422 protein-coding genes, 17 tRNA genes, 1 other RNA gene, 3 pseudogenes and 1 riboswitch (2 of these 444 only partly in view) are annotated in these 445,448 nt (G+C 70.0%); of the genes and pseudogenes, 248 read left to right on the top strand and 195 right to left on the bottom strand.

Translation table 11 applies throughout. The features are described 5' to 3' along the window. On the bottom strand, positions 1–1,118 hold the 5' portion of the coding sequence (gene parE / locus E1B00_RS05415; protein ID WP_139446402.1) for a DNA topoisomerase IV subunit B. The gene continues 772 nt to the left of window position 1, outside the view; the window shows 1,118 of its 1,890 coding nt (coding positions 1–1,118); the start codon lies at positions 1,116–1,118; the stop codon falls past the left edge of the window. 173 nt (positions 1,119–1,291) lie between these two features. Here parE and E1B00_RS05410 point away from each other — a divergent pair, with 173 nt between their 5' ends. The 9 genes from E1B00_RS05410 (at position 1,292) to E1B00_RS05370 (ending at position 8,414) form a co-directional block, all read left to right on the top strand. Further along, on the top strand, positions 1,292–2,950 hold the full coding sequence (locus E1B00_RS05410; RefSeq protein ID WP_139446400.1) for a CTP synthase: 1,659 nt from the start codon (positions 1,292–1,294) through the stop codon (positions 2,948–2,950). Then, entirely contained in the window at positions 2,950–3,783 is an 834-nt protein-coding gene (gene kdsA, locus E1B00_RS05405; protein ID WP_139446398.1) for a 3-deoxy-8-phosphooctulonate synthase, read from the top strand. The genes E1B00_RS05410 and kdsA overlap by 1 nt, the downstream gene beginning before the upstream one ends. Beyond that, complete coding sequence (locus tag E1B00_RS05400) at positions 3,780–4,289, top strand: hypothetical protein (RefSeq protein ID WP_139446396.1); 510 nt, start codon at positions 3,780–3,782, stop codon at positions 4,287–4,289. Before kdsA ends, E1B00_RS05400 begins: the two co-directional genes overlap by 4 nt. Next, entirely contained in the window at positions 4,276–5,559 is a 1,284-nt protein-coding gene (gene eno / locus E1B00_RS05395; protein ID WP_139446394.1) for a phosphopyruvate hydratase, read from the top strand. The genes E1B00_RS05400 and eno overlap by 14 nt, the downstream gene beginning before the upstream one ends. 10 nt (positions 5,560–5,569) lie before the next feature. Further along, positions 5,570–5,908, top strand: a complete 339-nt coding sequence (ftsB, locus tag E1B00_RS05390) for a cell division protein FtsB (RefSeq protein WP_139446392.1) — start codon at positions 5,570–5,572, stop codon at positions 5,906–5,908. Then, the gene (ispD, locus tag E1B00_RS05385) at positions 5,905–6,606 is read left to right on the top strand and encodes a 2-C-methyl-D-erythritol 4-phosphate cytidylyltransferase (RefSeq protein ID WP_139446390.1); all 702 of its coding nucleotides are present in this window, start codon (positions 5,905–5,907) and stop codon (positions 6,604–6,606) included. The genes ftsB and ispD overlap by 4 nt, the downstream gene beginning before the upstream one ends. Continuing rightward, positions 6,603–7,088 (top strand): 2-C-methyl-D-erythritol 2,4-cyclodiphosphate synthase, encoded by a 486-nt coding sequence (gene ispF, locus E1B00_RS05380; RefSeq protein ID WP_139446389.1) that lies wholly within the window; start codon positions 6,603–6,605, stop codon positions 7,086–7,088. The genes ispD and ispF overlap by 4 nt, the downstream gene beginning before the upstream one ends. Beyond that, positions 7,085–8,110 (top strand): tRNA pseudouridine(13) synthase TruD, encoded by a 1,026-nt coding sequence (gene truD, locus E1B00_RS05375; RefSeq protein ID WP_139446387.1) that lies wholly within the window; start codon positions 7,085–7,087, stop codon positions 8,108–8,110. The genes ispF and truD overlap by 4 nt, the downstream gene beginning before the upstream one ends. An 82-nt stretch (positions 8,111–8,192) precedes the next feature. Beyond that, on the top strand, positions 8,193–8,414 hold the full coding sequence (locus E1B00_RS05370; RefSeq protein ID WP_139446385.1) for a hypothetical protein: 222 nt from the start codon (positions 8,193–8,195) through the stop codon (positions 8,412–8,414). 3 nt (positions 8,415–8,417) lie between these two features. Here E1B00_RS05370 and E1B00_RS05365 read toward each other — a convergent pair whose 3' ends face one another. Then, positions 8,418–8,990: a Smr/MutS family protein gene (locus E1B00_RS05365; protein ID WP_139446383.1), complete on the bottom strand. Its 573-nt coding sequence runs from the start codon at positions 8,988–8,990 to the stop codon at positions 8,418–8,420. Positions 8,991–9,080: 90 nt separating this feature from the next. Here E1B00_RS05365 and surE point away from each other — a divergent pair, with 90 nt between their 5' ends. From surE to E1B00_RS05345, 4 genes are read left to right on the top strand one after another with little or no spacing between them, the layout of a single operon-like run. Beyond that, the gene (gene surE / locus E1B00_RS05360) at positions 9,081–9,860 is read left to right on the top strand and encodes a 5'/3'-nucleotidase SurE (RefSeq protein ID WP_139446381.1); all 780 of its coding nucleotides are present in this window, start codon (positions 9,081–9,083) and stop codon (positions 9,858–9,860) included. After that, positions 9,857–10,534 carry a protein-L-isoaspartate(D-aspartate) O-methyltransferase gene (locus E1B00_RS05355; RefSeq protein ID WP_139446380.1) on the top strand — a complete coding sequence of 226 codons (678 nt, stop codon included), beginning with the start codon at positions 9,857–9,859 and terminating at the stop codon, positions 10,532–10,534. Before surE ends, E1B00_RS05355 begins: the two co-directional genes overlap by 4 nt. After that, positions 10,534–11,127, top strand: coding sequence for a YqaA family protein (locus E1B00_RS05350; protein WP_139446378.1), 594 nt, complete (start codon positions 10,534–10,536; stop codon positions 11,125–11,127). The genes E1B00_RS05355 and E1B00_RS05350 overlap by 1 nt, the downstream gene beginning before the upstream one ends. 44 nt (positions 11,128–11,171) lie before the next feature. After that, positions 11,172–12,146, top strand: a complete 975-nt coding sequence (locus E1B00_RS05345) for a peptidoglycan DD-metalloendopeptidase family protein (protein ID WP_139446376.1) — start codon at positions 11,172–11,174, stop codon at positions 12,144–12,146. 66 nt (positions 12,147–12,212) lie between these two features. On the opposite strand, the gene E1B00_RS05340 is transcribed toward E1B00_RS05345, so the two are convergent. Continuing rightward, positions 12,213–12,587, bottom strand: coding sequence for an Mth938-like domain-containing protein (locus E1B00_RS05340; RefSeq protein ID WP_139446374.1), 375 nt, complete (start codon positions 12,585–12,587; stop codon positions 12,213–12,215). 14 nt (positions 12,588–12,601) lie between these two features. Then, positions 12,602–12,907: a ribosome assembly RNA-binding protein YhbY gene (gene yhbY, locus E1B00_RS05335; RefSeq protein WP_139446372.1), complete on the bottom strand. Its 306-nt coding sequence runs from the start codon at positions 12,905–12,907 to the stop codon at positions 12,602–12,604. Between the two features lie 81 nt (positions 12,908–12,988). Between yhbY and rlmE the strand changes: the two genes are divergently transcribed. From rlmE to folP, 3 genes are all read left to right on the top strand, one after another. Further along, positions 12,989–13,618 carry a 23S rRNA (uridine(2552)-2'-O)-methyltransferase RlmE gene (gene rlmE / locus E1B00_RS05330; RefSeq protein ID WP_139446370.1) on the top strand — a complete coding sequence of 210 codons (630 nt, stop codon included), beginning with the start codon at positions 12,989–12,991 and terminating at the stop codon, positions 13,616–13,618. Continuing rightward, a complete protein-coding gene (gene ftsH, locus E1B00_RS05325; protein WP_139446369.1) occupies positions 13,618–15,528 on the top strand; it encodes an ATP-dependent zinc metalloprotease FtsH in 1,911 nt (636 codons plus the stop codon). Before rlmE ends, ftsH begins: the two co-directional genes overlap by 1 nt. A 69-nt stretch (positions 15,529–15,597) precedes the next feature. After that, positions 15,598–16,494: a dihydropteroate synthase gene (gene folP / locus E1B00_RS05320; protein WP_139446367.1), complete on the top strand. Its 897-nt coding sequence runs from the start codon at positions 15,598–15,600 to the stop codon at positions 16,492–16,494. 316 nt (positions 16,495–16,810) lie between these two features. On the opposite strand, the gene E1B00_RS05315 is transcribed toward folP, so the two are convergent. Further along, positions 16,811–17,887, bottom strand: a complete 1,077-nt coding sequence (locus tag E1B00_RS05315) for an alkane 1-monooxygenase (RefSeq protein ID WP_139446365.1) — start codon at positions 17,885–17,887, stop codon at positions 16,811–16,813. A 133-nt stretch (positions 17,888–18,020) separates the two neighbouring features. On the opposite strand from E1B00_RS05315, the gene putP reads away from it, so the two are divergent. From putP to E1B00_RS05275, 8 genes are all read left to right on the top strand, one after another. Further along, on the top strand, positions 18,021–19,511 hold the full coding sequence (gene putP / locus E1B00_RS05310) for a sodium/proline symporter PutP (protein ID WP_139446363.1): 1,491 nt from the start codon (positions 18,021–18,023) through the stop codon (positions 19,509–19,511). A 5-nt stretch (positions 19,512–19,516) separates the two neighbouring features. Then, positions 19,517–20,455 carry a tRNA (adenosine(37)-N6)-dimethylallyltransferase MiaA gene (gene miaA, locus E1B00_RS05305; RefSeq protein ID WP_139446362.1) on the top strand — a complete coding sequence of 313 codons (939 nt, stop codon included), beginning with the start codon at positions 19,517–19,519 and terminating at the stop codon, positions 20,453–20,455. A gap of 98 nt (positions 20,456–20,553) precedes the next feature. Beyond that, positions 20,554–20,829 (top strand): RNA chaperone Hfq, encoded by a 276-nt coding sequence (gene hfq, locus E1B00_RS05300; RefSeq protein ID WP_139446360.1) that lies wholly within the window; start codon positions 20,554–20,556, stop codon positions 20,827–20,829. 15 nt (positions 20,830–20,844) lie between these two features. Continuing rightward, entirely contained in the window at positions 20,845–22,161 is a 1,317-nt protein-coding gene (gene hflX / locus E1B00_RS05295) for a ribosome rescue GTPase HflX (protein WP_139446358.1), read from the top strand. Between the two features lie 66 nt (positions 22,162–22,227). Then, positions 22,228–23,337, top strand: a complete 1,110-nt coding sequence (gene hflK / locus E1B00_RS05290) for an FtsH protease activity modulator HflK (RefSeq protein ID WP_139446356.1) — start codon at positions 22,228–22,230, stop codon at positions 23,335–23,337. A gap of 10 nt (positions 23,338–23,347) precedes the next feature. Continuing rightward, a complete protein-coding gene (hflC, locus tag E1B00_RS05285) occupies positions 23,348–24,211 on the top strand; it encodes a protease modulator HflC (protein WP_425456445.1) in 864 nt (287 codons plus the stop codon). 11 nt (positions 24,212–24,222) lie between these two features. Beyond that, positions 24,223–24,408: a DUF2065 domain-containing protein gene (locus tag E1B00_RS05280; RefSeq protein WP_139446352.1), complete on the top strand. Its 186-nt coding sequence runs from the start codon at positions 24,223–24,225 to the stop codon at positions 24,406–24,408. A gap of 171 nt (positions 24,409–24,579) precedes the next feature. Further along, positions 24,580–25,872: an adenylosuccinate synthase gene (locus E1B00_RS05275; protein WP_139446351.1), complete on the top strand. Its 1,293-nt coding sequence runs from the start codon at positions 24,580–24,582 to the stop codon at positions 25,870–25,872. A 66-nt stretch (positions 25,873–25,938) separates the two neighbouring features. Here the strand turns inward: E1B00_RS05275 and E1B00_RS05270 are convergent, their stop codons facing one another. The 4 genes from E1B00_RS05270 to E1B00_RS05255 all read right to left on the bottom strand — a co-directional run bounded on the left by E1B00_RS05270 (position 25,939) and on the right by E1B00_RS05255 (position 30,608). Continuing rightward, positions 25,939–26,136 (bottom strand): YbdD/YjiX family protein, encoded by a 198-nt coding sequence (locus tag E1B00_RS05270; protein WP_246048478.1) that lies wholly within the window; start codon positions 26,134–26,136, stop codon positions 25,939–25,941. A 10-nt stretch (positions 26,137–26,146) separates the two neighbouring features. Next, positions 26,147–28,216 carry a carbon starvation CstA family protein gene (locus tag E1B00_RS05265; RefSeq protein WP_139446350.1) on the bottom strand — a complete coding sequence of 690 codons (2,070 nt, stop codon included), beginning with the start codon at positions 28,214–28,216 and terminating at the stop codon, positions 26,147–26,149. Between the two features lie 109 nt (positions 28,217–28,325). Then, positions 28,326–30,428, bottom strand: a complete 2,103-nt coding sequence (locus E1B00_RS05260) for a tetratricopeptide repeat-containing sulfotransferase family protein (protein ID WP_139446348.1) — start codon at positions 30,426–30,428, stop codon at positions 28,326–28,328. A gap of 95 nt (positions 30,429–30,523) precedes the next feature. Beyond that, positions 30,524–30,608, bottom strand: a tRNA-Leu gene (locus E1B00_RS05255). Positions 30,609–30,734: 126 nt separating this feature from the next. On the opposite strand from E1B00_RS05255, the gene rnr reads away from it, so the two are divergent. The 3 genes from rnr to E1B00_RS05240 are packed head-to-tail and all read left to right on the top strand — an operon-like array spanning position 30,735 to position 34,264. After that, positions 30,735–33,185 (top strand): ribonuclease R, encoded by a 2,451-nt coding sequence (rnr, locus tag E1B00_RS05250; protein WP_342774261.1) that lies wholly within the window; start codon positions 30,735–30,737, stop codon positions 33,183–33,185. A gap of 30 nt (positions 33,186–33,215) precedes the next feature. Continuing rightward, positions 33,216–33,968 (top strand): 23S rRNA (guanosine(2251)-2'-O)-methyltransferase RlmB, encoded by a 753-nt coding sequence (gene rlmB / locus E1B00_RS05245; RefSeq protein ID WP_139446346.1) that lies wholly within the window; start codon positions 33,216–33,218, stop codon positions 33,966–33,968. Then, positions 33,965–34,264, top strand: a complete 300-nt coding sequence (locus E1B00_RS05240; RefSeq protein WP_139446344.1) for a CBU_0592 family membrane protein — start codon at positions 33,965–33,967, stop codon at positions 34,262–34,264. The genes rlmB and E1B00_RS05240 overlap by 4 nt, the downstream gene beginning before the upstream one ends. A gap of 51 nt (positions 34,265–34,315) precedes the next feature. On the opposite strand, the gene rnt is transcribed toward E1B00_RS05240, so the two are convergent. The 19 genes from rnt to E1B00_RS05145 form a co-directional block, all read right to left on the bottom strand. Next, complete coding sequence (gene rnt / locus E1B00_RS05235; protein ID WP_139446342.1) at positions 34,316–34,951, bottom strand: ribonuclease T; 636 nt, start codon at positions 34,949–34,951, stop codon at positions 34,316–34,318. A 21-nt stretch (positions 34,952–34,972) separates the two neighbouring features. Then, positions 34,973–35,626, bottom strand: coding sequence for an HvfX family Cu-binding RiPP maturation protein (locus tag E1B00_RS05230; RefSeq protein ID WP_139446340.1), 654 nt, complete (start codon positions 35,624–35,626; stop codon positions 34,973–34,975). A 10-nt stretch (positions 35,627–35,636) separates the two neighbouring features. Then, entirely contained in the window at positions 35,637–36,401 is a 765-nt protein-coding gene (locus E1B00_RS05225) for an HvfC family RiPP maturation protein (RefSeq protein WP_139446338.1), read from the bottom strand. Beyond that, on the bottom strand, positions 36,388–37,245 hold the full coding sequence (locus tag E1B00_RS05220) for an HvfB family MNIO-type RiPP peptide maturase (RefSeq protein ID WP_139446336.1): 858 nt from the start codon (positions 37,243–37,245) through the stop codon (positions 36,388–36,390). Before E1B00_RS05220 ends, E1B00_RS05225 begins: the two co-directional genes overlap by 14 nt. Before the next feature lie 7 nt (positions 37,246–37,252). Then, on the bottom strand, positions 37,253–37,630 hold the full coding sequence (locus E1B00_RS05215; RefSeq protein WP_139446334.1) for an HvfA family oxazolone/thioamide-modified RiPP metallophore: 378 nt from the start codon (positions 37,628–37,630) through the stop codon (positions 37,253–37,255). Positions 37,631–37,676: 46 nt separating this feature from the next. Continuing rightward, complete coding sequence (locus E1B00_RS05210) at positions 37,677–38,192, bottom strand: RNA polymerase sigma factor (RefSeq protein ID WP_139446332.1); 516 nt, start codon at positions 38,190–38,192, stop codon at positions 37,677–37,679. Between the two features lie 238 nt (positions 38,193–38,430). Continuing rightward, on the bottom strand, positions 38,431–41,316 hold the full coding sequence (gene gcvP / locus E1B00_RS05205; RefSeq protein ID WP_139446330.1) for an aminomethyl-transferring glycine dehydrogenase: 2,886 nt from the start codon (positions 41,314–41,316) through the stop codon (positions 38,431–38,433). 44 nt (positions 41,317–41,360) lie between these two features. Further along, positions 41,361–41,453, bottom strand: a riboswitch (glycine riboswitch). A gap of 686 nt (positions 41,454–42,139) precedes the next feature. Then, positions 42,140–42,841, bottom strand: a complete 702-nt coding sequence (phoU, locus tag E1B00_RS05200) for a phosphate signaling complex protein PhoU (protein ID WP_139446328.1) — start codon at positions 42,839–42,841, stop codon at positions 42,140–42,142. A 15-nt stretch (positions 42,842–42,856) separates the two neighbouring features. Continuing rightward, entirely contained in the window at positions 42,857–43,687 is an 831-nt protein-coding gene (gene pstB, locus E1B00_RS05195; protein WP_139446326.1) for a phosphate ABC transporter ATP-binding protein PstB, read from the bottom strand. Then, entirely contained in the window at positions 43,680–44,543 is an 864-nt protein-coding gene (gene pstA / locus E1B00_RS05190) for a phosphate ABC transporter permease PstA (protein WP_139446324.1), read from the bottom strand. Before pstA ends, pstB begins: the two co-directional genes overlap by 8 nt. Further along, positions 44,543–45,508, bottom strand: coding sequence for a phosphate ABC transporter permease subunit PstC (pstC, locus tag E1B00_RS05185; protein WP_139446322.1), 966 nt, complete (start codon positions 45,506–45,508; stop codon positions 44,543–44,545). The genes pstA and pstC overlap by 1 nt, the downstream gene beginning before the upstream one ends. An 84-nt stretch (positions 45,509–45,592) precedes the next feature. After that, positions 45,593–46,618, bottom strand: coding sequence for a phosphate ABC transporter substrate-binding protein PstS (gene pstS, locus E1B00_RS05180; RefSeq protein ID WP_139446320.1), 1,026 nt, complete (start codon positions 46,616–46,618; stop codon positions 45,593–45,595). Between the two features lie 153 nt (positions 46,619–46,771). Then, a complete protein-coding gene (locus E1B00_RS05175; RefSeq protein ID WP_139446319.1) occupies positions 46,772–47,911 on the bottom strand; it encodes an OprO/OprP family phosphate-selective porin in 1,140 nt (379 codons plus the stop codon). 104 nt (positions 47,912–48,015) lie between these two features. Further along, the gene (gene nth / locus E1B00_RS05170; RefSeq protein WP_139446317.1) at positions 48,016–48,651 is read right to left on the bottom strand and encodes an endonuclease III; all 636 of its coding nucleotides are present in this window, start codon (positions 48,649–48,651) and stop codon (positions 48,016–48,018) included. Further along, entirely contained in the window at positions 48,648–49,289 is a 642-nt protein-coding gene (locus E1B00_RS05165) for an electron transport complex subunit E (protein WP_139446316.1), read from the bottom strand. Before E1B00_RS05165 ends, nth begins: the two co-directional genes overlap by 4 nt. Positions 49,290–49,302: 13 nt before the next feature. Then, positions 49,303–49,971 (bottom strand): electron transport complex subunit RsxG, encoded by a 669-nt coding sequence (gene rsxG, locus E1B00_RS05160; RefSeq protein ID WP_139446314.1) that lies wholly within the window; start codon positions 49,969–49,971, stop codon positions 49,303–49,305. After that, entirely contained in the window at positions 49,968–51,011 is a 1,044-nt protein-coding gene (locus E1B00_RS05155) for an RnfABCDGE type electron transport complex subunit D (RefSeq protein ID WP_139446313.1), read from the bottom strand. Before E1B00_RS05155 ends, rsxG begins: the two co-directional genes overlap by 4 nt. Further along, positions 51,008–52,507: an electron transport complex subunit RsxC gene (rsxC, locus tag E1B00_RS05150; protein WP_139446311.1), complete on the bottom strand. Its 1,500-nt coding sequence runs from the start codon at positions 52,505–52,507 to the stop codon at positions 51,008–51,010. The genes E1B00_RS05155 and rsxC overlap by 4 nt, the downstream gene beginning before the upstream one ends. Before the next feature lie 16 nt (positions 52,508–52,523). After that, positions 52,524–53,306, bottom strand: coding sequence for an enoyl-CoA hydratase/isomerase family protein (locus E1B00_RS05145; RefSeq protein WP_139446310.1), 783 nt, complete (start codon positions 53,304–53,306; stop codon positions 52,524–52,526). Between the two features lie 150 nt (positions 53,307–53,456). Between E1B00_RS05145 and E1B00_RS05140 the strand changes: the two genes are divergently transcribed. From E1B00_RS05140 to E1B00_RS05130, 3 genes and pseudogenes are all read left to right on the top strand, one after another. Next, positions 53,457–54,185, top strand: a complete 729-nt coding sequence (locus tag E1B00_RS05140) for an FKBP-type peptidyl-prolyl cis-trans isomerase N-terminal domain-containing protein (protein ID WP_139446308.1) — start codon at positions 53,457–53,459, stop codon at positions 54,183–54,185. Positions 54,186–54,239: 54 nt separating this feature from the next. Further along, positions 54,240–55,045 (top strand): annotated as a pseudogene (locus E1B00_RS05135) (NUDIX hydrolase). After that, complete coding sequence (locus tag E1B00_RS05130) at positions 55,042–55,899, top strand: sulfurtransferase (RefSeq protein ID WP_139446307.1); 858 nt, start codon at positions 55,042–55,044, stop codon at positions 55,897–55,899. Before E1B00_RS05135 ends, E1B00_RS05130 begins: the two are co-directional and overlap by 4 nt. Here the strand turns inward: E1B00_RS05130 and E1B00_RS05125 are convergent, their stop codons facing one another. Genes E1B00_RS05125 through E1B00_RS05115 form a run of 3 tightly spaced genes read right to left on the bottom strand, consistent with a single transcriptional unit; the run spans position 55,900 to position 58,508 of the window. Beyond that, on the bottom strand, positions 55,900–56,274 hold the full coding sequence (locus tag E1B00_RS05125; protein WP_176693123.1) for a hypothetical protein: 375 nt from the start codon (positions 56,272–56,274) through the stop codon (positions 55,900–55,902). 5 nt (positions 56,275–56,279) lie between these two features. Beyond that, complete coding sequence (locus tag E1B00_RS05120) at positions 56,280–57,032, bottom strand: enoyl-CoA hydratase/isomerase family protein (protein ID WP_139446304.1); 753 nt, start codon at positions 57,030–57,032, stop codon at positions 56,280–56,282. Positions 57,033–57,041: 9 nt separating this feature from the next. After that, entirely contained in the window at positions 57,042–58,508 is a 1,467-nt protein-coding gene (locus E1B00_RS05115; RefSeq protein ID WP_139446302.1) for a DUF4139 domain-containing protein, read from the bottom strand. 38 nt (positions 58,509–58,546) lie between these two features. Here E1B00_RS05115 and E1B00_RS05110 point away from each other — a divergent pair, with 38 nt between their 5' ends. After that, complete coding sequence (locus E1B00_RS05110) at positions 58,547–58,990, top strand: copper chaperone PCu(A)C (protein ID WP_139446300.1); 444 nt, start codon at positions 58,547–58,549, stop codon at positions 58,988–58,990. Here E1B00_RS05110 and E1B00_RS05105 read toward each other — a convergent pair. Both E1B00_RS05105 and uvrA read right to left on the bottom strand, forming a co-directional pair. Then, entirely contained in the window at positions 58,987–59,388 is a 402-nt protein-coding gene (locus tag E1B00_RS05105) for an acyl-CoA thioesterase (RefSeq protein ID WP_139446298.1), read from the bottom strand. The genes E1B00_RS05110 and E1B00_RS05105 overlap by 4 nt on opposite strands. Continuing rightward, positions 59,385–62,288 carry an excinuclease ABC subunit UvrA gene (gene uvrA, locus E1B00_RS05100; RefSeq protein WP_139446296.1) on the bottom strand — a complete coding sequence of 968 codons (2,904 nt, stop codon included), beginning with the start codon at positions 62,286–62,288 and terminating at the stop codon, positions 59,385–59,387. The genes E1B00_RS05105 and uvrA overlap by 4 nt, the downstream gene beginning before the upstream one ends. Before the next feature lie 312 nt (positions 62,289–62,600). Here uvrA and rplU point away from each other — a divergent pair, with 312 nt between their 5' ends. From rplU to cgtA, 3 genes are all read left to right on the top strand, one after another. Then, entirely contained in the window at positions 62,601–62,912 is a 312-nt protein-coding gene (gene rplU, locus E1B00_RS05095) for a 50S ribosomal protein L21 (RefSeq protein ID WP_139446295.1), read from the top strand. Between the two features lie 18 nt (positions 62,913–62,930). Further along, positions 62,931–63,191 carry a 50S ribosomal protein L27 gene (gene rpmA / locus E1B00_RS05090; RefSeq protein WP_139446293.1) on the top strand — a complete coding sequence of 87 codons (261 nt, stop codon included), beginning with the start codon at positions 62,931–62,933 and terminating at the stop codon, positions 63,189–63,191. Positions 63,192–63,338: 147 nt separating this feature from the next. Then, the gene (gene cgtA / locus E1B00_RS05085; protein WP_139446290.1) at positions 63,339–64,412 is read left to right on the top strand and encodes an Obg family GTPase CgtA; all 1,074 of its coding nucleotides are present in this window, start codon (positions 63,339–63,341) and stop codon (positions 64,410–64,412) included. 121 nt (positions 64,413–64,533) lie between these two features. Here the strand turns inward: cgtA and rpsT are convergent, their stop codons facing one another. Next, positions 64,534–64,803: a 30S ribosomal protein S20 gene (gene rpsT, locus E1B00_RS05080; RefSeq protein ID WP_139446288.1), complete on the bottom strand. Its 270-nt coding sequence runs from the start codon at positions 64,801–64,803 to the stop codon at positions 64,534–64,536. Positions 64,804–64,943: 140 nt separating this feature from the next. Between rpsT and murJ the strand changes: the two genes are divergently transcribed. The 8 genes from murJ (at position 64,944) to E1B00_RS05040 (ending at position 73,836) form a co-directional block, all read left to right on the top strand. After that, positions 64,944–66,506 carry a murein biosynthesis integral membrane protein MurJ gene (gene murJ, locus E1B00_RS05075; protein WP_139446286.1) on the top strand — a complete coding sequence of 521 codons (1,563 nt, stop codon included), beginning with the start codon at positions 64,944–64,946 and terminating at the stop codon, positions 66,504–66,506. A 29-nt stretch (positions 66,507–66,535) separates the two neighbouring features. Then, a complete protein-coding gene (locus E1B00_RS05070) occupies positions 66,536–67,492 on the top strand; it encodes a bifunctional riboflavin kinase/FAD synthetase (protein ID WP_139446285.1) in 957 nt (318 codons plus the stop codon). Positions 67,493–67,551: 59 nt separating this feature from the next. After that, positions 67,552–70,368: an isoleucine--tRNA ligase gene (ileS, locus tag E1B00_RS05065; protein ID WP_220396256.1), complete on the top strand. Its 2,817-nt coding sequence runs from the start codon at positions 67,552–67,554 to the stop codon at positions 70,366–70,368. Beyond that, complete coding sequence (gene lspA, locus E1B00_RS05060; RefSeq protein ID WP_139447714.1) at positions 70,365–70,877, top strand: signal peptidase II; 513 nt, start codon at positions 70,365–70,367, stop codon at positions 70,875–70,877. The genes ileS and lspA overlap by 4 nt, the downstream gene beginning before the upstream one ends. An 8-nt stretch (positions 70,878–70,885) precedes the next feature. Continuing rightward, on the top strand, positions 70,886–71,836 hold the full coding sequence (gene ispH / locus E1B00_RS05055) for a 4-hydroxy-3-methylbut-2-enyl diphosphate reductase (RefSeq protein WP_139446282.1): 951 nt from the start codon (positions 70,886–70,888) through the stop codon (positions 71,834–71,836). Positions 71,837–71,873: 37 nt separating this feature from the next. Then, a tRNA-Thr gene (locus tag E1B00_RS05050) sits at positions 71,874–71,949 on the top strand. A gap of 103 nt (positions 71,950–72,052) precedes the next feature. Next, complete coding sequence (locus E1B00_RS05045) at positions 72,053–73,006, top strand: diacylglycerol/lipid kinase family protein (RefSeq protein ID WP_139446280.1); 954 nt, start codon at positions 72,053–72,055, stop codon at positions 73,004–73,006. Next, positions 73,003–73,836, top strand: coding sequence for a metallophosphoesterase family protein (locus E1B00_RS05040; RefSeq protein ID WP_139446278.1), 834 nt, complete (start codon positions 73,003–73,005; stop codon positions 73,834–73,836). Before E1B00_RS05045 ends, E1B00_RS05040 begins: the two co-directional genes overlap by 4 nt. On the opposite strand, the gene E1B00_RS05035 is transcribed toward E1B00_RS05040, so the two are convergent. Genes E1B00_RS05035 through lexA (E1B00_RS05020) form a run of 4 tightly spaced genes read right to left on the bottom strand, consistent with a single transcriptional unit; the run spans position 73,819 to position 79,566 of the window. After that, positions 73,819–76,923, bottom strand: a complete 3,105-nt coding sequence (locus E1B00_RS05035) for an error-prone DNA polymerase (RefSeq protein ID WP_139446277.1) — start codon at positions 76,921–76,923, stop codon at positions 73,819–73,821. The genes E1B00_RS05040 and E1B00_RS05035 overlap by 18 nt on opposite strands. After that, positions 76,920–78,335: a Y-family DNA polymerase gene (locus tag E1B00_RS05030; RefSeq protein ID WP_139446275.1), complete on the bottom strand. Its 1,416-nt coding sequence runs from the start codon at positions 78,333–78,335 to the stop codon at positions 76,920–76,922. Before E1B00_RS05030 ends, E1B00_RS05035 begins: the two co-directional genes overlap by 4 nt. Before the next feature lie 9 nt (positions 78,336–78,344). Then, positions 78,345–78,959, bottom strand: a complete 615-nt coding sequence (gene imuA / locus E1B00_RS05025; protein WP_139446273.1) for a translesion DNA synthesis-associated protein ImuA — start codon at positions 78,957–78,959, stop codon at positions 78,345–78,347. Position 78,960: 1 nt separating this feature from the next. After that, on the bottom strand, positions 78,961–79,566 hold the full coding sequence (gene lexA, locus E1B00_RS05020; RefSeq protein ID WP_139446271.1) for a transcriptional repressor LexA: 606 nt from the start codon (positions 79,564–79,566) through the stop codon (positions 78,961–78,963). Between the two features lie 130 nt (positions 79,567–79,696). On the opposite strand from lexA (E1B00_RS05020), the gene radA reads away from it, so the two are divergent. Both radA and E1B00_RS05010 read left to right on the top strand, forming a co-directional pair. After that, on the top strand, positions 79,697–81,094 hold the full coding sequence (radA, locus tag E1B00_RS05015; protein WP_139446269.1) for a DNA repair protein RadA: 1,398 nt from the start codon (positions 79,697–79,699) through the stop codon (positions 81,092–81,094). Continuing rightward, entirely contained in the window at positions 81,091–81,666 is a 576-nt protein-coding gene (locus E1B00_RS05010; protein ID WP_139446267.1) for a GNAT family N-acetyltransferase, read from the top strand. The genes radA and E1B00_RS05010 overlap by 4 nt, the downstream gene beginning before the upstream one ends. On the opposite strand, the gene E1B00_RS05005 is transcribed toward E1B00_RS05010, so the two are convergent. Continuing rightward, positions 81,663–82,460, bottom strand: a complete 798-nt coding sequence (locus E1B00_RS05005; protein ID WP_139446265.1) for a cytochrome C assembly family protein — start codon at positions 82,458–82,460, stop codon at positions 81,663–81,665. The genes E1B00_RS05010 and E1B00_RS05005 overlap by 4 nt on opposite strands. A 108-nt stretch (positions 82,461–82,568) precedes the next feature. Here E1B00_RS05005 and ffh point away from each other — a divergent pair, with 108 nt between their 5' ends. The 7 genes from ffh to E1B00_RS04970 all read left to right on the top strand — a co-directional run bounded on the left by ffh (position 82,569) and on the right by E1B00_RS04970 (position 87,712). After that, the gene (gene ffh, locus E1B00_RS05000; RefSeq protein WP_139446263.1) at positions 82,569–83,942 is read left to right on the top strand and encodes a signal recognition particle protein; all 1,374 of its coding nucleotides are present in this window, start codon (positions 82,569–82,571) and stop codon (positions 83,940–83,942) included. A gap of 124 nt (positions 83,943–84,066) precedes the next feature. Further along, positions 84,067–84,321, top strand: coding sequence for a 30S ribosomal protein S16 (gene rpsP, locus E1B00_RS04995; RefSeq protein WP_139446261.1), 255 nt, complete (start codon positions 84,067–84,069; stop codon positions 84,319–84,321). A gap of 35 nt (positions 84,322–84,356) precedes the next feature. Then, a complete protein-coding gene (gene rimM, locus E1B00_RS04990; protein ID WP_139446260.1) occupies positions 84,357–84,863 on the top strand; it encodes a ribosome maturation factor RimM in 507 nt (168 codons plus the stop codon). Positions 84,864–84,882: 19 nt separating this feature from the next. Next, positions 84,883–85,641, top strand: a complete 759-nt coding sequence (trmD, locus tag E1B00_RS04985; RefSeq protein ID WP_139446257.1) for a tRNA (guanosine(37)-N1)-methyltransferase TrmD — start codon at positions 84,883–84,885, stop codon at positions 85,639–85,641. Between the two features lie 113 nt (positions 85,642–85,754). Continuing rightward, on the top strand, positions 85,755–86,117 hold the full coding sequence (rplS, locus tag E1B00_RS04980) for a 50S ribosomal protein L19 (protein WP_139446256.1): 363 nt from the start codon (positions 85,755–85,757) through the stop codon (positions 86,115–86,117). 153 nt (positions 86,118–86,270) lie between these two features. After that, positions 86,271–87,308: an alpha/beta hydrolase family protein gene (locus E1B00_RS04975; RefSeq protein ID WP_139446254.1), complete on the top strand. Its 1,038-nt coding sequence runs from the start codon at positions 86,271–86,273 to the stop codon at positions 87,306–87,308. After that, on the top strand, positions 87,305–87,712 hold the full coding sequence (locus E1B00_RS04970) for an RNA-binding S4 domain-containing protein (RefSeq protein WP_139446252.1): 408 nt from the start codon (positions 87,305–87,307) through the stop codon (positions 87,710–87,712). The genes E1B00_RS04975 and E1B00_RS04970 overlap by 4 nt, the downstream gene beginning before the upstream one ends. A gap of 33 nt (positions 87,713–87,745) precedes the next feature. Here E1B00_RS04970 and mutS read toward each other — a convergent pair whose 3' ends face one another. Next, positions 87,746–90,322: a DNA mismatch repair protein MutS gene (gene mutS / locus E1B00_RS04965; RefSeq protein ID WP_139446250.1), complete on the bottom strand. Its 2,577-nt coding sequence runs from the start codon at positions 90,320–90,322 to the stop codon at positions 87,746–87,748. A gap of 41 nt (positions 90,323–90,363) precedes the next feature. Between mutS and E1B00_RS04960 the strand changes: the two genes are divergently transcribed. The 21 genes from E1B00_RS04960 to E1B00_RS04860 all read left to right on the top strand — a co-directional run bounded on the left by E1B00_RS04960 (position 90,364) and on the right by E1B00_RS04860 (position 106,252). Next, positions 90,364–90,870 (top strand): CinA family protein, encoded by a 507-nt coding sequence (locus tag E1B00_RS04960; RefSeq protein WP_139446249.1) that lies wholly within the window; start codon positions 90,364–90,366, stop codon positions 90,868–90,870. A gap of 55 nt (positions 90,871–90,925) precedes the next feature. Continuing rightward, a complete protein-coding gene (lexA, locus tag E1B00_RS04955; protein WP_139446247.1) occupies positions 90,926–91,555 on the top strand; it encodes a transcriptional repressor LexA in 630 nt (209 codons plus the stop codon). A 182-nt stretch (positions 91,556–91,737) separates the two neighbouring features. Next, the gene (gene recA / locus E1B00_RS04950) at positions 91,738–92,772 is read left to right on the top strand and encodes a recombinase RecA (protein WP_139446245.1); all 1,035 of its coding nucleotides are present in this window, start codon (positions 91,738–91,740) and stop codon (positions 92,770–92,772) included. Positions 92,773–92,806: 34 nt separating this feature from the next. After that, entirely contained in the window at positions 92,807–93,280 is a 474-nt protein-coding gene (locus E1B00_RS04945) for a regulatory protein RecX (protein ID WP_139446243.1), read from the top strand. Positions 93,281–93,433: 153 nt separating this feature from the next. Continuing rightward, on the top strand, positions 93,434–96,100 hold the full coding sequence (gene alaS, locus E1B00_RS04940) for an alanine--tRNA ligase (protein ID WP_139446242.1): 2,667 nt from the start codon (positions 93,434–93,436) through the stop codon (positions 96,098–96,100). A 138-nt stretch (positions 96,101–96,238) separates the two neighbouring features. Then, positions 96,239–96,454, top strand: a complete 216-nt coding sequence (gene csrA, locus E1B00_RS04935; RefSeq protein ID WP_139446240.1) for a carbon storage regulator CsrA — start codon at positions 96,239–96,241, stop codon at positions 96,452–96,454. 55 nt (positions 96,455–96,509) lie between these two features. Further along, a tRNA-Ser gene (locus E1B00_RS04930) sits at positions 96,510–96,602 on the top strand. 141 nt (positions 96,603–96,743) lie between these two features. After that, positions 96,744–96,820, top strand: a tRNA-Arg gene (locus tag E1B00_RS04925). Between the two features lie 137 nt (positions 96,821–96,957). Continuing rightward, a tRNA-Pro gene (locus tag E1B00_RS04920) sits at positions 96,958–97,034 on the top strand. A 71-nt stretch (positions 97,035–97,105) separates the two neighbouring features. Beyond that, positions 97,106–97,182: transfer RNA gene (locus E1B00_RS04915), tRNA-Arg, on the top strand. A 40-nt stretch (positions 97,183–97,222) separates the two neighbouring features. After that, positions 97,223–97,299, top strand: a tRNA-His gene (locus E1B00_RS04910). Between the two features lie 63 nt (positions 97,300–97,362). Continuing rightward, positions 97,363–97,438: transfer RNA gene (locus E1B00_RS04905), tRNA-Lys, on the top strand. A 32-nt stretch (positions 97,439–97,470) separates the two neighbouring features. Further along, positions 97,471–97,555: transfer RNA gene (locus E1B00_RS04900), tRNA-Leu, on the top strand. An 88-nt stretch (positions 97,556–97,643) separates the two neighbouring features. Continuing rightward, positions 97,644–98,945 carry a trigger factor gene (gene tig / locus E1B00_RS04895; RefSeq protein WP_139446238.1) on the top strand — a complete coding sequence of 434 codons (1,302 nt, stop codon included), beginning with the start codon at positions 97,644–97,646 and terminating at the stop codon, positions 98,943–98,945. A gap of 25 nt (positions 98,946–98,970) precedes the next feature. After that, positions 98,971–99,594, top strand: coding sequence for an ATP-dependent Clp endopeptidase proteolytic subunit ClpP (gene clpP, locus E1B00_RS04890; protein ID WP_139446237.1), 624 nt, complete (start codon positions 98,971–98,973; stop codon positions 99,592–99,594). 115 nt (positions 99,595–99,709) lie between these two features. After that, complete coding sequence (clpX, locus tag E1B00_RS04885; protein ID WP_139446235.1) at positions 99,710–100,996, top strand: ATP-dependent Clp protease ATP-binding subunit ClpX; 1,287 nt, start codon at positions 99,710–99,712, stop codon at positions 100,994–100,996. 137 nt (positions 100,997–101,133) lie between these two features. Continuing rightward, positions 101,134–103,569 (top strand): endopeptidase La, encoded by a 2,436-nt coding sequence (lon, locus tag E1B00_RS04880; RefSeq protein WP_139446233.1) that lies wholly within the window; start codon positions 101,134–101,136, stop codon positions 103,567–103,569. Positions 103,570–103,778: 209 nt separating this feature from the next. Further along, complete coding sequence (locus E1B00_RS04875) at positions 103,779–104,051, top strand: HU family DNA-binding protein (protein WP_139446232.1); 273 nt, start codon at positions 103,779–103,781, stop codon at positions 104,049–104,051. An 11-nt stretch (positions 104,052–104,062) separates the two neighbouring features. Further along, positions 104,063–104,137, top strand: a tRNA-Val gene (locus E1B00_RS04870). A 14-nt stretch (positions 104,138–104,151) separates the two neighbouring features. Next, positions 104,152–104,228: transfer RNA gene (locus tag E1B00_RS04865), tRNA-Asp, on the top strand. A gap of 83 nt (positions 104,229–104,311) precedes the next feature. Beyond that, positions 104,312–106,252: a SurA N-terminal domain-containing protein gene (locus E1B00_RS04860; RefSeq protein ID WP_139446230.1), complete on the top strand. Its 1,941-nt coding sequence runs from the start codon at positions 104,312–104,314 to the stop codon at positions 106,250–106,252. Positions 106,253–106,318: 66 nt separating this feature from the next. Here E1B00_RS04860 and E1B00_RS04855 read toward each other — a convergent pair whose 3' ends face one another. From E1B00_RS04855 to gloB, 3 genes are all read right to left on the bottom strand, one after another. Further along, a complete protein-coding gene (locus E1B00_RS04855; protein WP_139446229.1) occupies positions 106,319–107,110 on the bottom strand; it encodes an enoyl-ACP reductase FabI in 792 nt (263 codons plus the stop codon). An 86-nt stretch (positions 107,111–107,196) separates the two neighbouring features. After that, a complete protein-coding gene (locus E1B00_RS04850) occupies positions 107,197–108,387 on the bottom strand; it encodes a transglycosylase SLT domain-containing protein (RefSeq protein ID WP_176693122.1) in 1,191 nt (396 codons plus the stop codon). Further along, positions 108,384–109,151, bottom strand: coding sequence for a hydroxyacylglutathione hydrolase (gloB, locus tag E1B00_RS04845; protein WP_139447712.1), 768 nt, complete (start codon positions 109,149–109,151; stop codon positions 108,384–108,386). The genes E1B00_RS04850 and gloB overlap by 4 nt, the downstream gene beginning before the upstream one ends. 43 nt (positions 109,152–109,194) lie before the next feature. Here gloB and E1B00_RS04840 point away from each other — a divergent pair, with 43 nt between their 5' ends. Genes E1B00_RS04840 through E1B00_RS04825 form a run of 4 tightly spaced genes read left to right on the top strand, consistent with a single transcriptional unit; the run spans position 109,195 to position 112,616 of the window. Continuing rightward, on the top strand, positions 109,195–109,884 hold the full coding sequence (locus E1B00_RS04840; RefSeq protein ID WP_139446224.1) for a class I SAM-dependent methyltransferase: 690 nt from the start codon (positions 109,195–109,197) through the stop codon (positions 109,882–109,884). 22 nt (positions 109,885–109,906) lie between these two features. Continuing rightward, on the top strand, positions 109,907–110,341 hold the full coding sequence (rnhA, locus tag E1B00_RS04835) for a ribonuclease HI (protein ID WP_139446222.1): 435 nt from the start codon (positions 109,907–109,909) through the stop codon (positions 110,339–110,341). 2 nt (positions 110,342–110,343) lie between these two features. Further along, the gene (gene dnaQ / locus E1B00_RS04830) at positions 110,344–111,057 is read left to right on the top strand and encodes a DNA polymerase III subunit epsilon (protein WP_139446220.1); all 714 of its coding nucleotides are present in this window, start codon (positions 110,344–110,346) and stop codon (positions 111,055–111,057) included. A 47-nt stretch (positions 111,058–111,104) separates the two neighbouring features. Further along, positions 111,105–112,616, top strand: a complete 1,512-nt coding sequence (locus tag E1B00_RS04825; protein WP_139446218.1) for a serine/threonine-protein kinase — start codon at positions 111,105–111,107, stop codon at positions 112,614–112,616. Positions 112,617–112,619: 3 nt separating this feature from the next. Here E1B00_RS04825 and E1B00_RS04820 read toward each other — a convergent pair whose 3' ends face one another. Continuing rightward, a complete protein-coding gene (locus tag E1B00_RS04820) occupies positions 112,620–113,321 on the bottom strand; it encodes a PP2C family protein-serine/threonine phosphatase (RefSeq protein ID WP_139446216.1) in 702 nt (233 codons plus the stop codon). Positions 113,322–113,453: 132 nt separating this feature from the next. Further along, positions 113,454–117,275 (bottom strand): autotransporter domain-containing protein, encoded by a 3,822-nt coding sequence (locus E1B00_RS04815; protein ID WP_139446215.1) that lies wholly within the window; start codon positions 117,273–117,275, stop codon positions 113,454–113,456. Positions 117,276–117,467: 192 nt separating this feature from the next. On the opposite strand from E1B00_RS04815, the gene E1B00_RS04810 reads away from it, so the two are divergent. The 3 genes from E1B00_RS04810 to E1B00_RS04800 all read left to right on the top strand — a co-directional run bounded on the left by E1B00_RS04810 (position 117,468) and on the right by E1B00_RS04800 (position 120,173). Continuing rightward, positions 117,468–119,393: a caspase family protein gene (locus E1B00_RS04810; protein ID WP_176693121.1), complete on the top strand. Its 1,926-nt coding sequence runs from the start codon at positions 117,468–117,470 to the stop codon at positions 119,391–119,393. Between the two features lie 68 nt (positions 119,394–119,461). Then, positions 119,462–119,552 (top strand) — tRNA-Ser (locus tag E1B00_RS04805). 216 nt (positions 119,553–119,768) lie between these two features. Next, the gene (locus E1B00_RS04800; protein ID WP_139446212.1) at positions 119,769–120,173 is read left to right on the top strand and encodes a DUF6165 family protein; all 405 of its coding nucleotides are present in this window, start codon (positions 119,769–119,771) and stop codon (positions 120,171–120,173) included. Between the two features lie 9 nt (positions 120,174–120,182). On the opposite strand, the gene E1B00_RS04795 is transcribed toward E1B00_RS04800, so the two are convergent. The 3 genes from E1B00_RS04795 to E1B00_RS04785 all read right to left on the bottom strand — a co-directional run bounded on the left by E1B00_RS04795 (position 120,183) and on the right by E1B00_RS04785 (position 125,033). Then, positions 120,183–121,652 carry a DUF1501 domain-containing protein gene (locus E1B00_RS04795; RefSeq protein ID WP_139446210.1) on the bottom strand — a complete coding sequence of 490 codons (1,470 nt, stop codon included), beginning with the start codon at positions 121,650–121,652 and terminating at the stop codon, positions 120,183–120,185. A gap of 3 nt (positions 121,653–121,655) precedes the next feature. Beyond that, positions 121,656–123,857 carry a DUF1800 family protein gene (locus tag E1B00_RS04790; RefSeq protein ID WP_139446208.1) on the bottom strand — a complete coding sequence of 734 codons (2,202 nt, stop codon included), beginning with the start codon at positions 123,855–123,857 and terminating at the stop codon, positions 121,656–121,658. 99 nt (positions 123,858–123,956) lie between these two features. Continuing rightward, the gene (locus tag E1B00_RS04785; RefSeq protein WP_139446207.1) at positions 123,957–125,033 is read right to left on the bottom strand and encodes a glycosyltransferase family 9 protein; all 1,077 of its coding nucleotides are present in this window, start codon (positions 125,031–125,033) and stop codon (positions 123,957–123,959) included. A 19-nt stretch (positions 125,034–125,052) separates the two neighbouring features. Here E1B00_RS04785 and E1B00_RS04780 point away from each other — a divergent pair, with 19 nt between their 5' ends. The 6 genes from E1B00_RS04780 to E1B00_RS04755 are packed head-to-tail and all read left to right on the top strand — an operon-like array spanning position 125,053 to position 128,712. Beyond that, the gene (locus tag E1B00_RS04780; protein WP_139446205.1) at positions 125,053–125,802 is read left to right on the top strand and encodes a 3-deoxy-D-manno-octulosonic acid kinase; all 750 of its coding nucleotides are present in this window, start codon (positions 125,053–125,055) and stop codon (positions 125,800–125,802) included. Then, positions 125,799–126,554, top strand: coding sequence for an MBL fold metallo-hydrolase (locus tag E1B00_RS04775; RefSeq protein WP_139446204.1), 756 nt, complete (start codon positions 125,799–125,801; stop codon positions 126,552–126,554). The genes E1B00_RS04780 and E1B00_RS04775 overlap by 4 nt, the downstream gene beginning before the upstream one ends. Further along, positions 126,551–127,570 carry a GTP 3',8-cyclase MoaA gene (gene moaA / locus E1B00_RS04770; protein WP_139446203.1) on the top strand — a complete coding sequence of 340 codons (1,020 nt, stop codon included), beginning with the start codon at positions 126,551–126,553 and terminating at the stop codon, positions 127,568–127,570. Before E1B00_RS04775 ends, moaA begins: the two co-directional genes overlap by 4 nt. Position 127,571: 1 nt before the next feature. After that, the gene (gene moaC / locus E1B00_RS04765; protein ID WP_139446201.1) at positions 127,572–128,063 is read left to right on the top strand and encodes a cyclic pyranopterin monophosphate synthase MoaC; all 492 of its coding nucleotides are present in this window, start codon (positions 127,572–127,574) and stop codon (positions 128,061–128,063) included. Next, positions 128,060–128,296, top strand: coding sequence for a MoaD/ThiS family protein (locus E1B00_RS04760; protein WP_139446199.1), 237 nt, complete (start codon positions 128,060–128,062; stop codon positions 128,294–128,296). The genes moaC and E1B00_RS04760 overlap by 4 nt, the downstream gene beginning before the upstream one ends. Next, a complete protein-coding gene (locus E1B00_RS04755; protein WP_139446198.1) occupies positions 128,293–128,712 on the top strand; it encodes a molybdenum cofactor biosynthesis protein MoaE in 420 nt (139 codons plus the stop codon). Before E1B00_RS04760 ends, E1B00_RS04755 begins: the two co-directional genes overlap by 4 nt. A gap of 248 nt (positions 128,713–128,960) precedes the next feature. On the opposite strand, the gene ffs is transcribed toward E1B00_RS04755, so the two are convergent. Together ffs and E1B00_RS04745 are read right to left on the bottom strand one after the other, a co-directional pair. After that, positions 128,961–129,057, bottom strand: an RNA gene (ffs, locus tag E1B00_RS04750) — signal recognition particle sRNA small type. Between the two features lie 82 nt (positions 129,058–129,139). After that, a tRNA-Ser gene (locus E1B00_RS04745) sits at positions 129,140–129,232 on the bottom strand. Positions 129,233–129,370: 138 nt separating this feature from the next. On the opposite strand from E1B00_RS04745, the gene dnaX reads away from it, so the two are divergent. The 4 genes from dnaX to E1B00_RS04725 are packed head-to-tail and all read left to right on the top strand — an operon-like array spanning position 129,371 to position 132,440. Then, positions 129,371–131,122 (top strand): DNA polymerase III subunit gamma/tau, encoded by a 1,752-nt coding sequence (dnaX, locus tag E1B00_RS04740; protein WP_139446196.1) that lies wholly within the window; start codon positions 129,371–129,373, stop codon positions 131,120–131,122. Between the two features lie 16 nt (positions 131,123–131,138). After that, positions 131,139–131,465, top strand: a complete 327-nt coding sequence (locus E1B00_RS04735; RefSeq protein ID WP_139446194.1) for a YbaB/EbfC family nucleoid-associated protein — start codon at positions 131,139–131,141, stop codon at positions 131,463–131,465. Positions 131,466–131,484: 19 nt separating this feature from the next. After that, a complete protein-coding gene (gene recR, locus E1B00_RS04730; RefSeq protein ID WP_139446193.1) occupies positions 131,485–132,087 on the top strand; it encodes a recombination mediator RecR in 603 nt (200 codons plus the stop codon). Positions 132,088–132,098: 11 nt separating this feature from the next. Further along, positions 132,099–132,440, top strand: coding sequence for a histidine triad nucleotide-binding protein (locus E1B00_RS04725; RefSeq protein WP_139446191.1), 342 nt, complete (start codon positions 132,099–132,101; stop codon positions 132,438–132,440). 7 nt (positions 132,441–132,447) lie between these two features. Here the strand turns inward: E1B00_RS04725 and E1B00_RS04720 are convergent, their stop codons facing one another. Genes E1B00_RS04720 through E1B00_RS04705 form a run of 4 tightly spaced genes read right to left on the bottom strand, consistent with a single transcriptional unit; the run spans position 132,448 to position 136,789 of the window. Further along, complete coding sequence (locus tag E1B00_RS04720; protein ID WP_139446190.1) at positions 132,448–132,918, bottom strand: Slp family lipoprotein; 471 nt, start codon at positions 132,916–132,918, stop codon at positions 132,448–132,450. 14 nt (positions 132,919–132,932) lie between these two features. Further along, complete coding sequence (locus E1B00_RS04715) at positions 132,933–134,870, bottom strand: transglutaminase TgpA family protein (protein WP_139446188.1); 1,938 nt, start codon at positions 134,868–134,870, stop codon at positions 132,933–132,935. Further along, the gene (locus tag E1B00_RS04710; RefSeq protein ID WP_139446186.1) at positions 134,863–135,831 is read right to left on the bottom strand and encodes a DUF58 domain-containing protein; all 969 of its coding nucleotides are present in this window, start codon (positions 135,829–135,831) and stop codon (positions 134,863–134,865) included. Before E1B00_RS04710 ends, E1B00_RS04715 begins: the two co-directional genes overlap by 8 nt. A gap of 4 nt (positions 135,832–135,835) precedes the next feature. After that, the gene (locus E1B00_RS04705) at positions 135,836–136,789 is read right to left on the bottom strand and encodes an AAA family ATPase (protein ID WP_139446185.1); all 954 of its coding nucleotides are present in this window, start codon (positions 136,787–136,789) and stop codon (positions 135,836–135,838) included. Positions 136,790–136,838: 49 nt separating this feature from the next. Between E1B00_RS04705 and E1B00_RS04700 the strand changes: the two genes are divergently transcribed. Further along, a complete protein-coding gene (locus tag E1B00_RS04700; protein WP_139446183.1) occupies positions 136,839–138,671 on the top strand; it encodes an ArnT family glycosyltransferase in 1,833 nt (610 codons plus the stop codon). A gap of 12 nt (positions 138,672–138,683) precedes the next feature. Here the strand turns inward: E1B00_RS04700 and E1B00_RS15755 are convergent, their stop codons facing one another. Continuing rightward, positions 138,684–139,259, bottom strand: coding sequence for a Maf family protein (locus E1B00_RS15755; protein ID WP_246048475.1), 576 nt, complete (start codon positions 139,257–139,259; stop codon positions 138,684–138,686). Then, positions 139,256–139,741: a hypothetical protein gene (locus E1B00_RS15750; protein WP_246048473.1), complete on the bottom strand. Its 486-nt coding sequence runs from the start codon at positions 139,739–139,741 to the stop codon at positions 139,256–139,258. The genes E1B00_RS15755 and E1B00_RS15750 overlap by 4 nt, the downstream gene beginning before the upstream one ends. Before the next feature lie 118 nt (positions 139,742–139,859). Here E1B00_RS15750 and E1B00_RS04690 point away from each other — a divergent pair, with 118 nt between their 5' ends. The 14 genes from E1B00_RS04690 to E1B00_RS04625 all read left to right on the top strand — a co-directional run bounded on the left by E1B00_RS04690 (position 139,860) and on the right by E1B00_RS04625 (position 151,190). Beyond that, the gene (locus tag E1B00_RS04690) at positions 139,860–140,375 is read left to right on the top strand and encodes a YceD family protein (protein ID WP_139446182.1); all 516 of its coding nucleotides are present in this window, start codon (positions 139,860–139,862) and stop codon (positions 140,373–140,375) included. Between the two features lie 13 nt (positions 140,376–140,388). Next, positions 140,389–140,583, top strand: coding sequence for a 50S ribosomal protein L32 (gene rpmF / locus E1B00_RS04685; RefSeq protein WP_139446180.1), 195 nt, complete (start codon positions 140,389–140,391; stop codon positions 140,581–140,583). A gap of 154 nt (positions 140,584–140,737) precedes the next feature. Beyond that, complete coding sequence (locus E1B00_RS04680; protein ID WP_139446179.1) at positions 140,738–141,718, top strand: beta-ketoacyl-ACP synthase III; 981 nt, start codon at positions 140,738–140,740, stop codon at positions 141,716–141,718. A 6-nt stretch (positions 141,719–141,724) separates the two neighbouring features. Further along, positions 141,725–142,444, top strand: coding sequence for a BUD32 family EKC/KEOPS complex subunit (locus E1B00_RS04675; protein WP_139446178.1), 720 nt, complete (start codon positions 141,725–141,727; stop codon positions 142,442–142,444). Between the two features lie 100 nt (positions 142,445–142,544). Next, positions 142,545–143,486: an ACP S-malonyltransferase gene (fabD, locus tag E1B00_RS04670; protein ID WP_139446175.1), complete on the top strand. Its 942-nt coding sequence runs from the start codon at positions 142,545–142,547 to the stop codon at positions 143,484–143,486. Positions 143,487–143,510: 24 nt separating this feature from the next. Then, on the top strand, positions 143,511–144,254 hold the full coding sequence (fabG, locus tag E1B00_RS04665; protein ID WP_139446173.1) for a 3-oxoacyl-ACP reductase FabG: 744 nt from the start codon (positions 143,511–143,513) through the stop codon (positions 144,252–144,254). A 131-nt stretch (positions 144,255–144,385) separates the two neighbouring features. Beyond that, positions 144,386–144,625: an acyl carrier protein gene (acpP, locus tag E1B00_RS04660; RefSeq protein WP_034210536.1), complete on the top strand. Its 240-nt coding sequence runs from the start codon at positions 144,386–144,388 to the stop codon at positions 144,623–144,625. Positions 144,626–144,746: 121 nt separating this feature from the next. Then, a complete protein-coding gene (gene fabF, locus E1B00_RS04655; protein ID WP_139446171.1) occupies positions 144,747–145,985 on the top strand; it encodes a beta-ketoacyl-ACP synthase II in 1,239 nt (412 codons plus the stop codon). A 22-nt stretch (positions 145,986–146,007) separates the two neighbouring features. Then, positions 146,008–147,351 (top strand): aminodeoxychorismate synthase component I, encoded by a 1,344-nt coding sequence (locus E1B00_RS04650; protein WP_139446169.1) that lies wholly within the window; start codon positions 146,008–146,010, stop codon positions 147,349–147,351. Then, positions 147,348–148,175, top strand: coding sequence for an aminodeoxychorismate lyase (gene pabC / locus E1B00_RS04645; RefSeq protein ID WP_246048472.1), 828 nt, complete (start codon positions 147,348–147,350; stop codon positions 148,173–148,175). The genes E1B00_RS04650 and pabC overlap by 4 nt, the downstream gene beginning before the upstream one ends. A gap of 3 nt (positions 148,176–148,178) precedes the next feature. After that, a complete protein-coding gene (gene mltG, locus E1B00_RS04640; protein WP_246048470.1) occupies positions 148,179–149,210 on the top strand; it encodes an endolytic transglycosylase MltG in 1,032 nt (343 codons plus the stop codon). Continuing rightward, entirely contained in the window at positions 149,207–149,842 is a 636-nt protein-coding gene (gene tmk, locus E1B00_RS04635) for a dTMP kinase (RefSeq protein WP_139446168.1), read from the top strand. The genes mltG and tmk overlap by 4 nt, the downstream gene beginning before the upstream one ends. After that, a complete protein-coding gene (locus tag E1B00_RS04630; protein ID WP_139447704.1) occupies positions 149,839–150,837 on the top strand; it encodes a DNA polymerase III subunit delta' in 999 nt (332 codons plus the stop codon). Before tmk ends, E1B00_RS04630 begins: the two co-directional genes overlap by 4 nt. Further along, on the top strand, positions 150,834–151,190 hold the full coding sequence (locus E1B00_RS04625; protein ID WP_139446166.1) for a PilZ domain-containing protein: 357 nt from the start codon (positions 150,834–150,836) through the stop codon (positions 151,188–151,190). The genes E1B00_RS04630 and E1B00_RS04625 overlap by 4 nt, the downstream gene beginning before the upstream one ends. A gap of 66 nt (positions 151,191–151,256) precedes the next feature. Here E1B00_RS04625 and E1B00_RS04620 read toward each other — a convergent pair whose 3' ends face one another. From E1B00_RS04620 to E1B00_RS04590, 7 genes are all read right to left on the bottom strand, one after another. After that, positions 151,257–152,396, bottom strand: coding sequence for an RNA polymerase sigma factor (locus E1B00_RS04620; protein WP_139446165.1), 1,140 nt, complete (start codon positions 152,394–152,396; stop codon positions 151,257–151,259). Between the two features lie 62 nt (positions 152,397–152,458). Then, positions 152,459–153,178, bottom strand: a complete 720-nt coding sequence (locus E1B00_RS04615) for a hypothetical protein (RefSeq protein ID WP_139446163.1) — start codon at positions 153,176–153,178, stop codon at positions 152,459–152,461. After that, positions 153,175–153,750 (bottom strand): hypothetical protein, encoded by a 576-nt coding sequence (locus tag E1B00_RS04610; RefSeq protein ID WP_139446162.1) that lies wholly within the window; start codon positions 153,748–153,750, stop codon positions 153,175–153,177. Before E1B00_RS04610 ends, E1B00_RS04615 begins: the two co-directional genes overlap by 4 nt. 92 nt (positions 153,751–153,842) lie before the next feature. Beyond that, the gene (locus E1B00_RS04605) at positions 153,843–156,644 is read right to left on the bottom strand and encodes a reprolysin-like metallopeptidase (protein WP_139446160.1); all 2,802 of its coding nucleotides are present in this window, start codon (positions 156,642–156,644) and stop codon (positions 153,843–153,845) included. 77 nt (positions 156,645–156,721) lie between these two features. After that, entirely contained in the window at positions 156,722–157,117 is a 396-nt protein-coding gene (locus tag E1B00_RS04600) for a pathogenicity-like protein (protein ID WP_139446159.1), read from the bottom strand. Continuing rightward, the gene (gene tesB, locus E1B00_RS04595; RefSeq protein WP_139446157.1) at positions 157,117–157,998 is read right to left on the bottom strand and encodes an acyl-CoA thioesterase II; all 882 of its coding nucleotides are present in this window, start codon (positions 157,996–157,998) and stop codon (positions 157,117–157,119) included. Before tesB ends, E1B00_RS04600 begins: the two co-directional genes overlap by 1 nt. 52 nt (positions 157,999–158,050) lie before the next feature. Beyond that, positions 158,051–158,641, bottom strand: coding sequence for an N-acetylmuramoyl-L-alanine amidase (locus E1B00_RS04590; protein ID WP_246048467.1), 591 nt, complete (start codon positions 158,639–158,641; stop codon positions 158,051–158,053). A gap of 24 nt (positions 158,642–158,665) precedes the next feature. On the opposite strand from E1B00_RS04590, the gene E1B00_RS04585 reads away from it, so the two are divergent. Genes E1B00_RS04585 through rlmKL form a run of 4 tightly spaced genes read left to right on the top strand, consistent with a single transcriptional unit; the run spans position 158,666 to position 162,982 of the window. Next, positions 158,666–159,166 carry an MOSC domain-containing protein gene (locus E1B00_RS04585; protein WP_176693120.1) on the top strand — a complete coding sequence of 167 codons (501 nt, stop codon included), beginning with the start codon at positions 158,666–158,668 and terminating at the stop codon, positions 159,164–159,166. Continuing rightward, positions 159,163–159,681 carry an alpha/beta hydrolase gene (locus E1B00_RS04580; RefSeq protein ID WP_139446153.1) on the top strand — a complete coding sequence of 173 codons (519 nt, stop codon included), beginning with the start codon at positions 159,163–159,165 and terminating at the stop codon, positions 159,679–159,681. The genes E1B00_RS04585 and E1B00_RS04580 overlap by 4 nt, the downstream gene beginning before the upstream one ends. Before the next feature lie 44 nt (positions 159,682–159,725). Further along, positions 159,726–160,844, top strand: a complete 1,119-nt coding sequence (locus E1B00_RS04575; protein ID WP_139446151.1) for a hypothetical protein — start codon at positions 159,726–159,728, stop codon at positions 160,842–160,844. Continuing rightward, the gene (rlmKL, locus tag E1B00_RS04570; RefSeq protein WP_139446149.1) at positions 160,841–162,982 is read left to right on the top strand and encodes a bifunctional 23S rRNA (guanine(2069)-N(7))-methyltransferase RlmK/23S rRNA (guanine(2445)-N(2))-methyltransferase RlmL; all 2,142 of its coding nucleotides are present in this window, start codon (positions 160,841–160,843) and stop codon (positions 162,980–162,982) included. The genes E1B00_RS04575 and rlmKL overlap by 4 nt, the downstream gene beginning before the upstream one ends. A 9-nt stretch (positions 162,983–162,991) precedes the next feature. Here the strand turns inward: rlmKL and E1B00_RS04565 are convergent, their stop codons facing one another. Then, positions 162,992–163,405, bottom strand: coding sequence for a DUF6491 family protein (locus tag E1B00_RS04565; RefSeq protein ID WP_139446147.1), 414 nt, complete (start codon positions 163,403–163,405; stop codon positions 162,992–162,994). 91 nt (positions 163,406–163,496) lie between these two features. Between E1B00_RS04565 and E1B00_RS04560 the strand changes: the two genes are divergently transcribed. Beyond that, positions 163,497–164,126, top strand: a complete 630-nt coding sequence (locus E1B00_RS04560) for a class I SAM-dependent methyltransferase (RefSeq protein WP_139446145.1) — start codon at positions 163,497–163,499, stop codon at positions 164,124–164,126. Positions 164,127–164,189: 63 nt separating this feature from the next. Here E1B00_RS04560 and E1B00_RS04555 read toward each other — a convergent pair whose 3' ends face one another. After that, complete coding sequence (locus E1B00_RS04555; protein ID WP_139446143.1) at positions 164,190–165,350, bottom strand: polyamine ABC transporter substrate-binding protein; 1,161 nt, start codon at positions 165,348–165,350, stop codon at positions 164,190–164,192. A 76-nt stretch (positions 165,351–165,426) separates the two neighbouring features. Beyond that, a complete protein-coding gene (locus tag E1B00_RS04550; RefSeq protein WP_139446141.1) occupies positions 165,427–166,047 on the bottom strand; it encodes a GNAT family N-acetyltransferase in 621 nt (206 codons plus the stop codon). A gap of 176 nt (positions 166,048–166,223) precedes the next feature. Here E1B00_RS04550 and E1B00_RS04545 point away from each other — a divergent pair, with 176 nt between their 5' ends. Then, complete coding sequence (locus tag E1B00_RS04545; protein WP_139446139.1) at positions 166,224–167,072, top strand: pirin family protein; 849 nt, start codon at positions 166,224–166,226, stop codon at positions 167,070–167,072. Between the two features lie 29 nt (positions 167,073–167,101). Beyond that, positions 167,102–167,503 carry an OsmC family protein gene (locus tag E1B00_RS04540; RefSeq protein WP_139446137.1) on the top strand — a complete coding sequence of 134 codons (402 nt, stop codon included), beginning with the start codon at positions 167,102–167,104 and terminating at the stop codon, positions 167,501–167,503. A 90-nt stretch (positions 167,504–167,593) separates the two neighbouring features. On the opposite strand, the gene E1B00_RS04535 is transcribed toward E1B00_RS04540, so the two are convergent. From E1B00_RS04535 to E1B00_RS04520, 5 genes are all read right to left on the bottom strand, one after another. Next, entirely contained in the window at positions 167,594–168,454 is an 861-nt protein-coding gene (locus tag E1B00_RS04535) for a pirin family protein (protein ID WP_139446135.1), read from the bottom strand. Positions 168,455–168,538: 84 nt separating this feature from the next. Further along, positions 168,539–169,045 carry a SixA phosphatase family protein gene (locus tag E1B00_RS15540; protein ID WP_176693119.1) on the bottom strand — a complete coding sequence of 169 codons (507 nt, stop codon included), beginning with the start codon at positions 169,043–169,045 and terminating at the stop codon, positions 168,539–168,541. After that, positions 169,045–169,320 carry a hypothetical protein gene (locus tag E1B00_RS15535; RefSeq protein WP_176693118.1) on the bottom strand — a complete coding sequence of 92 codons (276 nt, stop codon included), beginning with the start codon at positions 169,318–169,320 and terminating at the stop codon, positions 169,045–169,047. The genes E1B00_RS15540 and E1B00_RS15535 overlap by 1 nt, the downstream gene beginning before the upstream one ends. Before the next feature lie 63 nt (positions 169,321–169,383). Continuing rightward, positions 169,384–172,836: a transcription-repair coupling factor gene (mfd, locus tag E1B00_RS04525; RefSeq protein ID WP_139446131.1), complete on the bottom strand. Its 3,453-nt coding sequence runs from the start codon at positions 172,834–172,836 to the stop codon at positions 169,384–169,386. A gap of 39 nt (positions 172,837–172,875) precedes the next feature. Then, entirely contained in the window at positions 172,876–173,457 is a 582-nt protein-coding gene (locus E1B00_RS04520) for a GNAT family N-acetyltransferase (RefSeq protein ID WP_139447701.1), read from the bottom strand. Positions 173,458–173,519: 62 nt separating this feature from the next. Here E1B00_RS04520 and E1B00_RS04515 point away from each other — a divergent pair, with 62 nt between their 5' ends. The 10 genes from E1B00_RS04515 to fdhD all read left to right on the top strand — a co-directional run bounded on the left by E1B00_RS04515 (position 173,520) and on the right by fdhD (position 185,196). Further along, on the top strand, positions 173,520–173,900 hold the full coding sequence (locus E1B00_RS04515) for an MmcQ/YjbR family DNA-binding protein (RefSeq protein WP_246048465.1): 381 nt from the start codon (positions 173,520–173,522) through the stop codon (positions 173,898–173,900). Further along, positions 173,881–175,167: a chromate efflux transporter gene (gene chrA / locus E1B00_RS04510; protein ID WP_139446127.1), complete on the top strand. Its 1,287-nt coding sequence runs from the start codon at positions 173,881–173,883 to the stop codon at positions 175,165–175,167. Before E1B00_RS04515 ends, chrA begins: the two co-directional genes overlap by 20 nt. A gap of 69 nt (positions 175,168–175,236) precedes the next feature. After that, a complete protein-coding gene (locus E1B00_RS04505) occupies positions 175,237–177,810 on the top strand; it encodes a diguanylate cyclase domain-containing protein (protein WP_139446125.1) in 2,574 nt (857 codons plus the stop codon). 46 nt (positions 177,811–177,856) lie between these two features. Then, entirely contained in the window at positions 177,857–179,512 is a 1,656-nt protein-coding gene (locus tag E1B00_RS04500) for an isovaleryl-CoA dehydrogenase (protein ID WP_139446123.1), read from the top strand. 2 nt (positions 179,513–179,514) lie between these two features. Then, positions 179,515–179,862 (top strand): TfoX/Sxy family protein, encoded by a 348-nt coding sequence (locus E1B00_RS04495; protein WP_220396231.1) that lies wholly within the window; start codon positions 179,515–179,517, stop codon positions 179,860–179,862. Positions 179,863–179,905: 43 nt separating this feature from the next. Then, positions 179,906–181,069: a benzoate/H(+) symporter BenE family transporter gene (locus tag E1B00_RS04490; protein WP_139446121.1), complete on the top strand. Its 1,164-nt coding sequence runs from the start codon at positions 179,906–179,908 to the stop codon at positions 181,067–181,069. Between the two features lie 78 nt (positions 181,070–181,147). Beyond that, positions 181,148–181,876, top strand: a complete 729-nt coding sequence (locus tag E1B00_RS04485) for a DUF481 domain-containing protein (RefSeq protein ID WP_176693117.1) — start codon at positions 181,148–181,150, stop codon at positions 181,874–181,876. Positions 181,877–181,931: 55 nt separating this feature from the next. Further along, positions 181,932–184,190 (top strand): FdhF/YdeP family oxidoreductase, encoded by a 2,259-nt coding sequence (locus E1B00_RS04480; protein ID WP_139446117.1) that lies wholly within the window; start codon positions 181,932–181,934, stop codon positions 184,188–184,190. Next, positions 184,190–184,426 (top strand): helix-turn-helix domain-containing protein, encoded by a 237-nt coding sequence (locus tag E1B00_RS04475; RefSeq protein WP_139446115.1) that lies wholly within the window; start codon positions 184,190–184,192, stop codon positions 184,424–184,426. Before E1B00_RS04480 ends, E1B00_RS04475 begins: the two co-directional genes overlap by 1 nt. Beyond that, a complete protein-coding gene (gene fdhD / locus E1B00_RS04470; RefSeq protein ID WP_220396230.1) occupies positions 184,423–185,196 on the top strand; it encodes a formate dehydrogenase accessory sulfurtransferase FdhD in 774 nt (257 codons plus the stop codon). Before E1B00_RS04475 ends, fdhD begins: the two co-directional genes overlap by 4 nt. A 12-nt stretch (positions 185,197–185,208) precedes the next feature. On the opposite strand, the gene E1B00_RS04465 is transcribed toward fdhD, so the two are convergent. Continuing rightward, the gene (locus tag E1B00_RS04465; protein ID WP_139446111.1) at positions 185,209–185,454 is read right to left on the bottom strand and encodes a hypothetical protein; all 246 of its coding nucleotides are present in this window, start codon (positions 185,452–185,454) and stop codon (positions 185,209–185,211) included. Between the two features lie 95 nt (positions 185,455–185,549). Here E1B00_RS04465 and E1B00_RS04460 point away from each other — a divergent pair, with 95 nt between their 5' ends. From E1B00_RS04460 to E1B00_RS04445, 4 genes are all read left to right on the top strand, one after another. After that, positions 185,550–186,545, top strand: coding sequence for a DUF2268 domain-containing putative Zn-dependent protease (locus tag E1B00_RS04460; protein WP_139446109.1), 996 nt, complete (start codon positions 185,550–185,552; stop codon positions 186,543–186,545). 93 nt (positions 186,546–186,638) lie between these two features. Then, positions 186,639–186,875, top strand: a complete 237-nt coding sequence (locus tag E1B00_RS04455) for a hypothetical protein (RefSeq protein ID WP_139446107.1) — start codon at positions 186,639–186,641, stop codon at positions 186,873–186,875. 123 nt (positions 186,876–186,998) lie between these two features. Next, the gene (locus E1B00_RS04450) at positions 186,999–188,096 is read left to right on the top strand and encodes a toll/interleukin-1 receptor domain-containing protein (RefSeq protein WP_139446105.1); all 1,098 of its coding nucleotides are present in this window, start codon (positions 186,999–187,001) and stop codon (positions 188,094–188,096) included. 5 nt (positions 188,097–188,101) lie between these two features. Then, positions 188,102–189,874, top strand: coding sequence for an adenylate/guanylate cyclase domain-containing protein (locus tag E1B00_RS04445; RefSeq protein ID WP_139446103.1), 1,773 nt, complete (start codon positions 188,102–188,104; stop codon positions 189,872–189,874). Positions 189,875–189,942: 68 nt separating this feature from the next. Here E1B00_RS04445 and E1B00_RS04440 read toward each other — a convergent pair whose 3' ends face one another. The 5 genes from E1B00_RS04440 to E1B00_RS04420 all read right to left on the bottom strand — a co-directional run bounded on the left by E1B00_RS04440 (position 189,943) and on the right by E1B00_RS04420 (position 197,411). Continuing rightward, entirely contained in the window at positions 189,943–191,397 is a 1,455-nt protein-coding gene (locus E1B00_RS04440) for an efflux transporter outer membrane subunit (RefSeq protein WP_139446101.1), read from the bottom strand. Positions 191,398–191,410: 13 nt separating this feature from the next. After that, a complete protein-coding gene (locus tag E1B00_RS04435; RefSeq protein WP_139446099.1) occupies positions 191,411–192,148 on the bottom strand; it encodes an SDR family oxidoreductase in 738 nt (245 codons plus the stop codon). A gap of 24 nt (positions 192,149–192,172) precedes the next feature. Beyond that, positions 192,173–195,355, bottom strand: a complete 3,183-nt coding sequence (locus E1B00_RS04430; RefSeq protein ID WP_139446097.1) for an efflux RND transporter permease subunit — start codon at positions 195,353–195,355, stop codon at positions 192,173–192,175. A 159-nt stretch (positions 195,356–195,514) separates the two neighbouring features. Then, positions 195,515–196,696 carry an efflux RND transporter periplasmic adaptor subunit gene (locus tag E1B00_RS04425; RefSeq protein ID WP_139446095.1) on the bottom strand — a complete coding sequence of 394 codons (1,182 nt, stop codon included), beginning with the start codon at positions 196,694–196,696 and terminating at the stop codon, positions 195,515–195,517. A gap of 34 nt (positions 196,697–196,730) precedes the next feature. Next, entirely contained in the window at positions 196,731–197,411 is a 681-nt protein-coding gene (locus tag E1B00_RS04420) for an SDR family NAD(P)-dependent oxidoreductase (protein ID WP_176693116.1), read from the bottom strand. A 249-nt stretch (positions 197,412–197,660) separates the two neighbouring features. Between E1B00_RS04420 and E1B00_RS04415 the strand changes: the two genes are divergently transcribed. Next, positions 197,661–198,698, top strand: a complete 1,038-nt coding sequence (locus E1B00_RS04415; RefSeq protein ID WP_139446090.1) for a LysR family transcriptional regulator — start codon at positions 197,661–197,663, stop codon at positions 198,696–198,698. Between the two features lie 9 nt (positions 198,699–198,707). Here E1B00_RS04415 and map read toward each other — a convergent pair whose 3' ends face one another. The 5 genes from map to E1B00_RS04390 are packed head-to-tail and all read right to left on the bottom strand — an operon-like array spanning position 198,708 to position 203,193. Next, positions 198,708–199,511: a type I methionyl aminopeptidase gene (gene map / locus E1B00_RS04410; RefSeq protein ID WP_139446088.1), complete on the bottom strand. Its 804-nt coding sequence runs from the start codon at positions 199,509–199,511 to the stop codon at positions 198,708–198,710. Between the two features lie 40 nt (positions 199,512–199,551). Next, positions 199,552–200,631 carry an ABC transporter permease gene (locus tag E1B00_RS04405; RefSeq protein WP_139446086.1) on the bottom strand — a complete coding sequence of 360 codons (1,080 nt, stop codon included), beginning with the start codon at positions 200,629–200,631 and terminating at the stop codon, positions 199,552–199,554. Then, entirely contained in the window at positions 200,628–201,557 is a 930-nt protein-coding gene (locus E1B00_RS04400; protein WP_139447696.1) for an ABC transporter ATP-binding protein, read from the bottom strand. The genes E1B00_RS04405 and E1B00_RS04400 overlap by 4 nt, the downstream gene beginning before the upstream one ends. A gap of 11 nt (positions 201,558–201,568) precedes the next feature. After that, positions 201,569–202,522, bottom strand: a complete 954-nt coding sequence (locus tag E1B00_RS04395; protein WP_139446084.1) for an HlyD family secretion protein — start codon at positions 202,520–202,522, stop codon at positions 201,569–201,571. After that, positions 202,519–203,193, bottom strand: coding sequence for a TetR/AcrR family transcriptional regulator (locus E1B00_RS04390; protein WP_139446082.1), 675 nt, complete (start codon positions 203,191–203,193; stop codon positions 202,519–202,521). The genes E1B00_RS04395 and E1B00_RS04390 overlap by 4 nt, the downstream gene beginning before the upstream one ends. Before the next feature lie 120 nt (positions 203,194–203,313). Between E1B00_RS04390 and E1B00_RS04385 the strand changes: the two genes are divergently transcribed. Then, positions 203,314–204,069 carry a hypothetical protein gene (locus E1B00_RS04385; RefSeq protein ID WP_139446080.1) on the top strand — a complete coding sequence of 252 codons (756 nt, stop codon included), beginning with the start codon at positions 203,314–203,316 and terminating at the stop codon, positions 204,067–204,069. An 86-nt stretch (positions 204,070–204,155) separates the two neighbouring features. On the opposite strand, the gene E1B00_RS04380 is transcribed toward E1B00_RS04385, so the two are convergent. After that, a complete protein-coding gene (locus E1B00_RS04380; protein ID WP_139446078.1) occupies positions 204,156–204,788 on the bottom strand; it encodes a winged helix-turn-helix domain-containing protein in 633 nt (210 codons plus the stop codon). Positions 204,789–204,855: 67 nt separating this feature from the next. Between E1B00_RS04380 and E1B00_RS04375 the strand changes: the two genes are divergently transcribed. Next, complete coding sequence (locus E1B00_RS04375) at positions 204,856–205,875, top strand: aspartyl protease family protein (protein ID WP_139446076.1); 1,020 nt, start codon at positions 204,856–204,858, stop codon at positions 205,873–205,875. On the opposite strand, the gene E1B00_RS04370 is transcribed toward E1B00_RS04375, so the two are convergent. After that, positions 205,848–207,422, bottom strand: coding sequence for a serine hydrolase (locus tag E1B00_RS04370; RefSeq protein WP_246048464.1), 1,575 nt, complete (start codon positions 207,420–207,422; stop codon positions 205,848–205,850). The two genes, E1B00_RS04375 and E1B00_RS04370, sit on opposite strands and share 28 nt — an antisense overlap. Positions 207,423–207,552: 130 nt before the next feature. On the opposite strand from E1B00_RS04370, the gene E1B00_RS04365 reads away from it, so the two are divergent. After that, the gene (locus E1B00_RS04365) at positions 207,553–207,948 is read left to right on the top strand and encodes an OsmC family protein (protein WP_139446072.1); all 396 of its coding nucleotides are present in this window, start codon (positions 207,553–207,555) and stop codon (positions 207,946–207,948) included. 1 nt (position 207,949) lies between these two features. Here the strand turns inward: E1B00_RS04365 and E1B00_RS04360 are convergent, their stop codons facing one another. The 5 genes from E1B00_RS04360 to E1B00_RS04340 form a co-directional block, all read right to left on the bottom strand. After that, positions 207,950–208,579, bottom strand: coding sequence for an HAD hydrolase-like protein (locus tag E1B00_RS04360; protein WP_139446070.1), 630 nt, complete (start codon positions 208,577–208,579; stop codon positions 207,950–207,952). A gap of 86 nt (positions 208,580–208,665) precedes the next feature. Further along, positions 208,666–209,373: a pirin family protein gene (locus E1B00_RS04355; protein ID WP_139446068.1), complete on the bottom strand. Its 708-nt coding sequence runs from the start codon at positions 209,371–209,373 to the stop codon at positions 208,666–208,668. Continuing rightward, complete coding sequence (locus E1B00_RS04350) at positions 209,373–209,774, bottom strand: DoxX family protein (RefSeq protein ID WP_139446066.1); 402 nt, start codon at positions 209,772–209,774, stop codon at positions 209,373–209,375. Before E1B00_RS04350 ends, E1B00_RS04355 begins: the two co-directional genes overlap by 1 nt. Before the next feature lie 193 nt (positions 209,775–209,967). Continuing rightward, positions 209,968–210,861 (bottom strand): dienelactone hydrolase family protein, encoded by an 894-nt coding sequence (locus tag E1B00_RS04345; protein WP_139446064.1) that lies wholly within the window; start codon positions 210,859–210,861, stop codon positions 209,968–209,970. Positions 210,862–210,944: 83 nt separating this feature from the next. Continuing rightward, positions 210,945–212,093: an alpha/beta fold hydrolase gene (locus tag E1B00_RS04340; RefSeq protein WP_220396229.1), complete on the bottom strand. Its 1,149-nt coding sequence runs from the start codon at positions 212,091–212,093 to the stop codon at positions 210,945–210,947. A 47-nt stretch (positions 212,094–212,140) separates the two neighbouring features. Here E1B00_RS04340 and E1B00_RS15530 point away from each other — a divergent pair, with 47 nt between their 5' ends. Beyond that, complete coding sequence (locus E1B00_RS15530) at positions 212,141–212,299, top strand: ATP-binding protein (protein WP_176693115.1); 159 nt, start codon at positions 212,141–212,143, stop codon at positions 212,297–212,299. An 8-nt stretch (positions 212,300–212,307) separates the two neighbouring features. After that, on the top strand, positions 212,308–212,940 hold the full coding sequence (locus E1B00_RS04335) for a response regulator (protein ID WP_139446062.1): 633 nt from the start codon (positions 212,308–212,310) through the stop codon (positions 212,938–212,940). Positions 212,941–212,955: 15 nt separating this feature from the next. On the opposite strand, the gene E1B00_RS04330 is transcribed toward E1B00_RS04335, so the two are convergent. Together E1B00_RS04330 and E1B00_RS04325 are read right to left on the bottom strand one after the other, a co-directional pair. After that, positions 212,956–213,930 (bottom strand): polysaccharide deacetylase family protein, encoded by a 975-nt coding sequence (locus E1B00_RS04330; protein ID WP_139446060.1) that lies wholly within the window; start codon positions 213,928–213,930, stop codon positions 212,956–212,958. A 5-nt stretch (positions 213,931–213,935) separates the two neighbouring features. Next, positions 213,936–214,715 (bottom strand): DUF3667 domain-containing protein, encoded by a 780-nt coding sequence (locus E1B00_RS04325; RefSeq protein WP_139446058.1) that lies wholly within the window; start codon positions 214,713–214,715, stop codon positions 213,936–213,938. Between the two features lie 184 nt (positions 214,716–214,899). Here E1B00_RS04325 and E1B00_RS04320 point away from each other — a divergent pair, with 184 nt between their 5' ends. The 5 genes from E1B00_RS04320 to E1B00_RS04300 are packed head-to-tail and all read left to right on the top strand — an operon-like array spanning position 214,900 to position 221,044. After that, positions 214,900–215,580, top strand: coding sequence for a YIP1 family protein (locus tag E1B00_RS04320; protein ID WP_139446056.1), 681 nt, complete (start codon positions 214,900–214,902; stop codon positions 215,578–215,580). A gap of 25 nt (positions 215,581–215,605) precedes the next feature. Beyond that, positions 215,606–216,829, top strand: coding sequence for an efflux RND transporter periplasmic adaptor subunit (locus E1B00_RS04315; protein ID WP_139446054.1), 1,224 nt, complete (start codon positions 215,606–215,608; stop codon positions 216,827–216,829). Further along, complete coding sequence (locus E1B00_RS04310; protein WP_139446052.1) at positions 216,829–217,524, top strand: ABC transporter ATP-binding protein; 696 nt, start codon at positions 216,829–216,831, stop codon at positions 217,522–217,524. The genes E1B00_RS04315 and E1B00_RS04310 overlap by 1 nt, the downstream gene beginning before the upstream one ends. After that, complete coding sequence (locus tag E1B00_RS04305; RefSeq protein ID WP_139446050.1) at positions 217,521–218,741, top strand: ABC transporter permease; 1,221 nt, start codon at positions 217,521–217,523, stop codon at positions 218,739–218,741. The genes E1B00_RS04310 and E1B00_RS04305 overlap by 4 nt, the downstream gene beginning before the upstream one ends. A 59-nt stretch (positions 218,742–218,800) precedes the next feature. Further along, entirely contained in the window at positions 218,801–221,044 is a 2,244-nt protein-coding gene (locus E1B00_RS04300; RefSeq protein ID WP_139446048.1) for a CocE/NonD family hydrolase, read from the top strand. Positions 221,045–221,099: 55 nt separating this feature from the next. Here E1B00_RS04300 and E1B00_RS04295 read toward each other — a convergent pair whose 3' ends face one another. Further along, a complete protein-coding gene (locus E1B00_RS04295; protein ID WP_139446046.1) occupies positions 221,100–221,741 on the bottom strand; it encodes a PIN domain-containing protein in 642 nt (213 codons plus the stop codon). A gap of 80 nt (positions 221,742–221,821) precedes the next feature. Here E1B00_RS04295 and E1B00_RS04290 point away from each other — a divergent pair, with 80 nt between their 5' ends. Then, on the top strand, positions 221,822–222,310 hold the full coding sequence (locus tag E1B00_RS04290) for a hypothetical protein (protein WP_139446044.1): 489 nt from the start codon (positions 221,822–221,824) through the stop codon (positions 222,308–222,310). A gap of 1 nt (position 222,311) precedes the next feature. Here the strand turns inward: E1B00_RS04290 and E1B00_RS04285 are convergent, their stop codons facing one another. Together E1B00_RS04285 and E1B00_RS04280 are read right to left on the bottom strand one after the other, a co-directional pair. After that, complete coding sequence (locus E1B00_RS04285; protein ID WP_139446042.1) at positions 222,312–223,334, bottom strand: zinc-dependent alcohol dehydrogenase family protein; 1,023 nt, start codon at positions 223,332–223,334, stop codon at positions 222,312–222,314. Between the two features lie 4 nt (positions 223,335–223,338). Next, entirely contained in the window at positions 223,339–224,199 is an 861-nt protein-coding gene (locus E1B00_RS04280) for a 23S rRNA (adenine(2030)-N(6))-methyltransferase RlmJ (RefSeq protein ID WP_139446041.1), read from the bottom strand. Between the two features lie 86 nt (positions 224,200–224,285). On the opposite strand from E1B00_RS04280, the gene E1B00_RS04275 reads away from it, so the two are divergent. Both E1B00_RS04275 and E1B00_RS04270 read left to right on the top strand, forming a co-directional pair. Beyond that, positions 224,286–226,106 (top strand): DUF885 domain-containing protein, encoded by a 1,821-nt coding sequence (locus E1B00_RS04275; protein ID WP_139446039.1) that lies wholly within the window; start codon positions 224,286–224,288, stop codon positions 226,104–226,106. After that, positions 226,103–226,702 (top strand): GNAT family N-acetyltransferase, encoded by a 600-nt coding sequence (locus E1B00_RS04270; RefSeq protein WP_139446037.1) that lies wholly within the window; start codon positions 226,103–226,105, stop codon positions 226,700–226,702. Before E1B00_RS04275 ends, E1B00_RS04270 begins: the two co-directional genes overlap by 4 nt. 507 nt (positions 226,703–227,209) lie before the next feature. On the opposite strand, the gene E1B00_RS04265 is transcribed toward E1B00_RS04270, so the two are convergent. Both E1B00_RS04265 and E1B00_RS04260 read right to left on the bottom strand, forming a co-directional pair. After that, positions 227,210–227,752 (bottom strand): phosphatase PAP2 family protein, encoded by a 543-nt coding sequence (locus E1B00_RS04265; RefSeq protein WP_425456440.1) that lies wholly within the window; start codon positions 227,750–227,752, stop codon positions 227,210–227,212. Continuing rightward, positions 227,749–228,891: a glycosyltransferase family 4 protein gene (locus E1B00_RS04260; RefSeq protein WP_139446035.1), complete on the bottom strand. Its 1,143-nt coding sequence runs from the start codon at positions 228,889–228,891 to the stop codon at positions 227,749–227,751. Before E1B00_RS04260 ends, E1B00_RS04265 begins: the two co-directional genes overlap by 4 nt. A 254-nt stretch (positions 228,892–229,145) precedes the next feature. On the opposite strand from E1B00_RS04260, the gene E1B00_RS04255 reads away from it, so the two are divergent. Next, entirely contained in the window at positions 229,146–231,425 is a 2,280-nt protein-coding gene (locus tag E1B00_RS04255; protein WP_139446033.1) for a TonB-dependent receptor, read from the top strand. Between the two features lie 98 nt (positions 231,426–231,523). On the opposite strand, the gene ppx is transcribed toward E1B00_RS04255, so the two are convergent. The 5 genes from ppx to E1B00_RS04230 all read right to left on the bottom strand — a co-directional run bounded on the left by ppx (position 231,524) and on the right by E1B00_RS04230 (position 238,931). After that, the gene (ppx, locus tag E1B00_RS04250) at positions 231,524–233,047 is read right to left on the bottom strand and encodes an exopolyphosphatase (RefSeq protein ID WP_139446031.1); all 1,524 of its coding nucleotides are present in this window, start codon (positions 233,045–233,047) and stop codon (positions 231,524–231,526) included. Positions 233,048–233,051: 4 nt separating this feature from the next. Then, positions 233,052–235,130, bottom strand: coding sequence for a polyphosphate kinase 1 (gene ppk1, locus E1B00_RS04245; protein ID WP_139446029.1), 2,079 nt, complete (start codon positions 235,128–235,130; stop codon positions 233,052–233,054). Between the two features lie 66 nt (positions 235,131–235,196). Next, positions 235,197–236,522 carry a phosphate regulon sensor histidine kinase PhoR gene (gene phoR, locus E1B00_RS04240; RefSeq protein ID WP_342774256.1) on the bottom strand — a complete coding sequence of 442 codons (1,326 nt, stop codon included), beginning with the start codon at positions 236,520–236,522 and terminating at the stop codon, positions 235,197–235,199. Between the two features lie 19 nt (positions 236,523–236,541). Then, positions 236,542–237,234 (bottom strand): phosphate regulon transcriptional regulator PhoB, encoded by a 693-nt coding sequence (phoB, locus tag E1B00_RS04235; RefSeq protein WP_139446027.1) that lies wholly within the window; start codon positions 237,232–237,234, stop codon positions 236,542–236,544. Between the two features lie 92 nt (positions 237,235–237,326). Next, the gene (locus E1B00_RS04230) at positions 237,327–238,931 is read right to left on the bottom strand and encodes a M48 family metalloprotease (RefSeq protein ID WP_139446025.1); all 1,605 of its coding nucleotides are present in this window, start codon (positions 238,929–238,931) and stop codon (positions 237,327–237,329) included. A gap of 180 nt (positions 238,932–239,111) precedes the next feature. Here E1B00_RS04230 and grxC point away from each other — a divergent pair, with 180 nt between their 5' ends. From grxC to E1B00_RS04215, 3 genes are all read left to right on the top strand, one after another. Then, positions 239,112–239,357 (top strand): glutaredoxin 3, encoded by a 246-nt coding sequence (grxC, locus tag E1B00_RS04225; protein WP_246048561.1) that lies wholly within the window; start codon positions 239,112–239,114, stop codon positions 239,355–239,357. A gap of 50 nt (positions 239,358–239,407) precedes the next feature. Beyond that, positions 239,408–239,746, top strand: a complete 339-nt coding sequence (locus tag E1B00_RS04220) for a carboxymuconolactone decarboxylase family protein (protein ID WP_246048559.1) — start codon at positions 239,408–239,410, stop codon at positions 239,744–239,746. Positions 239,747–239,942: 196 nt separating this feature from the next. Next, on the top strand, positions 239,943–240,953 hold the full coding sequence (locus E1B00_RS04215) for an isocitrate dehydrogenase (protein ID WP_139446019.1): 1,011 nt from the start codon (positions 239,943–239,945) through the stop codon (positions 240,951–240,953). Positions 240,954–241,038: 85 nt separating this feature from the next. Here the strand turns inward: E1B00_RS04215 and E1B00_RS04210 are convergent, their stop codons facing one another. The 7 genes from E1B00_RS04210 to E1B00_RS04180 form a co-directional block, all read right to left on the bottom strand. Continuing rightward, complete coding sequence (locus E1B00_RS04210) at positions 241,039–241,668, bottom strand: hypothetical protein (RefSeq protein WP_139446017.1); 630 nt, start codon at positions 241,666–241,668, stop codon at positions 241,039–241,041. A gap of 123 nt (positions 241,669–241,791) precedes the next feature. Continuing rightward, positions 241,792–242,550: a Bax inhibitor-1/YccA family protein gene (locus tag E1B00_RS04205; protein WP_139446015.1), complete on the bottom strand. Its 759-nt coding sequence runs from the start codon at positions 242,548–242,550 to the stop codon at positions 241,792–241,794. A 61-nt stretch (positions 242,551–242,611) separates the two neighbouring features. Then, entirely contained in the window at positions 242,612–243,430 is an 819-nt protein-coding gene (gene thiD, locus E1B00_RS04200; RefSeq protein ID WP_139446013.1) for a bifunctional hydroxymethylpyrimidine kinase/phosphomethylpyrimidine kinase, read from the bottom strand. After that, positions 243,427–244,107, bottom strand: coding sequence for a YoaK family protein (locus tag E1B00_RS04195; protein WP_139446011.1), 681 nt, complete (start codon positions 244,105–244,107; stop codon positions 243,427–243,429). The genes thiD and E1B00_RS04195 overlap by 4 nt, the downstream gene beginning before the upstream one ends. Before the next feature lie 4 nt (positions 244,108–244,111). Next, positions 244,112–245,509: a PhoH family protein gene (locus E1B00_RS04190; RefSeq protein WP_139446010.1), complete on the bottom strand. Its 1,398-nt coding sequence runs from the start codon at positions 245,507–245,509 to the stop codon at positions 244,112–244,114. A gap of 162 nt (positions 245,510–245,671) precedes the next feature. Continuing rightward, positions 245,672–246,145, bottom strand: a complete 474-nt coding sequence (locus E1B00_RS04185; protein ID WP_139446008.1) for a peroxiredoxin — start codon at positions 246,143–246,145, stop codon at positions 245,672–245,674. 7 nt (positions 246,146–246,152) lie between these two features. Beyond that, positions 246,153–246,713, bottom strand: coding sequence for a glycine cleavage system transcriptional repressor (locus E1B00_RS04180; RefSeq protein ID WP_246048463.1), 561 nt, complete (start codon positions 246,711–246,713; stop codon positions 246,153–246,155). A 115-nt stretch (positions 246,714–246,828) separates the two neighbouring features. Here E1B00_RS04180 and dapA point away from each other — a divergent pair, with 115 nt between their 5' ends. Further along, on the top strand, positions 246,829–247,719 hold the full coding sequence (dapA, locus tag E1B00_RS04175; protein ID WP_139446004.1) for a 4-hydroxy-tetrahydrodipicolinate synthase: 891 nt from the start codon (positions 246,829–246,831) through the stop codon (positions 247,717–247,719). A 75-nt stretch (positions 247,720–247,794) separates the two neighbouring features. After that, the gene (locus E1B00_RS04170; RefSeq protein WP_139446001.1) at positions 247,795–248,343 is read left to right on the top strand and encodes a hypothetical protein; all 549 of its coding nucleotides are present in this window, start codon (positions 247,795–247,797) and stop codon (positions 248,341–248,343) included. A gap of 100 nt (positions 248,344–248,443) precedes the next feature. Here E1B00_RS04170 and fdxA read toward each other — a convergent pair whose 3' ends face one another. Together fdxA and E1B00_RS04160 are read right to left on the bottom strand one after the other, a co-directional pair. Then, positions 248,444–248,767 carry a ferredoxin FdxA gene (fdxA, locus tag E1B00_RS04165; protein ID WP_139445999.1) on the bottom strand — a complete coding sequence of 108 codons (324 nt, stop codon included), beginning with the start codon at positions 248,765–248,767 and terminating at the stop codon, positions 248,444–248,446. A gap of 125 nt (positions 248,768–248,892) precedes the next feature. Next, positions 248,893–248,968: transfer RNA gene (locus E1B00_RS04160), tRNA-Glu, on the bottom strand. 113 nt (positions 248,969–249,081) lie between these two features. Between E1B00_RS04160 and pcnB the strand changes: the two genes are divergently transcribed. The 5 genes from pcnB (at position 249,082) to pgi (ending at position 254,267) form a co-directional block, all read left to right on the top strand. Continuing rightward, positions 249,082–250,467 (top strand): polynucleotide adenylyltransferase PcnB, encoded by a 1,386-nt coding sequence (gene pcnB / locus E1B00_RS04155; protein ID WP_139445997.1) that lies wholly within the window; start codon positions 249,082–249,084, stop codon positions 250,465–250,467. Beyond that, positions 250,464–250,964 (top strand): 2-amino-4-hydroxy-6-hydroxymethyldihydropteridine diphosphokinase, encoded by a 501-nt coding sequence (folK, locus tag E1B00_RS04150; RefSeq protein WP_139445994.1) that lies wholly within the window; start codon positions 250,464–250,466, stop codon positions 250,962–250,964. The genes pcnB and folK overlap by 4 nt, the downstream gene beginning before the upstream one ends. A 25-nt stretch (positions 250,965–250,989) precedes the next feature. After that, the gene (panB, locus tag E1B00_RS04145; protein ID WP_139445991.1) at positions 250,990–251,814 is read left to right on the top strand and encodes a 3-methyl-2-oxobutanoate hydroxymethyltransferase; all 825 of its coding nucleotides are present in this window, start codon (positions 250,990–250,992) and stop codon (positions 251,812–251,814) included. Between the two features lie 7 nt (positions 251,815–251,821). Beyond that, a complete protein-coding gene (panC, locus tag E1B00_RS04140; RefSeq protein WP_139445989.1) occupies positions 251,822–252,670 on the top strand; it encodes a pantoate--beta-alanine ligase in 849 nt (282 codons plus the stop codon). A 73-nt stretch (positions 252,671–252,743) separates the two neighbouring features. Beyond that, complete coding sequence (pgi, locus tag E1B00_RS04135) at positions 252,744–254,267, top strand: glucose-6-phosphate isomerase (RefSeq protein WP_139445987.1); 1,524 nt, start codon at positions 252,744–252,746, stop codon at positions 254,265–254,267. Here the strand turns inward: pgi and queG are convergent. Further along, positions 254,255–255,322 carry a tRNA epoxyqueuosine(34) reductase QueG gene (gene queG, locus E1B00_RS04130; RefSeq protein ID WP_139445983.1) on the bottom strand — a complete coding sequence of 356 codons (1,068 nt, stop codon included), beginning with the start codon at positions 255,320–255,322 and terminating at the stop codon, positions 254,255–254,257. The two genes, pgi and queG, sit on opposite strands and share 13 nt — an antisense overlap. Positions 255,323–255,345: 23 nt before the next feature. Between queG and E1B00_RS04125 the strand changes: the two genes are divergently transcribed. The 6 genes from E1B00_RS04125 to E1B00_RS04100 all read left to right on the top strand — a co-directional run bounded on the left by E1B00_RS04125 (position 255,346) and on the right by E1B00_RS04100 (position 262,460). Continuing rightward, entirely contained in the window at positions 255,346–256,824 is a 1,479-nt protein-coding gene (locus E1B00_RS04125) for an NAD(P)H-hydrate dehydratase (RefSeq protein ID WP_139445981.1), read from the top strand. Next, entirely contained in the window at positions 256,821–257,288 is a 468-nt protein-coding gene (tsaE, locus tag E1B00_RS04120; protein WP_139445979.1) for a tRNA (adenosine(37)-N6)-threonylcarbamoyltransferase complex ATPase subunit type 1 TsaE, read from the top strand. The genes E1B00_RS04125 and tsaE overlap by 4 nt, the downstream gene beginning before the upstream one ends. Positions 257,289–257,396: 108 nt before the next feature. Next, positions 257,397–258,749 carry an N-acetylmuramoyl-L-alanine amidase gene (locus tag E1B00_RS04115; protein ID WP_139445977.1) on the top strand — a complete coding sequence of 451 codons (1,353 nt, stop codon included), beginning with the start codon at positions 257,397–257,399 and terminating at the stop codon, positions 258,747–258,749. Between the two features lie 53 nt (positions 258,750–258,802). Continuing rightward, entirely contained in the window at positions 258,803–260,569 is a 1,767-nt protein-coding gene (gene mutL, locus E1B00_RS04110) for a DNA mismatch repair endonuclease MutL (RefSeq protein WP_139445975.1), read from the top strand. Beyond that, complete coding sequence (locus tag E1B00_RS04105; protein WP_246048462.1) at positions 260,569–261,558, top strand: DUF1684 domain-containing protein; 990 nt, start codon at positions 260,569–260,571, stop codon at positions 261,556–261,558. Before mutL ends, E1B00_RS04105 begins: the two co-directional genes overlap by 1 nt. Before the next feature lie 23 nt (positions 261,559–261,581). Further along, positions 261,582–262,460, top strand: coding sequence for a TraB/GumN family protein (locus E1B00_RS04100; protein WP_139445973.1), 879 nt, complete (start codon positions 261,582–261,584; stop codon positions 262,458–262,460). A 1-nt stretch (position 262,461) separates the two neighbouring features. Here E1B00_RS04100 and rsxB read toward each other — a convergent pair whose 3' ends face one another. Genes rsxB through metG form a run of 3 tightly spaced genes read right to left on the bottom strand, consistent with a single transcriptional unit; the run spans position 262,462 to position 265,717 of the window. Then, a complete protein-coding gene (rsxB, locus tag E1B00_RS04095) occupies positions 262,462–263,007 on the bottom strand; it encodes an electron transport complex subunit RsxB (protein WP_139445971.1) in 546 nt (181 codons plus the stop codon). Position 263,008: 1 nt separating this feature from the next. Further along, the gene (gene rsxA, locus E1B00_RS04090; protein ID WP_139445969.1) at positions 263,009–263,590 is read right to left on the bottom strand and encodes an electron transport complex subunit RsxA; all 582 of its coding nucleotides are present in this window, start codon (positions 263,588–263,590) and stop codon (positions 263,009–263,011) included. A gap of 6 nt (positions 263,591–263,596) precedes the next feature. Further along, a complete protein-coding gene (gene metG / locus E1B00_RS04085) occupies positions 263,597–265,717 on the bottom strand; it encodes a methionine--tRNA ligase (protein ID WP_139445967.1) in 2,121 nt (706 codons plus the stop codon). A gap of 90 nt (positions 265,718–265,807) precedes the next feature. On the opposite strand from metG, the gene apbC reads away from it, so the two are divergent. The 4 genes from apbC (at position 265,808) to E1B00_RS04065 (ending at position 268,897) form a co-directional block, all read left to right on the top strand. Then, the gene (apbC, locus tag E1B00_RS04080) at positions 265,808–266,899 is read left to right on the top strand and encodes an iron-sulfur cluster carrier protein ApbC (protein WP_139445964.1); all 1,092 of its coding nucleotides are present in this window, start codon (positions 265,808–265,810) and stop codon (positions 266,897–266,899) included. Further along, positions 266,899–267,519 (top strand): DUF1287 domain-containing protein, encoded by a 621-nt coding sequence (locus tag E1B00_RS04075; RefSeq protein WP_139445962.1) that lies wholly within the window; start codon positions 266,899–266,901, stop codon positions 267,517–267,519. Before apbC ends, E1B00_RS04075 begins: the two co-directional genes overlap by 1 nt. A gap of 51 nt (positions 267,520–267,570) precedes the next feature. Beyond that, positions 267,571–268,140 carry a dCTP deaminase gene (dcd, locus tag E1B00_RS04070; RefSeq protein ID WP_139445960.1) on the top strand — a complete coding sequence of 190 codons (570 nt, stop codon included), beginning with the start codon at positions 267,571–267,573 and terminating at the stop codon, positions 268,138–268,140. 172 nt (positions 268,141–268,312) lie between these two features. Next, the gene (locus E1B00_RS04065) at positions 268,313–268,897 is read left to right on the top strand and encodes a DUF4410 domain-containing protein (RefSeq protein ID WP_176693114.1); all 585 of its coding nucleotides are present in this window, start codon (positions 268,313–268,315) and stop codon (positions 268,895–268,897) included. Positions 268,898–268,900: 3 nt separating this feature from the next. Here E1B00_RS04065 and E1B00_RS04060 read toward each other — a convergent pair whose 3' ends face one another. The 3 genes from E1B00_RS04060 to E1B00_RS04050 are packed head-to-tail and all read right to left on the bottom strand — an operon-like array spanning position 268,901 to position 270,286. Then, complete coding sequence (locus E1B00_RS04060; RefSeq protein ID WP_139445956.1) at positions 268,901–269,191, bottom strand: hypothetical protein; 291 nt, start codon at positions 269,189–269,191, stop codon at positions 268,901–268,903. Between the two features lie 7 nt (positions 269,192–269,198). Beyond that, complete coding sequence (locus tag E1B00_RS04055) at positions 269,199–269,624, bottom strand: HIT domain-containing protein (protein WP_139445954.1); 426 nt, start codon at positions 269,622–269,624, stop codon at positions 269,199–269,201. Continuing rightward, positions 269,624–270,286, bottom strand: a complete 663-nt coding sequence (locus tag E1B00_RS04050; protein WP_139445952.1) for a dienelactone hydrolase family protein — start codon at positions 270,284–270,286, stop codon at positions 269,624–269,626. Before E1B00_RS04050 ends, E1B00_RS04055 begins: the two co-directional genes overlap by 1 nt. A 91-nt stretch (positions 270,287–270,377) precedes the next feature. Between E1B00_RS04050 and rimO the strand changes: the two genes are divergently transcribed. Genes rimO through E1B00_RS04035 form a run of 3 tightly spaced genes read left to right on the top strand, consistent with a single transcriptional unit; the run spans position 270,378 to position 274,311 of the window. Next, positions 270,378–271,712: a 30S ribosomal protein S12 methylthiotransferase RimO gene (gene rimO / locus E1B00_RS04045; RefSeq protein WP_139445950.1), complete on the top strand. Its 1,335-nt coding sequence runs from the start codon at positions 270,378–270,380 to the stop codon at positions 271,710–271,712. A gap of 40 nt (positions 271,713–271,752) precedes the next feature. Continuing rightward, positions 271,753–272,403 carry a hypothetical protein gene (locus tag E1B00_RS04040; protein WP_139445947.1) on the top strand — a complete coding sequence of 217 codons (651 nt, stop codon included), beginning with the start codon at positions 271,753–271,755 and terminating at the stop codon, positions 272,401–272,403. A 27-nt stretch (positions 272,404–272,430) separates the two neighbouring features. Continuing rightward, positions 272,431–274,311, top strand: coding sequence for an ABC transporter ATP-binding protein (locus E1B00_RS04035; protein WP_139445945.1), 1,881 nt, complete (start codon positions 272,431–272,433; stop codon positions 274,309–274,311). Positions 274,312–274,321: 10 nt separating this feature from the next. Here the strand turns inward: E1B00_RS04035 and greB are convergent, their stop codons facing one another. Together greB and E1B00_RS04025 are read right to left on the bottom strand one after the other, a co-directional pair. After that, positions 274,322–274,822 (bottom strand): transcription elongation factor GreB, encoded by a 501-nt coding sequence (greB, locus tag E1B00_RS04030; RefSeq protein ID WP_139445943.1) that lies wholly within the window; start codon positions 274,820–274,822, stop codon positions 274,322–274,324. Between the two features lie 54 nt (positions 274,823–274,876). Beyond that, on the bottom strand, positions 274,877–276,379 hold the full coding sequence (locus E1B00_RS04025) for a helicase HerA-like domain-containing protein (protein WP_139445941.1): 1,503 nt from the start codon (positions 276,377–276,379) through the stop codon (positions 274,877–274,879). A gap of 126 nt (positions 276,380–276,505) precedes the next feature. Between E1B00_RS04025 and E1B00_RS04020 the strand changes: the two genes are divergently transcribed. Continuing rightward, entirely contained in the window at positions 276,506–277,960 is a 1,455-nt protein-coding gene (locus E1B00_RS04020; RefSeq protein WP_246048461.1) for a transglycosylase SLT domain-containing protein, read from the top strand. Here E1B00_RS04020 and E1B00_RS04015 read toward each other — a convergent pair. Then, positions 277,957–278,436 carry a hypothetical protein gene (locus E1B00_RS04015; protein WP_139445938.1) on the bottom strand — a complete coding sequence of 160 codons (480 nt, stop codon included), beginning with the start codon at positions 278,434–278,436 and terminating at the stop codon, positions 277,957–277,959. The two genes, E1B00_RS04020 and E1B00_RS04015, sit on opposite strands and share 4 nt — an antisense overlap. Then, positions 278,436–280,466 (bottom strand): 3-hydroxyacyl-CoA dehydrogenase NAD-binding domain-containing protein, encoded by a 2,031-nt coding sequence (locus tag E1B00_RS04010; protein ID WP_425456438.1) that lies wholly within the window; start codon positions 280,464–280,466, stop codon positions 278,436–278,438. Before E1B00_RS04010 ends, E1B00_RS04015 begins: the two co-directional genes overlap by 1 nt. A gap of 161 nt (positions 280,467–280,627) precedes the next feature. Here E1B00_RS04010 and rpoE point away from each other — a divergent pair, with 161 nt between their 5' ends. The 11 genes from rpoE to recO all read left to right on the top strand — a co-directional run bounded on the left by rpoE (position 280,628) and on the right by recO (position 290,142). Further along, positions 280,628–281,221: an RNA polymerase sigma factor RpoE gene (gene rpoE / locus E1B00_RS04005; protein WP_139445934.1), complete on the top strand. Its 594-nt coding sequence runs from the start codon at positions 280,628–280,630 to the stop codon at positions 281,219–281,221. After that, the gene (locus E1B00_RS04000; protein WP_139445932.1) at positions 281,218–281,841 is read left to right on the top strand and encodes a sigma-E factor negative regulatory protein; all 624 of its coding nucleotides are present in this window, start codon (positions 281,218–281,220) and stop codon (positions 281,839–281,841) included. Before rpoE ends, E1B00_RS04000 begins: the two co-directional genes overlap by 4 nt. Next, positions 281,838–282,761, top strand: a complete 924-nt coding sequence (locus tag E1B00_RS03995) for a MucB/RseB C-terminal domain-containing protein (RefSeq protein WP_176693113.1) — start codon at positions 281,838–281,840, stop codon at positions 282,759–282,761. The genes E1B00_RS04000 and E1B00_RS03995 overlap by 4 nt, the downstream gene beginning before the upstream one ends. Next, complete coding sequence (locus E1B00_RS03990) at positions 282,754–283,206, top strand: SoxR reducing system RseC family protein (RefSeq protein WP_176693112.1); 453 nt, start codon at positions 282,754–282,756, stop codon at positions 283,204–283,206. Before E1B00_RS03995 ends, E1B00_RS03990 begins: the two co-directional genes overlap by 8 nt. Continuing rightward, the gene (locus E1B00_RS03985; RefSeq protein ID WP_139445926.1) at positions 283,203–284,672 is read left to right on the top strand and encodes a DegQ family serine endoprotease; all 1,470 of its coding nucleotides are present in this window, start codon (positions 283,203–283,205) and stop codon (positions 284,670–284,672) included. Before E1B00_RS03990 ends, E1B00_RS03985 begins: the two co-directional genes overlap by 4 nt. Positions 284,673–284,799: 127 nt before the next feature. Next, complete coding sequence (gene lepA / locus E1B00_RS03980) at positions 284,800–286,593, top strand: translation elongation factor 4 (protein ID WP_139445924.1); 1,794 nt, start codon at positions 284,800–284,802, stop codon at positions 286,591–286,593. Positions 286,594–286,627: 34 nt separating this feature from the next. Then, positions 286,628–287,440: a signal peptidase I gene (gene lepB / locus E1B00_RS03975; RefSeq protein ID WP_425456469.1), complete on the top strand. Its 813-nt coding sequence runs from the start codon at positions 286,628–286,630 to the stop codon at positions 287,438–287,440. A 23-nt stretch (positions 287,441–287,463) separates the two neighbouring features. Next, positions 287,464–287,847: a DUF4845 domain-containing protein gene (locus tag E1B00_RS03970; RefSeq protein ID WP_139445921.1), complete on the top strand. Its 384-nt coding sequence runs from the start codon at positions 287,464–287,466 to the stop codon at positions 287,845–287,847. Further along, positions 287,819–288,496: a ribonuclease III gene (gene rnc / locus E1B00_RS03965; RefSeq protein WP_139447686.1), complete on the top strand. Its 678-nt coding sequence runs from the start codon at positions 287,819–287,821 to the stop codon at positions 288,494–288,496. Before E1B00_RS03970 ends, rnc begins: the two co-directional genes overlap by 29 nt. Further along, positions 288,493–289,404, top strand: a complete 912-nt coding sequence (gene era, locus E1B00_RS03960) for a GTPase Era (protein WP_139445919.1) — start codon at positions 288,493–288,495, stop codon at positions 289,402–289,404. The genes rnc and era overlap by 4 nt, the downstream gene beginning before the upstream one ends. 3 nt (positions 289,405–289,407) lie before the next feature. Next, a complete protein-coding gene (gene recO, locus E1B00_RS03955; RefSeq protein WP_139445916.1) occupies positions 289,408–290,142 on the top strand; it encodes a DNA repair protein RecO in 735 nt (244 codons plus the stop codon). Here recO and E1B00_RS03950 read toward each other — a convergent pair. After that, positions 290,131–290,790 (bottom strand): response regulator, encoded by a 660-nt coding sequence (locus E1B00_RS03950; RefSeq protein ID WP_139445914.1) that lies wholly within the window; start codon positions 290,788–290,790, stop codon positions 290,131–290,133. The two genes, recO and E1B00_RS03950, sit on opposite strands and share 12 nt — an antisense overlap. A 47-nt stretch (positions 290,791–290,837) precedes the next feature. Here E1B00_RS03950 and E1B00_RS03945 point away from each other — a divergent pair, with 47 nt between their 5' ends. From E1B00_RS03945 to E1B00_RS03910, 8 genes are all read left to right on the top strand, one after another. Continuing rightward, entirely contained in the window at positions 290,838–292,868 is a 2,031-nt protein-coding gene (locus E1B00_RS03945) for a hypothetical protein (RefSeq protein ID WP_139445912.1), read from the top strand. Positions 292,869–292,888: 20 nt separating this feature from the next. Continuing rightward, entirely contained in the window at positions 292,889–293,503 is a 615-nt protein-coding gene (locus E1B00_RS03940) for a YdbL family probable chaperone protein (RefSeq protein ID WP_139445910.1), read from the top strand. 95 nt (positions 293,504–293,598) lie between these two features. After that, positions 293,599–294,918 carry a 23S rRNA (uracil(1939)-C(5))-methyltransferase RlmD gene (gene rlmD, locus E1B00_RS03935; protein ID WP_139445908.1) on the top strand — a complete coding sequence of 440 codons (1,320 nt, stop codon included), beginning with the start codon at positions 293,599–293,601 and terminating at the stop codon, positions 294,916–294,918. Positions 294,919–295,554: 636 nt separating this feature from the next. Next, entirely contained in the window at positions 295,555–296,058 is a 504-nt protein-coding gene (locus E1B00_RS03930; RefSeq protein WP_139447684.1) for a CYTH domain-containing protein, read from the top strand. Next, complete coding sequence (nagZ, locus tag E1B00_RS03925) at positions 296,058–297,068, top strand: beta-N-acetylhexosaminidase (protein WP_139445906.1); 1,011 nt, start codon at positions 296,058–296,060, stop codon at positions 297,066–297,068. The genes E1B00_RS03930 and nagZ overlap by 1 nt, the downstream gene beginning before the upstream one ends. After that, the gene (locus E1B00_RS03920; protein ID WP_425456467.1) at positions 297,065–297,613 is read left to right on the top strand and encodes a hypoxanthine-guanine phosphoribosyltransferase; all 549 of its coding nucleotides are present in this window, start codon (positions 297,065–297,067) and stop codon (positions 297,611–297,613) included. Before nagZ ends, E1B00_RS03920 begins: the two co-directional genes overlap by 4 nt. Before the next feature lies 1 nt (position 297,614). Then, the gene (locus E1B00_RS03915) at positions 297,615–298,358 is read left to right on the top strand and encodes an S-methyl-5'-thioinosine phosphorylase (protein ID WP_139445902.1); all 744 of its coding nucleotides are present in this window, start codon (positions 297,615–297,617) and stop codon (positions 298,356–298,358) included. A 98-nt stretch (positions 298,359–298,456) separates the two neighbouring features. Next, positions 298,457–298,660 (top strand): cold-shock protein, encoded by a 204-nt coding sequence (locus E1B00_RS03910; RefSeq protein ID WP_139445900.1) that lies wholly within the window; start codon positions 298,457–298,459, stop codon positions 298,658–298,660. A gap of 109 nt (positions 298,661–298,769) precedes the next feature. Here the strand turns inward: E1B00_RS03910 and E1B00_RS03905 are convergent, their stop codons facing one another. The 5 genes from E1B00_RS03905 to E1B00_RS03885 form a co-directional block, all read right to left on the bottom strand. Next, on the bottom strand, positions 298,770–300,527 hold the full coding sequence (locus tag E1B00_RS03905; protein ID WP_139445898.1) for an ABC transporter transmembrane domain-containing protein: 1,758 nt from the start codon (positions 300,525–300,527) through the stop codon (positions 298,770–298,772). Next, a complete protein-coding gene (locus tag E1B00_RS03900) occupies positions 300,524–301,126 on the bottom strand; it encodes an IMPACT family protein (RefSeq protein WP_139445896.1) in 603 nt (200 codons plus the stop codon). Before E1B00_RS03900 ends, E1B00_RS03905 begins: the two co-directional genes overlap by 4 nt. Then, positions 301,126–302,181 carry a hypothetical protein gene (locus E1B00_RS03895; protein WP_139445894.1) on the bottom strand — a complete coding sequence of 352 codons (1,056 nt, stop codon included), beginning with the start codon at positions 302,179–302,181 and terminating at the stop codon, positions 301,126–301,128. The genes E1B00_RS03900 and E1B00_RS03895 overlap by 1 nt, the downstream gene beginning before the upstream one ends. Positions 302,182–302,188: 7 nt before the next feature. Beyond that, positions 302,189–303,967, bottom strand: a complete 1,779-nt coding sequence (locus E1B00_RS03890) for a vWA domain-containing protein (protein ID WP_139445892.1) — start codon at positions 303,965–303,967, stop codon at positions 302,189–302,191. Between the two features lie 65 nt (positions 303,968–304,032). Beyond that, positions 304,033–304,581, bottom strand: coding sequence for an RNA polymerase sigma factor (locus E1B00_RS03885; protein WP_139445890.1), 549 nt, complete (start codon positions 304,579–304,581; stop codon positions 304,033–304,035). Positions 304,582–304,671: 90 nt separating this feature from the next. Here E1B00_RS03885 and E1B00_RS03880 point away from each other — a divergent pair, with 90 nt between their 5' ends. Continuing rightward, on the top strand, positions 304,672–306,129 hold the full coding sequence (locus tag E1B00_RS03880; RefSeq protein WP_139445888.1) for a diguanylate cyclase domain-containing protein: 1,458 nt from the start codon (positions 304,672–304,674) through the stop codon (positions 306,127–306,129). Here the strand turns inward: E1B00_RS03880 and xseA are convergent. After that, positions 306,126–307,475, bottom strand: a complete 1,350-nt coding sequence (gene xseA / locus E1B00_RS03875; protein WP_139445886.1) for an exodeoxyribonuclease VII large subunit — start codon at positions 307,473–307,475, stop codon at positions 306,126–306,128. The genes E1B00_RS03880 and xseA overlap by 4 nt on opposite strands. Before the next feature lie 104 nt (positions 307,476–307,579). Between xseA and E1B00_RS03870 the strand changes: the two genes are divergently transcribed. The 3 genes from E1B00_RS03870 to E1B00_RS03860 all read left to right on the top strand — a co-directional run bounded on the left by E1B00_RS03870 (position 307,580) and on the right by E1B00_RS03860 (position 311,171). After that, on the top strand, positions 307,580–309,223 hold the full coding sequence (locus tag E1B00_RS03870) for a hypothetical protein (protein WP_139445884.1): 1,644 nt from the start codon (positions 307,580–307,582) through the stop codon (positions 309,221–309,223). Further along, a complete protein-coding gene (gene ispG / locus E1B00_RS03865; RefSeq protein ID WP_139445882.1) occupies positions 309,220–310,455 on the top strand; it encodes a flavodoxin-dependent (E)-4-hydroxy-3-methylbut-2-enyl-diphosphate synthase in 1,236 nt (411 codons plus the stop codon). Before E1B00_RS03870 ends, ispG begins: the two co-directional genes overlap by 4 nt. 143 nt (positions 310,456–310,598) lie before the next feature. Then, positions 310,599–311,171 (top strand): phosphatase PAP2 family protein, encoded by a 573-nt coding sequence (locus E1B00_RS03860; protein WP_139445880.1) that lies wholly within the window; start codon positions 310,599–310,601, stop codon positions 311,169–311,171. Here the strand turns inward: E1B00_RS03860 and E1B00_RS03855 are convergent. Then, positions 311,168–312,064 carry a GGDEF domain-containing protein gene (locus tag E1B00_RS03855; RefSeq protein ID WP_176693111.1) on the bottom strand — a complete coding sequence of 299 codons (897 nt, stop codon included), beginning with the start codon at positions 312,062–312,064 and terminating at the stop codon, positions 311,168–311,170. The genes E1B00_RS03860 and E1B00_RS03855 overlap by 4 nt on opposite strands. A gap of 198 nt (positions 312,065–312,262) precedes the next feature. Here E1B00_RS03855 and E1B00_RS03850 point away from each other — a divergent pair, with 198 nt between their 5' ends. Continuing rightward, a complete protein-coding gene (locus E1B00_RS03850; RefSeq protein ID WP_139445877.1) occupies positions 312,263–315,013 on the top strand; it encodes a serine/threonine-protein kinase in 2,751 nt (916 codons plus the stop codon). Between the two features lie 12 nt (positions 315,014–315,025). Here the strand turns inward: E1B00_RS03850 and E1B00_RS03845 are convergent, their stop codons facing one another. The 11 genes from E1B00_RS03845 to rnd form a co-directional block, all read right to left on the bottom strand. Then, positions 315,026–315,898: a DMT family transporter gene (locus E1B00_RS03845; protein WP_139447682.1), complete on the bottom strand. Its 873-nt coding sequence runs from the start codon at positions 315,896–315,898 to the stop codon at positions 315,026–315,028. A 56-nt stretch (positions 315,899–315,954) separates the two neighbouring features. Next, a complete protein-coding gene (gene murB / locus E1B00_RS03840) occupies positions 315,955–317,001 on the bottom strand; it encodes a UDP-N-acetylmuramate dehydrogenase (RefSeq protein WP_246048460.1) in 1,047 nt (348 codons plus the stop codon). Beyond that, the gene (locus tag E1B00_RS03835) at positions 316,998–318,035 is read right to left on the bottom strand and encodes a quinone-dependent dihydroorotate dehydrogenase (protein WP_139445874.1); all 1,038 of its coding nucleotides are present in this window, start codon (positions 318,033–318,035) and stop codon (positions 316,998–317,000) included. The genes murB and E1B00_RS03835 overlap by 4 nt, the downstream gene beginning before the upstream one ends. An 11-nt stretch (positions 318,036–318,046) precedes the next feature. Then, positions 318,047–318,316, bottom strand: coding sequence for a DUF4190 domain-containing protein (locus E1B00_RS03830; protein ID WP_246048557.1), 270 nt, complete (start codon positions 318,314–318,316; stop codon positions 318,047–318,049). A 117-nt stretch (positions 318,317–318,433) separates the two neighbouring features. Beyond that, positions 318,434–319,966, bottom strand: coding sequence for an L-piperidine-6-carboxylate dehydrogenase (gene amaB, locus E1B00_RS03825; RefSeq protein WP_139445870.1), 1,533 nt, complete (start codon positions 319,964–319,966; stop codon positions 318,434–318,436). A 43-nt stretch (positions 319,967–320,009) separates the two neighbouring features. Continuing rightward, a tRNA-Arg gene (locus E1B00_RS03820) sits at positions 320,010–320,086 on the bottom strand. 40 nt (positions 320,087–320,126) lie between these two features. Then, entirely contained in the window at positions 320,127–321,419 is a 1,293-nt protein-coding gene (thrC, locus tag E1B00_RS03815) for a threonine synthase (RefSeq protein WP_139445868.1), read from the bottom strand. Beyond that, entirely contained in the window at positions 321,416–322,342 is a 927-nt protein-coding gene (locus tag E1B00_RS03810; RefSeq protein WP_139445866.1) for a homoserine kinase, read from the bottom strand. The genes thrC and E1B00_RS03810 overlap by 4 nt, the downstream gene beginning before the upstream one ends. Further along, positions 322,339–324,840: a bifunctional aspartate kinase/homoserine dehydrogenase I gene (gene thrA, locus E1B00_RS03805; RefSeq protein WP_139445865.1), complete on the bottom strand. Its 2,502-nt coding sequence runs from the start codon at positions 324,838–324,840 to the stop codon at positions 322,339–322,341. Before thrA ends, E1B00_RS03810 begins: the two co-directional genes overlap by 4 nt. A gap of 257 nt (positions 324,841–325,097) precedes the next feature. After that, positions 325,098–325,173: transfer RNA gene (locus tag E1B00_RS03800), tRNA-Ala, on the bottom strand. Positions 325,174–325,227: 54 nt separating this feature from the next. Then, entirely contained in the window at positions 325,228–326,316 is a 1,089-nt protein-coding gene (rnd, locus tag E1B00_RS03795; RefSeq protein ID WP_139445863.1) for a ribonuclease D, read from the bottom strand. Positions 326,317–326,407: 91 nt separating this feature from the next. Here rnd and E1B00_RS03790 point away from each other — a divergent pair, with 91 nt between their 5' ends. Further along, complete coding sequence (locus E1B00_RS03790; RefSeq protein WP_139445861.1) at positions 326,408–328,321, top strand: formylglycine-generating enzyme family protein; 1,914 nt, start codon at positions 326,408–326,410, stop codon at positions 328,319–328,321. Positions 328,322–328,324: 3 nt separating this feature from the next. Here the strand turns inward: E1B00_RS03790 and phbB are convergent, their stop codons facing one another. The 3 genes from phbB to gluQRS all read right to left on the bottom strand — a co-directional run bounded on the left by phbB (position 328,325) and on the right by gluQRS (position 330,575). Next, positions 328,325–329,065: an acetoacetyl-CoA reductase gene (gene phbB, locus E1B00_RS03785; protein ID WP_139445859.1), complete on the bottom strand. Its 741-nt coding sequence runs from the start codon at positions 329,063–329,065 to the stop codon at positions 328,325–328,327. A gap of 10 nt (positions 329,066–329,075) precedes the next feature. After that, positions 329,076–329,576: a polyhydroxyalkanoate synthesis repressor PhaR gene (gene phaR, locus E1B00_RS03780; RefSeq protein WP_139445857.1), complete on the bottom strand. Its 501-nt coding sequence runs from the start codon at positions 329,574–329,576 to the stop codon at positions 329,076–329,078. 105 nt (positions 329,577–329,681) lie between these two features. Next, on the bottom strand, positions 329,682–330,575 hold the full coding sequence (gene gluQRS, locus E1B00_RS03775) for a tRNA glutamyl-Q(34) synthetase GluQRS (RefSeq protein WP_139445856.1): 894 nt from the start codon (positions 330,573–330,575) through the stop codon (positions 329,682–329,684). A gap of 86 nt (positions 330,576–330,661) precedes the next feature. Between gluQRS and htpX the strand changes: the two genes are divergently transcribed. Then, on the top strand, positions 330,662–331,561 hold the full coding sequence (htpX, locus tag E1B00_RS03770) for a protease HtpX (RefSeq protein WP_139445854.1): 900 nt from the start codon (positions 330,662–330,664) through the stop codon (positions 331,559–331,561). Positions 331,562–331,713: 152 nt separating this feature from the next. Here the strand turns inward: htpX and E1B00_RS03765 are convergent, their stop codons facing one another. Together E1B00_RS03765 and epmB are read right to left on the bottom strand one after the other, a co-directional pair. After that, positions 331,714–333,789, bottom strand: coding sequence for an EAL domain-containing protein (locus tag E1B00_RS03765; RefSeq protein ID WP_139445852.1), 2,076 nt, complete (start codon positions 333,787–333,789; stop codon positions 331,714–331,716). Between the two features lie 78 nt (positions 333,790–333,867). After that, complete coding sequence (epmB, locus tag E1B00_RS03760) at positions 333,868–334,890, bottom strand: EF-P beta-lysylation protein EpmB (protein ID WP_139445850.1); 1,023 nt, start codon at positions 334,888–334,890, stop codon at positions 333,868–333,870. A gap of 104 nt (positions 334,891–334,994) precedes the next feature. Here epmB and efp point away from each other — a divergent pair, with 104 nt between their 5' ends. From efp to folE2, 6 genes are all read left to right on the top strand, one after another. Next, positions 334,995–335,561 carry an elongation factor P gene (gene efp, locus E1B00_RS03755; RefSeq protein ID WP_139445848.1) on the top strand — a complete coding sequence of 189 codons (567 nt, stop codon included), beginning with the start codon at positions 334,995–334,997 and terminating at the stop codon, positions 335,559–335,561. Positions 335,562–335,565: 4 nt separating this feature from the next. Beyond that, the gene (locus E1B00_RS03750; protein WP_139445847.1) at positions 335,566–336,912 is read left to right on the top strand and encodes a TRZ/ATZ family hydrolase; all 1,347 of its coding nucleotides are present in this window, start codon (positions 335,566–335,568) and stop codon (positions 336,910–336,912) included. Further along, positions 336,909–337,616 carry a bifunctional 2-polyprenyl-6-hydroxyphenol methylase/3-demethylubiquinol 3-O-methyltransferase UbiG gene (ubiG, locus tag E1B00_RS03745; protein WP_139445845.1) on the top strand — a complete coding sequence of 236 codons (708 nt, stop codon included), beginning with the start codon at positions 336,909–336,911 and terminating at the stop codon, positions 337,614–337,616. The genes E1B00_RS03750 and ubiG overlap by 4 nt, the downstream gene beginning before the upstream one ends. After that, a complete protein-coding gene (gph, locus tag E1B00_RS03740; protein WP_139445843.1) occupies positions 337,616–338,284 on the top strand; it encodes a phosphoglycolate phosphatase in 669 nt (222 codons plus the stop codon). The genes ubiG and gph overlap by 1 nt, the downstream gene beginning before the upstream one ends. Beyond that, positions 338,281–339,042, top strand: coding sequence for an isoprenoid biosynthesis enzyme family protein (locus tag E1B00_RS03735; protein ID WP_139445841.1), 762 nt, complete (start codon positions 338,281–338,283; stop codon positions 339,040–339,042). Before gph ends, E1B00_RS03735 begins: the two co-directional genes overlap by 4 nt. 137 nt (positions 339,043–339,179) lie before the next feature. Then, the gene (gene folE2, locus E1B00_RS03730) at positions 339,180–340,118 is read left to right on the top strand and encodes a GTP cyclohydrolase FolE2 (protein ID WP_139447680.1); all 939 of its coding nucleotides are present in this window, start codon (positions 339,180–339,182) and stop codon (positions 340,116–340,118) included. A gap of 432 nt (positions 340,119–340,550) precedes the next feature. On the opposite strand, the pseudogene E1B00_RS03725 reads toward folE2, so the two are convergent. From E1B00_RS03725 to yidD, 3 genes and pseudogenes are all read right to left on the bottom strand, one after another. Continuing rightward, positions 340,551–341,393, bottom strand: a pseudogene (locus E1B00_RS03725) (M23 family metallopeptidase); the annotation flags it as partial. Next, the gene (locus E1B00_RS03720) at positions 341,390–342,724 is read right to left on the bottom strand and encodes a dihydroorotase (RefSeq protein ID WP_139445839.1); all 1,335 of its coding nucleotides are present in this window, start codon (positions 342,722–342,724) and stop codon (positions 341,390–341,392) included. The gene E1B00_RS03720 and the pseudogene E1B00_RS03725, both read right to left, overlap by 4 nt. Then, a complete protein-coding gene (gene yidD, locus E1B00_RS03715; RefSeq protein ID WP_246048555.1) occupies positions 342,721–342,903 on the bottom strand; it encodes a membrane protein insertion efficiency factor YidD in 183 nt (60 codons plus the stop codon). The genes E1B00_RS03720 and yidD overlap by 4 nt, the downstream gene beginning before the upstream one ends. Positions 342,904–343,058: 155 nt before the next feature. Between yidD and dksA the strand changes: the two genes are divergently transcribed. Then, positions 343,059–343,946: an RNA polymerase-binding protein DksA gene (gene dksA / locus E1B00_RS03710; protein ID WP_139445835.1), complete on the top strand. Its 888-nt coding sequence runs from the start codon at positions 343,059–343,061 to the stop codon at positions 343,944–343,946. 54 nt (positions 343,947–344,000) lie between these two features. Here dksA and E1B00_RS03705 read toward each other — a convergent pair whose 3' ends face one another. From E1B00_RS03705 to cysS, 5 genes are read right to left on the bottom strand one after another with little or no spacing between them, the layout of a single operon-like run. Next, entirely contained in the window at positions 344,001–344,384 is a 384-nt protein-coding gene (locus tag E1B00_RS03705) for a DUF3037 domain-containing protein (RefSeq protein ID WP_139445832.1), read from the bottom strand. Further along, positions 344,371–345,132, bottom strand: coding sequence for a HipA family kinase (locus tag E1B00_RS03700; RefSeq protein ID WP_139447677.1), 762 nt, complete (start codon positions 345,130–345,132; stop codon positions 344,371–344,373). Before E1B00_RS03700 ends, E1B00_RS03705 begins: the two co-directional genes overlap by 14 nt. Positions 345,133–345,146: 14 nt before the next feature. Next, entirely contained in the window at positions 345,147–346,898 is a 1,752-nt protein-coding gene (locus E1B00_RS03695; RefSeq protein WP_139445831.1) for a DUF885 family protein, read from the bottom strand. Positions 346,899–346,903: 5 nt separating this feature from the next. Continuing rightward, positions 346,904–347,341, bottom strand: coding sequence for a SufE family protein (locus E1B00_RS03690; RefSeq protein ID WP_139445829.1), 438 nt, complete (start codon positions 347,339–347,341; stop codon positions 346,904–346,906). Beyond that, on the bottom strand, positions 347,341–348,711 hold the full coding sequence (gene cysS / locus E1B00_RS03685; RefSeq protein WP_139447675.1) for a cysteine--tRNA ligase: 1,371 nt from the start codon (positions 348,709–348,711) through the stop codon (positions 347,341–347,343). Before cysS ends, E1B00_RS03690 begins: the two co-directional genes overlap by 1 nt. Positions 348,712–348,891: 180 nt before the next feature. Between cysS and E1B00_RS03680 the strand changes: the two genes are divergently transcribed. From E1B00_RS03680 to E1B00_RS03645, 8 genes are all read left to right on the top strand, one after another. Then, on the top strand, positions 348,892–349,458 hold the full coding sequence (locus E1B00_RS03680; RefSeq protein ID WP_139445827.1) for a glycine zipper 2TM domain-containing protein: 567 nt from the start codon (positions 348,892–348,894) through the stop codon (positions 349,456–349,458). 229 nt (positions 349,459–349,687) lie between these two features. Then, the gene (locus E1B00_RS03675; RefSeq protein WP_139445825.1) at positions 349,688–350,692 is read left to right on the top strand and encodes an N-acetylornithine carbamoyltransferase; all 1,005 of its coding nucleotides are present in this window, start codon (positions 349,688–349,690) and stop codon (positions 350,690–350,692) included. Between the two features lie 19 nt (positions 350,693–350,711). Further along, a complete protein-coding gene (locus tag E1B00_RS03670; protein ID WP_139445823.1) occupies positions 350,712–351,914 on the top strand; it encodes an argininosuccinate synthase in 1,203 nt (400 codons plus the stop codon). Position 351,915: 1 nt separating this feature from the next. Beyond that, entirely contained in the window at positions 351,916–353,013 is a 1,098-nt protein-coding gene (locus E1B00_RS03665; protein WP_139445821.1) for an acetylornithine deacetylase, read from the top strand. A 105-nt stretch (positions 353,014–353,118) separates the two neighbouring features. Beyond that, positions 353,119–354,426: an acetylglutamate kinase gene (locus E1B00_RS03660; protein WP_139445819.1), complete on the top strand. Its 1,308-nt coding sequence runs from the start codon at positions 353,119–353,121 to the stop codon at positions 354,424–354,426. 4 nt (positions 354,427–354,430) lie between these two features. Further along, positions 354,431–355,036 carry a GNAT family N-acetyltransferase gene (locus E1B00_RS03655; protein WP_139445817.1) on the top strand — a complete coding sequence of 202 codons (606 nt, stop codon included), beginning with the start codon at positions 354,431–354,433 and terminating at the stop codon, positions 355,034–355,036. Continuing rightward, positions 355,033–355,983 carry an N-acetyl-gamma-glutamyl-phosphate reductase gene (argC, locus tag E1B00_RS03650; protein WP_425456435.1) on the top strand — a complete coding sequence of 317 codons (951 nt, stop codon included), beginning with the start codon at positions 355,033–355,035 and terminating at the stop codon, positions 355,981–355,983. Before E1B00_RS03655 ends, argC begins: the two co-directional genes overlap by 4 nt. Further along, positions 355,980–357,272, top strand: a complete 1,293-nt coding sequence (locus tag E1B00_RS03645) for an argininosuccinate lyase (RefSeq protein ID WP_139445814.1) — start codon at positions 355,980–355,982, stop codon at positions 357,270–357,272. The genes argC and E1B00_RS03645 overlap by 4 nt, the downstream gene beginning before the upstream one ends. Before the next feature lie 42 nt (positions 357,273–357,314). Here E1B00_RS03645 and E1B00_RS03640 read toward each other — a convergent pair whose 3' ends face one another. Together E1B00_RS03640 and E1B00_RS03635 are read right to left on the bottom strand one after the other, a co-directional pair. Further along, the gene (locus E1B00_RS03640; RefSeq protein WP_139445812.1) at positions 357,315–358,661 is read right to left on the bottom strand and encodes a DUF3999 domain-containing protein; all 1,347 of its coding nucleotides are present in this window, start codon (positions 358,659–358,661) and stop codon (positions 357,315–357,317) included. Continuing rightward, positions 358,661–361,402: a DUF2339 domain-containing protein gene (locus E1B00_RS03635; protein ID WP_139445810.1), complete on the bottom strand. Its 2,742-nt coding sequence runs from the start codon at positions 361,400–361,402 to the stop codon at positions 358,661–358,663. Before E1B00_RS03635 ends, E1B00_RS03640 begins: the two co-directional genes overlap by 1 nt. Before the next feature lie 230 nt (positions 361,403–361,632). On the opposite strand from E1B00_RS03635, the gene E1B00_RS03630 reads away from it, so the two are divergent. Then, a complete protein-coding gene (locus E1B00_RS03630) occupies positions 361,633–363,048 on the top strand; it encodes a glycosyltransferase family 2 protein (protein WP_176693110.1) in 1,416 nt (471 codons plus the stop codon). After that, positions 363,045–363,953: a hypothetical protein gene (locus E1B00_RS03625; protein WP_139445808.1), complete on the top strand. Its 909-nt coding sequence runs from the start codon at positions 363,045–363,047 to the stop codon at positions 363,951–363,953. Before E1B00_RS03630 ends, E1B00_RS03625 begins: the two co-directional genes overlap by 4 nt. 61 nt (positions 363,954–364,014) lie before the next feature. Here the strand turns inward: E1B00_RS03625 and E1B00_RS03620 are convergent. Next, positions 364,015–364,091 (bottom strand) — tRNA-Pro (locus E1B00_RS03620). A 130-nt stretch (positions 364,092–364,221) separates the two neighbouring features. Between E1B00_RS03620 and hisS the strand changes: the two genes are divergently transcribed. Next, a complete protein-coding gene (gene hisS, locus E1B00_RS03615) occupies positions 364,222–365,595 on the top strand; it encodes a histidine--tRNA ligase (protein ID WP_139445806.1) in 1,374 nt (457 codons plus the stop codon). Position 365,596: 1 nt separating this feature from the next. Continuing rightward, on the top strand, positions 365,597–367,492 hold the full coding sequence (locus tag E1B00_RS03610; RefSeq protein WP_139445804.1) for an HAL/PAL/TAL family ammonia-lyase: 1,896 nt from the start codon (positions 365,597–365,599) through the stop codon (positions 367,490–367,492). Between the two features lie 3 nt (positions 367,493–367,495). Here the strand turns inward: E1B00_RS03610 and E1B00_RS03605 are convergent, their stop codons facing one another. Beyond that, positions 367,496–369,328 carry a sensor domain-containing diguanylate cyclase gene (locus E1B00_RS03605; RefSeq protein WP_139445802.1) on the bottom strand — a complete coding sequence of 611 codons (1,833 nt, stop codon included), beginning with the start codon at positions 369,326–369,328 and terminating at the stop codon, positions 367,496–367,498. Positions 369,329–369,433: 105 nt separating this feature from the next. Between E1B00_RS03605 and E1B00_RS03600 the strand changes: the two genes are divergently transcribed. Genes E1B00_RS03600 through E1B00_RS03555 form a run of 10 tightly spaced genes read left to right on the top strand, consistent with a single transcriptional unit; the run spans position 369,434 to position 378,560 of the window. Continuing rightward, entirely contained in the window at positions 369,434–369,757 is a 324-nt protein-coding gene (locus E1B00_RS03600; RefSeq protein ID WP_425456433.1) for a YerC/YecD family TrpR-related protein, read from the top strand. A 30-nt stretch (positions 369,758–369,787) separates the two neighbouring features. Continuing rightward, complete coding sequence (gene hisG / locus E1B00_RS03595) at positions 369,788–370,687, top strand: ATP phosphoribosyltransferase (protein ID WP_139445798.1); 900 nt, start codon at positions 369,788–369,790, stop codon at positions 370,685–370,687. Next, positions 370,684–371,982, top strand: a complete 1,299-nt coding sequence (gene hisD, locus E1B00_RS03590) for a histidinol dehydrogenase (RefSeq protein ID WP_139445796.1) — start codon at positions 370,684–370,686, stop codon at positions 371,980–371,982. Before hisG ends, hisD begins: the two co-directional genes overlap by 4 nt. After that, positions 371,979–373,073, top strand: coding sequence for a histidinol-phosphate transaminase (gene hisC / locus E1B00_RS03585; protein WP_139445794.1), 1,095 nt, complete (start codon positions 371,979–371,981; stop codon positions 373,071–373,073). Before hisD ends, hisC begins: the two co-directional genes overlap by 4 nt. Continuing rightward, a complete protein-coding gene (gene hisB, locus E1B00_RS03580) occupies positions 373,070–374,158 on the top strand; it encodes a bifunctional histidinol-phosphatase/imidazoleglycerol-phosphate dehydratase HisB (RefSeq protein ID WP_139445792.1) in 1,089 nt (362 codons plus the stop codon). The genes hisC and hisB overlap by 4 nt, the downstream gene beginning before the upstream one ends. Then, positions 374,155–374,754 carry an imidazole glycerol phosphate synthase subunit HisH gene (gene hisH / locus E1B00_RS03575; protein WP_139445790.1) on the top strand — a complete coding sequence of 200 codons (600 nt, stop codon included), beginning with the start codon at positions 374,155–374,157 and terminating at the stop codon, positions 374,752–374,754. Before hisB ends, hisH begins: the two co-directional genes overlap by 4 nt. Continuing rightward, the gene (locus E1B00_RS03570) at positions 374,751–375,500 is read left to right on the top strand and encodes a 1-(5-phosphoribosyl)-5-[(5-phosphoribosylamino)methylideneamino]imidazole-4-carboxamide isomerase (protein ID WP_139445788.1); all 750 of its coding nucleotides are present in this window, start codon (positions 374,751–374,753) and stop codon (positions 375,498–375,500) included. Before hisH ends, E1B00_RS03570 begins: the two co-directional genes overlap by 4 nt. Further along, on the top strand, positions 375,494–376,270 hold the full coding sequence (hisF, locus tag E1B00_RS03565) for an imidazole glycerol phosphate synthase subunit HisF (RefSeq protein WP_139445786.1): 777 nt from the start codon (positions 375,494–375,496) through the stop codon (positions 376,268–376,270). Before E1B00_RS03570 ends, hisF begins: the two co-directional genes overlap by 7 nt. Next, positions 376,260–376,874 carry a bifunctional phosphoribosyl-AMP cyclohydrolase/phosphoribosyl-ATP diphosphatase HisIE gene (gene hisIE, locus E1B00_RS03560; protein WP_139445784.1) on the top strand — a complete coding sequence of 205 codons (615 nt, stop codon included), beginning with the start codon at positions 376,260–376,262 and terminating at the stop codon, positions 376,872–376,874. Before hisF ends, hisIE begins: the two co-directional genes overlap by 11 nt. A gap of 36 nt (positions 376,875–376,910) precedes the next feature. Next, positions 376,911–378,560: a calcineurin-like phosphoesterase C-terminal domain-containing protein gene (locus E1B00_RS03555; protein WP_425456432.1), complete on the top strand. Its 1,650-nt coding sequence runs from the start codon at positions 376,911–376,913 to the stop codon at positions 378,558–378,560. Here the strand turns inward: E1B00_RS03555 and E1B00_RS03550 are convergent. From E1B00_RS03550 to E1B00_RS03535, 4 genes are read right to left on the bottom strand one after another with little or no spacing between them, the layout of a single operon-like run. Then, on the bottom strand, positions 378,517–379,455 hold the full coding sequence (locus E1B00_RS03550) for a C13 family peptidase (protein ID WP_139445779.1): 939 nt from the start codon (positions 379,453–379,455) through the stop codon (positions 378,517–378,519). The two genes, E1B00_RS03555 and E1B00_RS03550, sit on opposite strands and share 44 nt — an antisense overlap. 32 nt (positions 379,456–379,487) lie before the next feature. Further along, positions 379,488–380,195: an acireductone synthase gene (mtnC, locus tag E1B00_RS03545; protein ID WP_139447671.1), complete on the bottom strand. Its 708-nt coding sequence runs from the start codon at positions 380,193–380,195 to the stop codon at positions 379,488–379,490. Beyond that, entirely contained in the window at positions 380,192–380,749 is a 558-nt protein-coding gene (locus E1B00_RS03540; RefSeq protein ID WP_139445777.1) for a 1,2-dihydroxy-3-keto-5-methylthiopentene dioxygenase, read from the bottom strand. Before E1B00_RS03540 ends, mtnC begins: the two co-directional genes overlap by 4 nt. Beyond that, the gene (locus tag E1B00_RS03535; RefSeq protein WP_139445774.1) at positions 380,746–381,381 is read right to left on the bottom strand and encodes a methylthioribulose 1-phosphate dehydratase; all 636 of its coding nucleotides are present in this window, start codon (positions 381,379–381,381) and stop codon (positions 380,746–380,748) included. Before E1B00_RS03535 ends, E1B00_RS03540 begins: the two co-directional genes overlap by 4 nt. A 120-nt stretch (positions 381,382–381,501) precedes the next feature. Here E1B00_RS03535 and E1B00_RS03530 point away from each other — a divergent pair, with 120 nt between their 5' ends. Then, positions 381,502–381,819 carry a high-potential iron-sulfur protein gene (locus E1B00_RS03530; protein ID WP_139445771.1) on the top strand — a complete coding sequence of 106 codons (318 nt, stop codon included), beginning with the start codon at positions 381,502–381,504 and terminating at the stop codon, positions 381,817–381,819. Positions 381,820–381,896: 77 nt separating this feature from the next. Continuing rightward, on the top strand, positions 381,897–383,273 hold the full coding sequence (locus tag E1B00_RS03525; RefSeq protein WP_176693109.1) for a DNA recombination protein RmuC: 1,377 nt from the start codon (positions 381,897–381,899) through the stop codon (positions 383,271–383,273). Between the two features lie 30 nt (positions 383,274–383,303). Here E1B00_RS03525 and E1B00_RS03520 read toward each other — a convergent pair whose 3' ends face one another. Together E1B00_RS03520 and E1B00_RS03515 are read right to left on the bottom strand one after the other, a co-directional pair. Continuing rightward, positions 383,304–384,596: an amino acid permease gene (locus E1B00_RS03520; protein ID WP_139445766.1), complete on the bottom strand. Its 1,293-nt coding sequence runs from the start codon at positions 384,594–384,596 to the stop codon at positions 383,304–383,306. 29 nt (positions 384,597–384,625) lie between these two features. Beyond that, entirely contained in the window at positions 384,626–386,194 is a 1,569-nt protein-coding gene (locus tag E1B00_RS03515; RefSeq protein ID WP_139445763.1) for an amino acid permease, read from the bottom strand. Between the two features lie 184 nt (positions 386,195–386,378). On the opposite strand from E1B00_RS03515, the gene E1B00_RS03510 reads away from it, so the two are divergent. Beyond that, on the top strand, positions 386,379–386,939 hold the full coding sequence (locus E1B00_RS03510; RefSeq protein WP_139445761.1) for an NUDIX hydrolase: 561 nt from the start codon (positions 386,379–386,381) through the stop codon (positions 386,937–386,939). Positions 386,940–387,117: 178 nt separating this feature from the next. On the opposite strand, the gene efpL is transcribed toward E1B00_RS03510, so the two are convergent. The 13 genes from efpL to E1B00_RS03445 all read right to left on the bottom strand — a co-directional run bounded on the left by efpL (position 387,118) and on the right by E1B00_RS03445 (position 402,669). Continuing rightward, complete coding sequence (efpL, locus tag E1B00_RS03505) at positions 387,118–387,681, bottom strand: elongation factor P-like protein EfpL (RefSeq protein WP_139445758.1); 564 nt, start codon at positions 387,679–387,681, stop codon at positions 387,118–387,120. Positions 387,682–387,699: 18 nt separating this feature from the next. After that, entirely contained in the window at positions 387,700–388,470 is a 771-nt protein-coding gene (locus tag E1B00_RS03500; protein ID WP_139445756.1) for an SDR family oxidoreductase, read from the bottom strand. Positions 388,471–388,512: 42 nt separating this feature from the next. Further along, complete coding sequence (locus E1B00_RS03495; protein ID WP_139445753.1) at positions 388,513–389,001, bottom strand: GNAT family N-acetyltransferase; 489 nt, start codon at positions 388,999–389,001, stop codon at positions 388,513–388,515. Further along, complete coding sequence (locus E1B00_RS03490) at positions 388,998–391,589, bottom strand: sensor domain-containing protein (protein ID WP_139445750.1); 2,592 nt, start codon at positions 391,587–391,589, stop codon at positions 388,998–389,000. The genes E1B00_RS03495 and E1B00_RS03490 overlap by 4 nt, the downstream gene beginning before the upstream one ends. A 59-nt stretch (positions 391,590–391,648) precedes the next feature. Continuing rightward, positions 391,649–392,542, bottom strand: a complete 894-nt coding sequence (locus tag E1B00_RS03485; RefSeq protein ID WP_139445747.1) for a hydroxymethylglutaryl-CoA lyase — start codon at positions 392,540–392,542, stop codon at positions 391,649–391,651. Continuing rightward, a complete protein-coding gene (locus E1B00_RS03480; RefSeq protein ID WP_139445745.1) occupies positions 392,539–393,108 on the bottom strand; it encodes a hypothetical protein in 570 nt (189 codons plus the stop codon). Before E1B00_RS03480 ends, E1B00_RS03485 begins: the two co-directional genes overlap by 4 nt. Continuing rightward, on the bottom strand, positions 393,105–395,105 hold the full coding sequence (locus tag E1B00_RS03475; protein WP_139445743.1) for an acetyl/propionyl/methylcrotonyl-CoA carboxylase subunit alpha: 2,001 nt from the start codon (positions 395,103–395,105) through the stop codon (positions 393,105–393,107). Before E1B00_RS03475 ends, E1B00_RS03480 begins: the two co-directional genes overlap by 4 nt. Then, positions 395,105–395,908, bottom strand: a complete 804-nt coding sequence (locus tag E1B00_RS03470) for an enoyl-CoA hydratase-related protein (protein ID WP_139445741.1) — start codon at positions 395,906–395,908, stop codon at positions 395,105–395,107. Before E1B00_RS03470 ends, E1B00_RS03475 begins: the two co-directional genes overlap by 1 nt. Positions 395,909–395,980: 72 nt before the next feature. Further along, the gene (locus E1B00_RS15705) at positions 395,981–397,483 is read right to left on the bottom strand and encodes a J domain-containing protein (protein WP_220396228.1); all 1,503 of its coding nucleotides are present in this window, start codon (positions 397,481–397,483) and stop codon (positions 395,981–395,983) included. Next, positions 397,483–399,177: a molecular chaperone HscC gene (locus E1B00_RS03460; RefSeq protein ID WP_139445740.1), complete on the bottom strand. Its 1,695-nt coding sequence runs from the start codon at positions 399,175–399,177 to the stop codon at positions 397,483–397,485. Before E1B00_RS03460 ends, E1B00_RS15705 begins: the two co-directional genes overlap by 1 nt. Positions 399,178–399,200: 23 nt before the next feature. Further along, on the bottom strand, positions 399,201–400,808 hold the full coding sequence (locus tag E1B00_RS03455; RefSeq protein ID WP_139445737.1) for a carboxyl transferase domain-containing protein: 1,608 nt from the start codon (positions 400,806–400,808) through the stop codon (positions 399,201–399,203). Positions 400,809–400,951: 143 nt separating this feature from the next. Further along, positions 400,952–401,332: a hypothetical protein gene (locus tag E1B00_RS03450; protein ID WP_139445734.1), complete on the bottom strand. Its 381-nt coding sequence runs from the start codon at positions 401,330–401,332 to the stop codon at positions 400,952–400,954. Between the two features lie 161 nt (positions 401,333–401,493). Beyond that, entirely contained in the window at positions 401,494–402,669 is a 1,176-nt protein-coding gene (locus tag E1B00_RS03445) for a thiolase family protein (protein WP_139445732.1), read from the bottom strand. Between the two features lie 209 nt (positions 402,670–402,878). On the opposite strand from E1B00_RS03445, the gene E1B00_RS03440 reads away from it, so the two are divergent. Further along, on the top strand, positions 402,879–404,216 hold the full coding sequence (locus E1B00_RS03440; protein ID WP_139445729.1) for a tetratricopeptide repeat protein: 1,338 nt from the start codon (positions 402,879–402,881) through the stop codon (positions 404,214–404,216). A gap of 81 nt (positions 404,217–404,297) precedes the next feature. Here E1B00_RS03440 and E1B00_RS03435 read toward each other — a convergent pair whose 3' ends face one another. Next, on the bottom strand, positions 404,298–405,455 hold the full coding sequence (locus E1B00_RS03435) for an isovaleryl-CoA dehydrogenase (protein ID WP_139445726.1): 1,158 nt from the start codon (positions 405,453–405,455) through the stop codon (positions 404,298–404,300). A gap of 132 nt (positions 405,456–405,587) precedes the next feature. Beyond that, the gene (locus E1B00_RS03430) at positions 405,588–406,688 is read right to left on the bottom strand and encodes a Glu/Leu/Phe/Val dehydrogenase dimerization domain-containing protein (protein ID WP_139445723.1); all 1,101 of its coding nucleotides are present in this window, start codon (positions 406,686–406,688) and stop codon (positions 405,588–405,590) included. Positions 406,689–407,131: 443 nt separating this feature from the next. Here E1B00_RS03430 and E1B00_RS03425 point away from each other — a divergent pair, with 443 nt between their 5' ends. The 11 genes and pseudogenes from E1B00_RS03425 (at position 407,132) to E1B00_RS03380 (ending at position 417,619) form a co-directional block, all read left to right on the top strand. Further along, positions 407,132–407,746: a sigma-70 family RNA polymerase sigma factor gene (locus E1B00_RS03425; RefSeq protein WP_176693108.1), complete on the top strand. Its 615-nt coding sequence runs from the start codon at positions 407,132–407,134 to the stop codon at positions 407,744–407,746. Next, positions 407,743–408,231: a cupin domain-containing protein gene (locus tag E1B00_RS03420; protein ID WP_139445719.1), complete on the top strand. Its 489-nt coding sequence runs from the start codon at positions 407,743–407,745 to the stop codon at positions 408,229–408,231. Before E1B00_RS03425 ends, E1B00_RS03420 begins: the two co-directional genes overlap by 4 nt. Positions 408,232–408,306: 75 nt before the next feature. Further along, positions 408,307–408,864: a COG4315 family predicted lipoprotein gene (locus tag E1B00_RS03415; RefSeq protein WP_139445717.1), complete on the top strand. Its 558-nt coding sequence runs from the start codon at positions 408,307–408,309 to the stop codon at positions 408,862–408,864. Next, entirely contained in the window at positions 408,861–409,757 is an 897-nt protein-coding gene (locus E1B00_RS03410; protein ID WP_139445714.1) for a DUF3034 family protein, read from the top strand. Before E1B00_RS03415 ends, E1B00_RS03410 begins: the two co-directional genes overlap by 4 nt. Positions 409,758–409,774: 17 nt before the next feature. Further along, the gene (locus E1B00_RS03405; RefSeq protein ID WP_139445712.1) at positions 409,775–410,326 is read left to right on the top strand and encodes a group I truncated hemoglobin; all 552 of its coding nucleotides are present in this window, start codon (positions 409,775–409,777) and stop codon (positions 410,324–410,326) included. 164 nt (positions 410,327–410,490) lie between these two features. Further along, entirely contained in the window at positions 410,491–411,135 is a 645-nt protein-coding gene (locus E1B00_RS03400) for a hypothetical protein (RefSeq protein ID WP_139445709.1), read from the top strand. Positions 411,136–411,213: 78 nt separating this feature from the next. After that, the gene (locus E1B00_RS03395) at positions 411,214–414,882 is read left to right on the top strand and encodes a methylmalonyl-CoA mutase family protein (RefSeq protein ID WP_139445706.1); all 3,669 of its coding nucleotides are present in this window, start codon (positions 411,214–411,216) and stop codon (positions 414,880–414,882) included. Between the two features lie 89 nt (positions 414,883–414,971). After that, a pseudogene (locus E1B00_RS15925) lies at positions 414,972–415,313 on the top strand (FRG domain-containing protein); the annotation flags it as partial. 177 nt (positions 415,314–415,490) lie between these two features. Continuing rightward, complete coding sequence (locus E1B00_RS15745; RefSeq protein WP_246048458.1) at positions 415,491–415,775, top strand: hypothetical protein; 285 nt, start codon at positions 415,491–415,493, stop codon at positions 415,773–415,775. Next, the gene (locus tag E1B00_RS03385) at positions 415,775–416,806 is read left to right on the top strand and encodes a DUF262 domain-containing protein (RefSeq protein ID WP_139445700.1); all 1,032 of its coding nucleotides are present in this window, start codon (positions 415,775–415,777) and stop codon (positions 416,804–416,806) included. Before E1B00_RS15745 ends, E1B00_RS03385 begins: the two co-directional genes overlap by 1 nt. Positions 416,807–417,139: 333 nt before the next feature. Next, complete coding sequence (locus E1B00_RS03380; protein WP_139445696.1) at positions 417,140–417,619, top strand: VOC family protein; 480 nt, start codon at positions 417,140–417,142, stop codon at positions 417,617–417,619. Between the two features lie 36 nt (positions 417,620–417,655). On the opposite strand, the gene E1B00_RS03375 is transcribed toward E1B00_RS03380, so the two are convergent. Beyond that, complete coding sequence (locus E1B00_RS03375; RefSeq protein WP_139445693.1) at positions 417,656–418,591, bottom strand: SOS response-associated peptidase family protein; 936 nt, start codon at positions 418,589–418,591, stop codon at positions 417,656–417,658. 78 nt (positions 418,592–418,669) lie between these two features. Here E1B00_RS03375 and E1B00_RS03370 point away from each other — a divergent pair, with 78 nt between their 5' ends. Beyond that, positions 418,670–419,602 (top strand): alpha/beta fold hydrolase, encoded by a 933-nt coding sequence (locus E1B00_RS03370; protein WP_220396227.1) that lies wholly within the window; start codon positions 418,670–418,672, stop codon positions 419,600–419,602. Positions 419,603–419,647: 45 nt separating this feature from the next. Here E1B00_RS03370 and E1B00_RS03365 read toward each other — a convergent pair whose 3' ends face one another. Together E1B00_RS03365 and E1B00_RS03360 are read right to left on the bottom strand one after the other, a co-directional pair. Beyond that, the gene (locus tag E1B00_RS03365) at positions 419,648–420,451 is read right to left on the bottom strand and encodes a restriction endonuclease (protein ID WP_139445690.1); all 804 of its coding nucleotides are present in this window, start codon (positions 420,449–420,451) and stop codon (positions 419,648–419,650) included. Between the two features lie 99 nt (positions 420,452–420,550). After that, entirely contained in the window at positions 420,551–421,489 is a 939-nt protein-coding gene (locus E1B00_RS03360; RefSeq protein WP_139445687.1) for an HNH endonuclease, read from the bottom strand. 194 nt (positions 421,490–421,683) lie between these two features. On the opposite strand from E1B00_RS03360, the gene E1B00_RS03355 reads away from it, so the two are divergent. After that, positions 421,684–421,965 carry a type II toxin-antitoxin system RelE/ParE family toxin gene (locus E1B00_RS03355; RefSeq protein ID WP_139445684.1) on the top strand — a complete coding sequence of 94 codons (282 nt, stop codon included), beginning with the start codon at positions 421,684–421,686 and terminating at the stop codon, positions 421,963–421,965. Positions 421,966–421,977: 12 nt separating this feature from the next. Then, positions 421,978–422,268, top strand: coding sequence for a HigA family addiction module antitoxin (locus E1B00_RS03350; RefSeq protein ID WP_139445681.1), 291 nt, complete (start codon positions 421,978–421,980; stop codon positions 422,266–422,268). A gap of 11 nt (positions 422,269–422,279) precedes the next feature. On the opposite strand, the gene E1B00_RS03345 is transcribed toward E1B00_RS03350, so the two are convergent. The 3 genes from E1B00_RS03345 to E1B00_RS03335 are packed head-to-tail and all read right to left on the bottom strand — an operon-like array spanning position 422,280 to position 424,993. Continuing rightward, positions 422,280–422,528 carry a hypothetical protein gene (locus E1B00_RS03345; RefSeq protein ID WP_139445677.1) on the bottom strand — a complete coding sequence of 83 codons (249 nt, stop codon included), beginning with the start codon at positions 422,526–422,528 and terminating at the stop codon, positions 422,280–422,282. Then, complete coding sequence (locus E1B00_RS03340) at positions 422,528–423,832, bottom strand: TFIIB-type zinc ribbon-containing protein (protein WP_139445675.1); 1,305 nt, start codon at positions 423,830–423,832, stop codon at positions 422,528–422,530. Before E1B00_RS03340 ends, E1B00_RS03345 begins: the two co-directional genes overlap by 1 nt. A 21-nt stretch (positions 423,833–423,853) precedes the next feature. Next, positions 423,854–424,993 (bottom strand): SPFH domain-containing protein, encoded by a 1,140-nt coding sequence (locus tag E1B00_RS03335; RefSeq protein WP_139445673.1) that lies wholly within the window; start codon positions 424,991–424,993, stop codon positions 423,854–423,856. 229 nt (positions 424,994–425,222) lie between these two features. Here E1B00_RS03335 and trmY point away from each other — a divergent pair, with 229 nt between their 5' ends. Then, the gene (gene trmY, locus E1B00_RS03330; protein ID WP_139445669.1) at positions 425,223–425,816 is read left to right on the top strand and encodes a tRNA (pseudouridine(54)-N(1))-methyltransferase TrmY; all 594 of its coding nucleotides are present in this window, start codon (positions 425,223–425,225) and stop codon (positions 425,814–425,816) included. A gap of 43 nt (positions 425,817–425,859) precedes the next feature. Then, positions 425,860–426,240 carry an STAS/SEC14 domain-containing protein gene (locus tag E1B00_RS03325; RefSeq protein ID WP_139445667.1) on the top strand — a complete coding sequence of 127 codons (381 nt, stop codon included), beginning with the start codon at positions 425,860–425,862 and terminating at the stop codon, positions 426,238–426,240. A 15-nt stretch (positions 426,241–426,255) separates the two neighbouring features. Here E1B00_RS03325 and E1B00_RS03320 read toward each other — a convergent pair whose 3' ends face one another. From E1B00_RS03320 to E1B00_RS03305, 4 genes are all read right to left on the bottom strand, one after another. Next, positions 426,256–426,693, bottom strand: coding sequence for a hypothetical protein (locus E1B00_RS03320; RefSeq protein ID WP_139445664.1), 438 nt, complete (start codon positions 426,691–426,693; stop codon positions 426,256–426,258). A gap of 2 nt (positions 426,694–426,695) precedes the next feature. Then, a complete protein-coding gene (locus tag E1B00_RS03315; RefSeq protein ID WP_139445661.1) occupies positions 426,696–426,917 on the bottom strand; it encodes a helix-turn-helix domain-containing protein in 222 nt (73 codons plus the stop codon). A gap of 1 nt (position 426,918) precedes the next feature. After that, positions 426,919–427,443 (bottom strand): DUF2975 domain-containing protein, encoded by a 525-nt coding sequence (locus E1B00_RS03310; RefSeq protein WP_139445659.1) that lies wholly within the window; start codon positions 427,441–427,443, stop codon positions 426,919–426,921. A gap of 182 nt (positions 427,444–427,625) precedes the next feature. Continuing rightward, on the bottom strand, positions 427,626–428,693 hold the full coding sequence (locus tag E1B00_RS03305; RefSeq protein ID WP_139445656.1) for an OmpA family protein: 1,068 nt from the start codon (positions 428,691–428,693) through the stop codon (positions 427,626–427,628). A gap of 192 nt (positions 428,694–428,885) precedes the next feature. Here E1B00_RS03305 and E1B00_RS03300 point away from each other — a divergent pair, with 192 nt between their 5' ends. Further along, positions 428,886–430,313 (top strand): SPFH domain-containing protein, encoded by a 1,428-nt coding sequence (locus tag E1B00_RS03300; protein WP_139445654.1) that lies wholly within the window; start codon positions 428,886–428,888, stop codon positions 430,311–430,313. Between the two features lie 88 nt (positions 430,314–430,401). On the opposite strand, the gene E1B00_RS03295 is transcribed toward E1B00_RS03300, so the two are convergent. Beyond that, positions 430,402–430,761: a DUF1428 domain-containing protein gene (locus tag E1B00_RS03295; RefSeq protein ID WP_139445651.1), complete on the bottom strand. Its 360-nt coding sequence runs from the start codon at positions 430,759–430,761 to the stop codon at positions 430,402–430,404. Between the two features lie 108 nt (positions 430,762–430,869). Between E1B00_RS03295 and E1B00_RS03290 the strand changes: the two genes are divergently transcribed. Together E1B00_RS03290 and E1B00_RS03285 are read left to right on the top strand one after the other, a co-directional pair. Then, entirely contained in the window at positions 430,870–431,682 is an 813-nt protein-coding gene (locus tag E1B00_RS03290; protein ID WP_139445648.1) for a S1 family peptidase, read from the top strand. 112 nt (positions 431,683–431,794) lie between these two features. Then, positions 431,795–432,712 (top strand): VOC family protein, encoded by a 918-nt coding sequence (locus E1B00_RS03285; protein ID WP_139445645.1) that lies wholly within the window; start codon positions 431,795–431,797, stop codon positions 432,710–432,712. A 51-nt stretch (positions 432,713–432,763) separates the two neighbouring features. Here E1B00_RS03285 and E1B00_RS03280 read toward each other — a convergent pair whose 3' ends face one another. Next, positions 432,764–434,152, bottom strand: coding sequence for a nuclear transport factor 2 family protein (locus tag E1B00_RS03280; protein WP_176693107.1), 1,389 nt, complete (start codon positions 434,150–434,152; stop codon positions 432,764–432,766). A gap of 124 nt (positions 434,153–434,276) precedes the next feature. Beyond that, the gene (locus E1B00_RS03275) at positions 434,277–435,194 is read right to left on the bottom strand and encodes a LysR family transcriptional regulator (protein WP_139445642.1); all 918 of its coding nucleotides are present in this window, start codon (positions 435,192–435,194) and stop codon (positions 434,277–434,279) included. 96 nt (positions 435,195–435,290) lie between these two features. Between E1B00_RS03275 and E1B00_RS03270 the strand changes: the two genes are divergently transcribed. From E1B00_RS03270 to E1B00_RS03255, 4 genes are all read left to right on the top strand, one after another. Further along, the gene (locus tag E1B00_RS03270) at positions 435,291–435,890 is read left to right on the top strand and encodes a short chain dehydrogenase (RefSeq protein WP_139445639.1); all 600 of its coding nucleotides are present in this window, start codon (positions 435,291–435,293) and stop codon (positions 435,888–435,890) included. A gap of 53 nt (positions 435,891–435,943) precedes the next feature. Next, positions 435,944–436,867 carry a M14 family metallopeptidase gene (locus tag E1B00_RS03265; protein ID WP_139445636.1) on the top strand — a complete coding sequence of 308 codons (924 nt, stop codon included), beginning with the start codon at positions 435,944–435,946 and terminating at the stop codon, positions 436,865–436,867. Positions 436,868–436,871: 4 nt separating this feature from the next. Further along, on the top strand, positions 436,872–437,978 hold the full coding sequence (locus E1B00_RS03260; protein ID WP_425456431.1) for a DUF1615 domain-containing protein: 1,107 nt from the start codon (positions 436,872–436,874) through the stop codon (positions 437,976–437,978). A 70-nt stretch (positions 437,979–438,048) separates the two neighbouring features. After that, on the top strand, positions 438,049–439,326 hold the full coding sequence (locus E1B00_RS03255; RefSeq protein WP_139445633.1) for a PA2928 family protein: 1,278 nt from the start codon (positions 438,049–438,051) through the stop codon (positions 439,324–439,326). Between the two features lie 10 nt (positions 439,327–439,336). Here the strand turns inward: E1B00_RS03255 and E1B00_RS03250 are convergent, their stop codons facing one another. Then, positions 439,337–440,242, bottom strand: a complete 906-nt coding sequence (locus E1B00_RS03250; RefSeq protein ID WP_139445630.1) for a zinc finger Ran-binding domain-containing protein — start codon at positions 440,240–440,242, stop codon at positions 439,337–439,339. A 136-nt stretch (positions 440,243–440,378) separates the two neighbouring features. Here E1B00_RS03250 and E1B00_RS03245 point away from each other — a divergent pair, with 136 nt between their 5' ends. After that, positions 440,379–441,524, top strand: a complete 1,146-nt coding sequence (locus E1B00_RS03245; protein ID WP_139445628.1) for an NAD-dependent epimerase/dehydratase family protein — start codon at positions 440,379–440,381, stop codon at positions 441,522–441,524. Positions 441,525–441,658: 134 nt separating this feature from the next. After that, complete coding sequence (locus tag E1B00_RS03240; RefSeq protein WP_176693106.1) at positions 441,659–442,558, top strand: YwqG family protein; 900 nt, start codon at positions 441,659–441,661, stop codon at positions 442,556–442,558. Here E1B00_RS03240 and E1B00_RS03235 read toward each other — a convergent pair. From E1B00_RS03235 to E1B00_RS03225, 3 genes are all read right to left on the bottom strand, one after another. After that, positions 442,552–443,421, bottom strand: a complete 870-nt coding sequence (locus tag E1B00_RS03235; RefSeq protein ID WP_425456430.1) for a YihY/virulence factor BrkB family protein — start codon at positions 443,419–443,421, stop codon at positions 442,552–442,554. The two genes, E1B00_RS03240 and E1B00_RS03235, sit on opposite strands and share 7 nt — an antisense overlap. Positions 443,422–443,429: 8 nt before the next feature. Further along, on the bottom strand, positions 443,430–443,912 hold the full coding sequence (locus tag E1B00_RS03230) for a pyridoxamine 5'-phosphate oxidase family protein (protein ID WP_139445622.1): 483 nt from the start codon (positions 443,910–443,912) through the stop codon (positions 443,430–443,432). Positions 443,913–444,037: 125 nt separating this feature from the next. After that, a protein-coding gene (locus E1B00_RS03225; protein WP_139445618.1) for a serine hydrolase domain-containing protein crosses the window boundary here: on the bottom strand, positions 444,038–445,448 show its 3' portion. The gene runs 68 nt beyond the window's last position; the window shows 1,411 of its 1,479 coding nt (coding positions 69–1,479); its start codon lies off the right edge, out of view; its stop codon occupies positions 444,038–444,040.

Below are 445,448 nucleotides of genomic sequence, written 5' to 3'. Positions count from 1 at the left end.
TCGATCGCCAGCTGGGCGATCTGCAGGCCGGTCTCGACGTGCTGGTTCAGCCACAGGGAAAACGCGTCGTGCGAGGCGCCCTCGACGAAGGCCGCGGCCTGGCGCGAGCTCAGCCTTTCCTTGGTCTGGCCGCTGAACTGCGGGTCGGTCAGCTTCAGGCTGAGCACGTAGCTGACGCGGTCCCAGACGTCTTCCGGCGCCAGCTTCACGCCGCGCGGCAGCAGGTTGCGGAAGTCGCAGAACTCGCGCAGGGCATCGGTGAAGCCCGAGCGCAGGCCGTTCACGTGGGTGCCGCCCTGGGCGGTCGGGATCAGGTTGACGTAGCTCTCCTGCACCAGCTCGCCCTCGGGGACCCAGGCCACGGCCCAGTCCACCACTTCGTTTTCCTTGCCCAGGTGGCCGGTGAACAGCTCGGCCGGCAGCAGGTCGCGGCCGGTGAGTTCGCCGCGCAGGTAGTCGCGCAGGCCGTTTTCGTAGAACCATTCGTTGCGCTCGCCGCTGGCCTCGTCGAACAGCTTCACGGTCAGGCCCGGGCACAGCACGGCCTTTGCGCGCAGCAGGTGGCGCAGGGCCTTCACCGCGATCTTGGGCGTGTCGAAATACTTCGGGTCCGGCCAGAAGCGCACGCGCGTGCCGGTATTGCGCTTGCCGACGGTGCCGATCACTTCCAGCGGCGAGCTGCGGTCGCCGTCGCGGAACTCCATGCGGTATTCGTTGCCGTCGCGCTTGATGAAGACCTCGGTCTTCTTCGACAGCGCATTCACCACGCTGACGCCGACGCCGTGCAGGCCGCCCGAGAAGGTGTAGTTCTTGCCGCTGAACTTGCCGCCCGCGTGCAGGCGCGTGAGGATCAGCTCGACGCCTGGGATCTTCTCCTCCGGGTGGATGTCCACCGGCATGCCGCGGCCATCGTCCGAGACCTCGACGCTGCCGTCCGCGTAGACCGTCACCTCGACCGTCTTCGCGTGCCCGGCCAGGGCCTCGTCCACCGAGTTGTCCACGACCTCCTGGGCCAGGTGGTTGGGCCGGGTGGTGTCGGTATACATGCCGGGGCGGCGCTTGACCGGGTCCAGGCCCGAGAGGACTTCGATGTCGGCGGCGTTGTAGCGGGTGTTCATCAGGCAGGGGGCTCGGGGCGGGTGGTGGCGCGAGGCCCGCAGGATGGGCGCCGGGGCCGGGGTGGTCAAGCCGGGCCGGCCGCCCCGGCGGCGCAAGCCCTTGATCGCGAAAAGTTTCTCGCCGTGGGACGGCCGAGCCGGTAGAATGCGGTTTTCCAGCGCCCCCAATCCCCATGACTCGTCTTATCTTCGTTACCGGTGGCGTGGTGTCCTCGCTTGGCAAGGGCATCGCCGCGGCCTCCCTGGCCGCCATCCTGGAGGCGCGCGGCCTGCGCGTGACCATGATGAAGCTCGACCCCTACATCAACGTCGACCCGGGCACCATGAGCCCGTTCCAGCACGGCGAGGTCTATGTCACCGACGACGGTGCCGAAACCGACCTCGATCTGGGCCACTACGAGCGTTTCCTGCGCACCCGCCTGAGCCGCAAGAACTCGGTCACCACCGGCCGCATCTACGAGAACGTGATCCGCAAGGAGCGCCGCGGCGACTACCTGGGCGGCACCGTGCAGGTCATCCCGCACATCACCGACGAGATCAAGCGCGCCATCTTCGAGGCCACCGACGGCTTCGACGTCGGCCTGGTCGAAATCGGCGGCACGGTCGGCGACATCGAGTCGCTGCCGTTCCTGGAGGCGATCCGCCAGATCCGCACCGAACGCGGGCCGGACCAGGCGATCTTCATGCACCTGACCCTGGTGCCCTACATCGCCGCCGCCGGCGAGCTCAAGACCAAGCCGACCCAGCATTCCGTCAAGGAACTGCGTTCGATCGGCATCCAGCCCGACATCCTGGTCTGCCGCAGCGAGCAGCCGCTGCCGGACTCCGAGCGCCGCAAGATCGCCCTGTTCACCAACGTGCACGAGAAGGCGGTCATCAGCTGCGTGGACGTGGACAACATCTACAAGCTGCCGCTGTGGCTGCACAGCCAGGGCCTGGACGAGATCGCGGTCGAGCGCCTGCGTCTGGAAGACAAGGCCAAGCCGGCCGACCTGTCCGAGTGGGAGGCGGTGGTGGACGCGGTCGAACACCCGGTCGACGAGGTCACCGTCGCCGTGGTCGGCAAGTACATCGACCACCAGGACGCGTACAAGTCGCTGTCCGAGGCGCTCAAGCACGGCGGCCTGCGCCAGCGCACGCGCGTGAAGCTGCGCTGGCTCGAGTCCGAGCAGGTCGAGAAGGAAGGCGTGAAGGTGCTCGAGGGCGTGGACGCCATCCTGGTGCCCGGCGGCTTCGGCGACCGCGGCTTCGAGGGCAAGGTGCTGACGGCGCGGCACGCGCGCGAGAACAACATCCCGTATTTCGGCATCTGCTATGGCATGCAGGCGGCGGTGGTGGACTACGCCCGCCACGTCGCCGGCCTGGCCGGCGCCAACAGCACCGAGAACGACCGCAACAGCCCGCATCCAGTCATCGGCCTGATCACCGAATGGCGCACGGCCACCGGCGAGATCGAGCGCCGCGACGAGAAGTCCGACCTGGGCGGCACCATGCGCCTGGGCCTGCAGGACCAGCGCATCAAGCCCGGCACCCGGGCGCGCGAACTCTATGGCAAGGACGTGGTCGGCGAACGCCACCGCCACCGCTACGAGTTCAACAACCGCTACCGCACGCAGCTCGAGGATGCCGGCCTGGTGATCAGCGCCAAGTCCATGGACGACCTGCTGGTGGAAATGGTCGAGCTGCCCAAGCATCCGTGGTTCGTCGCCTGCCAGGCCCATCCGGAGTTCCTGTCCACGCCGCGCGACGGCCATCCGCTGTTCATCGGTTTCATCCGCGCCGCCCGCGAACACAAGGCCGGCGGCCGGCTACTGAAGGAGGCGAGCGCCTGATGGAACTCTGCGGTTTCAAGGTTGGCCTGGACCAGCCCTTCTTCTTGATCGCCGGCCCCTGCGTGATCGAGTCCGAGCAGCTGCAGCTCGATGTCGCCGGGCAGCTGAAGGAAATCACCGGCCGACTCGGCATCCACTTCATCTTCAAGTCCAGCTTCGACAAGGCCAACCGAACCTCGGGCACCAGCTTCCGCGGCCCGGGCCTGGAAGCGGGCCTGAAGGTGCTGGCCGAAGTGAAGCGCCAGATCGGCGTGCCGGTCATCACCGACGTGCACGAATACACGCCGATGGACGAAGTGGCCTCGGTGGTGGACGTGCTGCAGACGCCGGCCTTCCTGTGCCGGCAGACCGATTTCATCCAGAAGGTCGCCAGCGCCGGTCGCCCGGTCAACATCAAGAAGGGCCAGTTCCTGTCGCCCTGGGAGATGAAACACGTCACCGACAAGGCGCGCGCCACCGGCAACCCGCAGATCATGGCCTGCGAACGCGGCGCCAGCTTCGGCTACAACAACCTGGTCTCCGACATGCGTTCGCTCAGCGTGATGCGCGACACCGGCTGCCCGGTGGTGTTCGACGCCACCCATTCGGTGCAGCTGCCCGGCGGCGCCGGCGGCAAGTCCGGCGGCCAGCGCGAGTTCGTGCCGGTGCTGTCGCGCGCGGCCATGGCCGTGGGCATCAGCGGCATCTTCATGGAAACCCATCCGGACCCTGACAAGGCGCTCAGCGACGGCCCCAACGCCTGGCCGCTGCCGAAGATGGAAGCGCTGCTGTCCACGCTGCTCGAAATCGACCGCATCACCAAGAAGAACGGCTTCCTGGAGGACACGCTGTGACGCGTACCCGGTGGAGCGTGCTGGCGGCGATGCTGCTGTGCGTGGCCTGCTCGCGCCAGGACGACTCGCCCGAGGCCGTGGCCAAGCGCCAGACCGACGCCGCGGCGACCAACATGCTGGTCGAGCTGTCGGGTGCCTATCGCCCCTACGAAGCCTGCGTGACCGCTGCGCTGCAGTCGCGCCAGGATTTCAACGGCCGCCTGCCCGAGATGATCGTGCAGTCGGGCCTGGGCGACAGCCTGCAGCAGATCTCGCGGCGCTACCTGGCCCAGTCCGCGGACCTGGCCGCGCTGGACGAGACCGCACGGGTCGCCGCGACCCGCCAGACCCTGCTGGCCCTGGGCGGTTTTGCCGCCGCTCCCGGTCAGCCGCCTCCCGAACAGGTCCGTCGCCAGATGGCGATGATCGAGGTCATGCAGGTGATGGCGTCGGCGACCTCGGTGCAGTGCAGCCCTTCTGACAACCTTTTGAGCTGGATGGAACGTGCCAACAATGAATATCTCTAAAGTCCACGCCCGCGAGATCCTCGACAGCCGCGGCAACCCGACCCTCGAAGCCGAAGTCACGCTGGCCAGCGGCCATGTCGGCCGCGCCGCGGTGCCCTCGGGCGCGTCCACCGGCACCAAGGAAGCGGTGGAGCTGCGCGACGGCGACAAGAGCCGTTACCTGGGCAAGGGCGTGAAGAAGGCCGTGGCCAACGTCAACACGACGATTGCCGACGCACTCAAGGGCTTCGATGCCGCCGACCAGGCCGGCCTGGACCGCAAGCTGATCAACCTCGACGGCACCGAGAACAAGGGCCGCCTGGGCGCGAACGCGCTGCTCGGCGTATCGCTGGCGAACGCGCACGCCGTCGCCGCCGCCAGGGGCCTGCCGCTGTGGTCGCACCTGGCCGGCAGCCGCGCGGCGGTGCTGCCGGTGCCGATGATGAACATCATCAACGGCGGCGCGCATGCCGACAACAACGTCGACATGCAGGAATTCATGGTGCTGCCCGTGGGCTGCGACAGCTTCGCGGAGGCGCTGCGCTGCGGCACCGAGATCTTCCATTCGCTCAAGTCCGTGCTCAAGGGCAAGGGCCTTGGCACCGCGGTCGGCGACGAGGGCGGCTTCGCGCCGGACCTGAAGTCGAACGAGGAAGCGATCGAGGTCATCCTCGAGGCGATCGGGAAGGCGGGCTACAAGGCCGGCGAAGACGTGCTGCTGGGCCTGGACGTGGCCAGCTCGGAGTTCTTCGAGAACGGCAAGTACAACCTGGTGGGCGAGGGCAAGCGCCTGACCCCGGAACAGTTCGTCGATTTCCTGGCCGGCTGGAGCGCGCAGTACCCGATCATCACGATCGAGGACGGCATGGCCGAGAACGACTGGGCCGGCTGGAAGCTGCTCACCGAGCGCCTGGCCAGCAAGGTGCAGCTGGTCGGCGATGACCTGTTCGTGACCAACCCGAAGATCTTCAAGGAGGGCATCGACCAGCACGTGGCCAACGCCATCCTGATCAAGGTCAACCAGATCGGCACGCTCACCGAAACGCTGGAGGCCATCGCCATGGCCGATGCCAACCGCTACGCGGCCATCGTCTCGCACCGCTCGGGCGAAACCGAGGACACCACCATCGCCGACATCTCGGTCGCCACCACGGCCACCCAGATCAAGACCGGCTCGCTGTGCCGCAGCGACCGCGTGGCCAAGTACAACCAGCTGCTGCGCATCGAGGAAGCGTTGGGCGCCAAGGCCCGCTACGCCGGCCGCGACGCCTTCGTCAGCCTCAAGCGCTGAGCCGACGCCCTTGCGCCGCTGGTGGGTCCTCGCCCTGCTCCTGCTGGCCTTCGCGGCCCTGCAGGCGAAGCTGTGGTGGGGCGAAGGCGGCCTGGGCGAGGCGCGTGAGCTCCAGGTTCGGGTAGGCGAGCAGCGCAGCGAAAACGCCCGCCTGCAGCAGCGCAACGATGCGCTGGAGGCCGAGGTCGAGGACCTCAAGTCGGGCGAGGCCGCGGTCGAGGACCGCGCCCGCAGCGAGCTGGGCATGATCAAGCCGGGCGAGACCTTCTACCGGGTGGTCGATCCGGACGCGACGAAACAACCCGACGTCGACGCCGAAGCCGGAACCGGCGCGGACCCGGCGCAATGACCTGGGCCGTCGTGCCGGCCGCGGGCCAGGGCCGCCGGTTCGGCGGCGAAACGCCCAAGCAGTACCTCACGCTCGCCGGGCGTCCGTTGATCGAACACAGCCTGCTCGCCGTGCTCTCACACGACGACGTCGACGGCGTGATGGTCGCGGTCGCCGCCGATGATCCCTGGTGGCCGGGCTGGCGCGAGCTCGGCGGCAAGCCGGTGCTGACCTGCGTCGGCGGCGGCGAACGCGCCGATTCGGTGCTCGCCGGCCTGCAGGCCCTGCCGGCCAGCGTCAGCGAAGACCAGTGGGTGCTGGTGCACGACGCCGCGCGCCCCTGCCTGCATGCCGACGACCTGGCGCGCCTGCTCGCGATCGGCCAGGCGCATCCGGTCGGCGCGCTGCTCGCAGCGCCGGTGCGCGACACGCTCAAGCGCGCCGACGCCACCGGCCACAGCCAGTCCACCGAACCGCGCGACGGCCTGTGGCGCGCGCTGACGCCGCAGTTGTTCCGCCGCGGCGGCCTGACCCGCGCGCTGCTGGCGGCGCTGCATGCCGGCATCAAGGCCACCGACGAGGCGATGGCGCTCGAGCGCCTGGGCCTGCGGCCGTGCCTGGTCGAGGGGCGCGAGGACAACCTCAAGGTCACCACGCCCGCCGACCTGGCGCTGGCGGAATTCATCCTGTCACGGGCAGGAAAGGCACCGGTCACATGAACAGCGGCATCCGCATCGGCCAGGGTTACGACGTGCACGCCTTCGGCGAGGGCGACCACGTGGTGATGGGCGGCGTGCGCATCGCGCACGAGCGCGGCGTGCTGGCGCATTCCGACGGCGACGTGGTGATCCATGCGCTCTGCGACGCCCTGCTGGGCGCGCTGGCACTGGGCGACATCGGCGTGCATTTCCCGCCGTCCGACCCGCGCTGGAAGGGCGCCGACAGCCGCGTGTTCCTGCGCCATTGCGGCGCGCTGCTGGCCGAGCGCGGCTGGCGCCTGGGCAATGCCGACATCACCGTGGTCTGCGAACGCCCGAAGGTGGCGCCGCACGCCGCGGCGATGCGCGCCCACCTGGCCGCCGACCTCGGCGTCGACGTCGACGCGGTCAGCGTCAAGGCCACGACATCCGAGAAGCTCGGTTTCACCGGCCGCGGCGAAGGCCTGGCGGCGATGGCCGTGGCCCTGCTGGTGCGCGCGTGAGCGGCCGGCCGCGGGCGTTCGGCCCGCCGGCGCTGCAGGCGGTGTTCCGCAGCCGGCCCGAAGACTTCCAGGTCGAGGAAGTGGACGGTTTCGAGCCGGCGGGGCAGGGCGAACACCTGCTGCTGACGGTCGAGAAGCGCGGCATGAACACCGCGCACGCGGCCAAGCGCATCGCGCGCTGGGCCGGCATCCCCGAGATGGGCGTCGGCTACGCCGGCATGAAGGACCGGCACGCGGTGACGCGCCAGCGCTTCTCGGTGCATTTCCCCAAGCGCGTGGCGCCGGACCTGGACGGCCTGGTGTCCGACGACCTGCGGGTGCTGGGCTCGGTCTGGCACAACCGCAAACTCCCGCGCGGTGCGCTCAAGGGCAACCGTTTCGTGCTGGTGCTGCGCGAGCTCGAGGGCGAGCGGGCGGCGGTCGAGCAGCGGCTGCAGGCGATCGCCGGTTCCGGCCTGCCCAACTTTTTTGGCGACCAGCGGTTCGGACGCGACGGCGACAATGTCGAGTCGGCGCGGCGCATGTTCGCCGGCCAGCGGGTGCACCGCGACCAGCGTTCGATCTACCTCTCCGCGGCGCGCTCGGAACTGTTCAACGCCGTGCTGTCGGCGCGGGTGGCCGACGGCAGCTGGGCCGCGGGCGCCGAGGGCGAGGTCTGGATGCTCGACGGCAGCCAGAGCGTGTTCGGGCCGGAGCCGGTCAGCCCGGCCCTGGCCGAGCGGGTCGCCCGCCAGGACATCCATGCCACCGGGCCGATGTGGGGCCTGGGCGAACTGCGCCCGACCGGGGCGGTGCGCGCCCTCGAGCTGACCGCCGTCGAACCCTTCGCCGACCTGCGTGCGGGGCTGGAGGCGGCGGGCCTGAAGCAGGAGCGGCGGGCGCTGCGGGTGCGCGTGGACGGCCTGGCCTGGACCTGGCCCGAATCCGGCTGCCTGCAGCTGGAGTTCGGCCTGCCGCCGGGCGCCTATGCCACCGGCCTGTTGGCCGAACTGGGCGAGGTGCGGGAAGCACGTCCGGAGTGACGAAACGGCAATTCCGGCACTTGCAGCCGGCAACGCCGGGAGTACGCTCATGGCGCGGTTGTCCTGCCCTAAGGAGGTCGCTATGAACACCGCCTGCAAGTGCATCAGCCTTGTCGTTGGCAGCCTGCTCCTGATCGGCTGCGCAAGTACCGGAACGGCCCAGATGGCCCCTGACAGCGCCCGGGACCCGGCGTTCAGCTATGACCGCGATTACATGGCCGCCGTCGAAAAGGCGTCCAAGGCCGCGGGCGTGGACGTCGTCTGGGTCAATCCGCCGCGCAATCGCGATCGCGACAAGCCCTGAGGCCTAGGCCGTAGGCCCCTGCTCGCCCGCCCGGCGGCGGGCGAGCAGGACGAGCACCGCCCCGGTCCCTCCCATCGCTTCCGGCGCGGAGGCGAAGGCCAGGACGTCCGAGCGCTGCCGCAGCATCCGGTCCACCAATGCCTTGAGCACCGAGCCGCCTTCGACGGCGCGCAGCCCCTTGCCGTGGATGATGCGCACGCAGGCCAGGCCCTCGGCCCGCGACTGGGCCAGAAACTCCCGCAGCCACCTCTCCGCCTCGTGCGCCCGCAGTTGGTGAAGGTCGAGTTCGCCGCCGATGCTGTACTGGCCGCGGCGCAGCGTCTTTAGCACCTTCTCCGGCACTTCGTCGCGCCGGTAGGCCAGGGCCTCGGCGGCATCGATGGTGGCTTCCATCCAGGCGGCGGTGCGCGACTGGGCCAGCGCTTCGGCCTCGTCCCGGACCTGCATGCGCGGCTCCGGGGCCGGACGTGGCCGCTCCGGCGGAGCGGGCGCCGGATCCAGCGGCCGCACCCCGTCGATCGACCCGCGGAACAGGGCGGCGTCCTCGGCGCTGATCGCGGGCGGTTTTTTCTTCATGCGCGAAGCCTAACCCGGCGAGGGTGACCGCGAGGTGGCCGCGTGGGCGGGTGCATCCGTTATCATGGCCTCCTTTCCGCGGGACCCCTGATGCGCGTACTGGTGAGCAATGACGATGGCGTGGAAGCCCCCGGCATCCGCGTCCTGGCCGAGGGGCTGCGCGCCGCCGGCCACGAAGTGACGGTGGTGGCGCCCGACCGGGACCGTTCCGGCGCCAGCAATTCGCTGACCCTGGACGCGCCGATCCGGGTCAAGGAAATCGCCGAGCGCGTCTGGCGCGTCGGCGGCACCCCGACCGACTGCGTGCACCTGGCCCTGACCGGCATGCTGGCCGAAGACCCCGATATCGTGGTGTCCGGCATCAACAGCGCCGCCAACCTCGGCGACGACGTCATCTATTCGGGCACCGTCGCCGCGGCGATGGAAGGCCGCTTCCTGGGCCTGCCGGCGATCGCGATGTCCCTGGTCACCCACGAATCCTCGGCCCGCCACTACGACACCGCCGCCCGCGCCGCGCTCGAGATCACTGCCCGCCTGCTGGTGGACCCGCTGCCCGCCGACACCATCCTCAACGTCAACGTGCCCGACCTGCCCTGGGACGAAGTGCGCGGCTACGAGGTCACGCGCCTGGGCCACCGGCACCGCGCCGAGGCCTGCATCGAACAGGTGGACCCGCGCGGCCGGCCGTTGTGGTGGATCGGCCCGGCCGGTCCCGAGCAGGACGCCGGCCCTGGCACCGACTTCCACGCGGTGCGCACCGGCCACATCTCGATCACCCCGATCCACGTCGACCTGACCCGCTACCAGGCGCTGGAAAAGGTCGCCAGCTGGGTCGGCGGACTCGGCGAAGGACTGAAGCCATCCGCATGACGCCCCGTTTCCACAGCCAGCCCGCCAGCCAGGGCCTGGGCATGACCTCGCAGCGCGCGCGCGACCGCATGATCGAGCGCCTGCGCGCCGAAGGCGGCATCAACGACGAGCGCGTGCTCACCGCGATGCGCACCGTGCCGCGCCACCTGTTCATCGACGAGGCGCTGGCCAGCCGCGCCTATGAAGACACCGCGCTGCCGATCGGCAACGGCCAGACCATTTCCCAGCCCTGGGTGGTGGCGCGCATGACCGCCGCCCTGATCGAGAACGGCCTGCCCCAGCGCGTGCTCGAGGTCGGCACCGGCTCCGGCTACCAGGCCTCGGTGCTGGCGACGCTGGGGCTCGAGACCTACAGCGTCGAGCGTATCGAAGAGCTGTTGCGGGTGGCCCGGCGCCGCTTCCGCAACCTCGGCCTGAACGTGCGCACCAAACACGACGACGGCCGCGCCGGCTGGCCCGAATACGCGCCCTTCGACGGCATCATCGTCACCGCCGGCGCCGCCGCGCTGGACCAGGCGCTGTTCGACCAGCTGCCCGAAGGCGGCACCCTGGTCGCGCCGATCGGCGCCGCCAACGGCCAGCGCCTGCTGCGCATCCGCCGCGTGGAAGGCGAGCTGGTGCGCGAAGACCTGGGCGGCGTCGTATTCGTGCCACTGCTGCCTGGGACGCTCTGATGGAACTGTTCCGTCCGTGGTACGTGCGCGCCCTGGCCTGGTCCCGGCATCCGCGCGCGCCGGCGCTGCTGACCGGCCTGAGCTTCATCGAGGCGATCTTCTTCCCGATCCCGCCCGAAGTGATGCTGGCGCCGATGTCGCTGGCCCAGCCCAGGCGCGCGTTCTGGTTCGCCACGCTCAGCCTGGCGGGGTCGATGGTCGGCATGTTCATCGGCTACGCGCTGGGCTATTTCGCGGTCGAGCTGGCGATGCCGCTGGTGGAGCGGCTGGGTTACGCCGCCGAATTCGAGAGCATCAAGCAGCAGGCGGCCGAAAATGGTTTCTGGCTGCTGCTGATCGCCGGCTTCACACCGATCCCGTTCAAGGTGTTCACGATCGCCTCCGGCGCCGTCGGCATGCCGCTGCTGCCGTTTTTCTTCGGCGCGCTGATCGGTCGCGGCAAGCGCGTGTTCCTGGTCGCCGGCGCCATCCGCCTGGGCGGCGAGCGCGCCGAGAAGGCGCTGCACAAGCACATCGAGCCGGTGGGCTGGGCCGCCCTGGTGCTGCTGGTGGGCGTGGTGGCCTGGCTGTTTCTGCGGGGGCAGGGCGCATGAAGGCTGGCGCTATCATCGGCACGTCCCGACCCCCGACTCCGCGCATGCCCCGTCCGCTGATCCGCGTCCTGCTGCTCCTCGCCTTCACCGTGCTGCTGTCGGCCTGCGGCCATTCGCGCGTGGTCAAGCGCGAGGGCGCGCGCCCGGAGCGGCCGGCCAGTTCGGCGCCAGTGCGCTCCGCGCCGCGGGCCGAACGGGGCGACGTTTACCTGGTGCGCCAGGGCGACACGATGTACGGCATCGCCTTCCGGCACGGCCTGGACTACCGGGAAGTCGCGGCCTGGAACCGGATCCCGGCGCCCTACACGATCTATCCCGGCCAGCGCCTGACGCTGCGCGGACCGCGTGCCGCGGCGCCCGCGGCCGGCACATCGGTCACCGGCATGCCGGCCTCGCCCCGGCCGGGCGCGCCGACGCCGAACGGGCCCGCCATCTCACGGCCGCTGCCGCCGGGCAGCGGTGCACCCGGTCCGGCCGTGGCCGCGGGCACGCCGCCCGTCGCGAGTCCGACGCCCCCGGTTCCGGCCGTGGTTCCCGGTCCCGCCAATCCGGCGCCGGTCGCGGGCCAGGTCCCGGTCGCACCGGCGCCTTCGTCGAACCCGCCGGCCCCGGTCGCCGCCCCGGTCGCGCCGCCCTCGGCGGTCAGCGCCAGCGGCTGGCGCTGGCCGGCCCAGGGGGCCCTGGTCGGCCGCTTCGTCGCGGGCGACCCCAAGCGCCAGGGCATCGACATCGCCGGCAATGCGGGCCAGCCGGTGTTCGCGGCCGCCGATGGCGTGGTGGTGTATTCGGGCGCCGGCCTGGTCGGCTACGGCGAGCTGATCATCGTCAAGCACAGCGACGAATGGCTGTCGGCCTATGCCCACAACCGCCGCCGCCTGGTGACCGAAGGCAGCGCGGTGAAGGGCGGGCAGCAGATCGCCGAGCTCGGCCGCAGCGGCACCAGCCGCGACATGCTGCACTTCGAGGTGCGCCGCAACGGCAAGCCCGTGGATCCCCTGCAGGTGCTGCCACCGCCGTGAAATCCGGGGTCAGAGTCCATTTATCCGGCGCGAATGCGCCGGATAAATGGACTCTGACCCCGGATTTCAGCCGGGCAGCAGGAAGGCCACGACCACGCGCCGGCCTTCGGTGGCCAGCACGTTGAAGGTGCGCGCGGCGGCGGCGCTGTCCATCACCTCGATGCCGATGCCGCGCGTGAGCAGGGCGGCCATCACCGCCGCGGACGGGAAACGCTGGCGCGGGCCGGTGCCCAGCAGCACCAGGGCCGGCTGCAGGGCGAGCACCGCGTCCATGTCGGCGGGCTGCAGGTCCGCGGCCGAGGTCGGGCGCCAGTCCTGCACCAGCTGGTTGGGGGTGAGCAGAAAGCTGGTGCCGATGGTTTCCTGGTTCACCAGTACGCCCGCGTCGCTGACGCCGCGCAGTACGTAGAGGAAGTCCGGGTTTTCCTGCGACAGCTGCACCGGTCGCCCCCGGGTCAGGCCTTCGGAAGCACGATCAGCGGCTTGTCCTGGCTGCGGCGGTAGAGCACGGCGATGTTGCCGATGCGGGCCACCAGGGCGGCGTCGGCGCGCTCGCACAGCAGGCCGATCCACTCGTCGCGCAGCTCGCGGTCGCCGGCGGCGACGCGGACCTTGATCAGCTCGTGGCGCTCGAGCGCGATGCCGGCCTCGGCCACCAGGTTGTCGGTGATGCCCTTGGCGCCGACCAGGATGACGGGCTTGAGGTCATGGGCCAGGCCGCGCAGGTAGCGCTTCTGGGGATTGCTGAGGACGGCGGCCATGACGTTCCGGACGGGTTCAAAAGGGGGCGTAGGGTATCATGGCGGCCACTCCGCCCCGCCGACGGCGTCCCGTCGAACCCCATGGCCCGCAGCAAAAGCAGCCCCCGCTGGCTCGAAGAGCACTTCGCCGACCCCTTCGTGAAGAAGGCCCAGGCCGAGGGCATGCGCTCGCGGGCGGCGTACAAGCTCGAGGAGCTGATCGAACGCGACCGGCTGCTCAAGCCCGGCATGGTGGTGGTGGACCTGGGCGCGGCCCCGGGCGGCTGGTCCCAGGTGCTGCGGCGTGACCTGGGCGGCAAGGGCCGTGTGATCGCCCTCGACATCCTCGACATGCCGCCGATCGCCGGCGTGGAGTTCATTCACGGCGATTTCAGAGAGCCGGGGCCATTGTCCCAGCTTGAGGAACTGCTGGGCGGGGCGCCCGTCGACCTTGTGCTTTCCGACATGGCCCCCAATATGACCGGCGTGGATACCGTGGACCAGGCGAGGGCGATGTACCTGTCCGAGCTGGCCCGCGATTTCGCGGATACCCACCTGAAACCGGGCGGAAACTTCCTGATCAAGCTGTTCCAGGGCGAGGGCTTCGATGCCTACGTCAAGGACCTCAGGACCCGCTACGACAAGCTGGTGATCCGCAAGCCGGCGGCCTCCCGCCGCCGGTCGAACGAAGTCTATGCGCTGGCCATGGGCAAGCGCCGAGGAAAGAACTGATGAACGACCTGGCCAAAAACCTCCTGCTCTGGCTGATCGTCGCCGTGGTGCTGATGGCGGTGTTCCAGAGCTTTTCGGCTCCGGTCGGCGGCCCGTCCAGCGAGCTGACCTACAACCAGTTCATCGAGGAAGTGAAGGGCGACCGGGTCGGCAAGGTCCAGATCGCCGACAACGGCCTGGTGATCACCGGCGAGCGCAAGGACGGCAGCCGCTTCAGCACCAGCAACCCGCGCGACGACCGCCTGGTGGACACGCTGCTGGAGAACGGCGTCGAGCTGACTCAGGAGAAGCCCTCCGAGCGCTCGCTGCTGTTCACCATCCTGCTCAACTTCCTGCCGGTGCTGCTGATCATCGGCTTCTGGTTCTTCATGATGCGGCAGATGCAGCAGGGCGGCGGCAAGGGCGCCATGTCCTTCGGCAAGTCGCGGGCCAAGCTGCAGGGCGAGAACGAGGTCAAGGTCACCCTGGCCGACGTTGCCGGCTGCGACGAGGCCAAGGAAGAAGTGGGCGAGCTGGTCGAGTTCCTGCGCGATCCGGGCAAGTTCCAGAAGCTGGGCGGCAAGATCCCGCGCGGCGTGCTGATGGTCGGCCCGCCCGGCACCGGCAAGACCCTGCTGGCCCGCGCGATCGCCGGCGAAGCCAAGGTCCCGTTCTTCTCGATCTCCGGTTCCGATTTCGTCGAGATGTTCGTCGGCGTCGGCGCCAGCCGCGTGCGCGACATGTTCGAGCAGGCCAAGAAGCACGCGCCCTGCATCATCTTCATCGACGAGATCGACGCCGTCGGCCGCCACCGCGGCGCCGGCCTGGGCGGCGGCCATGACGAGCGCGAGCAGACGCTGAACCAGCTGCTGGTCGAGATGGACGGTTTCGAGGGTGGCGAAGGCGTGATCGTGATCGCCGCCACCAACCGCCCGGACGTGCTCGACCCGGCCCTGCTGCGCCCGGGCCGCTTCGACCGCCAGGTCACCGTGGGCCTGCCCGACGTGCGCGGCCGCGAGCAGATCCTGAAGGTGCACATGCGCAAGGTGCCGCTGGACGTGGACGTCGAGCCGGCCACCATCGCCAGGGGCACCCCGGGCTTCAGCGGCGCCGACCTGGCCAACCTGGTCAACGAGGCCGCGCTGTTCGCGGCCCGCGAGAACGCCAAGAACGTGCGCATGGAGCACTTCGACCGCGCCCGCGACAAGATCCTGATGGGCGCCGAGCGCCGCTCGATGGCCATGAGCGAGGACGAGAAGAAGCTGACCGCCTACCACGAGGCCGGCCACGCCATCGTCGGCCGCGTCGTGCCCGACCACGACCCGGTCTACAAGGTGACGATCATCCCGCGCGGCCGCGCGCTGGGCGTGACCATGTACCTGCCGGAAGGCGACAAGTACAGCTACAACCGCACCCACATCGAGTCGATGCTGTGCTCGCTCTACGGCGGCCGCGTCGCCGAGGAGATCATCTTCGGCAACGACAAGGTCACCACCGGCGCCAGCAACGACATCGAGCGCGCCACCAAGATGGCCCGCAACATGGCCACCAAGTGGGGCCTGTCGGACGAACTCGGCCCGATTGCCTACGGCGAGGAGGAGGACGAGGTGTTCCTGGGCCGCTCCGTGACCCAGCACAAGAACGTCTCGGACGACACCGCGCGCAAGATCGACGAAGTGGTGCGCGGCATCCTGGACCGCGCCTATGCCCGGACCAAGGAAATCCTCACCGAGAACATCGAGAAGCTGCACATCATGGCCGAGGCGCTGCTGACCTACGAGACCATCGACGCGCACCAGATCGACGCGATCATGGAAGGCCGCCGCCCGGGCCCGCCCGCCGACTGGGCGAAGTCCGGCCGCATCTCCAAGGACGATCCGGGCACCGGCCCGGCGGCCGGCCCGCTGGGCGGCCCGATGCCGCAGACCTGACCCCGGCTTGCCGTGGTCCACGCGAAAGGCCAGAGTCCGCTCTGGCCTTTTTCTTTGCCCGGGATTCCCATGTTCGACCTGACCCCGCAACTCGACTGCGCCGGCCGCGTGCTGGTCCTCGACCGCCCGCGGGTGATGGGCATCGTCAACGTCACGCCCGATTCCTTCTCCGACGGCGGCGCCCACGACAATGTCGAGGCCGCCGTGGCCCACGGCCTGCGCCTGGCGGCCGAAGGCGCCGACATCCTGGACGTGGGCGGCGAATCCACCCGGCCCGGCGCCGACGAGGTCACGGTCGAGGAAGAACTGCGGCGGGTGATCCCGGTGGTCGAGCGCCTGGCGCGGGAAACCGCGCTGCCGGTGTCGGTGGACACGTCCAAGCCCGAGGTCATGCGCGCGGCGGTCGCCGCCGGCGCGGGTCTGATCAACGACGTCTATGCGCTCCGCCGCGAGGGCGCGCTGGATGCGGCGGCCGCGACCGGCGTGCCCGTGGTGCTGATGCACATGCAGGGCGAGCCGCGGTCGATGCAGGCGGCGCCGGCCTACGACGACCTGGTCGGCGAAGTGCACCGTTTCCTGGCCGAACGCATCTTCGCCTGCGAGATGGCCGGCATCGCCAAGAAGCGCATCGTGCTGGACCCCGGCTACGGCTTCGGCAAGACCACCGCGCACAACCTGCTGCTTTTGCGCCAGCAGTCGCGCCTGCTCGACCTGGGCCTTCCGCTGCTGGCCGGGCTCTCGCGCAAGCGCAGCCTGGGCGAGATCACCGGCCGCGAGGTCGGTGAGCGGCTGCATGCCTCGGTCGCCGCGGCGGTGCTGGCGGCCGAATACGGCGCGCGCATCCTGCGCGTGCACGACGTCGCCGCAACGGTGGATGCGCTCAAGGTCTGGGCCGCGGTCGCGGCACAGCCGTCGCCCAAGGCAGCGGCCGGCAAACCGGTGATCCAGTGGCCCGACGAGGATTGAAGGGCGCCGCGTGATGGCCTGACCACGAGACGGGTGTGGGGGCCGGGGCGGCCAGGATTCGACGCCCGATGCGGCATGTCATCGCGACACCTCTGGTCAATCAATGACCAAGGCTATTGACTCCCGCGCTGCTGCTGGCGCTCCGCGATCCGTCCACAGGACTTCTCCCAGGCTTGTCCACAGGTGCTGTGGATCACGCGCGGAGGCTGGCGAAAAACTGCCCAAAGTCGCTGCGGCCCTTGCCAGGCAAGGCGCTCCGCGATCCGTCCACAGGGCTTCTCCCAGGCTTGTCCACAGGCGGTGTGGATGACGCGGATCAGCCGGTGGCGTGTTCGCGGAAGCGGCGCACGCGCGGATCGATCACGCGGTGCCAGAGCGGCGGCACCAGGGCCAGCACGAACATCGCCGAATAGCCGCCGGGCAGCTGCGGACTGTCGGCATGGTGGCGCAGGATCGGGTAACGGCGTTTCGGGAAGGCATGGTGGTCGCTGTGCCGCTGCAGCTGGAACAGCAGCAGGTTCGACAGCGCGTAGTCCGAGTTCCAGCTGTGCAGGTGGGTGGTGCGCTCGTAGCGGCCGTCTGGGCCGCGGCGGCGCTCCAGCCCGTAGTGCTCGATGTAGTTGATGATCTCCAGTGAGCCGGCGGCGAACAGCCCCTGGAGCAGGAAGAAGGCCAGCCCCGCCGGCCCCAGCCACAGCGCGAAGGCGACGGCGAAGAGCAGCCACAGCAGGGTCCACGCACCCATCTCGTTGCGCCAGTGCGCGGCGGGAAGGCCCAGGCCCCGCAGTCGCGCGGCCTCCAGGCGCCAGGCGTTGAGAGTGTTGCGCCACATCGCCCGCGGCAGGAAATGCCAGAGCGACTGGCCATAGCGCGCGCTCGACGCGTCCTCCGGGGTCGACACGTGCACGTGGTGCCCGCGCAGGTGCTCGATCTTGAAGCCGTGGTAGCCGACGCTGGCCAGCAGCGCGCCGCCGGCCAGGGGTTCCAGCCGGCCGTCCTTGTGGATCAGCTCGTGCGCGGTGTTGATCGCCAGGATGCCGCCGACCACGCCCTGCGACAGCAGCCAGCCGGCGACGCCGGCCGGGCCCAGGCCGGCATGCACCAGCCAGTGCCCCGACCAGGCCAGCAGCGCGAGCTGCACCGGCAGGCAGGCGAGGGTGAGAGCCTTGAACCAGCGGCGCTGCGCCGTCTCGCGTTCGAGTCCGGCGGGCACGTTCTCCGGGTCGTGGCCGAGCAGATAATCCAGCGCCGGCAGGAACACGAACAGGAAGAACAAGGGAAACCAGGCCATCAGGTCGGGCCGCCCGGTGGCCTCGGCCAGCCAGGCCGCCGCCGGCATGAGCGCCGGCACGATGAATACCAGCAGGAAGGCGAGGGCTTTGCCTGGTCGCATCGGCGGGCCTGCGGGTGGGGACCGGCGCCAGCATACGCCCGCTGCGGGCGCCTTCAAGCGGCGGCTCAGGGGAGGGCGCGCCACCGGCGGTACGCGCTAAGCTTGCGCGGCCTCCGCCATCCGACGAGCCGCCATGAGCCAGCTGTCCCCGCTGCACATCACCTTCGCCATCTACATCCTGGGCATGGTCGGCATCGGCTTCGCCGCCTGGTTCTACACCCGCAGCTTCGACGACTACATCCTCGGCGGACGTTCGCTGGGCAGCTTTGTCACGGCCATGTCCGCCGGTGCCTCGGACATGAGCGGCTGGCTGCTGCTGGGCCTGCCGGGCGCGCTCTACCTCAACGGCGTGTCCGAGGTCTGGATCGCGATAGGCCTGGTCGTGGGCGCCTGGGCGAACTGGCGCTACGTCGCCGCGCCGCTGCGCCTGTACACCGAACGCAGCCGGAACGCGCTGACCCTGCCCGACTACTTCACCCACCGCTTCGAGGACCGCGGCAAGCTGCTGCGCGTGCTCTCGGCCCTGATCATCCTGGTGTTCTTCGCAGTCTACTGCGCTTCCGGCATTGTCGCCGGCGCGCGCCTGTTCGAAAGCGTGTTCCAGATCCCCTATGCGCAGGCGATGTGGTACGGCGCGGCCGCCACCATCCTCTACACCTTCGTCGGCGGCTTCCTGGCGGTGAGCTGGACCGACACCGTGCAGGCCAGCCTGATGATCTTCGCGCTCATCATCACCCCGGTGTTCGTGATCCTCGGCCTGGGCGGCCCGGCCGAAAGCCTGGCGCTGGTGGAGCAGGTCGACCCCACCAAGCTCGACTTCTTCAAGGGCGCCAGCGTGGTCGGCGTCGTTTCGCTGCTGGCCTGGGGGTTGGGCTACGTCGGCCAGCCGCACATCCTGGCGCGGTTCATGGCAGCCGAATCGGTGCGCACGATTCCGGCCGCGCGCCGCATCGGCATGACCTGGATGGTGCTGTGCCTGGCGGGCGCGATGGCCGTGGGCTTCTTCGGCATCGCCCATTTCGCCGCCAACCCTGCCGATGCCGGCGCGGTGGCGGCGAATCCGGAGCGCGTGTTCATCGAGCTCTCGACCCTGCTCTTCAACCCCTGGGTCGCCGGCGTCCTGCTTTCGGCCATCCTCGCCGCGGTGATGAGTACGCTGAGCTGCCAGCTGCTGGTCTGCTCGAGCGCGCTGACCGAAGACTTCTACAAGGGGTTCCTGCGGCCTTCGGCGGGACAACGCGAACGGGTCTGGATCGGACGCCTGGCCGTGCTGGGCGTGGCCCTGCTGGCGATCTGGCTGGCGTCGGACCCGGAAAGCCGCGTGCTGGGCCTGGTCAGCTACGCCTGGGCCGGATTCGGTGCCGCCTTCGGTCCGGTCGTGGTGCTGTCGCTGTACTGGAAACGCACCACCCGCAACGGTGCGCTGGCCGGCATGTTGGTCGGCGCCGGCACGGTGATTCTGTGGAAGCAGTTCTTCGCGGAGACCGGCCTTTACGAGATGGTGCCCGGCGTCGCGCTGGCCACGCTGGCCATCGTGGTCGTCAGCCGCATGGGCAAACCTTCGCCAGCGATGGAAGGCCTGTTCGACTCCGTGCAGGGCGAGCTGCGCCGCAGCGGCACCTGACACCGATGCAGGACCGGCGCCCGCTGGCCATCGCGCTGATGGGCCCCACCGCCTCGGGCAAGACCGCCCTGGCGGTGGAGTGGGCGCAGCAGCTCGACACCGAAATCGTCAGCGTCGATTCGGCCCTGGTCTACCGCGGCCTGGACATCGGCGCGGCCAAGCCCGACGCGGCGACGCGGGCGCTGGCGCCTCACCACCTGGTGGACGTGCGCGACCCCCACGAAGTCTTTTCGGCGGCCGATTTCGCCGGCGAGGCCCTGCCGGCCATGCAGGCCCTGGCCGCGCGCGGCCGGGTCCCGCTGCTGGCCGGCGGCACCGGCCTTTATTTCAGCGCGCTGCTCGATGGCCTGTCGGACCTTCCGCCGGCCGATCCCGCGATGCGGGCCGGTATCGTAGCCGAGGCTGCGGCCCGGGGCTGGGACGCGATGCACGCCGAGATGGCCACGGCCGACCCCGCCGCAGGCCAGCGCATCAAGCCTCGCGACCTGCAGCGCATCACCCGCGCCCTGGAAGTGTTTCGCCTGACCGGCCGCCCGATCAGCGCCTGGCAGGGCGCCGGGCCGCGCCGCGTGTTCCCCTTCCGCGTGCTCAAGCTCGTGCTCGCCCCCGCCGACCGCGCGGTGCTGCACGAACGCATAGAGCGGCGTTTCGACGCGATGCTGGCGGCGGGCTTCCTCGACGAGATGCGCCGCCTGCGCACCGATCCGCGCCTGCACCCGGACCTGCCGTCTATGCGGGCGGTCGGCTATCGCCAGGCCTGGCGCCACCTCGACGGTGACACCGATGCCGCCACCTTCCGCGCCGAGGCCATCGCCGCCACGCGGCAACTGGCCAAGCGCCAGCTCACCTGGCTGCGCGGCCAGCTCGACGCGCGCTGGTTCGACCCCGCGACCGACCAGGCCGGCCTCGCCGCCGCGCTCGCGGCCTTCGTGACCCGCGGCTAACGCCCACTGCTGCTAGAATCCGGTCATTCGCGGCCTCGGACCCTTTTGGCCGCAAATCGCGCCAGCTGGCGCGCCACAAAAAGAAGAACGGAGTCCACATGTCCAAAGGTCAATCCCTCCAGGATCCCTTCCTGAACGCCCTGCGCCGCGAGCGCATCCCGGTGTCCATCTACCTGGTCAACGGCATCAAGCTGCAGGGCACCATCGAAAGCTTCGACCAGTTCGTCGTGCTGCTGCGTAACACGGTCAGCCAGATGGTCTACAAGCACGCCATCTCCACCGTCGTGCCCGCGCGCAACGTGCGCGTCGGACCGGGCGGCGGCGCGGTCGCGTCGTCGGGCGGCGAAGACGACGAGGCGGGCCAGGACGATTGAGCGTCCTGACGTCCGATGTTTGAGCGCGCCCGCAAGGGCGAACGCGCCCTGCTGATCCAGCCGCATGCGCCGGGCCAGCAGGACCCGGCCCTGCTCGAGGAATTTTCCGAACTGGCCCGCTCGGCCGGCGCCACCGTGGTCGGCACTGTCATGGCACGCGTGGAGAAGCCCAACGCCGCCTACTACATCGGCACCGGCAAGCTCGAGGAAGTGCAGTCCGCCTGCGAGGCCACCGGTGCCGACCTGGTGCTGGTCAACCACCTGCTCACGCCCGGCCAGGAGCGCAACCTCGAGAAGGTGCTCAAGCGCCGCGTCGTCGACCGCACCGGCCTGATCCTGGACATCTTCGCCCAGCGCGCCGCGACCCACGAGGGCAAGCTGCAGGTCGAGCTGGCCCAGCTCAAGCACTGGGCCACGCGCCTGGTGCGCGGCTGGACCCACCTCGAGCGCCAGCGCGGCGGCGCCATCGGCCTGCGCGGCCCCGGCGAAACCCAGCTCGAGCTCGACAAGCGCATGCTGCAGAAGAAGCTCGAGTCGCTGCAGGCGCGGCTGGACAAGGTCGAGGTGCAGCGCACCCAGATGCGCCGCGCGCGCATCCGCAACGAGGTGCCGCGCGTGGCCCTGGTCGGCTACACCAATGCCGGAAAGTCCACCCTGTTCAATGCCCTGACCGGTTCGGGCGTGTATGCCGATGATCGCCTGTTCGCCACGCTCGATCCGACCGTGCGCCGGGTCGACGGCGTCGCGCCGCTGGTGCTGTCCGATACGGTCGGCTTCGTCCGCGACCTTCCACACGAACTCGTGGCCGCCTTCCGCTCGACGCTGGCCGAGGCGCGCGAGGCCGACCTGCTGCTGCATGTCATCGATGCCGCCGACGAGCTGCGCGACGAGCGCATCGGCCAGGTGGACAAGGTGCTGGAGGAGATCGGCGCCGGCGACATCCCGCAGGTGCTGGTGTTCAACAAGATCGACCGCATCGAGGGTGCGCAGCCGCGCCTGGACCCCGAGGTGGAGGGCCGCGAGCGGGCCTGGCTGTCGGCCCGCGACGGCCTCGGCCTGGACCTGCTGCGCGACCTGCTGATCCGCCGGTTCGCCGAGCGGCGCTTCAGCGGCGAACTGCAGCTGGCGGCCGACCACGGCCGGCTGCGGGCGCGGCTGCACGCCGCGGGCGCGGTCCGGTCCGAGCAGGCGGACGAGTCGGGGTGGCGTCTTGCACTTGACCTTCCGTGGGCCGCCGCCGAGCGGCTGGCGGCCGAGCCGGGTGGCCATCCGCTTCACGCCCTCTTGCTTGTGGCCCCCGGCGCCCCTACCTACAATCCCGACACTGACTAAAGCGCGCTTTCCCCGATCCTGGCCCCTGCCAGGGCAACGGCCCCGGCGGCGCGCGACGGAGCAAGCATGGCCTGGAACCAGCCTGGTAAAGGCAACCAAGACCCCTGGAAGGGCAAAGACCCCGGCAACGAGGTCGAAGCCTTCCTCAATCGCCTCAAGGGCATGTTCGGCGGCGGTTCGGGTGGCGGCCGCGGCGGCTCCGCGGCGAACGGCTTCAACCCGCTGCCCTGGGTGATCGGCCTGATCGGCATCTGGGTGGTGTTCAACAGCTTCAAGCTGATGGACGAACGCCAGCGCGGCGTGGTGCTGCGTTTCGGCGAGTTCAACCGGATCATGACCCCGGGCCCGAACTTCAAGTGGCCGTGGCCGATCGAATCGGTGACGGTCGTGGACGCCACCGCCGTCGTCGAAGTGACCGACCAGGTGCGCGTGCTGACCAAGGACGAGAACCTGATCGACATCAAGTTCAACGCCCAGTACCGCCGCGACAACCCGCGCCTGTTCCTGTTCGGTTCGATGAACCCGGAGCAGACCCTCAAGGACGCCGCCGAGAGCGCCGTGCGCGAGGTGGTCGGCCGCAGCACCATGGACATGGTGCTGTTCGACCGCGCCGAGCTGGTGATCGCGGCGCAGGAACGCCTGCAGGAGTCGCTGAACTTCTACCAGACCGGCCTGACGGTGGTGAACTTCAACCTGCAGGACGCCCGCCCGCCGGAAGAAGTGAAGGAGGCCTTCGACGACGCGATCAGCGCCCGCGAGGACAAGAACCGGATCGTGAACGAAGCCCGCGCCTACTCCAGCACCGTGCTGCCCGAGGCCCGCGGCCGCGCCGCGCGCCTGCGCACGGAGGCCGAGGGTTACCGCGTGTCCGCGATCGCCCGGGCCGAAGGCGACGCGCAGCGTTTCAGCCTGCTCGCCGACGAATACCGCAAGGCCCCCGAGGTCACCCGCAAGCGCCTCTACCTGGAAACCATGCAGGAAGTGCTGAGGAATAATCCGAAAGTGGTCGGCGGCCAGGACAACATCCTTTATCTGCCGATCGGGGGTGCCGCACGGTCCGGCGCGCCCGCCGAAGCGCCCGTGATCCGTCTGCCGGCCACCCAGGCCGCGCCGACCGCGGCCGCCGAGCCCACCGAGCGCGCACCGCGCGACGACCGCCGCCAGGGAAGCCGCTGACATGCGTGGAATGACCCTTATCTTGTTCCTCGCCATCGCCGGCCTGCTGGCCGCCATGGGTTCGGTCTTCGTGGTGAACGAGAGCCAGACCGCGATCGTGCTCAACCTCGGCCGCGTCGTGCGCAGCGGCCTCGAGCCGGGCCTGCATTTCAAGTGGCCGCTGGTGGAGGAGGTGCGCAAGTTCGACCAGCGCATCCTCTCGCTCGACGATGCCCCGGAACGCTACCTGACCTCCGAGAAGAAGGACGTCAGCGTCGACTTCTTCGTCAAGTGGAAGATCGACGACGTCGCGACCTACTACCGCGCCGCCAACGGCGGCAACGAGGAAGCGGCGCGCCAGCGCCTGACCCCCATCGTCAAGAACGCCCTGCGCAACGAGATCAACCAGCGCACGCTGCAGGAAGTGGTCTCCGCCGGCCGCGCCGAGCTCTCGGGCAACTTCCTGGAAGCGGTGAACCGCAGCGCCAAGTCGCTGGGCATCGAGGTGGTGGACGTGCGCATCAAGCGCATCAACCTGCCGGACGACAGCAACATCCTGCGTACGGTCTATTCGCGCATGAGCACCGAGCGCACCCAGGTAGCCAACCAGCTGCGCGCCGAGGGCGTGGAGCAGAGCGAGACCATCCGTTCCGAGGCCGACCGTCAGGGCCGGGTCACCATCGCCGAAGCCGAGCGCGATGCGCAGAAGCTGCGCGGCGAGGGCGATGCCCGTGCGTCCGAGATCTATGCCGAGGCCTACGGCCAGGACGCGGAGTTCTACGCCTTCTACCGCAGCCTGGAGGCTTACCGGAACTCGATGGCCGACGGCCAGACGGTGATGGTGCTCGATCCGGATTCGGAGTTCCTGCGCTACTTCGGCAACGACAAGCGCTGAGGCCCGGCGCCGTGTCCGACCTCTGGGCGGCGCTGTGCCTGGTGCTGGTGATCGAGGGCCTGCTGCTCTTCGTCGCCCCGGCGACCTGGAAGCAGGCCGTGTCCCAGCTGCTGGAACAGCCCGACCGCGCCCTGCGCGTGGCGGGCGGGGTGATGATGGCGGCCGGCCTGGCCGCCCTCTACTGGGTCCGGACCTGATCCGGCCCTGTCCGGCCCGGGTATTCGGGCTCGCCGGGGCTGGCCCCGGCCGCGCAAACCGAGGATAATTTCGCAAAGCCGGGGCGACCTCCGGCTTTTTCCATGTCTGGGCCCCGTGCTGGCCCGATGGCCGTCGCCCCATTCGCCAAATTCTCTCTTGGAGTCAGGGTCATGGGTCAGTCGGTCGTAGTGCTGGGCGCGCAGTGGGGTGACGAGGGCAAGGGCAAGATCGTCGACCTGCTCACCGAGGAAATCGGCGCCGTCGTGCGCTTCCAGGGCGGCCACAACGCCGGCCACACGCTGGTGATCGGCGGCAAGAAGACCGTGCTGCACCTGATCCCGTCCGGCATCCTGCGCGCCGACGCGCTGTGCCTGATCGGCAACGGCGTGGTGCTGTCGCCGGCCGCGCTGAAGAAGGAGATCGCCGAGCTCGAGGCCAACGGCGTCGAGGTGCGTTCGCGCCTGAAGATCAGCCCGGCCACGCCGCTGATCATGCCCTACCACATCGCCCTGGATCAGGCCCGCGAGAAGGCCGCCGGCGGCGCCGCCATCGGCACCACCGGCCGCGGCATCGGTCCGGCCTACGAGGACAAGGTCGCCCGCCGCGGCATCCGCGTTGCCGACCTGAACTATCCGAAGGAGCTGGCCGAAAAGCTCCGCACCACGATGGACTACCACAACTTCGTGCTGACCAAGTACCTGGGCGTGGAAGCCGTGGATTTCCAGAAGACGCTGGACGAGGCGCTGGAGTTCGGCGCCTACGTCGACCCGATGAAGGCCGACGTGGCCGGCATCCTCCACGACCTGCGCAAGCACGGAAAGCGCGTGATGTTCGAAGGCGCGCAGGGTTCGCTGCTCGACATCGACCACGGCACCTACCCGTACGTCACCTCGTCGAACACGACGGTCGGCGGCGCGATGGCCGGCACCGGCGTCGGCGCCGACGCCATCGACTACGTGCTGGGCATCGCCAAGGCCTACGCCACCCGCGTCGGCGGCGGCCCGTTCCCGACCGAGCTCAAGGACGCCACCGGCGAGCTGATCCGCCAGAAGGGCGCCGAGTTCGGCGCCACCACCGGCCGCCCGCGCCGCTGCGGCTGGATGGACATCGTCGCACTCAAGCGCGCCGTCGCCATCAACGGCATCACCGGCCTGTGCATCACCAAGCTCGACATCCTGGACGGGATGGAGAAGCTCAAGATCTGCATCGCCTACGAGTACCGCGGCAAGCGCACCGAATACGCGCCGCTCGACGCCGCCGGCTGGGACGAGTGCACGCCGGTGTACCTGGAGTTCCCGGGCTGGGAGGAAAGCACCGCCGGCATCACCGAGTGGGACAAGCTGCCGCCGGCCGCGCGCGCCTACCTGCGTGCGCTGGAAGAATTGGCGGGCTGCCCGCTGGCCATCGTCTCGACCGGCCCCGGCCGCGAGTCGACCATCGTGCTGCAGGATCCGTTCGCCTGATCCGGCGCCGGTTCCCCGCGTGAAGGAACGGCCCGCCCCGGCGGGCCGTTTCCGTTTTCGCCGGCCTCAGCAGCAGCGGCCCTGGCGGCCGCCGTAGCGCGACTGCTGGCAGGCGCGAAAGAACTCCGGCTCGGTCATCGGTTCGCGGTCCGGGTGCTTCTCGCGGACGTGGGCGGCGTAGCGGGCGTAGTCGGGCAGGCCCACCATCAGGCGCGCCGTCTGCACGGTGCGCTGCCAGACGTTCTTCAGGTCGGCGGTTCTCACGGCGTGCCCCTCACAGCCTGGCCTGGTCGGCGGTCAGCGCCACGTAGGGCGTTTCGCGATCGCTGCGCGCCGGATTGGCCTGCGCCTTGCGGATCGCCAGCACCGAGTAGAACAGCACGCTCACCACCACGCCCAGGAACAGGGCGGTCAGCCCGGCGTTGACGTAGTTGTTGAACATGATCTGGGCCATGCCGTCGAAGTCCTTGGACGGCGCGATCAGCTCGCCGCGCGCGATCGCGTCGCGATAGCGGTTGGCCTGGGCCAGGAAGCCCACCGCCGGGTTGGCGTCGAAGATCTTGATCCAGCCGGCATAAGTCGTGCACATCAGCAGCCAGGTGGTCGGGACGATCGACACCCAGGCATAGCGCTGCTTCTTCATCTTGAACAGCACCACCGTGCACAGCATCAGCGCGATGCCGGCCAGCATCTGGTTGGCGATGCCGAACAGCGGCCACAGCATGTTGATGCCGCCCAACGGATCGGTGACGCCCTGGTAGAGGAAATAGCCCCACAGCGCCACGCAGCCGGCGGTGGCGAGCAGGTTCGCGGCCCAGGACTCGGTCTTGCGCATCGCCGGCACGAAGTTGCCCAGCAGGTCCTGCAGCATGAAGCGGCCGGCGCGCGTACCGGCGTCGACCGCCGTGAGGATGAACAGCGCCTCGAACAGGATCGCGAAGTGGTACCAGAAGGCCATCATGCCTTCGCCCGGGATCACCGCATGGAAGATCTGGGCGATGCCCACCGCCAGCGTCGGCGCGCCGCCGGCGCGCGACAGGATCGAGCTCTCGCCGATCTCGGCCGCGGTGGCGGTCAGGACCTCGGGCGTGACCACGAAGCCCCAGTTGGAGATCACCTGCGCGGCGTTGACCGGGTCGGTGCCGATCACCGCCGCCGGGCTGTTCATCGCAAAGTAGATGCCCGGGTCGATCACCGACGCGGCCACCATCGCCATGATCGCCACGAACGACTCCATCAGCATGCCGCCGTAGCCGATGTAGGGCGCGTGGCGCTCGTTGGCCAGCAGCTTGGGCGTGGTGCCCGACGAGATCAGCGCGTGGAAGCCCGACACCGCGCCGCAGGCGATGGTGATGAACAGGAACGGGAACAGGCTGCCCTTCCAGACCGGGCCAGTGCCGTCGGTGAACTGGGTCAGGGCCGGCATGCGCAGGTCCGGCATCACGATCAGAATGCCGATCGCCAGGCCGATGATGGTGCCGATCTTCAGGAAGGTGGACAGGTAGTCGCGCGGCGCCAGCAGCAGCCACACCGGCAGCACCGCGGCGACGAAGCCGTAGCCGATCAGCATCCAGGTGATCTGGGTGCCGGTGAAGGTGAAGGCCGGGCCCCAGGTCGGGTGCGCGGCCACGTCGCCGCCGAACCAGATCGCCGCCACCAGCAGCACGATGCCGACCACCGAAATCTCGCCGATCTTGCCGGGCCGGATGTAGCGCATGTACAGGCCCATGAACACCGCGATCGGGATGGTCGCGATCACCGTGAACATGCCCCAGGGACTTTCGGCCAGGGCCTTCACCACGATCATCGCCAGCACCGCCAGGATGATGATCATGATCAGGAAGGCGCCGAACAGCGCGATGGTGCCGGGCACGCGGCCCATCTCCTCGCGCACCAGGTCGCCGAGCGAACGCGCGTCACGTCGGCTCGAGATCACCAGCACCATGAAGTCCTGCACCGCGCCGGCCAGCACCACGCCGGCGATCAGCCACAGCGTGCCGGGCAGGTAGCCCATCTGCGCCGCCAGCACCGGACCCACCAGCGGGCCGGCGCCGGCGATGGCGGCGAAGTGGTGGCCGAACAGCACGTGCTTGTTGGTCGGCACGAAGTCCAGGCCGTCGTTGCGCAGCACCGCCGGGGTGGCGCGCGTGGGGTCGATGCCCAGCACCTTGTCGGCGATGAACAGGCCGTAATACCGGTACGCCACGAGGTAGATCGAGACCGCCGCGAACACGATCCAGAGCGCGCTGATGTTCTCGCCGCGGCGCAGGGCCACCGTGCCCAGCGCGAAGGCGCCCAGCACGGCCAGAAGGCCCCAGGCGGCGTGACGGGTGAGCTTGTTCATGCGGACGGTTCCCGGCGGAGAGGGTCACCGGCCAGTCTAGCGACCGGCGGGGTCGGGGCCACCCGACCATCGTCGAATGTCCTCCCGGCTTCGGTCCTGCGCAAGTCCCTCAGTCGAGCAGGTAACCCCAGCGGGCCGCGTGTGGGGCCAGCGTGGCCAGGTGCGGCTGCAGCTGGTCGCGGTAGCGCGCCCAGCGGCCTACCGCGCGGCGGTAGATCGGCTCCGCCACCTGCTGGTAGCTGTTGGTTCGGATGCGGCCGCGCTCGCGGTTGCGCTGGTCGGCTTCGAGCATCGCCGGGTCCCAGGCGATGCCCAGGAAAGCGCAGGCCGCGGCGACTTCCTCCTGCGGCGACTGCACCAGGTTCTCGTAGCGCACGTAGGCAATCGGCAGCGACAGCCGCGCCTCGAGCTTTCGCCACAGGCCGAAGACCGCGTCGTAGGCGCGCACGGTGTCGGCGAGCGTGTAGAAGTTCACGAAGGCGTCGTTCACCGCGTACTGCTGCATGAAGTTGCTCATCACCACGTCGCAGGGATGGCGCAGCGAGAACAGCAGGCGCGCCTTCGGGAACAACGCCTGCACCAGGCCCGAGTGGATGGAGCGCAGCGGCAGCTTGTCGAGCACCAGTGGGCTGTCGGCGCCGCCGTGGCGGGACAGCGCCATGCGGTACATGCGCCGCAGCGCCTTGCGGTCGCCGGCATCGAGGCCGGCGATGGCCGCCGGGTAACCGCCGGGCAGGCCACCCATGGTCTGGATCAGAGGCTCCAGCGTCGGCTTCTCCTCGATCGAGCGCACGCCGGGGTGGGCGTCGAGGATGGTGTCGAGCAGGGTCGTACCCGAGCGCGGGAAACCGACCAGGAAGCACAGGTCGGCGCCGAGGTCGCCGTCGTCCAGGCCCGTGTCCATGCCCGGTGCGCCCTGGTCGAGCCAGGCCGATATCTGGTCGATGCCGCGGAAGAAGGCCTCGCCGTCGATGCCTCGCCGGCGCACGCTCTGCGCCGCGAGCGCATTGCCCTGCTCGAAGGCGCGGTAGGCGGCCTCGTTCTGGTTGTTGCGGTCCAGCACCGTGCCCAGCTCGTAGAAATACTGCTGGCGCACGCGCTGCGGCAGCCGGGCAGGGTCGAGCCGGCGCAGCCGCGTCTCGGCGCCCAGCAGGTCGCCCTGGCGGCGCTCGAGCTTGGCCGCCTCGATGTTGAGCAGCGGATGCCCGGGCGCGTGCATCAGGCCCGAGCTCACCGCGTCCCTGGCCAGCGCCAGCTCGCTGGACATCTCGTGCACGCCGGCCAGCTCGGCCCAGGCGTCGGCGTCGTCGGGGCGCAGCGCCAGGGCCTTCTGCAGGGCCTGAACGGCGGCGCTGGGCTCGGACTGCTCGTTCAGCAGCACGCCCAGGTAATACCAGGCCGACTGGTTTTCCGGCGCCAGCTGCAGGGCGCGCTCGTAGCGCTGGCGGGCCTTCGCCAGGTCACCGACCAGCTGCATGCACAGCCCGGCATTGACCATCGCGTCGACGTCGTCGCGGTTGCGCTCGAGCAGGGCCTCGAAGCAGGCCAGCGCCGGGTCGGGCTGCTCCAGCGCGAACCGGGTGATGCCCAGGTTCAGCCGCGCCGAGCGGTAGCCGGGCGAGATCGACAGCGCCTGTTCGAAGGCTTCGCAGGCGCGCTCGAGCTGTCCGCGCGCGCGCAGGGCATGGCCCAGGTTGTGCCAGGCCTCGGGATAACGCGGGTCGGCGTGCACGGCCCGCTCGAACTCGGCGAGGCCGGCCGGGGTCTGGCCGAGGTTGTGCAGGGCGCGGCCCAGGTGGTTGTGCGCTGGGGCATGGGCCGGGGCCAGGCCGATCGCCTGCCGGCAGAGCTCGGCGGCGCCGGCGAAATCGCCGCCCAGGTGCCGTTCGATCGCGCCCGCCACCAGGCTGCGCGGGTCGCCCGGCAGGCGCGGTACCCGTTTCAGGACGGTGGCGGCCTCGGCGTTGCGGCGTTCGCCCAGCAGCTGCTCGCGCAGGCGCTCGTTGCACAGTGGGTCGGCGTCGAACTCGCCCAGGATCGCCAGCGCGCCGTCGGCGTCGCCGTTGCGCAGCCGCAGCCAGGCCAGGTGCCAGGCGGCCATCGGGTCCTGGTCCTGGCGGGCCAGCGTCGCCAGCGTGGCGTCGGCTTCGTCCGCCCGGCCTTCGGCGGCGAGGGCGAGGGCGTGGTCGATGCGTTGGGAGTCGGTGGGCATCCTGCGGTTTCCGTCTTGCCTGCGGCCCGGATTGTAGGGCCTGCGGAGCGGGCCAAAGAAAAAGGCCCGCCGAAGCGGGCCTTTGTTCTCGAAGATGGTGCCCAGGAGAGGACTCGAACCTCCACGGTTTTACCCGCTAGTACCTGAAACTAGTGCGTCTACCAATTCCGCCACCTGGGCAGGTGTTCCGTCGCATGCGCGAGGAAGCCGCATAAGTTAATGGCCGATCCCGGTCTTGTCAATTGCCGCGCGGCGCGCCGGTCGGGCAAAGGAAGGCCGGAGGTCCACGGGGTGTACCATGGCGGCATGAGCAAACCCCCGAAGAAAGGCGGCACCGGCGGCAAATTGCCGCCCTGGATGCCCGAAAGTGCGCGATCCGCGGCCCCCGCCAAACCCTCCCGCGGGGACGCGCCGGGCAAGCCCCGGGGCGGTGCCAGCGGCAAGCCCAAGGCCGGCAAGGCCTCCCCCGGTGCGCCGGGCAAGCCCGGCAAGGCGCCACGCGGCCAGGCGCCTGCGGCGGCTCGCCCGGGAAGGCCGGGCAAGTCCGGTTTCCCCGGTTATCCCGACCCGCATGCTTCGCGCGAAGCCCAGAAGTACGAACAGCCGATCACCAGCCGTGAAGCCATCGCCGAATTCCTCAGCGACAGCAAGGGGCCGCTGACCGCGGAGGAAATCGCGCGCGCCCTGGGCCTGACCGCGCCGGACCGTTTCGACGCGCTGTCGCGCCGGCTCACCGCCATGCTGCGCGACGGCCAGCTGCTGATGAACCGCCGCGGCGGTTACGCCGTCGCCCACAAGCTCGACCTGATCGCCGGCACCGTCATCGCCAACCCCGATGGCTTCGGTTTCCTGAAATGCGAGGACGGCGGCGAAGACCTGTTCCTGCCGCCGGGCGAGCTGCGCAAGGCGCTGCACGGCGACCGCGTGCTGGCCAGCGTCACCGGCGTGGACCGGCGCGGCCGCCGCGAAGGCGCGATCGTCGAAGTGCTCGAACATCGCCTCACCCGCCTGACCGGCCGCTACAGCGAACGCTCGCGCATCGGCATGGTGGTGCCCGACGACCGCCGCGTGTTGACCGAGGTGCTGATTCCGCCGGAAGACCGCAACGAGGCCCGCGAAGGGCAGCTGGTGGTGGTGGAAGTCACCGCGCCGCCGGAGAAGGGTCGGCCGCCCATCGGCCGCATCCTGCTGGTGCTGGGCGACAAGCTGACGCCGTCGCTGGTGGTGCAGGCGGCCATCCACGGCCACGACCTGCCGCACGAATTCCCGCGCGAGGCGCTGGCCGAAGCCGCGCTGGTGCCGGTGGACGTGCCCGAGGCCGAGACCCGCGACCGCGTCGACCTGCGCAAGGTGCCGCTGGTGACCATCGACGGCGAGGACGCCAAGGACTTCGACGACGCCGTCTGGTGCGAACCCAATGCCGAGGGCTTCCGCCTGATCGTCGCCATCGCCGACGTCTCGCACTACGTGCGCCCGGGCACCGCGCTGGACGACGAGGCGATCAAGCGCGCGACTTCGGTGTATTTCCCGGGCTTCGTCGTGCCGATGCTGCCCGAGACGCTCTCCAACGGCATCTGCTCGCTGATGCCCAAGGTCGAGCGCATGTGCTTTGCCTGCGACATGCAGGTGGACTTCGAAGGCAACGTCACCCGCTCGAAGTTCTTCGAGGCGGTGATGCGCTCGCACGCCCGCCTGACCTACACCCAGGTCTGGAAGGCGGCGGGCGAGGCCGATACCGAAGCCGGTGCGGAAGCCGTGGCCCAGATCGGCTCGCTGATGCCGCAGGTGCAGCGCCTGCACCAGCTTTACAAGGTGCTGGCCAAGGCCCGCAACCGCCGTGGCGCGATCGAGTTCGAGTCGGGCGAAGTGCGCTTCGTTCTCGACAACAAGGGCGAAGTCGTGCAGGCCGGCATGATGGAGCGCAACGACGCCCACAAGCTGATCGAGGAATGCATGATCGCGGCCAACGTCGAGGCCGCGAAGTACATCACCTCGAAACAGATCCCGGCGCCGTTCCGCGTGCATCCGCGGCCGCCCGAAGCCAAGTACGCCGACCTGCTGGAATACCTGTCGGAGTTCGGCCTGAGCCTGCCGCCCTGGGCCAAGGTCCAGCCCAAGGATTTCACCCAGCTGCTGCGCAAGATCCGCGTGCGCCCCGACGCGCCGCTGCTCGAGACCGTGCTGCTGCGCTCGCAGAGCCTGGCCGTCTACCAGACCGACAACCTCGGCCACTTCGGCCTGGCGCTGGAGGCCTACGCGCACTTCACCTCGCCGATCCGCCGCTATCCGGATCTGCTGCTGCACCGTTCGATCAAGCACGCGCTGCTGTCGGGCGATCCGGACGGCTACCGCTACAGCGGCAAGGAGATGTCGGCCCTGGCCCTGCACTGCTCGGAGATGGAGCGGCGCGCGGACGAGGTCGAGCGCGAGGTGGACGAGCGTTACCGCAGCGCCTGGATGGAAAAACACGTCGGCGACGAGTTCGACGGCGTCATCAGCGGTGTGACCAACTTCGGCCTGTTCGTCGAGCTGGCCGGTTCCAAGGTCAACGGCCTGGTGCACGTCACCCAGCTGCCGCACGACTACTACCACTTCGACCCGCTGCGCCGCTCGCTGGCCGGTGAACGCCAGGGCCTGAAGTTCCGGCTCGGCGACCCGGTGCGTGTGCTCGTGCTCAAGGCCAGCGTCGAGGATAAGCGCATCGACTTCCGGCTGGTGGTGCCGGAAGGCGAGCCCAAGAAGAAGAAAAAAGCCTGAGCCATCGGCCGGGCCCAACGGGAAACCAAGATGAGCAAGAAGGACAACTGGATCGCCGGCATCAACGCGGTCGCCTCGGCGCTGGAGCACGACCTCGAGCACGTGCGCGAAGTGCTGATGGAGGCCGGCGCCAAGAACCCGCGCCTGACCGAGATCGAGGAAACCGCGCGCCGCCGCGACGTGTCGGTGCGGCGTATCCCGCTGCAGTCGCTCGAGGGCATCGCCGGCGGCCTCCGCCACCAGGGCGTGATCGCGCGCTACGAAGCCGCCAAGCCGACCGATGAGAAGGAACTGCCGGCCCTGGTCGAGGCGGCCGGCGGCAAGGCGCTGGTGCTGGTCCTCGACGGCGTGCAGGACCCGCACAACCTCGGCGCCTGCCTGCGCAGCGCGGCCGCGGCCGGCGTGACCGCCGTGGTTATTCCGAAGGACAAGGCCGCGCCGATCAACGCGACCGTGCGCAAGACCTCCGCCGGCGCCGCCGACCGCATCCCGGTGGTCAGCGTCACCAACCTGGCGCGCACGCTGCGCGCGCTGCAGGAGATGGGCGTGTGGATCTACGGCCTCGACGGCAGCGCCACCCAGGCCATCCACGGCATCGACTTCACCGGCAACGTCGCCCTGGTGATGGGCGGCGAAGGCGAGGGCATGCGCCGGCTCACCCGCGAACATTGCGACGGCCTGGTAAAGATCCCGATGCCGGGCGAGATGGAGAGCCTGAACGTCTCGGTCGCCACCGGCGTGGCCCTGTTCGAGGTGGTTCGCCAGCGCGGAGCCAAGGCATGAGCCTGCAGTGGTACGACTTCGTGGGCCTGGCCGGCGTCGGCTTCGTGCTGGTGTCGTTTTTCCTGCTGCAGGCCGGACGGCTGGCCGGCGATTCCTTCGGCTACCAGCTGGCCAACCTGTTCGGCGCAGTCTTCATCCTGATCTCGATCTTCGGGCCGGGCCCCGATTTCCGCGACGTGATCTCGACCACGATCATGCAGCTGGCCTGGATGGCGATCAGCCTCTACGGCCTCTGGCGCGGCGTGAAGCTGCGGGCGGCGAAGTTCCGCCAGCCGAAAATCCCACCAGGCGGCTGAAGGTTTCCGTGCAGGCCGTCGCCACGTTAATCGGGCGACGGATCGCCGCCGCTAGGCTGGCCGCGTCGCGGCCAGGTCGAAGCTGCGCCAGCGGTTGAGCACCGCGCAGAACAGCTGCGCCGTGCGCTCGGTGTCGTAGACCGCCGAATGCGCCTGGTCGCCGTCCCAGTCCAGGCCCGCCGCCAGCACGGCGCGGCTGAGCACGGTCTGCCCGTAGGCCATGCCGGCCAGCGTCACCGTGTCGAAGGTGCTGAAGGGGTGGAAGGGATTGCGCTTGTGCGCGACGCGCGCGACCGCCGCGTTGAGGAAGCCCAGGTCGAAGTGCGCGTTGTGCCCGACCAGGATCGCGCGCTGGCAGCCGTGGCGTTTGGCCGCGGCGCGGACCGGCGCGAAGATGTGGTCCAGCGCGGCCCGTTCGTCGATCGCGCCGCGCAGCGGCGAGTCGAGCCGGATGCCGGTAATCTCAAGCGACTTGGGGTCGATCTCGGCGCCGGCGAAGGGTTCGACATGGGTGCTGACCGTCTCGCCCGGCACATAGAAGCCGTCGCCATCGAGCTCGATCGGCACCGCCGCAATCTCGAGCAGCGCATGCCTCGTGCAGTCGAATCCACCGGTTTCGACATCCACCACGACCGGAAGGAAGCCGCGGAATCGATCGGACATGCGCGGCAGGGAGCTGGAATCCATGCCGCGCAGGATAACAGAGGGTCAGGCCAGCAGCAGTCGGTCCAGGGCCACCAGCAGCAGGCCGATGGCCGCGAGGGTGAGCCCCAGCGTCGGCAGCAGCAGCGACAGCGGCAGCCCGATCACGAGCCCCGCAAGACCCCAGGCCAGCGTGTCCTGCACGCCCTGCAGCGGTCGCGTGGCCAGGCGGCCGGCGATCAGGGCATCGAGGCTGAACCTGCCCGCGCCCTTGAACACCAGCGGCAGCAGCATCACCGCGAAGATCAGCGGCAGCTTGAAGTTGCCGAAGCCCTTGTCGCTGATCGCATAGCCCATGGCGAGGTCCTGCAGCGTCTGCCAGTTCATCGGCCAGTGCACCGAGGCAGTGGCCACCATCGTCAGCACGAACAGGTTGAAGGCGAAGAAGCGCGTGCCCAGGCCGAGCAGCAGCGCGACCGCGCCGCCGAGTTCGAACCAGGTCGCCAGCGTCCAGCTCAGGTCCGGCGGCACGCGGTCGAAGGGGAAGGGGAAGTCGGACTGGATGCTGGCGAACCAGTTCTCGCCGCGGAACTTCTCGATGCCGGCCTCCCAGAATTCCCAGGCCAGTATCAGCCGCAGGCCCAGCGGCGCCAGCCAGTCGCCGACGCCGTCCAGCCGTTCGGTGAGCGCGGTCCAGCGCTCGCTCAGTGTGTTTCGCATGGTGGTTTCCTCAGGGGATTCGGGTGCCGAGGACCACGCCGTCGGCATGAAGTTGCTTGAACATTTCGCGGCCCGCCGCGACGAAGGCGTCGGTATCCGCAGCCTGGGCTTCGACGGCCAAGGCCCGCAGCTGTTCGCCCCCGCTCAGATCCGGAAACTCCGAGATCCGCTGCAGCAGGCGGAACGTCAGCGCACTGAGCTGGTTGAAGCGCACCTTGTGGGTTGCGTCGCGCTGCACCAGCAGGAAGGTCGCGTCGCCCGGCGGCGCGGTGGGCTGGTAATCGGGCGACAGCCGGTGCACAGGCCAGGCGTAGGCCAGCGGCCATGCCAGGGGCGACAGCACCGGCACGCCGGCGAGCAGGTCGCCATCGGCGTCGAAGCTTGCGTCGGCCAGCCCGGCTTCGCTCAGGTCCAGCGCCAGCTCGACCCATTCGTAGTGCGCCAGCTCCAGCAGCCAGGGCGGATCGCCGCGCTCGTCGCCGCGCTCCTGGAGGTACTGGATGAATTCACGCGGCAGTTCCGGGAACAGCGGTGTGCTGCAGCGGTACTCGCGGTAGAAGTCGCGCACCAGCACATGCCAGGCGTCCGCGCCCAGCAGCTTGCGGATGACCGGGAAGTTGCCCGCCAGCAGCCCCTGCAGGCTGTTGTAGAACAGGTCGCGGTAGATCTTCAGGCGCCGGTCCTCGAGGCCGGGCGGCGGCGCTGCGCCGTCCGGATCGCGCAGGTGCGCGGCCAGGCGGAACTGCTGCGCGCGCAGCGACTCAGCCGCGGGCATGGCGTTGCTCCGCGGGCGCATGGCGCGCCAGCACGCCGCGCATGGTCGCCACTTCGGCCACCAGTTCGGCATAGGGCGGGAAGTTGAAGTCGCGCTCGAGCAGGGCCGGCCGCGGACCGAACAGGGTGCAGGCCTCGTCCAGCAGCGCGAACACGTCGGGCTTCACGGTGGCGCCGTGGGTGTCCACCTTCAGGTCGTCGGCCTCGTCGTAGTGGCCGGCGACGTGGAAATAGGCGATGCGTTCGCCGGGGATGCGGCGCAGGAAATCGTGGGCGTCGTAGCGGTGGTTCACCGCGTTGACGAAGACGTTGTTCACGTCCAGGAGCAGGTCGCAATCGGCCTCGGCCAGCACGGCGTTCAGGAAGTCGACCTCCGGCATGGCCTGGTAGGGCGCGGCGTAGTACGAGACGTTTTCGACCGCGATGCGCCGGCCCAGCGTGTCCTGCACCTGGCGGATGCGGCCGGCGACGTGGTGCACGGCCTCTTCGGTGAACGGGATCGGCATCAGGTCGTAGAGCTGGCCGTCGTCGCTGCAGTAGGACAGGTGCTCGCTGAAGACCGGCGCCCGGTGTTCGTCCAGGAAACGCCGCAGCTTCAGGAGGTAGGTCTGGTCGAAGGGCTCGACCGCGCCCAGCGACAACGACAGCCCGTGGCAGACCAAGGGGTGTTTTGCGCTCAGTTCGCGCAGGCCCTCGCCGAAACGCCCGCCGACGCCGATCCAGTTGTCGGGCGCGCATTCGAGGAAATCGAAATCGCCCGGCGCAGCGGCCTGCAGCGGACCCATCAGGGCCCGCCGCAGGCCGAGGCCGGCGGCCATCGGGGAAAGGGAACGGATGGCCGTCATGGCGTGCTCAGCCGTTGCCGCCGCACTTGCCTTCGCCGCACTTGCCTTCTTCCTTGGCCTTGTCGCCGCCGCAGGCGCCTTCGTGCTCGCCCTTCTCGGCGCCGCAGTGGCCTTCGCCGCACTTGCCTTCTTCCGCGGCCTTGTCGCCGCCGCACTTGCCTTCGCCGCACTTGCCTTCCTGGCCGGCCTTGTCGTCGCCACACTTGCCCTCGCCGCACTTGCCTTCGCCGCACTTGCCTTCCTCGGCCTTGGCCGCGTCCTCGGACGCCACCAGGTAACCCTGGGCCAGGCTGCTCATGGCGAACGCGGAATTGGCCAGGGCCATGCCGCCGAGCATCACGGCGCCGGCGGCCAGTACCACGGGTTTCAGGGTCTTCTTGGACATGGTCTTCGCTCTCTCTGGGATGGTGCGGGTTGCCCCGCGGGGTGGGTCAGTCTTGCAGGTATTCTCGCGCCAGCGCCCGGGCCCGGTGCAGGCGCGCTTTGGCGGCTTCGCGGGTCAGGCCCAGCCGTTCGGACAGCTCCTCGATGGTCAGGCCCTCGAGGTCGCGCAGCAGCACGATCTCGCGGTAGTGCGCCGGCAGCGACTCGATTGCCATGGCCAGGTCGCGTGCCAGGCCGCGCCGTTCGATGGTGCAGGTGTCGGCGATGTCCTCGGTGATCGGCTCCTGCCGCAGGTTGCGCAGGCCGCGTTTCATCCGGTTGCATTCGCGCTTGACGATGCGGAACAGCCACGACGCGAAACATTCGAGCTGGCGCAGGTCCATCAGCCGCCGCGAGGCCGTGAACAGCGCCTCCTGCACGGCGTCCTCGGCATCGTTCACCACGCAGTGGTGTTCGGCGTAGCGGCGCAGGTCCTGGCGCGAGCGCGTCAGCACCCGTTCCAGCGCGGGGCGGTCGCCGCCGCGGGCCGCTTCGAGGTCCTGGGTCCAGGCCGGGCTGTGCATGGTGGGCGCTCTCTCCGGGCTCCGAGCATGGACCGGAATGGCCTTGCTGTCATATCCCAGGAAGAGCCTTTCGGCGGAGCGAAGGATTCGCGCGCCGGGACGCAGCGTTCAGCCAGCGTTTAGGGTTCTGGAGCCGGCAGCGGAAGCCCGGAACCGGGTGGGCGGGATGCCGCCGGCCCGTCTCCAACAAAAGGGCCCCGCCGTGCGGGGCCCTCGTCCAGCGGACCGCTGCCGGGGATCAGGCCTCGGCTTCGTCCTTGTAGGCGTCCACCGGGATGCAGGCGCACATGATGTTCTTGTCGCCGTAGACGTTGTCCACGCGCGCCACCGGCGGCCAGTACTTCTGCTGGCGCAGGCTGGCCAGCGGGAACACCGCCAGTTCGCGCGGGTAAGCGTGGGTCCACTCGCTGGCCGACACCGCGGTGGCGGTGTGCGGCGCGTTCTTGAGCGGGTTGTCCTCGCGGTCCAGGCGGCCGTCCTCGACCGCGCGGATCTCGTCGCGGATCTGGATCATGGCGTCGATGAAGCGGTCGAGCTCGTGCTGCGACTCGCTTTCGGTCGGCTCCACCATCAGGGTGCCGGCGACCGGGAAGCTGAGCGTGGGCGCATGGAAGCCGAAGTCGATCAGGCGCTTGGCCACGTCTTCGGCGCTGATGCCGGTGGCGTCCTTGAGCGGGCGCAGGTCCAGGATGCACTCGTGCGCCACCAGGCCGTTGCGGCCGGTGTAGAGCGTCTCGTAGTGCGGCGCCAGGCGCTTGGCGATGTAGTTGGCGTTGAGCAGGGCCACCTGGGTCGCCTTGCGCAGACCCTCGGCGCCCATCATCGTCACGTACATCCAGCTGATCGGCAGGATCGAGGCCGAGCCGAAGCTCGCCGCCGACACCATGCCGACGCTGCCGGCGCCGACGCCCTGCGTGCTGAGCGCACTGCCGTCCAGTGCCCGCGGCAGGAACGGCGCCAGGTGCGATTTCACCGCGCAGGGGCCGACACCCGGGCCGCCGCCGCCGTGAGGGATGCAGAAGGTCTTGTGCAGGTTCAGGTGCGAGACGTCCGAGCCCCACTTTCCCGGTTTGGCCAGGCCGACCAGCGCATTCATGTTGGCGCCGTCGGTGTACACCTGGCCGCCGTGCCGGTGGATGATCTCGCAGATCTCGACCACGTCCTCCTCGAACACGCCGTGCGTGGACGGGTAGGTGATCATCAGCGCGGCCAGGCGGCTGCTGTACTTTTCGGCCGCGCGGCGCAGGTCGTCGATGTCGACGTTGCCGTTGGCGTCGGTCTTGGTGACGACGACGGTCATGCCGCACATCTGGGCGCTGGCCGGGTTGGTGCCGTGCGCCGAGTCCGGGATCAGGCAGACGTCGCGGTGCGCCTCGCCGCGGCTGCGATGGTAGGCGCGGATCGCCAGCAGGCCGGCGTATTCACCCTGCGCGCCGGAGTTGGGCTGCAGGCTGACCGCGTCGTAGCCGGTGCACTCGACCAGCATCGCCTCCAGGCCTTCGATCAGCTCCTTGTAGCCCTGGGCCTGGTCGGCCGGCGCCAGCGGATGGATGTTGCCGAACTCGGGCCAGGTCACCGGGATCATCTCGGCGGTGGCGTTGAGCTTCATCGTGCACGAGCCCAGCGGGATCATCGTGCGATCCATCGCCAGGTCCTTGTCGGCCAGGGCGCGCATGTAGCGCAGCAGCTCGTGCTCGCTGTGGTGGGTGTTGAACACCGGGTGCTGCAGGAAAGGTGTGCTGCGCGCCAGCGTGGCCGGCACGGCGCGGCTGGCCGCGGCGTCCAGCGCGGCGATGTCGGCCTTCGCGCCGAACAGCGCGGCGAGTTCGACCACGTCCTCGCGCGTGCTGGTCTCGTCCAGGCTGATCGCAATGCTCGCGGTGTCGAGGTAGCGCAGGTTGATGCGCGCGGACTCGGCCTTCGCCCTTATCGTCGCGGCGTCGACGCCGGTAAGGTGCAGCGTGTCGAAGAAGCCCTCGCCAACCTTCACCCCGGCTCCGCGCAGCGCCGCCGCCAGGATCACCGCCAGGCGGTGGGTGCGACGTGCGATGCGGGTCAGGCCCTCCGGGCCGTGGTAGACGGCGTACATCGAGGCCATCACCGCCAGCAGCACCTGGGCGGTGCAGATGTTCGACGTGGCCTTTTCGCGGCGGATGTGCTGCTCGCGGGTCTGCAGGGTCAGGCGATAGGCCGGCTTGCCCTCGGCGTCGATGGACACGCCGATCAGGCGGCCCGGCATCGAGCGCTTGAAGGCGTCCCGGCAGGCCATGAAGGCGGCATGCGGGCCGCCGAAACCGAAGGGAACGCCGAAACGCTGTGAGTTGCCGACCACGATGTCGGCGCCCCATTCGCCCGGCGCGGCGATCATCGTCAGCGCCAGCAGGTCGGTGGCCACGGCCACCAGGCCGCCGCGCGAATGGACGGCATCCGCCAGCGCACGGTAGTCATTGATCCGGCCGAAGGTGTCCGGGTACTGCAGCATCACGCCGAAGGCATCGATGCCGGCCGCGTCGGCGTCGTTGGCCACGACGACCTCGATGCCCAGAGGCTCGGCGCGGGTGCGGATCAGCTCCAGCGACTGCGGGTGCAGGCCCGAGGACACCACGAACACGTTCGACTTCGATTTGCACGAGCGCTTGGCCAGGGTCATGGCTTCGGCGCAGGCGGTGGCCTCGTCGAGCAGGGAGGCGTTGGCGATCTCCATGCCGGTCAGGTCGGCGCACATGGTCTGGAAGTTGATCAGGGCTTCCATGCGGCCCTGGGAGATCTCGGCCTGGTAGGGCGTGTAGGCGGTGTACCAGGCCGGGTTCTCGAGGATGTTGCGCAGGATCACGTTCGGCGTGTGGGTGCCGTAGTAGCCCTGGCCGATGAAGCTGCGGAAGACCTTGTTCCTGTCGGCGATCTTGCGGATCTTGGCGATCGCCTCGACTTCGCTGACAGGCGCGGGCAGGGCCAGCGGCGCGGTCGACTTGATGCTGGCCGGCACGATGGCGTCGGTCAGGGCATCGAGCGAGGCGTGGCCCACCACGCGCAGCATGTGCGCGATCTCGGCGTCGTTGGGGCCGATGTGGCGTTCGAGGAAGGCGTCGTGTTGCTCGAGCTGGCTCAGGCTTTCGCGGGTCATGGCAGGTCCGGACCGATAGGGGAGGGCCGCGCACGGATGCACGGGGGCGCCCCTCTGTCCTTTTGCCTGAGAGTTTTGGGCCATCGGCCCATGCCCCTTCGGCGCCGGTTTGAACCGGTCTCTCCAGAGTTGCTCGCGCGGTACGGTTCCGGGTCCTGAGCGATTACGGGCGTTACGCCTTCGGCGCTGGCCTTGGCCAGCCTCTCCCGCACCACGCATCGAGCCCGCGCATTCTACCTCAGGCGGTGCGGGGGCGGGTGGGGCGCCCTTCACGGCCCGCCGCGGCTAAGTCCTTGCTGCGCAAGAAGATCAAGGCTCGTGTCGATGTTGGCGAGTCGGTGCCGGGCTCGTCCTTGGCGGTAGGCCGCCGCACGAGGGGACTTTCCCGGACACGCCGCAAGTACGTCCATGTAGGCTCTTCAGCGACGTCCGTGTCGCTGAAGGTCCGGAAAAGTCCCCTCGCACGACGGCCTGTGGTTGATCGGGGCCGGACTGTCGAACCCAAAAGCAGCGTGATCCGGTCGCTCTAAGGCCCTGGACGCGGTTCCCGGCTCATGGGCGGACACGCTGCATGCCAGAAGCGGGGGCATTCGAGCCCTCGCCCCAAATCGACATCCCGGCCCGGGGGGTCCGCAGGCCGTCGTGCGTGAGGGCTCTTCCCGGGGCTTCGAAAACATGGACGTTTTCGAAGAGCCTCCATGGATGGATTCACGGCGTCCCCGGGAAGAGACCTCACGTACGGCGGCCTATCGCCAACTACGACCCCCGGTGTCGCGCTGGATCACCGTCCGCGCAGACCTGCTTGCGCAAGGGCGAAAGCGCACTACTGGCTGGTGAGGTCGCGCTTTTCGCGTTCGCCTTCGGGCTGCTCGCCGTGCACCAGGAACCAGGTGTTCTCGGCGATGTTGGTGGCGTGGTCGCCGATGCGCTCGATGTTCTTGGCCATGAACAGCAGGTGGGTGCAGGCCGTGATCTGGCGCGGGTCCTCGGCCATGTAGGTAAGCAGCTCGCGGAACAGGCCGGTGTATTCGGCGTCGAGCTCCGCGTCCCGGCTGCGCACCGCCATCGCCCGGTCGGCGTCCCGCGACGCGTAGGCGTCGAGCGCCTCGCGCACCAGCGTGTTGGCCAGCTTGGCCAGCGCCGGCAGGCCGCGCGCGGCCGAGACCGGCGCCGTCTGGTTGAGCACGATCGAACGCTTGGCGACATTGGCGGCGTAGTCGCCGATGCGCTCGATGTCGGCCGAGATGCGCAGCGCCGCGTAGACCTCGCGCAGGTCGCGGGCCATGGGCTGGCGCAGCGCCAGCAGGCGCAGCACGTCGTGGCTGACCTCGTGCTCGAGCTGGTCGATGGCCTCGTCGTTGGCGACCACGCGCATCGCCGCCTGGCTGTCGCGGCGCTGCAGCACGTCGATGGCGGCATCGAGCTGCGCGATGGCGATCTCGCCCATGCGCTTGATCTCGCCATCCAGGCGCTTGAGCTCGCTGTCGTAGCTCTTGACGATGTGGTCGTGCGGAGTGGTGGTCATCGTGGCGTCCTGTGCTCAGCCGAAACGGCCGGTGATGTAGTCTTCGGTCTGCTGCTTGGTGGGCTTGGTGAACAGCGTCGAGGTGACGCCGTGTTCGACCAGCTCGCCCAGGTACATGAAGGCCGTGTAGTCCGAGCAGCGCGCCGCCTGCTGCATGTTGTGGGTGACGATCAGGATAGTGAACTGCTGCTTGAGCTCGGCGATCAGCTGCTCGATCTTGCCGGTGGCGATCGGGTCCAGCGCCGAGGTCGGCTCGTCGAACAGGATCACCTCGGGCTTGAGCGCTACCGCGCGGCCGATGCACAGCCGCTGCTGCTGGCCGCCGGAAAGGCCCAGCGCGTTCTGCTTGAGCTTGTCCTTGACCTCGTCCCACAGCGCCGCCTGGCGCAGCGCCTCCTCGACCCGGTCGTCCATGGTCGAGCGCGACAGCTTCTCGTAGTGGCCGATGCCGTAGGCGATGTTGTCGTAGATCGACATCGGGAACGGCACAGGCTTCTGGAACACCATGCCGATCTTGCTGCGCAGCTTGTTCAGCGGGTACTTCGGGTCGAGCACGTTCTCGCCGTCCAGGATCACCTCGCCGGTGGCGCGCTGGCCCGGGTAGATCGAGTAGATGCGGTTGAAGATGCGCAGCAGCGTCGACTTGCCGCAGCCGGACGGACCGATCAGCGCCGTCACGCGCTTCTCCGGCACCTCCAGGTTGATGTCCTTGAGCGCGGTGAAGGCGCCGTAGTGGAAGGCGAGGTTGCGCGCCGTGAGCTTGGCCGACCGCGGCGCGAGCTCGACGGCGGCCGGGACGGCCGTGCTGATGGCGATCGGGGCGGGATTGATCATGGCGTCAGTCATGGCTCATCTTCTTGCGCAGCAGGAAATAGCGGGCGGTGAGGCTGACCAGCAGCACGAACATCGTGATCAGGAAGGCGCCGGCCCAGGCCAGCTTGTTCCAGTACTCGAACGGACTGAGCGCGAACTGGAAGATCGTCACCGGCAGGTTGGGTACCGCCGAGGTCATGTCCAGGTTCCAGTATTGGTTGTTGAACGCGGTGAACAGCAGGGGCGCCGTTTCGCCGCTGATGCGCGCCAGCGCCAGCAGGATGCCGGTGACGATGCCCGGCGCGGCGGCGCGATAGAGGATCTGGGTGGTGACCTTCCACTGCGGGATGCCCAGCGACAGGGCCGCCTCCCGCATCTGGGTCGGCACCAGGCGCAGCATCTCGTCGGTGGTGCGCACCACCACCGGCAGCACGATGAAGCCCAGGGCCACCGCGCCGGCCAGGCCGGAGAAGCCGCCGGTCGTGCGCACCACCAGGGTATAGACGAACAGGCCAAGCACGATCGACGGCGCCGAGAGCAGGATGTCGTTGACGAAGCGGATAACCTCGCCGAGCTTGCGGTGGTTCACGTACTCGGCCAGGTAGGTGCCGGCGGCGACGCCGATCGGCGCGCCCAGCAGAACGGCCAGGCCGCTGATCACCAGGCTGCCGGCGATCGCATTGAGCAGACCGCCGCTTTCCTCGCCCGGAGGCGGGGTCATCTCGGTGAACAGGCTCAGGCTCATCGCGTCCACGCCCTTGGTGAACGTGGTCCACAGGATCCAGACCAGCCAGAACAGGCCGAACAGCGCGGCGGCGGCGGAAAGCACCAGGGACACGCCGTTGACGATGCGGCGCTTGAGGAACAGGCGGTCGGCGACGGCGGACATTATTTGCCCTCCCGCTTCTTGAGCTGCATCAGCATGAGCTTGGCGATCGCCAGCACGATGAAGGTGACCACGAACAGCAGGAAACCCAGGGCCAGCAGGGCCGACTGGTACATCGGCGTGGTGGCCTCGGCGAATTCGTTGGCGACGCTGGCCGCGATCGAGTTGCCGGGCTCCAGCAGCGACAGGCTGATGTAGTGGGCGTTGCCGAGCACGAAGGTGACGGCCATGGTCTCGCCCAGGGCGCGGCCCATGCCCAGGAAGATGCCGCCGATCACCGCCGAGCGGGTGTAGGGCAGCACGATGTCCCAGACCACTTCGGTGGTGGTGGACCCGAGCGCGTAGGCCGATTCCTTCAGGCGCGTGGGCACGGTCAGGAACACCTCGCGCATCACCGAGGAGATGAAGGGGATGACCATGATCGCCAGCACGATGCCGGCGGTGAGCATGCCGATGCCCAGCGGCGGCCCGGAGAACAGCGTGCCGATCACTGGCAGCTGGCCCAGGTTCTCGTCGATCCAGGGGTAGACGTGGTTGCCCAGGATCGGCGCCAGCACGAACAGGCCCCACATGCCGTAGATGATCGAGGGAATGCCGGCCAGCAGTTCGATGGCGGCGCCGAGCGGCTGCCGGATCCAGGCCGGCGCCACCTCGGTGAGGAAGAGGGCGATGCCGAAGCTGACCGGCACCGCGATGAGCATGGCGATGGCGGTCGTGACCACCGTGCCGTAGATGGCGACCGCCGCGCCGTATTTTTCCTGCACCGGATCCCAGTCGGTCGAGGTCAGGAAGCCCCAGCCGAATTCCGCAAAGGCCTCGCGGCCGCCCCAGTACATCGAGAAGGCCGCCAGCACCAGGGTGATCAGCACGAACCAGCCGGCGATGGCGACGATGTTGCGGAACACCCAGTCGCCGGCTCCGTCGAGGAAGCGCGGTGCGGGGTCGGCGTTGGCGGCGGGGCTGTGCATGGGTGTCCTGATCGTCCGTGGGGCTTCGGGGCCCGGAAACAGCCGCGCGCGCCGTGGGGCGCGCGCGACGGATTTGTGACGGGCTTACTTCGCCAGCGTGCTGGTCCAGTAGGCCTTGATCTGCTCCACCAGCGCGTCCGGCAGCGGCACGTAGCCCAGGGCGCTGGCCTGCTGGTCGCCGTTGGCGTAGGCCCAGTCGAAGAACTCACGCGCATGGCGGGCGTTTTCGACGCTCTTGGGCTGCTTGGACATCAGGATGAAGTTGGTGGCGCTGATCGGCCAGGAGTTCTCACCCGGCGCGTTGGTGACGATCAGGAAGAAGTCCTTCGAGGTCGCCCACTCGGCGCTGGCGGCGGCGGCCTGGATCGTCTCGGCGCTGGGCTGGACGAAGTTGCCGGCGGCGTTCTGCATCGCGGTGTAGGCGATCTTATTAGTCAGTGCGTACGACAGCTCGATGTAGCCGATGCCGCCCTTGATCTGCTTCACATAGGCGGTGACGCCTTCGTTGCCCTTGCCGCCCACGCCGGTCGGCCAGCGCACCGAGGTGCCTTCGCCGACCTTGGACTTCCACTCCGGGCTGACCTTGGACAGGTAGTTGACGAAGTTGAAGGTGGTGCCCGAGCCGTCCGAGCGGTGCACGACGGTGATGCGCTGGGCCGGCAGGGTCAGGCCCGGGTTGAGCGCGACGATCGCCGGGTCGTTCCAGGTCTTGATCTTGCCCAGGAAGATGTCGGCCAGCACGGTGCCGTTGAGGCGCATCTTGCCCGGGGTGACGCCGGCGATGTTGACCACCGGCACGATGCCGCCCATCACGGACGGGAACTGCACCAGGTTGGAGGCGGCCAGGTCGGCCGGGCTCAGCGGCGCGTCGGACGAGCCGAAGTCGACCGTGTTGGCCTTCATCTGGGCGATGCCGCCGCCCGAGCCGATGGACTGGTAGTTGATGCGGTGGCCGGTGGCCTTGTTGTAGTCCGCCGACCACTTGGACATCACGGGGAAGACGAAGGAGGCGCCGGCGCCGGTGATTTCGGCGGCCTGGGCCTGGGAACCGACCACGGCCGCGATGGCGAGGACGGCGATGCGGGTCTTGGCTTTGATCGAGCTAAACACGGTCAACTCCTTGGGAGATTCGGGGGCCCGGGGCGCGGGGAGGGAGCGCCGGCCGGGCCAGACAATGATTTATGACGAATGTGACAGCCGGGTTACATCGCGGCGTCGGAGAGAAAAATGGCGCCCCGGTGGTGGGGCGCCATTCGGACCGGCTTACCAGTAGAACTGGACGCGGGCCTCGAGGATGTTCGGGTCGTCCTGCACGCCGCGGCGCTCGGACTCGACCGCGACGTAGTTCAGCGAGAACTTGGTGTTGGAGCGCCAGTACCAGTTCACGCCGGCGGTCCAGGAGTCCATCTGGCCGCCGAGCACGGTGCCGTCGTCCAGGTCGATGGTGTCGTAGCGCAGGCCCAGCTGCCACATGCCCGAGGCCGGCTCGTCCGGCAGGTTGGTGGCGATGACGCCGTTCTTGTAGCCCCAGGTTTCGCCGGTGACGTTCCAGACGCCGGAAACGTAACCGCTGCTGCCGGTGAAGTCTTCCGGGCTGGAGTAGCGGTCCACGGTGGACTGCATGTATTCGGCCTGCAGCTTGAACGGGCCCTGGACCCAGATGCCCTCGACGCCCAGCGTCTGCTGGCGGTCGGTATTGGTCAGGTTGCCGGTGTCGACCAGGCGCGCGCTGGCCAGGTCGGCCTGCGGGCGGGTGCGGATGCGCACGGTGTCGGCGTCGGTGTCGTAGTCCACGGCCGACAGGCCGAGGTGGAACAGGCGGCCGGACTCGTTGATCGGGGCCCATGTGAAGCGGGCGCCGTAGCCGGAGCCGTGGGCCAGGTTGCGGGTCAGCTCGCGGCCGAACACGCTGCCGGTCAGGGTCCAGGTGTCGCCGCCGGTGCCCAGCGCGACGCCGAGGCGGCGGGCGATGCCGAAGGTGTTGGTCACCATGGCCTTGGAGATGAAGTCGTTGTTCTTGGTGCTCGACAGTTCTTCCAGGCTGTTGGGCTGCTTGTACTGGCCCACGGTCAGCACGGTGCTGCCGCTGAAGCGGTAGTTGACGTTGGTGTCGAGGAACTTGTCGGCCTTGGCGTCGTAGCCGACGACCCAGTTGAACATGCCCGGGCCCTTGCCCTTGAGCACGATCTCGGCGCGGCGCAGCTCGTTGTCGGCGCTGTCGCCGTCCAGGATGTCGCCGTTGAGGTTGACGACGTCGCTGTCGAAGTCGTTGTAGTCGAACTGGACCAGGCCTTCGAAGGAGACCTCGGAACCACCAACGACGTCGATGGTGATCTCGGCCAGGGCCGGGGTGGAGAGGGCGGCCAGGACGGCGGCGGCGAGCAGCTTCGGAGCGAGTTTCATGTCGGATCCCTGCGGGATGGAAGGTGGGGAGGCCGGCGCAGGTTAGGACGTGAAGGTTTCGTTATTGTGACAGGGGCTGACATGTGACAGCGAAGGCCCGACGCTCAGGCCGGGGTCTTGTCCTTGAACCGGCACAGGTCGCGGATGACACATCCGGGACAGTTTGGTTTCCGGGCCTTGCAGACGTAGCGGCCGTGCAGGATCAGCCAGTGGTGGGCGTCCATCAGGTACTCGGGCGGCACGGCCTTGAGCAGTTTGTCCTCCACCGCGCGCACGGTCTTGCCCGGCGCCAGGCCGGTGCGGTTGGCGACGCGGAAAATGTGCGTGTCCACGGCCATGGTCGGCTGCCGGAAGGCGGTGTTGAGCACGACGTTGGCGGTCTTGCGCCCGACGCCCGGCAGCGCTTCCAGCGACTCCCGGTCCTGCGGCACCACGCTGCCGTGTTGTTCGACCAGGATCCGGCAGGCGGCGATGATGTTGGCGGCCTTGGCGTTGTAGAGCCCGATCGTCGAGATGTAGCGCTTGAGGCCGTCCTCGCCGAGCGCCAGGATCTTTTCCGGCGTGTTCGCGACCGGAAAGAGTTTGCGTGTGGCCTTGTTGACGCCGACGTCGGTGGCCTGGGCCGACAGCGTCACCGCCACCAACAGCTCGAACGGCGTGGTGTATTCGAGTTCGGTCTTGGGATGGGGATTGAGCTCGGCCAGGCGGGCGAACAGCTCGCGGCGCTGGTCCGGCTTCATGCCCTGGCTCCGCGCCGTTGCCGCCAGCCCTGGCGCAGAGCGACCAGCCCGGCCAGCGTCAGGAAGGCGCCGATCGGCAGCAGGGCCAGCAGGAAACCGGGATAGTCCGGCGCCGACAACTCCAGCGCGGGCAGGCCGAGCAGGCGGCCGGCGCCCGCGAACAGGCTGCCCTCGCCGATGGCCTCGCGCAGCGCGCCGATCGCCAGCAGCACCCACAGGAAACCCAGGCCGGTCGCGAAACCGTCGAGCGCTGCCCGCGCTGGATCGTGCCGCGAGGCGAAGGCTTCGGCCCGGCCCATCAGCGCGCAGTTGGTGACGATCAGCGGAATGAACAGGCCCAGCACCGCGTGCAGCTCCGGCAGCCAGGCGCGCAGCGCCAGTTCGATCGAGGTGACCACGGCGGCGATGATCATCACGAAGGCGGGGATGCGCACGTCGCGGCCGCTGAGCCGGCGCAGCAGGGACACCGCGGCATTGGTGAGCGTGAGCGCGACGACGGTCGCCAGGCCCAGGCCCAGCGCGTTCACCGCGTTGTTGCTCACCGCCAGCAGCGGGCACAGGCCGAGCAGCTGCACCAGCCCGGTGTTGCCGCTGGCCAGGCCGTATTCGAGGATGCTGCGGGCGTTGGGGGCGCTCATCGCGGGCTGGCGGTCATCTGGGCCGGTGGTCGTCGGGCGCGGACTCGATGCGCAGTGTAACGCCCGGCGCCGCGGCGCGGATCTCGTCGCCGTGGCGCGCCGCGAATTCGAGGCAGCGTTTCACCGCCCGCACCACCGCGCGCGGCGTCACCGTGGCGCCGGCGAACTGGTCGAAGCGGCCGCCGTCCCTGCGCACCGCCCAATCGGCGGCGGGCGGGTCGCCGAGCGCACGGCCGGCGAAACGGGTGATCCAGTCGCTGCGTCCGGCTTCGATGTCGTCGCCCAGGCCCGGCGTTTCCTGGTGCGCGGTGACCCGCACGCCGAGCACGCGGCCGTCGTCGGCAACCGCCACCAGCAGGTGGATGGGGCCGGCGTAACCGTCGTTCGCGGTGGCTTCGAGCACGAGCGCGCTGGCCTCACCGCGCAGGCGGGCGCGGTGCACGGTGGCGGTTTCGCGACCGAGCCACGCGGCCGCCTGGACCTGCACGGCATCGGCGACCAGGTCGTTGTCGTAGCGGTCCGGCGGCAGCACGATCTCCAGCGCCTGCATCTGCGCGCGGTGCTCGGCGGCGACGATGCGGTCGCGGGTCAGCGCCCAGGTGCCGGCCAGCAGCAGGGCCGCGATCAGTCCCGCCAGCGCCAGCTGGGCGGCGGCCCGCAGCGGTTCGCGGCCGGCGCTCATCGCCCGGCCTCGCCGTAGATGCGCGGGCGCGTGTGCAGGTCGATCCACGGCGCCGCGCAGTTCATCAGCAGCACGGCGAAGGCGACCCCGTCCGGGAACGCGCCCCAGCGGCGGATCAGCAGGGTCAGCACGGCCACGCCGACGCCGAACAGCAGCCGCCCGCGCGGCGTGGTGCAGCCGCTGACCGGATCGGTGGCGATGAAAAACGCGCCCAGCACCAGCGCGCCAGAGAACACGTGCTGCAGCGGGAAGGGATGCAGGTCGGGGTCGTACAGCCAGAACGGCAGGGTCAGCAGGATCACCGTGCCCAGCGTCGCCACCGGCACCTGCCAGGGGATCACGCGTTTCCAGAGCAGGAACAGGCCGCCGAGCGCGAAGAAGTTGGCGATCCATTCCCAGCCGCGGCCGCCGAAATCGCCGAACAGCGGGTCGTGGCGGATCTCCGCCAGCGTCGCGCCCTGGCCGGCGAGCGTGCGCACCGTGTCCAGCGGCGTCGCCTGCGCCAGCATGTCCCAGCGCCAGGGCGGCGGCAGCTCGCCGGTGAACACGGCGCGCAGGCTGTCGCCGACCCCCGGCATTCCGACTTCGGGATCGAGGCCTGCCGGCGGCAGCCACTGGGTGAACTCGCGCGGGAAACACAGCAGCACCACCGCCACGCCGACCATCGCCGGATTGAACAGGTTGTGGCCCAGGCCGCCGAACAGCTGCTTGGCGAGCACGATCGCCGCCGCCATGCCGATCGCGGCGATCCACCATGGCGCCAGCGGCGGCACGCACAGCGCGAACAGCACGGCGGTGAGCGGCGCGCTCAGGTCGGTGAGGAAGGGCCGCAGCGGTTTGCCGCGTGCCCGCAGCATCGCCGCCTCGAAGGCCAGCGCGAACGCGGCGGCGAGCAGTATCTGGATGGCGATGCCCGGGCCGAAGAACCAGCCGTGCGCGGCCACGCCCGGCGCCAGCGCCAGCAGCACCAGGCCCATCACGGTGCGCACGCTGCGGCGCGGCGGCAGGTGCGGCGCGCTGGCGGTGGCGAAGGTCTTCATGGCGCCGCGCCGGAATCGCCGCGGCGGGCCCGCGCGCGTTCGAGCGCGGCGGCGACGGCGTCGCTGCTGGTGGCGGCGTCGCGGCGCGCGGCATCTCGCGCGGCGCGTTCGGCCGCCTCGCGTTCGAGCCGCTGCTGGCGCGATTCGTGGCGAATGCGGGCGGCGTCGGCGCGTTCCGCTTCGGCCTCGCGCACGCGCTGTTCGCCCTTGCCGTGGCGGAAATACGCGGTCAGCGGGATGTGGCTGGGGCAGGCGAGGTCGCAGCAGCCGCACTCGATGCAGTCGAACAGGCCCTGGTCCACGGCGCGGTCCAGCCGGCCGGCGCGGACCTGCCAGAGCAGCTGCTGCGGCAGCAGGCGCGCGGGGCAGACCGGCGCGCAGTCGCCGCAGCGGATGCAGGGCATTTCCGGCTCGCGGGCTTCGGCGTCTACGTCGGCGGCGGACTGCACGAGCACGCAGTTGTGGGTCTTGCCCAGCGGCACGTCGTCATGCGGCAGGGCCAGACCCATCATCGGCCCGCCGAGCAGCAGCCGCGCCGCGTCGGGCGTGTAGCCGCCGGCCTGGGCGACCAGATGCGCCACCGTCGTGCCCAGCGGCACCACGTAGTTGCCGGGCCGGACCACGCCAGGCCCGGTCACGGTGACGATGCGTTCGGTCAGCGCTTCGCCGTGCACCACGGCGCGCCAGGCGGCGCGCGCGGTGGCGACGTTCTGCACCACTACGCCCAGGTCGCGCGGCAGGCCGCCGCGCGGCACCTCGCGTCCGGTCAGCGCCTGGATCAGTTGGCGTTCGCCGCCCTCAGGATAGATCGTCGGCACCACGGCCAGTTCGACGGCGCCTCCGCCGTGGGCAGCGACCGCCCGGCGGCAGGCGTCGAGCGCGGCCGTCATGCTGTCCTCGACGGCGAGCAGGATCCGGCCGGCGCCGACGGCGCGGGCCAACAAGCGTCCGCCCAGCACGACCTCGTCAGCATGTTCGCGCAGCAGCGCGTCGTCGCAGGCGATCCAGGGCTCGCACTCGGCGCCGTTGAGGATCAGCAGCTCGCGGCCGATCGCGAGTTTTTCCGCGGTGGGGAAGCCGGCGCCGCCCAGTCCGACCACGCCGGCGGCCCGGATGCGTTCGCGCAGCGCCGTCGGTTCGCTGGCCAGGCCCTCCAGCGGCGGCAGCGTGATGGATTCGTCGCCCTCGACGGCCAGCCAGACCTCGATGCTCGGCAGGCCCGGGAAACCCGGCAGCTCGCCAGCCCGGATCGCCTCGATCCGCCCGGCGCGCGGCGCGTGCACCCCGGCGCTGAGCTCGCCGTCGGCCTCGCCAAGCAATTGCCCGCGGCGCACCCGCTCGCCGACCGCCACGCGGGCCCGCGCCGGGCGCCCGGCGTGCTGGGCCAGCGAGAGGCGCAGGAGCGGCGGCGGCGGGCAGGGACGCAGGGCGTCGGCGGTGGATTCGGCCTTGTGGCCGGCCAGGCGCAGGCCGCCGTGGAAGCGGGACGGGCGCATGGCCGGCCTCAGCGGCTCAGCGGCCCGTGAACAGCGGCTTGCGCCGGGCCAGGAAGGCGCCGGTGCCTTCCTTCATGTCCTCGGTGGAGAACGCCAGGGCAAACGCCTGGGTTTCGTAGTCCAGGCCGGCCTCGAGCGGCGCCTCGCCCCCCAGCAGCACGGCGTCGAGCACGCCGCGCAGCGCCTGTGGCGCGGCCGCGGCCAGCTGTTCGGCCCATTTCTGCGTCTCGGGCTCCAGCTGGTCGGCCGGGACCACCCGGGTGACCAGGCCGATCTGGGCGGCCCGCGCGGCGTCGATCGGTGTGCCGAGCAGGCACAGCTCGAGCGTGGCGCTGCGGCCGGTCAGGCGCAGCAGGCGCTGGGTGCCGCCGAAGCCGGGGATCAGGCCCAGATTGACTTCGGGCTGGCCGAGCTTGGCGCTGTCGGCGGCGATGCGCAGGTGGCAGGCCATGGCCAGCTCCAGGCCGCCGCCCAGGGCGAAGCCGTTGACCATGGCCAGCACGGGTTTGCCCAGCTGTTCGATGCGCGACATCAGCCGCTGGCCGTGGCGGGAGAAATCGCGGGCCTGGACCGGGCTCAGTCCATTCATCTCGGCGATGTCGGCGCCGGCGACGAAGGCCTTCGGGCCGGCGCCGGTGAGCACGACCACGCGCACCGCTTCATCCGCGCCGGCGGCTTCGAAGGCGGCATGCAGTTCGGTCAGCGTCGCGTGGTTGAGGGCATTGAGCTTGTCGGGGCGATTGAGCGTGATCCGGCGGACGGCGCCGCGGTCCTCGACGAGCAGGTTGCTGAAAGCCATGGGAACTCCGTGGGATATGGAACTTGGGCCGCCAGGACGGGTCGGATCCGGGCGATGGCTGGTGTCAGTAGCGGTTCAGCCGTGCGGGGGCTATCCTAGCGCGGCCTTTGGGGTGCCACATCGCCCCGCATCCACAACTGGAGATTCCTGATGAAGTTGCGTCTGTTGGCTGCCAGTCTGGCGGCCCTTGGTCTGAGCGCCGGCGTTGCCCTGGCCCAGACCGCCCCGGCTCCGGCGCCGCAGTCCCAGCCGGCTCCCGCTCCGGTCAACAAGGCGGTGCTGAGCTACGCGATCGGTTACGACCTGGGCAAGGATCTGTCCCAGCAGAACGTGGACGTCGACATCAACGCCGTCATCCGCGCCCTGCAGGACGGGTTCGCCAAGCGCGCTCCGGCCCATCCGGAAGAGCAGATGGCGGCCCAGCTGGGCGGCCTGCAGCAGCGCATGGTCAGCCAGGCCCGTGCCGAGTTCGAACGCGTCGCCCGCGAGAACAAGACCAAGTCCGATGCCTTCCTGGCCGCCAACCGCGCCAAGCCGGGCGTCACCACCCTGCCCAACGGCATCCAGTACCGCGTGATCGAGCCGGGTGCGGGCGCCAAGCCGACCGCCGCCAGCACCGTGCAGATGCATTACCGCGGTTCGGTGTCGACCGGCCAGGAGTTCGCCAACACCTACGCCCAGGCCAACCCGACCCCGGCCAGCTTCAAGGTCAGCGACTTCCCGATCTCGGGCGTGCGCGAGGCCCTGGTGATGATGCCGACGGGCGCCCGCTGGGAAGTGTTCCTGCCGGCCGACAAGGCCTTCGGCAACGATCCGCGTTCGCCGGTCGGCCCGGGCCAGGCCCTGGTGTTCGACATCAAGCTGGTCAGCGTCAAGTAAGCACACACCGCCGCCGCGCCGGGTCTCCCGGCGCGGCGGTTTCGTGTCCGGAGCATGAGCAACCCTTCCTTCCGCGCCGTGCTCAGCCCTTGCGTCGGGATCTGTTCGCTCGACCGGGCGGGGCTGTGCGAAGGCTGCCTGCGGACCACGGCCGAGATCGCGCGGTGGTCGCAGATGAACGACGACGAGCGCCTGCACCTGATGGAAGTGGTGCTGCCGGGGCGCGAGGCGCAGCGCGTGTGACCCCGCCGTTCGACCCGATCGAACGCCTGCCCCGCGCGCTGCACGCGCTGGACCAGCCCCCCTCGGGGCCCGGCTGGAACCTTCCCGAACTTTCCGACCTGCTGCCCGCCGGCGCGCCGCTGCGGCCTGCCGCCGTGCTGATTGCGCTGATCGAGCGCGCCAACGGCCCTTGCGTGCTGCTGACGCGGCGCACCGAGGCGCTACGCCTCCACGCCGGCCAGGTCAGTTTTCCCGGTGGCCGAATCGAGGCCGACGACGCCGATCCGGTGGCGGCGGCGCTGCGCGAAGCCGAGGAGGAAGTCGGACTCGCGGCGGCACTGTCGTCTCCGCGGGGTTATCTGGATCCCTTCGTCACCATCACCGGCTTCCACGTCTACCCGGTCGTCGCGACGGTGTCGGGTGGCTACGTGCCGCGACTGGATCCGTCCGAGGTGGCGGAAGCCTTCGAGGTGCCGCTGCATTTCCTGCTCGACCCCGCCAACGTGCGCGAGCTCGAGATGGATTGGCAGGGGCGCCGCCGCCGGCTGCTGGAGTACCGTTACGAGGGCCACCGCATCTGGGGCGCGACCGCCGCGATGCTGGTGAATTTCCGCCACCGGCTGGAGCAGGCCACATGAACTGGACCACCCTGGTTTCCGCCGAGGACCTGGTGGCCGCGCTGGGCCGCCCGGACCTGGTGATCGTCGATTGCCGGCACGTGCTCGCCAATGCCGACCCCGGCGCGGGCGAGCGCGCCTGGCGCGAATCGCATCTGCCCGGCGCCGGCCACGCACACCTGGACCGCGACCTGTCCGACCATCGCAAGCCCGCATCGCTGGGCCGGCACCCGCTGCCGGAAGCGGCCGATTTCCGCGCGCTGCTGGCGCGGCTCGGCGTGACGCCCGGTTCGCAGGTGGTCGCCTACGACGCCGGCGACGGTGCGATGGCGGCGGCGCGCTTCTGGTGGCTGCTGCGCCTGCTCGGGCATCGTCGGGTCGCCGTGCTCGACGGCGGCTTCTCGCGCTGGCGCACGCTCGGCCTGCCGCTGGAAACCGGCGAGCCGACCCTGCACGCCGGGCACTACGAAGGCGAATTCGACCTGGCCCAGGTTGCGGGCACCGACGAAGTGCTGTCGCGCCTGCCGACCGCACCGGGCTGGCTGCTGGACGCGCGCGCGCGGGAGCGGTTCCGCGGCGAGGTGGAGCCGCTGGATCCGGTCGCCGGCCACATTCCCGGCGCTTTGAACCGGCCGTACGGGGAGAACATGGAGCAGGGCGTCTTCCGCGATCCGGCGCAGCTGCGGGCGGACTTCGAGGCCCTGCTGCAGGGGCGCGCGCCGGACGGGATCGTGCTCAGCTGCGGCTCCGGCGTCACCGCCTGCCACAACCTGCTGGCGATGGAGCATGCGGGCCTTTCCGGCGCGCGCATCTACGCGCCGTCGTGGAGCGGCTGGGTCAGCCAGCCGGCGCGGCCGGTGGCCACCGGCGACTGATCAGAGCCGCAGGCTTTGCTGGCCGGACTCGACCGGCAGGATGTCTATGCGGGTCAGTTCGACACCGTCCACGGTCATGCGCCAGCGGCCGTCCTCGACCTCCGGCGCCTGCTGCACCTTGAAGTCCGCGCTGAGCGGGCCGATGCCGATACGGAAGCCGCGCTTGCTGAAACTGTGGGCGTTGCCCTCGATCGCCACGTGGGTGCGGCCCTGCACGCGGTCGTAGTCGGCATGACCGTCGGCCCGGATCACCAGGCGTACGCCGTCGCCGCGCCAGTGCCCGACGTAGTCGGCGTAGGCCTCGGGCACCGGCTCGGCACAGGCGGCGAGCAGGGCGAGCAGCGACAGCAGCGCGAGTCGGGGCAGGCCCTTCACCAGCGTCACTTCTTCAGGCGCGCCACCAGCGCCTGCAGCGCCGCCTGCGTGCCGGGTGCGTACCAGTCTTCGATGAAGCCATCGAGGTGGTCGTCGCTGAAGGCTTCGAGCGCGGCGATCATGTCGGTGCGCGCGACCTGGCGGCTGGCCAGCATCGCCGCAGACGGCAGCTTCAGCAGCTCCTCGAGCCAATGGAGCGCGCGGGCGAGCACATGTTCGGCGTCGGTGAGTTCGTCCACCAGGCCGATCGCCTGTGCCTGCTCGGATTCCACCAGCGACCCGGCGACCAGCAGCCGCTCGGCCCGGTAGGTGCCGACGACGCGACGCATCAGGTGCTGGATCGCGTCCGGAGCCACCAGGCCGACCTGCACCTCGTTGAGACCGATCCGGAACGGGCCGCGCGCCATGATCCGGTAGTCGCAGCACAGCGCCAGCACGCAGCCGCCGGCCGGGCTGTGCCCGCCGATGGCCGCAACCACCGGCACGCGCGAATCCGCCAGGGCCCGCGCGGCCGCGAACAGCGTCGCCCAGCCGGCCTTGAGCGACGCGCGGTCCAGTCCCATCAGGTGCGGCACGTCCATGCCGCCGGAGAACACCTTGCTGCCGCCGGTGAGCACGATGCCGCGGGCGCCCTCGGCGGGCGCCGCCTGCACCGCCGCACGCAGCGCCGAAAGCAGCTCCGGCGTCAGCGCATTGACCGGCGGGCGCGCCAGGCGGATTTCGTGGATGTCGCCATGGCGGTGCAGTTCGATGCTCATCGGTGGGCCTCAGGGAATCTGGACGTCGGGGGCCCAACGATACCGCACCGTGTAGGTGACTTTCGCCTCGCCGCCCGCCGGCACGGACAGCGCGAAGGTCGCCGACTGGGCGTCGCGCTTGGTCGCGGGCACGGTGCTGGAGACCACCTCCCAGTCGCTCCAGCGCGGCAGCGTCTCGAGCACGTGCACCGTGGCCGCTTCCGGCTTGGCGTTGCGCACGACGATGCTGATGCGCTCTTCCATCGTGCGGCCGGCGCGGTCGACCTGGAAATCCTCGCGGCTGCGCTCGGCGGTCAGGTCGAATACGGTGCCCAGGTCCAGTTCCACCTCGGCATTGGCCGGGGTGTGGCCCATCGTGGCCTCGCCCAGCAGGTCGCCGTTGTCGAATACGCGCACGCGGCCCGCCGGCAGGGGCATGCCCAGTCCGCCGGTCTTGCGGTTGTCGAAGCGCAGGCCGGCGATCACCGGCTGCTCGCCGGTCTCGGCATTGAAGTTGGCGTCGATCATCGGGTAGGGCGGGCGCCAGCCGCCCATCGCCGAGCGGGTTTCGTAACGACGTTCGCAGGCGATGCCGCGGGTCGCATCGATCAGCGGCAGGCGCTGCACGCTGCCCTGGGGCAGGGAGGCGCTGCCGGGCAGGCGGTAGGCGTGATATTCGCCCGAGGCGACCGGCTGCGGCGCAGCGGCGTCGGCCGCCATCATCTCGGCGCGGCCATAGGCCTTGGCCTGCATCGGCCCGGAGGCGGGGGCGCGGTTCGGTTGACCGGCGACGAGCGTCAGGGCGACGCCGTTGAAGTCGGCGCCGGAGCGGTTCACCACCATCGCGGCGCCGTCGATGTCCATGCGGCAGGCCTTGGCCTGGCCGCTCAGGTCCACCTGATATTCGGCGCGCCAGGCCAGGCCGGCGCTGGCGTAGGACAGGTCGAAGTCCTGGCGGCCGGCGGCACCGGCGGTGATATCCCAGGACAGCGTGGGTTCGTTGACGATGCCGTCGGGCATCGCGGCCAGCTCGAAGCTCGAATATTCCGACAGCACCTTCACCCGCCCGTCGGGCAGGCGCAGGGTGAGCCCGTTGCCGGCGGCCATCAGCACGCCGGTGTGGCTCTGGCGGCCGCCGTTGCCCGACTGCTCGACGGTGACGGTCTGGCCGATCGAACGGCGCAGCAGTTCGTCCTGGCCGGCGATGGCGAAATCGAAGCGTTGGCCGCGCACGCTGGCGTCGCCGCGCGGCTTGAGCCGCACCGAACTGGCGTCGAGCGCGCTCGGCAGTCCGCCCTGGCTGACGCGGTTGGCGCCGCTGCGCAGGTCGAAGCCGATGCCGGCCTCGTAGAGCGCGAAGCCGGGGCCGCCGGGCATGGCCTCCGACTGCACCACGGCGTCGTAATCGCCGCTGTAGACGGTGAGGCGCGGTTCGGCGGCGTGGGCGGTGGACGTGATCATGGAGGCGATGGCGACGGCGAGCAGGGTGCGGGTCATGCGGAACTCCTGGGGGCGCGTGGGATTATCATAGGCCCATGAACGTACTCCGCCCGTGCCTGGGGTTGACCCTCTGGCTGTCCGCTTCAGCCGCCGTTGGGGCGGCGCCCGACTGCGCGCCGGTGATCGAGAAGGCGTGGGTGCGCGCCGCGCCGCCGGGCGCCAGCACGCTGGCCGGGTACCTGGTGCTGCGCAATCCCTGCGCCGCCGCGGTCGAGGTGGTGGACGTCGAGAGCCGGGACTTCGGCATGCCGATGATCCACCGAACCGAACTCGTGGACGGCGTCAGCCGGATGCGGCCGGCGGGGCGGATGGTCGTCGCCGCCGGCGCGTCGCTGCGCTTCGAGCCCGGCGGCCTGCACCTGATGCTGATGAAGCCGCTGCGGCCGCTGGCCGAAGGCGACAGCGCGCGGTTGCGGCTGGTGCTGGCGGACGGCCGCCGGCTGTACGTGGAAGTGCCGGTGCGGCGCAGCGCGCCCTAACCCACGGCGCAGGCGGCGCGCACGTTCTCCGGCAGCAGCACCGACTGGCCGCTGCGGTCGATCCACACCAGGATGGTGTGGCCATCGCAGTACAGCACGTCGCGATCGCCGGCGGCGGTGATGCGGTGGCCCAGGGTCAGGCTCTTGTTGCCGGCGCGTTCGGCGATCAGCTCGATGCGCAGCGTTTCCGGCCACACGGCCGGGCGGCGGTAGTTGACCGTCACCGAAGCCATCACCGGCGCGGAGGTCTCGTTGGCCCAGTCGGCGCTGAGCGACTTGAACCAGCGCACCCGCGCTTCCTCGATATAGCCGAGGTAGCTGGCGTTGTTGACGTGGTTGAAGGCGTCCATGTCGCGCCAGCGCGCTTCGATGGCCAGGGTGTAGACGACGGCGCTCATGCGCTCTTCTTCCGCTTCGATGGCGCCGGCGCGGCCGGCTTGGCCGCAGGTTTGGCCGGGGCCTTGGCCGCGACCGCCGGAGTGAGCATCTTGGCGAGGAAGCGGCCGGTATGCGAACCGGGCGTCGCCGCCAGCGCCTCGGGCGTGCCCTCGGCCAGGATCATGCCGCCGCGGTGGCCGCCCTCCGGGCCCAGGTCGATCACCCAGTCCGCGGTCTTGATCACGTCCAGGTTGTGCTCGATCACGACGATGGTGTTGCCGTCGTCGCGCAGCTTGTGCAGCACCGCGAGCAGGTGCTCGATGTCGTGGAAGTGCAGGCCGGTGGTCGGCTCGTCGAGGATGTAGAGCGTGCGGCCGGTGTCCCGCCGGCTCAGTTCCTTCGACAGCTTGACGCGCTGCGCCTCGCCGCCCGACAGCGTCGTTGCCGACTGGCCGAGCTTGATGTAGCTCAGGCCGACGTCCATCAGGGTCTCGAGCTTGCGCGCCAGGGTCGGCACCGGCTCGAACAGCTTCAGCGCGTCCTCGACCGTCATCTCCAGCACGTCGTGGATGCTGTAGCCCTTGTAGTGGATCTCCAGCGTCTCGCGGTTATAGCGCTTGCCGTGGCAGACGTCGCAGGGCACGTAGACGTCGGGCAGGAAGTGCATTTCGACCTTGATCAGGCCGTCGCCCTGGCAGGCCTCGCAGCGACCGCCGCGCACGTTGAAGCTGAAGCGCCCCGGCGAATAGCCTCGGGCGCGCGCCTCAGGCACCTGCGCGAACAGCTCGCGCAGCGGCGTGAACAGGCCGGTATAGGTCGCGGGGTTCGAGCGCGGCGTGCGGCCGATCGGCGACTGGTCGATGTCCACGACCTTGTCGAACAGCTCCATGCCCTGGATCTCGCGATACGGCGCCGGCGTGTGCGAGGCGCCGTTGAGTTCGTTCGCGGCCAGGTGGTAGAGCGTGTCGTTGATCAGCGTCGACTTGCCCGAGCCGGAGACGCCGGTGATGCAGGTGAACAGCCCGGCCGGGACGGTCAGGTCGACGTTCTTGAGGTTGTTGCCGCTGGCGCCCAGCAGCTTCAGCGACATCTTCGGATTGGGCCTGTGGCGCTGCTTCGGGATCTCGATGCGGCGCTTCCCGGACAGGTAGGCGCCGGTGATCGAGCGCGGCGCCTTCAGCACATCTTCGTAGCTGCCCTGGGCGACGACTTCGCCGCCGTGCACGCCGGCGCCCGGACCGATGTCGACGATGTGGTCGGCCAGGCGGATCGCATCCTCGTCGTGTTCGACCACGATCACCGTGTTGCCGAGGTCACGCAGGCGGGTGAGGGTGCCGAGCAGGCGCTCGTTGTCGCGCTGGTGCAGGCCGATCGAGGGTTCGTCGAGCACGTACATCACGCCGACCAGGCCGGCGCCGATCTGGCTGGCCAGGCGGATGCGCTGGGCTTCGCCGCCGCTGAGCGAGTCGGCCTTGCGCTCGAGCGTCAGGTAGTCGAGGCCGACGTCCACCAGGAAACGCAGGCGGTCACGGATCTCCTTGACGATCTTGGCGGCGATCTCGCCGCGCCAGCCGGCCAGGCTCAGGTGGCTGAAGAACTCCAGCGACTCGTCCACGGGCAGCTGGGTGATCTGCGGCAGGTTGCGTTCGGCGACGAAGACGTTGCGGGCCGAGCGGTTCAGGCGCGCGCCGCCGCAGTCGGGGCAGGGGCGGTCGGAGATGAACTTGGCCAGTTCCTCTTTCACCACCTGCGATTCGGTCTCGCGGTAGCGGCGCTCGAGGTTGGGCACGATGCCCTCGAACTTGTGCTTGCGCTGGGTGCGGCCGCCGGATTCGGTGAGGTAGGTGAAGTTGATCACTTCCTCGCCGCTGCCGAACAGCACGGCCTGGCGCACCTGCTCGCTCAGCTCCTGCCAGTGCGTGTCGGGATCAAAGCCGTAATGCTTGGCCAGCGAGGCGATCAGCTGGAAGTAATAGGCGTTGCGGCGGTCCCAGCCGCGCACCGCGCCGGCGGCGAGGCTCAGCTCCGGGTGCACGACCACGCGCGAGGGGTCGAAGAACTGGGTGACGCCGAGGCCGTCGCAGGACGGGCAGGCGCCGACCGGCGAGTTGAAGGAGAACAGGCGCGGCTCGAGCTCGGGCAGGGCGTAGTCGCAGACCGGGCAGCTGAACTTGGACGAGAACAGCAGGGGCGCGACGGATTCGTCGTCGAGGTCCTGGACCTGGGCCAGGCCGTCGCCGAGCTTGAGCGCGGTCTCGAAACTTTCCGCCAGTCGCTGCTTGAGTTCGGCGCGCGGCTTGAACCGGTCGAGCACCGCTTCGATGGTGTGCTTCTGGCGGAGGGCCAGGGCCGGAACCGCGTCGAGTTCGTGCAGCACGCCGTTGACGCGCACGCGCACGAAACCCTGGGCGCGCAGCTGGTCGAAGACCTGGGCGTGCTCGCCCTTGCGCTCACGGATCACCGGGGCCAGCAGCATGTAGCGGCGATCCTCGGGCAGGGCCAGCACCTGGTCCACCATCTGGCCCACGGTCTGGGCCTCGAGCGGGTAGTGGTGGTCCGGGCAGCGCGGGGTGCCGACGCGGGCGAACAGCAGGCGCAGGTAGTCGTAGACCTCGGTGATGGTGCCGACGGTCGAGCGCGGGTTGTGCGAGGTGGACTTCTGCTCGATCGAGATGGCCGGGGACAGGCCCTCGATGTGGTCCACGTCAGGCTTCTCCATCACGCTCAGGAACTGCCGGGCATAGGCCGACAGCGACTCGACGTAGCGGCGCTGGCCCTCGGCATAGATGGTGTCGAAGGCCAGGGAGGACTTGCCGGACCCGGACAGGCCGGTGATGACGATCAGCCGGTCCCGGGGCAGGTCCAGGTCGATGTTCTTCAGGTTGTGGGTGCGGGCACCGCGGATTCGGATCGTATCCATGCGCCTGGGGGCGGCTCCGGAGGAGTAGCCGGGCAGTTTAGCAGGGCGCCGTGGGCAGGCTGTGACCCTCCAGGTAATGGGATAAATGCCTGACAGGCCAAGGGTTTGCGGCCGGCTTCCGGGGTTGGCCGCGGGCTTGGAGAGGTCCCTTGTCCCGGCCCCGGGACAGGGGCGAGGGGCATCCCGGCCTTGGGCCGCGGGCCGGGAGTGTGGTGGGGTTTGACCGTAACGGCCTGTTTCCCCTAGAATTCCGCTTCTGTCCCGTGACCGCGGGGCAGGTTTGACCAAAATAACTACAGAGGAATCCCGGTCATGTACGCAGTCATCGTTACCGGCGGTAAGCAGTACCGCGTTATGCAGGGCGAGACCCTGAAGGTCGAGAAGATCGACCTCGAGGAAGGCAAGAGCTTCGACATCGACTCCGTGTTGATGATCGGCAATGGCGACAAGGTCACCATCGGCACCCCGAACGTTTCGGGCGCCAAGGTCACCGCCACCGTCAAGTCGCACGGCCGCCTCGACAAGGTCCGCATCGTCAAGTTCCGTCGCCGCAAGCACCATCGCAAGCAGATGGGCCACCGGCAGTACTTCACCGAAATCGAAATCACCGGCATTGCCGGCTAAGCGCGAGGAGATAAAGCCATGGCACAGAAAAAGGGCGTAGGCTCGTCGCGCAACGGTCGCGATTCCAATCCGAAGTACCTGGGCGTCAAGATCTACGGCGGCCAGGCCATCGAAGCCGGCAACATCATCGTGCGCCAGCGCGGCACCGAGTTCCATCCGGGCGCCGGCGTCGGCCTCGGCCGTGACCACACCCTGTTCGCCCTCGTGGACGGCGTGGTGGATTTCTCGGTCAAGGGTCCGAAGAAGCGTCGCACCGTGAGCGTCGTCCCGGCGGCCTGAGGCCAGCCCGGACCGGCTTGAAGGGCCCCGCTTCGGCGGGGCTTTTCGTTTCTGAACCCGGCCTCCGCGGTCAGCGCCCTTCACGGCGCGATGCGGACGGCCCACAATCGCGGCGGACGGCCTCGCGCCCCCGCCAGGGACATGCCTGTGAAATTCGTCGATGAAGCCCAGATCATGGTGTACGCCGGAAAGGGCGGTAACGGCTGCATCAGCTTTCGGCGCGAGAAGTTCATTCCGCTCGGTGGCCCTGACGGCGGCGACGGCGGCAATGGCGGCAGTGTCTTTCTGGAAGCCGACGAGAACCTCAATACGCTGATCGACTTCCGGCACCAGCGCCAGTTCCGGGCCCAGAGTGGCCAGAGCGGCATGGGCCGCCAGGCCTTCGGCAAGGCCGGCGAGGACATCGTGATCCGCGTGCCGATCGGCACCGAGGTGATCAACGTCGAAACGGACGAGATCATCGGCGACCTCACCGAACACGGCGACCGCCTGCTGGTGGCCCAGGGCGGTATCGGCGGCAAGGGCAACGTGCACTTCAAGAGTTCGGTGAACCGCGCGCCGCGAAAGGCCGGCACCGGCACGCCGGGCGAAGAGCGCGAGATCCGGCTCGAGCTGAAGCTTCTGGCTGACGTCGGCCTGCTCGGTTTCCCGAACGCCGGCAAGTCCACCTTCATCCGCGCCGTTTCGGCGGCGACGCCGAAGGTGGCCGACTATCCGTTCACCACGCTCTACCCGAACCTGGGCGTGGTCAGCGTCGAGATGGACCGCAGCTTCGTCATCGCCGACATCCCGGGCCTGATCGAGGGCGCCGCCGACGGCGCCGGCCTGGGCAGCCTGTTCCTGCGCCACGTGCAGCGCACCCGCGTGCTGCTGCACCTCGTGGACATGGCGCCCTTCGACGACGGCGTCGACCCGGCCACCCAGGTGCGCGCGATCGAGAACGAGCTGCGCAAGTACGACCCGGGCATGCTGGAAAAGCCGCGTTGGCTGGTGCTCAACAAGGCCGACCTGCTGCCGGAGGAAGAGCGCCAGGCCCGCGCCGAGGCGCTGGTGCAGGAGCTCGGCTGGAAGGAGCCCTGGTTCATGGTCTCGGCCATCGGCCGCGAGGGCACCTGGCCGGTCGTGCTCAAGATCCAGCAGTTCTTCGACGACCAGAAGGCGGCGGCGCTGGAAGCGGCGGAAGACGCCGCGGCCCGGGCGGAGATGACGCGCAATGCGTGAGGCCTGCGGCGTGCCCGGGGCAAGGGGGGCGGGACGGATGTCCCGCCATTCCGCCGGAGCCCCGAAAGCAGAAAGGCCGGCTTGCGCCGGCCTTTCGCTGCAACCCTCCGGTGTGGCCGGATCAGGCCTGCTTCAGCGCCTTGATGTGGGCGGAGATGCGGCTCTTGTGGCGGGCAGCCTTGTTCTTGTGGATCAGGCCGCGGGCCGAATAGCGGTCCAGGATCGGCTGGGCGGTCGCGAACGCGGCCTCGGCGGCCGGGGCGTCCTTGGCTTCCAGGGCCTTGAGGACCTTCTTCACGGCGGTGCGCAGCATGGAACGCTGGCTGGAATTGCGGGCGTTGCGGACGACGGTCTGCTTGGCGCGCTTCTTGGCGGACTTGATGTTGGCCACGGAGGGCTCCTGAACTCTGAAAGTGTTGGCCGGGTCGGTCGGAGCCGGCGGCGGAATTGGGGTGGTGCGCGAAAGACCCGGAATTATGGGCGAGTCAAAGGCTTGAGTCAATTCCCCCGGGCCGCGGCCGAGGTGGGGGCATGAGCCGGGGCGGGCTGCTGCGGTCCACGGCGGTGTTCAGCGCCATGACCTTCCTGTCCCGGATCGCCGGGCTTGCCCGGGACCTGCTCCAGGCCTCCCTGTTCGGCACGGGGGCGGCGGTCAGCGCCTTCGTGGTGGCCTACCGCATCCCGAACTATCTGCGGCGGATCTTCGCCGAGGGCTCGTTCTCGTCTGCCTTCGTGCCGGTGCTGTCGGAACTGCACCAGCGGGGAGACCGCGAGGCCCTGCAGGATTTCTTGGACCACATCGCCGGCGCCCTGCTGGCCACGGTGGCGGTCATCACCGGCCTGGGCATGCTGTTCGCGCCCTGGATCGCGCGCCTGTTCCTGCTGTTCGCCGGCAAGGACTCCGAGCAGGTGGCCCTGACCGCCGACATGCTGCGGATCACCTTCCCCTACCTGGCCTTCATCTCGATGACGGCCCTGGCCGGCGCCATCCTCAACAGCGTGCGCCGCTTCGGCCTGCCGGCCTTCACCCCGGTGCTGCACAACCTGGCGGTGATCGCCGCCATGCTGGGACTGGCCCGGTATTTCGAGGTGCCCGAATACGCGCTGGCCTGGGGTGTGTTTCTGGCCGGCCTGGCGCAGTGGGCGCTGCTGTGGCCCGCCCTGGGCCGCCTGGGGCTGCGGCCGCGGCTGAAGGTGAACTTCCGCCACGAGGGCGTGCGCCGGGTGTTCGGGCTGATGTTGCCGACGATCTTCTCGTCCTCGGTGTCGCAGCTGAACCTGCTGGTGGGCACGATGTTCGCGTCCATGCTGGTGAGCAACGCGCAGGCCTGGCTGTATTACTCCGACCGCCTGGTCGAGTTCCCGCTGGGCCTGTTCGGCGTGGCGATCGGCACGGTGATCCTGCCGCACCTGTCGCGCCGGCACGCCGCCACCGACGCGGCGGGCTATTCGCACGCGCTCGACTGGGGCCTGCGCCTGGTGGCCCTGGTCAGCATCCCGGCCGCGCTGGGCCTGGCGCTGATGGCCGAACCGCTGTGCGCGACCCTGTTCCAGTACGGCGAATTCACCGCCGACGACACCCGTATGGTCGCCATCGCCGTCGTCGCCATGAGCGTCGGCGTGCCGGCCTTCATGCTCAGCAAGGTGCTGCTGCCGGCGTTCTATGCCCGCCAGGACACCCGCACGCCGATGCGCGCCGCGGTGATCACCGTGTTCGCCAACATCCTGCTGACGGCGGCCCTGGTACTGGCGCTGCGCGCGGCCGGCGTGGTCGCGCCGCACGGCGGCATCGCGCTGGCCACCGCGCTGGCCGGCGTGCTCAACGCGGCCCTGCTGTGGCGTTACCTGATCCGCCAGGGCGCCTACCGCGCGGAGAAGGGCTGGCTGCGGCTGTTCGGCCAGATCCTGCTCGGATCCCTGCTGATGGTGGCGGCCGTCGCCTATGCCCGCCTGCAGCTGGGCGATTGGGCGGGGCTCGGCGCCTGGTACCTGCGGCTGGGCTGGCTGCTGCTGGTGGTGGGTGCGGGCGCGCTGGCCTACGGCCTCGGCCTGCTGATCGCCGGGGTGCGGCCGCGCCACCTGCGGGAAGCCTGAACCGGGCCCCCGCGGCTATACTTTGCGGCATGAGCAGGCTGTTCCGGGACGTCGAGGGCGATTCACTTTGCCCGCAGGGCAGCGTGGTTTGCATCGGCGCCTTCGACGGCCTCCACCTGGGGCATCGGGCACTGGTCGGCCGCGTGCGCGAGCGTGCGCGCAACGCCGGCCTGGCCACGGTGGCATTGAGCTTCGAACCGCTGCCGCGCGAGTTCTTCGCCCGCGACCAACCGCCGCCGCGCCTGCTGCTGCCGCGCGCCAAGTTCGAGGGCCTGCGCGCCCTGGGCATGGACGTGGTCGGCCTGCTGCGTTTCGACGCCCGCATGGCGGCGATGGCGGCCGAGGATTTTGTCCGCCAGGTGCTGGTGCAGCGCCTGTCGGCGCGCGAGGTCTGGGTGGGTCCGGACTTCCGCTTCGGCCACGGCCGGCGCGGCGACCTGATCCTGCTGCAGGCGATGGGCGCGGAGCTGGGCTTCACGGCCCGGGCGATCGAGCCGGTGGACGGGCAGGGCGGGCGTTACTCCAGCACCGCCTTGCGCCGGCAGCTGGCCGAAGGCGACCTGGAGGGCGCCTCGCTGGCGCTGGGTCGCCGCTATGCGATCGCCGGCAAGGTGGTGCGCGGCCGGCAGCTCGGACGCCAGCTCGGCTACCCTACGGCGAACCTTCGCCTCGCCGGCAAGCGGCCGGCCCTGTCGGGCATCTACGCCACCTGGGTCCACGGCATCGGCCCCGAGCCGCGGGCTTCGGTGTCCAGCCTGGGCACGCGGCCGACGGTGATGGGCGTGGAGCCGCTGCTCGAGGCGCATGTGTTCGACTTCGACGGCGACCTGTACGGCCGCCGCATCGAAGTGGAGTTCGTCGCGAAACTTCGCGACGAGGAAAAGTTTGACGACTTGCCCGCCCTGGTCCGGCAGATGGACCTGGATTCGGCGCAAGCCCGGCGCGTATTGCGCCACGACCTGGAAGAACGCGGAGCGTTGGCGTGACCGAGAACGGCGGCAAGGACTACAAGCACACCATCAGCCTGCCGGAGACGGCCTTCCCGATGCGCGGCGACCTGCCCAAGCGGGAACCGGGCATGCTGGCCGGCTGGCAGAAGCAGGGGCTCTACGCTCAGGTTCGAGCGACCGCGAAGGCGCAGAAGCGTCCGCTGTTCGTGCTGCACGACGGCCCGCCCTACGCCAACGGCTCGATCCACATCGGCCACGCGGTGAACAAGATCCTCAAGGACATGGTGGTCAAGTCGCGGCTGATTTCCGGCTACGACGCGCCCTACGTGCCTGGCTGGGACTGTCACGGCCTGCCGATCGAGCTGGTGGTCGAGAAGAAGTTCGGCAAGGTCGGCGACAAGCTCGACGCCGCCGCGTTCCGCGCCAAGTGCCGCGAATACGCCGCCGAACAGATCGCCGGCCAGTCGCGCGATTTCCAGCGCCTGGGCGTTCTGGGCGACTGGGACAACCCCTACCGCACCATGGACTTCGCCTTCGAGGCGGACATGCTGCGGGCCCTGGCGAAGATCGTCGAGCGCGGCCACCTGACCCGCGGCGTGAAGCCGGTGCACTGGTGCTTCGACTGCGGCTCGGCCCTGGCCGAGGCCGAGATTGAATACGCCGACAAGACCTCGCCGATGGTGGACGTGGCCTACGACGCCTTCGACCCGAAGGCGCTGGCGGCGAAGTTCGGCGTCGATCCCGGCGACGCCATCGTCGGCGTGCCGATCTGGACCACCACGCCCTGGACCCTGCCGGCCTCGCTGGCGGTCACCCTGGGCCCGGAGGTCGACTACATCCTGATGGTCGGTCCGGAACGCGCGGGCCGGCACCAGTACCTGGTCATCGCCGAGCCGCTTTTCCACGAGGCGGCCAAGCGCTACGGCCTGGGTGCGGTCGACGGCAACGGCCCGCCGCACTACGCCAAGAAGGGCCGCACCGTGAAGGGCGCCGAGCTCGAAGGCCTGCGCCTGCGCCATCCGTTCTACGAGCGCGAGATCCCGGTCATCCTCGGCGAGCACGTCACCACCGACGCCGGCACCGGCGCCGTGCACACCGCGCCCGGCCACGGCCAGGAGGACTACCAGGTCGGCCTGAAGTACGGCCTTCTGGAAAAATACTCCACGCCCGAACTCAACCCGGTCGGCGGCAACGGCGTCTACCTGCCGGGCACGCCGATCTTCGAAGGCCAGTTCATCTGGAAGGCCAACGACAGCATCGTGGCCCTGCTGGCCGAACGCGGCGTGCTGCTGGCCTCGGGCAAGCTGCAGCACAGCTATCCGCACTGCTGGCGGCACAAGTCGCCGGTGGCGTTCCGCGCCACGCCGCAGTGGTTCATTTCGATGGAGCAGGCGGGCCTGCGCCGCGACGCGCTGGCCGCGATCCGGCAGGTCCAGTTCGTGCCCGAGTGGGGCGAAGCCCGCATCGCCGGCATGATCGAAGGCCGCCCGGACTGGTGCATCAGCCGCCAGCGCACCTGGGGCGTGCCGATCGCGCTGTTCGTGCACAACGTCAGCGGCGAGCCGCATCCGCGCTCGGTCGAACTGATGCGTGCGGTCGCCGACCGCGTGGCGGGCGAGGGCGCCGACGCCTGGTTCAAACTCGATGCCGCCGAACTGCTGGGCGCCGACGCCGGCGACTACCACAAGATCACCGACATCCTGGACGTCTGGTTCGATTCGGGCGTCACCCACGAGGGCGTGCTGGCCGCACGCGCCGGCGACGGCCTGCGCAAACCGGCCGAGCTCTACCTGGAAGGCTCCGACCAGCACCGAGGCTGGTTCCAGAGTTCGCTGCTGACCGGCGTCGCGATGGACGGGGCGGCGCCCTACAAGGCCGTGCTGACCCATGGTTTCACCGTGGACGCGCAAGGCCGCAAGATGTCCAAGTCGGTCGGCAACGTGGTCGAGCCGCAGAAGGTCAACGACGCGCTCGGCGCCGACGTGCTGCGCCTGTGGGTGGCCGGCACCGACTACCGCAACGAGATGTCGGTGTCCGACGACATCCTCAAGCGCACCGCCGACGCCTACCGCCGCATCCGAAATACCGCGCGCTTCCTGCTCGGCAACCTGCACGGCTTCGACCCGGCCGCGCACCTGCTGCCGAACGAGCAGCTGCTGCTGCTCGACCAGTGGGCGGTGCACCGTGCGCACGTGCTGCAGGAAGAGATCAAGGCCGCCTACGAGCGCTACGACTTCGCCGCCGTGGTCGCGAAAGTGCAGAACTTCTGCACCAACGACCTGGGCGCGGTCTATCTGGATGTGACCAAGGACCGGCTGTACACGATGAAGGCCGACAGCCATGGTCGCCGTTCTGCGCAGAGCGCGATGTTCCGCATCGCCGAGGCCTTCGTGCGCTGGGTCGCGCCGGTGCTGGCCTTCACCGCCGACGAGATCTGGCAGCACCTGCCGGGCCAGCGCGAGGAAAACGTGCTGCTGGCGACCTGGTACGAGGGGCTGGCGCCGATGCCGGCCGATGCGGCGCTGTCGGCGGCCGATTTCGACCGGCTGCTGGAACTGCGCGAGGCGGTGAGCAAGGTGCTCGAGCCGATGCGCGCCAATGGCGCGATCGGCGCTTCGCTGGAAGCCGAGGTGGACGTGTACGCCGACGGGGCGACGCTGGCGAAGTTCGCGCCGGTCGCAGATGAACTGCGCTTCTTCTTCATCACCTCGCGACTGGACTTCAAGCCGGTGGCGGCCAAGCCCGAGGCCGGCGCCGGTCCCTGGGTGCACGCGGTGTCCACCACGAACGCGAAATGCGTGCGCTGCTGGCATTACCGCGCCGATGTCGGCAGCCATGCCGATGACCCGGAGCTGTGCGGCCGCTGCGTCGAAAACGTCAACGGCGCCGGCGAAACCCGGCGGTGGTTCTGATGGCGCTGCCCAAGCCGAACGCGCTGTCCTGGCTCGGCCTGTCGGTCCTGCTGATCGTCGCCGACCAGTGGAGCAAGGCCTGGGCCACGGCCAGCCTGGTCTACCGGCAGTCGGTGCCGGTGATCGAGGGCTACTGGGACTGGACCCTGGTGCACAACTACGGTGCGGCCTTCAGCTTCCTGTCGGACGCCGGTGGCTGGCAGCGCTGGTTCTTCGGCGGCCTGGCGGTGGTCATCAGTGCCGCGCTGTCGGTGATGCTGGCGCGCACGCCGCGTTCGGACTGGCGCACGGCCCTGCCGTTCGCGCTGGTGATCGCCGGCGCGCTGGGCAACCTGGTCGATCGCGTGCGCTACGGCTATGTCGTTGACTTCGTGGACTGGTACCTCGGGTTCACCGACCTGCCGCACTGGCCGGCCTTCAACGTCGCCGATGCCTGCATCGTCGTGGGCGCCGTGCTGCTGGTGCTGTTCAGCTTCAAGGCGCCCGATCCGGCGCCGAAGGGCGGATAATCCGCGCCATGGACGTCCTGCTCGCCAATCCCCGCGGTTTCTGCGCCGGCGTCGACCGCGCCATCGAGATCGTCAAGCGTGCGATCGAATCGCTCGGTGCGCCGATCTACGTGCGCCACGAAGTGGTGCACAACCGCTTCGTGGTCGAAGACCTGCGCCAGCGCGGTGCGGTCTTCGTCGAGGAGCTCGACGAGGTGCCGGCCGGCGCCACCGTGATCTTCAGCGCCCACGGCGTGTCCCAGGCCGTGCGCAACGAGGCCGAGCGCCGCGGCCTGAAGGTGTTCGACGCCACCTGCCCGCTGGTGACCAAGGTGCATATCGAGGTCGCCCGGCACTGCCGCGCCGGCCGCGACGTGATCCTGATCGGCCATGCCGGCCATCCGGAGGTCGAGGGCACGATGGGCCAGTGGCGCCGGGAGTTCGGCGACGGCCGGATCTACCTGGTCGAAGATGCCGCCGGCGTCGCGACGCTCGAGGTCAGCCAGCCCGACCAGCTCGCCTATACGACTCAGACCACGCTGTCGGTGGACGACACCCGCGGGATCATCGCGGCGCTGCAGGCGCGCTTCCCGGCGATCCAGGGCCCCAAGCACGACGACATCTGCTACGCCACCCAGAACCGCCAGGACGCCGTGCGCCTGCTGGCCGAGCAGTGCGACGTGGTGCTGGTGGTCGGATCGGTCAACAGCTCCAACTCCAACCGCCTGCGCGAGCTGGCCGAGAAGCAGGGCGCCCGGGCCTTCCTGATCGACGGCGCCGAGCACATCGACCCGGCCTGGGTCGCGGGCGCCCGGCGCGTGGGCGTGACCGCCGGCGCCTCCGCACCGGAGGTGCTGGTGGAGGGCGTGGTCGCCCGCCTGCGCGAAATGGGCGCCGGCGAGGTCGAACACCTGGAGGGCAAGCCCGAGGACGTGGTATTCGCCCTGCCCAAGGAACTGCGGATCGCCCTGGTAAATTGACCCCGGGCCCCCGGAACGCCTAGAATCCGCGCCTCCTGCCGGAGTAGCTCAGTTGGTAGAGCACGTCATTCGTAATGATGGGGTCGTAGGTTCGATTCCTATCTCCGGCACCAAGTAGTCGCAGAAGGGCCGCTCCGCAGGGAGCGGCCTTTCTGTTTGCGCGTGCTGGCCCGTCCGGTTATGCGGTGCTCACGTCGCGCAGGCTAGTCTCGGGTCATGACGTCGTCCACGCCGCTTTCCCCGCGCGCCCCGTTCTTCGTCGTGATCAACGCCGGTTCGGGGCGCGACGATGCCGACGAGGCCATCCCCACGATCCGTTCGATCCTCGAGGCGTCCGGTCGCGAGTTCGACGTGCTGGAAGTCGCCGATCCGGCGCGCCTGCCGGAACGCATCGCCGAAGCGCTCGAACGCGCCCGACGTGCGGGGGGCGTGGTCGTGGCCGCCGGCGGCGACGGGACGATCAATGCCGCCGCGCAACAACTGATCGGCTCGGATGTGCCGCTGGGCGTACTGCCGCAGGGCACGTTCAACTACTTCGGCCGCGAGCACGGCATTTCCCAGGACGTCGCCGAATCCACCCGGTCGCTGCTGCGCGCTAGCGCGGTGCCGGTGCAGGTCGGACGGGTGAACGGCCGGGTGTTCCTGGTCAATGCCAGCCTGGGCCTCTATCCGAAGCTGCTGGAGGACCGGGAAGCCTTCAAGCAGCAGTTCGGACGCAGCCGCATGGCCGCCGCCTGGTCCGGCCTGCGCACCCTGCTGGGCGAGCGCCGGCAGTTGCAGCTCGAGATCGAAAGCGAGGGCAAGCGCCGCACCGTGCGCACGCCGACCCTGTTCGTCGGCAACAACCGGCTGCAGCTTGAGCGCATCGGCATTGCCGAAGCCGCCATGCTCGAGAACGGTTGCCTCGCCGGCGTCATGCTCAGGCCCATCGGCGACCTGGCCATGCTCGGCCTGGCCCTGCGTGGCGCGTTCGGCCGGCTGGGCGAGGCCGAGACGGTCGAGACGTTCGCGATGAAGCGCATCACCGTGACGCCGCGCGGCAAAAGGCGGGTGAGGGTCGCGCTGGACGGCGAGGTGCTGCGGATGGCGCCGCCCATCGTCTTCGATGTCGCCCCGGAGCCGCTGCTGCTGATGCTGCCCGCGCCTGAAGACCGCGTGGAGGTCGAATGATCCGCCTTCTGCAGGTTTCCGACCCGCATTTCGGCACCGAACGGCCCGAAGTGCTCGAAGCGCTCGAGCGGATGGCGCGGACCCGCCCTCCCGACGTGCTGGTTCTTTCCGGCGACGTCACCCAGCGCGCGCGGCGCCGACAGTTCGAGGCAGCGCGGGATTTCTGCGAGCGCCTGGCCGTGCCGTCGCGGCTGGTGATTCCGGGCAACCACGACATCCCGCTGTACGACGTGGTGACCCGCCTGTTGGCGCCTTACCGCGGTTTCGTCGCGGCCTTCGGCCCGGACATGGAACCCGAGCTCGACATGCCGGGGTTGCGGGTGGTCACGGTCAACACCACGCGGCCGGGCCGTCACAAGGATGGCGAGGTTTCGCCCGCCCAGATCGCCTCGGTGTCGGCCCGGCTGCGGGCGGCGCAACCGGAGCAGCTGCGCGTGGTGGTCACGCACCAGCCCGTCGACGTGCCCGCGGTCCATGAGGAGCACAACCTCCTGCGTCGCCACGCCGACGCGGTGGCCGCCTGGGTCGCGGCCGGCGCCGACGTGCTGATGGGCGGGCACATCCACTGGCCCTTCGTGCGGCCGCTGTCGCTGCGGTTCCCGGCGCTGGGGCGGCGCGCCTGGTGCGTGCAGGCGGGCACCGCGGTGTCGCGCCGCGTGCGCGACGGGCACCCCAATTCGGTCAATGTGCTCGAGTACACCCGCGGCGACGCCGAGGCGCGCGTGCAGCGCTGGGACTTCGATGCCCCGCATGGATTCGTCTGCGCCCGAGAGTCCGTGCTTGCGCTGGACCGCGGTAGCGGTGCGGTGGCGTCAGCGGAAATCCCGTGACGGCGCCACCAGGTCGCGCATCAGCCCGCTTTCGTCGTGCAGCCGCTTCGCGATCAGGTGCCGCACGCCGTCCACGGTCTCGAGCCGGCCGTCCACGCCCATCAGCCGCGACTCCACCAGCACGCGGCGCTGGCGTTCGCCCAGGTCGTGCCAGACCACCACGTTGATCGAACCGTCCTCGTCTTCGAGCGTGACGAAGGTGACGCCGGTGGCGGTCTGGGGCCGCTGCCGCCCGGTGACCAGGCCGACCACGCGCGCCGGGCTGCCGTGCGCCAGGTCCAGCAGCTCGCGCGAGGGGCGGTAGCGGCGCGCGTTCAACTGCCGGCGCAGCAGCTTCATCGGATGCGGGCCCAGGCTCAGGCCGGTGCGCGCGTAGTCGGCCAGCAGGTCTTCGCCGGCGCTGGGCACGGGCAGGGTGACGGCCGGTTCGCGCGGCGAGCCGTCGAACAGCGGCAGCTGCGCCTCAACCCCGGTGATCGCCCAGCGCGCGCGGTGCCGATGTCCGGCCAGGCCCTTCAGCGCGCCGGCGTCGGCCAGCAGGCCGCGGGCGCGTTCGTCGAGGTTGGCGCGGTGGCACAGGTCTTCGACGCTGGTGAACGGAGAGCGCGTGCGTGCCGCCACCACCGCTTCGGCCATGGCTTCCGACAGGCCGGAGATTTCGCGCAGGCCCAAGCGCAACGCGGGTTTTTCCATCGTCCCGGCAGTCGAGGCTTCCAGCGTGTTGTCCCAGTCGCTGTAACGCACGTCCACCGGCCGCACCGGTACGCCGTGGCGGCGCGCGTCCTGCACCAGCTGGCTGTTGCTGTAGAAACCCAGCGGCTGCGAATTCATCAGCGCGCACAGGAAGGCGGCCGGATGGTGGCGCTTGAGCCAGCAGCTGACGTAGGTGAGCAGGGCGAAGCTGGCGGCGTGGGATTCGGGAAAGCCGTAGTCGGCGAAACCTTCGATCTGCGAGAAGATGCGTTCGGCGAAGGCCATCTCGTAGCCGTTCTTCAACATGCCTGCGAAGAGTTTCTCGCGGAATTGGTGCAGGCCGCCCTTGCGTTTCCAGGCCGCCATGCCGCGGCGCACCGCATCGGCCTCGCCGGGCGTGAAGTCGGCGGCGACCATCGTCAGCTCCATCACCTGCTCCTGGAACAGCGGGATGCCGAGCGTTCGCTTGAGGACCTCCTTCAGCTTTTCATTCGGATAGTCGACGGGTTCCTTGCCCTGCCGCCGCCGCAGGTAGGGATGCACCATGTCGCCCTGGATCGGCCCGGGCCGCACGATCGCGACCTGGATCACCAGGTCGTAGTAGTTCTCCGGCCGCAGCCGCGGCAGCATCGCCATCTGCGCGCGCGACTCGATCTGGAACACGCCGACGGTGTCGGCGCGCTGGATCATTTCGTAGGTTTCCTGCCTGGCCTTCTCGTCCGGGTGGTCGTGGATGTCCGCGGGTGTCAGGGCCAGGCCCCGGTGCTGCTGCAGCAGCGCCAGGCATTTGCGGATCGCCGTCAGCATGCCCAGCGCCAGGCAGTCCACCTTCAGCAGGCCCAGCGACTCCAGGTCGTCCTTGTCCCATTCGATGATGGTGCGGTCGGCCATCGCCGCGTTCTGCACCGGCACCAGGTGGTACAGCGGCTGGTCCGAGATCACGAAGCCGCCGACGTGCTGGCTGAGGTGGCGCGGACAGTGGCTGAGGATCAGCTGGGACGCCATCCACATGACCCGCACCACGAGGTCGCTGCGGGGGTCGAAACCCTGCTCCTGCAGGCGTTCGCTGCGGTCCTTCTCGCCGTTCCACCAGCCGACGGCGCGGCTGAGTTGCTCCACCTGGTCGGGCGGCATGCCCAGCGCGCGGGCGGCGTCGCGCACGGCGCTCTTGCCGCGGTAGTGGATCACCGTCGCGGCCAGCGCGGCGCGTTCGCGGCCGTACTTGCCGTAGATGTACTGGATGACCTCCTCGCGCCGTTCGTGCTCGAAATCCACGTCGATGTCCGGCGGCTCCTTGCGCTCCTTCGACAGGAAGCGCCCGAACAGCAGCCGCGTGTGCGCCGGATTGACCGCGGTGATGCCCAGGGCATAACAGACGGCGGAATTGGCCGCCGAGCCGCGGCCCTGGCACAGGATCTGCCGGCTGCGCGCGAAGGTCACCACGTCCTCGACGGTCAGGAAAAAGGCCTCGTATTCCAGCTCGGCGATCAGCTTCAGCTCCCGGCCGATCTGCCGGAGCGTGGGGTAGGGGATGCCTTGCGGCCAGCGCGCGGCGATGCCGCGTTTCGTCAGTTCGCGCAGCCAGCGGGTCGGGGTCTGGCCCTCGGGCACCAGCTCCCGCGGGTACTGGTATTTCACCTGGTCCATCCGGAACCGGCAGCGTTCCGCGATGCGCGCCGACTCCTCCAGCAGCGCCGCCGGGTGGATCGCCGACAGCGCGCGCCGCGTGCGCAGGTGGCGTTCGCCGTTGGGGAAGATATGCGCGCCGGCCTCGGCCACGGTCATGCGGTGCCGGGTGGCGGTGAGCATGTCCTGCAGGGGCGCGCGCCGGCGCACGTGCATGTGCGCGTCGCCGCTGGCCACGGCGGGCATGCGCAGTTCCTCCGCCAGGGCCAGCAGGCGGCGCTGCCGGTGCTCATCGTCCGGGCCGCGGTGCAGTTCCACCGCCAGCCAGCAGCGGCCGGCGAAGGTTTCGTGCAGCCACTCGCCGTCGCGGCGCTGGGGTTCGCGGCCGGGGATCCAGAGCGTGAGCAGCCCGTCGAGGCCGCCGGAAAAATCCGCGCGCCCGAGCCGGTAGTCGCCCTTGTCGCCGCGCCGGCGGCCGATCGTGATCAGCCGGCAGAGATTGCGGTAACCGGCGAGGTCTTCGACCAGCAGCACCAGCTTCAGGCCGTCGTCGAGGGTGAACTCGCTGCCGACGACCAGCTTCATGCCGGCCTCGTCCGCGGCGACATGGGCGCGAACGATGCCGGCCAGGGTGCATTCGTCGGTGATCGCCAGCGCGGTGTAGCCCTGCTGCTTCGCTCGTTCGAACAGCTCCTTCGCGCTCGAGGCGCCGCGCCCGAAACTGAAATGGCTCAGGCAATGCAGCTCGGCGTAGGCGGGTAGGGTCATGCGAACCAGCCGTGCAGCAGGAAGGGGCCATGCTGGCCGGCCGGGCAGAACACCCAGGCGCGCTGGCCGGCCTCGGTTTCGACCACGTAGTAGTCGCGGCGCACGTCGCCGCCGTCCCACCAGCCCGATTCGATGCGCTCGGGGCCGGCCAGCACGCGGTGCCGCGCTTCTCGCCAGGGCACCGGCCGCGGCAGCAGCCAGGCCGGACGGGGCAGCGGCGGCGCGGCGGGGTGGCCGCGCCATTCCCGCACGCGACGCTGCGCGTGTTCGGGGCGCGGGTCGGGCTGCGGCGCCAGCTGGTGCGTGGCCTGTTCGCCCAGGCGTGCGGCGAGCCGGGCCTGCAGGGCCGGCCAGTCCAGCGCGCTCGCCGGCCGCGCTTCGAACAGGTCGCGCCCGGCCGGCACGAACGGCGGCAGTTCGGTGGCGCGCAGCCCGAAGGCGCGCACCGGCGCCGGCACGGCCTGGCGTTCCAGGGTCAGCTTGGCCAGGTCGAACAGGCGCGCGGCGTCGCGTTCGGGCTGCAGCAGGCCGACGGTCTGCGTGCTGGTCGGATGCAGGTCGTGTTCGAACACCAGCTCGAAACGCTGCACGCCGCCGTCGCGGCCGGCCAGGTAGGCGGCGAGGTCGCCGAGCAGGCGTTTGAGCGGGAACAGCAGGCCGGTGCTGTAGCGGATCTCGTCGTCGAACTCGAAGCGCGCCTCGAAACGGTCCGGCGGCTGGTAGTAGGTGCGCAGGTCGGGCGCGTCGCCGGTGAGCCGGTCCATCGTGTCGAGCATCCCGCGGCCGAAACGCCGCTGCAGCCCGGCGCGCGGCAGCACGAACAGCTGGCGCAGCTTGCGCACGCCCATGCCGTGCAGGGCCTCGCGCACGTCCGGCGGGAATGGTGCCAGGTCGAGCGGCAAGGATTGCAGCGCCCGCTGCAGCTGGGTGAGGTCGGTCACGGCCAATCCATCCTGCTGCCGCGCCAGGCACAGCGCGCCCAGCGGCGTCGGCGCGACGGCCAGCGTGTGGCTCAGGCCCAGCCCGTGCAGGTCGTCGCGCAGCAGGCGTTCGAAACGTGGCCAGGGGCCGAACAGGCCCAGGCTGCTGCCGACTTCCAGCCACACGGTGTCCTCGCCGTCGCTGCAGACCTGGCCGGAATAGCGGTAGGCCCAGGCACAGGTGAGTGCGAGCAGGCGATGGGCTTCGGCAGCGTCGTACATCTGCGTCGCCAGGGCGGGGTGGATCGCCTGCGCCGCCGCCAGGGCCTGGCCCGGGGCAACGCCGACGGCGCGTGCCGCTTCGTTCGCCAGCATCACCACACGCCGCTGTGCCGGCCCGCCGACCAGGGCCAGCGGAGCGTGGGGGTCAGCGCAGCGCCGGAGAGCGCCGTCGAGCGCCCGTTGCGGGAGATGGAGGGCGGCCCAGAGCATGTCCGGGCATCAGTTCAGCGCAGCGGGCGCGAAGGCCAGAGCCTGCGCCGGCGCCACGCCGCCGCGGCACTTGAGCACGCGGAGCGTGCCAGCCTCCAGCTGCAGCCGCAGCGCCGCCGGCGACGGATTGCGCGCGGCGGCCAGCGGACGGAACAGGAAGCCCAGGCACAGGCCGGTTTCCGCCGCCACCTGCAGACGGCGCAGCGATTTGTCGTCGGTGCGTGCGGGCCAGCCCAGCACGGCGCCGCAGGCCTGGCTGCGCAGGCATTGTTCGATCGCCCAGGGCGCGTCGCGGCCGGCTTCGACGATGTGCAGGTGCGAAAGGTCGACGCCGGCGCTCGCCAGTGCCGGCGCGTAGGGCCGGTAGGGCGGATCGACCCAGACCACGGGGCGGCCGGCGCTGGTCAGGCGGCGCAGCGTCGGCAGCAGCAGCTGCAGTTCGCCGATGCCGTCGGCGGCCAGCAGCAGTTCGGTCAATGCGGCTTCGGGCCAGCCGCCGGTGGGCAGGGCGGCGTCGAGCGCGGCATGGCCGGAGGGCTCGCGCGCGGCCGGCGCCGGTGCCGGCTGGCCGCGCCAGAGCCGGCGGTCGGCGAGCATCGTGCTGATGGAAACCACGGCGCCCATGTCAGCCCCGGCGGACCAGGCCGCAGTACACGCCCTCGATGGCGAACACCGCGCCGACCGGCACCTCGATCGGCGCGTGGTCGGGATTGCGCGGCAGCAGCTGGATGCCGTCCTTGCGCCGGCGCAGGCGTTTCACCGTGAGGTCGCCGTCCAGGCGGGCGACCACGATCTGGTTGTCCTGCGCCTCGGGCGTGCGGTGCACGGCGATCAGGTCGCCGTCGAAGATGCCGTCGTCGCGCATCGAGTCGCCGCGCACGCGCAGCAGGTAGTCGGGGCGCGGGAAGAACAGGGCGCGGTCGAGCAGCAGCGGGCCCTCGGCCTCGGCGTCGCCGATCGGCTGGCCGGCGGCGACCGCGCCGAGCACCGGCAGGGCGAGCGAGGCCTCCGGCACCGGCGGCGTGGCCAGGCGGATGCCGCGCGACTTGCCGGGCAGCAGGCTCAGCATGCCCTTGGCTTCCAGGGCCTGCAGGTGGGCCTGGGCCGAACGCGGCTGGCGGAAGCCGAATTCCCGGGCGATCTCGGCCAGGGTCGGCGGCATGCCCTCGCGACCGACCTGGGTGGCGATGAAGTCGAGGATGGCCTGCTGGCGGTCGGTAAGGGTATCCATGACACAAATATATGTGGTATTCCTTCGTCCGGCCAGTCCCCGTTCCTACCCAGCCTGAAGCGGCTTCGGCTCAGGGATTGCGACAGCCCCCGGTTACATTGACCTCTCTTCTGGAACGACCCCGGACCCCATGGCCAAAGCCAAGACCGCCTACGTCTGCAGCGAATGCGGCGATTCCTCCAGCAAATGGCAGGGCCAGTGCGGCGAATGCGGCGCCTGGAACACGATGAGCGAGTTCGTCATCGAACCTGCCTCGGCGGGCAAGGGCGGCGGCGCCACGCCGGCGCGCCAGGGCGGCTGGGCCGGCCGGCCCGAGGCCGCGGGCATCACCGCGCTCAGGAACGTCAGCCAGGACGTCGAGGTCCGCGTCTCGACCACCATCGGTGAACTCGACCGCGTGCTCGGCGGCGGCCTGGTCGAGGGTTCGGTGGTGCTGGTCGGTGGCGACCCCGGCATCGGCAAGTCCACCCTGCTGCTGCAGGCCCTGGCGCTGATGTCGGCGAACGTGCCGGCGCTGTACGTCACCGGCGAGGAAAGCCTGGCGCAGGTCGCCGGGCGCGCGCAGCGGCTCGGGCTGCCGCTCGACAACCTGCACGCACTGGCCGAAACCTGCGTCGAGAAGATCCTGGGCCAGGCGGCCTCGGCCAAACCTTCGCCTCGATTGCTCGTGGCCGATTCCATCCAGACGCTCTGGAGCGAACTGCTGACCGCCGCGCCCGGCTCGGTCAGCCAGGTGCGCGAAAGCGCGGCGCGGCTGGTGCGTTTCGCCAAGGAAACCGGCACCTCGGTGTTCCTGGTCGGCCACGTCACCAAGGAAGGCGGCATCGCCGGCCCGCGCGTGCTCGAGCACATGGTCGACGCCGTGCTGTATTTCGAGGGCGAGTCGGGCAGCCGCTTCCGGGTGCTGCGCGCCTTCAAGAACCGCTTCGGCGCGGTCAACGAGCTGGGCGTGTTCGCGATGGGCGACAAGGGCCTGCGCGAGGTGCCGAATCCTTCGGCGATCTTCCTGTCGGGTTCGAGCACGGCCCAGCCCGGCAGTGCCGTGATGGTGACGCGCGAAGGCACGCGGCCGCTGCTGGTCGAGGTGCAGGCGCTGGTGGACAAGTCGCCGCTGGCCAATCCGCGCCGCGTCGCGCTGGGCCTGGAGCAGAACCGCCTGGCGATGCTGCTGGCCGTGCTGCACCGCCACGGCGGCGTCGGCGTGTTCGACCAGGACGTTTTCGTGAACGTGGTCGGCGGCATCCGCGTGCAGGAGACCGCGGCCGACCTGCCGGTGCTGCTGGCTGTATTGAGTTCGCTGCGCGACCGGCCGCTGGCGGAAAAGACCGTTGCTTTCGGCGAAGTCGGCCTCAGCGGCGAGATCCGCCCGGTGCCCAATGGCGAGGAGCGACTGAAGGAAGCCGCCACGCACGGCTTCCGGCGCGCGATCGTGCCCAAGGCCAACGCGCCGAAGAAGGGCGCCTACAAGGACCTGGAAGTGATCGCGGTCGAGCGGCTGTCGGAAGCGCTGGAAGCAGCGGCGCAATGACTGCGCCGGTCTCGCTGCCGTTCGTTTTTCCCTCGGGCGCGGGCCTGGTCCGCCCGTGGCGGCGTGAGGATCGTGCGTCGCTGCTGCGCCATGCCGACAACCCGAACGTGGCGCGGTATCTGTCGCTGCGTTTCCCGAATCCGTACACCTCGGCCGATGCCGACGCCTGGTTTGCTTTCCTCGATTCGCAGGAAGACCCGGAAGGCTGGGCGATCGAAGTGCAGGGGGAGGCGGTGGGCGGCATCGGCGTGCGCCGCGGCGCGGCCGAGTTCGCCCATTCCGCCGAGCTCGGCTACTGGCTGGGCGAGGCGTACTGGCGGCGCGGCATCGTCACGGCGGCCGTGCGCGAGGTCGTTCCGTTCGTGACGGAACGCTGGGGGTTGGCACGGCTGACCGCCTATGCAAGCGCGCGCAACGTCGGTTCGATCCACGTGCTGGAAGGGGCGGGATTCGTGCGCGAGGGGCTCGTGCGCGCCCGCGCCTTCCGCGATGGCCATGCCTACGACCACGTGATGTTCGGGCGCGTCGATCCGCAGAGACTTCGCGAGTGGATGGCGCGCTATCGCCGCTAGCCGCGGTGCAGCACCAGTTCGTAGACGAACTTGCTGCCGAAGAACGCGAGCAGCAGCAGCGCCATCGCCGTCAGCGTCAGCTTCACCGCGCGCGGGCCGCGCCAGCCCCAGCGCCAGCGGCCGAACAGCAGCACGCCCAGCACGATCCACGAAAGCATCGACAGCACCGTCTTGTGGCCCAAGTCCTGCGCGAACAGGTTGTCCACGAACACCACACCGGTGAGCAGGGTCAGGCTCAGCAGCACGAAACCGGCGCCCAGGCTGCGGAACAGCAGGGTTTCCATCTGGGTCAGCGGCGGCAGCACGCGCAGCCAGCCGCCCAGGTCGCGGCGGCGCAGGGCGCGGTCCTGGAACCACAGCATCAGGGCGAGCAGGGCCGCGACGGCCAGCGTCGCGTAGGCCAGCAGCGCCAGCAGGGCGTGCAGCTGCAGCTGCCAATCCAGGTCCGCCCGGGACTGGCCGCCACCCGCCAAGGCGTAGGCCACCAGAACGCCAGCCGCCAGCGGGAACACGATGATGCCCAGCGCCTCGATGCGCTGCGCCGGCCCCAAGGCTGTGGTCAGGGCCGCCATGCCCAGGCCTACCAGAGACAGGGCCGCGAAGAAGTGCAGGTCGGGCCCGCCCAGGATCCGCCAGGCCATCAGGTGCAGGCCGGCGTGCAGCAAGACGGCCGGCACCGCCAGCAGCAGCCAGCGCCGCGGCTGCGGATGGGGCGCCCGGGCGTGCCCGGCCAGCTGCTGGCTGGCGAAGGCGTAAAGGGTGACGGCGAGCAGCGCGAGGAGGAGGGCGGACATGGGCGGAGTTTGGCACAGGCGTCCGAAGTCGAGAACCATTCTCGACAACAAGGGGCGGGGCCGCGCCCGCGCTATACTTCGCGCCCCTTCCGTTAGACCCCGAATCCCATGTTCGAGTCGCTGACCCAGCGCCTGTCCGGCACCCTCCAGCGCCTTCGCGGCCGCGGCCGACTGACCGAGGAAAACATCCGCGAGGCCACCCGCGAGGTGCGCATCGCCCTGCTCGAGGCCGACGTCGCGCTGCCGGTGGTGTCCGCCCTGATCGAGCGCATCAAGGCGCGCGCGGTCGGCCAGGAAGTGCTGACCAGCCTCACCCCCGGCCAGGCCCTGATCAAGGTCGTGCGCGACGAAATGGCCGCGGTGATGGGTTCGGCCGCCAGCGACCTCAACCTCAACGTGCCGGCGCCGGCCGTGATCCTGATGGCCGGCCTGCAGGGCGCGGGCAAGACCACGACCGTGGGCAAGCTCGCCAAGCACCTGAAGGAACGCAAGAAGAAAAAGGTGATGGTGGTGTCGGCCGACGTCTACCGTCCGGCCGCGATCGAGCAGCTGCGCACGCTGGCCCAGCAGGTGGACGTGCTGTTCTTCCCGTCCAGCGCCGACCAGAAGCCCGAAGCCATCGTGCGCGCCGCCATCGACGACGCGCGCAAGTCCTTCGTGGACGTGCTGCTGGTCGACACGGCCGGCCGCCTCGCCATCGATGAGGCGATGATGGCCGAGATCAAGGCCCTGCACGCCGCCGTCAATCCGGTCGAGACGCTGTTCGTCGTCGACGCGATGACCGGCCAGGACGCCGCCAACACCGCCAAGGCCTTCAGCGAGGCGCTGCCGCTGACCGGCGTGGTGCTGACCAAGACCGACGGCGACGCCCGCGGCGGCGCCGCACTGAGCGTGCGTTACATCACCGGCAAGCCGATCAAGTTCGTCGGCGTCGGCGAGAAGCCGGACGGCCTGGACGTGTTCCACCCCGACCGCGCCGCCAGCCGCATCCTGGACATGGGCGACGTGCTGTCCCTGGTTGAGCAGGTCGAGCAGCAGGTCGACAAGGACAAGGCGCAGAAACTCGCCGAAAAGGTCGCCAAGGGCAAGAAGTTCGACCTCAACGACATGCGCGACCAGCTCGAGCAGATGCAGAACATGGGCGGACTGTCCGGCCTCATGGACAAACTGCCGGGCATGGGCCAGGTCCCGGACCACGTGAAGGCCCAGGTGACCGGCAAGGAAGTGCCGCGCATGGTCGCCATCATCAATTCCATGACCAAGAAGGAGCGCCGCAACCCCGGCCTCCTGAATGGCTCCCGCCGGGCCCGCATCGCCCGGGGTTCGGGCACCAGTCCGGCCGACGTGAACAAGCTCCTGAAGCAGTTCCAGCAGATGGAGAAGATGATGTCCAAGCTGTCCCAGGGCGGCATGAAGGGCATGCTGCGGGGCATGAAGGGCCTGATGGGCGGCGGCTTCCCGGGCCGTTTCCCCGGCCGCTGAGCCACCGGACCCGGCCGGATCGGTCCGGCGGGGTATCTTTCGGCCGGACAAAGGCCTACAATTCGCGATTCCCCGGCCCGGTAACGGCCGGACTTCCAGTCACAGAACTACAGAGCAAACCGACATGGTCAAGATCCGTCTGACCCGCGGCGGCGCGAAGAAGCGCCCCTTCTACCACATCATCGTCACCGACCAGCGCAACAAGCGCGACGGCCGTTCGATCGAGCGCCTGGGTTTCTACAACCCCATCGCGACCGGCAACGAAAAGCGCGTCGAGCTCGACACCGCCCGCGTGCAGCACTGGGTTTCCAACGGTGCGCAGCTGACCGACAAGGTCCGCATGCTGGTCAAGGAAGCCTCCGGCCAGGCTTCGGCCTGAGCCCTGCGGCCTCGCCCCGCGCGAGGCCCGTTGCCATGAGCACCGAGCGCCGCATCCTGCTGGGCAGGGTCGCCGGCGCCTTCGGCGTCCGGGGCGAGCTGAAACTGCTCTCCTGGACCGATCCTCGCGACGCCCTGTTCAAGTACCAACCCTGGATCCTTCGGGCTGGCGGAAGCGAGCGCGAAGTCTCCGGCGTGCGCGGCCGCGACACCGGCAAGCTGGTGGTCGCGAGCTTCCCGGGCGTCGATACCCGGGAGCTGGCCGAGGCCATGAACGGCACCGAGATCTGGGTCCCGCGCGACCGCCTGCCGCCGCCCTCGCCGGGCGAGTACTACTGGGTGGACCTGGAGGGCCTGGCGGTGGAAACCGTCGAAGGCCAGCCGCTGGGCACCGTCTCGCACCTGTTCGATACCGGCGCCAACGACGTGCTCGTGGTGTCCGGCGAGCGTGAACGCCTGATTCCGTTCGTGACCGACCAGTACGTCAAATCCGTCGATTTCCAGGCCGGCCGCATCGTGGTCGACTGGGATCCCGAGTTCTGATCCGACGGCAGGAGCCGCCGTGCGCATCGACGTCGTCACCCTGTTCCCCGACTTCATCCGCGACAGCGCCGCGCTGGGCGTGGTCGGCCGCGCGCAGGAGCGCGGGCTGCTGTCGGTGCACGGCTGGAATCCGCGCGACTACGCCACGGACAACTACCGCCGCGTGGACGACCGCCCTTTTGGCGGCGGTCCCGGCATGGTCATGCTGGCCGAACCCCTGTCGGCCTGCCTCGCGGCGGCCCGTGCGGCCGATCCGGCCCCGGCCCGGGTGATCTACCTCAGCCCCCAGGGCGAGCGCCTGACCCAGGCCAAGGTCCGGGAACTGGCGGCCCGGCCGCGCCTGATCCTGCTCTGTGGCCGCTACGAAGGCCTGGACGAGCGCTTCATCGCCCGCGAGGTGGATGAAGAACTGTCGATCGGCGACTACGTGCTGTCCGGCGGCGAACTGGCCGCGGCGGTGGTCATCGATGCGGTCGGCCGGCTGCAGGAGGGCGCCCTGAACCACGCCGACTCGGCGGTCCAGGACAGTTTCGAGGACGGCCTGCTGGACTGCCCGCATTTCACCCGCTCCGACCTGGCCGGGACCGAGGGCGTGCCGCCCGTCCTGCTGTCCGGCGACCACGCCGCGATCGCCCGCTGGCGCCGCCAGCAGAGCCTGGGCCGAACCTGGCTGCGGCGGCCCGACCTGCTGGCCCGGGTCACCCTTGGCAAGGCCGACCGCGCCCTGCTGGAGGCCTTCATCGCCCAGTGGCGGGCTGGACCCGGCGCAGGGCCCTGAACCTCTTCCACTTCAAGGGTTTGGCGGGCTATACTTGCCAGCTGTTTTTATAGCCAAGCACGGTTACCGGGCCTCTGGCGCGCACATCAAACAACTATCAGAGGCGTGTAACCATGAATTTCCTGCAGCAGTTCGAACAAGAGCAGTCGCAGCGCAAGCTGCCCGAATTCGGCCCCGGCGACACCGTCGTGGTCAACGTGAAGGTGAAGGAAGGCAACCGCGAGCGTCTCCAGGCCTATGAAGGCGTGGTCATCGCGATCAAGAACGCCGGCCTGAACTCGGCTTTCACCGTCCGCAAGATCTCGCACGGCTTCGGCGTCGAGCGCGTCTTCCAGACCCACAGCCCGATCATCGACTCCGTGTCGGTGAAGCGCCGCGGCAAGGTCCGCGCCGGCAAGCTGTATTACCTGCGTGGCCTGGAAGGCAAGAAGGCGCGCATCAAAGAAGACCTGGCCGCGCGTTCCTCGGCCGAGTAATACCGCGCCACCGCGCCAGCCAGCGGCCGCCTCCGGGCGGCCGCTGTCGTTTCCGGCGGCTGAACGCCGGCTAAGCCGCACCTCTGCGCCGGCAGGTCCGGACCGAATCGGGCTGTGCTGTACTTGCGCCAGCTCCTCCCGGAACCCCGTCGCGTGCACCTCCGACTCCACGCCCTTGCCTTGTTGTTTGCCGGGCCCGCCTGTCTGGCCGCGCCGAAGCCGCAGACCGTTCCGCTTGAATCCCTGTCGCCGCTGGCGTCCACCGCCGAGGTGGTGCGCCGCACATTCAGCCCGACCAGCCAGGACCGCCTGCGCCAGGTTGTCGAGAAGACCGGGAAACCGCCGCCGGAATACAGCGTCGACGCCAGCAAGGAAGAACTGGAGCTGTTCGTGCCGCCGCTGCCGCCCGGCGGTCGGTATGGCCTGCTGGTGTTCGTGATGCCGGCGCACTCGCTGCGCCTGCGCGAGGACTGGCACAAACCGCTGGAGAAGGCAGGCTTCATCTACGTTTCCGCGCTACGCACCGGCAATTCCCAGAGCGTGCTTGAACGCCGCATCCCGCTGGCGGTCCACGCCTACGAATACGTGAAGTCACGTTATCCGATCGATCCGGAGCGGGTGTTCATAGGCGGCTTTTCCGGCGGCTCGCGCATGGCCCAGTGGACGGCGATGGCCTATTCCGACATCTTCCGCGGCGCGATGCTGGTGGGCGGCAGTCTCCAGATCGGCGAGTACGAAGTCGTGTTCCCGCCGCGCGACCTGGCCCTGCGTTTCCTCTCCCGCAGCCGGCTGGTGTTCGCGACCGGCAGCGACGACGCGCTCAACGGTGGCATTGACCGGCGCAACCGCAAGGTGCTCGAGTCGCTTTGCTTCCGCGGCTACTCGCGGGTGTCGCAGCTGCGACTGGGCCACGACCTGCCCCGCGGCAGTGGCCTGGGTCTGGTCCTGAAGGAGCTGCAGAAGCCGCTGCCCGAAGATCCGGAGTTCCCGGCCTGCGTCCAGGCCCTGGATGCCGACATTCACCAGCGCCTGTCCGAGGTCGAGTCGCTGGTCGCGGCCGGCCGCATGCAGGAGGCCGGCGTGAAGCTGGGCGAGATGGAGGACCGCTACGGCGGCCTGGCCGGCGACCGGGCCGTGCCGCTGGCGCGCACCATCGCCGCCGCGCTGGCGGCCACGGCATCGCCGGAATGAACGCACCTGTCATCGGCCCTTCGGGGGTCAGGCTCGACGTATGGCTGTGGGCCGCCCGTTTCTTCAAGACCCGCGCGCTGGCGAAGCAGGCGATCGAGGGCGGCAAGGTCGAGGTGGCCGGGCAGGGCGCAAAGGCTTCACGCCTGGTCAAGGGCGGCGAGCAGCTGCGGGTGCGCCGCGGCGAGGACCAGTTCGAAGTGCAGGTGCTGGGGCTGAGCGAAAAGCGCGGCCCTGCGGCGGCCGCGCAGGCCCTGTATCTGGAATCCGAGGCATCGCGGGAAACCCGCCAGCGCCTGGCCGCAGAGCGCCGCGCCGCCAACGCCGGCTATCGGGCTCCCGCCTCCAAACCCGACAAGCGCGCCCGCCGCCTGATCCAGGCGCTGGGGGATCTGGACGCGCTCTGAGGCCCGGGCAACCGCCTGCCCGGCGCAGGAAGCTCAGCGCAGCAGCTTCAGCCGATAGAGCGCCTCGAGCGCCTGCTTGGGTGTCAGTTCGTCCGGGTCGATGGCCGCCAGCGCTTCCATCGCCGGCGATGGCTGGGGCTCGAACAGCCCGAACTGCAGCGGCGAATCCAGGGTTTCGGGCGACGTAGCGGCGACGGCGGTTGGCGCGCCACGCTGTTCGAGTTCGACCAGCGTGCGCCTCGCCTGTTCGACCACCGCCCGCGGCAGACCGGCCAATGCCGCCACCTGCAGGCCGAAGCTGCGGTTGGCCGGTCCGTCCTTGACCGCGTGCATGAACACCAGCCGGTCGCCGTGCTCGACGGCATCAAGGTGCACGTTGGCGATGCCGCTGCCCGGCTCGGCCAGCGCGGTCAGCTCGAAATAATGCGTGGCAAAGAGCGTGTACGCGCGGTTGTGGTGCGCCAGATGCCGCGCGCAGGCCTCGGCCAGGGCCAGGCCGTCGTAGGTCGAGGTGCCGCGGCCGATCTCGTCCATCAGCACCAGCGACTGCGCGGTGGCGTGATGCAGGATGTAGCTGGTTTCCGCCATCTCGACCATGAAGGTGGATTGCCCGCGCGCCAGGTCGTCGCCGGCGCCGATGCGGGTGAGGATGCGGTCGGTCGGTCCGATCACCGCGTGCGACGCCGGCACGAAGCTGCCGATGTGGGCCAGCAGCACGATCAGCGCGTTCTGGCGCATGTACGTGCTCTTGCCGCCCATGTTCGGGCCGGTGATCACCAGCATGCGGCGGTTCTCGTCGAGCACGAGGTCGTTGGGCTCGAAGGGCTCGCTGCGCACCGCCTCGACCACCGGGTGGCGGCCGCGTTCGATGCGCAGGCCCGGGGCATCGGTGAGCTCGGGGCGTGACCAGTCCAGCGCCTGCGCGCGTTCGGCGAAGGCGGCCAGCACGTCGAGTTCGCTCAGCGCGCCGGCGCAGCGCTTGAGCGCTTCCAGCCGGCCGTTGAGCGCATCGAGCAGTTCCTCGTACAGGCCTTTTTCGCGCGCCAGGGAGCGTTCGCGCGCGCTCAGCACCTTGTCTTCGAAGGCCTTGAGCTCCTCGGTGATGTAGCGCTCGGCGCCGGTCAGGGTCTGGCGGCGCGTGTAGTGGGTCGGCGCGCGCTCCGACTGGCCCTTGCTGATCTCGATGAAATAACCGTGCACGCGGTTGTAGCCGACCTTCAGGGTGGCGATGCCGGTGGCGGCGCGCTCGCGAGCCTCGAGATCGATGAGGAACTGGTCGGCATTGGTGGACAGCACCCGCAGCTCGTCGAGCTCGGCGTCGAAACCCTCGGCGATGACGCCGCCGTCGCGCAGCAGCACCGGCGGCTGCGGCACCACGGCCCGGGCGAGCAGGGCGGCGTTGTCGGCGTGCTCGCCCAGTTCGGCGGCCAGCGCGGCCAGCCGCGGCGAGTCGAGCGGCGCCAGCAGCGCGCGCAGGTCCGGCAGCATCGCCAGGCCGTCGCGCAGCGTGGAAAGGTCGCGCGGGCGGGCCGAACGCAGGGCGATGCGCGAGAGGATGCGTTCGACGTCGCCGAGGCCGCGGAAACGTTCGCGCAGCGCGTCGTGGGCACCAGACTCGATGAAGGTGGCGACGGCGTGGTGGCGTTCGCCCAGCACGCGCCGGTCGCGCAGCGGGCGGTTGAGCCAGCGCCGCAGCAGCCGGCCGCCCATCGGGCTGATGCTGGCGTCGAGCACGCCGAGCAGGGTGTGTTCGACCCGGCCGTCGGTGCGGCTGTCGAGCTCCAGGTGCCGGCGCGTGGCGGCATTGATGGCGATGCCGTCGTCGGCGGATTCGAAGGCGATCGCGGTCAGGTGCGGCAGCCGCTGCTTCTGGGTTTCCTCGACGTAGGCGAGCAGGGCGCCGGCGGCGCCGATCGCCAGCGGCTTGTCCTCAAGGCCAAAGCCGGTGAGGTCATGCAGTTGGAAGAAGCGCAGCAGCTGGCGCCGGCAGGCGTCGGCCTCGAAACCCCAGGGCGGGCGGCGGCGCAGGCCGGGCAGGGCGGCGAGGAAGGGCGGCCAGCCGTCTTCGTCGGGCAGCAGGATTTCGGCGGGGTCCAGGCGCGCGAGTTCCGCGGCGAGCTGGTCCTCGCTGCCGACCTCCGACACCAGGAAGCGGCCGCCGGCAAGGTCGGCCCAGGCCAGGCCAAAGCTGCCGCGGCCGCGCGACACCGCCATCAACAGCGTGTCGCGGCGCTCCTGCAGCAGGGCCTCGTCGGTGACGGTGCCCGGCGTGACGATGCGCACCACCTTGCGTTCGACCAGGCCTTTGGCCAGGGCGGGATCGCCGATCTGCTCGCAGATCGCCACCGATTCGCCCAGCGCCACCAGCCGCGCCAGGTAGCCTTCCATCGCGTGCACCGGCACGCCGGCCATCGGGATCGGCGCGCCGGCGGAAGCGCCGCGCTGGGTCAGCGTGATGTCGAGCAGGCGCGCCGCCTTGCGGGCGTCGTCGTAGAAGAGCTCATAGAAGTCGCCCATCCGGAAAAACAGCAGGATGTCCGGGTACTCCGCCTTGGCGGCGAAGAATTGCTTCATCAGCGGGGTGTGCTGGGCTTGGTCCGAGGCTGACATCCGGATGGCAATGGCGGGGGTGGCCTTATAGTCTAGCGGTCATGGACGCCCACGCCCTTCCCGACGACGACGCGCTGCATGCGCTGGCCGAACAGGTCGGCGCGGCCCTGCAGGCCCGCCACCTGATGCTGGCCACCGCCGAAAGCTGCACCGGCGGCTGGATCGCCAAGATGATCACCGACATCCCGGGTTGCTCGGGCTGGTTTGACTGCGGCATGGCGGCCTACAGCTACGAGGCCAAGCAGGCCCTGCTTGGTGTGCGGCCGGAGACGCTGACCGAACACGGCGCTGTCAGCCGCGAGACGGTGATGGAGATGGTGTCGGGCGCGCTGGTGACCTCCGGCGCCAGCATCGCGGTCGCCGTGACCGGCATCGCCGGCCCCACCGGCGGCACCGAGGACAAGCCGGTCGGCACGGTCTGGATCGGCTGGAAGCGGCGCGGCGGGTACCCGCGGGCCGAGGTTTTCCACTTCGACGGCGACCGCGAGGCGGTCCGCCGGCAGACCGTCGCCGCCTCGCTGCGCGGCCTGCTGGCCCTGGCCGCCTGAGCGTCGAAGACAGGGCTTGACAGCCCCCGGAGGTTCGTTAGTAGTATTACTACTAATGGACATCACCGAAACCCAGCAAGCCATCCTGGCCATGATCGCCGAACGCATCGACGCCGACGGCGTGCCGCCGTCGCAGGTCGAAATCGCCCATGCCTTCGGCTTCAAGGGCGTGCGCGCGGCCCAATACCACCTCGAGGCCCTGGAACAGGCGGGCGCCATCCGGCGCGTGCCTGGCCAGGCGCGGGGCATCCGACTGGTGTCGTCCCCGGCCGCCGACCTCGTCCCGGCGGCCGGGGACGATCCCCTTCGCCTGCCGATCCTGGGCCAGGTCGCCGCCGGCCTGCCGATCGGCGCCGACGCCGGCGTGCAGGACATGGTCCTGCTCGACCGGGTGTTTTTCTCGCCTGCCCCCGACTACCTGTTGCGCGTGAAGGGCGACTCCATGCGCGACGAAGGCATCCTGCACGGCGACCTGATCGGCGTGCACCGCACCACGGACGCGCGCAGCGGCCAGATCGTCGTTGCGCGCATCGATGAGGAGATCACCGTGAAACTGCTCAAGATCGGCAAGGACGGTATCCGCCTGCTGCCGCGCAATCCCGATTACGCCCCCATCGTCGTCAGGCCCGACCAGGACTTCGCCGTCGAAGGTCTGTACTGCGGCCTCGTAAGGCCGAACCGTTGAGTTTCGGCCGGAAGAAATCGCCGCCGAAGAAGTCCCTTTCCCTACAGCGCGTCGAAGCGGAATCGGCTGCCGCCCAGGCCGGGAATGAACCAGATTCAGGGCCGCCGGCACGTTCTCAGCCCGTGAGACCACCCCCGGCTAACCTGGCGCCCACTGAAAACAGAACCCCGAGGAGCAACACGATGGACGAGAACAAGAAGCGTGCCCTGACCGCGGCCCTGAGCCAGATCGAAAAGCAGTTCGGCAAGGGCGCCGTGATGCGTATGGGCGACAAGAGCTCCGAACCGGCCGAGGTCATCGGCACTGGTTCGCTGATGCTCGACATCGCGCTGGGTATCGGCGGCCTGCCCAAGGGCCGCGTGGTCGAGATCTACGGTCCGGAATCCTCGGGCAAGACCACCCTGACCCTGCAGGCGATCGCCGAATGCCAGAAGGCCGGCGGCACCGCTGCCTTCATCGATGCCGAACACGCGCTGGACCCGACCTACGCGGTCAAGCTGGGCGTGAACATCGACGATCTGCTGGTCAGCCAGCCGGATACCGGCGAGCAGGCGCTGGAAATCGCCGACATGCTGGTGCGTTCGAACTCGGTGGACATGGTCGTGGTCGACTCCGTCGCCGCGCTGACTCCCCGCGCCGAGATCGAGGGCGAGATGGGCGACCAGCTGCCGGGCCTGCAGGCGCGCCTGATGAGCCAGGCGCTGCGCAAGCTCACCGGCAACATCAAGCGCAGCAACTGCATGGTGATCTTCATCAACCAGCTGCGCATGAAGATCGGAATCATGATGCCGGGCCAGAGCCCGGAAACCACCACCGGCGGCAACGCGCTGAAGTTCTATGCCTCGGTGCGCCTGGACATCCGCCGCATCGGCTCGGTCAAGAAGGGCGAGGAAGTCATCGGCAACCAGACCAAGATCAAGGTGGTCAAGAACAAGATGGCGCCGCCGTTCAAGGTCATCGTCACCGAGATCCTCTACGGCCAGGGCATCAGCCGGGAGGGCGAGATCATCGACATGGGCGTGGACGCCAAGCTGATCGAAAAGGCCGGTGCCTGGTACAGCTACAACGGCGAGCGCATTGGCCAGGGCAAGGAGAATGTTCGCCAGTGGCTCAAGGACAACCCCGCGGTCTGCAAGGACCTGGAAGCCAAGCTGCGCGAGAAGTTCGTGCCTGGCCTGGTGATCGGCGACGAGTCGGCCGAGCCGGTCGAAGCCTGATCCGCGGTCTGGCGTCCGCGACGATCGCGTGCCCATGGACCGCAGTGCTGGCCGGGACAAGCCGGATGCCTACCAGAAGGCGCTGGAACTTCTGGTCCGGCGGGAACATTCCCGCCGCGACCTGAAGCGCAAGCTAGGCCTCAAGGGGGCCGACCCGGAGGAGGCCGCGGCGGCGATCGAAAAGCTGGCAGGCCTGGGCTACCAGGACGACGCGCGCTTCGCGGCCTCGTTCGCCCGGGACCGGGCCTCGGCGGGCTACGGCCCGGTTCGCATCCGCCAGGAGCTGGCCGGTCACGGCCTGGACCGGGAGCAGGTGCAGACGGCCCTGGACGCCTGCGAAACGGATTGGCCCGCGTCCGCGCGGGCCCAGATTTCCCGGCGCTTCCGTCCGGCCGAGCTGGAAGATCCGTCCCGGCGGCGCAAGGCCGTTGATTTCCTACTGCGCCGGGGGTTCGACCAGGAGAGCGCCTGGGCGGCGATCCGCGCAGGCGAGGGCTCCGGGGACTGAGCCCAGGCGCCGGAAATCCCCACGGGCTGCTAACCTTGGCGGTCTCGCCGATTCGATTGCGAACTCCAGGCTCCGCCCGCATCTTCCGGGGCAGGGCGGGGCGGACGCGTCGCCGGCCCTGAACGCCTTGAGATCCCAGAGCCCTCGCCGTCCATGACCAAGACCAGCAATCACATCCGCAAGGACTTCCTCGAGTTCTTCCGCTCCAAGGGCCACGAAGTCGTGGCGTCCAGCTCCCTGGTGCCGGGCAACGACCCGACCCTGCTGTTCACCAATGCCGGCATGGTGCAGTTCAAGGATGTCTTCCTGGGCGCCGAGAAGCGCAGCTACACGCGCGCCGCCAGCTCCCAGCGCTGCGTGCGCGCCGGCGGCAAACACAACGACCTCGACCAGGTCGGCTACACCGCGCGGCACCACACCTTCTTCGAGATGCTGGGCAACTTCAGCTTCGGCGATTACTTCAAGCGCGACGCGATCACCTACGCCTGGGAACTGCTGACCGGCGTCTGGGGCCTGCCCAAGGACCGCCTGCTGGTCACCGTCTACCACACCGACGACGAGGCCTTCGACATCTGGAACAAGGAGGTCGGTCTTCCGGCGGATCGCATCATCCGCATCGGCGACAACAAGGGTGCGCCCTACGCCTCCGACAACTTCTGGCAGATGGCCGACACCGGCCCCTGCGGTCCCTGCACAGAGATCTTCTACGACCACGGCGCCCACATCGCCGGCGGTCCCCCGGGCAGCCCGGACGAGGACGGCGACCGCTTCATCGAGATCTGGAACAACGTTTTCATGCAGTACGATCGCCAGCCCGACGGCAGCCTGGTGCCGCTGCCGGCGCCCTGCGTGGACACCGGCATGGGCCTGGAGCGCATCTCCGCGGTGCTGCAGCACGTGCACAGCAACTACGAGATCGACCTGTTCCAGCACCTGATAAAGGCCGCCGCGGCGCTGACCAACCGGCAGGGCGAGCTCGAGCACAAGTCGCTGCGCGTGATCGCCGACCACATCCGTGCCTGCAGCTTCCTGATCGTCGACGGCGTGCTGCCGTCCAACGAAGGCCGCGGCTATGTGCTGCGCCGGATCATCCGCCGCGCCATCCGCCACTTCTGGAAGCTCGACGGCCTGAGCCCCGAAGGCAAGTTCTGGCGCATGGTGCAGCCGCTGGTCGACGTGATGGGCGAGGCCTACCCGGAACTGGTGGCCAAGCGCGCCCTGGTCGAGCAGGCGCTCAAGGGCGAGGAAGCGGCCTTTGCCCAGACTCTCGACGCTGGTATGACCCGCTTGCAGGACTACCTGGCCGCCTCCGGCAACCGCATCCGCGGCGAGCAGCTGTTCCAGCTGCACGACACCTACGGCTGCCCGCCCGATCTCATCGCCGACCTGCTGCGCGAGAACGCCGACAAGGGCTGGGCGCTGGCCGACGGCGCCCTGTCGGAATACGAAAGCCTGATGGACCAGCAGCGCGAGCGCGCCCGCGCCGCCAGCAAGTTCGCGGGCACCACGGCGCTGCCGGCAGATCTGGTGGCCAGCCTGGCGCCGACCGATTTCCAGGGCTACGAGGCGCTGGAAGCCAAGGATGGGCGTGTGCTCGCCCTGATCCGCGACGGCCGTCCGGTCGACGCGATCGCCGCTGGCGATGAGGCCATCGTGCTGCTGGACCGCACGCCGTTTTATGCCGAGTCCGGTGGCCAGGTGGGCGATGCCGGCGTGCTGGTGCTCGACGGAGGCGCCCGTTTCGATGTGCGCGATACGGTGAAGCTCTCCGGCGCCTTCCACGGCCACGTCGGCCGGCTCGCGGCCGGTGCCCTGAAACTGGGCGACAGCGTCGAAGGGCATGTCGACGCCGCGCGCCGGCAGGCGACGGTACTGAACCATTCCGCCACGCACCTGCTGCATGCCGCGCTGCGCAAGGTGCTGGGCGACCATGTCACCCAGAAGGGCTCGCTGGTCGCGCCCGATCGCCTGCGCTTCGACTTTTCCCATTTCCAGGCCATTTCGGCCGACGATCTGGCCCGGATCGAAGCGATGGTGAACGCCGAGATCCGCCGCAACGCCGAGGCCGAAGTGCACCACATGGGCATGCAGGAAGCCCTGGATTTCGGCGCCATGGCGCTGTTCGGCGAAAAGTACGGCGAGCACGTGCGCGTGCTGCGCATGGGTGAATTCTCGACCGAACTCTGCGGCGGCACGCATGTGCACCACACCGGCGACATCGGCCTGTTCAAGATCGTCAGCGAAGGCGGCGTCGCCGCCGGCGTGCGCCGCATCGAAGCGGTGACGGGCGAAGGCGCCCTGGCCTACATCGACGAGGAAGAGCGCCGTCTGGGAGAGGCGGCCCAGCTGCTGGGCGGCAATCCCGCCGACGTGGTCGAAAAGCTCCGGCAGTTGCTCGACCGGCAGAAGCGCCTCGAGCGGGAGCTCGAATCGCTCAAGGCCAAGGCCGCGGCAGGCGCCACGTCCGACCTGGCGGCATCTGCGCCCGAGGTTGCCGGGGTGAAGATCGTCGCTGCCCGGCTGGAAGGCCTGGATGCGAAGTCGTTGCGCGATGCCGTCGACCAGCTCAAAAGCCGACTAGGCGAAGCGGTGATCGTCCTGGCGTCCGCCGAGGGCGGCAAGGCGGCGCTCGTGGCGGGCGTTCAGGGCAGCGCCCAGGGCAAGGTCAAGGCGGGCGAGCTGCTGTCCCATGTGGCCGCCCAGATCGGCGGCAAGGGCGGTGGCCGGCCGGACATGGCCCAGGGCGGCGGCCCGGACGGCCCTGAGCTGCTGAAGGCCCTGGACGGCGTGCGGGACTGGGTCGCGGCCCGCCTGGGCTGAGCCAGGCCCTCCGGGGCCGTTTGCGCCCCGGGTTGCCCCGAACTACCATCGGGCCAGGCCGCTATCCTGCGGCCGGGGAACCGCGTCAGGCGCATTCGCCACGCGGGCCGGTGCAAGGACGTATCGGGAGGAAAAACGATGCTGATTTTGACGCGAAGGGTGGGAGAGACCCTGATGATCGGCGACTCGGTCACGGTTACCGTGCTGGGCGTCAAGGGCAACCAGGTGCGTATCGGCATCACCGCACCCAAGGATGTGGCGGTGCATCGCGAGGAAATTTTCCAGCGCATCCAGAAGGACGATGCCGCGGGGCCGGCGGACGCCAATCCCGCGGGTTTACCGAAGGCCGAGTAAGCGGCTATCCTATGCGGCCGGTTTCACCCGAAAGGGTGGCCGGGAGCCAGTATCCGGAGTGATGCCCGAGAGGCCGAAGGGGCTCCCCTGCTAAGGGAGTATGGGGTCAAAAGCTCCATCGAGGGTTCGAATCCCTCTCACTCCGCCAGACCTTGAACCGCCGCCTAAACGCGGCGTTTTTTTGGGAAGGCGGTGGATGCCGGTTAGGTGTGTGTGGGTGGAATGCCGCAGGAAGTTGTCGAACAGTTGTTGACGGCTTCTGCATCGTCCCCCATAATTTCGCTTCTGCGCGCCCGTAGCTCAGCTGGATAGAGCACCAGGCTACGAACTTGGTGGTCGGGAGTTCGAATCTCTCCGGGCGCGCCACTAATCGCAAGCAAACAGGGTGCTTCGGCACCCTTTTTGTTCGGCGGAACCGGCCAAGGACGCATTTGCGCCTGCGGCCGGCCCCGCCGTAGAGTGGAACCCTTCGGTGGGCCGTCACGGACGCCGGGCTTCATCGCCGGGGTATAGCTCAGCCTGGTAGAGCGCCAGCTTTGGGAGCTGGATGTCGTGGGTTCGAATCCCTCTGCCCCGACCAGGTCAAGCCGTTCCCCCGCACCCGCAACGCCGCATGGATGCGAGCGGACGCGGCCGGTATCATCCCGGCAGGCGCCCGTAGCTCAATCGGATAGAGCACCGGCCTTCTAAGCCGGCGGTTGCAGGTTCGATTCCTGCCGGGCGCGCCAGGCGGGAGGGGCGGGAGAGGTCGCTTCAGGTCACAATGTGGTGGATGTAGCTCAGTCGGTTAGAGCATCGGATTGTGATTCCGAGGGTCGCGGGTTCGAATCCCGTCTTCCACCCCAGTTCCAGCCAGTCCAATGATGCGGCATAATGCCGCGTCGCAGCCGCTTCGGCGGGAAGATTACGGGCCGTTAGCTCAGTTGGTAGAGCAGTTGACTCTTAATCAATAGGTCGAAGGTTCGAATCCTTCACGGCCCACCATCTTCCCGATTGAATCGTCACCGCGCGGCGTTGCGAAAGTGGCGGAACTGGTAGACGCGCTGGATTTAGGTTCCAGTGGGGCAACCCGTGAGAGTTCGACTCTCTCCTTTCGCACCATCCGGCAACGGAGGCGCGGGGATGAGCCGAAGCTCCGCGGGTTTTTTCATTTTCGCGCCCAAGAAGCGGCGCGGTCGCAGGAGTGAACATGCAAGTCTCGCTTGAGAACACCGCCAATCTGGAACGCCGCCTCACCGTCAGCCTGCCGGCCGAACGCCTCGATGGCGTCGTTGGCGAGCGACTGCGCGAGCTGGCGCGGACCGCCAACATCAAGGGCTTCCGCAAGGGCAAGGTCCCGACCAAGGTCATCGAGCAGCGTTTCGGCCCCCAGGTCCGCAACGAAGCCTACGGTGAGCTGATCCGCGACAGCTTCGGCGAGGCCGTGCGCCAGCAGAACCTGCAGATCGCCGGCAGCCCGGAGATCAAGGCCGAACCGGCCGGCGACGGCGGCGAAATCCGCTTCACTGCCACCTTCGAAGTCGTGCCCGACTTCGGCAAGGTCGATCCCGCCCAGCTCAAGATCGTGCGCGCCACCGCCACGATCGACGACGCCGACATCGACGGCATGATCGAAACCCTGCGCCAGCAGCGCCGCAGCTGGGATCCGGTCGAGCGCGCCGCCGAAGCCGGCGACCTGGTGATGGTCGAAACCTTCGCCGTGACCGACTCCGGCCGCTTCCCGGCCGAGGGCGTCGACCGCGGCGCCACCGTGCTGGGCTCGAACGTGATGTTCCCGGAGCTCGAGGGCAAGCTGGCCGGCATGAAGGCCGGCGACGAGCAGACCGTCGACGTTGACTTCCCCGCCAACTGGCGTGTCGCCGACCTGGCCGGCAAGGCCGCCAAGGTCACGCTCAAGGCCGTCAAGGTCTCCGCGCCGCGCCTGCCGGAAGTGGACGAAGCCTTCATCAAGAGCTTCGGCATCAAGGGCGGCAAGCTGGACCAGTTCCGCAAGGAAGTCCGCGCCAATCTCGAGCGCGAGCTCAAGGGCAACCTGATGCAGCGCCTGCGCGCCGAAGTGGCCGAAAAGCTGGTCGCCGCCTATGCGTCGGTCGAACTGCCGCCCCGCCTGATCGAGGCCGAGGCCCGACAGATGGCCCAGGCCGCCGAACAGCAGGCCCGCCAGCAGGGCCAGGCCAACGCCAAGTTCGGCCACGAGCAGTTCCTTTCGGCCGCCCGCAACCGCGTCGCCGCCGGCCTGCTGGTGGGAGAGGTGGCCCGCCAGAACGGCCTCAAGCTCGACGGCAAGCGCCTGAACGAGACGCTGCAGCTGATCGCCTCGACGTACGAGGATCCGCAGCAGGTCATTGAACTGTACCGGAACGACCCCAACCTGATGTCCAGCCTCCGCGGACGGGTGATGGAAGAGCAGGTGATCGACTGGATCGCCGAGCGCGCCGACGCCACCGAGAAGGCGATGAGCTTTTCCGAACTGATGCGTCCGGCCGCGTAAGCGGCCTCAACGGAGGAAACAGGGCATGGAACCGACCAAGGGCTTGAACCTGGTGCCGATGGTGGTCGAACAGACCAGCCGCGGCGAGCGGGCGTACGACATCTATTCGCGCCTGCTCAAGGAGCGAGTGATCTTCCTGGTCGGTCCGATCGACGACTACATGGCCAATGTGATCGTCGCCCAGCTGCTGTTCCTCGAGGCCGAGAACCCCGAGAAGGACATCAGCCTGTACATCAACTCGCCGGGTGGCGTAGTCACCGCCGGCATGGCGATCTACGACACCATGCGCTTCATCAAGCCGGACGTGAGCACGATCTGCGTTGGCCAGGCCGCCAGCATGGGTTCTTTCCTCCTGGCCGCGGGTGCGAAGGGCAAGCGCTACATCCTTCCGAACTCGCGCGTGATGATCCACCAGCCCTCGGGCGGGGCCCAGGGCCAGGCGACCGACATCGCCATCCAGGCCAAGGAAATCCTGTTCCTGCGCGAGCGGCTGAACAAGGAGCTGGCCGACAACACCGGGCAGCCGATCGAGAAGATCGAGCGCGACGTGGAGCGCGACTATTTCATGTCCGCCGAGGAAGCCAAGACCTACGGCGTCGTGGATGCGGTCATCAGCGCCCGCCCCGAAGACACCGTCCAAGCCTCCTGATCCCCGTCCGCACGCCGCCTTCACGCCCCGTCCCGGCCCCTGCCGGGCCGGGTCTTGACCCGTGCCGGCCTGTGATATTCTCGATTCCGACCCATTCCACCAGGGCAGCTTAAGCATGACCGAAGACCGCCAGGGCCGTTCCGGCGACAGCAGCAAGATCCTCTATTGCTCGTTCTGCGGAAAGAGCCAGCACGAGGTGCGCAAGCTGATCGCGGGCCCCAGCGTGTTCATCTGCGATGAATGCGTCGAGCTCTGCAACGACATCATCCGCGAGGAGCTGGAGGAGAAGGCGCACGCCGCCCGCAGCCACCTGCCCAAACCGCGCGAGATCCTCGAGGTCCTGGACCAGTACGTCATCGGCCAGCAGCGCGCAAAGAAGACGCTGTCGGTCGCCGTGTACAACCACTACAAGCGCATCGAAAGCCGGATCAAGAACGACGACATCGAGCTGTCGAAGTCCAACATCCTGCTGATCGGCCCGACCGGCTCGGGCAAGACGCTGCTGGCGGAAACGCTGGCACGCCTGCTCAACGTGCCGTTCACGATCGCCGACGCGACGACGCTCACCGAAGCCGGCTACGTCGGCGAGGACGTCGAGAACATCATCCAGAAGCTGCTGCAGAAGTGCGACTACGACGTCGAGAAGGCGCAGCAGGGCATCGTCTATATCGACGAGATCGACAAGATCTCGCGCAAGTCGGAGAACCCGTCCATCACCCGCGACGTGTCGGGCGAGGGCGTTCAGCAGGCGCTGCTGAAGCTGATCGAGGGCACCGTCGCCTCGGTGCCGCCGCAGGGCGGCCGCAAGCATCCGCAGCAGGAGTTCCTGCAGGTCGACACCAAGAACATCCTGTTCATCGTCGGTGGCGCCTTCGCCGGCCTGGACAAGATCATCCAGGCCCGCAGCACCGAGGCCGGCGGCATTGGCTTCGGCGCCAAGGTGAAGAGCTCCGAGCGCAAGGTCGAGGTCGGCAAGCTGCTGGCCGAGGTCGAGCCGGAGGACCTGATCAAGTTCGGCCTGATTCCGGAGTTCGTTGGCCGCCTGCCGGTGGTCGCGACGCTCGAGGAGCTGGACGAAGCGGCGTTGGTGAAGATCCTCACCGAGCCGAAGAACGCCATCACCAAACAGTTCAAGAAGCTGTTCGAGATGGAGGGCGTCGAGCTCGAGGTCCGCACCGACGCCCTGATGGCGATCGCCCGTCGCGCGCTCAAGCGCAAGACCGGCGCCCGCGGCCTGCGCACGATCATGGAGTCGGTGCTGCTCGACACCATGTACGACCTGCCGTCGCTGGAAAACGTCAGCAAGGTGGTCGTGGACGAGTCGGTCATCAACCACCAGACCGAGCCCTACCTCATCTACAGCAGCGCCCCGGCCACCCCCAAGGCGGCCTCCGGCGACTGAGCCGTGTGGCGCAAGTGCTTGAATTCGGGCCGGTCTTTCCGGCCCGATTCTTTTGCGGCCAAAAAACTTGCAAGCCGGCCCGCGGAACCCCATAACCTGAGCCATAGCGGGGCCGGATGCCCCCAATGGAGCCTTCCATGTCCGAGACCACCCCCATTCCGACCCGCCACGACCTGCCGGTGCTCCCACTGCGCGACGTGGTCGTCTACCCGCACATGGTCATCCCGCTTTTCGTGGGGCGCGATCGCTCGATCAAGGCGCTGGACCAGGCCATGGCGGCCGACAAGCAGATCCTGCTGATCGCGCAGAAGAGCCCCGACACCGACGATCCGGGCGCCGAGGACCTGTATTCGGTGGGCACGCTGGCTCAGGTGCTGCAGCTCCTGAAGCTGCCGGACGGCACCATCAAGGTGCTGGTCGAAGGCTCGGCGCGCGTGGCGATCGACGGTTACGGCGACCGCGACGGCGCGCTCACCGCGACGGGCACCGAAGTCGAGTCGGTGTTCGAGCGCGATGAACGCGAGCTCGAGGTGACGCTGCGATCGCTGATGACGCTGTTCGAACAGTACGTCAAGACCAACCGGAAGCTTCCGCCGGAGCTACTGACCACGCTGTCCGGCATCGACGATCCCAGTCGCCTTGCCGACACCATCTCCGCCCACCTCGGCGCGCGCCTTTCGGACAAGCAGCAGTTGCTCGAAACCCTGGAGGTCGGCCAGCGCATGGAAATGCTGATCGGCCTGGTGGACGGCGAGATCGACGTCCAGCAGATCGAAAAGCGCATCCGCGGCCGCGTGAAGTCGCAGATGGAAAAGAGCCAGCGCGAGTACTACCTCAACGAGCAGATGAAGGCGATCCAGAAAGAGCTCGGCGAGCTTGACGAGGCGCCGAACGAACTCGAGGAGCTGACCAAGAAGGTCGCCGCCGCCGGCATGCCCAAGGCCGTCGAGGCCAAGGCGCGAACCGAGCTCAACAAGCTCAAGCAGATGTCGCCGATGTCGGCCGAGGCCACCGTCGTGCGTAACTACATTGACTGGCTTGTCGGCGTGCCCTGGAAGAAGCGTAGCAAGGTCCGCAAGGACCTCAAGGCCGCGCTCGACGTGCTCGATGCCGACCACTACGGTCTGGAGAAGGTCAAGGAACGCATCCTCGAGTACCTCGCGGTGCAGTCGCGCGTGAAGCAGATGAAGGGCGCGATCCTCTGCCTCGTCGGGCCGCCTGGCGTGGGCAAGACCTCGCTCGGCCAGTCCATCGCCAAGGCCACGAACCGCAAGTTCGTGCGCATGTCACTGGGCGGCGTACGCGACGAAGCCGAGATCCGCGGCCACCGCCGGACCTACATCGGTTCGATGCCGGGCCGCATCGTCCAGAACCTCAACAAGGTCGGCAGCAAGAATCCGTTGTTCATGCTCGACGAGATCGACAAGATGAGCATGGATTTCCGCGGCGACCCGTCGTCCGCGCTGCTCGAGGTGCTGGACCCGGAGCAGAACAGCGCTTTCAACGATCACTACCTCGAGGTCGATCTGGACCTCTCCGAGGTGATGTTCGTCGCCACCTCGAATTCGCTGAACATCCCCGGTCCGTTGCTCGACCGCATGGAAGTCATCCGCATTCCCGGTTATACCGAGGAAGAAAAGCTGCACATCGCCGAGAAATACCTGATCCCCAAGCAGCTCAAGGCCAACGGCATGAGGCCGGGCGAGCTGAAGATCAGCGAGGGGGCCGTGCGCGATATCGTGCGCTATTACACCCGCGAATCCGGCGTGCGCAACCTCGAGCGCGAGATCTCGAAGATCTGCCGCAAGGTGGTGAAGGAAATCGCGCTGGCCGGCCCGCGCAAAAGCGCCAAGCCGATGGCGGTCACCGTCACTCCCAAGAATCTGGACAAATACCTGGGCGTGCAGCGCTTCGATTTCGGCCGCGCCGAACAGGAAAGCGAAGTCGGCCTGGTGACCGGCCTGGCCTGGACCGAAGTGGGCGGCGACCTGCTGCAGATCGAAGCAACGCTGCTGCCCGGCAAGGGCCAGCTGATCCTCACCGGCCAGCTCGGCGATGTCATGCAGGAGTCGGTGAAGGCGGCCTACAGCGTCGTGCGCTCCCGTAGTGAGCGCCTGGGCCTGGACAGCGAGTTCCACCAGAAGTTCGACACCCACGTGCACGTGCCCGAGGGCGCCACGCCCAAGGACGGCCCCAGTGCTGGCATCGCGATGGTCACGGCGCTGGTTTCGGTGCTTTCCGGCGTGCCAATCCGTGCGGACGTCGCCATGACCGGCGAAATCACCCTTCGTGGCCGCGTGCTGCCGATCGGCGGCCTCAAGGAGAAGCTGCTGGCGGCGCTGCGTGGTGGCATCCGCACGGTGCTGATCCCGGAAGAGAACCGCAAGGACCTTGCCGACATCCCGAAGAACGTCACCCAAGGCCTTGAGATCATTCCGGTCAAGTGGATCGACGAGGTCCTGGATGTCGCCCTCGTGCGGCCCCTGGCGCCGGATTCGAATCCGGAACCGTCGCCGGAGAATGCCGGCGAAGCGGGCGCGAAAGATGCCGGTGGTGCGGCGTTGACACACTGAAGTCGAGAGCGCTGAAAACCCGGAAACCCGCGTAATATCTGGCTCTCGCGTATTGCGCGGGCAAAATACCGCTGGTATAAATCAACCCAACCGCTGCGTTGGGCCAGGTCTTTCGCGGTGGCACAGGTGGATCGGTCCCGAGCCCAGGCTCTCAGCCGGGCGGGTCCGGTTTTTCAGTACGCGGGTCAAAACCGCTCAGGGAGTCAATAATGAACAAAGCCGAATTTACGAGTGCCGTCGCCGATGGCGCTGAGCTGTCGAAGGCCGATGCCGGCCGTGCTGTCGACGCGATGATTGAAGTCATCAAGAAGGCCCTCAAGAAGGGCGATACCGTGACGCTGGTGGGCTTCGGCACCTTCTCCGTGCGCAAGCGCGCCGCCCGCCAGGGCCGCAATCCCCAGACCGGCGACACCATCAAGATCAAGGCTTCGAAGAATCCGGCCTTCAAGGCTGGCAAAGCCCTAAAGGATGCTGTAAACTGAGCGTCTTGTAGGGGTGCTTAGCTCAGCGGTAGAGCGTCGCCCTTACAAGGCGAGGGTCGGGGGTTCGAAACCCTCAGCACCCACCAGTAAGTGATTCAGCGGAGTGGTAGTTCAGTCGGTTAGAATGCTGGCCTGTCACGCCGGAGGTCGCGGGTTCGAGTCCCGTCCACTCCGCCATATCCTCGAGGGCGCCCCGCAAGGGCGCCCTCGTTTTTTAAGGCTCCGGGAAGCCGGGGCACCCACCAAACGGCATAGCCCACATGCTCCAGAGTATCCGCGACAAGTCCTCAGGCTGGATCGCTTTCCTCATCCTGGGTCTGGTGATCATCACGATGGCCTTCTTCGGCATCGAGTCCTACTTCGCGCCCAAGGTCGAGACCTATGCGGCGAAGATCGAGGGTCCGGCCAAGTTCTGGATCTGGGGCAAGCAGACCCGGGAAATCTCCCAGGATGAGTTCCGCCAGCGCTTCGAGGCCGTCCGTGCCCAGGAGCGCAGCCGCCAGGGCGAGAGCTTCGACAGCGAAACCTTCGAAAGCCTGGAAACCAAGCGGCAGGTGCTCGATTCGCTGATCGACCAGCAGCTGCTGGGCCTGGTCGCGGAGCGGGACGGGATCACCGTCGGCGAGGCCGAGGTGGCCGAACAGCTCAAGGCAACCCCGGAATTCCAGGTCAACGGCGTCTACAGCCCGGACCAGTACCGGCTGGCGCTCGCCGGCCAGGGGCTGAGCCACGCCCAGTTCATGTCGCGCATGCGCGCCGACCTGGCCCAGCGCACGGTGCCTTCGCTGATCGTCGACACCGCCCTGGCCAGCGACGCCGAGCTCGACGCCTTCCTGCGCCTGAGCCAGCAGACCCGCGACCTGCAGCTGATCGATCTGCCGACCCCGGCGCTGCCGGGTGCCGCGCCGACCGACGCCGAACTGAAGGCCTGGTACGACGAGAACGCCTCGCGCTACCGCAGCGAGGAAAAGGTTGCGATCGAATATGTCGAGATCGACGGCAACCTGCTCGAGGCGCCCACCACGGTGGACGAAACGACCCTGCGCGCGCGCTACGACGAGCTGCGCTCCCGCTACGTCACCGAGCCGCAGCGCACCGCCTCACACATCCTGGTGTCGGTGCCGGCGGACGCCGCGCCCGAAGCCGAGGCTGCCGCCCGCGAGCGCGCCAATGCACTGGTGGCCAAGGCCCGCGAAGCAGGCTCCGATTTTGCGGCCATTGCCCGCGAAAACTCCGATGACCTCGGCTCCAAGGCCGAAGGCGGTGATCTGGGCGTGGTCGAAAAGGGTCTGTTTGACGCTGCGTTCGAGCAGGCGCTGTTCGCGCTCGAGCTCGGCCAGGTCAGCGACCCGGTTCGTACGCCGGACGGCTGGCACATCATCCAGCTGCGTGAACTGACGCCCGGCAGCGAGCGCCCGTTCGAGGACGTGCGCGGCGAACTTGAAGCCGAGTTCCTGGCCACCGAGCGCGAGCGGGTATTCAGCGACCTCAGCGGTCGCCTGGTCGAGCTGATCTACAAGGATCCGACCGCGCTGGCCCCTGCCGCCGAGCAGGTCGGCCTGACGGTGCAGCGCACCGGCTTGTTCGGTCGCGCGCAGGCGGAGGGCATCGCGTCGATCCAGGCCGTGCGCGAGGCCGCTTTCGCTGATGCCCAGAAGCTCGAGCGCCAGGTCAGCGACACGATCGAGATCGCGCCCAACCACGTGGTCGTGATCCACGTCATCGAGCACCAGCCCGAAGCGGCGCTGCCCTTCGACCAGGTGCGCGAGCGCGTGCTCGCCGACCTCAATGCCGATCGCCTGGCGAAGGCCTCGCTGGCCCAGGCCGAAGCCTTGCTCGAGCGCGCCCGCAAGGGCGAGGCGCTCGACGCGCTGGCGACCGAAGTCGGCCGCACCGTGGCCACGTTGCCTGGCGTGGGTCGCCAGGGCCAGCTGCCGCCGGCGCTGGTGGACGTGGCCTTCAGCCTGGCGGCGCCGGAAGCGGGCAAGCCGAGCATTGGCATTGCCCAGGTCGGCGCCGACCGCCACGTACTGGTTGCCGTCACCGCGGTGACCCCGGGCAAGCTCGACACGCTGGACGAAAACACGCGTTCGCTGCTGCGCGACCAGCTGGCGCAGGCCCGTGGCCTGGTCGAGTACCAGGACTACATCAAGTCGCTGCGTCGCCATTACACCGTGACGGTGGCCGAAGACCGGCTCTGACCGGGTTCCGCCGCAAAAAAAGAGGCCCGGGATTCCCGGGCCTTTTTTGTTTGCGCAGGGCCGCGTTCAGACGCCTTCGATGCCCGTCATGCCCAGGATGTTGTAGCCGGCATCCACGTAGGTGATTTCGCCGGTGACGCCCGCGGCCAAGTCCGAACACAGGAAGGCGGCGACGTTGCCGACGTCCTCGATGGTGACGCTGCGGCGCAGCGGCGCATATTCCTCGACGTGGCCGAGCATCTTGCGGAAGTTGGAGATGCCGGCGGCCGCCAGGGTCTTGATCGGGCCGGCCGAGATCGCATTCACGCGGGTGCCCTCGGGGCCAAGGTTCAGCGCCAGGTAGCGCACATTGGCCTCCAGGCTGGCCTTGGCCACGCCCATCACGTTGTAGTTGGCCAGCGCGCGCTCCGCACCCAGGTAGCTCAGCGTGAGGATGCTGCCGCCCCGGCCCTTCATCATCGGGCGTGCGGCCTTGGCCAGGGCGGCCAGGCTGTAGCTCGAGATGTCGTGGGCGATGCGGAAGTTCTCGCGGGTCAGGCCCTGCAGGTATTCGCCCTCGATCGCCTCGCGCGGCGCGAAACCGACCGAATGCACCAGGATGTCGAACCCGTCCCAGCGCTTGCCCAGCTCGGCGAACACGTTGTCGATCTGCGCATCCTCGGCCACGTCCAGCGGCAGCACGATGTCGGAACCGCACTCCTTGGCGGCGTCCTCGACGCGCGACTTGAGCTTGTCGTTCTGGTAGGTGAAGGCGAGTTCGGCGCCTTCACGGAACATCGCCTCGGCGATGCCGGTGGCGATCGAGCGCTGGCTGGCGATACCGACGATCAGGGCGCGCTTGCCGGTCAGAAATCCCATCGTGTTCCTCCAAGGCCGCCCGGACGGCGGCGAAAGGACGCTAGTTTGAACCGCGGCGGCCCATACCGCCAAGCATGGACGCCGGCTCAGGGATCGAGCTGGATCACCTGGCCGGGGCGAAGGATGGACTTGGCGCCCAGCCCGTTGATCGAGAACAGCCGGCCGAGCGGCACGCCATAACGCGAGGCGATGCGCGAAAGCGTGTCGCCGGGCTTCACCGTGTGCGTACGCGCCGGTCCGGGCTCGTCGGCGGCCGGTGCTTCCGCGGTTTCGCTGCCGGCGGTCACCATCGCCAGCGCGGTCGCCGGGGCCAGCACATCGCGCGGAGCGCCCGGGACGATGCGGCCCTGCCGGTAGGCCGGGTTGAGCGAACGCAACCGCGCCGCGTCGGTGCCCAGGCGGACCGCCGCCTGGTCCAGACTGGCGACACCGGCGGGTACTGCCATGCGCACCAGGGGCACGAAGCGCGCCTCGCGCGGCAGCACCAGGCCGTGCCGTTCGGGCTTGGCGATCAGACAGGCCAGCGCGTGCAGTTTGGCCACGTAGTCGTAGGTGGTGCGGGAGAGGCCGCGCGGCAGATGGCTTTCGCCCGAGACGCGGCGGTCGCCGCTGCTTCGGAAGGCGCGGATGATGCGGTACTCGCCGGCGTTGTAGCCCATCGCCATCGCCCGCCATTCGCCGTCGAACAGGCCATCCAGGGTCTGCAGGTAGGACAGCGCCGCGTCGGTCGACTCCACCGGCGACAGGCGGCCGTCGTAACCGGGCTGGATGCGGATGCCGTGGTTGCGCGCGGTGCTGGCGATCATCTGCCACATGCCGGCAGGGCCGCCGGGGCCGATGGCTGCCGGCCGGTACCAGCTCTCGACGATGGGCAGCAACGCGAATTCGCCCGGCAGTTCGCGCCGCTCGACTTCCTCGACGACATAGGCCATCAGCGGCAGGATCTCCTCCAGGTGCCGAGCGAAACTGGCCGGATAGCCGGCGTAGCGTTTGCGCCAGGCGCGGTTGTGCTGCCCCTTGACGCAGATCGGCGGCGAGAACCGGGCGGTCATCCGGTCGAACACCTCGGCGCCCGTATCCATCGGATCCGGCAGCGCAGGCACCGGTTCCGGCGCCGGAGTCTGGACGGTGGCATCGGGTCGCGGAACCGGGTTCAGCGTCACCGGACTTTCCGGCTCCCTGGGTTCGTCCAGGTCGGGACGGACCATCGGCTGGCAGCCGGACAGCAGGACCGTAATGGCGAGGGTGGCGGCCAGGAGGCAACGGGCGGGGGTCATGGGTGGAAAACGTCCTTCCATTGGCGCAGGGCGGCAAATGCCTCCATTCGGCTGCGGGGCGCATGGCCCAGGCGTCCGGAGAGGGTGGTGGCCACGGTGGGATGGTCGACCCGCAGGAACGGGTTGCAGTTCCGTTCGATGGTCACAGTGCTGGGAAGGCTGGCGCGCCCCTGGGCCCGCAGCGAACGCACACGGTCCATGTGGCGGTCGCGGGCGGGGTTGTCGGGCTCGGCAACGGCGGCGAAACGGCCGTTGGCTTCCGTGTATTCATGGCCGCTGTAGACCAGGGTGTCGCCGGGCAGGGCGGCAAGCCGGTCCAGCGAGGCCAGCATCTGCGCCGGCGTTCCCTCGAACAGCCGCCCGCAACCCAGGCTGAAAAGCGTGTCGCCGCAGAACAGGTGACCGCCGCCGTGGAAAGCGACATGGCTGCGGGTGTGGCCGGGCACGGCCAGGACGTCCAGCTCCAGGTCCAGCGAGTCGATCCGGATGCGCTCGCCGTCGCCGACGCGATGGTCGGCGGCGACTATGCGCTCGTCGGCCGGGGCGTGGCAGGGCAGGCCGAAACGATCACGCAGGGCCTGGGCTCCGCCGACATGGTCGTTGTGGTGATGGGTGAGCAGGATGGCTACCGGCTGCAGCCCCTCGGCCACCGCCTGGATGACCGGACCGGCTTCCCCCGGGTCCACCACGAGCGCATCGCCGCCCGGCGCCACCAGCAGCCAGATGTAGTTGTCCTCGAGGGCGGGCAGGGCAATGGCGCGCAGCACGGGGTGACCTGGGGCGCGCCAATGACGCAGAATCGCGACCATGCCCCCGGCTCCCGCCCGACGTCAACCCGACCGACCTGCCGACATCTGGTTCCGCCGCGAGGCCACGCTGGGCCTGGTCCAGGACGTCCAGCGCCAGGCCATTCCCGAACTGACCCGGGTGTTCGGCCACGGCGGCCTGTACCTGCGCCCCAGCCACGCCGTTCCGGACACGCTGTCCGGGAACATGCTGGCCAACGTGCTGAGCCTGCACCGCCAGGGCGGTGCCTTCGCCGGCGACCTCGCCTGCCAGGACCGCGCCCTGCCGGTCGCCAGCGGCTGCCTGTCCTTGGTCTACGCCCTGTTCGTGCTGGAAACCTCCCCGGACCCCGCGGCCCTGCTGGCGGAATCGGCCCGGGTACTCAAGCCCGACGGCGTGGCCCTGATCCTGAGCCTCAACCCCTGGGTTCCCGGCCACCTGCGTTGGGCCTTCCAGGGCCTGCGCGCCCTCGACGCCTCGACGGTGGCGATGCGGGTCCGCGAGGCCGGCCTGGACGTCCAGCGCCGGCACACCCTGGGGCCGGTCTGGTCTTCGCCGCAGGGGCTGGACCTGGCCACCCGGCGCTCGGACCCGCTGGCCCGCCTGCGCATGGCGAGCTTGACCGTCGCGCGCCGCCGCGACCCCGGTCTCACGCCGCTCCGATCGGTGTCGCCGGCGATGAAGTTCCGACCCGGTGTGAGCGCCGGCTGATTCCCTCCGCATGGACGCATAGATGAAAAACGTCGAGATCCACACCGATGGCGCCTGCCTCGGCAACCCCGGCCCGGGCGGCTGGGCCGCCCTGCTCCGGCACGAAGGCCGCGAGCGCGAGCTCGCCGGCGGCGAGGCCCAGACCACCAACAACCGCATGGAGCTGATGGGCGCGATCATGGCGCTCGAGGCGCTCAAATCGCCCTGCACCGTGGTGCTGTCCACCGACTCCCAGTACGTGCAGAAGGGCATCGGCGAATGGCTGCCCAACTGGATCCGCCGCGGCTGGAAGACCGCCGCCGGGGAGCCGGTGAAGAACCAGGACCTGTGGCAGCGCCTGGAAGCCGCCGCCAAGCCCCACAAAATCCAGTGGAAGTGGGTCAAGGGCCACGCCGGCCACATCGAGAACGAACGGGTGGATAAACTGGCGCGGGCCGAAGCCGAGAAATTCAGGTAAGCATGCGCCAGATCGTCCTCGATACCGAAACCACCGGCCTGTCCTGGGAGAAGGGCAACCGCATCGTCGAAGTCGGCTGCATCGAGCTGGTGGAGCGCCGCCCGACCGGGCGGCAGTTCCAGCGCTATTTCAACCCCGGCCGCGAGATGGAGCCTGGCGCGCAGGAGGTCACCGGCCTGACCCTGGACTTCCTGCAGGACAAGCCGCGCTTCGAGACCGTGCTGGACGAACTGCTGGAGTTCATCGCCGGCGCCGAGCTGATCATCCACAACGCCAGCTTCGACGTCGGCTTCCTGAACTACGAATTGTCGCTGGCCGGTCCGCAGTACGGCCGGCTGGAGCAGCACGCCAGCGTGCTCGACACGCTGGCGATGGCCCGGGAACGGTTCCCCGGCCAGCGCAACTCGCTCGACGCGCTGTGCAAGCGCCTGGGCGTGGACAATGCCCACCGCAAGCTCCACGGCGCCCTGCTCGACGCCGAACTGCTGGCCGAGGTCTACCTTGGCCTGACCGCCGGCCAGGGCGACCTGGGCCTGGCCCCCGCGGGCGACGCGCGGGCCGCCGTGGCCACGGTGGCGCTGGAGGCCCCGGTGCCCGGCGTGCGTCGCGTGCTGCGCGCCAGCGAGGCCGAGCAGGCCGCACACGAGGCCCGGCTGGCGAAGATCGCCGGCAAGGCCGGCAAACGCCTGTGGCCCGCGGCCGAACCGGCAGCCTGAGCCGGCTTTATGGATAATCGGCTCCGGTCTGAGACAGCGAGGTTTGCTTGAACGCGACGGTCCTGCTCACCTCGGTCGACATCAACATCCCCGGCTACCGCATCCTCAGCCCGATCGGCGAGGGCGGCATGGCCTCGGTGTTTCTTGCGGTGCAGGAATCGCTCGACCGCGAGGTCGCGCTGAAGGTGATGTCGCCGGTACTGGCCGCCAACACCGAGTTCGCCAGCCGCTTCCTCACGGAAGGCAAGATCACCGCCAAGCTCCAGCACCCCAACCTGGTGACGGTGTACGACATCGGCAGCCATGCCGGCGTCTATTACCTGGCGGCGGAATACATCCCCGGCGGCACGCTCAAGGAGCGCATCAGCCAGGGCGGCCTGAGCGTGGCGCACATCCTCGACATCGCCACCGACATCGCCCAGGGCCTGGATTTCGCCCACGAGAAGGGCTTCGTGCACCGCGACGTCAAACCCGGCAACGTGCTGTTCCGCAAGGACGGCCGCGTCGTGCTGGCCGACTTCGGCATTGCCAAGGCGATGGACGGCAGCAACAGCTCCACCGTCGCCGGCTCTTCGATCGGCACGCCCGACTACATGAGCCCGGAACAGGCGCGCGGCGAGCCCGTGGACGGCCGCTCCGACCTCTACAGCCTGGGCACTGTGCTCTACGAGATGCTGACGGGCACGCCGCCCTACCAGGCCGGCGATCCGTTCACCGTGGCGCTGATGCACGTCACCCATCCGGTGCCGGCGCTGCCCGAGCCCTACGAATGGCTGCAGCCGCTGGTCTCCGGGCTGATGGCCAAGGACGCCGCACAGCGCTACAACACCGGCGCTGCCTTCGTCGACGCGCTGCACAAGCTGGTGGAAGCCGCGCCGCAGGGTGCGGTGCTGCAGGAGACCAGCGCGCGCAAGGCCGGAGGCGGCGGCCGCATCGCCGCCGGCGCTGCGACCCAGCAGCGCACGCGGATCAGCGCGCGTCAGTCCAGCGGCCGGCCCGCCTGGCTGTGGCCCGCGGCCGGCGTCGGCGTGTTCGGCGCCGCGGTGCTGGCCTGGTGGCTGCTGACGCCGGCCACGGCGCCCCCATCGCAGTCGCAGCCGCAGGGTCCGGCCGCCCAGCCGACCGCCGCCACGCCGGCGACCGAAACCCTGCCCGAGAGTTTCCAGATGCCCCAGCCGGTGGACACCGCCAATCAGGACGAGGTCGACCGCCTGCTCAACGCCGGCGACAAGCTTTACGAATATGCGACCCAGGTCGAAGTCGGCCGCAAGCTCGACTATCCCGACGACGACAGCGCGCTGGGCTATTACCGCCGCGTGCTGGCGATCGATCCGGAAAACGCGCGGGCGCGCGCGGGCGTGGCCAGCGTGGTGGCGTTCTACCGAAGTTATGCGCACAAGGCCTGCGACCGGGGCGAATGGGTGCAGTGCGGTTTCCTGGTCCGCAAGGGCCTGGCCGTGGACGGCGAGGATCCCTATCTGCGCCAGCTTCAGGATGCCGTGGCCACCGCGGAATCGGGCGGCACGCCGGCGCTTCCGGCGGCGCCGCCCAGCAGCTGAGGCCTAGCTGCGCCGGAGCAGGATGACGGTGACGTTGTCCGAACCGCCGCCATCGAGGGCGGCCGACACCAGGTGGTCCACGCACTCCTGCGCCGACAGGTCGGTCTTGGCGAGCAGGGCGCCGATGCTGGCATCGTCCACTTCCTCGGTCAGGCCGTCACTGCACAGCAGCAGCTGCTGGCCGGGACGAAGTTCGCCCGACAGGGTTTCGACTTTCAGGTTCTGCGGGTCGGTGACGCCCAGGGCCTGGGTCACGACGTTGCGGTGCGGATGCGCGCGCGCCTGTTCGGCGGTGATGGCGCCCTGGTCGATGAGCTCTTGCACATAACTGTGGTCGGACGACAGCTGCCGCAGCTGGCCATTCCACAGATACGCGCGGCTGTCGCCGACCCAGGCCAGCTCGAAGCGGTTGTCGTGGATGCGCAGGGCAACCATGGTGGTGCCCATCGGCAGGCTTTCGGCGCGCTGGCGGCTGTGCCGGATGATGTCCTCGTCGGCGCGGCGGATCGCGTCGGTGAGGCTGCGGCCGGCGCGGACCTCGCGCACCACCGCGTCGCGCGCCAGGGCGCTGGCGACTTCGCCGAACTCGTGACCGCCCATGCCGTCCGCCACCAGCCACAGGCCCAGCTCGGCGTCCCCGTAGTAGGTGTCCTCGTTCAGCTCGCGGCGCAGTCCGACGTGGCTGAGATGCCCGAATTCGATCATCCGTAGGTCCGGGTCGTCAGGTCGAAGGTGGGGCGGTCATGGCCGCCATCATGCGTTCGCCGGGCGCCGGGCCGCAAGCGCGGCCCGGGCGGCGAAGCCGGTGTGAAGCGCCGACGGCTTGCGGGGCATGGCTCAGAACTCCATGCGCAGACCGAGCGCGAGGTTCCACTGCGACATGCCGTTCCGGCCCACCAGCTGCTCGTAGTAGAAGAAACCCGAGCGGCCTTCGGTGAGCACCATCGACAGGCCCAGTCCCAGGCGGAAGTAGTCGGTGTCGAGCGGGTCGCCGCGCACCACCATCGCCGTGCCGGTCGGGTCGTTGATGAAGCGCGCTTCCACCGCCTGCGGGTCGTCCTTGAACTCGTGCTCCCACTCCAGCTGCAGGTGCGGGATCAGCACGCCCCAGTCCGCACTGTGCGTGTAGGTGAACTTGCCGCCGAGCACGCTGGCCAGCGAGGTGACGTCGCGGTTCTCGATGCGCAGGCCCAGGCCGCTGCCCGGCTCGCCGGCCTGCAGGGTTTCGTTGATCGCATCGAAGCCGACCCGGGTGTACAGCAGGCGGCCGTAGGGGCCGATGCCCCAGGCGCCGCGGTTGAAGTCGCGGCCGAACGTGGTGGCCGTGGAGAGCAGGTCGCCCGACGCATCGGCGCGCGCCGTCTGGTCCACGCTGGTGGTGCCGCCGCCGGCCAGCGGCAGGGTGTAGCGGATGCGCCGGAGCAGTTCGTAGTCGTTGCGGCCCCAGGTGACCACGCCGTCCATGTACCAGCTGTCCTGCTGGTAGAAGGTCGTGTACGCCGACACCGTCCAGCCGTTGGTGTCCAGGCCGCCGCGTTCGCCCGGCAGCTGGGTGTCCTGGCGCGTGTAGCCGAGCGAGGCGCCGAAAATCCACTTGTCGTTCTTGCGGTAGTCCACGCCCGCGGTCAGGCCTTCGATGTCGAAGTCGTAGGCGGGATTGCGCTGGCCGGGATCGGCCTCGCCGCGGCCGATGGTGCCGGCGGCGAAGAAACCCCAGCGGCTGAAGTCGGTGCCGACTTCGGCCGGTTCTTCGACCGCGCCGAAGGCGGCGCCCAGCGAGCCCAGCGAGATCGGGCCGGCCGGCGTGTTCAGCGCCAGGCCGCCGAAGCTGGTGCCATTGGTGCCGCTGCGCAGCGCCGCGATGCGGGTCTTGAGGTTCTGGAACTGAGACTGCAGCGCGCTGAAGGCGGCATTGGCCTGGGTGAGGGCGACATCGGCCATCAGCTGGTCGATGGCGCCGATCGCCGCCGGCGGATCGATGCCGGCGGCGGCGGTCAGTTCCTGGCAGCGCTGCAGCAGGTCCTGCTGGGCCGGCGTGCGGCTGGGCAGGGCCGCCAGGGCCGGGCAGGCATTGTCGATGGCGTTCGCCACTTCGACCTGCAGCACGCTCAGCCCGGGCAGGCTGGACAGCGCCCCGTTGAGCGAGAACACCGCCGGTGCCGCCGCCAGCGGCGAGCTGGCGGTGACGTCCACCGCGCCCGCCGTGGTGACGGTGACGGTATTGCTGGCGATGCCGGCGGCATCGGTGGTGGTGGTGGCGTTGGCCAGCGTGCCGGCCGTGGCGCTCCAGCTGATCGTGGCGCCAGCGACGGGCAGGCCACCGGCGTCCCTGAGTTCGACTTCCAGCGGCGCGGAGGCGACGCCTGCAGCCAGCGTCTGGCCGTCGCCGGAAACGATCGCCAGGGCACCGAGGGCATCCACGGTCAGGTTGAACACGGCGGTGGCGGTCGGATCGTCCTGGCGCGCCGCGGTGATCGTCACGGGGCCCGCCGTGGCGCCGGCGGTCACGGTGGCGGTGGCGTTGCCCGCGCCGTCGGTCGCACCGCCGGGCACCAGGGTGGCCGCGCCGGTGACGGTCCAGTTGATGGTCACGCCGACCGCGGGGATGCCGCTGTTGAGCGCGGTCACCTGCAGCGGCAGCGCGAATGCGGTGTTCACCAGGGCGTTCTGGCCGCCGCCGGCAGTCGCGGCCAGGGTCGCGACGAAGGCGACGTTGGCGTCGAAGGAAATGCTGACCTCGTCGCCGTTGGCCGGCACGCCGTCGGGGTCATAGGTCGCGGTGACCGCGCCGGTGAAGCTGCCCGCCGCGGACGGCGTGAAGCTGGCGACGGCGTCACCCGCGGCATTGGTGCCGCTGGCGAAGGTCGCCGGCGCGAACGGCGCGGTCGCGGACCACTGGACGGTCGCGGCGTTCACCGGCGTGCCGCCCTGCTCGAGGCGCACCGTGAAGGCGATCGGCGTGCCGACGGTGCCGGTGGCCGGATTGGCGCTAACGGTGTTGAGCGTGAACGGCAGCGCGGTGGCCAGCAGGTTGGTGAAGTTCACCGTCGCTGCCGGCGCGTCCTGGCGCGTGGCGCTGACGGTGATCGGGCCCGGGGCCGTCGGCGTCACGCTCAGGTGCGCTTCGCCGAAGGCATCCGTCGGTCCGCTGGGGGTGATGGTGGCGCTGCCGGACGTGACGACCCAGTTGATGGTGACGCCGACCGCCGCGACGCCGCTGTTTTCCGCCGTCACCGACAGCACGGCCGGGAAGTTGCTGCCCACCGTCGTGGTCTGGTTGTCGCCGCTGTTGACCACCAGCGTCGGCACCGCGGCGACATTGGCGTCGAAGGCGACGCTGAGTTCATCGCCGCTGGCCGGCACGCCGTCCGGATCGAAGGTCGCGGTGACCACGCCGGTGAAGCTGCCGGCGGCGGACGGCGTGAAGCTGGCGGTGGCATCGCCGGTCGCATTGGTGCCGCTGGTGAAGGTCGCCGGCGCGAAGGGTGCATTGGCCGACCACTGGATGGTGGCGGCGTTTACCGGCGTGCCGCCTTGTTCCAGGTGCACGGTGAAGGCGGTCGGGCTGCCGACGGTGCCGGTCGCCGGATTCGCGCTTCCGGCCACCAGGGTGTAGGGCAGGGCGGTGACGGTGACGGTGAAGTTCTGCTGCGAGGTTGCGCAGAACGTGCAGCCGCTGTTGGCGTTTACGGTGTAGGTGCCGGGCACCGTGGCGGTGAAGGTCGCCGTGCTTTCGCCCGACAGCACGGCATTGCCCGCGACTGCGCCGTCGCCGCCGGCGGGCTGGGCCGTCACGCTCCAAGTGATGTTGGTGCCGTCGGCGGCCGGGATGCTGGCGCTGCCGTAGTCGGTGGTCAGCGTGAGCGGCGTGCCCGAGGGCGTGCTCGGCGTGTTCGAGCCGACCACCAGCAGCTGCACCGGTTCGATCTGCACCGGCATGTCGACCGGCGCCACCGCGGCGCAACCTTCGAGCACGAACGCGACCGGGCAGTTCAACGTACCGCGCACGACGATATTGCCGGCGGTGAAGATGCTCTGGGTGATGTCGGCATCGCCGGCACCATCAGGATTGACCGTGCCGTAGTTGGCAGGGTTGGTGATGTTGGTGAAGGTGGTCGCCAGCGCGCCGGGTGCGCCGTTGAACTGCAGATTCGTTCCCAGCGTGAACGGCGTGATCTGGTTCGCCACCACCGGCGTGGGCACGTTGGCGATGTAGTCGAAGTCGTTGTTGGTGCCGAAGGTGTAGGTCAGCGTGTCGCCGGCGCAGCCGCCGACCAGGCAGGTGACCACCACCGTGCCGGTGCCGCCGGGCGTCGGGCCCAGCAGAACGCTGAAAGTCTCGTCGGTGTCCAGGATCGCGCTGAAGGTCGTCGGCGCGGTCGCGCCGCCGGTGGAGTCGGTGGTGATCGCGATGGTGCCGGTGACCGTGCCGGCGCAGGCGGTCTGCGCCTGGAAGGTGAAGCTGACCGATGTATTTGGCAGGCCGAGCTTGCTCGGCGCCGGGTCGACGTTGACGAAGTCGCAGCTCTGCGCCAGCGATTCGCCGCTCCAGGCCAAGGAAAGCAGCGCAAGCAGGAAGAGCGCCACGCCGTTGAAGATCCGGCCGGTGAGCCGGTGCGCCGTCCGTCGGCGAGTCGCCGCGTCGCTGCAGAAGTCCATCGCTTTTCCCCTGGAATGCGGCTATAACCCCGACTCGAGTATAGCGGCTGACGCGCCGCTGCAAGGGGCCTCGGCGCGGGTCGCATAGCTTCCTCTGGAGCCATGCCCATGATCGTGCGTACCCAATGTCCGGTTCGTTCCCGACTTTTCGTTAGTGTCTCGGCTGGCCTGTTCGCTTTTGCTGTCGGGTCCGTGCCCGCGCCCGCGCCCGCGCATGCCGCGGTGCGCAATGCCGAGGACCTGCTGATCGTCGACTGCCTGCTGCCCGGCCAGATCCGCAAGCTCGGCCGCCAGGCGACCTTCCTCAGCGCGCGCCGCCCGGTGCGCACGACCCAGGCCGAATGCGAGATCCGCGGCGGCGAATACGTCTCCTACGACCGCGCCAACTACCAGACTGCGCTCAAGGTCTGGCTGGAAGGTGCAATGTCGGGCAGCGCCGAAGCGCAGAACAACGTCGGCGAGATCTACTCGAAGGGTCTGGGCACCGCGCCCGATTACGGCATGGCCTTCCAGTGGTTCAAGAAGGCCGCCGACCAGGGCTACGGCCGCGCGAAGATCAACCTCGGCTACCTGTACGAGCAGGGCCTGGGCGTGGCCCAGGACCAGGCGATGGCGCTCAATCTCTACCGCGAGGCCTCCGGCATCCAGGACGAGCTGCTGTACGCCTCGGTCGTGCAGGTGCAGATCAAGGCCAAGGACGAGCAGATCACCGGCCTGCAGCAGCAAGTGCAGGAGGGCGAGGCCGAATCCGCCGCCCTGCGCCAGCAGGTGCAGCAGCTGCAGAAGGAGCTGGCGCAGCGGCGCAGCGCCCTCCAGGAAGCGCAGCGACAGCTCGGCGAAACCCAGGCCAAGCTGGCACAGGCCCGGCAGCGGCAGGACGACGACCTGACCAAGCTGCTCGAGAACCAGCTGCTGGCGCAGGAGGAACAGATCAACAGCCAGCGCACCCAGCTGGTCGCGCTGGAAAGCCGGGCGGGTGCCGCCGGCGGCACCTATGCCGCGGCGCCGATGCTGGAGATCCTCGACCCGGTGTTCGTCGCCACGCGCGGTCGCAATACCGCCGTGTACCGCGGCGGCCCCGGCCAGCGCCAGGTGGTTGGACGGGTGACCGCGCCGCAGCTGGTTCGGCAGATCACGGTGAATGGGCAGCCGGCACCGTTGAACGCCAACGGCGGCTTCAGCGCCAAGGTGGACGTGCCGGCCGGTGGCGCCCAGGTCCAGGTCGCGGCGATCGACCGGGCCGGCGCGCGCGCCGAGCTGGCCTTCACCCTCTTGCCGCAGGCCGCCTCGGCGGCCAGTGCCGGGGCAACGGCACCGGCCGCCGCCGGCGACCTGCCGCGCGATGTGAAGCTCGGCCGCTATTACGCCGTGGTGATCGGCAACAACAGCTACCGCGATCCCAACTACGCCACCCTCAAGAGCGCCGCCAACGACGCCAACGCGGTCGCGGCCCTGCTCAAGTCACGCTACGGCTACCAGACCAGCCTGGTGCTCAACGGCGGGCGGCTGGAGATCCTGACCGCGCTCAACGAAATGCGCGAGAAGCTAAAGCCCGAGGACAACCTGCTGATCTATTACGCCGGCCACGGTGAGGTGGACGCCGCGGGCCAGGGCTATTGGGTGCCGACCGACGGCGCCGCCGGCGCCAGCAAGACCTGGATCTCGAACGCGGCGATCAGCGACATCCTCAACACCATCGCGGCCAAGCACGTGCTGGTGGTCGCCGACTCCTGCTATTCGGGCACCATGACCCGGGCCTCGGCGCCGACCTTCGATGCCGGCTCGATGCCGCCGGAGAAGTGGGCGACCTGGGTCAAGACCATGGCCAACGGGCGCTCCCGCACGGCCCTTACCTCGGGTGGCGTGATGCCCGTGCCCGACACCGGCTCCGGGCGGCACAGCTACTTCGCCCGGGCCTTCCTGAACGTCCTGCAGGACAACAACCGCCTGCTGGAGGCCCAGCGCCTGTACCAGGAAGTATCGAGCTCGCTGGCCCTGGGGGCGATCAATTCGCCGGTGCCGCAGGTCCCCGAATACTCGCCGATCCGCTACGCCGGCCACGAAAGCGGCGAGTTCTTCTTCCTGCCGCGGGGTGGCGGTAGCGCCGCCGGACCCTGAGGCTGGCGGAGAGGCCGCCGGCCCCCTATAATTCGCGGCCCGGCGGTTGCGACCGCTGCGCCGGGTCCGGAGAGGTGGCAGAGCGGTTGAATGTACCTGACTCGAAATCAGGCGTGCGTTTATAGCGCACCGAGGGTTCGAATCCCTCCCTCTCCGCCAGATCAAATAAAAAGGGGCCCGCAAGGGCCCCTTTTTATTTGATCTGGCGGAGAGGGACGGTGCCGGTTCCGAGCCAGGGTTCGAGCGATTCGTCCGGAACGAATCGCGGGCGCCGAAGGCGCACCCGACGAACGTCGGGCGGGGGGCAGGACAGCCCCCCGCAATCCCTCCCGGACCATCACGTACACTGAGCGGCGAAAACGGAGCCCCTTCCCCATGTCCGAAATCCAAGTCCCCGTCTCCTTCGGCGAGCTGCTCGACAAGATCGCCATCCTGCAGATCAAGTCCGAACGCATGTCCGACCCGTCCAAGCTGGCGAACGTGCGCAAGGAGCTGGACGCGCTCGACCGCACCTGGGCGGCCCATCCGGCCTCGAAAACCGACATCGCCGGCCTGCGCGCCGCCCTCAAGGCCGTCAACGAGCGCCTGTGGGTGATCGAGGACGACATCCGCCTGAAGGAGAAGGCCCATGCCTTCGACGCCGAATTCGTGCGGCTGGCGCGCGCCGTTTATTTCGAGAACGACGAGCGCGCGAAGATCAAGAAGGACATCAACCTCGCCCTGGGCTCGGCCTACGTCGAGGAGAAGTCCTACGAGGACTACCGGGCGCCGTCCCGGTAGTCCGCGCGCTCAGCGCATGGTGCGGCGTTCGAAGTCGACCTCGTTGATCAGCCGATTGCTGCTCGCCAGCATCGGCAGGTAGTCGGCGCCGCTGCCGAAATTGCGCAGGTTCGGGAAGATGTCCACCGCGTCGCCGTAGCGCAGGCCGAACCAGCGCGCCAGCGTGCTGCCGAGCTGGTCGATCGACGTGGTCGGAATGATCCGGCCACGGCCGACGTCCAGCGCGGCGCCCAGCCGCAGTTCGGGCATCTGGCCGTAGATCTTCCGGCCGACGACGTCGCCTCCGATCAGCCAGCTGTGCCCGCCCCAGCCATGGTCGGTGCCGTCTCCGTTGTTGTTCAGCGTGCGGCCGAAGTCGGTCATGGTGAACGTGGTCACCTGCTGGGACACACCCAGTTCCACCGTCGCGCTGTGGAAGAGCGCCAGCGAGCGGCTGATCAGGCCCAGCAGCTCGGTGTGGTCCGAGAGCATGTTGTCGTGCATGTCCCAGCCGCCGACGCCGATGAAGAACACCTGCCGCTTCTGCCCGAGCTGCCTGCGGGCGGCGATGGTACGCGCCACGGTGAGCAGCGAGTCGGCCAGCCGGTTCTCGCCCGCGGGCGGGAAGGGCGTCGTGAGCGGCGGCGTATTGCTCAGGGCGGTGTGGGCCAGCTCGCTGAAGGCGATGGCGCGTTCGCTGATGCGCGCGTGTTCGCGGGTGAAGATCGAGCTTTCGCGCTTGGCGGCGTCGAGCAGCTTGTAGAAGGCGTCGCGCCGCGGCACCACGCGCGACCAGGTCGAATCGCGCAGCGTGTCGTTGATGCGGATCGGCCCGGTGCTGTTCATCGCGTAGACGCCGTCCGCGGCGCCGGCCTGCCACATGTTCGAACCCGAGATCGAGATGTTGGTCGGCAGCGCACCGCCGAGGTACTGGCCCGACGCGGCCAGACGATCGGCGATGCGGGCACCCCAGCCCGCGCGGGCGGCCGTCTCGCTGCCCATCGACATGCTGTAGGCCTGCTGGTCCACATGCGAGAAAAGCTGCGGCGGCAGCGGCACCCGCCGGGCCTCGTAGTCGAGCTTCGAGGTCGGCGCGGCCAGCGGGCCGACATTGGCCAGCAGGGCGGCGTGCCCGGACTCGAACAGCGACCGCATTTCCGGCATCGCCGGATGCAGGCCCCATTCGACGCCGCCGGCGCCCGACAGCGGCGTGATGGGCAGCAGGTTCGCCTGCGGGATGCTGAGGTTGGGGCGAGCCGCCTGGTAGTTGCTGTAGGCCGAAGCGGTCCGCGGCACCACCATGTTGAAGCTGTCGTTGCCGCCGAACAGGTAGACGCAGACCAGGGCACGGTAGTCGTCGTCGCCGCCGAGGCCGCCGGTGGCGGCCTGCACCATCTGCAGGCGGCCCATCGTGGCGAAGGCGGCGGCGCTGCCCAGCGCGATCTGGACTGAGCGGGCGAGGAAGCGGCGGCGCGAGCCGCGGGCGTCGTGGTGGCTCATGGCTTACCTCTGCACGGCGAACTGGGGTGAGGCGGCGATGAGGAAGATCATGTCCTCGACCCGATCGCCGCCATGGTCGGCCATGGAGGTGGCGCTGGCCGATTCGACCAGGATCCGGCGCATCGCCGGCGACATGCGGCCCGCCATCAGCAGCAGGTTGAGCCGGTCGGCCAGCGCGCCGGGCGCGATCGCCAGCGACTTCTCGGTGCTCAGGTTCAGGCGCATGCGTGCGGTGTAGAAACGTGCGTCGTTGACGGTCGCGGGCAGGCTGGTGTCGTCGCGGTCCATCTGGAAGAGGCGGCCGTGCAGGTGGTTGAAGGTCGAGATCGCCGTCGCCTCGTTGAGGATCTGCAGCTCAGGCGCGTACAGCCCGCGCTGACGGAGGTCCCCGGAGGGCTGGTAGTTGGGCCGGTAGAAGTTGAAGACCGAGGGCGAGGACATCACCGTCTGGCCCATGTCCGGGCCCGCGCCGCGGTTGCGCAGCAGTGCGCGTGTGGTCGCGCCGCCCGGGCCGGCGACGGCCTGGCCCTGGGCGTTGAACGCGCGCCAGATCGCGGTCAGGCGCAGCATCGGCTCCTTGACCTTGCCGTAGTCGTCGGCGGCGGCCAGCGCCAGGTCGCGCGCCTCCGGATCGAGCAGGATGGCGCGCACGACCGCGCCCAGGTCGCCGCGGATGCCCTGGCCGTTGTTGTTGAACACATTGGCGACGCGCTGCACGTAGGCCGGCGAAGGATTGCTGGTCACCAGCCGCTGGATCAGGTGCCGGCCGAGGAAGGGGCCGACGTTGGGATGTTCGGCCAGGTTGTCCAGTGCGGCGTCCAGGTCGGCCTCGGCGGTGCCGCCGGAGGCGAGGTTGGCGCCGCGCAGCAGGGTCTTGGCGCCGGTGTCGTGGTAGGTCGGCCAGGCGCTCATGGGGGTGATCAGGCCCGGCAGCTTCACCGTGTCCTCCCAGTCCCACCAGCGCGCTGCATTGCCGAAGTTCCAGCCGGTCAGCGCGCGCGCCAGATGGGTGATGCGCGTGTTGTCGTAGGTAGGGATGGTGTTGCCCTGGCCATCCAGCCGCGGCGTGCCATTGGTGTTGAGCTCGACCAGGCCGATCGAGAACAGCTGCATCACCTCGCGGGCGAAGTTCTCGTCCGGTTCGGTGTTCTGGCGCGGGTCGGCCTTCTCGTTCTGCAGCATGCCCAGGTAGCGGCCCATCAGCGGATGCAGCGTGACCTCTTCGAGCAGGGTGCGGTAGTTGCCGAAGGCGTTGACCGCCAGGGTGTCGTAGTAGTCGCTCACCGCGAAGTGCGAGTAGCCGACGTTGTCGCTGACGTCGGAAATCACGAAGAACTGGCTCAGCGCGAAGGCGACCCGCTGCCGCAACTGGTCTTCTCCGTACACGGCGATATGGGTCCAGGCGTCATGGCGGCTGAGGTTGCAGCCCCAGGAGAAGACGCAGTCGCGGTCGGACTGGATGCTCAGGTGCGGCATCAGCTCGTTGTGCAGGGTCTGGTGCAGCGCCAGGTGCAGGCTGGCCGGACGGGCGATCTGGTCGTCGATCCAGCCGGCGTAACCCAGCGACACCACCCGCTGGATCTCGGGCATCGTCGCGCCATAGCTCGCCTGCTGCAGGAAGCGCGAGGCCTCGGCCTGGTTCGCCGGCACCGGCAGGCTGGTGGTGAATCCGCCGGCGGCCGCGCCGCCCAGGGTCCACTGCTGGTTGCTGACGGACGGAGGCTGCTTGCAGTCCCACAGGTGGATCGGCGTGCCGGTGCGGGTGGAGGCCCAGGTCACGTCCAGGCAGCGGCCGGAGGTGAGGTGCCGGATCTGGAAGTTCGTGGTGCTGGCCAGGCCTTCGAGCCGGAAGCGCTGGCTGCTGGCGTTGTTGCATGCCATCTGCACGACGGCCGTGCCGTTCTCGGTGGCTCCGGCGCGGGCGGCCAGGCACAAGCCGGCGCTGGTGCGCAGGCTCGCGACCTGGGCGTAGCCGTTGACCGGCAGCACGCGCAGCACCTGTTCGGGGCGGCCGTTGCAGGTGTTCTGGGTCAGCTGGACGTCGGCCGCTGTGCTGGCATTGGGCACTTCCAGGCACTGGCCACTGTGGCCGGCGACGGCCGTGCTGTTGAAGGCGGTCAGGTTGGGAAGGGTCTGCGCCGCCAGCGGCGCACAGGGTAGGAGCAGGGCGGCGGCGACCGCCAGGCGGAATTGGGGGTGACGCATCGAGCGGCTCCGGGGGGAGAGGGTCGCGGGGTTCAGCACACGTTTACAGTCCGGCCCGACAAAAAACGTGAACAAGTTCACATTTTTTCGCCGGCGCGCTCAATTCCCCGACGGTCGGCCGGCGAGGGACGGCCCCGGAGGCGCGGCGACAAAGGCGTCGAAGCGCGCAATCACCTCGTCCACGGGGATCAGGTCCATCACTCCGGGGAACTCTACGCGCCGGCCCCAGCGCAGCGCGCTGGCCGGTTTGCCGAGGAACCGGCGGGCGGCGGCGTCGTAGTGGTTCACCGTCCAGCGGCGGTCGGAGTAGGGACCGGACCGCTCCGCGTCGGTGCAGGCGTGCAGGCCCAGCACTGGCGTGCCCATCGCATTGGCCATGTGGGTCGGGCCGGAGTCGGGCGTCAGCACCAGGGTGGCGCGCTGCAGCAGGGCCAGCAGCTGCTTCAGGGTGTCCTTGCCGACCAGGTCCAGGGCCGGGTGCCGCATCGTGGCCAGTATCTGGTCCGCGGTTTGCCGCTCCAGCACGCTTCGGCCGCCGCAGATCACCACCCGCCAGCCGTTCGCCGCGGCGTGGTCGGCGACGGCGGCATACCGTTCCGGGCGCCAGTTGCGCAGCGGGTGGCTGGAGCAGGGCGAGACCAGCAGGGTCGGGACGTCGCCGGGCAGCTGCTCGCGAGCCCAGGCGTGGGCCTCGTCCGGAACCGGCAGCCGCCACTCCACCGGGCCTGGCGTCAAGCCCAGCGGCAGCAGGAACTGCAGGAAGGCGTCTAGCACGTGGTGGCCGCCGGCCGGCACGCGTTCGTTGATGAACAGCGAATGGCCTTCTTTGCTGCGCGCCCGGTCGTAGCCGATGCGGCGCTCGGCCTCGATCGCGGTCGACACCAGGCTCGCGCGCAGGGCCAGCTGCAGGTTCAGCAGCACGTCGAAGCGGCGGCCGGCGAGCTGCATGCGCAGTGCACGCCAGCCGGCCAGTCCGGCCTTCTTGTCGTAGACGATGAACTCGACGCCCTCCAGGCCTTCGAGCAGCTTCGCTTCGCCCCTGCCGATGACCCAGGTGATCGGCAGCTGCGGCCAGGCGTGCTGCAGCGCGCGCACCAGAGCGACGGCATGGGTGGCGTCGCCCAGGGCGGACAGGCGCAGCAGGCAGAGCGATCGCGGCGCGGGGATCACGGGCATTTGGTTAAACTGGCCTGGAATGGGAGTCACGTCCGCCGCCGTCGAGATCCGACAGCCCTTCCGCGATGCGCGCGGAACAGGGGCGATTGTGTTCGACCCGGCGCGACTGCGGCAAGCCGCGCCGGAGATGCTCGATCCCGCCCATTGGCAGGCGTCGGCCTCGCCGGTGCAGGAGGGAGGCCGCGGTGCGGCTTGGTTCGTGCACGGTGAGTTCGGGGACGCGGTGCTCAGGCACTACCGCCGCGGTGGGCTCGCGGCCCGGCTGGGCCGGTCGCGCTACTTCTGGCTCGGCGAAGCGCGCGTGCGCTGCCTGGCTGAATTCCGGCTGCTGGCGGCGCTTCGCGCCGAGCACCTGCCGGCGCCCGCGCCGCTGCTGGCCGGCTATTGGCGCAAGGGCCTGCACTACGGCGCCGCGATCCTGGTCGAACGCATCCCCGGCGCACGGGCGCTGGCATCGTGGCTGTCGAAGGAGCCTGACGACGCGCCCTGGGAGTCGGTCGGCGCCATGCTCGCGCGTTTCCATCGCGCCGGCCTCGACCACGCCGACCTCAACGCCCACAACATCCTGCTCGACGGCGCGGGCGCGCCCTGGCTGATCGATTTCGACCGCAGCCGGCGCCGCGGCGCCGACGGCGCTTGGCGCCAGGCCAACCTCGACCGCCTGGCGCGGTCGCTGGCCAAACTTTCCGCCGGCGGCGACGGCTGGCGGCCCGGTTACGCGCGGCTGCTGGACGCCTATGGCCGGGAATTCGCGGGAGCACCGGCATGACCTGGTCGCTGCGTTTCCTCGGGGTCGGCAATTCGCAGTCGGCGGTGACCCTGGGTTCGGCCTCGGCGGTGATCGAACGCGCCGGCCGGCCCGAGCTGATGATCGACTGCGGCCAGGAAGCGCTCACTGCCTTCCAGGCGCATTACGCCTCGCTGCCCGACGCGCTGTTCATCACCCATGTGCACATGGACCACGTGGCGGGACTCGAGCGGCTGTTCTTCGCCACCTATTTCGATCCGGAGCGGCGCGGCAAGGTCCGCCTGTACGTGCCGGTCGGCGTGCTGCCGCACCTGCAGTCGCGGCTGGCCGACTATCCGGGCGTGGTGGCCGAGGGCGACGCCAACTGGTGGGATGCCTTCCACCTGGTGCCGGTGACCCGCGGCTTCTGGCATCGCGGCCAGTGGTACGACGTCTTCCCGGTGCGCCACCACCTTCCCGACACCGCCTTCGCGCTGCGCCTTCCCGGCAGCCTGGTCTGGACCGGCGACACCCGGCCCATCCCGGAGATGCTGGCGAAGTTCGCCGGTACGGGGGAAGTGGTCGCGCACGACTGCGCCCTGCACGGCAATCCTTCCCACAGCGGTGTGGACGACCTCGAGCGCGAGTATCCGCGCGAGCTGCTGTCGCGCTGCGTGCTTTACCACTACGCCTCGCAGGCCGACGGCCAGACCCTGCGGGCGCGCGGCCACCGCGTCGCGGAGGCTGGCGATGTTCTGGCGCTGGCCGAGCCCACGTCCACGGTTTCGCCATGAGCGCGTACCCTTCCACCGGGTTGCCGCGCGACCGCCTGGGCCGGCCGCTGCGCGACCTGCGCGTGTCGGTCATCGAGACCTGCAACTTCCGCTGCCCTTACTGCATGCCCGAAGGGCTTACCCCGGAGGAGACCGCGCTCGACCGCGCCCGCCGGCTCGACTTCGACGAAATCGAAACCGCCGTGCGCGCCTTCGCCCGGCTGGGCGTCAGCAAGCTGCGCCTGACCGGCGGCGAACCCCTTCTGCGCAAGGGCCTGCCGGAGCTGGTGGCGCGGCTGGCGCGCATTCCCGGCATCGACGACCTGGCGCTGACCACCAACGGCTCGCTGCTGGCCGGGCAGGCGCGGGCGCTGCGCGAGGCGGGGCTGCACCGGCTGACGGTCAGTGTGGATTCGCTGGATCCCGCCGGCTTCAGCGCGATGTCCGGCGGCCGCGGCGACCTGGGCGACGTGCTGGCGGGCCTGGCGGCGGCGGAGTCGGCGGGGTTCCGTTCGATCAAGATCAACAGCGTGATCCAGCGCGGCGTCAACGAAGACCAGGCCCTGGCGCTGGCCGGCCGTTTCCGCGGCACCCCGCACGTACCGCGGTTCATCGAATACATGGACGTCGGCACCTGCAACGGCTGGCGCCGCGAGAACGTCGTGCCTTCGGCCGAGCTGCGGGACCGGATCGCCGGACGCTGGCCGCTGCGCGCGCTGACGCCGACCTATCGGGGCGAGGTGGCCTCGCGTTATGCCTACGCCGACGGCCAGGGCGAGGTCGGCTTCGTCAGTTCGGTCAGCGAGCCGTTCTGCGGCGATTGCCACCGGGCGCGGCTCTCGGCCGACGGCCAGCTCTACACCTGCCTGTTCGCCGCGCGTGGCCAGCCCCTGCGCGAACGCATCGCCGAGGGCGAAGACGCGCTCGCGGCGCATCTTTCCGGCCTCTGGCGCCTGCGCGGCGACCGCTACAGCGAAGAGCGCGCCAAGGTGCCGGCCGACCGGAAGAAGATCGAGATGTTCTACATTGGCGGCTGAGATGAACAAGAAGTCCGCACTGACCCATGTCGATGCCGCCGGCCGCCCGGCCATGGTGGACGTGTCCGCCAAGGCCGCGACCGCGCGCGAGGCGGTGGCCGAATGCCGGGTGCGTTTCCCCGCTGCCGTAGCGAGCGCGCTGCGCAAGGCCGGCATGGCCACGGCCAAGGGCGCGGTGGTAGACACCGCCATCATCGCCGGCACGATGGCGGTCAAGCGCACCCACGAGCTGATCCCGTTCTGCCATCCGCTGCCGATCGACGGCTGCCGCTTCGACGTGGCCTGGGCGACCGACAGCACGCTGCGCATTAAATGCGCGGTCAAGACCACGCACCGCACCGGCGTCGAGATGGAGGCCCTGACCGGCGCCACCGTCGCGGCGCTGACGGTCTACGACATGGCCAAGGCGCTGTCGCACGCGATCGTGCTGGGGCCGGCGAAGCTGCTGGCCAAGCGCGGCGGCAAACGCACCGTCGGGAAGGCGAGGGCATGAGCATCACCGTGCTGTATTTCGCCAGCCTGCGCGACGCCGCCGGCCGCGACAGCGAACAACTTCCGCTGCCGGCTTCGCTGCGCGGGCTCTACGACGAGCTGCGCGCCCGCCACGGTTTCAGCCTGCCGGCCGAACGCCTGCGCGTGGCCGTGGACGGCTCCTTCGCCGCCTGGGACTCGCCGGTGCACGAGGGCAGCGAGGTCGCCTTCATCCCGCCGGTGTCGGGCGGATGAAGCGCTTCGCGATCAGCGCCGAGCCCTTCGAGATCGCGCCGCTGCGGCAACGCCTGCTCGCGGACCAGGCCGGCGCCTACGCCAGCTTCGAGGGCTGGGTGCGCGACCACAATGAGGGCCAGGCGGTGCGCGGCCTCTTCTACGAGTCCTACCGCGAACTGGCCGAAGCCGAAGGCGAACGCATCCTGGACGAGGCACTGCAGCGCTTCGACATCAGCGCCGCCGCCTGCGTGCACCGCACCGGCGAACTCGCCGTCGGCGACCTGGCGGTCTGGGTCGGCGCCAGCGCCGCCCACCGCGGCCCGGCCTTCGAGGCCTGCCGCTGGATCATCGACGAGGTCAAATCCCGCGTCCCCATCTGGAAGCGCGAGAAATACGCCGAAGGCGAACAATCCTGGCTCCACCCGGAAAACTAGCCGCGCAGCCGCAACCTGCGAAGCCCTCTTGGTAAGGGGGCGCGCCGACAGGCGCGGGGATCGGAATGTGCAGATCGGGGCCCGCGATTCGCGAAGCGAATCGTGGGGAAGTCTGTGTTCGCACAGACTTTACCCCCTTGGTAAGGGGGCGCGCCGACAGGCGCGAGGATCGGAAGTGCGTACGGGGACCCTGGGTTTGCGCAGCAAACTTAGGGCCGCCTTTGCGGGCGCAGCCCGAAAAGGCGGTAGCCCCGCCGGCTTACCCCGGCACCCGCATCAGCCGATACCGTTGCTGCCTTCCGGCCCTGGCGGGATTTTCGACCTAGCGTCGCGGGGGGCCGACGGGGCCACCATTGAAACGAACGGCGCACCGGGGGCGCGCCGTTTTTGACTCGACCGCGGCCGGAAACAACCGTGGCATGAAGAGTGGCGGAGAGAGAGGGATTCGAACCCTCGATACGGGGTTTAGCCGTATACACACTTTCCAGGCGTGCTCCTTCAACCGCTCGGACATCTCTCCGCAGAGATAACCGCCTGAAACAAGCCGGAAATCATACCCGTCGGCCGAGGCCGGGACAAGCGCGGCGATTCCTGCTGGCCCGGGGGCGGGGGGGTTGGCACAATGGAGCGGTCGGTCCCGACTGTCCCAGGCCCCCGCATGTCCTACCTCGTGCTCGCCCGAAAATGGCGCCCCCGGCGCTTCGCCGAACTGGTCGGGCAGGAGCACGTGGTGCGCGCGCTCAGCAACGCCCTGGAGACCGGCAAGGTCCACCATGCCTTCCTGTTCACCGGCACCCGGGGTGTCGGCAAGACCACGATCGCCCGCATCTTCGCCAAGTCACTCAACTGCGAGCGCGGCACCAGCGCCGAGCCCTGCGGCGAATGCGCCGCCTGCCGCGACATCGACGCCGGCCGCTACGTCGACCTGCTCGAGATCGACGCCGCCAGCAACACCGGCGTGGACGACGTGCGCGACCTCATCGACAACGCCCAGTACCTGCCGTCGCGCGGCAAGACCAAGGTCTACCTGATCGACGAAGTGCACATGCTGTCCAAGCCGGCCTTCAACGCGCTGCTCAAGACGCTGGAAGAGCCGCCGGAACACGTGAAGTTCCTGCTGGCCACCACCGACCCGCAGAAGCTGCCGGTCACCGTGCTCTCGCGCTGCCTGCAGTTCAACCTGCGCCGGCTCGACGAGGCCCAGATCGGCGGCCAGATCGGCCGCATCCTGCAGGCCGAGGGCATCGCTTCCGAACCTGGCGCGATCGCGCTGCTGGCGCGCGCCGCCGACGGCAGCCTGCGCGACGGCCTGTCCCTGCTCGACCAGGCCATCGCCTACACCGGCGGCCAGCTGGACGAAGCGGCCGTCAACGCCATGCTCGGCACCGTGGACCGGGCCCAGGTCGGAGCCCTGCTCGAATCCCTGGCGGCGGGCGATGGCCCGGGCCTGATGGCGCGGGTCGACGAGCTGGCGGCGTTCTCGCCGGACTTCGGCCACGTGCTCGAGGACCTGGCGACCGCGCTGCACCGGATCCAGCTGCAGCAGCTGGTGCCCGGCATGGCCGACGACGGCGGGCGGGTGGACGTGGCCGGCCTGGCTGCGCGCCTCTCGCCCGACCTGGTGCAGCTCTGGTACCAGATGGCCGTCACCGGCCGCCGCGACCTGGCGCTCGCGCCCAGCCCGCGCACCGGTTTCGAGATGAGCCTGCTGCGCATGCTGGCCTTCCGGCCGGCGGGCGAGGGCGGGGCCACGCTGCCGCTGCCGCAGACCGCCGCCGCGCGCGCCCCGGCAACGCCGTCAGCGGCCTCGGCCCCGGCGCGATCCGCCGCCCCGGCGCCGGAACCGGCGCGCGAATCCCCCCGCCCTTCGGCTCCGCCGATGGCCTCTCCGGCCGTCGTTCCGCCGCCTGCCGCCCCGCCGGCCACGCCGGCCACACCGGCCACACCGGCCACACCGGCCACACCGGCCACACCGGCCACACCGGCCCTTGCGCCGCGCGCCGCGAACGGCAGCCACCTCGCCACCGCCGAAGATTGGCTGTCCCTGGTCGCCAGCGCCGGCCTCAAGGGCCCGGTGCGCGAACTGGCGGCGCACAGCGCCTTCTGCGGCCACGCGGACGGCGTGCTGCAGCTGTCGCTGCCCGACAGCTTCGACCACCTGCGCAGCGACGGCCTGGTGCGCCAGCTCGCCGCCGCGCTCGGGGCCCTGCTCGGCGCGCCGCCCCAGATCCGCTTCGAGTCGGCCAAGGCGGCCGGTTCGGAAACCCTGCACGCGCGCACCGAACGCCAGCGCGGCGAACGCCAGGCCGGCGCCGAGGAAGCCTTCCTCGCCGACCCGGTGATCGCCCGCCTGGTGCAGCAGGGCGGCACCGTGCTGCCCGATTCCATCCGTCCCCTGGACGACCACTGACCCAAAGGAACACATCATGCGAGGCAACATCGCCCAACTCATGCAGCAGGCCCAGCGCATGCAGGACAACCTCAAGAAGGCCCAGGAAGAGCTGGCCAACATCGAGGTGCTGGGACAGTCCGGCGGCGGCATGGTCAAGATCACCCTGACCGGCAAGATGGAGTGCCGCAGCGTGCGCATCGACCCGTCGGTGCTCGCCGACCCGGAGATGCTGGAAGACCTGGTCGCCGCGGCCTTCAACGACGCGGTCAACAAGGCCAACGAAGAAAGCGGCAAGCGCATGTCGGCCGCCACCGCCGGCATGCCGATCCCGCCGGGAATGAAGATTCCGGGCCTGTTCTGATCCGCCGCGACGCCACGACGTGAGCGCCTCCCCGCTGCTCGAGCAGCTCATCGAGTCGCTGCGCTGCCTGCCCGGCGTCGGCCAGAAGTCGGCGCAGCGCATGGCCTACCACCTGCTCGAACGCGAGCGCGAGGGTGGCTTGCGCCTGGCCGGGGCGCTGGCCGAGGCGATCGAGCGCATCGGCCACTGCGAATCCTGCCGCGATTTCAGCGAAACGCCGCTGTGCGCGATCTGCGCAAGCGGCTCGCGCGACCGCGGCCTGCTGTGCGCGGTCGAGTCGCCGGCCGACCGCCTGGCGATCGAGACCGCCACCGGCTACCGCGGCCTGTACTTCGTGCTGCAGGGCCGGCTCTCGCCGCTCGATGGCATCGGTCCGCGCGAGCTCGGCCTGGACAAGCTGGCCGAGCGGCTGGCCGCAGGCGAGGTGCGCGAACTGATCATCGCCACCAACCCCACGGTCGAAGGCGAGGCCACCGCGCACTACCTCGCGCAGCTGGCGCGCCAGGCGCAGGTGCGGCCCAGCCGGCTCGCCCACGGCGTGCCGCTGGGCGGCGAGCTGGAGTACGTCGACCGCGGCACCCTGGCGCACGCCTTCGGCTCGCGCACCGAAATCACTTCCTGAGGCAGACCGCCATGGCCACGATTTTCGACAAGATCATCGCCCGCGAGATTCCCGCCGACATCGTCTTCGAGGACGAGCACGTGCTCGCCTTCCGCGATATCCATCCGCAGGCGCCGGTGCACGTGCTGTTCATCCCCAAGCACGCGGTGCCCACGCTCAACGACCTGGGCGCCGGCGACGAGGCCGTCGTCGGCCGCCTGGCGATGGCGGCCGCGGCCTATGCGAAGAAGGAGGGCTTCGCCGAAAACGGCTACCGCGTGGTGATGAACTGCAACCGCGACGGCGGACAGACCGTGTTCCACATCCACCTGCACCTGCTGGCCGGCCGGGCCATGCACTGGCCGCCGGGTTAGGCGCGGCTCACCACCACACCGGATAACGCTCGACGATCACGTCGACGTCGCGGCGCTCGGGCCACAGGAGGACCACGTCGGCCGCCAGCCGCGGATAGCGGTAGTCGTATTCGCCGACCTTGCGGGTTTCATAACCCTCGATGGCGCCGGAAATGGTGACCTCGCGGCCGGGCAGGAACACTTCCGGATCGTAGAAGCCGGCGCGGCAGGCCAGGAAGCGGCCGGTGCTGCCGTCGTCGCGCGCCAGCGGACGGCCGTCACTGCCGACGCGGATGCCCACCACTTCGAAGCAGCTGCGGTCGGCCAGCGGCTCGACCCTGACCACGCGGCCGCCCCAGCGCACGCGTTCGCCGACCCGGCCATCGCGCGCGGCCTGGCCAGGCTCGATCGGCGCGAAATCGCCCTGCAGCGCCTTGGGCGCGCTGACGCAGCCGGCGAGCAGCAGGGTGGAGAACAGCAGCGCGGCAAGACGGGTCATGGGCTTCTCCGGAATCAACGTGGCCCGGGCCGGTAGGCGCGGAGCTCTTCGATCAGCCGGTCCTTCTGATCTGGCGTCAGCGCGGCGGCAGCGTATCGCCAGGCGGCGTAACGCCGGCTGAGCGATCGCAATTGTCCGGCCTGCGCCGGCAGGGCCGCCGCCAGGCGTTCGCCGAAGCTCAGTGGCGGTTCGGCCGCTGCCTTCGCCAGTCCGGCACGACGCAGCCGCTTGGTGAAGGCGAACCAGGCGACGACCAGCGGGTCGCGGGGCTCCGGCCGCCCCCGCAGCAGCACCCACAGCGTCAGCCCCAACGCCAGCCCGGCGCCGACCGCGAACGCGGCGACCAGTTGGCCGGTGCTGGCCTGGCCGACGCCCAGTGGCCGCAGCAGGCTGGCCTGGCGCGCGGCGTCGAATCCGACCACCAGGTCGTTCCAGCCCCGCCGCACCCAGTCGCCGAAATCGCGCAGCGGCGCGAAGGTCTCCGGCAGCAGCGCTTCCCGGCGGGCAAGGTCCTCGACGGTGTCCAGGACCCGTTCGGGATTGACCGCCGCGGTGGGGTCGACGCGGATCCAGCCGCGCCCCCGCAGCCAGACCTCGGTCCAGGCGTGGGCGTCCATCTTGCGGACGATCCAGTAATCGCCGTAGCGGTTGCGGTAGCCGCCGGAATATCCCAGTACGACGCGGGAGGGGATGCCTGCGCCGCGCATCAGGCTGGCGAATGCCGAACTGAAGTGCTGGCAGAAACCGACCCGGGTCTCGAACAGGAACTCGTCCACCGCGTGGCGGCCCGTCGGCGGCACGGTGAGGCTGTAGCTGAAGTCCTCGGCGATCCAGGCCAGCGCCCGCCGCACCACCGCGACGTCGTCGCCGCCACTTTCGCTGCGCCAGCGTTCCGCCAGCGCACGGGCGCGTGGATTGAGGTCCCGGGGCAGGGTGAGCGCGCGGCTTTCCTCCAGCGGCGACAGACCGTCCGGGAAGCCGGCCTGCATGGTCGAGGTGCCTGAGTACTGGAGCAACTTGTCGACCGGCGCGGCGGTCACCACGCTCAGGTCCCCGGTGAGCTCGCCGGACGCAGGCGCGAGCAGAGGCAGGTCGAGCGTGACCAGGTAGCGGCGGTCGGTGGGCTCCATCTCGACCTGGTAGCGGTAGGTCGCCGTCATCGGCATCAGGCGCGGCGGCTTGCCGGGGGCGAAGGCCTCGCCGCGGCTCCAGGTCTGGCCGTCGAACTCCCACAGCACCTGTCCGCGCCAGTAGAGATCCTGGCGCCGTGGCTCGGCGCTGTCGAAACGCACGCGCAGGGCGGGCGCATCGTCGGCGAACAGTTCGATCCATTGGTCGGGCGTCATGCGGTTGCCCAGGCCGCTGCGCCCCACGGCGTTTTCCGGCATGCCCCAGAGTGGGCTGCCCAAGCGCGGGAACAGCCAGAACCCCGCCAGCGCCAAGGGCAGGCCCATCAGCACCGCCAGCCCCACCGCGCGCAGGCGGCTACGGCCGACCTGCGGCACCGGCGAGCCCGGCCGCTGTTCGGCCAGCACCGACAGCGCCACCAGCTGTAGCCCGACGGCCGGCAGCGCCAGGCCCAGGGTGAGGGGTCCTTGGTCCTGCAGGAAGGCGGTGAACGGCGCGAACAGCGAAAAACCCAGCAAGCTCCGTGCGTCGCGCAGATGCCTCGTTTCGAACGGTTTGAGCGCGAGCAGCGACGCCAGCATCGCGCAGCCGGTGTCCCGGCCGATGCTGAAGTCGTGGCTGACCAGCACATAGACGCCGAGCAAAGCCAGCAGCACGAGCCTCAGGGCCATCGGCCATTGCCGGGACACGCCGGCGCCCAGCGCGGCGATGACGGCCAGGGTCAAGGCCAGGCCCGTCGGAATCTGCAGCAGCAGGGGCAGCAGGCAGGCGATGGCGGCCGCCATGCACCAGGTGCGCACGCGGGGCGGAATGAGCTCAGGCATCGGGCATCAGCGCAAGGGCGCGCAGGCAGGCGTGGCGGTGTTCCGGCCCGCGGCCCGGACCCAGCGACTGGCCGGGCAGGCGCAGGCGCCAGCGGCCGCCGAGGCGCTCGGCCTCGAGCACCCAGCGGGTCAGGCGGCGGATGCGCGCTTCATGGGGCAGGGTCCCCAGGCTGTACCAATCCAGTTCGATCTCGCGCTGGGCACTGGCTTCGTACTCGCGGACCATCAGCCGGTCGATGCGGGCCGAGGCCTTCCAGGCGACCTGCCTCAGGGCGTCCCCGATGCGGTATTCGCGCAGATGGTGCGGCTGGTCGCCGTGGGCGTGGGTGCGGCTGGAGGGGCCGTCGCCGCCCGGGTCGGGCAGGGGCACGCCTTCGGCTTCGGGCGACGGGTACACCAGCAGCCGGACATCGGGTTTCAGCCAGGACCAGGCGCGCGCCAGACCGAAGGGACGCACCGTCGACAGGCGCAGGCGCTCGGGCACCAGCCAGCCCCTTCGCTGCGTCGGCAGGTTGAGCCTGACTTCGCCGCGTTCACCCGGCGCCAGCTGGAAGAAGGCCTCTTCGTCTCCGGCGCGCAGCTCCAGGCCTTCGCGTGCAAGATTGCCGCTGGCCTCGAAAGCCAGGCGCAGGATCATCGGGCGGCCTGCGTGCACCGGTTCGGAATGCAGCGCGATCAGGCGCAGTCCCGACAGCGTCAGGTGGGCGTGCACCAGGCTGTTGTGCGCCACCGCGATCAGGAGGAAGGCCAGCACCAGCGCGGGGTTGTTGTTGTAGTTCAGCCCGCCCAACAGCATCGCCCCGAGCATGCCGGCCAGGAACAATCCGAAACCGGTGGGCAGGATGTAGACACGGCGGCGGTCGACCACGATCGGCAGCGTTTCCGCCGACTTCGGGCGAACCAGCGGCAGGCCGGCGAGCCGGTCGCTCCAGCGCTCGACGAGATCGCGCGGTCGGGCCAAGGGCTCAGTCCACCGCCACCGTGCGCAGGATGCGGGCGGCGAGCGCGTCGCGGCCCTCGGATTCGGATTCGGGCACCAGCCGGTGCGCCGCCACCTGGGAGAACAGGGCCTGCACGTCTTCCGGCAGCACGTGGTCGCGACCGGCCAGCAGTGCGTGCGCGCGCGCGCCGCGCAGCAGCCCGAGGCCCGCGCGCGGCGACAGCCCGACCTGCACGCCGGGATGGCGCCGGCTTTCCTGCAGCAGGGCCTGCACGTAGGACACGAGGGCTTCGCTGGCGTGCACCCGCTCGACCGCGCCGCGCAGCGACAGCACGTCGTCGCCGGTCAGCTGGGGCAGGCTCTGCGCGATCAGGTCGCGGCGGTCCTCGCCGGCCAGCATCTCGCGCTCCGCGCCGGGGTCGGGGTAACCGAGCTGCAGGCGCAGCAGGAAGCGATCCATCTGCGAATCGGGCAGCGGGAAGGTACCGGCCAGGTCCACGGGGTTCTGGGTGGCGACGACGAAAAAGGGCTGCGGCAGCGAATGGGTGACGCCGTCGACCGTGACCTGGTGTTCGGCCATCGCTTCCAGCAGCGCGCTCTGGGTGCGCGGCGGCGCCCGGTTGATCTCGTCGGCCAGCAGCAGCTGGGTGAACACCGGGCCGGCGTGGAAACGGAACTCGCGCGTGGTCTGGTCGAAGATCGAGACGCCGATGATGTCGGACGGCAGCAGGTCGGAGGTGAACTGCATGCGCTGGAAATCCAGGCCCAGGCTGGCCGCCATCGCGCGCGCCAGTGTGGTCTTGCCCAACCCCGGAAGGTCCTCGATCAGAAGGTGGCCGCCGGCCAGCAGGGTGGTGAAGGCCAGCTGCACTTCGCGCGGCTTGCCCAGGACCAGCCGGTTGACCTGGCCCAGCGCGGCGTCGAGGGCTTCGCGGGTGCGGTCGGTTAGGATGTGCGGGTCGATGGCCTGCGCGTGCATGGAGTGCGTCCGGGCGGAGTTCGAGGAAGGATACCCCGCGGATGCTGGCATGGGCCTGAGTTCCCTGCGCGTGAAATTCCTGGTCGCCTGGGCGCTGCTGCTGCTGGTCAAGCTGTGGTTGGCGCTGTCGCTGCAGCCCTTCGGCGACGAAGCCTTCTACGCACTCGAGAGCCGGCGCCTGGCCTGGGCCTATTCGGACCTGCCCGGATTGACCGCCTGGCTGATCCGTCTGGGCACCGAACTGGGTGGCCAGAACATCTTCGCGGTGCGCCTGCCTTTCCTGCTGCTGGGTGCGGCGCTGCCCTGGCTGGTGGTGCGCATCGCCCGCCGCTGGTTCGGCGACGAGGCCGGCTGGCAGGCGGGCCTGCTCGCCCTGCTGATGCCGCTGGCGGGCCTGATGGGCGTGCTGGCGCTGCCGGACGTGCCCATGCTGTTCGCCACGCTGCTTTGCCTGGATGCGTTCGCGGTGCTGCTGCGACGGGTCGCGCCTGGAGCGCTGCTGCAGTTGGCCCTGGGTCTGATGATCGGCGCGTTCTCGCACTACCGCTTCGCCCTTGTCGTGGTCGCCGGCGCGGTCGGCCTGCTGTGCGTGCCGCGCGGCCGCGAACTGCTGCGCGAGCCGCGGCTGTGGCTGGCGGTCGCGGTCGGCGCGGCCGCCTGGTGGCCGCTGCTGGCCTGGAACCAGGCGCATTCCGGCGCCGGCCTTGCCTTCCAGCTGGTCGACCGCCATCCCTGGAATCCGCACCTTCAGGGCCTGTGGTGGCCGCTGGTGCAGGCCGTGGTGGTGACGCCGCTGCTTTTCGTGCTGCTGCTGGCGGTGCTGCGCGAAGCCTGGCGCCGGCGCCGGGGTCCTCACGAAGCCTGGCCGCTGCTGGGTGGCGTCGCCAGCGTGTCGGTGCTCGGCTATCTCGCGCTCGGCTTCTTCGCCGACAGCGAACGCGTCAGCTTCCACTGGCCGCTGGCGGGGTGGCTGGCCCTGGTTTGCGCGGCGCCCGCGCTGCTGGGTCACTGGCGGCCGGCGTGGCGGCGGGCCCTGCATGGCCTGACCACCGTCGGGCTGCTGGCGATGGTGGCCTACCTGGCGCTGCTGACGCAGCCGGCCGCGCGCGCGCAGTTGGCGTCGGGCCCGGCGTATGCCGACAACTTCTCGGGCTGGGAGGACATCGCGCACGAGGTGCGCGCGGCCCTCGCGGCGATGCCGCCGGACACGCGCGTGGTCGCCGACAACTTCATGCTGGGCGCCCAGCTTTCGCTGGCCCTGGACCGCGGCGACATCCCGGTGCTGGATCATCCTCTCAACCGCAAGCACGGCCGCGCCGTGCAGCTGGCCGACTGGGGGCTGCTCAGCGCCGGTCGCTCCGATTGGGGCCCCGGCCCGATCTTGCTGGTGGTCGAGGACACCGCGCGCCCACTCAAGCTGCGGCTGCAGGGGTATCGCGACCTCTGCCGGCAGGCGGGCGGGCTGCCCCCACCACAGGTGCTCAACGTCGACCATGGCCGCAAACGGTTCCTGCTGTTCCGGATCACGGCGTCGTCGGCGGGCTGCGTCACGCCGGCCCTGGCCTGGATCCAGACGCCGGGCCCGGGCGAACGCGTCAGCGGCCAGTTTCCGGTGAAAGGCTGGGCGCTGAAGCAGGGCGCCGCGGTGTCCCTGGTCGAGGTGTTTTTGGACGGGCGGCGGGTCGCGGTCGCCGACTACGGCCAGCCCCGTCCGGATGTGATCGACTACTGGGGGCTGCACGGGAGCGACCCGGACGTGGGTTTCAGCGCGCGCCTGGATCTGACCGGTCACGCGCCCGGAACGGCCTGGCTGGGCCTGGTGGTCCGCGGCGACGACGGCAGCGTCGAAGCCTGGCCGGAGCAGCCGGTCCGGATCGAGTGACGGACCCGTCCCTCAGGGCACGCGGAAGCCCGCCTCGCGCAGCGCGGCGGCCAGGGCGATCAGCGGCAGGCCGACCAGGGCGGTCGGGTCGCGGGTGTGGATCGCCTCGAACAGCGCGATGCCCAGGCCCTCGCATTTGAAGCTTCCGGCGCAGTCGTACGGCTGTTCGGCATCCAGGTAGCGCAGGATTTCCTCCTGCCCCAGCGGCCGGAACCGCACTTCGGTGAGGTCGAGTCCGGCGAGGCGCCGCCCGTCCGGTCCGACCAGGCAGAACGCGGTATGGAATCGGACCTCGTGCTCCGAGGCGGCCAGCAGCTGCGCCAGCGCCGTGTCGCGATCGCCGGGCTTGCCCAGCGGCTGGCCGTCGCGGTCGGCGACCTGGTCCGAGCCGATCACCCAGGCCGCCGGACGCCGGGCCGCCACGGCCAGGGCCTTGGCTTCGGCCAGGCGGACTGCGAGGCCCGCCGGGGGTTCGCCGGGCAGCGGGGTTTCGTCCACCTCCGGACGCTCGACCTCGAAGGGCAGGCCCAGACGCTGCAGCAGCTCGCGCCGGTAGCGCGAGGTCGATCCCAGGACCAGGGTGCTCACGTCGGCCCCGGGTCCCGCCGCAGGGTTGCGGGCTCGCGCCGCGCCGCGTCGGCGCTGGCCTGGGTGGCGTCGGCCAGCTCGGCGCCGGCCTGTTCGAGTTCGTCCAGCTGGCCGGCCAGGCGGCTGCGCGCCCTCTCCAGGGCGGCGCAGGCGGCGTCGAGCTCGGACTGGCGGGCGGTCTGGCCGTGCTTCTGGATCCACAGGCGGTGCTGGAGCACGTCGCGCTTGGCGTCCAGGATGGGCTGGATGCCGTCGAGCGAGGCCTGGGCGACGGCGGCGATGTCCGCCGGTACCCGGCCGACCACGGCCTTCATTGCTGCCATGCGCTCCTGGCTGCGGTCGAGCAGGGCCTGCATGGCATCGGCCAGGTCCAGCAGCCTGAGCAGGCTGCGTTCGCGGCGTCGCGCCCGCAGGATCGAGACCAGCAGGATGAGGGCCAGGGCCAGGGCGGCCAGGCCGGCAATCAGCAGGACAGTGGGCATGATGGGGTCCGAAAGGCTGGCGGCAGTCTGCACCAGGCCCGGATGGAGCGGCAAACCCGTGCGGCCGCAAAGGCTTAGGTTTGACACAGCCCGGTCGCGGGCCTATCATTTCGCGCTTATGTCCGCGTCCCTGCCCCCTGTGCTCGATGCCTGGCGCATGGTTGCGGCCAAGCGGCGCTTCGAAGGCCACCTGCCGCTGTCCGGGATGCCCCGGCTGCGGGAGAGCCTGATGAACGCCGAGGGTGACTGCCGCTTCGAGATGGAATTCGGCCGCGATGGGCTCGACCTGCCTTATGTCGAGATCCGCGCCGAAGCCGACCTGCCGCTGCAGTGCCAACGGACGCTGGAACGTTTCCTGCATCCGGTCCAGCTGGTCCAGCGTCTCGGCCTGATCACCGACGAGGCGCAGGAAGCCGCGCTGCCGGAGGACATGGAGCCGTTCCTGCTGCAAGCCGGCGGCGAGCTGCACCCGGCCGAGCTGGTCGAGGATGAACTCATCCTCGCCATCCCGGTGGTACCGATCGATCCGCGCTCGATGGAGGTCACGGCCGAATGGCCCGCCGACATCGGGGAAGAAGAAGTGAAACCGAACCCTTTCGCCGCGCTCGCCGCGTTGAAGGCACCGAAGAAGTAGTTGGAGATAGACCATGGCCGTCCAGAAGTCCCGCGTCACCCCGTCCCGCCGCGGCCAGCGCCGCTCGCACGACGCCCTCACCGCCAAGCAGCTGGCCACCGACCCGACCTCGGGCGAGACCCACCTGCGCCACCACGTGACCAAGGACGGCTACTACCGTGGCAAGAAGGTCATCGACGTGAAGTCCTCGGTGGTTGCCGAAGACTGAGGCCGGTGTCCGCCCTTCGGGGCGGCCCCCTCGGGACGTGCGCCCGCGGGCGTAAACGACCTATGCTGAACGCGGCGGGCCTGGTCCCGCCGCGCGCGTTTCTGACGTTCCCGCGCGCGGCGTCCGCCGGCGCCGGGACCCGTCGCAGAGAGGAATGACGATGGCCGTGTTTTCTCGTATCGCCGGTACCGGCAGTGCCCTGCCGGCGAAGATCCTGACCAACAAGGATCTCGAGCAGTTCGTCGAGACCAGCGACGAGTGGATCGCCAGCCGCACCGGCATCCGCCAGCGCCACGTCGTGGTCGAAGGCGAAACCACCTGCGACCTGGCCGAACGCGCCGCGATCGCCGCGATGGAAGCCGCCGGCGTCACCGCCGCCGAGCTCGACCTGATCATCGTCGGCACCACCACGCCCGACCTCATCTTCCCGTCCACGGCCTGCCTGCTGCAGCATCGCATCGGTGCCAACGGCTGCGCCGCGTTCGACGTCAACGCCGCCTGCTCGGGCTTCATCTTCGCGATGAGCGTGGCGGACAACTTCATCAAGGCGGGCAGCGCGAAGACGGTCCTGGTCGTCGGCGCTGAAACCTTGACCCGCATGCTGGATTGGTCCGACCGCAACACCTGTGTGCTGTTCGGCGACGGCGCCGGCGCGGTGATCCTCAAGGCCGATGCCGAGGCCGGCATCCTGTCCACGCACCTGCACGCGGACGGCGGCAAGAAGGAGCTGCTGTACAACCCGGTCGGCGTCTCGGTCGGCTTCAAGCCGGAAGAGAAGAACGCCGGCGTGCGCGTGCTGATGACCGGCAACGAGGTGTTCAAGCACGCGGTCAAGGCGCTCGACGCCGTCGTCGACGAGGCGCTCGCCGCCAACGGCCTGGACAAGCACGACCTCGACTGGCTGATCCCGCACCAGGCCAACCTGCGCATCATCGAGGCCACGGCCAAGCGCCTGGACATGCCGATGGACCGCGTCATCGTCACCGTGCACAAGCACGGCAACACGTCGGCCGGCTCGGTGCCGCTGGCGCTGGACGAAGCCGTGCGCTCCGGCAAGGTGCAGCGCGGCCAGCTGCTGCTGCTGGAAGCCTTCGGCGGCGGTTTCACCTGGGGCTCGGCGCTCATCCGCTACTGACGTTGCATGGCGCAGACGCGAGTCCAGCGGGTCGCCGATCCCGGGCGCATCGCCTGGCGTAAGACCTATTCCGACGGCGGCCGGCGGCGCCGCATCGCCGTGCTGCGCTGGGTCGCGCGTCGCCTTGGCGCCAACTCACTGCTGGCGCCGATCCCGCTCAGTCCTGAGCTCGCCTGCCGGACCGAACAGGCGATGATCCGCCGCCTGGCGACGCTGGGTGCGCGGGTCCCGCAGATACTGGAAATCGGCGACCGCGAGCTGCTGCTGTCCGACCTCGGCGCGACCCTGGCGGAAACCTGCCGCCGCGAACCCGACCCCGCGCGCCGGCGCGACCTGGTGTCGCAGGGCCTGGATGCGCTGCACGACCTGCACCGCCGCGGCGGTTACCTAAGCCAGGCCTTCGCCCGCAACCTCACAATCGACGCGCAGGGAATCGGCTTCATCGACCTGGAGGAGGATCCCGCGACCATGATGTCGCTCGCCGCCGCGCAGGCGCGCGATGTGCTGTTCTATGCGCACTCCACCGCGCGTTTCCTGACCGACCTGCCTGGCGAACATGCGCGCCTGCTGTCCGCGCACCTGGGCCGGGAATCGGACGAGACCCGGCGCGAAGTATCGCGCACCGCGGGCAAGCTGGCCTGGCTGGCGCCGCTCGCCCGGCCCTTCGGCGCCCGCGCCCGCGCCGTCGGCGAAGCGCTGCGCAGCCTGCGCACCGCCACCGCCTGACCCTACGCTTCGGTACAGACGCCGCGCCGCGCGCCTCGCGTATCATTCGCCCGTCCTGACAAACCCGTCGCGCCAAACCGCTCCGCAAAACGGATCCCCGATGAGCCAACACCTCGCCTTCGTTTTTCCCGGCCAGGGCTCCCAGTCCCTGGGCATGCTCGCCGACCTCGCCGCCGCGTTCCCGCAGGTGCGCGAGACGTTCGCCGAAGCCTCCGAAGGCGCCGGCCTGGACCTGTGGGCGCTGTCGCAGCAGGGGCCGGAAGAACAGCTCAACCAGACCGAGTTCACCCAGCCGGCGCTGCTCGCCGCGGGCGTCGCGGTGTGGCGCGCCTGGCAGGCGCAGGGTGGCGCGACGCCGGCGCTGCTGGCCGGCCACAGCCTGGGCGAATACGCCGCGCTGGTGGCCGCCGGTTCGATCAGCCTGGCCGATGGCGCGAAGCTCGTGCGCGAACGCGGCCGGCTGATGCAGTTGGCGGTGCCGGCCGGTACGGGTGCGATGGCCGCGGTGCTCGGCGCCGAAGACGCGCTGGTGGCGGAGGTCTGCGCCGCGGTCGCCGGCGACGGGGTGGTGGTGCCGGCGAACTACAACTCGCCCGGGCAGATCGTCATCGGCGGCAGCGCCGACGCGGTTGATCGCGCCCTGGCCGAACTGGCCGCGCGCGGCGTGCGCAAGACGGTCAAGCTGGCGGTGTCGGTGCCCTCGCACACGCCGCTGATGCGCGAAGCCGCGAATCGCCTGAGCGAAGTGATGAACGCGATGGCATGGCGCGAACCGGCGCTGCCGGTGGTGCAGAACGTCGATGGCGAAGTGCACGAGGGCGTGCAGTCGATCCGCGACGCACTGGTGCGCCAGCTCTACCTGCCGGTGCGCTGGACCGAATGCGTGCAGGCGCTTGCGGCGCGCGGCGCCACCCGGATCGCCGAATGCGGTCCGGGCAAGGTGCTGTCGGGCCTGGCCAAGCGCATCGACAAGTCGCTCGACGCGCGCGCGCTCGGCGCGCCGGCCGATTTCGAGGCTGCGCTGGCCGAGTGGAAGAACTGAGTTTTCCCGGATAAGGAAGAACCGATGAGCGACGTACTGAAAGGCGAGATCGTCCTGGTCACCGGCGCCAGCCGCGGCATCGGCGCCGCCATCGCCGACGAACTGGCGGCGCTCGGCGCCACCGTCATCGGCACCGCCACCAGCGACTCCGGCGCCGCCGCGATCGGCGAACGCCTGGCCGCGAAGGGCGGGGCAGGGCGCAAGCTCGACGTCGCCAGCAGCGCCGAGGTCGAAGCGGTGATCGAGGAAATCGGCAAGACCTTCGGCCCGGTCTCGATCCTGGTCAACAATGCGGGAATCACCCGCGACAACCTGCTGATGCGCATGAAGGACGAGGACTGGCAGGCCATCCTCGACACCAACCTCAGCTCGGTGTTCCGCACCTCGAAGGCGGTGATGCGCGGCATGATGAAGGCGCGCAAGGGCCGCATCATCAACATCGCCTCGGTGATCGGCGTCACCGGCAACGCCGGCCAGGCCAACTACGCGGCGGCCAAGGCCGGCATCATCGCCTTCAGCAAGTCGCTGGCCAAGGAGATCGGCAGCCGCGGCGTCACCGTCAACGTGGTCGCGCCAGGGTTCATCCAGACCGACATGACCAAGGACCTGCCGGAAGCCTCGCGCGAGGCCCTGGTCGGCCAGATCGCCCTGGGCCGCCTGGGCGAACCCTCGGATATCGCCAAGGCGGTGGCCTTCCTGGCCAGTCCGGCCGCGGCCTATATCACCGGCGAGACCCTGCACGTAAACGGCGGCATGTACATGCCCTAAGTCATTGGTTTGGCGGGATTTGAGCTAGAATTCCGCCACCCCATCCCAGCCGCGGCGTGACAGGCGCCCGCCGCGGCCGCCATTTGATTACAATGCGCCCGCAAACATCCGCTCCGGGAGGAGAACGATCCATGAGCAGCATCGAAGAACGCGTCAAGAAAATCGTCATCGAGCAGTTGGGCGTGAAGGAAGAGGAAGTCACCGTGAACGCCTCGTTCGTGGACGACCTCGGCGCCGATTCGCTGGACACCGTCGAGCTGGTCATGGCCCTCGAGGAAGAGTTCGAGTGCGAAATCCCGGACGAAGAGGCTGAGAAGATCACCTCGGTCCAGCAGGCCATCGATTACATCAAGGCCCACGTCAAGGCCTGATCGCCTGACGTAGCAGTACGCCGGGGCCGCGCTTGCGCGGCCCTGCGCGTTTCAGGCGCCGGTGCTGTACGCCGGCGCATGCGCGGACCTGCCGCGCGAACAGAATCCAGCGGAGTTGACCATGAGCCACCGTCGCGTCGTCGTCACCGGTATGGGCATCGTCTCGCCCATCGGCAACACCCTGGCCTCGGCCTGGGACAGCATCCAGGCCGGCCGCAGCGGCATCGGCCAGATCACCCATTTTGATGCCTCGGCCTACGCCACCCGCATCGCCGGTGAGGTGCGCGACTTCGACGCCAAGTCCTTCCTGCCGCCGAAGGACGTCAAGAAGATGGACACCTTCATCCACTACGGCCTGTCCGCCTGCTTCCAGGCCATGGACGACGCCGGGCTGGAAGTGACCGACGCCAATGCCGAGCGCATCGGCGCGATCATCGGCGCCGGCATCGGCGGCGTGCGCGGCATCGAGGAAACCGCCATCACCCTGCACGAGGGCGGTCCGCGCAAGGTTTCGCCCTTCTACGTGCCCAGCACCATCATCAACATGCTGCCGGGCCAGCTGACGATCATGAAGGGCATCAAGGGCCCGAACTTCTCGGCGGTGTCGGCCTGCGCCACCTCCAACCATTCCATCGGCATCGCCATGCGCATGATCCAGTACGGCGACGCCGACATCATGGTCGCCGGCGGCGCCGAACACGGCTGCACCCCGACCTCGGTCGGCGGCTTCTGCTCGATGAAGGCGATGTCCACCCGCAACGACGACCCCACGCGCGCCTCGCGCCCCTGGGACAAGGACCGCGACGGCTTCGTGCTCGGCGACGGCGCCGGCATCCTGATCCTGGAAGAGTACGAACACGCCAAGGCCCGCGGCGCGCGCATTTACTGCGAGCTGGCCGGCTTCGGCGCCAGCTCCGACGCCTTCCACATGACCGCGCCCAGCGAAAACGGCGACGGTGCGGCCCGCTGCATGCGCGCCGCGCTCAAGGACGCCGGCGTCAATCCCGACCAGGTCGGCTACCTCAACGCGCACGGCACCTCCACGCCGCTGGGCGACCTGGGCGAGACGATGGCGATCAAGTCGGCCTTCGGCGACCACGCCCGCGACATGATGGTCAGCTCGACCAAGTCCATGACCGGCCACCTGCTGGGCGCCGCCGGCGGCGTCGAGGCGGTGTTCTCGGTGATGGCCCTGCACACCGGCGTGATCCCGCCGACCATCAACCTGGACACCCCGGGCGAGGGCTGCGACCTCGACTACGTGCCGAACGTGGCGCGCCAGGCCAAGGTGGATGTCGCGGTGTCGAACGGCTTCGGCTTCGGCGGCACCAACGGCACCCTGGTGTTCCGGAAGCTCTGATCGTCCACCCGGCCGCGCCGCGATGCTGACCCGCGAGCTGCCCGCCGGCACCGACCTGCTGCGCCTGCAGTCCGCCGACCCGGCGGCCTTCCCGCTGCTGCTGGAAAGCGTGGCCGGCGGCAACGCGCTGTCGCGCTGGGACCTGCTGCTGTGCGGCGACGGCAGCGGCCTGCAGCTCGGTTCCGACGGCCGCGTCCGGCGGCTCGACGGCCGCGACGCCGGCGGCGATTTCCTCGCGGCCCTGGATGCCGACTGGCGCGCGGCGGCCTTGCCGCGCGGCGACGACGCGCTGCCGTTCCGCGGCGGCTGGGCCCTGTTCCTGGCCTACGAACTCGCCGCCCAGGTCGAACCCACGCTGCGCCTGCCGGCTGCACCCGGCCCGCTGCCGGTGGCCCTGGCCCTGCGCGCGCCGGCGGCGGTGCTGCGCGACCGCAGCACGGGCCGCTGCCTGGCGGTGGCCGAGCCGGGTGAAGCGGCGTGGTTCGAGCGCATCGAGTCGATCGCGGCCCGGCCGGTACCGGCGCCCGCCGCGTTCGCGTCGCCGGCGCTGGGCGAAGACGAGCCCGGGTGCTTCCTCGATGGTGTCGCCCGCATCCACGACTACCTGCGCGCCGGCGACGTGTTCCAGGTGAACCTCTCGCGCGCCTGGCGCGCCGAGTTCGACACCGCCCCGGACCCCGCGGCGGTCTACGACCGCCTGCGCCGCGCCAATCCCGCACCCTTCGCCGGCCTGCTGCGGTACGGCGACGCGGCCCTGCTCAGCTCCTCGCCCGAACGCCTGGTGTCGGTGCGCGGCCGCCGCGCCGAGACCCGCCCGATCGCCGGCACCCGGCCGCGCTTTCCCGGCGACGACGAGGCTGCGCGCATCCGCGACCTGGTCGGCAATCCGAAGGAGCGCGCCGAACACGTAATGCTGATCGACCTCGAGCGCAATGACCTGGGCCGCGTCTGCAAACCCGGCAGCGTGCGCGTGGACGAGCTGATGACGGTCGAGAGTTACGCCCACGTGCACCACATCGTCTCCAACGTCGGCGGCGAACTGCGCGATGGCGTGTCGCCCGGCGAGGTCATCCGCGCCGTGTTCCCCGGCGGCACCATCACCGGCGCGCCGAAGGTGCGCTGCATGGAGATCATCGCCGAGTTGGAAGGCGAAGGCCGCGGCCCTTATACCGGTGCGCTGGGCTACCTCAACCGCGACGGCGACCTCGACCTCAACATCCTGATCCGCAGCGCCTGGCTGCAGGGCAGGGAACTGCAGTTCCGCACCGGCGCCGGCATCGTGGTCGATTCCGATGCCGCGCACGAACTCGACGAAACCCGCGCCAAAGCGCGCGGCCTGCTGCGCGCGCTGGGAGCCGCCGGGTGAGCGCGCTGGCCACGGCGGTTTACCGCGGCCGCAAGCGTGTGGCCGCGCCGGATCCCGGCGACCGCGGCCTGGCCTATGGCCACGGCCTGTTCGAAACCGTGCTGGTGCATGCGCACCAGGCAGTCTGGTGGCCGGCGCACTGGTCGCGGCTGGCGCGAGGCGCCGCCGCCCTGGGCATCGGCATGCCGCAACGCGAATGGCTGGAGGCCGAGCTTGGCCCGCTGCTGTCGTCGGCGCCGGACAATGCCGTGCTCAAGCTGATCCTGACGCGCGGCGCCGGCGGCCGCGGCTACGCCGCCGATCCGGCGATCGAGCCGACCCTGGTGCTGAGCGTGCACGCCGAACCGCCCCGGTCGAACGGTCCGCTGGCGCTGCGCTGGTGCGAGACACGGATGGCGATCCAGCCGGCGCTCGCCGGTCTCAAGCACCTCAACCGCCTGGAGCAGGTGCTGGCGCGCGCCGAATGGCGGGACCCGGCGATCCAGGAGGGCCTGATGCTCGACACCGAAGGCCGCGTCGCCTGCGCCACCGCCGCCAACGTGTTCGCGCGCATCGGCGAGCGCTGGCTGACCCCGCCGGTGGACCGCCGCGGCGTCGCCGGCGTGGCCCGGGCCTGGGTGCTGGCGAATACGCCGGACGCCGCCGAAGCCGAGCTGTCGCCGGCCGACGTGGAGTCGGCCGAGGCGCTTTTCCTGTGCAATGCCGTGCGGGGTATCCTGCCGGTCGGCTGCCTGGGCGCAAGATCCTGGGCGCCGCATCCGGCGCTGGAGGACCTGCGCCGGCGACTGGGCCGGGATGAACCGGCGTTCGCTCCCGGGAGGTAGGTTTTGGCGAAGAAGTCCACGCATCGGGTGCTCAAGGCGCTGTTCGCGCTGAGCCTGCTGGCGGCCGTCGCGATCGGCGGCTGGCTCTGGCAGCGCTACCAGGGATTCGCCGGCACGCCGATCGCCCTGGCGGGGACCGAGCGCATTCTCGCGGTCGAGCGCGGCGACGGTTTCCAGGACATCCTGGGCAAGCTGCGCGCGCTGGGCGTGCAGGAAGGCAGCGACCTGGAGTGGAAGGCGCTGGCGCACGAAATGCAGGTGATCTCGCGGCTGCAGGTCGGCGACTACGCCATCCGCCACGGCATCACCCCGCGCGAGCTGCTGCTCAAGCTCGAAAGCGGCAAGGTGATCCAGCACCGCTTCACCATCGTCGAAGGCTGGAACCTGCGCGAACTGCGCGCCGCCCTGGCCAGGGACGAGGTGCTCGAACAGCGGGCCCGCGACATGGACGATGCCGCCCTGATGGCCGAACTCGGCCACCCCGGCAGGCACCCCGAGGGTCGGTTCCTGCCCGAGACCTACCACTTCACCCGCGGCCAGTCCGACCTGGACGTCCTGCGCCGCGCCGCCCTGGCCATGGACAAGGCATTGGCCGATGTCTGGGCGATGCGTGCCAAAGACGTGCCGCTGGAGACTCCGGAACAGCTGCTCATCCTGGCCTCGATCATCGAGAAGGAAACGGGCAAGGTCTCCGAGCGCCCGGAAATCGCCGGCGTGTTCAGCCGCCGCCTGAAGCTGGGCATGCGCCTGCAGACCGATCCGACCGTGATCTACGGCATGGGCAGCGCCTACGCCGGCAACATTCGCCGCAGCGACCTGACCACCGACACGCCCTACAACACCTACACCCGCGCCGGCCTGCCGCCGACGCCGATCGCGATGCCGGGCCGCGCCGCGCTGATGGCGGCGGCCCAGCCCGCCGACGGCGACGCGCTGTATTTCGTCGCGCGCGGCGACGGCAGCCACGTGTTCTCCGCCAGCCTGGCCGAGCACAACCGTGCCGTCGCCTGCCACCAGCTCAGGCGCTGCCGATGAGCCCGTCCGACAGCGGCCTGTTCATCAGCATCGAAGGCGGCGAAGGTGCCGGCAAGTCGACGGTCATCGCCGCGCTCAGCGACCTGCTGTCGGCCGACGGCCGCGAAGTCGTGCTGACCCGCGAGCCGGGCGGAACGCCCGAGGGCGAGGCGATCCGGGCGGTCCTGCTCGACCCCGGCAATCACGTCGTGCCCGAGGCCGAGCTGCTGCTGATGTTCGCTGCGCGCGCGCAACTGGTGCGCCGGCTGATCCGCCCGGCGCTGGCGCGCGGCGCCGCCGTGGTGGCCGACCGTTTCACCGATGCCAGCTACGCCTACCAGGGCGGCGGTCGCGGCCTGGAGATGGGCCGCATCGCGGAACTCGAACGCTGGGCCGCCGGCATCAGGCCCGACCTCACCTTCCTGCTCGACGTCGGTGTCGCCCAGGGCCTGGCGCGGGCCCGTTCGCGCGGAGGCGAGCCCGACCGCATCGAGCGCGAGCGCGAGGACTTCTTCGAACGCGTGCGCGCCGTCTACCTGGCGCGTGCGGCAGCCGAACCGGCGCGCTTCCGCGTCATCGACGCCAGCCAGCCCGCCGACGCGGTGCAGTCGGCGGTGCGCGCCGCCCTGACCGAATGGCTGCGCAGCCGATGAGCGCGCTCGCGCCCTGGCAGCAGCGTGTGCTCGACGGCGCCCTGGCGGCGCTGGCAGAAGGGCGGCTGGGGCACGCGCTGCTGTTCACCGGCGCACCGAAGATGGGCAAGGGCAGGGTCGCCGAGATGCTGGCGCGGCGCCTGCTGTGCGCCACGCCCGGCGCCGACGGCCTGGCCTGCGGCCGCTGCCGCGGCTGCCAGCTGTACTCCGCGGGCACCCATCCCGACCTCAGGACGGTCACGCTCGAGCTCAACGAGAAGACCGACAAGCTGCGCAGCGAGATCGTCGTCGAGCAGGTGCGCGAGCTCGGCGCCTGGTTTTCGCTGACGCCGCAGATGGGCGGCGCCCAGGTGGCGCTGATCCATCCGGCGCACGCGATGAATCTCAACGCTTCCAACGCCCTGCTCAAGACGCTGGAGGAACCCTCGCGCGAACGCTACCTGCTGCTGGTCACCGACCGGCCGGGCCGGCTGCCGGCGACCATCCGCAGCCGCTGCCAGCGCCTGGAGTTCCGTGCGCCCTCGCGCGCCGAGGCGCTGGCCTGGCTGTGCGCCGCCGGCCATCCGGAAAAGCTGGCGGAGCCGGCGCTGGAGGCCGCCCGCGGCCATCCGGGCCTGGCCGCCGACTGGCTGGCCGAAGGCGGGCTGGAGCTGCGGCGCGGGGTCGCGGCCGATCTGAACGCCGTGGCGGCGGGCAAACAGCCGGCGGTGGAGCTGGCCCAGCGCTGGCTCGCCGACGAGCAGGCCGAGCTGCGCCTGCGCTTCGCCGCCGAGCTGGCCCTGGACGGTGCCGCCCACCGGCTGGCCGGCGCGACGGCGCCGGGCTTGACCCTGCCCGGCGATTTCCAGAAGCTCAGTGCCTGGTACGACGGCATCAACCGCGCCCGCGAGCAGCTGGGCGTTCCGGCCCTGCGGCACGATCTCGCCCTGGCCGGGCTGCTGCTCGAATGGCGTAGCCTATTCAACGATCCAGGGATGCAGGGAGCACGGCGATGATCGGTGGCGCAGGCGCAAGGCAGGGCATCCTCTCCCTGGCGATCAAGGACAAGGCGGCGCTGTACAACGCCTACATGCCCTTCGTGAAGGGCGGCGGCATCTTCGTGCCCACGACCAAGCGCTACGCGCTGGGCGACGAGGTCTTCATCCTGCTGTCGCTGATGGAGGAGAAGGACCGCCTGCCGGTGGCCGGCAAGGTCGTCTGGATCACGCCCGCGGGCGCGCAGGGCAACCGCAGCGCCGGCATCGGCGTGCAGTTCGCCGATACCGCCGAGGCCGAGCAGGTGAAGGGCAAGATCGAAACCTTCCTGGCCGGCACGCTCGAGGCCGACAAGCCTACGCATACGATGTGAACGTGCTGCCCGACGCAGTGCGAAGCGAAGGCCCCGGCGAACCCGGGGCCTTCGTGTTTCCTGGGTTCAGCCGATCCGGCCGCTGGCCCAGAGACCCAGCACCAGGCCGGCCGTCGCCAAGGCCATGGCACCGGCGGCGATCAGGCGACCGCGGCGCCGTGCGCGGGCATGGCGTTCCGCGGCAGCCGGGTCGGTGGCGATCTCCCGCGCCGTGCGGCGCGCGACGATGCGCGGCAGCCAGACGCCGCAGGCCCAGGTGATCGCGAGCATGAAGCCGACCGACAGCGCCAGGTGCGGAATCCAGCCCGGTACCTTGGCCAGCGCCACGATACCCAGGCTGAAGCCGATCGTGATCAGGCTGGTGAACACGGCATAGGCAATCACCTGGCGCTTCTCCCGGCGGTCGAACGGGTCGCGCAGCAGATGGCGCACGCCGAACCAGATGCCCCACAGGCCTCCGGCGATTCCCGCGAACGCGCCTCCCAGGGCGCCCATGCCGATCTTGGTCGCGCCATGCGCCGCACCCAGAGCGCCGGCGCCGAAGGCGGTGGCCGCCGCGGCCGGCGGCGCGCCCACCATCAGCATCGCGGCCACGGCGGCGGTGAAGCCGGCGCCGGGCGCGGTGGATTTCGCGAACTCGCCCAGGCGCTGCAGCAGCTCCTCGCGCACGCGCTCGCGGGCGCGGGACAGGCGCTTGCGCACCGCCGCATCCTGCAGGCCGAGCAGGCCGGCGACCTGGCGCGAGCTCTGGCCTTCCCGGTAGTAGAGCAGCAGCACCTCGCGCGATTCCTCCGGCAGGCTGTCGATCACCGCCGCGGCGATGGCGTGGTCCTGCGCTTCGGCCAGGTGCTCGGACGGCCCGGGCTGCGGGTCGGCCACGGAGGCGATCAGCGCCTCGATGTCGCCGCCCGGGTTGGCGCGGTGGTGCTGGGCCCGCAGGTGGTCGCGGGCGAGGTTGCGGGTGATCTGGCGCAGCCAGGGCAGAAAGCTCGCCGGATTGTTGAGCCGGCGCAGGTTCTGCCAGGCGCTCAGGAAAGCTTCCTGCGCGATGTCCTCGCTGGCGGGCACGTCGCGGACGATGGCCAGGGCGATGCTGGTCACGGTGCTCTGGCAGCCCGCGACGATGCGGCCGTAGGCATCCCGGTCGCCGCGGGCAGCGGCCGGCAGGTGGGTGTGGACCAGGGTTTCGAGGACTTGGGTATTCATGGCGCGCTCCGGGACGATGTTATCCCGGAGACGCCTGGAGGCGGCGGATGTGACCGGCGACCTTATTCCGGCGCGGTTCCGTACTTGGAGCGCATGAAGTTCACGTACAGCCAGCCGTAGCGCTGATACCAGTCGCGCTCACCGAAATGTTCGGCCTCGCACTGGCCCAGCTTCTTCATCGAGCGGTCGATCTCGAACAGGTAGTCGTTGGCCTTGCGGGTGTACGTGCGCTTGAGGTCGGCCACCGCCTGTTCGATCTGGGGTTTGCCGCCCAGGGACCAGGACAGGCCCATCACGCCATGGACGCCCGAACTGGAGTCGCCGAACGCCATCGCCGAATTGGCCATGCGGACGTTGGCGGCGGTGATGCAGCGCGCCCGTTCGATGTAGAAACGGTTGAAATCGATGGCGCGCACCGCGTCGCCGTAACAGCGCATGCAGTCTTCGGATTCGGCGCACTGCGACGGCACCGTGGGGCCGGCATCGGCCTGGTAGTTGGAGCCGCAGTCCGCTTCACGCGCATCCAGCGACTCCCACTGGTCCATCAGGTCCTGGCCCTTCTGGTAGGCATCGTAGCCGTCGTTGATGTCCGACAGCAGTTCGTCGACGGCCTCGTTGGCGTCGCCCGAATCGTCGTCGCCGTCATCGTCATCATCATCGTCATCATCGTCATCATCGTCACCGAAGCCGCTCAGCGAGGTTCCGGTAGGCGACGCGGCGGCCGGGACCTGCACCAGCAGGCTCAGCACCAACAGGGCAAGCAAGCAGTGGCGGAGCTTCATGCGCGTTTCCTCCTCAGGACCACGACCGCCAGCAGCGCGATGCCCACCAGCAGCAGCCCGGCGATCACCCACAGCACCAGCGAGCCCCAGTCGCGCGTGCCGCCCTCGAATTCGCTGGCCTTGACCACGACCGGACGCATCTCCGGCTTGACCTCGTCACCCACCCAGACCAGCAGGCGATAGGGCGTGCCGGCTTCCCTGGCGGAGACCGTGATCTGGAACTCGCTTTCAGTCCGGATATGGAACTTGAGGACGTCGCCGGTGGTCTCGCCCTGGCGCAGCGGCTGGTTCCAGGCGTACTTGGACAGCTGCAGGTCGAGCGCATCGCCGTCCCGGGTCGGCCGGAGCGCGATCGTCACGGGCATCATCATGGTGAGCTTGTCGACCAGGAAGCGGTGGCCGTCGGGACCGGCCTTGCCCTTCACCACTACGGCACGGCCGTGTTTCAGGCCGTCCATGGGCTTGGGGTCGAGGCGGATGATGCTGGGCGCCGCCGGCGCAGGCGCCTGGGCGTTCGCCAGCGGCACAACAAGCAGAAGGCCGAACAGGAGGACACGGAGCGGGGAACCCATGCGCATCGTCGTCATCTCAGCCCCGGGAACCTAAGCCCTTTAACGGAATGACGGGGCCCGCGCGGTCATCGCGCGGGCCCGTTGCGGCGTCCTCAGCGGCAGCTCTTGCGCTGCGACAGCAGAGCGGTGGCGCGCGACTGCACCCAGGCGCCCGACAGCGGCGCCAGCAGCGGCGCGTTCACCCCGATCTGGCTCAGGCCCCGCTGGCCATCCTGCGCATTGACGCCGATCTGCCGGGTCAGCGTGCCGGTGAGCCGCGAGGCCGTGGCGCGGTGACCGCACAGCGCACAGAACCCCGACAGCTGTTCCAGCGGCACGGTCGTGGCGGCTTCGTTCCAGGCCTTGGCGCCGATCAGCCAGCGCGGCACGCCATTGCCGTCGTAGACGTAGGGAATGTAGATCTCCTGGTCCGGCTCGAACTGCGCGCTGTAGCCGAAACCGTTGAGGCTGGGCGAATACCAATGGCCGGTCGCATCCAGCGGCGCGCCCTCGGAGGTCGGGCAACCGCCGCCGCCCAGGCGCACCATGGACTCGCTGCCGCTCTCGCCGTCGACGTTGTAGGAGAACACCATCGTCGTGGCATTGACCGGTGTCACCACCATGTCGCCGACAACGGTGGCGGTCGTCGCGCTGCCGTTCCAGCCGACCCGGAACAGCGGCGCGCTCCAGTTGCGGCTGCCGCCCGGGGCAGCGGCCTGGGAGTAGTACCAGGTCGGCGTTCCGTCCTGCAGGTAGGTGTACCAGACGGCCACCCACTGGTCGGGCGCGCCGCCCGCTGGACCGGCGAAGTCGATGAACACGCCATGGCCCGAACGGTCCGGGTTGTAGTACTGGCCGCTGCGGAAGGCCGGAGCGATCGTGTTGGCCGATATCCAGGCCGTGACGGTGGCGGACTGGAAGGGCGGCGTGGATGTGCCTGGCCGGGTGAGGGCGATCATCCACCGGGTCGGGAAACGTTCGTCGTGCGGGATCACCAGCTCCTTGGTCAGGCTGGCGCCGGTGTCGGAAACCTGGGGCGCGAACCGCGCGGTGCCGGGGCCGATCAGCGACGTGCCCGCCTCCAGCCCGCTGACCGGCGCGGCATGCACATCCACGTCCGACGCCGCGGTGACGCGGATGCGGAACTCGGTGGCGTGCGGCGGCACGGTGAAATAAAGCCGCCCTTCGTCCGGGAAGCGGTCGTCGGACAGCGAGCGGGTCGAGGCCGGAACGACGACGGTGGCCGGCACGTTGTCGGCGAGCACGCGCGCTTCCGGAATGAAATCGCGGCGGGTCAGGGTCAGGTCGCGCGTTCCGACGATCACGCCGGGGGAGGACTCCACCACCACCCGTACCGGCAGGGACGTGTTCGAGCCCACCGGCAGCGCGTCCCAGATCAGCCGGGCCTTCAGCGTCGCGCCGGCGGGCGCCAGCGTCGGTCCGGTGACGATGATGCTGCCGCCGCCGGTGAACTCGGCGCGCCAGCGCGCATTGGTCAGCGCCGGCAGGCCGGTGAACGTCAGATCGAGGTGGCCGCGGCTGGTGGCGATGTGGCGGCTGTCGGTGTCGGCGGCCCGGAACCACTGGGCGGCCACCGGCATGGTCTGGCCCAGGCTGCGCGCGACATCGGCGTCGGCAAGGCCGCAGGCCTGGTTGGCGCAGTCCGCACGCACGACGTTGGGATTGGAGAAGGTGAGCGCCTGGGTCTGGCTGCCGTTGCGGTAGGCCATCACGGTGTAGAAGCCATTGCCGCCGGGCGGCGTGTGCCGGTAACCGTGGGAATAGCTGTGGGCGCCGTCGCGCTCGGGGCTGGTTTCGATGTCGTGGTTCTGGCCCAGGTTGTGTCCGATTTCATGGGCGATGGTGCGGTCGGAGCAGAACGAGCCGCCATCGTTGCCGTGGCTGGCGACGAAGTAGCCGTAATCGGCATAACCCGCGATGTTGTTGCCCAGGTAGCCGCCGACCCAGCCGTTTCCGCAGCTGCCGTTGTCCGCATTCACGTAGCGCCGCACCAGGCCGACGATGTCGGCGCCGTGGCGATGCCGCAGCGTCGCCAGCCGCAGCGAAACCGGATGCGAGTCGATCCGGCGCCAGTAGGTGATCAGATCCAGTGCGCCGGCATTGCTGCCGTTGTCGGGAAAGTCCACGCGCTCGGTCGCGACCAAGCGGAAACGGGCGGCGAGGCCGGCGTTGGCCAGCGCCTGGTTGCCAACATCGATGCGGTTCTGCAGCAGGGCCACCGTGGCGTCGTCGCTGCCGACATAGGTGGCCAGGCCGCCGGTGTAGGCCAGCATCACGTCAATGTCGCCGGCATCGGCCTGGATCACCGGGTCGGCAGAGCCATCGGGGCCCCGGGCCGCCGCGGCGACGGACTCGCGCCGCTGCCGCTCGAAGGCCCTCACCTCGTCCAGGTCCGGACGCATGGCGTCGTCTACCTGGGGCTCCGAGGACTGGCCGATCAGCAGCGCCTGGTCTTCGAGCAGGCGCGTGCGGCCGCCGACGGTTTCCAGCTGCAGCAGGCTGCCGTCGGGGCGCGGGACGCGCCCGAAGGCGCCGGAGGCACCGACCGTCAGCACGGCTTCCTGTCCCACCGGTGCACCGGCGGCACGGCCGACCCAGGTCGTCAATCCGTTGCGGTGTTCGACGTAGGAGACCCGGCGGAAGCGCAGCTCGCCACCGTCAGGGTCGGCCAGCACCAGCTCGGCGCCGGGGCGCGATGCCGCGCGCACGGCGGCGGCGTCCACGGCCACGGGCTTGAAGTAGAGCAGGCCGTCGCGACTCTCTCCGGGCACCAGCTTCAGCGCGCGCGCAGGGGCGGCGGCACTGGCGGCACCGGCATCGCCGGCGGGCAGGGCGGACAGGGAAACGAAGGCCAGCAGTGCGCCCAGCGGGAAGCGGAACGGAAGGGTGGACATGGCTGCGTTCTCAGGACCCGGACGCCCCGATCTTTGCACGCGTTCCGCCCCGTCTCAAGGCGCGGCGGCGGTGCCGTTCAGGACATCAGCGAGCGCAGCAGCAGACCGCCGGCGACGATCACGACGATGAACAGGAGCGCCATCCGCAGGCGCGACACGCGGGCCGTCGGGCTGGTCGCGGGCGCCTCCCGGAAGCTCAGGTTCCCGGGCAGGTAGGAGTTGTCGCGGGTGGCTTCCAGCAGGCCCGCGGCGTGAAGGATCTCGCGCGCCGGCTTGAAGTCGTCGGGCTTGATCACCCACAGCGCCGGCTGCTGGCTCGGGTCGTGGTTCTTGTTGCTGTAGCTGAATTCGCGCCGGCTGACGCCCTTCCAGCTGCGGCCGCCGGTGATCTTGGTGGCGATGCCGGCCTCGTTGAGCAGTCGCTCGACGTTTTCGACGTTCTCGAGCCGCACGGACGTGAAGACCTGGCGCATCAGCGGGCCTCCGGGCTTTCGGGCAGCACGCGGATCAGGCCTTCCTGCGCCGTGGAGGCCACCAGCTTGCCGTCGCGCGTGTAGATCATGCCGCGTGACAGGCCGCGCGCGCCCTGGGCGCTGGGGCTGTCGAGCGAATACAGCAACCAGTCGTCGGCGCGGAAGGGGCGGTGGAACCACATCGCGTGGTCGAGCGAGGCCATCTGCACGTTCGGCTGGTAGTAGCTGATGCCGTGCGGGAAGGTCGCGGTACCCAGCAGGTGGAAATCGGAGGCGTAGGCCAGCAGCGCCTGGTGCAGCACCGGCGAATCGCCGACTTCGCCGCTGAGGCGGAACCACACCTGCTGGAAGGGCGGGCGCTTGGGCGGCCGCACTTCGTCGCGCGGGTAGACCGGGCGGATCTCGAACGGCCCCATGCGCGACAGCCAGCGCTGGGCCTTGGCCGGCAGTTGGGCGAGCTGTTCGGGCGAGGGTGCCGGCACCGGCTCGATGTCCTCGGGGCGCGGAACTTCCGGCATCGACAGCTGGTGCTCGTTGCCCGGTTCCGGGTCCTGGAACGAGGATGCGAACACGAAGATCGGCTTGCCGTGCTGGATCGCCGTGACGCGCCGCACCGAGAAGCTGTTGCCGTCGCGCGAGCGGTCCACGTCGTAGACGATCGGGTGCTCGACGTCGCCAGCGCGCAGGAAGTAGGCGTGGATCGAGTGAACGTGCCGCGCCGCGTCCACGGTCTGCTGGGCCGCCGAAAGGGCCTGGCCCAGCACCTGCCCGCCGAACACGTACTTGGTGCCGATGTCGCGGCTCTGGCCGCGGAACAGGTTGTCCTCGAGGCGCTCGAGGCGTAGCAGGTCGACCAGTTCGGCGACGACGGGTGCGGTCATGGGAACTCCGGAGGGACGCCGCGGATTATAGCCGCCGCGACCGCAGCCGGGGTCAGGGCCGGATCCGCTCCAGCGCCACGGCGTCGAGCACGCGCGACCAGGGAAAACGCGGGCCCGGATCGCGTTTGCGGAACACCAGCTGGTGCAGGTTGTCGCTGGACGGGACCCGGTCCTGGTCCAGGTCCTCGTGGCCGGCGATGAACTCGAGGCTCGGGATGTCCCGGCGCAGGCGCGCGAGCAGGGCCAGCAGCGCGGCCACCTGCGCGTCGGTATAGGGCTCGTCCATGGCCTGTCGGCGCGAATCGAGCCAGTCGGGATAGCGGCCCGCGTTCACCAGCTCGATGCCGATCGAACGTTCGTTGTAACCCTTGGTGTGGTGCGCCACGCGCTCGGGCGCCACGAACACGTGGATGCTGCCGTCGCGGTCGATGTAGTAATGGCCGCTGTTGCCGGTGCGGCTGCCGTAGATCTCGCGTTCGCCGAACTCGCGGGCCAGTGCCAGGTCGGGCAGCTCGGTGCAGTGGATGACGACCAGGTCGACGTTCGCCAGGGGACGCGCCTCGAGCCGCTGCTCGTAGGGCAGCGGCCAGGCGTTGATCACGGGGTCTGGCGGCAGGTCCGGGGTCATGGCCCATGCTAACATTCGCGGCCTTTCCGGAGCCTTCTGATGCCCCTTCCCGCCGACTCCGCGCTCGGTGCCCTGATGGCCACGCTGCCGCGTCCCGGCCAGGTGCAGTGGATCGGGCTGCGCCCGGCCCGCGACGTGGCCATGCGGGCCGTGGCCGGGGTCGAGGCGATCGCGGGCCGGGGCCTGGTCGGCGACCGTTACGCCAGCGGCAGCGGCAAGCGCGGGATCACGCTGATCCAGGCCGAGCATCTGCCGGTGATCGCGGCGCTCAGTGGCCACGATTCCGTCGCCCCGGCTCTGCTCCGGCGCAACGTGGTGGTGTCGGGCATCCCGTTGGTCGCGCTCAAGGGCCGGCGCTTCCGCATCGGCCAGGCCCTGTTCGAGGGCACCGACGACTGCGATCCGTGTTCGCGCATGGAAGCGGCGCTGGGCCCGGGCGGCTACAACGCGATGCGCGGCCATGGCGGCCTGTGCGCGCGCATCCTCGAGGGCGGCATGATCGCCGTCGGCGACAGCGTGCAGCCGGTGGCGGCCGCATGAGCGGCCACGTCATCATCTCCCACGGCCTCGACAGCGGCCCGGACGCCAGCAAGGCGACGGCACTGGCCCGGGTCGCGGGCCAGCTGGGCTGGACCCACGAACGCCCCGACTACCGCGACCTGGACGTGCTCGGCCCGCTGGGCGACGTCGCCGGCCGCATCCTGCGCCTGGGGGCTCGCGCGCACGCCAGCACCCGCAAGCCGCTGGTCCTGGCCGGCTCGAGCATGGGCGCCTACGTTTCCGCGCACGTGTCGCGCGAGGTGCCGGTGGCGGGGCTGTTCCTGATGGCGCCGCCGATCGCGCTGGAAACCACGCCGCGTTACCTCAAGGCCGCGATGGTGCCGACGCGCATCGTGCACGGCTGGGAGGACGAACTGATTCCCGCGATGGACGTGGTGCGCTGGGCGCAGCGCCGCCAGGACACCCTGGTGATGGTGCCCGACAGCCACCGCCTGGCCGCGCACGTGGAGTTCTGCGCCGAAGAGTTCGGCCGCTTCCTGCAGATGCTGGGATGACCGCTGCGCCCGCACGCGGCCGGTGGCGCCGTCCGATCCGTCTGATGCTGCTGTCGACGCTGGGGCTGGCGGCGGCCTGCGCCCTGCTCAACTACGCGGTCAATCCGATCTTCCTTTACCGCGACGGTGCTTCCGTGCTCGACAGCGGCACGCGGCTGCACTTTGCCGCGCATGCCCGCACCGCGAAGCCGATGATCATCGCGACGCGCCAGCCGGCGACCCTGGTCCTGGGCAGCTCGCGCGCGGAGCTGGCCTTCGATCCCGACCATGCGCTGTTGGCGCCGGGTGGCTACAACGCCGCCCTGTCCGGTGGCACCCTGGCGGAAGCCGGCCAGCTGCTGAGGCATGCGCTGCGGGTGTCACCGCCTCGGCGGGTGCTGCTGGTCGTCAATGCGTACGGCGACTTCCACCTGCGGGCACGCGGCGGCCTGCAGCGCGTGGAGGCCTGGCCCGAAGCGATGCCGTGGCGACTCTGGCACGTGCTGCGTGGCGGGGTACTGCTGGCGTCGCCGCAACTGGCCTGGCGCAGCCTGCAGGCGATCGCCGCGCCCGGCGAGTATCGCGGTGCGGGGCGGCGATTCGCGCCGGACGGCCAGCGCGGCCCGGAGTGGGCCGAGCACGGCCTGCGCCGGTTCGGACATTACGGCCTGTTCCGCGCGACCCTGGTTCACCTGTTCCGCCATCCGGCGGTCGATGGCGTGCTGGAGGGCAACCGTGCCCTGCTCGCGTCGCTGGTGGCAGAGATCCCGGCCGGAACCGAGTTGCTGCTGGTCGCCGAGCCGACCCATGCGGTGGTCTACGCCGCAGGCGAAGACCGGGACCGCGTCTACGACCGGACCACCGCGGGACTGCAGGCTATGGCGGATCTGGTCCGGCCCGGTGTGGCCGCCTGGGACTGCACGGGCAATACGCCCTTGAACGCCGAAGCGGTTCCCGCGAAAGGCGACAAGCGCGCCCGCATGCACTGGTGGCTGGACGCCAGCCACTATTCACCGGCTTACGGCACCGCGATGCTCGACCAGTTCTCCCGCGGCGACCGGTCCGGCCCCTGCCGGCGTCTCGGTTCGCGGCAGGAAATCGCCGCATCGCGGGCGCGGGCCAAGCCCGCGGTCATCCGCGCCGGCCGAACGATACTGCAGGCCCTGGGCCGGGAGATTCCATGACCGCTTCGTTTTTCGTCGCCTGCGCCAAGGGGCTTGAATATCTTCTGGCCGACGAGCTCCTCGCCCTGGGCGCCGCCAGGGCGACCGCCGCGCTGGCCGGCGCCAATGCCGTCGGTGAACCGGAAGCGGCCTATCGCGCCGTGATGTTCTCGCGCCTGGCCAGCCGCGTGCTTTGGCCGCTGGCCGAATTCGACTGCGCCAATGAGTACGACCTCTACCAGGGCGTGCACGCCATCGACTGGGGCGCGCACCTGGACCCCGAGGGCACGCTGGCGGTGGACGCGCACGTGTCCGGCCCGGCGCTGACGCACGAACGTTACGCCGCCCAGCGCGTGAAGGACGCCATCGTCGACCGCCTGCGCGCCGCCCACGGCGTGCGGCCGTCGGTCGACACCGAACACCCCGACCTGCGCCTGAGCCTGGTCGTCCGCAAGGGCAAGGCCATCGTCTCGGTGGACGTCGGCGGCGGCCCGCTGCACCGGCGCGGCTGGCGCCAGTCGCAGGGCGAGGCGCCGCTGAAGGAGAATCTGGCCGCGGCGATGCTGCTGCGCGGCGGCTGGCCGAAGCTTTACGCCGAAGGCGGCGCGCTGCTCGACCCGATGTGCGGCAGCGGCACCCTGCTGATCGAGGGGGCATTGATGGCGGCGGATGCGGCGCCGGGCCTGCAGCGCCTGCAGGGTGCGCTGCCGACGCGCTGGCGCGGCTTCGACGAATCGCTCTGGAACCAGGTGGAACTGGAGGCGCGGCAGCGCGCCGAGGCCGGACGGGCGGCGCTCACGCCGGTGTTCTTCGGCGCCGACCTCGACCCGGCCGCCCTGCATGCGGCGCAGGCCAATGCCGACCGCGCCGGCGTCGGCGAACTCATCCGCTTCGACCGCGCACCCGCGTCCGCACTGAAGGCGCCGGGCCCCGCACGCGGCCTGGTCGCCTGCAATCCGCCCTACGACGCCCGCCTCGCCGCCGACCCGGCGCTTTACCGCGAGCTCGGCGATGCGCTGCGCCGCGCTGTGCCGGAATGGCGCGCGGTGCTGCTGTGCGGCTCGGACGAGCTGGGCCAGGCCACGGGCCTGCGCGCGGCCAAACGCTATGCCTTCTTCAACGGCGCGATCGAATGTTCGCTGCTGCTGTGCGACCCGGTGCAGCCACCCGCGCGCGAACCGCGCGAGGCCAAACCGCTGTCGGACGGCGCGCAGATGGTCGCCAACCGGCTGCGCAAGAACCTCAAGCGCTTCAAGTCCTGGCGCGAACGCGAAGGCATCAGCTGCTACCGCGTCTACGACGCCGACCTGCCGGAGTATTCCGCGGCCATCGACGTCTATCGCGAGGACGGCGGCGAAGCGCGCGAGTTCGTGCACGTGCAGGAATACGAGGCGCCATCGAGCATCCCCGAGGCCGACTCGCGCCGCCGGTTCGGCGAACTGCTGGACGCCACGCGCGAAGTGTTCGCGGTGCCGCCGGCCCAGGTCGCCATCAAGACGCGTGCTCGCGGCAAGGGCGGCAGCAAGTACGGACGTTTGGACAAGCGCGGCGAGTTTTTCGTCGTGCGCGAGGGCGGGGCGCGCCTGCAGGTGAACCTGTTCGACTATCTCGACACCGGGCTGTTCCTCGACCACCGGCCGGTACGCCTGCGCATCGGCCGCGAAGCGGCCGGCAAGCGCCTGCTCAACCTGTTCGCCTACACCGGCGCGGCCAGCGTGCATGCGGCGGCCGGCGGCGCGGCGGAAACCACCAGCGTGGACCTGTCGGGCACCTACCTGGAGTGGGCCGGCCGCAACCTCGCGCTCAATGGCGCCACCGGCCGGCAGCACCGGCTGGTGCAGGCCGACGCCATGGCCTGGCTGGAGGCGGACCGCGGCCAGTACGACCTGATCTTCTGCGATCCACCCACCTTCTCGAACTCGGCGCGCGCCGAGGACTTCGACACCCAGCGCGACCATGTGCGCCTGCTGCGCGCGGCCATGGCCCGGCTGGCGCCGGGCGGGCTGCTGCTGTTCTCGAACAACTTCCGGCGCTTCCGCCTGGACGAGGCGGCGATCGCCGAGTTCGCGACCTGCACCGAGATCAGCCCGCGCACGATCGATCCCGACTTCGAGCGCAATCCGCGCATCCACCGCTGCTGGGAGCTGCGGCGGGCCTGAGCCGCGGATTCAGTCCGACACGCTAGCCGACACCGAGCCCTGCTTGCCGGTCGTGGCCTCGCGGTAAGCCTCGGCGTCGATCAGCTCCAGGCGTTCGATCCGGCAACTCATGCGCCCGACCCGGACTTCTTCGCCGACGTTGCCGCAGACGCGGCTGCTCACATGGTCGCCCTTGAAGGCGATCACCGATCCGTGCCCCAGTTCGGTGCAGTGTTCGGCCAGGTGCACGCGGTACTTGCGACGGCCGGCGTCCACCAGCAGCTCGTCGCCCGACACATAGTCCCAGGTGCGCGCCGACGAGGGGTCGAGACAGTCGGCGCCGCGCAGCGCATCGCGGGGCGCCGGCGCGCCGGATTCCCCGGCCACCGCCGGAGTCAGCGGCACCAGTGCCATAAGGCTGAACAGGATCGGGGAAATGCGCATGGCGGCGGGCCTCGGTCGGGACGGGGACGCCAGTCTTGCGCCGAAGGCCTTAACCCGCGCGAAACATCGCCCGGGGCATTATGCTGTGGCCATGAACCGCAGCAGCCACAACGCGTTGACCCTGGGTTGGACTTTCTTCCGGCAGTGGCTGAAGAACCCGCTGGGCGTCGCCGCCATCTCGCCCTCGAGCCCGCAGCTGGCGCGCCAGATGATGTCCGAGCTGCCGCGCGGCGCGAAGCGCGTGATCGAACTTGGCGGCGGCACCGGCGTATTCACCCAGGCCCTGCTCGACCACGGCATCGCGCCGGCCGACCTGCTGGTGCTCGAACTCAACGAAGAGCTGCACCAGCACCTGCAGAAACATTTCCCGACCGTGCAGGTGGCCTGCGCCGATGCCCGCGACCTGGCCGAGGTCGCCCTGGCCCGGGGTTTCGGTCCGGACGCGCCGGCCGACGCGGTGATCTCCGGCCTGGGCCTGCTGTCGATGCCCAAGGCGACCCAGCAGGCCATCCTCGGCGCCGCCTTCGACGCCATGCAGCCGCAGGGGCGCTTCGTCCAGTTCACCTACGGCCCGGCCAATCCGGTGGCGCGCGAGGTGATCGAATCGCTGGACCTCAACGCCCGCCGCGGCAGCTTCACCTGGTGGAACGTGCCGCCGGCGACGGTGTACGTGTACTCGCGGCGGGTCTCGAAGGCGATCGCCCCGCGGTCGATGCGCTGAGCGATTCGCGAGCCGGAACGAAGAAGGCGCCCCGCGGGGCGCCTTCTTCGTTCCGAGCCGGGTTCAGCGCCCGGTCTTGATCGTGGTCCAGGCGCGCACGCGTTCGCGGGTGACCTCGGGCGGGAAGGTCGCCGGGTCCACCAGCTTGGCCATCACCTCGGCGGGCGGGTAGATCGCGGGGTCGCCGGAAATCTCCGGATCCACCAGGGCGGTCGCCGCGGTGTTCGGGCTGCCGTAGGCCACGTAGTTGGTGATGCCCGCCGCCACGTCCGGCTGCAGCAGGAAGTTGATGAAGGCGTGGGCGTTGTCGGGGTGCTTGCTGTCCTTCGGGATCGCGATCAGGTCCACCCAGCGCAGCGCGCCTTCCTTCGGGATGATGTAGCGGATCTCCATGCCGTTCTCGGCCTCCTCGGCGCGGTCGCCGGCCATGAACACGTCGCCGGAGTAGCCCATCGCCAGGCAGACATCGCCATTGGCCAGGTCGTCGATGTACTTGGAGGAGTGGAAGTAGCGGATGTGCGGGCGGATCCTGGCGTAGGCGTCGACCACCGCCTGGGTCTCGTCGCCGCCGGTGGCGTTGGGGTCGCGGCCGGCGTGGATCAGGGCGGCGGCGAAGGCTTCCTGCTCGTCGTCGAGCACGGCGATGCCGCAGGCGGCCAGCTTCTCGGCGTTGGCCGGGTCGAACAGCAGGGCCCAGGAGTCGAGCGCCACGTCCTCGCCCAGCGCCTCCTTCACCTTGGCCACGTTGATGCCCAGGCCGGTGGTGCCCCACATGTAGGGCAGGGTGTGGGAGTTGCCGGGATCGACGTCCTCGAGCGACTTGAGCAGGTCCGCGTCGAGGTTGCCCAGGTTCGTCAGCTTCGCCTTGTCCAGCGGCGCGTACACGCCGGCGACGATATGGCGCTGGGCGAACGGACGGGCCGAGGGAAAGACGACGTCATAACCGGAGGCGCCGGTCATCAGCTTGGTCTCGAGGATCTCGTTGCCGTCGTAGACGTCGTAGACGACCTTGATGCCGGTCGCCTTCTCGAAGTTGGCGAGCGTGTCCTCGGCGATGTAGTCGGACCAGTTGTAGACGTAGACGACCTTCTCCTCGCCGGCCGCGGCAGGCGGCGCCGTGGTGTCGCCGCTGGGGTCGCCGGCCGGTTCGGGCGAGCCGCCGCAGGCGGCCAGGAGCAGGGCGGTGGCGAGCAGGCTCGCGCGCAGGGTCGTGGTCGGGCTCATGGCGGGCTCCAGGGGACGGGCCTGCCATGTTCGGCGCGCCCTCCGGGGCTGTCAACGCGCGTGGGAGTCGCCGTGGTCAGGCCGTGCCGGGCCAGTCGCCGGCCAGCAGCCCCATCAGCACGCTGTCCTGGAGCTCGCCGGCGACCCGCCAGCGCTGGCGCAGATAGCCCTCGCGCCGGAAGCCCAGCGCCTCGAGCGTGCGCAGCGACGGCTGGTTGCGCGGATCCACGTCGGCCTCGATGCGGCGCAGGTCCAGTGCCCCGAACGCGTGGTCGAACAGCACCGTCAGCGCCTCGCGCGCGTAGCGCCGGCCCCAGTGGTCGCGCGCGAGTGCGAAACCGAGTTCGGCCCGGCCCTGGGCATGGTCGATCGCGTAGAGGGTGGCGGTGCCGATGATCCGGTCGTCGCCGCGAAGGGCGATGCCCCACTGGAACAGGTTGCCCTGGTCGAAGCCGCGCTGGATCGCCTCGAGATAGATCTCGGCCTCGTCGCGATGCGGCCAGGCGCGATGGCTCCAGAAACGGGTCACGTCGCTGTCGGAGAACACCCGGTACAGATCGTCCAGGTCGCAGGCTTCGAGCCAGCGCAGCTGCAGCCGCGGTGCGACCAGGGTGGGCAGGCGTTCGCCGGTGACCGAAGGCGGCAGGGCCTGGTCGGTGCGTCGGCGGCGCAGGTGGGAGACGGTATTGAGGGCCATGGCCGCGATCAGGGGGAGTCATCGGACAAAACGGCAAAAGGCCGTCCGGGCGGCCTGCGGTGGCATCGTCCCGGGCAGCATGCAACCCTGCGTTGCGGGCCCGGGGCTGTGGTCCCGGCGGTGCGGCCCTACTTTATGGCCATGGCGCCACGGCGCCGCCAACCCAGGAGGCCACCATGTCCACCTCGATCCGTCCCGTCGTCCGCAAGCTGCGCGGCCAGGCCGCCAGCGATGGCGCCGGCGTGCGCCTGACCCGCGTCATCGGCACGCCGCAGCTGCCCGACCTCGACCCCTTCCTGCTGCTCGACGAATTCGGCACCGACCGGCCCGAGGATTACCTCGCCGGCTTCCCCTCGCATCCGCACCGCGGCTTCGAGACGGTGACCTACATGCTCGACGGCCGCATGCGCCACAAGGACAACCACGGCAACGAAGGCGTGCTGGTGCCCGGCAGCGTGCAGTGGATGACCGCGGGCCGCGGCATCGTGCACTCCGAGATGCCCGAGCAGGAGCAGGGCCGGATGCGCGGCTTCCAGCTGTGGGTGAACCTGCCCTCGGGCGAGAAGATGACCGCGCCGAAATACCAGGAGTACGGTCCCGAGCGTTTTCCGGAAACGGACGCCGCGCCGGGCGTGCGTGCCAAGGTGATCGCCGGCCAGGTCGGCGACACCGTCGGCCCGATCGTCCAGCCCGCCACCGACCCGACCTACCTCGACCTGCGCATCGCCGCCGGCGCGCGCTACGAACACCCGCTGCCGGAAGGCCACACCGCCTTCGCCTATGTGTACGAGGGCGGCGTGCGTTTCGGCGAGGGCCAGGACGCGGCGACCGTGGCGACGCAGGAGCTGGCGGTATTCGGACCGGGCGAACGCATCGTGGTGGAAGGCCGCGAGGCCCTTACCCGCCTGATCCTGGTCGCCGGCCGGCCGCTGCGCGAACCGGTGGCGCGTTACGGCCCCTTCGTGATGAACACCCAGGCCGAGCTGCGCCAGGCCTTCGAAGACTTCCAGGCCGGGCGTTTCTGAGCCCGTCGTCCCCGCAACAGGAGAAGCCCATGGCCGCCCGTCCCGTCACCGTCCGCATCGGTGCCACTTATCCGTCCTATGCGACCCAGCTGGTCGTCGGCCACCACCACACCGTGGCCGACGAACCGGTCGACCTGGGCGGCGGCGACACCGGCCCCGCCCCGGACGAGATCCTGCTCAGCGCGCTCGGTGCCTGCACGGCGATCACCCTGCGCATGTACGCCGAGCGCAAGCAGTGGCCGCTGGAGGGCGTCGAAGTGAAGCTCGGTTACGCCGAACGCGGCAAGGACAAGACCGTGATCACGCGCCAGGTCGAACTGCGCGGAAAGCTCGACAGCGGGCAGCGCGAACGGCTGCTGCAGATCGCCAATGCCTGCCCGGTGCACAAGATACTCACCGGGCCCGTCGAGATTCCGACCACGCTGGTCTGAGCGGGGGAACGAAAAAGGCCGGGGAGACCCGGCCTTCTCTTGCCACGGTGCCGGGCGGGCTTCGCGGAACTCGGCCTGGTTTCGCCGGGTTCAATCGGGCAGGGGAATGAACTCCGTTTCGCCGGGCACCTGGCCGATGCGGCCTTCGCGCCAGTCGGCCTTGGCCTGCTCGATGCGCTCGCGCGAGCTCGACACGAAGTTCCACCAGACGTGGCGATGGCCGTCGAGCGGGGCGCCGCCGAGCAGCATCACCCGCGCATCGGTCTTCGCGCGCAGCAGCGGCTCGCTGCCGGGGTCGAGCACGGCCAGGTGCTCCAGGGGCAGGGCTTCGCCGTCGAGCTCGAGCTCGCCCGAGACCGGATAGAGCGCGCGTTCGGCGTGTTCGACCGGAATCGGCAGGGCGCAGCCGGCCTGCAGGTCGATCGAAACGTACAGCGTGTCCATCAGCACCGAAACCGGCGCGCGTTCGCCGAAGGCATGGCCGGCGACGACGGTGAGCGTCGCGCCGGGCAGTTCGACCACGGGCAGCGTGGCCTTGGGGTGGTGCGCGAACGACGGAGCGTCCTCTTCGTGCGCCTGCGGCAGCGCCACCCAGGTCTGCAGGCCGTGCATGCGCTGGGGCTTGCCGCGCAGGCGCTCGGGCGTGCGCTCGGAATGCACGATGCCGCGGCCCGCGGTCATCCAGTTCACGTCGCCGGGATTGATCTCCTGCACCGAGCCGACACTGTCGCGGTGCATGATCGCGCCCTCCCACAGGTAGGTGACGGTGGCCAGGCCGATGTGCGGGTGTGGCCGCACCTCCAGGCCCTGGTCGGGGCCCAGGTCGGCGGGCCCGATGTGGTCGAAGAACACGAAGGGGCCGACGGTGCGCGCCTTCAGGTGCGGCAGCAGGCGTTTGACGGTGAAACCGCCGCCCAGGTCGTGCGTGCGCGGGGGGATGGACAGGGGCATGGCGGTCTCCGGTGGCGACTGGCCGCTAGGATGCCACGCGCGCCACGGCCGGGAAGACCGCGCCGGACAATCCTTCGTTGCGGATCAGTAGCGGCTGGTGCTGACCCGCGCCTGGCCGTCGGCGTCGAGCGTGATGACGGTATAGCGGTCGAATTCGGTTTCCGGCATCGGCGCCGCGGCCTGGCCGGAGATCGCCTGCACCAGGTCCGGCACGGTGTTGCTATGCCCGACCACCAGCGCGGTGCTGCCGGCGGGCAGGGCGCGCAGGTCGCGCGCCAGGTCCGCGGCATAGGTGGCGGCATTGCCGCCATCGATCGGGCGCACCTGCACCTCGAGGCCGGCGGCCTTTGCGGCCGGTTCGGCGGTCAGGCGCGTGCGCCGGTACTGGGTGCTGTAGGCAGCGTCGAGGCCGGCGTGTTCCAGCGCCTTCGCCAGCGCCTGGGCCCGGGCCTGGCCGGCGTCGCTCAGGCTCGGGTCGCGGGGATCGTCCGTGGCCTTCTCGGCGTGGCGGACCACGATCACGACCGTGCTGGACTGGGCGAAGCTGCTCATCGGCAGGGCCAGGGCGAGGATCAGCAGCAGGAGGCGCATCAGTACTGCTCCAGGGTTCCAAGCACCCCGACGAAGAGCAGCAGCCCCAGGAAGTAGACGATGGGCGAAACCACCAGGCTGCAGACCAGCTGGCCGATGCCGTGCGCCGTCTCGCCTTTCGATATCACGATGATCGAGAGGATGAAGGCCGCCAGGTTCACGGCCCATCCCAGCATGCCCAGCCCCGGGAACGGGATCATGAACAGCAGCCAGGCACCGCCGAGCGTGAGCCAGCCCGCCATCACCGGCGCCTTGGTGGGAATCGCGTCGTTCATTGCCTGCCCCCATGTCGTTGCGGCCAATGTAGCCGGGGCGGGGCGCCCGGCCAAGCGCGGCGATCAGCCCTTGGCCAGCAGCGCCAGCAGGCCCTTGGCGGTGCGCAGGCGCGAGGCCGCGTCGGGCAGCTCCAGGCGCAGGCGCAGCTTGTCGGGGCCTTCCATCGCATAGACCTTGGGCTGGCCCTGGATCAGGCGGATCACCGACATCGGGTCGATGGTCGGCTGCGGCAGGAAGATCACGCGGCCGCCCGTGGGACCGAGTTCGAGCTTGCGGATGCCCAGGGGCGTCGCGGCCAGTTTCAGTTCCGCGACGGCGAACAGCTGTTTCGCGGGATCGGGCAGCACGCCGAAGCGGTCCACCATCTCCACCTGCAGTTCCTTCAGGCGGTCCTCGTCGCGCGCGCCGGCGATGCGCTTGTACAAGGTCAGGCGCGCGTGCACGTCGGGCAGGTAGTCGTCGGGGATCAGCGCGGGCAGGTTGAGTTCGACCTCGGCGCCGTGGCGCAGGGCCGGGTCGAGGTCGGGGATCTTGCCGGACTTGATCGACTTCACCGCGCGCTCGAGCAGCTCCGTGTACAGCGAGAAACCGATCTCGGCCATCTGGCCGCTCTGGTCCTCGCCCAGCAGTTCGCCGGCGCCGCGGATCTCGAGGTCGTGCGTCGCGAGCGTGAAGCCCGCGCCCAGTTCCTCGAGCGAGGCCAGCGCTTCCAGGCGCTTTTCGGCGTCGCCGGTCATCGCCTTCTTGTTCGGCACCACCAGGTAGGCGTAGGCGCGGTGGTGCGAACGGCCGACGCGGCCGCGCAGCTGGTGCAGCTGGGCCAGGCCGAAGCGGTCGGCGCGGTGGATCACGATGGTGTTGGCGCTGGGGATGTCGATGCCCGACTCGATGATCGTCGTGCACACCAGCACGTTGAAGCGCTGGCGGTGGAAGTCGAGCATCACCTGCTCCAGCTCGCGCTCGGGCATCTGGCCATGGGCGATCCGGATGCGCGCCTCGGGCACCAGTTCGCCCAGCTCGCGCGCCATCTTCTCGATGGTGTCGACCTCGTTGTGCAGGAAGTAGACCTGGCCGCCGCGCGCCAGCTCGCGCTGGAAGGCTTCGCGCAGCAGGTTGGCGTCCCAGGGCGTCACCACGGTCTGCACCGCCAGGCGGTGCGCCGGCGGGGTGGCGATGATGCTCAGCTCGCGCAGCCCGCTCATCGCCATGTTCAGCGTGCGCGGGATCGGCGTGGCGGTGAGCGTCAGCAGGTGCACCTCGGCGCGCAGGGCCTTCAGCGCTTCCTTCTGGCGCACGCCGAAACGCTGCTCCTCGTCGACGATCACCAGGCCCAGGTCGTGGAACTTCACGTCCGGCTGCAGCAGGCGGTGGGTGCCGACGATCACGTCGATCTTGCCCTCGGCCAGCTGCGCCAGCGCCGCCTTGATCTCCTTGGCGGACTTGAAGCGGCTCAGCACCTCGACGCGGATCGGCCAGTCGGCGTAGCGGTCGCGGAAGTTGCGGTAGTGCTGCTCGGCCAGCAGGGTGGTCGGCACCAGCACGGCGACCTGCTTGCCGGCGGCCGCGGCGACGAAGGCTGCGCGCACCGCCACTTCGGTCTTGCCGAAGCCGACGTCGCCGCAGACCACCCTGTCCATCGGTTGGGAACGGCCCAGGTCGGAAATCACGGCTTCAATGGCCGCCAGTTGGTCGGGCGTTTCCTCGAAGGGGAAGGTCGCCGCGAAGGGTTCGTACATCGCCCGGTCCAGCGCCAGCGCCAGGCCCTGACGCGCCTGCCGGCGGGCCTGGATTTCCAGCAGCTCGGCGGCGACGTCGCGGACCTTCTCGGCGGCCTTGCGCTTGGCCTTCTCCCACTGTTCGCCGCCCAGCGAATGCAGCGGCGCCAGTTCCGGCGACGCGCCGGAATAGCGGCTGACCAGCTGCAGCTGCGCGACGGGGACGTAGAGCTTGTCGCCCTTGGCATATTCGATCTGCAGGAACTCGCCGCGCACGCCGCCGGTGTCGAGCACGACCAGGCCCTGGTAGCGGCCGACGCCGTGGTCCTCGTGCACGATCGGCGAACCGAGCTGGATCTCGCTCAGGTCGCGCAGCACCGTGTCCGGGTCGCGCGCGGCCTTGCGGCGGCGGCGCGACTGTTCGGCGCGTTCGGGGAAGAGCTGGCGTTCGGTCAGCACCGCCAGCGGCGGTTCGGTCAGCGCGAAGCCGTCGTCCAGCGGCGCGACCGTGATGGCGAACGTCTCGCTGCCGGCGAGGAAGGCGTCCCAGCCGGCGACCGCCGCGGGCCTGAGGTCGGCCGAGGCCAGCAGTTCGATCAGCGCCTCGCGCCGGCCGGCGGAATCGGCCGCCATCAGCACGCGGCCCGGATAGGCGCGCAGGAAGTCGTGCAGGGCCGCGCCCGGGTCGCCGCCCTTCTGGCTCCAGGGCAGCGACGGCGCGGGCTGCTCGGCCATCGCCACGGCCTTGTCGCGCTGGGCGTGGTCGGGACCGGCGAGCTCGATGCGCGGCGCCTTGTTCCAGGCCGCGCGCAGCTCCTCGGGCGGCAGGAAGATCTCGGCCGGCGCCAGGATCGGCCGCTCGATGTCGTGGCGGCGCTGCTCCCAACGATCGGTGGTCTGGGCCCAGAACGCGGCCGCGGCCTCGTTCACGCCGTCGCCGATCACCACGAGCGTTTCGCCGGAAAGATGTTCGAACAGCGAGGCCGTGCGTTCGAAGAACAGCGGCAGGTAGTACTCGATGCCGGCCGGCGCGCCGCCTTCCTTCAGGTCCTGATAAAGCGGGCAGCGGCGCGGGTCGAACTCGAAGCGCTCGCGCAGCAGCTCGCGCACGCGCCGGGCGCTGTCGGCGTCTAGCGGGAACTCGCGGGCCGGCAGCAGGCGCACCGATTCCACCGCGTGGTCGGAGCGCTGAGTTTCCGGGTCGAAGCTGCGCAGCGAATCGATCTGGTCGTCGAACAGCTCGATGCGGTAGGGCTGGTCCGCGCCCATCGGGTAGAGGTCGAGCAGGGCGCCGCGTACGGCGAAATCGCCCGGGTCCAGCACCTGCGGCACGTTGCGGTAGCCGGCGGCCTCGAGCCGGCGCTTCTCGGCGTCGAGGTCGAGCTTCTGGCCGCGCGTCAGGTCCAGCGTATTGCCGGCGATCCACGCCGGCGGCGGCAGCCGCTGCATCAGCGAGGCGACCGGCACCACCAGCACGCCCTTTCGCGCGGTCGGCAGGCGGTACAGCGCCGCCACGCGCTGCGACACGATGTCCGGATGCGGGCTGAACAGGTCGTAGGGCAGGGTTTCCCAGTCGGCGAAGTGCAGCACCGGCAGGTCGCCGGCCAGCACGCGCAGGTCGTGTTCCAGCGCCTGCGCGCCATGGCTGTCGCGGGTGACCGCCAGCACCAGGCCGTCGTGGCCGCGCGCGGCCTCGGCCAGGCCGAGCGCAAGCGCGCTGGCGCTGGCCGGCGCGCGCCACAGGGCGCGCTGCTGGCCGGCCTTGGGGCGGGGCGCGGAGGGAAGGAGGGGGCGGGTCATGGGGCCGCGGAGTTTACCGCAGGCGCCGCCCGGCCCGGCTCATCGCCGGGGTAATCGTTTTGGCGGCGCCAGGTCCAGGGTGATGCGCAGCAGGTTCGGCGATTCCGGGCTCATCTCGCGCTGGAAGCCCATGGCCAGGGCCAGGGCGATCATCGCGGTGTTCTCGTCTAGCACGTCGCCCCAGATGCGGCGGATGCCGTGCGCCTCGGCCCATTCGACCAGGCGGCGCATCAGGGCCACGCCCAGGCCCTGGCCGGACACGAAGTGCGACACCAGGATTGCGAACTCGGCGCTGTCGCAGCCCGGGTCGCGGTTGAGCCGCGCCAGGGCGCCGACCAGGGCTTCGCCCGGCGGCAGCGGTTCGGCCGCGACCACGGCGAAGGTCTGGCCCGGGACCGGATGCACCAGCGTCTGCAGGTAGTCGGGACTGAGCGCCTTCACCGGGTGCAGGTAGCGGCGCCGGACCTCGTCTTCGGTCAGCAGCTCGAAGGCGCCGGCGATCGGTGCGGCGTCGGCCGGCTGCACCGGGCGCAGCCACAGTTCGCGGCCGTCGGGCAGGCGCAGCACCTCGGTGCGCTCCGGGCGCAGGGAGGGCCGTGACGGACTGCGGCGGGTGGACATCATGGCGCGAAGGGTGTCAGCAGACGGCTGGGAGCATGCTCTAAACTGACGCGGAAACGTTCATGAAACAGACATCGGGGGCGGGCGCCATGGACGAGAGATCGCTGCGCAAGCTCAGCGCGGACTGGCCCGGGGTCACCGCCGAGATCAAATGGGACGATGACCTGATTTTCATGGTGGCGGGAAAAATGTTCTGCGGCCTGTGCGTGAAGGGTGCGGACAAGGGAAAGCTCGCCTTCAAGGTGGAGGAGGAGAGGTTCCTGGAGTTCACCGACCGTCCCGGCATCGTGCCGGCGCCCTACATGGCGCGCTCGCACTGGATCAGCATGGACGACGCCTCGGTGCTGCCGCGGGCCGAACTGCAGGCGCTGGTTCGCCGGGCCTACGAACTGGTGCGCGGGAAGCTGCCCAAGAAGCTGCAGCGTGAACTCGCCGACGGCTGAAGCCGCGGCGCCCGGATTCGCCCAGGCGCTGCGCTTCTGGTGGCTGCTGGGCTGGATCAGCTTCGGCGGCCCGGCCGGGCAGATCGCGGTGATGCACACCGAGCTGGTCGAGCGGCGGCGCTGGGTCGACGAGGCGACGTTCCTGCACGCGCTCAACTACTGCATGCTGCTGCCGGGTCCGGAGGCGATGCAGCTCGCGATCTACCTGGGCTGGCGCCTGCACGGCGTGCGCGGCGGGATCGCCGCCGGCGCCCTGTTCGTGCTGCCCGCCACCGTGCTGCTTGCGTTGTTGTCCTGGGCCTACCTGGCCTTCGGCTGGTTGCCGGTGGTGGCCGGCATCAGCCTGGGCCTGTCGGCCGCGGTGCTGGCCCTGCTGGCGCAGGCGGTGTGGCGGCTCGGGCAGCGGGTGCTGCGCGGGGCCTTTCCGAAGCTGCTGGCGCTGTTGGCCCTGGCCGGGTTGGCCGCCGGACTGGGGTTTCCATGGGTCCTTGCCGCCGCGGCTGGACTGGGGGCGCTGGCGGGCCGGTTCGCGCCCGCGTGGCTGCTGTCCCCGCACGCGGTTGCCCGCCGGGCGCCGCCGGGCCCGGCGCAGGGCAGCCGGCGCCGAGCCCTGGCGCTGGCCGCAGGCCTGCTGGTCGCATGGTGGCTGCCGCTGTTCGCGCTGCGGCTCGTGCTCGGGCCCGACAGCACGGTCTGGGCGCAATCGCTGTTCTTCAGTCAGGCGGCACTGGTCACCTTCGGCGGCGCCTATGCCGTGCTGCCGCATGTCGCGCAGCAGGCGGTCGAACACCACGGCTGGCTGACGGCCGCGCAGATGATGGTCGGCCTGGGGCTGGCGGAAACCACGCCGGGCCCGCTGATCATCGTGCTGGAGTTCGTCGGCTTTGTCGGAGGCTGGAACCGGCCCGACCTGGCCTCGCCGCTGGCCTCGGCCCTGCTGGGTGCGGGCGTGACGGTATGGGCGACCTTCCTGCCCAGCTTCCTGTTCGTGCTGCCGCTGGCGCCCTGGATAGACGGCCTGCGCGACCGGCCGCTGCTGTCGGCGGCGATCGCCGGCATCAGCGCCGCGGTGGTCGGCGTGATCGTGAACCTGGCCGTGTGGTTCGGCGTGCACCTGTATGCCGCCCGCGCGCCGACCGAGATCGTTTTCATCACAGCGGTGGCGCTGCTGTCGTGGTTGGCCCTGGCGAAGGCCCGCTGGCATGTGGTGGCGGTGGTGCTGGCCGCGGGCGTGGCCGGTGCGGCCTGGAGCTTGCTGCCCGGCTGAAGCCGCGGTTGTCGCCTCCGGGGTCGTGGGCTAGGCTGGGGCGGGGATCCACCGCAGGGGCAGACACGCATGGCGGCAAGGGGCGGCAAGGGTCTGGGCGTCAGCGCGCTGCTGCTGATCGTCCTGGCTTGGGCCGGAACGCCGGCCACCGCCACACCCCCGACCGCCGCGCCGGCGGCGCCTGCCAGCGCCAGCCGCGCCGACACGGTCGAGCGCGATCCGCTCGAGACCCGCGCCCTGCTCGAACCCGAGGCCGTGCTGCACGAAGTCGTGCCGGCCATCCGCAACGCCCGCATCGCCAACGACCACCGCCGGCTCGCCCTGCTGTACCTGGCCCAGGCCAACGCCTGCCGCGTGGTCGCCGACTGGAACTGCCAGCGCGAGGCCGGCCTGCAGGCGCGGGCCGAAGCGCGCCAGGCGAACGCGCCGCAGCTGGAGGCGCGCGGACTGATCGCCGAGAGCCGCGCCCGCATCGCGATGCAGGACTACACGCGCGGCGAGCGCCTGCTCGGCGAGGCGGAGGTGCTGCTCAAGGCCTCGCCCCAGCCCGAACTGCTGGCGGACGTGTTCCTGGCCTATTCCTCCATGAGCTATTCGCTGGGCAAACACGCCCTGGCCGCGCAGTACGCCGAACGCGGCCTGGCCCTGCTCGCCGAGGGCGAGGGCCTGACCATGCAGGCGCGCCTGCAGCGCAACCTCGCGCGCGCGCTGTCGCAGACCGGACGCATCGACGAGGCCGGCGATGCCCTGGCGGAAGCGACCCGCCTGGCCGAACGCCTGTCCGATCCCAAGCTCGGCGCCGAGCTCTACCTCGAGGCCGCGCGGCTGGCACGCATCGCCGGCGACCAGACCACCCAGCGCGTCAACGGCGAACGCATCCTGGTGCTGGCCGACCGGCTGAAGAATTCGCAGCTGGCCGGGCTGGGGCACGAGGTGCTGGGTCTGGCCGCCGCGGATGCCGGGGATGGCGACACCGCGCTGCGCGAATTGCGGGCGGCGCAGCAGTCGTTCCGTTCGCTCGAGCTGGTGAGCGACGAGCTGAGGGTGCTGCGCGAGCTGGTGGGTTTCCTGCTGCGCGAGCGCCCGTCCAGCGCCGACCTGCCGCCGCTGTTCGAACGGTTCCTGGCGCTGGACAACACGCTGGCGCAGAACGAGCGCGCCCAGGCCGCCGACGACTTCGACGCCCGCCTGAAATACGCCGAGCGCGAGAACGAGATCCTGCGCCTGCAGGCCGAAACCACCCTGGCCGGCGAACGCGAACGGGCCCTGGCCGAAAGCAACCGCCTCAGCCGGACCCTGATGGCGCTGGGCATCCTCACCCTGATCGTGCTGGCGGTCTTCTTCGTCGTCCAGCGCCGCAGCCACCGCCGCCTGCAGGGCGTGCTGGCCAAACTCGGCGAGAGCGAGCTGCAGTACCGGACCCTGGCCGAGAATTCCAGCGACCTGGTGGTGCGCATGCAGTTCGACGGCCGCCGCCTCTACGTCTCGCCCTCGACCCGCGAGCTGCTGGGCTTTGAGCCCGAAGAACTGATGCAGCCGCGCTGGGAGCTGGTGCATCCCGACGACCGCGAGCGGCTGCGGCAGGCGATCGAAGCGCTGGCGCGCGACGGCGGATCGACCACCGTCGTCTACCGGGCCCAGCACCGCCATGGCCACTACGTCTGGATCGAGGCGCTGGCGCGCCGCGTGACCGGGCCGGAGGGCCTGCCGGAGATCCTCTACACGGGACGCGACATCTCCACGCGGGTGCGCGCCGAGCAGGCGCTGGCGGCGATCCAGGCGCGGCTGCGCGCGGTCACCGACAACATCCCGGCGATGATCGCCCACATCGACACCCAGGAGCGCTATACCTTCGCCAACGGCCACAGCGGCCGCATCCTGTCCAAGCTGCCGGACGCGGTGATCGGCCGCACGGTGCGCGAGGTGCGCGGCGAGGCGATCTACAGTGAGATCAAGGGCCACATCGCCGCCGCGTTGCGCGGCGAGCGCGTGACCTTCGAGGGCCAGGCCGAGGTCGACGGGCAGACCCGCCACTACCAGACCAGCTACGTGCCGGACGTGGGCGCCGACGGCAAGGTGCAGGGGTATTTCTCCTTCATCTTCGACATCACCCAGCTCAAGACCGCCGAGCGCGAACTGGAGCGCCAGGCGCGCATCGATGGCCTGACCGGCGTCGCCAACCGCCGGTACTTCGATGAGCGCCTGGCCTCGGGCGTGGCGCGCGGCCGCCGGTCCGGCGCGCCGATCGCACTGCTTTACCTGGACATCGACCGCTTCAAGGCCATCAACGACGGACGCGGCCACGCCGGCGGCGACCAGGTGCTGCGCGAGTTCGCGCGGCGGCTGAAGTCGAACGTGCGCGAAGGAGACCTCGTGGCCCGCATCGGCGGCGACGAGTTCGTGGTGCTGGTGGAAGGCGCGGAGTCGCTGGCCGGCGTGCAGGCGCTGGCGGCCAAGCTGCTGCGGGCGATCGAGGCGCCATTCGAACTTCCGGGCGGTCCGCTGGCGGTGGGCACCAGCATCGGGCTGGCCTACAGCCGACGTTCGGTCACCGCGGACCGGCTGCTGGCTGCCGCCGACCAGGCCCTCTACCAGGCCAAGGACGCGGGACGCGCCACCTGGCGCGCGGTCGAGCTGGACTGAGCGGACGCCGCTTGCGCGCAGCCGACCCTTGGGCTCAACTGCGGGCATGGACCTGCGCGAACGTTTCCTGACCCACCGCGTCGAGAACCAGCCGCCGCCGCTGGCGCCCTACGATGCCTTCGCCACCGACCTGCCGCTGCGCGAGGCCCTGGCCCGCGAGGGCGGCGACTGGGCCCGCGCCCAGGTGGCGGAATACGGCAAGCTCGCCGGCGGCGAACTGATGATGCTGGGCCGGCTCGCGAACGAAAACCGGCCGCGCCTGTATGCCTGCGACCGCTTCGGCCACCGGCTGGACGAGGTCGAGTTCCATCCGGCCTATCACCAGCTGATGGACACGGCGGTGCGCCACGGCGTGCCGGGTTTTGGCTGGCGACATGCCGATCGCCCCGGTGCGCACGTGGCGCGCGCCGCGCTGATGTTCCTGCACAACCAGGCCGACCAGGGCAGCAGCTGCCCGCTGACGATGACCTATGCCTGCGTGCCCGCGCTGCGCCACCAGCCCGACCTGGCGGCGTCCTGGCTGCCGCGCGTCGCCGCGCCCGACTACGACCCGCGGCACGTGCCGGCCTGGGACAAGGCCGGCAACACCATCGGCATGGGCATGACCGAAAAGCAGGGGGGCTCGGATGTACGCGCCAACAGCACGCGCGCATTCCCGGTCGCCGCAGCCGGGCCAGGCCGGCTGTACGAACTGGTCGGGCACAAATGGTTCTTTTCGGCGCCGATGTGCGACGCCTTCCTGGTGCTGGCCCAGGCCGCCGGCGGCCTGAGCTGCTTCCTGCTGCCGCGTTTCGCCCCCGACGGTACCCGCAACGCCATCCGCATCCAGCGCCTGAAGGACAAGCTCGGCGACTGGAGCAACGCCAGTTCGGAAGTGGAGTTCCAGGGCGCCGCCGCCTGGCTGGTCGGCGAGGAAGGGCGGGGCGTGGCGACGATCCTGCAGATGGTGGCGCTGACCCGGCAGGACTGCCTGATCGGTTCGGCCAGCCTGATGCGCCAGGCCCTGGTGCAGGCCATGCACCACGCGCGCCACCGCAGCGCCTTCGGCAAGCCGCTGGTGCGGCAGCCGCTGATGCGCAGCGTGCTCGCCGACCTGGCGCTGGAATCGGAGGCGGCGACCGCGCTGACCTTCCGCGTCGCGCGCGCGGTGGATGCCAGCGCGCGCGACCCGAACGAAGCCGCGTTCGCGCGCCTGGCCACGGCGCTGGGCAAGTACTGGGTGTGCAAACGCGCGCCGGCCTTCGTCAACGAGGCGCAGGAATGCCTGGGCGGTGCCGGTTACGTCGAGGAGTCCGGCCTGCCGCGGCTGTACCGGCAGGCGCCGCTGAATTCGATCTGGGAAGGCAGCGGCAACATCCAGTGCCTGGACCTGCTGCGCGTCCTGGGCCGCGAGCCTGAAAGCGCCGCGGCGTTTTTCGCCGAACTCGACGCGGCGCGCGGCGGGCACGTTCTGCTCGACGCCGAGGTGGCCCGCCTGAAGCAGGACCTGAATGCCGATCCGGCCAGCCTGGAGGCCGGTGCCCGCCGGCTGGCCGAACGTTTGGCCCTGGCCCTGCAGGCGGCGCTGCTGGTGCGCGCCGGGCAGGTGCCGGTGGCCGACAGCTTCTGCGCGCAGCGGCTGGGCCCCGATCGCGCCCTGGTCTATGGCGGCTTGGCGGCCGACGCGCCGGTCGCGACCCTGCTCGAACGCGCCGGGCCCTGAGGGTGCGCGACGACGGCCTGCTCGCGCACCTGCGCGAACTGCTCGAGCCGCTCGGCCGCATCAGCCTGCGGGCCATGTTCGGCGGCCACGGCATCTACTGCGACGGCTTGTTTTTCGCCCTGGTGGCCGACGGCCGCCTGTACCTCAAGGTGGACGCGCTGACCCGCGAGCGTTTCGCCGCCGCCGGCTGCGCGCCCTTCGTCTACACGGGGCAGTCGCGCCCGATCGAGATGAGCTACTGGAGCGTGCCCGATGCCGCGATGGACAGCCCCGCCGACCTCGAGCCCTGGGCCCGGCTGGCGCTGGCCGCGGCGGCGCGCAAGCCCGCCGGCGGAAAACGGCGTGGCTGAATTCGCGCTTCTGCGCCGACGGGCGGCCGGCTAAGCTCCACCGATGCGCCTGATCCGCGACTTCTCGCTGCCCGCCCTGGTGGCCGGCTTCGTCACCGTGCTGGTGGGTTTCAGCAGCTCGGCCGTGGTCGTGTTCCAGGGCGCGCGCGCAGTCGGCGCCACGCCGGAACAGATCGCCTCGTGGATGTGGGCCCTGGGCCTGGGCATGGGCCTGACCTGCATCGGGCTGTCGCTGCGGCATCGCATGCCGGTGGTGACCGCCTGGTCGACCCCGGGTGCGGCGATGCTGATCTCGGGCGCGGCGGGGCTGCCCTACGAACAGGCGATCGGCGCCTTCGTCGTGTCGGCGGTGCTGATTGCGGTCGCCGGGTTTTCCGGCCTGTTCGAGCGCCTGATCGGCCGCATTCCCGCCGCCATCGGCTCGGGCATGCTGGCAGGCGTGCTGCTGAGGTTCGGCATGGAGGCGTTTGCGGCCATGCAGCGGCAGTTCGGGCTGGCCCTGGCGATGTTCGCGGCCTACCTGCTGATGCGGCGGCTGTCGCCGCGCTATTCGGTCGTGGTGACGCTGGGCCTGGGCATCGCCATCGCCGGTGCGATGGACCTGCTGCGGCTCGAAGGCGTCGCGCTGGCGCTGGCGGAACCGGTGTGGACGACGCCCGCCTTCTCCTGGAGCGCACTGGTCGGCATCGCGATTCCGCTGTTCGTGGTGACCATGGCTTCGCAGAATGTGCCGGGTGCGACCGTCCTGCGCGCCTCCGGCTACTGGCCGCCGATCTCGCCGATCATCGGCTGGATCGGCGCGGTCAATGTCGTGCTGGCGCCGTTCGGTGCCTTCGCGCTGAACCTGGCGGCGATCACCGCGGCGATCTGCACCGGCCGCGAAGCGCATGAGGACCCGGCGCGGCGCTACGTCGCCGGCGTCGCGGCCGGCGTGTTCTATTGCCTGGTCGGGCTGTTCGGCGCCACCGTCGCGGCCCTGTTCGCGGCCTTTCCCAACGAGCTGGTGCTGGTGATCGCGGGGCTGGCCCTGCTGGGCACGATCGGCAACGGCCTGGCGGCGGCGCTGGCGGACGAGAGCCAGCGCGAGCCGGCGATCATCACCTTCCTGGTCACTGCCTCGGGCCTGACCCTGTTCGGCATCGGCCCGGCGTTCTGGGGCCTGGTGGCCGGCGGGCTGGCGCTGTTCGTGCTGCGGCCGCGGGGCTGATTCGGCGGCGTTTTCCGCAGGTGTTCATGTGCGGCGGGTTTAAATGGCCGCCCTGCACACTGGATGAGACACGCAAGGATGCTTCCGCACCGTTCGTTCCTGTCGATCGCCCTGGCCCTCGCGCTGGCCGTCGCCTCCGCCGCTGCCGCCGCCGACTGGCAGCCCACCGCCGAACTGGGCGTGGTCAACACCTCCGGCAACTCCGATACCACCAGCGTCAACGGCAAGTTCGCCCTGGCCGGCGAGGATGCGCTGTGGACGCATGACTACTACCTGGCGGCGCTGCGCGCCGAGTCCGAAGACCAGCTGTCGGCCAACCGCCAGGAGCTCGGCGCCAAGGCCGCGCGCAAGCTCGGCGAACGCGCCTACCTGGGCGCCGCCGCGCGCTACGAGAACGACGACTTCGCCGCCTACGCCTACCAGGCCACGCTGGCCGTGAACTATGGCGCCTGGCTGCTCAAGGACGAGCGCCGCGAATTCCAGATCGAAGGCGGTCCTGGCCTGCGCCGCGCGGAGCTGGCCGAGACCGGCGAAGCCGAAAACGAGGCGCTGCTGCGCGGCTTCGCCGACTACCGGCACCAGTTCACCGAGTCCACCCGCTTCTTCAATACCCTGCTGGTGGAAGCGGCGCCGGATAACCGGTTCATCCAGAACGACATCGGCATCGCCGTCAGCATCAACCACTCGCTGGCGCTCAAGGCGGCCCTGCAGGCGCGCCACAACACCGACGTGCCCGAGGGCGTCCGCCGCACCGACACCCTCACCTCGGTGAACATCGTCTGGACGCCGGGCGGCACCCAGGACTGATCCACGGGGGCGGCCGAGGCTTGCCCTGGCGGCGGTGCGGTCCTAGCCTTGCCGCATGCCCATCCGGATCAAACCCTACGACGGCGCCGCCGGCGGCTGGGATGCGCTGGCCAGCTCCTTCCGCCACGTGCGCGAGCAGGGCATCGTCGGCCGCGGCGCGCGCACCATGCTGCGCGCCAACCAGCCCGAAGGCTTCGACTGCCCCGGCTGCGCCTGGCCCGACAAGAATCCGCACTCGTCCTTCGAGTTCTGCGAGAACGGCGTCAAGGCCGTTGCCGCCGAGGCGACGCGCCGGCGGGTGACGCGGGACTTCTTCGCCGCGCACACGGTGGAATGGCTGGCGCGCCAGGACGACTATTTCCTCGAATCGCAGGGGCGCCTGGTCGAGCCGATGTTCTACGACGGCAGCGACGACCACTACCGGCCGGTGTCCTGGGAGGCGGCGTTCGCGATCGTCGCGCAGCACCTGCAGGCGCTCGAGCATGCCGACCAGGCGCTGTTCTACACCTCGGGCCGCACCAGCAACGAAGCCGCCTTCCTCTACCAGCTGTTCGCGCGCGAGTTCGGCACCAACAACCTGCCGGACTGCTCCAACCTCTGCCACGAACCGTCGGGTCTGGCGATGACCGAACAGATCGGCGTCGGCAAGGGCACCGTGACCCTGGCCGACTTCGAGCAGGCCGAAGCGATCTTCGTGTTCGGGCAGAACCCAGGCACCAATCACCCGCGCATGCTGGGGGAGTTGCGCAGTGCCGCGAAACGCGGCTGCCGGATCGTCGTGTTCAACCCGCTGCGCGAGCGCGGGCTCGAGCGCTTCGCCGACCCGAAGAGCCCGCGGGAGCTGATGGGCGGCTCCACCGCCATCGCCAGCCACTACTACCCGCTTCGCATCGGCGGCGACCTGGCGGCGGTCAAGGGCATGCTCAAACGCGTGTTCGAGCGCGGCGCGATGGATGCGGACTTCATCGCCCTGCACACCGAGGGTTTCCAGGCGCTGCGCGAGGATGTCCTGGCCGAGGACTGGTCGCGGATCGAGGCGGCCTCCGGCCTGACCCGCGCGCAGATCGAGGAAGCGGCGGATGTCTACGTGGCGTCCAAGGCGACGATCTTCTGCTGGGCGATGGGCATCACCCAGCACCGCGACGCGGTGGCGACCATCCAGATGCTGGTGAACCTGCTGCTGGTCGGCGGCAACATCGGCAAACACGGCGCCGGCGCCTGCCCGGTGCGCGGGCATTCGAACGTGCAGGGCGACCGCACGATGGGCATCTACGAAAAGCCGGCGCCGGCCTTCCTCGACCGCCTGGGCGCCGAATTCGGTTTCGCGCCGCCGCGGCACCCTGGCCACGACGTGGTCGGCGCGATCGGCGCGATGGCGCGCGGGGAATGCCGGGTGCTGTTCGCGATGGGCGGCAACTTCGCCGCCGCCACACCGGACACCGGCTTCACGGCGCAGGCGCTGCGCCGCTGCGCTCTGACCGCGCACGTGTCCACCAAGCTCAACCGCTCGCACCTGGTGCATGGCCGGCAGGCGCTGATCCTGCCCTGCCTGGGCCGCACCGAGATCGACCTGCAGGCGGCCGGTCCGCAGGGCGTCACGGTCGAGGATTCGATGAGCATGGTGCATGTCTCGACCGGCATGAACCCGCCGGCGTCGGATCAACTGCTCAGCGAGCCGGCGATCGTGGCGCGGCTGGCCGAAGCGACCCTGCCGGCGACCACGACGCCCTGGCGCTGGCTGGTGGAGGACTACGACCGCATCCGCGAGTGCATCGCCCGCGTCATCGACGGCTTCGGCGACTTCAATGCCCGCGTGCGCCAGCCCGGCGGTTTCCACCTGGAGAACGCCGCGGCGCAGCGGCGCTGGTCGACGGCCACGGGCCGGGCCCGGCTGTTCGCGCATGCCTTGCCCGCACCGGTGGCCGCGGATCCCTCGCTGATGACGCTGATGACCGTGCGCAGCCACGACCAGTACAACACGACGATCTACGGGCTTGAGGACCGCTACCGCGGCGTGTCGGGCGAGCGGCGCGTGTGCTTCATCGGCGCGGCCGACCTGGCGCGCCTGGGCCTGCGCGCCGGCCAGTGGGTGGACCTGGTGTCGGTGTGGCACGACGGCGAGCGTGAGGCAAAACGTTTCCTGCTGGTCGAGTACGACATTCCTGCCGGCTGCCTGGCGGCCTACTACCCGGAAACCAATGGCCTGGTGCCGCTGGACCACCACGCCATCGGTGCGCGCACGCCCGCGTCCAAGGCGATCCCGGTGCGGCTGCGGCCAAGCGCCGGCATTCCGCTGGCGCTGGAACCGCCGTGATGGAGCAGCGCCTGGCCGCCATGCTGCGCTACCTCGCCGCCAACGACGGCGCCTCGGTGGCGCGCGTATGCAAGCAGCTGGGCCTGGCGCGCAGCGAGCTGCAGCGCCTGCTCGCGGCGCTGGAGGACGACGCCGCGGCGGGCGGCCTGGGCCTGGTCCGCCGCATCGAGGACGCCGGTCGCGAGCGCCTGGCGCTGACGCCACGCGGTCGCGAATGGCTGGAGCGCCACGCATGATCCCCCCTCCCAGTCGGGAACTGCGCGCGCGCCGGATCGACGATGGCATCGGCCGTGACCAGGTGGAGACGCTGGCCGAAGAGACCGCGGTGGCCCTGGTCTACAACGGCCAGCCGCACGCGGTGATGATGGCGACGCCGGCCGACCTGGACGACTTCGCGCTGGGCTTCAGCCTCACCGAAGCCATCGTCGCGGTGCCTGAGGAGCTGGCCGTGGTGGACAGGCTGGTCACCGCACACGGCATCTCGCTGCAGATGCATATTCCGCAGGCCCGCTTCGACGCGCTCGAACAGCGCGGCCGCAGCCTCACCGGCCGCACCGGCTGCGGGCTATGCGGCACCGACCGGCTCGAGGCGGCGATCCGCCCGGTCCGCCCGGTGCCGCGCAGCGGTCTGGATCCCACGCGCCTGGCGCCGTATTTCGCCGCACTACAGGAGCAGCAGCCGCTCAACCTGCGCACCGGCGCCGTGCACGCCGCCGCCGTGGTCGACGCCGACGGCGAACTGCACGTGCGCGAGGACATCGGCCGCCACAACGCCATCGACAAGGCCGTGGGCGCCGCGCGGCGCGCGGGCGCGACGCCGGTGGCGCTGCTGGTCACGTCGCGCGCAAGCTACGAAGTGGTGCACAAGGCCGCGGAAGCCGGCATCGGCCTGGTGGCGGCGATTTCGGCGCCGACCGCGCTGGCGGTGCGCCTGGCCGACGAGGCGGACATGGTGCTGGTGGGTTTCGCGCGCGGTTCGCGCTGCACGATCTACGCCGGCCGCTGAGGCGTCGTCGGCCTAGTCGCGGAACAGCAGGCTCGAGTTCTCGTCGAGCCTGCCGTCGGCCTCGATCACCGCGAAGCGGTGCGTGTCCGGATTCATGATCACGCCCACCGGTGCCTGGAAGGGCGGATGGCGCACGAACTTCAGGGTCCAGCCGAAACGCTCCAGCTGCGACAGCGTATCGCGCTGATCGTCGGTGAGGTCGCGCTTGAGCGCGCTGATCAGCTCGTGTTCGGACTTGCGGCGTTCGCGGTCGGGCATTGCTCATTCCCCTGCGGAGGGCGCCGTCGTGGCGGTGGACTAAACCCTGGCGGGCGGTACGGCATCGGAGGCCGGGAACCTTCCGGAGATCCATCATGGCCCTCGGCCGCCGCCTGAAACTCCTTTTCCTGAGCACGGCATTGGCCGCCGCCGCCGGCCATGCGATCGCCGCGCGGCCGGCCGGGCCCGATCACGCCCGCATCGTCACCGAGGACCTGCCGCGGTTCTGGCGGGCGTTCGACGCATCGCGGGCCGCCGCACCGGCGGCCCGTGCCGGCATCTTCCAGCGCGACTATTTGGACGCGGGCAGCGATGGCCTGGCCGTGTTCACCCGGTTGCGCATCGGCGACGGCGCCCAGCTGGCGGCCACCATCGACCGGCATCCGCGCTACTACGCGTCGCTGCGCGCGCGCCTTGCGGGTGTTGCGGCCCAGGAGCCGGCGCTTCGCGCCGGTTTCCGACGCCTGGCCGAGATCTACCCGGCGGCGGAGTTCCCGGACGTCTACCTGCTGGTGGGGCGCATGAATTCCGGCGGCACGCTCGGCGAAGAGGGCCTGATGATCGGCCTGGAGATGTACGGCCGCTATCCGGACACGCCGGACGAAGAGCTGGGCGAGTGGCACCGCGCGGTTCTGCGCGACCTGGAAGGATTGCCGCACATCGTCGTGCACGAACTTGTGCACTACCAGCAGCGGTATGCCCTGGGTGCCTCGCCGACCCTGCTGCAGATGGCGGTCAACGAGGGGGTGGCGGATTTCCTGGGCGAACTCGCCACGGGCCATCACATCAACGCGCACGTGCACGCCTGGGCTGAGCCGCGCGCGCGCGAGCTGTGGGCGGAGTTCGCGGCGCGCCGTCACGACACCTCGGCCAAGGGCTGGCTGTACGACCCGACGCCGGGGCAGGACCGGCCCGCGGACCTGGGCTACTGGATGGGTTACCGCATCGCCCGGGCCTATTACGAGCGCTCGCCGGACAAGGCTGCGGCGGTGCGGGAGATGCTCACGATCACCGATTTCGAGGCCTTCCTGGCCCGCAGCGGCCTGGCCGAGACCTTGGGCGGGCCCGAAGAGGGTGCCATAAGTCATTGAATTGAATAATTTCGCGGATCGTGACTTCCGGCCCATGGCGGACCTTCTTAGGTGTTGTAGATTACCAGCACACCAACTCACAAGGCCTACGCCATGAAGACCCTGACTGACTTCTACCGCCTCTTCCCGAGCCGCCCGGTTCCGGCGGTGAATGCGGCCCGCGCCATCGCGGCCCCGGTCGTGAACGTGGTGGCGCCGGACGCCCCGGCCCACAACGCCCCGCGCTACCGCGCCCGCGATTTCGGCACCGGCTACGGCCGCAGCAGCGGCTACGCCCGGGCCAGTTCCTACACCGAAGGCCGCGGCGACAGGATGTTGCGCGTCGGCTGACCCCGCGACCGGCCCGCGTCTGCGTACCGACTCCCCCGGTGCGGGGGCGCGGGCCGGCCCGCAGGCTGGCGGCCACCGCGCCGCCTGCATAGACTGCCCCGGAGCTCACCTCCGGGATCACCGATGGCGGATGTTTTCGTCAGTTACGCCAGCGCCGATCGCGACGTGGCGTTCCGCATCGTCGGGTATCTGGAAGAGCAGGGCATCCGCTGCTGGGTCGCGCCGCGCGACGTCGGTCCCGGCGTCGAATACGGCGAAGCGATCATCGACGCCATCGGCGAGGCCCGCGCCCTGGTGCTGGTGCTGTCGGACCAGTCCAACGAATCGCAGTTCGTGCGCAAGGAAGTCGAGCGCGCGGTGAGCAAGACCAAGCCCGTGCTGCCGGTGCGCATCCGCGAGGTGACGCCTTCGGGCGCGCTCGAGTTCTACATCTCGTCGGCGCAGTGGGTCGATGCCTGGAAATCGCCGATGGAGCAGCACCTGCTGCCCCTGGTCGCCGCGATCAAGGCGATGGGGGCGCCGGGGTCGGCGCCGGTGCGATCGGTTGCGCCGCCGCTCGCGACGCCCCGCGCCGGTGCGCGCCACGGCGTGAGCATCGGTCTTGCCCTGGTCGCCGTTGCGGCGCTGGGCGCTGCGGCCGCACTGTGGTTCGCACGCGCACCGGCACCGGCGCAGGCACCCGAGGCGGAGCAGCGCTCGGTGCCCGCCGCCGCCGAGCCATCGTCGGCGGAGCTTGCCGAGGCGGCGATTTCCGCCCAAGAGGCGCCGCTGCCTGCGGACGCCATCGAAAACGTCGAGGCCGCAACGGAAGCCGCGGCCGCGGCCGCCCGTTCCGCGCCTCCGGCGCCCGCCCCCGCACCCGCGGTCACGCAGGTCGCGCCGGTCCCCGCCGGCCCGTCGCGCAGCGACGTCGCCTTCTTCACCGGCACCTGGTGCCAGCCCTACAACGGCCTGACCATCGTCTACGAGGTGATCCGCACCGGCGCCGACACCGTGCTGACCCGCGTCGACCACCCGCAGGCGGCGCCCTGGGACGTTCCTTCGCGTATCGTGCCGGTCGCCGGCGGTTTCGAGATGCAGCCGGTCGACGAGCCCGTGGCCGCCGACAATACCGCCCGCTTCGAGATCGTCGACGACAGCATGATGAAGCTGGTGTTCGCCAACGGCGCAGTCGAGGACGGGTCGATCCTGCGCATGCGCTGCGACGGTCGGAAAGACTGAGCCCGATGAGCGCCGCGGACTGGCTGGCGCGCGTCCGCGGCCACGAAGCGCGCGGCGAACTGCTGCTGGCCTACGACACCGCCCTGCAGGGCCTGGCCGAACATCCCGAGGACCTGTGGCTGGCGCACCGCGCGGTGCTCAACCTGGCCAAGGCCGGCGCCACGGCGCGTGCGGAAAGCGAGTTCGCCCGGCTGGGCCTGGCGCGGTCGCAGGAAACCGAAGTCGCCGCGCTCGCGGCGCGCATCGCCAAGGACCGCGCGCTGGCCGCGCCGGCGCATGAGCGCGAAGGGCTGCTGGCGCGCGCCGCCGACCTGTACGAAGCGGCGCACCTGCGCGGCGGCGGTTATTACCCGGCAGTAAACGCCGCCAGCCTTCGCCTGCTCGCGGGGCAGTCGCCGGCGGCGGAACGCCTGGCGCGCGAGGTGCACGCCCTTTGCGCCAAGGGCGCCGACGAACCGTATTACCGCGCCGCGTCGGAAGCCGAGGCCGCCCTGGTGCAGGGCGACACCGCGCGCGCCTGCGATGCGCTGGCGCGCGCGGCGGCCGCGGGGGGCGACCTCGCGGCCCGCGCCGCGACGCGCCGCCAGCTGCGCCGGGTCTGCGCCGCGCGCGGCATCGCCGACGACCTGCTGCATGAGCTGGCGCCGCCGACGGTGATCCACTACACCGGCCACATGATTGCCGCGGAAGGCGCCGTCGGCCGCTTTCCGGCGGAACGCGAGGCGGCGGTGGCCGCCCAGATCGCCGAGGTGCTGGCGCGGCAGCGCGTGGGTTTCGGCTACGGCGCGCTCGCCTGCGGCGCCGACATCCTGTTCGCCGAGGCGCTGCTCGCGCGCGGCGCCGAGCTGCACGTGGTGCTGCCGTTCGAGCGCGAGGAGTTCGTGGCGGTGTCGGTGGCGCCGGCTGGCCCGGCCTGGGTCGAGCGCTTCCACGCCTGCCTGGCGCGTGCGACTTCGCTGAGTTTCGCCACCGATGACCGCCAGCTGGGCCACGAATGGATCTTCGCCTATGGCTCGTTCCTGGCGATGGGTCTGGCCAGCCTGCGCGCCCGCTTCCTCGACGCGCCGGTACGGCAGGTCGCGGTGTGGGACGGGCAGGAGAGCGCCGGGGTCGCCGGCACCGGCTTCGACGTCCGGCTGTGGCGTGAATCCGGGCGGGCGCTGGAGGTGATCACGCCGGATCCCGGCGCCGCGCCCGCGCCGGTGCGCGTCACCGCCGCGCCCGCACCGGGGCAGCGCGAACTCAAGGCCATGCTGTTCGGTGACATCCAGGGGTTCAGCCGGCTCAGCGAAACCCAGGTCACCGCCTTCGTCACGCACGTGTTGGGCGCGTTCGCCGGCGTGCTCGCGCAGTACGGCGGGCAGGTGCTGTACCGCAATACCTGGGGCGACGGCCTGTTCGTCGTGCTGGCCGATCCGGCGCTGGCCGCGCGCTGCGCGCTGAAGCTGCAGGCGGCGATGGCCGCGATCGACCTGGCGCAGTGCGGCTTGCCGGAGTCGCTGGCGCTGCGCCTGGGCGGGCATTTCGGGCCCGTCTACGAGGCGGTGGACCCGGTGCTGGGCCTGACCAACTATTTCGGCGCGCACGTCAGCCGCACGGCGCGCATCGAGCCGGTGACGCCGGCCGGCGAAGTCTACGTCACCGAACAGTTCGCCGCGCGCCTGGCCCTGGACCCCGACGGTTTCGACTGCGACTACGTCGGCCTGGTGCCGGCGGCCAAAGGCTACGGCAGCCTGCGCATGTACCACCTGCGCGCCGGTCCGGCGCACACCTTCTGAAAAAACCGCATCCGGGCCGCGGCCGGCCGACGAGGTTCCGCCGGGCGGCGCCGGATGCGGTCCGGTCCTCAGTCCGCGGCGGCGATGTGCTCGCGTTCGGGCGCCTGCTCCGGCCAGCCGCCGGCCAGTGCGCGGTAGACCGCCACCAGCGCGGTCGCGGTGCGGGCCTGGCTCTGCGCCAGCTGGTCCTCGGCTTCCAGGCGCGTGCGCTCGGCGTCGAGCACCTGCAGGAAGTCGATCAGGCCGCCTTCGAAACGCAGCCGGGCCAGCTCGGCGCCGCGGGCGCTGGCGTTCGCCGCCGCTTCCAGGTGCACACGTTCGGTGCGCGCATTCTGGTAGCGCACCAATGCGGTTTCGGTTTCCTCGAGCGCGCGCAGCACGGTCTGCTGGTAGCGGGCCAGGTGCTCGTCGGCGCCGGCCTCGGCGGCGGCCAGGCGTGCGCGCACGCGGCCGACGTCGAGGAAGGACCAGTCGACGCCGAGCGCGACCAGGCGGGTTTCGCTGTCGCGTCCGAACAGGTCGCCGCCGCCGCTCGCCTGGCTGCCGATCAGGCCGCCGAGCGTGAAGCGCGGGAACAGGTCGGCGGTGGCGACGCCGATGCGCGCGGTCGCCGCCTCCAGCCGGTGTTCCGCCGCGGCGATGTCGGGGCGGCGGCGCAGCAGGTCGGCCGGTGCGCCCGCGGCGATCGGGTCGAGCAGCACGGGCAGCGCCTGCGGCGCTTCGAGCTGGGCGACCAGCGCGTCCGGTGTGCGCCCGGTCAGCACGGCGATGCGGTGCATATGCGCGGCGACCTCGGCTTCCAGCGCCGGGATGCGAGACAGCGTCGACTCGAGCTGGGCGCCGGCACGGGCGGTATCGAGCTCGGTGCCGCGCCCGGCCTCCAGGCGCACCGCAACCAGGTCCAGCGAACCGCGCTGGTTGTCGGCGTTGCCGCGTGCGACCGCGAGCTGGGCCTGGCGGCCACGCAGGTCGAAATAGGCCTGGCTCAGTTCGGCGACCACCGACACCTGCAGCGCCGCGAGGTCGGCGGCGACGGCATCGCTGTCGGCGCGCTGCGCCTGCACGCCGCGGCGGACGCGGCCGAACAGGTCCAGTTCCCAGGACAGCAGTGCGGCGGCGTCGCGGCTTTCGGTGTCGCGGTCGGCGCGCGAGACCCCGGGTGCCTGGTCGGCGCTCGCGCGGCTTTCGCTGGCGCCGGCTTCGGCGGTCACGGTCGGGAACAGGTCGAAGCGCGACTGCCGCGACAGCGCCCGCGCCTGGTCGAGGCGGGCCAGACCGATGCGCAGGTCGTGGTTGGCGCGCAGCGCGTCCTCGACCAGTCCGGTCAACAGCGGGTCGTCGAAACGCTGCCAGAAGGCGGCTTCGGACGCGGCGCTGGCCGAGGGCGACGTGGTGATCGTGGTTTCGCTGCGCAGGAACTGGTCGCTGGTCGTGAACTGCGGCCGCACGTGGTCGGGACCGACCGTGCAGCCGGCGAGCAGCAGGGCCAGGGCCAGGGAGGACAATCGGAAGGAAGCGCTCATGGGAATCTCCGGATCACCAGGGCAGGGCCTGGTCCAGGTAGAAGTAGCCACCGGTCGGGCCTGAGGGGTCGAGCAGCGACAGGCGCACGCTGGTGCGTGCGCCTTCGGCGGCGTCGATGTCGCCGGCGCCGGCGTTCATGTCGGTACGCACGTAGCCCGGGTGCAGCGTGTTCACCTTGATCGGGGTATCGCGCAGTTCCCAGGCCAGCTGCACCGTCCAGGCGTTCACCGCGCTCTTGGAGACGTTGTAGGCGGGGACCTTGAAGTCGTAGATCGGCGAACTTGGATCCGAGTGCAGGGCCATCGAACCCAGCAGGCTGGACACGTTGACGATGCGGCCGGCCGGCGAGCGCTGCAGCAGCGGCAGGAAGGCCTGGGTCACGGCGATGAGGCCGAACACGTTGGTGTCGAAGGTGCTGCGCCAGGTCGCGAGCGACTGGCCGGACACCTTCTTGGCCGGGTCGTCGAGCAGGATGCCGGCGTTGTTGACCAGGATGTCGAGCCGGCCGTAGCGCCGCGCGACCTCGGCCACGGCCAGGGTGATGCTGCCGGCATCGGTGACGTCCAGGGCGATCGCCTCGACCGGCAGGCCGCGCGACTGCAGTTCGAGCGCGGCGGCCACCGCCTTGCTGCGGTCGCGGCCGGCCAGCAGCGTATGCACGCCGGCTTCGGCCAGCTGGCGCACGGTCTCCAGGCCGATGCCGCGGGTGGCGCCGGTGACCAGGGCGACGCGGGGAGTGGAAGTATTCATGGGAACCTCGAAGGAAAGGGAGAATCAGGCCGCGGGCTGAGCCGGCGCGTGGGCGTCCGCATGCGCGGGGGCATGCGAGACCAGCGGGCGGTGCACCAGCTTGCGCAGCGCGACGTAGAAGACCGGCGTCAGGAACAGGCCGAACAGGGTCACGCCGAGCATGCCGGCGAACACCGTGATGCCGGTGACCGAGCGGACCTCGGCGCCGGCGCCGGTGGCGAACACCAGCGGCACGGTGCCGGCGATGAAGGCGATCGACGTCATCACGATCGGACGCAGGCGCAGGCGGCATGCTTCCAGCGCGGCTTCCACGATGCCCTTGCCCTGCAGCTCGAGCTCACGGGCGAACTCGACGATCAGGATCGCGTTCTTGCACGCCAGGCCCATCAGCACGACCAGGCCGACCTGCACGAACACGTTGTTGTCGCCGCCGCTCAGCCAGACGCCGAACAGCGCCGACAGCAGGGTCATGGGCACGATCAGGATCACGGCCAGCGGCAGGGTCCAGCTTTCGTACAGCGCGGCCAGCACCAGGAAGGCCAGCAGCACCGCCAGCGGGAACACCACCATCGCCGCATCGCCCTGGGTCGCCTCCTGGAAGCTCAGGTCGCTCCAGGCGTAACCCATGCCGGTCGGCAGCGTCTGCGCGGCCAGTTCGTCCACCTTGGCCATGGCCTGGGCCGACGAGAACAGGCGCGGATCGGCCTCGCCCAGCAGGTCGGCCGCCGGGTAGCCGTTGAAGCGGATCACCGGGTCCGGACCGTAGGTCTGCTTGATCGTCACCACGCTGCCGATCGGCACCATTTCGCCGCGGTCGTTGCGGGTGCGGAGGTTCGAGATGTCCTCGACGTCGTCGCGGAACGGCGCATCGGCCTGGGCGATGACCTGCCAGGTGCGGCCGAACATGTTGAAGTCGTTGACGTAGGCCGAACCCAGATAGGTCTGCAGGGTGTCGAACAGCTCGGTCAGCGGCACGCCCTGGGCCTTGGCCTTGACGCGGTCGACCTCGGCATCGAGCTGCGGCACGTTGGCCTGGTAGCTGCTGATCGGGTAGCCCATGCCCGGCGTCTGCGACACCGCGCCGGTGAAGGCGTTCACCGCGTTCTGCAGTTCGCCGTAGCCCAGGCCGGCCCGGTCCTCGATGAACAGCGAGTAGCCCGAACCGTTGCCCAGGCCCTGGATCGGCGGCGGCATGAAGGCGAAGGCGAAACCTTCCTCGATGCCGGCGATCTTCTGGTTGAGCTCGGCCGTGATCTCGGCGGCGCTGCGCTCGCGCTGGTCGAAGGGCTTGAGCGTGAAGAAGGCCACGCCGCTGTTCGGGGTGTTGGTGAACTGCAGCGGATTCAGGCCCGGGAACGCGACCTCGCTCTCGACGCCCTCGACGGACTTCGCGAGTTCGGCGATCTTCTGCAGCGCCCGGTCGGTGCGTTCGATCGAGGCGCCTTCCGGCATCTTCACGCCGGCGATCAGGTACAGCTTGTCCTGCACCGGGATGAAGCCGCGCGGCACCGCCGAGAATACCGTCAGGGTGCCGACCAGCAGGGCGGCGTAGACCGCGAACACGGCGCCGCGGCGGCCGAGCGTCTTCTTCACCGCATGTTCGTAGCGTTCGGAGTTCTTGCCGAAGAAGCGGTTGAAGGGGCGGAACAGCCAGCCGAACAGGCGGTCGATCAGGCGGGTCGGGGCGTCCGGCGCGGCGCCGTGCGGCTTGAGCAGCTTGGCGGCCAGGGCCGGCGACAGGGTCAGCGAGTTGATCGCCGAAATCACCGTGGAGATGGCGATGGTCACCGCGAACTGCTTGTAGAACTGGCCGGTGACGCCGTCCAGGAAGGCCATCGGCACGAACACCGCGCACAGCACCAGGGCGATGGCGATGATCGGGCCGGACACCTCCTTCATGGCCTGGTGCGCCGCGGCCAGCGGGGAGAGGCCCTCGCTGATGTTGCGTTCGACGTTCTCGACCACGACGATCGCGTCGTCCACGACGATGCCGATGGCGAGCACGAGCCCGAACAGGGTCAGGGTATTGATCGAGAAGCCGAGCACGTAGAGCACCGCGAAGGTGCCGACCACCGACACCGGCACGGCGATCAGCGGGATGATCGAGGCGCGCCAGGTCTGCAGGAACAAGATGACGACCAGCACCACCAGCAGGGTGGCCTCGAGCAGGGTGGTGACCACCGCATTGATGGAGTCGCGGACGAAGATGGTGGTGTCGTAGATGGACTTGATCTCGACGCCCGGCGGCAGGCGCGTGGAGATCTCGTCCATCTTCGCGATCACCGCGTCGCGGATCTCCAGCGCGTTGGCGCCGGGGGCCTGGAAGATGCCGATGGCGGAGGCGTTCATGCCGTCCAGGCGCGAGCGCAGGGTGTAGTCGCCGGCGGCCAGCTCGATGCGGGCGACGTCGGAGAGCTGGACGATCTCGCCGTCGGCGCCGGCCTTGAGCACGATGTCGCCGAACTCCTCGACGCTCTGCAGGCGGCCCTTGGCATTGATCGGCAGCAGGAAGTCGCTGCCGTTGGGCATCGGTTCGGCGCCGAGCTGGCCGGCCGAGACCTGCACGTTCTGCTCGCGCACGGCGCGCAGCACGTCGCCGGCGGTCATGCCGCGGGCGGCAATCTTGTCGGGGTCGAGCCAGAGGCGCATGGCGTAGTCGCCGCCGCCGAAGGCCTGGGCGTCGCCCACGCCCGGGATGCGGGCCAGTTCGTCCTTCACGTGCAGGCGCATGTAGTTGCGCAGGTAGAGCGAGTCGTACTTGCCGTCGGTGGACACCAGGTGCACCACCATCAGGAAGACCGGCGACTGCTTCTGCGTGGTCACGCCCTGGCGGCGCACGTCCTCGGGCAGGCGCGCCAGCGCCTGGCTGACCCGGTTCTGCACGCGCACAGCGGCCTCGTCGGCGTCGGTGCCGGGGCGGAAGGTCACGGTCATCTGCATGACGCCGTCGGAGCCGGCGACCGACTTGACGTACATCATGTCCTCGACGCCGTTGATCGCCTCCTCGAGCGGCGTGGCGACCGTTTCGGCGATCACCTTGGGGTTGGCGCCCGGGTAGACCGTGCGCACCACCACCGAGGGCGGCACGACTTCGGGGTATTCACCGATCGGCAGCTGCGGCAGGGCGATCAGGCCGGCGGCGAAGATCACGATCGACAGCACCGCCGCGAAGATCGGCCGGTCGATGAAGAAGCGGGAAAAGTCCATGGATGACTCCGTTGCGGCGCGGACGCCGCGCGATGAGGCGGACGGCGCGCGTCCTGCGCGCCGTGGAATGGGGTTGCGGGTGCCGGCGCGCGGGGCGGACGCTGCGAGGGGAGGCGCAGCGTGCGCGCCCGCGCACGGCAGTCAAACTGGGTGTGGCCGTCAGTCGACGCTGGCCACGGCGTCGGCGGTCGCGGCCGGGGCCGCTTCCAGCGGCTTGGCGTCCAGCGGCATGCCGGGGAAGAAGATCTTCTGCACGCCGGTCACGACCACCTGGTCGCCGGCGGCCAGCCCCGACTCGACCACGCGCAGGCCGTCGACCATGCGGCCGAGCACCACATCCTTGCGCTGGGCGGTGTTCTCCGGCCCGACCACGTAAACGAACTTGCGGTCCTGGTCGGTCAGCACGGCCTTGTCGTCGATCAGCAGGGCCTTCTGCGGCTGGCTGCCGATCAGCTGCACGCGGGCGAACAGGCCCGGGGTGAAGACGCGGTCGCTGTTGTCGAGCACGGCGCGGGCGCGGATGGTGCCGGTGCCCGGGTCGACCTGGTTGTCCAGGAAGTCGACCACGCCGGTGTGCGGATAACCTTCCTCGCTGGCCAGGCCGACGCGCACCGGGTTGCGCGAATCGCGCGAGCTCGGGCGGCCGCCGTCGCGGGCCATCTGGTTGTAGCGCAGATAGGTCTGCTCGTCGCCTTCGAAGTACACGTGCACCGGGTTGAGCGAGACCACCGTGGTCAGCACCGTCGCGTCCGGCGAGGCCAGGTTGCCGGTGGTGACCAGGGCGCGGCCGGCGAGGCCGTCGATCGGCGCGCGCACCTGGGTGAATTCCAGGTTCAGGCGCGCGACGGCGACCTGGGCCTGTGCGGCGTGCACGTCGGACTCGGCCTGGGCGGTGGCGGCACGGCGCTGTTCGAATTCCTCGGTGGAGATCGCGCGCACGTCGGCGAGCTTCTTCGCGCGGGCCAGTTCGCTCTTGGCCAGGGCAGCGCGGCTGCGCGTGCGGTCGAGTTCGGCTTCGGCGCGGTCGAGTTCGGCGCGGTAGGTGCGGGCGTCGATGGTGAACAGGACCTGGCCCTTCTTCACTTCCTGGCCTTCCTGGTAGTTCACGCGCTCGATGTAGCCGCCGACGCGCGGGCGCAGCTCGACGGTTTCCACCGCGGCGACGCGGCCGGTGAACTCGTCCCAGTGCGCGACCTCCTTCGAGATCACGGGGGCGGTGCTGACCTGGGCCGCGGGAATGGCCCCGTGCTCCTGGGCCTGCGTGCCGCAGGCGGCCAGCACGGCGAGGGTGAGCGCGAAGGTGGCGGCGCGGGCGAGCTGGGTGAGGGGATGGCGGTTCATGGCGTTGCCTCGTGAAGTAAGTGGGGAAGCGGGATCAGGTGCGGCGGCGGCGGTCGAAACGCACGACCGGCTCGTGGCCGGATTGGGCGAGCAGGTCCACCACGCGGCGGCCGAGCTCATCGGGAGCGGGCCAGTCCGGGCAGGCGTGCTGGCGGTTTTCGGTGGTGCGCAGCGGGGCGCAGACGGCGAGCTGCTGCACGCGGACCGGGCCGCCGAGGGTTTCCTCGCGCAGCGCACGGGCAAGCATGCGCAGGGCGGCCGAGGACACCGACAGGTGGCCATAACCTGCCCAGGGCGCTTCGGCGGCGGGGCCGCCGATCAGCAGGTAGGTGCCGCGCGCGCCGGACTCGCCCAGCAGCGGCAGCAGGTGCCGCGCGGCGATCAGGTGCGGGAACAGGTCTTCGTCGAACTTCTCGCGCAGGCGGTCGGCGGGGTGGTCGAGCAGGCGACCCGGGGTGAAGGAGCCGCCGACCATCGCGACCACGGCACCCGGCGGCCGGCGCAGCAGGCGCACGGCATTGGCCAGGGCGGCGCCGGCGGTTTCGGTATCGGTGCTGCCCGGCACGCGCACCAGCTCCGGGCCGTTTCCGGCCGGGCGGGTGAGTGCCTCGAGTTCGCGGCGTTCCCGCGCGACCGCGATCACCGGATAGCCGGTCTCCAGCAGCGTGGTGACCATGGCCTGGCCAACCTCGCCCTCGGCGCCCAGGACGAGCACCGGCTTCTGGATTGTCCCGTTGGCGGGACGGTATGGCCCATTATCTGGGTAAATCGGGACAGTGGTCATGGCGGCAGGTAATCGGAATGGGGAGCCCAAGCCTCCGCAAGGGGAGGGGATACGCAGGAAGCCTGGGCTCAGGGCGTGCAATCTATGCCTGCATCCGGCACTTGATAAGCCGGCAAAAGAGGGAATAATTGTCCCGCCATCGGGCCAATCGCCCGTCCACCGTCCTAGGAGAGGCTCCCCATGTCGCGCGATCTCAACGACACCCTGATCTTTGCCAAGGTGGTGGAGCAGGGCAGTTTCACCGCCGCCGCCAAGTCTCTCGGCCTGCCCAAGACCACGGTCAGCCGCAAGGTGCAGGAGCTCGAGGAGCGCCTGGGCGCGCAGCTGCTCAACCGCACCACGCGCAAGCTCGGCCTCACCGAGGCCGGCGCCGTCTATCACGACCACAGCGCGCGCATCGCCCGCGAGCTGGAAGAGGCGGAAAGCGCGGTGGGCCAGCTGCAGGGCGGGCCGCGCGGCTGGCTGCGGGTCACCGCGCCGTATTCGATCGGCATCCTGTGGATCGCGCCGCTGCTGAGCGAATTCCACCAGCGTTATCCCGAGGTGCGCGTGGACCTGCACCTGAGCAACGACAAGCTCGACCTGATCTCGTCGGAAGTGGATGTCGCGCTGCGCGTCGGTTCGCTGCCGGACTCTTCGCTGGTCGCGCGCCGGCTCGAGAGCTTCCGCACCCAGGTCTATGCCAGCCCCGAATACATCCAGCGCCATGGCGAACCGCTGCATCCGGACGACCTGCAGCACCACCGCGTGCTGGCCTTCTCCAAGCACCGTCACGGCAACCGCTACTACTGGCCCCTGGTCGCGGCGAACGCCGGCCATTCCCAGACCCAGGACTATCTGGTGTCGCCGATCTTCGTCGCCAACGATCCCGCGCCGCTGCAGGGCGCCATGCTGTGCGGCGAGGGGCTGCTGATCTCCACCGATGTCAGCATCAAGCCCTTCGTCGAGAGCGGACGCGCGGTGCGCGTGCTGGCCGGCTGGGTCGGCCCGGAAATCGACTTCAACGCGGTGTTCACCCGCGGCCGGGTGCCATCGCCGAAGGTGCGCGCTTTCGTCGACTTCCTCGTCGAGCGGCTCACCTTCGACGCCGACTACATGATGAAGACCTGCCCGCTGCAGGCCGAATTGTGCGACGGCCGCGCGGTCGAACTGCCGGTGGTCGAGGATGCGCCGCGCAAGCTGGCGGCGGTGCCGGACGCGGATCCGGTCGCGGCCTGAGGGGCCGGGTCAGTCCAGCCAGCGGCCGTTGTCGTCGCCGGGGACCCGCGTCAGCACTTCGACGCCGGTCTCGGTGACCGCGACGGTGTGCTCCCACTGCGCCGACAGCGAACGGTCGCGCGTCACCGCGGTCCAGCCGTCGGGCAGCAGCCGCGTTTCCCGGGAGCCGGCGTTGACCATGGGCTCGATGGTGAAGGTCATGCCGGGCACCAGCATGTCGCCTTCGCCCGGGCGGCCGTAATGCAGGATCTGCGGCGCGTCGTGGTAGATGCGGCCGATGCCGTGGCCGCAGTAGTCGCGCACCACCGAAAAACGCTGCGCCTCGGCCACCTGCTGGATGGCGTGGCCGATATCGCCCAGGGTCGCGCCCGGCCGCACGGCGCGGATGCCGGCGAACATCGCCTCGCGGGTGGTTTCGACCAGGCGTCGCGCCAGCACCGAGGGCGTGCCGACGAAATACATCCGGCTGGTGTCGCCGTGCCATCCATCCTTGATCACGGTGACGTCGATGTTGACGATGTCGCCCTGCTTGAGGACCTTCTGCCCGCTCGGGAAGCCGTGGCAGACCACGTTGTTGACCGAGGTGCAGACCGTGGCCGGAAAGGGCACGCGCGTGGCGTCGCCGCCGTAGCCGATGTTGGCCGGAATGGCGCCCTGCACGTTGACGATGTGGTCGTGGCAGATGCGGTCGAGCTCGGCCGTGGTCACGCCCGGTCTCACGTGCGGGGCCACCACCTGCAGCACCTCGGCGGCCAGGCGGCCGGCGACGCGCATGGCATCGAGTTCGGCGGGGGTCTTGAGCGGGTAGTCCATGGCGGGATTATCGCCGCTCCGGGGCGCGCTTGCAGCCGCCTCAGTCCAGGCGCTTGCGGAACTTCAGGATCGCCACGGACATCATCACCGCCGTGAACGCGCACAGGGCCAGCACCGAGGGCAGCAGGTCGCCCAGGTCGGCGCCGCGCAGCATCACGCCGCGGATCAGGCGCATGAAATGGGTCAGCGGCAGCACCTGGGCGATCCACTGCGCCGCCACCGGCATGCCCGCGAACGGGAACATGAAGCCCGATAGCAGGATCGAGGGCAGGAAGACGAAGAAGGTCATCTGCATCGCCTGGAACTGGGATTTGGCGCGGGTCGAGATCAGCAGGCCCAGGCTGAGGTTGGCGGCGATCAGCAGCAGGGCCGCGACGTACACCGACACCAGGGCGCCGCGGATCGGCACCTGGAAGATGCCCACGCCAAGCAGCAGCACCACCGTGGTCTGCACCAGGCCGATGCCGACGTAGGGCAGCACCTTGCCGATCATCAGCTCGGCGCTGCTGACGGGGGTGGTGATCAGCAGCTCCATGTTGCCGCGTTCGCGTTCGCGCACGATGGCCACGGCGGTGAACAGCACCATCGTCAGCGTCAGGATGACCCCGATCAGGCCCGGCACGATGTTCACCGCCGAGCGCCGCTCGGGATTGTAGAAGCTGACCACGTTGACCAGCTGCGCGACGCTTACCCGGCCGTCGAGCGGGATCTGCGCCAGCTGGCGGGCGCTGGCCTGCACCACGGTGTCGCTGCCGTCCACCAGGATCTGCACCGATTCGCGGCCCTCGATGCGCCGCCGCTCGTAGTCCCGCGGAATGGCGACGCCGACGCTGATGCGTCCCGAGCGCAACAGGTCCATCAGGTCGGCCGGCGATCGCGCCTGCGCCGCCGGCGCGATGACGCCGGTGGCCAGCAGGTCCTGGACCAGGGCGCGCGAGCCGGCCGTCTGCGCCTCGTCCGCCACCGCCGCCGGCAGCCCGCGCACGTCCATGTTGATGGCGTAGCCGAACAGCAGCAGCTGCAGTACCGGGATGCCGACGATCATGCCCAGGGTGATGCGGTCGCGGCGCAGCTGGCGCAGCTCCTTGACCATGATCGCGAGCAGGCGGCGCAGGCTCATGCGGCCTCTCCGCGGGCGGCCCGTCGGCCGTGCGTCGCGGCGACGAAGACATCCTCGAGGCTGGGCGCCACCTGGTGCACCGACGCCGCCGGGTCCTGGGCCTGCAGCGCTGCTCGCAGCTCGTCCAGGTGCGCGAAGCCCGGCCCGGTCAGCACGCGCAGCTGGTTGCCGACCTGGGCGACGCTGGCGATGCCGGCGAAACCCGCGAGCAGGGCGGCGGCCCGGCGCGGCTGTGCGCTCATCGCCAACAGCGTGCGGCCGTCCAGCTCGGCGGCGAGCTGGGCGGGGGTGCCGTCGGCGACCAGCGCGCCCTGATCCAGGATGGCCAGCCGGTGGCAGCGCTCGGCTTCGTCCATGTAGTGCGTCGACACCAGCAGGGTGGTGCCGGCATCGGCGAGCTCGAAGAGCTTTTCCCAGAAGTCGCGCCGCGACTCCGGGTCCACCGCGCTGGTGGGCTCGTCCAGGAACAGCAGCTCGGGCCGGTGCACGACGGCGCAGGCCAGGGCGAGGCGCTGTTTCTGGCCACCGCTCATCGTCCCCGCCAGCTGCTTCTGACGGTCGGCGAGGCGATAGTCCGCCAGCAGTTCGTCCACGCGGGTCTTCACCTCGTGCCGCGGCAGGTCCTGCACGGTGGCCATGAACTCGAGGTTCTCGCGCACGCTCAGGTCCTCGAACAGCGAGAACTTCTGCGTCATGTAGCCGATGCGGCGCTTGAGCGCCTCGGCCTGCCGCGGGATCGACAGCCCCAGCACCTCGATCTCGCCGGCGCTGGGCGTGAGCAGGCCGCACAACATGCGGATGGTGGTGGACTTGCCGGAACCGTTCGGTCCCAGGAAGCCATAGACGTTGCCGCGCGGCACCGCCAGGTCCACGCCGTTCACCGCCACCAGCGCGCCGAAGCGCCGGGTCAGGCCGCGGGTGCGGATGACGATGTCGTTCATGGCTGCGGGGCCGCGAACTCGGCGCGCACCGGGATGCCGACCGGCAGGCTGTCGGCCCCGGCGTCGAGCTCGATCTCGGCCAGCCACGACAGGCGCGAGGCGTCCTCGCCGGCGAGCGCGTAGTAGGGCGTGAAGCTGGGCTCGCTTCGGATCGCGCGCACGTGGCCGGGATAGCTCGCGTCGGTGCCCTGCAGGTGCACCGTCGCGGCCGTGCCCACGCGCACCGACGCGCGCAAGGGCTGCGGCACATACACGCGGGCATAGGGTTTGTCCCCGACCAGCAGCACCGCCAGCGGCGTGCCGACCGGCACCTGGTCCCCGACCTCGAAGGGCAGGCTGTCGACCTGGCCGGCGCGCGGCGCGGTGATGCGGGTGCGCGCCAGGTCCACCTGCAGCGCCGTCACGTTCGCCTCGGCGGCCGCCAGTGCGGCTTCGGCCTGCACGATCTGCTCGCCGCGGGTGCCGTGTTCGAGCAGGGCCAGGGCTTCGCGTGCGGCCTGGGCGTCGGCATCGGCGGCGGCGAGGTTGGCGCGGGCGCGGTCCAGGTCGGCGGCGGGCAGCACCCGGCGTTCGACCACCTGGCGCACCCGCTCGAAATCGCGGCGCGCGTTCAGTGCCACGCCTTCGGCGCCGCGCACTCGGGCGCGGGCCTCGGCGATCGATTCGCTGCGCGGGCCGGCCTGCGCTTCGTCGCGGGCGGCACGCAGTCTTGCGGCTTCGGCGCGTGCGGCATCCAGGCGTGCGCCGGTGCGCTCGGGTTCGAGCACCAGCAGCGTATCGCCGGTGGCGACCGTCTGGCCCTCGCGCACGGCGATTTCGGCGATGCGTTCGGACACCGGTGCGGGCAGGGTGATGCGGTCGCGTTCCAGCGTGCCCAACGCGTGTTCCGGTCCGGGCGTGCATGCGGACATCAGCAGGGCGGCGATGACGATCGGCAGCAGGGTCTTCATGGGGTCTTCGCGATGCCGGCCAGGAGCACGGCGAGGTGATGGGAGGCGAGCGCTTCGGCGCGGTCCGGGCCGGTCCCGATGCCAAGCGTCAGGTTGACCAGGGGCGCGGCGACGAAGGGAAAGATGCACAGCGAGACGACCGACATGACGATCTCGCGCGGGTCCAGGTCGGCGCGGAAATCGCCGCGGGCCTGGCCGGCGGCGACCAGGCCGCGCAGCATCGCCGCCATGCCGCCGGCGAATCGTTCCGGGAACGTGGCACGCAGCGCGCCCTCGTTGCTCAGCACTTCGCGCACGATCAGCTGCGGCAGCCAGGGGTTGCTGGCCGCGGTGCGCGTGTAGGCCAGCACGAAGGCGCGCAGCGCCGCCGCCGGATCGGGCCCCGCGGCCGCCACCGCCGCGCCGAGCGACTGCACCAGTGGTGCGACCCGGTGTTCGACCACGGCCTCGAGCAGGCCGGCCTTGTCCTTGAAGTAGTAGTGGCTCAGCGCCGGGGTCACCTTCGCCACGAGGGCGATCTGGCGCAGGCTGCTGGCCGCGTAGCCGTGCGCGGCGAAGTAGTCGCGCGCGGCGTCGATCAGGGCTTCGCGGTGGTCGTGCCGGCCGGCGGCCGGACGGCCGGGCAGGCGCGGCTTGCGGGGGGAGTCGCTACGGGTGGGGCGGTTGGGCATGGCGCGCACATTAATTGATTCAATAATTAATTACAAGGGCCGGCTTTCCGTCCTGGCGCTGGCGCCTTGCCTTCATCCGCCGACATCGCCAGCATGGCCGGTTTTCCGCAGGGGCAAATCATGGGCTCGATCCTTCTGGCGGCCGCCGTGACCATCGGGGTGGCCGCATGGCTGGTTGTGCGCGCGCGGGCGAACAACGACGGCAGCACCGACCTGGAGATCCTCGGCGTGGAGTTCACCCCACCCACGGGCGCCGTGTTGACGGCCGGCGAGCGCGTGGTCGCGACGATCCACTACCGCTACTCGCGGCCTCGCGCCCGACTGTTCGTCTGGGCGAAAGCCGACCATCCGGACTCGTCCTACGAACCCTCGAATGCCGCGATGCAGCCGGGCACCGGCAGCCTCAGGCGCTACGTCGCGCTCGACGAAGCCGGCCGCATCGACGCGATCACCGTCCTGGTACGCGACGTGCAGCAGCGCACCCTGGCCGAAAACCCCGTGGCCGTGGACTACGAATTCCTGCCCGATCCCGAACGCGAGCGCCTGCGCGGCGACGGGCTGGGATCGCGGCTGCTCTCCGTGGACTTCGATCCGCCGTCCGGTTCGGTGCTCCGGGTCGGGCAGCAGGTCGTGGCCGAAGTCGCCTTCGACATCACGGGCGAAAAGGGTTTGAGCGTGTGGGTCGTGCCGGTGACCACCTCACGCGCTTCCTACGAGCCGAGTGACGACGGATTGAACGGCCAGGGCACCGTCAAGCGCTGGTTCGCGCTGGGCGAGGCGTCGCGCGTGGAGCAGGTGATGGTCGTGATGACCAACATCGCCGGGGAAACCGTGCTCGAAGAAGTGGTTGACGTGGATTTCCGCGTCGGCGCCTGAGCCACTCCGCCGGCCGGCGGGAAGACGCCGCCGTGGGTTGTCCGCGCGAGGCCGGGCGCCTGCGCGATCCGAGCGCGGACCCCGCGTCAGCGCGCGCGTTCCTTGGCCCGCGACGTGCGCCGCCCCGCCGCCGCCGGCAGCGGCGCCAGCACGAAGGACAGGCTGACCAGCCGGTCGCGGCCCACGCGGCGCGGCCCCTGCAGAAGCTGCTGCAGGCGCGTCAGAAGGCGGTTGGCCTCGGCCAGGTCGCGCGCATGGACCCAGCCCTTGTTGCGTCCGGCCCAGAGCTCGCGCTCCGGGCCTTCCTTCACCGTGCCGGGCTCGTCCAGGGCGGCGTGGAAATCGCGGCGCGCCGCCTGCAGCAGCTTGTCCACGACCCGTCCGACCGCTTCGCGGCTCTCGGCGTCGCTGCCGTAGTCGAGCTTGAGCGGGGCGCCGCGGCCCTGGCCGATGCGGTAGCGGCGCGCACCGTCGGTGTCCACGCGCTGCAGCAGGCCGGCCTTCGCCAGCAGGTCGAAGTGGTAGTACAGCCCGTCGGCCGGACGGCCCAGCTGGGTGGCGACCGCCGCGACGTCCGCTTCGCCGCCGAGGGCCTCCAGCGTGTCCACCAGATCCTGGCGCACCGGGCTGGCGAGCAGGGTGATCTGCTCCGCGCCGCGCACCACCTGGTGTCGACGGGCGCGGACCGGGGCGGGGGGAGACTTTCGGGAGGGTGCCATGAGTTGGCTTGCCTGTGTTTAAAAACAAGCCTAGTTTTCAACACAACAACCACCAAGGGCAAGCGCCATGAAGACCATCCGCACCTTCAACCGCCCGCACCGTGCCGCCGTCGCGAACGGCCTGGCCCTGCTGCTGTCGGGCTGCGACCAGATCCGCATGGCCCGGCTCTACTTCGCCAACGAGGGCACGGACGCGGTGCTGGAACAGGCGCTGCCGCTGACCCTGCCGTTCCGCGAGGACCGTGGCTGGGTGATCGTCCAGGCCAGCGTCAACGGCGCCGCGCCGGTGGATTTCGTGCTCGACACGGGTGCCTCGATGCTCGCCGTGCTGGAGGGGCCGCGCACCCGTGGCCTTGGCCTGGACATGCATGCGATGGAGCGCATCGGCGAAGGGCTGGCGGCCATCACCGCGGCGGTGCAGCCCTCGGTGGACATCGACTTCGGCCCGTTGACCCTGCCGGGCCAGACCGTGCTGGCGATTCCGGTCGCTTCGCTCAAGTGCAGCGAGGAGATCCCCGAGCCGCCGTTCCAGGGCGTGGTCGGCCACGAGCTGTTCTCGCGCTACGTGGTCGAGATAAATTACGACCGGGGCCAGGTCGTGCTGCACGATCCGGAGACCTACCGCTACGAGGGTGCGGGCCGGATCGTGCCGGCCGAAATCAGTAGCCGCCAGCCTTACGTGCAGGCCGACGTCGCCGCCCCCGACGGCCGCCGCTACCAGGCGCGCCTGCACGTGGACAGCGGCGCCAACATCGACCTGAGCCTGTTCCCGAAAACGCATGCCGACATCGTCGCGCCGGCGCAGGGGCCGTCGCGCAACGCCTGCTTCGTCGGCGGGCTGGCCAGCTACCGCACCGGCAGTTCCGTGGACATCGGACTGGGCGAAGGCCCGGCGATCACCACGCCGGCCGAATACGCGCTGGGCGACGAGGTGATCGACACCGGGCAGAACGGTCGCCTAGGTTCGCGCTTCCTGAGCCGGCACAACGTCGTGTTCGACTATTCGCGCGGGCAGATGATCCTGGAACCGCGCGCCGCGGCGTCCGAGGCGGTGGCCGCTCAGGGGGCCGGCGCCAGCCTCAGGTGATGGAAGTCGAAGCTGAAGTCGGTCAGCGAGGACACGGCCTCCATGCGCAGTTCGCGCACCTTGCCGTCCGGCGTCAGGTCGAAGGTCGCGAAGGCGTCGGCGTTGAGCGCGCGGTCGCGCCAGCGCACCAGGAAGGTGTCGTGCTGCCAGTGCTCGAGGTCGCCGACCAGCTGCGGCGTGTGCGCGAAGCGCATCACCAGGCCGCGGCCCTCCTGTTCCACTGTCACGTTGCCGTACCAGGGATCGGCATAGGTCGCCGCGTAGGCGGCGGTCGGCAGTGACGGCCGGCTGCGGGCATCGCGGGCGGCCTGGTGCGCTGCCCACTTCGCGTCCGCACCCGTCTGTGCTTTCGCCACGCCGGCGGCGTAGGCGGCCACCCAGTCGGTGTCCGGCGCCTGCAGGTAGTGGTCGAGCACCTCCATCGTCACCGCGTTGAAGGCGGCGCCGATTTCCTGGTTGGTCAGAACGATCACGCCGAGGCCGTGCTGCGGCACCAGCGTGAGCCGCGACACCATGCCCGGCCAGCCGCCGGTGTGCCAGACCAGGCGCTGGCCGCGGTATTCGGTGATCGACCAGCCCTCGCCGTAGCCGGCGAACTGCGGCAGCGACGGCGCCAGCTGCGGCACCGAGGGCTGGGCCGGGGGGTGGATCGGCGTCACCAGCTGCCACATGCCGCGCGCGCGTTCGGCGCTGAACAGGCGGCGTTCGCTGCCGTCGGCATTCTTGCCGAGCAGGCCGCCGTCGAGCTGCACCCGCATCCACTTGGTCAGGTCGTTCACCGTCGAATAGATTCCGCCCGCCGCCTGGTTGTTGCTCCAGGTCATCGGCGGCACCGGGCCCAGGCGGCTGAAGTCCGATTTGGCGTGGCCGGTGGCGACGTCCGCGCCGCCGGGCAGGTGGTCGGCATTGATCACGGTGTCGGCCATGCCGACCGGGACGAAGATGCGTTCGCGCACGAAGTCGCCGTAGGAACGGCCGGACACCTTTTCGATCACCCGCTGCGCCACCGCGTACAGCACGTTGTCGTAGGCGTAGTCGGCGCGGAAGCTGGTGGCCAGCGGCACATGGCGCAGGCGGCGGACGATCTGTTCGGTGGAATGCGTGGTCGCCGGCCAGAACAGCAGGTCGCCGGCGCCCAGGGCCAGGCCGCTGCGGTGGGTGAGCAGGTCGCGGATGCGCATCTCGCGCGTCACGTAGGGGTCGGCCATCTGGAAGTCGGGCAGGTGGTCGATCACCCGGTCGTCGAGCTTGAGCTTGCCCTCGTCGGCCAGGATCGACAGCGAGGCGCTGGTGAAGGCCTTGGTGATCGAGGCGATGGCGAAGCGGGTGTCGGCCGTCACTTTTTCCGGCTTGCCGATCTCGCGCAGCCCGAAGCCTTCCGCGAACACCACCTCGCCGTCCTTGACGATCGCCACCGCGATGCCGGGCACGTCGAAGGCCTGGCGCGTGGCCTCGACGACGGGCGCGACGGCCGGAGGCGCCGCCAGCGAAACACCGGCGACCAGAAGGAGCGGCAGCGCCAGCAGGCGCGGTCGGCGAGGGATCATGCGGCAACTCCGGGAGAGGGCTCGCCCGATTATGCCCAGCGTACCGCGGGCCCGCATCGCCCTTCCGGGGCTCGGCGGCGCCGCGGCCGCGGTGGCAGAGTAGGGCCTGCCCACCTGCCCGGAGTTCCCCATGGCCGTCGCCCGCGCCAGCATCGTTTCCACCGGCACCAACTACGTGCACGACATCACCACGGCGGGCTTCGCTCTGGTCGCGGACGAACCGGAGCGGGCCGGCGGGACCGGCGCCGGACCGGCGCCGTACGACTACTACCTGGCCTCGCTGGCGGCCTGCACCGCGATCACCCTGCGCATGTACGCGCAGAAGAAAGGCTGGGAGCTGGGCACGCTGACCGTGGACCTGGTGCTGCGCAAGGACGAGGCCGGCCACGCGACGGTGCAGCGCACCCTGCGCAGCGACGCGGCCCTGGACGAGGCGCAGTGGACGCGCCTGCTCGAGATCGTGGCCAACACGCCCGTCACCAAGACGATGCGCGACGGCGCCGACATCCAGACCCAGCGCGGCTGAGTCAGGGCGCCAGCAGGGTGGTGATGTCGTCCATCCGCGCGAATTCGTGGCTCGCGCCGGCCGCCCGCAGGATGTCCGGCGCCGCATAGCCCCAGGCCACCGCGCCGAAGGCCACGCCTTCGCCGCGCGCCGCCTCGCCGTCGCTGTCCTGGTCGCCGATGTAGATCGCCTGCGCCGGCCCGACGCCGGCCCGGCGCAGCATCGCGCGGATGCGCGGGCGTTTGCCCAGGATCGACATGCCGCAGTCGACATCGTCGAAGCGGCGGAAATTCTCCGCGCCCAGGATGCGTTCGGCATTGTCGCGGGCGTTGGAAGTGACCAGGCCGAGGCGCACGCCGCGGGCGGCCAGGGCGCCGAGCATCGTGTCCACGCCGTCGAACAGGGGAATGGGCGCCGCGTGGTCGCGCATCATCGTGCGGAAGTCGCTGGCGATGCGCGGCAGCTTCCACAGCGGCAGGCCGCTGTTCCGGATCAGGTCCGAGACCGGGCGCCGGCGCAGGGCCTCCACCTCGTCGGGCTGGATGCGCGCGAAGCCGTGTTTGTCGGCCAGCCGCTGCTGGGCCTGCAGGAAAAAGGGAAAGCTGTCGGCGAGCGTGCCGTCGAAGTCGAAGATCGCGAGGGAATAGGCCATGGGCCGCGATGATGGCCCCAAGCGCGCGGCGGAACCAGTCCGCCGGATGGCCGGCCGGGAATTCCCGGCCGGCCGTGGATGCCGCTTCAATCCATCGGCGGCAGGTCGAACACCAGCACTTCGGCGTCGCGGCCCAGTTCGATGGTGATGCGCGGCTCGTCCTTGAGCTTGAGCGCATCGCCGCCGGCCAGGCGCTGGCCGTTGACCACCAGCTCGCCGCGCACCAGGTGCACGTAACCCAGGCGGCCCGGCGCCAGCGCCAGTTCGGCGCGTTCGGTGCCGGTGAACAGGCCGGCGTACATGCGCGCGTCCTGGTTGATCGAGACCGAACCCTCGGCGCCGTCCGGGCTGACCACCAGGCGCAGGCGGCCACGCTTTTCTTCATCCGTGAAGGTCTTCTGCGCGTACGCCGGCTTCACGCCCATGAACCTGGGGATGATCCAGATCTGCAGGAAGTGCGTGGTGCCCGTGGTGCTGTAGTTGAACTCCGAATGGGTGATGCCGGTGCCGGCGCTCAGGCGCTGCACTTCGCCCGGCACGATGGTTTCGGCATTGCCCATCGAATCCTTGTGGCCCAGGGACCCGTCGAGCACGTAGCTGATGATCTCCATGTCGCGGTGGCTGTGCGTGCCGAAACCCTGGCCCGCGGCCACGCGGTCTTCGTTGATCACCCGCAGCGGGCCCCAGTGCACGTGCCGGTCGTCGCGGTATTCGGCGAACGAGAAGCTGTGCCAGGAGTCCAGCCAACCGTGGTTGGCGTGGCCACGCTCATGGGCAGGTCGCAGGGCGATCATCACGCACCACCCTTCGCGCGGCGCGCGGCGATCAGGCCGTCGATGCTGAACCGGCCGGCGCCGTGCGCGGCGAGCACCAGGAAACCACCGGCGATGGCGATGTTCTTGAAGAAGTTGATGAACTGCATCTGGTCGGCCAACTGGAAGTGGAACAGGAAGGCGCTCAGCACCGAGAACACGGCCAGGCCCAGCGCGGCCCAGCGGGTGAGGAAGCCTGCCGCGACGGCCAGGCCGCCGAGGATCTCGGCCGCAATCACCACCGGCAGCAGGCCGCCGGACACGCCCATGGCTTCCATGTAGCCCTGGGTGCCTTCGTAGCCGGCGCCCAGCTTGGCGACACCGGACAGCACGAAGATGGCGGACAGGCCGAACCGGCCGACGAGGTTGGAAAGGTTGTTCATGACGGGCTCCTTTGGCAGGCGGACCGGGTCGGCGGGATTGCCGTTCCTGCGGGGCGTCTGTCGTGGCGCGAAGTATGGGAGCCTACAAAAACAGCATCAATCAGTGTTCGCGTACATCTATCGTTGTCAGAAACGCAACGACGGGAACCGATATTTCCGGCGTTTCCCGCCCGCGCCCTTTGAATTCAACGACTTAGCCCTTGAGTCGGCGTTCGAACAGCGCCAGGGCCGCGTCCCAGGCCTGTTTCGCTCCGGCCTCGTCGAAGCGCGGCGTGGTGTCGTTGTTGAAGCCGTGCTGGGTGCCGGGCGGCCGGACCAGGGTGTAGGTGACGCCGGCCTGCTTCAGCGCCGCTTCGTAGGCCGGCCAACCGGCGTTCACGCGCTCGTCGTTGTCCGCCAGCACCACCAGCAGCTCGGCCTGGATCCGGCCGACATCCTCGAGCGCCGGACCGCTGCCGTAGAACGGCGCCGCCGCCGACAGACCGGTCAGCCGGGTGGCGAGGAAGTTGGCGATCGCGCCGCCGTAGCAGAAGCCGATCACGCCGAGTCGGCCGCTGCTTTCGGCATGCGCCTGCAGCCAGTTGGCGGCGGCAATCATGTCCTCGCGGGTCTTGGCCTGGTCGAGCTCCTGGAACTTCGCGCGCGCGCTGTCCTCGTTGCCGGGATAACCGCCGAGCGGGAACAGCGCATCGGGCGCGAAGGCCAGATAGCCCTCCAGGGCCAGCCGCCGCGTCACGTCCTCGATGTGGGGGTTCAGGCCGCGGTTTTCGTGCACGACCAGCACGGCCGGCAGCTTTCCCGCGGCGCCGGCGGGCCGCGCCAGGTAGCCGCGGCCTTCGCCGTAACCCTTGGGCGAGGGGAAGGTCAGCGATTCGGTTTTCAGCCGCGCATCCTCGGGCGCGATCTGCTGCGCGGCGGCGAAATTGGGCGTCAGCGCCGCCAGAAGGCCGACGGCGCCGGTGCTTCCGGCGAAAGCCGCCGCGCCCTTGAGGAACCCGCGGCGGTCGATCAGCCCGTGCACGTACTGGTCGAACAGGCGCATTACTTCCGGGTGGAAATCGTCGGCGGTCTGGCGGCGTCGGTTCATGGTGGAACTCCGGGAGGCAGGCGGGCGATGTTCCCAAACGCGCCGTACGAAAGCGTGAACGGCGCGGTCGCCGGTGCCGGCACTCAGCGCAGGAAATCCAGAACCTCGTCCGCGAAGGCTTCCGGATACTGGAACAGGAAGCCGTGGCCGGAGTCCGGATAGAGGATCAGCCGCGCATCGGGCAGGGCCTGGAACATCGCGTAGCTGCCGTAGGTCGGCGTCATGATGTCGTTGTTGCCGTTGGCCACCAGCACCGGCTGGCGGATCCTGCCCAGCCGGTGCAGCAGGGTGGTTTCCGGCGTGCCGATGCCCTGGGCCGCGGCGATCTGCGATTTCCAGCCGGCTTCGGATACCGGCACCGCGAAGGCGTCGGGCCGCGCCTTCAGCCGTTCCCGATAGGCCCGGCCGGCGGCCTGGCTGGTCTCGCTCGGGCTGAAGAACAGGTACAGGAAATCCTCGTCGCTGTTCACCGGCTTGAACGCCGTCTGCCACACTTTCTCGGGCACCGGGCCGTTGCGCGGCGCGTCGCCCGGCACGAAACCCGGCGTGGAGCCGGCGATCACCAGCCGCCGCACCAGGGTCGGATGCGCGAGCGTCATCTGCATCAGCACCGGGCCGCCGAAGGAATATCCGAGGCCATCGACCTGTGCATGGCCCAGCGCCCGGATGAACTGCGCGGCGCCGTCGGCGAAGCCGGGATAGTCGGCGGCCAGCGGCCCGGTCGAGCGCGACAGGCCGACGTGGTCGAACAGGATCACGTGGCGGTCCGCGGCCAGGCGGTCCACGAAGGCCGGGTCCCAGTCGTCGAGCGTGCCGCGCAGGCGGTTGAACAGCACCAGCGGCATGCCGCCGCGCGGTCCGAGTTCGCGGTAGGCGTAGCGGTGCGCGCCGACCTGCAGGTACTGCGTGGGCGCGGCGATGGTCGACGCGGGCGGCGCGTCGGGCAGGCGGAAGCGCACCACGTTCCAGGCGCGCACCGATTCTTCCCATTCGTCACCCGCGGCCGGCGTGAGCGGCAGCGACAGGTTGGTCGCCAGCATCCAGCCGTCCTGCACGGCCGTGCTGGCCGGGAAGACCAGGCTGCGCGGGCGGCCCTCGGCGTCCACGCCCTGCAGCTCGCCGGCGCGCACGCGGATGCGGCCGGCTTCGTCCACGCCCAGGATCACGTAGGCCTGGTTCGCGACCAGCCACAGCAGGCCGTCGTGGAAGAGCAGGCCGTCGGCGCCGTGCATGTTCTCCGCCAACACGGTCGCGGCGCCGCCACTGGGGCCTGCCCGGCATGCGCGAACGCGCGGCGCGCATCGGCGCCACCCTCGAAGTGCTGTCGCCCGAGGGCGGCGGCACCCGGGTGGCGGTGCAGCTGCCCGCCTCCCTGGCCTATTGCGACGAACGTTTCCCTTCGCTGCTGGCCGATTTCTGGCGCCGCTGGAAAGGCTGAGGACCTCCATGACTTCCACCGATTCTTCCATCCGCGTCCTGATCGTCGACGACCATCCCCTGATGCGCGAGGGCATCGCCGCCGTGATCGCCGGCCAGACCGACATGGTGCTCGCCGGCGAGGCCAGCGACGGCCGCGAAGCCGTCGAGGCCTACGAAACGTTGCGACCCGACGTGGTGCTGATGGACCTGCGCATGCCCGGCGTGGACGGCATCGAGGCCATCGCGGCGATCCGCGCGCGCTGGCCGCAGGCCCGCATCATCGTGCTCACCACCTACCGCGGCGACGTGCAGGTGGTGCGCGCGCTTTCGGCCGGCGCCTCCGGCTACCTGCTCAAGAGCCTGCTGCGGCGCGAGCTGCTCGACACCATCCGCGACGTGCACGGCGGCGCCCGACGAGTGCCGCCGGAGATCGCCGCCGGCATCGCCGAACACCTGTCGGACGAATCGCTGTCCGCGCGCGAGCTCGAAGTGCTGCAGAGCGTCGCCGCCGGCAACGCCAACAAGCTGGTGGCCACCGACCTCGGCATCTCCGAGGAAACGGTCAAGGCGCACATGAAGAACATCCTGGCCAAGCTTGGCGCGCGCGACCGCACCCATGCGGTCACCATCGCGATCAAGCGCGGCATCATCGAACTCTGAAGCGGGTCCGCGGGCTCACTCGCCCTCGACGCCGGCCAGGTCCAGCACCCACGGCGGCGTCGCCGGCTCGCCGGCGAAGAACTCGCGCGGCCGGTTTTCGCCGATCGCCCAGCGGTGCAGCCAACTCGGGCCCCAGGCGCCGGTATAGGCATCGTCGCGCGCATAGGCGGGGTCCCGCATCGCCTCGGCCAGCGATACGGTGCGATAGCCGCGGGCCCGCACGCCGGCGACCAGGGCCGGGTAGGTCGCGGCGTTGATCTCGTTGGCGTGCATCAGCCAGGTCTGGGGCAGGGCGTAGCCGAGCAGGGCGATCGAGAAGCGCTCGTAGTAGTCGACCTTGTCCAGCATGTAGGGCACGTATTCGGCGCGCAGGCGCTTGAGCACCTGCTCGTCGCCGCCGCGGTCGAGCACGTTGCGGTAGGCGCGGGCCCAGATCCAGTCGCTGTTGTCGACCGTCACCGGTGCGATGCGGTAGCCGTGCGCGGCCAGGAAGCCGGCCAGCGCGGCCTTGTCCCCGGGGCTGCGCCCGGCGCGCAGGTAGGGATGGCGGAACCACTCCGGCTTCGCGCCGCTTTCCGCCAGCAGGGGCCGCAGCCGGCGTTCGCCCTTGAGGATGTCGGCCTGGTAGGCCGCCAGTCCGGCGGCATGCAGGTCGGTGTGGCCGAAGGTGTGGTTGCCCAGTTCGGCGCCGGTCTGGAGCCAGTCGCGCAGCATCTGAAGGCGCTCCGGCGCCAGCCGGCCGTCGACCTCGAGCTTGGCCTCATTGACGAAACCGACCACGGGAGCGCCGGCCTCGCGCAGGCCACGCAGCAGCTGCGCGTGGTGTTCGAGCATGGCGGCCGGCGGTGCGTGCGGCTGGTGGTCGCCGAGACTGGCCCAGGGCAGGTCGTCGATGGTGATGGCGATGCGGCGGTCGGGTTCGACCGGCGACAGCGCGACGGCGGGCAGGGCGGACCCCAGCCACAGCAGGCAGGAGAACAGGAGTCGCATCGGGATCAGTACCTCGTCGAAACGGCGATGGCCAGGGCGATCTGGCCGGACACCAGGCTCAGCACCAGGTCCATGGCCAGTATGGCGAGGCCGCGCAGCACGCTCGAGGGCCAGGAGCGGCCGTAGACGCGTCGCACCGCCAGGATCAGCCACAGCGCCAACGGCAGCAGGGCCAGCTGGGTGCTCACCGAAAAGACCACGACCTGCAGGCTGCCCGGCGACAGCGCGACCACCGGCGCCAGCAGGGAGAACAGGGCGAAGTCCAGCGTGGTGTAGTGCAGCGCGAACACCATGTGTTCCCCGGCCGGCCGGCGGTTGCCCCAGTGCAGCAGGGCCAGCCAGAAGCCCATCGGGATCACGAACAGGAACTTCAGCAGGGCCGTCAGGTTGCTGGCCAGGTCCATGGTGGCCGGATCGCTGTAGACCTCCAGCAGCTGCGGCGGAACCGCGCCAGCGGGTGCGGCCCGCAGCATTTCGGCATTGAGCTGGAAGCCGACGTCCCAGGCGAGCAGGAAATACACGCCGCTGGCGATCAGGTAGAGCCGCAGCGGCGGCAGGTAGCGCGACCATTCGTGGTCGAGCCAGGCGCGGGTGAGCAAGCCGGGGACGGCCAGGCCGCGCAGGCTGCGCCAGAGCCGGGAGTCGGTGTCGCTGACCTCGGCCCAGGCCTCGCCCAGCATACGGCGCAGGCTGAAGTCGTCGGGGCGGGGCCGCGGCTGGCCGCAGTCGGGGCAGTAGTTGCCGGTGTTTTGGGCGCCGCAGGCGCGGCAGGTCGTCAGTTCCATCGGGCTCCCCGTCCGTGGCCTGAGTCTAGCCTACCGGCCGGCGGTCACGTTTTGCTTCGTCGCCCCGTCTGGGTCTTCGTCGGATGGGGAACGCGTTTCGTCACATCGCCCCTCGGGGGCACGCCCGGACCCTATCCTCCCTTGGCCGACCGGGGAGTCGGCCATCACCCGCAGAGGAAATCCAATGTCCCAGCTGATCAACATCTTCCTGGAGCCCGCCAAGGTCTTCGCCGAACTCCGCGAGAAGCCCACTTTCCTGGTGCCGGCCCTGATCGTGACCGTGCTCAGCGCGCTGTCGGCCTGCCTGTACTTCTTCAATGTCGACCCGGACTGGTTCGCGAACCACCAGCTGGCCGCGGCCGCCGGCGACATGAGCGCGGCCGAGATCGAGCAGGCCAAGAACTTCATGCCCGGCGCGCGCACCCTGGGCTACATCACGGCGGTCACCACGCCCCTGATGATGCTCGTCATCTACTCGATCTTCGCGCTGTACTACATGCTGGCCGGCAAGGTCGCCGGCAATCCGGTCTCGTTCCGCCACGGCCTGGCCCTGACCGCGTGGTCGACCATGCCGATGGTGCTGGCGGCCGTGGTCTCGATCGTCGGCATCTACACCAGCAGCAACCAGTCGTCCTACGAGTCGATGCAGCTGCTCAACCTCGACCCGCTGTTCGTGCAGCTGCCGATGGACCACGACTGGTCCCTGCTGGCCCGCAGCTTCAGTCTGCTCAACCTCTGGGTCTGGTTCCTGGCCGCGCTGGGCTGGAAGACCTGGTTCCGCACCGGCTGGGGTTCGGCCCTGTTCGTGGTGATGCTGCCCAGCCTGGTGATCTACGGTGTCATGGCCCTGTTTGCCCTGATCTGAACCCGACCCGCCTCCGGAACCCCGCATGAAGCCCAACAAGAAGATCCTCGCCGGCGTGCTGATCGCCGCCGTCATCGGCCTGCCCCTGCTGATCAAGGCCACCCGCGGCGAATCCAGCAAGGAAGTGGACATCGTCGCCGCCGCCGAGCAGGAGATCCGGCCGACCATCCTCGCGTCCGGCGTGCTGGCCTACCTCAACGAGGTCAACCTGACCTCCGAGCTGGTGGCCAAGGTGCGGGAGATCCTGGTCAAGGAAGGCGACACCGTGGTCCAGGGCCAGCTGCTGCTGACCCTGGACCCGGAGACCTACCGCAACGCCATCGACCGCGAAGAGGCGAGCCGGCGCCAGAGCGCGATCAGCATCGACCGCCAGCGGCTGTCGCTGGCGCTGGCCGAGAAGCGGCTGGCGCGCGGCGCGCAGCTGATCGAGCGGAAGATGATCGGCCAGAGCGAGTTCGACGACCTGCGCAACGCCCGCGACCTGGCCCGGGTGGAGCTGCAGAGCAGCGAGGAGGCGCTGCGCCGCGCCGACGCCATCCTGGGCGAAGCCCGCGAGCAGCTGGGCAAGACCGACATCCGCGCGCCGATCGCCGGCACCATCGTGGACCTGCCGATCAAGGTCGGCGAGACCGCGATCCCGTCGACCAACGCCCTGGCCGGCGCCAGCCTGATGAAGATCGCCGACACGTCGGCGATCCAGGCCGAGCTGAAGGTGGACGAGGCCGACATCGCCCGCGTCACCATCGGCCAGTCGGTGGACGTCTACGCCACGGCGTTTCCGGAGACCGCGCTCAAGGGCAAGGTGCAGCGCATCGCGCTGGCGCCGACGCTGGAGAACCAGGCGCGCACCTACGAAGTGGTGGTGCTGATGGAGGCGCCGGAAGGCGTGGCGCTGCGTTCGGGCATGAGCGCCCGCGCCGACATCTTCCTCGGCGACGGCGAGCGCCGCCTGGCGGTGCCGGTGGAAGCCGTGGGCACCGAGGAGAACGAGGACAAGAAGACCGAGCGCTTCGTCTGGGTGGACCGCGACGGCGCCGCGCGCCGCATCGTCGTCCAGGTCGGGCAGTCGGACGACCGCTGGGAAGAAATCACCGGTGGCCTGAAGATCGGCGATCGCGTCATCACGGGCCCGGCCAAGCTGCTCCGTGGCCTGGTCGAGGGCGACCGCGTCAGCGAGCGCGTCGTGGCCGACAAGCCCAAGGCCGCGGACGGCGAGTCCGGTGCGTCGGGCGACGAGGCCACCGAATAATGATCCGCCTGGCCGGCATCACCAAGCACTACCTGATGGGCGACGAGGAGGTGCGCGCGCTAGACGGCGTGGACCTGCACATCGGCCGCAACGAATACGTGGCCCTGATCGGACCCTCGGGTTCGGGCAAGTCCACGCTGATGAACCTGATCGGCTGCCTGGATTCGCCGACCTCGGGCAGCTACGTGCTCAACGGCCGCGACACCTCGGCCATGGGCGACAACGAGCTGGCCAAGGTCCGCAACGAGGAGATCGGTTTCGTGTTCCAGAGCTTCCACCTGTTGCCGCGCCTGACCGTGCTCGACAACGTCGCCCAGCCGCTGGTCTACCGCGGCATCCCGCGCGCCGAGCGGCAGCGCCTGGCGACCCAGGCGCTGGAGCAGGTCGGACTGGGCAACCGTCTCGGCCACCGGCCCAACCAGCTTTCGGGCGGACAGCGCCAGCGCGTCGCCGTGGCCCGCGCCCTGGTCGGCAAGCCATCGATCCTGCTGGCCGACGAACCCACCGGCAACCTCGACTCGCGCACCTCGCTCGAGATCATGGCGCTGTTCGACGAACTGCACCGCAGCGGCCAGACCGTGGTCGTCGTCACCCACGAACCCGACATCGCCGCCCATTGCCGCCGCACCCTGCGCGTCAGCGACGGCCGTATCGTCGAGGACACGATGAACGCGCCGAGGGGCGCAACTCCATGACCGCCTACCTCGAGGCCTTCCGCGCCGCCCTGACCAGCCTGCTGGCGCACCGCATGCGCAGCTTCCTGACCACGCTCGGCATCCTGATCGGCACCGCCTCGGTCATCGCCGTGGTGTCGTTGATCCAGGGTTTTTCCGCCTTCGTCACCGAGCAGTTCGCCGACATCGGCGGCAGCACGTTGACCCTGCAGGCGCACACGCCGTTCAACGAGGCCGTTCTGGGCCGCGAGAACTTCCTCACCTTCCAGGACGTGGACACGCTGCGCCACCGCGTGCCGGGCATCGAGAAGGTCGTCCCGACGATGGCGGTGCCGGTGATCGGCATCTCCGTGCGTGGCCGCACCGCCGCGGCGCAGGTCCTGGCGACCTCGTCGGAGTTCACTGCGGTGCAGGGCCTGTACCCGGAGATCGGCCGCTTCCTGGTCGCCAGCGACGACCAGAGCCGGCGCAAGGTCGTGGTGATCGGCCCGAAGGTGCTCGAGGACCTGGAGCTGCCCGAGGATCCCGTCGGCCAGTTCATCCGCATCGGCAGCGACTGGTTCAAGGTCGTGGGCGTGATGGAGAAGCGCGGCGAGATCTTCGGCCTGAGCCAGGACAACTACGTCGTGATCCCGTTCGAGGTCGGCCGCGCCATGACCGGCAGCAGCAACCGGCCGCGCATGTCGATTTCGTTCACCGCCACCGACCTGGCCGACGTGGATGCGCTGCGCGAGCGCGTGAAGCGGGCGATCCGCCAGTCGCACAAGCTCAAGCCCGACCAGGACGACGACTTCCGGATCCAGACCGCGGAATCGGCGCTCAAGAGCTTCGAGGAGCTGGCGGCGATGACGACGGCGGTGCTCGGCGGCGTGGTCGGCATCTCGCTGCTGGTCGGCGGCATCGGCATCATGAACATCATGCTGGTGTCGGTGACGGAGCGGACGCGCGAGATCGGCATCCTCAAGGCGCTGGGCGCGACGCGGCGCGACATCCTGGTGCAGTTCCTGGCCGAGGCCGGCCTGCTGGCCCTGCTCGGCGGCCTGATCGGCATCGTGCTGGGGTGGCTTACCGGGCTGGGCGTCGCTGCCCTGATCCCGAACTTCCCCCCGGCCTCGGTGCCGATGTGGGTGGTGTTCGCGGCAGCGGGGTTCTCGGCCCTGGTCGGCGTGGTGTTCGGCATCATGCCGGCCTCCAAGGCGGCCGGCCTGGATCCGATCGAGGCGCTTCGCTACGAGTAGGCTGACAGGCGCGCGGGCGCTCCCCTAGACTCGGGCACGGCTTCCCTCCGGTGGACACCATGCCCAGGTTCCTGCTGCTGTCGCTCCTGTTCGTTTCCTCATTGGCGCGTGCCGCCATTCCCGCGCTGCCGGCGGCGGCGCTGGACGATGACAAGGCCATGGACCGCGCCATGCCGGTCCTGGCCGAGGCGGCACTGGCGGCCCAGCGCGAGGGCGAAGATCGCGGCGCCTATCTCAACGACCGGTTCCGGCTGCAGATGGTCGCCGGCCGCCACCCGGAGGCGCTCGACAGCCTGCGCGCGTGGCGCGCGTACCAGGCGGCCAAAGGGCTGCCTTCGGCATCCGGCTTCGTGCAGTACGAGATCGTGCTGGCGGCGCAGCGCGATGCCGCGGCGGGGAAGGCGATCGACGCCGCCTTCGAGCAGGCGTTCGGGTCGGTTTACGGCGGGCTCGACGACCTGACCGCCGGCGAGGCCCGTTTTTCCTTCGGAGCCTACCTTCCGGGATTCGAGGCCGAGCTGCGCAGGCAGCTCGACACCAGCCGCGGCCAGCGCGAACTGACGCAGGCGCAGGCCGTCGCCCTGGTCCGCGCCTACCAGGTGCACCGGGCCTACGCCCTGCTGCTGCCGCGGGTGCCGTCGGCGCTGGCGGCGGACGACGCGCGCCGGTACGTGCAGGAAGAGGTGAGGGTCGCCGTGCCGGACGGAAGCCAGGTCGTGGCCCTGGTGGTGCGTCCGCGCAAGGCCGCCGCGGCGCTGCCCACGCTGATGAACTTCAGCATCTATGCGGACCGGGACGGCAAGCTCGACGACCTGCGCTACAGCGCCGCCCGCGGTTACGCCGGTGTCGCCGCCTTCTCGCGCGGCAAGCTGGGCAGTCCCGATCCGATCGTGCCCTACGAGGCGGAGGGCAGTGCCGCGGTCGCGGTGATCGACTGGATCAGCCGCCAGGCCTGGAGCGACGGCCGCGTCGGCATGTACGGCGGCAGTTACGAGGGCTACACCCAGTGGGCGGCGGCGAAGATCGGCCATCCGGCGCTGCGCGCCATCATGCCGTCGGTGCCGGTGATGCCGGGCAATGACGTGCCGATGGAGGGCGGGATCTTCCAGAGCTTCGTCTATCGCTGGATCCCGCACGTCACCCGCAACGACACGATGGACCACGAGGTCAACAACGACCATGCGCGCTGGCAGGCCCTGGATCGCGAGGCCTATCGCTCGGGCCGCGCCTACCGTGACCTGCCGAAGATCGACGGCCAGGCCAATCCGCTGTTCGACCGCTGGATGCAGCACCCCACCTACGACGCCTACTGGCAGGCGATGACGCCACAGGGCCGGGAGTTCGCGCGCATTGATATCCCGGTGCTGACCACCACCGGTTATTACGACGGCTGCCTGCTCAGCGCCGTGCACTACTTCCAGCAGCACACCCGGTACAACCCGCGCGCCGACCACACCCTGGTGGTCGGTCCGTACGATCACCTCAGCGGCCAGTTCCGATCGGGACCGGAGCTGCTGGGATATGCGCTGGACCCCTCGGCGGCGATGGACATGCGCGCCCTGCGTTACGCCTGGTACGACCACCAGTTCAAGGGCGCGCAACGCCCGGCGCTGCTCAAGGACCGGGTGAACTACCAGGTGATGGGCGCCGACACCTGGCGCCATGCGCCGACGCTGGAAGCGATGGGTCCCGAACGCCGGATCTTCCACTTCGGCGCCGCGCGCGACGACGGCCGCTACGGGCTGGTGACGGTGCGCGATCGCGCCGCGTCGGCGATCCCGCTGCGCGTGGACCTGGCCGACCGCAGCGACGCCGATCGCGAGTTTTCGTCCCTCATCCTGTCGCCCACGCTCGACGCGGCCAACGCGATCGTGCTGGCCACCGAACCGATGGCTGCGGCCACCGAGTTCAGCGGGCTCTTCTCCGCGCACCTGGACTTCAGCACCAACAAGCGCGACTTCGACCTCAGCCTGAGCCTTTACGAGCAGCTCGCCGACGGCCGCTACCTGCAGCTGTCCTACGTGATGGCGCGTGCCAGCCAGCTGCAGGACCCCTCGCGACGCAAGCTGCTGACGCCCGGAAAGCGTTACCGTTGGGACGTGCCGGCGCGCCGGCTCGCGGGCCGGCAGCTGGCCCCGGGCAGCCGCCTGGTGGCGGTGCTGGGCGTGGTCAAGTCCCCCGGGGCGCAGGTGAACCTGGGCAGCGGCAAGCCGGTTGCCGAGGAAACCGTTGCCGATGCCGGTGAGCCGCTGGAGATCCTGTGGCATCCGGGCAGCCGCCTGGAGATCCCGGTCCGGCCCTGATCCGCGATTCGGGGCCGGGGTGCCGCGTGCGCGCCGCCATGCGCGCCGCTGCCGATCAGCCCAGGGCGTAGCTGACCTTGCTGCCGTCGACCTTGATCCTGCCGGCCTTGGCCAGCTGCTCGAGCAGGGCAGCGAGGGCCGCGTCGTCCAGCGCCGGCTTGAACCAGCTGCGCACGCTGGCGCCTAGCGTCTTGACCGTGCGCGGACGGTTCGACTTCATGTTCCCCAGGTTCTCGACCACCACCGCCAGCCGCGGGTCGGGCGGCGCCTGCCTGACGGCCTCGCGCGCGGCGGTGCGTTTGGGCACCGACGGCGCCTTCACCGGCGGCACGGCCTTGCCGGCGTCGCCGATGCTGGCGCTGCGCCGGCAGGCGATGCCCTTGCCGGCCAGGTGTCTGATCAAGGGGTCGAAGCCGGTGTCTTTCGAGATGATGGTGAAGGTCGCGCCCGGATGCTGCGCGGACAGGCGGCCGATGTAGAAGGCGATGTGGAAGTCGAGCGCATTGCTGCCGTTGCCCGAGACCTGCACGTACTTGGCGTCTGGTCCGAAGGCCTGCAGCGACTGCGCGAGCTCGAGCGAGATCTTGGTCTGGCTGGCGCCCAGGAACACCCGCACCTGATGCTGCCCGCCCTGCAGCGAGGCCAGCGACTTGGGCTGCACGTTCTCGAAATCCACCAGCACGAAATGCGGTTTCATTGCCGTCCCCTTGCCCGGAAGGTCGCCACCACCTTACCGTTTTGCGGTCGGCACGTCGCCGTCGTTTCCGGAGGCCCGCCATGACCGCCCTCGACGCCGTGCCCTGGCCGCCGGCCTTCCGCTCGATGCTGCTCGGATTCGCCTGCTGCGGTGCGGCAGTCGCCCTGCTGGCCCTGTGGTCCGGGGCGGTGTGGGCCTGGCCGCTGATTGGCGTTGGCGCGGTCATGGCGCTGGCCACCGGAGCGGTCTGGTGGAAGTTGGGCCAGCGTCCGATGCTGGCCGTGGACCAGGGGCGGCTGGTCTGCCGGCTCGAAGCATCGCGCCCCGGCAAGAGCGCCAATCTGTTGAACGAGGCGATGTTCGACCTGGCCTCCATCGAGACGGTCGAGCGCGAAATCCATCCCTGGCCGGGCGCCGGCGGCGAGAGGCACTACTACCGGCTGCTGCTCGCGGACGGCAGCGTGCGCAAGCTCGTGCCCCGGCCGGCCGATCCGCCGACGCGCGCGGCGGCTGCCGCCTTCTTCGAGCGGCATTTCCCGGGGCGCGTGCGCGAGACCCGGGTCGGCTGAGTCAGATCGCCGCGCGCGGCGGCCCGTTCGGCTCGACCACGATCTTGCCGTCGCGGGCGCCGCTGGCGGCCGCGGCCACGGCGTCCTTGATGTGGTCGATCGAATACGTGGCCTGGATGCGCGCCGACAGTTTGCCCTCGGCGATCAGGCCGCCGATCTCGGCGAACACCGCGCGGCGCTGCTCGGCGCTGGCCTTCTTGAACCACTGCGACAGCCAGAAGCCGCGCAGGGTGATGTCGCGGAAGACGAAGTAGCGCGGCGAGATCATGCAGCGCTCGCCGCTCATCGCGCCGTAGTTGACCACGGTGCCGCCCTCGGCCAGGCAGCGCGCCAGGTTTTCGGTGGACACGCCGCCGACGCAGTCGATGCCCAGCCGGATCGGCACGTCGCCGACCTTCTCGCGCACGCGCTTGGGCAGGTCCTCGGCGTCCACGATCACGTGCTCGGCGCCGGCGGCCACGACCGCGTCGATGGCCGAGGCGCGGCGCACGACATTGATCGTGTTGATGCCGCGCAGCTTGGCCAGCTGCACCAGGTAACCGCCCACCGCCGAGTTGGCGGCGTTCTGGATCACCCAGTCGCCGGGCTGCAGGTCGACGAAGTCGCGCAGCATCAGCAGGGCGGTCGGCGGGTTCACCGTGAGCATGGACACCTGCACCGGGTCGACGCCGTCGGGCAGGGGCACCAGCGACTTCGCCGGCAGGTCCAGGTGCGTGCTCCAGCTGCCGCAGCCGACCGGCAGCAGCACGAGGGTGCCCGGCGCCAGCCCGGTGACGTCGGCGGCCACGTCGAGCACGCGGCCCACGCCCTCGTTGCCGCCCACCGCGGGCAGCGGCGGCAGCAGCCCGTATTCGCCGGTCAGGGTGAGCACGTCGGAAGGGTTGATCGGCGCGGCCAGCACCGCCACCCGCGCCACCCCGGCCGGCAGCGGCAGCGGCGGCAGTTCGAAGGTTTCGGCCGCGATGACGTCCTGCGGCACCGGGCCGCGCTGGTGGTAACGGGCACGCTTCGGGGGCTGGCTCATGGTCTCAGGCCTTCTCTTGCTTCAACCAGGTGAGGCGCCAGGAGGCGCCGGGTTCGCCCATGGCCTGGGCGAGGGGTTTGAGCGCGGGCTCGATGGCCTTCTCGATCTGCCACGGCGGGTTGACCAGCAGCATGCCGCTGCCGTTCATGCGCAGCGGCGAGTCGTCGGGGCGGACCAGCAGTTCGATCGCCAGCGCCGACTTCGCCGGCAGGCCGGCCAGCTTGCGGAAGAAGGGGTGCAGGCTCGCGCGCTGCTTGATCGGATACCAGACCGCGAAACAGGCCTGCGGAAAGCGCTGCAGGGCATCGGCGAGCGCGGCCAGGATCAGCGGGTATTCGCCCTCCTGGGCTTCGTAGGGCGGGTCGATCAGCACCAGGCCGCGGGCGAAGCGGGTGGCGCCGTCCTTCGGCGGCAGCAGGGCCTTGAGCGCGGCGTAGCCGTCGCGCTGGTGCACATGCACCTTCGGGTCGCCGGCGAGCACGGCCTTCAGGGCCGCAGCCTCTTCAGGCTGCAGTTCGCAGGCGGCGGCGCGGTCGCCGTCGCGCAGGGCGTGGGCCACCAGCAGGGGCGAGCCCGGGTAGGTGCTGGGCGCCAGCACCCGGGTCTCGGCCACGGCGTCGAGGTAGCGGGCCAGGGCCGGGGGCGTGCCGGGACCCGCGGGCGGCAGGCGCAGGAACCCGCCCTTGGCCTCGCCGGTGCGGCTGGCCTGGCTGCCTTCCAGGTCGTACTGGCCCCGCCCGGCGTGGCTGTCGAGCACGAAGAAGGGGCTGTCCTTGCGCTTGAACGCGTCGAGCAGGGCGACCAGGACCAGGTGCTTGAGCACGTCCGCGTGGTTGCCGGCGTGGAATCCGTGGCGGTAGTTCATGCGCGCAGTCTATCGCTCATGGCCCGGGGCAGGGTGGCCGGACGCCCGGGCTCTGGTATGTTCCGGGCTTCCCAGGGAGCCCTTGCATGAAGACTCTGTTCCGCCTTGCCGGCTGGCTGCTGTTCGCGGCCCTGCTGCTGACCACCGGCCTGGTGCTGCACACGATGCACGCCAGGCCGCTGAAGATCGACTGGTTCTTCGAACGGGTCTTCATCGAGTACGCGGTCGACGACCCCGAGATGCTCAGCTCGCTGCGCATGCTGCCGCCGTGGATGGACTGGTACGGCGACGACCTGACCGACCGCTCGCTGGCTCGCGAACGCGAGATGCAGGCCAAGCTGCGCGACGACCTGGCGACCCTGCGCGACTACGACCGCGCGGCGCTGGACGAGGGCCGACAGCTGTCCTACGACATCCTGGAATATTTCCTGGCGATCCAGCAGGACGGCGAGAAGTTCTCGCTGCACAACTACCCGCTCAACCAGCTGTTCGGCATCCAGAGCAACTTCCCGACCTTCCTGGCCACCCAGCATTCGGTGGCTTCGACGGGCGAGGCCGAAAACTACATCGCCCGCCTGCGCAAGACGCCGGTGATGGTCGGCCAGGTGCTGGAAGGCCTGCACGCGCGCGAGAAGGCCGGAATCCTGCCGCCCACCTTCGTGGTCGAGAAGGTGTTGGCCGAGATGCGCGCCTTCACCGGCGCGCCGGCCCAGGAGAACATTCTTTACACGTCCTTCGTCGAGAAGCTCGACAAGCTGCCGGCCGGCACCCTGGCCGACGGCGAGCGCGAGTCGCTGCTGGCCCAGGTCGAAACCGCGATCAGTGGCGAGGTGTACCCCGCCTACGGGCAGTTCATCGCCTACTACGACACCCTGCTGCCCAAGACCACGGGCAACCATGGTGTCTGGAACCTGCCCGACGGCGCCGCCTTCTACGCCTGGTCGGCGCGCCAGCACACCAGCACCGACATGACGCCGGCGCAGATCCACCAGCTGGGCCTGGACGAGGTGGCGCGCATCGAGGCCGAGATGAACGCCATCCTGGTCGCCGAAGGCCTGGAGGAGGGCACCGTCGGCGAGCGCGTGAAGCAGATCGCCCAGCGCCCCGACCAGCTCTATCCCGACAACGACGAGGGGCGCAAGGCGATCATCGCCGACTTCACCGCCATCATCGAGGAGATCGATGCCGGCATCGGCGACCAGTTCAACGTGCGGCCCAAGCAGGGCGTGAAGGTCGAGCGCGTGCCGGAATTCCGCGAGAAGACCGCGCCGGGCGCCTACTACAACCCGCCGGCCTTCGACGGTTCGCGCCCGGGCGTCTTCTACATCAACCTGCGCAACACCGCCGAGGTCGCGCGCTTCGGCATGCGCACGCTGGCGTACCACGAGGCGATCCCGGGCCACCACTTCCAGACCACGATCCAGCAGGAGCTGACCGGCGTCCCGACCTTCCGCAAGATCCTGCCTTTCACCGCCTTCTCGGAAGGCTGGGCGCTGTACACCGAACGCCTGGCCTGGGAGATCGGTTTCCAGGACCAGCCGCTGGACAACCTCGGCCGCCTGCAGGCGGAGATGTTCCGCGCCGTGCGCCTGGTGGTGGACACCGGCATGCACGACAAGCGCTGGACCCGCGAGCAGGCCATCGCCTACATGCTCGAGAAGACCGGCATGCCGGAAACCGACGTCGTCGCCGAGATCGAGCGCTACCTGGTGATGCCCGGCCAGGCGCTGGCCTACAAGGTCGGCATGAACAAGATCCTCGAGCTGCGCGAGAAGGCCAAGGCCGCGCTCGGCCCGAAGTTCGACATCAAGGCCTTCCACGACCTTGTGCTCACCGGCGGCGACCTGCCGCTGGCGCTGCTGGAGCGGCGCGTGGACGGCTGGATCGGGGAGCAGGCCGGAAAGTGAGCGCTCCGTTGACCGTGCGGCGCGTGCCGGGGCCCGACATCGGGCCCTGGCTCGACGCGGTGGCGGCGCTGCGCATCGCGGTCTTCCGCGACTGGCCCTATCTCTACGCCGGCGACTTCGCCTACGAGCAGGACTATCTGCGCGCCTACGCGCGTTCTCCCGACAGCGTGTTCGTGCTGGCCTTCGACGGCGACCGGGTGGTCGGTGCCTCCACCGGCCTGCCGCTGGCCGACGACACCCCCGAGTTCCAGCGCCCATTCCTCGACGCCGGCCGGCGTGTCGACGACGTCTTCTATTTCGGCGAGTCGGTGCTCTTGCCGGACTACCGCGGACGGGGGTTGGGCCACCGCTTCTTCGACGAGCGCGAGGCGCATGCGCGTTCGCTCAGCCGGTTCGCCTGGACCGGTTTCTGCGCGGTGGACCGCGATCCGGCGGATCTGCGGCGACCTCCCGGTCATCGCGGCAACGAAACCTTCTGGACCAAGCGCGGCTACGTGCGCCAGCCCGGCCTGACGGTGCGCCTGGCCTGGCAGGAACTCGACGAACCCGCCCCTTCCGAAAAACCCCTCACCTTCTGGCTCCGCCCGCTGCCCTAGCTCCCTCCGCACTTGCATCCGCAAGAAGGGCTGGTGTTTTGATGATGGTTTCGGTGCCGGGATCGTTCCTGGCGACAGGCCGCCGCACGAGGGTCATTTCCCGGGGACGCCGTGAACCCATCCATGGGGGCTCATCGAAAACGTCCATGTTTTCGATGCCCCGGGAAATGACCCTCGTGCGGCGGCCTCCGGGCCATCCGGGCCGGAATAGCGATCTAGGGGGCCGCATCGGGCGCCCTGGCCTTTCGGCGAAACCGGTTCTTTCGACCGCGAGCCTTCGTGCCTTCTGAGGGCACGCGCTTATCCCAACGGCTCGCGACACCGATTCGTGGCGACGGCCCGCACACATGGGGGTCCCCGAAGCGAAGGCAGGATGCCGTAGCGGCCGCGAATCACTGGGCAGGAAGCCGCTGTGACTGAGCGGGCGGGGACCCCCATGTGTGCGGGACGGCGCACGCCGGATCAACCGACAACGAGCCCTTGATCTACTTGCGCAAGCAAGCGGAGTCAGAAATAGGTGACGCCGGGAACCAGCCAGAGCGAGAGCGAGGCGAGTGCGCAGCCGATGCCGGTGGCGGCCAGCACGTCGGACGGATAGTGCAGGCCCAGCACCACCCGCGACACCGCGACCGAAGCCGTGAACGGCACCAGCACCCAGGCCAAGGCCGGATAGTGCGCCAGCGCCACCACCGTGAACGACACCGCATGCAGCGTGTGGCCCGACGGGAAACTGAACTCGTCCAGCGGCGCGATCCAGGGCTGGATGCGCCCGTCGGCGGCGAATGGCCGCGGCCGCTTCGTCCAGCGCTTGAGCTTGCGGTAGAGGATGAGCGCGATCACCCCCGTGGCGGCCAGATGCGCCGACGCGCTGAGCCCGCGCCAGCCGTCGAACAGGACCAGCGCGGCCATCAGCGCGTACCAGAACGCACCGTCGCCGAGCCGGCTGACCATGCGGAAATAGCCGCGGACCGCGGCGCGCGCGCCCCAGCGGTTGGCAGCCAGGCACCAGCCGTGCTCGCGGATCACGAGCCGGCGGGTGCGGGCGTTCACGCCGCCTCCTGCCGCCGCGCGAGCCCGGCCAGCAGGCTGGCGAAATCCTCCGCGACCCGGTCCGGATGCAGGTGCAGGATGGCCTGGCGCGCGGCGGCGCCGGCCGATTCCAGGTCGGCCCGCAGGCAGGTGGCGACGAAGGCGCGCTCGAAGCCGGCCTCGTCGCCCAGCACGACGGTCGCGCCATGCACCCCGTTGCACAGGTGCTCGCGGGCGGCGCCGTAGTCGAAGGCGACCGTGGCGATGCCGCTGGCCATCGCTTCCAGCGTGACGTTGCCGAAGGTCTCGGACAGGCTGGGGAAGCAGAACACGTCGGCGCTGGCGAAGTGTCGGGCCAGCGCGTCGCCGCGCTGGATGCCGGCGAAAATGAAGTCGGGGTTGGCGGCCTGCAGCTCGGCGCGTGCCGGGCCGTCGCCGACCCAGACGAAGCGTGCATCCGGCCGCTGCCTCTGCAGCGCGCGGTAGGCGCGCACGGCCAGGGGCAGGTTCTTTTCCGGCGCGATGCGGCCGACATGGATGACCACCGGTGCGCCGTCGACCGCATTCCACTCCGCGCGCAGCGCCGGATCGCGGAAACCGGGGTGGAAGGCGCGGGTGTCGACCGCCCGGCCCAGCCGCAGCACGTGGCGGAAGCCCTGCTGGGCCAGCGTGTCCTGCAGTTCGCGGGTGGGCACCAGGGTGGCGTCTGCGCGGTTGTGGAAACGGCGCAGCCAGGAGAACACCCAGGGGCTGAGGAAAGCGGCGCCGTAGCGGCCCACGTAGTCGTCGAAGCGGGTATGGAAGCCGGTCGCGACCGGGATGCCGAGGCGGCGGCAGGCGCGCAGCGCCGACCAGCCCAGCGGGCCTTCGGTGGCGATATAGACCGCGTCCGGCCGGTGCGCGGCCCAGCGGGCGGAGAGGCGTCGGCCCGCCGGCAGGCCGAAGCGCAGGCCGGGATAGCGCGGAATCGGGGCGCCTTCGACCAGCATCAGGTCCGGGTCGGACCGGCCGCTGTCTTCCTCGCGCTGCGGGCGGACCAGGCCGACGCCATGGCCGAGCCGGCGAAGGCCGGTTTCCAGGGCCTGCACGGTCAGCGCGACGCCGTTGACGTCGGGCGGGTAGGTTTCGGTGACCAGTTCGAAGCGGTAGCCGGTATTCATGGCCGCCAGCTTGGCCGGGCCCCATGCCAGGGACGTGACCGGACCATGACGCCGGCGTGACGCCCCGCGCCCGCCAGCCGCGCTTCACTGGACGCCGACGTATGGTTACCATGGGCGCGCTTCGGGAGTCATGAGCCGGTAACACCCATCAGGCAGGGGAGCCTGGCGCATCCAGCGCGGGTGCTGATCGTTTTCCTTTCTGTCGCCCCGTTGATCCGGGCGGCCCCCTCATGCGTTGCCCCAGGAACCCCACCATGCCCAAGATCGCCACTGCCCGGCATGCCCGGCCCAGCCGCGGCCTGCTGCCGCTCGCCATCGCCCTCGTGCTGTCCGCCCAGGCCCAGGCCCAGGACACCGCCGCCGAAGCCGCCGACTCCGAAACCGCCCAGCTGGACGTGATCGAGGTCACCGCGCAGCGCCGGGTCGAGAACATCCAGGACGTGCCGCTGTCGATCACCAGCCTCGGTGGCGAGAAGCTCGACATCATCGGCTCCGGCGGCGAAGACGTGCGCTTCCTGTCCTCGCGCCTGCCGAGCCTGCAGATCGAGTCCTCGTTCGGCCGCGCCTTCCCGCGCTTCTACATCCGCGGCCTGGGCAACACCGACTTCGACCTCAACGCCTCGCAGCCGGTGTCCCTGGTCTACGACGGCGTGGTGCAGGAAAACCCGATCCTCAAGGGCTTCCCAGTCTTCGACCTCGACCAGATCGAAATGGCCCGCGGCCCGCAGGGCACCCTGTTCGGCCGCAACTCGCCGGCCGGCGTGCTGAAGTTCGAATCGGCCCGCCCGGAGCATGAGTTCGGCGGCTACGGCCAGGTTTCCTACGGCAGCTACGACAGCGTCAACGTCGAGGGCGCCGTCACCGGCGGCCTGGGCGAGGGCGTCGCCGCGCGCCTGTCCGTGCTGCACCAGCGTCGCGACGACTACGTCGACAACACCGCCAACGGCCCCGGCGACGATCTCGAGGGTTACGAGGAGTCGGCCGCGCGCCTGCAGTTCCTGTTCGACGGCAGCGACACCTTCGAGGCCCTGGCCAACGTGCACATGCGCACGCTCGACGGCACCGCGCGCCTGTTCCGTTCCAGCATCATCGTGCCGGGCACCAACGACATCCAGCCGGGCTACGACCGCGACAAGGTCAGCATCGACGGCCGCAACGAACAGGACCTGGACCAGTTCGGCGCCAACCTGCGCATGCGCTGGGACCTGGGCCGTGTGAGCCTGTACTCGATCACCGGCTACGAGAGCGTGGAAACCTACAGCCGCGGCGACATCGACGGCGGCAACGTCTATGCCAACTTCCCGCCCAACGAGCCGGGCGAGGCGCTGTTCCCGGCCGAGTCGGCCGATGGCCTGCCAGAGCACCGCCAGATCACCCAGGAGTTCCGCCTCGAGTCCAACGAGTGGGGGCGCTTCGACTGGCAGGCCGGCCTGTTCTGGTTCGACGAGTCCATCGACGTCGACAGCTTCTCCTACGACGGTTTCGGCGGCGCCCAGAACGGTTATGCCGTGCAGCGCCAGGACAACACCGCCTGGGCCGTGTTCGTGTCCGGCGAATTCGCCGCCACCGACCGCCTGACCCTGCGCGGTGGCCTGCGCTACACCGACGACCAGAAGGACTTCGTCGCCGAGCGCGTCACCGGTCCGTTCGGCCCGCCGATCGCGCCGATCTCGGTCAGCCCGGAAGACACCAATGTCAGCGGCGACTTCAGCGTCACCTTCGCGGTGAACGACGACATCAACGTCTACGGCCGCGTCGCCACCGGCTTCCGCGCGCCCAGCGTGCAGGGCCGCCTGATGTTCGCCGACGCCACGCTGCCGGCCGACGAGCTGGTGACGGTGGCCGAGACCGAGACCGTGCTGTCGGTCGAGGCGGGCATCAAGGCCGACCTGCTCGACAACCGCGTGCGCCTGGGCTTCTCGGTGTTCGATTACACCGTGGACGATCAGCAGCTCACCGCCGTCGGCGGCAACGCCAACATCGCCCGCCTGGTGAACGCCGAGGAGACCAAGGGCCGCGGCTTCGAACTCGACCTCGAGGCCTACCTCACCGACAACCTGCTCGTGACCTTCGGCGCCAGCTACAACGACACCGAGATCAACGACCCGGACCTGAGCGTGATCCCGTGCGCGGTGAACTTCTGCACGGTGCTCGACCCGGTGGACCCGAGCAACCCGGCGGCCGTGCTGATCGACGGCAACTCGCTGCCGCAGGCGCCGCGCAACGTCTACAACTTCACCGCCCGCTGGGGCGTGCCGGTCGGCAACGGCGAGTTCTTCGTCTTCACCGACTGGGCCTACCGCAGCGAAGTGAACTTCTTCCTGTACGAGTCGGTGTCCTTCACCGGCAAGTCGCTGCTGGAGGGCGGTGTGCGCACCGGCTACAACTGGAACAACGGCGACTACGAGGTCGCGCTGTACGGCCGCAACATCACCGACGAGGAAGTGGTGGTCGGCGCGATCGACTTCAACAACCTCACCGGCTTCCTCAACGAGCCGCGCCTGTGGGGCCTGGAGTTCACCGCGCGCTTCTGACCCCGCCGGTCCGGAGCAGAAAGGCCGCCCTTCCCGGGCGGCCTTTTCTTTTCTGCCTTGCCCGCGCAGGCCGTTGATTCGCCAGGAAGGAAAATCCGTTAGACGGCCTTGACCACCAGCTTGCGGTCGATGTCGCGCAGGTACTCGATCTCGGTGTCGAGGTCGGCGCGGGTGAGCGGATGCGCGTCGAGCCAGCGTTTGGGCAGCGACAGGGTGGCGGCGTTGCCGCCGTTGAGCTCGATGCTCAGCGCGGGCAGTGGTTCGCGGTCGTGGCTGCGGTGCAGCAGCACCGAAAGCCGCAGCAGCAGCGCGCAGCGCAGGGCGTTGGCGACCAGGCGGTCCGGCAGCTTCTCGAGGCTGGGCAGGTGCACGCCGCGGCGCTGGTTGCGCACCAGCGCAGCCAGGATCTGCTGCTCGGTGCGCGAGAAGCCGGCGATGTCGGAATGTTCGACCACGTAGGCGCCATGCTGGTGGTACTGGCTGTGGGCGATCGCCAGGCCCAGCTCGTGGATGCGTGCGGCCCATGACAGCAGGCGGCGGTCGTCGGCTTCCAGCCCCAGGGCCGGCTGCACCTGGTCGAACAGCGACAGCGCGGTGGCCTCGACCCGCTCGGCCTGCTCCAGGTCGACGGCGTAACGGTCGCACAATGCGCGTATCGAGCCTTCGCGCGGATCGGACTCGCTGGCGCGGCCGATCAGGTCGTACAGCACGCCCTCGCGCAGCGCGTAGTCGCTCACGTACATGCGCTCGATGCCCAGCTCGGCGAAAGCGGCGTCCAGCACCAGCAGGCCGCCGGCGATGATCGGCCGTCGCTCGGCCGAAAGGCCCGGCAGGCGGATGTCCTCCAGCCGGTCGAACTCGAGCAGCTTTTCACGGATGGCCTCGAGGCTGGCGGCCGTGATCGAGACCTTCGTCAGCTTCATCGCCACCGAGATGTCGCAGATGGCCTTGATGGTTCCGGAGGCCCCCATGGATTCGTGCCAGCCGTGGCTGCGGTAGGCGAGGGCGAACTGCTGCAGTTCGGCCGTGATCTCGGTGCGCGCTTCCTTCCAGCGCTTGCGCGAGAGCTTGCCGTCGGCGAAGAAGCGCCGGGTGGTGGCGATGCTGCCCATCTGCAGGCTTTCGCGCTCGATCGGCTCCAGGCCCTCGCCGATGATGAATTCGGTGGAGCCGCCGCCGATGTCCATCACCAGCCGGCGTTTGCCCTCGGGCGGCGGGTTGCCGTGCGCCACGCCCAGATAGATCAGGCGCGCTTCCTCGCGGCCGGCGACCACGTCGATGCCGTGCCCGAGCGCGGTTTCCGCCGGCATCAGGAACTGCTGCGGATGGCGCAGGGCGCGCGCGGTGTTGGTGGCGATGGCGCGCACGCGGTGCGGCGGGATCGTGCGCAGGCGTTCGCCGAAGCGCGACAGGCATTCCAGCGCCCGCGGCATCACCGATGGATCGAGGCCGCCATTGCCGTCCAGGCCCTCGGCCAGGCGCACGGTTTCCTTGATGCGGTCGACGATGCGCAGCTGGCCCAGCAGGTAGCGGGCCACGACCATGTGGAAGCTGTTCGAGCCCAGGTCGACCGCCGCCAGCAGGTCTCCGTCCTTCAGCGGCTGCTCGGCTTCGGTCGGCATCGGATCATCCGCAGAGTTTGGCGAGGAGCGCGCCCTGCGCAGAATAAGGCATCTCGCCATCGCGCGGCGAGGCCCGTCCATAGCTGCCGTCCTGGCGCAGCTCCCAGGCATTGAGGTTGTCGGCCAGGTAGTTGGCCAGTTCCTCGTCGTACACGCGTTCGGCCAGCTTCGGGTCGAGGATGGGGAAGCAGGTCTCGACCCGGCGCATCAGGTTGCGCTCCATCCAGTCGGCGCTCGAGCAGTAGATCTCCGGCTCGCCGCCGTTTCGGAACCAGTACACGCGGCTGTGCTCCAGGAAACGCCCGATCACCGAACGCACCGTGATGTTGTCCGACACGCCCGGCACGCCCGGCCGCAGGCAGCAGGCGCCGCGCACGATCAGTTCGATCTTCACGCCGGCACGCGAGGCTTCGTACAGCGCACGGATCACCGTCGGCTCGTTGAGCGCGTTCATCTTGGCGATGATGTGGCCACCCTTGCCGGCGCGGGCATTCTTGGCCTCGCGTTCGATCTTCTTCAGCAGGCCCTTGTGCAGCGTGAAGGGTGACTGCAGCAGGCGGCGCAACTTGATGGTCGGCGCCAGGCCCGAGAGCTGCTGGAAGATGTCGTGCACGTCGGCGGCGATGTCCGGATCGGCGGTCATCAGGCCGATGTCGGTGTAGGCGCGGGCGGTTCCGGCGTGGTAATTGCCGGTGCCCAGGTGCACATAGCGCTGCAGCTTCTTTCCCTCGCGGCGCACGATCAGCATCATCTTGGCGTGGGTCTTGTAGCCAACCACGCCGTACATCACCTGTACGCCGGCCTCCTGTAGCTGGTCGGCGAGGCGGATGTTGGCTTCCTCGTCGAAACGCGCGCGCAGCTCGACCACCACGGTCACGTCCTTGCCGTTGCGCGCGGCGGTGATCAGGTGGTCGATGATCTTGCTGTCCTTGCCGGTGCGGTAGAGCGTCTGCTTGATCGCCAGGACGTCGGGGTCGTTGGCCGCGTGCTGCAGCAGGTCGAGCACCGACTGGAAGCTCTGGTAGGGATGGTGCAGCAGCAGGTCGCCCCGGCGCAGGGACGCGAACGGCGCCTCGTCGTCCAGGCCGGCGGCGCGCGGCTTGAAGGCCGGGAACTTCAGCTCCGGGCGGTCCGCCAGGTCGTAGACCTGGGTGACGCGGTTGAGGTTCACCGGGCCGTTGATCCGGTACACGGCGTTTTCGGTCAGGCCGAAGTTCTGCAGCAGGATCTTCACGATCGGGTTGGGGCAGTGTTCGGCGATCTCCAGCCGCACCGCCGGCCGGAAGCCCCGGCTGGCCAGCTCGTCCTTCAGCGCGCTGGCGAGGTTCTCCACTTCCTCCTCGTCCACGAACAGCTCGGAATTGCGGGTGACGCGGAACTGGTAGGCACCCTTGACCTTCATGCCTGTGAACAGGTCGTCCACGAAGGCGGTGAGCACGGCCGAGAGCAGCACGAAGTCGTGCTGGCCGCCCGACACTTCCGGCGGCAGCTGGATGATGCGCGGCAGGGAGCGTGGCGCGCGTACGATCGCCATGCCGCCGTTGCGGCCGAACGCGTCCTTGCCTTCCAGCACCACCACCACGTTGAGCGACTTGTTGAGGATGCGCGGGAACGGGTGCACCGGGTCCAGGCCCAGCGGCGAGAGCACCGGCAGCAGCTCGTCCTGGAAATACTTGTGCAGCCAGCGTTTCTGCTTCGCGTTCCAGCTCTGGTGGGCCAGGATGCGGATGCCGGCGGCGTTGAGCTCCGGGCGCAGGGTGTCGTTCCAGTAGCGGTACTGCGCTTCGACCAGGGCCGCGGCCTTGTCGTGGATCAGCTCCAGCGCGCGCGTCGGCGGGATGCCGTCGGGCGGCAGCGGGCCGCCGAACTGCTGGGCGGTGCGCACCGTGGCGGCGCGAATCTCGAAGAACTCGTCGAGGTTGGTGCAGCTGATGCACAGGTACTTGAGCCGCTCGAGCAGCGGCACCGACGGGTCCTGGGCCTGGGCCAGCACGCGGAAATTGAACTCCAGCTGCGACAGCTCGCGGTTGAGATAGAGCTCGGGGGCCAGCAGGTCGGGCGTTTCGGGGCTGTCGGGGCTCATGGTCCGTGCGGTTCGGGAAAGGGCGGCAGGCGGAGCCCGCGCCGTGGGGGATAGTGTATGCCGACCTCAGGCCTCGGCTGCGCTGCGCGCCCGGACCCGCGCCGGACCGAACACGCAGGCGAAGGTGCTGCCGCGGCCGACCTCGCTTTCGATCTCGAGCCGACCCTGGTGCAGGCTCAGCACGTGCTTGACGATGGACAGGCCGAGGCCGGTGCCGCCGGACTCGCGCGAGCGGCTGGTCGAGACCCGGTAGAAGCGCTCGGTGATGCGCGGCAGGTGCTGGGCCGGGATGCCGTAGCCGCTGTCGATCACCGCCAGGCGTGCGCCGGCGTCGGCGGTGCGGCTGAATCGGATCGTGATGCGGCCGTCGGTGGGCGTGTAGCGCACGGCGTTGCTGACCAGGTTCGAGAAGGCGCTGTGCAGCTCCTTCACCGAGCCGGTCAGGTCGCAGCCGGCCAGGTCTTCGACGACGATCTGGTGCCGGCCCTGGCTCAGGGCCTCGGCCTCCCGGCGCAGGGTCACCAGCATGGAGGCCATGCCCAGCGGTTCCTCCGGCAGGTGTTCCTGCGCCTCGAGCCGCGACAGGGTCAGCAGATCCTCCACCAGCTGGGTCATGCGCTGCGATTGCCGGCGCATTTCCTCGACCATCACCGCCAGGTCGGGATGTTCCTCCGGCTCGATCATGTCCAGGTAGCCGTGCACCACGGTCAGCGGCGTGCGCAGTTCGTGCGAGACGTTGGCGACGAAGTCGCGGCGCACCTGTTCCAGGCGCATCAGCTTGGTGACGTCGCGCACGACCACCAGCCACTGGGTGGGCGAGTAGGGGATCAGACGCAGGCTGATGCGCACCATCGGGTCGGCCGGGCTGGCGACGTCGGTCAGCGGTTCGTCGGTCTGGCCGCTGGCCAGCCACTCGCGCACGCGCGGCTGTTCGGGAAAGAAGTCGGCCAAGGGCTCGGTCAGGCTTTGCGGATACCTGAGGCCCACCAGGTGCCGCGCGGTCTTGTTGAACCAGACCAGGCGGCCGTCGCGCCGGTGGATCACCAGGGCGCCGTCAGGCATGGCCGTGGCGGCCTGGCGATAGGCGCGAAGCAGGCGCACCAGGCGGCGGCTGCGGGTGCGGTTCTCGGTCTGCCGGCGATGGATCAGCGTCTCCAGCGCCGCCCACAGCCCCTGGCCGTCGACGGTGCGCAGCTGCTTGCGCCAGTCCAGGAAGCGCAGCACCCGGTACAGGCGCCAGTAGGCGCGCGCGGCCAGCACGGCGGTGGCGATGCCCAGCGCCCACCAGGGTTCGTCCAGGACCAGGCCGATGCCCAGCGCCAGCGCATAGAACAACAGCAGCCGGATCAGGGACTGGCGCCAGGCCAGCCGCAGCAGCATCGAGACGCTCATGTCCGGCGGCTTCCCATCCTCAGCTCATCGCCGCCGAGAACCGGTAGCCGGAGCCGCGCACGGTCTGCACCATGTCGTCCAGGCGGAAGGGTTCGAGCGCCTTGCGCAGGCGGCGGATGTGCACGTCCACCGTGCGCTCCTCGACGTAGACGTTGCCGCCCCAGACGTGGTCGAGCAACTGGGTGCGGGTGTAGACGCGGTCGGCGTGGGTCATGAAGAAATGCAGCAGCCGGTATTCGGTCGGACCCACGTGCACCGACTGGTCGCCGGCGAACACGCGGTGGGCGGCGCCGTCGATGCGCAGGCCGCCGACGGTCACGGAACCGTCATCTTCGTCCTCGCGCGAGCGCCGCATCACGGCGCGGATGCGGGCCAGCAGCTCGCGGGCCGAGAAGGGCTTGACCACGTAATCGTCCACGCCCGACTCCAGGCCGCTGACCCGGTCGTTCTCCTCGCCCCGGGCAGTAAGCATGATGATCGGCACGTCGCGGGTCAGCTCGTCCTTGCGCCAGCGCCGGGCCAGCTCCAGGCCGCTGGCGCCGGGCAGCATCCAGTCCAGCAGGATCAGGTCGGGCACCCGTTCGGCGATGGCCGTCTGGGCCTCGCGGGCGTCGCCCGCGTGCACGGGTTCGTATTCGCCCTTGCGCAGGGCGTAGGCCACCATTTCGCGGATGGCGGGTTCGTCGTCGACGATCAGAATGCGTTTCTGCACAGGTTTAACGTGTCACCGGAGGGGCCTGCGCGCAAGTAGATAAAACTTTTGTGACCGGGTGGTGACAGCAGCCCGGGCCGGGCCCGTCCGGGTCACCGGCTGTCGGGGCGCTGTTCGTGGGCTTCGATGCCCTGACGGCGCATTTCCAGCACGATGGGCGTGATCGCGGCCATGCGCGCCTCGATCCGGGCGCGCTGGTAATAGTCCAGGTCGTCGCGCTGCTTGAGGGCGTCGAGCTGGTTGAGCGCGTCCACCGCCCGGCCGTTGAGGAAGGCCGCCTCGGCATAGGCTTCGCCGGCCCGGATCAGGTCGCCGGCCAGTTCGCTGGCGCGGGCGAAGCTGCGTTGGAACAGCGGGTCCACGGCGCTGTCGGACAGCAGCGGTCGCAGCACTTCCTGGGCGCGGCGGCCGGCGTCCGGGGTGGCCGTGTCGGCCAGGGCCTCGGCATAGGTCAGGCGCACGGCGCGGTTCTCCGGGTGCTTCTGCAGCAGTGCGTCGAAACGCTGGCGTGAAAGCTCGCGCTTGCCGGCCACCGAGGCGGCTTCGGCCTGGGCAAGTTCCAGCCACAGGTCGCCGGGGTGGCGACTGAGGAGGTCGCGCAGGGTCTCTTCGGCCTCGGCGGGGTAGCCGGCGCGCAGCTGGGCCAGGGCCAGGCCATAGGTCCGGGGGTCGCCGCCGCGGGCGCCGGGCGCCCTGGCCAGGGCGCGGTACTCGCGCAGCGCCGCGGCCGGGTCCGGCGCGCTGAGCACCCGCAGGCGCTCCCGCGCCCAGCCGAACTGGTCGCTGGCGCCGAGCGCGCGGCTGTCGCCCAGGCTGAAGTCACCGGGCAGCAGTGGATTGGCGAGGCCGCGCGGCGTCGGTGCCCGGCCGGTCCCCGCCGCGGCCAGCTGCTGGGCGCGCTGGCGGGTCTCGCTGATGCGCGTGGTCGTGACCGGATGGCTGCGCAGGTATTCGGGCAGCTGGTAGCCGCCGCTGTTGGCGCGGGTGGCCCGTTGCATGCGCTCGAAGAAATCGGCCATGCCGCCGGGTTCGTACCCGGCGCGGGCGAGCGTCTGGATGCCGACCCGGTCGGCTTCGGATTCGTTCGAACGGGTGTAGTCGATCTGCCGCTGCTGCATCAGCGCCATCGCGCCGGCGATGGCGGCGGCGGTGCCGTTGGAGCCGGAGTCGTCGCCGCTGCTGCTGGCGTTGCTGGCCGCCTGCGAGGCGGCGATCGCGCCGACCATCGCCAGCAGGATCGGAATCTGGTCCTTCTGCGCGCGCTCTACCGCACGCAGCACGTGGCGCTGGCTGACGTGGGCGATCTCGTGCGACATCACGCCGGCGACTTCGGCTTCGGTTTCGGCGGTCAGCACCAGGCCGGCATTCATGCCGACATAGCCGCCCAGGGTGGCAAAGGCGTTGATCTGGCGATCGCGCAGCATGAAGAAGGTGAAGGACTGGCGCGGAGTGTCGCTCGACGCCGCCAGGCGATAGCCCATGGTCTGCAGCCAGGAGTCGACCAGCGGGTCGTCCAGCACCAGACCCATGCGCCGCAGCTCGTACAGCATGTAGGCGCCGTAGTTGGCCTCCATGCGCGGGTCGATCACCTCGGCCGCGGACGAGCCGATGTCCGGCAGCCCGGTGGTCTGGGCGCGGGCGCTGCAGGCCAGGCCCAGGGCGAGGCTGAGGGCGGCGACGGGAAGCAGGATGCGCACGGCGGCTCCGGGCAGGGGACGGCTCAGAATAGCGGCTCGGCCCAAGCCCGGGGGTGAATCCGTCGTAAACACGCTGGGCGCCGCCGCATTCCGCTGCGTTGCAGGGCCGTGCTGGAAATGCCGGGGCGTGGCCCCCAAACTTGCCACCTCACCCGGAGAAGGCCCGTGTCCGACGTCCTGATGTACACCACCGCGATCTGCCCCTACTGCGTCGCGGCCAAGAATTTCCTCAAGTCGCGTGGCGCGGCCTGGACCGAGGTGCGCGTGGACACCGATCCCGCGCGCCGCACCGAGATGATGGCGCGCACCCAGCGCAGCTCGGTGCCGCAGATCTTCATCGGCGACCGCCACGTCGGCGGCTACGACGACCTGGTGGCGCTGGACCGCGCCGGCGGCCTGAAACCCCTGCTGGAGGCGAATCCGTGAGCAAGACCGAGAACGACCGCGTCAAGGAATTCACCGAGTTCCGGCAGCGCATGAACGAGCGCATCCTGGGCCAGGACAACCAGGTGGTGCGGCGCTTCTTCGCGCTCGACACCCAGACCTACAAGGCCGGCGCGCTCGACCTCAAGACCAAGGAGCTGCTGGGCCTGGTCGCCTCGATGGTGCTGCGCTGCGACGACTGCATCAGCTACCACATCGCCCAGTGCAAGGAAGCCGGCGTGAACCGCGACGAGTTCTTCGAGGCCTTCAGCGTGGCCCTGGTGGTGGGCGGCTCGATCGTGATCCCGCACCTGCGCCGCGGCGTCGATTTCCTCGACCAGCTCGAGGGCCAGGGCATCCACGCCCCGGCCCAGCCCCCGCATGAACACTGAGCGGCATCAAATCCGGGGTCAGAGTCCATTTATCTGGCGCGCCGGCGCCAGATAAATGGACTCTGACCCCGGATTTCGTGAGCGGGTGCCGGGGGCGACCAAGGTCCAGTGGGCAGGGGGTGGGGCGCATCTGGCATAATGCCGCGCCTTCGGGAGCCAGCCGGCTGCCCGTAACCTCTTGGAAGAACAAGCACTTATGACCCAGACCATCGCGGTGATCCGTGGCGACGGCATCGGCCCGGAAATCATGGACGCCACCCTGCAGGTGCTCGACGCGCTCAAGCTCGGCCTGCAGTACGACTTCGTCGAGGCCGGCCTGGCCGCCTACGAGAAGCAGGGAGAACTGCTGCCGGCCGCCACGCTCGAGGCCATCCACCGCCACCGCGTGGCGCTGAAGTCGCCGCTGACCACGCCGGTCGGCGAGGGATTCAGCTCGATCAACGTCGAGCTGCGCAAGCGCTTCGACCTGTACGCGAACGTGCGCCCGGCGATCAGTTTCCCGAACACCAAGTCGCGCTACGAGAACATCGACCTGATCACGGTGCGCGAGAACACCGAAGGCGCCTACATCGGCGAGGGCCAGAACCTCACCGCCGACGGCGAAACCGCCACGCTCACCCAGAAGGTCACGCGCCGCGGCTCCGAGCGCATCGTGCGCTACGCCTTCGACCTGGCGCGCCGCGTCGGCCGCAAGAAGGTTACGGTGGTGCACAAGGCCAACATCCTCAAGTCGACCTCGGGCCTGTTCCTGAAGGTCGCGCGCCAGGTGGCCGCGGAATACCCCGACATCCAGTGCAACGAGATGATCGTGGACAACACCTGCATGCAGCTGGTGATGAAGCCCGAGCAGTTCGACGTCATCGTCACCACCAACCTGTTCGGCGACATCATCTCCGACCTCTGCGCCGGCCTGGTCGGCGGCCTGGGCCTGGCCCCGGGCGCGAACATCGGCACCGAGGCCGCGATCTTCGAGGCGGTGCACGGTTCGGCTCCCGACATCGCCGGCAAGGGCATCGCCAACCCGGTCGCCCTGCTGCTTGGCGCGGTGCAGATGCTCGAGCACCTGGGCAAGGTCGAGGAGGCCGGCCGCCTGCGCAAGGCGATCGTCGACACGATGCAGGCGAAGGACAATCTCACGCCCGACCTGGGCGGCACCGGCACCACGCAGAGCTTCGCCCAGGCGATCGCGGCGCGCGCCGCGGGGTGAATCCGGGCGCCGGAGCGATGCGGAAAGGGCGTCCTCGGGCGCCCTTTTTCATGCTGCCGGCGAATGCCCACTCCGGTTCCGCGGCTCAGGCATAGGTGATCGATGCCCGGATGGCGTCGAAATCGGCCTGGCCGTCGATGCCCTGCTCGGGATAGTCGAAGAAGTTGAAGGTGAAGATGGCCCCGCCCTTGACGCCCACGAGGCTGCGGTGCCGCGCCAGGACCGAGACGTCCGGCGTCTCGAAGCGGAACCGGGCGAAGTATTCGATGGACTCGGTGCCGGAAAGCCGGAACACGGCGCTCTGCTCCAGCAGCTCGTGCTCCCTGACCGCCAGCGCCAGGGCGCGTGCCGCCAGGGTCGGCACCTGCGACAGCGATTCGCCCGGTTCGAAGGCGAACTCCTCGACGTAGGCGGTCATCGAGGCCGCGAGCGGCCCGGGACTGCCGGGGTCGCGCCGGTCCATCACCACGTAGGGGTCGGCGCCGGAGAGCAGCATCCGCGATATCTCGTTGTCTTCGAGCACCTGCTCGTTCCGGAGCAACGGGAACTGCTTGAGCAACACGTAGTTCCAGCCCGGCGGCTGCCGGAAGGCCAGGCCCAGGGAGCGGTTGATGTAGCACTCGCCGCCGAGCACGACCGGCTGCAGCGGCCCGGCCGCGTACGCGGCGATGGTCGCGCCGAAGGCCTTCAGGAATTCGCGACGGCCTATGCCCATGCGCCGGTCCGTCCCTGCAGGGGCTGCCGTCCGGTCAGGGCGCGGGAGCGGGTCCTGGCTGGCGGCAAAAAAGAAGGAGCCGGCTCGCACCGGCTCCTTGCGGGTGTCCGTGGCCGCATCGCCTCAGTCGCGCGACTGCAGCTTGGCCAGCAGGCGCAGGATTTCCAGGTACAGCCACACCAGGGTGACCACCAGGCCGAAGGCGCCGTACCACTCCATGTACTTGGGCGCGCCGGCTTCGGCGCCGGACTCGATGAAGTCGAAGTCCAGCACCAGGTTCAGGGCGGCGATGATCACCACGAACACGCTGAAGGCGATGCCCATCGCGCCGGACTCGTGGATGAAACCGAAACCCTCGAAGCCGAACAGGCGCATGCCCATGTTCACCAGGTACAGCAGGAAGATGCCGCCGGTGGCGGCGACCACGCCGAGCTTGAAGTTCTCCGTGGCCTTGATCAGGCCGCTCTTGTAGGCCATCAGCAGGGCCGCCAGCACGCCCATGGTCAGCATCACGGCCTGCATCACGATGCCGGGGAACTTCGCCTCGAACATCGCCGACACGGCGCCGACGAACAGGCCCTCCAGCGCGGCGTAAAGCGGCGCCGTGACCGGGGACCAGGTCTTCTTGAACACGGTGACCAGGGCGACGATGAAGCCGCCGATGCCACCCACCAGCAGCCAGGGCATCACCGCGCCCGGGTTCTCGGGGGTGTACAGGCTCCAGGTGTAGGCGGCCGTGGCCACCAGCAGGAGCAGCATGAAGCCGGTCTTGTTGACCGTGCCGCCCAGGGTCATCACCTCGCCCGGTGCGCGCGAGACCAGCTCGCCGCTGCCGATGTCGAGGAAGGTGTTGTCGTTTAGGGCCGGGTTGCCGCTGCGCATCGGGGTGGCTCCGCGTGGATTTGCCGCCGATGCTAGCCCAGCCGACCCTGGGGCCGCCAGTTCAGGCCGGCGGCGGCTCGACGTGCTTGCGCCAGAAATGGTCCAGTACCGCCGACGAGCCCTTGCCGGGGCGGTAGGCGTGTTTCAGGGCGCCGTGAACGTAGTCGGTGGCGCTGGCGCAGGCCTCGCGCACGGTCAGGCCGCGGCAGAGGTTGGCGGCGATGGCCGAGGCCAGGGTGCAGCCGGTGCCGTGGCCCTCCAGGTCCAGGCGCGGGTGTTCGAACTCCAGCAGCGCCTCGCCATCGTCGTAGCGGTCGACCATGGCGCCGGTGCCGGGCAGATGGCCGCCCTTGAGCAGCACCGCCCGCGGGTCCAGGGCCAGCAGTTCGACCAGGGCGGCTTCGGCCGCTTCGTCGTCGGCTATGGCGTGGCCGAGCAGCAGTTCGGCTTCGGGGATGTTCGGCGTCAGCACGGTGGCCAGGGGCAGCAGGCGGGCGCGCAGGGCTTCCAGCGCCTCGTCGGCCAGCAGCTTGGCGCCGGAGGTGGCGACCATCACCGGGTCGAGCACCACGAACGGCGGCTTGTGCGTCTCGAGTGCGTCGGCCACCGCGTGGATGACTTCGGCATTGGCCAGCATGCCCAGCTTCACGGCACCGATGCGGAAGTCGTCGAAGCAGGCATCGATCTGGGCACGCAGGAAGTCCACCGGCGGCACGTGTACTGCCGTCACGCCGCGCGTGTGCTGGGCGGTGAGCGCGGCCAGCGCGCTCAGGCCGTGCACGCCGTGCGCGGCGAAGGTCTTGAGGTCGGCCTGGATGCCGGCGCCGCCGCCGGAATCGGAGCCGGCAATGGTGAGCGCGCAGAGGGGGCGGGTGGTCATGGCGCGATCCTACCCGCGGCGATCTGCCGGTGGCGATAGATCGCGTAGGTCAGGCCGGTCGCGCCCGTGAGCAGGGCCGGCAGGTACAGCGCGCGGTACTGGACCACGCCGAACAGCAGCGCGCCGGCAACGCCGCCGGCCAGGAAGCTGGCGATGATCACCAGGCACAGCCACAGCCGCCGCCGCGCCACGGGCAGGCCGCGCAGCGCGTGGCCCAGGGTGATTCCGAGGTCGGTGAACATGCCGCTGACGTGCGAGGTGCGCACGATCGCGCCGCTGTAGGTGGTCGCCATGGCGTTCTGCAGCCCGATGGCCACGGCCGCCAGCAGCGGCCCGGCGAAACTGCCGCGTTCGAACAGGGTGACCGCCGCCGCCAGCAGCGCGGCTTCGAAGGCCAGGGCGACGCCGTAGCGCCGCCCCAGGCGCAGCACGCTGTCCTGCACCAGCAGGCCGCTGAGCAGGGCGCCGCCGACGAAGGCGGCGATCATCGCCGCCAGCTGCCATGCCGCGGTGGCGTCGCCGCGCGCCAGCGCCGCGCCGAGCAGGGACGTGGTGCCGGTGAGGTGGGTGATGGCCTGGTGCTCGAAACCCAGGTAACCCACCACGTTCACCATGCCGGCGACGCAGGCCAGGGCCGACGCCCCGACCCAGACCCACGTCGCCAGCCGCTCGGTCATGGCCTCACAGCACTTCCGAAGCGTAGTCCGCCAGGCGCGAACGTTCGCCGCGGCGCAGCGTGATGTGCGCCGAATGCGCCCAGTTCTTGAACCGGTCCACCGCGTAGGTCAGGCCCGAGGTGGTTTCGGTGAGGTAGGGCGTGTCGATCTGCTCGACGTTGCCCATGCAGATGATCTTGGTGCCCGGGCCGGCGCGCGTGATCAGGGTCTTCATCTGCTTGGGCGTGAGGTTCTGCGCCTCGTCGACGATCACCCAGCGGTTGAGGAAGGTGCGGCCGCGCATGAAGTTCATCGAGCGGATCTTGATGCGCGAGGCCAGCAGCTCGTTGGTGGCGCCGCGGCCCCAGCTGCCGTGGTCCTCGGTGTGCGTCAGCACTTCCAGGTTGTCGGTGAGCGCGCCCATCCATGGCGTCATCTTCTCCTCTTCGGTGCCCGGCAGGAAGCCGATGTCCTCGCCGACGCTCACCGTCGCGCGGGTCATGATGATCTCGCGGTAGCGCTGGATGTCCATGGTCTGGGTCAGGCCGGCGGCCAGGGCCAGCAGGGTCTTGCCAGTGCCGGCGGTGCCGAGCAGGGTGACGAAGTCGATCTCCGGGTCCATCAGCGCGTTGAAGGCGAAGTTCTGCTCGCGGTTGCGGGCGTTGATGCCCCAGACCTGGTGCTGCGGGCTGCGGAAGTCGTCGACGATCTGCAGCACGGCGCGCTGGTCGTCGAGCTTGGCGACCTTCATCTCCACTTCGTCGTCGCCGGGCATGTACAGGAACTGGTTCGGGTACCAGCCGTCGTCCTCGGTGCGGCGCACTTCGTAGAAGGTGCGGCCTTTTTCCGTCCAGCTGCGCAGGCTGCCCTCGTGGCGCTCCCAGAAGTCCGCCGGCAGCTCGTTGGCGCCGGTGAACAGCAGGTTGAAGTCGTCGATCGCGCGGTCGTTTTCGTAGTCCTCGGCCTTGACGCCGGCGATCGAGGCCTTGATGCGCAGGTTGATGTCCTTGGACACCAGCACCACGGGCACGCCCGGATTGTCTTCGATCAGCTGCAGGATGGACGACAGGATCAGGTTGTCCGGCAGCACCTTGCCGAACTTCTTGCCGTTCTCGACCGGCTTGAGCTGGAAAAGCAGGCGGCCGACGCTTTCCTGCGAACGCAGCTGCAGCCCCTTGGGCTGCTCGAGCTTCACGCCCTGCTCGAGCTTCTGGCTGCCGTGCGCCTCGATGATCTCGTTGAGGAAGCGGCTGACCTGGCGGGCATTGCGGCTGGCTTCGCTGTGGCCCTTCTTGCCGTTGTCCAGCTCCTCCAGGACCATCATCGGGATGAAGACGTCGTGCTCTTCGAACTTGAACAGCGCGGTCGGGTCGTGCATCAGCACGTTGGTGTCCAGTACGTAGATCCGCTTGCTTCTAGTCATGGGCTTCTCGGCTAGGTTGGACACGGACAACAGGCTCACATCCCTGTGTTACCGCGAAAGCACGTCCGGTGCCCGCGGGGATCGGTCTTCCATGGAACGCACAGCAGCGAACCGCCGTGGCTCGCGGGGCGAGACGGCGGTCCGGGTTTGCGCGAGGGTGGGTCACTTTGCCTTGGCGGCCTTCTGCAGTGCGGCCAGCACCTCTTCGGCGTGGCCGGCGACCTTCACTGCGCGCCAGCACTCGGCGACGCGGCCCTTGGGGTCGATCAGGAAGGTGCTGCGCTCGATGCCGATGTAATCGCGGCCGTAGAGCTTTTTGGGCTTGATCACACCGAAAGCGCGGCACACGGCTTCGTCGGCGTCGGACACCAGGTCGAACACGAAGCCGTGCTTGGCGCAGAAATTGGCGTGCGACCTCACCGAGTCGCGCGAGACGCCGAGCAGCTCGCCGCCCGCCCTGCGTATCTTCGGGTAGACGGCGTTGAACTCGATGCCCTCGGTGGTGCAGCCGGGCGTGTTGTCCTTGGGATAGAAATACATCACCAGCCAGCGGCCGGCGTAGTCGGACAGGTTGCTGGTCCGGCCGCTGCCCAGGGCCAGGGGGAGATCGAGGATGCGGTCGCCGGTGTCGATCATTCCGTCGTCAGAACTTCATCGGGTCCATGATGGCATCGAGGTTCAGGTGGTCGCAGAACTCGAGGAAGTCGTCGCGCAGCGCGGCGATGTGCATGTTCGAGGGAATGCCGATGGTCACCTGGGCCGAGAACATGTCGGCGCCGGTCTGCATGGCCCGGTAGCGCGAACTGTGCAGGCTTTCGATCGTGATGCCCTGGCGGTCGAAGAAATCGGCCAGCTGGAACAGGATGCCGGGCTTGTCGGCCGCCACGACCTCGACGATGTAGGGCAGCAGGTTCGACTGCAGGGCCTTGGGGCCGGTGCGGTACCAGACCAGCTTGTAGCCTTCCTCGCGCTCAAGCCGCGTCAGCATGGCCTCGAGCTTGGCGACGGCGTCCCAGGACCCGACTGCGAGCGCGGTGACGGAAACGTCCCGGCCGACGGTCGAGAGGCGGGCGTCCACCATGTTGCAGCCACTGTCGGAAATGCGGCGGGTGACGGCCAGCAGGGGCGACTGCGGATGCGTGGTGTAGGCGCTGATCAGCAGGTGGTTCTCGTTGGCGGTCGGGCGTGCGGCGGGGTCGGTCAATTCGGTGTTCCGTGGCGGCGCGGATGAATCGGCGCGGAAGGGGCGAAGCCAGCATACTTGCCGCCGCTTTCCGGCCGCAAGTAACATCGGCGCCAGTCCCCGCAAGGCCTTTCCTTTGCACCTTTCCGGCAGCATCACCGCCCTGGCCACGCCGTTCACGGCCGCCGGCGACCTCGACCTCGACGCCTGGGCGCGCCTGATCGACCTGCAGCTTCGCGGCGGAACCCGCGGCATCGTCGTCGCCGGATCCACCGGCGAAGCGGCCGCGCTGTCCGACGACGAGTACCTGCGCCTGCTGCGCGCCGCGGTCGCCCAGGCCGGCGACCGGCTGGTGGTGCTCGCCGGTACCGGCCAGTCCAACACCGCCAAGACCATCGCCCAGACGCGGCTCGCCCGCGACGGCGGCGCCGACGCCGCCCTGGTGGTGACGCCGCCTTACGTGCGCCCCACGCAGGAAGGCCTGGTCGCGCACTACACCGCGGTCGCCGAACAGGGCGGCCTGCCGGTGGTGCTCTACAACGTGCCCGGCCGCACCGGCTGCGACCTGCAACCCGAGACCGTCGCCCGCCTGTGCCGGCATCCGGGCATCGTCGGCCTGAAGGAGGCCCGCGGCGACGAGGCGCGCTGGAACGCGCTTTATCCGCTGGCGGGCAGCGACTTCGCCCTGCTCAGCGGCGACGACCCGACCTTCGTGCGGGCGCTGCGCGGCGGGGCGAGCGGCGTGATCTCGGTCGCGTCGAACGTGGTGCCCGCGACCTTCCGCCGCCTCTGCGACCTGGTCGCGGCGGGGCAGGGCGAGGCGGCGTCGGCGCAGGACGCCGGCCTGTCCGGCCTGTACGACTTCCTCGGCGTCGAGCCCAACCCGATCCCGGTCAAGGCCCTGCTGGCCCGCCAGGGCATCGGCCACGGCCTGCGCCTGCCGCTGACCTCGCTGTCGGCGGCGCACCAGGGCCAGGCGGACGCCATGGCCCAGCTTTGCCGGCGCCTCGAACACGAAAGCCCCTGAGCCGGTTACCCTATCGGCCGTCGACCCATTGCACCGCGCCCGCGGCCCTCTCGCGGCGCCACCCAGGAGATCACCATGACCGCGTCCCCGCTTTCCCACCGCCCGCTGCTGATCGGCGCCCTCGCCGTCGCCCTGCTGTCCCAGGGTGGCTGCGCCTGGACCCGCGCCAAGCTGGGCATGGACGCCAAGTACCAGGAAAGCCGCTACAACCAGCCGCTGGAAGTGCCGCCGGGCCTGGACGTGCCGTCGACCGCCGGTGCGATGACCGTGCCTGACGTCGCGCCCACCGCCGCCTCGCCGGGCGAAGCCGTTCCCGCCGTGGGCGTGGCCGCACCGGCTGCGACCACCGTCGCCGGCATCGATGCCTTCACCATGGCCGACACCGTCGACAGCGCCTGGCGCCGCCTCGGCCTCGCGCTGGGCAAGATCGAGGGTGTGACCATCGGCGAGCGCGCCCAGCTGCTCAACAGCTACGAAGTGAGCTACCAGGGCACGACCATGCTGATCCGCGCCGAAGCTTCGGGCGAGCAGACCCGCGTCGTTGCGCTGGGCACCGACGGCCAGCCGCTGGCGTCGGGCCCGGCCGCGCAGCTGCTGGCCCTGCTCAAGGCGCGCCTGGGCTGAGGTTCGTGGGCCCTGGGGATGAAAAAAGGCGCCGCGAGGCGCCTTTTTTCCGGGTCGGTCGTGACGGCTGGCGGCGGGATCTGCGCGCTGCCGATGGGCCTTACCGCACGAGCTGATCCAGCTTGCCTTCCTTGCCGTCCCACTCCGCCGCGTCGGGCAGCGGGTCCTTGCGGGTGGTGATCACCGGCCAGGCCTTGGAGAGTTCGGCGTTGAGAGCGATGAAGCCCTCCTGGCCGGCCGGCACGTCGTCTTCGGGATAGATCGCCTTGGCGGGGCATTCCGGCTCGCACAGGGTGCAATCGATGCATTCCTCGGGGTCGATCACCAGGAAGTTCGGGCCTTCGTGGAAGCAGTCCACCGGGCAGACCTCGACGCAGTCGGTGTACTTGCAGCGGATGCAGTTTTCGATGACGACAAAGGGCATGGCCGGGTCTCAAGGGCGTTCGGAATGGCGGCGATTCTAGCCCTCGCGCCGGGTCGCGCCCAGCGCCGCGGATCGGACCGCGCCACAAACGAAGAAGGCCCGGCATGGCCGGGCCTTCGGAAAAGTGGCGCTCCCTAGGGGACTCGAACCCCTGTTCCAGCCTTGAGAGGGCCGTGTCCTAGGCCACTAGACGAAGGGAGCGCGGATGGCGAAGCTGCAGGACGGGCGCTAGTATAGCCGGCTTGACCGCTGCCGGGAAGCCATTCCCGGCCCGCCGCCTGCCGCCGCGCAAGGACCCCGCGCCGCCCTTTCCCATGACGGACATCCGCATCGCCACTCCCACCCATCCCCTGGTCGTGCCGCGCGCCGAGCACGGCATCTCCCGCAAGGACATCAGCCCGAACGCGCTGCGCGTCCTTTACCGGCTCCGCGAGGGCGGCTTCCAGGGCTACCTGGTCGGTGGCGCGGTGCGCGACCTGCTGGTCGGCGGCCATCCCAAGGACTTCGACGTCGCGACCGACGCCACGCCCGAACAGGTGAAGGCGCTGTTCCGCAACTGCCGCCTGATCGGCCGGCGCTTCCGCCTGGCGCACGTGGTCTACGGCAAGGAGATCATCGAGGTCGCGACCTTCCGCGCCAACGGCGGCGACGACGCCGGCGACCGCGAGACCGACGACGGTGGCCGCCTGCTGCGCGACAACATCTACGGCACGATCGAAGATGACGCGGTCCGCCGCGATTTCACAGCCAATGCCCTGTACTACGCCATCGAGGACTTCTCGGTGCGCGATTACGTCGGCGGCTACCAGGACTGCCAGGACCGCGTGCTGCGCCTGATCGGCGATCCGGTCGAGCGCTACCGCGAGGATCCGGTGCGCATGCTGCGCGCGGCGCGGCTCGCCGCCAAGCTCGGTTTCAGCATCGCGCCCGACGCCGCCGCGCCGATCCCCGAGCTGGCGCACCTGCTGTCGGCGGCGCCGCCGGCCCGCCTGTTCGACGAATGCCTGAAGATGTTCCTGGCCGGGCACGCCGAGAGCAGTTTCCTGCTGCTCGAGCAGCTCGGCCTGCTGCCGGCCCTGTTCCCGGAAACCGCCACCGCGCTCGCCACCAACCGCAGCGGCGCCCTGCGCGCGATGCTGCTGCAGGCGCTGCGCAACACCGACACGCGCGTCGCCGAGGACAAGCCGGTGACGCCGGCCTTCCTGTTCGCCGCGCTGCTGTGGCCGGCCTACTGCCGCGAACTGGCAGTGCTGCAGAAAGGCGGCACCGATCCGCTGGTCGCGCAGCAGCGGGCCGCCGACCGCGTCACGCTGCACCAGGCGCAGCGCATCGCGCTGCCGCGCCGGTTCTCGCTGCCCATGCAGGAGATCTGGCTGCTGCAGCCGCGCTTCAGCCAGCGCGTGCGCAAGCGCGTCTTCCGCCTGCTGTCGCATCCGCGCTTCCGCGCCGCCTTCGATTTCCTCGAGCTGCGCGCCAGCGCCGCGCCCGATGTGGTCGACGACCTGGCCTTCTGGCGCGAGGCCCAGGCGCAGGCGCCCGAGCAGCTGTCCGAACGCCTGGAATCCAAGGCGCCGCGCCGCGTCCGCGCCGAAGGCGACAGCGATGCCGACACCTCTGCCGAGGACGCGCCCGCCGGCGCGCCGCGCAAGCGCCGGCGTCGCCGGCGCAAGCCCGGCGGAGGCGAGGGCGGCGCGGAATGAGGCCGGACGATCCGGTCCGCGCCTTCGTCGGCCTCGGCGGCAACGAGGGCGACGTCGAGATCACGCTCACCGAGGCCCTGTGGGCCGTGGACGCGCTGCCGCAGACCAGCATCCGCCGCCAGTCCGCCGTCTACCGCACGCCGGCCTGGGGCCGCACCGACCAGCCCGACTTCCTCAATGCCGTGGTCGAACTGCAGACCCGCATGGTGCCGCGCGTGCTGCTCGACGCGCTGATGGAGATCGAGCAGCGTTTCGGCCGCGTGCGCCGCGCCGAGGACCGCTGGGGCCCGCGCGTACTCGATCTCGACCTGCTGATCTATGGCGAAGAAACGCTGGACGAGCCCGGCCTGAACCTGCCGCACCCGCGCCTGCACGAGCGCGCCTTCGTGCTGGTGCCGCTGGCGGAAATCGCTCCCGACCTGGTCGTTCCCGGACGCGGCAAGGTCCGGGACCTGCTCGCGGCGGTGGATGCCACCGGCATCGAAGCGATACCTTAGGCCTCCCCACCCCCGGGCCACCGCCATGTACGCGAACGATTCCAAGACCCCGGCGCGCACGCGCCTGACGGTCCCGGCCCTGCGCCAGATGAAGGCCGAGGGGCGCCGCATCGTCTCGCTGACCGCCTACGACGCCGGCTTCGCCCGCAGCGTCGACGAGGCCGGCATCGACCTGGTCCTGATCGGCGATTCCCTGGGCATGGTCTGCCAGGGCCATGACAGCACGCTGCCGGTCACCGTCGACGACATCGTCTACCACACGCGCTGCGTGGCCGCCGGGCTGTCCACGGCCTTCCTGGTCTCGGACCTGCCGTTCCAGGCGGACGCCACGCCCGAGCGCGCGCTCGACGCCTCGACGCGCTGCCTGCAGGCCGGTGCCGGCATGGTCAAGCTCGAGGGCGCCGGCCACAAACTCGACGTGATCCGCTTCCTGTCCGAGCGCGAGATCCCGATCTGCGCCCACCTGGGCCTGACCCCGCAGTCGGTGCTGCGCCTGGGCGGCTACAAGGTGCAGGGCCGCGAGGAAGCGGCCGCGCGCAAGCTGCTGGCCGACGCCAAGGCCGTCGCGGCCGCCGGTGCCGACCTGCTGGTGCTCGAATGTGTGCCCTCGGCGCTGGCGGCCGAGATCACCGCTGCCGTGGCCATCCCCACCATCGGCATCGGCGCCGGTCCGTCCTGCGATGGCCAGATCCTGGTGCTGCACGACCTGCTGGGCATGAACAGCGGCCACCGCCGCCCACGCTTCGTCAAGGATTTCCTCGCCAACGGCGGTTCGATCCTCGGCGCTTTCCAGGCCTATGCCGCCGCGGTGCGCAGCGGCGAATTCCCCGGCCCCGAACACGGATACTGACCAACCCATGCAGACCCACACCACGCTGGCCGCGCTGCGCGCCCAGGTCAGGCAATGGCGGCGCGAAGGCGCCAGCGTCGGCTTCGTGCCCACCATGGGCAACCTGCACGCCGGCCACCATGCCCTGGTCGACCTCGCGCGCCGCCACGCCGACCGCGTGGTCGCCAGCATCTTCGTCAATCCGACCCAGTTCGGGCCGAACGAGGACTACGCGCGCTACCCGCGCACGCCGGAGAGCGACATCAACGGCCTGGCCGAACGCGGCTGCGACGCGCTGTTCCTGCCGCCGGTCGAGCAGATGTATCCCTACGGCACCATGGCCTGCGTGCAGATGCACGTACCGGGCATCACCGACATCCTCGACGGCCTGCACCGGCCGGGCCATTTCAACGGCGTGGCCCAGGTGGTGGCGCGCCTGTTCAACATGGTGCAGCCGGACCTGGCGGTGTTCGGGCGCAAGGACTACCAGCAGCTGCAGGTGATCCGCTACATGACCAAGGAAATGAGCTTCCCGGTCGAGATCATCCCGGCGCCGACCCTGCGCGAGGCCGACGGCCTGGCGATGAGCTCACGCAACCAGTACCTGCAGGGCGACGAGCGCCAGACCGCGACCCGCATCCACCAGACGCTGCTGTTCATGCGCGACGCGGCCCGCCAGGGCCTGCCCATCGCGGGCATCGAAGACCAGGCCACCGCGCGACTGGAGGCCGCCGGCTTCACCGTGGACTACGCCGAAGTGCGGCGCAGCGACCTGTCCCGGGCGAAAGCGCCGGACGAGCCCGGCCTGCTGGCCCTGATCGCCGCCCGCCTGGGCCGCACCAGGCTCATCGACAATCTCGAGTTCGACGGCAGCTGAGGCCGGAGGCGCTGAAACCGGACCGTCGTCCGGCTCGGTTAGACTTCGGCGCGAACCAGACATGGAACCGGTGATGCCCCTCACTCCTGATTGGCCAGGTCTGCGTGCCCACGCGATGCGCCTGGCCGATATGCCGCTGCGCCAGCTGATGGTGGCCGACCCGGAGCGCGCGCGCGATTTTTCCCTGCGCGTCGGGCCCATCCACGCCTGTTTCGCGCGCCAGCGCTACGACAGGGACGCGCTGGCGGCGCTTTTTTCGCTGGCGGCGCCGCTGCCGGACGCGTTCCGGCGCCAGTTCGACGGCGGCCGCGTGAACCGCTCCGAGGACCGCCCGGCCCTGCATACGGCCCTTCGCAGTGACCTCGGGCACGGCGCCCAGGCCGAGGCGGCAAGGCGCTCGGCCCGCGACGCCCGTGACCGCATGGCGGCGATGGTGGCCGACCTGGAATCGTCGGACATCACCGACATCGTCAACATCGGCATCGGGGGGTCCGACCTGGGGCCGCGCCTTGCGGTGCAATCGCTGGCGGAATTCGACCGGGGCCGGTTCCGCACCCATTTCCTGTTCAACGCCGATGCCAGCGGCGTCCAGCGCCTGCTGCCCCAGCTCGATCCGGCGCGCACCGCCGTGGTGCTGGTGTCCAAGAGCTTCGGCACGCAGGAGACCCTGCTCAACGGCGGCATCCTCAAGGACTGGCTGGCTGGCCGGGGCCGCTTGTACGCCATCAGCGCGGCAACGGACGCGGCCATCGGCTTCGGCGTGCCCGCCGATCGCGTGCTGCCGATGTGGGACTGGGTCGGCGGACGCTATTCGCTGTGGTCGGCGGTCGGTTTCACGGTCGCGCTGGCCCTGGGCATGCGGCGCTTCGACGAACTGCTGGCCGGCGCCGCGGACATGGACCGGCACGTGCTCGAGTCGCCGCCCGAACGCAATCTGGCGGTCTGGCATGCCCTGACCCTGGTCTGGAACCGCAACGTGCTAGGCCACGCCACGCATGCGGTGCTGCCTTACGACGAACGGCTCGACCTGCTGCCGGACTACCTGCAGCAGCTGGTGATGGAAAGCCTGGGCAAGACCGTGCGCGAAGACGACAGCGCGTCGCCGGTGGCCACGGTGCCGGTGCTCTGGGGTGCGACCGGCACCAGCAGCCAGCACAGCTTCTTCCAGGCACTGCACCAGGGCAGCGACCCGGTCCCCGCCGACTTCATCGGCGTGGTGACGCCGGCCCACCGCTATCCGCAGAGCCACAGTGCGGTGCTGGCCAATCTGCTGGCGCAATCCGAGGCCCTGGCCAACGGCAGCGCCGGATCGTCGCCGCAGAAGCACTACCCGGGCGGGCGCCCGAACAGCCTGCTGCTGCTCGATGCGCTCAATCCGCGTTCGCTGGGCAGCCTGCTGGCCATGTACGAACACAGCGTCTACGCGCTTTCGGTGCTGTGGGGCGTCAACGCCTTCGACCAGTGGGGGGTGGAGCTGGGCAAGCGCCTCGCGGGAAGCCTGCTGCCGGTGCTGGCGGGCGAACGTCCGGTCGACGCGGTCGAGGATCCGGTGACGCGCGCGCTGCTGGGCGTGATCCGGGCGCGTCAGGCCGACTGACTGTCCCGGGCCGCGTGCCGGGCCATTGCCCAGGCCACGTGTTCGCGCACCAACCCGCTCGGATGCCCGCGCCGCGCCGCCAGCGCCGCCCGCACCTCGGGCGTGCCTTCGGCATTGCCCAGCGCCACTGCGATGTTGCGCAGCCAGCCCTCGTAGCCGGCGCGGCGGATCGCCGAGCCTTCGGTGTTGCGCAGGAAGGTCTCTTCGTCCCAGGCGAACAGTTCCACCAGACTGGCGCGGTCCAGTCCGTGGCGGACCCGGAAGTCTGGCTCCTCGCTGCGTACCGCGAACTTGTTCCAGGGGCAGGCCAGCTGGCAGTCGTCGCAGCCGAATACGCGGTTGCCGATCAGCGGCCGCAGCTCCTCGGGGATCGATTCGCGCAGCTCGATGGTCAGGTAGCTGATGCAGCGGCGAGCGTCCACGCGGTAGGGCGCGACGATCGCGCCGGTGGGGCAGACGGTGATGCAGCGCGTGCAGGTGCCGCAGTGCGCGCTGGCCGGGGCCGACACCGGCAGCGGCAGGTCGGTGTAGATCTCGCCGAGGAAAAACCAGCTGCCGGCGTCCTTGTTGATCAGGCAGCTGTGTTTGCCGATCCAGCCCAGGCCGGCGTCGCGGGCCAGCGCGCGCTCGAGCACCGGCGCCGAATCGACGAAGGCGCGGTAGCCGAACGGCCCGACTTCGGCGGCGATGCGGTCGCAGAGCTTCTGCAGGCGGTTGCGCAGCACCTTGTGGTAGTCGCGGCCCAGCGCGTAGCGCGCGACGTAGGCGCGCTCGCCGTCGTCCAGCGTGGCCCAGGCAGCCGCGTCGTCGCCGGTGCCGTAGTCCATGCGCACCGAGATCACACGAAGCGTGCCGGGCACCAGTTCGTCCGGGCGCGAGCGCTTGTCGCCGTGCCGGGCCATGTAGTCCATGGCGCCGTGCTGGCCCTTCGCCAGCCAGTCGCGCAGGTGCGCCTCGTCCTCGCCCAGTTCGACGCCGGCGAAACCGACCTGCTGGAAGCCCAGCTCCCGGCCCCAGGTCTGGATGTTGCGTGCGAGGGCGGCGGGGTCGTGCATGCGCGCAAGTATAGAATCCCCGCATGAGCGAACTGCTGCCGCTGTACCGGCCGGCCCAGGTGCGGGCCATGGACGACCACGCCATCCAGGCGCTGGGCGTGCCTGCCCATGAACTGATGACCCGGGCCGGCACCGCGGCCTGGCGCCTGGTCCAACAGCGCTGGCCTTCGGTGCGGCGCATCGGCGTGGCCTGCGGCCCCGGCAACAACGGTGGCGACGGTTATGTGCTGGCGCGCCTGGCCCGCGCCGCGGGCTGTGCCGTCAGCGTGGTGGCGCCCCCCGGCGCCAGCCCGCGCAGCGAGGAGGCCCGGCAGGCCCTGGCCGAATGGCGGGCGGCCGGCGGCAGCGTCACCGCTTTCGATGGACTGCTGCCGGAAGCCGAACTTTGGGTCGACGCGCTGTACGGCACCGGTCTCACCCGCGCGCCCTCGGAGGCGGCGCAGGCGATGATCGAACGCATCAACGCCAGCCGCGCGCCGGTGCTGTCGCTGGACGTGCCCTCCGGGCTGGACGCCGACACCGGCCACGCCGACGGCACGGCGGTGCGCGCCACGGTGACGCTGAGCTTCATCGGCGCCAAGCGCGGCCTCTACACCGGCATGGCGCGCGATTTCGACGGCGAAGTGCTGCTCGATCGCCTCGACCTGAAGATCGGCGCCTTCGACGACGTGATGCCGGCTGCCTGGCTTTGCCGCCCCGAGGGCCTGGCCCGCTGGCTGACGCCGCGCCACGCCAACGCCCACAAGGGCGAACACGGCCATGTGCTGTGCATCGGCGGCGAAGTGGGCATGGGCGGCGCGGTGCGGCTGTGCGCCGAAGGTGCGCTGCGCACCGGCGTCGGCCTGGCCAGCGTCGCGACCCGCAGCGCCGGTGTCGCCGCCCTGGTCGCCGCCCGCCCCGAGGCGATGACGCACGCGGTCGAGGACGCCGCGGCGCTGGCGCCGCTGCTCGAGCGCGCGACCGTGCTCGCGGTCGGCCCGGGCCTGGGACAGGGCGCGTGGGGACGCAGCCTCTACCGCGCCGCGCTGGCTGCCGATAAACCGCTGGTGCTCGATGCCGATGCGCTCAACCTGCTCGCCGAGGAACCGCATGCGGTGCCTGGCGCCGTGATCACGCCGCACCCGGGCGAAGCCGCCCGCCTGCTGGGCAAGGACAAGCGCGACGTGCAGGCCGACCGCTTCGGGGCCGCCGAAGCGCTCGCGCAGAAGTACCGCTGCGTGGTCGTGCTCAAGGGCGCCGGCACGCTGGTGGCGGCACCCGGCGAGATTCCCGCGGTGATCGGCGCCGGCAACCCCGGCATGGCCACCGGCGGCATGGGCGATGTGCTGTCGGGCGTGATCGCGGCGCTGCAGGCCCAGCACCTGCCGGTGTTCCAGGCGGCGGTGGCGGGCGCGCTGCTGCATGCGGCCGCCGGTGACGCCGCAGCCCGGATCGGCGGCGAGCGCGGCCTGTTGCCCTCGGACCTGTTCCCCCACCTGCGGCGAATGGCCAACCCCGAATGAACCCGACCGTGCTGCTGGCCGATGCCGACGCCACCGAGGCCCTGGCCCGCCGCCTGGCCCGCAGCGCGCCGGCCCGGGCGGTGGTGTTCCTGGAAGGCGACCTCGGTGCCGGCAAGTCCACGCTGGCGCGGGCCTGGCTGCGCGACCTGGGGGTGACCGGTGCGATCAAGAGCCCGACCTACACCCTGGTCGAGCGCTACCCGCTGCCCTCGGGCGAAGCGGTGCACCTCGACCTGTACCGCCTGGCGGCCGCCGGCGAGCTGGATTTCCTGGGCCTGGACGAGCTCGCCGCGGACGCCAGTCTCTGGCTGGTGGAGTGGCCGGAGCGCGGGCAGGGCGGTCTGCCGCCTCCGGACCTGGTGATCACCCTGGCGGCCGAGGGCACGGGGCGCCGGGCGCACCTGCGGGCGGGCACGGGCGCCGGGCAGGACTGGCTGGCCCGCTGGGGCGCGAGGCCGGAATGACGCCTTCTCCGGGCCTCTTCTTGGGCGGTTTCTAGGAAGGTCCGGCAGGCTACGGATTCCAAAGGAAATTTCTTGCTTTTCCGGGAATCCGGTGGTTCAATCCCGCCCATGCGCCGGAATCCTGTCTTCGTCCTGTTCGCCTCGACCCTGCTGGGTCTGGTCGCGTTCGGCGCCCAGGCCGCCCAGCTCAAGGGCGTCACCCTGGTCGAAAACGAGTCGGGCACGCGCGCCGTGCTGGAGCTCAGCGGCCCGGTCGACTACAAGCTCTTCACCCTCGCCAATCCCCATCGCCTGGTGCTGGACCTGCCGGGCAGCTCGCTCGCGGGTGGCTACAAGGCGCCGTCGCCGAACGGCGTCGTGGCCGGCGTGCGCACCGGCAAGCCGGCGGACAACGACCTGCGCGTCGTGCTCGACCTGGGTCGCGACGTGAAGCCGCGCAGCCGCCTGGAGCGCGAGGGCAACGGCGCCCGCCTGGTGCTGGAACTGTTCACCGAGACGACGGCCGTCGCCGGCAAACCGGCGCCCGCGCGCACCGTGCAGGACGTGATCGGCAGCGGCGAGCGCAAGCTCATCGTCGCCATCGACGCCGGCCACGGCGGCAAGGACCCGGGCGCCATCGGCCCGAGCCGCAAGTACGAAAAGGACATCACCCTGGCGGTGGCGCGCGAGCTCGCGGCGCAGATCAACGCCGACCCGGGCATGCAGGCCTTCCTGGTGCGCGACCGCGACGTGTTCATCCCGCTCGAGCAGCGCTACATGATCGCCCGCGAAGCGCAGGCCGACCTCTTCATTTCGGTGCACGCCGACGCCGCGCACAACCGGGCGGCCAGCGGCGCTTCGGTTTACGTGCTGTCGCTGCGCGGCGCGTCCTCGGAGGCGGCGCGCTGGCTGGCGGACCAGGAGAACGCGGCCGACCTGGTCGGCGGCGTCGAGCTCGACGCGCGCGACAAGAACCTCGCGGCGGTGCTGCTCGACCTTTCGCAGAACGCCACCATGCGCGTTTCCGACGACGTCGCCACCGAAGTGCTGGCTGCGCTCAAGCAGGTCGGCAAGGCGCACAAGCCGCAGATCGAGCGCGCCAACTTCGTGGTGCTGCGTTCGCCGGACGTGCCGTCTATGCTGGTCGAGACCGGCTTCATCTCGAACCCGGGCGAAGAGGCCCGGCTCAGCGACCCGGCCTACCGCAGCCGCATGGCCGCCGCCATCGTCAGCGGCGTGCGCAGCTATTTCGCCAACCAGGCGCCCCCGGGCACCTGGTACGCGGCACGCCAGGGCCAGTTCGGCGGCAGCCGCCAGCACGTGGTCAGCCGCGGCGAGACCCTGAGCCTGATCGCCGCCCGCCACGGCGTGCCGATGAACACGATCCGCGCCGCCAACAAGCTGCAGGGCGACACCGTGCGTATCGGCGAGCGCCTGACCATCCCGGTGGCCGCCACGGCGGTCGCCTCGCTGCCCGAGTAAGGCCCGGCCCCGCTGGTATCATCCGGTCTCGCCAGTCCGAGACCCGCCAGGCCGTGCCGATCCAGCAGCTTCCCGACACCCTCGTCAACCAGATCGCCGCGGGCGAGGTCGTCGAACGCCCGGCGTCGGTGGTCAAGGAGCTGGTCGAGAACGCGCTCGACGCCGGCGCGACCCGCGTCGACATCGACCTGGAGGAAGGCGGCATCCGCCTGATCCGGATCCGCGACGACGGCGGCGGCATTCCCGCCGACGAGCTGCCGCTGGCGATCTCGCGCCACGCCACCAGCAAGATCGCCTCGCTCGACGACCTCGAGGAAGTCGCCACGCTCGGATTCCGCGGCGAAGCGCTGCCGTCGATCGCCTCGGTCAGCCGCTTCGCGCTCAGTTCGCGCACCGCCGCGCAGGAACACGGCGTTCGTCTGGAAGTGGACGGCGGCAAGGTCGCGCCGCTGCAGCCGCATCCGCATCCCGCCGGAACCACGGTCGAGGTGCGCGACCTGTTCTTCAACGTGCCGGCGCGGCGCAAGTTCCTGCGCGCCGAACGCACCGAGCTGGGCCACATCGAGGAATGGCTGCGCTCGCTGGCGCTGGCGCGCCCCGAGGTCGAGCTGCGCATCAGCCACAACGGCCGCCTGTCGCGCCACTACAAGCCGGTGCGCGACGGCGCCGAACGCGCGCGCCGCGTCGCCGAGGCGCTGGGCGAGGAGTTCACCTCGCAGTGCCTGGCGATCGAACACGCCGGCGCCGGCCTGCGCCTGCACGGCTGGGTCGGCCTGCCGACGGCTGCGCGCTCCAGCGCCGACCAGCAGTACTTTTACGTCAACGGCCGCGCGGTGCGTGATCGCACGGTCGCGCACGCGGTGCGCCAGGCGTATGCCGACGTGCTTTTCCATGGCCGCTATCCGGCCTTCGTGCTGTTCCTGGAATGCGACCCGCGCCAGGTCGACGTGAACGTGCATCCGGCCAAGCATGAGGTGCGCTTCCGCGAGCAGCGGCTGGTGCACGAGTTCATCTACCGCACCCTGCACGAGGCCCTGGCCTCGACCCGCGCGGGGCTTGCCGCAGGCCACGACGTGTCGCTGCCCGCGGCTGCGCCGATGGGCTGGGCAGCGCCGGCCCAGGGCGGGCTGGGCCTGCCGGTGCGCGAAACGATGGCGGGTTATGCCGCGCTCTACGGCGGCGGCTCCGCGCCTGCGTCGCTGGCGCAGGCGATGCCCGCGGCGAACGAGGCCGAGGCCCCGCCGCTGGGTTATGCGCTGGCACAGCTGCACGGCATTTTCGTACTCGCCGAGAATGCCCATGGCCTGATCCTGGTGGACATGCACGCGGCCCACGAGCGCATCACCTACGAGCGGCTCAAGGCCGCCCGCGACGGCGAGGGCATCCGCTCGCAGCCGCTGCTGGTACCGCTGTCGCTGGCGGTCTCCGAACGCGAAGCCGACCTGGCCGAACAGCACGCCGACACCCTGGCCGGGTACGGCTTCGAACTGCGCCGCGCCGGACCGCAGGCCCTTAGCGTGCGCAGCGTGCCGACCCTGCTGGCCGACCTCGACCCCCGTGCCCTGGTGCTGGACGTGCTGGGCGACCTGCGGGAGCACGGCGCCAGCCGCAAGCTCGAGGAGGCGCGCAATGAACTCCTGTCCACCCTGGCCTGTCACACCTCGGTGCGCGCCAACCGCCGGCTCAGCCTGCCGGAGATGAACGCACTGTTGCGCGACATGGAATCCACCGAGCGCAGCGGCCAGTGCAATCATGGCCGCCCGACCTGGGTCCAGCTGACCAAGGCCGAACTCGACCGATTGTTCCTGAGGGGACGCTGATGAACCTGCGTGTGCTGTCGCTGATGACCCTGACCCTGATGCTGGCCGCCTGCGGCAGTGGTGAGGAGGAAGCCGCAAAGGCCGAGGCCGAGGCGCGTGCCGCAAAGGCCGCCCGCCTGGCCTACGAAGGCGAGATCCTGGCATGGCGCGACGAGCGGCTGGCCCGGCTCACGCGTCCCGACGGCTGGCTGTCCCTGGTCGGCATGCACTGGGTGACGCCGGGTTCGACCTATGTCGGTTCGGCCCAGGACAACGGCACCCGGCTGTCGGTAGGGCCGGCCCAGATCGGCATGTTCACGCTGGACAAGGACGGGACCGCGACGCTGCGCCTGCACCCGGGCGTCGAGGCCGAGGTCACCATCGACGGCCAGGCGCCCCAAGCCGGAGCGCTGGTGACCCTGGTGCCGGACAGCCGCGGCACGCCGACCGTGGTCGCCTTCAACAAGGGCGACGCCAGCTTCATCCTGATCGAGCGCGCCGGCCGCTACGGCCTGCGCGTGCGCAATGCCTTCGCGCGCACCCGCACCGCCTTCCCGGGTCTGGACTATTTCGACATCAACCCGGGCATGCGCTTCGTCGCTAAGTTCGACGCGCATCCGCCGGGCCAGACGGTCGAGATCGTCAACGTGCTGGGCATGATCGAGAAGATGGCGAACCCGGGCACGCTCACCTTCTCCGCGCCGGTCAAGAACGAAGCCGGCGAGACCGTCGAGCGCGAGTTCCGAATGCAGGCGGTGGACGAGGGCGACGGCCGGCTGTTCTTCACCTTCGCCGACCGCACCAGCGGCCACGAGACGTATGCCGCCTCGCGCATGGTCTACGCCGATCCGGCCGGCAAGGACGGCACCACGGTGCTGGACTTCAACAAGGCCTACAACCCGCCCTGCGCCTTCACGCCGTATTCCACCTGCCCGATGCCGCTGCCGGAAAACCGCCTGGACCTGCGGGTCGAAGCCGGCGAAAAGAAGCCGCGACCCTTCCCCGAATAATCCCCCGACCCCAGGAAGCCCCCATGTTCAAGCGCTGGACCGCCGCACTGTTCTGTCTCGTCCTCGCCGGCCCGGCCTGCGCCGAACCGCCGCGGCCGCTGCTGTGGAAGGTCAGCGACGGCGACAACGCGGTCTACCTGCTGGGCTCCTTCCACCTGCTCAAGCCCGGCGACTACCCGCTGGCGGCGAGCACCGACGCGGCCTTCGCGGATGCCGAGCAGGTGGTGTTCGAGCTCTCGCCCGCCGACATGTCCGACCCAGCCGGTGCGGCACGCATGCTCGACACGGCGAGGCGTTCGGATGGGCGGACGCTGCAGGAGGCCCTTCCCGCCGATACCTGGCAGGCGCTGGAAGCTTATGCGGCCACTCGCAGCATGCCCCTGGCCTTCTACATGGACAAGGATGCCTGGCTCCTCAGTCTGGTGATCAGCCTCAACGAGATGCAGCGGCTCGGCCTCGACCCCAACCTCGGTCTGGACCGGCACTTCGCCGACCGTGCGGTGAAAGCCGGAAAGCAGGTGCGCGGCCTGGAAACCTACGACCAGCAGATCGCGCTGTTCGAGGGCATGACGCCGGCTGAGCAGCAGCAGGCGCTGGAGGAATCGCTGGACGAAGCCAAGCAGATGCGCGGCGAGATCGAACGCATGCACGCGCTCTGGCGCGCCGGTGACGCCGAGGGTCTGTTCGAGGAAACCGGCGCCGAACTCAAGGCCAAGTACCCGGGCGTGTACAAGCGCCTCAACAGCGACCGCAACCGGGCCTGGCTGCCGCGCCTGCGGGCGATGCTCGACGACAGCGATTCGGACGACACCCTGGTGGTGGTCGGCGCGATGCACCTGCTGGGCGACGACGGCGTCGTGGCGCTGCTGCGCGCCAAGGGTTACCGGGTCGAGCGGCTCTGACTCAGGTGGCGGCCGCGCGCGCGGGCTGCGGCCAGCGGTATTCGCCGGTCCGTGGCGCCGGCGGCACCAGCTCGATGCAATCGACCGGACATGGCGGCAGGCAGAGCTCGCAGCCGGTGCACAGGTCGGCGATGACCGTGTGCATCAGCTTCGGGCCGCCGACGATGGCGTCTACGGGACAGGCCTGGATGCACTTGGTGCAGCCGATGCAGTCTTCCTCGACGATCAGCGCCACCACCGGCGGTTTCACCGAACCGTTTTCCGGGTTCACGGGTTTGGGTTCGCGGCCCAGCAGATCCGCCAGCGCCTTCACGCCGGCCTCCCCGCCGGGCGGGCACTGGTTGATGTCGGCCTCGCCGCTGGCGATCGCCTTCGCATAGGGTTTGCAGCCCGGGTAGCCGCACTGGCCGCATTGCGTCTGCGGCAGCAAGCGGTCGATGCGTTCGACCATCGGGTCGGCCTCGACGCGGAAGCGCCGTGCGGCCCAGCCGAGCAGCGCGCCCAGCAGCGCCGCCAGCCCCACGAGCACCGCGACCGCGAGCGCCATGTCAGGTCGGCACCAGGCCGGAAAAGCCCAGGAAGGCCAGCGACATCAGCCCCGCGGTGACCAGGGCGATCGGCGTGCCGCGCCAGGCGGCGGGCACGTCGGCGGTCTCCAACCGTTCGCGCATCGCCGAGAACAGCACCAGCACCAGGCCGAAACCCAGGGCCGCGCCGAAGCCGTACAGCACCGACTCGAACAGCGAATGCCGCGCTTGCACGTTCAGCAGGGTCACGCCCAGCACCGCGCAGTTCGTGGTGATCAGCGGCAGGTAGATGCCCAGCACGCGGTACAGGCGCGGGCTCTGCCGGTTCATCACGATCTCGGTGAATTGCACCACCGCGGCGATGACCAGGATGAAGCCCAGCGTGCGCAGGTACTCCAGCCCCAGCGGCGCCAGCAGCCAGTGCTGCACCATCCAGGCCAGGGCCGAGGACAGCGTGAGCACGAAACCGGTGGCCAGGGCCATGCCGTAGGCCGCGTCGAGCTTGCCCGACACGCCCATGAACGGGCACAGCCCGAGGAACTTCACCAGCACGAAGTTGTTGACGAAGACCGCGCCGACCAGCAGCAGGGCGACCTCGTCCATGCGCGCTTACCGCACCGGCATGCCGGGCAGGGCGCCGGCGTCGGCGTCGAGCAGGGCCAGGGCGCCGCCGTCGAAGCCGGCCGAGAGGATCATGCCCTCGCTCAGGCCGAAGCGCATCTTGCGCGGCGCCAGGTTGGCGATGAAGACGACCTTGCGGCCCAGCAGTTTCTCCGGCTCGGCGTAGCTGCCGCGGATGCCGGAGAAGATCTGCCGCTGGCCGAGCTCGCCGGCGTCGAGCAGGAAGCGCAGCAGCTTGTCGGAGCCCTCGACGAAGCCGCACTCGAGCACGGTGCCGATCCGCAGGTCGAGCTTGGCGAAGTCCTCGATGCCGATGAAGCCTTCCGGCTTCACCGCGGGCGTGGCGGCCGGCTTGTCGGCGGGCTTGTCGGCGGGCTTGACCGGCGCGACCTTCGCTGCGGCGGTCTCGTTGGGCTTGAGGTCTTCCTTGCTGGCGTCGGTCATGGTCTCGATCTGCTTCGGGTCGATGCGCGTCATCAGCGCTTCGAAGGGGGCGATGGCGTGCGCGGTCAGCGGCGCGGCGATGTCGTCCCAGCGCGCGACCGGCGCGCGCAGGAAGGATTCGGCACGGGCGACGGTGGCGGGCAGCACGGGTTTGAGCGCCGCGGCCAGAAGCCGGAACAGGTTCAGGCCCTGGGTGCAGACAGCCTGCAGTTCGGCGTCGGCGCCGTCCTGCTTGGCGATCACCCAAGGCTTGCGCTCGTCGATGTAGCGGTTGGCGATGTCTGCCAGCGCCATCACCTGGCGCATGGCCTGGCCGTATTCGTCGCGTGCATAGCTGAGCGCGACTTCGCGAACGCCGGCGACGAAGCTGTCGTACATCGCCGGGTCCGGCAGCGTAGCGGCCAGCTGGCCGTCGAAACGTCTGCTGATGAAACCGGCGCAGCGGCTGGCGATGTTGACGAACTTGCCGACCAGGTCGGAGTTCACCCGCGCGACGAAATCGTCGAGGTTCAGGTCCAGGTCGACCACCCCGGCGCCGGTCTTCACCGCAAAGTAGTAGCGCAGGGTTTCCGGATCCAGGCCGGCGTCGAGGTAGGTGCGCGCCATCACGAAGGTGCCGCGCGACTTGCTCATCTTCGCGCCGTTCACCGTCAGATAGCCGTTGACGTGCAGGGCGGTCGGCGCGCGGAAGCCGGCGCCGTGCAGCATCGCCGGCCAGAACAGGCCGTGGAAGTTGATGATGTCCTTGCCGAGGAAGTGGTGCATCTCGGTCTGGCCGGCGCCGTTGCGCGCGGCCTCGGTATAGGCGCCGAAATCCAGGCCCTGCGTCGCGCACAGCGCCTTGAACGAGGCCAGGTAGCCGATCGGCGCGTCGAGCCAGACGTAGAAGAACTTGCCCGGGGCGTCCGGGATCGGGAAGCCGAAGTAGGGTGCGTCGCGGCTGATGTCCCAGTCGCGCAGGCCGCCTTCGAGCCATTCGCCGAGCTTGGCCTTCACCGCCGGGTGGGCGACGTCGCCGGCCAGCCACTCGCGCAGGAAGATTTCGAACTTGCCCAGCTCGAAGAAATAATGCTCCGAGTCGCGAAGTTCCGGCACCGCGCCCGAGACCACCGAGCGCGGGTTCTTCAGGTCGGTCGGCGAATAGGCCTTGCCGCAGACTTCGCAGTTGTCGCCGTACTGGTCCGGGCTGCCGCAGTTCGGGCACTCGCCCTTGATGTAGCGGTCGGGCAGGAACATCTGCCGCTCGGGGTCGAACAGCTGCTTGATCGAGCGCCGGGCGATCGCCTTCGCGCCGTGCGTGCCGTCGCGCAGCCGGGTGTAGATCAGCGAGGCCAGCTCGCGGTTCTCGTCGGAATGGGTCGAGTGGTAGTGGTCGAAGGCCACGCCGAAGGCGGCGAAGTCGGACTCGTGGCCGGCCTGCATGCCGCGGATGAAGTCCTCGGGCGACATGCCGGCCTTTTCCGCCGCCAGCATGATCGGCGTGCCGTGGGCGTCGTCGGCGCAGACGAAGTGCACGATGCCTCCGGCGAGGCGGCGCGCGCGCACCCAGATGTCGGCCTGGATATAGCCCACCAGGTGGCCCAGGTGCAGTGGGCCGTTGGCATAGGGCAGGGCGGTGGTGACGAGGGCGGGGGCCGGCGTCGGGGTCGTGTCGGTCGAAGTCATGGCGCGATTATCGCAGAGCGCGCCGGCCGCGGGCGGTCCCGAGGCCATTGCGGATACAATTGGCCGGCAGTCTTCCGAGGTTTCCCGCGCATGAGCAGCCCCAGCCAGGACAGCGTCCGCGCCTGTCTTTCCGGCATCCACGACCCCCACACCGGCACCGACCTGGTCAGCAGCCAGGCCGTGCGCGGCATCGGGGTGGACGGCGACCGCGTCGCCATCGAAATCCAGCTGGGTTATCCGGCGGCCGGCTGGCACGCCGCGCTGGCCGAACAGGTCCGCGCCGCGGTCGAGGCCCTGCCGGGCGTGGCCAGGGCCACGGTGTCGGTGACCTCGCGGGTGTTCGCGCACCGCGTGCAGAAGGAGCTGACCCCGCTGCCGGAAGTGAAGAACATCATCGCCGTCGCTTCGGGCAAGGGCGGCGTCGGCAAATCCACCACCGCGGTGAACCTGGCCCTGGCCCTGCAGGCCGAGGGCGCCGTGGTCGGCGTGCTCGATGCCGACATCTACGGCCCGTCCATCCCCAAGATGCTGGGCCTGGAAGGCCGGCCGGACAGCCCCGACGGCAAGTCGATCGAACCCAAGCGCAACCACGGCCTGCAGGCCATGTCGATCGGCCTGCTGATCGGCGAGGACACGCCGATGATCTGGCGCGGCCCCATGGTCACCCAGGCGCTGCAGCAGCTGCTCAACGACACCCGCTGGCAGGGCCTGGACTACCTGGTCATCGACCTCCCGCCGGGCACCGGCGACATCCAGCTGACGCTCTCGCAGCGCGTCCCCGTGTCCGGCGCCGTCATCGTCACCACGCCGCAGGACATCGCCACGCTGGACGCGCGCAAGGCGCTGCAGATGTTCGCCAAGGTCGAGGTGCCGGTGCTGGGCATCGTCGAGAACATGGCCGTGCACGTGTGCTCGAACTGCGGCCACAGCGAGCACGTCTTCGGCGCCGGCGGCGGCGAGCGCATGGCGGCGCAGTACGGCGTGCCGCTGCTGGGCGCGCTGCCGTTGGACATCCGCATCCGCGAGCAGGCCGATTCGGGCGCGCCCACCGTCGCCGCCGACCCGGACTCGCCGCTGTCGCTGGCCTACCGCGACATCGCCCGCCGCACCGCGGCCCGGCTGTCGCAGCAGGCACGCAACAAGTCGATCGCTTTCCCGAACATCGTGATCCAGAACACCTGATGGCCTGGCGCCGCGCCTTGGCTGCGCTCGTGCTGCTGGCCGCCAGCGTCGCCGGAGCCGCCGCGGCCCAGGACGAGGGCGTGGCCCGGGTGCTGGCCGCCGCCCACGCCCAGGTCGGCGTGACCCGGTATTACGACGGGAGCTACGTGCGCCTGGCCTATCCCGGCGGCGACGTGCCGGCCGACCGCGGCGTCTGCACCGACGTGGTCATCCGCGCCTACCGGGCCGCGGGCCTGGACCTGCAGAAGGCGGTGCACGAGGACATGCGCACCCACTTCGCCGCCTACCCGAAACTCTGGGGCCTGGCGCGGCCGGACCGGAACATCGACCACCGGCGGGTGCCGAACCTGGAGACCTGGGCCCGGCGGGCCGGCCATGCCCTGCCGGCCGGGACCGATCCGGCCAGCTACCGGCCCGGGGACCTGGTCAGCTGGCGCCTGCCCAACGGGCTGCCGCATATCGGCCTGGTGTCGGATCGCCGCGCCCCGGACGGCTCGGGCCGGCCCCTGGTGGTGCACAACATCGGCGCCGGCACCCAGGTCGAGGACGTGCTGTTCGCCTGGCCGCCGGTCGGGCACTTCCGGGTTTTCCGCGACCCGGCGCCGGCCGGATCCCGCTGACCCGGGCCAGCCAGTAGAATCGCCGCTTTCGCCCCGGAGCCTCCGCCCCGCATGAGCATCAAGTCCGACAAGTGGATCCGCCGCATGGCCGAAGGCCAGGGAATGATCGAGCCCTTCGAGCCCGGCCAGGTCAAGCACGCCGCCGACGGCCACCGCATCGTCAGCTACGGCACCTCCAGCTACGGCTACGACGTGCGCTGCGCGCGCGAGTTCAAGATCTTCACCAACATCAACTCGACCATCGTCGACCCGAAGAACTTCGATCCCACGAGCTTCGTGGACGTGGTCTCGGACGTCTGCATCATCCCGCCGAACTCGTTCGCGCTGGCGCGCACGGTCGAGTTCTTCCGCATCCCGCGCGACACCCTGGTGGTCTGCCTGGGCAAGAGCACCTACGCGCGCTGCGGCATCATCGTCAACGTCACGCCGCTCGAGCCCGAGTGGGAAGGCCACGTGACCCTGGAGTTCAGCAACACCACGCCGCTGCCGGCCAAGATCTACGCCGGCGAGGGCGTGGCGCAGATGCTTTTCTTCCAGTCCGACGAAGTCTGCGAGACCTCGTACAAGGACCGCGGCGGCAAGTACCAGGGGCAGACGGGGGTCACGCTGCCAAGGACTTGACGCATTCGCGTCAAGTCCTTCCCACGATTCGTTTCACGAATCGCGGGCCCCAGGCTCATTACTTCCAATCCCCTGCGCCTTCGGCGCGCCCCCCTTGCCAAGGGGAGGCTTTTCACGCCGGTGCGCCTTGGCCGGATGGGGGGGGTATGCTGGGGCAAACCGGGAGATGGCGATGCGGACGATCGTTCTGTTGGGCGCGGTGCTGATGGCGGCGGGCTGCGGCACGCTGGGGCGGCTCGATACCAAGCAAGGCGCCGCGGGGCGGTCGATCGCCGATTACGACCGGGTCATCGTCGCGGATTTCGCCGCCAACGACACCCGTGAGGCGAAGACTCCCGAGCAGGCCGCCGAACGTGCGGCGGCCATCGAAGAGGGGCGCAAGGCCTTTTCCGCCAAGGTTGCCGAGGAGATCCGGGCCACCGGCGCCTTCGCCGAGGTGGCGCAGGCCAAGATGGTCGCGCCTGCCCTGCAGATCACCGGCAGCGTCGACCAGTGGGAGCCGGGCAACGTGGCCGCGCGTTCGCTGGTCGGGTTCGCCGGCAAGAGCGAGTTCAACGCCACCGTCGTGGTCAGCGATCTGGAAACGGGCGAGGAGCTGGCGCGCATCGTCGTCGACCGCAACAGCTGGCCGCTGCCGATCGGCGCCTCGAGCAACGTGGTGCAGTCGGTGGAGTTCCTGATGCACCAGGCGGCCAAACGCATCGCCCACGAGCTGGCGGCGGCCAAGGGCCACGCCCCGCCGCCGCCCGCGCGCTGAGGCCTAGCCGCGCTTGCGGTAGGTGACGAAGAAGCCCAGCAGGTCGCCGTTTTCGGTGTGCGGTTCGATCGACACGGGCTCGTAGCCCTGGTTCGAGAACGCGAGATGGGCGTCGTTGAGTTCGTTCGCGGCCACGCGCTTGCGCAGCCCGAAGGTCACGTCCACGTAGACCGAATAGCCGGCAGACGCGCTCTGGCCGGCCTTGGCGGCCTCGGCTTCGTAGTTGGCCGCAGCAGCGGGCAGGCTCGCCAGGCCCAGGGCCAGGCCGAGCAGGGGGGCGGACAGCAGACGCATGGCAACCTCAGGAGGGGGACAGGGGGTCCAGATGGTGGCGCAGCCGGGCGACCAGGGCCAGCCGGTCCGCTTCCGGATGGCGCAGCGCCGGCCCCGAACCCCAGACCGGCCCGGGCCAGGCCGCGTCGCCTTCCTGTCGCGCCACCACGTGCACGTGCAGCTGCCGCACCACGTTGCCCAGGGCGCCGATGTTGAGCTTGTGCACCGGGCCCAGCGCGCGCAGCAGGTGGCCGGCCAGGTTGATCTCGGCCAGCAGCAGGCGCTGGGCGGCGCCGTCGAGGTCCAGCCATTCGACGGCGCCCGGCAGGCGCGGAACCAGGACCAGCCAGGGGAAACGCTTGTCGTCGACCAGGCGCAGCTGCGACAGCGGGCCGTCGGCAACCAGGACGGAGTCCGCGGCCAGGCGCGGGTCCAGCGAAAATGCTTCCGGCATCAGCGCAGGTTCTTCTGCAGGAAGCCCAGGGTCCGGGTCAGGGCCTGCTGGGCGACCTCGGCGTTGTAGTCGGCGCGCTGGTCGCAGTTGAAACCGTGGCCGGCCCCCGGCCAGACGTGGATCTCGGCGCTGGACAGGGCGTCGCGGTGCTTCTGCACGTCTTCGGGCGGGATGATCGGGTCGGTCTCGCCGAAATGCAGCATCAGCGGCGCCTTCGGGCGTTCGCCCAGCAGGGGCACCGTCCGGCCGCCGTAATAGCTGACCGCCGGCAGGCCCAGGCGGGTATTGGCCAGGAAGGCCACGCTGCCGCCCCAGCAGAAACCCACCACGCCGACCTTGTATTCGCTCTCGAGCAGGTCGAAGGCGCCGCGCACGCCGTCCAGGGCGCCATTGAAGCCCAGCTCGGCGGCGATCTCCCGGCCGCGTGCGACGCCGGCCTCGTCGTAGCCCAGCTCGGTTCCGGGGTGTACCAGGTCGAACAGGGCAGGCGCGACGGCGACGTAGCCGTAGTTGGCGAAACGGTCCGCCACCTGCCGGATATGCGAATTCAGGCCGAAGATCTCCTGCACCACGATCACGGCGCCCCGGGGCGCAACGTGCGGCTTGGCGTGCCAGGCCGAAATGCGCCCGTGGCGGGTACTGATAGAGATGGTCTGGCCCATGCGCTCCCCCAAACGGTGCCGGGGCCCAGCCTACACCGGCCCGGCGACCCGGGAGGGCTATAATCCGCGCCCCATCCCCGTGCCCCCGCCCATGTCCGCCAGCCACCCCAAGGTGGGCTTCGTCAGCCTCGGCTGCCCGAAGGCCCTCGTAGACTCCGAACGCATTTTGACCCAGCTACGGGTCGAGGGCTACGAGATCGTGCCCAGCTACGACGCGGCCGACGTGGTGGTGGTCAACACCTGCGGCTTCATCGACTCGGCCGTGACCGAGAGCCTGGACGCGATCGGCGAGGCGCTGGCCGAGAACGGCAAGGTCATCGTCACCGGCTGCCTGGGCAAGAAGCCCGAGCAGATCCGCGCCGCGCATCCGGACGTACTGTCGATCAGCGGCCCGCAGGACTACGCCAGCGTCATGACCGCCGTGCACGCCGCCCTGCCGCCGCGCCACGACCCCTTCGTCGACCTGCTGCCGGACTACGGCCTCAAGCTCACGCCCAAGCACTACGCCTACCTGAAGATTTCCGAGGGCTGCAACCACCGCTGCAGCTTCTGCATCATTCCCTCCATGCGCGGCGACCTGGTGTCGCGGCCGGTGGACGAGGTGCTGCGCGAAGCCGAGAAGCTTGCGCGCGGCGGCGTGAAGGAGCTGCTGGTGGTGTCGCAGGACACCAGCGCTTACGGCGTGGACGTGAAGTACGCCGAGCGCGAATGGCGCGGCAAGGCCTACCAGACCCGCATGAAGGGCCTGTGCGAAGGCCTGTCCGAACTCGGCCTCTGGACCCGCCTGCACTACGTGTACCCGTACCCGCACGTGGACGACATCATCCCGCTGATGGCGGAAGGCAAGATCCTTCCCTACCTGGACATCCCGTTCCAGCACGCCAGCCCGCGCATCCTGAAGCTGATGAAGCGGCCGGGCGCGGTGGACAAGACGCTCGAGCGCATCCAGCGCTGGCGCGCGATCTGCCCGGACCTGACCATCCGCAGCACCTTCATCGTCGGTTTCCCCGGCGAGACGGACGAGGATTTCGAGCAGCTGCTGTCCTTCCTGGACCAGGCCGAACTCGACCGCGTCGGCGCCTTCGCCTATTCGCCGGTGGACGGCGCCACCGCCAACGCGCTGCCGGATGCCGTGCCCGAGGAAGTGAAGCAGGAGCGCCTGGCCCGTTTCATGGAGCTGCAGGCGCAGATCAGCACCGAAAAGCTCGAGCGCAAGATCGGCAGCGTACAGACGGTGCTGGTGGACGCGATCGACGGCGAGCTGGCGATCGGCCGCTCGAAGGCCGACGCGCCCGAGATCGACGGCCTGGTGCAGATCCAGGACGGCGCCGCCGCGGGCCTGAAGCCCGGCGATTTCTGCGAAGTGCGGATCATGGGCAGCGACGAACACGACCTGTTCGGGCTGGTCGGCGAGGAAGAGGACTGATTCGGGCGGGTCGGTTTCCCCACATTCCGGAGGCTGGGCGATGAAGAGCGCGATGTTCGCTGCGATGTTGCTGGGGGTGCCGACCGCGTTCGCCGGCGATGCGCCGGGTCCGGACGAGCCTTACGTGCTGCAGCCGATGACCGACGAGATGCTGCTCATGCGGCACGACGGCGACCTGGTGCTGGAGACCCGCCTGGACGCCGACTTCAATGGCGACGGCCTGGTCGATACCGCTTACGTGGTTCGCATGCCGGACGAGTGGCGCAGGCTGGTCGTGATGATCGGCTACGCCGAGGAAGTGGACATGGGCCACGGCCCGGCCGGCGAAGCGGAGATGGATCCCTATCCGCTGGGCAGCGCGGCCCTGAGCGTGAAGAAGGGCGTGCTGGTGGTCGAGGACCTGGCCGGCGGCACCAGCGCGGTCTCCAGCACCTACCGCTACCGCTACGACCCCAAGGCGCGGCGCATGCGGCTGATCGGCGACGACGTCACGTATTACAGCCGCACCAACAACCACGACAGCCTCGAGATCAGCACCAACCGCCTGACCGGCCTGCAGCTGCGCAGGGTGAACAAGCTGACGGACGACGCCTACGTGCCGCAGCCTGAAGTCCGAAGCACGGTGTCGACCGCGCCGGTCTACATGGAAGACGCTCCCGACGCCAACGTAACGCTGGGGCTGGAAGAGTAGTCTCCGGGACCCCGCCCCGGAGCACCGATGGCGAACGCCAGCCGCGAAACCACGCCGAAGCCGGCAAAATCCAGCCGCCCCAGCGTGCGCGAGCGCTTCGACGCGCTCCGGAACCTGCGGCCGTTCCTGCGCCAGATCTGGGACACCAGTCCGTCGCTGACCCTGGCCACGCTCGGCCTGCGCCTGGTCCGCGCACTGCTGCCGGTGGTGATGCTCTACGTCGGCAAGCTCATCATCGACGAGGCGCTGCGCCTGGTCGGCCTGGATGCGCGGCTCACCACGATCGGCCAGTGGCTGGACAGCGGCCTGCTCGAGCCGCTGTTGTGGCTGCTGGCGCTGGAGTTCGGCCTGGCGGTGCTGTCGGACGTGCTGGGACGGCTGGTGTCGCTGTTCGACTCGCTGCTGTCGGAACTGTTCACCAATGCGACCAGCGTGCGCCTGATGGAACATGCCGCGCTGCTGGACCTGGAAGACTTCGAGGACAGCGAGCTGCAGGACCGCCTGGACCGCGCCCGCCGCCAGACCATGGGCCGCATGACCCTGATGAGCCAGCTGTTCGGGCAGGCGCAGGACCTGGTGACCATCGTCAGCTTCGCCGCCGGCCTGATCGTCTACGCCCCCTGGCTGATCCTGCTGCTGGCGGTGGCCCTGGTGCCGGCCTTCCTGGGAGAGGCGCACTTCAACGCACTCAACTACACGCTGAACTACTCCTGGACGCCTGAGCGGCGCGAGCTCGAGTACCTGCGCCAGACCGGTGCCAGCGTCGAGACGGCCAAGGAAGTGAAGATCTTCGGCCTGCATGCCTTCCTGATCGGGCGCTTCCGCGAACTGTCGGAGAAGTTCTACCGAGCCAACCGCAGCCTGGCGATCCGGCGCGCCGGCTGGGGCAGCCTGCTCACCGCGCTGGGCACGCTCGGTTATTACGTGGCCTATGCCTACATCGCCTGGCGCACCGTGCGCGGCGAGTTCAGCATCGGCGACCTGACCTTCCTGGCCGGCAGCTTCCGGCGCCTGCGCCAGCTGCTGGAGGGCATGCTGGTCGGGTTCTCGCAGGTGGCGGGGCAGGCGCTGTACCTGGACGACCTGTTCTCGTTCTTCGAGATCGCGCCGGAGATCACCTCGCCGCCGTCGCCGCGGCCGTTCCCGGCCGTCATCCACCAGGGTTTCGTGTTCGAGGACGTCGGCTTCCGCTATCCCGGCGCCGAGCGCTGGGCGGTGCGGCACCTGTCCTTCACGCTCAAGGCCGGCGAAGTGCTGGCCCTGGTCGGCGAGAACGGTGCCGGCAAGACCACGCTGGTGAAGCTGCTGGCGCGGCTCTACGACCCGGACGAGGGCCGCATCCTGCTCGACGGCCACGACCTTCGCGACTACGACCTGGACGTGCTGCGCCGGAACATCGGCGTGATCTTCCAGGACTTCGTGCGCTACCACCTCACCGCCGCCGAAAACATCGCGGTCGGACGCGTCGAGGCGCGCGGCGACCGCGCCCGCATCGTCGAGGCGGCCCGGCGCAGCCTGGCGGACGACGTGATCGCGAAGCTGCCCAGGGGCTACGACCAGGTGATCGGCAAGCGTTTCAGGAATGGCGTGGACCTGTCGGGCGGCGAGTGGCAGAAGGTTGCGATCGCGCGCGCCTACATGCGCGATTCGCAGCTGCTGATCCTGGACGAACCGACCGCCGCGCTGGACGCGCGCTCGGAGTTCGAGGTGTTCCAGCGTTTCAAGGAGCTCAGCGACGGCCGCACCGCCGTGCTGATCTCGCACCGGTTCTCCAGCGTGCGCATGGCCGACCGCATCCTGGTGCTCGACCAGGGCCAGGTGGAGGCGGTCGGCACCCATGAGGAGCTGCTCGCCCAGCAGGGGCGCTATGCGGAGCTGTTCGAGCTGCAGGCGGCCGGGTACCGCTGAAAGGCAGGCGCTAGTCGTACTGCACGGACACCACGACGAACCGCCGCATCCCGCCCGGCAGCGCCACCTCGAACTCGTCGTCCACGCGCTTCTTCAGCGCGGCGCGCGCCAGCGGCGAATCCACGCTGATGTCGCCGGCCCTGGCATCGGTTTCGTCGGGGCCGACGATGCGGTAGCGGGCGGTGTCGCCGCTGTCGGTGTCCTCGACTTCCAGGCGGGCACCGAAGAACACGGCGCCGGGATCGGAGGGCCGGCCCTCCGCCACCTTCAGGACCTCCAGGCGCTTGCTGAGATAGCGCACGCGGCGATCGATCTCGCCCAACTGCTTCTTGCGGTAGGTGTACTCGGCGTTCTCGCTGCGGTCGCCTTCGGCCGCAGCGGCGGCCAGGGCCTTGACCACTTCGGGCCGGCGCATGCGCCACAGCTCGTCCAGCTCCGCGCGCAGGCGTTCGAAACCGGCGCGGGTAATGATCGGGGTGGAGTGTTCCGGAGGGGGGCGCCAGCGTGACATGCGGGGTCGGGGCAGGGGGTCGTATCGTGGCGCCAGCGGTGCCGGTGGTTTGCCTCAGCGCTTCTTGCCGCCGAGCAGGCTGCCCAGGATGCCGCGCAGCAGCTGCCGGCCCAGGCCGGTCGCGACGGTGCGGGTGGCGGATTTCGCGGCGGCTTCCACCGCGCCCTGGCGGCGCTTGGTGCCCCACAGGAATTCGTCGAGCCTGGACGGCGTTTCCGGCGTCGCCTTGGGGGCGGGTGCGCCCGGTGCCGGCGCCTTGGCCTGCGGCTCCGGCGCGGTGGCCTGTTCGGCGCGCTGGGCCAGCATCTCGAAGGCCGACTCGCGGTTCACCGCGGTGTCGTACTTGCCGCCGACCGGGCTGCGGGCGCGCACGACGGCACGCTCTTCGGGCGTGATCGCACCCATGCGGCAGCGCGGCGGCGCGATCAGCGCGCGTTCGACCGGCATCGGGATGCCCTTGTCCAGCAGCATCGACACCAGGGCTTCGCCGACGCCCAGTTCGCCGATCACCCTGGCGACGTCGAGCTTGGGGTTCTGCACGAAGGTTTCGGCGGCGGTGCGCACCGCCTTCTGGTCGCGCGGGGTGAAGGCGCGCAGCGCGTGCTGCACGCGGTTGCCGAGCTGGCCGAGCACCTCGTCGGGCACGTCGTCGGGGTTCTGCGAGCAGAAGTAGATGCCCACGCCCTTGGAGCGTATCAGGCGCACGACCTGTTCCACCCGCTGCTGCAGCGCCGGCGGGCAGTCGTCGAACAGCAGGTGCGCCTCGTCGAAGAAGAAAACCAGCTTGGGAACCTCCAGGTCGCCCACTTCCGGCAGCGTCTCGAACAGCTCCGACAGCAGCCACAGCAGGAAGCTCGAATACAGGCGCGGGCGCAGGATCAGCTGGTCGGCCGCCAGCAGGTTGATGATGCCGCGGCCCGACATGTCCTGGCGCATCAGGTCGGCCAGCTGCACCGCCGGTTCGCCGAAGAACTGCTCGCCGCCGTCCTGCTCCAGGCGCAGCAGGGCGCGCTGGATCGCCGCCACCGACTGCGGGCTGACCAGGCCGTATTCCTTGGAGATGTCGCCCTTGTGTTCGGCCACGAAGCCGAGCAGGGCGCGCAGGTCGTCGAGGTCGAGCAGCAGCAGGCCCTTGTCGTCGGCCAGCTTGAAGGCGATGTCCATCACGCCCGACTGCACGTCGTTGAGTTCGAGCATGCGCGACATCAGCGCCGGGCCGACTTCCGACACCGTCGTGCGCAGCGGATGCCCGAGCTTGCCGTACAGGTCCCAGAACACCACCGGGCTGGCTTCGTTGACGTAGCCCTCGACGCCGATCTGCTGCACGCGCGCGGCGATCTTCTCGTTGCTGCTGCCGGCGACGGCGAGGCCGGCGATGTCGCCCTTCACGTCGGCCATGATCACCGGTACGCCCAGGCGCGAGAATCCTTCGGCCATCACCATCAGGGTCACCGACTTGCCGGTGCCCGTGGCGCCGGCGACCAGGCCATGGCGGTTGCCGTACTTGCCCAGCAGGCGCGCGGGCAGGTCGCCCTTGCCGATCAGGATGTCGCTCATCAGGGGGCCGCTCCGGCGCAGGGGAATGCCGGGATTCTAGCGGCTCGCGAGCGCCTGGGAAGCGCCGGCTTGCAGCGCCACCGCGCCGGCCGCTAGTCTGCCGGCCTCCTGCCTGGAATGCCCCGCATGCGCGCCTCGCTGCTCCTGATCCCGATCCTGCTTGCCGCGGCGCTGATGCCCGGCGCGGCCGATGCCCGCCGCGTCTCCGCCAACACCCAGAAGCTCTACGACGAACTCGACCAGGCGACCACCGATTACCGCAACGGCCTGCTGCAGATGCGCCGCGGCGAAACCGCACCCGGCCGCGAGGCCGTGCGCGCCGCGTCGGCGAAGCTGCTGGCGTCCGCCCGCCGCTGCGAAGCGACCCGCGGCTGCGAGGTGGCGCGTTTTGTCGCCGCCTACGATGCGCTGCTGCAGCACGGCGCCGATGTCGCGGCCGGCGGCGGCGAAGGTTTCGGCGCCGAAGCGGCGCAGGCGGCGCTGGCTGGCGAGGGGTCGGCGGTGCTGGCCTCGATGCCCGAGGCCGGGCGTTCGGTCGCCATGCTCAAGGGCCGCGACCTGCGCGAGCTGATCGAGATGAACGGCCCGGTGAAGGCCGCGCTGGCCGAATGGCTGACCTGGATGCGCCCCAGCCTGATCACCAGCTGGGAGAACTACCAGCAGATGCGCTTCCTGATGTGGCCCGAGTACGAACAGGCGGGCCTGCCGGAAGCGCTGCTGTTCGGCATCCTGGCCAAGGAATCCAACGGCCGCGTGCACGCGGTGTCGCGCGCCGGCGCTGCCGGCCCGATGCAGTTCATGCCGGCCACCGGCGCGCGTTTCGGCCTGGGCTGGCGCGACGGTTTCGACACCCGCTACGACCCGCAGCTGGCCGCGCGCGCCAGCGTGCTCTATTTCAACGAGCGCTTCGCCGAACTCAACAACGACCTGGAATTCGCGGTGGCCGCGTACAACGGCGGCGAAGGCCGTGCGCTGCGCCTCAAGCGTGCCGCCGGCGACAAGGACTTCTGGGACCCGTCGGTGTACGCCACGCTGCCGCCGGAAACCCGCGACTACGTGCCCTACGTGCTGGCCGCGGCCTGGCTGTTCCTGCATCCGGAGGAATACGGCCTCGAATTCCCGCAGGTAAACGGCGCGGCGACCGTGCTCAAGCTGCAGGCCCCGGCATCGATCTACCAGCTGGCCATCTGCCTGGGCGGCCCGCGCGAGGGTTATTTCCGCGCCCTGCGCAACCTCAATCCGCGCTACGAGCCGCATCACGCGATTCCGGCCGGCACCGAGCTGCGGGTGCCGGTGGCGGTGCCGCCGCTGTACCAGCGCAGCTGCGTGAGCGGGCCGCGCGCGGAGCTGGCGGTGGCGCTGATGGCCGCCAGCAAACCTACGGTGGCGTCGATGTCCGCGCCGCCGGCGCGCGCGGCGGCGGCCCGCACCTACCGGGTGCGTTCGGGCGATACGCTCAGCAGCATCGCGCGGCGCCACGACTGCGCCGGACCCGACCAGCTCGCGCGCGCCAACGGCCTGCGCGCGCCCTATGTCATCCGCGCCGGGCAGCGGCTGCAGCTCAAGGGCTGCACGGGTTAGTCCTGCGGGGCGGGTTCGGCCTCGGCCGGACCGGTGGTCGCCGGACGTTCGCCGCGCTGCAGGTTCCATTCGTAGTCGGCGCGCGGGATCGGGCCCACGCTCAGCGCCAGCGCGACCGGGCGGATGCAGGTCGCCACCGGGATGCCTTCGGTCACCGGCTCCACATGGACCGGGACCCAGGCCGTGATCCGCGGCGGCTGCACGTCGACGTCGACCGGACCGCCCGCGATCGATTCGCGCGAGTTCAGCCAGATCGTCAGCGAGCGCACGGCGCGGTCCTGTTCCGGCCACTCGGTGCGGGCGGGGTGATCGGCGCCGGCGACGCAACCCGGATCGGCCACCGACAGCCAGCCGCGGGGCGCGGCGACCGGTTCGGGCACGGCCGGTTCCGGCAGGGCCGGAGGCTGGCCGGGGTCCAGGGCCAGCACGGCGCCCGCCGACAGCGCGGCGAAGGCCAGCGCCAGCGCCTGGCGCATCACAGCGAATCCCAGCCGGCGCACGGCTTGAAGCGGCCGCCGTAGCGCGTGGTCAGGGTCTCGAGCCGCGCCTTGAGCGTGTCGGCGCCGACCGCCTTGATGTGCTGGATCGGGCCGCCGCGGAAGGGCGCGAAACCGGTGCCGAAGATCACGCCGGCATCGAGCAGGTCGGCATCGGCGATGACGCCGTCGTGCAGGCAGGACACCGCCTCGTTGAGCAGGGGCAGGATCAGCCGGTCTTCCAGGTCTTCCGGCGCCTGGTAGTCCTTGGGCACCTCGGGTTTCACCGCGCGGCCGTTTTCCCACTTGTACAGGCCCTGGCCGTCCTTCTTGCCGCGCTTGCCGGCTTCGACCTTGAAGGCATCCGGCAGGGCCTGGCCGTGGAAGTCGGCCATGATCTTGCCCACGCTCGCGGCGACGTCGAGGCCGACAGTGTCCACCAGCTCGATCGGCCCCATGGGCATGCCGAACTTCAGCGCCGCCTTGTCGATCACCGGGCCCGGGATGCCTTCCGAGAACGCGATGATCGCTTCCTGCATGTAGGGCGCCAGGATGCGGTTGACCAGGAAACCGGGCGTGCCCGCGACCGGCACCGGCAGCTTGTCGATCGCCTTGCAGAAGGCGGCGAGGCGGCGTTCGGTTTCGGCATCGAGCTGGTCGTGGCGCACGATCTCCACCAGCGGCATCAGCGCCACCGGGTTGAAGTAGTGCAGGCCAGCGAAACGCGCGGGATCCCTGCGACCGGCGCGCAGGTCGGTGAGCGGGATGGACGAGGTGTTGGACACCAGGATCGCACCGGGCTTGAGCGTTTCCTCGACCTTGGCGAACAGCGCCTGCTTGGCCTCGAGGTTCTCGAAGATCGCCTCGATCACCAGGTCGGCGCCAGCCACGCCCGCGCCCTCGACGTCGGCCTTGAGCCGCGCCGACGTGGCCTCGCGCTTGGCCGGGTCCTTCACCTTCTTCTCGAACAGCGCCTTGGCGCGGTCGAGCGCGGGCTGTACGTACTGCATCTCGCGGTCCTGCAGGGTCACCTCGAATCCGCGCAGCGCGCACCAGGCGGCGATGTCGCCACCCATCACGCCGGCGCCGACTACGTGCACCTTCTGGATCCCGTGATCCTTGCCGCCCAGGCCCTTCAGCCGGTCCATCAGGAAGAACACGCGCACCAGGTTGTGCGCGGTCGGCGTGCCGGCCAGCTTCACCACCGACTTCGCTTCGGCCTTGAGCGCGGCGTGCACCGGCAGGCCGCCGCTGCGGCGCCAGGTCTCGATCAGGGCGAAGGGCGCTGGGTAGTGCTCTTTGCGCGCCTTGCGGGCGACCTGCTTGGCCATCTGCGGCGCCAGCAGTGCCCGCGCCGGGCCGGTGTTGGTGGCCCAGGCCAGGAACCGCTGCTTGAACGGCCGCACCGTGCCGCGCTGGGCGAGCTTGACCGCCTCTTCCAGCAGGTCTTCGCGCGCCACGACCTTGTCCACCAGGCCCATCGCGCGCGCCGCCGACGCCGACAGGCTGCGGCCGGTGAGCATCAGGTCCATCGCCGCCGGCGCGCCGAGCAGGCGCGGTGCGCGCACGCTGCCGCCCCAGCCCGGGTAGATGCCCAGCTTGATTTCGGGCAGGCCGATGCGGGTCTTCTCGTCGTTGCTGGCGATGCGGTAGCGGCAGGCCAGCGCGATCTCGGTGCCGCCGCCCATGCAGTGGCCGTGGATGGCCGCGACGGTGGGGCAGCGCAGTTCGGCGAGCTTCTGGAAGACCAGCTGGCCGCGGCGGATCCAGTCCTCGGTCTGGCCCTTGGCGGCGATCGCCTCGAAGCCCTTGATGTCGGCGCCGGGAATGAAACCGGCGTCCTTGCCCGAAATGATCACGATGCCCTTGGGCAGCTCGAGCTGGATGCGCTCGATCATCGCCTCGATCTCGTCCAGCACCGCCCGCGAGAGCGCGTTCACGCCCTGGTCGGAGCGGTCGAGGGTGAGCACCAGGATGCCGTCGGGGCGGCGGGTAACCTGCCAATGGGCCAGGCGAAGTCCGTCGAACATGGCGGGCTCCATACGTTGGGGTAGGGAAGGGAGCACGTATCATCGGGGCAGGACCCCGGGGGGTCAACGCCGGTGAAGCCCGATGAACGGGGCGACCGGAACTTTCCCGGGTCGTGGATGTCCATGTGGCGGCCCGGACGGCCGCAGGAGCAGCGGCCCGGATGGGCGAGAACGAACTGGACCTGGCCCTCGTCAAGCGTGTGCAAGGTGGCGACAACTCGGCCTTCGACCTGCTGGTGCGCAAGTACCAGCACCGGATCGGCGCCGTGGTGTACCGCTTCGTGCCCGACCATGCCGAGTCCCAGGACATCGTCCAGGAAGCCTTCATCCGTGCCTACCGGGCGCTGGCGAACTTCCGCGGCGACGCCCAGTTCTATACCTGGCTCTACCGGATCGCCGTGAACACCGCCAAGAACCATCTCGTGGCCATGAAGCGCCGCCCGCCCACCGCGGACGTCGCTGCCGAAGACGCCGAGCACTATGCCGGCGCGGGCCGCCTGCACGACCACGACACGCCCGAACACCAGCTGCTGCGCCAGGAGATCGAACAGGCCGTGACCGACACCGTCGCCGGCCTGCCGGAGGAACTGCGCCAGGCCATCACGCTGCGCGAAGTGGACGGCCTGAGCTACGAGGAGATCGCGCAGCTGATGTCCTGCCCGATCGGCACCGTGCGATCGCGCATCTTCCGGGCCCGCGAGGCCATCGACGAGCGGCTGCGGCCGCTGCTGGACAACGAACGGGCCCGCCCATGACCACCCTCGACCGCGAACTGCTGGAACACCTCTGCGCCTGGATGGACGGCGAGCTGCCGGCCGACGAGGCCCGATTCCTGCAGCGCCGGCTGGACAACGACCCGGCCCTGCGTGCGCAGTGGGAACGCTGGCAGCTGGCCTCGGCCTGCCTGCGCGGGCAGCCGGTGCGCACGATGCCCGCGGCGCTGTGCGACCGGGTGGCGGCCGCGGTGGCCGCCGAACCCGCGCGGCACCGGCGTTGGCCCTGGTTTGCCGCGGCCGCGGCCGCGATGCTGGTCGCGGTGCTGCTGCCGCGCATGAGCCTGCGCGATCCCGGTTCGTTCGAGCTGGCGCCTGGGGAGACGGTGGCGCGGGTCCCGGACGCTGCCGCGTTCGACCCGCGGCCGGCCGCCCCGGCGTCCCCGGTGCAGCCGCTGCCCTCGATCGCCGATTTCCCCTTGGCCGAGACCGGCCAGCGCAAGCCCTGGCCCCGTTCGCCGCTGGTGCCGGACGAGCAGGCGATGTCGGACTACCTGGTGCGGCACAACGCCCTGATGGCCGAAGACGGTCTCGGCGGTTTCATGCCCTATGTGGACGTGGTCGCGCACGAGCAGCCGGCGCCGGACGAGGCCGACCGGTGAGGCGACTGCTGCTCGGACTGCTGCTGGCGCTGGCCGGTCCGCTGCATGCGGCCGACGTGGACGCCTGGCTGTCGCGCATCGCACCGGCGCTGGGCGAGCTCGATTACCGCGGCACGCTGGTCTACGTCGCGGGCGGCAAGTTCGCGACCCTGCGGGTGTTCCATCGGAACGACGACGGCCACGAGCGCGAACGCCTGGTCGCGACCAGCGGCCCACCGCGCGAAGTGGTGCGCGACGGCGGCAAGGTGATGTGCATCGGCACCGGCCAGGCGGCCGTGGCCTACGACCTCAACCAGGCGGGGCGCTGGAGCCCGGCCCTGGCCCTGTCCCAGGCGCTGCGCCTGCCAGGCTACCGCGCGACCCTGGGCGGCGAAGGCCGGGTGGCGGGACGCAAGGCGCAGGTGGTCGACATCGCCGCGACCGACGGCTGGCGCTATGGCTACCGGCTCTGGATCGATCGCGAGAGCGGCCTGCCGCTGCGGGTGGATCTGCTCGACGGGCAAGGTCATGCCGTCGAGCAGGTCGCCTTCACCGAGCTTGAGCTGGGCGTGCGCCCGAGCGACGCCGAACTGCGGCCTTCGGCAGAGGGCGGGCTGAGCCGGGTCGAAACGCTGGTTTCGGCGGGGGGCGCCGCTCCCGCCTGGCAAGTGCCGGCGCCGCCGGAAGGCTTCGAGCTGCGCGCCGCGCGCTACCGCGCCGGGGGCGTGCACCTGCTCTACAGCGACGGCCTGGCCAGCGTGTCGGTCTACGTCGAGAAGGCGGAAGCGGGCCTGCGCGGCAGCCGGGCCAGCCAGCGCGGCGCCGTCAATGCCCGCTCGTACTGGCTCGATGGCTGGCACGTGCTGGCGATCGGCAAGGTCCCCGCGGCGACCGTGGACCGCTTCGCCCGCACCCTGCGGGCCGTGGACGGCGATGGCTGAGCGGCGTGCGCAGGTGCTTTCGGTGGCCGGGGACGAGCTGCAGCTCCGGCTGCTTGGCAGCGCCTGCGAGGGCTGCGTCGGCGGCTGTGGCGGGCGATGCAACCTCTTCGCCGGCGACGGCGACCAGGTGTTCCGGCTGGTGACGCCGGACGCCGGCGACTATGCCGCAGGCCAGCAGCTGCGGCTGCAGCTGGACGAAGCGGACCTGCGGCGCGCCGCCTGGCGCGGCTATGGCGTGGCCTGGCTGGGCCTGGTCGCAGGCGCCGGCCTGGGCGCGGCACTGGGTGCCGCGCTGGGCCGCCATGCGGACCTGTCGACGCTGTGCGGCCTGCTGCTGGGAACTTTCGCGGCCGTGCGATTTTCCAAACGCCGCTTGCCCGAACCCCGCCTCGCGGCGGAAGGTGCGGATACCCCTTCACCCCTGACCCCGAGTGAAACCCCATGAGTCGGATGTTCCGCCATTTCTTCGCCCTGTTCCTTGCCCTGATGGTGCCGGTGGTGGCCCAGGCCCAGGCCCCCGCGGCCGCGCCCGAGGGCGAGCCGATCGTCGATCTCCCGGACTTCACCCGGCTGGTGGAGCGGGCCGGCCCGGCCGTGGTCAACATCGAGGCCACGATCGGCGGTGGCGAGGAGCGCGAGGTGGCGTCCGGGCCGCAGCCGCGCGGGCAGGAGGACCTGCCCGAGGACATGCCCGAATTCTTCAAGCGCTTCTTCGAGCAGCAGCCGGGCATGCCGGCGCCGCGCCCGCGCAGCGGCGTCTCACAGGGCACCGGCTTCATCATCTCGGCCGACGGTTACGTGCTCACCAACCACCATGTGGTGGACGGGGCGAGCGAGATCGTCGTGCGCCTGAGCGACCGCAACGAGCTCAAGGCCGAGCTGGTCGGCAGCGACCCGCTGTCCGATGTCGCCCTGCTCAAGGTCAAGGGCGTGGGCCTGCCGGTGCTGCGCATCGGCGATTCGCGCAGCCTCAAACCCGGCCAGTGGGTGCTGGCGATCGGTTCGCCCTTCGGCTTCGACCACTCGGTCACCGCCGGCATCGTCAGCGGCGTCGGCCGCCGTTCGCTGGACCCGAGCCAGCAGTACGTGCCCTTCATCCAGACCGACGTGGCGATCAACCGCGGCAACTCCGGCGGCCCGCTGCTGAACGTGCGCGGCGAGGTGGTCGGTATCAACTCGCAGATCTTCTCCAACTCCGGCGGCTACATGGGCGTGAGCTTCGCGATTCCCATCGAGGTGGCCATGAATGCGGTGCGCCAGCTGCGCGACACCGGCAAGGTGGTGCGCGGCCAGCTCGGCGTGCGCATCCAGGACGTGACCCGCGAGAACGCCGCCGAACTCGGCCTGGACCGTCCGGTCGGCGCCTTCGTCGATTCGGTCGAGAACGGCAGCGCGGCCTCGAAGGCCGGCATCCGCCCCGGCGATGTGATCACCCGGTTCAACGGTCGCGAGATCGCCCGGTCCGCCGAGCTGCCGCCGATGGTCGGCGCGATGCCGCCGGGCAGCCGGGCCAGCCTCGGACTGCTGCGCGACGGCAAGCCGCTGGACGTGGTGGTGACCCTGTCGGCCCTGGACGCCGCGGCGACGCCGGCCGATCCGGCCGCGGCGCCGGCGGTCGAACCCGCGGGAGGCAACATCCTGGGCCTGGCGGTCGAGGAGCTGGATGCGGCCGCGCGTTCGGCCCTGGGCCTGAAGGCGGGCGAGGGCGTCCTGGTCGCCCGGGTTGCCGGGCTGGCGGCGCGGCGCGCGGGCGTGGTGCCCGGCGACGTGATCCTGCAGGTCAACAAGGCACCGGTCGGGTCGGCCGCCGCGTTCGAGGCCGCCGTGAAGAACCTCAAGTCCGGCGACGAGGTCCGGCTGCTGGTGCGCAATGCGCGCAGCACCGGCTTCATCACGTTCCAGGTGCGCTGACGGGGCAGGCAAGCCGCGTCCGGGTGCCGCATGCCCCGGTCCGGTCCGCCTCGGGCGGGCCGGCCCCGGGGTGCTGTGCGATAATGCCGCGTTTACGCCCAGGATCCGGCCCCAAGCCCGCCCACGCATGCAGCTCATCCGCAATTTTTCCATCATCGCCCACGTGGACCACGGCAAGTCCACGCTGGCCGATCGCATCATCCAGCTCTGCGGCGGCCTCCAGGCCCGCGAGATGGAGGCCCAGGTGCTGGACTCCAACCCGATCGAGCGCGAGCGCGGCATCACCATCAAGGCGCAGTCGGTGTCGCTGCCGTACACGGCCAAGGACGGCAAGACCTACCAGCTCAATTTCATCGACACCCCGGGCCACGTCGACTTCAGCTACGAGGTCTCGCGGTCGCTGGCGGCCTGCGAGGGCGCCCTGCTGGTGGTGGACGCCGCACAGGGCGTCGAGGCGCAGTCGGTCGCCAACTGCTACACCGCGGTCGAGCAGGGCCTGGAAGTGGTGCCGATCCTCAACAAGATCGACCTGCCCACGGCCGACATCGAGAAGGTGAAGAAGGAGATCGAGGCCGTGATCGGCATCGACGCCGAGGACGCCGTCGCGATCAGCGCCAAGACCGGCCTCAACGTCGGCGACGTGCTCGAGGCCATCGTCCAACGCATTCCGCCGCCGAAGGACCGCGGCAGCGACAAGCTGCAGGCCCTGATCATCGACTCCTGGTTCGACAACTACCTGGGCGTGGTCTCGCTGGTGCGCGTGATGCAGGGCGAGCTCAAACCCGGCGACAAGATGCTGGTGATGTCGACCGGCCGCACCCACCTGGTGGACAAGGTCGGCGTGTTCACGCCCAAGCGCAAGGAGCTGGCCAAGCTCGGCGCTGGCGAGGTGGGCTGGATCAACGCCTCGATCAAGGACGTGCACGGCGCGCCGGTCGGCGACACGCTGACACTGGCCAACGACCCGGCCCCGGGTCCGCTGCCGGGCTTCCAGGAAATGCAGCCGCGCGTGTTCGCCGGACTGTTCCCGGTCGACGCCGAGGACTATCCGGCGCTGCGCGAGGCGCTGGAGAAGCTCAAGCTCAACGACGCCGCGCTGCGCTTCGAGCCCGAAAGCTCCGAGGCCATGGGCTTCGGCTTCCGCTGCGGCTTCCTGGGCATGCTGCACATGGAGATCGTGCAGGAACGACTGGAGCGCGAGTACGACCTCAACCTCATCACCACCGCGCCGACCGTCGTCTACGAGATCCTGCTCAACGACGGCAGCACGATGCCGCTGGACAACCCGGCCAAACTGCCGCCGGTGACCAAGATCTCCGAGATCCGCGAGCCGATCATCCGCGCCAACATCCTCACGCCGCCGGACTACGTCGGCAACGTGATCAAGTTGTGCGAGGAGAAGCGCGGCCGCCAGGTGTCGATCACCTACATGGCCTCGCAGGTGCAGATCAGCTACGAACTGCCCATGGCCGAAGTGGTGCTGGACTTCTTCGACAAGCTCAAGTCGGTGTCCCGCGGCTACGCCTCGCTCGACTACCACTTCGAGCGTTTCGAAGCTGGCCCCTTCGTGCTGATCGACACCCTGATCAACGGCGACAAGGTCGACGCGCTCTCGTCGATCGTTCACCGCAGCCACGCCGACCGCCGCGGTCGCGACATCTGCGAGAAGATGCGGGAACTTATCCCCCGCCAGATGTTCGATGTGGCGATCCAAGCCGCGATCGGCTCGCAGATCATCGCGCGCTCGACCGTCAAGGCCATGCGCAAGAACGTGCTGGCCAAGTGTTATGGCGGCGACGCGACGCGAAAGAAGAAGCTCCTGGAGAAGCAGAAGGAAGGCAAGAAGCGCATGAAGCAGGTCGGCCGGGTGGACATCCCGCAGGAAGCCTTCCTCGCCGTGCTCCAGGTGGACAACAAGTAAGCGGCCCCCGCCGCGAGGATACCGACGAGTGAAAATCGATCTTGCCCTGATCCTGACCGTGCTGGCGGCCCTCACCGGGTTCGTCTGGCTCGTCGACCGCCTGCTGTTCGCGCGCAAGCGCCGGCTGATGCAGGCCGAGGGCGAGGAGCTGGCCGAGCCGGTCCTGGTCGACTACGCCCGTTCGCTGTTCCCGATCATCTTCCTGGTGCTGGTGCTGCGCAGCTTCCTGGCCGAACCGTTCCGGATCCCGTCGAGCTCGATGATGCCGACCCTGCTGGTGGGCGACTTCATCCTGGTCAACAAGTTCGCCTACGGCCTGCGCCTGCCGGTGCTCAACACCAAGGTCGTGCCCCTGGGCCAGCCGCAGCGCGGCGACGTGGTGGTGTTCCGGTACCCGGGCTTCGGCGCGTCGGACCCGCAGAAGGGCGCCGACTACATCAAGCGCGTCGTTGGCCTCCCGGGCGACCGCATCGCGTTCCGCGACCAGGTGCTCTACGTGAACGGCCAGGCCGTGGCCAAGGAGCCGGTCGGCGTCTATGTCGGCAACGGCCTGGGCCGGGAAATGACCGGCGCGACCCTCCTGGATGTCGAGCTGCCGGGACGCACGCACCGGAGCCTGGAGGCCGACCCGTTCGGCGACCAGCGCGCCGAAGGCGAGTGGGAGGTGCCGGAGGGGCACTATTTCGTCATGGGCGACAACCGGGACCGGAGCCTCGACAGCCGTTTCTGGGGCACCGTGCCGGAGCAGAACCTGGTCGGCAAGGCCTTCCTGGTCTGGCTCAACTGCGAGGGCTGGTTCTGCAGCGGGGCGTTTGACTACACCCGGATTGGCGATACCATCCGCTGAACGTTCATCCAAGGGGAAGGGGCATGGCACGCAATCAGAAAGGCATCACCCTGATGAGTTTCGTCATCGTGCTGGTGGTCGTGGGTTTCTTCGCGCTGGTCGCCATGAAGCTGTTCCCGATCTACAGCGAGTACTACAACCTCAAGGGCGTGATGGCCGAATACGCGGCGCAGCCGAATTCGGCGTCGATCCCGCCGGCGCAGATGCAGAGCGAGATGGATCGCCGCTTCAACATCGCGTACATCGAGTCGGTGGAATCGCGCACCCACATGAAGATCGTGCGCACCGGCCGTTCCGCCCAGCTCAACGTCGTCTACGAAGTGCGCAAGCCCTTGTTCGGCAACCTGGACGTGGTGGCGAAGTTTGACCACAGCGTGGATCTCAACGGCACCGCTTCGGGTGGCTGATCGGATCGGACACCGCTTCCGATCCCCCGAACTGCTGCAGCAGGCCCTGAGGCACCGCAGCGCCGGGGTGCCTCACAACGAGCGCCTGGAATTCCTGGGCGACGCCCTGGTGAACCTGGTCGTCGCCGAAGCGCTTCACGCCCGCTGGCCCAAGGCCGACGAAGGCACGTTGACCCGCGCCCGCGCCAGCCTGGTGCGCGAATCCGCCCTGGCCGAGCTGGCCCGCCGGCTTGAACTGGGCGACCGGCTGGAACTGGGCCCCGGCGAACTCAAGAGTGGCGGCCACCGGCGCGACTCGATCCTGGCCGACGCCTTCGAGGCCCTGGTGGGCGCCATCCATCTGGATGCCGGCTTCGAGACCTGCCGCGAAGTTGTGCTGCCCTGGTTCGAGCCCCTCATCGACGACCTGCCGACCGGCAGGGCCGAGAAGGATCCCAAGACCCGGCTGCAAGAGTGGCTGCAGGGCCGCCAGCTGCCGCGGCCGAGCTATCAGCTGGTCGAGACCCGGGGCGACGACCATGCCCGCGTGTTCCTGGTCCGCTGCGACACCACAGAGCCCGCGCTCACCGAACAGGCCGAGGGCGCTTCGCTGCGCGCGGCCGAGCAGCTGGCGGCCGAACGGCTGCTGCTGAAACTGGAGAAGAAGTGAACACCGAAACCGACACCGGCCAGCCCTTCCGCGCCGGCAACGTCGCCGTGCTGGGCCGCCCGAACGTGGGCAAGTCCACCCTGGTCAACGCCCTGGTGGGCGCCAAGGTCAGCATCGTCTCGCCGCGGCCGCAGACCACCCGCCACCGCCTGCTGGGCATCGCCACTTTCCCAGAGGGGCAGCTGCTGCTGGTCGACACGCCAGGCATCCACCGCGAGCAGAAGCGGGCGATGAACCGCATGATGAACCGCGCCGCCCGAGGCGCCGTCGAGGGCGTGGACGCCGCCGTGCTGGTGATCGAGGCCGGCCGCTGGACCGAAGAAGACGGCCTGGCCTATTCGGCCCTGCGTGCGTCCGGCGTGCCGGTGGTGCTGGTGGTGAACAAGGTCGACAAGGTCAAGGACAAGACGGCGCTGCTTCCCTTCATCTCCGAGATCACCCATGAGCGCGAATTCGCCTTCGTGCACCCGGTGTCGGCGATGAAGTCCAAGGGCCTGGAAGCCCTGGTCAAGAACCTGATCTTCCTGATGCCCGAATCCGAGCCGCATTACGCCGAGGACGAAATCACCGACCGCAGCGAACGTTTCCTGGCCGGCGAACTGGTGCGCGAGCAGCTGATGCTGCGCCTGGGCGAGGAGCTGCCGTACTCGACCACGGTCGAGATCGAGAAGTACGAGCTCGACGGCGAGATGCTGCGCATCGCTGCCGTGGTCTGGGTCGAGCGCGAGGGACAGAAGCCGATCGTGATCGGCAAGGGCGGCGAGCGCCTGAAGGCGATCAGCACCGGCGCGAGGATCGGCATGGAGAAGCTGTTCGGCCGCAAGGTCTTTCTGGAGACGTGGTGCCGCGTGCGCGAAGGCTGGTCCGACGACGAAGCCGCGCTGCGCCGCTTTGGTTATTCGGACTGAGCCATGCGCGTCGAGGGTCAGCCGGCCTACGTGCTGCACGCGCGGCCCTGGCGCGAGACCAGCCTGATCGTCGAGCTGCTCAGCCGCGACCACGGCCGCATCGCCGTGGTCGCCCGCGGCGTGCAGGGCGCCAAGCGGCATCCGCTGCGGGCCGCACTGCAGCCGCTGCAGCACCTGCGTCTGGACTTCCTGCCGCGCGGCGAACTCGGACGCCTGGTCCAGGCCGAAGCCCTGGACGCCGCGCCGCTGCTGCAGGGCGACCACCTGATGGCGGCCTTCTACCTCAACGAGCTGCTGCTGCGCCTGCTGCCGCGCCAGGATCCGGCGCCGGTGCTTTACGAACGCTACGGCGAGGTGCGTGCCGAACTGGCCGGCGCGCAGCCTCTGGCCTGGACGCTTCGCCGCTTCGAACGCGACCTGCTGGAGGCGCTGGGCTACGGCCTTGCGCTCGACCAGACCGAGGACGGCGAACGGCTGGACCCGGCGGCGCGCTACCGCCTGGATCCGGAGCTGGGGCCGGTGCGCGACCGCGGCCACGACCCGAGTTCGACCAGCGGCGCGGCCCTGCTGGCCCTGGCCGAGGACCGCCTGCCGCCGTCCGTGCAGCTGGCCGAACTGCGCGGCGCGCTGCGCGGCGTGCTGTCGAGCCACCTGGGCCCGCAGCGGCTCAAGTCCTGGGGGATGCTTTCGGAACTGGCGCGCATCCGCGGCAGCGAAGAGGGCCGCTCAGCGGACTAACAGCTCCGCGGCGCGTGCCTGCAGCCGGTCCAGCGTGGCGCCGTCCTCGGGTTGCGCCGACAGCGCGCGCACCTCGGCCAGCAGCCGGCCGGCGCCGACAAAACCGCAACTGGCCTTGAGCCGGTGCAGATGCTCCTGCGCGATCGCCGTGTCTCCGCGGCGGCAGGCGTCGCGCAGCAGACCAAGCTGGCCCGGCAGTTCGCGAAGGAACAGGGCGCGCAGCGCCTGCACCGATGCATCGTCGCCGCCGAGCGCCCGCCGCGCGGCCTCGTCGTCCCAGGCGTCGACCGACATCGAGACCGCGCGCCGCACCGCGGCCAGCAGCGCGGTCGCCGACACCGGCTTGGCCAGGGCCTGCTGGAAGCCGCAGGCCTCGAGGCGGCGCAGCGCGCGCGGGTCGTGCTCGGCGGTCAGGGCCAGGGCGGGAGCCTGCAGTCCGCGGGCGCGCAGCTCCACGAGCAGGTCGCTGGCATGGCCGTCGGGCAGGCGGGCATCGAACAGCCATGCCGCGTGCTCGGGGCCGGCCAGACGGCGCGCGCTGTCCAGGTCCGGGGCGTGGTCGACCTGCGCCGGCAGGCCCGCCAGCGCTTCGCACAGGAAGGCGGCGCTGACGGCATCATCCTCGAGCAGCAGCAGGCGCGGGTTCATCGCGGCTCCCGTTCAATACCAGCGGGCAAAAACACTATGCTGGCAGCATGCGGCGACCTGACACGCTGGGCAAGACGCTTCTCTGGGCCCTGCTGCTGATCGCGGCGGGCCCCTTGCCCGCGGCCGTGCTTCGGGCGGAAGTCGATGCGGTGCGCAGCGGCGTCGGTACGCTGGAGCAGGTGGAGGTCCGACTGGCATGGGCCGAAGGCGCCAGCGAAGGGCAGCTCGAGCTGCGCGCGGCGAGCCTGGATTTTCCGCTGCTTTCCTATCGCGCCCGCGACATCGCCTGGAGCTGTCCGCTGCGTCGCGCCCCGACCGGCGAATGGGCCTGCGCCGGACCCCTGGCGGTGCGCGGCGCGCGGGCGCCCGGCTCGCTGTCGCTGGCGATTTCTCCGGCGGAAACCGCCGCGGATCTCGCGCTCGGCAGGCAGCGGATTTCCTACCGCAACCTCGCAGCCGCCCCCGACCTTTCGCGCATCCGGGTCGAACAGATTCCGATCGCCTGGCTGCAGGCCTATCTGGCCTCGCTCTGGGCCGAGGGCCAGTGGACCCAGGGCCAGCTGTCGGGCCAGATCGACGTCGCCGCCCCGGCTGACGGTCCTTTCCAGGTAACGACCGACCTGCGGTTGTCGGGCCTGGGTCTCGAAACCCCGGATGGCTGGCTCGCCGCCGCCGGTCTGGGCGGCCGCCTGCGCCTGGATTACACCGAACGTGGCGCCGATGCGCGCGTCAGCACCATTTTCGACGCGCGCGGCGGCGAGTTCCTCGCCCAGGGGCTTTACGCGCTGCTGCCCGACAGCCCGGTCACCGTCCAGGTCGAGGCCGAGCGGCGCGGCGACGCGCCCTGGCGCCTGCCGCGTTTCGCCTGGACCGACGGCCAGGTGCTGCGCGCCGAGGGCCAGGCCCGGCTCGATGCGGAGGCCTCGGTCCAGCAGCTGGACCTGGCGCTGACGCTGGGCGACCTCGCGGTCGCCCGCGACCGTTACCTCAGCGGCTTCCTCGCCCCGGCCGGCTTCGGCGATCTCGTGCTCAGCGGCCGCGCCGACGCCAGGCTGCAGCTGCGCGACGGCGAACTTCAGGCGATGGCGCTGGACCTGGATGGCGTCAACGCGGTCGACCCACGCCAGCGCTTCATCCTCGCCGGCCTGCAGGGTGGGCTGCGCTGGACCGGCGCCGCGCAGGCCGTGGCCAGCCAGCTGCGCTGGACGAGCGGTGCGCTGTACGGCATCGGCGTCGGTCCGGCGCGTTTCGACTTGGACAGCAGCGACGGCGAGCTGCGGCTGCGCGAGCCGGCGGCCCTGGCGATGCTCGAGGGTCAGGCGCGCCTGGACCAGTTCCGCTGGCAGGCGCCGCGCGCCGGCAAGGGCACGCGCTTCCAGATCGGCGCCACGCTCACCGACCTGGACCTGGGCAGCCTGTCGCAGCGGCTCGGCTGGCCGCCGTTCACCGGCAGCCTGGGCGGGCGCATTCCCTCCGCGCGCTACGAGGGCGGCGTGCTGACGCTGGACGGCGGGCTGGCGATGCAGGTGTTCGGCGGCAGCGTTTCGCTGTCCGAGCTGGTGATGGAACGGCCGTTCGGCATCGCGCCGACGCTGTCGGCCGACATCGCCATCGAGGACATCGACATGGAGCCGATGACCGCCGCCTTCGGCTTCGGTGCGATCACCGGCCGCCTCGACGGCCGCATCGCGAACCTGCGCATGGTGGACTGGTCCCCCGTGGCCTTCGACGCCCGGCTGCTGACCGACCCGGCCTGGAAGGGCAAGCGGCGCATCAGCCAGCGCGCGGTCGAGGACATCTCCAAGGTCGGCGGTGCCGGCCTGGTCGCCGGCCTGCAGACCCAGGTGCTCAAGCTCTTCGACGACTTCGGCTACGCCCGGATCGGGCTGGGCTGCCGCCTGCGCGACAACGTCTGCGCGATGGAAGGTGTCAGTTCAGCCGGCGATGGCTATACCATCGTCGAAGGGTCGGGCCTGCCGCGCATCCAGGTGGTCGGTTTCCGGCGGCGCGTGGACTGGCCCACGCTGGTGGACCGCCTCGAGGCGGCCACGGCGGGCCAGGCCCCGGTCATTCAATGAGTTCCTCCAAGGAGAGCGTCATGGGCAAGCGGAAGCCGTACCTGTTCTCGTCCCTGCTGGTGGCCGGCGTGCTCGCGCTCGGCGCCTGCGTCACCATCAACGTCTATTTCCCCGCCGCCGAGGCCCAGGAAGCGGCCGAGGAGTTCGTCGAGAAGGTGCTGGGCGACGAGGCCGAGGCGGTCAAGCCGGCCGGCGAAAACCCGCAGGCCTGGCAGGCCCCGGCGCGCGAACCGGGCTTCGACTTCATGTCGCTGTTCATCAGCTCCGCGCACGCCCAGGCGGCCGACATCACCATCCGCACCCCGGCCATCCAGGCGATCCAGGACCGCATGGCGGCGCGTTTCCAGGCCAGCCTGCAGGCGCACTTCGACAGCGGCGCGCTGGGCTTTGGCAAGGACGGCCGCGTGGTCCTGCGCGACGCCACCAAGGTCGGCCTGAAGGACCGCGTGGCGGTGACCCAGCTGGTGGCGGAGGAGAACCGCGACCGCGACGCCGTCTACCGCGAGATCGCCGTGGCCAACAACCACCCGGAATGGGAAGCCCAGATCCGCGAGACCTTCGCCAAGCAGTGGGTCGCCAGCGCGCGTGCCGGCTGGTGGTACCAGGCCACCGACGGCAGCTGGAAGCAGAAGTAGCTCCCGCGCGCTCCCCAGGCCCGGGAGGCGCGGAACGAAGGCAGGCGGGGCGCGGATTTGCGACAATCCGCGCCCCGTTTCTTTTGGTCTCCCCCGTGGCCCGATCCCGCTCCAAGCTGCACCAGGTGTTCGAAATCAGCATCGACGACCTCAGCCACGACGGCCGCGGCGTCGGCCGGCGCGAGGGCAAGGCCGTGTTCGTGTCCGGCGCGCTGCCGGGCGAAACCGTGCGGGTCGAACAGACCGGCCGCAACCGCCACTTCGACGAGGCGCGCACGCTCGAGGTGCTGGTCGCCTCGCCCGACCGCGTCGAGCCGCGCTGCCCGCATTTCGGCACCTGCGCCGGCTGCGTGATCCAGCACCTGGAAGAATCGCGCCAGATCGCCGCCAAGCAGCGCGTGCTGACCGACAATCTGCAGCGCATCGGCCATGTCGAAGCCGACCGCATCCTGCCGCCGCTGGTGGACGCCGCCTGGGGCTACCGACGCAAGGGCCGCTTCTCGGTGCGTTTTGTCGAGAAGAAGGACAAGACGGTCGTCGGTTTCCGCGAGACCAACCCGCGCTTCGTCGCCGATCTTTCGGTCTGCCACACCGTGGTTCCGGCGATCGGCCAGCGCATCCCGCAGATCGCCGCCCTGGTCGAGTCGCTGGATGGCAAGCGCACCCTGCCGCAGATCGAATTCATCGCCGGCGACGAGGCCATCGCCCTGGTGTTCCGCCACCTCGAGGCGCTCAGCGCCGCCGATCTCGAGCGCCTGCGCGCCTTCGCCCGCGACACCGGTTTCGCGGTGTTCCTGCAGCCCGGCGGCGTCGACACCGTGCACGCGCTGTGGCCGGAACAGGTGCCGCTGTCCTTCGCCATCCCCGGCTACGGCCTGAGCCTGGACTTCCGGCCGTTGGACTTCATCCAGGTCAATGCCGGCCTCAACGACAAGATGATCGCCAGCGCCCTGGACCTGCTCGACCCGCAGCCGGGCGATCGTGTGCTGGACCTGTTCTGCGGCCTCGGCAATTTCACCCTTCCGCTGGCGCGCAGGGCCGGCACCGTGGTTGGCGTCGAGGGCGAGGCGGGACTGGTCGCGCGGGCGCGCGCGAACGCGGCGAAGAACGGGCTCGCCAACGTCGAGTTCCACGCCGCCGACCTGGCCAAGGATCTTTCCGGGGAACCGTGGATGAAGGCCGGTTTCGACAAGCTGCTGCTCGATCCGCCGCGCGCCGGTGCCGCCGAGGTGCTGGCGCAGCTGCCGCTCAAGGGCATCCGCCGCATCGTCTACGTGTCCTGCCATCCCGGTTCGCTGGCGCGCGACGCCGGGTTCCTGGTGCGCGAGCGCGGCTACACGCTCAAGGCCGCGGGGGCGATGGACATGTTCCCGCAGACGGCGCACGTGGAGTCGATCGCGCTGTTCGAGAAATAGCGCCGGGTTCGTTCGTGGCGACAGGCCGCGTTGGGCTCAGTTGCGGAGCCGGGATCGTACTTGGCGATAGGCCGCGTTGGGCTCACTTGCGGAGCCGGGCTAGTTCTTGGCGATAGGCCGCCGTACGTGAGGGCTCTTTCCGGGGACGCCGTGAATCCATCCATGGAGGCTCTTCGAAAAAGTCCATGTTTTCGAAGCCCCGGAAAGAGCCCTCACGCACGACGGCCTGCGGACCGTCCTGGGCCGGGTTGTCGAACTCGAGAAGCTCGCTTGGACGAGGCTTCCGGCATTACGCCACTGACTTGCGGCTCGATCATGTCTGCCGGTGACCCAGATTCCGCCCCCCTCTGCGAGCTTCCGTGCCTACTGGGGGCGCGCGCTTGTCCCGTCGGCCCGCGACACCGTTTCGTGGCGACGACGCAGACAGGAGGGGGTGCCTGAAGTGGAGGGCAGGATGCCCGCAACGGCCGCGAGTGAGTTGGGCAGGATGCCGCTTACGCCCGAGCGGGCAGGGGCCCCCTCCTGTCTGCGGCGGCGCACTCCAGGTCAACCGGAAACGAGCAAGTGACCTACTTGCGCCCAAGGCGCAAGCGGGAAAGGGCGATTACAATGGGGCACGAAAGCGGGCAGGGCGTGATGGGCATCGAGATCGAGCGGAAATTCAGGGTGGTGGGCGAGGGCTGGCGCGGCCAGGTCGTGAAGTCCGTGCGCATGGCCCAGGGTTACATCAACGACATGGCGGCGATGCGCGACGGACGCCAGAACGCCTCCGTGCGCGTACGCATCGCCGGCGACCAGGCCTTCCTCAACCTCAAGTCCCGCGAACTGGGCACCACCCGCCAGGAATTCGACTACGAGATCCCGGTGGCCGATGCCGAGGCCCTGCTCAGACTGTGCGTCGGCGGCCGGATCGACAAAGTGCGCCACTACGTCGAACACGCCGGCCGCACCTTCGAAGTTGATGAATTCGCCGGCGAGAACGCCGGACTCATCGTCGCCGAACTGGAGCTCGAGTCGGCCGACGCCGCCTACGCGCGCCCGGACTGGCTGGGTCGCGAAGTGACCGAAGAACAACGTTTCTACAACCTGGCGCTCGCCGAGCGCCCGTACTCGCGCTGGAGCGCGGTGGAGCAAGCCTGATGCTGGTGATCGGAATCGGTGGCCATGAGCTGAGCGCCGAAGAGCGCGACTGGCTGCAGCACCCCGCGGTGGGCGGCGTGATCCTGTTCAGCCGCAACTTCGCCTCGCGCGCCCAGGTGGCCGAACTGTCGCAGGCCATCCGCGACGCCGCGCCGCGGCCGCAGCTGCTGTGCGTGGACCAGGAAGGCGGCCGCGTCCAGCGCTTCCGCGACGGTTACTACGCACTGCCGCGCCTCGAGGACTTCGGGCGCCTGTTCGGGCGCGACCGCGATGCCGCCCTGCACCTTGCCCGCGAACACGCCTGGCTGATGGCCAGCGAGATCCGCGCCACCGGCGTGGACCTGAGCTTCGCGCCGGTGGTGGACCTGGGCCGCGGCAACCGCGCGATCGGCGACCGCGCCTTCCACGCCGAACCGGCGATCGTCGCCGAGTTCACCCGCGCCTACGTCGCCGGCATGCACGAGGCCGGCATGGCCGCGACGCTGAAACATTTCCCGGGCCATGGCTCGGTGCTGGAAGACACCCATTTCGACGACGCCGTGGATCCGCGCTCGCTGGACGCTCTGCGCGCCGAGGACCTGGTGCCCTTCGTCGCCGGCATCGACGCCGGCGCCGAGGCGGTGATGATGGCGCACGTGAAGTACCCCGCCGTCGCGCCGGAACCCGCCGGTTACGCGCCGCGCTGGATCCGCGACATCCTGCGCCGGGAGATGGGTTTCCGCGGCGTGGTCTTCTCCGACGACATCGGCATGGCGGCGGCGGAATCGGCCGGCGGCATCAAGGCGCGCATCGATGCGCACCTGGACGCCGGCTGCGACGTGGTCCTGGTCTGCGCGCCGGCGCTGGTGGCCGATTCGCTCACGGCCATGGATTCGCGCCCGGCGCCCGATGCCGCGACGCTTTCGGCCCTGATGGGCCGCGGCGCCGCCAGCTGGACCGGCCTGCTGGCCGATGCGCGCTACGATGGCGCCCGGACCGACCTGTCCGGCGATTCCCTGGGAGCGGCCTGATGCAGAACAAGCTCGCCGATGCGCTGAAGAATTCGGAGCTGCTGTTCGACCGCAGCCACATCGAAGCGCAGATCCGCCGCATCGCCGCCGACATCGACGCCGAATACGCCGGCGGGCCGCGCCCGGTCTACCTGACCATCATGCATGGCGGCCTGCCGTTCGCCGCGCAGCTGGCTATGGAGATGGCCACCGACCTCGAGTTCGACTACCTGCACGCAACGCGTTACCGCGGCGCCACCACCGGCTCCGGCCTGGCCTGGCTGCACCGGCCGGCGACGCCGCTGCGCGGCCGGCGCGTGCTGCTGGCCGACGACATCCTGGACGAAGGCCACACCCTCAAGGCGGTCAAGCACTGGTGCGAGGACGAAGGCGCGGCCGACGTGCGCATCGCCGTGCTGGCGGTGAAGAACCATGACCGCCGCGTCGAGGGCATCGACGCCGACCACATCGCGCTGGAAGTGCCCGACCGCTACGTCTACGGCTACGGCATGGACTACCACGAACAGGGCCGCAACCTGCCCGCGCTCTACGCGCTCGGAGCCTGAGATGGCGGCCCTCGACCTGGCCGTGATCGGCGGCACCGGCCTGTACAGGCTGGCCTCGCTGCAGGATGCCGAAGCCGTCACCGGCGACACGCCTTACGGCGCGCCGTCGGGCCCGATCCGCGTCGGCCGCATCGCCGGGCGGCGCGTGGCCTTCCTGGCCCGCCACGGCGAAGGCCATTCGCTGCCGCCGCACCGGGTGAACTACCGCGCCAACCTCTGGCGCCTGAAGGACCTCGGCGCGAGCAAGGTGCTGGCGATCAATACGGTCGGCGGCATCACCGAACGGTTCGGTCCGCGCGTGCTCGCGCTGCCCGACCAGCTGATCGACTACACCTGGGGCCGCACGTCCAGTTTCTGGGACGGCGAGGGCGGCGAGGTGCTGCACGTGGATTTCGGCGATCCGTACACGCCGTCGCTGCGGCGCGCCGTGCTGGCCGCCGCGGCGAAATCCGGCACGGCGATCGTGGACGGCGGCTGTTACGGCGCTACCCAGGGCCCGCGCCTGGAGACGAAGGCCGAGATCGCACGGATGCGCCGCGACGGCTGCGACCTGGTCGGCATGACCGGCATGCCCGAGGCCGGCCTGGCCCGCGAGCTGGGCCTGGACTACGCCTGCCTGGCCGTCGTCGCCAACTGGGCGGCCGGCTGCAGCACCGACGAGGAGATCACCCTGGCCGAAGTGCTGGCCCACGTGGAGGCGGCGAGCGCCGGCCTGCCCGGACTTTTCGACGCGCTATTGGGGTGATTGTCAAGCGTTTTCTCCTTGTTCATACTCGGCCCGTGCACGCGACCGGGGAAGGTTCGGAGGGCACGCTCGACCAACAGCATTCGAGGATCTAGTTCATGAGTTTCGGCACCGTGAAGTGGTTCAACGACGCCAAGGGCTTTGGTTTCATCGCGCCCGAGGACGGCAGTGCGGACGTGTTCGTCCATTATTCGGCCATCGCATCCAAAGGCTTCCGGTCCTTGCAGGAAGGCCAGCGGGTGAGCTTCGAAGTGGTCCAGGGCCCGAAGGGCTCGCAGGCGGCGAACGTCGCGCCGGCCTGAGGTCATCCATCATCGCGCCAGGGAAAAGCCCCGCGGACGCGGGGCTTTTTTTGTGGGCGCTCCGGCGCCCGGCGCCGGAGCGCCGGTTCTTCCGGGTTCCTGCCGTGGGTCAATGATCGAACTGCAGGCGCGCGAGTTCGGCGTACAGGCCGCCCTGCGCCAGCAGTTCGGCATGCGTGCCCTGGGCGACGATGCGGCCGTGGTCCATCACCACGATGCGGTCGGCCTTGAGCACGGTGGCCAGGCGGTGGGCGATGACCAGGGTGGTGCGGCCCTGCATCAGCCGCTCCAGCGCCTGCTGAACCGCACGCTCGCTCTGGGCGTCGAGCGCGCTGGTGGCTTCGTCCAGCAGCAGGATCGGCGCGTCCTTCAACAGCGCGCGGGCGATCGCCAGGCGCTGCTGCTGGCCGCCGGAAAGCCGAGCCCCGCGTTCGCCCAGTTCGCTGTCGTAACCCTGGGGCAGGGCGGTGAGGAAATCGTGCGCCTCGGCGCTGCGGGCAGCGGCTTCGATCTGGGCGGCATCGGCCTCGAGGCGGCCGTAGCGGATGTTTTCGCGGGCGCTGGCGCCGAAGATCACCGGGTCCTGCGGCACCAGGGCGACCTGGCGGCGCAGCGCGGCGGGGTCAACCTCGCGCAGGTCCACGCCGTCCAGCGTGATCCGGCCCGCGTCCGGGTCGTGGAAACGCAGCAGCAGCTGGAACACCGTGCTCTTGCCGGCGCCCGAAGGGCCGACCAGGGCGACGGTTTCGCCCGGCGAAACGCTGAGGCTGAAATCCTCGAGGGCGGCGCGATCGGGCCGGGTCGGGTAGTGGAAACGCACGCCTTCGAGCGCGATGCGCCCCTGCACCGGGTCCGGCAGCACCGCCGGCGTCGCAGGCAGCGCCAGCACGGAACGTTCCTGCAGCAGCTCGTTGATGCGGGCCATGCCGCCGGAGGCGCGCTGCACCTCGGCCCAGACTTCGCTCAGCGCGCCGACCGAACCGGCGCCGAGCAGCGCGTACAGCACGAACTGGCCGAGGGTGCCGGGCGTCATCGAGCCGGCGATCACGTCGTGCGCGCCGATCCACAGCACCGCGGTGATCGAGCCGAAGACCAGCACGATGACGATGGCCGTCAGCAATGCCTGCAGCCGGATGCGCTTGCGGGCGGTGCCCAGCGCGGTCTGCACGGCGTCGCCGAACCGCTGGCGCTCGTAGTCCTCGCGGGCGTAGCTCTGCACGGTGTGCATCGCCCCCAGGGTCTCGCCGGCGCGGGCGTTGGCGTCGGCGACGCGGTCCTGGCTGTCCTTGGCGACGCCGCGCACCTTGCGGCCCGACAGCACCATCGGCAGCACCGCCAGCGGGATGCCGACCAGGGCCAGCAGCGCCAGGCGCGGACTGGTCACTGCCAGCATCACTGCGCTGCCGATCACGGTGATGCCGCTGCGCAGCGCCACCGACATGCTCGAGCCGACCACGCTGCGGACCAGCTCGGTGTCGGCCGACAGTCGCGACAGCAGCTCGCCGGTGCGGGTCTTTTCGAAGAAGGCCTGGTCCAGCGACAGCAGGTGGCCGTAAAGCGTGCGCCGCAGGTCGGCGACCACCCGTTCGCCCAGCAGGGACACGAAGTAGAAGCGCGCGGCGGTTGCCAAGCCCAGCATCACCGCCACGCCGAACAGCAGCATGAACCACTGGTTGATCGGGCTGCCGGCCACGAAGCCCTGGTCGATCACGTACTTCACCGTCACCGGCAGCAGCAGCGTCGCCGACGACGACAGCGCCAGCGAACCCAGCCACAGGGCCAACAGCGAGCGGTGCGGCCGCAGGAAGGGCAGCACGCCGCGCAGCGTGTTCATCGGCGGGCGCGGGGCGGGGGCGGCGTCGCTCATGCGGGGTTGGTCTCGGAACGGGTGAGGCGGGCGGCGCCGCGGCTGAGGTCGCGCAGCCGCAGGGCCAGGGCCTCATAGCTGGAGGCGGGCAGGCGCAAAGACAAGCGCAGGCCGTGTTCATCGAAGGACTCGGCCAACTTCAAGGCCGAGAACCCCTCGATCAGGCCATGGACCGCCCCTGAAAGCGCGAACTCGCAAACCAGCTCCACCTCGCACCATTCGACCAGCGGCTGCCGTGCCGCCGTGCGCAGGCACTCCGCCGCCGCCCCGCCATAGGCCCGCACCAGGCCGCCCACGCCCAGGTTGGTGCCGCCGTACCAGCGGATCACCAGCACCACGACCTGGTCCAGGCCCTGGCCGTCGATCGCCGCCAGGATCGGCCGGCCGGCGCTGCCGCCGGGTTCGCCATCGTCGTTGAAGCGGTAGGCGCCGCCGATGCGATAGGCCCAGCAGTTGTGCGTGGCCTGCGGATCGCCGGCCTGCTGCAGCCAGGCGAGCGCGGCTTCCGGCGATTCCACGGCGATGGCCTTGGCCAGGAAGCGGCTCTTCTTCGCTTCCAGCGCGAATTCGGCCGGCCCGGCCAGGGTCTGCGCCGCCATCAGCGCAGCCGGTCGAGGTCGGTCGGGACCGGGGCGTCGGGATGGGCCTGCACGAACAACAGCAGGCTGGCGCGGGCGCCGGCGCGGTCGCCCTGGCGCAGGCGTTCGCGGATGCGTTCGAGCCACTCGCGCGGGGCCAGCAGCCTGTCGTCGGCGACGGGTGGCAGCGCGGCCGCGGCGTCGTCGCGGGCGCCGGCGCCGGCATCGGACACCGACGGCGGCGCGGGAGCCGCCACCACGGGCGCGGCAGGGGCCGCGAGCGCGGCTTCCGACCGGGCCTCGGCCTGGCGTTCGCGCAGCGATTCCTCGCGGGCCTGGGCTTCGGCGAAGGCGCGGTCGGCCTGCGCTTCCGACTTCGCCGCCGCCTCGCGCTGGGCGCGGGTGGCGTAGGCCGCCTGGTGCGCGCGGCGCGCGTGGTCGCCCGATTCGGCCGGCGTGCGCACGCGTGACCCCGTGACCTCGATCGAATCCAGGGTGGCGGCATCTGCTTCGGGGGCCGGCGCCGGTTCGGCGGCAGCCGGCATCGGAACGGCTTCGGCGGCTTCCGCCACCGGCGCGGGCGCGGACTGCGCCACCGGGGGCGGCGGAGGCGGAGGAGGAGGCGGCGGGGCGCGACCCGGGCGCTCGTAGGCGTCCGGCACCGGATCCGGCGGCGGCGCGGTGGGCAGCACCTTGCGCTCCTGCGGATCCACCAGTTCGACGCTGACCTCGTCGCGGGCAGCGGGCGCTTCGCTGGCGCGTTCGGCCGATGCGGCCTGCGGTTCGGGTGCGAGCGGTGGTCGCAGCTGCATGCCGACGCCGACCGCCAGCACCGCGGCCGCGGCGGTGCCGATCGCCCAGCCAGGCAGCAGCCAGCGCGTGGTCTTCACCGCGCGCCGCGGCGAAGCCGGCGCGGCCGGTGTGGCCGCGCCGTTCACCGCGTCGGTGGCGGCCGCGAGGATCGCGGCATCCACTTTTGCCGACGGTTCCCCGGCCGGCAGGGCGCGCAGCACCCGGGCCAGGGCGATCTCGTCGTCCTGGAGCGGGCTTTGGCGCGGGTCCTGCGGCTGGGTCACGACATCGTCACTCCGTGCTGATCGCGACCGCCGGGTCGCGCGCGGCGCTCAGGCTGCGCGCCTGGGCCAGCAGTTGCAAGAATTCAGACCGGTAACCCCAGGGATCGTTCCCGCGGGCGCCGCGGGCCAGGGTTTCGATCTGGTCCCAGCTGAAACCGTCCATGTTCTGGCCGCCCCGCAGCAGGTCGGCATAAGCCGCCACTGCCGCGGCGAAGCGCAGGTTCTCGCTGGCCTCCGGCTTCACGTCGCGACGCGTCACCGGTCGTTCCATCAGCACGCTGCGGTCATTGCCCGGCAGCTTGTAGCGCAGCTTCAGGAAGGCCAGCTCCTGGGCGGTGGCCGGGGCCACCTTCGGCGCCGAATAGCGCAGCGGATCGCTGGACTCGCAGCCCATGCCGACCAGGCACAGTTCGTAGATCGCGGTCACGTCGTGGCCGGCGCCGATCTCGCCGGCATCGACCTGGTCGTTGTTGAAATCCTCGCGGGCCAGGGCGCGGTTTTCGTAACCGATCAGGCGGTACTCGGCGACCTGGGCCGGGTTGAACTCGACCTGGATCTTCACGTCGCTGGCGATGGTCAGCAGGGTCGAGCTCATCTCCTCGACCAGCACCTTGCGCGCTTCCATCAGGTTGTCGATGTAGGCGTGGTTGCCGTTGCCGACGTCGGCCAGCTTCTCGGCCATCGCGTCGTTGTAGTTGCCCTGGCCGAAACCGAGCGTGGTCAGGGCGATGCCGGATTCGCGGGCCTGTTCGACGCGGGTTTCCAGCGCGCGCGGGTCGTAGATGCCGACGTTGAAGTCGCCGTCGGTGGCCAGCACCACGCGGTTCACGCCGCCATCGATGAAGCCCTGTTTCGCCATCGCGTAGGCCAGCTCGATGCCTTCGCCGCCGTTGGTCGAACCGCCGGCCTCGAGCCGGCCCAGGGCGTCCAGGATCTCGCCGTGGCGGTCGCCGGGCGTCGGCGGCAGCACCAGTCCGGCGCTGCCGGCGTAGACGACGATGGACACGCGGTCCTGCGCACGCAGCTGCGGCACCATCTGGCGGAAGGCTTCCTTGAGCAGGGGCAGCTTGTTCGGGTCGGACATCGAGCCCGAGGTGTCGATCAGCAGCACCAGGTTCGAGGCCGGGATCTGGCTGACGGGCACGGCATAACCCTGAATGCCGACGTGCATCAGCAGGCGCTTGCGGTCCCAGGGCGCGGGCGCGAGTTCGGTGCTGACGGCGAACGGCTGGCTGCGGTCGGCGGGGCCGGCATAACCGTAGTCGAAGTAGTTGATCATCTCCTCGACCCGTACCGCGTCCTTGGGTGGCAGCTGGCCCTGGGCCAGCATGCGGCGGACGTTGCTGTAGCTGCCGGTGTCGACGTCGATGGAGAAGGTGGACACCGCGTTCTCGGCGCTGCGGACGATGCCGTTGTCGTCGAAGGCCTCGTAGTTTTCGGTGTTGGCCTCCGGCGGCGCCATCACCGGCTGCGGCATTGCGTAATGCGCGACCGGCGCCGGGGGCGGCGCGGGCGGCGGCGCGTAGGCGAGCGTCTCCTGCGCGCGCTGGGCCTTGGCGGCGGCGCGCACGTGGCGATCGCGAGCCATGGCGGACGCCGCGGCTTCGGCTTCGGCGCGGGCCGTGGCCGGCGCGCCGGCAGCGGTCTGGTCGCCGATGCGGCTGCCAGTGACCTCGATGGAATCGAGGGTGCTGGCGGCCTGGTCGGCCTCTTCCTTGGTTTCGGTCTTCTTGGCGCAGCCGGCGGCGACGGCAAGGGCGAGACAGCTGATCAGCAACGGACGCATGGCGAGGCTCCTGGCCTGGGTGGTGCCACTGTCAACGTCCGGTCGCCGGAAACGGGGTTGAAGCCTCATGGCCGCAACCTCGCACGCAGTTTGTCCATGGCGTAGCGCAGGCGGGATTTCACCGTCTCGCGGCCCACGCCGGTGATTTCCCCGATCTCTTCCAGGCTCAGTTCCTGCTCCAGCCGCAGCAGCACCACCTCGCGCTGGTCCTCGGGCAGTTCCTCCAGCGCCAGCTGCAGCCGGCGGCGCTCTTCGAAGGCCGACAGCTGGCGCTCGGGCGTCTGCGGGTCGGGCACGCGCGCGGCCAGTTCGTCGGCGTCGCCCGGGGCGTCGGGCCGGTGCTGCTTGCCGCGCCAATGGTCGGTGACGCGGTTGTGGGCGATCTGGTAGAGCCAGGTGCCAAACTTCGCGTCCGGACGGTAGCGCTCGCGGGCGGTGATCACCCGCTGCCAGACGTCCTGGAAAAACTCTTCGGCCAGGGCCGCATCCCGCAGCTGCCGGGCCAGGTGCCGGAACAGCGGACCGCGGTGCCGGGAGTACAGGGTCTGGAATGCGGCGACGTCGCCGGCCCCGTAGGCCAGCATCAGTTCTTCGTCGGTCGGCTCCGCCTGCATGCCCGGAAGCCTACGGGCTTTCCCAACGCCGGTGAAGCCGGCGGGCTGCCGCTCAGCCAGGCCGGGCGCGGCGGGTGTAGATTGCCCCGCATGGCCGACAGCCAGCCACCGCAGGAATCCGCCGGCACCCACTCCGTCCGCCCCCGTGCCGGCTGGCTGCGCCCGGGCTGGCACCTCGCGGTGGGCATCGGTGTGTTCCTGCTCGGGCTCTACTTCAGCCTCAACTCGGCCGAACTCGAGCGCCAGCGTGAGCTCAGCGACCGCCGGTCCGCCATCCAGGAAGACCTGTCGAATTTCCGGGCGCGTCTGGAAACCGAGATCTACGCGAGCGTCGCCATGGCGCGCGGACTGGGCGTGAACGTGGTCGTGCAGGAAGGCATTTCCGAAGCGCAGTTCGAAACCGTGGCGCAGGAACTGCTGCGCGACCAGGAGAACATCCTCAACCTGTCGCTGGCCCCCGGCTTCGTCATCCGCAGCATCTACCCGCGCGAGGGCAACCAGGCCGCGCTCGGGCTGAACCTGCTCCAGGATCCGATCCAGAAGCAGGCCGTGCTGCGCGCGATCAGCGACGACGCGCCGGTGCTGGCCGGGCCCTTCGAGCGCGTGCAGGGCGGCAGCGCGCTGGCGGTCCGGGTGCCGCTGTGGGTCAACCGCGACGGCGTGCCGCGGCTGTGGGGCGCTGTCAGCGTGGCCCTGGACTACGAAACGCTGATGCGCAGTGCCGGCATCCGCAAGCTCGAGCGCGACCTGCGCATCGGCATTGTCGGCCGCGATGCCTCCGGCCCGGGCGGAGACATGGTCCGCGGCGAGCCCCCGTCGGACCGCGCGAGCGCGGTCAAGACGCCGGTGCTGCTGCCGGGCGGAAGCTGGCTGATTTCCGCCGAGCCGATCGACGGCTGGCACGCCCGGCCGGCCTGGCAGACGCCGGGTTTCCTGCTGCGGCTGAGCCTGAGCCTGCTGGCGGGCCTGGCGACGGCGCGCATCCTGCACGACCGCCAGCGCATCCGCCGCCTGGCCGGCATGGACTCGCTGACCAACCTGCCGAACCGGCGCTGGGCGCTGCAGCAGCTGGCGCGCATGATCGCGCGCGGTCGCCGCGGCATCGGCGGCTTCGCGCTGCTGTCCTTCGACCTCGACGGCTTCAAGCCGGTCAACGACACCTACGGACATGCCGCCGGCGACCTGCTGCTGGCGGTGATCGGCCGGCGCCTGAGCGAATCGGTGCGGCCCGGCGATGTGGTCGCGCGCATGGGCGGCGACGAATTCCTGGTGCTGGTGCCCACCGACCCGGGCGCGGACGAGGCCTGGCTGCGCGCGGTGGCACTGCGCGTGCAGGCGGCGATCAACCGGCCGGTGCCGATCGAAGGCCATTGGGTGGTGGTCGGGGCCAGCATCGGCATCGCCCGGTTCCCGGAGGACGGCGACCAGGCCGAGGTGCTGCTGCGCAAGGCCGACGAGGCCATGTACCGCGCCAAACATGGCCGCGCCCACGGCGTGGAGTTCGCCAGCCCGGTGCGGCTGGGCGCAGTGCTGCCGGCCGGCGACTAGCCCTCGCGATCCGGTTCGACGCGTAGCCGCAGTTGCCCCTCGGCCAATCGGGCCGACAGCGTGTCGCCGGGGCGGGCGTCGGCGGACCGACGCAGCACGCTGCCGTCCGGCGCCTGCAGGATGGCGTAGCCGCGGGCGAGGGTGGACAGCGGACTGATGCTGGCCAGGGCACGCGCCAGCCCCTGCAGCTGCAGCCGCCGCTGTCGCAGCAGCTGGTCCGGGGCCTGGCCCAGGCGCTGGCCGAGCAGGGCCAGGCGATGGGCATGGTCCTGCAGGCGGCGGCGCGGATGGGCCTGGTCGAGGCGGCGCAGCAGCCGCGCCAGGCGCTCGGCGCGCTGGGCCTGCGGCAGCTGTCGGGCCAGGTCCAGCCGGCGGCGCAGCGCCATCAGGCGGCCGCGGCCGCGTTCGAGCCGCAGCTGCGGGCGCAGGGCCTGGAGTTTCAGGAAGGCCTGGTCGGCACGCTGGGCGCGCGCGGCGGTCATCCGCGCGTGCAGGGCCTGTAGCTGGCCGTGGCGCTGGCGAAGCCGGGCCAGCAGCTCGCCGCGCTCGGGCACCAGCAGTTCGGCCGCCGCCGAGGGCGTGGCGGCGCGCAGGTCGGCGGCGAAGTCGGCCAGGCTGGTGTCGACCTCGTGGCCGACCGCCGACACCACCGGCACCGGCGAGGCGGCGATGCCGCGCGTCAGGGCTTCATCGTTGAAGGCCCAGAGGTCCTCCAGCGAACCGCCGCCGCGGGTGAGCAGCAGCACGTCGTAGCGACCGCTGGCGCCGGCGCGGCGCAGCATGTCCAGGATCTGGGCGGCGGCGCCGTCGCCCTGCACCGGCACCGGCAGCACGTCCACCGGCAGCAGCGGGAAGCGCCGGCCCAGCACGCTCAGCACGTCGCGCACGGCGGCGCCCCGGGGCGAGGTGATCACGCCGAGCCGGCGCGGGAAGGCGGGCAGGGGGCGCTTGCGGCCGGTGTCGAACAGGCCTTCGGCGGCGAGCTTCTGCTTGAGCTGCTCGAAGGCCCGGCGCAGCGCGCCTTCGCCGGCCTCCTCGAGGTGTTCGAGCACCAGCTGGTAGTCGCCGCGGGCCTCGTACAGGGTCAGCCGACCACGGGCCAGCACCTGCAGGCCGTCGCGCGGCAGGAAGCGCAGCGCCTGCGCCTTGGGCTTGAACAGGGCGCAGCGGACCTGGGCCCGGTCGTCCTTGAGGGTGAAATAGGCGTGGCCCGAGGCCGGCCGGGAGAAGTTGCTGATCTCGCCCTCGACCCAGACCTGGGGGAAGCTGCCCTCGAGCAGGTCGCGCGCCAGCGCATTGAGCTGGGACGGGCGCAGGACCTGGCGTTCGCGGGCGAGTGAGGACATGGGGCGGGCCGGGGACGGCCTGACAGGATACCGCGCGCCGTTCGGGGACGGGGTAGGGGATTGCCGCCGCCCGGTCTAAACTGTCGCAGCCATGAGGACTTCCGATGAGCGATAGCTACCGACGCCTCTGCGACGACCTGCCCCGCGGCAGCGGCGCGCCCGGCAACTTCATCGCCGAACCGCGCAAGGTCAAGGCCTGGGTCGCGGCCTTGCCGCGCGCCAACACCCAGGCGACCGAACAGGAGCTCGCCCGCGCGCTCGACAGCCTGCTGGCGCAGCGGCTCGACGGCAGCCAGCGCCTGGGCGCGCTCGAGGAACTGCGCGCCGCCGTGCTCGAGGCGGTGGCGCTGCTGGAGCGCCAGTTCACCGCCAATCCATTGCCGCTGCCGCCGGACAAGGCGCGTGCCGCCGCGGTGGCCGAGACCTTCCACCTGCTGCTCGCGCACGGCTACCGCAAGGCCGCCGCCGAGCTCTGCGCGCCGGCCGGCGCGGTGCCCTTCCTGCGCGGCGCCGGCGTGCTGCAGGCGCTGCAGCGTTCGGCCTGGCACTACTCGCGCGCGCTGGCGCTGGCCTGGCGCGTGTACCGCGCGCCCGGCGAGGGCGCCTGGCGCGGCTTGCACCGGGTGCACCGGTTCGCCGCGTCGATCAAGCTCGACCGCAAGCCGGTCGATGACCGCGCGGCCGGCGGCAACATCGACATCAACACGCTCTACGTGCAGACGCTGCTGATGGCCGCGATCAACCCCTATGCCTTCGGCCAGGGCGAGCAGGACACGCTGTGGCCGATCGCACGCGGTTTCGCCGGTCGCTGCGGCCTGAGCGACCGCGCCCCGGACGGACTGGCGCCGGTGGTGCCGGAGGACGCCGATCGAGGCCCGGGTCCGGGCGCGGGCGACGAGTCGCATTCGCTGTGGCTGGACCTGCGCGCCTTCGCCGACGACGTCGAGCGCGCGCTGGGCCGCGTGCGCGAAGGCCAGTCCGAGCTGATGCCGGGCATCGGACCCGGCGTGCGCGTGGGCAACGACCTGCTGCTGCGCCTGCGCCGCGCCTTCGGCCAGATGGCCGCGCGCGGCCTGGTGCGGCTGCCTGCCGGCCACAGCCTGGACACGGTGCTGGGCCTGAGCGGTCTGCATTATTTCCTGGCCGGCCAGCGCGACTTCGACACCTTCATGCGCCAGTCGGCGCAGGGTTCCGTGCACGTGATCGCCGGCGCCGCCTGGACCCAGGGCGGCCTGGGCATGGCCAAGGTGACGCGCTACACCGGCCGGGTTCTCGACCAGAGCCTGGGCGGTTACCGAATGACCTGGGAAAACGCCGAGCAGGTGCGCGCCCGCGTCGGCGAACTGGTCGGACTGAGTTTTGGCGAAGATGCCGAGGAGCAGGACTGGATGGTGGGCGTGATGCGCTGGCTGCGTTACGAGGACAACGGCGGCCTGTCGGCGGGCGTCGAACTGCTGGCGCGGCGCGCCAGCCCGGTCGCGCTGCGCGTGGTCAGCGCCGACGGCGGCAGCCGCCAGGTCAGCCGCGCGGTCGAGATATTCCCGCTGGAAAGCGGCGGCGGCCGCTGTTTCGTCTCCAACGCCGCGATCGAATCCGGCAGTCGGGTCGAGGTGATCCACGACGCCGATGGCCAGCTGCCCGAGATGGGCGCGCGCGGGCCGGACCTGCTGCCCGATATCGAGGTCATCCTCAACGCCGGCGACTACGTCATCGTCGGCGAACGCGCGCCGGCCGGAGCCGCGGCATGAGCGAGGCGGCGGCAAACCCGCGCCGCGCCACCCGCGCGGTGATGGTGGACAAGGTGCGCATCGGCGGCGGCGCGCCGGTGGTGGTGCAGTCCATGACCAACACCGACACCGCCGACGTGAATGCCACCGTCAAACAGGTCGCCGAACTCTGGCGCGCCGGCTCCGAGCTGGTGCGCGTGACGGTGAACAATCCCGAATCCGCCGCCGCGGTGCCGCGCATCCGCGAGAAGCTCGACATGATGTCGGTCCCGGTGCCGATCGTCGGCGACTTCCACTACAACGGTGACCGCCTGCTGGCGGCCGAACCGGCCTGCGCCGAGGCGCTGGCCAAATACCGCATCAACCCGGGCAATGTCGGCTTCGGCAAGAAGCGCGACACCCAGTTCGCGGCCATCGTCGAGATGGCGATCAGGTACGGCAAGCCGGTGCGCATCGGCGTCAACTGGGGTTCGCTGGACCAGGCCCTGGCCGCCCGCCTGATGGACGAAAACGCCGCCCGTGCCGAACCCTGGGATGCTGCGCGCGTGCTGCGCGAGGCCCTGGTGGTGTCGGCGCTGGAATCGGCCGAACGCGCCGTCGAAATCGGCCTGCCGCGCGAACGCATCGTGCTCTCGGCCAAGGTCAGCGGCGTGCAGGAACTGATCGCCGTCTACCGCGACCTGGCCCTGCGCTCGGATTTCCCGCTGCATCTGGGCCTGACCGAGGCCGGCATGGGCAGCAAGGGCATCGTCGCCTCCAGCGCCGCGCTGGCGGTGCTGATGCAGGAAGGCATCGGCGACACCATCCGCATCTCGCTCACTCCCGAACCCGGCGCGGCGCGTACGCTGGAGGTGCAGGTGGCGCAGGAACTGCTGCAGACCATGGGCCTGCGCGCGTTCGCGCCGCTGGTCACCGCCTGCCCGGGCTGCGGCCGCACCACCAGCGAGTTCTTCCAGGTATTGGCGCAGAAAGTGCAGGAACACGTGCGCGGCCAGATGCCGGTATGGAAGCTCAAGTACCCAGGCGTCGAGAACCTGTCGCTGGCGGTGATGGGCTGCGTGGTCAACGGTCCGGGCGAGTCGCGCCATGCCGACATCGGCATCTCGCTGCCCGGCACCGGCGAAGCGCCCTCGGCCCCGGTCTTCATCGACGGCGAAAAAGCGATGACCCTGCGCGGCGAGAACATCGCCGACGAATTCGTCGGCGTGATCGACGACTACGTCGCCCGCCGCTACGCCCGGGCGGAACCCTGAGCCACGTCGCGCGCCTGCTGGCGCACGGACCGCGCCTGCTCGAGGCGGTCCGGGAGTTCCTGGCCCGGCGCTGGCGCCGGCTGCTGCTCGCCTTCGCCGGCATCGCGCTGCCGCTGGCGCTGTTCGCCGAGCTGGCCGAAGAGGTGCGCGAGGCGGAGGCCTTCGGCTTCGACGAACCGCTGCTGCGCCTCGCGCAGCAGTGGGCCTCGCCGGCGCTGGACCGGGCAATGGTGCTGGCCAGCGAGCTCGGTTACGCCTGGGGCGTGATTCCGCTCGACGTGATCGTGTTCGCCGGCCTGCTCGCCTTCGGCCATGTGCGGCGCGCGATCTTCTTCGCCATCGCCACCGGCGGGTCGGCCCTTCTGAACCTGCTGGCCAAGGCGGTGTTCCAGCGCGAGCGGCCCGACCTGTGGCTGTCGATCGCGCCCGAACACACCTTCAGCTTCCCCAGCGGCCACGCGATGGGTTCGGCCACGCTGGCCGCGGCCCTGGTGCTGCTGTGCTGGCACGGCGCCTGGCGCTGGCGGGTGCTGCTGGCGGGCGTGGCCTTCGTGGCCTGGGTCGGCGCGTCGCGGATTTACCTGGGCGTGCATTTCCCGTCGGACATCCTGGCCGGCTGGACGGCGGCCGTGGCCTGGGTCTGCGCGGTCTACCTGATCGTTCGGCCCAGCCACCGCGACCCGGCCGCGGCCATGGACCCGCCGCGCGCGGACTAGGGTTCGACGCAGACGCGGTTGCGGCCTTCGTCCTTGGCCCGGTAGAGCGCGGCGTCGGCGGCCTGCATCAGGGCGCTGCGTTCGCGCCGGTTATCGGCCAGGCCGGCGATGCCGATGCTGATGGTCAGGTGACGCGATTCGCCGCCCAGCTCGAAGGGCGTCGCGGCAACCGCCTCGCGCAGTCGTTCGGCGAAGGCGTGCGCCGCCTCGAGGTCGGATTCGGGCAGCAGCACCGCGAACTCCTCGCCGCCGATGCGCGCGGCGATGTCCTCGCCGCGTACGAAGGCGCGCACCAGGCCGGCCATCTGCCGCAGCACGCCGTCGCCGGCGATGTGGCCGAACTGGTCGTTCACCGGCTTGAACAGGTCCACGTCGATGATGCACATCACCAGCGGCCGGCCGTGGCGCAGCGCCCGCGCGATCTCCTTGTCCACCAGCTCGACGAAGTGCCGGCGGTTGTAGATCTCGGTCAGCGCGTCGTGGGTGGCGAGCTGGTAGACCTCCTCGTGGTAGCGCGCCTCGACGCTGGCGTGGCTGATGAACTTGAGGATGGTCTCGCCCAGGGTGATGTGGTCGCCGTCGGCGAGCAGGGTTTCGGTGACCGGCAGGTCGTTGACGCGGGTGCGGTTGGTCGCGCCCAGGTCGCGCAGCCGGTAGGCGTCGCCCTCGCGGCGGATCTCGCAGTGCTGGCGCGACACCGACTTGTGCGGGATGTGCAGGTCGGCTTCCTGCGAGCGGCCGACGGTCACCGGCGCTTCCTCGATGTCGGCGCGCTTGCCCAGGCCTTCGCCGTGGATGACCACCACGCATGCCGAACGCGGCCCGCTGCGGCGGGGTCCGCCGCTTAGCAGGGTCAGCTGGGTGGTGATCGGATCGGCGTCGCTCGTGCTCATCTGCTGGGGGCGGAAGTCGCCGGACGAGTGTAGCCCAAGCCCCGGGACGGGGCGCGACGCCGGGCGGACGTCGACGGCCCGGCAGGGGCGGGCCATCATCTTGACTGAGCGGGCCGGCTACGCTCATGCCTGGCCTGCCGGCCGCGGCCGCTGCCACCCGCCGTCGCCGTTAATGCCGGCGGGAACCCGGGAAATGCCATGACCGCACACGAACACGAAGACCTGGCGCCGACCGAGGGCCTGCCGACCCGATCCGGCCTGCCCGCCGCCAGCGAGGGCAGCCTTCCGCCCGGCGCCCGGCTGGGCCGCTACCGCGTCGACAGCCTGCTCGGCCGCGGCGGCATGGGCGAAGTCTACCGGGCCGAACAGCTCGAGCCGGTGCACCGCACCGTCGCCCTGAAGCTGCTCAACGTGCGCCGCCTCGACGCCCGCCACCTGGCCTATTTCGAGGTCGAGCGCCAGCTGCTGGCGCAGATGAAACATCCGGCCATCGCCCAGGTCTTCGATGCCGGCGCGACGCCCGAGGGTTATCCCTTCTTCGTGATGGAGTTCATCGAGGGCAGCGCGCTCACCAGCTTCTGCGAAAGCCGGCGGCTGCCGCTGCGCGAGCGGCTCGAGCTGTTCATCCGGGTCTGCGAGGGCGTGCAGCACGCGCACCAGAAGGGCGTGATCCACCGCGACCTCAAGCCCGGCAACATCCTGGTGGCGGAAGTGGACGGCCGGCCGCTGCCCAAGATCATCGACTTCGGCATCGCCACCGCGGCCAGCCGCTCGCTGGCGGCAGGCGAACACCTGGGCGAACTCGAACGTGCCGGCACGCCCGACTACATGAGTCCGGAGCAGGCCGGCCTGGAGCCCGGCGCCGAAGTGGACACGCGCAGCGACGTCTATTCGCTGGGCGTGCTGCTCTACGAACTGCTGGCCGGCCGCCGGCCGGGCGTCGGCGTCGACACCGATCGCGCCGCCCACACCGCCAGCACCACGCTGCGCCCGCCCTCGGAGCAGATCGAGACCCTGGCGCCGGGCAATGTCGACGCCCGCGCCAACCAGCTCGGCCTCAGCCGGCCGCGCCTGCGCCGGCTGCTGCGCAGCGAGCTGGACTGGGTCGTGCTCAAGGCCATGCGCCGCGACCGTGCCCAGCGCTACGACTCCGCCGCCGCATTGGCCGAAGACCTGCGCCGTTTCCTCGACGACCGCCCGCTGGACGCCGTGCCGCGCAGCCGCCGCTACTCGCTGGGCAAGTACCTGCGCCGCCACCGGGTGGGTTTCGCCGCCGGCGTCGCGGTGGCGCTGGCCGTGCTGGCCGGCCTGGGCCTGTCGCTGTACGGCCTGCGCCAGGCCAACCTGCAGCGCGAGATCGCCGAAACCCGCAGCGCCGAGCTCGAGCGCGTGGCGGCCTTCCAGCAGTCCATGCTCGAGGGCATCGACATCGAGGCCATGGGCGTGGGCCTGTCGAACGGCCTGCGTGCGCAGCTGGAGAAGTCGGCGCCGGACAAGCTGCCCCTGCTCGAGCAGGCGCTGGCCAGCGCCAGCCCGCCCGACCTCGCCCGTGGCCTGGTCAACCGGGACATCCTGGCCGGCGCCCAGCGCGCCATAGACCGCGATTTCGCCGACCAGCCCGCGCTCGCCGCGAACCTGCGCCAGTCGGTCGCCCAGGTGCAGATGGCGCTGGGCCTGCCGGCCGAGGCCGAGCCGCTGTTCGCGCAGGTCGCCGATTACTTGGCCAACACCCGCGGCGACGCCGATCCGGACACCCTGGCCGCGCGCAATCTGCAGAGCGAGGCGATGGCGCAGGCCGGCAAGCCGCAGGATGCCCTGGCCCTGGTCGAAAAGACGCTGATGCACGCCGGCGGCGGGGCGGGCCACGATGACGTCAGGCTCGACGCCGAGCGGCAGCAGGCCGGCCTGGTGTTCACTCTCGGCGACCGGCCGAGGGCCCGCGCCATGCAGCAGGCGCTTTACGACCGCGAGAAAGCGCGCCGGGCCGCCGATGATCCGAAGCTGCTGGTGCTTCAGGACGACCTGGGCCTGAGCATGGGCCGCATGGGCGACATCGAGGAGGCCCGGGCGATCTTCGAGGCGCTTTACAAGCAGCGGCTGGCGGCGCTGGGCCCCGAGGACGAGACCACGCTCAACACGATGGGGCGCCTGGCGGTGATGCGCGCGATGGACGGCGACCCGGAGGAGGCGGTGGTCCTGCAGCGCCAGCGCGCGGAGATCAGCGCACGCAAGCTCGGGGCGGAGCATCCGGCCACGCTCGCCGAGCGCGGCAACCTGGCGAACATGCTGCTGGACCTTCGCCAGTACGACGAGGCCGAAGCGCTGATGCGATCGGTGCTGGAGGCGCGCCAGCGCCTGCTCGGCCCAGATGCCACCACCACGCTGCGCTCGAAGTTGAACCTGGCCTCGCTGCTGGCGCACCGGCACCGGTTCGACGAATCCCTGGCCATGGAGGCCGAGCTGCTGGAGGCGCGCCGCCGCATCCTCGGACCGCGCCATCCCGACACCGTGTTCCTCGAGGTCAACCATGCCGCCACGCTGCATCGGGCCGGCCGCGGCGCGGACGAGGTGCAGGCGCAGCTGGAGCGCGCGCGACCGCTGGCGATCGAACTGCTAGGGGAAAAACATCCGCAGGTGCATACGGCCAACATGATCCAGTCGCTGACCTGGATCCGCCTCGGCCGTCATGCCGATGCGATCACCCAGCTGCGCGCGCTGCGCGCGGACTCCGAGCGCGAGCGCGAAGCCGACGAGCCGCCCAATGCACGCGTCGGCTGGGCGCTGGCGGTCGCGCTGCGGCGCGACGGGCAGGCGGACGAGGCCGCGAAGATCGAGGCGAGCGACGTGCAGTGGCTGCTGGCCATCCCCGAGGACAAGCGCACGCCGGAAGAGCAGGGGGCCTTCGACGTGCTGGCCGAGGAGCGCAAGCGCCTGGGCGAGCCGGGCTGATCCGCCGCGCGGTCAGCGCGGCGACGGCGTTTCGGGGCTGATTTCGGGATCGGTGACGGCCTGGCGCGCGAGCTGCGACTCGCGCCGCGCGATGTAGACGTTGGAGCCGAAGACGATCGCGGCGCCGAGCACGGTCCAGCGGTCCAGCGCCTCGTCGAACAGGAACCAGCCGAACACCGCCACCACCAGGATCTGCAGGAAGCTGATCGGCGTCAGCATCGAGGCGTCGCCCAGCTTCAGCGCGCGCGTCCAGCACATGTGGGCGGTGGTGCCCAGGAAACCGGCCAGCACGATCCACAGCCAGGTGATGCCGACCGGCGTTTCCCAGAAGAACAGCGCCGGCACCAGGGACATCGGCACCCACAGCATGGTCGTGTACAGCACGATCGCATCGGGGTGTTCGGTGCGCGAGAGGAACTTGATGCTGATCGCGACGCTGGCGCTGGCCACCGCGGCCAGCACCGCCACCAGGCTGCCGGCGGTGAAGGCGTCGCTGCCGGGTCGCACGATCACCAGCACCCCGAGGAAGCCGACCAGCACCGCGCTCCAGCGCCGCGCCCGGACGATCTCGCCCAGCACCAGCACGGCGCCGATGGTGACGAACAGCGGTGTCGAATACGACAGCGCGATCGCCTGCGCCAGCGGCAAGTGCACGATCGCCCAGAACCCGGCCAGCATGGACACGATGCCGATCAGGCAGCGCATCAGGTACAGCGGCAGCTTGTTGGTGCGCAGGATGCCCGGCCCGTGCCGGAACAGCATCGGCAGGATGAAGACGAAGCCGAAGAAGTTGCGGAAGAAGGCGATCTCGAAGGCGTGCAGCTGCTCCGAGGCCAGCCGGATGCAGACCGCCATGCAGCCGAACAGCACGGTGCTGGCGGTCATCAGGCCCACCGCGCGGCGGACGGTGGCGGCGCGTCTTTCGGCGGTGGTGGCGGCGTTCAAGCGCCGCCGTCGAAGCGCGCGCCGATGATGCGCGGCTCCGGTTCCAGCGCCACGCCGAAACGTTCCTGCACGGAGGCGGCGATGCGCCGGGCCAGGTCCAGCAGCTGCGCGCCCGTGGCCTGGCCGTGGTTGACCAGCACCAGGGCATGCTGCGGCGCGACGCCGGCATCACCTTCGCGGAAACCCTTCCAGCCCGCCGCTTCGATCAGCCAGCCGGCCGAGAGCTTGCGCTGGCCCTCGCCTGCAGGGAACACCGGCAGCGCCGGGTGCGCGGCCTTGAGCGCGTCGGCGGTGGCGGCAGCCACCAGCGGGTTCTTGAAGAAGCTGCCGGCGTTGCCGAGCACCGCCGGGTTGGGCAGCTTGCGGGTGCGGATTCGGCTGATCGCTTCGGCCACGTGCACGGCGCGCGGCGTGTCCACGCCCATCGCCGCCAGCTCTTCCTTGACGCCGGCATAGTCGAGCCTGAGCTCGCGCCGGCGCGGCAGGCGCAGCTCGATCGCCGTCACCACCCAGCGTTCGGACTCGCGCTTGAACACGCTGTCGCGGTAGGCGAACGCGCAGTCGGCCGCGGCGATGCGCTTGATCTGGCCGGTGTCGCGCTGAAAGGCCTCGACCGTCTCGATGAATTCGCCGACCTCCACGCCGTAGGCGCCGATGTTCTGGATCGGCGCCGCGCCTACCGTGCCCGGGATCAGGGCCATGTTCTCCAGGCCGCAGAGCCCGCGCGCCAGGGTCCAGCCGACCAGGTCGTTCCAGTTCATGCCGGCGTCGGCCCGCACCAGGGCGGTGTCGCCGTCGTCCTGGACGATGCGCACGCCGGCCATGGTCAGGCAGATCGCCACGCCGGGGAAATCGCCGGCGAAGAGCAGGTTGCTGCCTTCGCCCAGCACCAGCACCGGGCCCTCGCGCAGCATGGCGAATTCGAACAGTTCGGCCAGCGCGTCGGCCCGCGACACGTCGGCCATCATCGCGGCCCGGGCGGCGACCCGGAAGGTGTTGCGGCCGGCGAGGGAAACGTTCTCCGCCAGCTGGTAGCCACTCACGTCGGCACACCCTCGCGCAGGCGGCGGATCGCGCCCACGCATTCGTCGATCAGGTCCGGGCCGCGGTAGACCATGCCGGTGTAGAACTGCACCAGGCGGGCGCCGGCGGTGATCTTGCCGGCGGCGTCGGCGCCGCTGGAGATGCCACCTACGCCGACCATCGGAATCGCGGGGTCCAGGCGCGCCCGCATGCGCCGAAGCACCGCCGTGGACTTGCCGTACAGCGGCGCACCCGACAGGCCGCCGACTTCGCGGGCGAGGCGGTGGTTCTCGATCGTCAGGCGGTCGGTGGTGGTGTTGGTGGCGATGACGCCGTCGACCTTCAGGTCGCCAAGCACACGCGCGCAGGCGTCGATGTCGTCGTCGGAGAGGTCGGGCGCGACCTTCACCAGCATCGGCACCCGCTTGCCGTGCTGCGCGCCGAGCTTTTCCTGCGCCTCGCGCAGGATGCTCACCAGCTGGCGCAGCGCCTGTTCCTCCTGCAGTTCACGCAGGCCGGCGGTGTTGGGCGAGGAGATGTTGACCGTGATGTAGTCGGCCAGCGGATAAACCCGCTCCAGGCAGTAGAGATAGTCGTCCGCCGCGTTTTCGTTCGGCGTGTCCTTGTTCTTGCCGATGTTGATGCCGAGCAGGCCGTGCCTGCGCCGGGCCCTGGCGACATTGCGCACCAGCGCGTCCACGCCCTGGTTGTTGAAGCCCAGGCGGTTGATGACCGCATTGTGCTCGGGCAGCCGGAACATGCGCGGCTTGGGATTGCCTTCCTGCGGGCGCGGCGTGGTGGTACCGACCTCGACGAAGCCGAAGCCCAGGGCCAGCAGTGCATCCACGTGCTCGCCGTTCTTGTCCAGGCCGGCGGCGCAGCCGACCGGGTTCGGGAATTCCAGGCCCAGCACCTTGGTGAGCAGCGGCTTGGGCCGGCCCGCCAGCAGCGGGTTGAGCCCGCTGCGGTAGGCCGCTTCCAGCGCCTTCAGGCCCAGTCCATGGGCTTTTTCGGCATCCAGGTGGAAGAGGAACGGACGGGCGAGTGAATACATGGGTCCCCGGCTCAGAGGTTGCCGCTGACGCCGAGGAAGCCCAGCAACACCGCCAGCCCGCCGAAGAACAGCACCACCGCGAGGATGGTCAGCAGGCTGATCACGATCATCGCCCAGCCCAGCACCAGACCGGCGATGGCGAGGCCGTCACCGTCGAGGCCGCCGTTGCTGCGGCGGATCTCGGCGCGGGCCATGTGGCCCAGCACCACCGCGGCCAGGCTGCCCAGCCAGGGCAGCAGGGTCCAGCCGAGCAGGCCCGAGACCAGGCTGAAGATCGCCAGGTTGCTGGTCGGGCGGCCCGGGTTGGCGGGCGCGGCCGGCGGCGCGGGGGCCGGGGCCGGGGCCGGTTCGGAAACGGGAGCGGGCGGCGGCAGGTTCTGCGGGTCCATGGTGTTTCCTCAGAGGTCGAACTTGATGCCCTGGGCCAGCGGCAGCGCGTCGGAGTAGTTGATGGTGTTGGTCTGGCGGCGCATGTAGACCTTCCAGGCGTCGGAGCCCGACTCGCGGCCACCGCCGGTTTCCTTCTCGCCGCCGAAGGCGCCGCCGATCTCGGCGCCGGAGGTGCCGATGTTGACGTTGGCGATGCCGCAGTCCGAACCCGAAGCGGCCAGGAAGGCCTCGGCCGCCTTGAGGTTGGTGGTGAAGATCGCCGACGACAGGCCCTGCGGCACGTCGTTCTGCATTTCGATCGCCTCGTCGAGGGTCTTGTACTTCATCACGTACAGGATCGGCGCGAAGGTTTCGTGCTGGACGATTTGATCGCTGTTCTTCAGGCCGGTGACGATCGCCGGCAGCACGAAGTTGCCCGGCCGGTCGATGCGCGCGCCGCCGGTGACGACGGTGCCGCCGGAGGCCTTGGCCTTGGCGATCGCGTCCAGGTAGGCGTCGACGCCGTCGCTGCTGTTGAGCGGGCCCATCAGGTTGGCCGGGTCGGTCGGGTCGCCGATCTTCTTCTCGACCTGCTTGTAGGCCGCGACCAGCTTGGCCAGCACGTCGTCGTAGATCGATTCGTGGATGAAGCAGCGGCGGGTGGTGGTGCAGCGCTGGCCGGCGGTGCCGACGGCGCCGAACGCGATCGCCGGAATCGCCAGCTTCAGGTCGGCAGACGGATCAACAATGATCGCGTTGTTGCCGCCGAGTTCCAGCAGCGAACGGCCCATGCGGCGCGCGACGCGCTCGCCGACCAAACGCCCGACCTTGGTCGAGCCGGTGAAGCTGATCAGCGGGATGCGCTTGTCGTCCACGAAGCTCGAGGCCAGCTCGGTGCCGGCGTCGTTGAACAGGAAGAAGATGTCCGGGAAACCGCCGGCCTGCAGGGCTTCATTGCAGATCTTCATCGACGCGATCGCCGAGAGCGGGGTCTTGGGCGAGGGCTTCCAGATGCAGATGTCGCCGCAGACGCCGGCCAGGAACGAGTTCCAGGCCCAGACCGCGACCGGGAAGTTGAACGCCGAGATGATGCCGACGATGCCCAGCGGCTGGTACTGCTCGTACATGCGGTGGCCCGGGCGCTCGGAGTGCATGGTCAGGCCGTAGAGCTGGCGCGAGAGGCCGACGGCGAACTCGCCGATGTCGATCATCTCCTGCACTTCGCCGTCGCCTTCGGGCTTGGACTTGCCCATCTCCAGCGCGACCAGCGAACCCAGGGCGTCCTTGTGCCTGCGCAGCGCGTCGGCGCACAGGCGGATGGCTTCGCCGCGCTTGGGCGCCGGCGTGGTGCGCCAGACCCTGAAGGCGGCCTGGGCGCGCTCGAGGATCAGGTCGTAGTCGGCCTGCGAGGAGGCGTAGACCTTGCCCAGCACGTCGCCGTTGCTCGGATTGACCGGTTCGATGACGCCGGCGTCGCGGGTCTTGGACCACTCGCCGTGGCCGAGGTAGGTGCCGGATTCCTGGCCGGTCAGGCCGAGGGCGGTGAGGACTGCATGGGTCATTGCGGGCTCCAGAAGAACAGGCGGCCAAGATGGCGGCCGGAAATGGCGGCCCCGATACGATTCGAACGTACGACCTTCCCCTTAGGAGGGGGACGCTCTATCCAGCTGAGCTACGGGGCCAAGGCCGGCGGATTATCGCAGAAACCCCCGGCGCCGGTCCCTACCAGGCCCGGATCAGGGCCCTCATGGCCTCCTCGTCGGGGGCCGCCGGCTCGGCCTCGCTGGGTCGCGCGAGCATCTGTGCCAGGGCCGGCGGCAGCGGCACCGGGGCGCCGACCAGGGGCTCGACCACGTCCGGGAACTTGGCCGGATGGGCGGTCGCGACCACGCACCAGTCGCCGGGCTCGCCCCGGGCGCGCAGGCGCTGCAGCACCTGCGCCGCCGTCGCCGTGTGCGGGCACAGGATCTCGCCGGTGCCGGACCGGACCGCGCGGATCGTCGCGGCGATCGCCAGGTCGTCCACCGATTCGGCGCGCAGCGCCCGGCGCAGTTCGGTTTCGTCCGGGTACAGCCAGTCCAGCCGCTCGAAGTTGTTCGGCGCACCCACGTCCATGGCATTGGCCAGGGTCGGGATGCTCGGCCGCGGCCGGAACTCGCCGCCGGCGAAGAACTCCGCCAGCACCTGGTTGGCATTGCCCGCCAGCACGATGCCGCCGACCGGCAGGCCCAGGTGCCGCACCAGCACGCAGGCCAGGGCATTGCCCAGGTTGCCGGTGGGCACGACGAAACCCAGCGGCCGCCGGTTCGCGCGCCAGTGCGCCAGGCTGGCCTGGGCGTAATAGGCCATCTGCGGCAGCAGCCGGCCCAGGCTGATGCTGTTGGCCGAACTCAGCGGTGCCTCGGCGCGCAGCGCCGTATCGGAGAGCATGGATTTCGCCAGCCGCTGGCAGTCGTCGAAGTTGCCGGCCACGCGCAGCGCGCGCACGTTGCCGCCGAAACAACCGAGCTGGTGCGCCTGGCGCGGCGATACGCGGCCGTCGGGATACAGGATCAGCACCCGGAAGCCGGGGCGCTCGTGGAAGGCCGCGGCCACCGCCGCGCCGGTGTCGCCGGAGGTCGCCACCACGATCGTCAGCGGCCGCTCGCGGGCGGGCAGGGCGGCGAGGCAGGCGGCCAGGAAACCGGCGCCGTAATCCTTGAAGGCTGCGGTAGGTCCGTGGAAAAGCTCGAGCAAGTAGTCGCCCGGCGCGCCCAGCGGACGCAGCGCCGGCTCGACCGCGAAGGCCTCCCGGCAGATCGCCGGCAGCCGCGTTTCCAGCGGATCGCCAGCGAAGAAGGGCCGCAGCAGGCGCTCCGCGATCTGCGGCAGCCGCGCCAGGCCGGCGAAATCGTCGGGTGCCAGGCGCGGCAGGGTGGCGGGCATGTACAGGCCGCCGTCGGGCGCCAGGCCGGCGGCCATCGCCTCGCTCGCGCCCACCGCCGGCGCCATGCCGCGGGTGCTGATCATCTTCATGCGATCACCTGCGCGGCGGGGCCGGCCACCGCGGACACGAGCACATCGCTGCCCAGGCCGGCGCCGGCGAAGGCGGCGGCCATCGCGCGGCCGGCGGCCTCGGCGGCGTCGCGGTGTTCGAACCAGGCGAACACGCTGGGCCCGGCGCCGGAAATGCTGGCGCCGAGCGCACCGGCGTCGAGCGCCGCCTGCTTCACCGCGTCGAAGCCGGGAATCAGGCGAGCGCGCCGCGGCTCGACCAGGGTGTCGCGCAGGCCGTCGCGCACCAGGCCGGCGTCGCCGCGTTCGCAGCCCAGCAGCAGCTGGGCCAGCGAGGCACTCTGCGCGACGAACTCGTGCAGGGCGTAGCTTCCGGCCAGCGCGGCGCGCGCCTCGCGGGTCTCGAGCACGAAATGCGGATGCACCACCACGCAGGTCCAGTCCGCCGGCACCGGCACCGCGACCAGGCGTTCGGCCGTGGTCAGCGCCAGCCCGCCGATCAGCATGGGCCCGACGTTGTCACCATGGCGGCCGCCGCTGGCCACCGCCTCGCCTGTGAGCGCGAACGGATAGAGCGCTGCCGGCGCCAGGGGCGCGTCGAGCAGGGCGTTGGCGGCGACCAGCGCGGCCACGCACGAGGCTGCCGACCCGCCCAGGCCGGAACCCAGCGCGATGCCCTTGTCGAGTTCGAGCGCGAAGCCGAAGTCCAGGCCCAGACCTTCGCGCAGCGCGATCAGCGCCGCGCCGGCGGTGTTCTTTTCTGCGGCCAGCGGCAGGTCGGTGACCACGCCGCGCAGCGCGGTGATGCGCACCTCGGGCGCGGCGATGCGCCGCACCGTCGCGCGGTCGCCGAGGCCGGCCAGGCTGTGGCCGAGGATGTCGAAACCCACGCCGACATTGCCGACCGACGCAGGCGCGAACGCACGGGCGATGTCGCGGCTCACAGCCGCGCCCCCAGCGCGGCCGCCAGCCGCAGCAGGTCGGAGAACACGCCGGCGGCGGTGACTTCGGGCCCGGCGCCGGGGCCCTGCACGATCAGCGGATTGTCGCGGTAACGCCAGGTGGTGAACTGCACGATGTTGTCCGTCAGCCTGAGGTGGGCGAAGGCGTGGTCGGCGGGCAGCGCGACCAGGGCGACGCGGGCCTGGCCATCCTGCCCGAGACGCGCGACGTAGCGAAGCACCTCGCCGCGCGCCCGCGCCTGCTCGAAGCGAGCCTGCATCGGCCCGTCCAGGCCGTCCAGCCCGGCCATGAACTGCTCGCGGCTGCCGTGGCGCATCGCCGCCGGCACCAGGCTTTCGACCTGCACCTGGTCCAGCGACAGCGCCCGGCCGGCCTCGCGCGCCAGGATCACCAGCTTGCGCGCGACGTCGGTGCCCGACAGGTCGTCGCGCGGGTCCGGTTCGGTGTAGCCCAGCGCGTGCGCCTCGCGCACCAGGGCCGAGAACGGCTGGCGGCCGTCGTAGCGGTTGAACAGCCAGGCGAGGGTGCCCGACAGGATGCCTTCCACTGCGATCAGTTCGTCGCCGGTGTCGAGCAGGTCGCGCAGGGTCTGGATGACCGGAAGCCCGGCGCCGACCGTGGCTTCGTAGCGCAGCCGCGCGTCGCCGGCCAGGCAGGCCGCGTCGATCGCCTGCCGGCGCGGCAGCGGCCCGGCGACGCCGTGCTTGTTGGGCGTGATCACGTGGATGCCGGCGGCCAGCCAGCCGGCGTAGCGGTCGGCGACCGCATCGCTGGCGCTGCAGTCGACGATCACCGCATGCGGCAGGTGCGCGCCCAGCAGGTGGGCGGCCAACGCGTCGAGGTCGCCGGGGGCGGCGCCCTCGAGCTGCGCGCGCCAATCGCCGTCGGCGCCGTGTTCGCCCAGCCACAGCCGGCGGCTGTCGGCCAGCGCGCGCAGGCGCAGGTCGAGGCCGGCCTCGCGCTGCAGGCGCGGTTTTGCCGCCTGCAGCTGGTCGAGCAGGGCCGCGCCGACCTTGCCCGGGCCGATCACCGCCAGCGCCACGGTCTGCGCCGACAGCCAGAACGCGGCGTGTGCGGCGCGCAGCGCGCGGGTCGCGTCCTCCGCGGCGACCGCGACCGAGATGTTGCGCTCGGACGCGCCCTGGGCGATGGCGCGCACGTTCACCCGCGCCCGCGCCAGCGCGCCGAACAGCCGGGCCGCGACGCCGGGTTTTCCGGCCATGCCGTCGCCCACCGCGGCCAGCACGCTGATGCCCGCGACCTGCTGCACACCCTGCACCTGGCCCGCGGCGATCTCGCGCTCGAAGGCCCGCGCCAGCGCGGTGCCGGCGGCGGCCGCTTCGTAATCGCGCACCACGCAGCAGATCGAATGTTCCGACGAGCCCTGCGAGATCATCACCACCGAGATGCGCGCCGCGTGCAGTGCCGCGAACACCCGCTCGGCGGTGCCGGGCACGCCGATCAGGCCGGCGCCCTCCAGGCTCACCAGGGCCAGGCCGGCGTTGAGCGTCAGCCCCTTCACCGGTCCACCGGCGCCGCCCGCGGCGTCGATGCGGGTGCCCGGATGCTCCGGCCGGAAGCTGTTGCGGATCAGGATCGGCAGGCCGCGCGCGATCGCCGGCGTCATCGTCTGCGGGTGGATGACCTTGGCGCCGAAGTAGGCCAGCTCGCAGGCCTCGCGGTAGCTCAGCGCCGGCAGCGGCACCGCCTCGGGCACCAGGCGCGGATCGGCCGAGAGCACGCCGTCCACGTCGGTCCAGATGTGCAGCTCGTCGGCGTCGAACAGCGCGGCGAAGATCGCGCCCGAGTAGTCGCTGCCATTGCGGCCCAGCACGGTCGGCAGGCCGTCCTCGCCGCTGGCGATGAAGCCGGTGGCGACCACCCGCGCCTGCGGATGGGTTTCGCGCCAGCGCGCCAGGTTCGCGGCCGAACGCGGCCAGTCGACCGCCACGCCCAGTTCGCCGGGACGCACCACCAGCACGTCGCGCGCGTCGAGCAGGGCGTGCTCGGCTCCGCGTTCGCGCAGGTGCGAGCACAGCAGCCGCGCCGACCAGACTTCGCCCAGGCCCTGGATGCGTTCGTGTGCGGCCTGGCCCGGCGTGCCGAGCACGGCCACCGCCTGCAGCAGGCTGGCGAGCTGGTCGAACTGGGCCTGCAGCCAGGCCTGCAACGCGTCGCCCCGTTCGCGGTCGCCGACCAGCTCGCGGGCGGCGTCGGCGTGGCGCTGGCGCAGCGCCTGCCAGTCGGGGCGCCAGTCGCGTCCGCCGGCCGCCGATCCGGCCAGGGCGATCAGCGCATTGGTGACGCCCTGCATCGCCGATACCACGGCGACCTGGCCGGGCTCGTCCGCGGCCAGCAGCAGGTCGGCGACATGGCGGATGCGGCCGGCGTCGGCCAGGGAGCTGCCGCCGAACTTGTGCGCGCGGGTGCGCAGGGCGGCGGCGGGCGAGGGTCTGGCTTCGGACAGGGACGCGTTCATGCAACCTCCGGTGGAGGCCGCGCTCGTCGTCAGGAGAGGGGTGTTGCCGCAGTCCCGCCCTCTGTCGAGGTGCGGGGCCGTGAGTGGAAAGACTTATCCAGGCAGGACCGACCGCACCACCGCGAGGGTAGTGGAGGTGGTAATGGTCGTGGTGGTGAGTGGCCGGGACATGGCCCGACTCTGCTGGCGCGCCGGTGCGGCTGTCAAGCGGCCCAAAAAGAAAGGCCGGACGCGGGGTCCGGCCTTTCTGGATTTCGTGGTGGAGAGGATGGGGATCGAACCCACGACCTCGTCATTGCGAACGACGCGCTCTCCCAGCTGAGCTACCCCCCCACGGAAGGTGCGGGAATTATAGAGAGGCCGGAGGGCTCTGGCTAGCCGTCCGGTTCAATTGGCCGGAATCAGCGGGGCCAGCACGGGTTCCAGCAGCTCGCGGCGCCAGCCGGCCAGCGCCTCGGACCAGCCGCGGCCCTCGAGCAGCGACTCCAGGTGCCGGCGGGCGCAGAGCAGGCCTTCGGGCAGGCCGTGGGCCTGGGCCACCGCGATCACGGCCTCCTGCATCGCCTTGAGCGTCTGCTTGTCGTAGGACTCGGGCTTGAGCAGGGGCAGCTCGCGCTCTTCGGCGCTGAGCGGCGCGTTCAGGCGGTCCCACAGTTCAGCGCGGGCCTTGCGCGGCGCCTTCGGGTGACGGTCGAGGATGGCGTTGAACTCGGCGAAGTCGCGCGGCGGACGGCGCGCCAGGCCGACGGCCAGTTCGTTGTCGATGATCCAGCTCTTGGGCTTGTCGCTGCGCCGGGCTTCGACGTCGCGCCAGCGCAGCAGTCGGCACAGGCGCGCCTGGCCGTCGCCGTCGAGCGACTGCGCGCTGCGCACGCCCAGGTGCGGCCAGGGGTCGTCGGCGTCGTTGGCGGCATTGCGCAGGGCGCGCTCGGCGTCGGCCTGGCGCCAGGCGTGGCGGCCGAGTTCGCTCAGCTTCGCATCGAGCAGCTCGTGCACGGCGTGCAGGTGGCGCACATCGTCGGCGGCGTAGTCGTGCTGGGACTCGCTGAGCGGGCGGCGCAGCCAGTCCGAGCGGGTTTCGCCCTTGGCCAGCTGGACGCCGGTAACCTGTTCCACCAGCTTCTGGTATCCCAGGCCCGCGCCCAGGCCAGCCAGCGCGGCGGCGACCTGGGTGTCGAACAGCGGCGCCGGCAGGGCCCCGCAGCCGCGCTGCAGCGCCTGCAGGTCTTCGCTGGCGCTGTGCATGATCTTGGTCACCGTGAGGTCCAGCAGCAGCGGGCGCAGCGCTTCGGCCATGCCGGGCACCAGGGGGTCCACCAGCAGGATCTCCCCGGGCACCGCCAGCTGGACCAGGGCCAGCTGCGGATAGAAGGTGCGTTCGCGGATGAACTCGGTGTCCAGGGCCACCAGGGGCTGGCCGGCCCAGCGGGCCAGGCGTTCGGTCAGGGTCTGCGGGGAATCGATCCAGGTGCTCAAGAGGGGCGTCGCGGTTGCCAGGAGCCGGCACCTTAGCCTAAGTTCGGGGCGCCCAGGTCGATCCGACGCCACGGGCGCGACCCATCACGGTATGACCCAGCCCCTGCGAAATCGGTTGCCAGGCCTGCTGCTGGCCGGTGTCCTGGTCTCGGCCTGCGGGGCTCCGCCGCCGCCCGAACCGGAAACGGCGCCGGCCGCGCAGACCGTGGACCCGGCCGAACTCGAGGCCGCGATCGCGGTCGAGGAAGCCGAAGCCGACCAGGCCACCGAAAGCCCCGACTGGCAGCCGGTGATCGAGCCGGTGCCGAAGGACGGCCTGCGCGCCGCCCTGCGCGCCGCTGTCGCCGCGCAGGAGGCCGGGCGCCTGCTGGCCAGCGCCGCACCGCCGTCCGATGCTCCGCCCGATGCCGCGACCAGTCCCGACGACGTTGCCGCCGACGAACCCGGCGCGCTCGAGCGCTATCTCGCCATCCTCGCCACCGACCCCGACCACGCCGAAGCCAATGCCGGCGTCGAAGCGATCGCGGTCGAACTGATCGCCCGCGGCCGCGACGCGCTGGCGCAGGGCCGCGTCGCCGACGGCCAGCACTTCGAGCGCGTGCTGACGCGCGCCCGTCCGCAGCATCCGGCGCTGGCCTCCTACCGCGAAGCCGTGCAGGCGGCGCAGCGCGCCCAGGCGCTGGTGCGCAAGGGCGACATCCGCGCGCGCGCCGGCCGCATCTTCAAACCCGAAGGGCAGGGAGCGGTCTCCGCCTATCGCGAGGCGCTGAAGGCTTACCCCGACTTCGTGCCCGCGCGCGACGGCCTCGAGCGGCTGCAGGCCGACCGGCTCAACCGCGCCCTGGCCGCGGCGCAATCCGGTGAATACGCCGAGTCCGAACGCCTGCAGGCCGAAGCGCTGCGCGTTCTGCCCGATTCGCGGGCGGCCCAGGACATGGCCGCGCGCATCGTCGAGCTGCGGCAGGCGCGCACCGAGCAGCTGCTGGCGCAGGGCGACGCCGCCGTCGATGCGCTGGACCTGGAGCTCGCGGCGCGACGCCTGGCCGAAGCCGAGCGGGTCTCGGTGCAGGCGCGCGGCCTCGACGCGCTGAGCGAACGCATCGAGCTGGCGCGCCACTACGGCCGCTTCCGTCCCGGCCAGGTGTTCAGCGAACCGCTGGCCTCGGGCGGCGAGGGTCCCGAGATGGTGGTGCTGGCGCATGGCGCTTTCCGCATGGGCTCGCCCGAGGAGGAAGCCGGGCGCAGCGACAACGAAGGGCCGCAGCACGAGGTGGCCTTCGCCCGCGGTTTTGCGATCGCGCGCGCCGAGACCACGGTCGGGGAATTCGGGCGCTTCGTCGCCGCCACCAATTACCGCAGCCTCGCCACCCGCCGAGGCCGCTCCACCGTGTACGACGAGCGCGGCGGCGCGATGAACGAACGCACCGGCGTGGACTGGCGCCGCGACCACGCCGGCCGTCCGGCCGCCGCCGAGCTGCCGGTGATCCACGTCGCCTTCGAGGACGCCGAGGCCTACGTCGCCTGGCTGTCGGCGCAGACCGGCCAGCGCTACCGCCTGCCCAGCGAGGCCGAGTTCGAATACGCGCTGCGCGGCGGTCGCGCCGAGGCCTATCCCTGGGGCGACGGCCGGCCGGCGCGCGTGGTCGGCAACCTGACCGGCGACGGCGATGTGTCCCAGCTCAAGCGCCGCTGGTCCAACGCGATCGCCGGCTACAGCGACGGCCACTGGGGCCCGGCGCCGGTGCGCAGTTTCCCGGCCGAGGCCTACGGCACCTTCGACCTGGTCGGCAACGTGTCGGAGTGGGTGCAGGACTGCTGGCACGACAGCTACCGGCGCGCGCCGGGCGATGGCACGGCCTGGGTCAATCCCGGCTGCGAGGAGCGGGTGATCCGCGGTGCGTCCTGGGCGTCCACGCTCGACCGCGCGCGTTCGGCCTACCGGCAGCCCTCGCCGGGCGACACCACGCATGCGCGCCTGGGTTTCCGCGTGGTGCGCGAGCTCTGAACCTCAGAAGCTGATGAACAGCCCGCCGTTGACCGGCAGGTTGACGCCGGTGAGGTAATCCGCGCGCTCGTCGCACAGGAACACGACGGCGCGGGCGATGTCCGCCGCCTCGCCGATGCGGCCCGCCGGCACCATGGCCAGCACCTGCTGCTTGACCTCGTCGGGCATGGCCTCGGTCATCGCGGTGCGGATGTAGCCGGGGCTGATCGAGTTCACCGTGACGCCCTTGCGCGCCACTTCGCGCGCCAGGGCCATGGTGAAACCGTGCATGCCGGCCTTGGCCGCGGCGTAGTTGGTCTGGCCGAACTGGCCGGTCTGGCCGTTGACCGAGCTGATGTTGACGATGCGGCCGTAGCCGCGCTCGCACATGCCGTCCACCACCAGCTTGCACAGGGTGAACACGCTGTCGAGGTTGACCGAAAGCACGGCGTCCCACTGTTCGCGGCTCATCTTGCGCAGGGTGGCGTCGCGGGTGATGCCGGCGCCGTTCACCAGTACATCGACCGGGCCGTGGCTGGCCTCGATGGCGGCGATGGCGGCGGCGCAGGACGCGGGGTCGGTGACGTCCATCGGCTGGAAGTCCACGTCGAAACCGGCCATGGCGGCGCGGAACTCCTCGCGCCGCGCGGCGTCGACCGGCAGGTCGCCCGCGACCACGCGCAGGCCGGCCTGGGCCAGCTGCCGGCAGGTTTCGCGGCCGATGCCGCCGGTGCCGCCGGTGACCAGCGCGATGCGGGACGTCATCGGCGCCGGCTCAGCGCGGACGCGCGCGCGGGCTGGACTTGCCGGCGGCCTTGCCCTTGGCGGGTGGCGCGGCCGAGGTGCCGCCGAGCCCCTGCTGGAAGGACTTCCACAGGTCCATGTTGCGTTCGGCCAGTTGGTTGAGCAGGGCCCACGGCGCCTGGCCGACCAGGCTGCCGACGGTGCCGCGGAACTGCTGCTGCTGGTCGAGGAAGAACTGCAGGCTGCGTTCGAGGAAGTTGCCCATGATCCCCTGCAGCGAGTCGCCGCGGAAACGGATGACCTGGGTCAGCAGCTCGGTGGTGAAGATCGGCTGCCCGTGTTCCTCGTGTTCGGCGATGATCTGCATCAGTACCGAGCGCGTGAGGTCGTTGCCGGTCTTGGCGTCGCGCACGGTGAACTCTTCGCGGTCGACGATCAGCTGGCGAACGTCTTCGAGGGTGATGTAACTGGAGATCTCGGTGTCGTAGAGCCGGCGGTTCGGATACTTCTTGATGATGCGGACTTGCGACATGAAGGGCACCGGGAAGTTCGCGTCGCGGCGGCGACGGTTGGGCCCCGAAGCATCCTCCAGGCCGGGGGCGCGCGCAAGCGACCGGGGTCGCCTGCCGGTTGGCTTTCACCCGCCCTCGACAATCGCGCTAACGGCATGCCCCCGCGTGCGCGGCAGGCGCTGCGGGTCGAAATGCTGCAGGGCGTGCTGCAGCGCTTCCGCCGTCGTCCCGCGGCGGGCCAGTGCGCCGCGCTCCTGGCCGAGGAAACCCCAGGCGGCCGCGAGCGCCGGCCAGGGATCGTTCGCGTCCACCGGCAGCGCCTGCAGCGATTTGCCGAGCTTCTGCCCGGTCGCGTCCAGCACCAGCGGCAGGTGCATGTAGTCCGGTGTCGGCAGGCCCAGTCGCTGCTGCAGGTAGATCTGCCGGGGCGTCGAGTCGAGCAGGTCGGCGCCACGCACGACGCAGGTGATGCCCTGGTCGGCGTCGTCCACCACGACCGCCAACTGGTAGGCCCAGAAACCGTCGGCGCGGCGGAGCACGACATCGCCGACCTCCCGACCCAGGTCCTGCACGAAACGGCCCTGCAGAGCGTCATCGAATCCCAGCCCGCCATCGGGCAGCCGCAGCCGGACCGCCGCCGGCCGGGTGTTGTCGCGGCCGATGCAGTGCCGGTGGATGCCGCCCACGGCCTCGAGTTCGCTGCGGCTGCAGCGGCATTCGAAAGCGTCGCCGGACTCGAGCAGCCGGCGCAGGGCCTGCTCGTAGCGAGCGCCGCGCGTGCTCTGGTGGAGCACCGGCCCGTCCGGTGCCATGCCGAAAGCGTGCAGGACCTGAAGCTGGCGTTCAGCCGCGCCGGGAACTTCCCGCGGCGGGTCCAGGTCTTCGATGCGCACCAGCCAGTCGCCGCCGGCGCGGCGCGCGATCATCCAGCTGCCCAGGGCCGCGACCAGCGAGCCGAAGTGCAGCGGGCCGGTGGGCGAGGGCGCGAAACGTCCGCGGTGGCGCGGGGCTGGGCTCATGGCGACTTGAATTTCACAAGCGCAGCGTACATTTAACCCCCAGCGCGCGACAGCGCGCCCTTGCCACATTCCACGGACTCGCCCCCATGTTCAAGCGCATCGCCCTGTTCCTCGCCACCAATCTCGCCGTGATGGTGCTGCTCGGCATCGTCCTGAGCGTGCTGCAGAACGTCTTCGGCGTCACCCTGGGCAACAACGGCGTACTGCTGGTGTTCGCCGCCGTGTTCGGCTTCGGCGGCTCGCTGTTTTCGCTCGCCATCTCCAAGTGGGTCGCCAAGCGCACCACCGGCATGCACGTGATCGATCAGCCGCGCAACGAGCACGAGACCTGGTTGTACAACACCGTGCGGCGCCAGGCCGAGGCGGCGGGCATCAAGATGCCGGAAGTGGGCATCTACGACGCCCCCGAGATCAATGCCTTCGCGACCGGCCCGAGCCGCAACAACTCGCTGGTCGCGGTCTCCACCGGCCTGCTGCGGGCGATGAACCGCGACGAAGCCGAGGCAGTGCTGGCCCATGAGGTCAGCCATGTCGCCAACGGCGACATGGTGACCATGGCGCTGATCCAGGGCGTGCTCAACACTTTCGTGATCTTCCTGGCCCGCGTCGTCGGCCGCATCATCGACTCGGCGATCAGCGGCAACCGCGAGGGCGGCGGCCTGGCTTATTACGCCATCGTGTTCGTACTCGACATCGTCTTCGGCCTGTTCGCCTCGATCATCGCCATGTGGTTCAGCCGCTGGCGCGAGTTCCGCGCCGATGCCGGCGGCGCCAGCCTGGCCGGCCGCGAAAAGATGATCGCGGCGCTGCAGCGCCTGGCCAGCACCTATGGCCAGAGCACGCTGCCCAGCCAGGTGCGCGCCTTCGGCATCTCGGGCAGCGTCGGCGGCGGACTCAAGCGGCTGTTCATGAGCCATCCGCCGCTGGCCGAGCGCATCCAGGCCCTGCGCGACGCGCCGGCCCAGGCCGCGACCGTCCGCGGCTGAGGCTCCGGCCCAGGGCCTTGTCGCACTGTTTCGGCTTGGGGAGCCCTCTTGGTAAGGGGGCGCGCCAACGGCGCGGAGTTTGGATGTAACTGGTACGGGGCCCGCGATTCGCGCAGCGAATCGTGGGGGTTTCGAGGCCAAGGCCTCGAAACCTACCCGAAGTCGTAGTTCATCTGCGGGCCCGCGGCGGCGAGGAAGTTGCCCTCGACGAAGTCCATGCCCATACCGAACAGCACGCTCATGGTGGTGGCGTCGGAGACGAATTCGGCCACCGTCAGCTTGCCGGCCTCGTGCGCCTTGTTGACCATCTCGCGCACCTGCTTCTGCACCTCGGCGTTCTTCCCCAGCTCGGTGATGAAGCCGCGGTCGATCTTCAGGATGGCCGGGTCGAAGTGGCTGAGCATCTGGAACGAGTTCAGGCCGGAGCCGAACTGCTCCAGCGCGACCCGGCAGCCCACGGCCGACACCGCCTTCTGGAACGACTGAACGGCCTTGAGGTGGGTGAACACCTTCGATTCCGGGATCTGCAGGACCAGCCGGTCGCCCGGCACGTCGTGGGCCGCGAGCTGCTCGCCGATGAACGCATCCAGGCCGCCCTCGGTCAGCGAGGCCGGCGTGACCTTGACGAACAGGTTGGTGTGCTTGCCCGCCTTCATGCGCTCGGCGATCACCTGGATCGCGTGCTGGATGACCCAGCGGTCGATGTCGTCGAGCAGCCCGTGCTCTTCGGCGATGGCCAGGTAGGTCATCGGCGGGATGATCTCGCCGCCCGGGCCCTTCATTCGCAGGTAGACGTCGTAGTTTTCTTCCTCGGCGCCGGTGAGGCTGATGATCGGCTGGTAGTGCAGCACGAACTGGTCGCCGGTGAGCGCCTCGCGGATGCGCTCGACCCAGGCCTGGATGCGCTCTTCCTCGGCGCGGTCGCGCGCCGCCGGGTCGAAGATTTCGATGCGGTTGCCGCCCATGCCGACGGCGGACGCCAGGCACTGGCTGGACTTGCCCATCACCTGCGACACGCTGGCGACCTTCTCGCCGATCTGCACGCCGCCGATGCTCACGCCCAGGTTCAGCGAGCGGTCGCCGACCTCCAGGATGTGGCCGTGGAAGGCTTCGCGGATGCGCTCGGCCTGCGCCTGGCTGTGGTTGTGGTCGTGCGCCAGGCACAGCACCACGAAGCTGTGGTCGCTGAGGCGGGCGGCGAGGGTGTTCTCGTCCAGGGCCGACTGCAGGCGTTCGGCGATGCCCTTGATCAGGTCGTCGGCATGCGCCAGGCCGATCTCGCCCAGCAGGTTCTCGTAGTGGTCCGGTTCGACCAGCAGGAAAGCCTGCTGGCCCTTGCCGTCGGCGGCGCGCGCCACCGCGGCTTCGAGTTCGGTCATGAAGTGCTGGCGGTTGAACAGGCCGGTGAGGGTGTCGCGCTGGCGCAGGGTGTCCAGCTCCTTGACCATCTCGGCGTCCACCGTCTGCTGGCGGAACACGATCTGCAGACAGGCTTCGCCCTCGTAGGTGGCTGGCGTGAATTCCATCACCGCGTCGAAGGTGCTGCCGTCGGCGCGCTGCGCCTGCAGCTCGAGTTGCTTGGGCGGGGCCTCGCCCTTGGTCAATTTCTTGAGCACCTGCTTGAAGGTGTCGGCGTGCTGGGGCGCGATCAGGTCGAGCACGGACAGGCCCTCGATCTCGTCGAAACCCTCGAAGCCGAACATCTCCAGGTAGGCGTCGTTGGCGCGGATGTGCATGCCTTCGTGCACGTAGGCGATCGGGTCGCGCGAGGAGGCGATCAGGGCGTCGCAGCGGCGCTCGGTCTCGCGCAGCGAGGCTTCCAGGTGGCGCAGGCCGCGGCGCGCCTGGAGGGCGGCGAATTCGCTGCGCACCACCGCCTGGACGTGGCCGGCGTGGTTGCGCAGGGCGACGTCGCGGGTGCCGGCGGCCAGGGCGGCCAGCGCGGTCTTCTCGTCCAGGACGTTGGTGGAGGCCAGGACCGGAATGTCCTTGCCGGTGGCGTTCACGCGCTCGACGACGGTGGCCAGCGGCAGGTATTTCGCTTCGAAAGCCGCCAGCACCAGGTCGATGCTCTGGCTGGCGAGCAGCTGCACGAGCTCGTCCTCGGACTCCGGGCGCTGAGGGCGCACGGCCATGCCGCCATTGCGCAGATGGCTGATGAGTTGTTCAGCGTCCTCGAGGCGATCTTCCACCAGGAGCAAGCGGATCACGGCGTCCTGCTGTGCCATCCAGAGGTACTCCTTTACGTATCAAGGGCTTGCACGGGGGGATTGAGACAATACCAGAATGTCGGTCAGTCAACATCACTACAGGGGCAGTTTGGCGGGCGCTCCGGCCACTTCCCGGACCAGGCGCGGGACCAGGTAGCCGGGCAGGCAGGCCGCCAGCTCGGCGTGCAGGGTCCGGGCCCGGTTCTCAGGGACCTCGAAATGGGCGGTGCCGGCGACCCGGTCCAACTGGTGCAGGTAATACGGAAGGACCCCGGCCTCGAACAGGCGCTCGGACAGCGCCGCCAGCGTAGCCGCGTCGTCGTTGACCCCGCGCAGCAGCACGGCCTGGTTGAGCAGGGTGGCGCCGGTCCCGCGCAGCGCCGCCAGGGCCGCGGCCACCGGGGCGTCGATCTCTTGGGCGTGGTTGGCATGGACCACGACCACCACCTGCTGGGGCAGGGCGGCCAGCCAGTCCAGCAGTTCGGCGTCCACCCGCTCGGGCAGGACCACCGGCAGGCGGGTGTGCAGGCGCAGGCGCCGGACGTGGGGCAGGGCCGCCAGGGCCTGGGTGAACTCGGCAAGTTTGGGCGTGGCCAGGGACAGGGGGTCGCCGCCCGACAGCAGCACTTCGGCGACCGTCGGGTCGGCCGCCAGGTAGTCCAGGGCTTCGCGCCATTGGTTGGCCGCGGCGGTTTCCTCACCATAGGGGAAATGCCGGCGGAAACAGTAGCGGCAGTGCACCGCGCAGCTGCCGGTCGCGACCAGCAGGGCGCGGCCTTCGTACTTGTGGATCACCCCGGTGCCGCCGCGGGCCTCGCGGTCGCCGACCGCGTCCAGCCCGAAGCCCGGGACCACCCGGTCCTCGTCGTCCAGCGGCAGCACCTGGCGCAGCAGCGGATCGGCCGGGTCGCCGGGGCGCATGCGGGCCACGAACCCGCGCGGCACCCGCAGCGGAAACTGCGCGGCGGCTGCGTCGGAAACCCGCGCCGCCAGTTCCGGCAGGCCCAGCAGGTCCAGCAGTTCGCGCGGGTCGCGGATGGCGTCGCGCCACAGCGACTGCCAGCGGACCGGGCCGTTGGCGGCATTCTGCTGCGAAGACAGGGGCTTGGCGGTTATCATGTCGGGCTTCAACGGGACCCGGCGGGTCCCGGCACGGTCACCATTGTAGCCGTCCAGCCGCCCACGCAGACCCGGCGGCCCGGCACTTCACCCAGGAGCTCCACATGGCCAGCTATGGCATGAACGACGTCAAGAACGGCATGAAGATCATCGTCAACGGCGAGCCGTGCGTGATCACCGACACCGAGTACGTCAAGCCGGGCAAGGGCCAGGCCTTCACCCGCGTGAAGTACCGCTTCATCAAGACCGGCCGCGTGGTCGAGCTGACGATGAAGGCCACCGACAGCCTCGAAGCCGCCGACGTCATCGACACGGACATGCAGTTCCTCTACGCCGACGGCGAGTACTGGCACTTCATGCAGCAGGAGACCTTCGAGCAGGTCCAGGCCGACGCCACCGGCATCGGCGAGACCAAGAACTGGCTCAAGGGCGAGGAAGCCTGCGTGGTCACGCTGTGGAACGGCACCCCGATCGCGGTGCAGGCGCCGAACTTCGTCGAGCTCAAGATCGTCGAGACCGACCCGGGCGTGCGCGGCGACACCTCGGGCGGCGGCGGCAAGCCGGCCAAGCTCGAGACCGGCGCCGTGGTGCGCGTGCCGCTGTTCGTGAACCAGGACGAGATCATCAAGGTCGACACCCGCTCCGGCGAATACGTCTCGCGGGTGAAGTGACCGCATGACGACCGCCGCTGCGCCGCAAGCCTGCGACCTGCTGATCGAAGCCGGCTGGGTCGTGCCGGTCGAGCCGCACGCGGTTGTGCTGGAGGACCACGCCGTCGCCATCCGCGACGGCCTGATCCTGGCGGTGCTGCCGCGGGCCGAGGCCCGCTTGCGCTTCGCCGCGACGCAGGTGCTCAGCCGCCCGGGTTCGGTGCTGATCCCCGGCCTGGTCAACGCCCACTGCCACAACCCGATGACCCTGCTGCGCGGGGTCGCCGACGACCTGCCGCTGATGACATGGCTGCAGCAGCACATCTGGCCGATCGAGGGCCAGGTGATCGGCCCGGATTTCGTCGCCGACGGCATCGAGCTGGCGGTGGCGGAGATGCTGCGCGGGGGCACCACCGCCTGCAACGAAAACTACTTCTTCCCGGACGTGCAGGCCGCGACCTATTCGCGCCTGGGCTTCCGCGCCCTGGTCGGCCTGCCGGTGATCGAGTTCCCGACCGCCTGGGCCAAGTCGCAGGACGAATATTTCGACAAGGCGCTCGAAGTCCACGACAACTGGCGCCGCGACCCGCTGGTGCGCACCTGCTTCGCGCCGCATGCGCCCTATACGGTCAGCGACGCCAGCTTCGAGCGCATCCGCATGCTCACCGACCAGCTCGACCTGCTGGTGCATTGCCACGTGCACGAGACCGCGCAGGAAGTCGAGGATTCCCAGCGCCAGAACGGCATGCGCCAGATCGCCCGGCTCGACCGCCTCGGTCTGGTCAGCGACCGCCTGATCGCGGTGCACATGACCCAGCTGACCGACGCCGAGATCGCGCTCTGCGCCGAACGCGGCGTCTCGGTGGCGCACTGCCCGGAATCCAACCTCAAGCTGGCCTCGGGCTTCTGCCCGGTGCACAAACTGCACCAGGCCGGCGTGAATCTGGCGCTGGGCACCGACGGCTGCGCCAGCAACAACGACCTGGACATGTTCGGCGAGATGCGCACCGCGGCCCTGCTGGCCAAGGGCGTGTCCGGCGATGCGTCGGCGCTCGACGCCGCCAGCGCGCTGCGCATGGCCACGCTCGGCAGCGCGCGGGCGATGGGGCTGGGCGAACTGGTCGGCTCGATCGAACCGGGCAAGCAGGCCGACCTGGCCCTGGTCGACCTCGATGCGCTGGAGACCCAGCCGATGTTCCATGCGATCTCGCAGCTGGTCTACGCCACCGGCCGCCACCAGGTGACCGACGTCTGGGTCGCGGGCGTGCGCAAGCTCGCCGACGGTGCGCTCACCGACCTCGATGCCGGCGCCATCCGCGCCAAGGCGCGCCAGTGGCGCCAGCGCATCCTCGGCATCCGGACCGGCGCATGAGCGCGCCCGCCGCCAATGCCAGCCAGGCCGAACTCGACAAGTTCGGCGCGCTCGCCAACCGCTGGTGGGACCCGCAGGGCCCGCAGCGCCCGCTGCACGAACTCAACCCGGCGCGCCTGGGCTACGTACGCGACCGCGTCGCGCTGGCCGGCGCCCGCGTGCTCGACGTCGGCTGCGGCGCCGGGCTGCTGAGCGAAGCCCTGGCCCGCGAAGGTGCGGCCGTCACCGCGCTCGACCTCGCCCCGGAACTCATCGACGTCGCGAAGCTGCACCTGCTCGAATCCGGCCTGAAGGTTGAGTATCGCCTGCAGTCCGTGGAAGCGCTGGCCGCCGAGGCGCCCGCGAGTTTCGACGCCATCACCTGCATGGAGATGCTGGAGCACGTGCCCGATCCGTCCGCGGTGGTGCGTGCCTGCGCGACCCTGCTCAAGCCCGGCGGGCGGCTGTTCCTGTCCACGCTCAACCGCACGCCCGCGGCCTTCGCGGTGGCGATCGTCGGCGCCGAATACGTGGCGCGCCTGCTGCCCAAGGGCACGCACGATTACAAACAGTTCATCAAACCCTCCGAACTCGCCGGCTGGCTGCGCGCCGCCGGCCTGCAGGCCGAGGACGTCAGCGGCCTGGCCTACGACCCGATCCGCCGCAAGGCCTGGGTCGGCGGGCCGACGGCGATCAACTACCTGGCCTGTGCGGTGAAGTCCTGATGTCCCAGCCACTGCGGGCGGTGTTGTTCGACCTCGATGGCACCCTGGTCGACAGCGCCCCGGACCTCTGCAATGCCGTGAACCGCGTGCTGGCCGGCCTGGGCCGCCCGCCGGTGCCGCTGTCGCGGCTGCGCCAGGTGGTGTCCAAGGGCGGCCGCGCCATGCTGTCGGTGGCGCTGCCGGACCTTTCGGACGCCGAGCGCGAATCGCTGCTGGCGCCGTTCCTCGCGCACTACGGCCAGGCGCTGGCGGTGGACAGTGTGGCCTTCGCCGGCGTCGCCGAGCTGCTGGCGGCGATCGAAGCGCGCGGCCTGCGCTGGGGGATCGTCACCAACAAGCCCGAAGGTCTCGCCGTCGGCGTGGTGGAAGGTTTTGGCTGGACCTCGCGCTGCGCGGTGCTGGTCGGCGGCGACACGCTGCCGCAGCGCAAGCCCGATCCGGCGCCGATCCTGCTGGCGTGCCAGCGCCTGGGCATCGCGCCGGACGAAGCCATCTACGTCGGCGACGACGAGCGCGACATCGTCGCCGCGCGTGCCGCCGGCATGGTCTCGGTGGCGGCGCTGTGGGGTTACCGCGAGGAGGGCGACGATCCGATGGCCTGGAACGCCGACCACGCCTGCGCCGAACCGCGCGACCTGCTGGCCGAACCGGGCCTGCTGCCGGCATGAGCACGCTGCCCGCCGACGCGATCGAACACTTCGTCGCCAAGTGGCACCGGCGCGAGCCGGAGATGGCCCTGGCCGAGGTGTTCTGCGCGCCGGAGCAGCGTTCGCGCTTCCGCGCCTGGGGCGCGCTGGTGCACGAGCTGCGCGAAGCCGCCTTCGAGCTGAGCGACGCCCGGGTCACCGCGGTCAAGAGCCAGTGGTGGGCGGAAGAACTGCTGAACCTTTCGCAGGGGCGGGGACGCCACCCGATCAGCGCCGAACTGGCGCTGCCCGCGCTGCCCTGGGCCGCGCTGGCGCGTGCGCTGATGGAGCAGGCGCAGTTCGACGCGCGCCCGGGCGATGCCGTCCAGGCCCTGGACCAGGTGCGCGGCTTCGCGTCGGCACTGGCCCAGGTCGAGGCCGGCGTCTTCGGCGGCACGCCGGCGCCCGGGGCGACGCAGGCCCTGGCCGCGCACCTTCTTCTGCAGCGACTGCCCGCGGGGCTGGCCGGTGAAGACCAGGCGCGGCTGCCGCTGAACCTGCTGGCCCGCCATGGCCTGACCGCGGCGCAGGTCGCGGCAGGGCAGGGCGAGGCCCTGCTGCGCGACTGGGCGCGCGAGCTCGCGGCCGCGCTGCCTGCGCCGGACGGTCCGCTGTTCCGGCGTCTGCGCACGCGCTTCGACCGCATCCGCCTGGACCGCCTGGCGTCTGGCAAGGGCTTCGCCCCGCCCGCGGCGCCGCTGACGGTGTGGCGCGCCTGGCGCGTCGCCCGGAACCGCTGAGACGCATCGTTGCGGACGCATCGGCGCCCCGTGCCCTGAACTTGACGTAGCCTGCACCCGCCCTCATCTAGCTTGCCGTGACCTTGAACAGGAGCGCCGCCGTGGCCCCCAGCAATCTTGAGAACACCGCCCGCGTGATGCCCGACATCGCGGCCGAAGCCCGCCCGGCCCTGGCCGGCGTGCTCGACTGGGTCGGCATGGGCGAGATCGAGATGCCGCTGATGCTGCAGGCCGAAGATGGCCGCACGGTCAGCAGCGGCGCCCGCGTCAACGCCTTCGTCAACCTCAAGCGCGGCGACGTGCGCGGCATCCACATGTCGCGCCTGTACCTGCACGTGGACAAGGCGCTGTCGAACGAGCCGGTGACGCCGGCCTCGGTCCGCCGCCTGCTCAGGGACTTCCTGGAATCGCACGCCGAACTCTCCGACCGGGCGATGATCAGCCTGCGCTTCGAGCATCTGGTGCGCCGTGCGGCCCTGGCCAGCGACAACAGCGGCTGGAAGAGCTATCCGGTGACCATCACCGGCGTGATGGACCGCGGCCACTTCGCGCTCGAGCTCGGCCTCGAGGCGGCGTATTCGAGCACCTGTCCCTGTTCGGCGGCGCTGGCGCGCCAGCTGATCCAGGAGCAGTTCGAAAGCGACTTCGCCTCTGGCCAGCCGCTCGACCGCGAGGCCGTGCTGGCCTGGCTGGGCACCGAGCAGGGCATCCGCGCCACGCCGCACAGCCAGCGCAGCATCGCCGAGGTGAAGCTGCGCCTGGTGCCGTCGTTCCAGAACTTCCCGATCGTCGAGATCATCGATCGCATCGAGGGCGCGCTGAAGACGCCGGTGCAGACCGCGGTCAAGCGCGTGGACGAGCAGGCCTTCGCCCTGCTCAACGGCCAGAACCTGATGTTCTGCGAGGACGCCGCCCGCCGCATGCAGGACGCGCTGGAACAGGACGGGCGCATCAGCGACTTCTGGCTGCGCGCCACCCACCAGGAAAGCCTGCATCCGCACGATGCGGTCGCGGTCGCGACCAAGGGCGTGCCCGGGGGTTACACCGCGCTGCCGGATGGCCTCGCGGCGCGCTGAGTCACCTTCGGACGCTGGAAGCAAACCCCGGGCCTGCCCGGGGTTTGCATTTGCGCCACCGGATCAGCCGGAGACCGGGCAGGGCGGTCCTTCGAAGTAGCGCTGGGCCAGCTCGCGGGCCATCGCCTGCGGCCTGCCGTCGATGAGCGGATAACCCATCGCCTCGCCGGGCTTGCGGCCGGGCCAGAAGACGTAGGCGCCGATCTCGGCGGGCATCACCAGCTCCAGTTCCTCGCCGCCTTCGCGCAGCACGATGACGGGTTCGTTGATCAGGGTCGTGGCCAGGGTCAGTCCGCGGTTTTCCAGGCAGCGGCGCAGCGTGGCGGCGAAATCGGCCAGCCGCGCCGGGCGGGGGCTTTCATTGCCCGCGCCCTGCAGCACCACGTGCGGTCCGTCGAGCGCAACCGCGGCACTGCGCGCCGCCAGCTTCGCGCGCTCGAGCACCAGCAGCGGATCGATGCGCACGTCGAACCAGTTCATGCCCCAGTGCAGGTGCGGGCCGGTGGCGCGGCCGGTCGCGCCGACCGCGGCGACCACCTGGCCCTGCGCGATCCGGTCGCCGACCTTCACGTCGATGCGCGAGAGGTGCAGGAAGTTCGAGCTGATGCCGTGGCCGTGGTCGATGATCAGGGTACCGCCGGTGATGTAGAAATCCGCCGCGGCCAGCGTGACCACGCCCGCGGCGGGCGCCTTCACCGGCGTGCCGGCGGGGGCGGCGATGTCCATGCCCGAGTGCGGGCTGCCGGGCTTGCCGTTGTAGATGCGCTGGTTGCCGAAGCGGCCGCTGAGCCGGCCCGCCACCGGCCAGATGAAGGCCTGGGCGAAGTCGGCGCGGGCGTCGTCGAGCGCGCGCGCGGCGCCGACCTGGGCGGCCTCGCGGGCGATGCGGGCGGCAACCTCGGGCGGCGGATCGACAGTGCGCGGCGGCACGCCGCGGACTTCCTCGACCGGCCAGTCGCGCGGCGTGACCCCGATGGCGATGCGCTCGCGGCCGCCGTCCGGACGTTCGACCTCGACCTGCAGCGGGGCCGTGGCGTCCCGGCCGACGCCGAACACGACGCTGCCGTAGGCGGTCACGCGCAGCTCGCGGCCGCCGTGCCGCACGCGGCTGCCGGGCGGCACCTTGCCGATCACCATCGCGCCCTGGGAGACGCTGGCCGGAAAAACGACGCGGGCGGCGGGGTCCTGCGCCATCGAAGCAGCCGGAGGAGGCGCGGCGGCCGGCGCGCCGGCGACGGTCGCCGCGAACAGCAGCGCGCCCAGCGCCCAGCTCATCGCGCGAACGCCAGGCGGCGGCCCTGCGGCGCACCAACCAGCTGGCGGCCATCCCAGGCCAGCTGGCCGTTGACGTAGGTCGCCGCGACGCGCGAGCGGAAGGTTTCGCCCTCGAACGGCGACCAGCCGCACTTCGACAGCACGTCCTCGCGGCGCACGGTGAAGGGCGCGTCCGGGTCCACCAGCACGAAGTCGGCGAAGTAACCCTCGCGCAGGAAGCCGCGTTCGGTGATGCCGAAACGGATCGCCGGCGCATGCGCGACCTTCTTCACCAGGTGCGGCAGGCTGAAGTGGCCGTCGTGCACCTTCTGCAGCGCGCAGCTGAGGAAATCCTGCACCAGCGGCAGGCCCGAAGGCGCGGTGAGGTAGGGCTGCTCTTTCTCCGCCAGGGTGTGCGGCGCGTGGTCGGTGGCGAGCACGTCGACGCGGTCCTCGGCCACGGCCCGGATGATCGCGGCGCGGTCGCTGGTTTCCTTGATCGCCGGGTTGCACTTGATGAAGTTGCCGCGGGTGGCGTAGTCCGGGCGGGCGAAATGCAGGAAGTGCACGCAGGTCTCGGCGGTGATCTGCTTGCCGTCGACCGGGCCCGGCTCGAACAGCATCAGCTCCTCGGCGGTGCTGATGTGCAGCACGTGCAGCGCGGTGCCGTGCCTTTTCGCCAGCTCGATCGCCAGCCGGGTCGACTTGATGCAGGCCTCGCGCGAGCGGATGACGCCGTGCAGGTCCACCGGGATGTCGTCGCCGTACTTCGCGCGCGCCTTGGCCATCTCGGCGTCGATCATCGGTGTGTCCTCGCAGTGCGTGATGATCGGCACGCGGCACTCGCGGAACATGGCGTCGAGGATGGCGGGGTCGTCCACCAGCATGTTGCCGGTGGAGGCGCCCATGAAGATCTTCAGGCCCGGAGTGGTGGCCGGGTTGATGCGCTTGACGTTCTCCAGGTTGTCGTTGGAGGCGCCGAAGTAGAAGCCGAAGTTCGCGCGCGAACGCCCAGCCGCGCGGCGGTACTTGTCCTCGAGCGCGTCGTTGTCCAGCGTCGGCGGCTTGGTGTTGGGCATCTCCAGATAACTGGTGACGCCGCCGGCGACGGCCGCGGCCGGTTCGGTGGCGAGGTCGCCCTTGTGCTCCAGGCCTGGTTCGCGGAAGTGCACCTGGGCGTCGACCACGCCGGGCAGCAGCCAGCGGCCGCCGGCGTCGCGTACGGTTTCGCCGTCGCGCGCGGACAGCCCGCTGCCGATCTGCTCGATGCGGTCGCCGCGCACGCGCAGGTCGCCCTCGAATTCGCGGCCTTCGTTGACGATGCGGGCGTTCTTGATGAGCAGGGAAGTCATGGCGTCCTCTTGTCGGGCCAGGTGTCGGGGACCGGATCCAGGCCGCCGGGATGGAAGGGATGGCAGCGGCCGATGCGTTTGGCGCCGAGCCAGCTGCCGCGGACCACGCCGAAGCGCTCGATCGCCTCCATGGTGTAGACCGAACAGCTGGGGTGGAAGCGGCAGCGTTGGCCGAGCATGGGGCTGATGAGCAGTTTGTAGCCGCGCAGCAACAGGATGGCGGGTTTTTTCACTGATTGCGCCGGACTGGCGTGAGGACTAAGGTTGCCGCTGGTGAAGGACTAGGCTATAACACGCCGCCTTCGAGCCTCAAGGAAAGAGAGGAATTGCCCTAGTGGCCGCTAAGAAACCCGCAAAGAAGGCCGCCAAACCGGCCGCCAAGAAGCCCGTCAAGGCCAGCAAGCCGGCGAAGAAGCCGGCTGCCAAGGCCAAGCCGGCCACCAAGCCCGCCAAGAAGGCCGCCAAACCGGTCAAGAAGGTCGCCAAACCCGCGGCCAAGGCCAAGCCGGCCGCGAAGCCGGTGAAAAAGGTCGCCAAGCCCGTCGCCAAGAAGGCCGCTGCCAAACCTGCTGCCAAGCCCGTTGCCAAGGCGGCGCCCAAGCCCGCACCCAAGCCGGTCGCCAAGGCGCCGGTGAAGCCGGTTGCTGCCCCGGTCGCCAAGGCCAAGGCCGCGCCTGCGCCGGTCGCCAAGGCCGCTCCGGCCCCCGTCGCCAAGCCCGCGCCGGTCCGGCGCGAGCCCGGCGTGCGCGCCGGTTACGTGAAGCCCGCCGCGCCGCGCCCCGAGCGCATGAAGCCCGCGCCGTCGCGCGAGCGCGTCACCCTTCCCGAGGGCTACAAGCCCAGCGCGAAGGAAGAGTACATGGGCCCGATGCAGCTCGAGTACTTCCGCCAGCGCCTGCTGCAGTGGAAGGACGACCTGGTCGAGGAGTCCAAGCAGACCATCGAGAACCTCAAGGAAGAAGTGCGCGACGTCGGCGACGAAGCCGAACGTGCCAGCCGCGAATCCGAGAATTCGCTCGAGCTGCGCACCCGCGACCGCTACCGCAAGCTGATCAGCAAGATCGACAGCACGCTCAAGCGCATCGAGGACGGCAGCTACGGCTACTGCGTGGACACCGGCGAGGAGATCGGCCTGGAGCGCCTGGAGGCGCGCCTGACCGCCGAGCGCACCATCGACGCGCAGGAACGCTGGGAACACCGCCAGAAGCAGATGGGCGAATAAGTCCCACCGCTCCGCACCAGAATGAAGCCCCGCTCCGGCGGGGCTTCTGTTTTCTCAGCCCACCAGCTTCGCGAGCAGGCGGTCGAGCGTGGCCTCGGGATCGCCGCAGCGTCCCGTGTGCACCGGCGAGGTCTGGATGATCGAACTGCGGCGCGCGGTGAGCCAGTGGAAACGTCCGCGCGGATGCAGGGCGCCGATCGGGCCGGCCTCGGCATGGCCGGCGCAGATCGCCGGGATCGCCGCGAGGTGGCGGCGCACCAGCTCCAGGTCCACGCCCGGGGCCAGCGCCAGCAGCCGGGCCTCATCCAGCGCGATGCGTGCGCCGAGGAAGCCGAGCTTCTGGCAGGACAGGATCACGCCGGCATTGATGAACTCCTCGCGCTCGATCCGCGGCACCACGCGGATGACGGCGTAGTCGTAGGTGTCAGCCGCGTGCATCGATGGCCTCCTGGACGAAGCGTCGGTGCACCAGGCGTCGGCAGAAGTAGTCGACGTAGGCGCGGCGCTGGGTATCCGGGTCGCCGATCGCCGCGTCCAGCAGCAGCGCATCGGGCACGCCGGCGACGATGCCGGCGATCGTGCCGGCGTCCAGCCGCGGGGCCAGCGCCGCGTCGGCGTCCGCCAGGCCGCTGGCGAAAGGCAGCAGCACGTGGTCGCGGATCATCGGGAAGGCCTTGTCCGCCGCAGCGGGGCCGCCGTCCCAACCGTGATGGAAGTACAGCGCCGCGCCGTGGTCGATCAGCCAGAGTTTCCGGTGCCAGGCCAGCAGGTTGGTGTTGCGGGCGCTGCGGTCGACATTGCTGGTGAAGGCGTCGTGCCAGACGACGCGCGAAGCGAGCGCCGGGTCCACCGGATCGGCCACCGGGTCGAAATTCGCCGAGCCCGGCAGGAAGTCGAGCGCGACGTTGGTGCCGCCGCTGGCGCGGATCAGCTCCTGTATCTCCGGGTCGGGCTCGGTCCGGGCCAGCTCCGGGTCGAGTTCGGCCAGCACGATCTCCGGCACGTCCAGGCCCAGCGCGCGGGCGATGCCGCCGGCGATGATCTCGGCGACCAGCGCCTTCGGGCCCTGGCCGGCGCCGCGGAACTTCAGCACGTACAGACCGTCGTCGTCCGCCTCGACCAGGGCCGGCAGGGACCCGCCCTCGCGCAGCGGCGTGACGTAGCGGGCGACGGTGATCGTGCGCAGGACCATGGCCGGTATCAGCGCCCGCCGAAGTCGTAGAAGGGCCAGTCGGCCTTGAGCTCGCCCGGCGGCAGCTCGCCGCGCAGGCGGGCGCGCACCACGGCCACCGGCATCGGGCCGCCCTTGAGGATGGCGTCGTGGAACTCGCGTTCGCTCATCTTTCCGGCGCCGACGATCTCCCGGTGCAGCGCATGGAACTGCAGGCCGCCGATCATGTAGGCGATCTGGTACAGCGGGCCGTAGTCGCCGGCGAAGCTGCGGCGCACTTCGGCGCGCGCGTTCTCGCGCTCATGGCCGACACGTTCCACCAGCAGGTCCACGGCCTGATCGGGCGTCATCTTCTCGAGGTGGAAGCCCAGCGAGAACAGGATGCGGGCGGCGCGGTGGCTGCGCCAGAACAGCATGCCGATCCGGTCCTCGGGCGTCTTGGCGAAGCCGCGCTCCCAGAGGCGGAACTCCCAGTACAGCGCCCAGCCTTCGCTCCAGAACGGCGTGTCGAACAGTTCGCGCTGGGTCTGGTAGCGGGTGTTGTAGAAGTACTGCAGGTGGTGGCCGGGGATCAGCTCGTGGTGCACGACCGCGCGCGAGAAGTGGCGGTTGTTGCCGCGCAGGGCCATCAGCTTCTTGTCGTGCGGCATGGTGTCGGTGGGGTAGGCCACCCAGACGTCCTGGCCGCCGAGGAAAAACGGTGCCTGCAGCTGGTATTCCGGCGTCAGCATGGTCATGCGCCAGTCGCGCTTGGCCAGCTCGGGCACCGACACCAGGTCGTTCGCGATCAGGTAATCGATCGCTTCGTCGGCCAGCTCGACCACCAGCTTGGGCTGCTCGCCCGGCGCGGGGTGGCGCGTCTTGACGGTTTCGAGCGCCTGCTTCCAGTCGCTGACGCCCATCTCCGCCGCCGCTTTCTCGAGCTCGCGCTGGCACCAGGCCAGTTCGCGTTCGGCCAGGTCCATCAGCTGCTCGGGCGAGTAGGGGATCAGCTCGTGGCGCAGGCCGGCGACCAGGGCCTCGCGGCCGATCGGGTCGCCGATGATGGTCTCCGGGTCGTTGGCGCCGGCCAGCTTGTCGCGCAGCAGCTTGCCGTAGGCGTCCATCTGCTGGTCCAGCGCCTCGTAGGGCTGCTTGTTCCACCAGCTGAACTGCGGGTCGTAGCCGGCGTGAAAGCCGTACCACTGCTTGAGGTCGGCGCGCACGCCCTCGAGCAGACGGGCGGCGCGGTGGGCGACGATGGGCGTGCTGCCCAGGGCCTTGGGATCCTTCTCCAGCCGTCGCTGCAGGTCGGAAAGCGCGCGGCGGCTGCGCTCGAGCGTCTCGGCGCTGGCGTGCGCGTCCGGATACTGCAGCTCGCGGCGCGCTTCGGCCAGCGCGATCAGGGCCTCCACGCCGGGCAGCAGCGGCGCCGCGTCGCGGTAGCGGTTGCGCTCGAAGTCCAGCTGCCCGAGCCGGTAGGCCAGATCGCGCGTGAGCAGGGCGTGGTCGATGCGGTCTTCCAGGGCGAGGCCGGCCGGATCGATTTCCGCCAGGCGCTTCTGCCAGTCGGTGTACAGGCCGCGGAAGGCCGCCTCGCGGCGCGGGCCGGCGGTGATGTCGTAGACGCGGCCCAGGCTGGCCAGGTCGGTCCGGAAGCGCTGCACCACGGGAGCCAGGCGCTGCGCGTCCGCCGGCATCTCGCTCAGCGCGGGCGCCAGGTCCGGGCGTTCGGCCGCGGCGGCGGGCAGGGCCAGGACGACGGCGAGGCAGAGCACGGACAGGCGGCGGCGATGGTGCATTGAGATCACTCCTGGGGCGGCTGATGCCGGCGGGCGGTGTCCTGGATGAACTGCAGCAGCGAGGCCAGGCCATTGCTGCGGGTCGGGGAAAGGTGTTTGGCCAGGCCGATGCCGGCGATGTAGTCGGGCGTCGTGGCCAGGATCTCGGCGGCGCTGCGGCCCGAATAGACGCGCAGCGCCAGGTAGATCAGGCCCGAGACGATGCTCGAATCGCTGATGGCGTGGAACTCCAGGTCCGAGGCGTCGCCCGAGGCGGTGATCCAGACCATCGACTGGCAGCCGTGCAGGCGGTTGGCCTCGGTCTTGTCCGCTTCGGGGAAAGGCGGCAGCTTGCGCCCCAGGTCGATCAGGTACTGGTAGCGCTCGGACCAGTCGCCGAAGAATCCGAACTCCTCGGCGATGGCAGCCTGCGCCGCGGCGGCGCTGGCTTCGGTCGGGCGCATCAGCCGCGCCTCCAGCGCACACCCTGGGCCGTGTCTTCCAGCAGCACGCCCTCGTCGGCCAGCTGCCTGCGGATGGCGTCGGCGCGGGTGAAGTCTCGGGCCTGCTTGGCGGCATTGCGTTCGTCCACCAGGGCCTGGATGCGGGCGTCGTCGCCCTCGGCGCTGCCGCGGCTGAACCAGGCGGCGGGTTCCTGTTGCAGCAGGCCCAGCAGTTCACCGCCACCCAGCAGTTCGGCCTTGAGGTTGGCGCGGGCCAGCGGACCGTCGGCCTTGCGGGCTTCGCCGGCGATGCGCGCCAGTTCGGCGAGCGCGGCCGGGGTGTTGAGGTCGTCGCACAGCGCCGCCTCGACCGCCACCGGCACGATCGGCGCGATCACCGGCACATCGGCCAGGTCGCGCAGCGTGCCGTACAGGCGGTCGAGCGTGCGCACGCTCTGCTCGATCAGGTTGTCCGACCAGTCCAGCGGCTGCCGGTAGTGGGCCGAAAGCAGGGCGTAACGCAGGGCTTCGGGCGGGTGCTGGTCGAGCAGGTCGTGCACCAGCGAAACGTTGCCCACCGACTTGCTCATCTTGGCGCCGTCGAAGGTCAGCATGCCGTTGTGCAGCCAGTAGCGCGCGAACACCTCGCCGCCGTGGGCGCAGGTGCTCTGGGCGATCTCGTTCTCGTGGTGCGGGAACTGCAGGTCGACGCCGCCGCCGTGGATGTCGATGGTGTCGCCCAGGTGGGCCTCGGCCATGGCCGAGCATTCGATGTGCCAGCCAGGGCGGCCGATGCCCCAGGGCGACGGCCAGCCGGGCAGGTCGGGCGTGGAGGGCTTCCACAGCACGAAGTCGCCGGGGTCGCGTTTGTAGGGGGCCACTTCGACGCGGGCGCCGGCCAGCATTTCCTCGGGATCGCGGCGCGAGAGCTTGCCGTAGTCCGGGAAGCTGGCCACCGAGAACAGCGCATGGCCCTCGGCGACGTAGGCGTGGCCGCTGTCGACGAGGCGCTCGATCATCGCGATGATGTGGCCGATGTGTGCGGTGGCGTGCGGCGTGACGTCGGCCGGGGCTACGCCCAGGCGGGCGAGGTCGTCGAAATAGGCCTGGGTGTATTTGCCGGTGATCTCGCCGATCGGCACGCCGCGTTCGCGGGCGGCGGCATTGATCTTGTCGTCCACATCGGTGATGTTGCGGGCGTAGACCAGCTTCGGATAGCGCCGGCGCAGCAGGTTGGCCAGCACGCCGAACACCACCGGTGGGCGGACGTTGCCGATGTGCACGTAGTTGTAGACGGTGGGTCCGCAGACGTACATCGTGACCCGGTTCGGGTCGCGGGGCTCGAAGGTTTCGAGCTGCCGGTGCAGGTTGTTGTAGAGGCGCAGGTCCATGGCGTGGATCACGGGGAAAGCCGAAGTCTAGCAAGCCCGTCCGCCGCGCTTAACGAAAATCTTAGGCTCGGGTTCAGCCGTTGGGTGTTTGAATCGCCGCGTCAGTTGAGCGCGTGGCCCGGGTCCGGGTCGGACCGGGGAGGTCCAGGCGCCGCTGCCCGCCCTCGACGGAGATCCACCATGACTGCTGCCAACCGCATCCTGCCGCTGCTCCTGCTGGTCGCCGCCGGTCCGGCGCTCGCCCAGTACGGCCAGGATCCATACGAACAGGACCCCGGCTACTACGACGCCCCGGTCCCCGAAAACGTCAGCTACGGCTACGCCCAGGTCCTGCGGGCAGACGAGGTCTTCGAGACGGTGCGCACCCGGGTCCCGGAAGAGCGCTGCAGCGACACTGAATACCGGCAGTCGGGCAAGACCACCGGCGGCACCGTCATCGGCGCCATCGTCGGTGCCGCCCTGGGCAACCAGGTCGGCAAGGGCGACGGCCGCAAGGCCGCCACGGTCGCCGGCGCGGTCGCCGGCGGCATGGTGGGCCACAACATCGCCCAGCGGCGGGCCGAGGCCGAGGCCCGGGGCTGCACCCTGGTCGAGGTCGAACGCGAGGAGCGCCAGGTGGTCGGCTACGACGTCGAATACATGTACAAGGGCGAGAAGTACATGTCGCGCCTGCCCTACGATCCCGGCAACCGCCTGCGGATCCGGGTCTCGGTGACGCCCGATGACGGCGGCGTGGGCTCGCGCTGAGTTGCGGCCGGCCGCCCCGGCCGGCATACTGCCCCCCGAATGAACCTGACCTGCGCCAGCGCCGACGTCCTCACCTCCGCCTATATGGCGGCGGGTATGACCTCGCGCGCGCGCCGACCGGAACCCCACACGCCAGCTGGGTAAACCGGGACGTCATCGCTTGTACACCGGAAAAGCCCAGCCTCGCGCTGGGCTTTTTTGTTTTGTGGATTTTTCAAAGGGCCGACGAATGAAGCACTTCCTCAACACCCAGGACTGGACCCGCGCCGAGCTCGACGCCGTCCTGGCCCAGGCCGCCGCCTTCAAGGGCAGCAAGGCCGGCGACCAGCTCAAGGGCAAGTCCATCGCCCTGGTGTTCTTCAATCCCTCGCTGCGGACCCGCACCAGTTTCGAGCTGGGTGCGTTCCAGCTGGGCGGCCATGCCGTGGTGCTGCAGCCCGGCAAGGACGCGTGGCCGATCGAGTTCAACGTCGGATCGGTGATGGACGGCGAGGCCGAGGAGCACATCGCCGAGGTCGCCCGGGTGCTGTCGCGTTACGTGGATCTGGTGGCGGTCCGGGCTTTCCCGAAGTTCCAGGACTGGTCGGTGGACCGCGAGGACCGGGTGCTCAAGTCCTTCGCGAAGTACTCGACGGTGCCCGTCATCAACCTCGAGACCATCACCCATCCCTGCCAGGAGCTGGCGCACGCGCTGGCGCTGCAGGAGCACTTCAAGACCACCGACCTGCGCGGCAGGAAGTTCGTGCTGACCTGGACCTACCACCCCAAGCCGCTCAACACCGCGGTGGCGAACTCGGCGCTCACGATTGCCACGCGCATGGGTATGGACGTGACCCTGCTGTGCCCGACGCCGGAATACGCGCTGGACGAGCGCTACCTGGGCTGGGCCCGCGACAACGTCGCCGAGTCCGGCGGCAGCTTCCGCATGAGCCACGACATCGCCGAGGCCTACACCGGCGCCGACGTCGTCTACGCCAAGAGCTGGGGTGCGATCCCGTACTTCGGCCGCTGGGACCAGGAAAAGCCCATCCGGGACGCGCACAAGCACTTCATCGTCGACGAGGCCAAGATGGCCCTGACCAACAGCGGCGTCTTCAGCCACTGCCTGCCGCTGCGCCGCAACGTCAAGGCCACCGACGGCGTGATGGACGCGCCCTACTGCATCGCCATCGAGGAAGCCGAAAACCGCCTGCATGTGCAGAAAGCGGTGATGGCCGCGCTCGCGAACCAATGATCCCAGGACCTCCCCGCTCATGACCGACAAGAAAGACATCGTCCTCGCCTTCTCCGGCGGCCTCGACACCAGCTTCTGCATTCCCTGGCTGCAGGAGCGCGGCTGGGCCGTGCACACCGTGTTCGCCGATACCGGCGGCGTGGATGCCGAGGAGCGCGCCTACATCGAGCAGCGCGCCGCCGAACTCGGCGCCGCCAGCCACGTCACCGTTGACGGTGGCCCGGCCATCTGGGACGGCTTCGTCAAACCCTTCGTGATGGCGGGCGAGGGTTACCAGGGCCAGTACCCGCTGCTGGTGTCGGACCGGTACCTGATCGTGGACGCGGCCCTGAAGCGTGCGGCCGAGATCGGCACGAACGCGATCGCGCACGGCTGCACCGGCATGGGCAACGACCAGGTGCGTTTCGACCTGGCGGTGAAGGCAGCGGGCGACTACCAGATCGTCGCGCCCATCCGCGAGATCCAGAAGGAACACAACCAGACCCGCGCCTACGAGCAGACCTACCTGGAGGAGCGCGGCTTCGGCGTGCGCGCCAAGCAGAAGGCCTACACCATCAACGAGAACCTGCTTGGCCTGACCATGTCCGGCGGCGAGATCGACCGCTGGGAAGCGCCGGGCGAAGGCGCCCGCGGCTGGTGCGCGCCGCGCGCCGAATGGCCGGTCGCGCCGCTGCGCGCGACGATCACCTTCCGGCAGGGCGAGGCGGTGGCGCTGGACGGCGTTGCCATGCCAGGTGCCGCACTGTTGGCCAGGCTCAATGGCCTGTTCTCGAAGTACGGTGTCGGTCGCGGCCTGTACACCGGCGATACGACGATCGGCCTCAAGGGCCGCATCATCTTCGAAGCCCCGGGCCTCGCCGCGCTGCTCACGGCGCACCGCGCGCTGGAAGAGGCCGTGCTGACCAAGCACCAGAACCGCTTCAAGCCCGAGGTGGCGCGCAAGTGGGTCGAACTGGTCTACGAGGGCTTCTACAACGATCCGCTCAAGACCGACCTCGAAGCCTTCCTGGCCTCCAGCCAGGCCACCGTCAACGGCGAGGTGGTGATCGAGACCCAGGGCGGCAGCGTCGGCGCCGTGGCGGTGCGCTCGCCGCACATCCTCAACGCCAAGGGCGCGACTTATGCCCAGTCGGCTGACTGGGGCGTGCCCGAAGCCGAGGGTTTCATCCGCCTGTACGGCATGAGCAGCACGCTCTGGGCCGAAGTGAACCGGAAGGCCTGACATGAGCGATCTGCTGCCCGAAGTCCTGAAACACCTGGAAGCGCTGGTGTCCTTCGACACCCGCAACCCGCCGCGCGACATCGGCACGGGCGGCATCTTCGACTACCTGCGCGCGCAGCTGCCGGATTTCCGAATCACGGTGACCGACCACGGCGCCGGTGCGGTGTCGATGCTGGCGGTGCGGGGTGAACCGAAACGCGTCTTCAACGTGCATCTCGACACGGTGCCGTCGTCGCCGGCCTGGAGCGCCGATCCGCACCGGCTGCGGGTCACGGCCGACAAGGCCATCGCGCTGGGCGCCTGCGACATCAAGGGCGCCGCCGCGGCGCTGGTCGCGGCGGCCAAGGTCAGCAAGGGGGACGTCGCCTTCCTGTTCACCACCGACGAGGAAGCCAACGACGCGCGCTGCATCGCGGCCTTCCTGGCCTCGGACCACGGCTTCGAGGAGGCCATCGTCGCCGAACCGACCATGGGCCAGGCGGTGCTGGCGCACCGCGGCATCAGCTCGGTGCTGATGCGTTTCCGCGGCGAGGCCGGCCACGCCTCGGGCCAGCAGGCGCGCGACACCAGCGCCCTGCATGCCGCCGTGCGCTGGGGCGGCCGAGCCATGGACTTCGTCGAGGCCCAGGACCACCTGCGTTTCGGCGGCCTGACCGGGCTGCGTTTCAACATCGGCCGGGTCGAGGGCGGCATCAAGGCCAACATGATCGCGCCGAGCGCCGAACTGCGTTTCGGCTTCCGGCCGCTGCCCTCGCAGTCGCTGGAGACGCTGCACGAGATCTTCCGGAGTTTCGCGCCGGCGGGCCTGCTGGCGTCGTACGAGGAAACCTTCAGCGGCCCGTCGCTGCCCTCGGGCGACGTGGCGCGGGCCGAGGAGCGTCGGCTCACGGCGCGCGACCTTGCCGACGATCTGGGCATGCCGATCGGCAACGCCGTGGATTTCTGGACCGAGGCCTCGCTGTTCTCGCAGGCCGGACTGACCGCACTGGTGTTCGGCCCCGGCGACATCGCCCAGGCCCACACCGCCGACGAATGGGTTTCGCTGGACCAGCTCGCCACCGTTTCCGCCACCTACCGCCGACTCCTGGAGGCTACGTGAACGACCTCAGCCTGATCGCCCAAACCGCCCCCGCGCTCGCCGCGGGCCAACTGGAATTTTCCCGGAGGGCACTTCCGGGACACACCTGCCACGCCGACGCTCACCATGACTGAAATGCGCACCACGATCGTCCGCCTGCTGTCCAACATGGCCAGCGCCAAGGAGATCCAGCAGTACCTCAAGCGCTTCTCGCAGCTCGACGCCGAGCGCTTCGCCGTGGTCAAGGTCGGCGGCGCGATCCTGCGCGACGACCTGGACGCGCTGGTGAGCTCGCTGTCCTTCCTGCAGCAGGTGGGCCTGACGCCGATCGTTATCCACGGCGCCGGCCCGCAGCTGGACGAGCAGATGAAGGCCGCGAAGATCGAAAAGGTCACCGTGGACGGCCTGCGCGTCACCGACGCCAACGGCCTGGCGATCGTGCGGCGCGTCTCGCAGCAGGAGAACCTGCGCCTGGTCGAGGCCCTGCAGGCCCAGGGCGTGCGCGCCACGTCGATCACCTCGGGCGTATTCGAGTGCGGCCTCCTCAACAAGCGCAAGTACGGGCTGGTCGGCAAGGTCGAGGCAGTGCACACCGCCGGCATCCAGGCCGCGATCAAGGTCGGCTCTATCCCGGTCATCGCCTCGCTGGGCGAAACCGCCGGTGGCCAGATCCTCAACATCAACGCCGACTGGGCCGCCAACGACCTGGTCAAGACCCTGCAGCCCTACAAAATCATCTTCCTCACCGGCACCGGCGGCCTGCTCGACGGCGACGGCAACGTGATCGACTCGATCAACCTCAGCACCGAATATGCCGACCTGCTGCGCCAGCCCTGGCTGCATTCGGGCATGAAGGTGAAGATCGAGCAGATCCACGACCTGCTGATGGAGCTTCCGCCCTCGAGCTCGGTCTCGATCACGCGGCCCGACCAGCTGGCCAAGGAGCTGTTCACCCACCGCGGCTCCGGCACCCTGGTGCGGCGTGGTGAGCAGGTGCGCAGTGTCAGCTCCTGGAGAAAGCTCGACCTCAAGCGCCTGAAGGTGCTGATCGAATCGGGCTTCGGCCGCAAGCTCGCGCCCGACTATTTCGAGAAGACCCAGCTGTTCAAGGCCTACGTCAGCGAACACTACCGCGCCGCCCTGATCATCACGCTCGAAGACGGCATCCCGCACCTGGACAAGTTCGCGGTCAGCGACGACGCCCAGGGCGAGGGCCTCGGCCGCGCCGCCTGGCAGGTGATGCGCGACCAGACCCCGCAGCTGTTCTGGCGGGCCCGCAACGGCAACCCGGTCAACGACTTCTACTTCGACGAGGCCGACGGCTGCCTCAAGGGCGAGAAGTGGAATGTATTCTGGTACGGGCTCGAGGGCTGGGAGCAGATCCGCTATGCGGTCGAACACTGCCTGGCCCGGCCCGCGACCCTGAAAGGCTGAGCGAATGAACAACCTGCACTGGTCCATCCCGCCCATGCTCCAGGGCGTGCACGTCAGCCTGGAGCCGCTGCAGAAGGAGCATGTCGAAGACCTGCTGCTGGCGGCGTCCGACGGCGAGCTCTGGAATCTCTGGTACACCTCGGTGCCGGGGCCGGAGACGGTGCGTCCCTATGTCGCGAAGGCCCTCGCCGACCGCGAAGCGGGGACCGCCATGCCCTTCCTGGTGCGCAATGCCGCCGGCGAGCCGGTGGGCTGCACGCGCTACTTCCGCATGGACCCGGTGATCCCCGGCCTGGAGATCGGCTACACCTGGTATTCGGCGCGGGTCCAGCGCAGCGCGCTCAACACCGAGGCCAAGCGCCTGCTGCTCGGCCACGCCTTCGACGCGATGGGCTGCACCGTGGTGGAGTTCCGCACCCACGCCTTCAACCATCGCTCGCGTGCCGCCATTGAACGGCTGGGCGCGCACTTCGACGGCATCCTGCGCCGGCAGATGCGCATGCCCGACGGGCATCTGCGCGACACGGTGGTGTATTCCATCCTCGACAACGAATGGCCGACGGTGCGCCGCCACCTCGACTACAAACTCGACCACGGAGCCTCGGCGTGACCGCGAAGATTTCCCTGGGGCTGGTCGGTGCGCGCGGCCATGTCGGCGCCGAACTGATCCGGCTGGTCGCGGCGCACCCGCGTTTCGAACTGGCCTTCGTGTCGTCCCGCGAGCGCGACGGCCAGCGCCTGGCCGACCACGAGCCGTCCTATGCCGGCGACCTGCGCTACACCAACCTCGACGCCGAAGCGGCCGCAGGGCAGGGCGCCGACGCCCTGGTGCTGGCCCTGCCCAACGCCATGGCGGCGCCCTTCGTCGCCCAGGTGGACGCGCGGGCGCCGGCAACGGTCGTCGTCGACCTGTCGGCGGATTACCGCTTCGATGACGGCTGGCATTACGGCCTGCCCGAGCTGACCCGCGCGGACGCTGCGGGCAAACGCCGCATCAGCAATCCCGGCTGCTACGCCACCGCCATGCAGGTCGCCATCGCGCCGATGCACGATGTCCTGGCCGGGCCGGTGCAGTGTTTCGGCGTGTCGGGCTATTCGGGCGCCGGCACCAGTCCGTCCGACAAGAACGATCCCGACAAGCTGCGCGACAACCTGATGCCGTACTCGCTCACCGGCCACGTGCACGAACGCGAAGTGACGCGCCGGTTGGGCCTGCCCGTCGAGTTCATGCCGCACGTGGCGGCGCATTTCCGCGGCATCACGCTCACGGCTAACCTGCACCTGTCCCGGCCGTTCGACCTCGACGAGGTGCGCGGCCGCTACTACGCGGCCTACGGCGCCGAGCCGCTGGTGGAAGTGACCGGCGACACGCCCTGGGTCAGCCGCATCGCCGGCAGGCACCACGCCGAGGTGGGCGGCTTCACGCTGGCGGCCGACGGCCGGCGCCTGGTGGTCGTGTCCACGCTCGACAACCTGCTCAAGGGCGCCGCGACCCAGGCCCTGCAGAACCTCAACCTGGCCTTCGGCCTGCCGGAAACGATGGGAATCCCCGCATGAGCGACCTGCTGTGGCAGAAACCCGGCGTCGAGGTGGACGCGCGCATCCAGGCCTTCCTGGCCGGCGACGACGTGGTGCTGGACCGCGAGTTCATCGCCCACGACATCGTCGCCAGCCGCGCCCATGCCCGCGGCTTGGCGCGCATCGGCCTGCTGACGGCGGAGGAATGTGACGGCCTCTGCCGCGAGCTCGACGCGCTGGCGGCCGACGTCGCCAGCGGCGCCTTCGTGCTGGACGACCGCTTCGAGGACTGCCATTCCGCGATCGAATCGCGCCTGGTCGAACGCCTGGGCGACACCGGCCGCAAGATCCACACCGGCCGCAGCCGCAACGACCAGATCCTGGTCGCCACCCGCCTGTGGCTGAAGCAGCGCCTGGGCGAGCTGCGCGCGCTCTGCCTGGAAACCGCCGGGGCCTGTCTTGCCCGCGCCGAATCCGAGCGCCTGCCGATGCCCGGCTACACCCACCTGCAGCGCGCGGTGGTGTCGTCCACCGCGATGTGGTGGGCCGGTTTCGCCGAAGCTTTCATCGACAACGCCGTGCGCGCCGCCCAGGCCGGCGACTGGGTGGACGCCAATCCGCTCGGCACCGCCGCCGGTTACGGCGTCAACCTGCCGCTGGACCGCGACTTCACCACCGCCGAACTCGGCTTCGCGCGCCTGCAGGTCAGCCCGATCTACGCCCAGCTCTCGCGCGGCAAGTTCGAGATCGGCGCCATCGACGCGCTCGGCGCCGCCCTGCTGGACCTGCGCCGCCTGGCCTGGGACCTGAGCCTGTTCACCACGTCCGAATTCGGCTTCGTGCAGTTGCCGGCGCAGTACACCACCGGCTCCTCGATCATGCCGAACAAGCGCAACCCGGACCTGGTGGAGCTGATGCGCGGCACCTATGCCTGCGTGTCGGCGGCGCGGGTCGAGCTCGAGCAGCTGCTGTCGCTGCCTTCGGGCTACCACCGCGACCTGCAGTATTCGAAGGGCTCGCTCTTCCACGCCTTCGGCAAGGGCCTGGGCGCGCTGGCCCTGCTGCCGGCGCTGCTGCGCGGGCTGCAGTGGCGGCCGGAGAAACTGGCGGCTGCCTTCGACGACGGCATGTATTCCACCGACCGCGCGATCGAGCTGGCGCGCTCGGGCCTGCCGTTCCGCGAGGCCTACAAACTGGCCGCCAGTGACCCGTTGCCGGCAGCGGGCGCCGATCCGGCCGCCAGCCTCGCGGCGCGGGTCTCGCCCGGCGGCGACGCCGCGCTGGGCCTGGACCTGCTGCGCAGGCGTCTGGACGCGGCGAGAGGCTGAAACCTGCGCACGCCGCGCAGCGCGGCGTGCGCTGAAGCGGCGTCAGGCCGCCGGCGGCGTACGCAACACGCGCAGCGACACGATCAGCACGAGGCCGGCACCGACGGCCAGCACCGCCCACAGCAGCCAGCGCCGGTACTGCGGACCGCGCAGCGGGCTCAGCGCTGCCTCGCCGGCCGCGACCGAACCTTCGCCCAGCGTCGCGCGCGGCGGCTGCCAGCCGGAGGGTTTGGACGCGCCCGCCGCCGCCAGCGCCGCCTGCACTGGATAGTCCGGACGGCTGGCGCGAGTGCTGCCGGCCATCAGGCGGTAGGGCGCCGCGCCCTGGGTGAGCAGCACGAAGCGGTCCGGCCGGTACGACAGCACCAGGGTCGGCGCCTGCGCCAGCGCCGGTTCGGTCACCACCCGCCACTGCCGCTGCCGCTGCAGGCCGATATCGGCCGGCAGGTGCCGCACCTCATCGCTGCCGCCGCCGAGGCGGAAGGCGGTGAAACCGGTGACCGGATACCAGGGCGCGTCGTCGTCGTCGCGCGCCTCGAAGCGCACCGAGGCCACGGTGTTGGCCGCGGGCAGGCGCAGGTCCAGGCGCTCGGCCGGGAACGGACCGGCGCTGCGGTAGTCGAACACGCCGGGTTTGCCGTCCACCGGCTGGCCCTCGATCGCCACCTCGCGCAGCTCCGGCAGGTCGCGGCCGGTCTCGCGCCGCTCGTGCTCGATGCGCGCGATCGCCGGCCAGGTGCTGTCGCCGACCACGCGCAGCCGCAGGTAGCGCTGGTGCGAGGCGTCGAAGTCCAGGCGCAGGCGCTCGATGCGCAGGCCGTTGTCGTTGATCGCGACGATCGCCAGGTCGCTGCCCAGCACCTGCCACTGGGCGAGGTCGTCGCTGGCAAGCACGTCCACGCGCAGGTTCACCGGCAGCGCCGCCTGGTCGTCCAGGCCCAGGCGCAGCGAGGACACCGACGGCGGGTCCTTTTCGCCCAGGTCGATCAGCAGGTCGGCGCTGGGCGAGGCCGGCGCGGTGCTGCCGCTGTCGAGCTGCAGGTCGCGCACGCGGCCGTCGGCGTCGCGCTCCAGGCGCAGCGACAGCGAATCGCCCGAGGACGCCGCTGCCACCGGCAGGCGCAGCCAGCGCAGTTCGCTGCGCTGCTGGGTCTGGGTCTCGACATGGGCCAGCGGCGCGAACGGCACCGGCTGGCCGTCGGCGTTGAAGGCCGCCAGGTCGCGCAGGTCGCTGCGGGTGATGTGCGCATACACCGACTCGTCCAGTTCGAGCCGGTAGGCACCCTGGTCGCCCTCGAGCGCGATCGGCCACTGCCACGCGAACTCGTCGGGCGTCTGGGCCTGGACGCTGCCGGCGAGGGCCAGCAGCAGGAGGGAAAGCTTGCGCATCAGGTCGACTCCGAACGGGGCGGGGTGGGGGCGATACGGCCGACGATCACGAACAGAAGGCCGACCGCGATGAAGGACACGACGCCGGTGATGTTGCCGATGAACTGTCGGTCCACGAACAGCAGCTTCAGGCAGACCACGCCCAGCAGCGCGGCGCCGATCCACCACAGCGGGCGGTCATGCCGGCGCGAACCGAGGATCCAGGCGACCACGCCGGCGACGCACCAGGCGATCGTCAGGCTGGCCTGGGCCAGGCGCGAGGACAGGATCGATTCGGTCCAGGGCAGGTCGGCCAGGTGATGGCAGGCGCGCAGCACCGACATCGTCAGCGTGAGCAGCGCGGCGCTGGCCCACAGCGGCCAGCCGGCCGGGCCCGGGCCGCGTTCGCGCAGACCCAGCGCCATGACCAGCAGGCCCAGCAGCAGGCTCAGCTCCAGCGGATTGAGCAGCGGCAGCCAAGGCAGGGGCGCGCTGCCGCCGGGCATGAACTGCCCGATCAGCCAGCCCAGTCCCAGGCCGGCGCCAGCGATCGCCAGCCAGGCGTTGCGCCAGCCGTCGAACGCGTCCGCCACCGGCCAGCCGGCCCACTGCGGCCGGCGCCAAGCCAGGCCCGCGAGCAGGGCCAGCGGCGCCAGGCTGGCCGGCAGCAGCCAGCCGTCGGCCATGCCGAAGCGCTGTTCGAGCACCCGCGCCAGGCTCAGGCCCAGCGCCGCCGACAGCGTGATGAACACGGCCAGGTGGCCGAACATCAGGCCGTGCGAGCGCGGTTCGAGCAGGGCGCGCAGCGACAGCAGCAGCGCCGCCATGATTCCCCACCAGGCCAGCAGCGCCAGGTCGAACCAGGTCGTGTTCGACGGCTCCAGGGCCAACAGGGCCAGCGGCAGGGACGCCAGCGCACCCAGGGTCACCAGCCAGCCCACGCGCGGCCAGGCCATCGGGCGACGCAGCAGCGCGGCCAGCACGGCGGTCAGCGCGGCGAAGATGCCGTAGGCGGTCGCGTCCGAATCCGGCTCCAGGTTGACCGCGATCTCGTGGATGCCCAGCAGGATCCACCAGAACAGTCCGCCCAGGAAAAGCAGGATCGCCAGCACGCGGCTCTTGCCGGCGCGGTCGTAGAGCCAGGACGCGCCGAAGGTGGCGATCGCCAGCAGGCCGAGGTTCATCGCCTGGCCGTTGAGCAGGAAACGTTCCTGCAGGCTCGGGTCGTTGTCGAACAGGCTGACCACCCAGGCGACGCCGGCCAGGCCGAGCAGCAGCAGGCCGGTCCAGCGGGTCAGGCGGCGCTCCTGGCGCAGGCCCAGCCAGACCATGCCCAGGCCCTGCAGCGCCCAGGCCGCCGAGGTCCAGCGCGCCGACAGCGCCAGCGGCACGGCCAGGGTCACGAACACCACGCCCATCGCCGCGCTGCTCTGCGCCAGCACGCGCAGGCGTTGATTGCTGCGCGCCCACAGCGCCAGCCCGGCGTAGATCGCCGCGACCACGACCGCGCTGAGCGCCAGCGGCAGCGTGTCTTCGCGGTCGGCCAGCAGGCCGGCCTGCATCGGGAAGGCCAGCAGCGGCGTGCCGAACAGCAGGGTGCCGTCGACCTTGCCGTTCTTCTCGCGCCCCGCCAGCGCGTACAGCACCGGGATGGCGACGTAGAACAGGAAGAACAGCACCAGGAAGGGTTCGACCGTGTTGAAGAACTCCGGCTTGTAGTACTTCGCGCCCCACAGCCCGCCGATCGCGAAGGTGAAGACGAAGCCCACCAGGTTCAGCGCCCGCCATGGCCGCTTCCAGGCGATGGCGAACACCGCCGCGTTGAGCACCGCGTAGTAGCTGAAGAGCGCGACGTGGTTGCCGCTGCCCGTGGAGATCAGCACCGGGGCCAGGTAGCCGCCGATGAAGCCCAGCACCGCCAGCGCCGGCGCGTTCTGGCGCACCGCCAGCACGCTGGCGCCCGCGACCAGGATGATCACCATCACGAAGGCTGGCATCGCTTCGATCAGGTGGTAGTAGCGGTAGGTCGCGAACACGGTCAGCAGCAGGATGCCGATCGCACCGCCCTGGACGCTCAGGCCGAAGGCCGGACGTTCGCGTGCGGTGCGCAGACCCCAGACCAGGCCGGCGATGGCGCCGGCGGCGATGCCGGCCAGGCGGAACTCGATCGGCATCGTCAGCCAGCCGGCGTCGGCGGCGTACTTGAGCGCGGCGGCGACACCGAACATCAGCACCAGCAGGCCGATCTTCACCGGCACGTTGCCCTCGAACAGCCAGCCACGCACGGTGGCGATCACCTGTTCGAGCACGTCCGGCCCACGGGGTGTGTCGTCGACGGGCGCCGCGGCCGCCTGGGACGGGGCCGGCGCGGCCATCGCGGCAGTGCGGACCGGGGCGACGGGAATGGGGGGCGGGCCGGCGGCCGGGCGCGCGGGCGTTTCGGTGGCGACCGGCGGCGGCACGGGGTCGGTGGGCAGCGGGGGCGCCGCCGACGTCGCGGCGGCCGGCGGGGGCTCGGCCGCGGCAGGCGGCGGCCCGGCGGCGGCCTCGGCAGTCGCCGCTGCGGGCGCGGTGCCGCGACGCGAAAGCGCCTCGACCCGGGCCAGGCGCTGCTCCAGCGCGCGGACCCGGCCACGCTGGCCGATCGCCATGCCCAGCAGCGCGCCCAGCAGGGCGCCGGCGACGAACCCGAAAAACTCCTCGCTGGCAGCGGCCATTACGGCCCCCAGCACGGCGCCCAGCAAGCCCAGGATCCAGCTCATCCCCACCCCCACGGTCCATGTCGGGCGAGTGTAGCCAATGTGAAGGGGCGGTCAGCGACCTGATTTCAGCCTGCCTGCGGCAGTTAGTGACACAGGACGACGGTAGCGATGCCCGGCGCCGGGGCGCCGGCAGGCGGGAAAACGCCGTCCGGCTGGACTGTGACCCAGTTCTCATTCGGTGGCACGTTTCTTGCTCTGTCCTGCGGGACCTCAAGGAGCCCGCCCCCGCCATGCTCGACCTGCAAATCCCCGGCCCGTCGTCCGACCCCGACAGTCCCGACGCCTACCTGCTGGGCGAACCGGCGCATGTCGGGGCTCCGGCCCGGTCGCGCATCTATGTGCCGGTGCTCGCGAAGTTCTTCCTGATCCTGGGCATCGCCGCGCTCTGGATGGGCCTCAGCGTCTGGCTGTCGCTGCCCTGGCTGCGCGAACTGTCGGCGGCGTTCGGCTTCCCCCTGGCCCTGCTGTCGATCGCTTTCATCGCCTACGTGCCCGGCTTCATGAACGCGTTCCTGATCGGCTCCATCCTCGGCGACCGCCGCCCGGCGCGCCGGCCCGTACTGCGTTATCCGGCCACCTGCGTGCTGGTGGCCTGCTACAACGAACAGGACAACATCGCCGACACCCTGCTCAGCCTGTCGCGCCAGGACTACCCGGGCGTGCTGGAAGTGGTGGTGATCGACGACGGCTCGACCGATGACACCCTGGCCATCGCCCGGCGCGAAGCCGGCCGCCTCGCCAGCCCGAGCCTGCGCATCCGCGTGCTGGCGATGCCGAAGAACGGCGGCAAGTCCAAGGCCCTCAACCACGGCCTGGCGCAGACCACGCAGCGCCTGGTGATCACCGTCGACGGCGACTCGTTCCTGCGCGCGGACGCGGTGCGCAAGCTGGTCGAACGTTTCCTGTCGGACCCGCCCAACACGGTGGCCGTGGCCGGTGCGGTGCTGGTGCGCAATTCGCGCCTGAACTGGCTGACCCGCGCCCAGGAATGGGACTACTTCCACGGCATCGCCGCCGTGAAGCGCATGCAGAGCATGTACCACGGCACCCTGGTGGCCCAGGGTGCGTTTTCGCTCTACACCCGCGAAGCGCTGGAAGAGGTCGGCGGCTGGCCGGAGTGCGTCGGCGAGGACATCGTGGTGTCGTGGGCACTGCTCGAGACCGGCGCACGCATCGGCTACTGCGAGGAAGCCTGCCTGTTCACCAAGGTGCCCGACCGCCTGGGCCAGTTCGCCCGCCAGCGCCAGCGCTGGTCGCGCGGACTGATGGAGGCTTTCGCCCGCCACGGCCGCCTGCTGGTGAAGCCGCGCATGAGCACCCTGTTCATCTGGTGGAACCTGCTGTTTCTGCCGATGGATCTGGTCTACACCCTCGTCTTCATCCCCGGCGTCATCGCCGCGCTGTTCGGCCACTATTGGATCGTCGGCGTCATGACCCTGCTGGTGCTGCCGCTGGCGATGATCTGGAACGCGATCATCTTCCGGGTGCAGCAGCGCATGTTCAAAAGCCAGGACATGCGGGTGCGCCGCAACATCGGCGGTTTCCTGTTCTACACCCTGGGCTACACCATGATCCTGCAGCCGGTCTGCGTGATGGGCTATGCCGCCGAACTGCTGCGCCTGCGCAAGACCTGGGGGACGAAATGAGCCCGGCCCTGCGCGGCCTGGCCGCGGCACTGATGGCCGCCCTCGCGCTTCCGGTGGCGGCGGACCCGGGGCCGGCGGTGCGCCCCGAAATGTTCCTGTCCTCGGACTCCGACGGAAACCGCAGCCAGCGCGCCTCCCTGGGCTGGGACGTGCGGCGGGAGGACATCGAGCACTGGTGGGGCTTCAAGGCCGAACGCGCCCGGTTCTCGGGCGAGGGCTGGCGCGATGCGGACGAGCGCCTGTTCGTGCGCGCGGCCGGCGGCACCGGCGCCTGGCGCTGGCAGGGCGAGGCCGGCACCGATGGCGACGACCTGCTGGGCAGCGCCAGCATTTTCAGCACGGACGCTTGGCGCAAGGAGTTCTTCCTGGAGCGCGATGTGCTCGAGACCCGCCTGGGGACGGCCCGGGGCCTGGTGCACACCTTCGCGGGCGCGGCCATGGACGTGCCGATGGGCGAACGCTGGAGCGCCACCGGCCTGGCCGGACTGCAGGATTTCGGCGGCGACAACCTGCGCCGGCACCTGCGCGCCAGCCTGGTCTACGCGGTGCTGCCGGAGCAGGGCCTGAGCCTGCAGCTGCGCCTGCGCCAGTTCAACGACAGCGACCCGCGCGAACTCGACTATTTCGCCCCCGGCCGCTACCGCCAGGCCCTGGGGGTGGTCTCGATGAGGCGCTTCGTCGGGGGCTACCAGTGGCGTGCCACTGCGGGCCTGGGCCGCCAGGACTTCACGGGGGCGGGAAGCCAGCCGGCGCGCCTGCTGGAGTTCGATGTCCAGACCCCGAAGGACCGCGGCTACTACCTGCGCGCCACCGCCGGCTACTCCGACGCCCCGGCCGACAGCGCCAGCGGCGGCGACGGCTACCACTACCGCTACGTGCGGCTCGAAGCGGTCTGGATGCTGTGAGGGCGGGGCTCCGGGCAAAAAGAAAGGCCGGCGCGAGCGCCGGCCTTTCCGTTTCAAACATTGGTCGGGGAGACAGGATTTGAACCTGCGACTTCTACGTCCCGAACGTAGCGCTCTACCAGGCTGAGCTACACCCCGAGGGATTCGAGCCGCGTATTCTAGGCAGGAAGACCGGCCTCGGCAAGCCCGGCGTTCAAACGACCGCCCCGTGCGGCTCCGCCGCGGGCCGCTGCCGCTAGAATGCGCCATCGAACTGGAGTGACCCGCCTTGATCAAGCCCCGCACCCCGCCCGGTGTCATGGAGCTGCTGCCCCGTGACCAGATCGCCTTCCAGCGCATGCTGGACGTGATCCGCCGCAACTACGAGCGCTTCGGCTTCCTGCCGGTGGAAACGCCGGTGTTCGAGCTGTCCGAGGTGCTGCTGACCAAGACCGGCGGCGAAACCGAACGTCAGGTCTATTTCGTGCAGTCCACGGGTGCGCTCGAACAAGGCGGGCAGCCCGAGCTGGCGCTGCGCTTCGACCTGACCGTGCCGCTGGCGCGCTATGTCGCCGAACACGAGCACGACCTCGCGTTCCCTTTCCGGCGCTACCAGATCCAGCGCGTGTATCGCGGCGAACGCGCCCAGCGCGGCCGCTTCCGCGAGTTCTACCAGTGCGACATCGACGTGATCGGCAAGGACACGCTCAGCGTGCGCCACGACGCCGAGATGCCGGCGGTGATCCACGCGGTGTTCACCGAGCTGGGCGTCGGCCCCTTCACCATCCAGCTCAACAACCGCAAGCTGCTGCGCGGCTTCTTCGAGGGCCTGGGCATCGGCGAGGGCGAGCGCCAGGCGCTGGTGCTGCGCGAGATCGACAAGATCGACAAGCGCGGCGCCGACGCGGTGCGTGCGACCCTGGTGGGCGAGGGCTTCGGCCTGGCCGAAGACGTGGCCGACCGCATCATGGCCTTCGTGCAGGCGCGGTCGACCTCACATGCCGACGCGCTGGCGAAGCTCGCCGCGCTGGGCACGCCCAATGCGACCCTGGCCGAGGGCGCCGGCGAACTGCGCGAAGTGCTCGAGCTGCTCAAGGCCCACGGCGTGCCGGAATCCCACTACGCGCTTAACTTCTCCATCGCCCGCGGCCTGGACTACTACACCGGCACCGTCTACGAAACCACGCTCAATGACCACCCGCAGATCGGTTCGGTCTGCTCGGGCGGCCGCTACGAGAACCTGGCCAGCAGCTACACCAAGTCGAAGCTGCCGGGTGTCGGCATCTCGATCGGCGCCACCCGCCTGTTCTGGCAGCTGCGCGAGGCCGGCATCATCTCCACCGCCGAAAGTTCGGTGGACGCGATGGTCGGCCTGATGGACGAGGCGCGCCTGGCCGATTCGCTGGACATCGCCCGGCGCCTGCGCGCCGCCGGCATCAACGCCGAGGTGCAGCTGGAGGCGAAGAAACTGGCCAAGCAGTTCCAGTACGCCGACCGCGCCGGCATCCGCTTCGTGCTGCTGTACGGCGACGACGAGGCTACGCGCGGCGTGGTCAAGGTCAAGGACATGAAATCGCAGGAACAGTTCGAGGTCGGCCGCGACGAGCTGGCTGCCGCCCTGAAGGTGGAACTCGAACAGCAGCGCGCGATGGGAACGCACTGACATGAAGCCGATCACCCTCGATGGCCGCAGCCTCAACCGGGCCCAGGTGGCCGAGATCGCGCACGGCGCGCCGGTCAGCCTCGACCCGAAGCAGATGCAGGCCGTGCAGCGCGCCGCCGACTTCCTGGCCGAACAGGTGCGCCGGCAGGAACCCATCTACGGCGTCTCCACCGGTTTCGGCAGCAACGCCGACAAGCTGCTGGGCGCGCACCGGCTGCGCGAGGGCCTTCCCGGCGCCTCGAAGTCGGCCGACAGCGTGCTCGAGGAGCTGCAGCACAACCTGATCGTCACGCACGCGGTGTGCGTCGGCGAGCCGTTCGCGCCGCCGGTCGTGCGCGCGATGCTGGCGATCCGCATCAACACCCTGATGATGGGCCATTCGGGCATCCGCCCCTCGGTGCTGGAAGCGCTGGCGGCGATGCTCAATGCCGGCGTGGTGCCGGTGGTGCCGCAGAAGGGCTCGGTCGGCGCCAGCGGCGACCTCGCACCGCTGTCGCACCTGGCCATCGTGCTGCTGGGCGGCGGCGAAGCCTTCTACGACGGCGAGCGCCTGCCCGGCGGCGACGCGCTCCGGCGCGCCGGCCTGGCGCCGGTGAAGCTGTCGCACAAGGAGGGCCTGTGCCTGAACAACGGCACCGCGCAGATGCTGGCGACCGCCGTGCTGGCGATCGAGCGCCTGGACGAGCTGTGCGACACCGCCGACCTCGCCGCCGCGATGACGATCGACGCCTTCGCAGGCCGCCTCGGCGCCTTCGCGCCCTACGTGCACGCCCTGCGCCCGCACCCGGGCCAGGTGCACGTGGCCGACCACCTGCGCGCGCTGCTCGAGGGCACGACGCTGTCGGACATCGCCTACCACCTGGTGCCGCGTTTCCGGCAGTGGCAGCCCGAAAGCTGGGCCGCGCCGGAACAGCAGGCCCTGGGCTTCGACATCGGCTGGGACTGGGTGCCGTTTTCCCAGCGCCACGGCCGCGAGAAGTTCTACCAGCGCTTCCGGCCCTTCCGTGGCGGCAAGAAGCACCAGCCGCAGGACAGCTATTCGCTGCGCTGCATCCCGCAGGTGCACGGCGCCGTGCGTGATGCGCTGGAGCAGGCCAAACGTGTCATCGACGTCGAGCTCAACGCCGTCACCGACAACCCGCTGCTGTTTCCGGGGTTGGAAGGCGCGAAAGAGGTCGAGGACCAGGTAGTTTCCGCAGGCCATTTCCACGGCATGCCGCTGGCCCTGGTGCTGAGCTATCTGAAGGCGTCCATACCGGTGCTGGCCTCGATCTCAGAGCGCCGCCTCAACAAGCTGGTGGATCCGGCGACCAATGACGGCCTGCCGCCCTTCCTGATCGGCAACGAGGACGGCACCGAAAGCGGCTTCATGATCGTGCAGTACACCGCCGCCGCCCTGGTGAACGACCTGGCCACGCGTGCCCATCCGGCCAGCGTGTATTCGATCCCGACCAGCGCCAACGCCGAAGACCACGTCTCGATGGGCGCCAACGAGGGCCGCCACGTGCTGGACATGACCGAGGACCTCGGCCACGTGCTGGCGCTGGAGCTCTACACCGCCGCACAGGCGCTCGACTACCGCCGCGACATGATCAACGCCGCGCGCGCCCTGGCCCGCGGCGGCGACGCCGAGGCGCTCGCGGCCAAGGTGCAGGGCGCGCCCCAGCCCGGCCACGCCGACCGCGCCGGTTTCCTGGCCGAAGTCGAGTCACTGCGTCGGGAGCTGGCCGAGTCGGGCGAATTCCAGCCCGGCCGCGCCGTGCTGGCCGCGTGGTCGGCGCTGCGCGAAGCCATTCCCTTCATGGGCCGCGACCGCGCGATGGACGGCGATGTCGCCACCGCGGTGCGGCTGGTGCGCGAAGGGCGGCTGCTTTCGGCCGCGAAGGCCGCCCGCTGAGGTTCAGGGCGCGGACGTGACGCCGTCCGCGGCCTGCACGCAGTTGCGGCCGCGGTTCTTGGCCGCGTACAGGGCGTCGTCGGCGCGGTGCAGCGCCTCGTCCACGGTGATGCCGGCGCCCGGCCGCAGCAGGTAGGCGCCGATGCTGGCGCTGAGCGGGATGTTGTTGCCGGCGTAGCGCACCGGCTCGCCGCAGACGCGCAGGCGCGTCATCTCGGCGATCTGCATCAGGCGGTCGCCGTCCATGTCCGGCAGCACCACCACGAACTCTTCGCCGCCGAAGCGCGCCAGCAGCGCGCCGTGTTCGACCAGGTTGTCGTGCAGGCAGCGGCCCAGCCAGCGCAGGCATTCGTCGCCGGCCAGGTGGCCGTGGGTGTCGTTGACGTCCTTGAAGTGGTCCAGGTCGATCAGCAGCACGCCCAGCGACTGCCGGTGCTCGCTGGCATGGTGCAGCTGGTGCTCGAAGACCTCGCGGAAGTGCTTGCGGTTGAACAGGCCGGTCAGGGCATCGCGGCGGTTGGACTCGCGCAGGCGCTGGTTGGCCTCGGCCAGCTGCTCCAGCGCGGTGCTCAGCTCCGAGGTGCGGCGTGCGACGTGGCGTTCGAGCTGTTCGTTGTGCTCGCGGACCAGGCGTTCGTTCTCCCCGCGCAGTTTGGCGTAGCGGTAGGCGAGGGCGAAGGACAGCAGGATCATCTCCATCGCCGAACCGATCTGGATGCCGTATTCGGTGAAGAAGTTCTTCGGCAGCAGGCCGAACGAGACCGAGGCGTACAGCGCCGTGCCCAGCAGCAGGAAACCCCAGGCGGCCAGGAACACCTTGGCGGGCGCATAACCCGTGCGGATGGCGTTGATCGCCAGGTAGACGATGTACAGCGCGCCGGGGAAGACGGCCAGGGTCATCGGCCGCACCACGGTGCGGTACTCGACGAAGAACGAGGCCAGGCCCATCAGCACGAAGAAGACGATGATGCCCAGCGAGACCCGGTCGGCCCGGGGCTGGCGTTCCTCCAGCTCCAGGAAGACGCGGCAGAACTGGTGCATGGCGATCTGCGAGATCGCCATCGACAGTGGGATGGCCTGGTTGGCCCACCACGGTGAGTTCGGCCACAGGTACTCGAAGGCCAGGCCGTTGAGGCAGAACATCACCAGGCCGAAGCCGGTGACGTGGCACATGTACCAGAAGTGGCTGGCGTCCTTGAGCGAAAGCCACAGCACCAGGTTGTAGCTCAGCAGCGCCACCAGGATGCCGTAGAACACGCCGATGCCGAACTGCGAGTCGCGCTCGAGCTCGGCGAAGGCCTTGGGCGTGTAGATGGCCAGAGGCACCTGCAGCGAGCTGCGGCTGGCGACCCGCACCAGCAGTTCGACTTCGGTGCGCTGCGGCAGCTGCACCCAGAAGTTCGGATGACGGTAGCGGATGCTGCGCGCGCTGAAGGGCAGGGTGTCGCCCGAGGCCATGTGTTCGGTGCGGCCGTCGGGGTAGCGCAGGTAAAGGTCGACGTTGTCGAGCAGCGGGTAGTGCAGCACCAGAAGCCAGCGCTGTTCGGCGTTGTTCTGATTGAAGAGGCGGCCGTGGAACCAGGTCGCGCCCTGGGTGAAACCGAAGGCCGTGCTGCCGCCGGGCAGCGGCTGGAAGTTGCCCTGGTCGGCTTGCGAGAACATCGCCGCGGCGTCGGCGCGGCCGTCCGGGTCGTTCTTCATGCTCAGGTATGGCGCCAGCGCCAGCGATTCGCGGCCGCCGTCGAGCACGGCAGGGCCGGGCGCCGCCCCGGCCTCGGAACCGGAGAAGACCAGCAGCAGGGCCAGCAGAGCGGCTAGGCAACGATGGACGGACAAAGGACTCCCCCTTCCCGGCGCACACTCTATCGCGGCTACGGTCGAAGGCCATGTTCACGGCCATCCGGGCTTGCTTTTGTATTAATGCGCTATTACATTAGCGCCGTGAAACGACGCGACCCCGCCACCGCCGACGCCCCTCCCGCCCTGGAAGGCCTGATCCAGGCTCTGCTGAGCCTGCGCTCGCCGGGCGAGGCCCGGGCCTTCCTGGAAGACCTGTGCACCCCGGCCGAACTCGAGGCCATGTCCGACCGTTGGCGGGTCGTGCCCCTGCTGGTGGCCGACGTGCCTTACCGCGAGATCCACGACCGTACCGGCGTCAGCGTCACCACCATTGGCCGTGTCGCCCGTTGCCTGGACCTGGGCGCGGGCGGCTACCGCATCGCCGCCGAGCGCCTGGGCGTCATCGCCCACGACGCTTCGCACTGACCCCATACCTTTTTTGACCCGGAGAGCGTCATGAGGACGCACGACCGTTTGCGCATTGCCATCCAGAAATCCGGACGCCTGTCGGACCCGGCGCGGGACCTGCTCGCGCGGGCCGGGCTGAGCTTCCGCGAAAGCCGCGACCGGCTGTTCTGTTATGGCGAATCCCTGCCCATCGACCTGCTGCTGGTCCGCGACGACGACATTCCCGGCCTGATCGCCGAAGGCACCTGCGACCTCGGCGTGGTCGGGCAGAACGTGCTGGAAGAGCAGGCTCTCGAACGCCTGGAGGACGGCCGCGGGGAAGCCTTCCGCGCCATCCGCGAGCTCGGTTTCGGCCGCTGCCGCCTGTCGGTGGCGGTGCCCAACGACTGGGACTGGCCGGGCCCGGCGCGGCTGGAAGGCCTGCGCATCGCCACCAGCTATCCGCAGCTGCTGGCGCGCTGGCTGCGCGGCCAGGGCGTGGCGGCGAAGCCGGTGGTGCTGTCGGGTTCGGTCGAGATCGCGCCGCGGCTGGGCAAGGCCGAGGCGATCTGCGACCTCGTCTCGACCGGCGCCACGCTGCTGGCGAACCAGCTGAAGGAAACCGCGACCGTGTTCGAAAGCCAGGCCGTGCTGGTGGCGCCGTCCACGCCCTTCGGCGATGCCCGCGCCGATCTCGCCGCGATGCTGCTGCGCCGGCTCGACGGCGTGCTGAGCGTGCGCGCCAGCAAGCTGGTGCTGTTCCAGGCGCGCCGCGACGCGGTGCCCGGCCTGCTGCAGCTGCTGCCCGACGCCGAACCGCCGACGGTGATGGCGATCGAAGGCCAGGACAACCAGGTCGCCCTGCAGGCCCTGTGCCGCAGCGCCATGACCTGGCAGCGGCTGGAAGACATGAAACGCGCCGGCGCCTCGGGCCTGCTGGTGCTGCCGGTGGAGCAGATGCTGGCATGAAGCGCATCGACTGGAGTTCACTGGACGCGGCGGCCCGGGCGGACTGCCTGGCGCGGCCGGGCGGCGGCGACCAGGCCGAGGTCGAGGCCGCGGTGCGCCGCGTCTTCGAACAGGTACGTGCCGACGGCGACACCGCGCTGCGGGCGCTGACCCGGCGCTTCGATGGCGTCGAGATCGCCGACTTCGCCGTGACGCCCGAAGAGTTTGAAGCGGCGCGGGCGCAGCTGCCGGCGAAGCTGCGCGTCGCCCTGGCCGAAGCCCGCAGCCGCCTGGTGACCTGGCACCGTGCCGGCATGGCCGCCGAGTTCGAGGTCGACACCGCACCCGGCGTGCGCTGCGGCCGACTGCTGCGGCCGATCCCGCGCGTGGGCCTGTACGTGCCGGCCGGCACCGCGCCGCTGCCTTCGACCGCCCTGATGCTGGGCGTGCCGGCCGAGCTCGCCGGCTGCGCGGACGTGGTGCTGTGCACGCCGCCGCGCGCCGACGGCACGGCCGATCCGGCGGTGCTGGTGGCGGCCGCCCTGTGCGGCATCACCCGCGTGTTCAAGCTCGGCGGCGCCCAGGCGATCGCCGCGATGGCCTTCGGCACGCCGACGCTGCCGCGCTGCGACAAGCTGTTCGGTCCCGGCAACCGCTATGTCACGGCCGCCAAGCAGCTGGCGGCGATGCTCGCGGGCGGGCCGGCCATCGACATGCCGGCCGGTCCGTCCGAAGTGCTGGTGATCGCCGATGCCGGCGCGCCGCCCGCGCACGTCGCCGCCGACCTGCTGTCGCAGGCCGAACACGGCCCCGATTCGCAGGTGATCCTGGTCACCGACTCCGCGGCGCTGATCGATGCGGTCGAGGCCGAGGTCGCGCGCCAGCTGGCCGAGCTGCCGCGCGAGGCGATCGCGCAGCGCGCGCTGGAGCACGCGCGCCTGATGCGCGTGAGCGACATCGGCGAGGCCTTCGCCATCAGCAATGCCTATGCGCCCGAGCACCTGATCCTGGCGCTGCGGCAACCGCGCACCTGGCTGGACCGGGTCGCCTCCGCCGGCTCGGTCTTCCTAGGCGACTACGCGCCCGAGTCGCTGGGCGACTACTGCTCCGGCACCAACCACGTGCTGCCGACCAATGGCGCCGCGCGCGCCTGGAGCGGCGTCAGCGTGGCCAGCTTCCAGACCTCGATCAGCGTGCAGGAAGTCAGCCGCGAGGGACTGGCGGCGATCGGCCCCTGCGCCGTGGAGATCGCGCGGGCCGAAGGGCTGGAGGCACATGCGCAGGCCGTGCTGCGGCGTCTGGAGGCGCAGGCATGAGCGCGATCTCCGGTGGCGTGATGGATCTGGTGCGCGATGATCTGCGCGGCTTCGCGGGGTACAGCTCGGCGCGCCGTGCGGGGGTTTCGGGTTCGATTTGGCTCAACGCCAACGAAAGCGCCTGGCGCAATCCGGCCGATTCGACGGTCGGCGCCAACCGCTATCCCGACCCGCAGCCGGCGGCGCTGCGCGAACGGCTGGCCGGCCTCTACGGCGTGCGTGCGGCCCAGGTGCTGATCGGCCGCGGCAGCGACGAGGCGATCGACCTGCTGGTGCGCGCCCTGTGCCGCCCCGGCGAAGACGCGGTGCTGGTCGCTCCGCCGGTGTTCGGCATGTATGCGGTCAGCGCGCGCCTGCAGGGCGCACGCCTGGTCGAGCTGCCGCTGCGCGACGGCGCCGGCGGTTTTTCCCTCGACCTGCAGGCGGTGGCCGACGCGGCGGTGTCCTCGGGCGCGAAGCTGGTGTTCCTGTGCTCGCCGGCCAACCCCACCGGCCAGGCGATCGCGCCGGCGGACCTGCTGGCGCTGGCGCGCCGTCTCGCCGGCCGCTGCCTGCTGGTGGTGGACGAGGCCTACGGCGAATACAGCGACCAGCCCTCGGTGGCTGGCTGGATCGACGAGCAGCCGAACCTGGCAGTGCTGCGCACCCTGTCCAAGGCGCATGCCCTGGCGGCGGCGCGCATCGGCTGCCTGCTGGCCGCGCCAGAGCTGGTGGAGCTGCTGCGCAACTGCCAGGCGCCGTATCCGCTGCCTTCGCCGAGCGTGCAGCTGGCCCTGGCTGGTTTGTCCGACGCGGCGCTGGCGCAGACCCGCGGCCGCGTGCTGACCGTGCGCGCCGAGCGCGAGCGCCTGCGCCATGAGCTGCCGTCCTGCCCGGGCGTGCTGCGGGTTTATCCCTCGCAGGGCAACTACCTGCTGGCGCGGTTCGAGGATGCCGGCGCGGCCTTCGCCCGGCTGCTCGCCGCGGGGGTGGTGGTGCGCGACATGCGCGCCTCGCCGCAGCTCGGCGACGCCTTGCGCCTGAGCATCGGCAGCCCCGGCGAGAACGACGCGCTGCTGGCGGCGCTGCAGGCGGGGAGGGCGGCGGCATGAGCGGGCAGCGCATCCTGTTCGTCGACCGCGACGGCACGATCATCGAAGAGCCGGCCGATTTCCAGATCGACAGCTACGCCAAGCTGCGCTTCGTGCGCGGCGTGATCCCGGCCATGCTCAAGCTGCGCGACGCCGGCTTCCAGTTCGTGCTGGTGAGCAACCAGGACGGCCTGGGCACGCCCAGCTTCCCGCGCGAGAGCTTCGAGGGCCCGCACGCGCTGATGCTGCAGGTGCTCGAATCGCAGGGCATCGTCTTCCGCGAACAGCTCATCGACGAGAGTTTCGAACACGAGGGCAAGCCGACCCGCAAACCGGGCCTCGGCCTGCTGCTGCCCTACCTGCGCGACCGCGGCATTGACCTGGCCAACTCCGCCGTGGTCGGCGACCGCGACACCGATCTGCAGCTGGCGGCCAACCTGGGCTGCCGCGGTTTCAAGCTGGCGCCGGGCCCGGACACCTGGGAAGGCATCGCCCACGAACTGGCGGATGCCCCGCGCCAAGCCCGCGTCGAACGGACCACGAAGGAGACGCGGGTTCGCGTGCAGGTCGACCTCGACCGCGTTGCCGATCCCGACATTGCCACCGGCCTGGGCTTCTTCGACCACATGCTCGAGCAGCTGGGCAAACACGGCGGTTTCGCCCTGCAGCTCAGCTGCGCCGGCGACCTGCACATCGACGAGCACCACACGGTCGAGGACAGCGCGCTCGCGCTCGGCCAGGCGCTCAAGCAGGCGCTGGGCGACAAGCGCGGCATCGGCCGCTACGGCGATTCCGCCGGCACCGGCGCGATCACCCTGCCGATGGACGAGACCCTGGCCGCCGCCGCCGTGGATTTTTCCGGCCGCCCCTATTTCGTGTTCGAAGGCAGCTTCCCGCGCACCGAGGTCGGCGGCCTGGCGACCGAACTGGTGCCGCATTTCTTCCGCTCGCTGTGCGAAACCGCCGGCCTGAACCTGCACCTGCAGGTGCGCGGCGAGAACAGCCACCACATGGTCGAGGCCTGCTTCAAGGCGGTGGCCCGCGCGCTGCGCCAGGCTGTTCGCCGGCAGGGGCGCGAGCTGCCCAGCACCAAGGGGGCGCTGTGAACCTGGTGCTGGTCGACTCCGGCGGCGCGAACATCGGCTCGGTGCGGTATGCGCTGCAGCGGCTCGGCGTCGAGTCGCGGCTGAGCGCCGACCCGGCCGAAATCATCGCCGCCGACCGCGTGATCCTGCCTGGCGTGGGCGCCGCCGGCCCGGGCATGGCGCGGCTGCGCGAGCTCGGGCTGGTCGAGACCCTGCGCGGGCTGCGGCAGCCGCTGCTGGGCATCTGCCTGGGCATGCAGCTGCTGTTCGAAACCTCGGAGGAAGGCGAAGAGGCCTGTCTCGGCCTGCTGCCGGGCCGCGTCGCCCGGCTGCCGGCGGCGCCGGGCATCCGCGTGCCGCACATGGGCTGGAACCAACTCCGATCAACGCGCCCCAGCACGCTGCTGGAAGGTATCGGTGACGAGGCCCAGGCCTACTTTGTCCATAGTTATGCCGCTCCCGTGACCAGCGACTGCATCGCGACGACCGACCACGGCCTGCCCTTCGCCGCCGTCGTCGCCCGCGGCAACGTCAGTGGCGCCCAGTTCCACCCCGAGCGTTCGGCCGCGGTGGGCGCGCGCCTGCTGCAGAACTTCCTAACGGGTGGCCGCGCATGAGCGATTTCGAACTCTATCCGGCCATCGACGTGCGCGGCGGCCGCGTGGTGCGCCTGCTGCAGGGCGACTACGCCCGCGAGACGCAGTACGCCCAGGACCCGCTGGCCCTCGCCAGCGCCTACGCCGATGCCGGCGCCCGCTGGCTGCACCTCGTGGACCTGGACGCCGCCCGCGCCGGCGGCTACACGCTGGCGCCGCTGCTGGCGAGGCTGAAGGCCGAGACGCCGCTGAAGGTGCAGACCGGCGGCGGCGTGCGCGGCGAGGCCGACCTCGAGGCGCTGTTCGCCGCGGGGGCGGACCGCGTGGTGGTGGGCTCGCTCGCCGTGCGCGAATCCGGCCGCGTCGCCGGCTGGATCGCCCGCTACGGCGCCGAACGCCTCACCGTCGCGCTCGACGCGCGCCGCGACGGCGAAGGCCGCTGGCGCCTGCCGGTGCAAGGCTGGACCGAGTCGGGCGACAAGGAGCTCGACGTGCTCGCCGCCGCCTTCGCCGCCGTCGGGCTGCGACACCTGCTGTGCACCGACATCGACCGCGACGGCATGCTCTCGGGCCCGAACCTAGTGCTCTATCGCCACCTGTGCGCACGCCTGCCCGAGCTGGCCGTGCAGGCCTCGGGCGGCGCGCGGGCCCTGAGCGACCTCGCCGCGGCCCGCGCCGCCGGTTGCGCCGGCATCGTGCTGGGCAAGGCCCTGCTGGAGGGCCGCTTCACGCTGTCCGAGGCGCTGGCCGCGGAGGCGCCGTGCTGAGCCGGCGCCTGATCCCCTGCCTGGACGTGAAGGACGGCCTGGTCGTGAAGGGCGTGCGCTTCCGCGACCACGTGGTCATGGGCGCGATCGAAGCGCTGGCCTTGCGCTATCGCGACGAGGGCGCCGACGAGCTGGTGTTCTACGACATCACCGCCAGCCCCGAGGGCCGGGGTGTCGACGTGGCCTGGGTCGAACGCGTGGCGCGGCTGATCGACATCCCGTTCTGCGTCGCCGGCGGCATCCGCTCAGTCGCGCAGGCGCGGGCGGTGCTGCAGGCCGGCGCCGACAAGGTGTCGGTGAACACGCCGGCGCTGGAACGGCCGAAGCTGATCGCCGAACTTGCCGCCGCGTTTGGCGTGCAGTGCGTCGTGGTCGGCATCGACAGCCAGCGCGATCCGGACGGCGAATGGCGGGTGCGCGCCTACACCGGCGACCCGACAAAAACGCGTGCGCCCGGCCGGCGCACCCTGGACTGGGTGCGCGAGGTCCAGGAGCGCGGTGCCGGCGAGATCGTGCTCAACTGCATGGGCGCGGACGGCGTTCGCGCCGGGTACGACCTCGAACAGCTCCGGGCGGTGCGCGCGATCTGCGGCGTTCCCCTGGTCGCCTCCGGCGGCGCCGGCGCGGCGGAACACTTCGCTGCCGTCTTCGCCGACGCCGACGTAGATGCCGCCCTGGCCGCCAGCGTCTTCCACTCCGGCGCGGTCCGGATCCCCGAACTCAAGACCGCCCTGCGCGCGCAGGGCTTCGAGGTGCGCGATGTCGCCTGAACAGATCTCCGGCCTGGCCTGGGACAAGCAGGGTGGCCTGCTGCCCGCCGTCGTCCAGGACGCGACCGGAGGCCGCGTGCTGATGCTGGGCTACATGGACCGCGCCGCGCTGGACGCGACCCTGGCCACGCGCCGCGTCACCTTCTTCAGCCGCAGCCGCCAGCGGCTGTGGATGAAGGGCGAGAGCAGCGGCGATGTGCTCGACCTGGTCGCGATCGAGGCCGACTGCGACGGCGACACCCTGCTGGTACAGGCCCATCCGCGCGGCCCGACCTGCCACCTGGGTCGCGCCAGCTGCTTCGCCGATGCGCCGGAAAACTTCCTGGCACGGCTCGACCAGCTGGTCGCCCGGCGCGAGCGCGAACGGCCGCCCGGAAGCTACAGCACGAAACTCTTCGAAGCGGGCACCCGCCGCATCGCCCAGAAGGTGGGCGAGGAGGGCGTGGAAACCGCGCTCGCGGCCGTGGCCCAGGACGATGCCGCCCTGCTGGGCGAAGCCGCCGACCTGGTCTTCCACCTCACCGTGCTGCTGCGTGAGCGCGGTCTTGGCCTGGACGACGTCGTGGCCGTATTGCGCGACCGGCACGCGGCGGCGGCGCGCTGAGCCTGCGCTTGGGCATAATCCGGGTTGGTTCCGGAGATGCCCATGCGACCTGTGCTCCGCTGTTCGCTGCTCAGCCTGGCCTTCCTGTCGGCGCCGGCCGCGGCCCTGCTGCCGCCCTGCAACAGCGGCTACGTCTACGACGACCGCGACCGGGACGGAAAATTCGGCGCCGGCGACCTGCCGCTGGCCGGCGTCGCGGTCTCCGACGGCGAGCGCATCGTACGTACGGACGAATACGGCGCCTATACGCTGCCGGTGATCGACGGGCGCACCGTGTTCGTGATCAAGCCGGCGGGCTACCGGCTTCCGAAGCGCGAGGACGGCCTGCCGGACTTCTGGCGCCACGTGCAGCGCGACCCCGGCCCGGCGCTGAAGTACGGCGGTTTCGCGCACGAGTTCCCGCACTGCCGCAACTTCGCTCTGCACGAGAACCTGCGCGAACCCGGCAAGCTCGACGTGCTGCTGTTCGGCGACCCGCAGCCGCAGACCGCCCGCCAGGTCGAGCACTACGACCGCGGCATCGTCGAGGCCGTGCGCAGGACGCATTTCTCCCATTCCGCTGCCCGCCAGGTCCCGCCGGTGTACGGCGACGGCGCTGCCGGCCACCTGGGCCTGACCCTGGGTGACGTGGTGCACGACGACCTGTCGCTGTACCCGGCGATGAACCGCGCCACCACCCGCCTGGGCGTGCCCTGGCTGCACCTGGCCGGCAATCACGACCTGGACTTCGACGCCAGCCGCGACGAAGACTCGCTGCGCAGCTTCCGTGCCGTCTACGGACCCGACACGCTGGCCTGGGAGGAGCACGAGGCGAACTTCGTGCTGCTCGACAACGTGGTGTACCGGCCGGGGCTGTCGCCGGACTTCGTCGGCGGGCTGCGCGAAGAGCAGTTCGCCTTCCTGGAAGCCTACCTGGCGACGCTGCCGCGCGACCGGCTGCTGGTGCTCGCCGCGCACATCCCGTTCTTCGACCCCTCGCCCGAGCGCGAGACCTTCCGCCGCGCCGACCGCGAGCGCCTGTTCGCCCTGCTGAAGGATTTCCCGAAGTTGCTGCTGCTCAGCGCGCACGGCCACGTGCAGCGCCACCATTGGCACGATGCCGACGATGGCTGGCGGGGCGAGCAGCCGCTGCACGAGTACAACCTCGGCGCCGCTTGCGGGTCCTTCTGGAGCGGTGTCGCCGATGCCGAGGGCATTCCGGACGCGACCATGGCCGACGGCACCCCCAAGGGCTGGGCCGAGCTGTCGGTGCTGCGCGACGGCCGCTACTGGCTGCGGTGGCGCTCGCCGGAGGCGCGCTTCGATGTCGAGGGCATGGCCCTGCATGCGCCGAAACTGCTGCGGCGCGGCGCGTATCCGGCTTTCGGCGTCTACGCCAACGTCTTCATGGGCGATGCGCAGACGCGCGTGGAGTTCCGGGTGGACGAGGGCGACTGGCAGCCGATGCGCCGGGTCGACCGCGCCGACCCGCGCCTGCTGCTGGAAAACGCGCTCGACGACACCGCCGACCGCCTGCGCGGTTTCGACCGCTCGCCGGAAGCGGCGGTGTCTAGCCATCTCTGGCGCGGCACGCTGCCGACCGACCTGGCCAGCGGCGAACACCGCATCCAGGTGCGCGCCTTCGACCGCTGGCGCGGCGAGCTCAGCGCGAGCCGGACTTACCGGCTGGCAGACGCGGCGGAATGAGCTTTTCGCCGGCCGCTTCGGGTTCGGCGTGCGGATAGGGCAAGGGCGGGCCGGGCGTGAAGCCGGCGCGCCAGGCGGCGAGGGTGGCGTCGATGCGCTCGCCGCGCTGGATCTGCGGCCGTGAGGGCAGCAAGCCTTCGGCCTTTTCGCGTTTTTCGATCGCGGCCCGCGCTTGTTCGAAGGCGAGCGCGAAATCGACGGTGGCGTTGAGTCCGTCCACCAGCCAGGCGCGGCCGAAGTAGGTCGCCACCGAATCGTTGCCGCAGCCGAAGGACGGCCGGTCGCGCCGCGCCGCCATCAGCAGCAGGGTGTCGGGGTCGTCGAGCTCGCGCATGAAGCCGCCGGAATAACAGGCCGAGATCACCACCACGCGGTGGCGGATGCCGGACGCATCAAGCGCCTCGCGCAGCTGGCGCGGCGTCAGCAGCCGGTCGCCGCGTTTGGGCTGGCGCAGAAGGAAGCGGTGGTCCTCGGTGCCGTGGCTGGTGAGGTAGAGCAGCAGCACGTCCTCGTCCGGATCCATCGCATCGCCCAAGCCTGCCAGTGCGGTACGCAGGCTGCCCGGATCGGCCAGCGGCAGCGGCCGCTGCAGCGAATCCTGCGGATGGTTGGCGAGCACCAGCACGCGGCCGGGTGCGTCGAGGCGGCGCGTGGCGAGGTTCTCCAGGTGCAGCACTTCGTTGCGGAACACCTGCTCGGTGCCGTCGCCGGCGACGGCCAGCACGTAGAGGTCGCGGTGGCCGGGCCGCTGCGGCGCCAGCGCGGCGATATCGCGGGCCAGGAGCGCCTGCCGGGTCGTGGACGCGTCGTTCTTCTGCGGCTGTGGCGCCGCCTTGTCGATGTCCTTGGCGCCGCAGCCGGCCGCCAGGCACAGGCCCAGCGCGAACCCGGCCATTCGCCGCGACGGCCAGCGCGGGTGGGGTGTGATCAGGCGCTGCGCCCCGGATCGACGTCGGCGAAACTCTCGACCCGGCGGTGGCCGTGGGTCGCTTCGCCGTGTCGCGGCGCCGGATAGTCCTCGCGGCGGTCGACCAGCACGGTGTCCAGGCCGGCTTCGCGGGCGGCGTCGAGTTCCTCGACCACGTCGGACAGGAACAGCACCTCGCCGGCCGGCACGCCCAGCGCCGCGACGATGCGGCGGTAGCTTTCCGCCTCGCGCTTGCCGCCCATCTCGGTGTCGAACCAACGAGACACCAGCGGTGTGAGGTCACCCGCCGCGCTGTAGCCAAAGAACAGCTTCTGCGCCGCTACCGAGCCCGACGAATACACGTTGATGCCACGCCCCTGCGCGTGCCATGCCCTCAGCGCCTCGGCCGCATCCGGATACATATGCGCCGCATAGTCCCCGCGCACATACCCGTCCTTCCACACCATGCCCTGCAGCGCCTTGAGCGCCGTGTGCTTGCGGTCCTGGTCGATCCAGCCCTGCAGGGTCTCGACGATCATCGCGTCCTGGCACAGCCCGCCGTTCTCGGCCGCGACGGCATCGAGCCAGCGGCGCACCCCGGGGTCGTTGCCATGCGCGGCGACGAAGCCGGGCAGGGCGCGCCGCGCATACGGGAACAGCACGTCCTTGACGAAGGAGATGCTGCTGGTGGTGCCCTCGATGTCGGTCAGGATCGTCTTCACCCTCAGCCCGCCTGGCCTTTTTCGTAACGCGGGAACTTCTGCGCGATGTCGGTGCCGGTGAAATGGCCGACCCAGCCGTCGGGCTCGGTGAAGAAGCGGATGGCGACGAAGCTCGGCTCCGGGCCCATGTCGAACCAGTGCGTGGTCGAGTCCGGCACGCCGATCAGGTCGCCCTGCTCGCAGCGGATCTCGTACACGGTGTCGCCCACGTGCAGGGTGAACAGGCCCGAGCCGGCGACGAAGAAGCGCACTTCGTCTTCCTTGTGGAAGTGCTCGTCCAGGAACTTGGCGCGCATCGCGTCCTTGTTCGGGTTGTCGGGCGCGATCGACACCACGTCTACGGTCTTGAAGCCGTTCTCGGCGACCAGGCGGTCGATGTCCGCGCGATAGGCGGCCATCACCTCGTCGGGCGTGGCGCCCGGCTGCACCGGCTGCGCGGCCTGCCACTGCTCGAAGCGCACGCCGATGGGTTTCAGGCGCTCGGCGATCGTCGCCAGGTCCTCGGTGGAGGACAGCGGAGTGGACGGGTCGGCGTCCTTGAAGATCCGAAGGCGGCTCATGCGTGCAGTCTCCTCAGGTCGAGCTCACAGGCGAACAGGAATTCGAAGGCTTCCAGGTGGCGGCGCGCCTCGGCCATGTCGCGGCCCCAGGCGTAGAGGCCGTGGCCATCGATCAGATAGCCCCAGAGCGGGCCGGCATCGAGCAGGTCCTCGACCTGGGCGGCCAGCGCCGGCATGTCCTGGGTGTTGGGCAGCACCGGCACGTCGATGGCCATCTCGTGGGTCTGGTTGCCGGCGAAGGCCTTCAGCAGCTCGTAGCCCTCCAGGCGCATGTGCCCCTGCGCCGCGAACAGGCGCGAGCACACGGTCTGGGTGCGGGAATGGGTGTGCAGCACGCAGCCGATTTCCGGGAAGCGGGCATAGAGCTGGGTGTGCAGCAGGGTTTCGGCGGACGGGCGGTGGCTCGTCGCGACCGGCTGGCCGGCGAAATCCACGACCATGATGTCGGCCTCGGTCAGCCGGCCCTTGTCGCGGCCCGAGACCGTGATGGCGGCATGGCGGTCGTCCAGCCGCATCGAGAAGTTGCTGCTGGTGGCCGGGGTCCAGCCCAGGGCGGACAGCTCCCGGGTGTTGGCGACGATCTCGGCGGCGCGCTGGGCCAGCCGGGCCGGGTCGTAGGGCAGGTTTTCCATGCCGCGGATTCTAGCCCAAGCCGGCGGCAGGGGCCGATTGACCTGCGTCAACGCATCGTTCACCCGCGAGGTCTACACTGCGCCCAGCCATCGGGATTTCCCCGTAGCCAGAGAGCCCGCATGAACGCACAGAATCCGTCCCGCCGTCAGTTCCTCGTCCGCGCCGCCGTCGTTGCCGCGGCCCTGCCGTTCGTCGCGCCGGCCCTGGTCGGTACCGCCGCCGCCCAGGCGCTCAAGCCGCTGCCGGCCGACAATGCCACCGCCGTGGCCCTGGCCTACGTCGCCGACGCCAAGACCAGCAAGCACGCCAGCTACAAGCCGGGCAGCAGCTGCGCCAACTGCCAGTTCTTCACCGCGGCCACCGGGGCCTGCACCCTGTTCCCGGGCTTCAGCGTGCCGGCCGCGGCCTGGTGCAGCGCCTGGGCCAAGAAGGCCTGAACCGCGACGCCGGCCGTCTCGGCCGGTGAGACCGTCGGGCGGCTAGAATCCCCGCATCGCTGATGCCGGGGATCGCCTTGACCGCTGCACAATCCACCTTCCTGCTGCTGGGCCTGCTCGCCGGCCTGATCATCGCCGGCGCAGCCGCGCTGTGGATCGCGCGCCGCCGCCTGCAGGACGCCCGCAGCGCGGGCCGCGCCGAACGCGAGCCCGAGCTGGCTGGCCTGGCGCGCGACCTCCAGGCACTGGCCGACCAGCGCGACGACCTCAAGTCCCGCCTGGCCTCGGTCGAGGCCGAGCTGCGCGCCGCCGGTCAATCACGCGCGGACGCGGAAGCGCGCGCCGCCAGCCTCGCGGCCCGGCTCGAGGAACAGAAGGACGCCGCCGAAAAGCGCTACCAGGACCTCGAGTCGGCGCGCGAGCAGCTCAAGCGGGATTTCCAGGCGCTGGCGACCGAGATCCTCGAAGACAAGTCCAAGCGCTTCGGCGAACAGAACGCCACCCAGATCGGCCAGCTGCTCACTCCGCTCAAGGACCAGATCGACGGCTTCCGCAAGACCGTCAGCGACGCCTACGAGAAGGAGAACAACTCCCGCGTCGCGCTGCAGACCCGCATCGACGACCTGGTGCGCCTGAACCAGACCCTGGGCCAGGAAGCGCAGAGCCTGAGCCGCGCGCTCAGCAGCGACAACCGCAGCCAGGGCTACTGGGGCGAACTCAAGCTCGAGCGCCTGCTGGAAACCGCGGCGCTGGAGAAGGGCCGCGACTATTTCACGCAGGAAAGCTTCAGGGACGGCGACGGCGACCGCTACCGGCCCGACGCGGTGCTGCGCCTGCCGGAAGACAAGTCCATCATCATCGACGCCAAGATGGTGCTGCTCGACTACCAGCGCGCCTGCGAGGCGACCGACGAAGCCGAACGCGAGGCGGCGTTCGGCCGGCATGTGGTGGCGCTGCGCAACCATGTCAAACAGCTGGGCGAGAAGGACTACAGCCGCCTCGAGGGCCTGAGCAGCCCGGAGCTGGTGCTGATGTTCGTGCCGGTCGAGGCCGCCTTCCTCGAGGCGCTGCGCCGCGACCCGCAGCTCTACGCCTACGCCTTCGAGCGCAAGATCATCCTGGTTGGGCCGAGCAACCTGCTGGCCTCGCTCAAGCTGGTGGCGCAGATCTGGCGCACCGAACACCAGAACGCCAACGCCAAGGCGATCTCGGACCGCGCCTCGAAGCTCTACGACAAGTTCGTGCTCTTCGCCGAGGACATGGGCAAGGTGGGCGAGGCGCTCGACCGCGCCCAGAAGGCGCAGCAGGACGCCGTGTCCAAACTCTCGACCGGCCACGGCAACCTGGTGCGCCAGGCCGAGATGCTGCGCAAGCTTGGGGTGTCGCCGACCAAGAAGCTGCCGGCGGCACTGCAGGACCTCACGGACGCCGGAAACGACGACGGCGCGGAGTGACCGCGCCGTCCTTGCGAACCGTACAGCCGGTCAGGCCGTCTTGCGGCCGAACACCCGGAACAGCACCCAGGCCACCACCGCGACGACCGCCGCGCCGGCGATCATCGACCAGGGCGAGGTGAAGATCAGCACGCCGCAGGCCAGCAGCGATACCGCGCCGAGCGCGCGGTCGGCGGTGCCCGAGGGTCGTGCCGGCGTGCCCACCATCAGGGCCAGGCCCGCGGCCAGGTAGGCCAGCACGATCAGCAGTGTGACCATGCCGATGATGGTGCCGAACTGGCCGGCGACCGTTGGAGCCAGCGTGGCGAAGGCGATCACCGTCATCGCCAGCGCGACGAACAGCAGGCCCCAGACCGCGGCGCCGTTGGGCAGGGTCTTGCCGAACATCCGCGGCAGGTAGCCGCGTTCCGACGCGCGCGCGCCGGCTTCGCCGGTGACCAGCATCCAGCCGCCCAGGGTGCCGGTCGCTTTCAGTGCGGCGGCCGCGGCGATCGCGATCGCTGCCCAGGGCCCGAAGATCACTGCGGCGACCAGGGCGAAGGGCGCACCGGAGGCTGCCAGTTCCTGGTGCGGCACGATGCCCATCACCAGCACCGACGACACCAGGTACACGACGCCGGCGATCACCACGCCGGCCAGTGTGGCGCGCGGTACGTTGCGGTCCGGGTCGTCGACGATGCCGGCGACCATTGCGCCGGTCTCGAGCCCGACAAAGGCCCAGAACACCGGCGCCAGGTTCGCGAACACGACGGTGGCGTCGCTGTTCTCCGTGACATTCCAGGCCTCGGAATACAGGCCGGCGTCGAAATGGCCCCAGCCGCCGATCAGCACCGCCGCCACCGGCAGCAGGCCGAACACGACGCAGACCGACTGGAACTTGGCGACCGGGCGCGCGCCCATCAGGTTGATTGCGAACATCGCCCAGATCAGGGCCAGCTGGCCGACCAGGCGCACGGTCGTGTCGTTGCCGTCAATCGGCATCAGGGTGACGAGGTAGCCGAAGGCGGCAACGGCGATGGCGTTGTTGCCCATCCAGGCGGCCACCCAGTACAGCGAGGTGGCGAGGAAACCCATGTCGCGGCCCAGGGCCGGGCGCACGTAGTCGTCGGGGCAGTTGAGATGCGGGTAGTCGCGGGCCAGGCGGGCGAAGGCGCCGCCCAGGATCATCGCGATCACCGTGCCGATCAGCCAGCTGATGGCGGTGACGCCGCCCTGGCTGGCCAGGGAGGCGGGCAGCAGGAAAAACCCGGAGCCGATCATGTTGTTGGCCACCACGAAGGTGGCCAACAACACGCCGATCTTCTTCGGAGCCGCCGTAGTCACGGGATCAGGCGGTGTCCGCAGCGCCGGGCTCAGCGACCGTCCGGTGCGTCTTCCTTGTACTCAGGCATATCAGGGCCATCGAGCTGGCCCTGGCCCTTGTTCAGGCGCGAATTGCGCATGCCGTAGGCGAAATATAGTGCGATCGCACCGATGAGGTACCAGCCGAAGAACACCAGCACCCGGCTTTCGACCGTAAAGATCAGGGCGAAGCAGGCGACGATGCCCAGGACCGGCAGCACCGGATAAAGCGGGACGCGGAAGCCGCGCGGAATCTGCGGATGCGTGGTGCGCAGCCAGATCACCGCGAGGCAAACGATGCCGAACGCCGCCAGGGTGCCGACCGAAGTCATGTCGCCCAACGTATTGATGTCGAAGAATGCCGCGGCGGACGCCGTCAGCAGGCCGACCAGGATCGTGTTCACCCACGGGGTGCGGAAGCGCGGATGCACCGAAGCAAACACCTTCGGCAGCAGGCCGTCTCGGGCCATGGTGTAGAAGATGCGGGTCTGGCCGTACATGAGCACCAGCACCACGGACGTCAGGCCGATGATCGCGCCGGCCTTGATGATCTTGGCGAACCATGCCCAGTCACTGCCCAGCGCGTCGACCGCGACCGCGACCGGATCCGGCACGTTGAGCACCTTGTAGTTCACCACCAGGGTCATCACGATCGAGACCAGGATGTAGAGGATGGTGCAGACCACCAGCGAGCCGATGATGCCGATCGGCATGTCCTTCTTGGGGTTCTTGGCTTCCTGGCCGGCGGTCGAGACCGCCTCGAAGCCGATGTACGCGAAGAACACGATGGACGCGGCGCGCAGGATGCCGCCCCAGCCGAACTCGCCTTCCTTGCCGGTGGCCTCCGGAATGAACGGGTCCCAGTTCTGCTTGAGCGCGTCGAAGTTCTGGATGACGTACCAGCCGACGATCAGGATGAAGGCGATGATCACCGACATCTTGATCGCAACGATCACGTTGTTGACCTTGGCGCTTTCCGACACGCCGATCACCAGCAGGGCCGCCAGCGCCATGCACACCAGGAAGGCCGGCAGATTGAACAGGGTGGTGACCGGGTTGCCGTCGGCGCCGATCACGGCGGCGCCGTTGCGGACCAGTTCATGGCCATAGGGGCCGGTGAGTTCGGGCGGAATCACCAGGCCATAGTCGCCCAGCAGGCTGACGACGTACCCGGACCAGCCGACCGCGACCACCGAGGCCGCCAGGCCGTATTCGAGCAGGAGCAGGGCGCCCATGGTCCAGGCGGCGAACTCGCCGATGGTGGTGTAGCTGTAGGTGTAGGCGGAGCCCGACACCGGCAGCGTGGAAGAAAGTTCTGCGTAGCACAGGCCCGCCAGGGCGCAGACCGTGCCGGCGATGAGGAAGGAGAACAGCACGGCCGGACCGGCGTGCAGCGCGGCGGCATTGCCGGTACGCACGAAGATGCCCGCGCCGATGATGCAGCCGATGCCCAGGAACACGAGGTTCCAGGGACCCAGGGTCCGCTTCAGCTGGCTGGTTTCCGTTTCGCGCTGGACCTGTTCGACGGTCTTGCGAAGCAGAAGGCGGGCGACGAAGCCCCGGTTGGACGCGCTTGCCATCAAACTCTCCCCTCGATCTTATTGTGCTGGGACGCGGTGCCTGCGGCGGCGCCGGACCCAATCTTGGCCGCGACCAGGCGGTCACGGGCGGCGGCTAACCTTAGCCCAGCCCGCCGGGGGCCACAAGCCGGCCGAAGTCATGCTCGGGGCCGTAAACTACGGTGCCTTCGCACGCCCCGCCGACATGCCCGCCGAACCTTTCGACCTCCGTCGCGCCCTGGCGCTGTTCCTGGCCGACCACCCCGAACAGGCCGCAGATGCTGGCCTGTTCAGCCATTTCCTGGCCTCTTCGCCGGACGTGTTCGAACGCCGGCATCCGCCCGGCCATTTCACCGGTTCGGCCTGGCTGGTCAGCGCGGACGGGCAGCGCGTGCTGCTGACCCATCACCGCAAGCTGGCGCGCTGGCTGCAGTTGGGTGGCCACGCCGACGGCGACGCCGACCTGGCGCGGGTGGCGCTGCGCGAGGCCGAGGAGGAGTCGGGGCTGACCGACCTGGTCGTGGAGGGCGGGATCTTCGACCTCGACCGGCACCTGATCCCGGCGCGCGGCGCGGATCCGGACCACTGGCACTACGATGTGCGCTTCGTTGTCCGCGCGACCGGCAGCGAAGCCTTCGCGATCAGCGAGGAATCGCTGGCGCTGGCCTGGAAGCCGGTGGCGGAGATCGCGGCGGATCCGTCGGCGGACGAATCGATGCGGCGGATGGCGGGGAAGTGGCTGTCAGCCGGATCGCGATCGGGCTGACGACACTGGGGTCGAGGCAAGCAGCCATCCCGGGCGCACTGCCGTTCGCCATCCATGGCTCAGGAGCCCGAGCTACCTCAATCCAGCGGCAAGCAACCATCCCTGGTGCGCTGCCGTTCGCCATCCATGGCTCACCCTCGCCTGAGCCACGACAGTCCACTGGACTGTCGCAAGCGGCTCAGGCTCGACCATTGAACTCGCCGGTCGTGGTCGAAACGTGGATCTTCTCGCCGTTGACGATGTACTCCGGCACCATGATCTCGATGCCGGTGTTGAGCTTGGCCGGCTTCGGGCGCTTGGTGGCGGTGCCGCCCTTGAGCTCCGGCGGCGTCTCGACCACTTCCAGGACCACGGTCGGCGGCAGCTGCACGGCCACCGGCGCGTCCTCGATCAGCTGCACGTAGCAGCCGGTGAGGCCGTCGGTGATGTAGCCCGCGGCGTCGCCGACCACGTCGGCGTCGAGCTGGTAGGGCGTGAAGTCCTCGTCGTCCATGAACACGAAGGCCTCGCCGTCCTTGTAGCTGTAGGTGCTGGCGCGGCGGCTGAGCTCGACCTCGCGCAGCTCGTCGTCGGCGCCGCAGCTGAGGTCGAACTTCACGCCGCCCGGCACGCTGTACAGGGTGAAGCGGAACTTGACGTTGCCGCCGCGGCCCTGCGGCGAGCTGCGCTCGATGTCGCGCACCTGGTAGACGGTGCCGTTGTGTTCGATGACGTTGCCTTTCTTGATTTCGCCGGCTTTCATGGGAAGTCTCGTTGGAGATTATTTGGGGGCGAGGCGCACGGCGCCGTCCAGGCGGATGGTCTCGCCGTTGAGGTAGCGGTTGCCCAGGATGTAGGCGACCAGATCGGCGAATTCTTCCGGCCGGCCCAGGCGCGAGGGGAAGGGGATCGAGGCGCTCAGCGACTGCTGCACGGCCTCGGGCATGCCGTCCACCATCGGCGTCCAGAAGATGCCCGGCGCGACGGTGTTCACGCGGATGCCGAAACGCGCCAGCTCGCGCGCCATCGGCAGGGTCATCGCGACCACGCCGCCCTTGGACGCCGAATATGCGGCCTGGCCGATCTGGCCTTCATAGGCCGCGACGCTGGCGGTGTTGACGATCACGCCGCGCTCGCCGTCTTCGCCGGCGGCGTTGTGCTGCATCACGTCGGCGGCGGCCTTGGCGACGTTGAAGCTGCCGACCAGGTTCACCATCACCGTGGTGCTGAAGTTCTTCAGCGGCATCGGCGCGTCCTTGCCCAGCACGCGGCCGGCGCCGAGGATGCCGGCGCAGTTGATCGCGGCATTGAGGCCGCCGAGGAAGTCGCGGGCGGCGGCGATGTTGGCCACCACCGCGGCTTCGTCGCTGACGTCCACGCGCAGGTACTTGGCATTGCCGGCGCCGAGTTCGGCGACCGCGGCCGCGCCCTTGTCGTCGTTGAGGTCGAACAGCGCCACCTTGCCGCCGCCGGCGACGATGCGCTGGGCCACGGCCAGGCCGAGGCCGGAAACGCCGCCGGTGACGACGGCGCGGAGGTCCTGGATCTGCATGAGGATTCCCGCTTCTGGAAAGGCGGCAATTCTAATGCATCGTCACAGGTCGAGCAGGTAGAACCGGTTGCAGCCGAAATGCCCGGTCGCGCCCATCGGCCCGTCCAGGCGCCGGAAGCCGCTGCGCTCGTAGAGCTTCTGGGCTGCGTCCATGCCGCGCAGGGTTTCCAGGTAGACCTGGCGGTGGCCCAGGCGGCGGGCGGCGTCCAGGCACCGGGCCATCAGGGCGGCGCCGGCGCCGCGGCCGCGCAGCTCGGGCAGGAAATACATCTTGCGCAGTTCGCAGACCCCCTCCGGGCCGCCGTCCAGCGGGGCCACGCCGCCGCCGCCGCGCACGGTGCCGGCGTCCTCGATGACGAAATAGGCCGCGCCCGGGCGGTCGTAGGCGGCGCACATGGCCGAAACCTCGGGGTCGTGGATGGCGAAGCCCGGACCGTTGGCGCCGAATTCGGGCATCACCGTGCGGATGATGCCGGCCACCGCAACATCGTCGGCGGGGGTGATGGGGCGAATGCGGAAGGGGTCGGTCATGGCGCTGGGGGCGAGTGCAGGCCGGTCTGGCGCAGGAAGGCGGCGAAATTGTCCGGCTCCAGGGCCGGGCTGAACAGGAATCCCTGGCCGGTGCGGATGCCCAGGCCCAGCAGGAAGTCGCGCTGGGCCGGGCTTTCCACGCCCTCGGCGACCACGTCCAGGCCCAGGCTGCGGGCGATGCCGGCCACGGCCTGGCAGATCGCCACGTCCGAGGCATTGCCGGGCACGCCCTGCAGGAAACTCTGGGCCAGCTTCAGGCCGTGGATCGGCAGCCGGCGCAGGTAGTTGAGCGCGCTGTAGCCTTCGCCGAAGTCGTCGATGGTCAGCACCACGCCCAGGGCGCGCAGGGCTTCGAAGGTGTGCAGGGTATCGGGCGCGTCCTCGATCAGCACGCGCTCGGTGAACTCCAGCTCCAGCGCCGAACCGGGCAGCCCGTGTTCGGCCAGCGCGTCGGCGATGATCTGGGGCAGGTCCTCGGTCAGGAACTGGCGGTAGGAGATGTTCACCGCCACGCGTTCGAGCGCGAAGCCTTCGGCGCGCCAGGCCGCCATCTGCCGGCAGGCCGCCTCGATGACCCAGGCGCCGATGCGGACGATGTCGCCGGTGGTCTCGGCATGGCTGATGAAATGGTCGGGCCGCATCTCGCCCAGGGCCGGGCTGCGCCAGCGGATCAGGGCCTCGGCGGTGCGCACCTTGCCGTCCGACAGCGCGACCAGCGGCTGGTAGACGAGCCGGAACTCCTGGTTGTCGAGCGCGCGGCGCAGCTGGGCCTCGATCTGCACGCGGTCGTGCTGCTGCCGCGCCAGGTCGGGATTGAACAGCTGCCAGGTATTGCGGCCGCGCCGCTTGGCGTCGTACATGGCCGCGTCGGCGTTGTTGACCAGCTGCTGCACGGTCTTGCCGTGCTCCGGGTGCCGCGCCAGGCCGACGCTGGTGGTGATCGTGAATTCCTCGCCGGCATACCGGAAGCTGTCGCCGAAGGCGCGGGTGATGCGCTCGGCCAGGGCCTCGGCCTCGCCGGCGTCGTGCTCGGTGTCGGCCAGCACCAGGAATTCGTCGCCGCCGAAACGCGCCAGCACGCCGGCCTCGCCGACGCAGCGCTCGAGCCGGCGCGCGGCGTTCACCAGCAGGTGGTCGCCGGCGGCATGGCCGAGCAGGTCGTTGACCAGCTTGAAGCGGTCCAGGTCGATGTAGACGACCGTGGTGCCGGGCTTTTCGCCGAGCCGTCGCTCGAGCTCGGTCAGGATGCCGTCGCGGTTGAACAGGCCGGTCAGCGGGTCGGTGCGCGCCTGGCTGCGCAGGGCCTCCTCGATCTGCCGGCGCTGGGTGATGTCCTGCAGGGTGCCGGTGAGCCGCGCATTCATCGGCGCGCGGCCCTCGGCCTGGCCGATCAGGCGGGCCCAATGGCTCTGCCCGTCGGGGCGCACCACCTGCACCTCGAGGTCGAAGCCGCCGCCGTCGCGGATCACGCTCTCGATCGCGTCCTCGACCTGCGGCCGGTCGGCCGCGGCGATGTGGGTCAGCACGCTGGCCAGGGTGCGCGGCGGATCGTCGCGGCGGCCGATGATGCGCAGCGCCTCGTCGGTCAGGTACAGGCGGTTGCGGCCGCCGTCCCATTCCCAGCCGCCGATGCGCGCCAGCGCCTGCGCGCGCAGGAACAGCGCGCTGTCGCGCTTGAGTTCGGTGACGTCGGAAAACAGCGAGATCACCTGGTGCGGCCGGTCGGCACCGGGCCGGAACTGCGGCACCGAGGTCGCCGACACCCATGTCAGTTGCTTGCGGCGGTGGTGGTAGAGGCCGAGCAGGGTGCTTTCGACGATCTTGCCCGACGACAGCGCCCGCATCGGCGGCATCTCGCGGAAGCCCAGCGGGTAACCACGGTGGTCGATCACCAGCCAGTCTTCCCAGCGCAGGGCATCGACGATGTCCTGGCCTTCCTCGAGCCCGAGGATGCGGAAGGCGGCGGCGTTGCCCGACAGGATGCGGCCGTCCTCGGCCTGGAACAGCACGCCCTTGTCGATCGCCACCAGCAGGGCGTGGTAGTTGAGCTCGGCCTCGCGGCGCCGGGTCAGGTCGCGCGCCACGGCGATCACATGCCGGTGCGGGCCGTCCTGGAAGGTCGCCGAATGCACCTCGACCGGGAAGCGCGTGCCGTCGCCGCGCATGTTGTTGACCTCGACCACGTAGGTCTCGTCGCGGCCCAGGGCGTCGAGCACCGGGCCCATGTGGTCGCGCGGCAGGTCCGGGTTGAGCACGTGCACGAGGTTGCCGACGATCTCGCCGCGCGGGCGCCGGTAGGCCTTCTCGCCGGCGCGGTTGAGGTCGAGCACTCGGCCTTCGGGGTCGATGATGCTGACCGGGTCGGGCACGGCGTCGAACAGGGCGGTGTAACGCAGGCGCAGGCTGTCGGCTTCGCGCTGCAGACCGCGCAGGCAGGCCAGCAGTTCCGACAGCAGGACCGGGTCGGCGGCGGCCGCGGGTCCGTTGATCAGCTGTTCCAGGCGCGCGATCAGGGCTTCGTCGCGTCCGCGCCGGGCGGCGCTGGCGTCGGCCTCGGCGGTGTCGGTGCGCGGGCTGTCCTGGTCCATGGGTCACGCGGGGGCGGGGGCGTCCCGAGCATACACCGCGGCCGCGCGGGCAGACCGTGTCAGACGCTGGCCAGATTGACCTTGCTGCCCGAGCCGCGGCCGAGCAGGGCGGCCAGCCAGCGGCCGGTCTCCACCAGCTTCGGCAGGTCCACGCCGGTGCGGATGCCCAGGCCTTCGAGCATGTAGACCACGTCCTCGCTGGCGACATTGCCGCTGGCGCCGGGGGCGTAGGGGCAGCCGCCGGTGCCCGAGACCGCCGCGTCCACCACGGCCACGCCTTCCTCCAGGCACGACAGGATGTTGGCCAGGGCCTGGCCGCGGGTGTCGTGGAAATGGATGGCCAGGGCCGGCATCGGCACCTCGGCGGCCACGGCCCTGAGCATCGCCCGCGCCTTGCCCGGCGTGCCGATGCCGATGGTGTCGCCGAGCGATATCTCGTAGCAGCCCAGGGCATGCAGGTTCCTGGCTACGCGCACCACGTCCGACAGCGGCACCTCGCCCTGGAAGGGGCAGCCGAGCACGGTCGAGACATACCCCCGCACGCGCACGCCGTCGGCCTTCGCGGCCTCGAGTACTGGCCGGAAGCGCTCGATGCTCTCGTCGATCGAGGCATTGGTGTTGTTGCGGTTGAAGGCCTCCGAGGCGGCGGTGAACACAGCCACTTCCTCGGCGCCGACGGCGCGGGCGCGCTCGTAGCCCTGCAGGTTCGGCACCAGCACCGGGTAGGCGACGCCGGGGCGGCGGTGGATGCCGGCGAAGACGTCGGCAGCGTCGGCCAGCTGCGGCACCCACTTGGGGCTGACGAAGCTGGTGGCCTCGACGGTCTGCAGGCCGGTGGCGGTCAGCCGGTCGATCAGCTCGATCTTGGCCGCGGTCGGGATGAGGGTCTTTTCGTTCTGCAGGCCGTCACGGGGGCCGACCTCGACGATGCGGACCTGGGCGGGCTGGGTCATTTCTGCGGCAGGTCCAAACGCCGGAATTCAGCCGCGTCGGCATCGAACAGGCCGCGGTGCTCGAGCACCGCCGGCTCCTGCGTGCCGGTGAGGCGGTTGAAGAGTTCGTTGTCGGACGCCAGCACCTCGCCGTCCAGGCGGTCGTCGATGATGGCGTGCGCGACCGCCTTGTCGTCGGTGGACCACAGCGCGAGCCGGTCGCCCTGGCGCCGGTAGCGCACCAGGTAGACGTCGCCGGCCGGGAACTGATGGTCTTCGTCGAAGCGCCGCATCATCCAGCCGGCGTCCACCCAGGCGTAGTGGTGCCGGCCGTGCCGGCCCAGGTGCAGGGCGGTGGCTTCGCCGGTGCGCGGGCCGTCGGCCTTCTGTTCTAGCACCGACAGCTGGCAGGCCGCGTCGATCTGCAGGACGATCTCGCCGTCCTTGTCGTCGCCTTCGCCCTCCGAGGCCCAGTGGCCGGCCAGGGCCGGGTCGCAGGGCAGGGCGGCGATCGGCGCCTTCTCGAAGGTGGTGGCCTCGCAGGCGGACAGCAGCAGGCAGCACATCAGGATGGTCAGCTTGTTCACAGGGCCTCCAGTCGCAGCAGCACCGCATCGGCGTCGACGAAGTCGCCGGTCGCGGCCTGGATGGCCGCGACCTTGCCGGCGCGCGGGGCGCGCAGGCTCAACTCCATCTTCATGGCTTCCATCACCAGCAGTTCCTCGCCCTCGGCCACGTCCTGGCCGGGTTGGGCGCGCACCAGCACGATCCGCCCGGGCATCGGCGCGGTCAAGCGGTCGCCGCGGCCGGTGCTGGCCGCGTCCTCGAAGCGGAAGGCCGGCACGCGCTCGAAGCGGATCCGGCGCTCGCCGTCGTGCACCGAGGCGCTGCGGGCGTCGGCGCGGGCGCGCATGCGGTGCTGGCGGCCGTCCACCTCGGCGACCAGGCGGCCGCCGACATAACGCGCGCCGCGCACCTGGGTCTCGCCCTCGGGGCCGAGCAGGCGGTAGTCGCCGGCCGCGCCGCGGGCATGGTGCTCGATCCGCTGGCCTTCGTGCAGGAAGCACAGCAGGCGCTCTCCGGCATGGCCAAGGCGCCAGCCGTCGGCGATCGCCCAGGGCGAATGCGGGTCGCCGCTGGCCGCGGCGGCGGCGCGGGTGGCGGCTTCGTCGTGCAGCAGGGCGGCGGTGGCGGCCAGCGCGACGTGCGCGCTCGGCAGGCCCTCTTCCTTCGGCAGCACTTCGTCCAGATGGCGGTCGAGGTAGGCGGTGTGGATGCTGCCGTCGACGATGCGCGGGTGGCGCACCAGCTTTTCCAGGAAGGCGATGTTCGATTTCGGGCCGACGATCTCGCAGTCGGCCAGGGCCTCGCGAAGGCGGGCCAGGGCAGCGGGGCGGTCGATGTCCCAGACGATCAGCTTGGCGATCATCGGGTCGTAGTGGATGGTGACGGTGTCGCCCTCGACCACGCCGGCGTCGATCCGCACATGGGCCGAAGGTTCCGGCAGGCGCAGCGTTTCGAGCCTGCCGGAGCCGGGCAGGAAGTTCTGCGACGGGTCTTCGGCATACAGACGCACTTCGATGGCGTGGCCGGTGGAGGTGATGTCCTGCTGGTGTTTCGGCAGGTGTTCGCCGGCGGCTACGCGCAGCTGCCATTCGACCAGATCCAGGCCCGTGACCAGCTCGGTGACCGGATGTTCGACCTGGAGCCGGGTGTTGATCTCCATGAAGTAGAAATCGCCGCCCTGGCCCACGATGAACTCGACGGTGCCGGCATTGACGTAGTCGATCGCCCGCGCCGCTTCCACCGCGGCCTCGCCCATGCGCTGGCGCAGTTCCGGCGTCAGGAAGGGCGAGGGCGATTCCTCGACCACCTTCTGGTAGCGGCGCTGGGCCGAACATTCGCGCTCGTTGAGGTGGATGGTCTGGCCGTGGCGGTCGGCGAAGACCTGGATCTCGATATGGCGCGGTTCGCCGATGTAGCGTTCGATCAGCACGCGGTCGCGGCCGAAGGCGCCCGCGGCCTCGCGCTGGCAGCTCTCGAGCGCCGCGGCGAACTCGCCGGCCGCGCGCACGATGCGCATGCCCTTGCCGCCGCCGCCGTGCGCGGCCTTGATCATCAGCGGGTAACCGACGCGGTCGGCCTCGGCCTGCAGGTGGGCCGGGTCCTGGTTATCGCCGGTGTAGCCGGGCACCACCGGCACGCCGCGCGCGTGCATCAGCTCCTTGGCGCCGGCCTTGCTGCCCATCTTGCGCATCGAGGCCGCCTTTGGCCCGATGAAGACCAGGCCCGCGGCCTCGACCGCGTCGGCGAAGTCGGCGTTTTCGCTGAGGAAGCCGTAGCCGGGGTGGATGGCCTGGGCGCCGGACTGCTTCGCCACCGCGATGATGGCGTCGCCGCGCAGGTAGCTGTCCTGCGGCCGCGGCCCGCCGATCGGCCAGGCTTCGTCGGCCAGGCGGGCGTGCTGCGCGTTGGCGTCGGCTTCGGAATACACGGCGACCGTGCGGATGCCCAGGCGGCGGCAGGTGCGGATGACCCGGCAGGCGATCTCGCCGCGGTTGGCGATCAGGATCTTGGTGAACATCAGGACGGAATCCAGTTCGGCGGGCGCTTGTCGAGGAAGGCGGTCAGGCCTTCCTGGCCTTCGGGGGAAACGCGCAGGCGGGCGATCAGGGCGGCGTTCTCCGTGTCCACGCGTTCGGCCGACTCGCGGGTGAGGCCGGCCATGCGCAGCGCGAGCTGCTTGGCTTCGCGCTGGGCAACCGGGCCGCCCTTGGCCCAGAAGTGCAGGGCCCGGTCCACCACGGCGTCGAGTTCGGCCACCGGCGCGACGGTGTGCAGCAGGCCGATCGCCAGCGCCTCGGGCGCCTCGATCACCTCGGCGCCGGTGAACAGCCGGCGCGCATGGCGTGGGCCGATCGCGGCGGTGACGTAGGGCGAGATCACGGCGGGCACCAGGCCCAGCTTCACTTCCGACAGCGAGAACTTCGCGCCCTCGGCGCCGATGGCGTAGTCGCAGCAGGCGACTAGGCCGACGCCGCCACCGTAGGCCGAGCCGTTCACGCGCGCGATGGTCGGCTTGGACAGGAAGTTCAGGGTGCGCATCAGCTTGGCCAGCTTTAGTGAGTCCTCGCGGTTCTCGGCTTCGCTGGCCTGGGCCATGCGCCGCATCCAGCCCAGGTCGGCGCCGGCGGAGAAGGTGCTGCCTTCGCCGGTGAGCACGACGGCGCGCACCGACGGATCGGCGTCGAGCTGTTCGAGCGCCGCGGTTAGTTCGGCGATCAGCACGTCATCGAAGGCGTTGTGCGTCTTCGGACGGCTGAGGGCCAGTCGCACGGTGCCTTCGGTCGATCCGCGGTCCAAACGCAGATAGTCGGTTTGTGTCATCGGATCAACCTCGCGCAGGCAGGCGCATTGACGCGGAACGGATCGGATCGGGCAGGGAACCGGGGGACGGCATCACGGCGACAGGGCCATGCCGGCGACGACGCCCAGCACCACCAGGGCGATGAAACTGCCGAACAGGAAACATTTCATCCAGAGGACATCATGCAGCATCGTGGTTACCGGCACGCCGGTGAGCTTCGAGCGCAGGCGGTCCAGCGCCAGGACCGATGCCGAGGAAAGCGCCAGGCCGGCCAGGGCCGGGGGCAGCGGCCACGCCAGACCGGCTCCCGGAAGGCTGACCATCAGGTCGGCGAATGCGAACAGGGCGCAGATGGCGAAACCCACGGTCATCCGGGGCAGGGTGAAGGTGTGCCAGGCGGCGATCAACACCAGGGAATACGGCAGCAGTCCGGGCGCGTCCTGGCGAGCGGCCCCGATACCCAGCCCCAGCAGGAGCAGCAGGCCGATTCCGCCTTCGCGGATTCGGTGGCCATGACCGCGCGCTTCCAGGTAGACACGGACCCGGTGCAGGCCGGCCGTGGCCGCCTGCCAGACCAGGAAGAACATCGCCAGGGACCCGAAGGCAATCAGCAGCTCGGGCGAAAATTCGCCGTTGGCGTGGGTCATCCATAGAAAGAGCGGCGTTCCGAACAGCACTGAACGTGTCAACGAAAGCAGCAGGCGTCGCCCGCTCAGCAGGGTCCTGTCGGCGAGTTCCCGGTACAGGGCCGTACGTTTCGGATCGATCGCCTGTTCGGCGAAGCCCTCGGTCAGCTGGTTGAGTTCGTTGATCCGGTTGCGGCCGCGGGTCGGTATCGTCGGCAGGAGGCAGAGCAGCGGCGTCGTCCAATGCCACTTCGGGCGCGCCAGGTCACGGTCGATCAGGCGATCGAAGTACGGCACCGGTTCCCTGGAGACGCGGGGCAGGTTGCCGGTCCGGAACCGCTCCAGCGTCGCCGCGCGTGCCCGCGAGGCATTGACGCGGTCGATCAGCCACCAGTCGCGCGGTCCCAGGCTGTCGATGCCGAAGAAGCCGGTGATGGCTTCCAGCAACGCCACCGGTACCGGCGGCTGCCGTTCGCTGACGACCCGCAGCACTTCCACCGTGATGGCCGACTTCAGGCCGATCGAGTACAGGTCGGGCTGGGCGTAGAGCCATGTCGAGAGCGCGCCGGGTGAGCCTTTGTCCACCTGTTCGAACAAGGCGGCCAGGAAGGCGTTCAGATCGAAATAGCGGGGTGCGGAAGAGTCGCCGTCATCGGCGTCCGTTTCCGCTGCAGGTTCCGGCGGCGCCGGGTCCGTGGCGTGCGCCGGCGCGACGTCCGCCGCCTGCCGCTCGTTCACGGCCGGGGCCGCCATTTCCCCGTTGGCCGCTTCGGCGGCCTCATCCGGTTGTTGCCGGGCTTCCCACTGGCGGTAGCGGATGTGCTGCAGGCAAGCCTGGTAGGCCTCGTTCAGCCGCTGGAAACCGGCCGCATCATCGTCCGGGCGGGTCGTCTTGAGCAGGCGTGCGTAGCTGCGGCGGACTTCGCGCTCATCGGCGTCCTCGCGCAGGCCAAGGTACTGGAACGGCATCAGCGCACCTGCGATTCAAGCTGGTCCATCGCTTCGGAGAACTCCTGGCGGTGGCGTTCGATCAGGGTCGGGTCCTGGCTTTCCACCACGGCCAGGAAGCGGGTCAGCCATTCCTGCAGGGCCTGGCGGGCGGCGCCGATGTGCTCCTCGTACAGGCGCTCGCAGCGGGCGATGGCCGCGATGTTGGGCTGCTGGTCGCGCGGGTGCACCTTGATGGCCGCCAGTTGCTCCAGCCGGCGGCGGATCTCGTCCTTGTCCATCGAGCCGGGGCTCTTTTCCAGGATCAGCTCGTGCCGGGTGCCGGCGGCCAGGACTTCCACTTCCACCTGCAGCACGCCGTTGATGTCGTAGGTGAAGCGCACGTCGACCGGGTTTTCGGCCGCCTTCTTGCGCTGCAGCGGCAGGTTCAGTTCGCCGAGGCGGACGTTGTTGGCCACGCGCGGGTTTTCGCCTTGATAGATCTCAAGCTTTAGCTCGGTCTGCCAGTCCTCGCCGGGGAAGAATCGTTCGACGCGGCTGATCGGCACGGTGCTGTTGCGTTCGATAAGCGGCGAAAAATGGCCGAAACTGCGCCGCCCCTGTTCGTCGCTGCGCGAGGTCGCCAGGCCCAGGGTGTAGGGGCAGACATCGGTGAGCACGATTTCTTCAAGCGCCACGTTGCGCGCCTTCATGCCTGAGGCCACCGCTGCGCCGAGGCCGATGGCCTGGTCCGGGTTGATGTGCCGCAGCGGAAGCTTGCCGAGCATGCGCGCCACCAGCCGCGAGACCAGCGGCATGCGCGAGGCGCCACCGACCAGGACGACTTCATCCAGCTGGGAGGGGTCCAGGCGGGCGTCGCGCAGGGCGCGTTCGATCGGCTGGCGCAGACGCTGCATCAGCGGTTCGACCAGTTGCGCGAAGCGGGCTTCGTCGATGGTCCACTGCAGGTCGCGGCCGCCGGCGGTGAACGCCACCACTGCTTCGCTCTGCTGGCTCAGCTGCTGCTTGGCCCTTTCGATGCGGCTGGCCAACTGCATCTGCTCGCGCGGATCGAGGTCGGCATGGCGAAGGCCGAGCGACTGGCAGCAGTCGCGGGTGAGCGCCTCGACAAAGTCTTCGCCGCCCAGGTAGTTGTCGCCGGCGGTGGCATGCACCTGCATCACGCCGTCGAACGCCTCGAGGATCGAGACGTCGAAGGTGCCGCCGCCCAGGTCGAAGACCAGGAAGGTGGACTCGTCCTTGCGTTCCTGCAGGCCGTAGGCCAGCGCCGCGGCAGTCGGTTCGTTGATCAGGCGCTCGACTTTCAGGCCCGCCAGTTCGCCCGCGACTCGGGTCGCCTTGCGCTGCGAATCGCTGAAGTAGGCCGGCACGCTTATCACCGCCTCGGTCGGCGTCGAGCCCAGGTGCGCTTCGGCGTCGGCGACCAGCGAACGCAGCACCATGGCCGACAGTTCCTCGGGCCTGAACTTCCGGCCGCCGAGGTTCACGCTGCGGTCCGTGCCCATGTAGCGCTTGAACGTCGCGGCGACGCTGCGGGGCTGCGTGCTCAGGCGGTCGCGGGCCGCCTGGCCCACCAGCAGGCGTTCGTCGCTGTCCAGGCTCACCACCGACGGCGTGAGAAAACTGCCCAGTGCGTTGGGGATCAGGACCGGGCCGTCCGGTCCGTAATGGCCGATGAGGGAGTGGGTGGTGCCAAGGTCGATGCCGACGATCATTCGATGGGATTCGGTGGGGTGGATTACATGCGGAACACGCCGAAGCGGTCCTTCTCGATCGGCGCGTTGAGGCTGGCCGACAGCGCCAGGCCCAGTACGCGCCGGGTGTCGGCGGGGTCGATGATGCCGTCGTCCCAGAGGCGGGCGGTGGCGTAGTAGGGGTGGCCCTGGCGCTCGTACTGGTCGCGGATGGGGGCCTTGAAGGCCTCTTCCTCGTCCTTGCTCCAGGTCTTGCCGCCGGCTTCGATGCCGTCGCGCTTGACGGTCGCCAGCACGCTGGCGGCCTGTTCGCCGCCCATCACGCTGATGCGCGCGTTCGGCCAGGTCCACAGGAACCGCGCGCCGTAGGCCCGGCCGCACATGGCGTAGTTGCCGGCGCCGAAGCTGCCGCCGATGACGACGGTGAACTTGGGCACGTGCGAGCAGGCCACGGCGGTCACCATCTTGGCGCCGTCCTTGGCGATGCCGGCGTTTTCGTACTTCTTGCCGACCATGAAGCCGGTGATGTTCTGCAGGAAGACCAGCGGGATGTCGCGCTGGTTGCACAGCTCGATGAAATGCGCGCCCTTGAGCGCGCTCTCGGCGAACAGGATGCCGTTGTTGGCGACGATGCCCACCGGGTACCCGTGGATATGGGCGAAGCCGCAGACCAGGGTCTTGCCGTAGCGCGCCTTGAATTCCTGGAACTCGCTGCCGTCGACGACGCGGGCGATCACTTCGCGGATGTCGAAGGGCCGGCGCGTGTCCTTCGGGATCACGCCGTAGAGTTCCTCGGGCGCGTACAGTGGCTCGCGCGGCGGCTGCACGGCGACGGCCAGCTGCTTCTTGCGGTTGAGGTGCTTCACCACGTCGCGGGCGATCTCGAGCGCGTGGCGGTCGTTTTCGGCGAAATGGTCGGCGACGCCGGACACGGACGTGTGCACGTCGGCGCCGCCGAGCGATTCGGCGTCCACGACCTCGCCGGTCGCGGCCTTCACCAGCGGCGGGCCGCCGAGGAAGATCGTGCCCTGTTCCTTCACGATGATCGACTCGTCGCACATCGCCGGCACATAGGCGCCGCCCGCCGTGCAGCTGCCCATCACCACCGCGACCTGCGGGATGTTCTTCGCGCTCAGCCGGGCCTGGTTGTAGAAGATGCGGCCGAAGTGCTCCTTGTCCGGGAACACCTCGTCCTGCAGCGGCAGGAAGGCGCCGCCGGAATCGACCAGGTAGACGCAGGGCAGGTGGTTCTCCAGCGCCACTTCCTGCGCCCGGAGATGCTTCTTCACCGTCATCGGGAAATAGGTGCCGCCCTTGACCGTCGCGTCGTTGGCGACCACCACCACCTCGATGCCGTGGATGCGGCCTATGCCGGTGATCACGCCGGCGGCAGGCGCGGCGTCTTCGTACATGCCGCCGGCAGCCAGGGCCGAGAGCTCCAGGAAGGGCGAGCCGGGATCGAGCAGGGCGGTGATGCGTTCGCGCGGCAGCAGTTTGCCGCGTTCGGTGTGCTTGGCGCGGGCCTTGTCGCCGCCGCCCAGGGCGACCTTCGCCAGTTGGGCCTCGAAGTCGGCGACGGCAGCGCGCAGCTGCGCGGCGTTGTCCTGGAATTCGGGGGAGCGCGGATCGATCTGGCTGGTGAGGATGGGCATGCGCGGCCGCTCGCTGGAAAACCCGTCGAGTTTACGGGCCGGGGCCGGCCCAGCCTAGGGTCCCCGTGCTCATCGGCGGCCGGGCAAAAGAAAACGGGCGCGACTTGCGTCGCGCCCGTTTGCTTGAAGCTTGCAGCGAAGGCTTAGTTGCCGCCTTCGTCGGCAGCGTCGGCAGCCTCTTCGGCGGTCTCGGCGGCGTCCTCGGCAACTTCGGCAGCGGCGTCGGCCACGTCAGCAGCGGCGTCGGCAGCGGCTTCGGTGCCAGCAGCAGCGGCGTCGGCAGCGGCGTCGGTCGCGACTTCAGCGGCGTCGGCGGCGACTTCGGCAGAAGCGTCGGCAGCGTCGGCAGCGACTTCGGTCGCGGCGTCGGTGGCGGCGGCAGCGGCGTCGGCAGCCTCGGTGGCGGCAGCGTCGGCAGCAGCAGCGGCATCGGTAGCCGCGTCAGCCGCCTGCTCAGCCTGGTTCGAGCAGGCCGCCAGGGCCAGGCCCAGGGCCATGGCGAGCAGGGTCTTGTTCAGGGACATGGGTTGTTTCCTCGTCTAGACGTTTTTAGTAAGCAAGACGTGCGCCTGCGGCACACGTGGGCAAAATCATGTCAGGAACCAAGCCGGAGTCAAGGGGAATCCGGTCTTTTACGGAAAATAAACTTCGGCGGCCGATCTGGGCCGGCCGCCCGTCGGCGGTTTCAGGCCAGTTCGATGGCCACGGCGGTCGCTTCGCCGCCGCCGATGCACAGGGCGGCGACGCCGCGCTTGCCACCGCGGCGGCGCAGCGCATGGATCAACGTGACCACCAGGCGGGCGCCGGACGCACCGATCGGATGGCCCAGGGCGCAGGCGCCGCCGTGCACGTTGAGCTTGTCGTGCGGCACGCCCAGCTCCTTGATCGGGGCCATGGCCACGGCCGCGAACGCCTCGTTGACCTCGAACAGGTCGACGTCCGCCACGCTCCAGCCGGCCTTGGCCAGCACCTTCTGGATGGCGCCGACCGGGGCGGTGGTGAACCACTCCGGGGCCTGGGCATGGCTGGCGTGGGCGACGATCGTGGCCAGCGGGGTCAGGCCCTGGGCCTTGGCCGCGGCTTCGGAGGCCAGGACCACGGCGGCCGCGCCGTCGTTGATGCTCGACGAGCTGGCGGCGGTGATCGTGCCGTCCTTCTTGAAGGCCGGGCGCAGGCTCGGGATCTTGGCGATGTCGCAGCGGCCCGGCTGCTCGTCGGTGTCCACGACCACGTCGCCCTTGCGGCCGGCGACGGTGACCGGCGCGATCTCGTCCTTGAAGGCGCCCTCGGCCTGGGCGGCAAGCGCGCGGCGCACGGACTCGGCTGCGAAGGCGTCCTGGTCGGCACGGCTGAACGCGTACTTGTCGGCGCACAGTTCGCCGAACACGCCCATGGCCTGCTTGTCGTAGGGGTTGACCAGGCCGTCCCAGGCCATGTGGTCGAGCATCTCGATCGGGCCGAACTTGGTGCCGGTGCGCGAGCCCATCAGCAGGTGCGGGGCATTGGTCATCGACTCCATGCCGCCGGCGACCACGACCTCGGCCGAGCCGGCCTTGATCAGGTCGCTGCCCATCATGATCGCCTTCATGCCCGAGCCGCAGACCTTGTTGACGGTGGTGCAGCCGGCGGCGGTCGGCAGGCCCGCGCCCAGCGCGGCCTGGCGGGCCGGGGCCTGGCCCAGGCCGGCGGGCAGCACGCAGCCCATGATCACTTCGTCCACCTTGTCGCCGGCCACGCCGGACTGCTCCATCGCCGCCTTGATGGCGGTCGAGCCGAGCTGGGTGGCGGGCACGCCGGTGAACTGGCCGAGCAGGGCGCCGAGGGCGGTGCGCTTGGCGCCGGCGATGATGACCTTGGACATGGGAACTCCGAATGGACGCGGGGAAACGGCAATTATGCCCGAGCCGGCCAACGCGCCGGACGGACATTCAGGAGACGTATTGTCCTGCCCGTGGGGCGCTGCCGCCAATGGCCGCAACGGCCGGAATCTGGCGGAAGCCGCCCGGGTCGCGCGTATTCGTCTTTGGGACCCTAAGCGTCCCGCCTCCCCCGACGCACAAGAGAAACCCCATGATCCACACCGATGCCCAAGGCCACCCCCTGACCGGCGCCAGCGCCCAGGCCGCCGTCCTCTACGACCAGGCCCTGCACCAGCTGCAGTGCTATTCCGGCGATCCGGTCGCCACCCTGACCCAGGCCGTCGCCGACAGCCCCGCCTTCGTGATGGGCCACGCCGCGCTGGCCTGGCTCTACCTCACCGCCTCCGAAGCCGCGCCGCTGCCGCTGGCCCGCGAGGCCCTGCGTACCGCCGAAACCCTGGGCGCGACGCCGCGCGAACAGGCCCACCTGCGCGCCGCGTCCGCCTGGGCCGAAGGCCGCTGGCGCCTGGCCGCACGCACGCTCGAGGACCTGAGCATTGCCCACCCGCGCGACGCGCTGGCGCTGCAGATGGGCCACCTGCTCGACTTCTTCACCGGCGACGCCCGCATGCTGCGCGACCGCATCAGCCGGGCCCTGCCGGCCTGGTCGGCGTCGGTGCCCGGCTACCACGCCGTGCTGGGCATGCAGGCCTTCGGCCTGGAGGAATGCGGCCAGTACGCCCAGGCCGAGTTCACCGGCCACCAGGCGCTGGAGCTGCAGCGCCGCGACGCCTGGGCCTGGCACGCCGTGGCCCATGTGATGGAGATGGAGGGCCGGGTGGACGAGGGCATCGCCTGGCTCAACGAGGACACCGAGGCCTGGTCGAAGGACTGCTTCTTCGCCGTGCACAACTGGTGGCACCTGGCCCTGTACCACCTGGAGCGCGACGAGATCGGTCGCGTGCTCGAACTCTTCGACGGCCCGATCTTCGGCCACCGCCCGCAGACCGCGATGGACCTGATCGATGCCTCGGCCATGCTCTGGCGGCTGCAGCTGCGGGGCATCGATGTGGGCGAGCGCTGGACCGCCGTGGCCGAGGCCTGGGCGCCGCAGGCCGGCAGTGGCTGGTACGCCTTCAACGACGTGCACGCGGCGCTGGCCTTCGCCGGTGCGGGCCGCAAGGACCTGCTCGCCCAAGTGCGCGACGCGCAGCGCCGGGCCACCGCGGGCGCCGGCGACAACGCCCTGTTCACCGCCGAGGTCGGCGCGCCGCTGCTGGAGTCGCTGCTGGCCCTGGCCGACGGCGACCACCGCCAGGCGGCGCGCGGGCTGCGCTGGGTCCGGCCGATCGCGCACCGCTTCGGCGGCAGCCACGCCCAGCGCGACCTGATCGACCTGAGCCTGATCGAGGCGGCGATCGGCAGCGGCGACCGCGCCCTGGCCGAAGCCGTCACCGCCGAACGCGCGGCGACCAAGCCGGGCCGGGCGAGCACGGCGGCGCTGCTGCGGCGGGCGCTGGGCGCTGCGCCGGTGGCGCGCGCGGCCTGAGCGCGGCGCAAGAAAAAGGGCGGAGCCGCGCGGCTCCGCCCTTGGTTGCCTCTAGGCCGGGCGCCGTCCGACGCCGCTGCTTCAGCCGCGGTCTTCGAACAGCTCGCGGCCGATCAGCATGCGGCGGATCTCGTTGGTGCCGGCGCCGATCGCGTAGAGCTTGGCGTCGCGCAGGATCCGCCCCGTCGCGTATTCATTGATATAGCCATTGCCGCCCAGGGCCTGGATGCCCTCCAGCGCCACCTGCACCGCGCACTCGCTGGCGTGCAGCAGGCAGCTGGCCGAATCCACGCGGCTGGCACGGCCGGCGTCGAAATCGCGGGCCACCTGGTAGGCGAAGGCGCGGCTGGACTGCAGCGCCGTGTACATGTCGGCGATCTTGCCCTGCATCAGGCCGAAGGTGCCGATGGCCTGGTCGAACTGCTTGCGTTCGCGCACGTAGGGCAGGGCGACGTCGAGCGCGGCCTGCATCAGGCCCAGCGGGCCGCCGGTGATCACCAGGCGTTCGGTGTTCAGGCCGTTCATCAGCACCCGCACGCCCTGGTTCACTTCGCCCAGGACGTTTTCGGCGGGAATCTCGCAGTTCTCGAACACCAGTTCGCAGGTGTTGGAGCCGCGCATGCCCAGCTTGTCGAGTTTCTGGGCGGTGGAGAAGCCCTTCATGCCCTTCTCGACGATGAAGGCGGTCATGCAGCGCGAGCCCGCGTCCTTGCCGGCGGTGCGCATGTAGACCACCAGCACGTCGGCCTCGGGGCCGTTGGTGATCCACATCTTGTTGCCGTTGGCGATCCAGACGCCGTCGCGCAGATCGGCGCGGCAGCTCATCGAGCCGACCACGTCGGAACCGGCGCCCGGTTCGCTCATCGCCAGCGCGCCCTTCCATTCGCCGCTGCACAGCTTGGGCAGGTATTTGTGGCGCTGCGCCTCGCTGCCGTTGGCGTAGAGGTTGGACACGCACAGGTTGGAATGCGCGACGTAGCTCAGGCCGACGGAGCCGGAGGCGCGGGAGATCTCCTCCATCGCCACCAGGTGGGCCAGGTAGCCCATGTCGCTGCCGCCGTATTCGGCGGGCACGGTCATACCCAGCAGGCCCATCTCGCCCAGCTTGGGCCACAGGTCGGCGGGGAAGAGGTTGTCGTGGTCGATCTGCGCCGCCCGCGGGGCGATCTCGCTCTCGGCGAAGCGCCGGACGGCGTCGCGCAGGGCATCGAGGTCTTCACCAAGCGGAAACGTGCGCATACGTCAGATCCAATCCGGGGTCAGAGTGCATTTATCTTCGCGCCGTCGGTTCCTCGGAACCGACGGGCGGATGGCGTCGAATTGTCCGGGGCAGCGCGTGAAGATAAATGCACTCTGACCCCGGATTTTTTGTCAGTTGCCGCGGCGGCCCTGGAAACGCGGGGCCGGGGCGCCCAGGTGCGGCAGGCGCAGCTTGCCGATGGCGTTGATGCGCTCTTCGGCCATGCGGTCGGCGGCCTTGTTGGTCGGGATGCCGTCGCGCTTGCTGATCTCGAAGATGCGGCCGAGGTTGTAGTAGATCGTCCGCATCATGCGCATCGCGCGCTCGCGGTTGTAGCCGTCGATCTCGAGCGAGACGTTCATCAGACCGCCGGCGTTCACCGCGTAGTCCGGGGCGTACAGCATGCCCTTGGCGGCCACTTCCAGGCCCATCTGGTCGTTGGCCAGCTGGTTGTTGGCGGCGCCGCAGATGATCTTGCACTTCAGGCGGGGCAGGGTCTTCTCGTTCACCGTGCCGCCCAGGGCGGTCGGCGAATAGACGTCGGCGTCCACGTCGTAGATGTCGTCCAGGGCCACGGCCTCGCAGCCGAACTCGTCGACGGCGCGCTGCACGGCGTCCTTGTTGATGTCGGTGACGAAGACCTTGGCGCCGCGCTCGCGCAGCAGCTTCACGAACTCCATGCCGACGTGGCCCACGCCCTGCACGGCGTAGGAGTAGTTGCCCACTTCCTCGTTGCCGAACTTGACCTGCAGCGCGGCCATCAGGCCCTGCAGGGTGCCGTAGGCGGTGAACGGCGACGGGTCGCCCGAGCCGCCGTGCACCTGGTGCACGCCGGTCACGAACTCGGTCTCGCGGTACACGTATTCCATGTCGTTGACGTCGATGCCGACGTCCTCGGCGGTGATGTAGCGGCCACCGAGCGAGTTCACGAACCGGCCGAACGCGCGGAACAGCGCCTCGGACTTGTCCTTGTTCGGGTCGCCCCAGATCACCGCCTTGCCGCCGCCCAGGTTCAGGCCCGACACCGCCGCCTTGTAGGTCATGCCGCGGCTCAGGCGCAGCACGTCGTTCAGGGCTTCCGCCTCGCTCGCGTAGGGCCACATGCGCGTGCCGCCCAGCGCGGGGCCCAGCACGGTGTTGTGGATCGCGATGATGGCCTTCAGGCCGGCGTCCTTGTTATGGCAGAACACCACTTCCTCGTGGCCCGAGGTGGAGATGGTTTCGAAGATCATGGAAAGCTCCGGTCCGGCGGAAAACGCGGGCGCCTGCGCGAGTGCTGGCGTGCGTCGTTACTCGAAGAGTGTTCCGCAAGTGATTGAATTAAATGGCTATGTCCCGGGGCAGCCAAGGCGCCCCCGGGTCAAGGCGCGCCGTAGTGTAAAGCAAACGCTCTAGACGGGCAGGTGACCGGTCCGCAGGCCGCATTCCGCGTCCGTCGGTCCATTCGCGCCGTCCGGCGGTCGCGGCCACTTCTGCGTGTCCGGTTCCCGGCGGCGCGGGCGTTCTCCTGAGGGCTTGGCGGTTTTGTCTCTCCCCGGAAAACCGCCAGCCTCCAACCCTTAGAGCAGGGTTTATTGGGCGACCGCCGCGCGGTCGCCCTTTTTTTGGTCGATCGCCTTCACGCGCTCTCCTCGCGGGCCGACGGCTAATGGCGCGTCTTCCGTCCCGGACCGCCATGGCGCTCGAGTTGCCGCTTCCCTCCGCGCCGCCCCTCGATCCCGACGAAGCCGTACTGGTCGCGCTGATCGGCCGCATCCGCTTCGGCGACGCCGACGCGCTGGGTCAGCTCTACGACCTGGCGCTGGGCCGCGTCTACGGCCTGGCCCTGCGCGTGCTGCGCCAGCCCCAGGACGCCGAGGAAGTGGTCAGCGACGTCTTCCTGCAGGTCTGGGACCGCGCCGTAAGCTATTGCCCGGAACGGGGCGCAGTGATGGCCTGGCTGCTGACCCTGGCGTGGAGCCGCGCGGTCGACCGCCGGCGCCGCGGCCGCCGTCAGCGGCTGGAACAGCCCCTGCATCCGGGCGGTGCCGACGAGGCGTATACGCCGGGTGAAGATGAATCCGCACCGGTGCTGATCGAACGCCTGGACCAGGCGAAGGCGATTCGGCGCGCCCTGGAGGCGCTCACCCCCGCCCAGCGTCGCGTGCTGGAACTGTCGTACCAAGAGGAGTTGTCGCAACCCGAGATCGCGCAGCGCACCGGACTGCCGCTGGGCACGGTGAAATCGCACGCCCGTCGCGGCCTGGCCGCGCTCCGGGCGGCGCTGCAGGGGGAGGGCGACCGGCCATGAGCACACGCAAGCCGCCCCGCGACGACCTGCTGCTGGCCGCCCTGGCCGGCCTGCTGCCGGAGAGCGCGCCGGCACCCGCGGCCGCGTCGGCGCTGCGCGCCCGGATCCTGGCCGGTGCGCGCCGCATGCGCACGAAGGTGGTGCGCGCCGACGAAGGCGAATGGAAACCCTTCGTGCCCGGCATCCGCATCAAGACCCTGCGCCGCGACGAGGCCGAGGGCACCCAGACCAGCCTCTGGCGCATCGAGCCGGGCGCGGCGGTGCCGCCGCATCCGCACACGCGCGAAGAGGAATGCCTGGTGCTGGAGGGTTCGGTCCTGCACGACGGCGTCGAATATTTCCCGGGCGACTTCCTGCTCGCGCCGCCGGGCGAACGGCACAAGGCCTTCGAGGCCCCGAAGGGCGCGCTGCTGATGATCCGCAGCGAGCTCATCCCCGACCCGGAACGCCTGCGCAAGCTGTCCGCGCCGGATTCCGAGACCTAGGTGCATCCGACCGGCCCGCCGCCCGCGTAAGGCCGCTCGCACGCCCAAGCGTGCTTGCCAAAGGCCTTGCCCGCCATGACCCGCTTCTCCGCCAGCCTGCTGGCCCTCGTGTTCGCGAGCGCCGCGTCCCTTGCCGCCGCCCAGTCCCCGGCCCCCGCACCCCGCGCCGAGGGCGACGCCGCCCGCCCGCGCAGCCCGGCCGAGATCGCCGCGGCCAGCCCGGTGCCGATCTGGCGGCGCAACGGCCTGCTGGTCGAGCAGGGTGGCCGTGCGCTCTACACCTATACCGAAGACCTGCCTGGCCAGAGCCGCTGCGACTCCGCCTGCGAAGCCCTGTGGCCGCCGCACTACGCCGCGCCCGACGCCAAACCCTTCGGTCCCTTCACCCTGGCCCGGAGCCGCGATGGCCGCCCGATGTGGGCCTGGCAGGGCAAGCCGCTCTATCGCTGGGTCTCCGACCGCAAGCGCGGCGCCGCCGGCGGCGACGGCGTGGCCGGCGTCTGGTTCCTGGTGAAGGTGCCGCCGGCGCTGCAGTCGCAGGTGACCCCGTATTTCCCGATGCCGATGCCGCGACCGGGCCAGACCCGGCCGGCGCCTCCTTCCACGCCTTCCGCCACGAGGACCACCCGATGAGTGTTTTCCGACGTTCCGCGCTGTCCGGCGCCTGCCTGCTGGCGCTATGTTCCCACGCCTTCGCCCAGGAGACCGGCGACGACGACGGCTTCGATACCTCCGGCAAGCTGCTGCTCACCGGCGGCGTGAGTCAGGTGGAAGGCTCGGCCGGCGGCGGCCTGACGCCCTGGGCCGTGATCGGCGGTTACGGCACCCGCGACCAGGTCGGCGGCAACGCCTTCTATACCCGCGTCAACGTCGACGACTACGGCCTCGACAGCTACGGCGTGCTGGTCGGCTTGTACGACCGCGTCGAGCTGAGCGTGTCGCGGCAGAAGTTCGACACCGAGAACGTCGGTGCGGCCCTGGGCCTGGGCCGCGGTTTCACCTTCACCCAGGACACGATCGGCGTGAAGGTGAAAATCGCCGGCGACGCCGTGCTCGAGCAGGACAGCTGGATGCCGCAGATCGCCATCGGCGCCCAGTACAAGAAGAACGACCAGTCGGCCGTGCTGGCCTTCGTCGGCGCCCGCGACGACAGCGGCGTGGACTACTACATCAGCGCGACCAAGCTGTTCCTGGCCCAGAGCCTGCTGGTGAACGGCACCGTGCGTTTCACCCGCGCCAACCAGTTCGGCATCCTGGGTTTCGGCGGCGACCTCAACGACGACTACCAGCCGCAGTTCGAGGCCTCGGTGGCGTACCTGATCAGCCGCAACGTGGCCATCGGCGCCGAGTACCGCAACAAGCCCAACAATCTGGGCATCGCGGTCGAGGAAAACGCCTTCGACGCCTTCGTCGCCTGGGCGCCGTACAAGAACGTCTCGCTGACCGTCGCCTACGTCGACCTCGGCAACATCGTCATCGCCGACGACCAGCGCGGGCTCTACGCCTCGCTGCAGGTCGGCTTCTGAGCCCCACGGAGAACGCCATGAACTTCCGCACCCGATTGATCTTCCTGCTGGCGCTGGGCCTGGCCCTGCCGGTGTTCGCCCAGGACCCGGCGGTCAGCGCCGAGGAACAGGCCGTGCTCGACGAGGAGGCCCGGCTCGAGGCCGAAGAGGCCGCCGCCGCGCCTGCCGCCAACGACCCCACCGCGCCCAACCCGGCGCCCGCCCACCCCGAACTGCGGCCGGTGCTCGACCAGTTCGGCGGCGAAGCCGGCCTGACGAAGCTGATGGACACCTTCATGGCCGGCCTGCTGGCCGACGAGAAGATGGGCCCGTTCTTCGCCAATGCCGACCAGGCGCGGGTGAAGCGCCAGCTGGTCGAGCAGTTCTGCGTGATCCTGGGCGGCGACTGCACCTACACCGGCCGCGACATGAAAAGTTCGCACGCCGGCCTGGGCATCGACCGCGCCGACTTCAACCGCCTGGTGGAAGTGCTGCAGGTGGCGATGGACCAGCACGACGTGCCCTTCAGCGCCCAGAACCGGCTGCTGGCCAAGCTGGCGCCGATGCACCGGGAAGTCGTGACCGAGTGAGTGGGGCGGCGGGGCCGGCGTAGGGCAAGGCGCCGGCTCCGCCTTTTTCTTTGGATTCAGAAGTGTGAACCGTGCGCCGCGTCACGATTTCAGGCGGGGTTCGGGCAGGGTGGGCCAGCCTGTGCCCGATGAAAACCCGCCCCGAAACTCCTAGACTCGCGGCCATGACCGACCTGCAGCGCATCGACGACCTGCCCGGAAGCTTCGGCTACGGCGCCGGTGTGCTTTACGGTCTGCCGCAGCCGCCGCGCTGGATGGGCCACGTGAACCCCGACCTGCAGAAGGTCATCCTGCTGCTGAACTCCGGCGACCTGCTGTTCGGCCACCTGGTGGGCCTGGACTGGGAGGGCGGCAACGTCATCCTTCGCGCCGGCGACGAGACCCATTCCAACCCCATCGGCGACCTGCGCGGCATCCTGCTCAGCGCCGAGGCCGAGGGCCAGCCGGTGGCGCCGCCGCAGTCGGTGATGAGCACGCTGCGCTACCGCGACGGCGGCGAATGGACCCTGCACGCGCACACCGCCAGCGCCGACCTGTTCGGCGCCGGCTTCTTCGCGGTGGCCGAAGGCGAGCTGCACGCAATCTTCGTGCCCTGGCGCGCCCTGGCCGACAACCGGGTGACCTTCGAATCGGGCCTGGACGATCACCGCCGCGCCCGCCTGCAGCGCGAGGTCGCCTTCCGCCGCGGCGCCGAGATCGACCGTCTGCGCGGCGCCAGTCTGGAGCTGGTGGACGCCGCGCGACGGCGCGATGCCGAAGTGCGGCGCAGCGCCTACGCCAAGTCCTTCTGCGAGACCCTGGGCGGCTGAGGCCCGGGCGGGGCGGGCAGGGGCCCGCGGGGACGCTACAATCGGGCCTTCCCCGCACCCGCCGTACGAGTCCGCCCCATGAGCACCCCCGCCTCCCAGGTCCCGACCGCCGACACCCAGGCCGAACGCAGCCCGCTGCGCTTCGTCACCGCGGCCAGCCTGTTCGACGGCCACGACGCCGCCATCAACATCATGCGCCGCCTGATCCAGGCGCAAGGCGTGGAGGTGGTGCACCTGGGCCACAACCGCAGCGTCGAGGACGTGGTGCGCGCCGCGCTGCAGGAAGACGCCGACGGCATCGCGCTGTCGAGCTACCAGGGCGGCCACACCGAATACTTCAAGTACATGGTGGACATGCTGCGCGAGCGCGGCGCGTCGCACATCCGCGTGTTCGGCGGCGGCGGCGGCACCATCACGCCCGAGGAGATCAAGGAGCTGCAGGACTACGGCGTCGAGCGCATCTACCACCCCAACGACGGCATGCAGATGGGCCTGGTGGCGATGATCGAGGACCTGGTCCGCCGCACCGAAGCCGCCCGCAAAATCCGGGGTCAGAGTGCATTTATCTCCACGCCCGGCGGCAAGAAGAAAGGCGCGGGCAAAGCCGAGGCCGACACCGGCTTCGCACCCGACATCAACGACGAGATCAGCATCGGCAAGATGCTGACCGCCATCGAAGAAGGCGAACTCGACGAGGCCCAGCTGGCCACCCTGCGCAAGGAATGGCAGCTGGCCGGCGGCAAGACCCCGGTGATCGGCCTCACCGGCACCGGCGGCGCCGGCAAGTCCAGCGTCACCGACGAGCTGATGAACCGCTTCCTGCAGCATTTCCCGGAAATGCGCATCGCCGTGATTTCCGTCGACCCGACCCGCCGCCGAACCGGCGGCGCCCTGCTGGGCGACCGCATCCGCATGAACTCGCTGCGCAGCCCGCGCGTCTTCATGCGGTCGATGGCCACCCGCCGCCAGCACGCCGCCATCAATGCGGTGCTGAAGGACTGCGTGGCCTTCCTGCGCGCCCAGGGCTACGACCTGGTGATGGTGGAAACCGCCGGCATCGGCCAGTCCGATTCCGAGATCGTGGACCTGGTGGATTTCCCGGTCTACGTGATGACGTCCGATTTCGGCGCCCCCAGCCAGCTCGAGAAGATCGACATGCTCGACTTCGCCGAGCTCGTCGTGCTGAACAAGTTCGACAAGCGCGGCGCCGAGGATGCGTTGAGGGACGTGCGCAAGCAGTGGAAGCGCAACCGCGTCGCCTTCGCCCTGAAGGACGAGGAGGTGCCGGTCTATCCGACCATCGCCAGCCAGTTCAATGACCCCGGCGTGAGCTGGATGTTCAGCAACCTGTGCCGCCTGGTGAAGGCCAAGCTGGCGCCGTCGAGCCCGCACTGCGATTTTTCGCCGAACGTCGACACCGGCCTGAAGGAACCGCGCGCCACCGTGCTGATCCCCGGCGCCCGCACCCGCTACCTGGCCGAGATCGCCGAACAGGGCCGCCAGATCAACGCCAGCATCGAACGCCAGGCCGAAGCCGCCGACCGCGCCCAGAGCTACTGGCAGAGCCTGCACGACCTGGACGACGCCGACCTGCCGCGCCAGCTCGACCTCTACGACCCGCACCACCTGCTGGTGCAGCGCGCCCCGGCCACGCCCGGCGCCAACCCGAACGAATGGCCCGCCTGCGGCGAGCGCCGCACCGGCCAGGAGCGCCGCAAGGTGGTGTTCAAGTGGCAGCAGGCCCAGGGCGCCGACGCCCGCGGCCCGCTGGAGGAACGCCGCGCCGCCAGCGTCGACCGCAGCCTGGTCACCCTGCGCCAGCGTTACAACGACGCGGTGAAGGCGCTCAGCGCCGAATCCATTGCCCTGCTGCGCGAATGGCCCGAGCGCCTGAAGTCCATCACCGACGAGGTGGGCGAATACAAGGTGCGCGACAAGACGATCCGCGTCGAGAACTACCGCGAATCGCTCAGCCACCAGAAGATCCCGAAGATCGCCGCGCCCACCTACAAGAGCTGGGGCGAGCTGCTGACCTTCCTGAGCAAGGAAAACCTGCCGGGCGCCTACCCGTACACCGGCGGCGTGTACCCGTACCGCCGCAGCGGCGAAGACCCGATCCGCATGTTCGCGGGCGAGGGCACGCCGGAACGCACCAACCGGCGTTTCCACTACCTCAGCGTCGGCCAGCCGGCCGCGCGCCTGTCCACCGCCTTCGACAGCGTCACCCTGTACGGCGAGGACCCGGCCGAGCGCCCGGACATCTACGGCAAGATCGGCAACTCCGGCGTGTCCATCGCCACGCTGGACGACATGAAGAAGCTGTATTCCGGCTTCGACCTGTGCGCGCCGTCCACCAGCGTGTCCATGACCATCAACGGCCCGGCGCCGATGATCCTGGCGATGTTCATGAACACCGCCATCGATCAGCAGGTCGAGAAGTACCTGCGCGAGGACCAGAAGCGCTGGGACGAAGCGCACAAGAAGATCGAGGCCTTCTTCGAGGGCAAGAAGCGCCCCGAATACCACGGCGAGCTGCCGCCCACGAACGACGGACTGGGCCTCGGCCTGCTGGGAATCACCGGCGACCAGCTGGTCGAGCCCGAGGTCTACGAGCAGATCAAGGCGAAAACCCTCAGCACCGTGCGCGGCACCGTGCAGGCCGACATCCTGAAGGAAGACCAGGCCCAGAACACCTGCATCTTCAGCACCGAATTCGCCCTGCGCATGATGGGCGACATCCAGCAGTTCTTCGTGGATCGCAAGGTCCGCAACTTCTACTCGGTGTCCATCAGCGGCTACCACATCGCCGAAGCGGGGGCGAACCCGATCAGCCAGCTGGCCTTCACCCTGAGTAACGGATTTACGATCGTCGAGTACTACCTGGCGCGCGGCATGCACATTGATGACTTCGCGCCCAACCTGAGCTTCTTCTTCAGCAACGGCATGGACCCGGAGTACACGGTGATCGGCCGCGTGGCCCGCCGCATCTGGGCCCGCGCCATGCGCGAACGCTACGGCGCCAACGAACGCAGCCAGATGCTGAAGTACCACATCCAAACCAGCGGCCGCTCACTGCACGCGCAGGAGATCCAGTTCAACGACATCCGCACCACGCTGCAGGCCCTGTACGCGCTGTTCGACAACTGCAACAGCCTGCACACCAACGCCTACGACGAGGCCATCACCACGCCCACCGAAGAAAGCGTGCGCCGCGCCGTGGCCATCCAGATGATCATCAACAAGGAACTGGGCCTCAACTTCAACGAGAACCCCTGGCAGGGCAGCTTCGCCGTCGACCACCTGACCGACCTGGTGGAAGAGGCCGTGTACCGCGAGTTCGAAGCCCTGAGCGAACGCGGCGGCGTGCTGGGCGCCATGGACACCATGTACCAGCGCGGCAAGATCCAGGAAGAAAGCCTGTACTACGAACACAAGAAACACGACGGCAGCCTGCCCCTGGTGGGCGTGAACACCTTCCTGCCCAAGGACCACGCGGGCGAGGTGGCCACCACCATCGAACTGATCCGCAGCACCGAAGGCGAGAAGGGCGCCCAGATCGCGAACGTCCGGACCTACCAGCTGGCCCGAAACCCCTTGGCCTCAGACCACCTCAAGCCCCTGCAGTCCACCGCCCGTGACCGGAAGAACATCTTCGCGGCGTTGATGGAGGCGGTGAAGACGCATTCACTGGGGCAGATCAGTCATGCGCTTTATGAGGTGGGTGGGGAGTATCGCCGGAACATGTAACTTCAAATCAAAAGAAGTATCTCGGCTGTTGCGTGAAGCTTCGATTTCTCATGGCTCAAGCTTGTTCTCTGACAAGAGCGAAAAAATAGATGCCTACACTGGAGACTATAGAAATCCGAACCCTTTCAGGGTATGCCCGCGCAATTGCAGCAGAGCCAGATGAGCTAAAGTGGTTCAGGGGTGTTTCGTCCTCGACGCACAGGCTTGTTCCATCGCTCTATCGTCATCCGACTATTGGCGTGTCCGCGCAATTACTTGGGTTGGAGGCATCTTTAATCACTCGCTTTCGCGAAAGAGCGCAGCCCATGGTCAGTAGAGCGCTTCCGGTTGACAGGTTGGAGCTGATGTTCCTAATGCAGCACCATGGAATGCCTACTCGGCTGCTTGACTGGTCGGAGAATGCATTCGTAGCACTGTTCTTCGCTCTATGTGATCTCCGCCGGGATGCGACCGGAACGACAACTGGATCGTCGTGTGTATGGAGGCTAAAGCCGGTCCTGTGGAATAGGACGGTTCATGCACACATCAATTATTCGGGAGAGCCGTTTTCCGTGGGGGATAGCCGGCTAACTAATGGATACGTTCAGGTTGGCGACGGAGCAACGCTTATGGATCGCCCGGTTGCGGTTTATGGTGTGCATAACAGCCCAAGAATTGTTTCCCAGCGCGGTGTTTTTACTCTTTTTGGGAGATCTATGGACCCAATGGAGGATGTTTTCACTGCTGGAGCCTTCGAAGATGGAACTCTTCAAAAAATAGAAATTAATGGAGTTCATCAAGAGTCTGTGTTCCGTGAGCTGCTTGGAGCGGGGGTGCTGGATTCGACCGTATTTCCTGACTTGGACGGTCTGGCGCGTGAACTGAAGCGATCCGCAGGATTTGGAGCCAGGTGATGTTCAAAGTGCAGGCGCATGATCGGCGAACGGTTTCGTGGTGGAACTCCCGCCGGAACGAGATAGATTTTTCTCCGCCGTACCAGCGGAAAGGTAATGTTTGGTCCGAAAGCGCGAAGGCGTATCTGGTTGATTCGATAATCAACGACTACGACATCCCAAAGATTTATCTGGCAGATTTCTCGTTTGGGAACACATCGCTAAACGTTATCAATCGGCGCTACGCAGTTATTGATGGAAAGCAGCGCCTGGAAGCGATTATTGATTTTGTTGGGAATAAGTTTCCGCTTAGACAAGACTTTGTGTTTGAGGCCAATCCACTTCTTAGCCTGGGGGGGCTTTTCTACAAGGATCTGAAGGAAACTCACTCTGAAGTCGCTGACCGGTTTGATCAGTTCAACTTGGATGTCATGAGCGTCATTACGGATGATGAGGCGAAGATCAACGACCTTTTCATCCGGCTAAACTCGAGCAAGCCACTTACTGCGCCTGAATTCAGGAATGCAATGAAGGGTGTGGTGCCGAAGCAAATCTCCGCCATAGCAAAGCACGACTTCTTCAGGACTAGGGTGCGTTTCTCAACCAAGCGCGGTGAAGACAAGGCGGTTGCAGCAAAGCTTCTTCTGCTTGAGTTCAGGGGGAAAATAGTTGACACGAAGAAGACTCAAATTGATCGATTGGTTGATGAGGGCGTCAAAGCGGAGTCCCCTGGGTTTGAAAAGGCCGCATCTCGAGTCAATGCAGTTTTGGGTTGGATGGAGAAGGTGTTCGTTCCTCGAGATGTCTTGTTGTCCTCACAAGGCCCGTTAACTGTCTACTATCAGGTTTGCCGTCAGACTGGACCGGTGCCCGGGCTGCGAGAAAAGTTCGTAAGGTTTAACGAGCTTAGGCAAAAAAATAAGGAGAAGGTTGCCGAAGGCCTGCCTGGTGATCATGATCTGTCGAACTTCGACATGATGGCGAGAAACACAAATGACTCTGGGAGTATTCGGCTGAGAACAGAGATTCTGCTTCGCTATCTCGGAAAATAGTCTTGGCTTGTTGTAGGCGAGGTCGTTGGGGTTGCTTGGGATTCTTCATTGCGCCAGTTGCGGCGCGTTCTGGTATCTAGTCCATCCTATTTCCCGGCGTCCTAGGTCGGTGGTTTGTGGTTGAGCGGATCTTTGGTGCGCCAGTCTGAGGTGTGCGGCTATTTGCAAAAGTGTCGGGATGCTCTCGTTGATCCACCAAGTCCGCGGTCTTCAGAATGCAGTCAATCGTAGTTGCCGGGCCCTGGTTGCGGACTTTGGTATAGCTTGATCCCGGGGCTCCCTACTTCTAGTCCGAGTTCTGTTGAAGGCCATCGCCGTGGAGAGAATGTTCCCATGAACAAAAGCGTTGTCTGCCTATGGTTCGAACACGACGCCGAAGAAGCCGCGCGCTTCTACACGCGCCTTTTCCCGCAGAGCCACCTCGGCGCAGTCCACCGCGCACCTTCCGACTACCCCGATGGCAAAGCCGGCGACGCCTTGACCGTGGAATTCGTCGTCGCGGGCATCCCGTGCATCGGCCTCAACGGTGGCCCGGCGTTCAAGCACAGCGAAGCCTTCTCCTTCCAGATTTCGACCGAAGACCAGGAAGAGACGGACCGCTACTGGAACGCCATCGTTGAAAACGGCGGCAAGGAAAGCCAGTGCGGGTGGTGCAAGGACAAGTGGGGCATCAGCTGGCAGATCACGCCGCGGGTGCTGACGGAAGCCATGGCTGCCGGCGGCGACGTAGCCAAGCGCGCGTTCGAGGCGATGTTTCCGATGCGCAAGATCGACGTGGCGGCCATCGAAGCGGCGGTGCGCGGCGGGAAGTAGGGCCAGGCTTCGGCCTCTGACCCGGCGCAACCCCGGTCAAGCCTCTTCGGCCACCCGGTGCGAGTAGTAGGGCCGCGGCCGCCGGTCGAAGAGGTCGTAAAGCGCCTTCAGGTTCGACGGATCCGGATTGAGCCAGGCCTCCAGGTCCTCCGGCTGTATCCGCACGATCATCCGGTCATGCCCGGCGGCCCTGACTTCCGGTGGCGGCTCGTCGGTGATGATGGCGAAGGAATGCAGGCGCTCGTCGCCGTCGCCCCAGTCCGACCACAGGCAGGCCACCAGCATCGGTTCGCCGTCGTCGGGGGTGAACTCGACTTCGGTCGACTTGCCGTCGCGGTCCACGCGTTCGTAGAAGGAATTCACCAGCACCACGGCGTGCCGGTGGCCGAACAGCGGCTTCCAGAAAGTTTCCAGGGAATCGAGGCGGGCGTTGTACAGGCCGGGGCGCGCCTTCTCGAACGCTTCGTCCACGTACGCGGGCCGGCAGCGGTAGCGCATGGGCGTGACCAGGCGCTTGCCGTCCTGCACGATCATCACCGGCACGAACTGGCCGGGCCACAGGCGCGAGTCCGCGGGCTGCAGGTCCAGGCGTTGCAGGCCGGCGAGGCGGCGTTCGGCGGCTTCGATCTTGCGCTGGGCGATGCGGGCGTCGTCCGCGGCCTTTTTCGTGGGCCGCGGGCTGGCTAGTCTGGCTTCGGCGGCCTGCAGCCGTTCGCGCAGGGCGGCGATTTCGGCCTGTTCGTCCTTCACCTGGTCGGCCAGGCCGCGCAGGAAGGCGGCGGCGATTTCCTGTTCCGCCGGCGAGCTGCCGTCCACAAACGACAGCGCCACGGCCTTCGGCACCTTGTAGGCCTCGCGGGCCTTTTTCAGGTCGCGGTTGGCGATGCGCACGTATTCGTGAATGTCCAGCACGGCCCCGTACTTGCGCACGAAGGCCTTGTAGCTGGCTTCGATCTGGGCGGAGTAGCACATGTGCGAAGCATAACGCGGGCCGGCATTTCGCGGCGCTGGCATAATGCCGGCCGACATGGCGCAATTTCGAGTTCAAGGATGATCAGCAGCCGGCGCCCGCGCCCGATGGCGCACCAGGCGGCCACCGCATGGATGCAGGGCCTGCAGTCGGAGGTTCGCGTGACCCGATACGAACAGGCTGCCAAGTTCACGCTCACGTTCCAGGGCCATCGACTGCAGGCGCGCCGGGACGGGCAGGGGCCGGCGCTGTGGCTGATCCACGGCTTCCCGACCTCCAGCCGCGACTGGCGCGGGCTGTGGTCCGAGCTGGCGGCACAGCACGAAGTGTTCGCGCTGGACATGCTGGGCTTCGGCGCCTCGGCCAAGCCGCGCAAGTTCGTCTATTCCATCGCCGCGTCGGCCGACCAGTGGGTGGCGCTGGCCGAAGCCACCGGCGTGCGCAAGGTGGCGGTGCTGGCCCACGACTACGGCAATACCGTGGCGCAGGAACTGCTGGCGCGGCAGCGCGAGGGCCGGCTGGGCTTCCGCATCACCTCGGTGGCCTTCCTCAACGGCGGCCTGTTCCCCGAGGCCACGCGCCCGCTGCGCATCCAGCGCCTGCTGGCCGGGCCGCTGGGGCCGCTGCTGGTTCGCTTCATTAGTGAGCGCACCTTCACCGCCAGCCTGCAGCGCATCTGCGCCCGGCCCTGGCCCGACGGCGAACTGGCCGAAGCTTGGCAGCAGCTCACCCGCGACGGCGGCAAGGCCGTGATGCCCAAGCTGCTGCGCTACATCGCCGAACGCCACCGCCACCGCGAACGCTGGGTCGGGGCCCTGCAGCACGCCACCGTGCCCCTCGCCCTGATCAACGGCCTGGAAGACCCCATCTCCGGCCGCGGCATTGTCGCCCGGTGGCGCGAGCTGCTGCCGCAAGCGCCGGTGTATGAACTGGCGGGGGTGGGGCATTACCCGCAGGTGGAAGCGCCCAATGAGGTGCTGGCCGCCTATCGCGACTTCATGGGCGAAGGCTGACGGCGTGATCTCACGAACGCGGCACGGCCGAAGGTGGCCGACGCGCTACGGCTTCGCCGAGGTGCCTTTGCAGGCAGGGTATGTCTCGCAGCCGAAGAATCGGTCGCCGGTTCGACGGTTCTGTCGCTCAACCATTCCGCGACCACATCGTGGGCAGGTGAGGCTGGGTGCCGGCACTTCTTCCGAGAAGGGCGATGGTTGCGCTCCTGCACTGATTTCTTGCATGAGGCTTCCCAACTGGGCGCCTGTGACCAGGTGGACGGGCTTGCCGGCAGCAAACGTCGCGGCATCGGCGGTGAATTCACCAGTACATACAATCCACACGCCGTCGGCCTGGTGGTGTTGCAGCAGCCCCCACATCTCACGGACCGTCGTGACGCTCACCTGGCGACGCTTCCAGTGCTTGCATTGCACCAGTTCTTTCCGGCCTCCCTTCCTGAGGATCAGGTCGATACCACCGTCCGGTCCGCCACCGCCAGTTTCCACGACCTGATATCCCTGTCGATGGAACCATTCGGCCACGAGGCTTTCGAACTGGCGCCAGCTCAGGGCCGACAGCTCAAGGGTTTTCGATTGGGCATCAAACAGGCGGGCACGCTGGCGCTGTTTGATGTAAGAAAGACCAGCGCCAAGCCAGCAGATCAACAGGACGACCCAGGAGAACACTTGCACGGGGCCGTTGGCCAGGCCCTGGGCGAAGGCTTTCGAAATGGCCGAGCTGTCCTGGCTGAAGTACCACGGGGCGCCATACCTGACCAGCAGAAAGCCGGCGATGCCCAAGCCGATCCCGACGGGCCACGGCATTGCGGCAAGGGCTTCCAGTCCTGAGGTTCGGCGTCGTGCGGCCATCGGGGTCTCTTGAGAGGATTAAGAGGTGACCGCCGCGAAGGGGCTGAACAGGTCACCGGGTAGGGGATGGGTCAGTCATCGTTACGGAAGACGGCATGCCTATCCGATCTTCGCTCCGAATGCGTTTCGATGGTGGCCAAGGAAAATGGCCTGTTCTGGCCGGAATCGTTCCACCCGACGACTTGGGTCGATTCCCCAGCGATCGAGGACGTCCCGCGGCAGGGACTCGTGCACATGAATTCGTCCGTCGTCCTCGAAGGTAATCAGGTGGTCGTCGAACAGGGCGTCTACGTGTGGCGAGAGCATGATGCCGTTGTGGCCATTGATTCGCTCGGCATTGCTCGAGTCTTTCCACGGCTTGATATGGCTGGCGATCAACACGCGGGTTTCGGTCACGCCGGTTACGCGGCACGTTGGGTCAAGCAGGATGACGCGCTTCCGGAACAGGCCCTGACCGATACGGGCCTTGGCGAGTTGCGGCTTCTGGGTATCTGGAATCGAAAGGTCGCCTTCGATCCGGTGCAGGTCCTCGAGGAGCGCTGGACCGAGTTCCGGCTCGCTGATCCGGTTCGTCGCTGGAAGCAGGGTCCCAGCGTCCATCAGTTCCACCAGGACCGCGCCCAGGGCGTCTGAGATCCCGGCCAGATAACAGCCTTGATTGCCATGGCCGTTGGCCTGTATCGGAGAGTGGCGTGCAGGTAGCAGGGGCGCGATGGCCTGGGCGTGGGCTTGCGGTCGAAGGGCCCGCGGAACGGGCACGAAGTCGACCTCGACAAGCCAGCCTTCATTGGCCCAGTTGTCACCGACATTGCCGAACTCGATCGGTTTGGGGCTGGGGGTAGCCGCCGCGGTCACGCGGCCAACCGCTCCGATTTGGGCATTGGCGAATGAGAAGACGACATCACCCACTCGGGCATGGCGCAAGTTCTCGTAAGTCTGATTGAAGGCGCCGTTGGCGTTGCGATAGGGCGACCACAGGTAGCCACCACGCACTTCGTGGTCGCGTGTCTGCTTGTGGTTGACCCACCAAAAGGCCATCGGATTCTCCCTCTGACCAGGTTACGTCAACTGGGGTAGGCGAGGAATAGCCCTGGGACTGCCGACCCCACTGCGCGCAATTCACTGATTCCCGCGGGCCTGGAGCAACGGCAAGGTGCGCGGACTTGCGCGGTTAGCAGACCGGCGCAGCTATAACGGGTTGCGTTATATAACGGGGAGCGTTACATTCGACCATGATCGGCAGCTTCGCGGATCAGGAAACAGAGCGGGTTTGGGATGGTTCGGGCTCGCGGCGGTTGCCCCAGGCCATCCAGCCGGTGGCCCGGCGGAAGCTGAGGATGCTGGCTGCGGCGGCGACGCTGGATGATCTGCGGGTGCCGCCGGCCAATCGCCTCGAGGCGCTCAAGGGAGGGCGTCGCGGCCAGTTCAGTATCCGCATCAACGATCAGTGGCGGATCTGTTTCCGCTGGCGTGACGGCGAAGCGTTCGAGGTTGCCATCGTCGACTACCACTGAACGGGGTTGCCCATGAATCGTCTACCCAACATCCACCCTGGCGAGATCCTGCTCCAGGAGTTCCTGTCGCCCCTGGGCATCAGCCAGAACGCCGTGGCGCGGGCCGCGGGCGTTCCGCCGCGGCGCATCAACGAAATCGTTCTCGGCAAGCGTGGCGTGAGCGCGGATACGGCGCTCCGGCTGGCGGCAGCGCTGGGCACCAGCGAGCGGTTCTGGCTGGAGCTCCAGGCAACGTACGATCTTGAAGAGGCGCGCCGAACGTTGGGCGGCAAGCTGGGGCGGATCCAGCGGATTGCGGCCTGAGCCCCGCCGGCCTACCTGACCCGCTTAACCCGATCCCGATACGCCTTCACATTGTCCCCGGGGATGCGCGAGTTGCGCACGCCGGTCACGTCGCCGGTCTTGCGGTCGGTGCCCGTCACCGGTTTCGCGTCGACTTTGGTCTCGCGCTCGAAGGCATGCGACTTGTCGGTGTTGCGGTAGTAGCGGTAGATCGCCCAGTACAGGGCCGCGGCGCCGGTGGGGCCGAGGGCGAGCAGCCATACGCCATTGTCGTCGCTCATTACTGCGCTGCCAGTAGGGCGATCACGATCGCCTCGATGAAGGTGCCGGTGGTGATGGCGGCCAGCAGCAGCTTCCACTGCTGGATCGGGATGCTGCCCATGGTTTCGCCGGTGCGGCCGTTCACTGCGATGTAGTGCAGCATGCCGCTGCCGGGCTGCTGGTAGGAATACAGCCACACCGGCAGGTACATGGCCACCCAGCGGGTGCCGTGCACGTCCAGGCTTTCCTCTTCCCAGCGCACGCCGCGGTCGTAGCGGCCGGTCGACGACTCCACCTGGTGGCGGGCGATCGACAGCAGCTGGTCTTCCAGGCGCGGGCGCAACGCCTCGACGTCGGCGTCGCGCTTCTCGGACGTGAAGCCCGCCAGGTAGGACGCGTTCCACTTCACCGCGTTCTTCACGTCGAAGGGCAGGATGGTGTTGATGATGTTGTTGGTGTTGACCTTGGTGTCGAGCTTGCCGCGGGCGCGGTTGGACTCCAGCGGCAGGTCGTCCACGGTGAAGTCCACGTGCCGCTGCACGGCGTACACGTCGGCGTCGTAGTAGGTCTTCTTGTCCTTGCCGCTGCCGCGGGTGTATTCGCGGGTCTTGATCTCGCCTTCGCCGGCGATGTCGGCGCTGCACTTGCCGTCCACGATCATGTAGGGCAGGTACACGCCCACCACGTTCTCGGGCGTGAACTGCTCCTTGAACTCCTTCAGCGCGAACATCCGCCGCTTGTCCACGAACTGGCGGATGCGCGCCACCGCGTCGTCCTTCTTGATCCGGAAGGGCAGCACGGCGTCGGGCACGGCGCCGTTGGCGATCTGCTCGTTCACGCCGAACTGGTGCCGGCACCAGTGGCAGCGCGCCGTCATCGAGTTTTCCGTGTTGACCGTGACTTCGGCGCCGCAGCCCGTGCACTTGAAGGTCATCAGGTGCGAGACGTCGGCGGCGATGTTCTGCGCGCCCGAGGAGATGATGGTGCCCGAGAGGTCGTCCAGGCCTTCGCCCAGCCCGAAGGCTTCCTCCACGCCCTCGCCATGCCATTCGTGCCGGCAGAACAGGCAGATCAGCACGTCGGTGCCGGGCCGCTGCCGGATGTCGGTGGCGCCGCACTTCGGGCAGTGGTTCTGGCCGTCCTTGAGTTCCTCGGACGCGGTGTCGATGGCGACCGGGTCGGGCGCCAGCACCTCGTCACGGATGGGCTTGGGCAGGGTGGCCGGGTCCACCGGGAAGGTGCCCGGCAGCGGCGGCACCTCCTGCGGCGAACCCGGTCCGATGCCGGGCGGAAGCGGGGGCGGAAGCGGCGGCGGATTGGCCATGGCAGTGATCCGGCTCCGGGCTTACAGGCCGAGCGCCTTGGCCTTGAGCGCGTCGTAGTCGCTCTGCGTGATCAGGCCCAGGTCCAGCATCTCCTTGGCCTTCTTGAGCTTGGCCACCGGATCGTCGGCCGCCGGTGCCACCGGCTGCTGCATGCCGCCCACGCCCAGCATGCCGGTCGCCATGCCGACGCCGACCAGGCCCGCCGCGCCGCCGTTCTCGCCGGCCGACTGGATGCCCGCCGCCACGCTGGCCTGCAGGTTGGAATTGCCGCGGGCACCGGCCAGCGCGTCGGCGCGCTGCACGGTCTTGAGCAGTTCCTTGGTGTTGGCGTCGTACTCGATCGAAATGATGGCCGTCTTGACGATGGCCAGGCCGCGACCGGAGCTCCACTGGTAGGCGTTCTCGACCGCCGCCGACAGGCTCTGGGCGAAGCCGATCGAGTCCTGCTGCAGCTTGCTGATGCGGTTGCCCTTGGCCGGATCGTTCGAGTACAGGCTGAAGGCCGGCGCCAGCGAACCCACCACCTCGTTGAAGAGCTGGCTGGCGGCGGCATTGTCGATGTCGGTGAAGTCGAACACCTGGCCCGGCTGCAGGTACTTGGCCGGCACGAAGTTCTTCACGAACAGGATCGGGTCGGTGATCTTGAGCGTGTACGAGCCGCGCGTCACCGCGCCGACCTGGGTGTTGAGGAAGCCGTCGTCCCAGTAGATTTCCGACTGGGTGCCGAAGCGGTTGTCCGGCAGCTCCTTGAGCGAGACGAAGAAGGCCAGCTGCTGGCCGCCCGGCTGGCCGCCGAACTTGAAGCGCTCCCAGCTCTGCTTGATCAGCGGGCTGACGATGCCGTCGCCGGCGAAGATGGACTGGGAGTTGATGTCGTCCGAGCGCCATTCGTAGCCGCCGGCCTCGGCCGCGAAGCCGGTGATCTTGCCGTCCTGCATCAGCAGCAGGCCGTAGCCTTCGGGCACGACGATCTTCGAGCCGTTGCTGATGATGTTCGAGGAGCCCTTGGTGTTCGAGCCGCGGCCGGCGTTCGTGCCCTGCGGCACCGCGGCGAACAGCGCGGCCGTGGCCGGCAGCCCGGCCGGCACCGTGTAGAAGTCCTTCCACTGGTCGGCCAGCACGCCACCGACCGAACCGACCACCGCCTGTACGAGACCCATGACTGCTCTCCATGTTTCGTGGCCGGTACGCTACCGGCCCTGCCATTCGAATATAACTCGGGGCGGCGACCGCAGTGCCACCCGTCACCGCTTGAAATCCGGCAACCCGTCTCCAGACACGATCGCCGTAGGCCACTAACGGAAAATGGCGGCGCGGGCGGACCTGCCGCCCGCTGGCGCGCCGCGCGGGCTCCGGAGACAATCGCCGCGTCCCGCCGCCAGGAAGCCCATGCGAACCTTCGTCCTTCGCGCCCGCGCCGCGCCCACCGACCGCCAGAAGCTGCTGGCGGCCATCGGCCAGGAGGCGCACCCGGAAATCCTCGCCCACACGCTGATGAACGCGATCTTCGTGGCGCAGTCGCACCGGCCGGACGTGGTGGTCTACCTGGTGCTGGAAAGCACGCAGGACTTCTCGCGCACGATCCGCTTCGAGGCCAGCGCCATGCACGCCATCGGCGGCTTCGACGAGCGCTCGCTGCTGGGCAAGGTCGCGGCCGCGCTGGACGTCTCCCGCGGCATGGGCAAGGAGGAGTCGCGGCCGGTGGAATCGGGCGTCACCGTGCGCACGGTCGCCTTCGAGCGGCTGGTGCAGGAGCTGGCCGCCGATCACCAGCTGTTCGTGATGGACCCGAAGGGCACGCCGATCCGCGAACAGGTCTTCGCCGAACGGCCCTGCTTCCTGCTCACCGACCACATCCCGATGCCGAAGAACACCTTCCACACGCTCGACCGCCTGGGCACGAAGCGGATTTCGCTGGGCAGGAAGATGCTGTTCGCCTCGCAGTGCGTGGTGCTGATCCACCACGCGCTGGACGAGCGTTGACGTCCTGCTTGCATCGGCCAGGGTTCCCGGCCTGTAATGCCCCATGCCCGAGAACCTCCTTGCCTTCCGCCTCCAGGGTCCGAAAACCTTCGCCCAGGCCGTGGACGAAGTCGACGACTGCCTCCGCCAGGCGATGGCGCAAGGCGAACGGCGCGTGTTGATCGACGTGCGCGGCCTCACCGGCTTCGCCAAGCCCGATCTCTTGGCCCGCGTGGGCATGGTGCGGCGCTGGGCGGCGACGACCCAGGGGCGGTTGCGCATGGCGATGATCAGCCCTCCCGAGCTCAACGACGGCGAGCGCTTCGACGTGGTGCTGGCGCAGGGACTGGGCTTCGACGGCAATGTCTTCGAAAGCGAGGAAGAGGCCCGCCACTGGCTGGCGCAGGAGGCCGCGCTTTGGGCCGGGCCTCCGCCCGCCTTCTAGGTAGCGCCCGGCGCCTCAGGCCGTCCGGTCTGCGCGCACGTAGGTCTTCCACACGTAAGCCCAGGGCACCACCAGCGCCAGCAGCGGCAGCGCCAGGAAGGATTCGGCGACGGGCTGCGCGCTCGAGCCTTCCATCGTGCCCGCCAGCCACAGCGGTGCCGCGACGAAGCCCAGGAACACCGCCTTGTAGCCCAGGGTGAAGAGCATCAGCGGCAGCCAGCGCAGCGGCTTGAACAGCGCGAACACCGCCAGCGTGGGGTAGGTCGCCCACACCGCCCAGGTCACGGCGTGCAGTGGATCCCAATCGCCGCGGTGGTCCAGCAGCACGCCCCAGGCGTTGGGCGCGACGAAGATCAGCATCAGGAAGTAGAACAGGCGAAGTCCCCAGATCTGGACAGGGCGCACGCCCTCGTGGCGCGACTGGTCGGTGCGGAACGGATAGGCAAGGTCCATGCTCATTCCTCGGCGGGCTGGGTCGGGTCGTGGGCCAGCAGGTCGCCGGGCTGGCAGCCCAGGGCGGTGCAGATGGCCTCGAGGGTGGAGAAGCGGATGGCCTTGGCCTTGCCGGTCTTGAGGATCGACAGGTTGGCGACGGTGATGTCCACGCGCGTGGCCAGTTCGGTCAGGGTCATGCGGCGCGCGTGCAGCAGTTCGTCCAGGCGCACGGTGATCGCCATGTCACACCGTGCCTTCGAGGTCGCCGCGCATCCGCGTGCCCTGGGCGAACACGCCGGCCAGCACGAACAGCAGCAGCACGGCCAGCCAGGGCGTCAGCGCGAAGGCCTCGCCCAGGTCCAGCGGCGTGCCCTGGCGCGCGAAGTTCTCGTAGACCAGGTGCACGGCCAGGCGCAGCACTTCGATGCCGACCACGCGTTTGGCGATCGACTGCAGGCGCACCGCGTTCTCGGCCACGAAGGGGTCGCCGGCGCGCACGGTGTCCACGACGGCCAGCAGCCGCCGCAGGATCGTGTGCACCAGGAAGGCGCCGACTAGGCCCAGCACCATCACCGTGCGCAGCGCCGAGGGAATGCTGCTGTCCGGGCCTTCGACGACCAGGCCCAGCGGCACCCAGGGCCAGTCGGCGCGGAAGAAGCTGCTCGCCAGCAGGGTCGTGATGCCGGCCGCGTAGATGCCGTTGGCGACGGTGAGGATCTGCAGCAGGGGGCGGGAAACGGCGAGGGCGCGGCTGGCGGTACGGTTCATGGGTGGGGCCTCTGTGGCATCGTTGAACGATAATAACCATATCGAAAAACGATACAACCCTGCCGGAGGTCACGACGGGCCAGCCCTGGCAGCCGCGGCCGGTGCGGGCGTTCGGACGGCGCCGGCCGGAACCAGAACGGCCGCCTTTCGGCGGCCGTTCCGGGTTGCAGGGATCCGAACGCTCAGCGCTTCACCAGCTCCACGCGACGGTTCCTGGCGCGGCCTTCTTCGGTGGCGTTGTCGGCCACGGGCTTGCCCAGGCCTTCGCCGCGGGCGGTGAGGCGCGCCTCGTCGATGCCGTGGTCTTCGACCAGCGAGGCGACCACCGCATCGGCGCGACGCTGCGACAGCTTGAGGTTGGCCGCGGCGTCGCCGACGTTGTCGGTGTGGCCGACCACGTCGAGCTTGAGCGCCGGCTGGGCCTGCAGCAGCTTGGCGATCTGGGCGATGGTGTCCACCGACTCGGGCTTGAGCGAGGACTTGTTGGTGTCGAACTGGATGCCGTACAGGGCGATGTGGCCGGCGGCGTCCAGCGCCTTGGCCATCTCGTCCGAGCTCACCGTCACCATCTTGCGCTCGCGCGCCTTGGGCGAGACGGCGACCACCAGCATGGCGGTGCGGTTCTCCAGCGCATCGCAGTAGCTGCGGTCGCCGACCTGGTAGGCCAGCAGGCCCAGGGTGCGCTCGCCGCCGCTGCCGTCGGGCAGGGTGACCAGGGAATAGTGCTGTTCGCGCGGGGTGGCGCCGCTGGCGCACTTGCCGTTGCTGAAGTCGGCGTCTTTCACTCGTGCCTGCGGGTAGATCTGCTCCATCAGACCCTGGATGCCGCCGCCGTGGTCGTTGCCGTTGAGTTCGCCGCCGCAGTCGCTGTCGGTGCAGCGGTAGAGGGTCTTGCCGCCGCCTTCCTCGACCAGGTCCAGGTAGTTGCGCATCACTTCCAGCGGCGAACGATCGGCCGGGGCGATATAGAGCAGGCGGGTGTATTCGCCCTCGACCTCGCGGTTCTGCTTCGCCCGGTGCACCTGGTTGTTGTAGGCGTCGGTCTGGTCGGGCACGCGCTCGAGCGCGGAGGCCGGGAACTTCACCGCGTCGAAACCGCGGAACTCGTAGCTGACGATGAAGCTGCCTTCGTAGCGCTGCAGCCAGGCCGGGTCCTTCGCCCCGTCGATGTCGCGGGTGGGTTCGGTGGCATCGGCCCAGGCCGTGGTGGCGGCGAACATCAGGCAGAGCAGGGTGGGCAGGCGGCGCATCGGGTGGGTCCTTGGGCGGGGCGGGTGTGCAAGCGAGAACGCAAAGCCGCTGGCGGGACGGTCACCGGCAGCCTCGGGCCGGCTGTCCTGCGCACCCCCGCCCGTCAGCGCCGCTTGCCCGCGCCGGAAAGCGGCGAAATCCGGTGAAGCGGCGTTCTATACTCGCCGCACTTCACCCCGCCAGGAACCTCCATGCTCGGCACCTCCCTGATCCTCGTCGCCGCTGCCGTCGTCGTCGCCGTCATCGCCGCTGTCTTCTTCTTCTGGATCATCGCCCTGCGCCGGGTGGTGCCGGTGAACGAAGTGCACATCGTGCAGACGCGAAAGAACACCGTCTCGTACGGCAAGGGCTTCGACAGCAACACCTACTACGAATGGCCCTCGCGCTTCCCGCTGATCGGCCTGACCAAGGTCACGCTGCCGGTGTCGAACTTCGCCATCGACCTGCCGGACTACGCCGCCTACGACAAGGAGCGCGTGCCCTTCCTGGTGCACGTGATGGCCTTCTTCCGCATCAACGACTCCAACACCGCCGCACAGCGCGTGGCCTCGTTCGACGAACTGAAGGAACAGCTGACCGCCATCGTTCAGGGCGCCGTGCGCACCGTGCTGGCCGGCCACGAGATCGACCAGATCATGCTCGACCGCAGCCGCTTCGGCGAAGCCTTCACCAAGGAGGTGCAGCCGCAGCTGGGCGGCTGGGGCGTGGAGGCGATCAAGAACATCGAGCTGATGGACATCCGCGATTCCAAGGACAGCGACGTCATCCACAACATCATGGCCAAGCGCACCTCGGGCATCGAGCGCGAATCGCGCCTGGTGGTGGCCGACAACACCCGCCAGGCCGAGATGGCCGAGATCGCCGCCAAGCGCGAGATCGAGATGTCGCGGCAGCTGGCCGCCGAACAGGTCGGCCTGCGCACGGCGGAAAAGGACAAGAACGTCGGCGTCGCCAACGAGCAGGCCTCGCAGCAGGTGAAGGTGCAGCAGCGCGAGACCGCGGCCAAGGAAATGGACGTGGTGCAGGTCAAGACCGTGCGCGGCGCCGAGATCGACCGCGAGGCTGCGATCATCGCTGCGGCCCAGGCCAAGGACGTCGCCATCGTGCAGGCGGATGCCGCCCGCCAGGTGTCGGTGGTGACTGCGGAAGCCGCCAAGCAGGTCGCCATCGTCTCGGCCGAGGGCCAGAAGCAGCAGACCGTGCTGACCGCCGAAGGCCAGCTCGAGGCCGCCAAGCGCAACGCCGAAGGCATCGCCGCCGAGGGCAACGCGAAGGGCCAGGCCGAAACCGCGATCCTGATGGCGCCGGTGGACGCGCAGATCAAGCTGGCCGAGAAGATCGGCAGCGACCAGGGTTACCAGAACTACCTGCTGGGCATCCGCAACATCGAAGCCGCGCAGGCCGTGGGCATGGCCCAGGCCGAGGCGCTCAAGACCGCCGACGTCAAGGTCATCACCAATGCCGGCACGCCGGGCAAGGGCCTGTCGAGCGTGATGGACCTGTTCTCCGCCGACGGCGGCACCGCCGTGGCCAGCATGCTCGAAGGCCTGGCGCAGTCGCCCGAAGGCAAGAAGCTGCTGCAGAAGTTCAGCGGCAAGCCGGAGAAGGGCGAGGGCTGATCTCTTCGCCACGGCCTTCCTCGTGTCCCTCTCGCCTTGCGGCAGAGGGACGGGGAGATGGGTCGCTACGCCATCTCGACTTGGCCGATCAATCGCCCAGGATCAGCACCGGCGAAAAACCGCCGAAGATCATCCGCATGCCGTCGAAGGGCATCGGGTTCTCCTTCGGGTCCATGCGCGGGTCTTCCATCATCTTCTTTACCGCGCCATCGCGGGTGGCCTTGTCCGGCCATTCCACCCACGAGAACACCACGGTCTCGTCGGCCGTCGCATGCACGGCGCGCTGGAAGTCGGTCTGCTTCCCGGCCGGCACGTCGTCGCCCCAGCATTCGACGACACGGGTCGCGCCGTACTCCAGGAACAGCGGATCGAAGGTGCTCGCGTGGTCGATGAACTTCTGCTTGTTGGCGGTCGGAACCGCGATCACGAATCCGTCGACATAGGACATGGGGTTTTCCTCGGGTCGGGGAGACCGATGCTGCCGCCGGCCCCGTAAGCTGGTGTGAGGGCCGCGTGATGCGGTTAAGCTAGCCGGGACACAAACCAGGGGATGGGCATGAAGGGTAGGAGTCTGCACGGCGTGGTCTTGTCCGCGGTCCTGTTCGCGCCGGGCGCGATGGCCATCGTCCAGCGCGATGACGTGCCCGAGGCCGCCTACCGCGCCACCGCCGCCCAACTGCCGACGCTGGTCGACCTGCCGGACGAGGGCCATGGCCTGCTGGTGGCGCCGACCTGGGTGCTGACCGTGGCGCATGCCGTGACGCCCGGCGAGTTGGCGTCGGTGACGATCCAGGGCCGCAGCGTTGCGGTGGCCGAGGTGGTCCGTCATCCCGGTTTCCGCGCGCCGGATCCGGCGGCGCTCACCGGCGACGCCGCACCGCTGATGAAGCAGCTCGCGGCGTCCGCCGACATTGCCCTGGTCCGCCTGGCCGAGCCGGTCACCGACGTCGCGCCGCTGCCGCTCTATCGCGGCACGCAGGAAACCGGAAAGGGTGTGTGGCTGTATGGCAAGGGCGCCACCGCCACCGGCAAGGCCGGGGTGGATCCGCACTCGCCGCACCGCACCGAACTGCGGCGCGCCACCAACCAGGTCGAACGCGTGGACGGCGCCTGGCTGGTGCTGCGATTCGACGCACCGCCGGGCGGCACCGCGCGCGAAGGGCTGCAGGGCAACGGCGACAGCGGCGGCCCGGTGCTGATCAACCAGGGCGGCCAGTGGCAGCTCGCAGGCCTGATGTCGTGGCAGCAGTGGAAAGGCGCGCTGGAAGACTACCGGGCCAGCCGCTATGGCGCCGAGGCCTACCAGGTGCGCGTGTCGCACTATCTCGACTGGATCGACGCGACGATCAAGGGCGCCGCCGCGAACTGATCGTGGCGGTTTCCGCGGCGAGGTAGTGAGCTCAATTCCCGGCGGTCTGGCGCCGCGGATGCGGTGCTAGGGTAAGGCCCCCAATAGGCCACACCCACCGAAGGAGCCCGCCATGCCACTCGTCAAGCCGATCACGCCGCACCTGTGGTTCGACACCCAGGCCAGGGAAGCGGCGGAGTTCTACTGCGCGCTGTTCCCGGATTCGAAGGTCGACTCGCTGGTCACCCTGCGCGACACGCCCTCGGGCGACTGCGACGTGGTGGCTTTCACGCTGCACGGCCAGCCGTTCAAGGCCATCAGTGCGGGGCCGCTGTTCCGGTTCACCCCGGCGGTGTCCTTCATGCTCAACTTCGATCCGTCGCGCGAGAAGAATGCGCGCGAACGGCTCGACCGGACCTGGGCCGCGCTGATGGACGGCGGAACCGCGCTGATGCCGCTCGACGCCTATCCCTTCAGCCCGCGCTTCGGCTGGGTGCAGGACCGCTATGGGCTGTCGTGGCAGCTGATCCTGTCCGATGGCTCCGGCGAGCCGCGGCCGCCGATCATGCCGGCGCTGATGTTCACCCGCGAAGCCACCGGCCAGGCCGAAGCGGCCGGGCGTTTCTACCGCAGCGTCTTCGACGGCTCGCGCGAAGGCCGGCTCGAGCCGTATCCGGACGGCGCGGCGCCAGACGCCGACAGCCGCATCATGTTCTCCGATTTCCGGCTGGGCGAAACCTGGTTCGCGGCCATGGACAGCGGCCATGGCCATTCGTTCGGCTTCAACGAGGCGATTTCCTTCGTGGTCAGCTGCCGCGACCAGGCCGAGATCGACCGCTACTGGGCACAGCTGTCGTCGGTGCCCGAATCCGAGCAATGCGGCTGGTGCAAGGACCGCTTCGGGCTTTCCTGGCAGGTCACGCCGGCGGTGCTGGACGCCTACCTGAGCTCGGCGGACCAGGCTCTGGTGAGTCGCGTCACCCATGCCTTCCTGCCGATGCACAAGCTGGACGTGGCGGCGATCGAAGCGGCGGCGCGCGGCGGTGCCTGATCCCGGCCTCCGCCGCGGTCGCGCCGCAGCGGTGGCGCACAGCAGTCGCGCTCAGTCGCCCGCTGCGGCGGCGGGCGCGGGCGTCATCGCGTCGTAGACCTTGGCCACGATCCGCCATTCGCCGTCGCGCTTGAGCAGGCTCATGTGGTCGAGCGCCTTCATGTCCGGATAGTCGAGTTCGATCACCGCCGTGGCGACCTGGCCGGTGACGGTGAGCTGGCGGATGCTGCGCCGGCGCTGCGCTTCGTCGCGCGGCGCCTGGCCGCTGGACGAGGCGGCGATGTAGTCGCGCGCCGGCCACTGCCGGTAGGCGCCGTCCTTGAGGCCGATCAGCCAGCCGTCCGCGGCGAAGGCGCGCTGGAAGTGCCGGCCTTCACCGGTGGCGTGGCCGTCCAGATAGGCCTGCAGCGGCACCAGCGCGGCGGCGGTCTCGTCGGCGCCCATCGCGATCACGACCTTGCCGCGTGTGCGGCCCTCGCGGTTGTGCTGCTGGGCGGCAGCGGCCTGGTCGAGCGGATAGCTGCGCTCGATGTTGACCTTCAGCTGGCCGGAGGCGATCAGCGGCGCAGCATGGGCCAGGCCGGCAGGCACATTCCATCCCGGGGCCGCCGGGCAGCGGATGCGCGCATCGCACAGCGCCGGCGGCACGCTGCCGACGAGGGTGACCAGGCGGCCGCCGTCGCGCAGCACGGCCGGGGAGCGCGCCAGCGTGTCGCCACCCACGGTGTCCACCACCACGTCCACGCCGCGCACGGCATCCTCGAAGCGGGTGGTGGTGTAGTCGATCACCTGGTCGGCGCCGAGGCCGCGCAGGTAATCGTGGTTGCGCGCCGACGCCGTGGCGATGACGATGGCGCCACGCGCCTTGGCCATCTGCACCAGCATCGAACCGACGCCGCCGGCGCCGCCGTGCACCAGCACGCGCTCGCCGGGCTGCAGGTCGGCGCTGGCGATCAGGTAGCGCCAGGCGGCGATCGCCACTGTCGGGTACGCAGCCGCCTCCGCCATCGAATACGCCTCGGGCTTGAGGACGATCGCTTCGCTCGGCACCACCACGTATTCGGCATAACTGCCGCCGCGTCCGCGCGCATCGGCAATGCCGGCCACGCGCGCGCCGCAGGCGTAGGCCTGCACGCGATCGCCGGCCGCGACCACTTCGCCGGAAAAGTCGCCGCCCGGGATCGCGGGATAGGGCAGGGCGCCGCGCTCCTGCAGTTTCCAGTCCACCGGATTGACGCTGGCGTAGTGCACGCGGACCAGGACCTCGTCCGGGCCCGGTGCGGGCGTGGCGACGGTGCGCAGTTCCAGCACCTCGGGTCCGCCAGCGCGGGGCGCAATCGCGGCGCGCATCTGGGTCGGCACGCTGCCGCAGGCCAGCGGGGCGGCGGTGGCGAGGGAAGGCAGGAGCAACAGCGGGAGAAGCGGGAGCGTCCGGGTCATGGCAGGTTGGGTCGGTGGGTGTGCCGACAAGTAACGCGCAAGTGGTCGCGATCCGCCCTGCCGATGCGCCAGCCCGTGGTCGGGACACGACGAAGGGAGTGGATCGGCCGCCCGGGCGCCGCGCTCAGTCCAGCACGCCGGCCCGCGCGATCCAGTCCACCACGAAGTCGCGGAACACCTGCGAGCGCTGCGGCAGGTGTTTGCGGCTCGGGTACACCAGCGCCACCGGCGTCGGCGGCAGCTGCCAGCCGGGCAGCAGCTGCACCAGGCCGCCGCGCGCGATCTGCTCGCTCACCAGGTAGCGCGGCAGCCGGGCGATGCCCTGGCCGCGCAGCGCCGCGCGGCGGATGCCGACGAAGTGGTTGATGGCCAGCGTGCCCTGCACGGGCACGTCGATCGTTTCTTCGCCGCGCTGCAGCAGCCAGCGTCCTTCGTCGCGGAAGTGGTTGTTGCGCAGCGCCTCCAGCGCGGCCAGCTGCGCCGGCGCGGTGATGCCCTGCGGCGCGTGGCGCGCCAGGTAGTCGGGGCTGGCGACGACGATCTCGCGCATCACGCCCAGCGGCCGCGCCACCAGGCTGGCGTCGAGCGTGCGCGCCATGCGGATGGCGAAGTCGTAGCCTTCGCCGATCAGGTCGCGGGTGCCGATGGACAGGTCCACGTCGAAGCGCACCGCCGGGTGCAGCGCGCGGAAATCGGCCAGCAGGTCGGCAAGGAACCCATCGCCGAACGAGGTCGGGGCCGTCAGGCGCAGCAGGCCATCGACCTCGGTACGCACGGCCGAGACGGCGCGTTCGCCGTCGTCCAGGGCGTGCCGCGCCTGGCGGGCGAAGTCCACATAGAGCTGGCCGGCCTCGGTGAGTGCGACGCGGCGCGTGGTGCGGTGGAGCAGCTTCACGCCCAGCGCCGCCTCCAGCGCCGTGACCTGTTTGCTGACCTGGGCCTTGGACAGGCCCAGGCGCTCGGCGGCGCGCGTGAAGCTGCCGGTGTCGACCACCGTCAGCAGGGCCAGGGCCTGGGGGAAGCGTTGGCTTTTTGTTTCCATTGAGGAAACAGAATAGCCACTCCCGGCCCGATGATGCCAGCAACCCGCACCATTAGATTCTCTGTCGCGACCAATCGGGTCGGAGAGGAGATGGACATGAAGATTCTTCTGGTGGGTGCCCTGGGCACCGTGGGCCGCGCCGTGGCGGCCGAACTGGGCAGCCGGCACGAGATCGTGGTCGCCGGCCGCAAGGGCGCCGACCTGCCGCTGGACCTGGCCGACCCGGCCAGCCTGCGCGCGGCCTTCCAGCGCCTGGGTACGGTGGACGCGATCGTCTCGGCGGCCGGGCAGGTCGGCTGGGCACCGCTGCTGGAGCTCACCGACGAGCAGTGGAGGTTCAGCCTGGCGCACAAGCTGATGGGCCAGGTGAACCTGGCGCTGATCGGCCAGGCGCACCTGCGCGACGGCGGCTCGATCACGCTCACCAGCGGTGTGCTCAACCACGACCCGGTGGCCTACGGCGCGGCCGCCAGCCTGGCCAACGGCGGCATCGAGGGGTTCGTGCGCGCCGCCTCGGTGGAGCTGCCGCGGGGCCTGCGCATCAATGCGGTCAGCCCGGGCGTGCTGGTCGAATCGATGGAGGACCTGGGCGCCTTCTTCCGCGGCTTCCAGCCGGTGCCGGGCGCGCGCGTGGCGCTGGGCTACGCGCGTTCGGTGGAGGGCGGCGAGAGCGGAAAGGTCTACGCGGTGCACTGATCCGGGCCACGGCAGCTGCGCTAGCATGGCCCTCCCCATCGCGAGGTCCGTGCATGAATCCGTCCTGGCCCTATCCCGTCGGCACCCCGGGCACGCCCTGGGGCGCCGCCGAAAAGCTGCAGTGGCGCGCGCTGCAGCGCAAGCAGCGCAGCTACACCGAGGAGGTCGTCAGCGTGATCGACGGTCTGCGTACGCGCTTCGACGTCGCGACCTATGGCGAGCTCGACTACGGCCCGGACGGGCGCTACCCGCTGTTCGCCGTGCGCAGCCGGAGCTGGCGCGACGAGCTGCCGCTGATGCTGGTCACCGGCGGCGTGCATGGCTACGAGACCAGCGGCGTGCACGGCGCGCTGCTGTTCCTCGACCAGCATGCGGCCGACTACGAGGGCCGCGCCAATCTGCTGGTCACGCCCTGCATCAGCCCCTGGGCCTACGAGCGCATCCACCGCTGGAACGCCGACGCGATCGACCCGAACCGGTCCTTCCGCGCCGACAGCCCGGCGGGCGAATCCGCGGCGCTGTGGCGCCTGCTCGAACCGCTGCGCGACAGCGTGCGCATGCACATCGACCTGCACGAGACCACCGACAGCGACGAAACCGAATTCCGCCCGGCACTCAGCGCCCGCGACGGCAAACCCTTCGAACCCGACGGCATCCCGGACGGCTTCTACCTGGTCGACGACACCGAGGCGCCGCAGCCGGCGTTCCAGCAGGCCGTGATCGAGGCAGTGGCGAAGGTGACCCACATCGCGCCGCCCGACGCCAAGGGCCAGATCATCGGTTCGCCGGTGGTCGCGCACGGCGTCATCCGCTATCCGCTGCGCCAGCTCGGTCTGTGCGCGGGCATCACCAACGCGCGCTACCGGACCACGACCGAGGTCTATCCCGACAGCCCGCGCGCGACGCCCGAACAGTGCAACCGCGCCCAGGCGACCGCGGTGCGCGCGGCGATCGACTACGCGCTGGCGCAGGGCTGAGGCGGTGAGGAGCGGAGCAGGGCCGCTGCCGACCCGGGCGGCCGGCCGGATCGGCGCCTGGCTCGCGCTGGCCCTGCTCGCCGCCTGCGCGACCACGCCGCCGGGCCCGACGCCGGCGCAGGTGCAGGCCGACATCGCGCGCCGCATCCCGGCCTCGGTGGCCGACCGCGATGGCTGGGCCACCGACATCCGGGTGGCGTTCCAGGCGCAGGACATCGAACCGATGCCGGAGAACATCTGCGCGGTGCTGGCCGTGCTCGAACAGGAGTCGGGCTACCAGGCCGATCCGGCCGTGGCCAACCTGGCGGCGATCGCGCGCCGCGAGATCGAGCGCCGCGCGGCCGGGCTGCACATCCCGAAGTTCGCGCTCAATGCGGCGCTCAGGCTCGAATCCACGGATGGGCGCACGTACGAGGAGCGCCTGTCGCGGGTGCGTACCGAGCGCGAGCTCAGCGAGCTGTACGAGGACCTCATTGGCCGCGTCCCGCTTGGCCGGCGCCTGCTGGACGACCGCAACCCGGTGCAGACCGGCGGGCCGATGCAGGTTTCGATCCCGTTCGCGGAAACGCATGCGCAGGACTACCCCTATCCGGTGCCCGGCAGTATCCGCCACGAGGTCTTCACCCGCCGCGGCGGCATGTATTTCGGCATCGCCCACCTGCTGGGTTACCAGACGCCCTACACGCGCAAGGTGCACCGCTTCGCCGACTTCAATGCCGGCTGGTACGCCAGCCGCAACGCCGCCTTCCAGAACGCCGTGGCGATCGCCAGCGGCCACCGGCTGGCGCTCGACGGCGACCTGCTCACGCCCGGCGCCGCGCTGGGCCGGCCGGGCGAGACCGAACAGGCGCTGCGTGGCCTGTCGTCAGCGCTGGGCATGGACGCGCGCGGCATCCGCGAAGCGCTGGAGCAGGGCGGCGAACTCGGCTTCAACGACAGCGCGCTCTTCCGCCGCATCTTCGAACTGGCCGAGGCGCGCGCCGGCAAGCCGCTGCCGCGCGAGATGATCCCGGGCATCACACTGGAAAGCCCGAAGATCACCCGCGAGCTGACCACCGCCTGGTTCGCCACCCGCGTGGACGGCCGCTACCGCAACTGCCTGGCGCGCTGAGGCCGGCGCGGCGCCCCGCTTCCGTTACCCTTGCGGTGCGGCCAGCGCGGCCGCTTCGGGGGAACCAACGATGTCGTCGACCGTGCGCCGTTTCCGGAACGCCCTGCTGGCCTGCGCTGCCCTGCTGGGGCTGGCCGCCTGTTCCAGCAGCCACCTGCTGCCTCCGGAAACGCAGGGTCCGCCGGCCATGGTCGACGAGGGCGGGAAAGGGCGCCTGTGGGTGCTGAGCAAGCAGGAAGAAGAGCGCCAGGTCGCCGTCGGCAGCCGCCGCAACAGCGGCTGGCGCGAGGACACCTTCTTCCACTTCGACGTGAAGGCCTTCGACCCGGCCACGGCGCGGCCGTTGTGGAGCAAGCGCCTGTGGACCATCGGCGACCCGAAGGCCGCGGGCCGCGGTCCCTCGCGGGTGATCGGCTCGGCCGTGGACGGCCGGTTGCTGGGGCAGGAAGGCGAACGCGTCTGGCTGCTGCTGGGCGGCGAGCCGGTGGCGGTGCGCGTCTCGGACGGCAGCGTGGTCGCCAACTCGGAAACGATCCAGCAGCGCAATCCGGAGCTGCAGGGCCTGATGCCGGCGGACGCCAGCCACTACAGCTTCGACCAGGGCCTGGTGTTCATGAGCGCCGATGCGCGCCGCTTCGTCGTGCGCGGCGAGGACGCGGCCGCCACGCCGTACGTGCCGACGCCGGTGCCGGTGGTGGCGCCGCGCCTGAAACCCAACGGCATGCCGGTGATCGAGCCGATGCGGCCGCTGATGCCGGCGCCGCTGCGCCTGATCGAACTGGGTGGACAGCGCCTGGGCCTTTACTCGGAGAAGGAGGCCGCTGACGCCGCCGACGACCGCTTCGGCGACAACCTGGAGTTTCCCTACAGCATCCTCGACGAGGGCGCGAAGACCCGGCGCACGTTCTGGCGCGTGCAGCTGCAGGAAACCGAACGCTTCGAGGAGAAGTTCAGCCACATCGGCAGCCTGACGCCGCTGCCGGACACGCCGGTCTTCCTCAACGGCCGCTTCCTGAAGCTCGACCTGCGCGACGAGCCGCTGCGGCTGGAGAATCCGGCCGGCGTCGCGGTGTGGCACCTGACCCGCATCGACAGCGCGGGCCGGCTGGCCCTGACGCGCCTGGACGAACAGCTCAAGACCCTGTGGCGCGCCGAACTGCCGCTGAGCGAAAGCGGCATCGCCAATCCGGTGCGCACCTGGGTGCTCGACGGCCACCTGGTCGCCGTCGGCAACCTCGAGTCGGAGTCCGAACACATGACGAGCCGCGAGCAGCATCTCGTGTCGGTGGACCTGGCCACCGGCGCCGTGCAGGCCTGGAATTTCGAGCGCGAGGCGGCGGTGCCCTGAGGCCGCAATCTCACTTGAGCCAAAGGATCAGGAAAGCCAGGGCCATGATGACGCCGAAGAACTTGGCGATGGCCCTGGCGCCCCGCAGATGGGTGCGGCCGGTGGCGACCTGCCAGCCGCCGTAAGCCAGGCACAGCACACCGAACAGGAATACGCCGCCCAGCAGGGTGAGCACGACCACTGCCTGTATCCGCGTGCCGTTGAAGCGGGCGCTGTCGCCGTAGACAACCACCTGGTACAGGATCGGGCCGACGAACCGCAGCACGCCGCCCATCAAGGCCGTCAGGATCAGTCCGCAGACGATCAACAGCGCGCCGAAGCGGCGCGACCAGCGCCGCGACTGCAGGCCCATGCCGCAGCGCTCGCACTGCGAGCGGAACTTGTGGGTCTGGAAACCGCAGGCCGGGCAGGTGCTCAGGTCCTCCGGATCGCTGCCGTCGCCGCGGCCGTGGAAGAAGTCGGGCTTGCCCGGCGTGTCGCGGTTGAAATGGGCCTCGGCGCGCCGGGCCTCGCGCCAGGCGGGGCCGGGTACCGGCACACTCAGCCGCGAGAACTCGGGCGGCAGGACCGCGCCCGAGGAATTGACCCGCGGCGCGGTCTTGAGCGTCATCTCCAGCGTGGCGACCGGGTCGCCGTCCACCAGGCGGGCTTCCAGGATCTCGGGGTTGCCGCGTTGCGGCAGCGCGACCCGCCGTCCGGCCAGCCACAGGCCATCGGCTTCGGCGATCACCTCGAGGCCGCCCGCGGGCACCGACTCGGGCATCGGCAGCTCGTTGTAGGGCGGACCCCCGCGCCGGCGCTCCATCGCCAGGAATGCCGTCCACGTCGCCTCGTCCACCGGCCATCGCGCGAGGGCATCGGGACCCGGGGCCAGGCGCAGCCAGCGTCGGAGCAAGGACAGGGCCAGGGCGGTCACCGGGGCGCGGACGTAGCGGCCAAGGGTAATCCGGTTCCGGCCCCGTGGCGCGCCGGGGCCATACTTTCGCCACGGGCGACGGCCCTGCCGCGGTGTCACTGTCCGGGCTCCAGTCCACCCCGGGGAGCCCATCCACATGTCCACCACGCGTCGCGACCTGCTCAAGTTCGGCACGCTGGCCGCCGCCAGTTCGCTGCTGCCGTCCCTCGCCGCGGCCTCCGCGCCGGCGGCGGTCATTCCGAAGGCGGCCAAGCCGCTGCGCATCCTGATCCTGGGCGGCACCGGATTCACCGGTCCGTTCCAGATCAACTACGCGCTGGCGCGCGGCCACAAGGTGACCATGTTCAACCGCGGCAAGCGGCCGTCGCCGGAATGGCCGGGCGAGGTCGAGCAGCTGCTGGGCGACCGCAACACCGGCGACCTGAAGTCGCTCGAGGGCCGCGAGTGGGACGTGTGCATCGACAACCCGACCAGCCTGCCGTTCTGGGTGCGCGACGCCGGCAAGGTGCTCAAGGGCAAGGTCGGCCACTACCTCTTCATCTCCACCATCTCGGTGTACGCCGACGGCGCCAAGCCGGGCATCGCCGAAGACGCGCCGCTGGCCGTGTACAAGGGCAAGGACGCGATGGCCGAGACCCGCGACAGCCTGGTCGCCGACATCGAGAACCTCTACGGCCCGCTCAAGGCCCTGAGCGAGGCCGAGGCGCACAAGCAGTTCGGCAAGAACGTCACCATCGTGCGCCCGGGTTACATCGTCGGCCCGCGCGACGAGACCGACCGTTTCACCTACTGGCCCAAGCGCATCGCCGAAGGCGGCGAAGTGCTGGTGCCGGGCGACGGCCTGGATCCGGTGCAGATCATCGACGGCCGCGATCTGGGCGAGTGGATGATCCGCCTGGCCGAGGCCGGCACCACCGGCACCTTCAACGCCTGCGGACCCGACTACACGCTCACCACCGACGCGATGGTGCACGGCTGCCACGCCGTCACCGGCGGCCCGGTGCGCTTCACCCACGTCACGCCGGAGTTCGTCGAGAAGAACGAGGTCGGCCTGCCGATCTGGGTGCCGCGCGAGGGCACGCCGTTCTCGGGTTACGGCGCGGTGAGCAATGCCAAGGCGATCGCGGCGGGACTGACCTTCCGGCCCCTGGCCACCACGGTCGCGGACCTGCTGGCCTGGTACCGCAGCCAGCCGGCCGAACGCCAGGCGGAAGTGCGCGCCGGCCTGACCCGCGAGAAGGAAGCCGAGCTGCTCAAGGCCTGGCACGCGCAGAAGGGCTGAAGCGACCGGCCCCGCGCACGGGGCAGGGGGGGCAGGTTCCGGCGGCCGCCTCGGGGTCGCCGGTTCTCCGCTCGCGGTTTCCAAGGGATACTCCGGCGTCGCCACGGCGGTCCCGCCTATCACCTATGAAGTCCATGCTTTGGATCCTCCCGATCGTCCTGGCCCTGCTGGCCGGTTTCTGGCTGCTGGCGCGCGCCATGCCGCATGCGAACGCGAAGCCGACGACCGAACCGGTCACCGCCGCCCATGTGGACGCCTTCCTGGCGCCGCACCGGGCCACCTTCGAGGCTTCGCGCCGGCCGGTGCACCACCTGTCGCTCGAGCCCTTCGCCGACGACGAGCCGACCGCCAGCAAGGTCGGCGGCCGCGCCTGGTGGCCGCAGGACGAGCCGGCCCCCACCGGCTCGAAGGGCCAGCCGCTGGTGCTGCTGGCGCAGATCAACTTCGCCGAGCTGCCGCCGACGCCGGGCTATCCGGACCGCGGCCTGCTGCAGTTCTTCATCACGGCCAACGATTTCTACGGCGCGAACTTCGACGGCCAGCTCGGCGAGGACGAGCTGACCCGGCAGCGCGATTTCCGCGTCGTCTATTGGCGCGACACCGAACGGCCGTCGCAGCGGCTGCCGCTGGTCACCGGCGACTACCTGCCGCACCGGCCGGAGCAGCCGTTGCGCATGGGCTTCGAGCCCGGGCGGGAAGGGCTGAGCGCCGTCGACGACCGCTTCCAGGCGGCGTGGCCCGGCGGTCTGTATGCCGCCGCCGAAGCCCATGCCGCGCGCCAGGGGCTGTCGGCCGACGACCTGGTGTCCGCGGTGCATGATCGGTTCGACGGGTCCGGCCACAAGGTCGGTGGCTATCCGCATTTCACCCAGGAGGATCCGCGCCGCGACGGCGGCTTCGAACTGCTGCTGCAGCTCGACACCGACGACCGGATGATGTGGGGCGATTCCGGCGTCGGCGGTTTTTTCATCCGCCCCGACGACCTGGCCCGCGCCGACTTCAGCCGCGTGCTCTACAGCTGGGACTGCTACTGAGTCCGGGCGGGCGAAGCCCGCCCCGGGGGCACGGCCGGGTCGGTCACCGCCGTGATCAGCGCACCGGCGAAGAAGATCAGCGCCGCGTAATACATCCACACCAGCAGGATCACCAGGGTGCCGAAGGAACCGTAGGCGCTGCCCGGCGCGGCGCGCGCCAGGTAGACGCCGATCGCCCATCGTCCGAACACGAACATCGCCGAGGTCACCAGGCCGCCGGCCAGGGCCTGCTTCCAGCGCACGCGCCGGTCCGGAAGCCAGTGGTAGAGCAGGGCAAAGGCCAGCACGTACAGCAGCAGGGTGACCGCATTGCCCAGCGCCGGCACCAGCGAAGGCACGTTGGCGAAGGCCAGCTGCACGGCCGTGGTCAGCAGCATCGACACCAGCAGCAGGAAACCCAGCGCCAGCACCACCCCGAACGAAAACAGCCGCTTGCGCAGCCAGGCGACCGCGCCGCCGCGCAGGTGCGTCGCGTCGGTCACGAAGATCTGGTTCAGCGTCGACTGCAGTCGCGCGAACACCGTGCTGGCGCCGACGAAGAGCAGCACCGTGCTCCAGAAGCCCGCCAGCGAGCCGACGCCGGGCTGGCGTTCGGCGTTTTCGATCACGGTGCGGGCGACGTCGCGGGCATCGCGGCCGGCGAATTCCTGCATCTGGTCGAGCAGCGCGCCCTGGGCCGACGGGTACAGCGAGGCCGTCAGCCACAGCACCAGCACCAGCAATGGCGCCAGCGACAGCAGTGCGTAGAAGGCCAGCGACGCGGCCTGGGTCGGCAGGTCGATGGCCTGGAACCGGTCGACGAAGCGGGCGGCGCGGCTGCTCCGCCAGCGCGTCGCCCATTGCCGCCATTCGCGAATGGCCACAGCCGCGATCAGTGCAGGTTTACCTGGCCGACCTTGTCCTGGTAGTCCTTCTTCGGGTCGACGCCGAACAGCATCTTCACGCCGGCGAGCAGGTTGTTCTCGTTGAGCCAGACTTCGGCACTTTCCGAATCCAGGCGCAGCAGGGTGAGCTTGGGGTCGTCCTTGCCCTCGTACCAGGCGGCGATGAACGGGTTCCACAGGCGTTCCACCACCGCGCGGTCGAGGTCCTCGTGCAGGGTGCCGGCGATGCTGGCGAACAGGTCGTGGCCCTTGGACGCGAATGCGGCGATGGCGCGGCCGCCGGGCTGCAGCTTCTGCACCAGCAGGTTGTCGCGCGAGGTGAAGAACCAGATCGGGCCGTGGCCGTCTTCGACCATCGCGGTCATCGGCCGCGAATGCCCGTCTTCGACGCCGTCGAGGCCGAGCATCATCGTGCGATCGGATTCGATCGCTTTCCACAGCTTCTGTTCGAGATCCTTGGACGTGTTCATGGTGGCTCCTTGGGGGGGAAGGGAGGACTGGCTGGCCAGTCACCTGCACCCTAGCGCCACCGGAGTTGCCACCGCATGAAGCCCGCGCACCGCGCGGCGGGCAACCGGAAAAAATTACACGCCGGTCAGGGTGCGTGCGGCGTCGCGCCATCCAGCGTGAACCGCAGTTCGCTGCTGGCGCCGAGGCGTGCGACGAACTGGCCGTCGGCCGTGGCGCGCAGGTCGTAGAGTCCGATCGGCGTGACCAGGGCCGCACGCGCCAGCCCGTGGCCGGGATACAGCCCGACCAGGCGCAGCGTGTCGCGGTCGGGCTGGGGGAACTGGTCGAAGTAAGCCTTCAGGGCGCCCTCGGGCTGCAGCGTGCCGATGCAGCTTCCATCCTCCTCGGTGAAGTGCGCAGCTCCCGTGGCGTCGTCGTCGCGGAGCGTGCCGCGGAAGCGCGTCGCCGCCGTCGGGCAGGGGCCCGATACCAGTCCGGCCGGCGCGGCCTGGAAGGGCGCCGCGAGCATCGCCGCACTCTGGTCGATGGATGACACCCATTCCATGTTCGACAGCAGCGTCGCCGCGGTCTGCTCGGCACTGGGCAGCTGCGGCCAGGTGACCAGGCTGCTGCGCGCGCCCAGGGTGACGCCGGCATGTTGGGCGCGCAGGCGGCCCTCGAGGTCGGTGAGCGTGCGCCAGCCAAAGCCGACGGTGTAGTCGTCGCTGCGCACCTCGGAGCCGTCGTCGAGCCGGGCCGGCACAAGCATGTCGGCGAAACGTTCGGCCGACACCACTTGGCCGCGCTGCATGCGGCCGCCGAATTCCGCCAGCGCCGACGCCGTCGCGCCGAAGCCGCCGCCGCCCCAGGTATAGCTGTAGTCGTGGCGCGGCGCCTCGACCGCGCGACCATCGCCGTCGAGTGCGTAGGCCTTGCTCGCGTCCGCGTCCCCGCCGTGCGTGGCGTCGGGCCCGATGCGCAGGCCGGGCGTGACGTGCCGTGCGACGTAGTCGAGGAAAGACTGGCCAGAGCGCGCCTCGACCACGGCGCTGATCAGGGTGTAACCCCAGGACGAATACGAGTAGGCACGGCCCGGTGCCGACAGCAGCGGCCGCTCCCGGAAGATCGCGACCGCATCGGTGGCGCGCGGGTAGGCTATGCGGCCGCGATCGGCGTCCTGTGCCTGGTAGTGCGGCAGGCCGGCGGTGTGCGCCGCCAGCTGCCGCAGGGTGAAGGGCGCCCACTCCGGGTTGACGCCGTCCCACAGGGTCGCCACGGGCGCGTCCAGATCGAGCTTGCCGGCATCGGCCAGCTGGGCCGCAGCGGCGACGGTGATCAGTTTGGAGACGCTGGCCAGGCGGAAGACCGTATCTGCATCCACCGGCCTGCGCGCGGCGAGGTCACGAAAGCCGGCGCTGCCGCGCCAGACGATGCGGCCGTCCTGCCAAACCGCCGCGCCCATGCCGGGCACGCTGTTGTGGGTCACCAGCTCCGCCAGCAGGCGGTCGGCCTGGCGCGCCGCGGTGGCCTGGTCGACGCGTGCGGGCGCCGTTGTG

The organism is Arenimonas terrae (genome assembly GCF_006265115.1).
GTDB lineage: Bacteria > Pseudomonadota > Gammaproteobacteria > Xanthomonadales > Xanthomonadaceae > Arenimonas > Arenimonas terrae.
This window is presented reverse-complemented; position numbering and strand designations above follow the sequence as displayed.

Excerpts from the sequence above, each read along its gene's own strand:
- E1B00_RS05355 (WP_139446380.1), top strand. The coding sequence starts at position 9,857 with ATGACGCCCCGTTTCCACAGCCAGCCCGCCAGCCAGGGCCTGGGCATG.
- E1B00_RS04220 (WP_246048559.1), top strand. The coding sequence starts at position 239,408 with ATGAACGAGCGCATCCTGGGCCAGGACAACCAGGTGGTGCGGCGCTTC.
- E1B00_RS05215 (WP_139446334.1), bottom strand. The coding sequence starts at position 37,630 with ATGTCCAAGAAGACCCTGAAACCCGTGGTACTGGCCGCCGGCGCCGTG.
- E1B00_RS04625 (WP_139446166.1), top strand. The coding sequence starts at position 150,834 with ATGATCGGTGGCGCAGGCGCAAGGCAGGGCATCCTCTCCCTGGCGATC.
- E1B00_RS04575 (WP_139446151.1), top strand. The coding sequence starts at position 159,726 with ATGCTGCTGTCGACGCTGGGGCTGGCGGCGGCCTGCGCCCTGCTCAAC.
- lexA (WP_139446247.1), top strand. The coding sequence starts at position 90,926 with ATGGACATCACCGAAACCCAGCAAGCCATCCTGGCCATGATCGCCGAA.
- E1B00_RS03970 (WP_139445921.1), top strand. The coding sequence starts at position 287,464 with ATGGCACGCAATCAGAAAGGCATCACCCTGATGAGTTTCGTCATCGTG.
- E1B00_RS04600 (WP_139446159.1), bottom strand. The coding sequence starts at position 157,117 with ATGCGCCAGGTCTTCACGTCCGTGCGGCTCGAGAACGTCGAAAACGTC.
- E1B00_RS03850 (WP_139445877.1), top strand. The coding sequence starts at position 312,263 with ATGACCGCACACGAACACGAAGACCTGGCGCCGACCGAGGGCCTGCCG.
- imuA (WP_139446273.1), bottom strand. The coding sequence starts at position 78,959 with ATGGGCGCCGTGGTTTCCATCAGCACGATGCTCGCCGACCGCCGGCTC.
- E1B00_RS04545 (WP_139446139.1), top strand. The coding sequence starts at position 166,224 with ATGTCCACCTCGATCCGTCCCGTCGTCCGCAAGCTGCGCGGCCAGGCC.
- E1B00_RS03430 (WP_139445723.1), bottom strand. The coding sequence starts at position 406,688 with ATGATCTTCGAAACCATCTCCACCTCGGGCCACGAGGAAGTGGTGTTC.
- E1B00_RS05220 (WP_139446336.1), bottom strand. The coding sequence starts at position 37,245 with ATGACGGCCATCCGTTCCCTTTCCCCGATGGCCGCCGGCCTCGGCCTG.
- E1B00_RS03490 (WP_139445750.1), bottom strand. The coding sequence starts at position 391,589 with ATGGACCAGGACAGCCCGCGCACCGACACCGCCGAGGCCGACGCCAGC.
- E1B00_RS04875 (WP_139446232.1), top strand. The coding sequence starts at position 103,779 with ATGAACAAAGCCGAATTTACGAGTGCCGTCGCCGATGGCGCTGAGCTG.
- folE2 (WP_139447680.1), top strand. The coding sequence starts at position 339,180 with ATGCCCGACATCGCGGCCGAAGCCCGCCCGGCCCTGGCCGGCGTGCTC.
- E1B00_RS03425 (WP_176693108.1), top strand. The coding sequence starts at position 407,132 with ATGGCGCTCGAGTTGCCGCTTCCCTCCGCGCCGCCCCTCGATCCCGAC.
- mfd (WP_139446131.1), bottom strand. The coding sequence starts at position 172,836 with ATGACCCGCCCCCTCCTTCCCTCCGCGCCCCGCCCCAAGGCCGGCCAG.
- E1B00_RS03540 (WP_139445777.1), bottom strand. The coding sequence starts at position 380,749 with ATGAGCCGCCTTCGGATCTTCAAGGACGCCGACCCGTCCACTCCGCTG.
- E1B00_RS15750 (WP_246048473.1), bottom strand. The coding sequence starts at position 139,741 with ATGCCCACTGTCCTGCTGATTGCCGGCCTGGCCGCCCTGGCCCTGGCC.
- E1B00_RS05130 (WP_139446307.1), top strand. The coding sequence starts at position 55,042 with ATGAACTGGACCACCCTGGTTTCCGCCGAGGACCTGGTGGCCGCGCTG.
- E1B00_RS03440 (WP_139445729.1), top strand. The coding sequence starts at position 402,879 with ATGATCCACACCGATGCCCAAGGCCACCCCCTGACCGGCGCCAGCGCC.
- E1B00_RS04395 (WP_139446084.1), bottom strand. The coding sequence starts at position 202,522 with ATGAAGACCCTGCTGCCGATCGTCATCGCCGCCCTGCTGATGTCCGCA.
- E1B00_RS03405 (WP_139445712.1), top strand. The coding sequence starts at position 409,775 with ATGAACTTCCGCACCCGATTGATCTTCCTGCTGGCGCTGGGCCTGGCC.
- E1B00_RS03665 (WP_139445821.1), top strand. The coding sequence starts at position 351,916 with ATGAGCGATCTGCTGCCCGAAGTCCTGAAACACCTGGAAGCGCTGGTG.
- amaB (WP_139445870.1), bottom strand. The coding sequence starts at position 319,966 with ATGACCCATGCAGTCCTCACCGCCCTCGGCCTGACCGGCCAGGAATCC.
- ileS (WP_220396256.1), top strand. The coding sequence starts at position 67,552 with ATGCGCGGCGACCTGCCCAAGCGGGAACCGGGCATGCTGGCCGGCTGG.
- E1B00_RS03460 (WP_139445740.1), bottom strand. The coding sequence starts at position 399,177 with ATGATCGTCGGCATCGACCTTGGCACCACCCACTCCCTCATCGGCCAT.
- ispF (WP_139446389.1), top strand. The coding sequence starts at position 6,603 with ATGAACAGCGGCATCCGCATCGGCCAGGGTTACGACGTGCACGCCTTC.
- E1B00_RS04605 (WP_139446160.1), bottom strand. The coding sequence starts at position 156,644 with ATGTCCACCCTTCCGTTCCGCTTCCCGCTGGGCGCACTGCTGGCCTTC.
- E1B00_RS03295 (WP_139445651.1), bottom strand. The coding sequence starts at position 430,761 with ATGTCCTATGTCGACGGATTCGTGATCGCGGTTCCGACCGCCAACAAG.
- E1B00_RS04815 (WP_139446215.1), bottom strand. The coding sequence starts at position 117,275 with ATGGACTTCTGCAGCGACGCGGCGACTCGCCGACGGACGGCGCACCGG.
- E1B00_RS05040 (WP_139446278.1), top strand. The coding sequence starts at position 73,003 with ATGATCCGCCTTCTGCAGGTTTCCGACCCGCATTTCGGCACCGAACGG.
- E1B00_RS05140 (WP_139446308.1), top strand. The coding sequence starts at position 53,457 with ATGAAGTTGCGTCTGTTGGCTGCCAGTCTGGCGGCCCTTGGTCTGAGC.
- hflC (WP_425456445.1), top strand. The coding sequence starts at position 23,348 with ATGACCCTTATCTTGTTCCTCGCCATCGCCGGCCTGCTGGCCGCCATG.
- E1B00_RS03420 (WP_139445719.1), top strand. The coding sequence starts at position 407,743 with ATGAGCACACGCAAGCCGCCCCGCGACGACCTGCTGCTGGCCGCCCTG.
- E1B00_RS04490 (WP_139446121.1), top strand. The coding sequence starts at position 179,906 with ATGCGCCTGATCCGCGACTTCTCGCTGCCCGCCCTGGTGGCCGGCTTC.
- fabD (WP_139446175.1), top strand. The coding sequence starts at position 142,545 with ATGAGCCAACACCTCGCCTTCGTTTTTCCCGGCCAGGGCTCCCAGTCC.
- E1B00_RS03790 (WP_139445861.1), top strand. The coding sequence starts at position 326,408 with ATGACCCAGCCCCTGCGAAATCGGTTGCCAGGCCTGCTGCTGGCCGGT.
- E1B00_RS04820 (WP_139446216.1), bottom strand. The coding sequence starts at position 113,321 with ATGATCGAATTCGGGCATCTCAGCCACGTCGGACTGCGCCGCGAGCTG.
- apbC (WP_139445964.1), top strand. The coding sequence starts at position 265,808 with ATGAGCAGCCCCAGCCAGGACAGCGTCCGCGCCTGTCTTTCCGGCATC.
- E1B00_RS03355 (WP_139445684.1), top strand. The coding sequence starts at position 421,684 with ATGATCGGCAGCTTCGCGGATCAGGAAACAGAGCGGGTTTGGGATGGT.
- E1B00_RS03445 (WP_139445732.1), bottom strand. The coding sequence starts at position 402,669 with ATGTCCAAGGTCATCATCGCCGGCGCCAAGCGCACCGCCCTCGGCGCC.
- efp (WP_139445848.1), top strand. The coding sequence starts at position 334,995 with ATGGCCAGCTATGGCATGAACGACGTCAAGAACGGCATGAAGATCATC.
- putP (WP_139446363.1), top strand. The coding sequence starts at position 18,021 with ATGAGCCAGCTGTCCCCGCTGCACATCACCTTCGCCATCTACATCCTG.
- E1B00_RS04330 (WP_139446060.1), bottom strand. The coding sequence starts at position 213,930 with ATGCGACTCCTGTTCTCCTGCCTGCTGTGGCTGGGGTCCGCCCTGCCC.
- htpX (WP_139445854.1), top strand. The coding sequence starts at position 330,662 with ATGTTCAAGCGCATCGCCCTGTTCCTCGCCACCAATCTCGCCGTGATG.
- E1B00_RS03415 (WP_139445717.1), top strand. The coding sequence starts at position 408,307 with ATGACCCGCTTCTCCGCCAGCCTGCTGGCCCTCGTGTTCGCGAGCGCC.
- E1B00_RS03510 (WP_139445761.1), top strand. The coding sequence starts at position 386,379 with ATGCCCGCCGAACCTTTCGACCTCCGTCGCGCCCTGGCGCTGTTCCTG.
- clpX (WP_139446235.1), top strand. The coding sequence starts at position 99,710 with ATGACCGAAGACCGCCAGGGCCGTTCCGGCGACAGCAGCAAGATCCTC.
- map (WP_139446088.1), bottom strand. The coding sequence starts at position 199,511 with ATGGACTACCCGCTCAAGACCCCCGCCGAACTCGATGCCATGCGCGTC.
- E1B00_RS03305 (WP_139445656.1), bottom strand. The coding sequence starts at position 428,693 with ATGCGCCGCCTGCCCACCCTGCTCTGCCTGATGTTCGCCGCCACCACG.
- thrA (WP_139445865.1), bottom strand. The coding sequence starts at position 324,840 with ATGAACGCGTCCCTGTCCGAAGCCAGACCCTCGCCCGCCGCCGCCCTG.
- E1B00_RS03680 (WP_139445827.1), top strand. The coding sequence starts at position 348,892 with ATGACTGCTGCCAACCGCATCCTGCCGCTGCTCCTGCTGGTCGCCGCC.
- dnaQ (WP_139446220.1), top strand. The coding sequence starts at position 110,344 with ATGCGCCAGATCGTCCTCGATACCGAAACCACCGGCCTGTCCTGGGAG.
- rpmF (WP_139446180.1), top strand. The coding sequence starts at position 140,389 with ATGGCCGTCCAGAAGTCCCGCGTCACCCCGTCCCGCCGCGGCCAGCGC.
- E1B00_RS03550 (WP_139445779.1), bottom strand. The coding sequence starts at position 379,455 with ATGGCCGGGTTCGCGCTGGGCCTGTGCCTGGCGGCCGGCTGCGGCGCC.
- E1B00_RS05410 (WP_139446400.1), top strand. The coding sequence starts at position 1,292 with ATGACTCGTCTTATCTTCGTTACCGGTGGCGTGGTGTCCTCGCTTGGC.
- E1B00_RS04335 (WP_139446062.1), top strand. The coding sequence starts at position 212,308 with ATGACTTCCACCGATTCTTCCATCCGCGTCCTGATCGTCGACGACCAT.
- nagZ (WP_139445906.1), top strand. The coding sequence starts at position 296,058 with ATGCTGGTGATCGGAATCGGTGGCCATGAGCTGAGCGCCGAAGAGCGC.
- pstC (WP_139446322.1), bottom strand. The coding sequence starts at position 45,508 with ATGCACAGCCCCGCCGCCAACGCCGACCCCGCACCGCGCTTCCTCGAC.
- rlmE (WP_139446370.1), top strand. The coding sequence starts at position 12,989 with ATGGCCCGCAGCAAAAGCAGCCCCCGCTGGCTCGAAGAGCACTTCGCC.
- E1B00_RS05365 (WP_139446383.1), bottom strand. The coding sequence starts at position 8,990 with ATGAAGAAAAAACCGCCCGCGATCAGCGCCGAGGACGCCGCCCTGTTC.
- cysS (WP_139447675.1), bottom strand. The coding sequence starts at position 348,711 with ATGGACCTGCGCCTCTACAACAACCTGCACCGGCAGCTCGAAACCTTC.
- E1B00_RS04125 (WP_139445981.1), top strand. The coding sequence starts at position 255,346 with ATGAGCGAACTGCTGCCGCTGTACCGGCCGGCCCAGGTGCGGGCCATG.
- E1B00_RS03870 (WP_139445884.1), top strand. The coding sequence starts at position 307,580 with ATGAGCGATAGCTACCGACGCCTCTGCGACGACCTGCCCCGCGGCAGC.
- E1B00_RS15530 (WP_176693115.1), top strand. The coding sequence starts at position 212,141 with ATGCGCGAACGCGCGGCGCGCATCGGCGCCACCCTCGAAGTGCTGTCG.
- moaA (WP_139446203.1), top strand. The coding sequence starts at position 126,551 with ATGAGCGCGTACCCTTCCACCGGGTTGCCGCGCGACCGCCTGGGCCGG.
- E1B00_RS04550 (WP_139446141.1), bottom strand. The coding sequence starts at position 166,047 with ATGGCCCTCAATACCGTCTCCCACCTGCGCCGCCGACGCACCGACCAG.
- E1B00_RS03735 (WP_139445841.1), top strand. The coding sequence starts at position 338,281 with ATGAGCACGCTGCCCGCCGACGCGATCGAACACTTCGTCGCCAAGTGG.
- E1B00_RS05105 (WP_139446298.1), bottom strand. The coding sequence starts at position 59,388 with ATGAGCGCCGTCGTCTACACCCTGGCCATCGAAGCGCGCTGGCGCGAC.
- E1B00_RS04565 (WP_139446147.1), bottom strand. The coding sequence starts at position 163,405 with ATGCGCATTTCCCCGATCCTGTTCAGCCTTATGGCACTGGTGCCGCTG.
- E1B00_RS03315 (WP_139445661.1), bottom strand. The coding sequence starts at position 426,917 with ATGGCGATCACCGTGCGCCTGGACGAACTGCTGCACGCGCGCCGCATG.
- E1B00_RS03535 (WP_139445774.1), bottom strand. The coding sequence starts at position 381,381 with ATGGAAAACCTGCCCTACGACCCGGCCCGGCTGGCCCAGCGCGCCGCC.
- fabG (WP_139446173.1), top strand. The coding sequence starts at position 143,511 with ATGAGCGACGTACTGAAAGGCGAGATCGTCCTGGTCACCGGCGCCAGC.
- hfq (WP_139446360.1), top strand. The coding sequence starts at position 20,554 with ATGTCCAAAGGTCAATCCCTCCAGGATCCCTTCCTGAACGCCCTGCGC.
- E1B00_RS04630 (WP_139447704.1), top strand. The coding sequence starts at position 149,839 with ATGAGCGCGCTCGCGCCCTGGCAGCAGCGTGTGCTCGACGGCGCCCTG.
- E1B00_RS04590 (WP_246048467.1), bottom strand. The coding sequence starts at position 158,641 with ATGTTAGCATGGGCCATGACCCCGGACCTGCCGCCAGACCCCGTGATC.
- E1B00_RS04475 (WP_139446115.1), top strand. The coding sequence starts at position 184,190 with ATGGAGCAGCGCCTGGCCGCCATGCTGCGCTACCTCGCCGCCAACGAC.
- ppk1 (WP_139446029.1), bottom strand. The coding sequence starts at position 235,130 with ATGAGCCCCGACAGCCCCGAAACGCCCGACCTGCTGGCCCCCGAGCTC.
- E1B00_RS03245 (WP_139445628.1), top strand. The coding sequence starts at position 440,379 with ATGTCCACCACGCGTCGCGACCTGCTCAAGTTCGGCACGCTGGCCGCC.
- rplS (WP_139446256.1), top strand. The coding sequence starts at position 85,755 with ATGAATTTCCTGCAGCAGTTCGAACAAGAGCAGTCGCAGCGCAAGCTG.
- E1B00_RS04380 (WP_139446078.1), bottom strand. The coding sequence starts at position 204,788 with ATGGCACCCTCCCGAAAGTCTCCCCCCGCCCCGGTCCGCGCCCGTCGA.
- uvrA (WP_139446296.1), bottom strand. The coding sequence starts at position 62,288 with ATGGATACGATCCGAATCCGCGGTGCCCGCACCCACAACCTGAAGAAC.
- E1B00_RS05370 (WP_139446385.1), top strand. The coding sequence starts at position 8,193 with ATGAACACCGCCTGCAAGTGCATCAGCCTTGTCGTTGGCAGCCTGCTC.
- E1B00_RS03230 (WP_139445622.1), bottom strand. The coding sequence starts at position 443,912 with ATGAACACGTCCAAGGATCTCGAACAGAAGCTGTGGAAAGCGATCGAA.
- E1B00_RS04705 (WP_139446185.1), bottom strand. The coding sequence starts at position 136,789 with ATGCACGCGCAGGCCATCGACCCGCACATCCTAACCGACCGCACCCGC.
- E1B00_RS05350 (WP_139446378.1), top strand. The coding sequence starts at position 10,534 with ATGGAACTGTTCCGTCCGTGGTACGTGCGCGCCCTGGCCTGGTCCCGG.
- E1B00_RS04960 (WP_139446249.1), top strand. The coding sequence starts at position 90,364 with ATGGACGCCCACGCCCTTCCCGACGACGACGCGCTGCATGCGCTGGCC.
- recA (WP_139446245.1), top strand. The coding sequence starts at position 91,738 with ATGGACGAGAACAAGAAGCGTGCCCTGACCGCGGCCCTGAGCCAGATC.
- E1B00_RS04775 (WP_139446204.1), top strand. The coding sequence starts at position 125,799 with ATGACCTGGTCGCTGCGTTTCCTCGGGGTCGGCAATTCGCAGTCGGCG.
- E1B00_RS03660 (WP_139445819.1), top strand. The coding sequence starts at position 353,119 with ATGACTGAAATGCGCACCACGATCGTCCGCCTGCTGTCCAACATGGCC.
- E1B00_RS15745 (WP_246048458.1), top strand. The coding sequence starts at position 415,491 with ATGGATCGCCCGGTTGCGGTTTATGGTGTGCATAACAGCCCAAGAATT.
- E1B00_RS04310 (WP_139446052.1), top strand. The coding sequence starts at position 216,829 with ATGATCCGCCTGGCCGGCATCACCAAGCACTACCTGATGGGCGACGAG.
- E1B00_RS04455 (WP_139446107.1), top strand. The coding sequence starts at position 186,639 with ATGAAGACCCTGACTGACTTCTACCGCCTCTTCCCGAGCCGCCCGGTT.
- E1B00_RS04650 (WP_139446169.1), top strand. The coding sequence starts at position 146,008 with ATGCTGACCCGCGAGCTGCCCGCCGGCACCGACCTGCTGCGCCTGCAG.
- E1B00_RS04100 (WP_139445973.1), top strand. The coding sequence starts at position 261,582 with ATGTTCAAGCGCTGGACCGCCGCACTGTTCTGTCTCGTCCTCGCCGGC.
- E1B00_RS03885 (WP_139445890.1), bottom strand. The coding sequence starts at position 304,581 with ATGCAGGCGGAGCCGACCGACGAAGAACTGATGCTGGCCTACGGGGCC.
- E1B00_RS03495 (WP_139445753.1), bottom strand. The coding sequence starts at position 389,001 with ATGACCGACCCCTTCCGCATTCGCCCCATCACCCCCGCCGACGATGTT.
- E1B00_RS04255 (WP_139446033.1), top strand. The coding sequence starts at position 229,146 with ATGCCCAAGATCGCCACTGCCCGGCATGCCCGGCCCAGCCGCGGCCTG.
- E1B00_RS03350 (WP_139445681.1), top strand. The coding sequence starts at position 421,978 with ATGAATCGTCTACCCAACATCCACCCTGGCGAGATCCTGCTCCAGGAG.
- E1B00_RS03370 (WP_220396227.1), top strand. The coding sequence starts at position 418,670 with ATGATCAGCAGCCGGCGCCCGCGCCCGATGGCGCACCAGGCGGCCACC.
- E1B00_RS04195 (WP_139446011.1), bottom strand. The coding sequence starts at position 244,107 with ATGACCGAGCGGCTGGCGACGTGGGTCTGGGTCGGGGCGTCGGCCCTG.
- queG (WP_139445983.1), bottom strand. The coding sequence starts at position 255,322 with ATGCACGACCCCGCCGCCCTCGCACGCAACATCCAGACCTGGGGCCGG.
- E1B00_RS03255 (WP_139445633.1), top strand. The coding sequence starts at position 438,049 with ATGTCGTCGACCGTGCGCCGTTTCCGGAACGCCCTGCTGGCCTGCGCT.
- E1B00_RS03320 (WP_139445664.1), bottom strand. The coding sequence starts at position 426,693 with ATGGACCTTGCCTATCCGTTCCGCACCGACCAGTCGCGCCACGAGGGC.
- E1B00_RS03675 (WP_139445825.1), top strand. The coding sequence starts at position 349,688 with ATGAAGCACTTCCTCAACACCCAGGACTGGACCCGCGCCGAGCTCGAC.
- E1B00_RS03435 (WP_139445726.1), bottom strand. The coding sequence starts at position 405,455 with ATGCGCACGTTTCCGCTTGGTGAAGACCTCGATGCCCTGCGCGACGCC.
- yhbY (WP_139446372.1), bottom strand. The coding sequence starts at position 12,907 with ATGGCCGCCGTCCTCAGCAATCCCCAGAAGCGCTACCTGCGCGGCCTG.
- E1B00_RS03265 (WP_139445636.1), top strand. The coding sequence starts at position 435,944 with ATGAATCCGTCCTGGCCCTATCCCGTCGGCACCCCGGGCACGCCCTGG.
- ispG (WP_139445882.1), top strand. The coding sequence starts at position 309,220 with ATGAGCGAGGCGGCGGCAAACCCGCGCCGCGCCACCCGCGCGGTGATG.
- tmk (WP_139446168.1), top strand. The coding sequence starts at position 149,207 with ATGAGCCCGTCCGACAGCGGCCTGTTCATCAGCATCGAAGGCGGCGAA.
- E1B00_RS04060 (WP_139445956.1), bottom strand. The coding sequence starts at position 269,191 with ATGCGTCTGCTGTCCGCCCCCCTGCTCGGCCTGGCCCTGGGCCTGGCG.
- pstA (WP_139446324.1), bottom strand. The coding sequence starts at position 44,543 with ATGTCCGCCGTCGCCGACCGCCTGTTCCTCAAGCGCCGCATCGTCAAC.
- panC (WP_139445989.1), top strand. The coding sequence starts at position 251,822 with ATGCAGACCCACACCACGCTGGCCGCGCTGCGCGCCCAGGTCAGGCAA.
- E1B00_RS04580 (WP_139446153.1), top strand. The coding sequence starts at position 159,163 with ATGAGCGGCCACGTCATCATCTCCCACGGCCTCGACAGCGGCCCGGAC.
- eno (WP_139446394.1), top strand. The coding sequence starts at position 4,276 with ATGAATATCTCTAAAGTCCACGCCCGCGAGATCCTCGACAGCCGCGGC.
- E1B00_RS03610 (WP_139445804.1), top strand. The coding sequence starts at position 365,597 with ATGAAGCCGATCACCCTCGATGGCCGCAGCCTCAACCGGGCCCAGGTG.
- E1B00_RS03395 (WP_139445706.1), top strand. The coding sequence starts at position 411,214 with ATGAGCACCCCCGCCTCCCAGGTCCCGACCGCCGACACCCAGGCCGAA.
- E1B00_RS03455 (WP_139445737.1), bottom strand. The coding sequence starts at position 400,808 with ATGCCCATCCTCACCAGCCAGATCGATCCGCGCTCCCCCGAATTCCAG.
- E1B00_RS04540 (WP_139446137.1), top strand. The coding sequence starts at position 167,102 with ATGGCCGCCCGTCCCGTCACCGTCCGCATCGGTGCCACTTATCCGTCC.
- E1B00_RS04190 (WP_139446010.1), bottom strand. The coding sequence starts at position 245,509 with ATGACTAGAAGCAAGCGGATCTACGTACTGGACACCAACGTGCTGATG.
- E1B00_RS04290 (WP_139446044.1), top strand. The coding sequence starts at position 221,822 with ATGACCGCCCTCGACGCCGTGCCCTGGCCGCCGGCCTTCCGCTCGATG.
- ppx (WP_139446031.1), bottom strand. The coding sequence starts at position 233,047 with ATGCCGACCGAAGCCGAGCAGCCGCTGAAGGACGGAGACCTGCTGGCG.
- E1B00_RS04350 (WP_139446066.1), bottom strand. The coding sequence starts at position 209,774 with ATGAACAACCTTTCCAACCTCGTCGGCCGGTTCGGCCTGTCCGCCATC.
- hflK (WP_139446356.1), top strand. The coding sequence starts at position 22,228 with ATGGCCTGGAACCAGCCTGGTAAAGGCAACCAAGACCCCTGGAAGGGC.
- efpL (WP_139445758.1), bottom strand. The coding sequence starts at position 387,681 with ATGAAAGCCGGCGAAATCAAGAAAGGCAACGTCATCGAACACAACGGC.
- rlmKL (WP_139446149.1), top strand. The coding sequence starts at position 160,841 with ATGACCGCTTCGTTTTTCGTCGCCTGCGCCAAGGGGCTTGAATATCTT.
- lepA (WP_139445924.1), top strand. The coding sequence starts at position 284,800 with ATGCAGCTCATCCGCAATTTTTCCATCATCGCCCACGTGGACCACGGC.
- E1B00_RS03655 (WP_139445817.1), top strand. The coding sequence starts at position 354,431 with ATGAACAACCTGCACTGGTCCATCCCGCCCATGCTCCAGGGCGTGCAC.
- rnhA (WP_139446222.1), top strand. The coding sequence starts at position 109,907 with ATGAAAAACGTCGAGATCCACACCGATGGCGCCTGCCTCGGCAACCCC.
- E1B00_RS03845 (WP_139447682.1), bottom strand. The coding sequence starts at position 315,898 with ATGACCGCCAGCACCGTGCTGTTCGGCTGCATGGCGGTCTGCATCCGG.
- E1B00_RS04460 (WP_139446109.1), top strand. The coding sequence starts at position 185,550 with ATGGCCCTCGGCCGCCGCCTGAAACTCCTTTTCCTGAGCACGGCATTG.
- E1B00_RS05315 (WP_139446365.1), bottom strand. The coding sequence starts at position 17,887 with ATGCGACCAGGCAAAGCCCTCGCCTTCCTGCTGGTATTCATCGTGCCG.
- E1B00_RS04375 (WP_139446076.1), top strand. The coding sequence starts at position 204,856 with ATGAAGACCATCCGCACCTTCAACCGCCCGCACCGTGCCGCCGTCGCG.
- E1B00_RS03345 (WP_139445677.1), bottom strand. The coding sequence starts at position 422,528 with ATGAGCGACGACAATGGCGTATGGCTGCTCGCCCTCGGCCCCACCGGC.
- recO (WP_139445916.1), top strand. The coding sequence starts at position 289,408 with ATGCGCGTCGAGGGTCAGCCGGCCTACGTGCTGCACGCGCGGCCCTGG.
- E1B00_RS15535 (WP_176693118.1), bottom strand. The coding sequence starts at position 169,320 with ATGAACGACGCGATTCCCACCAAGGCGCCGGTGATGGCGGGCTGGCTC.
- tesB (WP_139446157.1), bottom strand. The coding sequence starts at position 157,998 with ATGACCGCACCCGTCGTCGCCGAACTGGTCGACCTGCTACGCCTCGAG.
- E1B00_RS03340 (WP_139445675.1), bottom strand. The coding sequence starts at position 423,832 with ATGGCCAATCCGCCGCCGCTTCCGCCCCCGCTTCCGCCCGGCATCGGA.
- mutS (WP_139446250.1), bottom strand. The coding sequence starts at position 90,322 with ATGTCAGCCTCGGACCAAGCCCAGCACACCCCGCTGATGAAGCAATTC.
- E1B00_RS05175 (WP_139446319.1), bottom strand. The coding sequence starts at position 47,911 with ATGAAACTCGCTCCGAAGCTGCTCGCCGCCGCCGTCCTGGCCGCCCTC.
- E1B00_RS04260 (WP_139446035.1), bottom strand. The coding sequence starts at position 228,891 with ATGAATACCGGCTACCGCTTCGAACTGGTCACCGAAACCTACCCGCCC.
- E1B00_RS03310 (WP_139445659.1), bottom strand. The coding sequence starts at position 427,443 with ATGAACCGTACCGCCAGCCGCGCCCTCGCCGTTTCCCGCCCCCTGCTG.
- E1B00_RS04520 (WP_139447701.1), bottom strand. The coding sequence starts at position 173,457 with ATGTCCACCCGCCGCAGTCCGTCACGGCCCTCCCTGCGCCCGGAGCGC.
- E1B00_RS04800 (WP_139446212.1), top strand. The coding sequence starts at position 119,769 with ATGTCCGAAATCCAAGTCCCCGTCTCCTTCGGCGAGCTGCTCGACAAG.
- E1B00_RS03930 (WP_139447684.1), top strand. The coding sequence starts at position 295,555 with ATGGGCATCGAGATCGAGCGGAAATTCAGGGTGGTGGGCGAGGGCTGG.
- E1B00_RS03670 (WP_139445823.1), top strand. The coding sequence starts at position 350,712 with ATGACCGACAAGAAAGACATCGTCCTCGCCTTCTCCGGCGGCCTCGAC.
- E1B00_RS04840 (WP_139446224.1), top strand. The coding sequence starts at position 109,195 with ATGCCCCCGGCTCCCGCCCGACGTCAACCCGACCGACCTGCCGACATC.
- rlmB (WP_139446346.1), top strand. The coding sequence starts at position 33,216 with ATGAGCAAGAAGGACAACTGGATCGCCGGCATCAACGCGGTCGCCTCG.
- hisIE (WP_139445784.1), top strand. The coding sequence starts at position 376,260 with ATGTCGCCTGAACAGATCTCCGGCCTGGCCTGGGACAAGCAGGGTGGC.
- E1B00_RS04010 (WP_425456438.1), bottom strand. The coding sequence starts at position 280,466 with ATGTTCGACGGACTTCGCCTGGCCCATTGGCAGGTTACCCGCCGCCCC.
- E1B00_RS04700 (WP_139446183.1), top strand. The coding sequence starts at position 136,839 with ATGGGCCTGAGTTCCCTGCGCGTGAAATTCCTGGTCGCCTGGGCGCTG.
- hisD (WP_139445796.1), top strand. The coding sequence starts at position 370,684 with ATGAAGCGCATCGACTGGAGTTCACTGGACGCGGCGGCCCGGGCGGAC.
- E1B00_RS04560 (WP_139446145.1), top strand. The coding sequence starts at position 163,497 with ATGAACCGCAGCAGCCACAACGCGTTGACCCTGGGTTGGACTTTCTTC.
- E1B00_RS05030 (WP_139446275.1), bottom strand. The coding sequence starts at position 78,335 with ATGCTCTGGGCCGCCCTCCATCTCCCGCAACGGGCGCTCGACGGCGCT.
- E1B00_RS05260 (WP_139446348.1), bottom strand. The coding sequence starts at position 30,428 with ATGCCCACCGACTCCCAACGCATCGACCACGCCCTCGCCCTCGCCGCC.
- alaS (WP_139446242.1), top strand. The coding sequence starts at position 93,434 with ATGACCAAGACCAGCAATCACATCCGCAAGGACTTCCTCGAGTTCTTC.
- E1B00_RS04860 (WP_139446230.1), top strand. The coding sequence starts at position 104,312 with ATGCTCCAGAGTATCCGCGACAAGTCCTCAGGCTGGATCGCTTTCCTC.
- E1B00_RS03765 (WP_139445852.1), bottom strand. The coding sequence starts at position 333,789 with ATGGCACAGCAGGACGCCGTGATCCGCTTGCTCCTGGTGGAAGATCGC.
- E1B00_RS04305 (WP_139446050.1), top strand. The coding sequence starts at position 217,521 with ATGACCGCCTACCTCGAGGCCTTCCGCGCCGCCCTGACCAGCCTGCTG.
- E1B00_RS03910 (WP_139445900.1), top strand. The coding sequence starts at position 298,457 with ATGAGTTTCGGCACCGTGAAGTGGTTCAACGACGCCAAGGGCTTTGGT.
- E1B00_RS03640 (WP_139445812.1), bottom strand. The coding sequence starts at position 358,661 with ATGCGCAAGCTTTCCCTCCTGCTGCTGGCCCTCGCCGGCAGCGTCCAG.
- E1B00_RS03485 (WP_139445747.1), bottom strand. The coding sequence starts at position 392,542 with ATGACCCAGCCCGCCCAGGTCCGCATCGTCGAGGTCGGCCCCCGTGAC.
- E1B00_RS04535 (WP_139446135.1), bottom strand. The coding sequence starts at position 168,454 with ATGCCCCTGTCCATCCCCCCGCGCACGCACGACCTGGGCGGCGGTTTC.
- E1B00_RS04415 (WP_139446090.1), top strand. The coding sequence starts at position 197,661 with ATGTCGCGCGATCTCAACGACACCCTGATCTTTGCCAAGGTGGTGGAG.
- E1B00_RS04720 (WP_139446190.1), bottom strand. The coding sequence starts at position 132,918 with ATGACCCGTCTTGCCGCGCTGCTGTTCTCCACCCTGCTGCTCGCCGGC.
- E1B00_RS03400 (WP_139445709.1), top strand. The coding sequence starts at position 410,491 with ATGACCGACCTGCAGCGCATCGACGACCTGCCCGGAAGCTTCGGCTAC.
- rnt (WP_139446342.1), bottom strand. The coding sequence starts at position 34,951 with ATGGATTCCAGCTCCCTGCCGCGCATGTCCGATCGATTCCGCGGCTTC.
- E1B00_RS05010 (WP_139446267.1), top strand. The coding sequence starts at position 81,091 with ATGACTGCGCCGGTCTCGCTGCCGTTCGTTTTTCCCTCGGGCGCGGGC.
- E1B00_RS04755 (WP_139446198.1), top strand. The coding sequence starts at position 128,293 with ATGAAGCGCTTCGCGATCAGCGCCGAGCCCTTCGAGATCGCGCCGCTG.
- grxC (WP_246048561.1), top strand. The coding sequence starts at position 239,112 with ATGTACACCACCGCGATCTGCCCCTACTGCGTCGCGGCCAAGAATTTC.
- E1B00_RS03475 (WP_139445743.1), bottom strand. The coding sequence starts at position 395,105 with ATGTTCACCAAGATCCTGATCGCCAACCGCGGCGAGATCGCCTGCCGG.
- E1B00_RS05115 (WP_139446302.1), bottom strand. The coding sequence starts at position 58,508 with ATGACCCGCACCCTGCTCGCCGTCGCCATCGCCTCCATGATCACGTCC.
- E1B00_RS03555 (WP_425456432.1), top strand. The coding sequence starts at position 376,911 with ATGCCCATGCGACCTGTGCTCCGCTGTTCGCTGCTCAGCCTGGCCTTC.
- E1B00_RS04015 (WP_139445938.1), bottom strand. The coding sequence starts at position 278,436 with ATGCGCCAGGCGCTGGCGCTGGCCTTCGCCGCGCTGTCGGCGGGCGCC.
- E1B00_RS04790 (WP_139446208.1), bottom strand. The coding sequence starts at position 123,857 with ATGCGTCACCCCCAATTCCGCCTGGCGGTCGCCGCCGCCCTGCTCCTA.
- E1B00_RS04050 (WP_139445952.1), bottom strand. The coding sequence starts at position 270,286 with ATGGGCCAGACCATCTCTATCAGTACCCGCCACGGGCGCATTTCGGCC.
- E1B00_RS03240 (WP_176693106.1), top strand. The coding sequence starts at position 441,659 with ATGCTTTGGATCCTCCCGATCGTCCTGGCCCTGCTGGCCGGTTTCTGG.
- E1B00_RS04620 (WP_139446165.1), bottom strand. The coding sequence starts at position 152,396 with ATGAATACCCAAGTCCTCGAAACCCTGGTCCACACCCACCTGCCGGCC.
- dnaX (WP_139446196.1), top strand. The coding sequence starts at position 129,371 with ATGTCCTACCTCGTGCTCGCCCGAAAATGGCGCCCCCGGCGCTTCGCC.
- E1B00_RS04555 (WP_139446143.1), bottom strand. The coding sequence starts at position 165,350 with ATGAGCCCGACCACGACCCTGCGCGCGAGCCTGCTCGCCACCGCCCTG.
- E1B00_RS05275 (WP_139446351.1), top strand. The coding sequence starts at position 24,580 with ATGGGTCAGTCGGTCGTAGTGCTGGGCGCGCAGTGGGGTGACGAGGGC.
- fabF (WP_139446171.1), top strand. The coding sequence starts at position 144,747 with ATGAGCCACCGTCGCGTCGTCGTCACCGGTATGGGCATCGTCTCGCCC.
- panB (WP_139445991.1), top strand. The coding sequence starts at position 250,990 with ATGTACGCGAACGATTCCAAGACCCCGGCGCGCACGCGCCTGACGGTC.
- rimO (WP_139445950.1), top strand. The coding sequence starts at position 270,378 with ATGTCCGCCAGCCACCCCAAGGTGGGCTTCGTCAGCCTCGGCTGCCCG.
- E1B00_RS04035 (WP_139445945.1), top strand. The coding sequence starts at position 272,431 with ATGGCGAACGCCAGCCGCGAAACCACGCCGAAGCCGGCAAAATCCAGC.
- rpoE (WP_139445934.1), top strand. The coding sequence starts at position 280,628 with ATGGGCGAGAACGAACTGGACCTGGCCCTCGTCAAGCGTGTGCAAGGT.
- E1B00_RS05035 (WP_139446277.1), bottom strand. The coding sequence starts at position 76,923 with ATGACCCTACCCGCCTACGCCGAGCTGCATTGCCTGAGCCATTTCAGT.
- E1B00_RS05155 (WP_139446313.1), bottom strand. The coding sequence starts at position 51,011 with ATGAAGACCTTCGCCACCGCCAGCGCGCCGCACCTGCCGCCGCGCCGC.
- E1B00_RS04485 (WP_176693117.1), top strand. The coding sequence starts at position 181,148 with ATGCTTCCGCACCGTTCGTTCCTGTCGATCGCCCTGGCCCTCGCGCTG.
- rimM (WP_139446260.1), top strand. The coding sequence starts at position 84,357 with ATGAGCACCGAGCGCCGCATCCTGCTGGGCAGGGTCGCCGGCGCCTTC.
- E1B00_RS03325 (WP_139445667.1), top strand. The coding sequence starts at position 425,860 with ATGCCCGAGAACCTCCTTGCCTTCCGCCTCCAGGGTCCGAAAACCTTC.
- E1B00_RS03635 (WP_139445810.1), bottom strand. The coding sequence starts at position 361,402 with ATGAGCTGGATCCTGGGCTTGCTGGGCGCCGTGCTGGGGGCCGTAATG.
- E1B00_RS04055 (WP_139445954.1), bottom strand. The coding sequence starts at position 269,624 with ATGCCGGAAGCATTTTCGCTGGACCCGCGCCTGGCCGCGGACTCCGTC.
- E1B00_RS03855 (WP_176693111.1), bottom strand. The coding sequence starts at position 312,064 with ATGAGCACGAGCGACGCCGATCCGATCACCACCCAGCTGACCCTGCTA.
- E1B00_RS03630 (WP_176693110.1), top strand. The coding sequence starts at position 361,633 with ATGCTCGACCTGCAAATCCCCGGCCCGTCGTCCGACCCCGACAGTCCC.
- E1B00_RS04360 (WP_139446070.1), bottom strand. The coding sequence starts at position 208,579 with ATGGCCTATTCCCTCGCGATCTTCGACTTCGACGGCACGCTCGCCGAC.
- E1B00_RS04945 (WP_139446243.1), top strand. The coding sequence starts at position 92,807 with ATGGACCGCAGTGCTGGCCGGGACAAGCCGGATGCCTACCAGAAGGCG.
- E1B00_RS04515 (WP_246048465.1), top strand. The coding sequence starts at position 173,520 with ATGAAACAGACATCGGGGGCGGGCGCCATGGACGAGAGATCGCTGCGC.
- E1B00_RS03950 (WP_139445914.1), bottom strand. The coding sequence starts at position 290,790 with ATGAACCCGCGCCTGCTGCTGCTCGAGGATGATGCCGTCAGCGCCGCC.
- tsaE (WP_139445979.1), top strand. The coding sequence starts at position 256,821 with ATGAACCCGACCGTGCTGCTGGCCGATGCCGACGCCACCGAGGCCCTG.
- E1B00_RS04680 (WP_139446179.1), top strand. The coding sequence starts at position 140,738 with ATGACGATGGCCGTGTTTTCTCGTATCGCCGGTACCGGCAGTGCCCTG.
- E1B00_RS05225 (WP_139446338.1), bottom strand. The coding sequence starts at position 36,401 with ATGCCCGCGGCTGAGTCGCTGCGCGCGCAGCAGTTCCGCCTGGCCGCG.
- nth (WP_139446317.1), bottom strand. The coding sequence starts at position 48,651 with ATGAAGCCGGACCAGCGCCGCGAGCTGTTCGCCCGCCTGGCCGAGCTC.
- E1B00_RS03900 (WP_139445896.1), bottom strand. The coding sequence starts at position 301,126 with ATGGCGGCGCAGACCCTGGCCGGGCCGGCCGAATTCGCGCTGGAAGCG.
- E1B00_RS04210 (WP_139446017.1), bottom strand. The coding sequence starts at position 241,668 with ATGGGCATAGGCCGTCGCGAATTCCTGAAGGCCTTCGGCGCGACCATC.
- E1B00_RS03530 (WP_139445771.1), top strand. The coding sequence starts at position 381,502 with ATGAACGCACAGAATCCGTCCCGCCGTCAGTTCCTCGTCCGCGCCGCC.
- E1B00_RS03990 (WP_176693112.1), top strand. The coding sequence starts at position 282,754 with ATGGCTGAGCGGCGTGCGCAGGTGCTTTCGGTGGCCGGGGACGAGCTG.
- dcd (WP_139445960.1), top strand. The coding sequence starts at position 267,571 with ATGAGCATCAAGTCCGACAAGTGGATCCGCCGCATGGCCGAAGGCCAG.
- kdsA (WP_139446398.1), top strand. The coding sequence starts at position 2,950 with ATGGAACTCTGCGGTTTCAAGGTTGGCCTGGACCAGCCCTTCTTCTTG.
- E1B00_RS03905 (WP_139445898.1), bottom strand. The coding sequence starts at position 300,527 with ATGAGCGACGCCGCCCCCGCCCCGCGCCCGCCGATGAACACGCTGCGC.
- E1B00_RS04365 (WP_139446072.1), top strand. The coding sequence starts at position 207,553 with ATGGCCGTCGCCCGCGCCAGCATCGTTTCCACCGGCACCAACTACGTG.
- E1B00_RS03890 (WP_139445892.1), bottom strand. The coding sequence starts at position 303,967 with ATGCGTCCGTTGCTGATCAGCTGTCTCGCCCTTGCCGTCGCCGCCGGC.
- greB (WP_139445943.1), bottom strand. The coding sequence starts at position 274,822 with ATGTCACGCTGGCGCCCCCCTCCGGAACACTCCACCCCGATCATTACC.
- E1B00_RS04280 (WP_139446041.1), bottom strand. The coding sequence starts at position 224,199 with ATGAACTACCGCCACGGATTCCACGCCGGCAACCACGCGGACGTGCTC.
- rplU (WP_139446295.1), top strand. The coding sequence starts at position 62,601 with ATGTACGCAGTCATCGTTACCGGCGGTAAGCAGTACCGCGTTATGCAG.
- folK (WP_139445994.1), top strand. The coding sequence starts at position 250,464 with ATGAGGCCGGACGATCCGGTCCGCGCCTTCGTCGGCCTCGGCGGCAAC.
- E1B00_RS04785 (WP_139446207.1), bottom strand. The coding sequence starts at position 125,033 with ATGCCCGTGATCCCCGCGCCGCGATCGCTCTGCCTGCTGCGCCTGTCC.
- lexA (WP_139446271.1), bottom strand. The coding sequence starts at position 79,566 with ATGGATACCCTTACCGACCGCCAGCAGGCCATCCTCGACTTCATCGCC.
- E1B00_RS05070 (WP_139446285.1), top strand. The coding sequence starts at position 66,536 with ATGAGCAGGCTGTTCCGGGACGTCGAGGGCGATTCACTTTGCCCGCAG.
- E1B00_RS04340 (WP_220396229.1), bottom strand. The coding sequence starts at position 212,093 with ATGCACGGCGCCGACGGCCTGCTCTTCCACGACGGCCTGCTGTGGCTG.
- E1B00_RS04020 (WP_246048461.1), top strand. The coding sequence starts at position 276,506 with ATGCGCGCCTCGCTGCTCCTGATCCCGATCCTGCTTGCCGCGGCGCTG.
- E1B00_RS05230 (WP_139446340.1), bottom strand. The coding sequence starts at position 35,626 with ATGCGAAACACACTGAGCGAGCGCTGGACCGCGCTCACCGAACGGCTG.
- E1B00_RS04480 (WP_139446117.1), top strand. The coding sequence starts at position 181,932 with ATGCCCATCCGGATCAAACCCTACGACGGCGCCGCCGGCGGCTGGGAT.
- E1B00_RS04000 (WP_139445932.1), top strand. The coding sequence starts at position 281,218 with ATGACCACCCTCGACCGCGAACTGCTGGAACACCTCTGCGCCTGGATG.
- E1B00_RS04715 (WP_139446188.1), bottom strand. The coding sequence starts at position 134,870 with ATGCCTGAGCTCATTCCGCCCCGCGTGCGCACCTGGTGCATGGCGGCC.
- E1B00_RS04385 (WP_139446080.1), top strand. The coding sequence starts at position 203,314 with ATGGGCTCGATCCTTCTGGCGGCCGCCGTGACCATCGGGGTGGCCGCA.
- thiD (WP_139446013.1), bottom strand. The coding sequence starts at position 243,430 with ATGACCACCCGCCCCCTCTGCGCGCTCACCATTGCCGGCTCCGATTCC.
- E1B00_RS04505 (WP_139446125.1), top strand. The coding sequence starts at position 175,237 with ATGGCGGCAAGGGGCGGCAAGGGTCTGGGCGTCAGCGCGCTGCTGCTG.
- pgi (WP_139445987.1), top strand. The coding sequence starts at position 252,744 with ATGCCCCTCACTCCTGATTGGCCAGGTCTGCGTGCCCACGCGATGCGC.
- E1B00_RS04855 (WP_139446229.1), bottom strand. The coding sequence starts at position 107,110 with ATGGGATTTCTGACCGGCAAGCGCGCCCTGATCGTCGGTATCGCCAGC.
- E1B00_RS03360 (WP_139445687.1), bottom strand. The coding sequence starts at position 421,489 with ATGGCCTTTTGGTGGGTCAACCACAAGCAGACACGCGACCACGAAGTG.
- fdhD (WP_220396230.1), top strand. The coding sequence starts at position 184,423 with ATGATCCCCCCTCCCAGTCGGGAACTGCGCGCGCGCCGGATCGACGAT.
- E1B00_RS04615 (WP_139446163.1), bottom strand. The coding sequence starts at position 153,178 with ATGAAGCTCCGCCACTGCTTGCTTGCCCTGTTGGTGCTGAGCCTGCTG.
- E1B00_RS04355 (WP_139446068.1), bottom strand. The coding sequence starts at position 209,373 with ATGATCGCCCTGCGACCTGCCCATGAGCGTGGCCACGCCAACCACGGT.
- E1B00_RS03380 (WP_139445696.1), top strand. The coding sequence starts at position 417,140 with ATGAACAAAAGCGTTGTCTGCCTATGGTTCGAACACGACGCCGAAGAA.
- E1B00_RS03570 (WP_139445788.1), top strand. The coding sequence starts at position 374,751 with ATGAGCGATTTCGAACTCTATCCGGCCATCGACGTGCGCGGCGGCCGC.
- gph (WP_139445843.1), top strand. The coding sequence starts at position 337,616 with ATGTCCCAGCCACTGCGGGCGGTGTTGTTCGACCTCGATGGCACCCTG.
- E1B00_RS15540 (WP_176693119.1), bottom strand. The coding sequence starts at position 169,045 with ATGCGCCTCCTGCTGCTGATCCTCGCCCTGGCCCTGCCGATGAGCAGC.
- phbB (WP_139445859.1), bottom strand. The coding sequence starts at position 329,065 with ATGACGTCCCGCATCGCGCTGGTCACCGGCGGCACCGGCGGCATCGGC.
- xseA (WP_139445886.1), bottom strand. The coding sequence starts at position 307,475 with ATGTCCTCACTCGCCCGCGAACGCCAGGTCCTGCGCCCGTCCCAGCTC.
- E1B00_RS03515 (WP_139445763.1), bottom strand. The coding sequence starts at position 386,194 with ATGGCAAGCGCGTCCAACCGGGGCTTCGTCGCCCGCCTTCTGCTTCGC.
- E1B00_RS03275 (WP_139445642.1), bottom strand. The coding sequence starts at position 435,194 with ATGGAAACAAAAAGCCAACGCTTCCCCCAGGCCCTGGCCCTGCTGACG.
- E1B00_RS04585 (WP_176693120.1), top strand. The coding sequence starts at position 158,666 with ATGCCCCTTCCCGCCGACTCCGCGCTCGGTGCCCTGATGGCCACGCTG.
- acpP (WP_034210536.1), top strand. The coding sequence starts at position 144,386 with ATGAGCAGCATCGAAGAACGCGTCAAGAAAATCGTCATCGAGCAGTTG.
- radA (WP_139446269.1), top strand. The coding sequence starts at position 79,697 with ATGGCCAAAGCCAAGACCGCCTACGTCTGCAGCGAATGCGGCGATTCC.
- ispD (WP_139446390.1), top strand. The coding sequence starts at position 5,905 with ATGACCTGGGCCGTCGTGCCGGCCGCGGGCCAGGGCCGCCGGTTCGGC.
- E1B00_RS03365 (WP_139445690.1), bottom strand. The coding sequence starts at position 420,451 with ATGGCCGCACGACGCCGAACCTCAGGACTGGAAGCCCTTGCCGCAATG.
- thrC (WP_139445868.1), bottom strand. The coding sequence starts at position 321,419 with ATGAAGATGATCAGCACCCGCGGCATGGCGCCGGCGGTGGGCGCGAGC.
- rsxG (WP_139446314.1), bottom strand. The coding sequence starts at position 49,971 with ATGAGCGCCGGCCGCGAACCGCTGCGGGCCGCCGCCCAGCTGGCGCTG.
- trmY (WP_139445669.1), top strand. The coding sequence starts at position 425,223 with ATGCGAACCTTCGTCCTTCGCGCCCGCGCCGCGCCCACCGACCGCCAG.
- E1B00_RS04970 (WP_139446252.1), top strand. The coding sequence starts at position 87,305 with ATGAACGCACCTGTCATCGGCCCTTCGGGGGTCAGGCTCGACGTATGG.
- phoR (WP_342774256.1), bottom strand. The coding sequence starts at position 236,522 with ATGAGCGTCTCGATGCTGCTGCGGCTGGCCTGGCGCCAGTCCCTGATC.
- murJ (WP_139446286.1), top strand. The coding sequence starts at position 64,944 with ATGAGCCGGGGCGGGCTGCTGCGGTCCACGGCGGTGTTCAGCGCCATG.
- E1B00_RS05110 (WP_139446300.1), top strand. The coding sequence starts at position 58,547 with ATGAACGTACTCCGCCCGTGCCTGGGGTTGACCCTCTGGCTGTCCGCT.
- E1B00_RS05210 (WP_139446332.1), bottom strand. The coding sequence starts at position 38,192 with ATGCACAGCCCGGCCTGGACCCAGGACCTCGAAGCGGCCCGCGGCGGC.
- E1B00_RS04075 (WP_139445962.1), top strand. The coding sequence starts at position 266,899 with ATGGCCTGGCGCCGCGCCTTGGCTGCGCTCGTGCTGCTGGCCGCCAGC.
- E1B00_RS04425 (WP_139446095.1), bottom strand. The coding sequence starts at position 196,696 with ATGAACCGCCATCCCCTCACCCAGCTCGCCCGCGCCGCCACCTTCGCG.
- fdxA (WP_139445999.1), bottom strand. The coding sequence starts at position 248,767 with ATGCCCTTTGTCGTCATCGAAAACTGCATCCGCTGCAAGTACACCGAC.
- hisB (WP_139445792.1), top strand. The coding sequence starts at position 373,070 with ATGAGCGGGCAGCGCATCCTGTTCGTCGACCGCGACGGCACGATCATC.
- E1B00_RS04065 (WP_176693114.1), top strand. The coding sequence starts at position 268,313 with ATGCGGACGATCGTTCTGTTGGGCGCGGTGCTGATGGCGGCGGGCTGC.
- E1B00_RS05145 (WP_139446310.1), bottom strand. The coding sequence starts at position 53,306 with ATGGCTTTCAGCAACCTGCTCGTCGAGGACCGCGGCGCCGTCCGCCGG.
- E1B00_RS04105 (WP_246048462.1), top strand. The coding sequence starts at position 260,569 with ATGAACCTGCGTGTGCTGTCGCTGATGACCCTGACCCTGATGCTGGCC.
- metG (WP_139445967.1), bottom strand. The coding sequence starts at position 265,717 with ATGACTTCGACCGACACGACCCCGACGCCGGCCCCCGCCCTCGTCACC.
- E1B00_RS04760 (WP_139446199.1), top strand. The coding sequence starts at position 128,060 with ATGAGCATCACCGTGCTGTATTTCGCCAGCCTGCGCGACGCCGCCGGC.
- rnr (WP_342774261.1), top strand. The coding sequence starts at position 30,735 with ATGAGCAAACCCCCGAAGAAAGGCGGCACCGGCGGCAAATTGCCGCCC.
- E1B00_RS03625 (WP_139445808.1), top strand. The coding sequence starts at position 363,045 with ATGAGCCCGGCCCTGCGCGGCCTGGCCGCGGCACTGATGGCCGCCCTC.
- E1B00_RS03940 (WP_139445910.1), top strand. The coding sequence starts at position 292,889 with ATGGGCAAGCGGAAGCCGTACCTGTTCTCGTCCCTGCTGGTGGCCGGC.
- clpP (WP_139446237.1), top strand. The coding sequence starts at position 98,971 with ATGGAACCGACCAAGGGCTTGAACCTGGTGCCGATGGTGGTCGAACAG.
- E1B00_RS04735 (WP_139446194.1), top strand. The coding sequence starts at position 131,139 with ATGCGAGGCAACATCGCCCAACTCATGCAGCAGGCCCAGCGCATGCAG.
- E1B00_RS04450 (WP_139446105.1), top strand. The coding sequence starts at position 186,999 with ATGGCGGATGTTTTCGTCAGTTACGCCAGCGCCGATCGCGACGTGGCG.
- E1B00_RS03470 (WP_139445741.1), bottom strand. The coding sequence starts at position 395,908 with ATGACACAAACCGACTATCTGCGTTTGGACCGCGGATCGACCGAAGGC.
- E1B00_RS04430 (WP_139446097.1), bottom strand. The coding sequence starts at position 195,355 with ATGGACTTTTCCCGCTTCTTCATCGACCGGCCGATCTTCGCGGCGGTG.
- E1B00_RS04170 (WP_139446001.1), top strand. The coding sequence starts at position 247,795 with ATGACCGCGTCCCCGCTTTCCCACCGCCCGCTGCTGATCGGCGCCCTC.
- E1B00_RS04215 (WP_139446019.1), top strand. The coding sequence starts at position 239,943 with ATGACCCAGACCATCGCGGTGATCCGTGGCGACGGCATCGGCCCGGAA.
- rsxB (WP_139445971.1), bottom strand. The coding sequence starts at position 263,007 with ATGGCGCTCGCGGTCGCGGTGCTCGTGGGGCTGGCGGCGCTGCTGGGC.
- E1B00_RS04725 (WP_139446191.1), top strand. The coding sequence starts at position 132,099 with ATGGCCACGATTTTCGACAAGATCATCGCCCGCGAGATTCCCGCCGAC.
- E1B00_RS03410 (WP_139445714.1), top strand. The coding sequence starts at position 408,861 with ATGAGTGTTTTCCGACGTTCCGCGCTGTCCGGCGCCTGCCTGCTGGCG.
- E1B00_RS05120 (WP_139446304.1), bottom strand. The coding sequence starts at position 57,032 with ATGAGCATCGAACTGCACCGCCATGGCGACATCCACGAAATCCGCCTG.
- E1B00_RS04500 (WP_139446123.1), top strand. The coding sequence starts at position 177,857 with ATGGACCTGCGCGAACGTTTCCTGACCCACCGCGTCGAGAACCAGCCG.
- E1B00_RS04320 (WP_139446056.1), top strand. The coding sequence starts at position 214,900 with ATGTCCCAGCTGATCAACATCTTCCTGGAGCCCGCCAAGGTCTTCGCC.
- E1B00_RS04185 (WP_139446008.1), bottom strand. The coding sequence starts at position 246,145 with ATGATCGACACCGGCGACCGCATCCTCGATCTCCCCCTGGCCCTGGGC.
- epmB (WP_139445850.1), bottom strand. The coding sequence starts at position 334,890 with ATGATAACCGCCAAGCCCCTGTCTTCGCAGCAGAATGCCGCCAACGGC.
- E1B00_RS04275 (WP_139446039.1), top strand. The coding sequence starts at position 224,286 with ATGAAGACTCTGTTCCGCCTTGCCGGCTGGCTGCTGTTCGCGGCCCTG.
- E1B00_RS04435 (WP_139446099.1), bottom strand. The coding sequence starts at position 192,148 with ATGAATACTTCCACTCCCCGCGTCGCCCTGGTCACCGGCGCCACCCGC.
- E1B00_RS04850 (WP_176693122.1), bottom strand. The coding sequence starts at position 108,387 with ATGACCCCCGCCCGTTGCCTCCTGGCCGCCACCCTCGCCATTACGGTC.
- csrA (WP_139446240.1), top strand. The coding sequence starts at position 96,239 with ATGCTGATTTTGACGCGAAGGGTGGGAGAGACCCTGATGATCGGCGAC.
- rsxC (WP_139446311.1), bottom strand. The coding sequence starts at position 52,507 with ATGCGCCCGTCCCGCTTCCACGGCGGCCTGCGCCTGGCCGGCCACAAG.
- E1B00_RS04025 (WP_139445941.1), bottom strand. The coding sequence starts at position 276,379 with ATGAGCGACATCCTGATCGGCAAGGGCGACCTGCCCGCGCGCCTGCTG.
- E1B00_RS04315 (WP_139446054.1), top strand. The coding sequence starts at position 215,606 with ATGAAGCCCAACAAGAAGATCCTCGCCGGCGTGCTGATCGCCGCCGTC.
- E1B00_RS03645 (WP_139445814.1), top strand. The coding sequence starts at position 355,980 with ATGAGCGACCTGCTGTGGCAGAAACCCGGCGTCGAGGTGGACGCGCGC.
- moaC (WP_139446201.1), top strand. The coding sequence starts at position 127,572 with ATGAACAAGAAGTCCGCACTGACCCATGTCGATGCCGCCGGCCGCCCG.
- ispH (WP_139446282.1), top strand. The coding sequence starts at position 70,886 with ATGGACGTCCTGCTCGCCAATCCCCGCGGTTTCTGCGCCGGCGTCGAC.
- pcnB (WP_139445997.1), top strand. The coding sequence starts at position 249,082 with ATGACGGACATCCGCATCGCCACTCCCACCCATCCCCTGGTCGTGCCG.
- E1B00_RS04390 (WP_139446082.1), bottom strand. The coding sequence starts at position 203,193 with ATGCCCAACCGCCCCACCCGTAGCGACTCCCCCCGCAAGCCGCGCCTG.
- E1B00_RS04440 (WP_139446101.1), bottom strand. The coding sequence starts at position 191,397 with ATGAGCGCTTCCTTCCGATTGTCCTCCCTGGCCCTGGCCCTGCTGCTC.
- E1B00_RS03450 (WP_139445734.1), bottom strand. The coding sequence starts at position 401,332 with ATGTCCCTGAACAAGACCCTGCTCGCCATGGCCCTGGGCCTGGCCCTG.
- hflX (WP_139446358.1), top strand. The coding sequence starts at position 20,845 with ATGTTTGAGCGCGCCCGCAAGGGCGAACGCGCCCTGCTGATCCAGCCG.
- E1B00_RS03375 (WP_139445693.1), bottom strand. The coding sequence starts at position 418,591 with ATGTGCTACTCCGCCCAGATCGAAGCCAGCTACAAGGCCTTCGTGCGC.
- gluQRS (WP_139445856.1), bottom strand. The coding sequence starts at position 330,575 with ATGAGCCCAGCCCCGCGCCACCGCGGACGTTTCGCGCCCTCGCCCACC.
- yidD (WP_246048555.1), bottom strand. The coding sequence starts at position 342,903 with ATGCTCGGCCAACGCTGCCGCTTCCACCCCAGCTGTTCGGTCTACACC.
- E1B00_RS04040 (WP_139445947.1), top strand. The coding sequence starts at position 271,753 with ATGAAGAGCGCGATGTTCGCTGCGATGTTGCTGGGGGTGCCGACCGCG.
- E1B00_RS04115 (WP_139445977.1), top strand. The coding sequence starts at position 257,397 with ATGCGCCGGAATCCTGTCTTCGTCCTGTTCGCCTCGACCCTGCTGGGT.
- tig (WP_139446238.1), top strand. The coding sequence starts at position 97,644 with ATGCAAGTCTCGCTTGAGAACACCGCCAATCTGGAACGCCGCCTCACC.
- E1B00_RS03915 (WP_139445902.1), top strand. The coding sequence starts at position 297,615 with ATGGCGGCCCTCGACCTGGCCGTGATCGGCGGCACCGGCCTGTACAGG.
- E1B00_RS03985 (WP_139445926.1), top strand. The coding sequence starts at position 283,203 with ATGAGTCGGATGTTCCGCCATTTCTTCGCCCTGTTCCTTGCCCTGATG.
- lon (WP_139446233.1), top strand. The coding sequence starts at position 101,134 with ATGTCCGAGACCACCCCCATTCCGACCCGCCACGACCTGCCGGTGCTC.
- folP (WP_139446367.1), top strand. The coding sequence starts at position 15,598 with ATGTTCGACCTGACCCCGCAACTCGACTGCGCCGGCCGCGTGCTGGTC.
- E1B00_RS05345 (WP_139446376.1), top strand. The coding sequence starts at position 11,172 with ATGCCCCGTCCGCTGATCCGCGTCCTGCTGCTCCTCGCCTTCACCGTG.
- E1B00_RS03285 (WP_139445645.1), top strand. The coding sequence starts at position 431,795 with ATGCCACTCGTCAAGCCGATCACGCCGCACCTGTGGTTCGACACCCAG.
- E1B00_RS04610 (WP_139446162.1), bottom strand. The coding sequence starts at position 153,750 with ATGGGTTCCCCGCTCCGTGTCCTCCTGTTCGGCCTTCTGCTTGTTGTG.
- ubiG (WP_139445845.1), top strand. The coding sequence starts at position 336,909 with ATGAGCGCGCCCGCCGCCAATGCCAGCCAGGCCGAACTCGACAAGTTC.
- E1B00_RS04445 (WP_139446103.1), top strand. The coding sequence starts at position 188,102 with ATGAGCGCCGCGGACTGGCTGGCGCGCGTCCGCGGCCACGAAGCGCGC.
- E1B00_RS04795 (WP_139446210.1), bottom strand. The coding sequence starts at position 121,652 with ATGAGCCACCACGACGCCCGCGGCTCGCGCCGCCGCTTCCTCGCCCGC.
- miaA (WP_139446362.1), top strand. The coding sequence starts at position 19,517 with ATGCAGGACCGGCGCCCGCTGGCCATCGCGCTGATGGGCCCCACCGCC.
- E1B00_RS03720 (WP_139445839.1), bottom strand. The coding sequence starts at position 342,724 with ATGACTTCCCTGCTCATCAAGAACGCCCGCATCGTCAACGAAGGCCGC.
- E1B00_RS03880 (WP_139445888.1), top strand. The coding sequence starts at position 304,672 with ATGGCCGACAGCCAGCCACCGCAGGAATCCGCCGGCACCCACTCCGTC.
- surE (WP_139446381.1), top strand. The coding sequence starts at position 9,081 with ATGCGCGTACTGGTGAGCAATGACGATGGCGTGGAAGCCCCCGGCATC.
- E1B00_RS04205 (WP_139446015.1), bottom strand. The coding sequence starts at position 242,550 with ATGCGCAGCGGCAACCCGGCCCTAAACGACAACACCTTCCTCGACATC.
- E1B00_RS03300 (WP_139445654.1), top strand. The coding sequence starts at position 428,886 with ATGCTCGGCACCTCCCTGATCCTCGTCGCCGCTGCCGTCGTCGTCGCC.
- hisG (WP_139445798.1), top strand. The coding sequence starts at position 369,788 with ATGAGGACGCACGACCGTTTGCGCATTGCCATCCAGAAATCCGGACGC.
- E1B00_RS03945 (WP_139445912.1), top strand. The coding sequence starts at position 290,838 with ATGCGGCGACCTGACACGCTGGGCAAGACGCTTCTCTGGGCCCTGCTG.
- ftsH (WP_139446369.1), top strand. The coding sequence starts at position 13,618 with ATGAACGACCTGGCCAAAAACCTCCTGCTCTGGCTGATCGTCGCCGTG.
- E1B00_RS05165 (WP_139446316.1), bottom strand. The coding sequence starts at position 49,289 with ATGAGCGCCCCCAACGCCCGCAGCATCCTCGAATACGGCCTGGCCAGC.
- E1B00_RS04405 (WP_139446086.1), bottom strand. The coding sequence starts at position 200,631 with ATGAGCCTGCGCCGCCTGCTCGCGATCATGGTCAAGGAGCTGCGCCAG.
- E1B00_RS03835 (WP_139445874.1), bottom strand. The coding sequence starts at position 318,035 with ATGTATTCACTCGCCCGTCCGTTCCTCTTCCACCTGGATGCCGAAAAA.
- pstB (WP_139446326.1), bottom strand. The coding sequence starts at position 43,687 with ATGACTGACGCCATGATCAATCCCGCCCCGATCGCCATCAGCACGGCC.
- E1B00_RS04285 (WP_139446042.1), bottom strand. The coding sequence starts at position 223,334 with ATGAGCCAGCCCCCGAAGCGTGCCCGTTACCACCAGCGCGGCCCGGTG.
- E1B00_RS15705 (WP_220396228.1), bottom strand. The coding sequence starts at position 397,483 with ATGCCGTTCCAGTACCTTGGCCTGCGCGAGGACGCCGATGAGCGCGAA.
- E1B00_RS05240 (WP_139446344.1), top strand. The coding sequence starts at position 33,965 with ATGAGCCTGCAGTGGTACGACTTCGTGGGCCTGGCCGGCGTCGGCTTC.
- rpmA (WP_139446293.1), top strand. The coding sequence starts at position 62,931 with ATGGCACAGAAAAAGGGCGTAGGCTCGTCGCGCAACGGTCGCGATTCC.
- E1B00_RS03500 (WP_139445756.1), bottom strand. The coding sequence starts at position 388,470 with ATGCAGATCCAGGACCTCCGCGCCGTCGTCACCGGCGGCGTTTCCGGC.
- phaR (WP_139445857.1), bottom strand. The coding sequence starts at position 329,576 with ATGTCGCAAGTCCGCATCATCAAGAAGTATCCGAACCGCCGGCTCTAC.
- E1B00_RS03280 (WP_176693107.1), bottom strand. The coding sequence starts at position 434,152 with ATGACCCGGACGCTCCCGCTTCTCCCGCTGTTGCTCCTGCCTTCCCTC.
- E1B00_RS04675 (WP_139446178.1), top strand. The coding sequence starts at position 141,725 with ATGGCGCAGACGCGAGTCCAGCGGGTCGCCGATCCCGGGCGCATCGCC.
- E1B00_RS04345 (WP_139446064.1), bottom strand. The coding sequence starts at position 210,861 with ATGAACCGACGCCGCCAGACCGCCGACGATTTCCACCCGGAAGTAATG.
- E1B00_RS03270 (WP_139445639.1), top strand. The coding sequence starts at position 435,291 with ATGAAGATTCTTCTGGTGGGTGCCCTGGGCACCGTGGGCCGCGCCGTG.
- E1B00_RS03750 (WP_139445847.1), top strand. The coding sequence starts at position 335,566 with ATGACGACCGCCGCTGCGCCGCAAGCCTGCGACCTGCTGATCGAAGCC.
- E1B00_RS03335 (WP_139445673.1), bottom strand. The coding sequence starts at position 424,993 with ATGGGTCTCGTACAGGCGGTGGTCGGTTCGGTCGGTGGCGTGCTGGCC.
- E1B00_RS03705 (WP_139445832.1), bottom strand. The coding sequence starts at position 344,384 with ATGCACGCGGCTGACACCTACGACTACGCCGTCATCCGCGTGGTGCCG.
- E1B00_RS03695 (WP_139445831.1), bottom strand. The coding sequence starts at position 346,898 with ATGCACCATCGCCGCCGCCTGTCCGTGCTCTGCCTCGCCGTCGTCCTG.
- E1B00_RS04325 (WP_139446058.1), bottom strand. The coding sequence starts at position 214,715 with ATGGAACTGACGACCTGCCGCGCCTGCGGCGCCCAAAACACCGGCAAC.
- E1B00_RS05005 (WP_139446265.1), bottom strand. The coding sequence starts at position 82,460 with ATGTCCGCCCTCCTCCTCGCGCTGCTCGCCGTCACCCTTTACGCCTTC.
- E1B00_RS03385 (WP_139445700.1), top strand. The coding sequence starts at position 415,775 with ATGTTCAAAGTGCAGGCGCATGATCGGCGAACGGTTTCGTGGTGGAAC.
- rpsP (WP_139446261.1), top strand. The coding sequence starts at position 84,067 with ATGGTCAAGATCCGTCTGACCCGCGGCGGCGCGAAGAAGCGCCCCTTC.
- E1B00_RS04465 (WP_139446111.1), bottom strand. The coding sequence starts at position 185,454 with ATGCCCGACCGCGAACGCCGCAAGTCCGAACACGAGCTGATCAGCGCG.
- gcvP (WP_139446330.1), bottom strand. The coding sequence starts at position 41,316 with ATGACCCGCGAAAGCCTGAGCCAGCTCGAGCAACACGACGCCTTCCTC.
- E1B00_RS04780 (WP_139446205.1), top strand. The coding sequence starts at position 125,053 with ATGGGAGTCACGTCCGCCGCCGTCGAGATCCGACAGCCCTTCCGCGAT.
- E1B00_RS05045 (WP_139446280.1), top strand. The coding sequence starts at position 72,053 with ATGACGTCGTCCACGCCGCTTTCCCCGCGCGCCCCGTTCTTCGTCGTG.
- phoU (WP_139446328.1), bottom strand. The coding sequence starts at position 42,841 with ATGACCACCACTCCGCACGACCACATCGTCAAGAGCTACGACAGCGAG.
- E1B00_RS04690 (WP_139446182.1), top strand. The coding sequence starts at position 139,860 with ATGTCCGCGTCCCTGCCCCCTGTGCTCGATGCCTGGCGCATGGTTGCG.
- E1B00_RS04370 (WP_246048464.1), bottom strand. The coding sequence starts at position 207,422 with ATGATCCCTCGCCGACCGCGCCTGCTGGCGCTGCCGCTCCTTCTGGTC.
- hisC (WP_139445794.1), top strand. The coding sequence starts at position 371,979 with ATGAGCGCGATCTCCGGTGGCGTGATGGATCTGGTGCGCGATGATCTG.
- E1B00_RS03290 (WP_139445648.1), top strand. The coding sequence starts at position 430,870 with ATGAAGGGTAGGAGTCTGCACGGCGTGGTCTTGTCCGCGGTCCTGTTC.
- E1B00_RS05265 (WP_139446350.1), bottom strand. The coding sequence starts at position 28,216 with ATGAACAAGCTCACCCGTCACGCCGCCTGGGGCCTTCTGGCCGTGCTG.
- E1B00_RS03690 (WP_139445829.1), bottom strand. The coding sequence starts at position 347,341 with ATGCGCCCGACCGAAGCCAGCGCCGCCGCGGCGCAGGCTGCCATCGCC.
- ffh (WP_139446263.1), top strand. The coding sequence starts at position 82,569 with ATGTTCGAGTCGCTGACCCAGCGCCTGTCCGGCACCCTCCAGCGCCTT.
- E1B00_RS04300 (WP_139446048.1), top strand. The coding sequence starts at position 218,801 with ATGCCCAGGTTCCTGCTGCTGTCGCTCCTGTTCGTTTCCTCATTGGCG.
- rsxA (WP_139445969.1), bottom strand. The coding sequence starts at position 263,590 with ATGGACGAGGTCGCCCTGCTGCTGGTCGGCGCGGTCTTCGTCAACAAC.
- E1B00_RS04295 (WP_139446046.1), bottom strand. The coding sequence starts at position 221,741 with ATGAAACCGCATTTCGTGCTGGTGGATTTCGAGAACGTGCAGCCCAAG.